A 461,373-nucleotide genomic window follows, 5' to 3' on the forward strand; every position below is an offset into this window, starting at 1 on the left:
ATATTATCGCCGAAATTTTAACGCGGATCGGCAGAAACTCCTTTTTGGTGTTTGCACTCATCCTGCCGATTATGGCCGGAATGGGGATTAACTTCGGGATGGTGCTCGGTGCAATGGCAGGGCAGATCGGTCTGATTTTTGCGATGGACTGGAGCATCGGCGGTATCTACGGGCTGGTGTTTGCAGCCGGTATCGGTATGCCGCTTTCCATCCTGCTCGGGATTGTTGCCGGTTCGGTGCTGAATCGCGCCCGCGGGCGGGAAATGGTTACGAGCTACATCCTCGGTTTTTTCTTTAACGGAATTTATCAGTTCTTTGTGCTGTACATCCTCGGGTCGGTTATTCCGATGCACAATAAGGCGATTATGCTTTCCCGCGGCTACGGGGTGCGTAATACGCTTGAGCTGGCGCCCGTCCGGCAGATGCTCGATACGGCCATTCCGCTGACGATTGCAGGGTTTAAAATTCCGATTCTTTCGTATCTGATTATCATTGCGCTGTGTTTTTTTATCGTGTGGTTTAGAAAGACAAAGCTCGGACAGGATATGCGGGCAATCGGTCAAAATCAAGCGGTTTCGCTCGCCTCCGGTATTGCGGTTGAGCGGACACGGATTATTTCGATTGTTATTTCGACGGTACTCGCCTGTATCGGGCAGATTATCTTCTTGCAGAATATGGGAAACATGAGCACCTATAACGCGCATGATCAAACCGGTTTCTTTGCCGCCGCGGCAATCCTTGTCGGAGGCGCTTCGGTGAATAAGGCAAGTATTAGAAACGTCTTTATCGGCATTATCTTGCTGCACTTTTTGTACATCGTTACGCCGATGGCAGGACAGCACCTCTTTGATTCTGCGATGATCGGCGAATACTTCAGACAGTTTTCCGGCTATGCGGCGATTGCGTTATCGCTTGTTATGCACGCAGCGCGTAATCAAAAGAATGCGGAAAAACAGCGGGCTGCGCTGCGGGCCGAAAGCGGGAGGGCATAATGATTCGAGTACGTTCAAAAAAAGGTCAGCGGCTGGTAAAAATAGGCTTGGTCGTTTTTTATTTCCTTATTATGGCACTTATGTTTTTATTCGGCCGCTCTCATACCGTGCTGATAGACAACAACAGCGACCCGAACGGCGCATATAAAGCAATTGACGGCTGTACCATTTCGTTTAACGGAGAAAAGCCGATCGAGATGTTTAAGGGCGACCGCGATAAAATTATGCTGCGGGGGCAAACCCATCGCGTGAAAGTCAGCTTCTTTAACGGACAAGAAGATGTTACCGGTACTATCACCGTTCCGCTTTTTGAAGATGCGGTGATGGTGTCTATTCCGGCCTTTGTTACAGGCAAAAATGCCGTCAGTCATTTTGAGTTATACGCTCCGACGGAAGAGTAGGGCGGGGATGGGTAACCTAAAATTATGAATTATGATTAGGTGCGCTTTCCGCACCTCTTATCATTTGCCCCCGTTTTTGCTATAGTTTGCGGTATGCCTCAAGATTTTGTTCATTTACACGTGCACTCCGACTATTCGCTGTTGGACGGCGCTTCTTCCATAAAACAACTGGTAACAACCGCTAAGAACCTCGGACAAACAGCCCTTGCATTGACCGACCACGGCAATATGTTTGCCGCCTTGCGCTTTTTCCGTGAATGTAAGGCGCAGGGGATAAAGCCGGTTATCGGCTGCGAAGTATATGTTGCGAACGGCAGCCGCTTCGCAAAGCCGGAGAATACCAATACCGGTGTCCGCAAATACTTTCACCTTATCCTGCTTGCCGAAACCGAAACCGGCTACCGGAATTTGATGGTGCTGTGTTCCAAAGGCTACACCGAGGGTATGTACTATAAACCGCGCATTGATGAGGAGCTGCTGACACAGTATTCGGAGGGGCTTATTTGCCTTTCAGCCTGTCTTGCGGGAGAATTGCCGTCGCTGCTGTTGCAGGGTAAAAAGGCCGAGGCCGAGGCCCATGTCAGGCGTTACCGCAGCATATTCGGCATCAACAATTACTTTATCGAGCTGCAAAAGCATGGTATCGCCGACGAGGAGAAGGTTGCGCCGATGCTGATTGAGATGGCACGCAAGATAGGCGTGCCGATGGTGGTAACGAACGATGCTCACTATGCGGAGCAAAAGGATGCGGTTGCGCAGGATATCCTCCTCTGTATCGGCACAAAAAAGAATCGCTCCGACACCAACCGCATGAAGTTTGAAACCGATCAATTCTATCTTAAATCGGCGGAGGAGATGGAACAGCTCTTTCCCGGTTATCCCGAAATGTTGTCCAACACCTGCCGCATCGCGGATCGCTGTAATTTTGACATTCCGCAGCCGGGGCCGCTTCTCCCCGTGTATCAGATACCGGAAGATTTTGCAACAAAAGAAGAGTACATCACCCACCTTGTGCACGAGGGCTTAAAAAAACGGTACAATCCCGTTACCGAAGAGATGACCCAGCGCGCCGACTATGAACTCGGTATTATCATGAAGATGGACTTTGTCGGGTACTTTCTTATCGTATGGGATTTTATCAACTGGGCGAAGGAGCATGGCATTCCGGTCGGGCCGGGGCGTGGTTCCGGGGCGGGTTCTATTGTCGCCTATGCGATGCGGATCACCGACATCGACCCGCTCAAATACAAGCTGCTGTTTGAACGCTTCTTAAACCCCGAACGTATTTCCATGCCGGACTTTGACGTTGACTTTTGTTTCGAACGGCGGCAGGAGGTTATCGACTATGTCCGCAGAAAATACGGTGATGAAAGCGTCGGTCAGATTATCACGTTTGGAACATTGAAGCCGAAAGCCGCAATCAAGGATGTCGGGCGGGTGTTGGAAATTCCGCTCGGTGAGGTAAATGCCATCACTAAAATGATGCCCTCCGATCCCAAGCTCACGTTTGAAAAAGCCTTTGCGGATGTCCCCGAACTCGCCGAAATGCGCTCCGACCCGCGGTACACGGAGCTTTTTTCCATTGCAGAAAAACTGGAAGACCTCAACCGGAACACGAGCCTCCATGCGGCGGGTATCGTTATCGGTAAAACGAAGCTGACCGATTATGTACCGCTGTACAAGGATTCCAAGACAGGCAAGACCGCCTCTCAGTTTACGATGGATTTAATAGAAGACTGCGGTTTGGTAAAGATGGACTTCCTCGGGCTCAAGACGCTGACGCTGATTAAGCATACGGAAGATCTCATCAAAAAGCGGGGAGGGGAGTACGCGAACTTCTCCATTGCGCAGATCGACGAGCAGGATGCCGCGACGTTTAAAATGCTCGGCGAAGGAAAGTCCGCCGCGGTCTTTCAGTTTGAAAGTCAGGGAATGCAGAATATTCTGAAACGCGCAAAGCCGGATAAAATAGAAGACCTCATCGCGTTAAATGCCCTCTACCGTCCCGGGCCGATGGCCTACATCGATCAGTTTATCGAATCGAAATTCGATGCATCGAAAATTCAATATCCCGACCCTTGCCTCGAAGATATATTGTCGGAAACCTATGGCGTTATCGTCTATCAGGAACAGGTTATGCAGGTTGCGCAGCGTATCGGCGGCTACAGCCTCGGTCAAGCGGACTTGCTGCGGCGCGCAATGGGAAAAAAGAAAAAAGAGGTTATGGAAAAGGAGAAAACGCGGTTTATCGAAGGCGCCGTAAAGAACAATTTTAAGGAAAAAGACGCCGACCGTATTTTTGAAATCCTGATTCCCTTTGCCGGTTACGGGTTTAACAAGAGCCACGCCGCCGCTTATTCGGTACTGGCGTATCAAACCGCCTATCTCAAGGCGAATTTCCCGGCGGAATTTATGGCGGCGAACCTCACCAACGAGATTACCTCGACGGACAAGCTGCCGGAGTATATCAGCGAAGCGAATAAGATGGGTCTTGCGCTCCACGCGCCCGACATCAATACCTCGGAAGAATATTTTTCGGTCTATGAAGGAGATATCGTATTCGGGCTGCTCGGTATTAAGGGGGTAGGGGAGCAGGCTGCTCGCGATATTGTCGCTGAACGCACTGCGCACGGCCCCTACAAGTCGTTTATCGATTTTCTCGACCGGCTGGATTTACACACCGTGAATAAAAAGAACTTGGAAGTGCTCATCAAGACGGGGTGCTTCGATAAGCTCGGGCAGAACCGTTCCGAGTTGCTGGATAATCTTGAAGCGGCAATGGCGTTCAGCGCGCAGAAAAAGGCTGGGTCGGCAGTCGGTCAAACCAGCCTGTTTGAGGACACCGGCATTAAAGAGTTTTCCGATTTTACCTTTAAGCAGGTCAACGATTTGCCGCAAAAGGAAAAGCTCCGTATCGAAAAAGAGCTGATGGGCTTTTATATTTCCGGCCATCCCCTCGATGAGTACAAAAAGGCGATTGACCGCAGCGCTACCTTGGAGCTGATTAATTTCCGGCGTGCGCAGAAAGAAAAACTGTATACCATCGTCGGGATGATTACCGGCATCCGTCCCTATCAGACTAAAAACGGCAAATGGATGGGCTTCGGCACCTTTGAAGACCGTACCGGTACCATCGATTTAACCTTCTTTTCCAAGGTGTGGGAAGAAAACCGCGCCAATGCGCTGCCTGAAACCGTCTGCGGCCTTATCGGGAAAGTGGACTGCTCGCGCGATACGCCGTCGTTCCTCGTTGAATCGATGGTCAGTATCGACGAGCTAAAAGAGCGTTCGATTAAAGAGGTGCACCTTGAGCTTGATCCGCTCATCGAAACCGATTTACAGTTCCAGCCGCTCAAGGATTTTCTCTTCGGCGCGCAAGGCACTTGCGATATTTTTATCCATATTACCGATAACGATACCGTCTATCAGGTGAAAGGCTCCTCGCAGCTGAAAGTATCCTCTTCCGATGAATTTATCGAACAGCTGGGGAAGCAGGCGGGGGTGCTCCAAGTCTGGAAAGAGTGACCTTTTGAAATATACAGCACATCTACTGCGTTGCTGCACAAAAATAAATGCTCGACGTACAGCAAGTACGCCTGCGCTTTATTTTTGTTCGCGCCTTGTATCTGTACTGTCTATTTCAAAAGGCTTACGGCAAAAAGCTTTTCAGAACGGACAAGGATGTCCGTGGTTATAAGCAGTAGCGAGTTTTTCGCGAGAAAAACTCGTCGTTGACCAGTGTACAAGGAGGTACACTGGTCAACAGGCTATTTGCAAAAGCGCTGGAAAGGCGGGGCTACTTCGCCGCGAGGGCTTTACGGTTTGAATTTTAATCAGTATGTTATACGGAAATGCGATCGGTAAAATTTGCCGATTAATATGAGGAGCCTGCTATGGTGCGTTCGTTATTATTAACTGTTAGGCAGCTTATCAATGTCTATCTCTTTTTATGCTTTATTAAGATTTTGCTGTCGTGGGTTCCCTCTGCGGCATATTCATCATTCGGTCGGATGTTGTCATCCATTTGTGATCCTTATTTGAATTGGTTCAGACGGTTCAGATTTACCCGCATTGGTATGGTTGATTTTTCTCCTGTTTTGTCGCTCGGTATCTTGTCCATTGCGGCGCAGCTTATCACATCCCTTCTGACGACCGGTACCATTTCGCTTTGGGGGCTCTGTGTCAGTATCATAGAACTGGTATGGTCGTTTATCGGCTTTATGTTGAATTTGCTGATCATCTTTTTGATTATCCGGCTGGGGTACGATCTTTTCGGTTCGTCAAGCAGTTCTCCGTTTTGGTATAATTTAGATAGATTTTTAAGTCCCGTTATTGCGAAAGTTACCGGTTTTTTTCCGCAAAAACCGCTACAGTACCGTACTCGGCTCATATTGACGATTCTCATTATTCTATTACTCCGTATTGCGCTTGGCCTTTTGGTCGGTTCTCTGTTATTTCAATTTAAAGTGATAAGAATCATCTAAGAACTCCTATATGGATAACCTCCCTTTTCTATTGTATTTTTACCGGTTTTTGTATATGGTATTATAGAAGAGGGGGATGGGAAATTGTCTTCGGGAAAAAAGCTGATAAAATACAATAGCGAGCTTATCCACGATTTACCGCCGTGGGCACAGGAGCTCGCAACCAAATATTGTACCGAAACGGTCAACCTTTATTTTGTGCACGGCAATATCCGTGACTTTTTACCGCACAACCATCGGGCAAGTGCTCATTTTGTTTTTGTAAAGATATGGGATTATATTTCGGAAGTTATTTTCGGCAATAAAGATATTATCGTATTTTACGATAAATCAAGCGGCGTGTCTTTTTGTATGCAAGAGATGGAGCAAGCCTATATTGCGACGATGCACAGCCGGTATCCCGAAGTCCCCGTCGAAGATTTTTATTCCCGTGATCCCGTCAAAGCCTTTGCGTATCTTGAACGCTATTTTACGCTCAATATGGGCAGCGGCCGCAGAATGGTGCTTATTATCGATTATGCGGAAACGGTTATCCCTGCGGAGGAAATCGGAAACCTCGATGCGGTTGACCGTTACTGCTTGGTTACCCTGAACCGATGGTCGCATGATCCTCAATTTACTAATGAAGATATTTCGGTTGTCATGCTGACCGAGAACCTTGCCGACGTTAACTCCCGGCTTGTTGCCTCTCCGTCAACAGTAAAAGTTGCTATCCCGCTCCCGTCCGAAGCAATCCGTATCCATTTTTTAACGTATTTGCAGAATAAGGAAGAATTGTTGTTGGAGCGGCTTCTCAACGCTGAACGGGTAGGAAAACTGACGTCGGGATTAAATTTATTGAACCTTAATCAGCTGGCAAAAGAGTCGTATAACGAAGACGTACCGATCACGTTTGAATATCTTCGCAAAAAAAAGCAAGAGATTATCGAAAACGAAGCGGGAGGTTTGCTGGAATTTTTGGAAACGGAGCATGACCTCTCGTTTATTGCGGGACATGAATTTGTAAAGAAGCGCTTTAAGTCGATGGCGAAGGCGCTCAAACAAGGAAGAACCGATGTACTTCCGATGGGATATTTAATTTCCGGGCCGATCGGTACGGGGAAATCCTTCCTTGTTTCAGCATTTGCCGGAGAGATCGGTATCCCGATGGTGCGGCTTAAAAATTTTCATACGCAATGGCAGGGAACAACAGAATCGAACTTGGAAAAAGTGTTGAACATCTTGCGGGCGATGGCGCCTGTTGCCGTGATGATCGATGAAGCGGACGCCGTTTTAGGAAACCGTAAAATGCAGGATGGGGCAGGTTCTTCCCGCGTATTTGCGCAAATTGCAAATTTTATGGGCAACACCGATTACCGCGGAAAAATTATCTGGTTTTTGATTACCAGCCGTCCCGATTTGTTGCCGATAGACTTAAAACGGCAGGGGAGAGCAGAGGAGCACTTGGCACTTTTTTACCCCGAAACGCTGGCAGAAAAAGTTGAGATTTTTGAAACGCTGCAACGGAAGCTGAAAATTAAAACAAAAGATATTTCTTTTTCTAATATTATCAACAAAAAACTGAAATTTCCCGTATCCGGTGCGGACATTGAAGCCATTTTGGTTCGGTCGAAAATGAATGCAAGTGCTGACAATCGCATGATGCTGATAACGGAAGATATCGAACAGACAATCGATGATTTTATTCCGCCTTCGTATCCCTATGATATTGAACTACAGAATTTAGTTGCCGTACTCGAATGTACCAGTAAAGAGATGTTACCCAAGCAATATCAAAATATTCCACGTTCAAAACTGGTTGCAGAGATACAGGAATTAAAACAACTCCTTGGAGAAAAATAAAAACCGCTCCGGTCTATTCAAATGGCGAATAGCGTGCTCAGAGCGGTTTAAGATGCGTTTCAATAACGCAGCCGTTTGGATTTACATCCAATTATTTACCGGCATTTTGCTCTTCAAGATTCGGCCATGTTAATACTTTTGAACTTAACAATGCGAATTCTTTTGCAGCATTTTTTGCATCGCGAACCGGGATTCCGGCTTCCTTGTTCAATGTCTGTTCAAAGAACAGTTCGATGGATTTAAATACATCCGGGAGTGGGTAAAACAGGAAAGCAAAGTTTATACCCGTAGGTTTTACGATAGTAAATGCAGACAGTGCTTCTTGCGGATCCTTGCTGAAAATAATCTTTGATTGATTCTTTGCAGTGATGATATTTGAATCTTTAAATCGCAGCGGTACCTGAAAGTCACGTTCACGGCAATAGGGTTCCATAGATTTATGCGGATAGTTTTCGGGCTCAACAAACAGGAAAAGCTTTTTCCCGTTTGTTTGGAAAGTTAATCCGTTGCTGGTTAGGTAAATATCCTTTAGGGTCGCATAGGAAACGATCTCGTAAATACTGTACGCAGAATCTTCTTTAAAGAACGATGAAACAATATATCCTTGATCCATCGGCAGTTTCTGTTTTGCATACGCTTCAAAAAGATCCATCGCTTTAACTGTTGCCATACCTGTTCCTCCAAATTATATGCCCTTGTAGATGCAGCATACAATAAAAGTATATGCGATTTTTTTATAAACTGCAACCTTTTGAAAATATGCGATTACGTATCAGACGAGTAAATATAAATCGCAAAATCAGGAGATTGGGCAAGCATTTGAACCATCTTCAACTGTTGTACATCCGTATACAACAGTTGAAGGCGAGTTTTTGCTGTGCAAAAACATCGCTGCTACGTGGAACCACCGCCATCCGTGGCGGTGCTGATACGTTTGTTTTCCTTTCGCACGAAATTTTAGGAAAATTTCGTGCACTTTTATTTCAAAAAAAGGGAAATCGTACCAGACAAATAAAGCAAGAACGCAGAATAATGAGGCTGTGAGACCATTTGAACCGCAGTTAGAACTGCCAAGGATGGCAGGGGTGGTAGCAGAAACCGGTTTTTGGAAAAAACCGGCGGTCAAGGAATTGACACGGATGTCAATTCCTTGACGTTACTCTGGTTGAACAGCCTCATTATTCTGCGGGAATATCAATATAAGCGTCTGGTACGATTTCCCTGTGTTTTACTTCTTCTTCAAATATTTCACGCTGTCGAGGGCGACGGCGGCGATGATGATAAAGCCTTTAAACACGAACTGTAAGTTGGTGTCAATGCCGAGGAAGGTTAAGCAGTACGTCAAACCGGTAAAGATAATAACGCCGAGCACCGCGCCTTCCAGCTTGCCGATACCGCCGTTAAACGAAATACCGCCGACTACGCAGGCTGCGATTGCGTCCAGCTCATACCCCTGTCCGGTACCCGCACTCGCATTCGCCTTAAACGCTTCGAAGAAGGCGCCGAAGCCGTAGAAAATCCCTGCCATAATAAACACGCTCATCGTTACCTTGAATACGCTTATACCGCTCACGCTTGCGGCTTCGGCATTGCCGCCTACCGCGTACATATTCTTGCCGAGTACGGTCTTATTCCAGATAAACCACGCAATCGCGATGGCGATAACCGCAGGGATAATCAGCTTGGGGAAGGTTACCAATTCGCCGCCCACAACACCAAGCTCCCACCGGCCGCCGAAAAAGTCCTTAATACCGGCATCGATGGAACCGACCGGCGTACCGCTCGTCCCGAAGAACAAAAGACCGTAGATAATCAGCTGGGTCGCGAGCGTCGAAATAAAGGGGTGAATTTTCAGCCACGCCGAAAAGAAGCCCGCAAAAGCGCTGAATATCACACAGAGGATGATGGAAATTCCGAGCGAAAGTACTACCCGTATCGGCATCGCCAGTGCGGTAAAATCCCACGGTCCCATACCGAAGAATGTTACGATGTTCGTTCCCGGATGTAAGATTAAACCGGTAACGACGGCACCCATCGCGACCATACGCCCGACGCTCAAGTCTGTACCGGCAAGCAAGATAAGTCCCGCAACGCCCAGCGCGTAGAACATACGCACCGAAGATTGCTCCAAAATCGTTAGAATATTGGAAATTGTCAAGAGATTTCCGCTTCCCGACAGCGGAGCCACGATAATACACACCACAAAGAAGATCGCAATCGCAATATACAATCCGTTTGCCAAAAAGAACTGCGCGGGGGTAAACTTATAGGCGTAATCCTTTAAGCCGAGTTTAAAATCCTCGGCAAAATTGGTTTTACTGTTGCGCAAATGGATATTTTTCTGTACCCGATCGACATACACCTGATGTTTTGCCGTTTTACATTTTCCGAGCGCTGCCTCATACTGATTTTTCGCATCAAAAAGCGCGGACTTAAACGCATTGTGTGCAGCGGTCAGTTCCTGCTGCGCTTCCCGCCGTTCTTCCTCGGAGGTTTTGCCCGCAAAAGCGGCGGTAATCTCCTTCTTCTTTTTCTCCGCCGCCTCCGTAATGCTTTGCACCTTCTCCGCGTATTCCTGCTTATACCGCGCCGCCTTTGCATTTTCATTCTTTTTTACTTCCTGCTCAAAGGCATCGGAAAGCGCATTCACCCGCTGTATCGCTTTATGCGTCAGCTCTTTTTCTTCATCTTTATGCCGCGCCGCAACGGTCTTAGCATCTTCAATCTCTTTACGATAGGCTGCAATCCGGGTGCTTTTTTCTTCGGCGCTTATCAATTTATTTTTTCGTACGGCGGCAATTTCCTGCGTCAATGCGGAAACCTTGTTCACTCCGTTTTTGCGCAATGCGTCGAGCCGATCCGTATACTCGGCAAGAACGGCATCTTCCTCCAAGAGCTTTGCCGTATCCGCCTGCGCAATTTGCTCCTGCGTGAACGTGTACTGTGTGCTATTTTCGGGCGTATCTTTCATCCTATCCTCCGGTAAATTTCCGTGTTCAATTATATTTAATGATGTTCAGCTGTCCAATTATAAGTACCGAGCGGAAAGCCGCAGCAGCGCTTCCTGATCGGTGGTAGCGGTATCGACAATACCGGCAAGGCGGTAGTTCGACATAACGGCAATGCGGTTCGTAATGCCTAAGATTTCCGGCATCTCACTCGAAACAACGATAATTGTCTTTCCCGCTTTCGCCATATTGATAATAAGCTGATAAATTTCGTACTTAGCTCCGACGTCGATACCGCGGGTCGGTTCATCAAGCAACAGAATATCGGGCTGGCGTTCAAGCCATTTACCGATAATCACCTTCTGCTGATTCCCCCCGCTCAACGCGCTAATCAGCTCATCCGCAGAAACACACTTTGTGTGCATCGTCTTTATTTCACGGTCGGCGGCCTCCTGTATTTTGCGGTTTGACAGCACACCGAATGTTTTATAGGTTTCAATGTTCGCAATAACGGTATTAAATTTAATGGACGCTTTGGCAAACATCCCGTTGAACTTCCGCTCCTCGGTTACCAGCGCAAAGTTATAGTCCATTGCATCCTTGGAATTGGAAAAATGGAGCTTTTTCCCGGCCAAAAGCATCTCGCCTGATGCAACGGTTCTTAGGCCAAAGATACTTTCCAAAAGCTCGCTCCGTCCCGCACCAACGAGCCCATACAACCCGAAAATTTCTCCCTTTTTTACCGTAAAAGAAATATCCTTTAGCTGAGGTTCATAGCGGGTTGTGATATTCCGCACTTCAAAATAATCCTCCCCAACCTCATTATCCACATCGGGAAAGCGCTTTTCCAACGAACGCCCGACCATCGCCGAAATCAATTCATTCATATTCGTGTCATTGATATTCTTTGCCAGCGTCAGCCGTCCGTCGCGCAGCACCGCCACCTCGCTGCATATCTGAAAAATCTCATCCATTTTATGAGAGATATATACAAACGATACGCCCTTCTTGCTTAACGACCGTACAATAGAAAACAGTTTAATAACTTCCGGTTCCGTCAAAGAAGACGTCGGCTCATCCAGCACGATAACCTTCGCATTATACGAAACAGCCTTCGCAATCTCTACCATCTGCCGCTGCGAAACGGACATTGTGCGCATAATCGTACGTGCATTCACATTCATTTTAAGAGACGCAAACAGCGCATCCGCATCCTTTTGCATCTTCACTTCATTCACCGCGCCGAACCGGACAGGATACCTTCCTAAAAAGAGATTATCCATCACAGTACGGTCAAGGCATTGGTTCAGCTCTTGATGTACCATCGCCACACCGTTTTCCAGCGCATCCTTGGGAGACTTAAAATCGATCAAGTTATTCTCAAGGAAAAAGCGTCCTTCGTCCTTCGCATAAATCCCGAACAGACACTTCATCATCGTCGATTTTCCGGCGCCGTTTTCTCCCATCAGTCCGACAACCGCCCCTCGTTTCACCGTCAAACTGATATTTTCCAATACCTTGTTTTTAGCAAAAGACTTTGAAAGATTTTTAATTTCAAGTACCGTGTCTTCCATAGCTATTCCTTACATGGTTTTTTTCGGTTTCGGAGCGCAAAGCCCCCAGTGCAGTACATTCAACAACTTTTTTCTTCTTTATGCTTACTAATCTTATTATTTGATAATTTCTGTCAGTAACGGCATCCAGATACCATCATTCAGACATGAACGTCCGTGTTCATTATGGAACCACTGACATCCTGTCAGAGTGGCGATGTTTTGGCTACGGCCAAGCTTACCTGCCCTCCGCGGTTTATTTTATTCACTGCAAGGGCATAAAAACAGCGGAGATACTTTATAATGCTTCTACCTCTGCTTTGGAAAGACCAGTCGCTTGGACAATATTTTCAATGGATAAGCCGAATTGCAGAAGATTCTTTGCTGTCTCGACTTTTGCTTGTCGGGAACCGCGTATTTCGCCTTCAGCAAGTCCGAGGGATTTACCTTCAGCAAGTCCGAGGGATTTACCTTCAGCAAGTCCGAGGGATTTACCTTCAGCAAGTCCAAGGGATTTACCTTCAGCAAGTCCATGCGCAACACCCGCTTTCCATCCGTCATTCCGAGCATCTCGTTCAATGGTATTTACTAACATATACTCCCTCCTCAACTCTTCATTTGCTTTTACTTCTTTTATTCGGTGCTCTAACTTTTGGATAAACTCGTCATCGCTGCTCACCTTACCGTTCATGTACTCTAAAAATACTTTCAACTTCTCATTCTTCTCATACGCCGCCGCTTGACTGTTTATAATGATCTTCGTTATTCCATCATCCAATTTTATCAGACTATCTTCACTACACACCGTTTTAAAGGTATACACCGGTAGCGCTTTTTTGAGATAGTCAAAGGTGCAGAAAAAGAGAATAAACGTATCAGGAAGACTTTCATACGGTTTACTTTTTCCTAATAAGCTCACATCAATCGCTGCTTGGTAGTATCGGATGCGTTTTGCAAGATCTTTTTTATCGAGCGCTTGCATTTCTATGTCATAAATACGTCCGCTGCAATCTTTGGCCCATACGTCAAACCGGACTCCTTTAGCTCGTCCTGCATCGTCAATCGTCTTTTGCAGCTCTATATCGGTGATTGTTTCTACCTTTCCCTGTAACACTCTATTTAACAGCGTCTTACAGATATCCGTGTCTTCCATTACGCGATAGAACATATAGTCATCCGCTATAGTGAGCTCGTCAAAATCTTTTTCCATTGTTTTATTCCCTGTTTTTATTATAGCAAAAAAAGAGGTATGAACAACCTGTCGTATCCCATTATAAAACAAGTAAGCTGATCAAAAAACGCTTCTACGCCTTGATTTACCGGTGATTAAAAACATATCATCTCGTCGTTGAGCAATGTACACGGAGGTACATTGCTCAACACCGCCACGGATGGCGGTGGTTCCAAACAGTAGCGATGTTTTGGCTACGGCCAAAACTCGCGTCCAAAAGTGTACAAGGATGTACACTTTTGGACAGCGTTAGGGATAGAAGCGGTATCCTTTTTGCCGTTCATTGATAAGGCAAAAAGATACAAGCGGATAGCCCGACGGTACTCATTTTCCGCCCTATAAAAGCGGGAAATGAGTACCGGAACGCCCAAATCCCATTACTGAAATATATCGGAAATGATTAGTACTTCAGCTTGCCGGTGTAGTCTGCGCCGGAGTTGGTCTTTACCATATTGACGGCGAATGCGTCAAAGTTGTTCAGGTTGGTAAAGCGATCCAAGCAGCTGGACTCGTTTTGTCCGTCGCCCTGTACGATGGTCAGGTCGATGTTCAAAAGCGGAGCATAGTATTTGAGCGCCGGAACATACGAAGAAGAAAGGAAGTTATCGGCAGAGTTGTAGATTGTCAACAACACCTTTTTCTTATCGGCCTGTGTCTGCTTGATGCCCATGTCGCGGCTGCCGCCGGAGTAGTTCTGCCAGTTTTCGGCATTTACGCCTGAGTTTTCCGCCATAACGGCTTTTACGTCTGCCCAGTACTGTACGGGTGCGGTGATCTTATTGCCGTATTTGTCGGCAACGGAGATACCCTTGGTGTATACGTCCTCTCCGGTTAAACCGTCGAGCAAGTTGCGTAATACCTGCAATGTTGCGGTCGCCTGTGCGTCTACGTTCTGAGAAACGGTTCCCGAGAGTTTGCCGTTTCCGATTGCTTCGATCGCGTCTGCGTTTGCATCATAACCGAAAATCGGAACGCCTGCCGGATAGTTTGAAGCCTGTAAACAGCCCATTGCCATACCGTCATTGTTGGAAACAACCATGTCGATCTGATCTGCAAATTTGGTTGCCCAGCCGCCCATTGCTTCAGTTGCGGCGTTTGCGTTCCATGTAGAGCCATCGGTTCCGGTCATTGCCTTTCCTTCAAGCTCAACGACTTTTAAAGTCATTCCTGCAATGGTGATGGAACCTTCCTGAACTACTCCCGGATCGGTGGAACCTGCCCACGTACCGAGCGCCCGTCTAATACCTTCCGTTCTCGCCTTGGAATCGTTATGTCCGACGTCGCCGATGCACAGTACGTAGCCTAACACGCCGTCGCCGTTGCGGTCGATCGAAGCGTCAGCCTTTGCAAGAAACTCCACAATCAATGCCCCCTGAACGGCTCCGCCGCCTGCAGCGTCAAAACCGACATAGTAGGTCTTGTCGTTCCAGTTCATCGTCGTCATATCGATTTCACCGGTTGTCGGATCAGACGGCTGCCGGTTAAAGAATACGAGCGGTTTATCCTTGTTGGCAGTAGCAGCGGTTTTTCCGCCGCAGCCTGCAAGAACCAAGAGGCTGCACGCCAGCACAGCCAATACAACTTTGTGAGATACTTTTGAAACATAGTTCATAGATATCTGCCTCCTCAAAATAAGTCGGTATTTAACTTTAACTGTGCTCTTTAAGCAGCAGAAGTTAAATCTCCGTACAATTGCGTATTATACTATATAAGTATAAAATTTTCAAAACCTTTTTTACTTTTTGCAAATAGACAGGTATCTACTTCGTTGCTGCGCACAAATTAATCCTCAACGTATCATAGATACGCCTGCGGTTAATTTGTGCTCGCGCCTCGTATCTATCCTGTCTATTTGCAAAAAAGCTAACGGTGAAAGGCTTTTCAGAACGGACAGGGATGTCCGTGAAATTGAGCAGTAGCGAGTTTGCTTGCAAACTCGTAGCCCACGAATGTACACGGATGTACATTCGTGGGCGAGGCATCTACGACGTTGCTGCGCAAAAATAAATGCTCGACGTACAAAAAGTACGCCTGCGGGTGTTTTTTGTACGCTTCTAGCATCTGCTCCACCTATTTTCAAAAAAGCTAATGGTGAAAGGCTTTTCAGAACCGACAAGGACGTCGGTGGTTCCATACAGAAGCGAGTTTGCTTGCAAACTCGTAGCCCAAGAATGTACAGGACGTACATTCTTGGGCGGGGATGTCCGTGGTTCTATACAGTATCGAGTTTTTCGTTTATGAAAAACTCGAAGTTCAGAAATGTACAAGGACGGACATTTCTGAACGATGGCATCCCTGTAGCCCCCTGCTTATGATATTGTCTTTTCTTGTAACTTCTGTCATAGTGCGTATTAAGGAGAAACGCTATGCGTAAGTTTATTACTTTTATAACGGTGATCAGTTTCAGCCTTATCTTTGCCTGTTGTCAGCCGTATGCTGCTGATATTGAGGAGTTTTTAAGTTATTGGTCATCGGAAGCCGCCGTTACCGGTTTTAAGATTGATTCGGAACACTATATAAACGATGTAGGCGTTGCGTGTCTCCCTTCGGATCGTGATGCAACGGTCATACTGACGGTGCGGAATCCCAAAAAATTTAAATTTGTCACGCCGACTACTGTCTTGGATGCGGCAGCCGTTATCCGTTTTCCCGGTCTGCCGTCTCAACCGGTGCCGCGTACGGATTATACACTCAGGCAAAGTGCTCCCGATACCTTGGAGTTGAGGTATAAAAGCAGCTTTTTAAAAAAGTATGAATGGGGTACCGCCGATATCGGGCCGGTCATTACGCTGAAAAGCGATGACGGAAGACCGTTCACGCAAACTTTCAAAACAAATATAATGGTCAACACCCTGCCGCCTGGGATTACGAAGATAACAATAGCGAAAAGTACGGATCCGACCCCATGTTATGTCGTGTGCTGTGAAATTGACGGTACCAACATACTTGATCCCGTAAACAGCGGCGACAAGCTGCATGGGGATATCGTTGCGCTTCGCGTTACAAAAGACGGCGAAACGGAAAAGACCATTCCGATAAGAGTAAATGGTACGGGTTTTGACATAACGCATTCAGGTGGAGAACTGTTATCGCGTACAAACGTCACTGAGTTGTTTTCAGACTCTTCTTACACGGTGCCCTCCGGTCAGTGGGTCGTGTACCTTAAAACGAATATACAGCCGTATGATCCTGCTGCCGCGTTACCGCATACCTACCGCATACGGCTCGCCGATACAAAAAACTTAATGTCGGATGCAAAAGAGACGCATACGCTCGAATATAGTGTGGACACGAGCGGTTCCTCCGAAGCATGGAAAAAGGTACGGAAGGCAGTGACGGATGTTGCTGCCGGCGGCGTGATAACCTTAAGCGGCACTATTAATGCGACAAACGCCCCTGGCAACCGTGGACAAATCGAAATATCAAAAAATCTAACCATTCAGGGGGCGCCCGGCAATTCGCCCGCCGTCCTTGATGCGCATCATCTTGGGCTACTATCGAGTACGAGCATTGCAAATTCGCACCGGATATTCACGGTAAAGGGCGCTGTTGACGTTACACTGCAAAACCTTACGTTAAAGCGCGGCAAGGATGCTGTAGCTGCCAATATAGTGGGATCAGGCGGCGGCGGGATTTGGGCGTCGGCAAACGCAAATCTGACGCTCATCAATGTGACGGTGGAAGACTGTATCAGTAAAGCGCCCGGCGGAGGAATACGATACGACCATGGCACAGGGAACAAGCGCCTTACGATGATAAACTGTAGAATCAAAAATAATACCGTTCAAGATGATGGTGGCATTGCAGATTCGTCAGGCGGCGGTATCAGTCTGCCGTGGTGCCTCTATACGGCGGTAATCGACGGCTGTACAATCGCCGGTAATAAAATCGATATGAGTGCCAAAACCGGTTCGGCGCCGCGCTTAGAAGCCGAAGGTTGCGGTTTAGCTTGCAGCGCTACAAGCAGTTCTATTACCATTATTAAAGGGCATACGGTAATAGAAAACAATCAATGCATACCGCACGCGTTGAAACCCTGTGAATGTAAAGGCATGGGTATTTTTTGTGGGAGCGGTCCCTTGACTATCGGAGAAACCGGCAAAGACAACAACGAAAGCCCCGAAATACTGAATCATGGGAACCCAATACCTACAAATGTAACTGTTGCCGGAACCGCGTTGTATATAAAAAAGAAAGGTACTGTTCGCTGGCTGAGAGGCAAGATACACGATAACGGTACCGATCCCAACAATAGTATAAAGAATGCCGGAGGTACTCTTTCCAATCGATCGGAAACTAGCCCAAGCTGAACGGGCAGGGATGTCCGTGGGTATAAGCAGTAGCGAGATTTTGCTTTGCAAGAACTCGCCGTTAGCAAATGTACACGGCGGCGTTCATCAAGGTATACTACCAATTGTCGAATATCGTTTACCCCTATAAAGAATCGACACCGATAAAAACACTATGATGCATTTGCTCCCTTATATAACGAAACATCTCGCCGTAAGGCTTTTTCTTGTGGTATACTGCCCCCATGCTGATTGGAGAAATTCAAGCGCCCGTGTCAAATCTGTATGGGGCGGGGAAAATAACTGTTGAACAACTGAACCGGCTGGGAGTCTCGACGGTCGGTGATCTACTACGGCTCTGGCCGCGCGCATGGGAAGATCGCAGCAGGTATAATACGCTCAGCGAATGGAATACATTTCATAAATTGAATGTTCCGGTAACGGTTATGGATCAGCAATGGTTCGGCTACGGGCGTATGAAAACGCTCAAGTTGATTGTCTGCGATTCGGAAGGAACCCGCGGCGAGCTTGCGTGTTTTAACCGGCCTTTTTTAGAGAAATCGTTTCCGGAAGGTACAAAGGCGCTGGTCTACGGAAGTTTTTCCGTTAAATACGGATCTATCCAATCGAGTTCGTTCGATATAGAACAATACGATACGGCGGAGCGCCGTGTTTTGCCGGTATATCCGCTGACGCAGGGATTAACACAGACAAAACTGCGCAAGCTCATCGAGCAGGCGCTCAATTCGTATGCGCGGGGAATCGATTCCGAGCTTCCTACCGATGTATTAAACAAATACGGCTACCCCGATAAAAGAACCGTGCTGTTTGCAATGCACCGCCCCGCTTCCATGCAGGAGGCGGAAAACGCCCGCACTGCGCTCATCTTCGAAGAGTTCTTCATCTATGAAGCGGCTGTCGGTATGCGTGCACTTGAGCGGCGCGGTGTGTTGCCGCGTACGCCGGGGGCAAAAGGGCAGGGGAGTGTATTGCCTGCACAGACGGCGGACGGAGACAGTCAAGCAGCAGAAGATGGGCAAGCAACAGCGGTGCAGGCTGGCGCTTCGGAAGGTGCGGTTCAATCGGCGACGGCTCAACCGTCTGCGGAGCCGTTACAGTACACTTACAGCCCGCTGCAAAAGGAGCTGCTCTCGCGTCTGCCGTTTACGCTTACCGCAGACCAGCAAGCCGTTACTGCAGAGATTAACGCCGACCTCGACGGAACGGCGCCCGCCGCCCGCCTTATTCAGGGTGATGTCGGTTCGGGGAAAACCCTCGTTGCATTTTTAGCCTGTTTAAAAGTGATAGAGGGCGGCGGACAGGCGGCGCTGATGGCGCCGACTGAGCTGCTGGCACGGCAGCATGCCGATAACGCGGCAAAGCTTTTGGAACCGCTCGGCGTACGGCTTGCTTTTTTAACCGGTAACCTCAAAGCGGCGGGACGCTCTCAGCTGTTACAGCAGCTTGCCTCCGGTAATATCGACCTCATCATCGGTACGCACGCCCTTTTTTCCGCACAGACGCTGTATAAAAACCTGCGTATGGTCGTTATTGACGAGCAACACCGCTTCGGTGTACTCCAGCGCTCTGCAATTATCCAAAAGGGCATCGACAGCGGAAAAAAGGCTCCGCATTTTTTAATGATGAGCGCGACGCCCATTCCGCGGACGCTTGCGCTGTCGATGTTCGGCGACCTCGATATTTCCGTCATCAAAACGATGCCTCCCGGGCGCAAGCCGGTGATTACATACGTTGCTCCCGAGAGCAAGGCCGAAAAAGTGTATTATTTTATCGGGCAGGATATCCTTGCCGGAAAGCAAGCCTATTTTGTGTACCCGATTATTGAAGATTCGGATACGCTCAGCCTAAAATCGGCGGAAGATATGTTCGCAGAGCTGACTCGGGATTTTCCCCATCACCGGCTTGCGCTCCTGCATTCCAAGGTGCCGGAGGACGAAGCGCGGGCTATTATGCAGGAGTTCCGAGCAGGAGCTATTCACATCCTTGTGGCTACCAGCGTTATTGAAGTCGGTGTTGATGTGCCGAACGCGACCTGTATGGTCATCGAACACGCCGACCGCTTCGGCCTTTCGGCGCTGCATCAGCTGCGGGGCAGAATCGGACGGGGCAGCGATCAATCCTATTGTTTTTTGCTCTATGGGAAGAATATTACCGAAACCGGTATGGCGCGGCTCAAGGTGATGGCAAGCACCACGGATGGGTTTGTTATTGCGGAAGAAGATTTGAAGCTGCGGGGGCCGGGAGACATCGGTGGCATTGAACAGTCCGGCTATTGCGGTTTTGAACTTGCCGATCCCATCCGCGACTTTGCGCTATTGGAAAAAGCTCGCATTGCCGCCTTCGAAATGCTTGCCGCGCAGCGCGGATTAACGCAACGGGAAAGCACAAAGACTGCCGAATAAAAAAAGAGCGGCCTTATGGGGACATATAAGACCGCTCAAAAACTTATTTTGGGAGAAATAAATTCCTACTCTTCATCAGGTTATTTTGTCGCTTCTTTTAAAAGCTTACGGCATGTATCGAGTACGCGCTTTGCAACAAGCTCTTCAGAGCTGTCTGCCGGAATACAGGTCGGCTTTTTACCGTCCGTCTTTTCGATTCCGCTCGGCTTCATACCGTACCATACATGCATGTGCGCGGGACTGCCGTGCGGCGTTGTCATAGACAAAAAGGCGAATTTTCCCGCTTTTTGCCGGTCGGAAGCAACAAATGCATTTGCCGTAGCGCGCAGTTTATTAGCGCCGTCGCGACTGTAAGCAACTCTCGAAACTTCGGTCATACCCTTCCATACAACCATTTCGTTCTTATCGTTTCCGGTAACGAATTCAAGGTGCGTAAAGTCGGAAGCGGTACCGTAGTTTTTCTTTGCCATCATAATGATTTCTTCTTTGGTAAAGTCGCTGCCGTCTTTTTTGCCGGAAAATTCTTTAATGAGCTTTGCATACGCTTCCTGAACGGCAGGACGAGGATCGTCGTAGATCAGCGCAGTGTTGACCCATTTACCCGTATACGGCATAAGAGGCGCTTTCGGTAACATCTCCGCAACTTCCTTAATCGTATCGGTCATTTCTTTTAACAGGTTTTCATGCGAGACTGCCGTATCGGCGTAGGTTGGCCACCAGAGCGGATCGCTTTCTACCAGTGACTTAATGTCTCTGCTGCCGAACCGTGCATGCCAGTGCAATAAGCTGTCTTCGGAATCTCGATGCGGAGGTACGATAATAAAATATTGCGCTTCCGCTAAACCTTGCACCGGTTTGATCGCTTCAAATGCATACCATGAATGGCCTTCAAACCCTTGCATGGGTTTCATTCCGGTATAACGGTATTCGCACGGGATTTGTTTTTCGTTGCCGTCTTTGTCCATTACGGTAAACAGTACGGTGTTGGAACCGTCAAACTTGACTTTTACGATCGGTGTAGCAAACATACTGGAAACCGCTGCTTTTAATCCGTCTTCGGTATAGTACGGCATCTTTTCTGCTTGCATTCTATATGCGTCATTTAGCTGAGTTGCTCCGGAAATCGCGCTAAAGGATTGCCATTCGCCCTTCCACGCAGAAAGTTCATTTCCCGCTTCGAGCTTTGCAGCTGCAGATGTCGATTTACATCCGGTAAAAAATACGGCAAGCAGCAATACCGCCGCTCCGTATACGATATGTTTTTTAGATAACATCTAAACCTCCTGATGTTTGCCTATACTAACAAGAATTATGAAAAATGTCAATCACTTCTAACAATATCTCACGAATAAAATGGACTATTCTGCCGTTTCTGTCATGTTGGAAGCGAGTGTTTCTCCTGTTTCGGATTTTGTAGGTAAAACTATTTCTCTGTAGTTTTCGTACGCACAATAAAGCCGCTGCGCAGCGGGGCGTTCGTTTCGATAATGCAGGGATGTCCGTGGCATACCCAGTCGCGGGCGGCGCCGGTTTCGGGGTCGAGCAGGGTGTAATTGCGGTCTTCGATTGCGCAGATGTCGGGGCCGATGTACTCAAGCGGCATATCTGCGGTAATCTTATTCATCGATATGAATTCGTAGCGATTGTTGCCGAGCTCTTTCCGGATGGTACCGGCCATACTATACGGCGACTTTGATTCCCCGCGGGTTGTTTTATTTGCATCATCCTTTGAAAAATAAAAGCCGGTACCGAACGCACGGTGCGCCGTATTGTACAGCTCTTTTACGAAGGGCTCCGCTTCCGCAGGAGAGATTTTGCCGAATAAAGCATCAATCCGCTTCCGGTAGGCGCGGGTAACGAGCGCAGTATAATAGAGGCTTTTCATTCTTCCTTCTATTTTAAGCGCATCGGCCCCCGCCTTTTTCAGATCGGCAAGGTAGTCTATCATGCAAAGGTCTTTAGATGAAAAAAGCGCCGTATAGCCGTCGCCCTCTTCTACGGGAAAGTATTCCCCAGGGCGTTCTTTCTCTTCAACGGCAAGCGAATAGTCCCAGCGGCAGGAGTGGGTGCAGGCGCCGGCATTTGCGCTGCGGCCGGTAAGGTATGCGCTGATAAGGCACCGCCCCGAATACGCAATGCACATCGCGCCGTGCACAAAGCATTCAAGCTCCATCTCCGGTACATGCGCTTTTATTTCGGCAATATCGGCAAGCGAGGCCTCTCTACCGAGCACCACGCGTTTAAATCCCAAGTCGCGGTATACCCGCACCGCTTCATAGTTGATACAGTTTGCCTGTGTGCTGAGGTGGAGCGGCGTATCGGGGAAATGTTTGCGCAGTACGGAAACCATTCCGATATCCTGAATAATAAAGGCGTCAATGGGATAAAGCTTAAAATAATCGGCTTCCGCCAAAAAGGCCTTAATGTCTTCATTATGGAAAGAAATGTTCAGTGCGCAGAGCAGTTTCTTTGATTTTCCCTGTTTTGCATAATGCTCTTTCAGTGCGCTGATAGTTTTGTATTCGTCGGTAAAAAAATTATCTGCTTTTACTCGTAACGAAAAGTTTTTGAGACCGATATAGGCGGAATCCGCTCCGTATTCCCATGCGTAGTGTAGTTTTTCCAGATTTCCGGCAGGGGCTACCAATTCCATCATTATTCTTCCTCAATAAAAAGAGACTGCACCCATTGCCCCAGTTTTTCTACCGCTAAGTGAGCTTCTTTTGCCTGTGCGTCCATTGCCTGAAAGAAATGCCACATCTCAGGCCATATATCTAACTGCACCTGTCCACCGGCCGCTTCAATCTTCTGTACGAGCGCTTTCGCATCCGCTAAAAAGAGCTCTTTACCGCCGCACTGAATAAAAACCGGCGGAAAATCGGCGAAGGAACCGTACAGCGGGGATACCAGCGGGTTCTGCAAATTATCAGGTGTCGTATAGCGTCCGGCTGCCGCTTGAAACGATTCCTTTAGCAAGAATTTATCGGTTTTCTGTAACGTATGTATTTCTTCGTTTGAGCATGAAACATCCAGCCACGGCGAAATGAGTACGAGTGCGGCAGGCTGCGGCAGCTTTTTCTGTTTTAAATAGTGAACAAGTGCGGCTGCCAAATTTGCTCCCGCCTCGTCCCCTGCAATAACGACCGATTCCGGAGAAAAAGCATATTTTTTCAGCATGCCTCTATATGTAATAAAGATATCTTCCAAGCCGGCAGGAAAAGGATATTCCGGCGCACGGCGGTACTCCGGCAAAAACAATGTGCACGCGCATTCATGAGCAAACGAAGCGCAAAAGTTCCTCGAAGCCTTACACGAACCGTTAACAAAAGCACCTCCGTGCGCATAAAGAATGACACGGTTTGCCGCCGCTACCTCCGGCTTTAATATCTCTACCGGCACCGAACCGATTGTCTCGCGTGTTATATCCGTATTATTCGGCAGATACGGCGTATAAAAAAAGGAGTCGTATTCTTCCCGAATACTGCTCAACGGTACTTTAGGGGAATAGAGAGCCTTTTTGAATGACTTTTGAATCTGACGTAATGAATTTGTCCCATCCATCGGGGTAGTATACAGAATCTTCTTTGATAATGCTAGTCTATATGGCAATTCCTTGGCGTTATTCTGGTTGAATAGCCTCATTATTCTGCGGGATACTCAAAAAAGTGTCTGATGCGTTTGTCTTGGCAGAAAATGTAAAAATATACGGTTTTCCCGGATTTATTGTATAAATATACTTGATATAACGACAAGATTATGTATAATTAAATAATATCACTCACTATAACTTAAAAGGAGAAGTAGAGTATGAAGCGTAAAATGGTATGCTTATTAACTGCTTTGGTAAGCGTCGCGCTGATTTTAGCAAGCTGCGGCGGGCAGAGCGGTGAAAAAACTTCAGCAGCCGGTTCGTCCGGTGCCGAATTTATTATCGGTAACGGTGCCGAACCGCAGAGTTTGGATCCCGCAAAGATTCAAGGGACGACCGAACACCGCATTAATCTGGCATTGTTTGAAGGTTTGGTAACGTACGATCCCAAAACCGCAAACGCGATACCGGGCGTCGCCGAATCGTGGGATATCAGCGAAGACGGTATGACCTATACCTTCCACCTGCGCAAAGCGGAATGGAGTGATGGTACACCGATTACTGCACAGACTTTTGTTGATTCATGGCTACGGACTCTTGCTCCCGAAACAGGGTCTCAGTATGCTAATATGATTACCTTAATCGTAAAGGGAGCGGGAGACTTCAATACCGGTAAGGCTGATGCATCGGCTGTCGGTATCAGAGCTGTGGACGATATGACATTTGAAGTACAGCTGACCGGTCCTGCACCCTATGCGATCGATGTTATTGCGCACTATGCCTTTAATGCCGTACCGCTTCATGTAATTGAAAAATTCGGTACCGATTGGATTAAGCCCGGTAACTTTGTCGGAAACGGCCCCTTCGTGCTTGAATCGTGGGTACCGCAGGAGAAAGTTACTGTCATGCCGAACGAAAAGTATTGGAATAAAGAGAACGTCCATCTTTCTCGCATAACATTCTTACCGATCGAAGACAGTAATACGGCGTTTGAAAAATACAAGGCCGGAGAAATAGATTGGTCTTACGGCGTGCCTGTTCCCCGCATGGATGAGGTAAAGCAGCATCCTGATTATCAAGTTGCGCCTCAACTCGGTACTTATTATTACATTCTTAACGTAAAAAAAGGCCCACTGCAGGATGCCCGCGTGCGTAAAGCTCTGTCGATGGCATTTGACCGTGAAGAGATCGTGAATAAAGTTACCAAAGGAGGGCAGATTGCAACCCTTTCGATGGTGCCTCCGATGGCAGGTTATACGCCCGCAGCAAGTGCGGGATTCGACCCCGAACAAGCTAAGCGGTTGCTTGCAGAAGCAGGTTATCCTGACGGAAAAGGCTTTCCTGTTCTAACGGTTATTTATAACACGCTTGAAAGTCACAAACTTATTGCCGAATATATCCAAGAATCATGGAAGCGGAACCTCGGTATCGACATTAAGATTCAGAACTACGAATGGAAGACATTCCTTGATATGCGCCATCAGCATGACTTTGAGATTTCCCGCGCAGGATGGATTGGTGACTATCAGGATCCGAACAACTTCTTGGAGATATTCCAAACCGGTCATGGCATTAACGATGGGGAATACAGTAATCCCAAATTCGATGAATTGGTGCGCAAAGCCGCTACAATGAAAGGTGGACCGGAACGTTTCCAAGTTCTGCATGATGCGGAAGCAGTGCTTTTGACTGAAGATCAGGGGATGTTGCCGATCTATTCGTATGTCAGCCAGAGTCTTATCGATACGACAAAGTGGGATGGCTGGTACAATAATCCGCAGGATGCTCATCCGTATTTCGGTATTAAGAAAGTAAAATAATGAGACCGCTCTTGGAATCTGAAGTTTCAAGATGTCTCAAGCGCGCCGGTTGATTTTAACGGATCATGCCGGCGCTGCAGGAGCTTGGGGGTGTCGAAAAAGCAACCGACTTTTGAGACATCCCCGCGCTTCTTTAAATTAAAAAATGTGAGTATGGAGTATTGATATCATTCGCAAGGATACCGGTTTAGCATAATGCATGATGCAATCGGTGTACTCATTTTTTTATCCTATCAATGCTTCCGTAAACATATACAAATTTTGGGGGAAGCATGATTCGATTTATCATACGCCGGTTAATCAGTTTGATTCCGACGCTTTTTTTAATTGTAACATTCAGCTTTTTTATCATGAAAGTTGCGCCCGGCGGCCCTTTTTCCGCTGAACGAAATCCTCCGCCTGAGGTGCTCGCAAACATCAATAAAGTCTATCATTTGGATGAACCGCTGCCCAAGCAGTATGTGCGGTATTTGGGGAATATGCTGCGAGGAGACCTCGGCCCGTCGTTCAGATATAAAGATTACACTGTCAATGACTTAATCGGCAATACGATGCCGAATTCTCTTATTCTCGGTATTACCGCTCTTTGCAGCGCTCTTGTGTTCGGCTTGCTGGTTGGGCTTGTTTCTGCGGTAAAGCGGAATTCCATTGCCGACTATGCGTCGATGTCCATAGCGGTTATCGGTATTTCGGTACCGCTTTTTGTTGTCGGCCCGTTGTTAATGCTCCTTTTTGCGGTAAAATTAAAATGGCTGCCGACCTCCGGCTGGATTACTGGCCGTCAGGGGCTTAAAACGCTTATTATGCCGGCGCTTGCGCTGTCATTACCGTATTTTGCATACATTGCCCGCCTTTCCCGCGCTAGTGTGTTGGAGGTGCTACGCTCGGATTATATCCGTACGGCGTATGCAAAGGGACTCTCGTATCCTGTCGTACTCTTTAAGCACGCATTAAAAGGCGCTCTGTTGCCGGTTATCAGTTATCTTGGGCCGGCATTTGCGGGTATTATCACCGGTTCTGTTGTTATCGAAAAAATATTCTTGGTTCCCGGACTCGGTACCTTCTTTGTACAGTCTGCGCTTAACCGCGACTATACGCTGATTATGGGAACGGTGGTTATGTATTCCATCATTTTGATTTTGATGAATTTTGTTGTTGATATTCTCTATGCGGTTATCGATCCCCGCATTTCATATAAGTGAGGTTAAGATGGACGTTAAACAGACGGACGGAACAAACCAAACGCAGGAAGCTACACCGGTTAAAACGAAGGACGGCCTTCCGGTTAATGAATTTAACCAATCGATGAAGCCGATTTCCCTCTGGGATGACGCATGGCGACGCCTGAAAAAAAATAAAATGGCGCTTACCGGATTGTTTATTGTCGGTTTTTATGCAGCGCTTTCGCTTTTAGCGCCGCTTCTGCCGATTTATTCTTATTCCGAACAGACGATTATCCACCAAAACTTGCCGCCTTCTCTTAGTAAGGCCGGGGATATGATGGTGCGCGTTCTTCGTGCGGATATGATGCGTACGGCAAAAAAAGAAGGCCGTGCTGACCTTTCCGAAAAACAAAAGGAAGAACTCGCGGCTTTACAGCAGGAAGTAGCGAACAATCCGGTGCACAACCGCCGCTATCTTTTAGGTACGGATGCGCTCGGACGGGATATGTTTGCCCGTGTCGTATACGGCGGCCGCATTTCCATTATGATCGGATTGATCGGTACGATTACCTCGCTTTTTATCGGGGTACTGGTCGGCGCGGTGAGCGGTTATTTCGGCGGCTGGCTCGATAACGTATTGATGCGCTTTGTTGATATTATGTACGGTTTGCCGTATATGCTTGTCGTTATCATTATGATGGCGATCTTGGGGCAAAATATCGTTATCCTGTTTGTCGCAATTGCGCTCGTTTCGTGGTTGACCATTGCACGCGTTGTACGCGGACAGGTTATCAGCTTAAAGAATGCCGAATTTGTCGAAGCCGCCCGTTCGATGGGTGCTTCTACGCCGCGTATTATCTTCCGGCACATACTGCCGAATACGCTCGGTATCATCATCATTTACTCAACGCTTTCCATTCCGGGCTTTATTATGAATGAGAGTTTTCTGTCGTTCTTAGGGCTCGGTGTTTCGGCACCCCGTGCTTCATGGGGCTCGCTTGTGTCCGATGGTGTAAACGTAATGACGCTCTATCCGTGGCAGCTGTTGGTTCCGGCAATCGCAATGACGGTTTTCTTATTTGCAATGAACTTTCTCGGCGACGGCCTCCGCGATGCCTTCGATCCTCAGAGTAAAAATAGGGTGTAACGATGAATAATCAAAAATCAGACGAGAAAATCTTACAGGTTAAAAATTTACAAACGTGGTTCTGGACTGATGCCGGTATTGTAAAGGCTGTCGACGGTGTTTCTTTCGATTTGCATAAACGCGAAATGCTGGCGATTGTCGGCGAGTCCGGTTCGGGAAAGAGCGTAACTAACTTAGCGATTATGAACCTTATTCCCAATCCTCCGGGAAAAATCATCGGCGGTGAGGTGTGGTTCGGCGGCAAAGACGTGCTCAAGATGGATAAGCAAGAGATTAGGCAGCTGCGGGGAAATAAAATCTCGATGATTTTCCAAGACCCGATGACGAGTCTTAATCCTTTCTTAAAAATTTCGACGCAGATGATAGAAACAATCCGGCTGCATCAGGGCTTATCGAAGAAAGATGCGCGTGACCGGGCAATTGAAATGCTCAAGCTGGTCGGTATCCCCGCAGCGGAAAAGCGGGTTGATTGCTATCCGCACCAGTTTTCCGGTGGTATGCGGCAGCGCGTTATGATTGCGATGGGATTAAGTTGCGACCCCGAAGTGCTGATTGCTGACGAGCCGACCAGCGCGTTGGACGTTACCATTCAGGCACAGATTTTGGACTTAATCGGAGACTTGAGCGCCCGGCTCGGTACTGCTGTTATCCTGATTACACACTCGCTCGGATTGGTGGCCGGTATGTGCGACCGCGTATGTGTTATGTACGCGGGGCGTATTGTAGAGCAGGGTGGGGTGGATGAACTGTTTGCAAATCCTGCGCACCCCTATACGCGCGGACTGATTAAATCGGTGCCGCGGATGGACAAGAAAAATACCGGGCGCCTGTTCTCTATCAGCGGACAACCGCCGAATGTTATCGACTTGCCGCCGTGCTGTCCGTTCTATCCGCGCTGCAGTGAAGCGATGCCGCAGTGTAAGATGGAGTATCCCGCTTCATACAGTCTTTCGCCCAGTCACCGCACGAGCTGCTGGCTCTATCAGTCGGGAAACGCTGCCAAGGAATCGGCCGCCGTATCGAATAGTGATGCAGCTGAATCTGCGGGAAATAACGAATAGGAGGCGCTTATTATGGAAGAAAAATATAACGAATCGGAAGCATTATTGACCGTCAAGGATTTAAAGATGCATTTTCCGTTTGCGGAAGGCGGCCTCTTTTCTCGTAAGAAAGGCGCTATCCGTGCGGTGGACGGCATCAGTTTTTCGGTCAAAAAGGGTGAAACGCTCGGCCTTGTCGGGGAGTCCGGTTGCGGAAAATCAACCGCAGCCCGCGCCATTGCGCAGTTGTATACACCGACGTCGGGTTCTGTTCTGTTTAAGGGGATGGAGCTTGCCGGTTGTTCGCACCATACGCTGATGCAGGCGCGTAAGGATATGCAGATGGTATTCCAAGACCCGTATGCATCGCTGAACCCGCGCATGACGGCAGGAAATATTATCGCGGAGCCGATGCGGATTTTAACGAAGCGCGGCATCCTTTCGTATACTAAAAAAGAAATTGACGACCGTGTCGAGGTGTTAATGGAAAAGGTCGGTCTTTCCCGCTTTTTCCGCAACCGGTATCCGCATGAGTTTTCAGGTGGGCAGCGGCAGCGTATCGGTATTGCCCGTGCGCTTGCGCTTCAGCCGGAGTTAATTCTTGCGGATGAGCCGGTTAGCGCGCTCGACGTATCCATCCAAGCGCAGATTCTTAACCTCTTTAAGGATTTGCAGGATGAGTTCGGGCTTACCTATGTGTTTATCGCGCACGACCTTGCCGTTATTCAGTATATTTCCACGCGGGTTGCGGTTATGTACCTCGGCGTTATCGTAGAAATTGCGAATGCCGAAGAGCTTTACTCAAAGCCGCTGCATCCGTACACGGAAGCGCTCCTTTCCGCAGCGCCTATCCCCGATCCCGAAATCGAGCGCAAGCGCAAGCGGATTATCCTGTCGGGTGACGTACCATCTCCTGCGGAAAAGCGCACGGGCTGTTATTTTTACGACCGCTGCCCCAAGCGTATGGAGCACTGCAAAAACACTATCCCGCAGCTAAAAGACAAAGGAAACGGCCACCAAGTTGCCTGCTTCCTCTGCGAATAAGCTGCCGCCGTTTTCGGCGTAGCAGAGCAAACGCATCAGATGGAATAAATGAGAATCGCAAAATCAACAACCCCGACGCAAGCGTCGGGGTATTAAACCCTCCGCACGAATAAATAGGCTGTGAGACCATTTGAACCGCGAAGAAGTTCAATTCCGGTTGAACAGTCTCATCCTTCTGCGGGGTTTTGCAAATCCGCCATGGATGGCGGGGGAATTAAACAGCAGCGAATTTGCTTTATAGCAAATTCGCCATCACTCAATGTACACGGATGTACATTGAGTGATGAAATGTCTGATGCGTTTGCTTGATTTCACTCTTCCGTTGGTGCTTTGATTGGGGTATATACATAAAAGCCTTTTTTTGAGTGCAGTCCGAAAAGCTCGTGCAATACTTGCAGATCGGCGGTTTTATAAAATCGGGCATTTTCTGCGAGCAGCGTTTTTAAGATTTCATCGGCTACGGGCGGCTCTTTATATAAAACCTTTAACGAATACGTTTCTTTTATGCCTGCCTTTGTTGCGGCATAATTGACGGCATCGGTAAAACCACCTAATTCATCAGCGAGCTGCAACTCCTTCGCCTGCGCTCCGGAATAAATTTTCCCTTGAGCTAATTCTTCAACGGTTGCACGCGGGAGATTTCTGCCCTGCGCTACCGTATCTAAAAAGATTGAGTATGTATGCATAACTTCCAATTCCGATTGCGTTTTTTCTGCATCGGTCGGATTGCGGAAAATTGAGTAGGGCATACGGCCGGAAACACTGACTCCGTCTGCGCGGATTCCGAAGTATTCTTGTACCGCTTTTTGGATAGATGGTGAAACGGCAAAGACACCGATTGAACCGGTAATGGTATACGGTGAGCAAAAAATATAGTCGGCGGAAGAAGCAATCCAATATGCTCCCGAGGCTGCTATATCACCCATCGACACAACAACAGGCTTTCCGATTTTTTTCGACAATCTATCTAAACTTCTCCGTATATCCTCAGAAGCATTCACCTCTCCGCCGCCCGAATTAATCCGTAATACTACTGCTTTAATTGAATCGTCATCAGCAGCTTCGTCAAATAAATCTACGAGGGTAGGACTGTCCGCATTATCGGCAGTATTGCCGGTAGTTCCCGTAATCGAACCGGTTAAATAAATAACTCCGATCCGATTATCCGTTTCTTTCTTTTTAAAAGACTTATTATAGTTATTGTAGTTGATAAAATCCCGTGAAGAAAGGTTGTATGTTTCCTCATCCAATACACCGAGTTCAACGCCGCATTCTTCGTACGTGCCGATATCGGTGATCAGATTTGCATCAAGTGCCGCTTGGGCGCTGTTTCCGTTTACCTTCCGCAGTGTATCGTTATAGTTCACCGTATAGGCTTCAAAGCTATTCGCGTCGGCGGCTCTGTTTGTGGCTATATCCTGTAAGTATGTGTGCCATAAGTCTTTCAGTACGGATAGATTATTGTTACGCACTCCTTCAGACATTTCGGTACGGGTATAAGTTTCCGCCATCGACTTGAAAGCTCCCGCATGGGCAACATTCCATCGAACGCCGAGTTTATGTTCCATTTCTCCGTAGAAAAGCGATTCGGTGTAAAATCCCGATAAGTCTACCTCACCCATAGGATCAAGGTAGATATGGTCGGCAAAAGAGGCAATGTAATAGCGTCCTAATCCGTAGCTTGTTGAAAAAGCATAGAGTGGTTTATTGGACTCTTTATATTCAAGCAATGCCGTCTTTAATTCGGTAAAATGTCCTGTGGAAATACCGTAGAGACCGGTAAGATCGAGTAAAACTCCCGTTATCCGCCGGTCATGTGCGGCGTGGCGTAATGCATCGGTAATATCCGATAATAACACGGCATCGGAAGTTGTGTCGGACAGCAGGTAATTCCGCCAGACAAATTCATCCGGTTTTTCGGTAAGGCGTCCTGCCGGATTAATCAATAAAAGGGAGTCGGCATAAACCGTAATGCGGGTATTTTTTTGTTTCCCCGTGCCGTCATTGTATTTGTAAATACCTGCAATAAATAGAAAAAGCAAAATGAAAAATATAAGATTAAGAATAATGAGGCGAAGAAGATTAAGACCGCGAAAGATCGAACGAAAAAATCCGCGTTTTTTATCTTTCATAGGAAACTCCTTTGATATAGCGCTTTCTAAAAGATTATTTCGGTAAAACTGTATTATCGGTAAAAAAAGCTTATGCGGTGCGGGTTTGAATGAAAAGGGTCATCGGTTATCCGGAGATATCTATTGTATACATTCCGTATCTGACAGAAGGACTGCCCTGGGGGGGACTTGAACCCCCATGCCCGTGAAAGCACTAGTACCTGAAACTAGCGTGTCTACCAATTCCACCACCGGGGCAAAAGCGCATTGCAATGAACACATTATAGATAAAAAGAGGCTTTTGTCAATCGCTTTTTTTTGGTATACTTCTACAAATATGAGTGTATATCCGTCGGACAAACTATTTAAGCTGTTGCGAGGCATTATCATTGTTCTGATTGCGGCTATCATAATCGGAACAGTTATCGCTGTTGTCAAAAAGACAAAAGAACGGGCTTCCGGCCGGCAGGATGAGGAATCGGATGCGGGCGCCGTTTATATTCCTCCTAAGGAATATGCGTTGTATGGAGACCTTGGTCAGCTTCGCGCCGTTACAGCCGATAATCCGCCGATCACTGTTATCCTCAAGCCTTTCCTTGAATATAAGGCTTCGGATACTGCGTTTCAGGAAGAACTGGTTGCACAAAAAGAAGCACTTAAAAAAAGCATACTCGATTGGTTCTCTCTCGAAAGTGCGTATCGGCTCAGCAGTGAATTGCCACAGGATATAAAACGGGCGCTTATGGAACGGATAAATAAGCAGCTCGTATTAGGCTCGATACATAATATCTACTTTGAAGAGTTCGTTATTCTCTATTAGTTAATAAGGAAGGAAGCAGTAAAAATGGTCGCAGTACAGATTATTATCGCCGTTATTCCGATTGTTGGAATTGTGATGGGAAGTGTTTTGGTCTTTTTTTATTTTTTATGGCGGCATAAGCAGATTATGCTTCAAATTAAGACGAACACCTATATCCAACCCGCTGTTAATATCCGCCTTTTTTGCTTGCTGTTAGGTATTATGCTGACCGTTATCGGCAGCGTGTTATTCGGACTATTCTATCTTATTGCCGGTGTCGGTTATATTCTACTTGGCGGGCTTATCCCGCTGGCGCTTGGTATCAGCCTTATTCTTTTTTATACTATTACGCACCGCAGCTGGAATAAAGAAGGGCAAAAATTCGCTGCTTTGCCGGAAGGAAAAACGGAGGGATAGGCGATGAATATGACAACCGATTATGCTGCCGTTTATAAAAAAGAAGGGCTTAATCAAACGCTGCGGGATTACGAGGTGTGCAAAGCGGTATTAAACGGCAATACACAGGCTTTCGCCGTTTTGGCGGCGCAATATCAAAAACGAGTTTATATGCTCGGGTTGAGCTTTTTTGACAACACCGACGATTGTGAAGACTTTGTGCAGGATGTGATGCTAAAGGCATACTCTGCATTGGGAACGTTTCGTGCGGAAGCTTCTTTTGCAACATGGCTGATGCGTATCGCCTATAATACGGCAATTAATTCGGTTAAAAAACGGCGGAGCTATACCTCGCTTGCAGACGGTACTGAAATTGAGTATCGGGGGGATAATCCCGAAGAAAAACATTTGAATGAATGTATTATTTTGTCGGTGCGTGAGGCAGTAAGTAATTTACCCGATAGTTACCGTATTTGTATCGACCTCTATTTCTTTTACGATATGAGTTATACCGATATTGCGGCTGTCACCGAACTACCGTTGAACACGATAAAATCCCATATTTTCCGTGCAAAAAAGATTTTACGGGAATATCTTAAAGAAGACCGTGCGGTCTTTGAATACACACATCGGGGATCGAATTTTGCGTATCCGGCCGTTGTACCTCATTAGTAATTATGGATGGAGATTCTATGCATTGTGATATTTTTCAAGATCAGTATCTTTTACTCGATAAACATGAACCTCTTTCAGCCGGACTCAGGCTGCACCTTTTATGCTGTTCATCGTGTCGGCAAGCCGTTAACCGGATAGCGGCTGCAGAGAATGTTCAACGGCATATACTGCACACACCTATTGCAGCCGATGAGCGGATGCTCAATACTACGATGAGGGCAATACACTTGCTGAATAAACAGAGTGCACCGATTGCTGTCCGACAGGAGCAAAACAAAACAATTCTTCCGTGGATCGCGGTCGGCACATTTCTGATACTCGGATTTATTCTCCTTCCATTCAGCGATATGGGTAAAATCGATTTAAGCCAATTCGGCGATTCTTTTTGGATTCCCTTTGCGCTTTTATGTGCAGGCAGTATTGTTACCTATTCTGCCGTATTCCTTGCAAAGAACTTGGTGTTTTTTACCGAAAAATTTACGCCGCAAATCTAAATCAACACCCCCGATGCGAGCGTTGCCGAGGATGACGGGTATTAAACCCTTGCACGAATCAAGTTTCTTTCTGTTCTTCTTTGTATTACCTACAGAGTAGATGTGGTAAGTTGTTGATAATGGGAGAGGTGTTACCCTATCACACTTTTGATGAAAGGCAGTACTGCGATAAACGAAAAAATAAAGATGGCGCTGTAAGCTGCCAACGAGAGCACTAATGCGGCGGTTTCGGCATATTTTTGCGTTTTGCCGATTCGCTTAAACAAACGCTGCCGTCCCGTCCATGCGAGGTATGCTGCGACAGTAATCGGAATTGCCATGCCTATCGACATACCGATAACCGCGATGATGCCGATACCTGCCGCATCCAACGTAGAAACCAGTACCAGTACAAGTAAGGCAGCGGGGCAGGGATACATACCGCTAAGTAAAAAAGCGCCCCATTGTATATTCTCTGTGCTGCGGTGCTGTGAACGGTAGTTTTTATACCGTGCGGAACCGTAGTTGCCTGTGTTATATGCCGGGTTGCTGCTTTGATCGGACGTGAGTGAGCGGCGGCTGAAACGAAGCCGGGGAAACCGATTGGGGAATACACCGGACAACAGATGCAAGATGGAAGCTACGGAAAGCAGCAGCAGAAGAATAAAGGAAAAACCTTCAAGGTAAATTGCTGCAGAGTCGGTATGTGCGGATAACGCGCCGCTCACATTGCGGAAGATTAACAGTAACAAGAGGCTGGTTATGCCGTGCAGCCCCGCTAAGGTGAGGCTTGTTACGGCGGGCTCCCACACGGGGGCTTTTCTCGTCAGATAAAATGAGAACACCAGGGTTTTCCGGTGTCCCGGCCCCAACGCATGCATAATCCCATAAAAGAAGGCGAGTCCGATAATTGTCCAAAATGCTTGTGCCGAATGCGTCTGTGTCCACTCATAGATGGAATCGCCGAGCTTTGTATGCAGCTGCGCTTGCCGGTTTACAATAAAATCAGCCGGCTTCTCCGTGCGGACGGGAGCAGGCGTATTTTTTTTGCCGGTAAAGGGGTTTGCCCAAAGAGCACCGGTTATAATACAGAATACAAACAAGATAACTCCGTATCGCATTCGGTGTTCCTTAGTAGGTAATATGAATTTCTTTTGGGTAGTAGGTTTGCAAACCCGGTTTCCACGAATCATACATGGTTGTCATATCGGCGGTATCGAAAGGGTCGTAGTACACAGGATATTTTTTGTTTTCGGCAATCGTATATCTTGGAGCCGTTTTACCGAAAGACCCGCGAAAGAGTACCGGAGATTTTTCATCATACCGGAAATCACAGAAAAAGCTGTAATCGTATACGGCAAAATAAAAATCACCGCTGTATTTTGACAAATCGACATAAAATCGATACGAAGCGATGCCGTCTTTTTGCCATACGGAAAAATCGCTTACCTTTTCGGGGCTATGGCGCTTATCTCCCTGCCGGATAAAGGTAAAATACGAGTAGTTTTTAGTGTTGATAAAAGCATTGTTATAGACATCCTTTGTTTCAGCTTTATCAAAAAGGCCGTCTCGGTTCAGATCGTAGCCCTGAATAATATCCGCACTGAAGAAACGGTCAAACGTCCATGTTTCATACGCCCCTAAGACTTTTCCTTCATTTAATACAAACTCCGTTTGAGCGGAAATAAAGAGGTGCGGATGGGCTATCAGTTGAAGCGGCGCCGTAAACAGCAAGGTACTTAGCAAAATCGAAATGCATACTATTTTTTTATGTGTATACCGTATCATTCTTTATACCTCAGGTTATATTTTTATACTGGAAAGTCTCACAAAATTTCCATATTTGCGTGCTTCTTTTTACACTATAGGGCGGATATAAAAAAAGAGTCCTTACTGAGGACTCTTTTTAGTAAGAATAAAAACGGATATTTAGACTTTCTTAACAACATAGTTGCTCTTTAAGCAGCGGGAACACAGTTTCAATGTTAACGTTCTACCGTCAATTTCCGTTTTTACGTCGATAAGGTTGGGGCGCCATACGCGGCGTTGGTGATTCATCGATTTACTAACCGTATTACCGCTCATCGGCCCTTTCCCACAAATATCGCATCTGCGTGCCATAGTTCACCTTCCTTAGATTTATCTATTCAAAATAAAACGCAGGATAGTATACTGTAAAACGAATGTTATGTCAATCTTGAAACTGAGGGGCAAATGCCGCAACGAACTTAGGTATCAACTGTTCGGCAATCCCTTCTATATAGAGCCCTGCGGCCTGCTTATGTCCGCCGCCGCCGAAAGAGGATGCGATAATACTGACATCGATAGTATCGAGGGAGCGAAAACCGACACTACAATGCGTTTCGGTATCCTGTCGGACAATACAAATTGCCTTTACCCCCGCGATGCTCTGAATAAGCTGATATGCCATATCGGAATCCCTGTTCTCGATGCCGATTTCTTGTTTGTCTTGGTACGTTTCATACGAAACGATGAGTCTCCCGTCATAATACGGCTTCATGCGGGCTAATACACGCGAGATAAGTATCCGTGAACCGAAAGATTTACCGCCGTTAATCGCTGCAAATGTATATTTTGGGTTTGCTCCTGCCTGTACCAGCCGTGCAGTATGAGCAAAAACCTCGCCGCTCCGTTCATCCAAGTGACGGAAAAAGCCGGTATCGGTACAAAGACCGAAGAACAACATCTCCGCTTCCTCCCGTGTTACGGAGCCGGTCATCTTTTCGATAATCGTTTGGATAATAAATGTTGTTGAAGGAGCTTCCGCATATACAAGCGAGCCTGCTTCATTTGTCGTATTGGTGGCATGATGATCGATACAGATCGAAGGAAAATATGTAAGTTCTTCAGCAATATTGCCCGTTCGGTCTATCCCGGAACAGTCAACAATGATGACACCGGTTTTTTCAGGGTTTTTGATGAGTGATTCCGGCACATGAGCGGAAAAAAGCGGTTCATACATCCGAATTTCCGACCGCTGGAACGGTCCGGCAGAGAGCATCTGTGTCTTTTTTCCCAGTCGTTGTAAAAAAAGTGACATTGCGATACTGCTTCCGATACAATCTCCGTCAGGCTCTTTATGGCCGACTATGAGGAACATCGGATAGAAATGTAAAAAATCGATTAACTTTTGCGGAACGGCAGGTGTAATAATATTATTCATGAATAACCTAAGTTTAAATGGAAAACGGGCACATAGTGTTAAGATGACGGGGAGCTCTGAAAATCAATCGAATTTTTAGAGCTCTTTATGCCCACTTTCGGTATAGATTAGAATTCAAGTGCGAGTGTCTCTACCCCGTCAAATTTATCATTGTACTGTTGGGGATTGGGTAATATACCCCATGTTGAAGTATTTAAATCTTGCCGCGGGGCAGAAATTCTAATGTATTCACATTTTCCGTCACGGATAAAGAAAGACAAATACGGATTAATGCGGGTATTAATGAATGAAATATCCGCTTTGCCTTCTTTCGGGCTAAACCATTCAAACGGGATAAAGGCCTCTCCGGTATTTAAACCTGCTCGCCGATAGATAACATAGTATCCTTTTGGATGGGGAAATATTTTTAAAAGCTGGGTATTAACGTAATACACATCAGCTTCTTTTGATTCGGCAGCAAGCGGAAATACGCTTATAGCTCCAAACAGCAAAACGCAGAGAACAAAATAACGGGATATCTTTTTCATAAGGCTCCTCCACAGAGTATGATGACAAAATTATAGCAACGAACATTAAAAATTGCAAGGCAGCGCATTGTCTTCGACAATTCATACTGTACATATGATACCTTTTGTGATTGTATATTTGTATGAATAAAACCGTTCTCCATAAACCAATAGCACACAACGCCCGCTTCCCTTTTTCATATTCCGGCGGAAACGGCGGGCAAAGGGAAAAAGAGAATCCTAGTATGACAGCCGGAACAAGATGTAAAAAGAAACACAAGCGAGATTTCGAGCGGGAAAAAGTTACAATTCTGTATGAAGATGAGTATCTTGCGGTGATTTACAAGCCGGACGGAATGCTTTCCGTGCCGTATCCGGGGAGCCGTGCGCAGACTGCTCTTGAAATTCTTGAGCGAATAATGCGCAAAAAGGGGACGTATTCTCAAGCTCATAGACCGTTTGCGGTTCACCGCCTTGATCGAGAAACATCAGGGGTAATGATGTTTGCAATGACGGAAAAATCCCAAAAAAAGATTATGGATCATTGGCAGACTCTTGTCACGGGGCGTATTTACCGTGCCGTTGCGGAAAACCCTGCGAAGGAAAATTATGCGCGGAGCACGCTCGGCGTAATTAAGAACAGCGGTACGATTAACGATGAAATTGCATACAATGCGCACAATCGAGGGTTTGTTCCGCATGATAAAGCCCGCTTTAAGACGGTAAGCGCTATAACTCATTACAAAATAATTGAGCGCGGTGTGCATCATACGCTTTTTGAATTAAGCCTTGAAACGGGACGAAAGAATCAAATTCGGGCACATTTGGCATCAAAAGGGTATGTTCTTGCCGGAGATGAAAATTACCGAGCAAAGACCAATCCTTTTGGACGGCTTGCCCTTCATGCGCGGACGCTCGAATTTAATCATCCGTTTACGGGAGAACATTTAACATTTGAAATCCCCGAACCCGAAAAATGGCTTTTATGTGTCAAAAGCGGAGATAGACGTAGTACGGCCAAACGCCCAAGATAAACCGCATCGGAAATATTACCTATAGGGCATTTTTAAGAGCCGTTTTCCGGGCGGCGGCAATGACTTCTTCCGCTTGAGCTTGCGTGATCCGCGCCGCGGCGGCAGCCGCTTCCACGGAAGCGGCTGCAAGCTTTTCAATACTTGAAAAGCTGCGCAGCAAACGCGCAGCCCGTTTTTCCCCGATGTGGGGCAGCTGTTCAAACCGTAAGTGTAATTCCTCTTTTGAGCGTAACCGGTTGTTGCGGGTGTTGGCAAACCGGTGCGTTTCGTCGCGTACCCGCTGGAGAACCCGTAAGGCTGCGCTCCGCCGCGGCAGTACAATCGGCTTGTTGATATGCGGCCGGTAGAGCTCTTCATTTTTTTCTGCAAGCCCCACTAACGGAATGTCAAGCTCCAAGGCATCGAGTACCGCCTTGGCCGCATTGACCTGTCCGATGCCGCCGTCTATCATAATCAGGTCGGGTAGCTCCGCCGCCTCGTTCAGCAAACGGGTATACCGCCGCGCCACCGCTTCCCGCATGGAGGCATAGTCGTCGATAATGCCGTCCGTAGTGCGCAGCCTGAAAATCCGGTAGTTCTTTTTGTCGGGATTGCCGTCCTTAAACGAGATGAGGCTTGCAACGGTGTACTTGCCGTGCAAATGAGCGATATCGAAACCTTCGATACGGTGGGGCGGCCGGTCAAGCGATAATATTTTTTGGAGCTCTTCCAGGGCAGGGAAGTCACCCAGCTCCTTTACACGGCGGGCAGCATCCTCTTTGGCGTTAAACTGCGCCATTGCAAGTGCCGCTTTATGCCGCCGAAGTATTGCGGCGCCATATACCGGCGTTTTTTCGGCGGCTGCCGCTTCGGTGTTATCAATACGATATGAATGTTCGTTCACAGCGGTGAGGCTTTCCGTATCCGTTGCAGAGGCTTGTTTCCGATCTTCCAACGGAATCGCCGTGATGGTAACTTTAACGCCGAGCTGGTCGGCAAACCATTGCTCTGCGAGTTCATATTCCTGTCCCGCACACACGAAGATATGCGGCGGAGTCTGCTTCGGGTCGGTATAGTATGCGATTAAAAATTCGGGTAATACCTCGGCTTCATCTTTGAGACTTTCCGTTCGGTATAAGTCCCGTCCGACAACCTTGCCACCCCGCATTTTAAAGACCGTAAAGGTAATCAGCGCTCCCTCCGCCGCCCATCCGATATAGTCGCGGGCTTCAGGATCCATATCTTCAACGGAGTTTTGGCCTCGAAGCGCCCGTACCGCTTGCATCCCGTCTCTGATACGGGCGGCCTTTTCAAATTCGCGGGCTGCTGCTGCGGCTTTCATCTTTTCCGTTAATTCGGCGAGCGGTTTTTTCAAGTCTCCTTCAAGCAGCAGCGCAATTTCATCAATATCCTTCCGATAGTCGGTTTCGGAAATTTTATCCGCACAGGGCGCACTGCAGCGGCCGATATGGAAATACAGACAGGGTTCACGCTTCTTTAAGCGCTTGCATTGCCTCAGTGTATATGTCCGTTTAATGAGCGACAAAAAATCATCAACAGCGGGCACATTAGGAAAGGGGCCGAAATACCGGGCGCCGTCGTTTTGTATCCGCCGCGTTCGGTACAGCCGCGGATAGCGTTCATTGGTAATTTTGAGTACGGGATAGGTTTTCCCGTCTTTGAGATTGATATTGTAGCGCGGCTTATATTTTTTAATCAGATTATTTTCAAGCAGCAACGCCTCATACTCATTATCGGTTTGAATATACTCGATGCGGCGCGCACGCGAAACGAGGATACGGGTTTTAATATCCCGCTTTGACGCAAAATACGAACTCAATCTATTCTTGAGCGATTTCGCCTTTCCGACATAAATAACGATATCTTTTTCATCCCGCCACAGATACACGCCGCTGGTTTTAGGCGCCGACAGCGCATATTGATGAAGCGCTTCCCGCACATCCGCTTGTTCACTCATATCGTAAGGATAATACTAAGACCGATACGTAATGGCAATATTGATAGAGCATAACCGGATATTTTTATCATTCATGAGCTATGCTAAATACTCAGTTAGATTTAGTTAAGAAATGATGAATTTTTCCTGCCATTTTGCTCCAAAAGTCGCATAAGGACTGTAGGAGGTATGAAAATGAGCAAATCCCACAGCAGCTCGATGCGGTTCACCGCTCGAAACGACTACGCATTCAAAAAGCTCTTTGGTACCGAGGAAAACAAAGATATCATGATTGAGTTCCTCTCTTTGGTTACCCTTTTGAGCAAAGATGATTTTGACGATGTTCGCATCGAAAACAGCGAACAGATTCCCCGATTCTACAACGATAAAACCGGGCGGCTCGACATTAAAATCCGCTTACACGACGGCCGTAAAATCGATGTAGAGATGTCGTTTTCCGATAGACATCCGTGTCTATCGGAAAACACGAGTTTTGCCATTCGGCAAAACATCGCTGCTGCGTGGAATCACCGCCATCCTTGGCGGAACAGATGTGGGAAAAAGTCTCTACCGATAAAGGTCAAAAAGTGATAAACTAGCTGTGATTTATCATAACCAGCGCTTTTGAAAAGAGGCAGAGCAGATACGAGGCATGAACAAAAATTACCCGCAGGCGTGCTTTTGCACGTCGAGGACTAATTTTTGTGAAATAACGAAGTAGATGCCTGCATGTTTTCAAAAGATAGGAGGAGAGAGCCATGTTAGCACAAGGGAATCCGGTAATGGCGAAGGCAAACAAAGTGATGGATATTTTTTATCTGGATGAGCAAGAGCGGAAGCGGTATGAGGCAGCGTGGGAATATGAAAGCGACCGGCTCTCGATGATAAACGAGTCTGAACGGAAAGGCCTTGAACGCGGTAGAGCTGAAGGTGAAGCAAGAGGTAAAGCCGAAGGCTCCCGCCAAGCCAAACTTGAAACGGCAAAGAACTTATTGCAATTCGGCTTATCCGTACAAAAAATAGCACAGGCAACCGGGCTTACCAAAGAAGATGTTGAAGCATTGTAATCTACCTTTACCTAGTATTGTACATGGCAGCGCGATATTGTAGAGCGGTAATTAAATGTGCTACAATCCGCGGCAACAATTTTTTATAGGAGATGTTATGAAAAAATTGCTCTGTGTTGTATGTGTATCGGCTGCAATGCTGATACCGGTTTTTGCCTCTGCGGGTGCGAAAGAGTATGAATATACCGAACAAGATATATTTATCACCGCAGGAGATCATGAAATTCCTGCTACGCTGACCCTTCCTAAAGGAAAAGCCGACGAAAAGTTTCCCGCAGTGGTGATGCTGCATGGAAACGGTTCAAACCGCCATGAGGCAGGTATGGCCTACGATTACACTGCGCCTGAAATGGCACGTGCCGGTATTGCAACCATTCGGTTCGATTACATTGGAAACGGCGACAGCAAGGGTGATTATATCGACTTTACCTATGATAAAGGCATCGCAGATGCTCTGAGCTGCTATCGATATCTTTGTGCATTGAAGAATATCGATGCAAAAAGAATCGGGATTATGGGATGGAGTCAAGGCGGAAGGCTCGCTCTTTTAGCAGCTGCACGGAATGATGTCTTCAAAAGTGTGCTTACATGGGCAGGTGCCTACGATCAGAAAAGCGGGGAACAAGAACAATACGAAATAGCAAAGAAAAACGGTTATTATGAAGTAACCTATTCATGGCGGCCGCCGCTTAAACAAAGCCCCGCTTATTATGAAAATGCAATGGCAATCAATTATCCGGCGGAACTTGCTGCGATTAAAGCCCCGATTTTAGCCATCGCAGGCTCCAAAGATGATGTAGTGCTGCCTTCCGTAGCACAGACGATAGCAGCCGGCGCCAAGAACAAAAAAAGCCGCGCCCTTATTCTGGAAGGCGCTGATCATACGTTCCTTGTTTTTTCCGGCGACTTAACTATGCTGCATACCCTTACCGGCGAAACGATTGCATGGTTTAAAAAGACTTTATAAACGAGCCGTTTAAAAGTATCAGGAATATAAAATAAAATAATAAAGAAAAAGTTCAGCAGGGAAGGGCAACCGCATTGGAAAGACTGCAAGCGGCTGCCCTTTTTGTTAAATGACGGTGTTGTCAGGGATAATTGCGTTTTTGGTGATAACGTAAATGCGGTCAACAACGTGATAATAGCCGTAGTCGCCGTCGGGCGGAATTTCCCCCATACCGATGGATACGTTATGCCCGATTCGTGCATTTTTGTCGATAATCGCTTTTTTAATATGGCAATTTTTCCCGATACCGACACAAGGAATATCGGCTTTTTCATCTCCTGCCTTACTGCTTTCGGATTCGTAGTAGTCCGCTCCCATGCAGACAACTCCTTCCAATACGCTGCCGGATTCGATAATGGTTCTAATACCGATTACGGATCGGGTAATTGTCGCATAGGTAATAACACAACCTTCACTACAGGTAACACGATCCAACTGCGCTCCATTAATTTTTGAAGCCGGCAGATTTCGGTAGTGGGTATAAATCGGCGCTTCCGCATCATAAAAGTTAAACTGCGGCGTAATTTCCGTTAAATCGAGGTTTGCTTCGTAGAAGCTGCGAATGGTACCGATGTCTTCCCAATAGCCGTTATGCACAAATGCCGAAACCTTATGATCTTTAATCGAAGCGGGGATAATTTCTTTTCCGAAGTCCGTCATGCTGTTGTTTAAGCAGTCTTCCATCGCCTTTGCATTAAAGATGTAAATACCCATCGAAGCGAGATATTCTTTATCGGGGCTTGCGACCGAAATACCCGACTGTGCAGGAATCTTCCATTCGTCAATATTTTTGTCAGGGCCGGGTTTTTCCATAAAAGCGGTGATATTCGATTGTTTATCGATCTGCATAATACCGAATCCGGAAGCGTCGCGACGGTTGACCGCCGTACACGCGATAGTGATGTCTGCTCCGGAAGCTTCGTGCTGCGCTAAGAAATCTTGTAAATTCATACGATATAATTGATCGCCTGAAAGGATGATATAGTATTTCGGATCTTGCGTTTTAAAGTGCGTAAAATTTTTTCTTACTGCGTCCGCGGTACCTTCGTACCAGCCTGAATGTTCAAACGTTTGCTCTGCAGCAAGAATTTCGACAAAACCGTTTGAAAAACTGTCAAAGCGGTATGCCCGCGCAATGTGCAGATGCAGCGATGCGGAGTTAAATTGAGTCAATACATAAATTTGTCTAAGACCGGAATTGATACAGTTGGAGATAGGTATGTCGACGATACGGTGTTTCCCTCCGAACGGTACGGCCGGCTTTGAACGGGATTGAGTAAGTGGGTATAAACGGGTTCCTTTTCCGCCTCCCAAGATAATCGATAATACTTTCGGCATATATCCTCCTTTTATGATATTTGCAGAGGCGTATTCCGCAAAAACCGAGAGAAGTATCTATGAACACACTGAGATATAAGCGTTGTTCTATTACTATAAGTATAAACGAGGTTTTTATTTTTTGCCATAAAAATAAATAAGAATTATTCTTGGGCAAATGCGATGATGATGTTTTGTATATCACTCCCGGCGATAAAAAATATTTTTTGATTACTTATTATAGGTTATAGGGCATCTCCAAAAAACTGAGGTTTTTAGAGATGCCCATTAATAGAATCAGCGGGTTCCCAATTCCATATATGTGCGGATTTCTTCAGCGAACATGGCTGTTTTTACCTGTGATACAAATGCTGCTGTTCCCAATTCCGGTACCGGACCGTCAGTGCAGGAGGCTGCCCAAAATCGGACGTCATCAGCCTGTACATCATGCGCTTCCGCTCGAGCGGAAGCAGGGGCAAGCTTTGAATGCTGCGAGAGAAGCATCTGTAGATCCGTATGGGCAAAATGTTCGAGCACGGCAAGTTGCGACGCATCGTTCCGAAATGCCATACCAACCAGCTCCGGGGCTATGAGTGCATGGTTTGTAACATCACCTTTTGGGAATTGTACGGCGTCATAATACTTAATAAGGATAAACGGTTTAACACGATGTTCGGAAAGCGGCATAAAAATTGCGCCAAGCCGATGTTCTTCCATATAGCTCCCAATATCTTTTTCCGTAACATTGTACCATTGCGAATGGATAAGCCCATCATGTTGCCATTGTTTTATTATGCCTAAAATAGAAGCAAGCGATATATTCTTTCCAAGAGGCACATCAAGCACATCGGATAAACGGTCTGCATGTGCTGTTGCTTTGACAAGGGTTGCATAGCCCTCACTTCCGGCAAGCGATTCTGCAAAAGCGCTTATAAATGCCATCAGTGTTGCATCTGCTTTTCCGGCACAGATGAGAGGATAATCGGCATAGCCTTTAATGGTATGCAAATAGGATTCAAGCTCGTTGAACGTTTCCGGCAATGCAAGTCCGGCATTATTTCGATACGTACGATAACAGGCAAGTTCATAATGGTCGAGCAGTAGTGGAAGCATTTTTGGTACATTATTAACTTTTCCCGTATGTCTGACTGATGCCGGAAAAAGATTGTATACACTTTCCGGAAGCACCACGGCTTTTTCAGCTACATTCGCCGCATTTGCGCCGTTCCACATAAAGAGTAAATCGTACTTTTTTGCGATACGCTTTGTATTTCCAATATCTTTTTCCGTCAGCTGTACGATCCGAACCTGTGAATATTTTTTTTGCACTGTTGCGTTATCGGGGCTTTCAAGCACGGCGTTGATCGTGGTTGCAATACTTTCGGGAACGCCGTAATATGCAACATCCAGCCGTCGGGTATCGCTATAGCGTATTATACCGAAAATGCCGACTGTTGTAATAAGCAGCACAAGTATGGCTGCGATAAGCGTGCGTTGCTTGCCGGATAATCGCTTCGACTTTGCTCTTTGCTGCTGCGTTTTGATATTGTCAGATTTCTTTTCGCTCATAAAAATACTATAGCACGTTGTTTTTTTTATTCCAACGCCCTCTTGCTTTTATTTTAGAAATAGTATATTTATGTGGCATAAAATAATAATAGTCATTTCACAAAGATAATCCGATATCAGAATCGGATTACAGCCTAAGTATATCAAGTTAATGTAAAATTCTGCCGATAATATAACGGCGGGAGTGTCTTTAAAAGACTGAAACAGTTCCGAGGAGGAATGAATATGAGTTTTACACACAAAAACGCAATAAGTCTGAAAAAATATGGACTCTTTACAGCTATCTCTTTCATTGTAGCGGTATGTCTATTCCCGCTTCTTTCGTGCAAAGTTGGACTCGGCGGATCTATAGATATAAAGCCGCCGACGAATGAGATAACTTATCCACCGAAAAATGCAGTTGTACGCAGTACCTTTATTATTGCGGGAAAGTGTGAAGACGACACACAGGTAAAATCCGTTACGGTAAGCATCACGAATACTGACACAAAAACGTCATACGGCCCGTTTCAGGCGGAGCTATCGGAAAATAAAAAATCGTGGTCAATCACGCTCAATAAAGAAAAACGTGACGTATCGAATCATCCGTACGCAGGATGGGATTATCCCGACGGAAAGTACAGCGTTACCGCGTATGCGACTGATGGTGACGGCAAAAAATCTGATCTAACGACGAATGCGTTCACAATAGACAATACGCCTCCCGTTCTTATTTTGACGTCTCCTTCGTCTTCAGGGGGGCTTGAACCGGATAAATTCGGACGGACAATTTCATTTACGGGTACGTATGCGGAAGACACCGACAATAAAATCGCCGAAATGAAAGTGCTCCTTTTTAAAAAATCGGATGCATCGAAAATAGGCGAGATAACGTTTAATAACATCGATCACATGGCGGAGAACAACAAATACGTTATCGCGCAGTATTTTTCAAAAACCGAAAGCGATTTAACGGATGAAGAAAAAAGACTCTTCAACAACTATAAAGCGATATTCGGCGCAACAGCGGTCAACAACTATACAACCCACGGTACGGCAGCCGATTTGCCCGTGTACATGACACTGTTGCTTTCCGACGGAGCGCGCGTGTACGACGACCCGTCGAATCCTGCAGGAAGCGGCCCCGGCAACCAAACGACGCATTATTATCGTAATACGGATGGCATCATCAATAATTTTACAAAGGAAGGCGCCACCTACCCAATGAGTATTTTCGAGATCAAAGATTTTCTCAACGGTACGTCGACAAAATACACCGGGGATACGGCTATTACGGCCATCACAAACGCTTTGGATGGTGCAAAATCTACCGAATACAATGCTGAAGTGTCGGAACTTGACGTTGCCGATAGACCGAATGCGACGACGTTGTCGATAAATCCGAAAGCGAACCCGACGTTTATTGTCTCCGGTTATGCGAAGGATACATCGGGAATAACTTCGTCGAGTTACGATTCGCACGGATTTTATTACTATACGAATGGTGCGCCCTTTACCATTGTCATTTCATCGGGCACCGACAATGTGCCGGTAAACTATAGTGACAACAACGTTACAATTTACGCCGTCCCGGCAGACTCGGATGGCAATTATAGTCCTCCGCTGCTTCCCGACTGGACAACAGGTTCGGAACCGCCGGCTACGCCTCCTTCCAACTGGATTAAAGTAAAAACAATCACAGGGCAGGGAAATAAAACATCGTATACGATAAACGAAGCGCTTTCCAGTTTGGTTCCAAATCTACGCTATCGGTTTTTCGTATGGGGTAAAGATGTAAACGGAATACGGATTGAAGAGGGCAAAAAGGGTCCTTACGTATTCGTTGTACAGTCGAGCGGCAATAAGCCGACAATTTCGATCGGAACGCAGGATATAAGCGGCGGAAAAAATACGAACCTTGAAGAAGGAACCATTGCATCGGGAACTATCCTTGCGTCTCCATACACTCCTGCAAATAAATTGATCTTCAAGGGTACGGCAACTCCTGCCGGTTCGTCGATTGCATCGGTAACGGCGACTGTCGAGTCGATTGAAAATGTAGACACGTCGGTAACGGTGCCGCCAAGTTCGCTTTCAGTATCGGTTCCTTCTGTTGCTACGCTGCCCAACTGGGAAACCGTTGTCACGGAAGCTACATCTCTTCCCGAAGGAAATTACAAAGTCAAATTCAAGTTTACGGTAGAGGACAATGCGTACGCAGAAAGCTCCGTTACGCGGACTATATATATCGACAAAAAAGCGCCCGGCCTCACCGTTGAAAATATCGCTAACGGCGCTCTTATAACGGAAGAAAACAGCTATATTCAAACGATAAAAGATTCACACGGAACCATAACCGGCCGCCGTTACAGCTTTCGCGGAAAGTGGAGTGATGTAAAAGGAAAAGGTACAAAAACACTCGAATACACTACCGACGGCGGCACAAATTGGCATACCGTTACCGATTCGCCAAACGGAAGCGCCGTTCCCCAAGTAACGTCGGCAGCATCTTGGACGGCGAATATCGATGTAACCGAAACAGAAAATTATAGTATTAAATTCCGCGCAACCGATGCTGCGGGATTGCAGACGGAATCTTCCAATTATACGGGCATCAAATTCGATTTCAGTGTGCCGACAATCACTCCGCTTGAAGCGAAAGTCAATACTACTCCTACCGATACGGATGTTGCGGGTAAATACGTCAATAAGTCGATGCAGGGAAAAACGCTTACGGTAAAAGCAAGTGTTTCCGATAATCTTTCGCTCGGCATCAGCAATGTGGCTGTTGAGGCAAATATAACCGCGACTGTTAAGCATAACGGAACCCCTTATACCGTCTCTGACTTGACGATTACGAAAGAACCGTCCGGGGATAAAAAATCTGCCGACGTAATATTTAGTTTTACGATTCCTAATGACGGAACAAAAGATGGCTCATGGGCATTTACGGTAAGTGCGAAAGACACAGTCGGAAGAGATGTTGTTGCGGAACAGTCGGTCGGTGTAACGGTAGATACGACAGAGCCGGCATGGAAAACCGATAATACGGCAAATAAAGTGCCGTATATTTCTCCCGAAAATACCGGCGGCTGGTATAATAGAACATCGTTGCTGATAAAAGCGCTTGCCGAAGATAGCGGAAGCGGTGTAGATAAACTGCAATATAAATTAAACACGGAGTCCAATTGGAATGATGTGGGCAACGGTAACTTTACATTTACGGTAAGCGATACGTTTAACGGAAATGTTACCGTACGGGCATTAGATAAAGCTGGAAATCATCTCGATAAAACACATACGATACAAATCGATACGGCAGCTCCCGATACCTGTACGCTCGGTACGGTTGACGGACAAAACAACATTACGACAAAGCTCGTAAACAACGATACGGCTCAGGTTGAATTTACATTTACTGCAAGCGATGCGGGCACAAGCGGTTTGAATCCGGCCGAAATCAAAGTTATCAAAATCGGAAATGCTATGTTGTCTCCGGCTATTACGCCAACGGAAAGCGGCGGTACATATACAGCAATCATTCCGCAGACAAAACTTGCGGACGGAGCGGTAACGGTACGCCTTACTGATAATGCGGGAAATACGGCCGACTTTGCGCTCTTTACGCTGCAGAAGGACACTATGCCGCCGACGGTGAAAATCAATACACTGGCAGAAGGCGCAACGGTAAATAAAACGATTACCGTTTCGGGAACCGCGTTCGACAGCAGAGAAATTGCAGACAAGGTCAAAGTGCTTATAAGGACGGGAAGCGGCACGAACGATTGGGAAGTCTACAAGACGACACCGGTCGATACATTGATTACGGACGGTGTTTGGACATTTACACTCGACACGAATAACACCGCAGCACCAACGGCGGGTGGTATCGGTAACTACGATTCGGACAGTGCAATATCCGGCAGACAGCTGACGTTTAAAGTTACGGCAAAAGACGCCGCCGGAAACGAAGGCTCTGAAGAAAGAACCGTAACCGTCGATCAAAACGCCGATCGGCCGGTTATCAGATTTACGAATATATCGCTTGCCGGCATGACATCCGCAACCCCCGTCTGGTTTAAAGGCTCCGATACGATTTACGGCAGCATCACTGACGACGACGGAGAAGTGATATCTTTCCAATACAGTACCGACAACAGTTCAACTTGGACTCCTATTACGATTTCGGGAGGATCATGGAATTTAACGCTTTCCGATGGTCCGAAGACGATATTGTTTAAAGTTACGGATGCGAAGGGTACCGAATTTATTTCGGCAACAGCAGCGTCGACAAGTGCGCCGAAACTCACCGACGGTACGAATACGTTCGGGGAAGGAGCGTCTCCCGATTCAAAGCTGTATCTTAAAGTGGACACGCACGCGCCTGAAATGCGGAACGTGCAGATAAGCAGCGACGGTACAAATTGGTCGGATGATTTTAAAATGGTGGGTGCAAATCCGCTTATGCTCGGAGGTACGACCGATAAATTCTTTATCAGGTTTGAGGCAAAGGATGCAAACGGTATAGATGAAAGCAATTTATTTGTTAAAGTATCAAATCTTTGGCTCGATAGCGGAACAGAGATAGCAGCCCACAAATATACGACGGCCTCCGCCGGTGCGAATGAAACCCATGTCAGCGTTACTTCCGTTTTGACATCAGGCGGATGGAAGCAATACACATTTAGCAATATTTCTTGCAAACCGGGAAGCGGTACGATGAAATTGGAAATCGTCGCGACCGATACGGCAGGCAATACGTCTCCAATCATGCGCGAAGTAAAGGTTGACAACACTGCGCCGAAGGTCGACTTTTCAAGTCCTACAACCGAGACAGGTTCGGGAATATCTCCGACAAAGGGCGACACGCGAGTTTCCGGTGAAATCGATGACAGTACAGCGCAAGTGTGGTTTGCCGTATCTCCGAGCGGAACGGTTTCCCCCGAAAGCGACACCGCTTCGGATAATTCGTATACGTATGTCGATGCGGGCGGTAATGAGCATACGGCTAGTATTTCTTCCTTTGATCCGAGCAAAACCGTTTACAAGCCTGTTGAGGATGTTTCGGCGCGCTGGTACATTATGTTTGATGCCGACACGGATGCTGCCGCAACAGGAACGCACAGCCTGACGCTGAACAAATGGCTCGTCAAGCTCAAGATTACGACGGATGCCGATATTACCAGTACTGCATACGACAAAATTACCAAACTTTACGTTTGGATAAAAGCAACCGATGCGCACGGCAACACGAAAGAATATAAGTTCCCGATATGGCACGATCCGCAGGGCGATCGGCCGTCAGTAACGATAGACTATCCTGCGAATGATGCACGGCTGGGCGGTACCGTCCGCCTTGCAGGAAATGCGACGGACAATAACGAACCTAAAGCGGTATTCGTGCAGATACTTAGGGATGAAAATAATATACCCACAGGAGCTCCGACGGTAACCGATGTCGCCTATTGGCACAGCAAAGGCTATCCCGTATATCTCATGAGCGGAAGCGGAAGCAGCGGTACAGCGTGGACAGGTACGCTCGCGCCCGGTAAAACAGCGGCAGACTACGGTATTCTTGCGACGCTTACCGGCGGCAGCTGGAGTTTACCGATAAACGGAAATGGTGAGCTTAATCCATCCGGGAATACGCCGAATAACGTCAAAATTACCGCCTACGCGTATGACGCTTCGCATAACAAGAGTTTGCCGAGAAGCGTCAACGTTACGTTCGATAAAAACAATCCTGTATTCGGAAGCATACAGCTCGTTAAATCGACTAATGAAAATCTCTCGACGGCTAACAGTGCGCAGCAAACTACCGCTTCCGGCGGCACGTACAGCGTTAAAGATACGTGGTACATTTACGGCAGCGTAACCGACGCCGACACGATAAAAAAACTGACGATAAAAGACGGCGGTACGACACATACGCTCATAACTGGAAGCAATGCCGCTTCGAGCTCAGGCTTGTGGGATGTAACGAACACGGGCAACACGGCAACGTTTAAATACAAACTCAATACCGCGAGCGGCGTCGGCGAATGCCGGATCGAAATCGAAGCGTACGATGCAACAACGCAGGAATACAATTCAAAGTATGCTCTCACGATAAAATACGACAACGTTAAGCCGGAACTGATCCCGTCTTCGGAAATGGGCTATAATATCGATGTGAATGTCTCTCAGTCCGACAGCTTCTATACGTTCGGTTCGAAAGTAAAGGAAAATCCGGTAGGAGGCATCGCACAAAGCGGCTTTAAGCGTCTCGCATTTTACTTTATACGACACATTGGTGGTGATTTTGTTTACGATCCGATGCTCGTAAAAAGTAATTCTCTCAATAAACTTGCTGCCAATGCATCCGACATTTCGCAGGATTCCGGTCTCTACTGGAAAACATATAGCGGCGTATCGTGGAGCAACAGTAATCCTGCAGTCTTAGCGTTTACTAAAGATGATAACGTGCATGCGGGCGGTCTTGTGCAGGTAAACGGCGCCATATACCGCATAGAATCGGTAACCGGTTCTGGCATAACGCTCGATAGCGCACTTGCCGCAAACCCGGGTACAACGGTAAAAGTTGCTCTTGCGCTCGTCGTCGATCACCTCAGTGCGGAAGGTGGTGTAACATCCGCTTCGCTTGAATCGGACGGCTATTATTCCGCCGGTAACCTCTTCAATGACGACGGTGACCGCATGATAGAATCGGTTTCGAAAACCGGCAGCGTATGGACATGGGAAGCGAGTATCTGCTCTCGGAATATTCCCGACGGCCCGATAGAACTGCACTATGTCGCATTCGACGAAGCGGGCAACTACGAAACGGGTGTCGTAAACAATGCAAAGGTCAGCAACAACCGGCCGCGCATTGCGGGTGTTACCTTCGGCACCGACTACAACGGCAACGGAGTGATCGATGCCGGTGAAAAAATTACGGCGTACAGAGCACCGAAAACGAAAGGTGAGTACGATGCGGATAACGGCGATAACGTACCGGGTATAAAATCGCTTACGGGATTTACCGGGGCAGGAACCGACCCGAACGACAAAGCGGTATACGACTTGAGCAGAATGCAGTATAAATATCCTTCCCGCAAAGCGGTAGAGCTTGCAACCGATTTAACGCTCGATTTAACGGCCGATATGACTGTCAGAGGCTACACGGAAATCACGCCCGAAATCGTCGGCGGTAACGGTGCGATTTACTATCAGTATAACCTGCCCGTAATCGGAAACGGAGTAAATAAGACGGCGTTTATCGCTTCGGGTACGGACAACTATACGATAGCTGAAGGTACGATAGCACTGCAATTCGGCGATATCCTCAAATTAAGCGATCCGGCAGAAAGTACAAAGGATCTTGCATTCACGTTCTGGGATTCGACGGAAGGAGCGAAGCCGCTCACAGCGGCCGACTGGCAAACGGGCAGACAAAAGGCGGCCTTAAACGTAAAAATGAAGTTTGCAGGTAAAACGCCGGCTACGCCGACAACTAAGATACAGCCGTTCTACTGGAACAGCGAAAACGATAACAGTCTGTACGAAAACAAGAGAGAAAACGGACATCTTGAAGTCGAAAGCGGTTTGCCCGGAACTTTTACCGGCAGCACCGGTGTTATGGATGGAGATCCGAAAGTGTCGGGACAAATCGTTATGCGCGGTACGGCACATGACAACAGCTTTATCGAAGGGCTGTATATCAGCGTACCGGGCATGGAAAGCGAATTTAATGCCGCAGTGCCTGCAACGAACAGAATAACAGTAAATTCTATCGTTTATTACAAAGTAGCCGACGGTTCAAGCGGACACTTGACGAATATGGACGAGTGGAGTACTCACGGCTTTAAATTTGAAGTTTCAGACGAAACGATAGGTAAAGGCGGACACGATGTAAACTGGACATTCTCGTGGGATACGTCAAAGGTAACCGGTGTTGCAAAAGCCGACGTCGAAGTGCGTGTGCTTGCATACAACAAGGGTACTCCGACCTGTGCCTCTGCATCTGCGGGTGATCTAAGTGTTGACGGCACAACGCATTATGCGGCGGCAACATACAACAATCCCATAGGCAGCGCTCCCTCTACAACGCAGACAAAGGACGGTGCGCTCACAAACCGCTACCGCATGGACGTGGTACCGTTTATTACGGAAGTAAAAACCGGATTAACAAGTGCCGATGGCGGATTTAGAGGTGCTTTCTCGCGTGCATCTACGGGTGAATATCCGGTGCAAGAAGGTGAAAGGATACAAATATTCGGCTTTAATATCGGTACAAATGCGGCAAAAGTCAGCATTCCCGGTATGGCTCCCGATACGCAGCTCGCAGCTTCCGGCTCTCTTGCTAACACGATACTTCTAACAGGTGCGACGTCCGGCGATATTGTACTGAAAGTAAACAATATTGCAGCGATTAACAATATGATCGATGAAAGGAAGGCGTATAACATTGAAGCGAATAATATGAATAACAACAAGCTGACCGTGAAGCGTAAGCTCTTTGTGTGGAAAAACGTAGAATTGATCGATAATGCCGCATTGGAAAGTCCGCAGTTTGTGATGGATAAAGATTCAAAATACTATTTGACGTATGGTAATTTAAAAAGTTTTGGTAGTAATGGCGATGCTATGAGATTGTCAACTAAGATTAATGGAATAGAAAATAATGACTGGGAAAAGTGTTACAGTAAATACCATAACACTGTCATTGCTTATGACGAAAGCGGAAAACCCTATCTCGGTGCAACAAATACGGATAGAGCTGGTAACAGCACGGCTTTTACGCTCTTTTTCCAAGAAGCGCAAGTAGGAGCATACGCTTATTCTACTAATGGGCAAAAACGTCGTCTTGAAAATTCTAATAATGCAATTAGAGGAGTATATGATGTAAACCGTGTACAAATTCCAAAAATGGCGGTTAGAGGCCGTGGTACATCCTCTAATCCTGCAAGGTTGGCGCTCGTGTATTTTGATAAAAATGTTGCAAATGATGCTCCCGTGAAATTCCGTTACGGTACGGTAAAATCGTCAACCAATGTTACAGGAGGATTGAGCTATAATATTGAACCGGATGGCAGTGGTGCACAGCCGAATAATTCGGGTTCGGCAAAAGGTTATGAAGTCGTTGCAAACAAAAGCTCAACCTATAAGGGAGGCGGATATGCAGCTGTAGGACTTACTTCCAACAATAGGGCTATTGTTGTATGGTACGATGCGTCGCATTCACAATTGATATATAGCTATCGCGATATGGGTACTGGCAGTTATACAGAGCCGACGGATTCTGATAGGTTTACAAGTCAATGGCAGAATCATGCAGTTGTTATCGACAGCGGAGCTCCGCTTTATGTAGACCTCGTTGTCGATGATCAAGATGGTGTTCACATCGGGTACTATTCAGGCAGCAATAACGGCGTTCGTTATGCATACCTTGCACCCGCAAAGGTGAAAGGGTCAAGTAAGCCGAACACCGGCGATTTTAAAATTGCAACGGTTGATACGTATATGAACCCGGGCTCTTACCTTAAAATAGGCGTGCGCAAAGAAAACAACAAGCAAGTGCCATATGTAAGTTACTATCATAACGGCTTTTTTGGATCAGCAAATGCAGCTCGTATTGCCTGGCTTAAAGACGGTATTGCTTCTGCCGCCGATGTTAAAAACGGCGTTGAGAATGGTAAGTTTACCGGTAATTGGGTGGTTATGACCGTGCCGGCAAGTAACGGTATTCAGCAGTATACAATTTGTCAGGGTGTACCTACTGGCGGTATTTATCAGGATAAGGTTATCGCCGCATACTTTACAAATGCGAATTATGAGATGGCGGTGCTGACTAAGAATTGACATTCTTGTCAATTCTTAGACACGAGATTTGTGCACAAGCACAAATCTCGCTACTGCATGGAACCTCCGCCGTCCGTGGCAAGTTCAAAAATTGACCTCCTTGTCAATTTTTGAACGCGAATTTTGGCAAAGCCAAAATATCGCTACTGCTGAGAACCACCGCCATCCGCGGCGGGGATGATTGAAAGCCCGGTAGGCAGCACTTGCCGGCTGTTTTATATGAAAGGTGCAGTGTTCCGAGTCGTTCGGATAAAAGGGTTGGCAAAAGTGAAAAAGTAAGGGATAATACAGGGGGGTATGATAACGGACGGTGTGTTGTACTGCGAGGAGGAAAAGATGATAGTAAGCGGTAATAATGAGTTACGGGAAGTTTTAGGAATCTCTGCTGATGAAGAAAGAGATATTATAAACTTTCTGCAAGGTGCAGTGTATTGTTGGTGTAAAAATAGAAAAAATGAATGGTTCTCTCTACGTGATTTAATGGGAGGTGATAATTATTACTGGAACGATACACCTATGATTAAATTATGGGAAAAGCATAGTAATTTAAAAAAAGCTGATCCTGTTGATGAAGCCGGAAAAGATGGTGGATGGTTATTAAAAAAAGTAGTGCAGAAAGATAAAAGAAAATTTGAAACAAAAGAAGAAGATAGGATTAGAAAGTATCGGTGGATACAATAAAAAAGCCTCAATACCGATTCAACCTGATGTTAACTTATGGCTTGCTTAGAGAAGATAAGTCTAATCTACCGATTATCTATTTATCCGATTGGTTGTTTTTGATAGAAGCAAAGAGTGTGGCAGGTTGGATGAGAAAATTGGTATGAAATATTGGATGTAACTGCCACAGGGTGGAAAATTAAAACGAAGAAAAGAAATATTGACTTTGTATTTACTATACGCCGATGATTCAGGAGTAACTTCAGACCCAGATGTAAAATACAGTGTTTTGGCAGGTTTTGCAACTTTTGAAAATCAAACATATTGGATTCAGAAAGCTGTAGATGATATTATGCTAAAATATATAGGCAGGGCAGATTTAGAATTACATGCAAGTCCTATAAGAAGCGCAAGAGGGTTTTCCAAAAGAAAATAGAGAATTTGATGCGCCTCATACAAATATTTTAGACTATGAATTAATCTATCATAGGGTAGTAACAGTGATATAATAGTAGCTGAGTTTTTACAGGGATTTAAAAACGACAGAGAATACCTAATAGCAAAGCAAAGTGGCACGGCAACGTATACATCAATACGTGACGTTTGCTCTCATGCAGTATGAACGGCAGCTCCCATCGCTAACCCTACAGTCTTGTTTCCGTATCCCACAGGATAATTGCTTTTACCACAGACTCTTCCGCAGCAATCATACTGTCTTTTGCTTTTCCAGTTAAAAGCTGCATAACGGCTGTTTTTTCTTCCGGGCTATAATCAATTCCTTGTATATAATCTTCAATAGTATGAGTTGTACTGCGGACTTGCTTATCAAACATAACTTCGGGGCAGTAGCCCATAAGCCAGAGTATATTCCACACACCGTAGACATAGTTTTTATCGTTATGCGGTAACCTAAATAATTTTCGCCCAAGGAGCTGCTCTATCTCTTCTTGAACAGAATCTTTTTCATACACAGTCCGCTCCAGCATGCAGTATTTTTTTGAAATCATATTCATCCGCTGTATATGTTTGATGGAGGCGATAGCAGGAGTCATACAGGCGAATACAAAATCGAATTCATTTTCTGTGTTAAAGGTTTCCATCCAGTTTCCATGAATCAGCTTTGCTTGCGGGATATGCTGCAATTTTTCTTGCGCGTACGCGAGCATCTTTGAAGAAATATCGATACCGGTAAGGTGCGGAGTATATGCCGCAAATTCAAGTAAATGCCTTCCTGTTCCGCAGCCGATATCCAAAATGCGAGTATTCGCTTTGAGCAGTTGCCGGTCTTTTATAAGCCGGAATACAAAACCATTGGCAAACTGTTTTTGTTTTTTTTCGGTGCGTTCATAAAAGTCTTGACTTTTATTATCCCACATCTGCTCGGCACGGGCTTCATTTTGATCTTTGTGAATATACTGTTCAAAATCATACATCGTTAGTTCCATAATTATAAATTACACCTTCCTTTCATTAAATTTTTGTAAAAACACCTCAAAATTATGTTTGCGGATTTCTATGTCTTCTTTCCATTCATGTAAATCATCTTTTCCGTTTTGCGTAATCGCATATTTTTTCCGAGCAGCGCCTTCCGGCGGCAATTCCCATTCCATCGTTACCAAGCCTTCTTTTTCCAAACTGCTCAGACAGCGGTACACGGTTGACATATCGATTGTAAAACCGGGAAAATCTTGCAGTAGGATTGAGTGTATATCCCTCGGATTGAGCGGCTGTTTTGCAAGGATAACTAAGATAAATGCCGTCAAATGTTTAAACTTCGATTTTTCATTGATATTCATTGCATACCCCCTATCAACCTTTACCAAACACTTTCATTATGCTGCCTTCTTCCACAATGCGTCCGGCATCCATACGGTACACATAGTCGGCAACTTTTTTTACAAGATCGATATCGTGTGTAACCAGCAGCATCGAAAAGCCGAGTTCGTATTGCAGCTGTTTTAAAAGCCGCATGATATTCACCTTGGATGAATCGTCGAGCATGGCGTTTATTTCATCTGCAAGCAACAAGACCGGCTGCATCGAAAGCGCTCGTGCAATCGCCGTTTTTTGCCGCTGTCCGCCGGATAGTTCCCGTGCTTTTTTATTCAGCATAGCAGCATCGGCAGGAAGACCGCATAGCTTTGCATACTTCACCGCTGTTTCCGTAAAGGCAGCGGCTCCTTTATGATAGCGGATGACGGAGGGTTCGGCAATAATTTCCTGTACGGTGAGTGCGGTGTTCATTGAAGAAAAGGCATCCTGTTCTACAATTTGCAGGGCATGATCCCGCGCAAGCAAATCGTTTTTTTCTATTGCTGTGCCGTTAAACACGATGGAACCTGCATCTTTTTTCAAAAGCCCTGCAATGATATGCAGTACGGTCGTTTTCCCCGAACCCGACTTTCCGAGGAGCGCAACAATTTCTCCATGCCTTACCCGCAGAGAGCAGTCTTTGACGGCGGCTGTTTTTTCTTTCCCCGTATCAAACGTCTTTGAAATATTCCGGACGCTTAAAATGGTTTGTATGCCGTTTTTTGCACACGCGCATCCTTCGCTGCATTCCGGCGGCAGATACGGCGTATACGATAAACACTCACTGCTTTTTTGTGTACACCGCTCATAAAACGGACAGCTTTGGCGTTCATCCGCTTCTTTAATGCCCCACAAATCCTTCCATGGATTTAGATAGGTACTTGATTGCAGCAGCGCAGCGGTGTACGGGTGCTTTGCCTCTTCCAAGATGTTTTTCGTTTTACCTTTTTCGATAATATATCCGTGCAGCAGCACCATCAGATTATCAGTAAGGGTTTCAATCACTTCAAGATCATGGGAAACAATCAGCATCGCCGTACCGTATTCACGGTGAATCTTTTGTAAAAGTTGCAATATCTGTTGCTTTGATGCGGGATCCAACGCGGTTGTCGGCTCGTCGATTAACAGGAGCGGCGGATGCAGGCAAATTGCCATTGCGATAAACACCCGCTGCCGCAGACCTCCCGAAAGTTCATGCGGATACCGGCCTTTTACACTCGGTTCCAGTCCGACGGAATGGAGCACTACAGCAAGTTCTTGTTCCAGCAGCGTAGTATCGGTTATTTCTTTGCGCAGAACTTCGGCAATTTGCTCTCCCACGGTCAGCGCAGGATTGAGCCGCTCATCCTGATTTTGAAAGACTAAACCGATTTCCTTAAAGCGGAGATTCTTCCATTCGGCTTTTCCGGCACTTTGTATTTCTCTGCCATTGTAGATGATCTTGCCAGTTATCTCAGCCGCACTACCGGCATTGACAGCTCCGCCGCCACTGCGCTTTTCTTGCAGTAAACCCATAATTGCCGAAAGCAATGTGCTTTTCCCGCCGCCGGACTCCCCGATAATGCCGCAAAGTTCTCCCCGCTTTAACGAAAAGCTCACGTTCCGTATGCCGGTTTCGGCTCTATCAGTATCACCGGCGGCAGCCGTTTGTGTCCCCGCCTTGCCTGTATTGCCGGCTGCGTTCGGTTGGTGTGTTTTCTGTTTTGAATCTGCACTGCGGTATCTTACCGTGAGGTTTTCAACCCTGAGTATTTCGTCCGGTATCATGAGCGGGTACGCCCTCCAATACGCAGCTCCATCCATCTGCCGATTGCAGCAACGGAAAGCACGGTACAAACCATAACGGTAGTGGGGAATACGAGCCACCACTTCCAAAAATCCGTGAGGTAAATAGTAGGAAAATCCATTGCGCGGGTAATAGTCATGCCCCAGCTTTTTGACAGAGGATCACCAAGCCCCAGATACGCTAAAGATGCTTCCGCCAGAATTGCTTTGTTCATAATCTTAATCACGCTCACCAATATAATAGAAAAAAGCGGCTTCCAAAGATGCCACGCAAAGATATGCCAAAAATGTGCGCCGTAGGCGTTTGAAAGCCGGATATAGTTTTCCGTTTTTATTTTCAGCACTTCGCTTCTGACAATTTTCGCAGGCATTATCCACGATACAAGAGAAATAGCAAAGATAATATTCGCCAATCCCGGACCTAAAAAAACGCCGAGCACCACCATGAGCAGCAGATCGGGAATACCGATAAAAAAATCGATGATACTCACGATCAATGTGTCGATAATACCGCCCGCATAGCCTACAAGCATTCCGATAATACTACCGCCGATTGCTGCAACCACGGCGCTTCCAACCGATAAGAGAAGACTGCTTTTTGCTCCATAACAAACCGATGCAAAAAGATCGATACCGAGATCATCCGTACCGAACCAATGCTCCCGCGACGGCGGACTGAGCGCTTGTCCGCTGGGTACGGCGCCTGATTTCAAAAATGAAAAATGCGGTAAGCAGGCAGCACACACAACGGCGCATAAAAAAAGACAGGGCACATACGGCAGTGTATTTCGAGGCTTTCTCACGCTGCGCTCCTGTCAGTCCGCCGGTACACTGCTTCTCCCAATGCACTGATGCACAAGATAAACACGGTAACAACAAAGAAAATGCCTTGCAGCAACAGATAGTCACGGTAAAAGACGGCATCCCTAATCAGCTTGCCGATACCGGGATATTTAAAGATATTTTCTACAATGAGCGCTCCGTTAAACAGCGTTTGCAAGCTGAGTAAAAAACGGGTGATAATCGGATTTGATGCATTCGGCAGGCAGTGCTTTACTGCAATGGAGAAACCGCTTAATGATTTCGCCTGCGCGGTTTCTACATATTTTTTTTGCAGCTGCCGCAGCATCGCGCTCCGTGTTACAAAATAAAAATCCGGTGTTTTGAGCAAGGATAAGGTCAGCGCAGGCAGCACGGCGTGTTTGATAATATCAATGATCACAGGCAGGGTAAACTCAAGCGGTAAAAACGGCGTTATACCGCCCGATGTCGGCAATACCCGCCAGCGGATAATAAACAGCATCAGAATAGCGTTTGCCGTTAAGAATGAAGGTATCTCCGACACTGCCGTCATTGTATGATATAAAAAACCGTCAAGCCGCCTTCCGGCAAACCATGCGCTCAGACTTCCCAAACACAGCCCTAACAATAAACTGAACAGCAGGGAAGTACATACAATCCCTGCTGTCCAGATCAGCCGCTTAAAGATAAGGTTGACCACCGAATCCTTAAAATAAATGCTATAGCCTAGATTCCCGGAAGCAATACCGACTAAATACTGCACATACTGCTGCCGCAGCGGCTTGTCTAATCCGTAATACGCTTTATACTTATTGATTTCTTCCTCGCTATAGCTTGCAACCTCCGTTCCGTCTGAGGAGATGAACACAAACGGATCTGCACGCATCAAACGAGGAAGAAAAAAATGAGCCGTAATTAACGCAAAGAATAAAACAAAATATTTTATCCTCATGGACGAATGATATACGAAAGTTTAGGATGATCCAGTTTTGCGTGATCGTACCGTACCGTCCAGCGGTCGTACTTTGCCGGGCGATATACAGTGTTATCCATTTTGCCGTACAACAGCAGCATCGGAATTTCATCCGCTAAGATTTCCTGCACGGAGTATAACAGCTGCTTCCGGGTTTCCGCATTCCGTTCTACCGACTGCCGGTACAATAGGTCATCCAGTTGCGCATTTGCATATCCGGCAAGGTGAGGCTTTTTCATTTTGGAGGAATAAATTTCCCGCAGCATATCCGCATCGCCTCCCATACCGCCCGATTCCACAATCGCAGTCTGATAGGTCTTATCCCGAATCATGCCGTCCCGTGCTTTAGAGTCGACACTGACAACATCCAGCGTAATTCCGATATCCGCCAATCTGATTTTAATCAGCTCCGCCATCTTGACCTCTTTGGGTGAACTGCCCACGGTCAGCTGAGCTGAAATCTTTTTACCCTTCATCAATTCCTTTGCCTTTTCAGGGTTGAACTCGTACTTAGGAAGATTGGGGTTGTACATCGGGTGCGCAGGGTGCAGATAGCCTTGACTGCCTTCCAGTCCCGAACCGCGTTCAAGTTTTTCAATAAGCTCATGCCGGTCTATAGCATACGCGATTGCCTGACGGACTTCTTTTTCGCGGAAGGCAGGAACCTTATCAAAATTGAAATAGAAACGGAAATCATGTAAACCGAAATTTTTCACGACTTTAAATTCGCTGTTGTTTTCGTAATTTTTTACAAGATCGGCAGGTACGTTGGTAATATCGATTTCGCCATTGTTAAATGCCAAAATAGCATCACTGACAGGAATCCATTCTATTGCGGCAACCGCAGGCTTTAAGCCCCAAAATTTGTCAAACCGTACCATTTTGTAGGCACCCTGTTCGCTCTGATAGGAAGCTAATTTATACGGCCCCGATCCGACAACATCGCCTTCGCCGGAAAATTTTGCAGGGTCTTCGACTTTTCCCCAGACGTGCTTGGGAATGATGCGCATACTGCCGATTTTTTCCAACGCAGTCGGCGTATATTCCGGTATATGAATGATAACCGTATTGCCGTTGAGGGTAACGGAATCCATCAGATATTTGCCGTGCAGCATCAGCCCTCCGCGCATCGGCGGGTGTGCTTCAAAATACTTGACCGTAAACGCAACGTCTTCCGCCGTCAGCGGCTTTCCGTCATGCCACGTTGCATTATCGACAAGTGTAAACGTATAGGTTTGTCCGTCTTCGCTCACCGTCCATTCCTTTGCGAGCCAGGGGATAAGCCCTTTTTCATCCTTTTCCAAAAGTGAATCGTAAATCAATTCCATCTTGAAAAAACCAGGCCCGCGGTTTTGGTGCCGGAACGGGTTCGGATAGCCAAAGTCTCCGCCTGCTTCCCGCAGCACAATCTCTGCATCTTGTTTTGCAGCCGGCTTCTGTATAGCCTGCATATCCGCATTTTTTTCCTTGCTGCACGAAACCGCCAGCATCGCACACAAAGCACACATACCGAGCGTATTGAGTGCACTGAACTTTTTATTCATCGTAACGCCTCCAAATATTCAGTAAGTTAATAATAGCTAACTTCGTTGCGCATATTAGTGCATTATGCACTAGTGTGTCAAGCGATTTTAAATATGTCTTTCAATGTTCTGCTTCATTTTTAGTATCTATTTTAATGCCGTTTTATCTGGGGGGGCCTCACTCCGTTCCGGTCGCTACGTCCGCTGTTCCGCTTTCACTCCATTCCTCCACTTCGTTTCCGTACGGACAAGAATGTCCGTGATGTGAATCAGAAGCTCCCATCGCCAACCCTGTGGGTAGCACAGAGCTTATATCTCCTTGCACATATATACTATTCCGATGTTCCTGCCGAATTTCCGCCAACAGTTCTTCAATCTTCCGTATTCAATAAACCCATGCTTCTTATGAAATGCAATGCTTTGCTCATTCTCATCGGATATATCAACAACAATCTTTTTCATTCCGTGCAGTTTTGCGTCATTTTCCAGCAATGATACGATTTCCCGTCCCACGCCTTTTCCGGTCATTTCCGGTTTAATGAAATACATGCAATCGCCGAGTTCGTTAAATGTTCGGATGTTTTTATATTTTTCCAGCATACAAAATCCAATAACCTCATTTGCATTATTCATTATTGCGTATGCGCTGACTATGTCGTCATCAACGAGGGTGTTAAAGAAGTCATACCCAACTTTTTCGGAACGGTATGCTGCTGTTGTGTGTTCAATATAATAATTGAAAATATCGATTGTTTCTTTTTTATATTTTGCAGTCAGCCTATTAAAATGAATATCCATCAGTACCTCTCCTACTTTTTATACAAAACCAGCACAAAAATTTACCCTGTTCTATTATATGTATTGTAGCAGTATTATCTACAGCAATAATCGTAAAAGCTCACTGCAAAAGCTCACCGTAAATGCTTTTCCCAATCGCGCCAGCTCACATAGGAAGTACCGTTGATGTCCATACTCATATCGGATAAATAAAACACTGCATTTTTTGTCGTTTCATCATTCAGCAGCTGCAAATATTTTTTTGTACTGCGTGACAACTTTGCATCAGGGGCGTTTGAACTTTTTATCTCAATCGCAAAAGTACGGTTCCAATCCGTAATCGTATCTACCTCCAAGCCCTTGTTGTCTCTAAAAAAGGTCAGATTCGCTTTTTTGCCCTGATTCATGCGATATTTCAGTAATTCTGAAACGGCAAAGGTCTCAACCGCTGCTCCCTTGTATCTGCTCAAGAGTAAATCCTCTTTTGTCTCCAGCCGTAAAAGATGACACAGCAGTCCGGAATCAACAAAATAGAGCTTCGGCGTTTTTACAATACTTCTTCCAAGATTATTGGTGTTCGGTTCAAGGAAGTTGATAATAAACGAAGCCTCTAAAATAGAAAGCCAGCTCTTTACCGTCGGTGCGGAAATGCCGGTATCCCGCGCAATGCTATCCATAGAAAGCAGCTGCCCGCTCTGCACCGCGCAGATTTGAACAAACTTCTTAAACAGCGAAATATTACCGGAATTAATCTGATTTCGTATGTCCAAGTCCAAGTAGGTATCGATATAATTTTCATACCAATCCTCCGGAATAAAATGCCGGGCAGTATCATAGAGGGGCGGATATTGACCCGAAAAAATCAGCGTATACGGATTGTCCGGCAGCACACCACCCGTCTGTAACTCGTGAATAGAAAACGGCAGCAGCTTCAAAAACGCCGCCCGTCCAGCCAAACTGTCCGTCATATTTGCTTTTAACCGGAGCTGACTGGAACCCGTTACGATAAACGTTCCCGGAGCGCTCTGTTCCCGATCCACATGCAATTTTATCGCATCAAAGATTTCCGGCACTTTCTGCGCCTCATCAATCACCGCACCATCGGGAAACGCCATAATAAAGTCATTCGGATTCGACGCTGCAAGATCCCGCATTGTCCGGTCATCAAATGTCACATATTTTTTATCAGGGAAAACCGCTTTCGCCAGTGTTGACTTCCCGCTCTGGCGCGGTCCGGTTATTCCAATCACAGGAAACTGAGAAGCCAACCGCCGCAACGTCTCTTCCGCTGTCCTTTTAACCATATCGCGGCTCCCTTTTTTAATCCGATTACGAGTAAACCTGTTTGCCTTTTCTGTTACTGAAGAGGTACAGTATTGATGGTAATAATCCAAAGTATACTATGGTAAAATCATAAAGTCAATATAGGTAATAATCCAAAGTTTTATATGGTGATAATCTAAAGTTTAGATAGGTTGTAATCTAAAGTTTTATACAGTGATAATCTAAGGTCTTGTTTTTATCCGGGGGTTCCCTTCACTCCGTTCGGGTCGCTACGTCCGCTGTTTCGCTTTCGCTCCATTCCTCCGCTTCGTTTCCGTATGGACAAGGATGTCCGTGATGTGAATCAGAAGCTCCCATCGCTAACCCTGTGGGTAGCACAGAGCTTATATCTCCTTGCACATATATACTATTCCGATGTTCCTGCCGAATTTCCTCCAACAGTTCTTCAATCTTCCGTATTCAACAAATCCGTTATTTTTATGAAATGCAATGCTTTGCTCATTCTCATCGGATATATCAACAACAAGTTTTTTCATGCTGTGTTGTTTTGCATCATTTTCCAGTAATGACAGTATTTTTCTCCCCATACCTTTTCCGGTCATACCTGATTTGATGAAATACATACAATCGCCAATTCCGTCAAATGTTCGGATGTTTTTATATTTTTCCAGCATACAAAATCCGATAACCTCGTTTGCATTACTCATTATCGTGTATGCGCTGACAACGTCGTCATCAACGAGGGTGTTAAAGAAATCATACCCAACTTTTTCGGAACGGTATGCTGCTGTTGTGTGTTCAATATAATAGTTGAAAATATCGATCGTCTCTTTTTTGTATTCCTCGGTGAGTTTGTTAAAGTGGATGTCCATAGCGACCTCTCAGTTCCTTTGCTTCTTTGACTACTACTATACCATAAAATCAATACATATTATAATCGCTCGTTAGGTTATCTCAACAAAATGATATGATGCAAAAGATATTGCCCTTTTAGGTTTGTCCTCCGGCGGCTCTTTGTGCCTCGACATTTGCGTTAAGCAAACTCGACGTTCAGAACCGCCACGGATGGCGGTGGTTATAACAGAAGCGATATTTTGGCTTTGCCAAAATTCGCAATCAACTGATGAACAAGGAAGTTCATCAGTTGATTGCGCTATTTCAGTGGCTGAAAATAAACGTTCCTTAAAATGTAACAGTTGAGAGAATATCAATTCTCGAAGACTGTTGCATTGATGCGCGGAACGCGCATACGTCAATCGTCGAGTTTGCGGGTGAGCAAACTCGCAGTGTTTTTCAGCCGCGCTATTTCAGCGGCTGAAAATAAGCCTTCCGTTTTCTGCAACGATACAGATGCCGCCGACAACCGTACAGCTTGAACACTATACCGCCCGCCTATGATATTATTTGCTGTACTTTTTTTCTATATCGCCGATCATATTGACGCGTTTTGTGTAGCTGCCGCCTTCAAACTGTGCATCAAAAAAAGCATCGACAATTGCTTTTGCTATTTCAGGACCTACAATACATACCCCCATAGAAACAATATTGATATCACTGTGCTCAACAGCCAATTTTGCGGTGCACGGTTCACTACACGCGGCAGCGCGGATTCCCGGAACCTTATTTGCAGCGAGGGAAATACCAATACCTGATCCGCAGATCAATATGCCTTTTTCAACCTCCTTCGATTTAATTGCCTCAGCAACCTTTAAACCGAATTCGGGATAATCGACCGGAACCTTCGGATCTGTTGTTCCGTAATCGACACATTCATACCCTTTGTTTCGTACATGTTCCATTAAGATATGTTTTAATCCAACCGATGCATGATCGCATCCAAAACCGACCTTCATAGTATGCTCCCTTTGTATCGTAAGATTTTTGATCATTTTCTACAAACCGGAATCTTATAGAAAAGATCGCAATTATTGCAGCTTCTATTGCAGTGCTACAACATAATAACATATTTATAGCGAAAATACTATGGATAGGATATCTCTAAAAGACTCACGCAGATTTGTTTCGCATCCTTCGGAATAGATACACTCATCCTCTTGACACCTACCCCAATCGGTTGTATGTTTATATGTGTTAGCTAACGCTGTATGCAAAAGAAGGAATCCATGCCGAGAGACAAAACCGCCAATCATATAAAAATTATAGCCGCGGCAAAAGCCGAATTTATGGAGATGGGCTTTGATAAGTCTTCCATGCGGCGCATTGCTGAACGCTGCGGTATGACGGCTGCGGGAATATATCGGCATTGTGTGGATAAAGCAGATCTCTTTGATCAAATTGTTGCTCCTGCGGTGGATCGCATAAACGCTTGGTTGGATGCGCACGTTGCGCGGTATGTGAATGCAGTTCATCACGAAGAACGTATACAGTGGCGGGATTCTGAAATCGACATGATGCGTGAGATTATCTACCCGAACATGGAAGAATATCATCTATTGCTGGCAAAATCGCAGGGGAGTAAGTACGAGCATTTCCTCCACGATCTTACAGAGGGACAGCAGCAAGCGCAGCTTTTACAATATCTGCCGATGCTGAAAGCGCAAGGCTACGCGGTGAGGGATATTACTCCAAAGGAGCTGCATCTTTTGCTTTCAGCATATACGACCGCGCTCTTTGAACCGGTTATCCATAATTACAGCGTGGAAGAAGCACTCCGCTGCTTAACAACGGTAGAGGCATTCTTTGTTCCGGGCTGGAAGCAGTTATTCGGGTTTTAATAGCTTGCATAATTGAATAGTGTTAAAAGACACACCGCCTGTCTTTGTTTATAAGAATAGGCGATGAGTTTAAGTGAATGTTAGCTAACACTAACTATTATTTGTTAGCTAACAAAAGGAAGTTTGCTTATGAAGGAAAAAGAAAAAAGTCCTTCGCCTATCGCGTGGGCGTTGGGACAAACAGGGGAACACAAAGGACAATATGTTCTGAGTGTTATCCTCGCAGTCATCGGCGTGGTCTTTTCCATCGCACCGTATTTTGTTGTTGCCGGCATCGTACATGGTTTGATGGGCGGAAACAAAGACCTTTCATATTATATGATACGTTGTCTGATTATCGCAGCGTTCTGGTTTTGCCGTGTACTGTTTCATGCGCTTAGCACATCGACAAGTCATAGAGCGACGTTTGCGGTGCTTGCTGAACTCCGAAAACGCTGCACGGAAAAACTGACAAGAATGCCGCTGGGTGCAGTGCTGGAGCAAAGTTCCGGGGCGCTCAAGAATACACTCATCGAACGTATCGACAGTATTGAAACAACACTTGCGCATATCGTTCCGGAGTTCACCGCAAATTTACTGATCCCCGTCATCATTTTGATCTACATTTTTACCATTGACTGGCGTATGGGGCTGGCATCTCTTGCAACGATACCGGTGGGATTTTTCTGTTACGGTCTTATGATGAAGGGCAGTCCTCAATTCTATCAACGCACGGTTACAGCCACAAAAGCGCTCAATGATACGGCGGTTGAATATATCGGCGGTATTCAAGTCATTAAGGTTTTCGGAAATACAAAAAGTTCCTACGACCGCTTCGTGCATGATGCCTATGAAGCCGCTCACAGCTATATCGATTGGATGCGCTCCTGCATTCTCACCTTTACATTCGCCACGGTAATCATGCCCGCTACAATGATTTCCGTGCTCCCCATCGGCGGTCTGTTGGTAAAAGGCGGATATCTTTCTCCGCAGAATCTGGTAACAATCATTATTTTGTCTGTCGGCATCATCACACCGCTTATAACCTTGATGAGTTATTCGGACGATTTTCGAACCATGGGAACCATCTTCGGTGAAGTTCAAAGTATTCTGTATGCGCCGGAAATGGAGCGCCCTGTAGACGGAACTGTTCCAAAGAAAAACACGTTGAAGCTGCAGGATGTTCATTTTTCGTATAAGGAAAAGGAAGTGCTTCACGGCATTTCGATGGAAATTCCGGAGGGCAGTTTTATTGCGCTGGTCGGTCCTTCCGGCAGCGGGAAGAGTACCATTGCTCGCCTCATCGCTTCGCTTTGGGATGTGAGCAGCGGCTCAATTTTGCTGGGAGATACGGACATTCGTGAAATTCCGCAAGAGGCCTATTCGGATAAGATCGCCTTTGTCTCGCAGGATAATTATCTATTCAATATGACGGTCAGGGAAAATATCCGCATCGGTCGGGCGGATGCAACTGATGCGGAAGTGGAGGAAGCGGCAAGACAAAGCGGTTGCCATGAATTCATTTTGGAGCTGGAGCACGGTTACGATACCGTGGTAGGCACTTCCGGCGGGCATCTTTCCGGCGGCGAGCGGCAGCGTATTTCCATTGCAAGAGCAATGCTGAAAGCGGCGCCCATTATCATTTTGGATGAGGCAACCGCCTACACCGATCCTGAAAACGAGGCGGTTATTCAGCGCTCTATCTCTAAGCTGACGGAGGGTAAGACGCTCATCGTGATTGCGCACCGGCTTTCGACGGTCTCCTCTGCGGATTGTATTTATGTCATTAAAGACGGCGCCGTTGCAGACAGCGGAACCCATGATGAGCTTCTTTCTCGTCACGGATTATATGAAACGATGTGGAATGCACATATTGAGGTAAAAGATCATGCTTAAAGTTATTAGAAAGTTTTTTGCGTTCTGCGGTGAAGAAAACCGCCGGAAATTTATCACTTCCATTAGGCTCAATGTTATTCAAGCTCTGTTTGAGGCGCTAAAGATTCCGGCGATTGCGGTGATGATTCGGGCGCTGATGAATGGAACGGTAGACACAAAGGATATCCTGCTCTCGTTAGGGATTATGCTGATCAGCATTGCCGGATCGGGATTGCTAAAATCAAAGGCCGTTATGTTACAGACCGAAGGAGGCTATGACACTTGTGCGAAAAAACGGGTGGAGATTGCGGAGCATCTGCGGTATCTTCCGATGGGATACTTTAATGCCGACAGCCTCGGGCAGATTACGTCTATCACAACCAATATAATGGAAAGTCTTGAAAATATCGCGACCCGTGTGGTAATGCTTGTCTGCGACGGACTACTTACAACCTCGCTTATTGTCATCATGCTGTTTTTCTTCGACTGGAGAATCGCCTGTGTGCTGCTCTGCGGTTTTTCGCTGTTTCTTTTTGCAAACAGCCGTCTCCGGATTGCTTCCGAAAAGGTGTCGGGAAAAAAGATACGCGCAGATGAAAGGCTCGTAGAAAAGGTTTTGGAATATCTGCAAGGGATGACCGAGGTTAAGGCTTACCGGTTGACGGGAGTTAAGAGCAAGGAATTAAATGAGGCAATCTCGGAAAACAGTAAGATCAATACCGACATGGAAATGACACTGGTGCCCCGCATAGCATTGCAGAGTTTTATCGCCAAGCTTACCGGTGTGGCAATGGTAGCTTTTTCATGCGCATTTTATTGTGCCGGAAGCATGGACGCGCTGAATGCTGTTGTCATGGTAATCTCCGCATTTATCATCTATACCGGTCTGGAAACGGCAGGACAATACTCGTCACTGCTGCGCGTGGTTGATATGAGTGTTGACCGGGCGCAGGAAATTCTGAACACGCCGCAGATGGATATATCCGGAGAAACGATTGAACCGGCAGTGCGTGATATTACTGCGCAGGATATCGCATTTTCTTATGAGAAGCGAAAAATCATCGACGGGATTTCATTGCATATTCCTGAAAAGACCACGACGGCGATTGTCGGTCCTTCCGGCGGAGGCAAAACCACCTTGGTAAATCTACTTGCACGGTTCTGGGATGTAGACGGGGGAACTGTTATGCTGGGCGGCCGGAATGTGAAGGATTACGATATGGATTCCTTGATGGCGAATTTCAGTTTTGTGTTCCAATCGGTCTATTTATTCCACGACACCATCGCCAACAATATCCGCTTTGGTCAGTCCGGCGCTCCGATGGAAGATGTGATCGCTGCGGCGAAAAAGGCCTGCTGCCATGACTTTATCTCAAGCCTTCCCCACGGATACGATACGGTTGTTGGCGAAGGCGGCGCAAGTCTTTCCGGCGGCGAAAAGCAGCGCATCTCTATTGCCCGCGCCATGATGAAAAACGCACCGGTCATCTTTTTGGATGAGGCAACCGCCAACGTCGATCCCGAAAATGAAAACGAACTGATGCACGCCATCCAAGCACTCACCGCCGAAAAGACCGTTATCATGATTGCCCATCGGCTGAAAACCGTAGAGAGAGCCGATCAGATCATCGTCGTAGACCACGGCAAGATTGTGCAACACGGCACTCATACCCAACTGATGGAGCAGGACGGCATATACCGAAACTTTATCGGCGAGCGTCGCGAAGCTGCAAGTTGGAAGGTACATAAATAATTTATATGGAGGTTCCCCTCACTGCGTTCGGGTCGCTACGTCCGCTGTTCCGCTATCGCTCCATTCCTCCACTGCGTTCCGGAACTGCCATGGATGGCAGTGGTTCCATGCAAGAACAAGTTTGCTTGCAAACTTGCAGCTCAAACATGAACAAGGATGTTCATGTTTGAGCGTGCCTGCGGCGCAGCTACCATCGCTAACCTGGGAGGGGGGCTGAGTTTCTCATAAAAAAATGTGCGAAATTTTATTCGCGCGGAGGGTATAATACCCCGACGCTCTGCGTCGGGGTTGTTGATTCAAAATTTCGCACACAAAGAAAGAACTATTTCAAGTAATGAGGCTGTAACAGTCATTTCTTACAGCAGATATTCAGAGCATTCTGGGAATGTAAAGGCTTTGCGTGAAAAAGTGAAAAGCAGGTGTTTTTGACCGGTATGGGATAGACCATGCGGTAAACGGTAGCATCCGTGTGCGGTTTATTCAATGTGTCGCTGCGCATTAAAATAGCGAAGTAATTCAGCATAAAGTCCGCCGTTTTTCTCAAGCTCTGTATGAGTGCCGTATTCGCAAATGCCGCCATCTTTTAAAACTGCACATTCTTTTGTAAGCGCTCTTATCACATTGAATTTATGAGAAATAACCAATACTGTTTTACCACACATTTCCTTGCATAACAACTGTAAACACTCGTCTTCCGTTCTTGAATCAAGTGAGGTAAAAGGTTCATCGATGATATAAAAGAACGCATGTTCTTTTGTTAAAAACCGAACCATAGAAATACGCTCTTTTTCGCCGCCGGAAATATCGCTGCCGTTTTCTCCTAAATTCCTCCCATGAAGATGGCTGAGTCCAAAGGATGTTATAAGCGAATCTACTTTGTTTTTATTTACCGCTATTTTATCGCAATATACATGCGCAAGAAATTCCGCATTAGGATTTTGTGTATAAAATGAATCGACAAACTGTTTTTCTTCAGGGAGTAGTTGCCGCGGTCTACTGCCGTCAATACCGAACAGTTCCGATAATTCGGCGCACCATTTTTTTTCTAAAATAGCACGTTCAAAAATTGTTTTTATTTTATTAAAGAGCGCACTGTAATGTTCCATATCGGTTATTTGCCTTCCCAAACAAATGTTGTCGTAGAGAGTGCCGTTAACAACCGTATTTGTTTGTTCGTATACGCATATCAAATAGTTTAAAATAGGCTGAGGAATTTTGGATATATCACAGCCGTTTATCGTTATTGATCCTGATGAAGGAATCAATTCGCCCAATAATAGTTTTACAACCGTACTTTTGCCTTCACCCGAAATTCCAATAATCCCCAAGCTGTCTCCTTCTTCTAAGGAAAATGATATATCGGAATAATCGTATTTCATATTTTCTCCTTTTGCCGTAGATTCAGTATATGAAACGCAAAGATTTCTTGCAGATAACACAGGAGGTATTAAAAGGTTTATAGATTGATAACTTCTTATTTCCTGTCCGCATTCTTTATTGATACTCTGCAACAGTTCGTAAGAACGTTCGGCATCTATTAAAATCATCTTATATTTTCCGTGGTAGACAATTGGGACAAGAAGTAACCCAAAATAAGAAAGTAAAACGGTAAAGCCTCCATACGTCAATGTTCCGGCTATGATATCATACGCTGCAATACCGATGAAAGCGACAAAGGCAATAGACGAAATAATGTCCGAAAGACCGTTTTTTAATTCTTTATAATATACATACTGCTTTTTTAGTTTGATAGCATTCTTTTCAAGACATTCAAGATTTGCACAATAATACTTATTATGGCCGAACTTTAAAATAGTTTTTGCATTTTTTATATAGTCAATACATTGAGGTTCTGCCGTATAATTAAGCGTTATAATCGCATTGATTAAATATTCCAGTTTTTTAGAAAAGAAGCAATCAAAAAAGCAATAGGCAGCAATAACCGCAGGAAGTAGGTATAAAAATACATAAGACCATGTTACACTGATACAGACTGCAACTGTTGCAATCATAAGCGAGATAATAAAAAACAGACCCGAAGGATCCGAACAGCAGGCAATTTGTTCAGGCTCGCGCGATAAAAATGCAGTATATACGCCGCATCCTTTATGCCGTATATTTTTGTTATTAAACAATACAAGACGTTGAACTAATGAAGAGGAAATATCTTTGATAATACCGTTTTTTGTTTTTGTAAAAATAAAATATAACCAAAAATAGAACACACCGTTCAAACCTATACCAACACCAGTTAATAAAACATATCCGCCTTTATATAATGCGGTATTCCATAGGCTGTCGATAATTCGTTGCTCAAATATCGGTACTAAAATTTCCGACACGGCAATAAGTACAATGCAAATACAATAGAGTAAAAATGATAGGTACGGTATTTTATTAAAGAGCTGTTTAAGCATCAATTTTCGAATCATTATTTTTTCTCATTTCATCGCAGTAAGAAAAAGACAGTTTTTTTACCTGCAATACATTTTTAGTTCTTCTTTCCGGGAAAACAAATGTTGCGTGCATTGAAGACATGCTGCAAGCAGATAACAATTCATTCTTATTTTCTGCACTTTCTTCAATCCATTTTTTTATCTTTAAAAAATACTGATATTTTGAAAGCGGCTGCAATAAAAGAGGAATATAGCTTAACAGCATAATGAGCATTCCTTTACTCAGCGCTCCTGAAGAAATACTCGGTATTGAAATAATAATAAACAGTGCAAAACAAATACTGTTTATATAGAAAAAGAATACCGATTGCAGCTGTAAAAGATTATCTGATTTAATCCGTACTTTTATCATTTGCGATAATTTTTCATTATACCGATTGATAAAAAAATTCGGCCGTCCGAAATTCGCAATGATATATGCGTGAGACAGAAGGGCGTGTACTTCTGCAGAAAGTTCCGGTTCTAATATTCTGAATATTTTAACATATTTTTTATACCGATTGGTACCAATAATAGTAATAATAACAGATATGCTCCAGATAATAATAATTGTATATAACAGTGACGACGATATATGAGTTAAAAAAATCAGCGCAATAAACGCTTGAGCTGTGCTTATCACTATGTTTAAAACAGCAGGATATGCGATAAAAGAAAGATCGTTACTGATGTTTTTTATACCGTAATATAATCCCGCAGCACCGACCGATTTCAAAAAATTTTCTGAGACATACTGAACATATTTTATTAACGAGAGTTTTTCTTTCATTTCATAGTTGAGCATAATAAATGAAGGAATAATAGAAACAGCTGAGATAATTACTACCGAAAGTATTGAAGCGGCTGTTACCGCCATCATATTTATCAGGGAGAAATCATTTTTACCGATAGCATCTATGAATCGGCTTTGCAGAATCGGTATAAAAACACTCGTACAGAGCGCTAAAATGCTGAACAATACTACAGAAAATAAAGTGTATTTATTTTCCGTTTTTAAATAATCAATCCATAATTTCTTGTACATGCTATACTATGCCTTATAAAATTGTAACTGCAGCATATATAAATATTATATATGCTGCATAGGTAAAACTGTCATTTACTAGCTACCTTGATTAGGGGCAAACATTATTACGACCTGAAGGATCCCACATAATGTTTTCACCGGATTTCTCAAGTTCCATATTAACCTCCTTTGTGTATATTTATGAATCTAACAAAAAATCTCGTGCTAAATTCATAGTTGCACTATCGATACAATGTCGCTTGTTTTTAGTTGAAAAATACAATGGGCATCCACCAAAACAAATAGGTAATTTTTTACAAGTTATACATTTTCTATCATTAAAGGGAGATTTTAAATACCACTTAGCTATTTTATTTTCATCCCAATTAAAACCTTTATCGTTGATATAACCAATACAAGCATTATGGCAATTGGCATCATTAAAACACTTCCATATTTTTAAGTCTGGAGTAATCATTATTGAATTTTTACCACCGTCACCACTACAGAAAGCAAAACCATATTTATCAAATGGAGAGATAATTTTAAAACCTCTTTGCTTTGCATCCATTGAAATATCTTTATAATTTACTGCGTTATTATTTGAAATTTCGAAGCAATTAGTATTAAAAATAGGTTTAAAATAAAACAGGAAATGCTTTTTATCATCATCAGAAAAACTATCAAGATATTCTTTTACATCATCCTTAGTATTATTGAGTAAATTAGTTCTAAAAATAATTTTAATTTGGTAATGTTTGATTAACATGTAATGCATAATGTCACGTGCATTAGTAATAATTACATCAAAAGTAGGTAATCCTGATCTAGTAGATCTTAAAGAATCATGATTTTTTTTATTACAATCTAGTGTAATATGGATTTTTCTTATATTTGCATTAATTAATTCATCATAATTAATTGTATTTAGTAAGTAACCATTCGTAGTGATAGAAGCAGAATAATTAAATACTCTATTTCTAGAATGATTATTTATTTCTTTTAAATATGGGTAAATCCTAGACCAAGAGAGTAAAGGCTCACCACCAAAAAGTGCAATATGAAGATTTTTGATAGGCGATAATATACTATTAACTGCTTTAAAAAACAAATCAATATCGATTAATGACATTTCCTTAGTATGTTCATTTTCAAAGCAATAAGGACATGCAAAATTACATCGTAATGTCGGTAAAAGTGTGATAGTCAAATTTGATTGATCGTAGAATTGTGAATCATAAAAATACTGTAATTTTGAAATTTCATCTATATCAGAAGGAACTATAAATCCATTTTTATATAGAACAGGAAAATATTTGTAGCTTTCATCTGACGGATCTAATAAAAAACGAAGTATATTCTCTTTTTCCTCTGGCAGCAGTTTTGCGACGGCTCTTGTATATGTATTAATCAAAAATGAAGAATTATTATATTCATCAACTAAAGTATAATAACTTTTCTTAAATTTTTTAAGCATTCCCATAAGTTAATGGTAACAGACGGATTATACTTTTGTCAAGAAAAAGTTTAAATATTTAAAAGAAATCACATCTGTCCAAGATAAAATAGGAAGTTTAAAAAGTCTGTAATTCGTGGTATAGTTAGGTTAGACAAACAAAACAATACCACAAGAGGAATTACAGACATGAATAAATATAACACAAAACTCGGTCAATTACTATCCTTGATTAACAGATCTCAATTTTATGCTTTGGTCAAATCAACCCAATCAGACAAATACTGTAAAGGATTTTCGACGTGGCAACAGCTGGTCACAATGTGTTACGCCCAAATCGCAAACCATAACGGACTGCGCAGTCTCATCAAATCTCTTAACACAAGCGGTCATTGCCGGTATCATCTGGGTATTCATAAAGAACTTGCACGCTCTACTCTTTTATATGCAAACAATCACCGTTCTCCTGAAATATTTGAAAAACTTTTTTATGCATTACGAGACACACTTGATAGAGGCAGAGGAAAGAAATTAAGAAAAAATTTCTATGCTATAGACGCAACTGAAATCAGCTTACATATCCGTGACTTTCCATGGGCACTGTTTCGCAGCACTATCGGCGGAATTAAGATGCATACGAAGTATGACATAAACAACAGTGTTCCCGATTATCTATTCATAACAAATGCAAAAGAACACGAAAACCACACACTGAGCGAGATGCAGCTTATTGAAGGAGACACTGCAGCATTTGACAAAGGGTACTGCAACTATAAAAATTTCGGAGTATTTTGTGAAAAAGGCATTTTTTTTGTTACAAGATTGAAAGAAAATGCACAATATGCTGTTGTTGAAAGCCGCCCCACCGATTCTCCTTTGATACCGACTGATCAAACGATTGTCTTTACCGGAAAAAAGACACAAAAGACTTGCCCCCACCAACTGAGAAAGGTTGTATCGATCGATGAGAAAACCAATAAGTCGATTACAATCCTGACAAACATCTTTGATATGAATGCTGCTGATATTGCGAAGTTGTACAGAGCGCGGTGGAACATCGAAATATTTTTTAAGACGATTAAACAGAATCTGCGTGTGAAGAAATTCTATGGGCAGTCAAAGAACGCGGTCGAGACACAGATTTGGATTGCCTTAATTGTATATGTATTGTACCTGAAACTGCGTCAGATGAGCACATACGAAGGCAAAAATTTCACCGACTTTATTTCAGAGCTTAAAGTATGTTTGTTTGAAAGAACTGATTTATTCAGCTGGTTTGTAGGACTCCCTCCGGTAATAAATAAACCGCCGTCTTCTTGTTCTTCCCAACAGGAGTTCCTCTTATGAATTTATCTTGGACAGATGTGAAAAGAAATAATAGGGCTCCTCCATGGATTCAGCATGAAAGCAAAATTTCAGTTTTGTGTTCCAAGCGGTCTATTTGTTCCACGACACCATCGCCAACAATATCCGCTTTGGGCAGCCCGACGCTTCTATGGAAGACATCATCTCCGCAGCGAAAAAAGCATGCTGCCACGAGTTTATCTCAAGCCTTCCCCAAGGATACGATACGGTTGTCGGCGAAGGCGGTGCAAGTCTTTCCGGCGGTGAAAAGCAGCGTATCTCCATTGCCCGCGCTCTGATGAAAAACGCACCGGTCATCTTTTTGGATGAGGCAACCGCCAATGTCGATCCCGAAAATGAAAACGAACTGATGCACGCCATTCAAGCGCTGACCGCCGAAAAGACCGTCATCATGATTGCCCATCGGCTGAAAACCGTAGAGAGAGCCGATCAGATCATCGTCGTAGACCACGGCAAGATTGTACAGCACGGCACTCATACCCAACTGATGGAGCAGGACGGCATATACCGAAACTTTATCGGCGAACGTCGCGAAGCTGCAAGCTGGAAGGTGCATAAATAATTATATGGAGATTTCCCTCACTGCCTTCGGGTGGGGGAAAAATCTGACAGTGGATGAAAGCCTTAAAAATAGTATAATATCGGCAAATATATAGAGAGAAAACCGTGAAGAAAAAGGTGGTAAGTTCGTTTGAAAGAGTATATTTCGAGTTTAGAAAAAGAATTTTCTTTGGTAGAGAATGGTTTCAAAGAGGAAGAAAAAAGAGCCTTAACCGATTATAAATCTAATGATAATGAACATAGCAAGAAGTTGGCATTTTTAGCCTATAAATCTGATACTTATCAAGTAAGAATGTACGGTGTATTTCTTTTTGGACACTTGGGCATCTCTAAAAACTCGGTTAGATTTTTAGAGATACCCAACGAGTTTTTTTGATAAGTCTTTACATTGTTATGACTTATCAAAAAAACATCGCAAAAGGAATCTAAGGTAAACCTCTAAAAACTACAGCTTTTAGAGGTTCCTACTTATCCGAACAAGATGATATTTTAGCATTTATGCGAGATGAAGTTTCTAAAGATGATAATTGGAGAGTTCAGGAAGTATTGGCAAAAGCCTTTGATGAATTTTGCAAGAAAAAAGGATATGAAAAAGCACTTCCAATCATTGATGAATGGTTAAGAAATAATAATGCTAATACAAGGAGAGCAGTTACAGAAGGATTAAGAATATGGACGAGCAGACCATATTTCAAAGATAATCCGAATGAAGCTATTAGACGAATTGCTTCATTAAAAGAAGATACGAGTGACTATGTTAGGAAATCGGTAGGAAACGCTTTAAGGGATATTAGCAAAAAATTTCCAGAATTAATTGAAGCTGAACTCAATAATTGGAACTTAGAAAGCAAAGAAATCAACAACCCCGACGCGAGCGTCGGGGTATGTTGTTCTCATAAGGTGGTTGCAGTCGGCTTTAATACCCTTCGTTACGACGCGAGCGTCGGGGTATTAAACCCTCCGCACGAATAAATCAAGTGTATAAGTTGGCGAGTAAATTTATTAGCTGACAAATGAGAAGTTGTAGGGGGTGAGTGAGATTGTAAATAAATTGAGATATGGAAATACAAACACTTTTTTAATTAAAGGAGATACCGGTAATCTACTTTTTGATACTGATTATGCGGGCACAATGCGGGCTTTTTATAAGGAAATAAAGAGGCATAAAATTAGTCTTAGTGATATCACGAATTACAGACTTTTTTAACTTCCTAGTTTATCTTGGACAGATGTGATATCAAATAAATGTTAGGGGTGGGCGTTTGAATAAATACAGCCGAATACTAAATAAAGAAGTGAGAATATACAAAGAATGGGTTTATAAGTATTATTCTGAGATGACTGAAGATACTGATAATGGAGAATTTCTAGGTCCTTCTTTTGATAGAATGAGAGAATCTGCAATCTCATTTGTAAAGAATGTAGAAGTAAAAGATGTTACCGAAACTGATTTAGAATCTATACTTTATTGTGTAGCCAGGGACAATGAATGCGAATATTTGGCTGACTTTATTTCGTCATATAAAGAATGGTTTAAATATTTGATTGAAAGATGTATAGATTCAATTTATACAACTGCGAAGTGGCAGCTAGTAAAAAGATTGCCAGTTTATAAAGATGATAGTTCAGTTACTGATTGGGTATTCAAGTATATAAATGTAGATGATGAATATACACAGAGAATGTCTTTAAGTGCTTTAAGTGAGATAGATTATAAAAAAGCAGAACAGTATGCGATTGAATTTTGGGAAAGAGACAAATATAAGGGTGATACCTATGCTGAAGAGTATCAAAAAATAATGGCACTCAGTGTTCTTTATAAAATAAAATCAGATAAATTAAGCGAATATATTGAAGCGGCGAGACAATTAGACTTTGTTTATTTGAAAGAGAATGCAGATGAGATTGCAAATTCTGGACTGATACAATAAAAGGGCAACCGCCCTTAAAAAAACCAAATCAAACAGCAGCTAAAAAAAGTGTTGCTTAAATACATTTGGGATGTTCAGGTACTGAACTACTATTGACTATTCTATTCAGAAAAAATTACAATAGTAAAAAGGAGATATCATGGGAATTTTATCTATGCCAATGTTTAAAGGCGATAGCGGGTATTCATTGGAGAAAGTTATCGAGGATTTAAAATCATATTGGGGTCTTACGGTTGATCAGATAGAGGGTGATGATACTACCGCTTCATTTGAAATCGGCGAAGAATGTGTAGTCATTGGGTTGATGCCTGCACCCATACCCGCTGAAGAATTTGAATCCATGTACAGCTATTCTTACCTTTGGAAAGATGCGGAGAAAGAGGTAAAAGAACATACACAGCATGCAATAGTTTCAGTTTTAGCTGACAATACATCGGCAGTGGAAAGGTACTCTCTGTTAACTAAAGTGAATGCTTCTATTTTGAGAACGTGTGAAACGGCAATAGGGGTATATCAAGGTGAATCGACACTGTTACTCCCAAAAAATCTTTATCTTGATTTTGCTCATTTTTTATTGGAGGATATGTTACCAATTCAGCTGTGGGTGTATATCGGGATTATCAATGGAGATAAGAAAAGCAGTGCTTATACATATGGGATGAAAGAGTTCGGTAAATCCGAAATAGAAATAATCGATGCACATATGAAAGGTAGTGAAGTATATGATTTTCTATTATCTATCCTTGAGTACGTTTTAGAACAAGATGTAACGCTGCACCACGGAGAAACCATAGGATTTACCGAAGAACAGAAAATTAAAATCACAGAATCGGAAGCAATTTATTTGGATGGCACATCATTAAAGTTGGAATTATGACCCTGTCAGGAAAATTGTGTAAATGGATATGTACGTATTAGCAGATTGGAACCCGTTTGTCAAATAGTATGGCAAATTGATATTTGCTGCAAAAAGTTTTTATTGGAGGTGAAACTATGAAAAAAATGGAACATCAATATTTCGGTCAGTTGAATCTTGCGGTAACAGACGATGTGGACGTAATTTGGGAAAAAGAGATTCAGGGGATAGATACCTGTCTTTGGCTCGAAAAAAATGTAGAACCGTCTACCGGCATACTCGACTTTTGTGCACAGTTTCTTGAGAACATAGACGATAAAATAAAAGAAGCAAGAAAAGCACTTATAGCATATTTAAACGATGACAGCTACTATATTGACTTTCATATTGAAGAATGCGAACTGGAAGATTTGCCGAGTGATATTACCGAGTTTGTAAGTAAAATGACGGTAACGAATGTAGACTTATGGATTGACAGTGAACAGCCGCACATCGCAATGGATTTTATGATTGCACCTGATGAAAGCGATGAAATACTCTGCGTAAAATTCGGTGAAGATGCAAAGATCATAGCCATTGATTGGGAAAGTTAAAAGGAGATGTCATGGGAATTTTAACTAAAACACGAAGCAATGGATTACTATAAGTTGTTTTTCAATTTGTCAGAGCAATATGGCTGTCTCGATTTTTCATTTCCGACGAATTACGAGGATTACGAATTACTTAGGATTGAATATGATCCTATGGTAGAGTTTGACGCTCCGATCGAATTCGATGTGGATTTTGATTCAGGAAAAGATGAATTAGACTTGAATCTAAGCCAAGGGGGGAGTGTTATCGTCTCGCATCGATTTAAAGATGTTTATGGAGAAAAGGATTTTAGATATTTCCCTATTGTACCTTCAGAGTGCAATTTGAAGTTTCATTATTACCTTTTGGGATTTCGTACTTTTCTTGATTGCATTGATGAAGAACACTCAATAGTTTCATTCTGGACCAAGGAGGATGCACATTTTAATCCCCTATTAGAGGGAACCTACAAGACGATTCGTGATATAACAATATCACGAACAAAAACGTTAGGAGTTGATGCCTTTCGATTATTAAAAGCCACGGAAGAGATGTTTGTTAGCGAAAACTTCGTTAGGGAATTTTACCGGAACTCTCTCTCTGGGGCAAAGTTCACCAAGATCAAACTGGTGAGATAAAGTGTATCGTAGACAAAGAGTTGAAACAATGGCTTCAAACATTGGAAGGGCTATCCTCCTTCTTTTTGTTCGAAAAACTGAACTGCACCCCAAAAGTTGGACAAAAAAAGAAGACTTTTTTACAGGAGTTCGAAGTTCGAGTGAAGGACTCCGTAAGAAACAACCCCGACTTATTACGAAAAACAGGATGGATATAAATATGAAATGGTGGCAAATACAATTCCCCGAAGAGGAAACTTCCTCAACACCCCTAGCTATCTCTCCAGATGGGAAAAAAACACTTATAGACTGGATGGAGGCAATCGAATCTAACAGAAGATTTCCATTCCAATACAGACTATCCCCCAAAATGTCATTGGACGACTATATCGCCGATGACTTGGGTGTACCATTATTCTCAGAACAAGTTCGAAATATCATAGATGAATTAATGACAGGCGAGGAAGGAATTGAATGGTACGAAGTGTCCGTAGTTCAGTCAAGAAATCAGTATCGTTATTTTGCTCCAAAATTCACTAGAACTCTTGATATACTTAATGAAGACAGTTCTCTTTATGGGGTGAATAAGAGCATATTGATTAAAGCAGTACTCTCTGCGGAGAAGATAAAAAAATACTCGATTGTCCCAATTGTTGGTTCCTCTGAGGCGTTTTTCTTCCCAACGAGAATAGCGATCTCTGACAGAGTCAAAAAGGCGTTGAAAAAGTCATGAAGGAGCATATTGAGATATCATTTCCAAGTGAAATATCAAACTTAACAAGCCTAGAAATTGATCTGCAGGCTGTAGAAGTTAGGTTTAGTGAGATAGTAGATAAACTTGCGAAAGAACTTGATATAGGAGGAAGATCTTTGATTATTTCCGTTATGACCAGAGCCTCGGATAGGGTTGGGGTAGCTAAACGTTCTTTTCGCTGGGGAGATCGGTATCGCTTATTTATCTCAATCTCCATTCCTAGTCATAAACAAACTCTATGGGGACTTCGAAAAGTAGAATGGTCTTTATGGAATCCGATATCAGACAGTAGGCACTTTTATTTCGTAGAAGAGATAGATTACTCAAGTTATAATACAATAGAGGACTACATTGTCGACGCAGCGACAAAAGCACTAATTCTACTTTTTACCAAAGGTGTAACATGTGGTGGGCATCGGATTAAATTCAGCAAATGCCCTTTATGACCCTGACCGCAAGCTTCGCAAGTACCTCCAAGGGGGTAAGATCGAGCAGTCGGGCGAGTGGCACTTCGAGTATGACAAGGATGGACAGCTTACCGAGAAGTACAAAGGAGCGGGCAAAGTGGTGGGACACTACCCGTCGCAGACTCGATATGAACGGAAAGATACTGGAGGAGGAGTACAATAGGAACGCCCCCTACAGCGAGCAGATACGCATACCATTCCTTTTCCAAGGACAGTACTACGACCACGAGACAGAGCTGGCATACAACCGATTCCGATACTACGACCCCGAACTAGGACGATACATCTCCGAAGACCCGATACGATTTGATAGCGGAACGACTGCGTTGCATAGCTATGTCGAGGATACTACTGGCTGGATAGATATCTTTGGACTAGCAAAATCTCATTATAATGGGAAAAGAGGGGAAGCAAGAGCTAAGCATGATTTGGAGCGAAGTGGATTCAAAAACATTCGAAAACAAGTAGAAATGATGGTAAACGGAAAAAGAACCATTGCGGATTTTGTTGCAGAAGACGGGCATGGTAAAGTGCATGTGTTTGAAGTGAAATTTGGTAGTGGCCGACTAACTGAGAATCAGAAAAGTACCCAAGCATATCGACGAGGGCGAAATGCTCATGCCAATACAAGTAAAAGTGGTGGAGGTGCTATCAAAACATCCGTATATTAAGTATAATAGTAAGCAATGAGAAGTACAGATATCGAGAGTTTGGTAAAGAAACTCTTCAATACATATATAAATGAAAGTGAAACATTGAGAGGTGTTTATCATTTTTCAACTATTTGCAAAGATGTAGGAGGGGTAAAAACTCATATTACTGGACTTTATCCAATAGGATTCTCAGAAGATGAAGTAATCAGGCTTAAGTACCTAAGAGGAAAAATGAAAAGAGTAGGTGCAGTGGCAACGATATTCCTCGAGCTAGAAATAAAAGAAGGGATTCTAGCAGACTGCATTCGACTGTTTAATTTAAATAGTCCCTCTGATCCCTATGTATTTAGACTGTATTCTTCTTCTCTGCTCCGAAAACGCTTGTTTAGGGATGGGGCTATTTCTATTTACTCCTCTAAGGAAGAACTGGAATCTGCTGTTTTAGAGGTTATTTGTGCTATTGAGGAGTATTTTATACGTCCTCAATGTATGATTTATAATATGAATGTGGATTTGCTGGAGTATATTGATAAGAATCACTCATTTTTCACATACCCATTTCTTTCAAAACTTATCATTTATCTGAGACACACTAAGAGTAGAGATGAAAATGAGCTGTACTCTCTAGCAGACAAGCGCTTTTCAGACTATAAGTATAGAACTCAAATAATAAGGCTAGCTCTGACCGAGTCTATTCATAGAGTCATATGTAACTAGTATCAGTTTGGCGTCGCAGGCTGGATATGAATGGTAAGATACTCGAGGAGGTGTACAATAGGAATGCCCCCTACAGCGACCGTATCCGAATACCATTCCTCTTTCAAGGGCAATACTACGACCACGAGACGGAGCTGGCATACAACCGATTCCGGTACTACTCGCCTGAGCTAGGACGATACATCTCCGAAGACCCGATACGATTTGCTAGTGGAACGTTAGCACTGCATAACTATGTAGAAGATAGCAATAGCTGGCTGGACGTGTTGGGGTTAATATATATGAGTAAAAAACAGGTGAGGGTGTAAATTCTAGCGTCACGGTATTCTCAAGGCAGAAGGTTACCCATAATCAAGTAGAAATATTGATAGCCATGGTCCCCATATACACATCAATCGGGGAACAAAAAAAGAACAGTATATAAACATATCAGGGTTGACTGTTGGACAGGCACAAGAAAAACTTCCTAAAAAAAATAGCACAGAATCCTCGTGTCCAAGACGCTCTTAAAAAGGCATTGAAGTATTGATGAAAAAAAGAAGCATAACGGTTCGCTATAACGAAGAGGGGATCCCGTATATTACACCCAAGTCAGGTTGTTATCTTTCCTTTCAGATCTCACCTATAGGAGGTGAGATTGAAATTTTGGGTAATGAAATCGGATTACAGCTTCTAGCAAGGAGCATCTTAGGTATAGCTAAAATGGAGGAGGTGGATATGACATATCATATCCACCTAGATGAATTGTACTCCTTAAATAAAGAAGGTAAGAGTTTTGTTCTTCGTAAAATAGAGAATGACGATCTTAAGTGAAGAAGTATGGAGAGTAGTAAAATTGCGACTTTCTAGAACGACAAGGTGATAATAAAAAAAAAGAGTACTACTACATCCGCTTCTATAATTATACAGACTTAATTGACCATACGTCATCTAATATTGTTTATGACAAGAAAGGCTTTATAAAGAAGCCTATAGAGCTACACTTAAGGACAGATATATCCCAACAGGTATTTATGACAGATAGTAGCTACTTCTTCAACAGGCTATTTTGTACTGATGAGTTTCGAAAAGCTTGCTTGGAAGCTTCTATTTATGGGGTGGAATTTGTGGAAGCGTTAAAAGCTGGAATCTATAAGCCATAATACTCTCAAGATAGTACGACTCGTATTGGGATTGTAGGTAATCCTACTGATTAGAATTATCCGCCGAGTAAGCGAGGCGAAGAAAAGTCATTGGGTTCTTAAATCCTCCCTTAGAGCTATCGCTTGCTCTTGTAGCTTAATGAGGAGCACGGAATACTTCTCGAGCTTGGCGAGCATTCGTTGAGCCGTGGCTACGGAGTGGTAGCTGTTCAGCGTCTTCACGGCTTCGTTGTAGAGGATGCCGATCTGCTGGATAGAGGCGATGATGGAAGACAATTCACGGAGATGCGAGTCTGTCCGAAAAATTGTGTAAATGGATATGTACGTATTAGCAGATTGGAACCCGTTTGTCAAATAGTATGGCAAATTGATATTTGCTGCAAAAAGTTTTCATTGGAGGTGAAACTATGAAAAAAATGGAACATCAATACTTCGGTCAGTTGAATCTTGCGATAACAGACGATGTGGTGGATGTAATTTGGGAAAAAGAGATTCAGGGGATAGATACCTGTCTTTGGCTCGGCAAAAATGTAGAACTGTCTACCGGCATGCTCGACCTTTATGCACAGTTTCTTGAGAACATAGATGATAAAATAAAAGAAGCAAGAAAAGCACTTATAGCATATTTAAAAGATGACAGTTACTATATCGACTTTCATATTGAAGAATGCGGACTAGAAGATTTGCCGAGCGATATTACCGAGTTTGTAAGTAAAATGACGGTAACGAATGTATCCTTATGGATTGACAGTGAACAGCCGCACATCGCAATGGATTTTATGATTGCACCTGATGAAAGCGATGAAATACTCTGCGTAAAATTCGGTGAAGATGCAAAGATCATAGCCATTGATTGGGAAAGTTAATTGGTGTTGTAGCTAAAGAGATTGAAAATGAAGAAGAGAAAAAAATGATAGTTACAAATTTAAGTTTTAAAGAGAAGAATATGAAAAAATTCATATCAAATAAATGTTAGGGATGGGCGTTTGAATAAATACAGCCGAATACTAAATAAAGAAGTGAGAATATACAAAGAATGGGTTTATAAGCATTATTCTGAGATGACTGAAGATACTGATAATGGAGAATTTCTAGGTCCTTCTTTTGATAGAATGAGAGAATCTGCAATCTCATTTGTAAAGAATGTAGAAGTAAAAGATGTTACCGAAACTGATTTAGAATCTATACTCTATTGTGTAGCCAGGGACAATGAATGCGAATATTTGGCTGACTTTATTTCGTCATATAAAGAATGGTTTAAATATTTGATTGAAAGATGTATAGATTCAATTTATACAACTGCGAAGTGGCAGCTAGTAAAAAGATTGCCAGTTTATAAAGATGATAGTTCAGTTACTGATTGGGTATTCAAGTATATAAATGTAGATGATGAATATACACAGAGAATGTCTTTAAGTGCTTTAAGTGAGATAGATTATAAAAAAGCAGAACAGTATGCGATTGAATTTTGGGAAAGAGACAAATATAAGGGTGATACCTATGCTGAAGAGTATCAAAAAATAATGGCACTCAGTGTTCTTTATAAAATAAAATCAGATAAATTAAGCGAATATATTGAAGCGGCGAGACAATTAGACTTTGTTTATTTGAAAGAGAATGCAGATGAGATTGCAAATTCTGATTAATTTTCTAATTTTCTCACTAGGAGGTAGATTGAAAAGTAGCTAACTTAATGCAGCATTCAATCTGTGAACTTGTCGAGGCGTAACAAGCGCTAAAGATATTTCCACGATAAGGGTTCGCCGAACTGAATGTTGATGACTTTTTTTAGTCTAAGTTCTTCTTCGGATATCTTTGCCCGTTTCATCATGTGTAAAATGATATTTTTCATATCGACAATGGGGGAAACAAACAGTGCTTTTTTGATCGGTTTTTCCGATAAGGACAACATAGAAAAGTAAGCCCCTATACTGTTTGCAATTAATAAGATTTCATTATAATTTGGAATAAGGGAATCAAAATAGTTTTGAAATTCTTCACCTGCCTGCCAAGGTAACTCCGATTTATAATCAAAGCCTAAAACATCATAAGCGTCATTAAAAAACTTTTTATAGTAAAGCGCTTCGTCGGCAGAACCGCCTTTTCCGTGTATATATACAACTGCATTTTTCATATAAAATACCTCTACCTATTTACATACAGGACAATATATTCGATTTTTCCTAACAAGCTCAATACGGTAAAATCAGTACTCACCAAAGATACGGAATGATTTTGTATTTTACCTTCTTTTTATATTCGGTGTATCCGTCTAAATCTTTTTCAAGCACTGCTTCTTCGTTTATAATTCTTTTTGCAATAATGACAGGATATGCAAGAAAAACGACAAAAGAGATAAGAGAACCCAGCACCAAAGGCATCGACAGAAATAAAAAAATCGTTATGGTATACATAGGATGGCGAACAATCCCATACAATCCGGTATCAACGACCTTTTGCCCCTTTTGGACTTCAACCGTTCGTGATAAGTAGGCATTCTCCTTTAATACTTCCGCATAAAGCATATATGAAAGCAGAAATATAGCGGTACCTGTCCATGACAACCAATCGGGTGCTATTATCCATCCGAAGCGGAAATTCAATCCGGCTAAAACAAATCCCAAAAGAAACATTGCGGCACTTAAGTTTATCACCAGACGTTGTTCCGCTTGCGATTCTTTTGTGTTCAAGCGTTTTTTGAGCAAGTCCGGATTTTTCAACAGTAATACAATTCCTGCGAAGAGCATCGGAATAAATAATATCCCCATCAACAACCATGCTTTCCAATAATGAAAAGTTCCTGCAGGTAAAAACAATAAAATTCCTATGGCCACCACGCCGAGAGAAAACTTTAACAGTGCTTTAAAGCATAAATCTTTTTCCATACAACCTCTTTTATATTCCCCTTCGCTCAGTTCTTTATGAGCTGTATAATTTTTTCACAATGCCTTTCTGTTATTTTTACGGAAACTTATCTACGGTTCTGTATATATTCTTTTCTGAGCTTATCGGCAATACCGCTCTTTTGAATATGGTGAATAAGATTTGCATGCGGAAACGGTATGGTTTTGATATCTTTATCATATTCTGTAATTTTTCCGGTTTCATTAAAAAGCGGACGCCCTTCTATCTTGCCGAACTTAATAAACTGTATCCAGTCCTTTTGAATTGCAATAACGGCAGCCTTATTTTCATCGGTAATGTGTATATTCATGTTATCTATGGTGCCGAAGAAAAATGCAAGTTCCGCCCCATGATATGAGCCGCGAAGTCCATTATATAGATTAGGAATATAATTCATTCTATATCCGTATACGGGAGATTTTTCTCCGATTTTTTCCATGAGGAACAGTGCACTTGAGTGAAATACAAGCAACTCCATGATTTGAATTTGTAAGTCTACGATTCCGTTCGCTTCCGGTTTTAGTTCGGATTCAAGAGAATCTGCAAATTCTCCGTATTTTTTCAACAGAAATTCTTTTAAATGTTCTTTGTTCTTTGTAATTCCAAGGGCTTTGTAGTACATCGGTAATTCAATCATGGAAAATTCATCTTTATTTGACCCTATCAGTACCGGCATACAAGGGAATGATCCTCGTTCCAACAGATTCATCGGGTGCTCTGTAAAAAACTTACCGTCAATGATATCATTTTGACCTCCTTTTAGTTTCATCAATTTTTTAGCCGACAATTTTTTCAGGTCTTCAAGTCCGTTTAAATGATTTTTTGACAGCATTTTTTCATATTCATTTTTTGCGAAATCATATTCAGACAGTATCGGGACATTTCCCGCACAAAGCATGAGTTTATGAAACAGTTTATTACTCAGCGGATTTAAATAATGATACAGGGCTGCGACTGCGCCTCCGCAATGCCCCATAAGTGTAATGTTTGTATTATCTCCGCCGAATGAGTTGATATTATTATGAATCCAAGTTAAAGCTGCTTGCTGATCAAGGTAGGAAAGCGACCCTCTTACTTCTCCTTTTTCAAAAACAGGCATATAGCCGAAGTTTCCTATTCGATAAGTAATTGTAACCGCTACAATACCTTGCTCGGCAATATGCGCCATTGTGTATATCGGAACCGTTCCCGATCCTTCTCCTCCGCCGTGTAGAAATACAAGCACCGGTTTCTTTTTCGTAAAATTGTCAGGCGCCCATATGTTTACTACAAATGCATTTTCCGTTTGGGTATCTTTTAACGGTTGAAATTCCGGACGCAGCATATGATGTTTCATTAAAATATTTAAAAACAGCGGATATTTTCTCTGCGGAAAGCATACTGTCTCCGTTCGGTTAATTACTGTTTCCGGCGTATAGTCTTTTTTATTAAGAATTTTTGCATATTCAAATCTTTTTCCTTGTGCATAGGGGACGCTCAATATAGAATACACTGTTCTGCCTTCTTCTGTTTTTCCGACTATATCCGCATATACTCTGCCGATTTCTGTCTGTACTGTTTTCATTTTATATCTCCGTTATGCAAATTTTTATCTCTTATTATTTATAAATAGCATATCGTTTTTAAGATACATTTTCTATCAGTCGGCAGATCAACGTCGGATTGCCTATATTCTCAATACTTATATTTTTTTGTATAATTGCAGAGTGTCAATTAAAAGAGATTTTTTCAGGGGATTCCGAATAAGTGATAGGGCATCTCGAAAACCTGACCTTGGGCGAATTTGTTCGAGATTTAAAGAAACGATATGAGAGAATCAAATCAATTAAAAGAATGTCAGAAACTTTGGGCAGCACATAAGTATCTCGTTCTCAGCAAGTCCGGCTCTATTTATAACGAGATTCGCGAGTATTTAAAGCGGGAGAATGCACAAGTGCGGCATGTGTTGACTCTCATTGATCAGGCGCGCACTTTACCGGAGGATCGAGGACAAGTCTGCAACGCGTTTCAGCATATCTGGGGATATTTTAAGAAGCAGGCTACTCAAGATGAAAAGGCGGAGTTTATGTATTGTTTGGAGCAATATCGCAGCGGTCAGGCGGAACAGGAAATTTTGTTGGGCGCTGTGCGCAAGCTCCTTGCAGTCTACCCTAACAAGTATTTGCAGCAATCGCATCTATTATTCGGAGAACAAGATGAGACTGTGGCATCAAGATATGATTAGCAAACTCCCGCGTCAACAGCTGTTGGGACAACATAGGGAGTGTTGTGCCTTGCGCGGAAACGGCTGGGGCAGGCAGCATACAACCGTCAATTATGTTTTTCGTTATTCACCCTATCTGCTTTATTGTTATCACCAACTCATTATGGCAGAGATGAATCGGCGAGGCTACAAGGTTAGTCCCGAGTGGTTGGACAAAGACTATCGCGGCAGGAGATGTCCGGCATATAACAATTTAGCGGTCATTGAAGTACCCAACCCCATATATACCGAACATGATGACTGCTATTATCGTGAGTGTCTCAAGAATTTGGAAACCAAGGGAATTCATTTGGATTAATATTGTGAGGCTTCGCTATAAAAAGAAAGCCATTGTTCATCGTTTTTTTCTTCGGAGGTTCCCCTCACTGCGTTCGGGTCGCTACGTCCGCTGTTCCGCTATCGCTCCAGATTAAGAATATGGACGAGCAGACCATATTTCAAAGATAATCCGAATGAAGCTATTAGACGAATTGCTTCCTTAAAAGAAGATACGAGTGAATATGTTAGGAAATCAGTAGGCAATGTTTTAAGGGATATTAGCAAAAATTTCCGGAATTAATTGAAGCTGAACTCAATAATTGGAACGTAGAAAGCAAAGAAATCAACAACCCCGACGCGAGCGTCGGGGTATGTTGTTCTCATAAGGTGGTTGCAGTCGGCTTTAATACCCTTCGTTACGACGCAAGCGTCGGGGTATTAAACCCTCCGCACGAATAAATCAAGTGTATAAGTTGGCGAGTAAATTTATTAGCTGATAAATGAGAAGTTGTAGGGGGGTAAACTGGCACGGTATATTATTGTAGTTGCATATGACCCGAGATGGGTTGAGCAATATAATTCAGAAGCATTAAAAATAAAAGGGATCTTGCAAGATAACTGCGTTACAATTCATCATATAGGCAGTACCGCTGTTAAAGGACTTTATGCAAAACCAATCATTGATATTATGCCTGTTGTGCATAGCCTTGAAGAAGTAGATGGGGTCAGCACTGAATTTGGGAAAATCGGCTATGAATATATGGGCGAGTTCGGAATCAAAGGACGACGCTATTTGAGCAAAGGCGGCAACGACAGGACGCATCATATTCATATTTTTCGCGAAGACAATACTGCTGATATAAGCCGCCATTTGGCAGTCAGAGACTATCTCAGAACGCACAAAGATGTTTGCGAAAAGTATTCTGCCTTAAAACGTACGCTTGCCCAAAAATATCCCTACGATATAAACAGCTACAGCGAGGGAAAAGCTTCTTTTGTTCGACAGATGGAAAAGAATGCTGTAATATGGAAAGAACAGGCAACATAATTATTGTCCGAGCTTTTTAAACGATAAATTCCAGCTTGCCTAACTCAAACAATTAAATAAGAAGCTACAAAGTAATTCACAAACTAGTAAATCTGCTGCTGCCTGCATCAAACCTGAGATAATACCGTTTACAAAAGTATTGCGTTTGCATTGCTTTTGTAGTATCTTAATACTAAGAGGTAACTATGAAAACAGCAGTTTTACAAACACGGATAGATAAAACGCTCAAACAGGATGCAGATGCTTTTTTCGAATCAATCGGAATGGATACGACAACTGCGATACGTATCTTTTTAAAGCAAACGTTAATCCAGCGTAAAATCCCCTTTGAAATCGTTCAAGATAATTCTTTTTATTCGGATAACAATATAAAGGCTTTGGAACATTCTAAAGCTCAAATGGAAAATGGGCAGCATTCAATCCGTGAGCTTGTCGAGGTGTAACAATTGCATAAAGATTTTTCAGATGATGCGTGGGCTGATTACACCTATTGGATAATGCAAGATAAAAAAATTCTCAAAAAAATAAATCAATTACTTGCTGATATTGAACGAAATGGCAATGATGGCATAGGTCATCCTGAACCCTTAAAAGGAAATCTGAGTGGTTATTGGTCCCGAGCAATAGATGAGAAACATCGTCTCGTTTATAAAATTGAAGATGGACTGATTAAAATTATTCAGTGTAAAAATCATTATAATGATAAATAAAATAGCTTCCTGTATTACACTAGTAAGAACCAAGGGGTACTGTCTGTAAAGCGTTTCTTCAATTTAGTTTTCAAGTATTTCGGTTTTCCAATCCTTAATCGTCCTCGTCTCTTCGCTAAAGCTCGTCCCAATCAGCACAATCTTTTTTCCGTCCGTCTTATACTTTGCAGCGTAGGCGTTCTCTTTGATTTGCTCGAGTGCATCTTCCGCACTGCCGTTACCACTTAGCTTAAACTCGAAGATGTAAACAGTATCGATAGTAATAACTACGCAATCTGCTCTGCCCATCGAACAGTGAACTTCCGTCTGTACAAACTGCCCCATCAGTTTAAAAATCAGATACACTGCTGTCTGGTAGTTTTGTTCCCGCAATTTCAGCTCTTTATTACTAAAGTTGTCATACGAGACGCCGGCGATAAGCGACTGCATCCGTTCCATAAAGCCGTTTACGTTCCCCTTGCGGACATCTTCCACAAACTGCCATACTGATTTTCCCGTCTCACTAAACGGTACCGCAGTGTATGCAGGTAATAGATTCTTTAAAAAGCCGTATCGTACCTCATCGTTCGGAAAGCCGAGACGGTACAGCCGAGCTTCTTTGATATACTCTTTAATCGTTAAATACCCTGATTGAAATAAAATAGGAAACGGCTCCTGTGCAGCAGCTCGATACGTTTGCAAGCCTTCTTCATCAAGTTCAATATTTCCATCCAAGTCGGGGATAAAGTAGTGGGCTTCTTTCAGGTAATTGACTAAAAATGTCGGGGTTCCCGTTTCAAACCAGTAACTTCCAAATCTTTCCTTTGCAAACGCATTTAATAAACTAAACGGATTATACATGCCTTCCCCTGCAGGTGCAAAACAGTATCCGTCATACCATTGCTGCAAGGCGGTCAACGTTTCCTGATAGGTTAAGTCTTGACTATCGGCGAGCACTTGTATTTCAGGTTGAAAATTTGCTTCCAATTCTTTTTGGGACATACCGCAAATGCCCGCATAGTGTTTCTCCAGTGATATATCCCGGAGATTATTTAAATCACTGAAAATACTGATCTTGCTGAATTTGGTAACACCGGTGAGAAAGGCAAAGCGGATGTATTCATCACAGGTTTTGATGACGGAGTAAAAAGCTTTGAGTTCGTTTCGGTATTGCTCATTCAAGGCTTCGTTTACACCCATCGTTTGAAGAAGCGGTTTGTCGTATTCATCAACAAGAATAACTACTTGCTTGCCGGTCTGCTTAAAAAGAGCTGCAGTAAGCAATCTAAACCGATCTTCCGGCGCTGCGGCTGTTTTTGGTATAGAATAATGGGCTTCCCATTCGTCCAGATGGAGGTTTAAAATATCTACAAGCGCCTGCTCATCCGTATAATTTTTTGTATTAAAATCAAGATATAGTACCGGATATTCCTGCCATGCGGCTCTGTTTTCCAACACTGCTTGTTCTTCTTCAGCCTTTTCAAGATAGAGACCTTTGAACAGCTCTTTTTGTCCGAGGAAGTACGCCGCCAATGTTGAAAGAAAGAGACTTTTCCCAAACCGCCGCGGGCGGCTGAGAAAATAAGGACTGGAAGTTTGTACAAGCTTCCAAATAAATGGAGTCTTATCAATATAGAGATATTCATCTCGGCGAAGTTTTTCAAAACTCTGTATACCTATCGGCAATTTTCGTGGAAAACTCATGCAATAAGTATAGCAGGATTTGTCCTATCTGGCAATTTAGCGACTTTTGAAAATATACGGCGTATACACTGCGCAGCATCATTACAAGCGTACGTTATTATCTAACGATTGACAGTTTGCCGCACGTTATGAGAGAATCAAATCAATTAAAAGAATGTCAGAAACTTTGGGCAGCACATAAACGCCTTGCTCTAAGTTATATATTGAGAGAGTTATATGAGACTGTGGCATCAAGATATGATTAACAAACTCCCGCGTCAACAGCTGTTGGGACAACATAGGGAGTGTCTCAAGAATTTAGAAACCAAGGGAATTCATTTGGATTAAGTAGGGTAACATCAAATGTATGGAACTTTGTATGGATAAAAGTGAAAAGCTCATTAAATATACACTGTGGGGCTCCATAGCCTTAGACATTATTCTTTGTACGTGCTTCGTTATCGGTTTTTCACTGGGACTTGGAAGTGTGGAGATCGGCTTTTTCATGGTAGGTCTTGTTTTCCGGTACGGACTAACCATAGCCATCATCAGCATTTTATTGAAGTTTGCTGTTATTGCTTTGAGTTTTCAAAGAGATACAAATATAAAAAGAAAGTCATGGTCCATCGCTTTTCTTTCTCTGGTAAGACTGTTGATTATAGGCGGAGTAATCTGGGGAATTTATTATATCGGTAAAGTGATGACTGCCGTAGGATAACCCATCGCTAACCCTTTTAATATCTTTTTTTGCTCATCTCTTACAGCAACAAAGCTCTTCAAACAAGGATCTACCGAATCAATCTTTTAAACATAGATAGTGCTCAATACTTGTGGTATAATAGGGCAGCTGAAAATCGCCGGGGAGTTGTGATTATGGTAAGAGAAGCGGTTAAAGAAGATTTATATGAATTATTGAATCTATCTCTGTTTTTGCACGAAAAAAATATTCCGGAAAATTCAAGCCGCATGGAAAATACATGGAACACAATTATTGAAGATGAGAATCATCATATCATCGTCAATGAAATAAACGGTAAAATCGAAATCCGAGGAGATGATTTTTAGACGATGGAAACAGTGATTATACACGGACAAAATCATAAGGGATCAACATATCATATTGCGAACAATCTGGCATTGAAAGTCGGAGGAAACATAAAAGAGTTTTTTTTGCCGAAAGATTTCGGTGAGTTTTGTACCGGTTGTACAAAGTGTTTTTTAGAATCGGAAAAACAATGTCCGCATTTCGACAGACTTAACCCTATTACCGAGACGATAGACAAAGCCGATTTGATTATTCTTGCAAGTCCCGTATATGTAATGCACCCAACGGGTTCTATGAAAGCATTTTTAGATCATTACGGATATCGTTGGATGGTACACCGGCCGGAGGAAACAATGTTTTCGAAGCAGGGTGTGTGTATTTCCACTGCCGCGGGTGGGGGGATGAAATCTGCAAATAAAGATATGGCAGACAGTTTGTTTTTTTGGGGAGTTGCTGAAATTTACACATACGGCAAAGCTGTTCAGGCTGTAAAATGGCAAGATGTAAGTGAAAAAAATAAAAAATCCATAGATAAAGCATTAAGCTCTCTTGCAAAAAAAATTACCGATAAGTATGGTAAAGCGAAGCCCGGAATAAAAACAAAACTGATGTTCAATATCATACGCCTCTTACAAAATAAAATCCGGAATCGGGCAGATACGGATTATTGGCAGGAAAAGGGATGGCGGGATAAAAACCGTCCGTGGAAATAATGATAAACTTTGGAAATATTCTATAGGGAACCTTTGAAAACCAACCGGATTTTTAGAGATGCCGCATATTAACTTGAAAGTTTAGTTGAGAAATTCAACGATCCACCCTTTTCCCGAAATTCAGCTTTCCAATATTCTCCCTATATGGCGTTTTTCAAAGAACATATCTTTGTTTGTAAAAACGATAATTACAGCGGCAACTGTAACACAGATTGTTTCGACGCATTTTGTCGTTTGGGTCATCGCAATCTTTTCCTGCATGAAGTTTACAAAAAGGTGAAAAATAATACTTGCAAGCATGCTTCGGTTATTTTTCACATAAACCCATGTTGTTATAAAACCGAAGGGAATAATAGAAATAAAAAAATTGAATATATACAAAACATTCATTTCGCGTATTCCGTAATGGTAAGTGCCCGGAATAAAAAACAGCGGGAAGTGCCATAAAGCCCATACAAAGCCGAATATAATAGATTCTGTGAACCAACTGCAATATTGAGCGATTGAGTCTTCACCGTAACCGCGCCAACCGACTTCTTCCAAAACCGAAGCAAGCAGTTTCTGATTTTTCCGAAAAGTTCATAATCCATCTCCTTCACGGATGTTCTTCGGCATCCGTAATGTTAGACGGATAATAACCTTGCTGCTGCGATTATGAAAGAAATGATACATTACAATCCGAGAAATTTTCGCTACTTATAGTAGCAGGGGATGTCTCAAGACATCAATTTGTTATAAATCGCTTCATCTTTTTCGCTGAATACGTTAAACACGATTTTCATTGTGCTGTTGTTTTTTGCTTTCCAGTCTTCAACCGTTGAGACGGCAATCTTCGCTGCTTTTTGAGCAGGGAACCGGAACACACCGGTTGAAATACAGCAAAAGGCGATAGATTCTACACCGTTTTCGGCTGCGAGGTTCAGGCAGGACGTGTAGCAGTTTGCAAGCAGCGTGCAGTCGCGCTCGGTAAGTTGACCGCTGATAATCGGCCCTACGGTATGCAGCACATACTTGCACGGTAAATTGAACGCAGGCGTAATCTTTGCAGTTCCGGTCGGCTCTTCGTGTCCTTGTTTTTGCATGATGCCGGCACACACGGCGCGCAGCTGCACCCCCGCGAAGGTGTGAATACAGTTGTCGATGCATGCATGGCAGGGCTGCCAACATCCGGTCATACCGCTGTTTGCTGCGTTTACAATCGCATCGACTTTAAGCGTTGTAATATCTCCCCGCCACACATACCAATCTCCGTTGCCCCGTTCGGTAACCGGTTTTAAATCGGCAAGGCCGGTAATACCGCGCTGCCTGATCGCTTCCTGCAAATAGCTGTCCTGTATGCGCAGGAACTCTTCGCTTGTATGCTGCGGCGGCCGGATATTCATCAGAGAGCGGAGCAGATTCTTCTGTTCATCCTCATCATCCGGCATCTGCACATCGCGATAGTTGGTATTTTCTTTTAATAGATATTCGATTAAAAAAATACGTTGTTCCTTTTGTGTCATCTTTCCCTTCCTTAAAATGCAACAGTTGAACAAAGTTTCAACTTTGGAAACTGTTGCATTGGTACGCGATAGCGTACATACAATAAGTAAGTTTTCGGTAGAAAACTTGACGGTTAACGAGGCTGCGCAATGTTAGCAGCCGAAGTTATACCTTCTGATAAACGCATCAATATTTTGGAAATATACGGCTCTCATTCTACCGCTGCTTACTATCGCCCCATCCGTGCAATGCCCGTGTATCGGGATCTACATCGTATTGTATTTCTTCATACAGATTATCGTCAATGCAATCGCGTTCAATCATCTTTTCAACGATGGTGTTACGGCAGAGGGGGCATTTCATGTTACGATACAGTATCCGGAGAATATCGTTAAACACGGGATATTTGGCTAACGCCTTTGACTCTAGAGCCGTATGTTTTATCTCATGTATATCGAAGATAGTGCACAGCTCAAGCAAGTTAAAAAGCTCGGTCTTTTTGTTTTCAGAGTAATATTTCAAGCAAACTTTTATAAAGGCATTTCTGGTATTGTCGTCATACCGGTCTTTTAAAAAATCATAGACGGCAGGATCATTGAAGGGAACAAGCGCTTCGATAATATCTTGCCGAAACGGCTTATTTTCAGTTGCTTCAAAAGAATCGAAGAGTACCTGTGCAGGAATTTTGATTTGCCGTTCGCCGAATAATCGGATAAGTCTTTTTTTTAACGGCAGTTCAGCTTCAAGAAATACATTCGAAAGTTTTTGGATATCGGCTTCGCTTGCACGTCTTCGTACCCATCTCCAAAGGCTGATACGTTCCAGTCGGGTTGGGGAGGGTTTTCTTTTCAACAGTGCAATGGCTGTATCCGCCGTATACTGTTTTTGTTTTTTCCTTCGTGTCTTTCGTTTTATGTGCGCGATTGCGAGATAGCGGTCGATTGCCGCATCATGTTCGTTGCGGAGCTTTTCTGTCAGCTCCGCTTCAGTGTATCCGATATCTTCCGCATATATATCGTAAAAAGTAGAGTCGATAAACTCTTTTTTATTATCTTCTGTAATATGGGTACCGAAATAACGAGCGAGGTATACAACCGCCTCATATTTATCGAGCAGCAGTAAATCGCTCAAGCCGATCATGCCATTATACATATCTTCTTCGGCATACTGTTCGAATTTTTTGTACAGCTCGGTCTTATCGAACCGCCTCGACTCGACGAGCTTCCGTACAAATCCGAATACCTGCAATTCACCCCAATCTCTATCGTCCATTGTGTTAAAATATGCGATAACGCGCTCGTCGATCTTTTCTCTGTGCGGATATAATTCCAAGAGATCGTACAGATATTCGGTGCGGCTACCTTCACATTGCGGATCGTAGGCTTTGTTTTCTATAATGTTAGCGTATAAGATTTCTTCAATTTGCTCCGAAGGTTGGATACAGCCTTTTTTCAGCAAAAGATACGGTACACCGGTACCCTTCTCAAGCTCCTGTTCAAAAACGGCAATCATAGTTACTCCTAGTTTCAATACTCCAAACTTCGGTCATTCAGCAGAAAGTCATAGAGATTCATAATCAAAATACCGGAATCATTGTAATACGGCGCCGGTGCATCTTTTGTGATGATGATCTTTTTAAAAGAATCGCCTGTCCTTATCAGCGGACGCTGTTCTTGTTCTATTTTTGCTTGATCGGGGAGCGCGTACGCCGACTGAATATAATACCGTTTTGAACCCTTGTTGCAGACAAAATCGATCTCCAGCTGTTTGCGCAGTCCGTTCCCTTTCTCATTCGATTCATATTGCGTAATAACCCCGACATCAACATTGAACCCGCGGATTTTCAGCTCATTAAAAATGATATTTTCCATTGTATGCGTTTCTTCCAGCTGCCGAAAATTGAGCCGGGCATTGCGCAGTCCCATATCCGTAAAGTAATATTTTACCGGCGTATCAATATACTTCTTTCCTTTTATATCGTAGCGGATTGCTCCATCGATTAAAAATGAGTCGCAAAGATACTCGATATAATTTTTGACGGTGGTATTGCTGACGGTTTTCTTTTTAACGCTTTGAAAGGTATTTGAGAGTTTGGTGGGATTGGTAAGGGAGCCGATAGACGACGAGAGAATATTGAGCAACTCTTCCAACTCCTGCCGATTGCGTATTCTGTGCCTGCCTACAATATCGGAAATATAGGTTTCTTCAAAGAGCGATTTCAAAAAGGAGATTTTTTGATCAGGCGTCGGAAAATTCACCACCGGAGGCAAACCGCCGTAGAGCATATAGTCATTCCAGCCGTCCTGCTTTGTTCCCTGATACACGGACATAAACTCGGCAAAGTTCAGCGGATAAAGATGTACATTGTCGCCGCGCCCGCGAAATTCGGTAATGACATCTTTAGATAAAAAATGCGCATTACTGCCGGTAACATATATATCGACATTTCCCATTCGGAGCAGGCTGTTCAGAACGGCCTCAAAATCTTTGAGGAGCTGTACCTCATCCAACAAAAGATAATATTGGCCCTTATCGCTTATCCGTTCTTTTAGATATGGATGGAGCACATTCGGGTCTTGAAACTGCTTGTTTTCAAAAACATCGAAGGCACATTCAAAAATACGGTTGGGATCGGCGCCGTTTGCAAGCAAATAATTTTTGAACAGATGAAAAATCAGATAGGATTTGCCGCACCGCCGTAAGCCCGTTACAACTTTAATGAGCCCGTTATGTTTTCTGTTGATTAGCTGATTTAGATACAGGTTTCTTTCGATTTCCATAGCGATGTCTCCTACTGAATATTTTTGCGTAAAAGCGCAAATATTTTCAGTAGAATAGCTTATTTTCTGCCTTTATACAATATCTACTGAATATTTTTGCGTAAAAGCGCAAAAAATTTCAGTAGACTGTTTTGCTTATTCTATAAAATCTTTCCTATTTTGTCTCTTTTCTTTCTCAATAAGGTTGAAAAAAAAGCCGAAAATCATAAAGACGAACGTTTATTTTCAGCCGTTGAAATAGCGCGGCTGAAAAACACTGCGAGTTTGCTTTCGCAAACGTCGTAGATTATATGTGCGCTTTTCGCGCACGAATGCAACAGTTTCCAAAGTTGATACTTTGTTCAACTGTTGCATTTTAAGGAAAGTTTATCTATATAGAGGTAAATTGGAGGTTCAATACATGCAAGCACTTGATGTCCAGAACGATATGCAGCCGGTCAATTACACGGATGCGGTACAGTCAAGTAATCAGGATAAAAAAAATGCAAAAGAACCTGATGTGAAGGGCTCATCCTTTATCGATATAATAAAAAAGCTGATGGCGGAGGAGACCGACAGCCGTACTGCGGGAGAAGAAAAAATATCCGGCAGCACCGCATTGGCTCAAGAGGCGTCGGAACAGACTGAGCGTAAAAAAAATGCTGCGGCGCAAACCGAATTATCCCGGCTAAAGAGCAAAGCGGGAAAGCAAAGCGATACGCGCGCACAACACCTTGCCGAAGCAGATGCACGGGAAGGGGAGTCCGCCGAAGCGCTTGCAGACGCGGATGTTTTGCTTGCCTTTGAAGACGGGATCGATGTAAAGAATGCGCTTGAAAACGGCGCGGATAAGCAGCTTCAAACTTCGATGTTTGCTCAAGCGGAGACGGATGCCGTGCCTGAGGAAGCCGCGGTGCTCTCTGCCGAAGAAGCTCAACTGTTAAAAAAGCAGAAAAACGGCAAAGCGGAATCCGGTGTGGCTGTAGGTGTAGCGGCTTCCGGTACGGCAGAGCTGTCCGGAAAGCTGAAGAAAAATGCTGATGAGCTCGCCGCGGATCGTTCTCTCGAAAAAAGCACAAAGGTACAGCAGGTAAAACAGCACAAGCCGGTGTTTACCATTATAGATGAACGCACGGTGAATGCTGCTCCGGTTACTGCGGACGGTTCCGTACACGAAGCCGGCGCCGCCGTGCGGGTTACCAATGCGCCATCGGTTGATATGGCGGCGGACTTCCGCAGTATGACGGCTGGTTTGGGTACCGCTGCAAATGGTACGCAGACAGCACAGGAGAGCGGCGCACCGAGTTTTGCCTCGTTGGTTGCGCAGCAGGTGCAGGATATGGCGCCTGACTTTGTGCAGGCAGGGCGGATTGTGCTGCAGGATAACAACGCAGGCGTCATCCGCTTGCAGATGCAGCCCGCGCATCTCGGCAACGTCAGAATCAATTTGGAATTGGCCGGCGGGAAGAAAATCGTCGGGAAGATTATCACGGGATCAAAAGAAGCATACGAAGCGTTCAAAGAAAGCATTGAACAGCTTGCAAAAGCCTTTGAACAGGGCGGATTCTCGAGTGCACAATTCGATGTCAGCTGGTCAGGCGAAGGCGGCGGCCGGCAATTTGATGGTGAGAACAGTCAATTTAATGAATTATTTGCACAAAATGACCGGCTTGAGGTAATGCAGGGTAATCGTTATGCCGATACTGAAACTGTCTACGCATTCGGGCAAGATCAAGCGGTGAATGTATTTGCGTAAGCGGAGGTAAGAAACTATGAATATCGGTACGGTAGCGCAGGGAAACGGAATTCCGATGCCTTCTTTTGAAATGAGTCCGGAAGAAAAAGCCCGGCTCAACATGGAAGTAGACACAATCAATAAACAGAATTTTCCGGAGGGGAGAAAGCCGAAGCAGGAGTTGGGAAAAGACGATTTTCTTCAGTTACTGGTAGCACAGCTGACCCATCAGGATCCCACCAGCCCGCTGGAGGATACTCAGTTTGTTGCTCAGATGGCGCAGTTTACGTCGCTTGAGCAGCTGACAAATATGAACCAGAGCTTCGGAACACTGAATAGACTGATCGGAGATTCTTCGGCGGTCAATGTGGTCGGTAAGCAGGTGGATATCGAGCAAAGCAGTGGTACCGTTTCGGGAACCATTACGGCTGCAACCCGCGGCGAAAACCCGCAGGTACAGGTTAACGGCAAATGGTATGCATGGTCGGACGTACAAACCGTCTATGCAAATAACTAAACTATATAAATAGAAGAGAGGAGATACAGATATGATGCGGTCATTATTTTCCGGCGTTTCCGGAATGCAGAATCACCAAACAAGAATGGATGTTATCGGTAACAATATTGCAAACGTGAATACGACAGGCTTTAAGCGCGGACGAGTCAATTTTCAGGATTTGATTTCTCAGCAGTTGAGTGGCGCTTCCCGTCCGAACGAAGAAGTCGGCGGTGTGAACCCGAAAGAAGTCGGGCTTGGCGTTATGGTTGCCAGCATCGACACCGTGCATACGCAGGGTGCTTTGCAGTCAACCGGTATCAATACCGATATCGCGGTACAAGGAAACGGTTTCTTCGTACTCAAGTCGGGTGAAAAGAGCTTTTACACCCGCGCCGGTGCCTTCGGTGTCGATAAAGACGGCACGATGGTGAACCCCGCAAACGGTATGCGCGTGCAGGGCTGGATGGCACAGGAAGTAGACGGTACCCGCCTTATCAATACCTCCGCACAGACGGAAGACCTCATCATCCCGATCGGGCAGAAGATCGACGCTCGTGCAACCACCTCGGTGAACTATGCCTGTAACCTCGACAAGCGACTGCCGGAGCTTCCCGAAAACGCAAACCGCGCTCAAACCTTGGAATCGACATGGACAACCGAGTTTAAAGTATATGATACCTTCGGTGAAACTCATGAACTAAATTTAAGTTTTTCGCGCGTCCCGGGCACTCAGAACCAGTGGCTCGCAACAGTCAATGTTGACCCTGAAAACGCAGAAGCAACGGCAACGCGCACGGGCGTCGGCACTACCGAAGGAACCGGCAACACGTTCACCGTTACCTTCGATAACTACGGACACCTTGCTTCGGTTACCGATACGGCAGGAAACGCCTCCGCCGCAGCAGGACAAGTGCTCGTGCAAGTTTCATATAACGTTCCCGGTGCGACAGCCGGAGAAGACGGTGCTCCCGTCCGCCACACCTTCGATATCAACTTAGGTGAGATCGGTACTTCTCGCAATACGATTACCCAATTCGCCGAACGCAGCACCACCAAGGCCTACGAGCAGGACGGGTATGCAATGGGGTATCTTGAAAATTTTAAGATTGACCAGAGCGGTATTATCACCGGTGTGTACTCCAACGGCGTAAGCAACGAGATCGGTCAGCTTGCGATGGCGGGCTTTGCAAACCAAGGCGGTTTGGAAAAAGCAGGTGAAAATACCTATATTCAGTCGAATAACTCCGGTATCGCCAATATCACTACTTCGGGCGTTATGGGAAAGGGTAAACTGATTGCCGGTACCCTTGAAATGAGCAATGTCGATTTAACCGATCAGTTTACCGATATGATTATTACGCAGCGCGGATTCCAAGCAGGAGCTAAAACCATCCAAACGTCCGATACAATGCTTGAAACCGTATTGAATTTGAAACGGTAATAAGGTAATATGAAGGATACATTATGATAAAGGTTACGCGGCTTAACGGTACACAGTATTGGATAAATCCCCATCAGATTGAAACGATAGACTGTAACCCCGATGTAACGCTGCACATGCTGTCGGGCAAGAGCTTTGTGATAAAAGAAACGCCTGAGGCCTTGCTCGATGCTATTGTCGCGTACCGCAAATGTATCGGTATCTTTAAAAACGAAATGTAAGGGAGCTGTCTTAAGTTATGGATATAGCATCATTTATAGGTATATTCGGCGGTATTGCTGTCGTTATGTTCGGCGCTTTCATGGGAAGCTCGCTCGGCGGACTTATCGACGTGCCTTCGATGTTCATCACAATCGGCGGTTCGTATATGTGTTTATTCTTAACGTACCCGCTTTCTTATGTTATCGGTATCTTTAAAGTTATGGGCAGGGTGTTTAAAGTTGCCGACTATAAAGAAAAAGAAATGGTGCAAAAACTCGTTGCCTTGTCCGAAAAGAGCCGCCGTACCGGTCTTTTAGCGTTGGAAGAAGAAATCCAGGATTTTGAAGATGACTTTCTTCGCACCGGTTTGCGCAATGTTATCGATGGTATCGACGGAGCAGCTATCCGTGTGTCGATGGAAAACGAATTGACGCAGATGGAAGAGCGGCATAATAAATGGATATCATTAATAAACGCATGGGCAACACTTGCCCCCGGCTTCGGAATGTTGGGAACGGTTATCGGTCTTATCGGTATGTTGCTGAATATCGAAGATAAGAGTTCGTTAGGACCGAATATGGCAGTTGCGTTGGTTACGACGTTTTACGGCTCTATGATGGCAAACTGGCTGCTTATTCCGATGGCGTCAAAGCTCGCCTATCAGAATAACTTGGAAGTACGGTCAAAGGAAATGATTATAGAGGGAATACTCGGTATCCAATCAGGCGACCATCCACGTATTCTTGCGCAGCGATTGCTTACGTATCTTGATCCGAAGGATCGGAAAGTTTTGGAATCCGAGCTGATAAAGGATTAGCCCATGGCACGGAAAAAGAAAGGCGCGAACGCTCCCGGGAGCGGATGGCTGACAACGTACGGCGATATGGTTACGCTGATGCTTTGCTTCTTCGTTATGTTGTATGAACCGAGCGAAGTCGATATTACCCGTCTGCAGGCATTGTCGGCGTCTATCAGCGGCGACCCTACCGGCGGTTCAATTTCGTTATCGGCGGGGAAACTTGCCGATCTCGGTAATACTATCAGCTCCATGCCGTCGATGGAAAAAGGGAAACTGCTCGGAACCGCTTTAAAAAAAGCTGTGTCGATTTTCACGCCTGAAATAAAGACCACTAAGATCGCCGTTACCAGCGACGAACGGGGGATTGTTATTTCCCTTGCAGCGGATGCCTTTTTTGCACGGAACAGTGCAGAGCTGAATATTGAAGAAAGTCGCGAAACATTGTTGAAAATTGCGCAATTTTTATCCGATAAAGAATTAGCGGCTCGACGTTTCCGTATTGAAGGACATACCGATTCGAGTGATGCGCTTGCCGGAAAGTGGACAAGCAACTGGGAACTATCAGCTGCCCGCGCAATCAACGTATTACATAATTTGACTGACTTTGGTGTACAGGAAGATAAGTTTTCTATTGCCGGCTATGCAGATACTCGTCCTGTCTATTCCAATGAGACTGCAGAAGGGCGTGCCTACAATAGGCGGGTTGATATTATTATTTTGGATGATGCACATTTTTAGTGTGTCCTGAAAGATTTACTAGGAGAAAGAGGAGTAACCACAATGGCTGACGAGCATACAAATTTGACTGATGAGCATGGAATGGATGAAAACATCGGTGTCGATAATCCGGTAAAGGCTAAAAAGGCGGGGCTTATTCCGACGCTTCTTAAATACATTGCCATTACGCTTGCTGCTTTGATTTTTATCGTAACGGTTGTTGTTATTACGGTTAATCTCATGTCAAAGCGAGGGCAATCTCAGTCCGAATACCCCATTGCGGAAGAATACCGCGATTCGCGTGAAATGCTGCAATATTATTCTGCAATCGGTGCTGTAAAAACATTTACCAAGGATGTTACACCGGGCACCGTTGTCGTCAACGTTGAGCTCGGATATCCGCAAAACGACAAGACAACCTCGCAGGAACTGACGGCACGGCTGGTTGAATTAAAGGATTTTCTTCGCGGTTATTTCCAAAGCAAAACGATTGCGGAACTGAAGCAAGAAGAGAAAATTAAAATTGAGATACGCAATCAAATCAATGACAATATACTATCGAAGTCGAAGATAAAAGCGGTCGCTTTTACTCAATATGATATTATAGAACAATAGGGATTGTATGACTGAAGTATTATCGCAGGACGAAATAGACCAGCTTCTCACTGCAATCAGCTCAGGGGATACCGAGGCGGAGGAGTTTAGACCGGTTAACGATACGCGCAAAATCAAAATTTATGATTTTAAGCGTCCGGATAAATTCTCTAAGGAGCAGATGCGTACCGTTTCAATTATGCATGAAACCTTTGCGCGTTTGACTACTACCGCTCTTTCGGCTCAGCTGCGGAGCATGGCTCACGTACACGTTGCCTCCGTTGATCAGCTGACGTATGAAGAGTTTATCCGTTCAATCCCTACGCCGACTACGCTGGCCGTAATTAACATGGATCCGCTGAAGGGAAATGCCGTTTTGGAAATAGACCCTTCCGTTACCTTCTCCATCATCGACCGACTCTTCGGCGGTACGGGACAGGGCACGATGGTGCAGCGAGAATTAACCGACATCGAAGCCTCTGTTATGGAAGGGGTCATCGTGCGTATTTTGGCGAATATGCGCGAGGCATGGACGCAGGTTATCGACTTACGGCCTCGCTTGGGTCAGATTGAAACGAATCCGCAGTTCGCACAGATTGTACCGCCTTCCGAAATGGTTGTTTTGGTAACGCTCGAAACAAAGGTCGGCGAAGAAGAAGGCATGATGAACTTCTGTATTCCCTACATTACAATTGAGCCGATCATTTCAAAACTTTCCAGCCAGTTCTGGTTCTCGTCGGTACGCAGAAGTTCGACAACGCAGTATATGGGCGTACTGAAAGAAAAGCTTTCTACGGTAGATATGGATGTTGTTGCCGAAGTGGGTTCGCTCAAACTGCCGGTACGGGATGTGCTTAATCTTCGTGCAGGCGATGTGGTACGACTGACTGATACGAGAGTGGGGCATCCGTTTACGCTTAGTGTCGGTAGCAGAAAGAAGTTCTGGTGTCAGCCCGGTGTTGTGGGAAATAAGGTTGCCGTACAAATATTGGAAAAGATTGAGGATATCAATCAGGATGAATTTGAAGAGCTAAGTGCTGATCAGGAGGAATTATATGAGTGATGGGTCCATTTCTCAGAACGAAATAGATGCGTTGTTGTCGGGTATGGGTGGTTCCGGCAGTGCGCCTGCGGACGGAGCGTTTACACCGGCACGTCAAGAAGCCTTACAGAAGTTTTTTGACGGGAATGTTCTCGCACTCTCTGCGAATCTGGATTCAATGACCGGCAAAACCGTCTCCGTGTCCAATCCTGTCATCGAACTGAGTGGTCGTGAAGCCTTTTTGCAGAAAGTGCCGGATATGGCGGTCGCCGTTACCATTGATTTTGATGGAGCATTGACGGGCGATCACCTGTTCGTATTGGCTCCCGAATTCGCCGAAAAGCTGGTAGGTCTCGTAAACAATGAGGAGAGCGTTACAATTGACGATATGGCTCTTTCCGTTATCAGTGAAACAATTGCGCAATACGTCGGAAAAGAAATCAGTGCGTTTGACGGTCAAGATATTAAAGGTGTTACTAATATGCCTGCTGAGGCTCATCATGTACCTAAAGCAATGGTACGGCTTTCGCAGGACTTTGCACTTTTAACATATTCGGTTACAATTGATGGGACAGCCTTCAATTTATGGGAGATTATCGCAAAAAAAACAGCGGAACAAATTGCTGATAAATTAAATAAAACGGCAAGTGATCCGCAGGTAGCGCCTGTGCAACCTATTCCGGTACAGGCTACTCCTGAGCAAGGAGGCGCAATGGGGGCAATGAATATGCCGATGAATGGAATGCCACAAATGGGGCAGCAACCGATGGGTATGGGAATGCAAATGCAAAGTAGTGCACAGGCTCAGGGCGGAATGGTGATGCCCGGTATGAATCCGAATGTGCAGTCCGTACAGTTTTCCCCTCTCCTTAACGGGGTAACCGAAGCGGAACAGGGAAATATCGGACTGATTATGGACGTGTTCATGGAGATGACCGTCGAACTCGGGCGTACCCGCAAGATGATTAAAGAAATTTTAAGTATGGGTGAAGGCCATATTATCGAATTGGATAAGCTTGCCGGTGAGCCGGTGGATATCTTAGTGAATCATAAACCGATTGCAAAAGGGGAAGTTGTCGTTATCGATGAAAATTTCGGTGTTCGTGTTACCGAAATTTTGTCACCGGCTGAACGTATCAGCGATACATAGTCGATTTATTGCGAACCTCTAAAAGCAAAGTTTTTAGAGGCTTCCTACTATCTTTCAGAACGAAAGCGGGCATTGGGTGGGGGAAATGCATAAAGATTCGTATAAAGTAATACTCTTCTCTTTTCTTTTGATCTGCGGCGCCGTGCGTGCGTTTGCGGATGATGCCGTTGCGGCGGCCGATAATGATTCATCTGTCACACATGGAGAAACCTCAATCGTGTTGCAGACGGATGAAACGGCGCTGCCGGTACAAGATGTTCCCACGCCGCGTACTTCAAGAAGTTCAACTTTTTCTCTGTTATTGCAGCTCATTATATCCTTAGCAGCTGTGTGTATGCTCATTTACGGAGTGCTGTATTTTATTCGCCGTTCAAAGCAATTTACCGCCGGCGATGATCCTTTTTTAAAAAACGTCGCAAATTTGCCGCTCGCACCTAATAAAACTCTGTATATTGTAACCCTTATCGATAAAGCCTATTTGATCGGCGCTTCGGATGCTTCATTGTCGCTGATTGCGGAAATCACCGATAAAGAACTGATCGATGCGATGAATCTGCATGCGGCACAAACGGCCGGTCCGAAGCAAAGCTTCAGTTCATTACTCCATACGTTTTTTCCTGCAGCAAAACCAAAGGAAGCCGATACAAATCCCTTCGACTCGTTTTTAGCCAAACAGCGGGGACGTTTGCAAAACTCAAGCGCGGCACAGGAAGGTGAAACTCCGCAAGGAGCGGAATACGACACGGGGAGGGAAGGCCGATGAAAAAACTTGCAATAGGTGTTGCCTGCATCTGCCTGTTTTGTATCCCCGCAACGCTGTCCGCACAGAGTAATACCGGTACTTCACAGACCGGCCGTACCGAAATAGATGCAACGCGTGAGACGACCCGCGTGCCTTTTGTCAATCTGAATATCCGCGAACCTCAGAATAATCGGGAAGTAGCGTTTTCCATTCAGCTGCTCCTTTTAATAACGCTGATTACCCTTGCGCCGAGCATTCTCCTTTTGACGACGTCGTTCTTACGGCTCAGTATTGCGCTTGACTTTATTAAACGCGCGCTGTCGCTGCAGCAGGTGCCGCCTACGCAGGTACTCAACGGCATTGCACTCTTTTTGACGATTTTTATTATGTGGCCGACCTTTACGGACATATACAATAAATCCTTTAAACCGATGGCGGACGGGCAAATCAATATCGAAACCGCCTATACCGAAGCGGAAAAACCGTTGCGTCTTTTTATGTATAAGCAGATGGCGCATGATCCCTCTCATATCAGACTCTGTATGTCGCTTGCCCGTATGGAGAAGCCTAATACGCTCGCCGACGTTCCTACGCATGTGTTAATCCCTGCATTTATCCTGCACGAGCTGACTGTCGCTTTCCAGATTGGTATATTCCTCTATCTGCCGTTTATCATCATCGACATGGTTGTCGCGAGTATCCTGATGTCGATGGGTATGATTATGTTGCCGCCGGTACAGATTTCAATGCCGTTTAAGCTGATTTTATTTGTGCTGGTGGACGGTTGGAATTTATTGGTAGGCCAGCTCTTTCAGTCATTCTTGTAGGAGAGTTGGTGCATCCAAAACTCTAACCGGCGTTTTTAGAGACGTTCATTTATAAAAAGGAGGAAAAACGATGAGTATCGGGATGATTGTCAATCTCTTGCGCGAGGGTATTTTTCAGGTATTTATATTAGCCGCCCCCGTTTTGCTGGCGGCATTGGTTGTCGGCTTAATCGTAGCAATTTTTCAGGCGACAACCTCCATTCAGGAACAGACGCTCACCTTTGTGCCGAAGATTTTGACAATTCTGGGTATGCTCGCGCTTTTGGGTGGCTGGATGTTCAGTGTATTGCGGGATTATACCGTTCGCCTTTTCGACATTATTCCTCAGCTGGTGCAAGGTTAGGTAACTTATAGGCGGCGCGAGTAATGGATCCTAACCCCTTCTCCTTTTTACTGGTTAAAGCTCCTCTCTTTTTTTTGGTATGCGTGCGGGTATTCGCGATGATTTCCACAACGCCGCTCCTTTCGACGAGGGCGGTACCGCGTATTGCAAAAATTTCGCTGGCGGGCTTAATCGGCTTCTTAGTGATGCCGGTCGCCTACGGTTCCCCGCTGGATATACAGGGCTTCAATCTTGACTATGCGCTGCTGGTTGTCGGCGAAGCGCTGCTCGGAGTGCTGACGGGCTTTTTTATCAGCATTATCTTTGCCTCGTTCAGCACGGCAGGGCAGTTTTTTTCGTATCAGATGGGGTTCGGCGTATCGGAAGTGTATGATGCGCTTGCTCAAATTGAAAACCCGCTGATGGGGCAGTTCTTAAACTTTATCGCTGTGCTGATCTTTTTGCAGATTAAGGGATTCCAGACGCTGTTTTTAGGCGGCGTACTCCGCAGCTTTCAGTCGATCAACTGCTTTATGTTCTTGCAAAAACGAGAATTGATTTCCTCGTTCCTTGTGACGAACCTTAGCAGCCTTTTTTTAAATGCGATGATGATTGCAATGCCGGTGATGGGGACACTCTTTTTAGTGCATGTTTCGATGGGGCTCTTGTCAAAGGCCGCGCCGCAGATGAACCTCTTGTCGGAAGGCTTCCCGATAACGATTTTGCTCACCTTTTTCCTTTTAACCGTGTCGCTGCCGTTTATGGCAAATTTCTTTGTGCGGATTATGGAAAACGGATTTGCGGCCTTTGAAAGCCTGCTTATCCGCGCTGGCGGGGGTATCTAGTATGCAGAAACTCGCGATAGAGGCTGCCAGCGGATATAGTGAGCGGAACTTTTTTATCGACTTGCAGTGGTTTGCCGCAGAGGACGAAGGGCGTACCGAAGATCCAACCGACTATAAAATACGCAAGGCTCGTGAAGAAGGGCGTGTTGCAAAAAGTCAGGATATCAACGCTGCATTGGTACTGCTATTCCCCGCCGGTGCACTGATCTTTCTTTCCTCCTTTTTTTTGGAAGAATGTATGGAAATTCTCCGCTTCTTTTTTTTGCGGAGCACACAGGCGGATATCCGAAGCGGTATGTGGTTCGGTATCTTTGTGCAATATTTTTTAAAGCTTGCCCTTCCACTTGCTCTTATCGCTATGATTGCAGGCGTGATTGCCAATGTTCTTCAAAACAACGGTTTTTTATTTTCTACCAAACCTATTCAGCCTCAATTCAACAAGATTGTCCCCGACTTTATCCGTTTTTTTAAACGGGCGCTTTTTTCTACCGAAGGCTTGTTCAATTTTGCGAAGTCGTTGACAAAGGTTGTCGTGCTGGTGTTCGTTGCCTTTTTAATGATACGGGCAAACCTTCCCCATTTTATTGAGCTGTTGACGGTGAGCTTTCCGCAAGCGATCTTTTTTATTGCAGGAGTCGCGGCAAAACTGCTTGCAACCGCTGCATTGTTACTGCTGATTCTTGCAATTCCCGATTATTTTTTCCAGCGCAAGCAGTTTATCGATTCGCTGAAGATGACAAAGCAGGAAATAAAAGAAGAATACAAGGAATTGGAAGGAGACCCGCAGGTTAAGGGAAGAATTAGGCAACAAATGCAAGCTATTCTTTCCCAAAATGCCATCCGCAATGTGCCCAAGGCTGATGTCGTTATTACGAACCCGACGCACTTTGCAATCGCAATGCAGTGGGATTCAAAAACGATGGCGGCGCCGATGGTACTGGCAAAGGGTGCCGATGCGATGGCGCAGAAAATAAAGGCGATTGCCCGCGAGCATAATATTCCTTTAATAGAAAACAAACCGCTTGCCCGTGCGCTCTATGCTAAAGTCCAAATCGGTGATATAATACCGGAGGAATATTATCGGGCGCTCTCATTGGTGTTCGCAGAAGTATATACCCTCAACAACAAAAAACAGGAATTTTATAGAAGATAATCATGGCAGCAAAAAAGTATAATATCGATATCGCAGTTGCATTTACCGTCATTCTCATGGTGCTGATGTTTATCATCCCACTTCCCACCGTGCTGCTTGATTTTTTTATGGCGCTGAACCTCACGTTCAGTTTGGTCGTATTGTTGATTGTATTGTTCACTGCGCGCGCTACCGACTTTTCGGTTTTCCCTTCATTATTGCTGCTTAGTACCATCTTCGGATTAGTATTGAACGTATCCTCCACTCGTCTTATCCTTTCCAAGGGGGAAGCCTTTGACGGTGCGATGATACGGGCGTTCAGCTCTTTCGTTATCGGTGCATCGGGTAGTCAAGGCCTCGTTATCGGGTTTGTCATCTTTATCATCCTTATTGCAGTGCAGGCCTTTGTTATTACGAAAGGCGCCAAGCGGGTCGCAGAGGTTTCCGCCCGTTTTAAACTCGATTCTCATCCGACCAAGAGTATGTCGATCGATGCCGAATATAACGCAGGCATTATTACCGACGAAGAAGCTCGGCAGAAGAAAGCACAGTTGCAGCGGGAAGATGATTTTTACGGTGCGATGGACGGTGCAAATCAGTTTGTGTCCGGTAACGTAAAAGTCGGTATTTTTATTACGGTTATCAATGTTATTGCCGGTTTGATTATCGGAATGGTGTTCCGGCAGGAGCCTTTTTCCAATGCGCTGCGCACCTATACGACTCTGACGATAGGAGATGGATTGCTGGCGCAGCTGCCTTCGCTCTTTTTGTCGGTAGCGACCGGCTTGCTTGTCACCCGCATGATCGACGAGGGGTCATTCGGGCAGGACATCAAAAAGCAGTTTTCTCAAATCGGTTGGATTTACTTTGTTGCGGCAGGTACACTGGCTATTATGGGTGTGCTCCCCGGCTTTCCCCATGTTGTCTTATTTATTATCGCGTTTGTTTTGGCATTTGTCGGATGGCGAATTCTCAAGGCTGAACAACTGTACAAACAAACTGCAAAAGAAAAACAAGCAACGCAAAAGCAAGGAGGCCAGCAGCGCGGCGGCTCCGGAGGAGAACCTGCGCAGGGAGAAATCGCACCCATTGTACCGCTCGATCCGCTGTCCTTGGAACTGGGCTATGCGTTGATTCCGCTTGTCGATAAGGACAAAGGCGCGGAACTGCTCGAACGTATTACGCGCATCCGTCGGGAAGCTGCGCTTGACCTCGGGTTGGTTGCCCCGCGTATTCGCATTATCGATAATATGCGGCTTGAGCCGAGCGAATACTGCTTTAAAATTAAAGGCGTCGAAGTAGCGCGGGGTAAGATACGCATGGGCTGGTACCTCGGAATAAACCCCGGCGGCGTTTCCGAAGAAATACCCGGCGAACGCACCGTCGACCCAACCTTCGGTTTACCTGCAGTGTGGATATCCGAAGAAAACCGCGACCGAGCAGAGCGCGCCGGCTATACGGTGGTAGATCCGCCTGCGATTATTGCGACGCACCTCACCGAGGTAATTAAAAAGCATGCAGCCGAAATTCTCGGGCGGCAGGAAGTGCAGGGTATTATGGATGCGTTGCGCAAGGATTATCCGGCGGTTATCGATGAAGCGGCAAAAGTGTGCAGCCTTGGCGAGGTACAAAAAGTGCTGCAAGGCCTCTTGCGGGAACAGGTTTCCATCCGCAATACGATCGTTATTTTGGAAACGCTTGCGGATTTCCGACCGATTACTTCCGATGTTTCCCTCCTTGTTGAAAAGGTGCGACAGGCGCTCGGTAGACAGATATGCTTACAGTATGCCGATGAAAATAAAACACTCCATGTGCTGACGATTGAACCGTCACTTGCTCAAAAAATTGTTGAAAGTCGGATAGATACGGTGAACGGACCGATAGCGGCACTTGAACCGTCCGAGCAGCGGATGTGGATACGCTCTCTTATTCAAGCTGTTACAACCGTGCAAAAAAATGGCTTTCTGCCGATTGTATTGGCGCCCGAAGCTTCTGCTCGCATTTTGATTAAAAATTCAACCGATAGGGAGATCCCCGATTTAGTTGTGCTCTCCATTCCCGAGATTTCGAAGGATATACAAGTTGAAGTAATCGGTGAGATTAAGTTGGAACAGGATAAAAACTAATGGAACTTTTTGTTGAGCAAGATTCGACGTATGACAAATGTCTTAAAAAAATTACAAAAAAGCATGGTGATGCCGTTACTATCTGGAGAAGAAAAGATGCCAAGAGCAGTCGACTTTTCGGACTTTTCGAAAAAGATGTAGTTGAAGTAACGTTTACGGTAAACGATAAAATACCTCCGCGGCCATCCCTACTATCGGAACAACAGCCGACGATGAGACCGCCAGCCAGATTGGGCGGTGTGAGTAATCTGAACGATGAAGAAGAACGGCTTAAGATCGTAACGCGATACGCAAATAAAAACCCTGCTGCTGCCGATGAGCTGCGCCAATATGTCGATATAACTTCGAAAAAAAACCTCGGGAAGAAGGCTGCGCCCGTTTCTACATCGGATGAGGGGAAATCTGTAGAGAAGCTCGCCGCAACAGTTGAACGCCTCGTTGCGGAAATGAAAAAACAGAATATGTTGCGAGATGATGCCGAGCATGCACATATTGTTAAAGTCCAGAAAATACTTGAAGAAAACGATTTTTCTCCTTCATATATTAAAAAGCTTTCTGCCCGTCTGAAGGATGAGCTGAGCTATACAGAAATCGAAAGCTTTTCGACAGTACAGAAAAAACTCTTTGAACTGCTTGCCGAATCGATCAAAATTAAACCTACCAATAATCAGCCTAAAATGCGGGTGGTTTTATTGGTCGGGCCAACGGGTGTCGGAAAAACGACGACATTAGCTAAAATTGCAGCTCAGTATATCGGTAAAAAATCGGGAAAACCTTTACGAGTTAAGGTTATTACGATCGACAACTGGCGCATAGGAGCTAGCTATCAAATGAATCGCTACTGCGAATTGATGGGGATTCCGCTTACAGTTGCTGCGAGCCCTGACGATGTGCGTAAATGCATGGCGCTGTATCGTGAGGAAGCTGATGTTATTTGTATCGATACCATCGGGCGCAGTCCGAAAGACCGTGAAAAAATTTCGATCATGCAAAACTACTTTACCGAACTGGGCGATGATGCAGAAGTCTATTTGACGGTATGTGCCGGAACTCGAATAAACGACATTCGGGAAATTATGAAAGAGTATGCGGTTTTTAAATACAAATCGCTGATTGTTACAAAGTTTGATGAAACCTCATATATCGGCAATTTACTCAGTATCATTTCGGAAACGGATATACCGATAACGTATATAACGGTAGGGCAGGCCGTTCCTCAAGATCTTATGCCCGCAGACATCGGAGCCTTTTTGAGAAAACTGAAGGGTTTTTCAGTCGATGTGGAATATATCAATCAACTTTCTAGTAAAGATAGAAAGTAACTTCCCAAAGTTTCTGCTTTATAGGGGCTCGAAACCTAATCGATTCGATAAAAGCTAAAAGTGTGGAGAAAAAAAATGGGTGATCAAGCTGACGGATTACGTCTCTTAATGAAAGAAATAAATAAAAACGCCGGTAATACCGGAGGCGGCCATGATTCGGCGCAAAAGACTCGGATTATTGCCGTTACTAGCGGCAAAGGCGGAGTAGGAAAGACTAACGTTGCAACCAATATGGGTATTGCGTATGCGCAGATGGGGAAGAAGGTTATCGTTCTTGATGCCGATCTCGGACTCGCGAATGTCAACGTCATTATGAATGTTATTCCGCAGTATAATTTGTATCATGTTATTAAAAAGCAAAAAAAATTGTCGGAAATTATTATCGACACCGAATACGGCATTAAATTGATCGTCGGCGCTTCCGGCTTTGCAAAGATTGCGAATATGGCAGAAGCGGAACGCAATGAATTTATTAACGAAATGTACACGCTTTCCGATGTCGATATTATTATCATCGATACGAGCGCCGGGGTATCCAAGAACGTACTGAGCTTTGTCGCCGCTGCTGACGAAGTGGTTATCATCACAACCTCCGAGCCTACCGCCATCACCGATGCGTACGGTATTATCAAGGTGATTGCAACGGAAGTCGATAACATGAACCTTAACCTCAAGATGATTATCAATAGGGTTGATTCGGCGGCAGAGGGAAAGCGAATTGCAGACCGTATGATCAACATCGCAGCCCAATTTTTGAATCTTAAAATCGAATATCTCGGCTTTATTTATAATGATCCTTTGGTAACAAAAGCCGTTTTAAAACAAAAACCTTTTATTATTGCAGAACCGAATGGTAAAGCATCCAGCTGTCTAAAACATATTGTGTCCCGCATGGAAAAAACCGAAATTCCAGAAACCGGCGGTTTTGCCCGTTTTGTAAAAAAGTTATTCGGACGTAGCTGGGAAACGGAATAAGAGAGCGGTATTCATACAAGGGAACCTCTAATGCTCTGCATCGGGGTATGATTGATGGAGATAACACTTATATGACGATGGCTGCGCGGTTTAGGGCAGTGTTTTTCGATAAAAAATTTTTAAGAACATTGTTTACGATTGCCCTACCGATTATGCTGCAAAATTTCCTCAGCGCCTTTGTCAATATCCTTGACACGGTAATGATCGGTAAACTCGGTACCATAGAGCTTGCGGCGGTCGGCTTGGGGAATCAGCTCTTTTTTTTACTCAACTTGATTCTTTATGGCACCGGTTCGGGCAGTATGGTGTTTACGGCGCAGTTCTGGGGCAAAAAAGATTTTAAGGGTTTACAGAAAACGCTCGGTATTTCTATGATAGTGGCTGTGTCGTTCGGTATTTTGTTTACGGTCTGCTGTGTGAGTATGCCGAAAGAAATACTGTCGCTGTATACGAAGGATACTGCCGTTATCGAAACCGGCGTGCAATACCTCAGACTGTCGGCATTGTGCTTTATTCCTTTTGCGATAAATTTTATGCTGATGATTACGCTGCGCTCCATCGAAAAAGTGAAAATCGCGGTCGGTGCTACGCTGGTGTCTTTGGTTGTCAATACGACGCTGAATGCTATTTTAATTTTCGGGTTATTCGGCGCTCCTGCACTGGGTGTGCGCGGAGCAGCTATCGCGACCGTTATTGCCCGCTTTGTCGAGCTCTTTATTACCTTTACGGTAACAAAGTATCGGAAATACCCCGTTTTAGGAACGCTTAAAAATCATTTTACCTTTGATGCTAAATTCTTAAAAGTATATCTCGTAATCGTATTGCCGGTACTGTTAAACGAAACGCTCTGGTCTTTCGGCATTACCTTCCATCATAAAATTTTCGCAAGTATTAACACATTCTCGTATGCCGCGTTTAATATTACCAATACTATTTCGCAGCTGACATGGGTTATCTTTATCGGCTTCGGAAATGGAGTGAGCGTTTTAATCGGAAAAAAAATAGGCGAAAAGCATGACAGCGAAGCACGGCAATATGCCGCTAAAGTGCTGCTATTTATTCCGATTGTTGCGATATTTATCGGCGCGGCGCTGATTCCTATTTCGTATCTTGTTCCTTTTATTTTTAATGTGGAGCCGGTTGTATTGTCGACGGTTAAAAAGCTGTTCATTGTACTGGCGTGCTGCTATCCGCTTAAAGCCTGCAATATGTGTATATTGATAGGGCTGGTGCGGGCGGGCGGCGATACCCGTTTCGGCATGATTTGCGACACCTTTATCATGTGGCTGATCGCTATTCCGCTTGCCTATTCCGTATCGATTCATACAGCACTTCCGCCGTGGGTTATCTATATGTGCCTCTTTAGCGAAGAGCCGCTCAAATTGCTGCTAGGGCTGTGGCGGATCAAATCCGGTAAATGGCTTCATTCGGTGACCGACTAGTCATTCCTTTTGAAAATAACAAGGCATCTACTGCGTTGTACGGCAAAAAAGTGTCCTCAACGTATCAAAGATACGCCTGCGGTACTTTTTTGCCTATCTCCTTGTATCTACCTCGTTCTTTTCAAAAGGCTTACGGAAGGGCAAACGCATCAGACGAGTAAATATAGATCGCAAAATCAGGAGGTTGTTAAAAATATACTTTCCGTTAGCCTTTTGAAAATAGCCTGTCCAGAAGTGTACCTCCGTGTACACTTCTGGACGCGAGTTTTTGTTCCACAAAAACATCGCTCCTGTATAAAACCACTGCTATCCTTGGCAGTTCTGAAGATGCTAGGAGCGCGCAAAAAACACCCGCAGGCACGGTACGAAATGTACATCCATGTACATTTTGTACCTACGTGTTTGCAAGGCAAATACGCTGCTGCGTGGAACCACCGCCATCCGTGGCGGTTCTGAAACACCCTTTCCGTAAGCCTTTTGAAATAGACGGCGTAGATACAAGGCGCGAGCGAAAATTAACCGCAGGCGTATCTTTGATACGTTGAGGATTAATTTTCGCGCAGCAACGCAGTAGATGCGCCGTATATTTCAAAAGGAATCTGATGCGTTTATTGTGGATTGTCATATTTGCCCTGCTATGATATTCTTTACCGTATGAAAGATATGCGCCGAACGGTTCTTTTTTTACTTTCCTTTTTTTTTATTGTAATTTCCGGTTTTACGGATCCGCTGTCGGAGGGAATGTATACTCGTGAGCGGCTGATGCAGGTGTACCGCAATGAAATAGCGGAGACATCTTCACATGAAATAGCAGCGAGTGAAGTCGGCGAATGGTATGATATTATCGAAACGTCTCTTTTTATGCTGATACGAAGAACCGAACTCTTTCGCGGCTCGATGCGCTTAATCATAACTGACTGGAAAAATGCCCGCTGTATGATGTATCCCGACGGGACGTTTCTTGTAAGTACCGGTCTTTTGGATTATATCGATTCACTTCTTTTTATGGATACATCCGGTTCTACGCGCAAGATACGAAATTTAAACAACGAGCGCGAGAACTTTTTTGCTCCCATTGCTGCAGTGTGTGTGGCGCAGTTTGCGCTCAACTATTACAATACCGCTAAAAACACAGCGCTTTCTCCTGAACAGCTCTACACCGTCGATATAATGGCAGGTGTATTACTCACTATTGCCGGTTATCCTCAAGGGTTATTGGAAACATGGCTCAATCGGCTGGCTGTGCTTTACGCTGATACGGAAACGGCGAAGATATTTGCATCATTCTCAACCGGTTCTGTAAAACCTGCTGCACGGCTTGAGCAGCTGAACGGCAACAGAGATGATATTACGCATCTGTACGAGGAAATTTCCGGGGTGCTGTTTGCATTGCAGAACCGCAGAGGAACTGCTGATGCACGTACCGTGTTGAGTAATTTATTGCAGCTGTTCCCGCAGAGTCTTTATATCAATCGCTTGAATGCTTTGATTGCTCATCAGGCTTGGCTAAACAGCCTTGATAAACGGGATACGGAGATGGCAGCTATTCTTCCTGCTGCAGTGTATGATAATGCATCGGTTTTTACGTTCTTTCAATCGGCTGATTTTATGTTTGAAAATGATGATGATGAACAGTCCGATTACGTTTCAAAGACAATGCCGACACGGAACAACAGCGCTCTATATGAGCAGGCAAAAAAAGCATATAGCGATTATCTTACTATGATATACGAGGCCGGAAGCGCATCGAGTTATGCGTATCTGCTCGCTTCGTCTCCATTGACTCATGAGCGCGATACCGTACTCAGCATTGCGGAACAGGCAGATCTCTTCCATACGGGAGCCGATGATAAAACCGCTCGGGCAAACTATGCTGCGCTGTTGTCTCTACTAAGAAAAGACTATACAAAGGCGCAGCAGCTGCTTGCCGATTGTCTCGATTCATCGGCTCAAAAAACAACCGGTAAAGTGTTGTTTGTAACGACGGGATTTCCTGCTGATGAACGGCTGATCCGCTGTAATTATTTCCGCATCTTAAAAAAATTGAACAACAAAATAGGCGCTGCAAAAGAAAGACAATGGCTAATCGACGTTTTAAAAGCACCGGCAGCTGTTGTCCCGATTGTTCTTCGCAATGTATCTGTTGGCGATACGGTCGATAAACTATTGAGCGCGTGGAACAAACCGTCTACCATTATCTATAATTATTACAGTGAACGTTGGTTGTATCGTCTGCTGAATACCGAGCTCATTATCCGCTCCAAAGATGGGGACGGTACGGTGCTGCAGATGAGTATCGGCTTTCCGTCATCTCTAACTCTTTTTAACGACATCCGCACCGGAGATTCCCGTGAGGCTTTTGAAAAGGTATGTGGAAAACCGATGTACCGCAGCTGCGACGCACTGATATACCACAAACAGGGAAATCTCTTACAGGTGATGTACGGCAATAATAAAATACGAAACATTACAATCCGGAACATAAATGAAAAAAGGTAATCTCGTTCTCTATAAGAATCAGCCCGCACTCATTACCGATGTGCAGGGTGATAAGTTTGAAATTACGCTGGAATCCGGCACAAAGAAAGTACGCGAAAAAGATATTGTGCTGCTTCATAACGGAGAATGCCGAAGTATTAAAGTAGCACTCGATGCCGAAGTACCCGCTGCGGATTTCGGCGAAGCGGCGGATTTCTTTGAAGGGGAAACGCCGTCTTTTGCCGAACTTGCGGAGTTGCTGTGGGGAACGTACACAGCGGAGCAAAGCTGGAAACTCTGGGAAACTCTTTGTGCCTCGCCTTATTTTATCTGTACTTCGCCGGCAGAACCGATCGGTATCCGTACTCAGGCGGAAATAGAACGACTCAATCAAAAGCAAACGGAAAAAGCGCAGGCTGAAAAACTGCGACAGGATTTTATCGCAGCCCTTCGCGCCTGTATGCAGGGAAAGCCGTTTACAGAAAGTAAAGAATTATATACGCCGTTTTTTCAAGAGCTTGAGGCGCTCGCCTTGGGGAGTTCTTCCGCTTCTAAAATATTAAAAGATGCAAAGTTGGAGCAAACCCCCGAACAGGCACATGATATATTGCTAAAAACAGGTTTTTGGCCTATTGAAAAAAATCCCTATCCGGCACGCTTTGGTCATTCACTCCATTCGTCAAAAGCGGATATTCCCGAGCCGGTGTTGCCCAAAGCGCCGCTCGATTTGACGGCAATCCCTGCCTATGCAATCGACAATTCCAACAGTACCGATCCCGACGATGCGGTTTCTTTTGACGGGACATACTTGTGGATTCACATTGCAAACCCTGCCGACACCATTCAGGCTGATACGCAAAGCGATACCGATGCCTGCGCCCGCGGTGCAACGTTGTACACACCGGAAGGGGCTGCTCGAATGCTCGGCGAAAAAGCGGTTGATTATTTTGCTCTCGGGTTAAAGCCGATATCTTGGGCGCTTTCTTTTAAGCTGCTCCTCGGTGCCGATGGTGCAATCGAAGAAGTAGGTATCCACCGCACGAAGCTTTCGGTTATCAGAATGACGTATGAAGAGGCCGATGCTCAAAAGGACTCGCCCGCATTAGCACCTCTTTTTGCCATAGCGGAGAAAAACCGCATCAGACGGGAGAATGCGGGCGCCGTATCCATCGATTTTCCCGAAGTATCGATTACACTGAAGGAGCAGGACGGCATAAAACGGGTGCAGGTTCAGCCTGTCATCCAGACTGAAGCCGCTGCAATGATTAAAGAAATGATGCTGCTTGCAGGGGAGGCAGCCGCCCGTTTTGCCTTTCAGCACAGTATTCCGTTTCAATACATCAGTCAGGAGGCGCCCGAACTGCCGAATAAGCTGCCGTCCGGCCTTGCCGGGGAATACCGGAAGCGGCGCGCCATGCGTCCGCGCAGCGTGGGCACCATTCCGTCGATGCACGCTGCGCTCGGGCTTGCGATGTACGGACAGGTAACAAGCCCGCTCCGCCGCTACGGGGATTTGGTCAGCCATCGCCAGCTGTTAAACTATATTGACGGTAAATCGCTAACGCCTGCAGCAGATCTCATCCTTAAAATAGCGGCGGGGGATGTGGCGGGGCGCGCCTGCGTTTCTGCGGAACGGGCATCCCGTCAGCATTGGACGCTCGTGTACTTGCTGCAAAACCCCGATTGGCGCGGTACGGCGGTGGTGCTTGAGGTAATGGGCAAAAAAGCTCATGTTTTTATCCCGTCTCTTGGATACGAAGGCGATATCACGCTGGATACCGAACCGGAACTTAATCAGGAACTGACCGTAAAGGTACGCCGTATCCGTCTTGCCTATCTGCAAGCTTCGTTTGAACAGGTATGAGCTTTATAGGCTGTGTGTTAATTACACGCTCAACAATACTTTCTCAGATTTTTCTGAAATGGCTCCTTTAGGACACCTTATAATTCCATTCCGCAACCTTCCCAAAATCCTAAAAGACAGGTATACTAAAGAAGATAATCAGGGTAACCGCACTAAAAATGTTTCAAGCGGTTACCTTCCATTTGTGCAAAATTTTGAATAAAATTTTGCACCATTTTTTTAGAGAAAGGGTAAACGCGTCAGACAGAGCAGATCAGAATCGCAGAATAATTGAGGTTGTGAGACCATTTGAACCGCGAAGAGGTTCAACTCTGGTTGAACAGCCTCCATTATTCTGCGGGGATATTCAAAAAACGTCTGATGCGTTTGCCCTGCAGCCACTCAAGGAGTATAGATATGGCGATGCAGAAACAATATGCCCGTGAACTGATGCGGTTTATCGATAAAAGTCCGTCGGTTTATCATGTTATTAAAAATGCCGGTACAAAACTTGAAGAGGCCGGCTTTACCCGTCTTAATCTTTCGGATGCCTTCAATTTAAAGCCCGCAGGAAAATACTTTGTAACTGCAAACGGGAGCGCTCTTATTGCATGGCAGATGAGCCGCGGGAAAAAAGCACGCGGGTTTAAGCTCATCGGTAGTCATAGCGACTCTCCCTGCTTGCGCATAAAGCCGCATCCCGAAGTAACGGTGCAGGATCACTACCTAAAGCTCAATACCGAAGTATACGGCGGGGCGATCCTCTCGACATGGTTTGACCGGCCGCTTTCTGCAGCGGGACGTGTCGTTGTGCGAACTGACGACCCTCTTGCACCAAAGGATATGCTGGTTTCGTTTAAAGGAGCCCCGCTCATTATACCGAATCTTGCGATCCACATGAACCGTGAGGTGAACGACGGATATAAAATCGAACGTCAAAAAGATTTGCTGCCCTTGCTCGGCATCATCAATAAAAAGTTTGAAAAAGATGGCTATCTGGTCAGGCTGTTGGCAAAGCAGCTGGGCGTATCTGCGGATACGATTCTCGATTTTGATCTTTATCTGCACGATACGCAGCCGGGGTGTTTTTGCGGTTACTCCGATGAGTTTTTTTCAACGGGGAAAATCGACAATCTCGGTATGGCCTATGCTTCCCTCGATGCGCTCATTGCTCAAGATACTCCGTTAGACTATGTGAAAGCTGCCTGTGTCTTTGATAATGAAGAAGTCGGATCGGAAACCATGCAAGGAGCAGGAAGTCCGTTTTTTGCGAATACGCTCAAGCGAATTACGATTGCTCAGTGTGATGCAGGAGAGCAATGGTTCGAACTGTTCCAACAGCAGTTGAGCCGCTCTTTTCTGATTTCCGCCGATCAAGCGCATGCTTACCATCCGAATTATCCCGAAAAAAACGATATTACTAACTTTCCACTTGTAAACGGCGGGCCGGTTATAAAACTTGCAGCATCGATGAGCTACGCGAGCGACGGCGTTTCGGCAGGAATATTCAGAGACCTTTGCAAAAGAGCCGGTGTCCCCTGCCAAAACTTTGTCAATCGCTCCGATATAAAAGGCGGTACGACCATCGGGCCGATTACGACAACGAATTTGATGATTAAAACGGTCGATGTCGGCAATCCTATTTTATCGATGCATTCTATTCGCGAATTGGGCGGCGTTGCGGATCAAGAATACATTACACAAGTGTTTAATCAGTATTATAAAGAGTAATCAGGCTCCTCATATTTATAATGAGCTTCTAAGGAGGTATCCAAAAAAGTAGCTGTAACTGCTTTGAGACATCCCCTATACGGAGCTTCCTTAAGATGTATGTTAAAAATGCCGAAATTACAAGAGAAAGGGGCTTTTGTGCGCGCTTATGCCGAATTTAAATGAAATTACAAAGTTTAGAGAAGACCTGAAAAATATTGCTCACGAAGATGCAGTAACTGCTCGGTGGGGCGAACGGGTCTATGATGAACTTCCATTGCCGGATCCGGCGGAAGTTCCCGACATCGATCTTGACGCTTTACTGCCGACTGAGAAACCGGCCGACGTGGCAGGTACTGTTGCTGAATCTTCAGAAACTGAGCCCGTATCAAAACGTACGGAACCTGTCTCCGATATGTTTGATACGGTGCCGGTGACAGATGCGCCCGATATATCGATGGACACCCCTTTCCCCACCGAGCTCGGTAATAGTGACACCGATTCTTTTATAACTTCCGGAGCGGATAAGGCAGCTGGCACAGGAATTGCCCAAGAAAATGCCGAGAGTATTCATACAGACGATGCAGCCACTGCCGATCAGCCTCAATCCGGTCAGTTGAGCGCTAAGCCCGATGAGCCCGAAGTCGTTTCGGGCGATGCATATCCCGTTGACGAAGAAGGAATGCCTGACACCTCCGACATGGATGCGTTCCTCTCCTCTTTTAATTTTGACAATATATCTGGAGACGATGCCGAGGTTTCCGATACGGCCGATCTTGAAACTTTGGAGCAAACACCGGATGAAGGCGACAGCTCTTTTGACTTTAATACCGATTTTGACGATACCGATTTTAAGACCGGCTCGGATCCTTTCGACGGTTTAGGAGAATTGAGCGAACTCGATGTTGATAAATCCGGATCATCTGATGACGATATTTTGAGAGATGTACCGGAGGCGCCCGAAGCAGGTGAACTCCCTGAGGAGCCACATGGCGATACTGCCTTATCCGGCACTGACGACTCGTCTAATTTTGACAATATGCTTTCTTCCTTTGATTTTGACCCGGAACCGATAAAAGTGAATGAACGCGCAAAAACAGATGATACGATTCCGGAAGATGTGGAAACGCTGGATGAACACGATGAAGTTCCGGGAGATGAAGATACGTTCCAAGAAGAACATACCATTCCCGATATTACTGTTCCCGATATCGATTTGTCGACTCTCGATTCTCTTTCTGATGATACTCCAAGCAATGCTGATGATTCCGCCGATTCGGATAAAACGGAGGATGTCTCCCATTTCGATGCCCCTGATATGGGCGATGATGAAGAGGCTGTCCAATTCCCGATATCCGATGAAACACCCGCGTCCAATACCCCTGCTGTTGCCAATGCAGCGGAGGGCGACGGTGATACAGAGGAATCCGGTAGCTTGAGCAATATGGATGAACTTTCGCTCTTCTCCGAAAATAGAGATGATCCTGCCTCGTCTAATACTGAAACATCGGATCCCTCTCTATTTGAATTTAGCATGGATGCTCCGAGCACCGAACCTATCGGGATTCAACCGATTTCCCATACAGATACGGGGTTTGATGGTATCGGTATGCCGGAGCATATAACCGATACCTTTTTTAGTCAGCCGGAGGGAGATAGTGGGGATCAAAACGGGTTTTCTTTGGAAGAAAATCCGCTCGACAGTAACATAACCGAAGTAGTTGACGATCAATTCAACCTTCCGGATAACTTTAAAGATTTCTCGGCTGATGCCCACTCGCAGATGTTCGATTCTGTTATCGCTAAGAGTACCGGTTCTTCGGATAACAGCGATGCTCTAACAATCTCGGATGATGATTATTTCAGTTTTTTAAGCAAGCTTGAAACCTTCCCATTTAATGTGCAGCTTGCTATTCAAGACTATATTGCGAACGGTGACGACCGTCCCGAAAATAAGATGAACTTTATCCGTCTTGTATTGGAAAAAGATTCTCTTAAAAAAGTTGTCAATAAACTCGAAAAGATAACCAATAGATCGATTCCTATCCCACGCGGATTTCAGCGGCAGAGTGTTGAAGACTACGAAAAAGAAAAGCAGACCTTTAAATACTGGTTCGTGCATCGATTCTTGCCTGTCGCGGTTATGTCCGCCATTGCGCTTATTTTGGTGTTATGTATTTCGGTCTTATCATGGCAGTTTATTTATAAACCGGTACGCTCGGAATCCCTCTATAAGACAGGATATTCCTATCTGGAGAACGGCCAGTACGAAACTGCAATAGAAAAATTCAATCGGGCAGGCGAATATAAGCGGAAGAGGAAATGGTATTTCTCGTATGCCCGTGCCTTTAGAGCAAAAAAACAATTTGCTGCTGCAGAAAAAATGTATCTTCGCCTAATTTACGACTTTAATAACGATAAAAAGGGTGGATTGGAATATGCGGACATGTTGAGTACTGATCTGCGTAATTACGAAAAAGCCGAAGCTGTTTTGCGTCGACGCGTCCTTGATCAGCATGTCAACGATAAGGATGGAATGCTCGCTCTTGGTGATGTGTTTATGAATTGGGCGGATGAAGATCCTGAAAAGTATAGCGATGCAGTAAAGATTTACAGTCGGTTGATTGAGCTCTATGGTGAAAATGATACCTTTCTTGTGCGGATGATGCGTTATTTTATCCGTACCGATAATCTGGCAGAAGTGTTGAATCTCAAAGATCATTTTTCTTCCCGTATAACAAAAATCGGTGCGGAAAATCTTACCGAGTTAAGCGGGTATTTGCTTGAGAAACGGTATAATCCCAAGCCACTCGATTCGGAAAAGCTCCGCTCAAAAATTGATGATGTTCGTATGTTGTTGGAAAAAGCTGTGCAGGCGGATAAAATGATGCCGGAAGCATATTATCATTTAGGTCGTTTTTTTATCTACAATAATAAGCAGGACGGTGCAATAGAAAATTTAACAGAATCGATTAAGTTATTTAAAACCGCTGCTCCAATGACTGCACGGCGTATCGGTAATTATATTGATGCGATGCGTCTATTGGGAGAGCAGTTAGTAGATCAAAAAAAATACCTTGAAGCTCAAACTCTTTATGCCGATGCGTTGAATATATATCGCGAATATACTGCATTTAAACCGTTGCCACCGAACAAAGCTATTGGTAGACTCTATGCGGATTACGGCGATATCGACTATTTTATTTCGTATAATTTCGACTCAGCGCTTGACAGTTATCAAAATGCGATAAAGGAATCGTATAATACGCCATCGGTAAATTACCGAATCGGCTATATACATTACCAACAGGAGAATTATCGGCAGGCAATAGAAGCAATGAGTCATGCATATGCGGAAAAAGCACACGATAAGAATTTACTGTATGGCTTTGGAAACGCGTTTTTTAAACGGGGTGACTATTTTGCTGCGTTGGCTGCATACGAAGAACTCTTAGGCTTGTTAAATGCACAGCATGCACGAAAAGAACAGGCTTTATCCAATACTCGGCCTGACGATGCCGCGTTTATTGAGCGTTACATGCATACGGCTAATAATTTGGGTGCGACGCTGAGTAGATTGTCCGAGCGAACGGGCGACTCTCAGAAGAACGGACGTGCGCTTGCACTGTATGCGGAATCTACCCGTGCGTGGGATGCTTTAACCAGAAATCCTCAGACGATGATCCGTGCAAAATCGGTCGGCTTGGCCTATTTGAATACCCAAAATATGCTGAATACAAAGAGTTCGTATCAATCAGAGATTTACACCGATATACCGATGATACTTGAAAACGAGAGAGCGCTGGAACAAAAAGAGGATAAATAGCCTATGGATACCGAGATTTTAAAGTATGTTACAGCCGATACGGCAAACGGTATTACGGGCGTATTATGCACAATTATCGAAGCGCATGGATCTTCGCCGCGGGAAGCCGGGACGTCGATGTGGGTAACTCCGGATCTTGTCCGCGGTACGGTAGGCGGCGGTGTTTCCGAACATGAAGTGATCAAAAAGGCACGTGAAATACTGAAAACGGACGATGCTACCTGTATCATAAAGAAAAATCTTACCGCAGAGGAAGGTCTCGCGTGCGGAGGTTCTATCCAAGTGTATCTTGAAAAGATAGGGAATGATCCTGAACTGTTTATCTTCGGCGGCGGACACGTTGGGCGTGCGCTTGCAAAACTTGCTGCTTTTATCGGATTTCGAGTTACCGTCTGGGATGACCGTGCCGATTGTATTACGGAAGATTTGTTTCCGACAGCGCGGCGGCTCTGTTGTCCGCTGGAACAACTCTTTCTCAAAGAAACGGGTGCATCTATTCAAAATAATAAGGCAGTGCACGATAATTCGCTGTCTTGCGGTAGCACTGAACCGCAGGAATCCCTACAGGTGTCTCATACCGTCCTACAGTTCCATAAAAATGTGTACTGTGTTGCGGTAACCCGCGGGCATCGCTGCGATGCGGATGTGCTGCGGTATCTGTACGGTAAGAAACTTGCCTATATCGGCATGATCGGCTCATTTGAAAAAAATGCTGCGGTGGTAAAAATGCTTGCAGATGAAGGTCTTAGTAAGGAATACCTCGATTCTATCTATAAGCCGATAGGTCTGCCTATCAGAGCGGAAACTCCGGAAGAAATTGCCGTCTCCATCGCCGCCGAGCTTATCGCAGTGAGACACCACGGAAATCCTGCATTATTGCGCAGCGGCTATGCCGACTCCCGACACGGATAGAATTGTAATTAAATGACACGTTAAATTACCCATTACCCACTGGAATCAACCATTACAAATTATCCATTATCAATTAACCGTACCCTTGAACGATACTCGAAAAATAACTAAAATATCTACTTATTATAGAAAATTATAGAAAAACAGAGCTGGAGGCTGGGGGCATGGAAGACCTATTGCACACGATTGAATTGGAAAAAGCATATAATCCTAAGGATTTTGAAGATAGAATCTATGTGGATTGGGAAAAGCAGGGGCGCTTTAAGCCGGTTAAAAAGACCGCTAATGCCGGTAAATATGTCGTAGCCATTCCTCCGCCTAATGTAACCGGTGTTCTCCACATGGGGCACGGCTTAAACAATGTGCTGCAGGATGTCGTTGTCCGCTACCACCGCATGAAGGGTGATGAAACGCTCTGGATACCCGGTACCGATCATGCCGGTATCGCAACGCAAAATGTGGTTGAACGTCAGCTAAAGGCGGAAGGCAAAACACGGCACGACCTCGGACGGGAAGCCTTCCTCAAACGCACGTGGGAGGTCAAAGAAAAACACCATTCGATTATCACCAATCAGCTGCGTAAAATCGGGGCTTCCGTCGATTGGTCTCGGGAACGGTTTACGATGGACGAAGGGCTTTCCCATGCCGTCCGCACAGTATTCGTTACACTCTATGAACGCGGTCTTATTTACCGCGGCAACTATCTGGTTAACTGGTGTCCTTCCTGCGGTACTGCGCTTGCGGACGATGAAGTTGATCATGAGGAGACCAAAGGGGGAATGTACCATATCCTGTACCCCCTTGCGGATAAAAACGGTGCCCCCTCCGCGTCGGAATATATCGAAATAGCGACAACCCGTCCCGAAACGCTTTTGGGCGATACCGCCGTTGCCGTACACCCCGATGATCCCCGCTATACTCATTTAATAGGAAAGAAGCTCGTACTGCCGCTGACCGGCCGCTGTATCCCGATTGTTGCAGACAGCTATGTCGATAAGGAATTCGGGACGGGCGCTGTAAAAATAACCCCTGCCCACGACCCCAACGACTGGGAAGTCGGCAAGCGGCACAATCTCGAAGTTATCAATATATTAAATCCCGACGGTACGCTGAATGCGGCGGTACCCGAAAAATACTGCGGCATGACGGTGAAAGCCGCCCGTGAAGCGGTTATCGCCGATTTGGAGGCAATGGGCTTATTTAAAGAGAAAGAAAATATTAAACATGCCGTAGGGCACTGCTACCGCTGTCACAGCGTCGTAGAGCCGTACCTTTCGGAGCAATGGTTTGTCAAAATGAAGCCGCTTGCAGATAAAGCGCTTGCCGCGTGGAAAAAAGGCGAACTCGTGTTCTATCCGCAAAAATGGGAAAATACGTACAGTCATTGGATGGAAAATATCCGCGATTGGTGTATTTCGCGGCAGCTGTGGTGGGGGCACCGGATTCCGGTGTGGTATTGTAAAGACTGCGGTAAGATGACCGTTTCGGTAAAAGATGTAACCGAATGCCCCCACTGTAAGAGCGCCGCCCTCAAGCAGGATAGCGATGTGCTCGACACGTGGTTTTCCAGCTGGCTGTGGCCGTTCTCGACGCTCGGCTGGCCTGAAAAAACCGAGGATTTACAGCGCTATTACCCGACATCCGCCGTCATCACCGCGCATGATATTATCTTCTTCTGGGTTGCCCGTATGATTATGGCGGGGCTTGAATTTACCGGTACCGTTCCATTCCGAGATGTTTATCTGCATGACTTAGTGCGCGATAAACAAGGACGCAAGATGTCCAAATCGCTCGGTAACGGTATTGATCCGCTGAATATTATCGACGAGTACGGCGCCGACGCTCTTAAATTTACGCTTACCTTTATGTGCACGCAGGGGCAGGATATTCTTATCGACAACGAATCCTTTAAACTCGGCTCCCGCTTTGCCAATAAAATCTGGAATGCTTCACGTTATATCTTAGGAAATCTCGAAGGGCGGCGCATTGTTCCCGTTTCCGCCTCTGAATTAACCGAGCTTGACCGATGGATTTACCATACCCTCAACGAAACGGTTAAAAACGTGCGGGCAGCCTTTGAAGGGTACCGCTATAACGAGGTAGGGCACGGCATTTATGAATTCTTCTGGAATAATTTTTGCGACTGGTATGTCGAAGGGACAAAGCTTTCCTATAAGAGCGGCGATGATGCGGAAAAGGACCGGATAACCTCGGTACTGCTTGCCGTTTTGGAAGAATCGCTCCGGCTGCTGCATCCTGTGCTTCCCTTCGTTACCGAAGAAATCTACCGAAAACTTCCCGAACACTGCGCCGCCGGAGCTTCACACCGTGCAGAGGCGCTGATAACCGCCGATTATCCCGTCTATTGCGAAGAGCGTATCGATACGGTAGCCTCCGCACGCTTTACTGCGCTACAAAATATCGTACGGCTTATCCGCACGCTCAGAGCGGAATGCGGTATCGATCCTCAGCTCAAGCTGCATATTGCGCTCTATATCGAAGCAGGTTCTCCCGCAGCGGCTGCGTTTGAGAATATCGATTTAATTAAGTTATTGGCGGGACTCGCTGATATTGCCTTTATCGAGACGCCCGCCGGTAAACCTGCAAATTCCATTGGAACGGTAGGGCCGGGCTTTGAAGCCTTTATCATTACCGGAACCGAGGTAGACCGCAGTCAATTGGCTGCACGCTTTACGAAAGAACTCGAAAAAGAAAAACAGGCGGTGTCCCGTTTAGCGGCAAAACTTTCTAATGTGAATTTTACGGCTCATGCCCCGGCCGAGGTTGTCAAAGCAGAAAAAGAAAAGCTGCATGAGGCAGAACGGCGGATTGAAAAATTTACGCTGTATTTGAGTGATCTTGTGTAAAGATTCCTCGGAAGGATAAGAAGATGGAACAACATGAAGTAGCACTGTTAAAAGGGATGTATCTTGCGCCCTATATTCATTTGGCAACCAGTTTACGGGGTAAAGCGCGCCATGCCGGCGGTAATATGTTTCGCCATCAACTCGATACGATGGCTACGCTTATCGACTACGGCTATATCGACAGTATTTTGTTGAAGGCGTCGATCGTCCATGACGTATTGGAGGATGTACCTGATTTTAATGTGAATGAACTATTGTCGATCGATTCGGAATCTTCTGCCGTTTATGAATTGGTTATGGAAGTTACCCGCCGTCCGGGGCAGACAAAGCCTGAATATCTACAGCATATTATCAGGCATGGTTCACAGCGTGCAAAGGTTCTTAAATGTGCCGATCGAATCAGTAATATGATCAGTTTAGGGTTTGTAAACGACCCTGAGTTTATTAAACGGTATTGTAATGAAACAGAGGTGTATGTATTCCCGATTGCGCTTGAAGTGAACTTTGATATGTATAACGAATTGCTATATCTTGTACAGTCCCGCTTGCAATATCTTGCTGATTTTGAATTTCTTCATCAACACCGTAGAGATACCGCGTCTGTTTAAGAGATAAGGTCTATTAGTGTGTACGGAGCTGCCATTTTTCAGCAGCCCCTTTTCCTATTTTCGTAATTTATTCGTCGAAGTCATCCTCAAAACTGTCATCATCGTCATAGGCGTCATCAAAATCGCCATCGTCAAAATCATCATCGAAGTCGTCATCAAAATCATCATCGAAATCATCATCAAAGTCGTCATCGCTAAAATCATCGTCAAAATCATCATTGCCGAAATCATCATCAAAGTCGTCATCGAAATCATCGCCGTCATCGAAAGGAGCAGCCGATAAAAAATGATTTCCGAAAAAGAAAGAAACCTTGTTACTCATAGTGAACCATCCATTGTATTTTTAGAATATCTTATAAAAATGCCTTAGCGGGAAGGCACCGCCGTTCGGTAAACAGCAAAAGCATAATAATAAGAGTATATAGCTCTGTCAACAGGGCGCATTGCAATTTAGCTTAGTCGTGCGAGGCAACGTCGGTATTTATCCGGATTAACTCTAAAAGCCACAATAGGATCGCTGCCTTCTTCGGTGGCCTTGCTGATTGCTGCCGAAGCTTCTTCGATCATGCGGGGAGCAGGAATTAGTCGTCCTGCTCGTGTCGTGAGCCCAATACTGAGTGACTTTTTGGTAGAATCATCCAACACTGTATAGATTTCATCGTAGAGGGTGCTTGCAATTTGCATTGCCTGATCCAGCGGTGCATAAAAGATGATGACGCCGAGAATGTCTTTATTAAAGGCAAACACCTTATGGATACGATCAAGCGTCGAGCGTAGTAGATGAATAATTTGCTGGTTATGAGGTATATCAGTTGCATGAATAAGCAAAAGCGTTAAGTCCTCTTCGGCAACGGCTGTTTCGGTAATCGCAGTTGTTAATTCTTCTATGAGTGTGGCTTGTTCAAGTGAATGGTCTTCACTGCATGCCTCACCTGAAATCGGTGCATTTTCAAAGGTAGTAACGGATGCTTGTTTTGTATGTTCCTGTGATTCGGTTATAGGTTTCAGTGTTTGTGTGTGATTTTCAAAGGATCCGTAATTTTCTGCACCGAAATTCTGTTTGGTATTCGATTCCGAAGTACCGCTCGTTTTTGAATTATCCGTTTCAACTGTGTTTGAAGATATCGATCGTCCTGCATCGATGCCTTCTTGTTCCTCCGTCACACCGCGTTCGAGCTGTGTGTCTTCTGCGTGTTTCGGATATTCGGGGCGTTTTTGTTGGGACCGTTCATCATCATAGATATGGAGACGGTTGAGCGATTCAAGCTGAACATTTAACGGGAGGGAAGATGCCGTTTCAACCGGTTTTCCGTTATTTTTTTCCGGAGACGGCTGGTCACTGTTATTTTGCATTCTCTTGTGTGGATCAAAATTTTCCCTTTGTTGGAGAGTTGAAGTCTCTGTTCCAGTGAATGGTTTTGCAAACGGTCTGATTGTCTTCTCGTCACTCGTTGCAGTAGAGGGAATTTCGTCAACTTGAACAGCATCGGATTCCGTGGTATCCGTTTTAGAGGTGTGCGCAACACTTTCAAGCACGGTTTTCCTTTCGGAAGGTTTTAGATTTATATATGAGAAGATCAGCACCGAGGCAGTCATCAGTACAATCAACAGAAATAAAAAGAATACTATTTGACCGCGATTAAAGACCGTTTCAAGCGGAAGCATTTGGAGTGCTGCATGGGCGGTAATAGTGTTACTCGTTTTTTCAATAGGGATATGTATTTGAGCCGCAGTAAAAAAAAGCGGCAGGTTTTTTACTTCGACCATATATTGTTCATTATATGAAAAAATATCGGTATTTTTCGGCCAGATAAACACGATACCGGTACTATCTCTAAGTAAAACCGCTTTTACATACTTGCTGTAGTTACGGCATAGCTGTTCAAGTTGTACTTGTAGTTGGGTTGGGTTACGCTCCTGAGCGGATTCCGACAAAATTCTGCCGGTATGCTGAGCAAACATCTTAAAGTTCTTCAATGCTTCTGTTTTTCCTGTGGTAGAATCACTGTGAAGGGTGAAAACAAACCATAGTAAACTTCCGATAATAACAAGCAATGCGCACACGGCATAGACCGACATCAGTATTTTTTTCATCATAGATCAGTATACTCCGAAATGAATTCCAATACAAGTTCCATATCGGTCAAATTTCCTTTTCTATGAGCTTTACACCATGCAAGCGCGGGAAGGAGAGTCATTACGGCATTCCGATCGTTTTGTCGCAAGCTTTTTGTAAAGGATGCAAGGAATGCCGTATACGGGAATTGCTGAAAGTCGCTCTGTTTCCAAGAGCTGATATGACGTTTTTCCACTTCAAAAGCTGCTCTGTAAGAATCCAAAAGTGTTGTCCGATAGTTGAGTCCTTGTGCTGTCTGTTCGCTGTAGGTTTCGGTACGGAACATGAGACGGACAAACGAGTGCTCTTGAGGGCAAATACGCATCGCGATGCCGGCATATTGCGCTGAAAGGTAGGTTCCGCGACTATACGCTTTGCCGCCGGTATAAGCAAAGTCCATTCCGCTGCATTCGATATGCCGGTAACCGAGTGCCTGTGCCGCATGGTAGGCTGCGACGGCAACGGTGCCGGAACTCGTAGCAAGCGCCGGGAAAGGGGAAAAAAGTGCGGCTGCTTGGACAAGCGGATGTCCGCCTGCCGTAAAAAAGAAGGCATTACCGTTTTCATAAAAGCGGCGCGCTCCGGTGGTCTGTGCCGAAAGGTCGAAAATACCTGTTGTTTCTTTAGATATGGCGCCGATAGTGTGTTGATATGAGATATGCTGTGGATCAATTGCGATGAAGAATTCCGGTGTAATACCGCTTGCGCATACGGTGGGGAAGGCCGTATCGGTACAAAATACGGTGTACTGCCGCCGCTCTTTTTTCAGCAACGATAAGCCGACTTCCAAGCTTGGACCTGCTCCCAATATGAGTGCCGTTCGAGTGGTATCAGTACGTGGGTAAGCCGGCTTGATAGAACCCGCAAGGCGTAAATTTAGAAAGGTATTGCGCAGCCAGATTTTCCCAAAATGTGCTTGAACTGAAAAGTCAGCTTTGATTTTTTCAAGTGCATGCTCGATCTTCTCCGGTAAATCTTTTACCTGAGCTTTATAGTATTCATTCCATGTCCTTAGAATATGATAGCCGAAGGTACCGTGTACAGCCGGTAAATAGGCTGCTGTAAGTGCAATTTCAAAGGTATCATCGGTACATGGTGGCAAAAGAAATACTCTGCTATCGGCGAACAGCTCCGTATAGTCGATGAGCGAAAGTAGTTGTTTGAAGGACTCATAATCGGATTCCGTAATTGCACAAAACGATTGAGGATATTTATTTAAAAAGATTTTGATGTGGATGCCGTTCCCCAAGCCGCAAAAAAGCATAAAACCGGCTCCAGAGGTAATGGTGCGTTCTGCCTCTCGTACAGGATTGTAAAGAGATTGCAGCGCTTGTCCCGATATAAAGAGCGGCACCGATTCACCTGTCTTTGCCGGTACGACACCTTTATAGGCAGTGCCTGTATGAGAGCGTTGGAGATTTTCTGCGAGTTCCGGCTGTTTAAGGCGTATTGTCGCGAGGTTCATCTCTAAGACTGTCATGTTTCTATCCTTTTAATGAGTGAGCCGAGTATGCGGCTTACCTGTTCCGCCAAGTTTGTTTGTGCCTTTTTATCTACAGGATTTTTTACCACGTTACAATAAGCGGTATAGTTGCACAAGGCGCATATCTGTTTTTCAAGCGTTGCCGCCTCTTCTGCGAGTCGCGTCGGTTCCGTTGCGATTAATGCAGGCACCTCAGTACGCAGTATGTTTAGTAGGGCAAGGGCTATCTGTGTGCGTTCCTGATGGGAAAGCGTGGGGTAAGGGGTTACCGAAAGTCGTGCTTCTGTTTGCACGTTATCGGAGATACCGGTTGGCAGGTCTATGGGTCTGATATTCGCCAGCGGTGCCCCCCCCGTACCGGTGCGAAAAAGTCTCCGGGCGGATTCAGGCGGTAGCTGCAAAAACCATTGTCGGTAGGTTTCAAGTGATTGCGCCGCGAAGTTTTGTACGGCGAGTGCATCAGCAAGCGGATGTACTCTGTTCGTTTCGGCAAACAAGCGTGTGATACTTGCATGCGGCTGTGCGTGGATAAAGCCTTTTGCAGCTGTCAAATCGACGCCTGCGAGGATGATATTTCGATTTGTATGCCGCAGCAACAGTTCGCAGGCCGTTCCCGTTACTGTGCCATTTTCACGGGCAACAAGTGGTTGTATATTTGTCGCTGTAAAGAGAGCTGTTTCCAGCGGAGAATTGTAAGAAAGCGGTACACAGAGATGGTTCTCCAGTATTGATGTTGGAACAGCTGCTTCGAGTGGAAAAGTAACGGGAACGCCTTGAGGCAATCGCGTAAAGTGAGACAATGCCCAATAACCGGCATCAGTACCGATGCACAGGTCTATCGGTATATTCCGCGCTGTTAGGGCAGCACATGCCGAGGATACGGCAAGGATAGAGTAGGATGTTGCCTGCACTGCGGTGAGCTGTTCTAAGCTCGGCCCCGCTCCGGCTAAGATAAAATCCTGCGCTCCGAATTGCAACGATGCAGGTTGCTCAAGATTAATAAAGTTACAGATCGTGTTTTTAAGCCACTTATTTCCAAAGAATGAACGGGTATGCATGATGCTCGTCAGCATATCGATTGTATTCCGGATAGTTTTCCAGATTGTATTCGCTGCATCGGGAAAAGCTTTGTCGGCAGCTTTCCAGCTTATAAAACGAGTCCCTGCCAGTTTTTCATCAGGTATATGTGATAGTAAGAAAAAAGGTAAGCTTCCGTTCCCCGGCCGCCAGACAGCATCCCAGAGGTTATCGGAGTCGGAAAAAGCTATTTCGTTGTATCGCACTGCGATACGCTTTGCATATGGAAATTTTGCTTTCAGTACCGATGCAAGGTAGGACTCTCCCGGTTCGGTTATGACGATAATCGACGGATCACCTTCAATAGTGGAAGCAAACTGCTCAGCTTCTTTATTAGGGTTATATTTTGAATGGAGGCGGAAAGGAGACATGGGGTCGGTCGGCCGCTATGCAGAACTCGCATAGCGGCACTGGGAAGATTCTGTTATCAGGAAATGCCTAATTCTTCGAAAAGATGTTTATAAGTTTCAAAATATTCAGATTTGGCAAACTCTTCAATCTTTTTTTCGGGTAAGGCTTCCAGTAATTGATCCATATAGGAAAGAACCGATTTAATCTCGTTTTTCAGTTCTAATGGGATAGAAATGGTTTCCCGCTTTTTGCTTGCAGCTTGCAGCAATGTTTCCTGTTTCGGTTCTTCGAGAACGCTTTCTTTTTCCGACTCAAGTTCGGGAATCGCGTCTTCAGCGATTGCGTCTAATTCTTCGATCGTATCTTCAGAGGCTTCAGATTTAGCTTTTTCGGCTTCCGATTTCATAGCAGGAGCTTCTTCGATAAAAGGTTCTTCGATAAAAGGTTCTTCGATAATTTCTTCCTTCATCTCCGCTTCTGCGGTACTTGATGAGTCTGCAAACGGATTCGGGAAATCTTCATCATTTTGAAGCTCGTGGATAGTACGCTCTCCTTCCATTTCTTCGGAAGACTGCGTCTCATTGTTAACCGATTCCATTTCTGTCGAAGGAACTTCAATCTCCTGTTCCGAAGGTATATCAAAGGCCTCTATATTTATATCTTCAAAGTCGCTTTCGTCATCTACCGACTCTGCTTCTTCGATATCTTCAAGCTCGTCCGCTTCTTGATGATGTTCCGCATCTCCGTCAATAAGCTCCATATCTTCATCCGTAACTTCCGATTGATCGTCAAGGTAGCTAAGATCTTCGGGCAGCGATGTAATGGGGGCGGGTTCTACATTAAAGACAGGATCTGAGGCAAGAAGCTTTTCCCCTTCTACCTCAGGTTTATAACTGTTATTCGTCTCTTCCGAAGAAGGCTCCGCTATACTATCCTCAAAGGAGTGATCGACAGAAGGCTCTTCTTGAATCTCCGGATCAATATCTTTTGTAAGTACAGGCGGCACTTCATAGGTTTCGGTTGCTTCCTTGGGAGTTCCTTCATCGGTAGATGATCGCTCTCCATCTTCAGCGTTCCGTTCTTCGGTAAAGTCCGCAGTAATAAGGATGTTATTTAGCTCATCACCAGTGAGGGCAATCGTTTCGTCCGTGTCATCATCGCTGAAAAATCCAGAACTTTCCGTGTCGGCAGCTTTGTTTTCTGTATGCGCGGCAGTATCTTTTACCGGTATTTCGGAAATTACTTTTGATTGAGCTGTCATACCAGCTTTTAAGCTATTCAACTCTGCCTTCAGATCACTGATTTCGTGAGCAATTTGCATCAGCAGTTCCGTCGCTTTATCTTGTTCAGGGGCAGTGTGTCGGGATGGTTCGGCTGTTGTGTCCATGGTTTCCTTTGAATCCTTTTCCAGAGCGGGTTCTATCGGTTCTTTTTCAGGTTTGACGGCTTGCCGTGTTGAAAGCAGATCCTCTTTAACAGCTTCAACATCGTCAAAGAAGGTTGTGTCCTCCGCATCGGATGATTCGTTGTTTGTCTCCGTGCCGAAAATCGAAATATCGGCATTATCTTCTACAATTTGTGGAGACAGTTCCGAAAGCGGCTGTCCCTTAGCTGCTTCATCGTCGGCCGTAACATCAATATCGAAAGCGGCCTCTTCTTTTTGTTCATTGTGTTTGGATTCTTGCTTTTCAGAAGCATCATCTTTGAGAATATCGTTAAAATCATCGACTACCTCAAAGTCATCATCCGATCCGGAGTTTTCAGCCGGAACGGCGTCTTCAAAATCGTCAAGAGAAATTTCGCTGAAGTTTTCGAGTCCTGCCGGTAGTTCATCATTATTCGAATGTTTTTCCGTATCGTCCGTAATTTCGGTAAAAGCAAGGTCTATTGGCTCTTCTTCAACAAATGTGTCGGAATTTTCTTGATGCGTTTCTTCTGCGGGGATGTCATCCGAGAAAAAATCATCAACATCCAGCGACTCAAAACTGTTTTCGTCAAGCGCGACATTGGGAGAATCACTGTCGGTATGCGATGAAGCGGGTGTTTCCAGTGCTATTTCAGTTGAAGTATTTGTGTCGTCCAATTCTTCAAGTTCGGGTATTTCCGTATCGGCAGCCATATCCGAAAAAGAGAAATCATCATCAAAATTCGTGCTGTCTTGCTCTGAGCCTATGTCGGAATTGCTCGTAAATTGAGAATCGTCTGAATCGAGCGGTTCATTAATATCTTTCTTTTTCTTAAGCCATACACCATACATATCCAATTTTTCCGTACTTTTACTGTTTATAGAAAAATTAGGATCATATAAATCATCGGTTTTGTTAAAATTATCCATAAAAATTTCTCCACAAGGGCGGCGTCATTATATCATGTATCGGCATACCCTGTATATAACATGAGTGGAAGTCGTGCCGAGAGTTTCTAAAAACTCAGTATTTGCAGGTACTTCCCTACCGATTTTGTCGGTGTCTTCAACTTTCTATTGTACCTTATTTCAAATAAAATTCAAGAAAATATTTATTTTGCCGTTATTAAAATCGAGTATGAAATTTTATTTGAAAGCTATTACGCCGATCTTCGTATTTGCGTTTTTTTATAGTTTTTTGAGTATTTGTTTGGGGGCACGCGGTTTTTTTGCACGCCAGCAGCTGAAGCGACAACACGAGGCTCTTGTACGGCATGTGCAGCTTCTGTCTGATATCGGAGAAGATCTGAATATCCGTATCGCGAATTTGTCCTCCGATCCTCAGACCATCGTCGTGTACGCGCATGAATTAGGATATGTTCAAAAAAATGAGCGGCTTATCAAATTGATGAACTTTTCCGGGGCGGCGGAGCGTACCGAGGATGCCGGCGTTGTGTATTTGATAGAGGCTCCTCGCTATTTGCCGGATACTGTATGCAAAACGATTGCAGTTTCCATGAGCATTATCGTAATTATATGCGAGATGATTGGAAGTAAAAAAAATGCGCATTCAAAAAAAAGCTCCTGATTCGATGGATGTTGTTGCCGCGGAACTCAGGCGTGGCAATATTGCGGTTATCCCGACGGATACGATTTACGGTTTTTCCGGTTTGATCGGCAAGACTGCCGAAGCAATTGCCCGCATTAAAGGAAGATCGGAAGATAAACCGTTTATCGCCCTCATCGCCGAACCGGCGGATATTTACCGCTATACCGAAATAAAAATTCCCGAACATATTCTGAGCTTGTGGCCTGCGCCGCTGACGCTCATTGTCCCATTAAAAGGGAAAGGGCAGGGGACTCAAGCCTTTCGATGTCCCGCAGATGATTGGTTGCGGAGTGTCGTCGCTGCGGCGGGGGATGCGGTGTATTCGACAAGCGTCAACCGTTCGGGAATGCCGCCCCTTACCGACATAGATGCTATTTGCTGCGAATTTGAAGATTCCGTTTCGTTAATTGTCGATGCCGGTAATCTTGAGGGACTCCCTTCTACTCTTGTGGATTTAAGTTCCGGTACTCCCCGCGTGCTCCGCCAAGGTTCTGTCGTTATTGATTAATAAGGATAATCGCATCAAACTGTTTTGCTGTATTTCCCGCAGAATAAATAGGCTATATCTATCCGTGCGGATGGGCTTTGTGGTACAGCTCTTGGAGCTGGGCTGCCGTGATGTGGGTGTACCGTTGGGTAGTCGTGATATTGCTGTGCCCCAACAGTTCCTGTACGACTCGTATGTCCGCTCCGCGGGTGATGAACATCGAAGCAAAGCTGTGCCGGAAGGCATGCGGCGTCAGTTTTTTATAGTTCGGGAGAAGGGCGGTGTACCGGTTGATGATGTACCGGATGCCCTGCGTTGTAAGCGCGCCGCCGCGGCAGTTTAAAAAAAGCGCGTCTTCCGCAACCGAGGTTTTTAAGCCGTCCTGTTCTTTTAGGTAGGCAATCAGTTCCGCCCGCTCCGTCAAATACTGCTGTACCGCTTCCCGGGCAAAGTCCGCAAAGAACACCTTGCGTTCTTTGCTTCCTTTTCCTTGTACGATTGCCCAGCTGCAATTTCCCTTTAAATCCGTTATTTTGAGCCCTTGCAGCTCCGCCGCGCGGCAGCCGGTAGAGTAGAGCGATGAAAAGATCGCCGCATCGCGGGCGTACCATAAAATACCCGCTTCTTTGGGAAATTCACAGAAGCGTTCCGCTTCGTCGGGAAAGAGGAAGCGGGGCAACTTATCCGGCTGTTTGAGGTTGCGGACAACCGCGGCGGGGTTCGTGGTGCAGAGCCCTTTCTGCAGGGCATAGCGGTACAGCCCTCGTACGCAGGAGAGGGTGCGGTTAATGCTTGCCGGTGCAAAATGCCGGTTGCCGAGGTCTGCAACAAAGATGCGTACCTGTGTTCTCGTAACCTTTGTAAAGGACAACTCATTGTCCGCAAGCCAATCAGAAAAAAGTTTGAGGTCGTTCCGGTAGGCTTCAATGGTTTTTTCCGAAAAATGCCGCACCCCTGCGCTGTAGGTGAGGTAGTCTTCAAAGACCGTATCCATCGGCTAGTCGATATCCCGGTCTTCGATGCCTTCGACAACGCTGTGCAGGTAATCGCAGTCGGGGTTTACACAGGCTTTATAGCTTCCGTTCTTTTTATCGTATTTTTCAACCATGAACCAGCCGCATTTGGGACATAGTGCGTTGATAGGCTTAAAATGAGAGATAAAGTTACACTTCGGAAAGTTGGTGCAACCGAAAAATTCTTTGCCTCGTCCTTTTGCTCGCCGGGATACGATGTCTCCGCCGCAGCCGGGACGCGGGCATTTAGCCAATGGGATGGATTTGGTATTGCGGCATTCGGGGAAACCCTCGCAGGCCAAGAAAAAGCCGAAGCGGCCGAGCTTTTTCATCATTCTTTTGCCGCATTTTTCGCATGTAAAGTTTGTCGGCTCATCGAGGCTGCCTTTCAAACTGCCTAAATGCGCCATCACCGAATCCACCTGCGTGATAAACGGGGTATAAAAGGAGCCGATAATCTTTGACCAGTCGGCATTGTGTTCTTCTATTTCGTCCAGTTTTTGTTCCATACCGGCGGTAAAATTGACGTCGATCACATCTTTGAAGTTTGCGACTAGCAGATCATTGATTATTCTACCGAGCTGGGTAGGAACAAGCTGCTTATTGGAGCGGTTGACGTAGTAGCGGTCGAGCAGTACCGAAATAATCGGTGCATACGTCGAGGGGCGTCCGATGCCTTTTTGTTCCAGCATCTTAACGATACTTGCGTCGGTATAGCGGGCGGGTCCCTGCGTAAAGTGCTGTTCGGGAGTCAGACTGTCTACCGTCAGGGTATCGCCGGTTTTTAAGGCCGGCAACGCCTTGCCTTTTTCTTCTTTTGAAAGGAGCAGATTGAGCACGGCGTAGAATCCTTTGTCCGTTACCTTGGTAGAAGCCGTTCTAAAGACCGCATCTCCTGCGGAAATCTCATAGCTGAGCGTTTCGGTCTTTGCGCCGGTCATCTGGCTTGCAACAAAGCGCTCCCAGATAAGTGTATAGAGGCGCAACTGGTCGCGGTTGAGGTAGTCTTTCAGATAGTCGGGCGTATAAGTACAATACGTGGGGCGGATACCTTCGTGGGCGTCCTGTGCTTTTGCTCCGACGCTGTAGAAATTGGGTTTTTCCGGTAAAAAAGCGGGATATTGCTCGCCGATCCAGTTGCGCACTTCCGCAAGGGCAACATCGGAGATACGCACCGAGTCGGTACGCATATAGGTGATTAAACCGACGCGGCTTGAGCCGACGGCGATACCTTCGTATAGCTGTTGGGCAATCTGCATCGTTTTACGGGAGGTAAAGCCGAGCCGATTCGCTGCCGTTTGCTGCATTGTAGAGGTCGTAAATGGAGGTTTGGGATGGATGGTCTTTTGGGTACTTTTGATATCGGTAACCGTTGCTTCTTTTCCATTCAATACATCGATGATCGCCTGTACTTCCCGCTCGTTTTTAAGCGTCGGTTTTTCTCCTTTATATAACGCGAGCTGGGCATCGAAGGCTGTTTTTCCTTTTTTAAAGGCTCCTTCCAGCGTCCAAAATTCTTCGGGGATAAAATTCTCTACCTCCGCTTCCCGTTCGCAGATGAGGCGCAGCGCAACCGATTGTACCCGCCCTGCGGAAAGCCCGTTCTTTACTTTTTGCCAGAGTAGGGGAGAAAGGTTATAGCCGACAAGTCGATCGAGTACACGGCGGGCTTTTTGCGCATTGACTTTCGCTTCGTCGATATCCATAGGATTTTGCACCGCAGTTTTAATTGCCTGTGGCGTGATCTCGTTAAAGACGATACGATTTATCGGTACATCTTCGCATTTTTCCCGTATCGCATTGCAGAGATGATAGGCAATAGCTTCCCCTTCGCGGTCATTATCACTTGCGAGAAAGACGTGCTTGGCGTTCTTTGCATCTTGCTGCAGTTCCTTCAAAAGTTTTGCGCGGCCGCGTACGGTGATATATTCGGGTTGAAAGCCGTGTTCTATATCGATTGCGATACGGGACTTCGGTAAATCGATTAAGTGCCCCATTGAAGCCTTAACCGTATAGCCGCTGCCTAAGTATTTTTCGATTGTTTTTGCTTTTGCCGGCGATTCTACGATAATCAAGTTTGTTTTTTTCGTTTTTGTCGCGGTTTTTTTCGCCATTTATCGTGCTCCTTTCTCAAACAAAGGTAGTTGTATCTGCCCGTCTCTCTGCAAATACTGCAAGGTTGGGTTTGCCCATTCGCGTAAAAGGTCGCCGACATGTTCAACCGGAATTGCTCCGTCCTCAGCGAGCTTTTTGCAGCCGGTATTCTGCACGGAATCCTGTAATCCGGCATATACGCATACGTCGCGTCCTTGCTCGAGGGCAAAGTCCGCAGTAATGAGCGCTCCCGATTTTGCCGGCGCTTCGACGACAACGGTTGCGCGGGCTAACCCTGAAATAATCCGGTTACGCTGCGGAAAGCGATAGGCGAACGGCGGTTCCCCGGGCGCATATTCGCTGAGGATGCACCCGCCCGTTTCGAGTATCCGGCCTGCGAGCCGTGCATTGCTCTGCGGATATAACCGGTCAAGTCCGCATGCCAGTACTGCGGTCGTTAGGCCGCCGCCCTCCAAGGCGCCTCTGTGCGCAAAGGTGTCGATGCCTCGTGCCAGCCCTGAAATAACGGGGATACCGGCGTGTCCGCATTCGGTACCCAGCTGCAGTGCCGCTTTAATACCGTTCCCCGTCGGGCGGCGCGTGCCGACAATTGCCACCGCAGGCGTATCGGCTTGCGGTAAGACGCCGCGGTAGTACAGCAAAAAAGGCGCATCGGGAATTTCCCGTAGCAGGGGAGGGAAGTCGGAATCATCGTAGAACGTCATGTTGATTCGGCAATACTTCATCAGCGCCTCGGCTTTTTCCACTGCCTGCGGCAGCTGTTCCGGTTTATAACTGCGTGTACGGAGTGTCCGTCGTATCATCCGGCTGAGCGTATCTATTGAACTTACTGTAAGTGCTTGTAAAGTGTCAAGCGTGCGGGCAAGTAAAAGGCGCTCGCTCCCCTTTAGAAAAGAGCAGTACGAGAGTGCAATGTAGAGTTTTCGCCGTTCCGAATCGGTTTTTGTGTTCATTATGATAGGTATAGAATCCTATTACCTGCTCAATACATTGCAGTTGCCTAAGCGTTAGCGCCGGGCATTTTCTACAAAGGCCTTGTTTCGTTCGGCATCGGCGCGCTGTTCGGCGCTTCCGCTCGTTTTGATAATACGGTCGTAGGCGGCAATCGCTTTCTCATATTGACCGGTCATGTAATAAGCGCGCCCAAGGATAAATAGGGAATCCAGCGGTTTTTTTTCGCGGGCTGCTACCGGTTCCATAATCGTAATGGCATCTTCCGGCCGATTCAATTCAAAGACATAGAGAACGGACAGTGCATACACCGCCCGCGTATAGGTGGGGTCAAGCTCCACGGCGCGTTTATAGGCGGAAACCGACAAGTCAAAATATGCCCGCCGTTCGTCAAGGCTCATATTCGGGTAATCGAGGGTACTTTTTGCGATGACGGCAGCACATACGCCGATTTGATAAAATACATGCTGATTTTCGGGGAAATATTCCAATGCGCTGCGGAAGGCTTCCAGCGCTTTTTTGTACATCTTTTTATCCATGTACCGGCGGCCGAGAATTTTGTACCAAATGCCGATTCGCTGTTCCATCGTCAGGATATCATTCACCTTCCCCTGATATTTTTGAATTGCCGATTGTAATTCTTCTATAGAAGAGGGATTCTTGACACCCATCTCCATATCCTGCATCCGCCGTATAAAGGCGTTATCTTTACAGGCAACGCAAAGGAAAAGAACGGAACATAATAACCCGATATACGGAACTTTCTTCGATTTCATGTAAACCTTCCATCTTTGTGCGATATTTTAGCTTTGTCAAAATTTGCCGTCAGCTGATGAATAATGCGATTCATCTCTGGTAAACTATTCTTATATATCTTTGTTTGATTGTCAATATTACCGTTGCGGCAAGGTATCTGGCGCCGCTTGGAGATATCTTCTAAAAATCTAACCGAGTTTTTTTCAGATGCCCTTAACTTCTGTGTAAAATATTGCGATTCCTTTTCTTTTTTACTATAATGGACACTCAAAGTAGGGAAACACCGGTTAATCCGAATGCGAATCGACAACCCCGACGTAGGGCATCGGGATATTAAGCTTTCCGCACGAATCAACACGTTATTAGCGCACCCTCTCAAGTACAAAGGAGTTTTTTATGTCTGCTAAGGAAATACCGATTGAAGAAATCGCACTGCAAATTGTCCTTTCCGTCGGAATTATCATTATCGCTGCGAAGTATCTCGGTCTTCTTGCTAAAAAAATCAATATTCCGCAGGTTGCCGGAGAAATCGTTGCAGGGCTTTTCTTACGTTACCTGCCTTTTTTTCATAATTTCGGCGGTTCCGAACCGAATATTATCTACGCCGAAACCAACCAGTTTATCGAGTATATGTCCGAGATCGGTGTCATCTTGATTATGTTCTCTGCCGGTTTGGGGACTAATTTAAAATCGCTTGTTAAATCCGGCATAAAATCCACCGTGATCGCTGCCTGTGGTGTTATCGTACCGTTGATTTTAGGCACGGCTATGGCATTGGGCTTTTGGGGCTTTGACGGGTTCGGGACACCTGTATTTTATCAAGCTCTGTTTATCGGAACTATCTTAACGGCAACGTCGGTCAGTATTACCGTTGTGGCCTTAAAAGAACTGGGAAAGATAAATTCGGAAGTCGGGCAAACAATTATCAGCGCTGCAATCATCGATGATGTCTTCGGCATTATTGCATTAACGGTTGTACTCGGTGCCAGTTCCGGCAAAGGCGACTACCTTGGGCTTATTATAAAAACGGCAGCTTTCTTTGCCGCTTCGTTAGTTGTAGGTTACCTAATTTATCGAATTTTTAAATGGTATGATAATAGGCATCCGCATACCCACCGTATTCCGATTTACGGACTGGGAGTTGCTTTGATTTTTGCCTATTGTACCGAACGGTTCTTCGGCATCGCGGATATTACCGGTGCGTATGTTGCAGGAGTTGTGTTTTGCAACTTGCATGATGCCTCTTATATGGAACAAAAAATAGACATCAATTCATATATGTTTTTTAGTCCTCTCTTTTTTACTGCCATTGGGCTTAAAACGGACTTAAGCGGTCTGAATATGAGCTTGATATGGTTTTCGATAGCCTTTGTGCTTATCGGCTGCTTGGCAAAGATCATCGGCTGCGGCGGTTCGGCATTGGCTTTGGGCTTTAAGCGACGGGAATCGCTCCAGATAGGGCTGGGAATGATGGTACGCGGCGAGGTAGCCCTCATCGTAGCGCAAAAAGGGCTTGCTGTCGGTATGGTTAAGGCCGAATATTTTGCGCCGGTTATTTTACTGATCATTGTTTCTTCTATGATTGTGCCTATTTTACTCGGAAAAGCATTTTCGGAAAAAAATCTGCCCCCTGCAGGGACACCCGCCGTATAGCACATCAGGACGTATCCCATTTTCCTAATCATCGGGAAATGGGACACATAAGGCTATAGGGCGCAGTTGCTTATCGGCTTTCGTTCACAAAGATACGCGGAACACGCTTGTGAATGCCGCAGGTAATTTCGTAGGGAATAGTTCCGGCGATATCCGCCAGCGTTTGTGCGCTGTTATCCTGCGGATTCGGGCCGAAAATGCATACTTCGTCCCATCGCTGCACCCATGGGTGCGCGCCGAGGTCAACCATACATTGATCCATACATATTCTACCGACAATGGGGAAAAATTCGTTGCCGATGCGTACCTTCAACCCGGGCGAAAGCGCGCGGCGTAAACCGTCCGCATATCCGATCGGAAGCGTTGCAATATAGGTATCCTGTGGGGCTGTCCAGTTGCGCCCGTAGGAAACGCAGGTGCCGGCGCGTATTTGTTTTATCAGTACCACCTGCGTTACCAGTTCCATAACGGGTTTTACGTCGATAGCTGTTGCTGCGTTCTGTACGGGCAAGTAGCCGTAGGCAAGGAGTCCGGGGCGCACCATATCAAACCGAGCTTCCGGCAACAGCTGTACCGCACCTGAATTGGCAGCATGAACGAGTGGAATGTGTATACCCGTCTGTCTGATTGCTTCAACGGCATCGCTAAAACGTTCGAGCTGACCTTTTGTAAAAGCACGATCGGATTCGGAATCGGAATCCGCAACGGCAAAGTGCGTTGCGACGCCTTGTAGCCGCAAGTGTTTTGCCCGCACAATTTGAGTCGCTAATTTTACAGCTTCCGACGGCCTGCAGCCTATCCTGCTCATGCCGGTGTCCACTTTAAGATGTACCGCGACGGTTTTCTTTTGCACATCGGCTACGCGGTTAAGCTCATTGATAAATTCTTCGTCGATCACGAGCGGTTCCAGTTTATAGTCAATAATGGAGTCTATTTCTTCCAAAATCGGTAGACTGAGCGAAATGATGGGAGCGACAATGCCTGCCTCTCGAAGTTCTATACCTTCCTGCACGGAAGCGACGGCAAGATACGAAACCCCTGCTCGAATAGCTGCAATCGCCGTTCGTACGGCACCGTGTCCGTAGGCATCCGCTTTGACCGGTAAACATATCTTTGTTTCCGGAGCAAGGGTTTGTTTGATTTGGGTAATGTTATGTTTCAGATTATCCAGATGGATAATCGCTTTTGTTGCACGCATGGGCGGCATTGTACTGCAAACGGCAAATAATTGCAATTTATAAAAAAACGCCTTAATACGTTTACCCCGAGGCGCGCCCTTGACATTATTTTTATGAGTGATATACTAGCGGCGTATTTGTAAGTTTTAGCTAATTAGTTGAGGGCTTTATGTATATTACACAGAATAAAAAACATACCTTTGCCGCAATTTTGTTCGCTTTATCGTTCATATTTATTCCGGTTAGCGGACTGTATGCCGCAAATGACGAAGAGGTGCTGGATTCGTGGACAGGAATTGTAAAAAAGATGGAAGTGCATCTCAATAATGCTTACGATCTTTATACTCAAGGAAAATCCAAAGAAGCGTATGACGAAGTGAACGTTGCCTACTTTAGGTTTTATGAATCTAAAGGGATGGAAAAGATAACGATGGGGTACCTTTCTGGTGCCCGCAAAACAACGGTTGAAAATGCGTTTTATGAATATCGTCGAAATGTATACAGCGATAAAGACAACGAGATGGTAAAAGCGCATAAAGATAAGCTTATTGCAATGCTTTACCATGATGCAGCCGAGCTTGACGGCACGTTGGACGAAAGCGGCAGCGAGACTGCAAATACCGCTCAATCGGCAGTTGTTGCAACGTTTATTTCCTGTTTTGTATTGGTACTCCGTGAAGGTTTGGAAGCAATCCTCGTTATCGCTGCTATTATCGCCTATCTTGTAAAAACGGGAAAAAAGAAATATATCATGTCGGTATATGTCGGTGCGTTGGGCGGTATCTTGGTAAGTATTCTGCTGGCCTTTTTGTTCGGCGCTGTTGCCGGTGCTCAGAGCGGCATCGCTCAGGAAGTTTTTGAAGGCATCGGTATGTTTGTCGCAGTTATCGTGTTGTTCTATGTCAGTAACTGGATGCTTTCAAAGTCCGAAACCGAAGCATGGGAACGGTACATTCATAAGAAGGTTGAAGCATCGGTTTCTACCGGAAATAAATGGGTCTTAATTTTCGCGGCCTTTATTGCAGTTGCGCGTGAAGGTGCCGAGCTTATTCTCTTTTTCCAGGGCGTTCCCATTCATGGAACGAGCGGCCGGAATGCAATGATCTTGGCGATTGTGCTGTCAGCGATTGTACTGATTGCCGTATTCCTAGTATTTAGGTTCTTAACCGTGCGGTTGCCGTTAAAGCCTTTCTTCTTGGTTACCAGTATATTGATGTATGCGATGTGCTTTTCGTTTACCGGAAAAGGTGTGTCGGAACTGCAAGCTGCCGGTGTTGTCAATAAGACCGTTATTCCGTGGATGGGCTTTGAAATGGACTTCCTCGGCATTTATGCAACGTATGAAAGTCTCATTCCGCAGATTATCGTACTCGCGGTGATTATCACAATGTCTGTTGTGTATGCAAAAAAGAATAAACAACAGCGTGCTCAAATTGAAGCTGAAAAGGCGAAGATTGGGCAAAAGTAAAAAGATATAGGGCGATCTCAAAAGCAAAGTTTTTGCGATCGTCGATGACAACTGCTTTTGGGCTGCCGGATTGCGGAAAATAACCGGTGTCCTGCAAGGCTGTAATGAATGTGAAACAAAAAGAAAATAAAGATATTTATAGGAGGATAGTTTCAAAATGAAGAAAACCGTATCTTTTCTTTTTGCACTGATTGCAATCGCTTTTGTGCTTGCATCATGTGAAAAACCTGCGCAAAAGCAGGAAATGGCAAAACCCGCTGCAGAACAAAAAGCTGCGGCTCCTGCACCGACTGAAGAAGAAGCTGCAGGTTTTGATGAGTTCCCAATCGGAGACGAACAGGATGTAGGCCCGCTCCATATCGGTGGCGTTTACTTCCAGCCGGTTGACATGGAACCTGCCGGAAACAGCCTTTCCAAGAACGAAGCTGACTGCCACATCGAAGCGGATATCCACGCAAATGATGAGGGTAAAGCGCTCGGTTACGGCGTAGGCGACTTTGTTCCGTATCTTCATGTTAAGGCTTATGTTCAAAAGCAAGGCTCGAGCAAAGTGCAGGAAGTTGCATTTATGCCGATGAATGCCGATGACGGCCCCCACTATGGTGCAAACATGAAGTTCGAAGAAGGTCTCGGCAAATACAATGTCAAATTCGAAATCAAAGCTCCGGGTAACGATTACCTGTTGCACGTTGACAAAGAAACCGGTGTTACCGGCCGTTTCTGGACGGAACCGCTCGTTGTCGAATGGAAAGATTTTGAATGGAAAGGACCTCAGTGGTAAACAGTATGCAGTTTTAAGGCGGTGCCGGTTCATTTAAATAGTTAATCGGTATGTCTTACAATCAACCCGTTTGGAAACTTCCGTTTCGGGATAGGTTGTCTTGGAAACTGCTTTGCCACACTAAGCGGTAATCGTTATTCTTTCTTTGCAAGATACTCCTATTGAAAGGTATGTTTTGGGAAAGAGTGGCGGTTACCGCCGGTTTTTTCTTGGAGGTGTATCATCTTAAAATTTTATATAAGAGTTTTTGAAGCAGGTATCGCCTTTGCATTGGTGTTAGCCGTTGTATTTGCTTCATTTAAAACTCAAGAGTCCGAGAGAACGGAAGAATCCGAAAAAAAAAACGGCTTGTCGTTTTAGCAAGTATGCTGCTGGGCTTTGCCGGCAGTATTGTTTCAGCAATTCTTAGATCAATTCCCAACTATATAAATAGAACACGTTTCGCTTTTTGGTGCATGGTTCCTGTTACCATCGCACTTCTCTTTTTACTCATCCTGCTTTTTATTTCACCCAATCTTAAACGAAAGATAGCGCATATATATGAAAATCTTTTTAGTGCGGCAATTTTCTTGTATGCAGCCTCGATGCTGTTTTACTATCTTCCCGTTATCATCATGCTGGCAACCACATTGGTTAATTACGGCGAAAGCGCGGTAAGTACGATTGTCTTATTCAGACTGATAGGCTATGTACTCGGTATTGTGTGTATGCTGTGCGCCGGTTTAGCGATCTATAAAACGTTGATTAAATTATCGGCCATAGAACTCAAGGTATCGGTTGCCGGAGCGCTTTGCATTTTTGGTGTTACGCAGGTGGTTGTTATTTTACAGCGCCTCTATTCGTTGGGGATTATTCCTCGCAACGACTTTATCTTTGCATTCATTGCCGCGGTCGTAAACCACGGCAATTTCTTTACCTTTGCAATTATCCTATTCATTATGATTCCGCCGATTATCCTCTGGCGGAAGAACCGGACAATTACGGAAACGTATCACAACAATGCAGAACTGCGGAAACTGAAAGCGCAAAAGCGCAACGCACGCCGGTGGGCGAAATTTTCGCTGGTCTTGCTGATCGGTTCGGTTTTATCTCTGTCCGTTTTGCGGCACTATGTCGACCGAGAAGTTCCGCTTTCGCCTCCGGAAAATTATACGATTGCCGACGGTATGGCGATGATTCCTATTTCGGAATTGGAAGATGATAAGCTGCATCGGTATGCGTATACTTCGGAGCAGGGAATTGAAGTCCGGTTTATTGCCATTAAAAAGAGCGAAGGCTCTTATGGCGTAGGACTTGATGCGTGCGATATCTGCGGTCCTACCGGATATTTTGAACGGAACGGGGAGGTTATCTGTAAACTCTGCGATGTCGTGATGAACAAGGGAACTATCGGCTTCCCGGGCGGATGTAACCCTGTGCCGGTTGCGTATATCATCCACGATGAAAAGATCAAGATAAAGATAGCCGATCTCGAAGCGGAAGCGCACCGCTTTAAATAGGAATATCCAGATGGAGGTTCGATAGCAATTATGTTTTGGAGAATGATAGCCGGTTCCCTCTTCCGTCAGAAAGGGAAGATGGCGATGATTGCGTTTACCATTGCGCTGGGTGCGAGTCTTTCAAGCGCAATGCTCAATACGATGCTCGGAGTAGGGGATAAGGTAAATCAGGAGCTGAAAACCTACGGAGCGAATATCAATGTCGTGCATAAAGAGGCCTCGCTTCTCGATGATATTTACGGAGTAGAGTCGGGGAGTACCAAAAAGTATTTACGCGAGGATGAGCTGTATAAAATTAAGACTATATTTTGGGCGTACAATGTTGTTGACTATGCTCCGTTTTTAAACGTGTCCGTTGAATATAAGGGACAAAATAAGCCCGTCCGCCTGACCGGTACATGGTTCGATTATAAAATAGACTTGCACACCGGACAGGAAGTTATTACCGGTATCCGGCGGATGCGGACGTGGTGGGAAGTAACCGGTGCTTGGGCTTCCGATACCGATGATTCCGCCTGTATGATCGGCAGCCTCTTTGCGGGGAGGAACGCTATTCATGTCGGCGATGTGATCGAAGTAACAGGCCCTGCCGGAAGCGCATCGTTGACTGTTTCCGGTATATTCAATTCGGGCAGCAACGAGGATGAGTACATCTTTACACCCCTTCATACGGCGCAGCGCCTGTTAGGAAAAACCGATGTGTGCGAAAGCATTGAGGTAAGTGCGCTTACAACACCCGATAACGACCTCGCACGAAAGGCTGCGCGGAACCCTTTGAGTTTAACCATCAAAGAGATGGAGGTATGGTACTGCACCGCGTATGTCAGCAGTATCTGCTATCAGATTCAGGAAGTGATTACCGATGCCGTTGCAAAACCGGTGCGGCAGGTCGCCGAATCCGAAGGGGCGATTTTAAATAAGACCACGCTGCTGATGCTCTTAATCACAATTTTGAGCTTGCTCGCTTCCGCATTGGGAATTTCCAACCTTGTAACGGCGAGCGTGATGGATAGACGCGCAGAAATCGGTTTAAAAAAGGCAATCGGCGCGAGCAACACGGCGGTTACCGTATCGGTACTGACGGAGATTATGATTATCGGCTTAATCGGCGGAACAATCGGCTACTTTGCCGGATTGGGCTTAACGCAGATTATCGGACGGAGCGTATTCGGTTCGGCTATTCCTCCTGCGCCGATGGTGATTCCGATTGTCGTGCTTATCATCTTTCTTATCACCCTGCTCGGCAGTCTGCCTTCGGTACGGTATTTACTCAAGCTCAATCCTACGGAGGTGCTGCATGGAAAATAAAATGCACGTCGAAAGCGGAAAGAGCGGATACGGGAGTGAAACGCTATGACAAGAAATAGAATGTATTTAAAGATGATTACAAGCTCGCTGATACGCCGCCGTTCACGGATGCTTGTCGCGTTGTTGGCAATCGCAATCGGCTCTACGGTGCTGTCGGGTTTGTTAACTATTTACTATGATATTCCGCGCCAGATGGGGACGGTGTTCCGGTCGTACGGCGCAAATTTGATATTCCTTCCGGCGGAAAGCGAATCCAAGATTACGCAGGAGCAAATCGGCGCTATTAAGCAGGTGATTGACCCTGAGAAGCTGGTCGGTTTTGCGCCGTACATCTACCAGTCGGCAAAGGTAAACGAACAGCCGTACATGATCGCCGCGACGGATTTGGCAAGCGCAAAAAGCAATAGCCCCTATTGGCTTATTCGCGGGGATTGGCCGCACAATAAAAAGGAAGTGCTGATCGGGCACGAAATAAGCCGCAATATCGAGTTGTCGGTCGGCGATACCTTTATCGTCAATACGCCGAAGCCGAACGGCGATGTTACCGTCAACGAATGTACGGTGTCCGGCATCGTTACCACCGGCGGCGTAGAAGAAGAATTTATTTTTATGAGCCTTGAGGATATCAAAGGGATTATCGGGTATGATGATCAGTTTGATGTTATTGAATGCAGCATCGACGGCAATCAGGAATACCTTAAATCGATAGCCGACACGGTGTCGAAGCAGGTGAACGGTATTACGCCGCGGCTTGTAAAGCGTGTAACGGAATCTCAGGATGTAGTCTTAAACAAGCTGCAGGCGCTCGTGTGGATTGTTACTATCATCGTGTTGTTCTTAACGATGATCTGCGTAACAACGACGATGATGGCGGTTGTCGCAGAACGTAGAAAAGAAATCGGCCTTAAAAAAGCGCTCGGCGCTTCGAATAGCAGCGTCGTGAAAGACTTTATGGGTGAAGCGGTGATGCTCGGTTTAATCGGCGGTATCTTGGGTGTGGTATTAGGCTATGTGTTTGCGGACAACGTGAGTATCAGCGTATTCGCCCGCGAGGTTTCGTTTCCGGTGCAGCTCGCGCCGTTTACGGTCATCGCCTCGATTATCATCACGATTGTTTCCTGTTTATTCCCAGTACGCGCCACGGTAGACATTGACCCCGCTTTGGTTTTACGCGGGGAGTAGCAAAGGAGAATTATATGGATATTTTAACATTGAGCGGAATTTCAAAGATTTACGGCGACTTAAAAGCCTTGGATAATATAAATTTGACGGTAGAAGAAGGCGAGTGGCTGTCGATTATGGGACCGTCCGGTTCCGGTAAGACGACGCTGATGAACATCATCGGCTGTATGGATAAACCGTCGCTCGGCAAGATTGATTTGGCGGGGCAGGATATTTCAAAATTATCTTCGAAGGAATTAACCGTTGTCAGACGGGATACCATCGGTTTGGTCTTTCAGCAATTCCACCTCGTCAATTATCTTACCGCGCTTGAGAATGTGATGATGGCGCAGTATTATCACAGTATGCCCGACGAAGAAGAAGCGATGGAAGCGCTTGCGAGCGTCGGCTTAAAGGAGCGGGCAAAGCACTTGCCCAATCAGCTGTCGGGCGGAGAGCAGCAGCGCGTGTGTATTGCCCGCGCGCTCATCAATCACCCCAAGCTCCTGCTTGCGGACGAACCGATCGGCAACCTCGATGAAAAAAACGAACTTTTGGTTATGGAGATTTTTGAAAAGCTGCACAATACCGGCAGTACCATTATCGTCGTTACCCACGACCCCGAGGTCGCCGATCAAGCGGAACGGATGGTCGTACTTGAGCACGGAAAAATCGCGCGCATCGAAAAGATGAGCAGAACGCGACCTGTGCTGCAAAAATAAGATGCACAGGGAAAAACACATTAGGGGCTTTTTAGATATACTACTGATTAGTATTACTGCCATCTGCGGCGAATATAAAAAAGCGGCCTGTGGCGTGGATTATGGAGTGGTGTAAGCGATTGCACAAAGACTCCAATTATAGTAAACTGGCGCGCATAATCGGAAATCGCTAAAAACTGCTTTTAGCGATTTCCTAAAATGTGGAGAAAGTTATGAAATCCTCTTTATTTTGTGCTACAACCGCTTCACCAGCAGAAAAGATGTTGCGGTATGTTAAACCGTTTCTTTTTATGACGTGCCTTTCAATTTTACTTGTTTGCTCATGTAGTAAAGCAGAACAAAAGCCGCTCACAATGGTTTTTTATCCAAATGAGTCAAGCGAATCCATGAAAGATGCCCGCGCTGCATTCAAAGAAATTTTAAAAGAAGCCGTCGGACGCGATGTTGAAATTTTGACAACGACTGACTATAACATCGCATTGGAAGCGCTCGTTTCCGGTAAGGCTGATATGGCTTATGTCGGTGCCGAAGGGTACCTTACCGCACATAAACGGAACAGCGCCGTTGTTCCCATTGCAACAAATTCGGGACCCAGCGGAACGCTTGAAGATGCAAAGTATTACAGCTTCATTGGTGTACAGCGGAAGGATGCCGATAGCTATAAAAAGGCTGACGGCAGTTTTGACTTAAGCCTATTAAAAGGTAAAAGAATGTCGTTTGTGGCAGCAAGCTCTACCTCTGGGTTTGTTATTCCCGCACGTGTTTTGGCCGCCGCTTTTGCTCTTGATAATACCGACGATCTTATATTGAGCGACAAAGTATTTTCCAAGGTGCTATTTGCCGGTTCCCACCAGGGCTCACAGGTCAACCTTTTCCGCGGCGATGCAGATGCGGCAGCCTTTGCCATCCCACAGACAATCGGCGTGTACGAACTGCTCGAAGGGGAAGCTTATAAAACCGGTGCCGTCTACCGCGTAACCGTAGGAGCTGATGAACCTTTTACCTCCTTTGCAGGAAGTGAAATGACTGTAATCCGTTCCATTCCCGTCTTAAATGCACCGATCACCGTCAACGCAAATACCCTTTCAGCCTCGGACATAAAAAAGATACAGGATGCGCTGACGTCGGATAAGACAGCTAATAATCCCGGAATTTTTAATGTAAAGGATTCCGGTAAAAAAGGTATATATCCTAAGTATTCCGAAAAGACACGGCTGGTTGCTACCGATGATTCCTGGTATGATGAGATCAGGAATTCTACTAGGTAATTATAATATTAACTTATTTCGGCAGAAGCACCGGGGGTAAAATCCTCTGCATGAATAGGGTTTGAATTGTTGATTACCTTTAAAGATGTTTCAAAACAATATACAGGCGGTAGACGCGCATTAGATTCCATCGATCTTACGATTGAACAGGGAACAATAGTTTCTGTTATCGGATCTTCGGGAGCGGGTAAGACAACCTTTATCCGCTGTATTAATCGGCTTATCGATTGCACTGCCGGTACGGTTGAGATCGACGGTGAAGTACTGCAAAAAATGAACAATCGCCGATTGAAACAGCTTCGTAGAAAAATCGGAATGATTTTTCAAAACTATAATTTAGTAGAACGGCTCACCGTTCTTGAAAACACGCTCCACGGCTGTCTCGGTGCTTTGCCGCTGTATCGTAGCCTATTCGGGCTGTATCCGCAGGGCGAGAGGGCGCGGGCTCTAGCAATACTCGAAGAACTCGGCCTTTCGGATTACCTTTATCAGCGGTGTGCAGATTTAAGTGGTGGTCAAAAACAACGTACCGGCATTGCGCGGGCATTGATGCAACGTCCGGAAATACTCTTATGCGATGAACCTGTCTCTTCACTCGATCCGCAAAGCGCACAGGATATCCTTGATTATATTGAAAAGATAGTTAGAGCGCGGAATCTTACCTGCATTATGAATTTGCATCATGTTGAATACGCAAAGCGGTATTCTGACAGGATTATCGGTTTAGGCAACGGAAAAGTGGTCTTTGACGGAAAACCGGAAGAACTCTCGGAAAAAGCGCTGCACACTATTTTTTCTTCCGGAACCCATACCGAAAAGAAAGACGGCCATGAAATTTGATATTCCGATAGGTAGGCAATATCCTGCCTTTGAATCACATCAGCACCGGCAATCGCCTTCTTCAGAGGCTTTCTTCAAGAAAAAAAAACTAAGAACATTGACTATCTTTTTCACGGCTGCCGCGTTATATACAGCTTCGGCAATTATGACGGGGTTTACGGCATGGAATGCACTAACAGGGATTCCACGCGGACTATATTGGCTGGTAAGGAATTTTTTTCCATCGGCACAATCGATTTCTGTGCTGCCACTTATTTTTAAAACTTCGCTGCACACAGCCGTTATCGCGATAACCGCATCAACTACAGCTTTTTGTGTTGCCTGTATAGCGGCTGTTGCCGGTTCGCAAACAACCGGCCGCTTCCGCGTATTGCGTATTGTCTGTTCCGGTGCCGCATCTTTTTTTAGAAATATACCTCTTCCCGCATGGTCTATTCTATTGCTGTTATCTTTTAAGCAAAATGCCGTAACCGGTTTTTTGGCTCTTTTTTTTATTACCGCAGGACATTTAACCCGAGCTTTTACCGAAATTATCGACTCTCACGCCGAAGAATCGTATACGGCTTTGGAAGCAGCAGGCGTATCGTATATACCGATTATCATTCACGGCGTATTACCAAATGTCCTTCCGCTCTTTATTTCATGGCTACTCTATGCTATAGAAACCAATGTCAGAGATTCGGCATTGATCGGCATTTTGACGGGAACGGGTATCGGCTTCCTTTTTAATCTGTATTTTAAAAGCTTTCGTTATCCCGAAGCAGGTCTTATCATTTGTGTGCTGACGATACTCGTACTTTGCATCGACAGCATTTCCAACAGGGTGCGAAGGATATTACTATGAAAAACCATACCAGTATTGGCCGTTGCCGATTGCCGAGAAAAAAACAATATATGCCCTCTCTTGTATTTGCTGTTCTTTTCGGTATCAGTATTTGGGGATGTTTTTTGCTTGCGCAGGAAACAATCGATTGGAAGAGTTCATGGCATAATCTGCTTCACTATGGACGCATCCTTTTTTTGCAGCCGAAGCGGTCGGATCATTTACCCATCGGTGAACTTGCGTACTCACTCGGTATCAGTTTTGCACTATCGATTTTAACGACGATCGGTGGTGCCGCTATCGCTTTTTTCTTGGCTCTCGGAGCAGCTCGAAATATCGCTCCTTCGGGTGTCGTAAAAATAATCCGTATTATTACCGCAATTATCCGATCAATTCCCACAATTATTTGGGTGCTGGTTTTCTCGGTTACGATTAATATCGGTACCGATGCCGCCGTTATCGGTATGTGCTTCCATAGCATTGCTTATTTGGTAAAAGTGTTTTCGGAAAGCTTTGAACAGATTAACCGCGATACAATTGATGCTTTGCGAGCCTGCGGAGCGGGATTTTCCGGCATTATTACGCAAGCGGTTATCCCGGTTGCTGCAACATCCATTATTTCATGGACATTTTTCCGCTTCGAAATCAATTTTATCAATGCCGTCGCAATCGGCGCCGCCGCAGGATCGGGCGGCATCGGGTATTATTTATTCATGGCAGGCAATCTCTATTATGATATACGGGAAGTCGGCGTTATCACATACACTATTTTCGGTACCGTCATTTTACTGGAGCTGCTCTCTCTGCGTCTGCGGAAAGGAATCAAGCAGCATTAAAAAAATACCGACACTGTATAAGGAACCTCTAAAAACTGCAAACCTATCGGCTTGTTCTGTAAGGAAATGATTTGTCATATCCGCTAAAGCGGATTGCGAATCAGTTTTTAGAGGTTTTCCTTAAATTTAGTTGCGACGTTTAAAATTAAGTTATTATTGGATAAGACTTAATTTTAAACTTGTCGGGCATTTCTAAAAGCTAACCGAGCTTTTAGAAATGCCCATAGGGAGTTTTAAATGAAAAAAAATATAGCGCGTATCTTTGTATGTTTTTCGATGATATACACTGCTGTAGCCTTAGAGGTTAACGTACCTGAATTTAACTTCGGGATATTAGCAGGCAAGCAACCAAGCAGTTCGTCGCAATTCAGTATAGTCCAACAATCATCCATTAATTTCCGTTTACTTCACGGAGAACGTTTTTACAGCGACCTAAACCTTGCGCTCTATGTTCCTGATGTTCTGCGCTTTTTCCATCCGGAACAACTGTCGCGGATACCGGGACAATTTACTTGTGTTGATTTTTCTTTGAACTTTCCGAATTTTATAGGTCAGCCCCTGATTTTATCGGTCTTTACAGGACAACATCAGAGCCTTACGGGTGAACACTATAGCTTTGATTTTCTTAAGCAGCGTATGCGACCGGTAAAAATGTATGAAAACGATATTGCCGCACTTTTTACGCCGCCTCGTCCTCGTGAAGGCTTAGGTGTCAGTGCTGCAGGACTCATTTTAAACACTGGGTATGTAGGAGGCTCTTTCAGCTGGAACGGCGGAATAAAGGATAAACAAGAATACAGCCTATACGCACAGGGCGGTGTTTTCACAAATATTGCACTTATCAATGCAAACTTCTCCTTTCATATTAGTGATAAAGCGGCGAAAGTATCTCTTGCAACATCAGCTTCGGTACTTTTTACCGTTCATGATAATGTCGGTATTTTTACGCAGGTTGGGTTACATAAAACGAATTTCAGAAGCGCAACGCTACGAAAAGATCTTATCGGCAATATCTTTGCATTTTTTGAACCGCGTATTGCACTTGAACGCATGGACTTTGATTTTACATTCTTTATTTCCAAGATCCGAGACACTCAATCCGGCGGGCTTTTTCCTGTTGCACCGCTTATAAAGCCTTTTACTATCATTCATAATGAGCTATACGGCGGATTAAATATGTTCTTCGGTTTCGGAAGGATAGAATTAAATAAAATGCAAGGGGGTTTTCACAGTCTGATTGCACTGCCGATAACACGCCCCACGACTATGCCGCTATTAGTACTCGCCTTTACGCCGTTCTATACCCTGAATATCGGACCTTGCGATCTTGATTTCCGTTTTTCGTTTTACCCGCTCTTTTACGCTGCTCCTGCTTCTATGTTTGAAGCCAAGATAGCCCTGAAACGTAATTTATAAATGCATAAAATGCTACCCTTTATTGTAGAAAAATCATGAGCGGATATAAATGCCATTTTTGTGCCGAATGCGACGGATACGGCTGCCTTGGTGAACTGCCCGGAATGGGCGGCGTATTTCAAAGCGCCAATTTTATCAGCAACTGTTCTGCATGGCAGAAGTATTATAGCGATACCCTGTGCGATGATGTGCTACCTCCCATTAGATTGGCTCCTATTACCGGCGGTGTCGAAAATGTCGGCTATGGAGATGAAGCCGCGTTTTATTTCGATTTAATTGAAGCTTGTGCCGAAGCAGGATTCCTGCTCAGCATTGGAGACGGATACCCCGACGCAAAGATACAGGGAGGTCTTGCAGCCCTGCAGCGATACGGAAAAACCGGAGCGGTGTTCATTAAGCCGTATCCTAATCCCCGTATCTTTGAACGGATAGATTGGGTACGCAGCTCTGCCGATCTGGTAGGGATCGATATCGATTCCTATAATATTGTAACAATGCGTAACCTTGTTCAGCTTGAACAGAAAGATGCACAGAGCCTGAAAGAAATACAGCGGTATGCACAAAAACCTTTTGCAATTAAAGGAATATTTTTACCCGAAAATGTCGAGCTGGTAAAAGAGTTGCGTCCTGATGTTGCCGTTATTTCCAATCACGGTGGCAGGATAGAAACAAGGCGCGGCAGTACGGCGGATTTTTTAGCCGAGTACGGCAGTACGCTCCGTAAGTTTGCAGGCGAGGTATGGGTAGACGGAGGATTGCGGAGTCGCATGGATATAGTTACCGCAAAACGACTCGGTGCGGCACAGGTGATGATCGGTCGCCCCTGCATTACTGCACTGTTGAAAGATAAAGCTCAAGGTGTACGGGAGCTGTACCGTCGCCTAACTGTAGGTTAAACATATTTGCGGAAAATGCTTGTCAGGATAGATAAAATACTCGCTGCGAACGGATTAGGTTCACGGAAAGATGTACGGCGGCTTTTGCGTAAAGAAGATTTCCGAATCAACGGCACACGGGTAACCGATGCGGGGACGCTGCTTGACCCTGAAAACGATACACTTTCACATAACGGAGAAAAACTGTACCTCCGCACCTGTTGTTACCTTATGCTGAACAAACCGGCTGGGGTTGTTACTTCTACCTCCGATCCGCTGCACCGCACCGTTATGGAGCTGCTGCCGCCGCCTTTTTCTGCAATGAGTCTTTTCCCCATCGGACGGCTCGACCTCGATACCGAAGGGCTGCTCATCATTACCGATGACGGAGAGCTTACTCATCGGCTTACTGCCCCGAAATCAGCCTGTATAAAAAGCTATTATCTTGAAACAGCGGTTCCTTTCACCGAAGCCGAGTTTTACGTTGCCAAAACGGCCTGTGCTCAAGGATTATCACTCGGGAAAACTTTCACCTGTCTTCCTGCGATCTTTGAACGTACGGAAGCACAAAACATAAAAACGAAATGGGCATTTTTGATGCATATCTGCGAAGGGAAATATCATCAAGTAAAAAAAATGATAAAAGTGCTTGGAAATGAAGTGATCTACCTCAAACGAATTTCGATGGGGGGCGTTATGCTCGATCCGCAATTATCTGCCGGTTCTTGCCGCGAGCTTACCTCCGATGAAGTTACAGCGCTTAAGAAGATATAAGAATTGTTATTATTGCTGAAAGTATTACAATCTCTAATTGGTATAAAATAAAAACGCCATAGCAACCGTTGAAAACAACGATAGCATGGCGTTTAATTATGGAACAAGATATTGAAAAATTACAAAATGTACCGTTACTCCTCAGGTTCAAAATCGTCGGGAATATCAAGATTTGTGTATACGTTCTGGACATCGTCATCTTCTTCAAGACGCTCGACCATTTTTAATACTTTGCGGATTGTCTCTGCCTCCAAACTCATATACGTTGCAGGGACCATAGAGATTTCTGCAGAAACGGATTCAAATCCTTTTTCCTGTAAAGCTTCAAGCACGGAAGCAAAGTCGTTGGGATCGGTTGTTACCGTGATAATACCGCCTTCAGTCTGAATATCTTCCGCCCCTGCTTCCAAGGCTTCTTCCATCAGTTTTTCTTCGCTTACTACTTCGGCATCGTATTCTATAACACCCTTGCGGTTAAACATATAAGCTACCGAACCCGTCGCACCGAGGTTACCTCCATTTTTGGAAAAGAGGTTACGCACATTGGCTGCAGCCCGATTTTTATTGTCGGTCAGTACCTCTACCAATACCGCAACACCGCCCGGCGCATAGCCTTCGTACAACAGCTCTTCATAACTTGCACCGCCCAATTCGCCGGTACCTTTCTTGATAGCCCGTTCAATATTATCTTTCGGCATGTTAGCCGCACGTGCTTTTAATATCGCAGTTCTTAACCGCGGGTTACCGTTCGGATCCCCGCCGCCCATACGTGCAGCTATAGAAATTTCTTTAATAAACTTTGTAAACATCTGACCGCGTTTTGCGTCAGCGGCTCCTTTTGCGTGTTTAATCGTCGCCCATTTACTGTGTCCGGACATTATATACTCCCTCCGCCTTAAAAGGTTTAAAAACAAAATATGCGCAAAATTTATATCATATAAACACAGCTCTGTCAATTATACGTCTTTTGAAAATATGCGGGGCATCTACTGCGTCGCATCATTAAAAGTGTACATCCGTGTACACTTTTAATGGCGAATTTCGGCAAAGCCGAAATATCGCTTCTGTTTAAACCAGCGGCATCCGTGCCGCTTCTGCAATAAATCCTCAACGTGCAAAAAGCACGTCTCCGCTTTATTCGTGCGGAGGGTTTAATACCCGCCGTCCTCGGCAACGCTCTGCGTCGTAACAAAGGGTATTAAAGCCGACTGCAACCACCTTATGAGAACATACCGTGCGAAACGTTGAGCACGGTACCCGACGCTTGCGTCGGGGTTGTTGATTTTTGCTCGCGCCTTGAAATTACAGAACGGACAAGGATGTCCGTGCTTCCATACAGAAGCGAGTTTGCGCAGCGAAAACTTGTCATCAGAACGCCCAAGGATGGGCGGGGAGCTAATCAGAAGCAAGTTTTGTGTACAAAACTTGTCTTTTACCGACATACACGGATGTATGTCGGTAAAAAGTGTACACGGATGTATAACTGCTCAACAGGTTATTTGCAAAAGCGCTGGAAGGGCGGAAGGGAAACAGATGTCCATTTGCTGACGAGGTATCTACGAGGCCGGCATTAAAACAGTTTTAAAAATGCCTCTTCGGTGATAATCGTAGTGCCGAGTTCCTGCGCCTTTTTGTTTTTTGACGAACCGGAATCAGGCGTATTGGTTACCAAATAGGTAAGCCCCTTGGTTACCGAAGATTTTACTGTTCCGCCCTTGGCCTGCACCATTGCCTCCGCTTCTTTCCTTTTAAGCGTGTTCAACTCTCCGGTAAAGCAAAAGCTTTTTCCTGCAAGCGGAAGATTTCCTTGAGCGGAGACAGGCGCTTGAATAACGATAATCCCCGAACCGGTAAGGTGCAGCATTTCTTCCTTTGCATCGCGGAGGCCGAGCGTAAGCGTATGGGCAAGGACGCTGCCGAATTGGTACACGGAGGCAAAGTCTTCCTCCGAAGCTGCGAGTAGTTTTTCGAGAGTATCAAAGCCTGCATCAACCAGTTTTTCTACCATAATACGGCCGATGCCTTCAATATCAAAACCGGCAATAAAGGTCGGTAGGGAGATTTCGCGTTTGGCATGAAGCGCTCTGTACACTTTTTCCGCCGACTTTTTTCCCATGCGTTCCAAAGTGGCAAGTTCTTCAACCGTAATGGTGTATAAATCGGAAATAGAGCGGAGACGCTGTGCATCAAAGAGCTGTTTAAGGAGCGCCGTCCCAAAGTCTTGAATATCGAGGGTGTTGATCCATTTTTCTATCCGGTGATGAATAAGCTTAGGGCAAGCCGGATTGGGGCAGTACAGGCGGGTGCCTTCATCGCGGAGTTCAGTACCGCAGCTCCCGCATCGGCACGGCTGTTCAATGGGCACACATGACGCAGGGTTTTCGATGAGCGCTTCTATCTTAGGGATAATCTCCCCCCGTTTGGTTACCAGCACTCTACTGCCGATCTTGAGGTTCAGCTCCGCAATCATGTTCGGGTTGCAGAGGTTTGCCCGCTTAACGGTTGTGCCCGCCAACTGTACCGGATCGATGACTGCGATGGGGGTGTAGGTAGCGCCCGACTCGCTCCACTCGACGCTGCGCAATACAGTAACCGCTTCTTCAAGGCTGAACTTAAAGGCGATCTGTTTTTCCGGCCGCGCCCTACTGAGGTCTGCAGTATCGATGCGGTCGTTTTTAACGACAAGGCCGTCGATGTCGTAGGGAATAGTGCTACGTATATCCATAACATGGGCGCGGTAGTCGATAACTTCCCGGACGCCGGCGCACCGCGTAACCGGCACCTGTAAGAAACCCTGCGCTTCAAGCCAGTTGAGTTTCTCGGTTTCTGTGGTGAAAGGCGCCGTTTCGGTAAAGGGCTTTCCGACTGTTCCCGCGGCGGCATCGTAACAGATAATTTCGAGGTGCTCGCTGCCGCTGCCGTCCTTCCGCTTCATCAACCCGTTTGCCGCATTCCGGCAATTTTTTTTATCGGGATAAAAACGGCGTAGCACCTCTTTGGTCATCAGCACTTCGCCGCGGATACCGCCGGAAAAGGGAGCCGCTCCGGTAGGGGCGGAATCGCCTTTCAGCTCAAGCACAACACCCTGCATCTTTTTAACATTCGCGGTAATATCGTCTCCGATTTTGCCGTCGCCCCGTGTTACTGCCCGAACGAGTCGCCCCTTTTCGTATTGCAGCTCCATACTGGCGCCGTCCAGTTTATATTGTACCAAAAAATCGGAGAACGACATCTTTTCCGCCCATTTTTGGAAACTTTCGGGATCCGCTGCTTTTTCTTGACTCCCCATCGGGATAATGTGTTCCGCCTTCGGGAAGCCGTCAGCGCTGTCCTTAGGTACTGTTGCAAAAAGCGCATTCCGAGGGTCGAGACTGCGCAGCTCGTCCCACAATAAATCAAAATCCGCATCCGAAATTTCCGGTTCCGCGTTATAGTATAAGTCCTGATGCTTTTTTATCAGCGCTTCAAGCTCTTGTATCCGTGTATTCTTTTCCATATTGAAAACATACTATGTACGTAACAAAAATACAACCAACCATCTCTTTTCAAAAGGCTAACGGAAAACTCCTACTGATTAGTATCATTGCCGTTCGTAGCGGATATGAAAAAGCAGCCTAATGCGGTTGCTCTATGTAAGTGCTCCTTTCCAGAAGAATGCATTAGCCGGTCGAATTTTCTGTTCATGGATAAGCTGAGAAATAAGACTGCTAATGTCGCCGGCGCGCCAAAACGGAAGGTTTTCATGCAATATCCGAATAAGTTGCGGAACGGTGAATTTCCGTTTATTGGCTGTCACAAATTTGATTAGTTCCCGCTCGTCTTGCGGATACAGCAACGCGGTTCCGTTACAGATATCGCATCCGGAACAGGCGATACTTTCATCCCCTACATGAAGCGGAACGGCCCGCACTTCTCCAAGTGCTTCGAGCAGAACCTCGCGCCGGCAACGGCCGCTTTCGGCAAAATTGACGAGTATTTCAGCCCGCTTCCGCTGTTTTTCGGGCAACAACACAATCCTCGCTTTGTCTTCGGGGCTCCACAGCAACACGGCTTGCGCGGGGCTTCCATCCCGTCCACCCCTTCCTGCTTCCTGTACATAAGCTTCGGCCGTGGGCGGCGCATTTAGGTGGATCACAGTACGTACGTTCTTTTTATCGACGCCCATGCCCCATGCACAGGTCGTTACCAGTATCGCGCTATCGTGCTGATGAAACCATTGCTCCACCTCATCCTTTTCATTCCGTTGTAAGCCTGCATGATAAAACCGAATTGCCCGATCCCGCAGCGTATACCGTAAAAACGCAGCGGTTTGTTCCGTACCGTTCCGGGTCGCACAGAAAATAACCATCGGCCGCTGTCGCTGCATAACCTCTTGCAGGAGGGCAGGCGCCTTTACACGGCATTGTCGTACGTAATAGGCAATATTGGTACGATCCGATTCTCCACGTACCAGATGCGCCCGGCCGTCAAAGAGAACTTCGCCGATACGCTTTAATACATCGTTGCCTGCTGTTGCGGTAAAAGCGGTAACGGCAGGAGGTTTTAGCGTTTCGATAACCTGCTTGAGCGTTTGATAGGCCGGCCGAAAGCTGTCTCCCCACTCACTGACGCAGTGCGCCTCGTCTATGGCAAGGTGGGCAATGCCGCGCTTTGCAATACGGTTTAACACTTCTTTTTGCATCAGAATTTCGGGATTGGCAATGATGAGTTTTGCAGGAGGTTTTCCGTCCGTACCTTCGAGGCGGGCATACTGCGCGGCTCGTTCCTGTCCGCTTTGGCCGCCGCGGAACAACACCGGTTCAAGATTGCCTTCACACATCCGGCGCATCTGGTCGCTCATCAAGGCTAAAAGCGGATAGATAATGAGTGTCGGTTTATCCAACAGCAGCGCCGGTACCTGAAAACACAGCGATTTTCCCGCGCCGGTCGGCAACAAGACAATCTGCCTGCCCCGCAACACGCCGTCCTCGTCATAAAGCTCGCTTAAAGGTTCCCCCGTACCGGACAAAAAGCAATCCTCTGCTTGCGGTAGCCCGGTTCCGACCGGCGCTGTAGAAATTCCAGCCGGCTCTGTGGCATATTGTCCATATTGCGGTTCGGTGTGCGACGCCGTAATACCGGCCGACGATGTGGCAGCTTCGGCCGCTTCGGCAGCGTGTACGGCATCGAGGATATTGGCAATTACGAGTCGCTGCCATGGGTATAACGTCGGAATCCCGAATACGGTCTGTGCGCAGATAGAAACGGCATCGGCTGTTTTTTCCAAGCTGTATTCGGGATTATCCGATTCAAAAATCACGGGACAGCTTTCCGTATCGGGCAGCGCCGTCTCCGGTTCAAAAAGATAGGGGATTTCGCCATCAGGCGTTTTGTTGTTGATGATATTCATACCATATATATGCGTCACCAACAGCAAAATGGCTTACAATTTTGCAAAAAAAGTAGGGAAGGGGTTATCGAAAAAGTAACCGACTTTTGAGACATCCCCGTTCTCTTTCGATTTATATTTATTCGGCGATAATTGCCTCAAGTGCAGTTTGCATCATTGCAGTGAACGATGTCTGACGCTCTTCCGCCGTAGTTTCCTCATTGGTAACCATATTATCGGATATGGTAAGCAGTGCGAGCGCCTGCCGTTTGTACTGTGCGGCAAGGGTATAAAGCTCGGCGGCTTCCATTTCAATCGCCAAAAGACCGTACCGCGACCAGAGTTTCCACGTTTCAAGCTCGTCATAGAACACATCAGACGAAGCGATAGGGCCAACCAAGGGGTTATACCCTAAGCGGACAGCCGCATCATAGGCATGCTTTAAGAGTTTCCAGTCCGCTGTCGGGGCGAACTGAGTTCCGCGGAAACGGAGCGTATTTGAACCTGAATTGGTCGCAGCGCTCATCCCGATAATCAACGAACGAAGCGGAATCTCTTTTTGCAAGGCTCCCGCAGTACCGATACGGATAGCTTTTTGCACGCCGTATTCACGGAAAAGCTCGTTCACATAGATGGAAATAGAAGGCTGTCCCATGCCGGTTCCCTGCACGGAAACCTTTACACCTTTATACGTGCCGGTAAACCCGTACATACCGCGGACTTCATTGTAACAGCGCGCATTTTCTAAAAAATTTTCGGCAACAAATTTTGCTCGCAGCGGGTCGCCCGGCAGTAAAATCCGTTCGGCGATTTCCCCTTGTTTTGCTCCGATATGAATACTCATCATAGACTCCTTATTCGTGCGGAGGGTTTAATACCCCGACGCTTTGCGTCGTAACAAAGGGTATTAAAGCCGACTGCAACCACCTTATAGAACATACAGTGCGAAACGTTGAGCACTGTACCCCGACGCTTGCGTCGGGGTATGTTGATTATCAAAACTATCAAAAAAGCAAAGAGATGGGAACTACCCGAAAACTAAAGTTTTTGGATAGCTTCCGCAAAAATTTCAGTTTTTGCAGATGCCCTATAGATACTGTCAAATATCATGAATGCAGCCATCAGTCTTTCCACGGAAAAATAAGATTGCGAATAGATCGGCTACCGACCGTTTCCCGATCTTCCGCCAGTAACTCATCCCACGGTATGTGTTTCCGCGCAGTTTGAATCGGTATTTCGGGATGCTGCTCCATCCAATCGTATTTATACATTCTCAGTCTGAAGGCATTATTCCATGCAAGCAAGAGTCCCGAAAAACCCGGTGCCAAAAAAGCTAAGAATGGGGTTATTATGATGAGGACAGCGCTGTACAGCAGCATAAAAAGTGTAAATCCTGTATTATCAAAAAAAACGATAAAGCACTTTTTAAGGCATTTACAAAAATTCGATTCCAACCGGCTCCGTATCGGAAAAAACCATAAAAGCGACAGCTGTATAACCGCAAAAATCCATACAACAGTAACACCGAGAAAAAGGCCGAGAAAATTTTGAAACGAAAAATAATAGGGGACAGCGACTTCGGCAACGATCCAACAAAAACTTTCGATTAGTGCAAACAGAGCACCATGCCGCCATGTGCGTCTGATTTCCCCACCGATTTCTTTAAATGAAAATGATTTATAATCGGCAATATGGGACATCAAATTAGAGACGGTTAAAAGCAGTATGCCTATCAATATGATACAAACAAACAAGCACAATACAGACAACACGAATATTGATGACAGCAGGTATGCCAAGCCGAAAAATAAAAAAACAATCAGTATAACCGCAATATTGAAAAGAGCGAGCAGAAGAAAATTGTCCCACCCGTCAAAAAAATTTTTTTTGAGAAAGAATCCGATCATGCAGCGATAGTAGCACAAAAACCGGAATAATACTATCCATACCGCAGGGGTGTCTCCTCAATTGGTGAGATACCGGCACTGTCCTAAACATGCTCCTTGTGTTATAATCGCTCAGCATAATTTTATAAGGAGCAAGGAGTCTCTAATGAATACACCGGAAATGAAACAATTCACCGACCTTCCCTACACGCGACCCAACATGGAGGCATTAAAAACGGCATTTAAAAAAGCGGAACGGCAATTTGAGGCGGCACATTCGGCAGCAGAGCAGATTGCTCTTATCGACGAAGTGCAAAAACTCAAATCCCATTATCAAACCATGCAGACCCTTGCGGAAATACGGCACAGTATCGACACCCGAGACGGTTTTTACGATACCGAAAATACGTTTTTTGATGAATCAAACCCGTTTTATATCGAAATGACCAATAGCTTTAATAAAAAACTGCTTGCCTCATCGTTCCGTAAAGAGCTGGAAAAAGAACTCGGCTCTCATATCTTTGCAATGACCGAACTTGATATGAAGGTGTTTTCACCCTCTATTATGGAAGATTTAGCGGAAGAAAACAAACTTACCAGCAGCTACGACAAACTGATCGCTTCGGCAGAAATCGAATTTGCAGGAGAAAAACGCACGCTCGCGCAGCTGACTCCTTTTATGCAAGATCAAGACCGTGCAACACGGGAAAAAGCAGCACAGGCCTATTACGGTTTTTTTGCAGAAAATGAGGCAGAATTCGATTCCATCTACGATAATTTAGTCAAAGTGCGTACCCGTATCGCAAAAAAACTCGGGTATAAAAACTTCGTGCAGCTCGGATATGACCGGATGGGCAGGACCGACTACAATGCCGAGATGGTTGCTGCCTATCGGAACCAAATCTACCGTGAAATTGTACCGATAGCCGTTGATTTACGTAAACGGCAGGCAAAGCGCTTGGGATTGAAACAGCTGTACTACTATGATGAACCGCTTGAATATACCACCGGCAATGCGATTCCCCACGGTAATCCGGATTGGATTTTGGCGAATGCTAAAAAGATGTATGCGGAACTTTCCCCCGAAACCGATGAATTTTTTACCTTTATGACTTCGCATAACCTACTCGATGTGCTTGCAAAAAAAGGAAAAGCAGCAGGCGGTTATTGTACCACAATTCCCGATTACAAGGCGCCGTTTATTTTTGCCAACTTTAATAATACGCAGCATGATGTGGAGGTGATGACCCATGAAGCAGGGCACGCATTCCAAGCCTATCAGAGCCGTAACGCCCGCCTTTTGGAATATGTATGGCCGACCTACGAAGCGTGCGAAATTCACTCGATGAGTATGGAATTCTTTACATGGCCGTGGATGAATTTGTTTTTTGAAGAGCAAACCGATAAATTCCGCTTTACTCATCTGTCCGGAGCGCTCCTGTTTTTACCCTACGGCGTTACGGTAGACGAGTTCCAGCACTGGGTATATGAACATCCCGAAGCAAGTCCCGCAGAACGAAAGGCCGCATGGCGCAGCATCGAAAAAAAGTACCTACCTGAACGGGATTACAGTGATAACGATTTCTTAAACCGCGGCGGTTATTGGATGCGCCAAGGCCATATCTTCAGTACGCCGTTTTATTATATCGATTACACACTTGCGCAAGTATGCGCATTGCAATTCTGGGCAAAAAGCCTTTCCGACCGCAAAACGGCATGGGAAGATTACCTTCGCCTCTGTAAAGCAGGCGGCCGCGACTCATTCCTCCGTCTTGTGGAACTGGCAAATTTAAAGAACCCCTTTAAAGACGGCTGCATTGCTTCCGTTGTACCGGCGTGTACGAAATGGCTAAATAATATCAATGATACCATATTGTAATGGTTGACTCGACAAAAAAACAAATATACGGTATGCTTTTGCATACAAGCTTTATTATTAGGAGAGCATCGTTATGAAAACTTTACATTGCGACATTTGCAAAAAAGAATTGGTTAATCCTATAGCCGGAAGAACCTATTGGCATATCCGCGAATATGATATTTGCGAAGCCTGCAAGGACGCCATCGAAGCAAAGATTCGACCGATTGTCCGCCAGCATGCACCCTATTCCCAAGATTGGTATGAAGATCAACTGATATCACTGATCGAAAAAGGAGTGGCTGCACGCCATCCGTAAGAGGATTTGCGGTGCAACATTGTATTACTGAGAAAATGAACGGGAGGCCATTCAAATCGAATATGATAGAAAGGTTTGAATGCTCTTCTGTTCTACAGTACTATCTCGATAGATTGTAATGTGCAAAATAAGCGTTGTCTATCGTACCATTTTATGGTATCCTAGCTAAATATGGCTGTCTTACTGTTATTTTGTATTCCGCTTGTTTTTTTCTCTTACTCCTTTCAATTAGAGGAAAAAAATAAGCATATCTTTATGTTCTTTGTCGGTATTGCAGCGACAACACTGTTCTCACTGGTTGTGTCTTTTTTTTCTGCAAAAACGGATCACTATATCGGTTCGTTAGGAAGTTATTTCTTTTATTTCTTTTTTGTGGATACCTTTATTCCTTTCTGCATTGTATTATTGATCGCCCTGATCTTTTCCGGTTTTAATGCTTCGGTGACCCCTGCAGCGTTGTTTGGCCTATTTACCGTAAAAATATATCAGCAATTGTTCCTTGCAAGCACACATCTTCGCATCACGCCCATTGTACTTAGCATTATTCTGTATGTAAGTGCCCTTTTTATTCTGGATGCACTCTTACGTTTTTGTGCCGATGTTACTTTCTATTATGCTATCGCCTGCGCCCTCGTCTTTCTTCTATTTATAGGAATCCTTATACTAGGTACTTTTGCACTGGGGTTTTATTATTTTAAAGGAACTCAAATAATCTACGGTTCTATTTTAACGGGTATCGCTTTAATCGGCACGGTACTGCACTTTATAATATACCGACAGGGAAATGCCGGCTAAACAGTCAGATAAAAAATATAAAAAAAGCGTCTAACCCTTGTATATTTTACTTAGTCCGCCGATACTGTAGACAGAGTTCTTCATCCGCTGCGGAATTGATGCTCTGTTAGGTTTGGGGATTACTGAATTATTTGACAAAGTTTTCTTTTCAGACTATAATGGGTATGATTTCTTAGAATATCGGCGGAAATAAAAGGAGTTGTGAATGAAACAAGGCGTTGTTATTACGGTCTTTGTTCTGATGTTTGCAGTCGTTTGTACTCCATTGGCAGCGCAGGATAGCGGTGTTAATTATCAAACGTACATGGTGGAGACTTTTGACTCCCCTGAATCATCAGAGATAACATGGAATGCTATTGGAAGCAAGTTTATCACCGAAGGTTATCCTATTTTAAAGTATTTTGACGGAATGCCGAACGCTCTGCGGGTTATGCAATCCGATTCCGATAAAGAATACAAATTTTTAGGAATGCAGTTTAAATTTAACCGCCAAGGCGATAACTGGGTCGATCTCTATCCGACAAAAAGCTCAGGCGATAATGCCGCTCCTTATGAAATCCCCTTAAAAGGGGTTGTCCAAAGATTTGATCTTTGGGTCTGGGGCGCAGGCTATGCGTATGATCTTGAAATTCTGGTACGCGATTGCAATGGACGGATACATACATTACCGGTCGGAACATTAAATTACCATGGATGGAGAAATTTAGCGGTTACCGTTCCCACAAATATTCAGCAGCGGTCGCGCTATTTATCACAGCTTAAATATATGAGCTTTGTCGCATTTAGAATCCGCACTCAGCCTACGGAGAACGTTGATGACTTTTATGTTTTCTTTGATGAATTCAAGGCATTAACAAATACTCGTACTGCTTCTTATGACGGCTTTGAGTTAGAGAACGCCAAGTTTGATGATGCCGATTCTAATAAGGAGGGCGGAAAATAATGACAAAAAAATATTTTACCGTAGCAGCATTATTATCAGCATTATCGTTGTTTGCATTTGCCCAGGAGAATACCCGCGATGCATCATCCTTGGATCAAGTAGATCCTTCCCGTATCGGCGTTGAATCTGCAGAGCAGCGCTTAAAGGAAGTGTCAGTCGATAAATTTGAAAATGAAGGTTCTTGGGTTTGCTCCATGTCTTCGGACGAAGGCGTTATTCAAGGCCGTTTGTTTGACGGTGCTCCCAAACAAAAGAAAGCAATTCCGGACGAGGAAAACCTGAATCTCCCTGACAGCAAAGTTTACGGTACAAAGGTGTCCTTCTACCGCCGTGGTTATAACAGCTTTGAAGTCCGTGCCGTCAAACCGATTCCGGTCGAAGGTATTACTAAAACCGTCAGCGTTTGGGTTGTCGGAAGAAGTTATCCGCATGTTTTAAAGCTCATCCTTGAAGACTATATGGGACAGCGCTTTGAACTCTATGTAGGAAAACTGAATCATGCAGGATGGAAATTGATGACCGTTGCGGTTCCCCCACAGAATGCAGCAGGAACGGGAATTGTACAAAAGGATTATCACTACGGCACCAGTATGGGTCTAAAGATTGTAGGCTTCCGTATTGAGTGTAACCCGTGGGAAGCGTATGGAAATTACTACATCTACTTTGATGATCTTCGTGCCGTTACCGACCTTTATGAAGTTGATCTGCGCGACGATGACGATATGAAAGATAGCTGGTAAACCACTGCTTTAACTTGTATTAATCGATTGGAAACCGGTACCTATTCGGTACCGGTTTTTTTATACACATGATAGCGCCCTGCCTTTGTATAAAAGGCTATTTTTTGACATTTTTTTAAAAATGATAAGATATATGATGCATAGACTCCGGTGCCTAATTTCCTTATATCGGTACTGATAAATACATCGGGCAGCTTTGTCATAAACCGAGCAGTCAAGCTATCGATACCGTGAAACTCCTCCTCCCGATGTATCTTTAACAACTTTTTATCGATAATACGTGGCCTTTTATATCTGCTTCGCCCCTTCTTATCATCTATTTTGATAACTTCGCAATCGATATACAAAATCCGTATCGTAAGATTCGGATTATCGAGACAGTGAACGATCCCTAACAGTTCCCTAAAAATCTGATAGAAAGTGCCGTGTTTTGGGCTTTTACGGCAGCTGCGTTTAGAGCCGTCTTCGTTAAGTGTCAGAATATAGGCATTTTGGATGATTGGATACACAATTTGGATAGGATACAGCGGTAAAAGTTTTTCCAATTTAATCCGCAACGCGGAAAGCTTGGAGGTTTGTATTTCTATTATCTCTCCATCGTCGTAAATATCACAGATGAAGCCTTTCAACGAGGTTTCTTGTACGGCACTATCACTGCTATACAAGTCTTTTAGGGTACGGTGCAGGTGCGTTTCATTATAGGTGTTGATCATTCGTTAGACGTATGCACGTAATTCAGCAGCATCCAACTGTTCCAGTGCGTAATAGGTTGCCACAATACCTCTTTCTTCGCGGGTACGTTTTCCGCATACCTGATACACAATCATCTTATTTGTCGGGAGTGGCGGCATTAACCGGTTCCCGTTCATATCGTACAGTGAACCGACCGTTAAAGTACCAAAAATTTCCTGTATATCGCCATCGGGGAATACCATATAATATTCATAAAGTGTCATACCGATACTATAGCAGTTTTTTTTAACACCATACAAGAGCAGAAGTGCGGTCAACTACATTAAAAATTTTATATGCACTTGACGAATATTCGATTAATTTGTATATATAGCGCAATCAAAATATAAAGTTCCCTGATGCGTTGCATCAGTGAATCCCGCATTTTTTTATTATGGAGTCTACTTGTGAAGAAATTTTCAATCATTTTTCTTTCTACCCTGACTGTTCTGTTCTTTTCAGCATGTAATAACAATTATCCCACGACCATCCCTGTTACGGGCATTGCTCTTCGCTCCGGTAAAACTGCTATTTCTGTAGAGAATAGAGGTACCCGTCAAATCGGCGCGTATGTTGTGCCCGAAAACGCAACGAATAAAAATCTTACCTATAGTTCAGATGATGAAATGATTGCGTCTGTAAATGACGAAGGGTTGATTACTACACATAATGAAGGAACTGTAAATATTACCATAACAGCAGTGGATAATCCGGCTGTATCAAAACAAGTGACGCTAACCGTTACAAAAGCTATAGTCCGTGTTACTTCTATTGAGTTCAATCCGCCGCTTCCCGCAGAACCGATTGAGATGTTTCTCAACGAAATGTATAAGTTCGATGCAAAAGCAATGCCTGAGGAAGCTGAGAATAGAAAGCTTAAATTCGATACATCTAATTTCAGAGTAGCATGGGTGGAGGATATACATAAAGGTTGGATAAGAGCTGACGGCGAAGGGGAAGCAACGGTAACTATAATCGCCGATGATAATCCTTTTGTTAAAAGAGAAGTTCGTTTTAAGATGATACGAAAACCTGCCGGTTCTTCAATTAGCATAGAAACACCGCCTAACATAGAAACACTGTCCGTCTTGTGTGAAAGTGATGAAGGAGATGTCTCCTTTACGGTAAAAACGACCAACGGTAAGCTTGCGTATACCCCTGAAGTTGTTGGCGGCGGAAAAGAATGGGTGACCTCTGTTCGTAAAGACAATACAGATGCAAGCACAGATACGGTACACTTGCACCTTAAGAAAAATAAAGCCGTGTGGTACAGGGATGCATATATCAAATTTAAAGATACGAGTACACATAAATATGTTAAAGCTGCGGGTAAGGATCTGCAAGTAAAAATCATCCAAAAAAGGAATGAGCACCCGGTTGTAACGATAAAATGGGTACATGGAATAACGCCGCCTCAAGATGCAGAAAAAAGACAGATTGAAATTGGTGGTACGGGAACCTATCACCAGATGCCGTACGTCTTTACTTGGGACGAAACAGCGGGTACCACATTTTTTAACACACGAAAAATTACCCATACGTTTGTTCCCTCCGGGGGGTATCACGGTCCTCGTCCCGATGGTAATCAATGTTGGGCTAAAACTGATGCCAATATGCTGCATTGGTGGTTTGTGCAAAATAAAGACAATATAGAAAAGTACATAGAAAAGAACGGTATAACAGGCGATGCTGTAAATATGTATAAACCCTATTACAAACGCGGGCTTGCAGATGATGAAGAAGATCAAAAAAGCTCCATAGCGAATCTCTTTCGAGAGAAGTGTAAGAATTCAGGAGGGAGTCCTGCTAGAGGGCTGCAGTGGTATCTCTTCGGATTAGATGACTTTGAACTGCTAAGAAACAAAGGCTACTCTCCGGCATTATTTAAAGACGTATTTAATCAAAGCAACACACCTATCGAATGGGTGACTATTCGTACAAAAAAGGAGTTTGAGAATACGCTTAAAACCGCACTTAATTCTAAAAAAGCTGTTGGGCTGAATAGATATGGGGCTCAGGACAATACCCAACACGCTATAACGCTGTGGGGCGCTGCCTTTGATGAAGATGATAATATTATTGCTATATACGTTGTTGATAATAACGATGTACCCAATAGAGTGTTCACGTACGGTATACGGTATCAAAACGGGGTAGATATCTATGCAGAGCCGGAACCTGATCCAAATAATCCGCTTCGCGATAATCCATATTTCTTTAATTATAGCAGTAATAGCCTGAGCAAAAATCACTGTATCGGCGAAATAATCACCCTGGATAAAGGTGAAGCACAGTGGGCAGAATGGAAGCGTAACAACCCCTAAGCAGCCTTTACAAGTAACAATTCCGCAGTGGTAATAACCAGACCTAAGGGAAACCTCTAAAAAACTGATTTATAGAACAAGCGGTAGGTTTGATGTTTTTAGAGGTTCCCAATTGCTTATATTCTATAATTGCAACTTCCTGCACCGATGTAAAACAATGCGCTTTTCAATTACATGAGAGAAAACCTTAGCAACTTTAGCATTGGGAAAAAGTATCGCAGAAATAATGATATTGGTATCTACGAAAACTCTCAACGTGTTTTCCTTAATTCTTTGATGTATGCAACAACATCATCTTCCGTTTGAAAGCCTTCTTTTTCTGCCTCTCCTCGCATTTGAGTTTGAATATTTGACAAAGTTATTTGAGAAGCATTTGCAATATACACTTTTCCTTTGCTTTCTTCAAAAAGGACTTTATCGCCGCTTTTTAACCCAAGCATATCTCGTATTGCAAGAGGAATAGTGATCTGCCCTTTCGATGTTACTTTCGTTATATACTAACGGAGGAAATGCCATCAATCGACTGTTCAGCGGCACGGGCGGAGGCGGATATCCCCTCTCAGGTGCTATACATCCGTGTCGTATTCGATATGCTCCATCAGTCACTTGATGACACAGGTTATATATTGTATCATCAAGATATGATAGGCAAGGAAATTATGAAACACTTAAAACAACATGGGTGGGTTCTTGATAGAATAAAAGGGAGAAATATGACGTACTATTGCACATTAAAACAGGAAGATAATGTCTATCATTTTCCTGACTTACCGGAAGTGTTTATTTGGGAATACTGAAAAAGGAGCCTTGGAGATGGCTGCAGAAGCATTAAATGGAGTCTCGGAAAGTGAGACCTCACGGGGAATATCGATGCCGCTGCCTGTATTTCGTTCGGAATATGCTGTAGAAGTTGAACCGAACATTGCATTTGCTCTTATGCTGCGTAAAAGACGAGGAGAAAAAACTCAAAGCGAAATAGCCGATAAGCTGAATATTTCATATCAGCAATATCAACAATTGGAGAATCCGAGAAAAGCGAACCCGACGTTGCGGACAATAGCAAAGTTACAAAAGATATTCGATTATCAATTTGTAAGTTTTTAAAAATCTTTTTTGGCATGGTGTAGTGGTATATTAATCAATGAGAATTTATCATAAAAGAGAACTAGGTCTATGATTATCGATTGAATGAGAGAGGGCAATAAGTGAATAAACCGTTTAGAATTTGTATCGTATGTATGAGCTGTATAATGCTGTCCGGTTTGATTGGATTGTGTACGAATCTGATTAATGCAGTTATAAGTCCTGAGTATTTTATTAACATAATGCATTGGGAAGAGGTCGAAAATCTCATCAGGTCTGCGGGTGCACAAGGACTATATCAAGGGCTTGGACAGGGGCTGTTTTTTGCATTAGTATTTTCATGTGTGTATATTATCTCCAATAATGCGGAGCTGAATATATCGGCGGTATTAAAGTGGATTGTATGTATGGGGCTCGCTTCTATCGGATTGTGGGTTATCGGGGGGATTATTGCCATAGCGCTATCCGCTTTGAGTCCGGAATTTTATAAACAAACATTCATAGGAGTTCCTGATGGATATGCTGCAATGTTCCGTTATGCTTGGGTAGGCGGTTCAATTTGGGGTATCACCTTCGGTGGCATTATCGTTATGATTATCGGTACGGTACTCTTTAGAAATATGAGCAAGCGCTGTAAAGGAAACCTGAAATGATAAACAGAGCGTCTGCATGACAGTGCTCACATATTGCATACACCGCCATCTGTGATGGTATTAAGTTTATTATATAAAACTATGCAGAAACTAATTGCTTATATTCCTTAATTCTTTGATGTATGCAACAACATCATCTTCTGTGCGACACATAAACTCACGTTCAGCGGATGCCATTTACACAAATCTTTTTACAGGATTGATTAATAATCACCTGTAGTAATAGCTTTCCTTAAAATACTATTTATTTTTGTTTGATAGCCTTTACCTCCTGATTGAAGTGCTGCAAGAATATCCGCATCGATCTTTATAGAAATTGTTTTTTTAACGGGCGTTACATTCCAATATGCTTCATGCGCCGGTCTGAGTCTGGCTATTTGTGCCTTTGTCAGTTTGGGGCTATCCTCATCATACGATATAGGGTGATTTTTTATTTCTTCCAATCTTTCAGCCGTTAATAAGGTATAACTTCGGCGGCTACAATAGTTAAAGCAGTGCAAAAAGCCGCCCACTTATAAAAGAGAGAAAGACAACACTCAATTTGTTTTCCGGCAAAAAGTCCCCCGTATCTCTTCAAGCTCTGGTATAAATAGTAAGAAAATAGTATACTACTCATATAGGTAACTATATGAGTATAGATAAGCTATGAGCGGTTCTTGATATTGGAGTGAGAGGTTTATCTGATGAATGTAATAGAAATAAGCAATGTAACAAAAAAGTATAGCGAAACAACCGTTGTGCATTCGGTTTCTTTTTCCGTCAAAAAGGGCGAGATATACGGACTGTTGGGAAGAAACGGCGCCGGTAAAACGACGATAATGAAGATGCTGTTAGGGCTTGTAAAACCGACGGAGGGGCAAGTCCATATCTTAGGCAATGATACCAATACCGGCGAGGGAAAAGCCATATTACGGAAAGTCGGCTGCATCATAGAAAATCCGGGGTTTTACGCCAATTTAACGGGAACTGAAAATTTGCACATTTTTGCACGGTTAAAAGCGCTTGACGATGAGGCCGTACAAAAAGCGCTGGCGTTGGTCAATTTACCGTATAACGACAAAAAACTCTTTTCAAAATATTCACTGGGAATGAAGCAGCGATTGGCGATTGCCAATGCCGTTATGCATAATCCTGAAGTGTTGATACTGGATGAACCTATTAACGGACTTGATCCTATCGGTATTGCAGAGGTAAGAAAACTGCTTATCGATTTAAAACAATCCGGGGTGAGCATTTTAATATCCAGTCATATATTATCCGAAATTGAAAGTTTGGCAGACCGCATTGGAATTATCAATGACGGAAAATTGATTGACGAGATACATATCGCCGAATGGCAAAATAAAACCGAAGGCATAAAAATTTTTGTACAGGATACGGAGCAGGTAAAAAAAGTTCTTCTTAAAGAAGGTGTAAAGGAATCGGATATCATCTGTTTAGCGGACGGTATTACGGTAAAAAGCGATATCAGTGTTGCACAGCTTAATACAATTTTTGTCGGTAATGGCATAGAGGTGTCCGGTATTATGAAAGAACGGATGACGCTTGAAGACTATTTTAAAAAGGTTACGGGAGGTCAAGGAATTGGTTAATGTGCTGGTATCCGAAATACGGAAAAATAAAAGATCAAAAGCGCTCGCTATTTCCGCACTATTAATTGTCGTCTATGAAGCGATTACCGTTTTTTATACGGTACGTGCGGTAGGCTTATTTGACAATTTTATGTACTTGTATAAATTTTCGTTGAGCTATATGGACTTTCTCATTCTACCGATGATATTGCTGTCGTTTATAACGGCAATTTTTTCTACTGACTATAAAAGCGATACGATAAAATACTTATGGACAATTCCGGTATCAAAAAAACGGTTTTTCTTTGCGAAAGCCGTATATGTGTTATTGTTGGCATGTATGTTTATGACAGCGGTGTTTGTCATCACCTGCGTTGCGGGATACTGCAGCCGGTTTCGATCCGGTATGACGGCGGCACTCGTTTTACGGTTCTTTTTGCTGTGTGTTTTAAGTTCAGTCTTTGTAACGCTGGCTATGCTGCCTGTTTCGCTTATCACCGTTTTTACAAAGGGGAATACCGTTATCACGAATTTAGCGGGAAGTATATATGTAATTGCATCTTTTTTATCGATGAGATATTTACAAGGGATCAGCCCATTGGCAAGTGTGCCGCATATTATCTGGTATAAGAATTTTGAGGGTGTACAAAATAATCCCCATATCGGTTTATTGCTGATCAATGTGATTGCCGTATTTATACTCTACCTGATTGCATCGCTGATCATTCTTGAAAAACAGGAAGTATAGGCTTATGAGAATGATAGGAATGCTGTGTTTTGAATTTAAAAAGCTGAAACGGAAAAAGTTTTTTTGGATACTACTGCTTGTCATTATTATTTCTGCCGTTATACAGGAGCTTATGGGAAAGAGAGTATATAATAATGTTGCGTATGGCGAAACATTAGGATTTTTCTTGCATAACGGTCTTATCGTAAACAGTTATTATTTATTCATACCGATTTTTTCGTTGATAGGGATGGAATTGTTTTTATTGGAAAGACAAAATAATACGCTTATCAATATATTAACGGTGCCGATAACAAAAAATATTCTTATTACGATCAAAACCGTTGCGCTCTGTATCATTGCTCTGTTATATACCGTACTTACGTTTCTTTCGATATGTCTGTTGGAAACAGAATTTAACCTGCATACTATACGGACCAATTTTGTATTGACTCATTTGGCTGTTTATATCATTCACGGCATCGTGTGTACTGTCATAGCGATGATGATAATCGGTATTATGCTGCATTTTAAGCAGAGTGCACAGGCAGCTGTAGCAGTAAGTTTTATTGCCTCTTTTGTCGGAGTTTTTATATCTCAAACACCGCTTCCATATCTTTATTGTGTTAATGCAATGTTTTATCTATCCGGTGCCGCTCAATCAACAGGTTTTGAAAAAATGATTGCCGCTATTGTTGTATTGATTGTGTGCGGAGTGACAGGGCTGTTATTTAATACGCTGTCGAAAGAGGAATGCTGAGATAAGCAGAAGGGCTGATGTCATTAAGAATATACATTCATGTACATCTGAAGATATAGATGAAAATATCAAACGCAGATGCCCCTCCGGCGCTCTGCATCGGGGTATGCTGGTTTACCTGCGGCATTGCATGCCTCACCCAGTTGTTAATAAATTTAAATTCATTATTTGTCAAGGAGAGTATGAAAAAGCTAAAAAGCAATGATCTAGCCTGCTTAATCCTTTAGGCATGTAATCGGAACAACAAACACTCCGTCCTCTCGTTTATAGGCAAATGGAGCAACTCCGCATAAAACCATCAAAAAGGCAGGTTTCTTCATTTTTTCCGTATCAATTTTTGACGTTAATTTCAACAGACTTTCTGCGCCTTCATTGATCGACTGATCCCCTCCCAGTTTTACCTCAACCAAACCATAGCTGCCGTTTCTTAAATGAATGACAGCATCACATTCAAGACCTGTCTTGTCTCTATAATGATATACACTGCCATCCAATGCATCGGCATATATTCTTAAATCTCTGACACACAAGTTTTCAAATATCAAACCCATAAGCTCCAGATTATTGACCAGATCCGTTGGACCAAGTCCAAGTGCTGCCACAGCTATAGACGGATCCACAAAATACCTAGTATCAGAAGTTCGAATAGCCGTTTTTGATCGCAAATTCGGATTCCATGCAGGAGAATCTTCAATGACAAATATTCTTTTCAAAGCATTCAGGTACCCATAAAGAGCTTCCTTATCAAAGGTTTCTACATCATTACTGATTACATCTGATCTGATTGTTTCCAGAGAAGCTTGTGTTGCAACATTTCTAGCATAGGATTTTAGTATACGTTTTGTTCTTTCAGAATCTCTTTTTACTCTATCGACTCTGGATATATCATCATTTACAACGGCATCATAATAATCAAATGCTTGTTTTAATGCGACTTTCTTACCATGATTCAGAGCTGCCGGCCATCCTCCCCGGCAAATCAAAAAAGCAATTTCATCAATACTATGATTGTCCACAGTGGATATGTCTTTCTTATTAAACAGATCCATTAATGACACTTGGCCGGTGGAATCTTTGGATTCAAACAGAGACATCGGACGCATTTGCATACGCACGATCCGGCCTGTTCCTGTATGCATGCTCTCATCTAACGCAGCAGGAACCGAAGAACCTGTAAGAATGAACTGTCCAAATTCTCCTCTCCGGTCAACTTCATACCGTACGGCATTCCAGATATTCGTTGCTATCTGCCATTCATCAATCAAATGAGGAACCTCACCTTCAAGAAGATTTGAGGGGTTTATCCTTGCCATTTGCTGATACTGCTCCGTCATATCCGGACGATCCATCTCTATAACACTTTTGGCTATATGCTTTGCAGAGGTTGTCTTTCCACACCATTTAGCACCCTCTATAAGCACGGCTCCTTTAGATTCTAAATGGTCAAGTAAAATCTTATCCGAAACTCTTTGATAGTATTCTTTCATTGTAAAACCTCCGCCCAGCCTATATTCAGCCGAGTGTTTGGCTTATATAAAACCGAGTATTCGGACGTATTTTAACCGAGTGTTTGGCTTCTTGTCAATCCGGCGGACATGAAAATAGCATACACAGTGACGGTATTACGAAAGATTTTGGCGTATGGGATTCTCCAGATGAATTAGTGAAAAATCATCATACGGTTCTGAGCATTTGTTATCTGTCTTGATTGATAAGAATGCTAATTCAGAACCGCCAAGGATGTCATCGTTCACAAATGTACTTCCTTGTACATTTGTTGCCTAATAATAAAATCACGATCGTTTAATTTGTTTTTCATAAATGAGCTATGAAAAAATTCACGATTCCAAAGGAATGGAGAGCGATTGAATTAACTATCTTTTAGAAGAAACAAGCTTGAGCGTTCAAATGATACAAACCAAAACAATTTCAGCGACGGATGCTATACGGCGTATTTCGATTACAATAAAAATGTCGTAGACTGTTGACCGTATCAACGGTAATTTGGATTTTTCTCTTCTTTTTTCCGTAATATAGCCTTAGTGCAATAATAGGCAATAAAACAGCCGCATATATTTAATATTACCGAATCAATATCAAACGGACTATAAAACACAAAAGAGATAATTTCCTGTACAATCGATGTCATAATGATAATCGTATGTGCATTTTTTTGTTTTACCTTCCAGATTCCTAACAGTATTCCCATAGGAACAAGAAAAAGAATATTTCCGAAAAAAAAGCGGTATAGGATTGAAGGGGCATAATGTGTATAATTTTTTATATAATCTTGAATTGTAGTAAAAGGAACAAGGCTGATTAATTTATTTCTTCCCCAGCTTTTCATCAGCATTTTATTTGAATGCATACGCATTGAATAGGGATTAATCTTGATAGCAATCGATAGACTAAGAAAGCAAACATAGGCAATAACTTTTATATATTTTTTCTGAGAAAATACTTGCATATTCCAACCTCTAATAAAATATGGAGAATACGGAGGATCTGAAATCAAACCCTCCGTATTATTGAAATAAACATTAATAGCCAAAAGAATCGGATGATACAGAACCTAAAATATAAAGACCTGTATAAGCATCACCCCCCTCTTTTATAAAAATTATAACTCTCATATTTTCCAAGGTCAACAAGAAAATATAAAAATTTTTCAAACATCTCCGTACAAATCATAGCTACGCCTCTATTTGCGCGTTCCATAATTTTGTGTAATAGCCGGTTTTTTCAAGAAGTTCTGCATGCTTTCCTTTTTCAAGCAAACGATCTTCTTTTAAGTTGTCAAGTTTGTGAAAGAAACTTGACACGAATCCGATACACGGATGTGCACTTTCAGAACGGACACGGATGCCATCGCAACCAAATATACATCCATGTACATTTGGTTGCTTCGAGTTTTTCCTTGAGAAAAACTCGATTCTTCTGTGAACCACTGACATCCTGTCAGAGCAGTGAGTTTGCGGCACGCAAACTCACGTCCAAGCATTGACAAGGATGGCAATGCTTGGACATAGCGGAAGGGCAGAGGCGGATATCCTTTTTTCCGTTTGTTTTCCGGTATGCGGCAGTTTTGGAGCAGGAGCGGAAAAACCTGCCTCCGATGATGCAGGAACGGGAAAAAGATTGGAGCCGGAGACCGGTTTTTGCGCTGTTTGAACTTCTTCTGCTACAATGGTTAAAACAGTGCAAAAAGCCGCCCAAATATTGACATAATGACATAAAAAATTGAAACTACACAGATAAATAGATGGGTATCTCTAAACACTCAAGGTATAGTTTTTAGAGGTTCTCATATTTGCGTTTTAGTGAAAGAGGGGCATTTCTAAAGATTGAGTTTTTAGGGGTTCCAGATAACGCCTTTTATAGACAAGGAGTATGAGGTATGTATACACCGGTTGATCCTAAGGTGGATTTTCCGAAACAGGAAGAAGCGGTTTTGCGCTTTTGGGAAGACCACGATGTTTTTAAGAAGTCTGTTGCGCAGCGTGAGGGGGCTGATGAGTACGTGTTTTTTGACGGCCCGCCCTTTGCAACGGGGCTGCCGCATTTTGGGCATTTTGTGCCGAGCACGATTAAAGATATTATTCCGCGTTATCAGACGATGAAGGGGAAGAAGGTTGAGCGGCGGTTTGGATGGGACTGTCATGGGCTGCCGGTAGAAAACTTGATCGAAAAAGAGCTGGGGCTGAACTCGAAGACCGACATTGAAAAGTACGGTATTGCCAAGTTTAATGAGGCGTGCAGGGCGAGTGTGCTGCGCTATGTGAAGGAGTGGCGGCATACGATTAATCGGCTGGGACGCTGGGTTGATTTTGATAACGATTATAAGACGATGGAACCGGCGTATATGGAGTCGATTTGGTGGGTGATGAAGCAGCTGTGGGAGAAGGGGCTGTTGTATGAGGGGCATTATATTTTGCCGTATTGCCCGCGCTGTTCCACGGTACTTTCCAATCATGAGCTGAATCTCGGCGGTTATAAGGATGTACACGATCCTGCGATTACCATCCGCTTTAAGGCGCGGTATACGGTTGCGGGTACCCCTGCGGCGAAAACTTTTGCTGCGGAGCCGCTTCCGCCGAATACCTATCTTTTGGCGTGGACAACTACCCCGTGGACGCTGCCGAGTAACTTGGGACTTGCGCTCGGCGCAGATATAGACTACGTGCTGGTTGCCGATGAGGGGGAGCACTATATTCTTGCCGAATCCCGCTTAGCGGCGTACTACCGCGAACCGGAAAAATGCACCGTTATATGGAAGAAAAAGGGCGCAGAGCTGCAAGGTATCTGCTATGAGCCGCTCTTCCCGTATTTTGCGAATTTGACCGTAAAAGAGGACGGCTCTTCCGATGATGCAGGACGAGGTGCGTTCCAAACTTTGATCGGTGACTTCGTTTCGACGGAAGACGGTACGGGTATTGTTCATACGGCGCCGGGCTTTGGTGAAGAGGATAGTACGCTGTTTAAGGGAAGCGGAATACCGATGATCTGCCCGGTCGATGCTGAATGTAAGTTTACGACGGAGGTTCCGGACTATCAGGGGCGCTTTGTAAAAGATACTGATAAAGATATTATGGAGCGGTTGAAGGCTGAGCGGAAACTGGTGAAACGGGATCAAATTCTGCACGCCTATCCGCACTGCTGGCGCTGTTCCAGCCCGCTCATTTACCGTGCCGTCAGCAGCTGGTTTGTTTCGGTGGAAAAGGTAAAGGACGCGATGCTGCGGGCGAATAGCAAAATCAACTGGCAGCCTGCTCATATCAAAGAGGGACGCTTTGGGAAATGGCTTGAAGGCGCCCGCGACTGGGCAATCAGCCGGAACCGGTACTGGGGAAATCCGCTGCCGATTTGGAAGTGTTCCAATCCCGACTGCGGACACTCCCTCTGTGTGGGAAGCCGCGATGAGCTGAAAGAATTGAGTGGTGTTTATCCCGAAGACTTGCATAAGCACTTTGTTGACAAGATTACCATACCGTGTAAGCAGTGCGGCAAAACGATGTACCGTGTTCCGGAAGTGCTGGACTGCTGGTTTGAGTCCGGTTCGATGCCGTATGCACAAGTGCACTATCCCTTTGAGAATAAAAAATACTTTGAAGAGCACTTCCCCGCTCATTTTATTTCCGAAGGGCTGGATCAAACCCGCGGCTGGTTCTATACGCTGACTGTCCTGGCGGCTGCGCTGTTCGACCGCCCCGCCTTTGAGAACTGTATTGTCAATGGGCTGGTGTTGGCAACCGACGGGAAAAAGATGTCCAAGTCGCTGCGGAACTATACCGATCCCAATGAGGTTGTCCAGCAGTTTGGGGCGGATGCGCTGCGCTTGTTCCTGATGCACTCAAACGTGGTCAAGGCGGAGGATTTGAAATACTCCGATGACGGTGTGCGCGATATTCTGAAAGGTATTTTGATTCCGCTGTGGAATAGCTACAGCTTCTACGTGACGTATGCGAACATCGATGGTGTTACGCCGCCTGCCCATGCGAAACTCGACGGCACGGATGCCCACATCGCCGCCTTTGTGAAAGAGCTGAACAATCCGCTTGACCGCTGGATTCTCTCCGTAACTGAAAAGCTTGTGTTTGATGTAACGGCGGCGTTGGACGATTACGACCTTACGAAGGCGATTGACCCGATTGTTGCATATATCGATCAGCTGAACAACTGGTATATCCGCCGCTCCCGCCGCCGCTTCTGGAAGAGCGAAAACGACGGCGATAAGGCGCAAGCCTACGAGACCTTGTACCGCGCGCTCAAGAAGTTTGCACTGGTCGCGGCTCCGGTGGTGCCGTTTATTACCGAATCGATTTGGCAAAATTTGAGAACAGCTGATGATCCTCTTTCCGTACACTTGGCGGATTACCCCGTCTATGCGGAAGCGGCGCGGGATACCGAGCTTGAGTTTAAGATGGAGACGGTGCAAAAAGCCGTGTCAATGGGACGGGCGCTCCGGTATCAGTTCAATTTGAAAATCCGCCAGCCGCTCAAAGCGGTGGAAATTGTTACGAAGAACCAGCAGGAGAAGTCGGTCTTACGCGAAATGGAAAGCAGCATTATGGAAGAGCTGAACGTGAAAGAGGTAATTTTCCACGACAAAGAGGATGAGCTGGTTGAGTATTCCGCCAAGGCGAATTTTAAGGTGCTGGGAAAAGAGCTCGGCGCAAAGATGAAAATCGCAGCGGCTCAAATTGAAAAACTCTCTTCTGCGGAGATTGAAAGCCTCTTTGACGGCGCAACCTTGAGCATTGATGTTGAGGGGCAAGCCGTTGAGCTGACTTCCGACAAGGTGATCCTGAACCGCATTGAAAAGGCGAACCTCAAGGTGCTGAACGAAGGGACGCTGACGGTTGCGCTTAACACGCAGGTAACCGAGGAGCTGCTGCTGGAAGGCTATATCCGTGACCTTGTCCGCGCGGTGCAGAACTTACGGAAGGAGTCCGGGCTTGAAGTAACCGACCGGATTACGCTTTCCGTTTCCGGCACCGATACGGACGGGAAGAACCTCTTGCAAAAAGCGTTCGAGGCAAACAAGGACTACCTGATGAATGAGACCTTGGCGGTCGAGGCGGCCTTTGGGGAGACGCTGCCTGCAGGAAAGCCTGCCACCGAGCTTGACATGGGCGACGGGCTTTGCTGGCACATCGCGCTGGAGAAGGCGGCTGGAGTGTAGGGCTGGTAGAGCTTCTAAGATTGCAGAGTATGAAAAGAAGGGTACGAAAAACGCTATTGATAATAGCGCTGATATTAAACATAGGTCTCATTCCGCTGCAAGCGACGACGGTCTTTAACTTGTTTGATAGTACCCCCGCAATTTCAATAGTAGGCGGTGCGGACGGACCGACTTCTATATATGTTGGGCTAGACGCGTTTTTCCTGTTGATTTTCCGAACGCTTGCGGTGTGCATACATATTTATACGATCGGTATCCTCATCATGGCTCTTAAAGAATGAACATCACATGGCACGGGAAAGGGCTTGTCCTTTTCCCCCACCTGAATGGGACGGCGGAAAAAAGCCGGTTGTAACAACCTGCCCGCCGAGCTTGGCATGGGCGGCGGGCTTTGCTGGCTCATCGCGCTGGAGAAGGTGGAGGTGTAGGGGGGCGTGGTGCTGTAGTGTCTGTACTGCTGTGTAGGATAGAGGGCAGCCGCACCGGGAATATCTGGTGCGGCTGCCCTTGTGATCATTTGGTGGGCAGCAAATGATTTGTATTTTTATAAATTGTTATAAGAATTTTAAACTCGTTAAGGAAATCAACAAAATATAAATCCTTCGGATGGTCAGAATGAGCTATCTTGCTATACTGCAAAAGTCTTTAAAATATGATATAATTATCCTTATGAAAGTTTATCTTGATAACTGCTGTTACAATCGACCGTATGACGACCAAAATTATCTACCGATTTCACTTGAAACACAGGCAAAGTTGCTTATCCAATTTTTTATAACAGAGAAGCGCTTAGAACTTGCTTCTTCATTCATTTTAGACTATGAGAATTCTTGTAATCCGTATATGGATAGAAAAATTGCTGTAAAGAACTTTCTAGACGAGTATGTTTCTGATTATGTAGGTAGTGACAAATCAGAAGAAGTCATTACAAAGGCAAAAAAAGTGATGGCAACAGGGGTAAAGATGAAAGATTCTTGTCATATAGTTTGTGCTGAAATGATGAAATGTGACTACCTTTTGACTACAGATAAAGGCATGTTGAAATACAAAAGCAATACTGTGAAATTACTTAATCCGATAGAATTTATAGATTTGTTAAACGGAGGTAATGAGAATGATGACTGAAATGATTGCACCGCCGTCGACGATAGAGCTTCTTTCTCGCGGTATGGAATGTCTTGTAGAAGCTATGGGAGTTGTTGAGGCAGAATACTTTATTGCCGCTGTACGAAGAGAACGATTCGATTATACAAAATGGCAGCGAGATTATTTTGACAAGATAGATTTAAAAACTTTTGTTAATAATGCGAAAACCTATGCTCAAACTATGGGAAAGTAAAATCGTCTAACACCCGCTTCAAATCAGACATTTGTTTTGTCCCGAATGTTGCTTGTGAGGTCGTTTATAATGCTGTTTATATGCTTAATTTTTGGGTTATCTTTTGAAGTAAACTCGATATGAAGAAACTGACGATCTCGGATACGGTCTTAAGGATTTCTTCAAGCAAACCCACTGGCAGAATCAAAAAATAGGCGAACAGGGACGATACCGCATTGATCCTTCGATTATTCAACACATCCTCCATGAATCCGTTTTAAAGTCAGGTATTCAGAAATCAATCGGCTGCCACACTTTCCACCACTCATTTGCAACGTATCTACCGGAATCCGGTTACGATATTCGCACCATCCAAGAGCTTCTCGGTCACAGCGATGTTTCAATCGCTCTGGTCTATCCTCACGTCTTAAACCGCGGCGATCTAGGCGTTCAAAGCCCCATAGACAGGATGTGATTTATTCCTTTGTCCTGTTTAGTGAAGAGAGGTCTAATCTGTCTATTGCTGGTTTATTCTAGTAAACACTATGGTAGAAAGATGTGTTTTTTATTTGACAGAATGTATCAATTATGGTGCGTTTTAGATATGGAAGTCGAAAAGAAAATACAAGCAGATTTTTTCAAAACAGAGCAAAATAATGAACCTGTACGAGATTTCCTGAAGGCTTTATCTCCAGAAGACAAAAAATCTGTCGGTGCGGATATTATGGCAGTAGAAATGTCATGGCCGATTGGTTATCCAATAGTTAGAAAACTCGACGCTGATTTATGGGAAGTAAGAACTGGTATTTCCGACAAAAGAATTTGCAGAATCATGTTCACTGTAAGCGGAAATACAATGATATTACTAGACCTATTCGATAACTGCGTTGTCGAATAGGTCGCCGAGTTCTAAATCGCACAAATAGCACCCTAAAATGCAACAGTTGAACAAAGTGTGAACTTTGGAAACTGCTGCATTGATGTGCGGAACGCGCATACGTTAATACGCGATGTTTGCGAAGCAAACTCGACGTGTTTTTCAGCCGCGCTATTTCAGCGGCTGAAAATAAACCTACGATTTAGAACATCGCATTTCAAGGTGACCTGTTCAGAAACGGAAGTTTCCGAACAGGTTTACTCTATGCATTTGTAAAAAAGACACAGAAAACTCCAAAAGAAGATATGGAGTTGGGAAAGAAAAGAAGAAACTTGGTTTTAGGAGGTCAAAAATGAATAACGCTTATGTAGGAAGTTCCTTTAATGATTTTCTCGAAGAAGAGGGTCTTGCCACAGATATACAGAACGAGGCAATTAAGCGGTTGATTTCATATAATTTACTAGAAGAAATGCAGAAACAAAATATCAATAAAACTGAAATGGCTAAGAAAATGTCTACGTCTCGCGCTGCATTGGATAGGCTTCTAAATCCATACAATGATTCCGTGACACTTGCAACGCTTACAAAAGCTGCGAATGTTCTGGGGAAAAAATTAGTATTACAACTACAATAAAAACAGAACCCAACACGGTTTTCAAAGCCGACAAATGTGGCTATGCCTGTTTGCAGGTTAAAACAATGTTAGAAAGACTAAAAAAATATATAGTTTTTTAGAAGATAAATGAATAAGCATTAATCTATAATTTACAGAATCTCTTTTCATCTTGACTTTATTAATGTGTGCACTTATACTGTGTTGATAAGGAGCATTTATGAAAAATATAACGCTATCAATTGATGAAACTGTTTTACAGGCAGGGCGAGAATATGCAAAGAGACATAATATCTCCTTTAATTTTCTTGTAAGGAAACTTATTGAGCAAACGGTTGTTACCAATAAAGATTACTGGCTTCATGAGACTTTTTCACTTATGGATACATTAAATGCGGTGTCAAGCGATGAGAAATGGACAAGGGAAGAATTATATCGTGTCTAAAATATTTATTGATACAAACATACTTGTTTATACCCTTGACTCAAAAGATTTATATAAGCAAGCAAAAGCTCGAAAAATAATAGAGAAAGTTGTGAATTTACATCAACCGGTAATATCAACACAAGTACTTAAAGAATTCTATGTAGTTGCAACAACAAAATTAAAGGCAGATCGAATAATTGTTAAAAATATTATACACAATTTTTGCAATATGGAAATTGTTCAAAATGACTTAGAGTTGATAGAACAAGCAATAGATATTAGTGTAATTTTACAATTATCATTTTGGGATTCATTGATAGTAGCTGCTGCTGAGAAAGCAAAATGTGAATGCATTATTTCTGAAGATTTAAACCCGGGGCAGACATATCGTGGAGTAATGGTAATCAATCCATTTAAGGAAGAGTCTTTCTAACACCCGCTGCAACGCTGACAACGAGGATAGGCAAGGTTGCCGGTAAAGCGATGGTTAGTTATGGTGGCAGGTCACTGGCCTGCTTAATTTTACGTTGATAAATAATGTCGCAGGCGTTTTGTTTTATGGATGAAAATTTGTTTATAAGTTTACCGCCTTATGAAGGATTAAAGTCATATCGAATTATAAAATATGGCAATTTTAAAGAAAAATATCTTTGCCATAATAAGCGTTCGTAGTCGACAAGGCAAGTCTTTGCTTACGTTTCGGTTTATAACCTTATTGGTTTGACAAGATTTAATACAATAAGGAAAAATAAATGTCTAAAATTAAAATAGCTTTACTACAATTAATGCCGGGGAAGTCTCTTGTTGAAAATATGCATATCGGTATATCAGCTTGTCGCAAGGCAAAAAACATTGGGGCAGATATAGCATTGTTTCCTGAAATGTGGAGTATTGGTTACGAAATACCTAAATCTGTCAATGAATTAAAGAGTAAAGCAATTAGTAAAAATGATACGTTTATACGTTCATTCTCGGATTTAGCGAAAGAATTACAAATGGCTATCGGTATAACATTTCTTGAAAAATATGAGCCACTACCAAGAAACAGTATATGTCTGTTTGATAGATTTGGTAAAGAACTATATACCTATGCAAAAGTACATACATGTTCTTTTGGAAATGAAAAAGCTTTAATGCCCGGTAATGATTTTTATGTATCTGTATTAGATACAGAGCATGGTTGTGTGAAAATAGGTTCAATGATTTGTTATGATAGAGAATTTCCTGAGAGCGCACGAATACTCATGCTTAAAGGTGCAGAAATAATACTTGTACCGAATGCATGTCCAATGGAAATTAATAGAATTTCACAATTAAGAGCAAGAGCATTTGAAAATATGGTTGGCATTGCGACTGTTAATTATCCAAAAGGAAAACCTGATTGTAATGGTCATTCTACAGCATTTGACGGCATTGCCTATAACATTGATGAACCATATTCGCGAGATACATTAATAATAGAAGCCGGGGAAGAAGAAGGAATATATATCGCAACTTTTGATATAGAGGAATTAAGAAAGTATAGAAGTAGAGAAGTTCATGGTAACGCATACCGGCAGCCGACAAAATATACGATTTTATTATCGGAAGAGAAACAAGAACCGTTTATCCGTAAAGATTATAGAAAATCAGTAAACTAGCATCCGCTTTAACTTGACATTTCTGTGTAATGCAGGTTTAACAGACGATGGAATATCCGAAACTATCACTCAATTCATATTTTTTTGAAATAACGGAGGTAAAGAAATGTCAAAATCATTTTATTCGTGGTTGTCGCAGTTTAAAAACGACAGTACTTCTGTAGGAGATCTTGCACGAGATGTAAGGTTTGATAAAGAGTTTCCTCGTCATTCCGATTCCCGTAAATACTTAAGAGATTACCTTGAAAGTATGGGGGCATGTGACAGTACAATGAGCATTTTTGAAGAAGCTTTTAGTCACTATGAACAAGACGCAAAAAAGTAATTTTCCTCATGACATAGCGTACGATTATTCGTACGCTATGTACTCCGATGGAGGTACGTAAATGACAGCAATGACCGCTACGGCAGCGAGGACTAATCTTTATAATCTCATTGACCAAACAAGAGATTGCCATGAACCGATTATCATTTCCGGCAAAAGAAATAATGCGGTTTTAATTTCAGAAGATGACTGAAATGCTATTCAAGAAACCTTGTATTTGTATTCTATCCCAGGAATGAGAGAATCTATTATTGAAGCAAGTAAAGAGCCATTGGAAGAGAGCATTAAAGAGCTTGACTGGTGATGTGGACAGTAGTTTATTTAAAACAGGCGGCAAAAGATAGTAAAAAAATTGAACTGTCAAATCTAAAACCAACAGTAAAGCATTTAATTGAAGTTATAAAGAATAATTCTTTTGAAAATCCTTCGCCTTACGAAAAGTTAGTTGGAGATTTAACGGGAAAATACTCAAGAAGAATTAATATACAGCATCGTTTGGTATATGAAGTTTTTGAAAAAGAACATATAGTTCGTATTCTAAGAATGTGAACTCATTATGAATAAGCCTTGCTCCAGGAAGACGGCTACGATATTCGCACCATCCAAGAGCTTCTCGAACATAGCGATGTCTCAACCACTATGGTTTACACCCTCGTCCTCAACCGTGGCGGTTTTGCTGTTCAAAGTCCTATGACAGGATGTGATTTTTATCTCAATTTGGTGAAGATAGGCCTAATTTACTTGCTGTTTATTTTTCCGGTAGATACTTATAGTAGAAAGATGTGGCAGCTAGAATCTCAGTTTAGATTGCAAATTAGTGGTTTTATGATATTATAAGGAATAGTCGAAAGGGTGTTAGCAGGACACGCCGCTGGAGTGGAAATTTATAGGAAAAGAAATATGAAGTTGAAAAACTTAAAAATTATTTTTTGGGGACTATGTATCGCATTTTGTGCTTGCGAAAGCAATAAACTTGAAAACACAAAAGCAACAGATACAAGGTTAGCAGAAACAAAAAAAGTGTTAAAAATTGAAAACTACACTTATGAAGAAAATTCAGAAACAATTGAAATCATCAGTGGAATTGATAATAAGAAAACAATTTATATAAAAACCTATGATGATAATCATAATCTTTTGAAAAACTACTGCAAAACAGATGGATATTTTATTGAATATGAGTATAACCGGAATAACCAAGTCGTATATTCAAAAGATAATGGTGGAGACGGACATGAATACTTTTACGAATATGACTCAAATGGCGATATGACATATTTTCATAGCACGATTGGTGGTGAATCATATTTAAATTACCATGCAGAATATGAAAATCATAAATTAGTTCATAGATATAGTCAGTCAGTACTTGGTGAACATCATGAATGGTGGGCATATACAGATGACTTTAGAAAATGTACTTATAAAAATTCTCTAAAAGATGGAATTACATATTATGAATATGATTCCCATGGAAATAAAATTTATGAAAAAAGTTATTTAGGTGAAAATTTTTATGCATATGATGATAACGGTAATTTAATTTCGAAGAAAACAACCTATGAAGATGGAAAGACCAATACGACAATTTATGAATATGACACTATGGGTAATAAAATCTCTGAAAAAGACGGTCTGTTTGATACGTATTATGATTATGAATTCTATGACAATGGTAAAATAAAAACTATACTATCATATAGAAAATCATAACACCGTTTTCAAAGCTGATAAAAACTTTGACACCTCGTTATAAAGAGTAAAAAATCATATATTTTTTTTAGAAAATAAATGGATAACCGGTAGTCTATAATTTTAAAATACTCTTTTCATCTTGATCTTTTAATGTGCGCACTTACTAAATGCAGCGTCAAGCGATGAGAAATGGACAAGGGAAGAATTATGCTGTGTCTAAAATATTTATTGATAGTAGCTGCTGCTGAGAAAGGCATAAAACAAAACTCATAACAGATATGTTTCAACAGGAGTAGTCCGGTATATTTTTAATCTTCGCCAATATTAGAAAATTAATAATATTCTGATGATTTCAAATTGACAGTGTGTCCTCGTACGTATTATAGTGGGCTGGGATGGCGAAAAAACAACTAACTTTTGCGTCTTCTTCAAGGTTGAAGCATTCAAGATAAGGGGAATTACGTGCAAAAGCTTTACTTTTCTAAAATATTCGGAGTCGGCTGTATTATTGCGGCAATTATACTGGCGAGCAGCTGCGTATCACGTCCTGTTGAATATGATATACGAGCATTCGGTGCTGTTGGATCGGACGCCGATGTGTATATAGTTGCTCCGGTTATCGGGAATGAGTCACTTTTAAAAACTCTGTTTACCGCTTTTGTGCCGGAGAGAACCGCTTTGCAGTATTTGAACCGGACATCGGTACTGTATATCGGTGCAGACTACAGGATGCCGCCATCGGTAACCGTTGTTTCGAGCGGTTCTTATCCTGTCAGTTTGGGAGATTTGCTGTTTTCTAAAAAAGACGGTTGGGAAAAACGCCGCGCGGCAGCACTGAACAATCGCACCTATTATTCTTCTGCAACTGTGGATATAGTGGTTCAAGAAAAAATAGCCTTTATGTGCTTAGGCGACAATCAACGGGATTCGACAGCGTTTTTGCAGCGGATAGCCGAGCCTCAGTCCCTGATATTTCCGCCCCGATTTCAAGCCCTGAGTGAATCCGGTGGGGTAGGGGAAATCGGCTTATATGCCCGTTCGGGAGGCTCCGTAGTATCCGCTTTGTTAGGCTTAGAGGATATTGAACTGCCGATACGGTCGATAGAGCTTTATCTGAAAAAGGATATCAACTCAATGTATCGGTGTTCTGCGATATTTGAGGCAACAGACGTTCGCGCAGCTCTTGTTGTCCGGCTGCTTCTGAGTCATGGTCTGAATGGAGATTTTTCCGTTCAAGACTCTTCTATTTTTGTAGAAAATGCCGATATTACAGAAACAGAGCTCATTACAATGCTACGAGGTATAACTTCGGCTGCTAACATTGCGCAGCCTCGTTAACCGTCAAGTTTTCTACCGAAAACTTACTTATTGTACGCCATTTCTCATTTCATTTTGAAATGGCATAATGCATCGGTTCTCGAGAATTGATATTCTCTCAACCGTTGCATTTTGAAGAAGGTATAACTTCGGCTGCTAACATTGCGCAGCCTCGTTAACCGTCAAGTTTTCTACCAAAAACTTGCTTATTGTATGTACGCTATCGCGTACCAATGCAACAGTTTCCAAAGTTGAAACTTTGTTCAACCGTTGCATTTTGAAGAAGGTATAACTTCGGCTGCTAATAGAGCATTTTAATTACTTGATTGATCTGTGGAGGGCTTATGCCTACGTATGACTATATGTGCGATTCTTGCGGAGCTTCTTTCGAGGTACAGCATAAAATGACCGATACGCCTGCTATAGTTTGTCCGCAATGCGGAGCATCTGCTCATCAAGTATTCTCGGCTGGTTTTGGATTAAATTTTACCGGTAAAGGTTTTTATCAAACCGATACGCAAAAAACAGTAGCATCTACAGATGTGAAGAAGGCTGATGTGCAAGGTTCCTCTTCGCAAGGGAAAGACAAAACGGCTCATTCGTGCAGTAGAGGCTGCGGATGCTCAGGCGGCTGTTCGTGTTCAAGCTAAGTATATGAATAAACAACCTAAGTTTTTTTGTGAAAATTGTAATGCAGAAGTTCGTCGTGATGCAGTAATCTGTCCCCACTGTGGCCGTTTTTTTGCCTCCGTGCGGTGTCCCAGTTGCGGATTTACCGGAACACATAAAGAGTTTAAAGACGGATGCCCCTCATGCGGCTATGCGTTCACTCCTGATGAGCAAGAGAACAAAAAGAATAATACAAAAAAACTAAAAAAAAAGAAATTCCGTATTGTGCAATACGTCGGACATGAAGCCGATGCCCGCACCGACACCGACCCCTTACCTTTATGGGTATACGGGGTAGTCCTTTTACTGTGTGCCGCTCTCGCTATAATTTTCTTTCTCCTTTAACGAAATTTTATCTAAAATTTTGTACATTTCTTCAAACAGGCTGGCAAACGCATCAGGCAGAGTAGATAAAAAGCGCAGAATCATTGAGGCTGTGAAACCATTTGAACTGCGAGTGGTTCAACTCTAGTTGAATAGTTTCAATGATTCTGCGGGAAACACGAACATTGTACTTCCTTGTACAATATTCGTGTCAAGTTTTTCTAGCGAAAACCTTGCTGCTGATTAGTATCACCGCCGTCCGTGGCGGATATGAAAAAACGGCCTGATGCGGTTACCCTGGAAGATGTGAAACTTTTGCTTGACTGTTAGCAATTTCGGTTCTATACTTATAGATAATATAAGTGAGGTAAAATGCGTATAGCTAAAGTTTTTAGTTCCATTTTTACCATAATATGATTGTTTGTTGAAACTTATTGAGGAGGAGTTTTATGAGCAAAGAAACCTTAAACCCGTTGGCGAATGCACAGGCACAAGTAAAAAAAGCGTGCGATGCTTTGGGAGCAGATCCCGCGGTATATGAATTATTGAAGGAACCGCAGCGGATAATCGAAATTTCCATTCCGGTAAAGATGGATAACGGTTCTATCAAAGTATTTAAGGGATATAGAGCTGCGCATAACGATGCGGTCGGCCCCTACAAGGGTGGTATTCGCTTCCATCAAAATGTCAATGCCGATGAAGTAAAAGCTCTTTCTATTTGGATGAGTATTAAATGTCAAGTAACCGGTATACCCTACGGTGGCGGAAAAGGCGGTATCACTGTTGATCCTTCCGAATTATCTCAGCGTGAGTTGGAGCAGTTGTCACGCGGCTGGGTACGCGGTTTGTATAAGTACCTCGGTGAAAAAGTAGATGTGCCTGCTCCGGACGTCAATACCAACGGCCAGATCATGGCGTGGATGCAGGATGAATACAATAAGCTGACCGGCGAGCAGACCATCGGCGTATTTACCGGTAAGCCGCTTACCTACGGTGGTTCCAAGGGAAGAAACGAGGCGACCGGCTTCGGTGTTGCCGTTATTATGCGTGAAGCCTGCAAAGCAATCGGTATGGATTTAAAGAAAGCAACCGTTGCCGTTCAGGGTTTCGGAAACGTCGGAAAGTTCACCGTTAAGAACATCATCAAGCTGGGTGGAAAAGTTGTCGCAGTTGCGGAATTCGACAAGAAAGAAGGTACCTACGCAACCTACAAAGAAAGTGGCTTTACTTTTGAAGAATTGAATGAGGCAAAGACAAAAGACGGCAGTTTACTCCATGTTCCCGGTGCAAAGAAAATTTCCCTCGATGACTTCTGGGCATTGAATGTCGATGTTATCAGTCCCTGCGCAATGGAAAATGCAATCAAAGAGCACGAAGCCAATCTGATCAAGGCAAAGCTGATCTGCGAAGGCGCAAACGGCCCCATTACGTTGGAAGCTGATGAGATCCTGTACAAGAAGGGAATCCTTGTTACTCCCGATATTCTGACCAATGCCGGCGGTGTTACCGTTTCTTACTTTGAATGGGTACAGAACCTCTACGGCTACTATTGGACGGAAAAAGAAGTTGAAGAGAAAGAAGAGCGCGCAATGATCGACGCATTCAACCCGATTTGGGCATTAAAGAAGGAAAAGAACGTTTCGTTCCGCCAAGCAACTTACATGAAATCCATCAAGAGAATTGATGAAGCAATGAAGGTAAGAGGCTGGTATTAATCCCGAACTTCATATCTGCCTGAAAATATATGAGAACCTCTAAAAACTTCCATTTTTAGAGGTTCCTATACGGTTTAGATAAAAGGGTTTAATCTACAAGGCGTATCGGTTCCTTAAAAAGAAGCCGATACGCCTTTTTTTATGCTAGGCATCCCCGCCATTACTGCAATACATCAACCAATCTATTGACAATACGTGTGATACGTGTAATAACGGTAGGCATGAAAGACAGAGACCTTTTAAAATTATTATTAAAAGACGGCTGGGAATTGGTATCAGTGAAAGGCAGCCATCACAAAATTAAGAAAGGTGAAAAAACTGAGATCCTTCCGGTACACGGTACGGACATCAAAAAAGGGCTTTTGTCTGCAATCTTGAAAAGAACCGGATTGGAGGTTAAAAGATGAAAATTATGTATCCTGCTATTTTTCATGCCGAAGCAGACGGCGGTTTTTGGGTGGAGTTTCCCGATCTGCCCGGCTGCTCCACTCAGGGTGATACTGAAACCGAAGTTTATGCGAATGCAGTTGAGGCGATGGAACTTTATTTGCAAGATGATTATACAATCGATACGTTACCCAAGGCATCCGCTGCAAGCAAAATTACAACGGATAAAAATAGTTTTGTATCGTTTATATGCGGTGAATTTAAAGTAAACGAAAAAGCGGTAAAGAAGACGTTGACACTTCCTGCCTGGCTGAATATTCAGGCAGAAAAAGCAGGCGTTAATTTCAGTCAAACGTTACAAGAGGCATTGTATAAGAAATTAGACCTCGTAATGTAGCAGTACCTGCAACTAACGGCGCGGTGCCCGTACCGGTTTAATTATCAATTAGCGCATTACCCATTACCCATTTTTTACTCCGCATCCCCGCCGTCGAGGTCGAGTTCGCCGTTGAAGGTTGTTTCCGAAGCGGGCGGCGCGATATCTTCTTCGTCCTCGCGTGCAACCACATCTAAGCCGATGAGCTGGTCGGGGCTTTCGATATCGAGGATTTTAACACCCTGCGCGGCGCGTCCCATCACGTTAATAGAGGAAACCTGTACTCGGATGGTTTTTCCCTGTCCGGTGATGCACACGATTTCGTCATCGCCAGCGACGGCAAGCAATCCGACCACCTCGCCGGTCTTTTCGGTAATGGTATACACCTTTTGCCCGCCGGTACCGCGCCCATGCGGAGAAAACTCGGAAAAGTCAACCCGCTTGCCGTAGCCGTTCTCGCTCATCACGAGGAGCTTGCCGCCGTTAATCCGAAGCGCACCGGTCAGCTCATCCCCGCCGGACAGCCGAATACCGATTACCCCATGCGAAGCGCGTCCTTGGTCGCGTATTTCGGTTTCGGAAACGCGGAGCGCCTGTCCGTGCCGGGTTACCAGCATCAGCTCATCTTTACCGGTGGTAAGGATTGCACTCACGAGCTTGTCCCCTTCATCCAGCTTAATGGCGATAATGCCGCGCGTTTTGGCATTCTGGAAGCTGTCGGTCTGTACCTTCTTCACGATGCCGCCCGCCGTCGCCATCAGCAGGTATGTGTCGCTACTAAACTCTTTTAAGGACACAATCGTGGTAATTTCCTCGTCGGAAGATACGGCGAGCAGCGACTTGATATGAGAACCGCGGCTTGTACGGCTTGCTTCGGGGATTTCGTGTACCTTAACCCAGTATGCCTTCCCCTCATTGGTGATAAACATAATATAGTCGTGCGTCGAAGCAGTGAAAATCTGGTCGATAAAGTCATCTTCAACCAAGGCAGCCGAGTTGGAACCCTTGCCGCCGCGGTTCTGCCGCTTGTAAGCAGTTACGGGAACCCGCTTGATGTAGCCGAGGTTGGAAACCAGCACTACCATCTGCTCTTTTTTGATGAGGTCTTCAATGTTTATTTCTTCCACCTCATCGCTGACAATATCGGTACGGCGGTCGTCGCCGAATTTCTCTGCAAGCTCATCGGTTTCCTGCTTAATAAGCGCAAGAATTTTTTCAGGATGCGCCAAGAGGTCTTTCAAATGCTCAATCAGCAGTTCAAGCTCCTGCAATTCCTTGCGGAGATCTTCAATTTCGAGGCTGGTGAGGCGTTTGAGCTGCATATCAACGATTGCCTGCGCCTGTATGTCGTCAAACGAAAACCGCTCCATCAGCGCGTTCTTGGCGCTTGCCGTATCGCGGGAGCCGCGGATAATCTTAATCACCTCATCGATGTTGTCGATGGCGACGATAAGAGCGCGTAAAATATGGGCGCGCTCTTCAGCTTTTTTCAAGTCGAAGCGGACGCGGCGGGTAACAACCTCCTGCCGGTGCGCAACAAAGTAGCCGACCAGCTGTTTGAGCGTCAGCGTTTGCGGCCGCCCATCCACCAACGCAAGGTTGATAACGCCGAAGGAGGACTGCAGGGCTGTCTTGGAAAAGAGCTGATTCAGCACCACCTTTGCGATTGCTCCCCGCTTCAACTCGATAACCAGTCGTAAACCGGCGCGGTCTGAGGTTTCGTCATTGACTGCCGCAATCCCTTCTATCACTTTTTCACGGGCAAGTTCACCGATCTTCGCAACAAGCGCCGTGGTGTTTACCTGATAGGGCACTTCGGTAAAGATAATCGTTTCCTTGCCTTTTTTATCAACTTCGATATTGAACCTGCCGCGGACTAAAATCTTCCCGCGTCCGGTTTTAAACGCCTGCCGGATGCCCTTTTTACCAAAGATAATGCCGCCGGTCGGAAAGTCCGGCCCTTTGATGTACTTGGCAAGCTCATCAATGGTAATGTCGGGATCGTCGATATAGGCGGACACTGCTTGGGCAATTTCGCGCAGGTTGTGCGGCGGCATATTGGTTGCCATACCGACGGCGATACCGCTTGAACCATTCGCCAATAAGAACGGAAATTTACCCGGCAGAACGGTCGGCTCCTGCGTAGAATCGTCAAAGTTCGGAATAAAATCAACGGTATCTTTTTTGATATCCTCTACCATCGACTCTGCAAGCCGTGCCATCTTTGCTTCCGTATAACGGTAGGCTGCAGGCGGATCGCCGCCGATGGTACCGAAGTTTCCTTGCGGATGGATTACCGGATACCGGAGGGAAAAATCCTGCCCCAAACGGACAAGTGCATCATATACGGAGGCATCGCCGTGCGGGTGATAGCTTCCCAGTACATCACCGACAATCTTAGCGCATTTGCGCGTCGGCCCCGAATAGCGCAAGTTTTTCTCTTCCATTGAATAGAGGATTCTGCGGTGTACCGGCTTCAAGCCATCTCGCACATCAGGCAGCGCACGGCTCACAATAACCGACATTGAATAGTCTATATATGCACGTTTTACTTCAGTTTCAATCGGAATGGGGATTAGCACCCCGCCTTCCGGCGTTTTTATCTCTTCCACGTTTTATGCTCCATTACACATCGAGATTCGCGTACACCGCATTTTCTTCGATAAATTTGCGGCGCGGCTCTACTTCTTCGCCCATCAGTGTGCTGAAAATCCGGTCAGCTTCTACCGCATCGGGCAGGGTTACCCGCATCATCTTGCGGCGGGCGGGATCCATCGTTGTCTCCCAGAGCTGCGTGCCGTCCATTTCACCCAAACCCTTGTATCGCTGTACCGCGGGGTTCACATTCCGCCCAATTTCATTCAAAATGCTGTCCCGCTCACTGTCGTCATACACGTACCATTCCTTTTTATTGTAGGAAATTTTATAGAGCGGTGGCATCGCGAGATACACATAGCCGTGCTCAATCAGTTCCGGCATATAGCGGAAAAAGAAGGTGAGTAAAAGCGTGCGGATATGGGAACCGTCCACGTCGGCATCCGCCATAATGATAATCTTATGATAGCGGATTTTATCAAGATTAAAGTCTTCACCGATGCCGGTACCGAGCGTTGCGATAATCGGCTGGAGTTTCTCGTTATTGAGTACCTTGTCGAGCCGAGTTTTTTCGACGTTCAGCATTTTTCCCCACAGCGGCAAAATTGCCTGCGTTTTGCTGTCGCGCCCCTTCTTTGCGGAACCGCCTGCAGAATCACCTTCTACAATGTAGACTTCGCATTTTTCCGGGTCTTTGGAAGAACAGTCGGCAAGTTTCCCCGGCAGCCCGAAGCTGTCAAGGCCGCTTTTCCGGCGGGTTGCTTCCTTCGCCTTGCGAGCTGCGATACGGGCGGTTGCTTCACCGACTGCTTTTTCGAGGATTTTATCGATTTCGGTCGGATTTTGCTCAAAAAAGAGGGTGAGTTTTTCGTTGATAAAGGTGTCAACGATGCTCCGCACATCGCTGTTGCCGAGCTTGGTCTTCGTCTGTCCTTCAAACTGAGGTTCGGGAACTTTGACCGATAGTACCGCCGTTAAACCGGCACGTACGTCTTCGCCCATCAACTTTTCTTCTTTTTCCATCTTTTTAGAAAGCTTGGCATTTTTCTTCAAGAATTCGTTCATCACACGGGTGAGCGCCGTTTTAAAACCTTCGAGGTGGGTACCGCCCTCGCGTGTGTTAATATCGTTGACAAAGGAAAGGATGTTTTCTTTATAGCCGTCGTTGTACTGCATTGCCAGCTCGACAACGACATCGCTTTTTTCACCGTCGAAATAAATCGGTTCTTTGGGAAGCACCTGTTTACTTTCGTTCAGGTAGCGCACAAAGTGAGAAATACCGCCGTCAAAGGCAAAGGTTACTTCTTTCGGTGTGGAAAGCCGCTCGTCGCGTAGTGTGATGCTGATGGTATTATTCAAAAAGGCGAGTTCGCGGAGACGAACCGCCAGTACATCAAAGTTATAGGTGGTCGTTTCGGTAAAAATAGTCGGGTCGGCAGTCCAACGGATGGTAGTGCCGCGCTTTTGCGTCTCTCCCCGTTTGGTAACCGGGCCGAGCGGTTCGCCGAGTGCAAATTTTTGCACATATTCAAAGCCATCCCTGCAAACAATCGCTTCCATATTGGTGGAAAGCGCGTTTACAACAGAAACACCGACACCGTGCAAACCGCCGGAAACCTTATACGAACCCTTGTCGAATTTACCGCCTGCATGGAGCCGCGTCAAAACCAACTCCAGCGCACTTACGCCCTCTTCGGGGTGAATATCGACGGGAATACCGCGCCCGTTATCTTCTACCCTGACGGTATCGTTTTTTTCCAATACGACCAAAATGGTATCGCAATAGCCCGCCATCGCTTCGTCGATACAGTTGTCGACGACTTCGTATACCAAATGATGCAGCCCGTCAGGACCGGTAGAGCCGATATACATTCCGGGGCGTTTGCGGACGGCGTCCAGCCCCTTTAAAACCGTAATATTTTCCGCTGAATATGAAGGCGTTGTCATGCACTATCCTTAGAGAATAAAATGAAGGGGACCGATAAAAGGGTGATTTTTAGCGGTATCCTGTGAATTATGGGGAGCTATAATGGTGATAATAACGGAAGCTCCTGTTCTTTATGAAAATCGGGCTATTATACTATTATCAGTGGAAAAAGTAAAGGCGGCAGAAAATTGAGCGTTTATCCTTCCATGCATGAATAAGTCGTACTATTTTAACGTACCGGCAAAAAGTTTGAGGTACCGATCCACCTGATATCCCGATCTATGAATTGCCGCAGAAAATTCCGCATCAAACCGGCAATACTTTTCTACCGAATCAACAGTTTTCTTCATACATTCAACTTGTTTAACCGGCCGTGCCGCAGAAAGAAAGAGCATCGCTGCCATATCATCGGCAAGCAATTCAGCTGCTTCACGATTAAACCACTTAATTCCGTCCCATTCGTGAATACCGAGGCGAATAATAACATTGGGATCCTGCACCATCCGGCTGACAATACCGGTTCTGCGGATAGGTTTCTTTCCACGGGCATTGTGCACATAATAGAGGTACTTCACCGTATCAGCTTTATTTTCAATAGGATCGATATCAAATCCTCTTGAACGAACCAATGCTGTAAGTTTTTCTTCGAGGTGTAGAAAGGCGTAGAGCCTTCCGATATTTTCTTCCATCTTGTAATAAATGGCAATATCTTCAACCGACATAAGGAACACCGAACCGAACGATACAAAAAGCTGCGAAGCCGTTCCACACATTTTGTGAATAAATACGGTTACGGCAGGGGTCATCGCAGTCAACGGCATTTCTCGTATCAGCAAACTGGAAGCCGATAGGAGGAGGCGGTACATACGTGCCTTGAACAGAGTTGACAACTGCTTTATGGATGTTTTAACTGTCGGCACTTTCTCTTCGAGGAATTGTGCAGTTTGCTCGCTGCGATACGTTTCTTCTAAAGCAGTCAAAAAAGTGACGGCTAACGGTTCAAGCTTGTTGATAAACGAATGTATTTTTGACTCTGTTTCATGCGGACTTTCAGTATGCTTACAATCCTTTACCAGTTGAATACAGTCTTGCAACATCTCTTTTGACATACACGCAGCGAGTGCATCATAGAGCTTCTTAAACTTGATCTCATTGATTCCCATCCCAACATCGGCAATACCGTTGCCGTTAAGCTTTTCGTACAGTTGCCGATATTGCTCATCTTGAGTGTCGGTTACCTCATAGATGTTCAAAAATACTTGCGTTTCAAAACCATTTAGAACGGCGAATAAACCGCGCTCCGCAATCTCGCTGTTTTTTCTGATAAACCATAATTTTGAATGTTGCTCCTGAAAAATGACAAACCGGCTCGAGGTAATTGTCAGCAGTAACCCTTGTGCAAGCGTCCGCTGTACCAACTGTTTTTCATCACCGGAACCTTTAACGGCATAAGCGACGGACATATTAATCCAGCCTGCAGTCTGTTCATATTTGTTGTTGTAGAGGATGAGGGAGCGGGAATCGCCGTACACATTAGACCACGCAAAGACATTCTCGTTCACCTGCCCATCTGTCCGGAAATCATAGAGTAGGAAATTTTCTACGCCGGAGAACAAACGACGCTGCCTCATCAGTGGGAAAATTTCCCGTTGGTGCCGCTCTACGAGGCCGGTGTTCACCTGCTCATTATAATACGCACGACGGTATTCCATACCGTATTTTTCTTCAAAGCCTTCAATTTGCCCGTGTCCGAACATCGGCAGTCCCGGCATTGCAACCAACATGGTACAGACGCCGAAATACTTATCATCTCGACCGAACTGTGCAACGGCGGTTTCCTCATCAGGATTGTTCATAAAATTGACATAGCGCTTTAATATTTGCGGGTCAAACTCGAGGGTATTCTTGATAGTCAGCCGATACTGGGCGTTATCCTCCCGCTTGAGCATATTCATAAATGCGGAATTATAGACGCGGTGCATTCCGAGTGTGCGGACAAAATACCCTTCCATCATCCAAAAGGCTTCGGCTAATAAAAGGGTATCGGGAGCTTCAACCGCACAGCGGTCTACTACCTCGCGCCAAAATTCTTCGGGGAGCCGCTTTTGAAACTCCTCCGTAGAAAGCGCAAAGCGGGAACGGCTCGCAATATCTCCTCCTCTTCCCGGCTCAGGATACCACAGCCGTCGGATGTGCTTCTTTGCCAGCACCATCGCCGCATCAAATCGAATAATCGGGAAATTCCGAGCAACGTGCAAAATTTTCCGAATAACCTCCTCGCGGGCTTCAGGATTGAGGAAGTCAATTTGAGCGGTATCGTTCCACGGCAGACCCGTACCATCGTTCCCGTGATAAATGTATCGGGTATCGCCGGTATGGTGATCAACCCGTTTAAACACTACTGCGCAATCTGTTTTGGAATAGTAATGATTTTCCAGGTAAATCCCGATACGGGAATCACGGGAAAGGTTTTCCCCGTCAAAATTATAGCTCGGAAACGGACTTTCGCGAGTTTGCATAAAAAGATCCGGCCGCTCCATCACCCACTTTGAATCTATGCCGGTATGATTCGGCACCATATCGGCAGCAAGCCGAATGCCCAGCGCGCCGGTGCGACTACGCAGATTTTCGAGCGCTTCCCATCCGCCGATATCTCCGGCTATCTCATAATCCGTCAAACTGTAGGCGCTCGCTGCCGCCTCTTGGTTCCCGCATATCTGCTTAATCCGCGCACTTGCAGGGGAACGTTCCCATACTCCGATAAGCCACAACGCATTAAAGCCCGCTTCTGCAAGGAAATTAAGCTCCTCATCGGGAATTTGATCAAGGCGAGTGATAGCCCGCTGATACTTTTTACTAAGTTGGTCCAGCCACACCAGCGTGCTTTTTGCAATCATTACGACATTCGGCATCCAGTCACGGTCGGCAGTGAACCGTTCATATTCCTGTGTCAGTTCTTCAAAATGATAGGCATCATGCGTGCCGCCTCCACCGCCGCCCTGCCATGCAGATTTCTCCTCTTCTGAAAGGATATCCTGACTTGTTAAGAGTCTGCCGATAAATTCGCCAAGCAAATCAAGCCAATGCTTTTTGATATATTCAAGCTGTCCTTTCAAACTGAACGGCGCATAAGAAACGGGAGCTTTAAGCAGCGAAATCAGATCAACTTTTTCAGGACCGAATACCTCGTTCCGGAACGACCAGTCGCGAAGGCTATCCCAGAAACAGTTGTATGAAGGGTGCGCCGACAGCTGTTCATCGGTAAAAAGAGGATAAAAAGGTTGGAATGCAGGATTTTCATTTGCAAGCTTACAAAGAATTAATTCTTCAAACGCACGGTATTTATTTTCAATGCCCGATACCGGATCGATATTGCGGAACCAATCTTCGGCGGTCATAGTCCCGCCGTACACCTCCGCAGGAGGAAATTCGGTACAAAATTCGAGTAATAAATCGTCGAGGTCGGGCAAGTGTTCCTTTGCAAGCTCCGCTTGCACAAAGTCATACCCGCTGCTAAAAAAATCAGCACGCACATCCCGCCGGTACAGTCGACACATATAATGGAATATTTCATCAATCAACCCCATCGCATTCAGCTGACCTGCTTTTAAATACTGCTCGGCACGTACCGGCATCCCGAATGCACCTGATTCCACGACCTCGTTATACTGGAAAGTAAACACATAAATATCATTAATATTTCGTATTATGACGTTTCCGGTCGATGAAAAGAGTGCTTTTGAAAAATGGCATTTTGTACGTACATCGCGATGGATATGGAATTCCATAGTTTGGAGAAAGCTATCGGCATACACTTTTTGCATAAAATATCCTCGTATGTGCTAATTATATGCCGAAAATCCGATATTGTGAAGCTAGGCTAGCGTTTTTCGCTATCATAGGATATACTGACATCGCATTATCTTGCAGGAGGTTTTACTATGGACAAGCAAAAAATAGAACGGATGCACACCGGAAAGGGATTCATCGCGGCTTTGGATCAGAGTGGTGGCAGTACGCCTAAGGCTCTGGCCGGATACGGTATCGGAAAAGACGCCTATTCAAATGAAAAAGAGATGTTTGATATGGTGCATGCCATGCGCACGCGGATTATCACCAGTAAAGAATTTGACAAAAAGCATATACTCGGTGCTATCCTTTTTGAGCAAACAATGGATCGTGATATAGAGGGTATTCCTACGGCAGACTATCTGTGGAATAAGCGCGGCGTTTTACCGTTTCTAAAGGTTGATAAAGGACTTGCAGACTTAGCCGAAGGTGTTCAGCTGATGAAGCCGATGCCCGATTTGGAAGCATTGCTGCAACGTGCCGTACAGAAGCATATCTTCGGGACAAAGATGCGCTCGGTTATAAAGGAAGCAAATCCTGCCGGTATCAAAAAAGTTATCGATCAGCAGTTTGAAATCGGTCTGCAAATTGCAAAGCACGGATTAGTACCGATTATCGAACCGGAAGTAGATATTCACAGCCCCGATAAATCAAAGTGTGAAGATATCCTAAAAAAAGAAATTCGCGAACACATTGCAAAATTGCCGAAGGATGTGTTGATTATGCTCAAGCTGAGCATCCCGACACAGGCAGACCTGTACAAAGAATTTATCGACAATCCGCAAGTTGTACGCGTTGTCGCGCTTTCGGGCGGGTACAGTAGAGAGGAAGCCAATGCGTTGCTGGCAAAAAACCACGGTATGATCGCCAGCTTCTCCCGTGCCCTCGCAGAAGATTTACGTGCACAGCAGTCGCAAGAAGAATTCGACAAAACCCTTGCCACTGCAATTAAGAGCATTTACGACGCTTCGATTACATAGTCGACCTGCCCCACAACTAATTCATAGGCATCTCTAAGAACTTGTTTTTTAGAAAAGAAGCAAAAATCTTTTCTATACAAAAGGAGCATATATGAAGGTCGGTTTCGGATGCGATCATGCATCGGTTGTGTTAAAACATATTTTGATGGAACATGTGCAGAACAAAGGGTGGGACGCAATCTTTCATGCTGTGTTAAACTCAATTATGTGAACTTGTAAAAGCTGTTTCTTTCTATTATTACATTGCGCAATTACTCAGGAGGATGAGATGTTTAATTTTGTTTTTGATGTACCGGTAAAGATACTGTTCGGAAAAGGCAGTGCTGAAGGACTTGCCGATGAGATATTAAAATACGGTAATAGAGTACTGCTCTGCTACGGAGGCGGGAGCATCAAGAAAATTGGGCTTTACGATACGATAACGGAGCAATTAAAATCAAAGGGCATCTTTTATGCGGAACTGTCAGGTATTTCTCCCAACCCGCGGATAGAAGAGGTTGAAAAAGGCATCGCGCTGGTACGAGAACACAAGCTTAATTTTATCCTTCCGATCGGTGGCGGAAGCTCTATCGATTGCGCTAAGGCGATCGCTGCCGGTGCGCACTATAACGGTGACCCATGGGACATTATTACGCGGAAGGTCTCTGTTACGGAAGCGATCCCGCTCGGTACGGTTTTGACTCTTGCAGCGACGGGGTCCGAAATGAACTGCGGCGCCGTTATTACCAACTTTAAAACGAAAGAAAAGCTCGGCTTTGAAATTCCGCTTTTGATGCCGAAATTTTCCGTGATGGATCCATGCTACACGTTCTCGGTACCCAAAAAGCATACGGCCGCCGGCACTGCGGATATTATGAGCCATACGTTTGAAAGTTATTTTTCATTGGACGACGGGGCTTACTTGCAAGACCGGTTCGCCGAAGCGGTACTGAAAACCTGTATCCACTATGGCCCCATTGCGTTGAAGGAACCCGATAATTATGACGCCCGCGCCAATTTGATGTGGGCGGGAACATGGGCGATAAATGGTTTGTTAGGGTGCGGAAAGATGACGATGTGGTCGGCTCACCCGATGGAGCATGAGCTGAGCGCTTTTTACGACATTACGCACGGGGTAGGGCTTGCAATCCTAACCCCTCATTGGATGCGGCATGTACTGAACGACAATACCGTGCATAAGCTTGCCGAGTACGGCGTCAATGTGTGGGGCTTGCCCGCAGACGCGGATGTCTATAAAACGGCAAACGCCGCTATTGATAAGACATCGGAATTTTTTGCATCGCTCGGTATCCCGATGACGCTGCGTGAAGTCGGTATCGGCGAAGAGCATCTTAAGGAGATGGCGGAAGCGGCTGTGATGCACCGGAGCCGCAGCGGAAAAATCCGCGGCTTCCAAACCTTAACGGCAGCCGATGTCCTTGCAATTTATAAAGCTGCGCTGTAAACAAGCTTGAGAATGATTAGAAAAGCCTCTAAAAACTGATTCGCAGTCCGCAGAGCGGACAACTTAATGAATTTCTTTACAGAACAAGCCGGTAGGTTTGCAGTTTTTAGAGGTTCCCATGTGAAATCAAAATGAAAAAGCATAGTTTTTTTTTCTTGTTGGCGCTGCTGCTTGTCTCTTGTAGGCCTGACATCAGAAAGGAAGGCCGTACTGTGTTTGCGCTCGGAACCGTATGCAGTATCCAACTGTTTACCGAAAAGCCTCAGACGGAAGTTGAATTGGTACTGCAGACCTGCATTCGTCGGCTTGAAGAATTGGAGCGACATTTAAGTGCAAATGCCGAATCCTCCACGCTTATCGATATCAATAAGGCGTCTGGCGTGTCTGCGGTTAATGTACCGGCGGATATATACCCGTTGTTTGCGCGCGCCGTATTTTTTGCCGAAAAGACGGACGGCGCATTTAATCCCGCTATCGGCGGCGTGGTCAAGCTCTGGAATATCGGTTTTGAAAATGCACGGAAGCCGGAAGATCGGGATATTCAGGTGGCGCTTTCCCGCACCGATTATAAGGATGTACAGCTGACCGGTACGGCGGTCTTTCTTAAGAAAGAAGGAATGAAGCTTGACTTAGGGGCGATTGCAAAAGGATTCGCTGCCGACGAGCTTACCCGTATTGTAAAGCAGGCTGGGATTATGCACGCTGTGATCGATATCGGTGGTACGATTTCTGCTGTGGGTGTTCGACCGGATGGAAAGCGCTGGAATATCGGTATCCGCGATCCGCGTATCCGGCAGGGACAGCCGATTATCTCCGCCCCGATTGAAAACCGCAGTATTTCCACCTCCGGTAGCTATGAGCGGTATTTTGAGCAGGACGGCATCCGTTATCATCATATTATCGATCCCGCAACGGGGTATCCGGTGCAGAGTAATATGATAGCAGTATCTGTTTTTGCCGATTCTGCAACCGATGCGGATGCTTTGTCGACGGCATGCTTTGTACTGGGGTATAAGAAAGCTGTCAAACTGCTTGACGAACTCCCCAATACGGAGGCGCTTTTTATCTTTGACGATAACAGCGTCCGTACGACAGGGAATCTTAAAAAAAATATCATGATTTTAAATTCTGCATTCCAGTTTACAGATACGGAGTCACTATGAAAACTATAAGACAAAATACCCGCTTGCAAGCTATTCTACAGGCGACAACTCTTTTCGGTTTCGCTTTGTATTTTACCGGTGCAGTTATTTCCGGGGCGGCATACCGCTATGTGCACGAACGGCATATACCCATGCTGTTGTTTTCAGCAGTGGTATTTTTTCTTATCGGTATGCTCAAGCTTAAGAAAGTGATGCAGGAATCGCATTGGCGTACTTCATTGTTTAATAATGTATATACCGGTGTTTTTGGTTATTCCGGAAAGGATGCTCGAAGCGCGCGTGCAGGCGTTTTCAGTATTGTCGTTTTTGCAGTTGCTTTGGTCGGCATGTCGGCCTCTTCGGGAATAGCGGTACGCTTTTCTCAATTTGCATATAGTAATTCGCTGGGCGGGCAGCCTTCGCCTGTTTCCGATCCGCCTTTTGCAGCCGATGCATTTTCTGCCGGAGAATATTCCGCCGCTCCACCGAGCGATGCTGTATCTGATCCTGCATCGACTGTTGGGGTTTCCGGTACGTCGACTACGGCCGGGGCGGAACCGAATATGAAGACTGCGGACAGTGGCATCGTCATGGATAGCGATACTTTTACGCAATGGCTCACAGAGTTGTATACAAAGCCTGATGCATGGGTTGGGAAGAAAATAACAGCGACAGGTTCAGTGTGGAAGGATGGAGAATTGTTTGAAAAGAATGAGTTCGCCTTAGCCCGTATGATGATGATATGCTGCGCTGCCGATATGCAGCCGGTTGGTATCCTTGCACAATGGAGCGATGTTCAGACACTTATCGACGGCGAATGGATTGAAGTTTCCGGTACGCTGTCGAAAAAGCCATATAAGAATAGTTTTGATCCGCTTATTATTGTAGAAACAATAAAAAAGGTAAATCAGCCGCAGCGAGAGTATATTTATCCGTAGATGTATATTTTTTAAAGCTGTACACGGGCGAGACCTTCCGCCGCCTCTTTATAGTCTTTCCGTATATTAAGTGCCCGTTGGAATGCGTCCCGCGCGCTTTGTTTATAGCCTGTCTGTTCGCGGGCGAGACCGAGCCGATACCACCACAGCGAATTGGACGGTTCCAAATGCACTGCTGCAGAGTAGGCAATGTCAGCTTTTTGATAACGTTTTGTCAAGCGGTAAATGTCGCCGACATAAAAGTAGGCAACGCTTGCGCGCTCTCCTGTCGGAGCCATATCGATATACCGTTCCATTTGGCGGAGAGATTCTTTATAATCGTTTAGATAAAAGTAGGCCTCGCCTAATGTTTCGATAATGCGCACATCCGATGCGATTTTAAGTGCCTCGTTGCAAACGGTTACCGTCTCACGGTATCTATGAAGGCGGAATAGTGACCATGTATAGACGGTGTAGGACTCCATATTGCGCGGGTTTTGGCGGAGTTCGGCAAGGCATACATCGACTGCCGCCATATATGATGTTTTTGCTTCCTCCGTTCTTCCCGCACTATCCAAGCTGCGGCCGGTACGGTATAATTTCAGTGCGTCTGCCTTTTCTTGTGCATAGGTCGCTCCCGATACGCATATTAATATCGCAAAGATCACCATCGTGCGTTTTATAAAATTATACATTTTCTGTTGTGCGCTCATTTTATCAACCTCTCTTTCGTAGGGGATGCCTAACATCTCAGGCAAGTTTTAGAAATTTCCATGCCATGCATCGTTGAACTGCAGTTAAATAATATAATAGAAAGCCTCTAAAAAGTAGTCCTTTCAGAGGCTTGTAATTACATTCCTAGAATGCCGCGACGACTTCTCCGTTAGGATATTTTTCCGTAATATACTTACGTACTTTATCGCTTTGCAGCGCTTTTATCAATGCTTTGATGCGCGGATCGTTCTCATTTCCCTGTTTAACCGAAATAACGTTGGCATAGGGGGAGTCTTTTCCTTCAACAAGCAGACCATCTTTTGCTGCGGAAAGACCTGCCGGAATAGCATAGTTTCCGTTGATAACGGCTCCTTCAACATCTGCAAGCACGCGCGGGAGTGTGGCTGCTTCAATTTCCTTAAACTGTAAGTTGTAGGGGTTTTCAGTAATGTCTTGCGGGGTAGCTGCTAAGCCTGCGCCCTCGCGCAAAGTGATAATATGTGCGGACTCAAGCAATAACAATGCACGCGCTTCGTTTGTCGGGTCATTTGGAATGGCAATGGTATCGCCGCTTTTAAATTCGGAGAGGTTCCCGTATTTTTTTGAATACAGCGCAAGCGGTTCAATATGAACGGTTCCTACACTGACTAGGTGGTACCCATGCTCCTTATTAAAAGTATCCATATAGGGAACGTGTTGGAAGAAGTTTGCGAATTGTTCGCCCGTTTCGACCGCATCGTTGGGGGTTACATAGTCGGTAAACTCGGTAACCTTGAGCGTAATATTTTCTTTTGCAAGGTCATCCGTTACAAGCTCCAAGAGTGCTTTATGGGGTTCCGGACTTGCAGCGACAGTTAAAACATTTTGACTGTCTTCTTTTTTCACGCAGGAAACCGATAAGCTTGCGCAAAGAATTGCACTAAGCAGAAATGTGAGTAGTTTTTTCATAAACTAGTCTCCTTTCCATTGGAATGAACGGTAGATTACTATATATCTTTAAGCTCTGTCTAGGGCTGTCCAAAAGGGAATATATTAGGGAACTCCGAAAAATTTTAGTAGGGTGCCTTTAGGTTAAGCGGTAAAAGCCGCCGTTGTTAAAAAGGAATGCACAAAGAGAGAAAAATCTTGCAGAAACCCGATATTTCGATTATTATCTATAATATAATTGATACAGATACCTGTTAACTTTGGAGGAAAAATAATGACGATAGATACGCTTAAACATACAGAGGCTCGTAAATGGGTTGATGAGGTAACCGCGCTGTGTACACCGGATAGCGTATATGTGTGTGACGGTTCAGCAGCAGAATATGATCGACTGATGAAAAAATTGGTCGATGTAAAGTTGGCAACTCCTTTAAAGAAACGAAAAAACAGCTTTTTATTTCGCTCGGATCCTTCCGATGTTGCTCGTGTGGAAAGCCGAACGTTTATTGCTTCAAAAAAAGAAGAAGATGCCGGCCCTACAAACCACTGGACTGACCCTGTTGAGCTCAAAAAAACGATGAGCGCGCTGTACAATGGTTGCATGAAGGGACGTACTCTGTATGTTATCCCCTTTTCGATGGGTCCCGTAGGTTCCGACATTGCAAAAATCGGTATCGAAATTACCGACTCCGAGTACGTTGTCTGCAATATGCACATTATGACACGGGTAGGCACAAAAGTGCTCGAGGCGCTCGGCTCTGACGGCGCATTTGTTCCCTGTCTGCACTCGGTCGGGAAGCCGCTTGAAGCGGGTAAAACCGATGACGGCGTATGGCCGTGTGCTCCGCTGGAACATAAATATATTTCTCACTTTCCGGAAGAACGGTTGGTCTGGTCGTACGGCTCCGGTTACGGCGGAAACGCCTTGTTGGGGAAAAAATGCTTTGCACTTCGTATTGCTTCCGTGCTTGCGCGGGACGAAGGTTGGCTTGCCGAGCACATGCTCATCTTAAAGATTACCAATCCTGAAGGAAAATCAAAATATATTACCGGTGCTTTCCCCTCTGCCTGTGGTAAAACGAACCTCGCGATGCTTATTCCTACCATTCCCGGATGGAAGGTTGAAACCGTTGGGGACGATATCGCGTGGATGAAGTTCGGTGAGGACGGCCGCCTGTATGCCATTAACCCCGAAGCGGGCTTCTTCGGCGTAGCGCCGGGAACTTCCGACCAATCCAACAAGAACGCAATGGAATCAATAAAAGAAAACACCATCTTTACCAACTGCGCATTGACGGAAGACGGAGATATATGGTGGGAACAGATCGGACATCCTGCAAAGGGAAAACTGGTGGACTGGAAAGGTAATACCCGCGATGCGCTGCCGACGGATAAAAGCCCGAAAGGCGAAGAATTTGCGCACCCGAATGCTCGCTTTACCGCGCCTGCTAAGCAGTGTCCGGCAATTGCGGATGAATGGGAAGATCCCAAAGGCGTGCCCATTTCTGCATTCCTATTCGGCGGCCGCCGTCCGAGTACTATCCCGCTGGTACACCAATCCCGCGATTGGAACCACGGCGTATTTCTCGGCTCGATTGTCGGCTCGGAAATTACCGCCGCAGCGCTCGATTTAAAAGTCGGCAGTATCCGCCGCGACCCGTTCGCCATGCTCCCGTTCTGCGGGTACAACATGGGCGACTACTTTCAACATTGGATCAACATCGGTAAAAAATCGACGGCGGACAAATTACCCAAGATTTTCTACGTCAACTGGTTCCGCAAGGACTTAAACGGTAACTTTATTTGGCCCGGCTATGGGGAAAACAGCCGCGTACTCGCGTGGATATTCGACCGCTGCGACGGTAAAGATAATGCCGTAGAGACCGCTATCGGCTGGATGCCCAAAGAGGGAGCAATCAATACCGGAGGTCTCAATGTGTCGAAGGAACAAATGAAAGAAATCCTTTCGGTGGACGCCGAAGGTTGGAAGAAGGAAATTGCGGATATTCGAGAGAATCACTATCCGAAATTCGGCAATAGGCTGCCCAAAGAACTTACCGAGGCCTTAAATACGCTGGAAAAACGGCTCGGCTAATTATACCGGAATATTGTCGAGCGTTTCTATTTCGAAAGCTGCCACGTGAATTTAATCGAGTTTTTTAACGCCCTGTATTTATTTTGTGAAACTGCCGCTTAAAGGAGGAACCGCAATGCAAATTTTTGATACCCATGCCCACATCGGATTGCTATACAACGATCCTCTTGCGCAGCTGCGCGCTATCCAAGAAGCCAAACGTGCATCCGTGACCAGGATACTCAGTATTTGTAACAGCCTGCATGACTTTTATTCGGTATATGAAACGCTCAAAACCGAACAGTCGGTGTATTATGCTATCGGCGTGTCTCCGTCAGAAGTGGTGGCACCGGGGAGAGACTGGGCTATTCAAGTTGAAAAAGGTCTTCAATTGCCCGGCGTTATTGCCGTCGGAGAAACAGGACTTGATTACTACAAAAAGTACGGGGATCAGCGTTCTCAGATTGAGCTGTTTATTACGCAGCTGGAGATTGCTTCAAAGGCAAAAAAACCGGTTGTTATCCATAATCGGAATGCAGGTAAGGATGTGTTGAATATCCTTTCCGAGCGGATGCCCGAAGCAGGCGGTATCCTGCATTGCTATTCCGAAGACGCCGAGTTTGCGCGGCTAGCACTAAAGCTGCCGCTCTATTTCTCGTTTGCGGGTAATCTTACATACCGGAATGCTCGTAATCTGCACGAAACGGTACAAACGCTGCCGCTTGACCGTATATTGGTTGAGTCCGAAAGCCCGTTTATACCGCCTGCGCCGTATCGGAAAGAACGCAATATGCCGGCGAACACTGTTGCTACGGTTGAATTTATGGCCAAACTGTTAAAAATGGATATAGAAACATTGGCGGCTCAGTTGTGGAAGAATAGTTGTAAAGCATTTAATTTGCCGGAATGAGTGAATTGGATGTGCGAGAATTAAATACAATGGAGACTGATAGCCAACTTTACCGGCCGGTAACGATAGGGAATTTAACGCTTCCCGGAAATATTTTTTTGGCGCCGATTGCGGGTTATTCCGACAGGAGTTTCCGTTCTATTTGTGTTGATTGGGGTGCGGATTTTACCTATACTGAGATGGTTTCATCGGAAGCGTACATCCGTAGTTCGGCGAAAACGGAAAAGCTTATTACTCGTGCGCATAACGAGCGGCGGTATGCGGTACAGATATTCGGGGCAAATCCCGATTTTATGGCAGGGACGGCAGTGCGGATCATCGAACGCTACCACCCCGAATGTATCGACATTAATGCCGGATGCCCTATGCCGAAGATCACTAAAACAGGGGCGGGTTCCGCACTGATGCGGAATCCGGAAAAGCTCTACGCGGTGGTTAAGGCTGTTAAGGACGCAGTAGAGCAAACCGGAGTTGCCGTTCCGGTAACGGTAAAGATACGTTCCGGCTGGTCGCAAACCGAGCTTACTTGGAAGGAGGCCGCAATAGCCGCAGTTGAAGCAGGTGCTGCAGCTCTAACCATTCATCCCCGTACCTGTGCGCAGTGCTACAGCGGAACGGCAGATTGGGATATTTTGGCGCAGCTTGTGCAGATAATGCGGGGGCGTGTTCCCGTATTCGGATCCGGCGATTTATTCAGCCCTCAGTCCGCGCACGATATGCTTGTGTCGACCGGATGCATAGGTGTTATGTTTGCACGCGGAGCTATGGGCAATCCCTTTATCTTCCGGCAAACACGGGAATTGTTGCAAATCGGCGCCTATTCCGAAATAACGCCCGCGGATAAAATCGGGACGGCAAAAAAAGAACTCATGCTGCTGTGTGAAGAAGCTGGAGAGCAGACTGCCTGCCGCGAAATGCGCAAACGGTTTGCAGCCTATACCAAGGGGATTGCAGGCGGGGCAAAGCTCCGTGAACAGTTAGTGCAGGCGAGTTCCATACAAGACTATGAAAGGATTTTAAAGAACTTCTCATTGCAGGCGGTGTATCCGCATACCGATAACAATAGGTGAGGATTATTATGTTTGATTTTATCAATACTCTTATTACGTTAATAAAGGATTTTTTTGAAGGTCTCTTTTTTTCCTCATCACCGGAGTATCAAAAGAAGCGGCAACTTAAAGGGTATGCTGCAGAACTCAAAAAGCTGAATCCGCCGTTATACCATACCGGAAAAATACTACTCCCGGCGTTCGGGTCACTATTGTATCAGCTTTATCATTTTTTACAACCGATAAAAGTTATTCTGGACAAGACTGTTAATTCCCCTGATATACGCGCAGCCGAGAAATATCAGGATCTATTTTTTGAAGCGATATTGTCCGAAGAGCAGGTAAAACAACACCGGAGTTTTACCTTCCAGGCACGGAGCCTGCTCTTATCAAAGTGTAAAAATTATCAGGAAACGGAACATACACTACAAGAACAAATACACAGCTTTAAAAACTTTATACGTCTTTTCCATACGCCTGCGTTTAAAACTCGTGAGCAGGAATTGATAAAACTTTTTTTCCTTTCCGATCTATGCGATTTCGATTACGCGTCTTTTCTCAGTCAATTTAATAACAATTTGCAACTAAATACGGCTGGACCGGCATCGATTTCTCAGGATAATTTTGAAGAAGTATTTGCCGGCGATGTGATAAAGAATTTGTTGGACTTCCAATTTATCGTACGGCATGTTTCTATTACGCAGACGACAATCAACGATGTCATTTTTCTGGCGCGGAGTTTAGGGAATTTTACCGACGAGACAGGAGTAAAACTGGAAAAAACGCTGAATATGGTCGAAAATCTTCTCGCAAATCAGCTGAAGCGGACAACGATACCGATAATGTTGAAATTGATTAAAGAAGATCCCAATTTTAAAGAAAAGGTAACCGTTTCCGAATCAAAACCTCTGCAGGAGTATATTGATCGAAGTAGTGAGATTTTCCAAGCAGATTCAAAACGCCTATTAAAAATCACCAAAGAAAATAATATAACAGGCTTAATAGAAAAATGCTTCGGTAGTGGTCAGTTGAAACCGTTGGAAGGATATAATGATACAGTTAATGACGCTATTCAAAATCTTTCACCGATTTCCTTTGATTGGGTTAAACCGATACAATTATTAAAAGCGTTTACCGAAATGTATTTTGAAGCGCACTACAAAACTTTTTTAAAATCTCTGTTGATTGAAGGCTTTTTTGTGAACAAACAGGTCGAAGGGCAATATGCGGCAATTTATCGTTCCTGCGAAATGCTATCGGGTAAAATAGCTAATTTTGAACAGCTTTTTAAGCCGAAGGGGCAATGTAATCTCCTTGAAATTCAAGGTTATATTGCAGAGATTGAGAAAGGTAAAGATATGAAAAAACAGTTGCAGAAAATCGTTGATATTGCAAATATGCAGGCAAAGACTATCGTACAAAACGGAAGTAAATCCTATGCCGATCTGTATATTTTTACCGAACACTTGCTGGAGGATATAAAAGCGCCTACCTCCGAATTGATTACGAACATAAAAGCTCTTGTCGTCAGTTCTAAAAATAAGGAATCCTTTATTCGTTTGGAACAGGATCGGCACATCTTTGCTATGTTCCTTGAAATAATGAAAAACTATGCGGTATTCGGTTCTATAGAAAAAGGGAAACCGGGAGCGCCTATTCCTACTGCCGCACCGAATGCAGGGGCTGCGGTAAAACCGATGCAGAAATAATGTTTAAACATTTAGTACCGAAAAATTATTAAGTAAAATTATGATATTCAAAACCATGATATTCCGTAAGATATACTCCTTTTTATTTTTGCTCTGTAGTATTCCTTTCTTATATGCTGACAGTTATTCTGGTTCAGGAACAAACGATGCTCTTATTATCCGTGCACCGGTGTGGGTTTTTCTTGAATCTCAGCCGGGGGTGATGGATAACGACACCCAAGGGATGCAGTTGCCCCCCCGGCAAGCGCTCATCGCATTGTCGACAACGGTAATGGAAGGAATGGTCTACGGCTGGAAGTTTTCTTATACTCCCTTTGACAAGCGGAGGGCGGTTGCGGAAGAGTTTGAACTGGAATCGCTTCGATCTATTCCTTCGGGTGACAGTCGTTTATCCGTTACGGAGCTTCGTCCGCAGTATCCATACCTGTATTGCTGGGCGGAATACCGTGTTACCGATGCGATAGCCTTGCATAGAACGGAATGGATACGTATCAATTATATTACCGCCAAAGGTTCCGGCAGCGCAGAACGCAAGTTAGAGATAGACGGGGTGCGGCAGGCTTATCGGTACGCGGCGCTCGCCGCTGTTCGAGGATATTTACGGAAAAACATTAAAAATAAACCTAAGGCTGTTAACGGAAAGATGCTGATTAAGGATAACCCGCGGTTGTATGTGTCAGGTGGAAAATTTACCGCTGAATTGACTGTTTATTTGGAGATTAAAGAGGTTATCCCCTACGAAGTCTTTTGAAAATATACAGCGCATCTACTGCGCCATACGACAAAAAAATATCTCTTGCATAAAAAGGTTTTTATATGTTAAATAGTATCCCTGTATGCTTAGTTATAAAATATCAAAAAAACATATACGTTTGATACGGTCTGCTATTACCAGTGTATACATTTGCCTTACGGTAGCTGTTTATGCCCAAGAAGTTGAGAATGCGCAATCCGCTCTTATTGATGTGCCGGTAGAGGCACCTTTAGCTGATACGACTACCGAAGCACCTCTTGTTCAAAGCTATCGAATAACGGTTGTCAACTATAACATCAAGGGACTGACACAAAAATATCCGCTTTCACAGGCGGTTCCGATCGACACCAGCCGTATTTTTGATTCGGAAGAAGCGATGTTGCGCTATCTCGATAACCTTAAACAACGATTTAAAAATATTCGGGTTATTCACTCAGTTCAAATAGATACGGAATATGGCACGCCTGATAACGAAGCAGTAATACCCGTTACGCTTACTATCGCAATCACCGATACATGGAATTTCATCGTGGTTCCGTACCCTTCTTTTGACTCGAATAGCGGTTTCCAGTTGAAGCTGAAAATGCAGGATTTTAATTTTATAGGGACATTGCAACCCTTAAGAGCTGATGTAGTATACCGTTCAACCGAAACAAACCAGCAGATTTTTTCATCTTCAATCAACTTTGCATTACCGTTTAAAGCGGGTGCATTTAATCTGTTATGGGATAACAGCTTCCAGATTGTTTACGCATACAAAGAAGTTCCTAAAATAAATATCGGTACCGGATTGACGGCATCGGTCAAATTTAATAAGCGGTTGTCCCTTACATTCGGCCTTTTACCTGAATTGGCAATTAACGATCGTACATCAAGTCAGATGTCCATTACGAGCTCATTGAAGATCCCTGGTGTAGAACATACGGAACAAAAGCGACCGGGTGGGTTAGGCTATTTATATCCTTATGACCGATATTACTTTAAAACGACAGCATTTGTACGCGCACCTGTTATGATTACTGAAGTGAAAGGATTCGGTTCGCTCGTATGGACCCCATCTATGAGCCTTGCAGGGAATTGGGCATTTGACGGTATACAGGCAGACAGTCTGCGAACATGGACGTTTAATTGGGGGCATACTCTTTCTCTTTCAAAGGTGAATTGGGAGTTAAATTTTAGGAAAGGTCTTTCATTTTCACTCGGTAATACGTATGCCTATCAATTTTACGACAAACGGAAGATGAGTATCAGCTTTTCCGCCTCTTTAGCCGGATATTACCCATTTATAAACAGAGTTGGTATATATGGTCGGGCGCAGTTTTTTTATCATTTATTCGGAAGTACAAGTACGGAGGCAGGTTCTACGCTTCGTGGCATTTTGAATAAACGAATCGATACGGATACTGCTTTTACCTTTAATCTTGATATCCCTATTCGGATTGCTTCACTGAATTTCCAAACTATTACCGGCGTTGCATGGACGCGGTTTTTTAATTGCGATATTCAGCTTGTCCCTTTCTTGGATATTGCGTTAGTGCACGATAAGCGTACGGGACGATACTATCATCCGGCGGACGGATGGTATGCGGGGGGGCTTGAAGTGATCGTCTATCCTGAAAAAATGCGGAGTATTTACGTCAGGGCAAGCGTCGGTTTTGATTTAACGGAACTGAAAAATCTTTCCGGTTTAAGCGGTCGAGCAAACCGTGATGGGGAATCAATTAGCGAAATATTTATTGGAATCGGTCTACACTATTAAAAGGTTTCGATAAATATTAGCGGGGTTTTTTATACCAATCAGATATCCGTCTGTTGAGTGACAGCGGTTTTTCACTGCCGGAAAACATTCGTGTTTGATCCCGTAAGTATGGAAAGATTATTTCCTTTTTAAGTAGCAGCCAGTTATGGGGTAAGATATGTGGCGCAGAAAAATCATCGGTTTGCGGCGAATGCTTGAGCAAAAGGGGATAATAGACAGGGAAAATATTTTCGGTTACGTTCTTTACAGCAGAAAATCCCCCAGCTAATCCGAAAGAAGGAGCGATCATATTATCGGTTTGAGATCGGGCGAGCATATCTTTTTGACTTTCTTCATTGAAGAACCAAAGCAGAAAAGCCCGTGCCGCTGCTGCATTTTTTGCCTTCTTACAAATTCCTGCATATATAATTTCGTCCTGTACCGGTGTTTTGCCGTTGTAACTCATCCACCGATAATCAAGCGATTTTAATCTTTCGTTATTTAATGCCAACAGTTTATTGCTCGGTAGGTACCAAAATAGGCATCGTTCATTTGTAATCAATGTATATGGCGGATCGTAGAGATATTTAAATTTGAATTCATCTTCAGCTGCAGCGTTTGTATTGACCTCTTCCGACCACCGGCGCGTGTATGTAATCAATTCCTGCAGCATTTTATCGTTCCACGAAAAGAGGTTTTTTGTTTCTTCAAAAGATACATCAAGGCCTTGTGCGGTAACATAGAGAAAATCTGTATCCCAGCGAGGAGAAAACCCCATTTTAGTATATTCCGATCCGTTTTTTGTGTTATACGCTGCAGCAAGTTCCCTCATCTCCTCAAGGGAAAGTGTAAAATTTGTTTTTACTAAATTTTTTTGCGATGCGGAAAAGATAATAGTTGGTAAATTAAAGCTGACCGGTAGGAGGTACTGTGACCCATCAATATTTCCCAATTCAAATAATAACGGATAAAAAATATCCGGATCGATTTTCTTTTTAGAAAGCAGCCCTCCCAATTTAGTGAATTTTGCCCGTGTTTCGTCGCCTCTTAGCCATGGCCCAATAACGATATCAGGCTGTTCTGATGCTGCCATTAAAGCATCAGAAGGAGTTTCTTTATAACTGACGGTTATTTTGTAACGGCTTTGGGCGTTGTTAAAAGCCTCACAATAAGAGATGAATTCAGTACGGTTAGTCCAAATAACTGCAATTGAGTCTTCGGCATTTTTGCAAGCAGATAGCATACAGCAAGCAAATACCGCGATAAAAAGAAAATTTTTCATACTTATCCATTATGACTACAATAACCTCATTGTCAATGCGGTTGCATTTCTTCTGTGCGAAATTTCATAGGTGTAAGGTGAGCGTCTACAATGACGCCGCTCACCTTAACCGTCAAGTTTTCTTTCGAAAACTTGCGTATTGATATGTGCGCTTTTCGCGCACGAATGCAACAGTTTCCAAAATTCATATTTTGTTCAACTGTTGCATTTTAAGGAAATAAAATTTCGCACATTTTTCGAGTAGACGAGTAAATGTATCAGGCAGGCTAGGCAAAAATCGCAGAATCATTGGGACTGTGAGACCATTTGAACCATCTTCAACTGTTGTACATCCGTGTACAACAGTTGAAGGCGAGTTTTGTGCGTGCACAAAACATCGCTGCTGTATGGAACCACTGCCATCCTTGGCAGTTCTGGTTGAACGACCTCAATTATTCTGCGGGGCTACTAAAAAACGGACTGATACGGTTACTCTGCGGCAATATCCTTGCGCGGATGCGGTCTTTAAAGTATAATCTTTTCATTCAGGATAATGTGGAAATATATATGAAAAAATTACATCATTTTTACAATACTGCGTCTGCCGTATTCATTTTAGCGCTCTCTTGTTTCGTTATTTTTACGATAACCGGCTGTTCAAAAAAAATCGGTTACGGTGTCGTCAACTGGTCTATCCCCGAATATAATCTAACGGCATCGGATGTAGTGCCGATCCTCGTCCGTTCAAATATCTCGAAGGTGTATATTGCTGAGCTGAATAATCAAAAGATAGAGATTCCGCTCTGGCAGCTCACTTTTTGTTCTTCAAAACGCGAAGCGGAAGCATATATCAAAAAGACTTCCGAGTATCGCTCTGTGTATGCCGCGGTGAAATTGGATGGCTTGCCGCTTCGATCTACTCCCGATAATACGGGCAAGCAGGTATATCGTTTGCGTGAAAGTCAGATTGTAAAGGTTCTTTGGAAAGGAGAAGGCGCTCCGGTCGTTGCACGGGATAAGCCTTTGGAAGGTGATTGGCTCTATGTGATGACCAACGATGGCACTCGCGGTTGGTGTTTTTCCTATAATCTTTTTACGTATGATGAAGGAGAACCTTCTGTCGCACGGCAGACCACGGAAACTGCAGCGGATGAAATTCTTACAAGCATCTTAAAAAGCCGGTGGTATCCCGAATATTACCGCGATATGATTCGAAAAAAACAAATTGATCCCGAGCGGATGACGGAGAACTTCGGCTTTTTTCCCGGTGAAGGAACCGGCATCGCACGTATTATGCTGAAAGATGAGCAACTTGCTTTCTCTTATACCGGTATCATAAAAAACCGGATGGGTGCCTATCAGTTTGAAGGTTCCCCGCTCCTGTTGCAAATCAGAGACTCGGATACGATTGCCGTCAATTATACTGATGGTAAGGGGCGGGTACAGATACTGTATTTTATTACGTTGAAGGAAGATCCTCGGGAACTTGTCCAAGCGGAGGTGGAGCGACGGAATGTTGCGTTGCAGACGCTCGTTACAACCGGTCCCGTATTCAATTCTGTGAATTACGGCGTATTGCAATTTTTAGGCGGAGAGCGATTCCGCTGGAGCGGATATCAAGTGTTATCCCCGACGATTATTCCTAAGGGGGCAGGGGATTCCGGTTCCGTCGCAATCCGCTATTTCATCAGTGCTAAACTCAAGACCGAATATATGGGGATTCTGTCATTCAAATTCGACGGCAGTGCGGATTGGATTGACTTCTTTTACACGGTATCTAAGCAGGGTGTTAAACTTGAATACGTACAGCCTGAAAATATTACCGACGGTGTTGCTGCCGTGCGTAACCTCAATCCCGTTATCCTCTTTTTCGGGACGGAAGGAACGGAAGACTAATGCCGTTTGTCCAGCTTTCAAATATCTCCCTTGCGTTCGGTGATCGCGATATTCTGCAGAATATTACGCTGGTACTGACACAGGGAACAAAGGCGGCGCTTACCGGAGCCAATGGCAGCGGTAAATCCACCTTGATGAAGATTATCGCAGGGGTAATGCAGGCCGATTCCGGTTCCATTTCGATGGAAAAGAACACCCGTGTTGCCTACCTGCCGCAGTCCGGCATTATACACAGGGGTAAAACGCTGGCAGAAGAAGCCGATACCGCCTTTTCCCGCGGAGCGCAGCTGGTAGAACAGCTCGAGGCCGTTGGCAAGCTTATGAGCGAAGAGGCCGATGCGGCAAAGGCGGAGCGACTTGCGCACGATTATCACGCCCTGCAAACCGAGCTTGAGCAATCGGGCTGGTATTTTAGGCAGCGGCTTGCGGATGAAACGCTGCGCGGGCTTGGTTTTACGTCGGAAGATTTTACCCGCCTGACCGATGAGTTTTCGGGCGGATGGCAGATGCGCATTGCACTTGCAAAGATTCTTTTGAGCGGGGCTGACATCATCATTTTGGATGAGCCGACCAACTACCTCGATATCGAAGCGCGCAGCTGGCTTGAACTCTGGCTGAAAAAGTTTACCGGCGGTTTTTTGCTGGTCAGTCACGACCGCTCGTTTTTGGACGCAACGGTTAACGAAACATATGAATTATTCAATGGAACGCTTAAGCGCTATGCAGGAACCTATACCAACTACGAAAAGACGCGGGAGGTAGAGCTTGCCTCTTTGATAAAAGCATACACACAGCAGCAGCTGGAAATTGCAAAAACAGAAGACTTTATCAGGAAGTTCCGCTACAAGGCGACAAAAGCCGCAGCGGTGCAGGATCGGGTAAAGCGGCTCGAAAAACTTGAGCGTATCGAATTGCCCGAACACTTAAAGAAAATTCATTTCAGCTTTCCACCCGCCCCTCATTCGGGAAATATTGCACTGCAAGCCGAAGGAATTACTAAGGCGTATGGGGAGCGGCTCGTGCTGAAAGACGCGGAACTCACCGTTACCAAGCAGGAACGGCTGGCATTGGCGGGACGGAACGGCGCCGGTAAAACCACTTTTTTGCGGATACTGGCGGGTGAAGATTCCGAGTATACCGGCTCCGTAAAGTACGGGGCGGGCATTATCACCGGTTATTTTTCGCAGGATGAGGCCGAGCGGATTACCGGCAGCGAAACTATCATGCAGCTGATGGAGCGGGAAGCGCCGACCCATCTTATTCCGAAACTCTACGATATGCTCGCAGCCTTTTTATTCCGTGGTGACGACATCCATAAACAGCTTTCCGTGCTGTCCGGCGGGGAAAAAAGCAGGCTGGCGCTGCTCCGGCTGTTATTGAAGCCGCTCAACCTCCTTATCTTAGACGAGCCGACCAATCACCTTGACCTTCATTCAAAAGATGTGCTACTTGATGCACTGCAGCGGTTTGAAGGGACGGTTATCTTTGTTTCGCACGATAAGTTCTTTATCCAAGGACTTGCAACCCGCATCCTTGAACTGACAGCTTCGGCAACGCCCGGCACCGGTACCCGTATCAGAAACTTCCCGGGCACCTACGACTATTACCTATACCGGATTGCCGCCGAAGCAGCCGACAGTCCAGCCGAAAAGTCGGGACAAACGGCAGGATATGTACAGGCTAATAGAAACCAAGGTACCGGCAGCTCCGTCGTCGGCAGCCTAAGCAGGAAAGCAGCGGATTCTTCGGGCGGCGGGAAAACAAGCAGTGCTTTCTCAGGGAATGCATCAGGGATACCTTCCGGTTCACAAGCGGGGATACCGTTAGGCGGCACCGGCGGCGGAGCTCTTTCTTATGAAGAACAAAAAAGGCTGCGGGCGGAAAAGCGAAAGCGCGAAAAAGAGGAAGAACGTATTTTTGCACAACTTGCCGAAACCGAAAACAAAATAAGAGAACTGGAAGCACAGCTCGCAAACCCCGAAGTATATACCGACGGTGAAAAAGCTCGCAGCATTCTGCAGCAGATTCATGCTTTACAAGCAACCTCCGCTGAACTTACAGAACAGTGGGAAGCACTCGCCCAAGATTCAGGCAGTTGAACCACCGCCGTCCTCGCTCAAGAATGAACCTCCTTGTACATCCTTGGGCTACGAGTTTGCAAGCGAACTCGCTTCTGCGTGGAACTACTGCCATCCATGGCAGTTCTGAAACACCCCTTCCGTAAGCCTTTTGAAAATAGCCTGTCCGGAAGTGTACATCCGTGTACACTTCCGGACGCGAGTTTTTGCTGCACAAAAACATCGCTACTGACTAGAACCACGGACATCCCTGTCCGTTCTGAAACTACGAGGCGCGAGCACAAATTAACCGCAGGCGTATCTTTGATACGTTGAGGATTAATTTGTGCGCAGCAACGGCATATCGTAAAACATACTCTCCGTAAGCCTTTTGAAATAGACGATGCAGATGCTAGGAGCGTACAAAAAACACCCGCAGGCGTACTTGATGTACGTCGAGGACTGTTTTTTGTTAAGCGACAACGCAGATGCGTCGTATATTTTCAAAAGGTGAGGGAGAACTCACAGCCGCAGTAGTCTTGTCGGTACAACCCCAATTCCTTACTAAGCCTAATAGACTCCAGATATCCGTCTTTTTTCTTAAAGTCGCTCGGCAGCCATTGGCACTTATCAGTGGCGAGTTCCATGCCGATTTCGTTGATTTTTGCGGCACTTTTAAGCGGACTGAGCGAAAGTGTCGTACAGAAAAAATCGAAGCCTTGAGCCGCTGCCTCGCGTACCGTTGCTGCTAGCCGGAGCCGGTAGCAACGAAAGCATCGCTCTCCGCCTTCAGGGCAATCCGTATAGCCCTCTGCTATTTCAAGGAATTGTTCATGGTTATAGTCCTGTATCGCGTAATCGATTCGGTACGGGAATTCTTTTGATGTATTATACTGTTCGATTAAACGGATTTGTTCGTCCGCCCGTGTACGGTATTCAAGTTGGGTATCAATGTTAGGGTTATAATAGAAGACAGTTAGCTTAAAATGCCCTGCCAGCCGCTTTATTACCGAAGAACTGCATGGGGCGCAGCATGAATGGAGCATAAGACGCGGCGGAGCTTCGGCAGTAAAGGAATCGCCAATATCCGCGATGGTTTGTTCCATCAATAATTGAAAATTTTGCTTCATATCAATAGGTTTTGCTTAATAAATGATTCTATATCTGCGAGTAATGAGTGGAGCAACTTACCGGATTCTCGGGGCAGCCGGAAGGCAATCGCGCCGGGGTGTCCGCCTCCATCAGTAATTTTAAAATAACTCAGAATCGGGTGTAAATCGATGCCTCGCATCGCTTCGCTCGCCCTAATACGGCATTGTATTTTATTGGATTTGCCGGGAGAATCGTAGTAAGCGGAAATTCCTATGCCTTCGACTTTCTCTGCGATGGCATTGGTTGCCTCCTTAATCATACCGGTAAACTGCGTATATTCGATACTTTTCAGGAAAGCATTCGACTCATCTTCCGATAAAATGACCTTCCCGATGCATCCGGTATAACTGGCGCGGTCGATAATGGCATGATAGATTTTCTCAGTCTCAGCATCGGTTGTTTTCATCACATCCAGCAGCCGTTCCATCGACTCGATTTTTTTTGTACGTCCCTCCGAATGGGTACTTATCCGCAACATCAAATTTAAATGCTTGGAAAAATAGTCAAAAACTTCTTTATCATGCGGATTAGAAATATAATTTCCCATTTTTGCATCGCCGAGCATACCGGTCAGCAGCGTCAGTACCAAATTTCTCGAATAGAGTTCTTCAATGCTGTAGCGTTGCCGTAGTTCGGGATGATTGGCCAATTTATAACATATTCTGCATAAAATTTCGCAGGTACTGGAAGCATGGAGGACTAAAGAATAGGCGGGATCTCCGGAATATGCAGCATCGGAATCAAAGTGATGATCTATTTCAATTTTTGGAATAGACGGGGTATTCAGAAAATCATAGATACAGCCGTTTGCTGCTACCATATCGGGCTTTGGCGTATCAAAAATACAGAGAACTTCGACGGAACGGATCGGCGGCATTGTTCCGTAATATATATTGATCTTGTTATATTTGCAGATGGAAGTGAGGAATTTAAGGTTTTCAGACGGTACGGATTCTAAAAAAATGCTGACATGTTTATTAAATTTGCGCAACAATAGTGCGCCCGCTACCGTCGAAGCATAACAATCTTCATCAGGGTTTTCGTGACCGAGAATCAAAAAGGACCGGTGCGTTTTCATAAGATAATAGATATTTTTTATTACCCGGTTTCGTGCCCCGATAGTCATGTTTTGCCTTTTAAAGTGCAAATCGGGCTTAAACCTGTTACCTCTTAAATCCATATCATACTATTATAACACACTTTGTAATAAAGTGTTATCCAAAAACACATTTTTTAGAAAAATGTCTAATGCGGTCAGTACAGAAGTTGTCAGAAACCTGATGCAGCTGCCTTATGAGCTCTAGGCTTTTTAACGTTTTTTTGATAGAATCGACCGAATTACGGAGAGAATCATGGAGAATGCACTTTGTTTTCATAACGCAACGGTAGTGACCGGTTATTCCTTAATGGAAAACGGCTGCGTCTATGTTAAAGATGGCAAGATTGAAGATGTCTTTAGTGAGCGCCGCTTTTTAAATAAACGCTTTTCTCCGGAAGTACGTATTGTCGATGTCGGTAAAGCGTATATCGCTCCGGGGTTGATTGATACCCACATTCACGGATTTGCAGGATTCGGGACGGAAGACTGCTCTCCCGATTCCATACTTGGTATGTCGAAGGCTCTTGCTGAATATGGCGTAACGGCTTTTAATCCTACACTGTATCCGACCGAACCGGAAAATATGACTGAATGTATCCGCGCCGTTGTCGATGCAATGGGACATGAAGAAGGTGCGACCATCATGGGGTTGCACCTTGAAGGTCCGTTTATTTCGCCGGAAAAACCCGGAGCGTTAAGTCCTTCTGCAATCAGTCCTGTTAATCTGGATTTGATGGATAAGCTTTGGGCTGCGTCGAACGGGAATATTGTCAATATGACTGTAGCTCCGGAGCTTAAAAATATGCGTGAGCTGGCGCTCTATTGCATCAAAAAAAATATTGTGCTGCAAGCGGGGCATACCAATGCGCTTTACGAGAATATGCTTGAGGGAATGCAAGCAGGAATTTTACATTCTACGCATCTTTTTAATGCGATGAGCCAGATGCACCATCGCAACCCGGGCGCCGTCGGTGCGATATTAATCCATCCGGAAATGTCCTGCGAAATTATTGCGGACGGTATCCATGTTCATCCCGACCTTATCCGCTTATTGGCACGGGATAAACCGATCGATAAGATTGTCTTAATAACCGATAGCCTCAAACCGACGGAACAGCGCGAAGGTATGCTGATCGCAAATGGAGAAGAAGTTGTGCTCCAAGGCGGTTGTTTCCATCGTAAGGCTGATGGCGTTATTGCCGGTTCAAGCCTTTCGATGATTCGCGGGGTTAAGAACCTTGTATCCTTCGGCTTTCCGGTAGAAACAGCCGTTCGTTTCGGTTCTGCAAATCCGGCGGAAATTATGCGGTATTCCAAACGAGGTTCCATTATGCCGGGATATGAAGGCGATCTGATCGTATTCGATAAGCAGTTCAATGTGCTTGCAACCGTCATAAAAGGAAATTTGAAAAAAAATTTGTTTTAAGAATAGGGGAAGCTATGCGATTAATTATAAAGTCAGATTATGAGGCTTGTTCCGTATGGGCGGCGGATTATATTTGCAAAAAGATTATGGACTTTGCTCCGGCAGCGTCAAAGCCGTTCGTTCTCGGTCTGCCGACGGGGTCTACACCGCTCGGTGTCTACAAAGAATTGATTAAACGGCATCGAGAAGGAAAGATTTCGTTTAAACACGTCGTTACCTTTAATATGGATGAATATGTCGGCTTATCTCCCGATCATCCGCAAAGTTATCACTACTTTATGTATGAAAACTTTTTTAAGCATATCGACATTCCTTCCGCGAACATCCACATTTTAGACGGTATGGCGAAAGATACTGAGACTGAATGCAAAAAATACGAAGCGGCGATTGCTCAATACGGAAAAATTCATTTATTTCTGGGCGGAGTCGGAGCAGACGGGCATATCGCTTTTAATGAACCGGGTTCTTCCCTTTCATCCCGCACACGTCAAAAAACACTGACGCAGGACACCATTGCGATGAATGCCCGCTTTTTTAACGGCGATACGGCGGCGGTTCCCAAGACGGCGCTTACCGTTGGAATCGGCACCATTACCGATGCCGAGGAAGTGATGATCCTTGCAACCGGTTATAACAAAGCGCGGGCAGTACGGCATGCGGTAGAGGGAAGCGTCAATCATATCTGGACAATTTCTGCGCTCCAGTTGCATCCGCACGCAATTATCGTATGTGACGAACCGGCCACCGATGAACTCCGCGTTGGAACCGTCCGGTATTTTAAAGATATCGAATCTTCAATTTCAGCAGGCGGAACAAAATAAGCATGCAGAAATCACTCAAGTTTCAAACCGTTTCTTTTTTTATCATTCTGGCGATTACCGTTGTGCTGGTAGCGCGGGTGTTTTTACCCTACGCGAGTGTACTGCTTTGGTCGGCTATCCTCTATATTATGTTCGGGCCGCTGTATCATAAACTGCTTAAAAAGCTGAATTCTGAGTCCCGATGGTTTAGAATGCAACAGAGAATTATCGCCGCCTCATTTTCAGTCGGTATTATTATACTGGTTGCCGGGGTTCTGTTCTTTTTTGCTATTAAACTGATCGGGCAGGGGCAGATGTTCGTAAAGAAAATGATGAACTTTTTCGTTACGCATCCTCAGCTATTTAGAATGGAAAAAGACGCGCCGCTGAACGAATTGGTCATGCAAATTTCGATGGGAACAATCGATCTTTCGGTATTCGACTTTAAAAGAGAGCTGATGAATTTTTTTATTCAATATGCCGATACGATTGTTCGCTATGCAACGAGTATTGCAAAAAATATCGGTAATTTTGTGCTTTCACTCCTGTTCATGTGTTTTGCGCTTTATTTCCTGTTTATCGACGGGCAATACCTCGCTTCGGTGTTTGTAACGGCTATTCCGATTCAGGTGTCGGAAGGTCAAAAATTGGCGGCAAAGATAAAAGATACTATCACCAATCTTTTTATGGGGTACTTCCTCGTTTCAATATGTCAATTTGCAGCGGCGTTTATTGTGTACACTATTTTTCAGGTAGAAGGTGCACTGCTTTTATCCTTTTTAACTTTTTTCAGCTCATTTTTACCCTTCTTTGGATGCGCGTTGGTGTGGGCGCCGCTTGGGATAGAAATATTGTTAACGGCAGGTTTATTTAAAGGCATTCTCTTCCTCTGTGTCGCAGGTTTTTTTATCAGTTCAATCGATAATTTTTTACGGCCGATGTTTTTGCAGAACCGTGTTCAGATACATCCGTTGCTGATTTTCTTTTCGATACTTGGCGGTATCCGTTTTTTTAAGCTGAACGGAATTGTGCTTGGTCCGCTGTTTGTTATCCTCTTGTTTACGCTGATCGATATTGCGCGGACTTCGGACAGTACGGATGCTGAAGTCTAGCCTTGACTATGAATAGCCGCCCGCTGTTATACCATCGGCGTATTGAGCGAATACACCCGTTGATTTCGCCGCAGCAGATGCTTGAAAAAATTCCCGTATCGGAAAAAGCGTGTCAAACAGTGTTGACCGGAAGGAAAGAAGTTGAAGCGATTTTGTCCGGTACTGACAATCGGTTTTTACTGATTGTCGGTCCGTGTTCTATCCACGACCCGGTTTCTGCGGTGGATTATGCCGGCCGATTAATGCGTTTACGGGCAAAATATCGTGATTGCTTTTGTATTATCATGCGGGTGTATTTTGAAAAACCTCGTACCGGTTTGGGCTGGCGCGGTTTAATCGTGGAACCTGCGCTTGATGGGGTTATTAATATTACCGGCGGGCTGGAAACGGCACGTAAAACACTGAGCGCTATAACCGAACTAGGGTTGCCGGTTGCTTCGGAGCTGCTCGACCCTATTGTGCCACAATATACTGCGGATTTTATCAGCTGGGCATCCATCGGTGCGCGCTCCGCCGAAAGTCAGATTCATCGAGAACTCGCTTCGGGGCTGTCGATGCCGGTCGGGTTTAAGAACCCTACCGATGGTGATATCAGTACGGCGATAAACGCAATCGTTTCCGCACGGGAACCGCATGCTTTCCTCGGCATTATGCAGAACGGCAGCCCCGCAGTGATGCATACAAGCGGTAATGAATACGCGCACCTCGTATTGAGGGGCAGCGTACACGGAGCAAACTGTGACAGGGCTTCAATAGAAGAAAGCCGCCGCCTTTTGGCGGAACAGGGCATACGGCCGGTGATCTTGATTGACTGTTCGCACGGTAATTCACAACGTCAGCCCGAAAAGCAGCGGGACATCCTACTCGGAAGCCTCCGGCTGAGACTGGAAACGCCGCAGATTGAAGCAGTCCGCGGTTGTATGCTCGAAAGCTTTATTCAGGCGGGGGCTGTTTCGCCGGAGCATTGCACTGAAAAGAGCGAGTACGGCAAATCAATTACTGACCCCTGCATGAGCTGGGAAATGACCGAATCGCTTCTCACCGAAGCCGCGGATATATGGAGATATTATTATGAAAAAAATTAAATTGTACACCGATGGAGCATGTTCTCAAAATCCCGGCCCGGGCGGCTGGGCATTTGTGATGATTCTCAAAGACGTTCAAGGTGATCAGTCAGAGCAGGAATTGCTGCGAGGATCCGGCGGGGAGAAATTGACTACGAACAATAGAATGGAATTACTCGCCGTTATTCAAGCACTGACTGCCTATCAAGAAAATATATTGCCGTGCTATGCCGACTGTCCGCTAACCCTGCATACGGATTCCCAGTATGTGCAGCAGGGGATCTCTTCGTGGATAAAAAAGTGGAAGCTGAACGGCTGGAAAACAGCTGCCAGAGAGCCGGTAAAGAATCAAGACCTTTGGCAGCAGCTTGATGCACTTGCCTCTCAGCTCAGTCTTGAATGGATGTGGGTAAAAGGGCATGCAGGAAATCGCTATAACGAACTCTGCGATACCCTCGCCGTAGAAGCAGCTAAAAGAGCAAAGTAATCTAAGATATTTCGATTGTTTTCCGTGACGATTACACAAAAGGGAGGTTTGTATGAAAAACGAAAAAGTATATCGAGAATTAGCGGATCGTATAGCAGCGGCGCAGCACTGTGTTGCCTTTACGGGCGCGGGAGTCAGTACCTTATCCGGCATTCGGGATTTTAGGGGGAAGGACGGACTGTATACGCTGCCTGAAACCGATAAGATGTTCGATATCGAAGTCTTTAGGGAAACGCCGTCGGTATACTATCGGCTTGCAAAGGAATTTATCTACGGGTTACAAGAAAAAGAACCGTCGATTGTGCATCAGGTACTTGCAGGTTTGGAAGCCCGCGGAATGTTAAAGGCACTCATTACGCAAAACATCGACTTATTGCACCAAAAAGCCGGAAGCAAGCACGTTATCGAAGTGCACGGTTCTCCTTCGCGGCATAGCTGTACGCATTGTTCTTATAGTACAACCTTTGAAGATGTCGTCGATGTTGCTCGCAAGGGAGAGGTTCCGCTCTGTCCGAAATGCGGTCATGCATTAAAGCCTGATATTACGTTTTTCGGTGAAGCGCTCCCGTTTGCTGCAATAACGGAGGCTCAACAAGAATGCGGCAGGGCGGATCTATTGCTGGTATTGGGCAGCAGTCTCACCGTGTATCCTGCCGCAGCGCTGCCGCAGCTGACCCTGAAAGCGGGCGGTACGGTGGCTATTGTCAACGAACAGCCGACATATTTTGACGATTACGCAATCCTCCGTTGTACCGACTTGCAGGAGTGTTTTGAATATCTTAAGCATACATTGCTTGAATAACACGGGGACTCCAATAGTAAAATTAAAGTGGGCGTCCCTAAAAATTTAACCATGCTTTTAGGCATGTCAATATTTTGAAAAATTTTACTGGTAAAAAGCGCGAATCAATGATATACTATTTCCAATCTACTATATTTAAAGTTGACAATTGAAAATTCATATCTGAATTGACAGTCGTCTACCTGAGGAGGATCAATGAAAAAAAACATTGCGCTATCGTTCTTATGCTTGTGTACTGTACTTTTTGTACTTACAGGCTGTAAGCCGAAAGAGGATAACGCCGATTCGGATGCGCCGGTAACCCTATCGGTGTATATGCAGATGGATCTCGCTAATCCGCAATCGGCGTATTGGCCCGAGACCGTAGCAGCTTTTGAAAAGCAATACCCGAATATCAAGCTTGAGTTCGAGTATGTGAACGGCGAAGCATTCCATGATAAGTTCCAAATCATGGCTGCTTCGGGGGATATTCCCGATGTATTTACTACGTATGCGGGAGCCCGTTCAGGTTATGTGCTTGATCGCGGTATGGTAAAAGACCTCCGCCCCTACCTGACGGATGATTTGAAAAATCAGTACAATCCTGCTGTTTGGGTGCCCCAGGGACCGAATGGAGAGATCTATATTATTTCGCAGAACCTTGCGGTATGTACGGTCGTTTATGTTAATCCAAAACTACAAAAACAACTTGGCCTGACTACCCCAACAACACTCAAAGAAATGATCGATCAAGTTCCTGCTATCAGAGCAGCCGGTTTAACCCCGCTCGCTTTCGCAAACAAGGGACAGTGGCAGGCTCAGTCGCTCTTATTGTCCATGTTGACCGACCGTATGGCTGGTACCGAGTGGTTTGATAAAGCGATGGTCGGAACGGCAAAGTTCTCTGACAAGCAGTTCGTTGACGCAATCAATGTGATTAAAACGATGACCGATTCAAAGTTATTCCCTCCGGGCGTAAACCAGATGGAGGGTACTGCTTCTTGGGGTGAATTTATTGCAGATAAGGCTGTGTATCTCTTGGATGCAGGCTGGCGTATTTCGGCATTAAAAAAAGCTGCAAAACCCGAAGACTATGCACAGTATCAGCTGATGGCATTTCCTGCTGTTGCAGGGGAAGTTACACATGGCTCCAGTGCTGCGACGATCGGTGAAGCATTCGGTATGAATGCAAAGTTGACAGGTGCAAAAGCCGACGCTGCTTGGAAATTCATTTCCTTTATGTCCGGTAAAGAAGCTTGTGAGATTTTGACAAAGTTCGGAACTATGACTACCTATAAGCTCGACCTTTCAAAATTCGATATTGATCAGCTTACAAAGCAGTATGTTGATCTGATTAATAACCAAAGCATGGGTTATGTTATCGATGCGAAGATGGACAGCGAAGGTGTAAATAGCGTACTCAACCCCGGTATTCAGGCGGTTATGATTGGGCAGAAAACTCCTGCTGAACTTGCGGACGAATACGAAGCATGGGTCGCTGCTAACGATTCCCATCGCAAGAAGTAAAATAAAACTAGAATCCACTGAAGAACGCAGGGAATAATGGGTAATTGGTGATGTTTAATGTACAATTAGAATTGCCACCAATTACCCGTTACTATAATTACACATTATCTATTAAAAACATCGCCGCAGCGATCGGCCTCAGCCATACAGAGATAGAAGCGCTTAACTAATTGAGAACGGATTGTAATTACCCATTACTCATTACCAATTATGAATTATGAATTAAATAGCAAGGCGGTTTACGGTATATGACCTACTTACGGCAAAAGCGGACAAGCTATATTTCTTTTATTTTGCCCGCTTTTATTATTTACATCGGCATTATTATTTTTCCCGTGCTGTTCAGTTTTTATTTAAGTCTGACAAAGTGGAAAGGGTATGGAAAGATGGAGTTTATCGGGCTTGGTAACTATATCAGAATGTTTACCGACCCCGTGTTCTACATCGGCTTGCGGAACAATATCCTCATCGTACTGATTTCAGTATTAGGACAGATCCCGCTCGGACTTCTGCTTGCGTACATGCTCTACCGAAAAATGGTAAAACACGCGAACTTTTTTGAAGTATTGATTTTTTTACCGATAACTATTTCATCTGTTATCGTTGCACAGCTGTGGAACCGGATATTTTCTCCTGTGGGAGTTGTCCCTGCGATTATACGCGATCTAACCGGCAATCCCGACTATATTATGACGATATTTGAAGATAAATATCTTGCAATTGTTCCGATCCTCTTTGTACTGTTGTGGCAGCATACCAGTCTTTATATGGTTATCTTTTTAGCTAACCTGCAGCGGATACCGTATAGCGTTATAGAGGCGGCTCAGCTGGAAGGCGCACGGGAAGGAACAATTTTTGCCCGCCTTATTGCGCCGATGCTGGCAAATGTTATCTTTATCAATACTATTCTGGCAGTTTCGGGCAGTTTTAAGAGTTTTGACCTCATCTATTCGATGACCGGCGGAGGCCCTGCGCACTTTACGGAAGTTATCGCCGTTTATATGTACAATACGACCTTTGTATTCCAGAATTACGGATACGGTAGTGCGCTGGCTGTTATCATTATCATCTTTACCGTTATAGCCCTGATGATAAGCCGAGCCGTAACAAAACGCTTTGATTATTAGGAGGTTGATATGACTATGAAACGAAATATGCTGCAGGAAGCCTCCCACGGTTGGCAAACGAGCGCCTACGTTTTAATGCTGACTTTTGCGGTACTTACGCTGTTCCCGCTTATTTGGCTTTTTTATTCGTCCTTTAAGCTGAATGCGGAAATTATGATTCACCCGTTGGCGCTGCCGAAAGCTCCAACCTTTTTTAACTATACCGAATCGTGGGCAAAGGGTGGATTAGGTATTGCACTGGTAAACAGCTTTATCTATACGATTACGGCGACCGTCTCTACCATGCTGCTTGCAATGGCTGCTGCTTTCGGTTTAACAAAATTCCCTTTCAAATCGTCAAAGGTCTTTACTTCGATTTTTGCCTTTGGTTTAATGATCAGCGTTCATGCAGTTATCATCCCGTTGTTCCAACTGGAAGCAAAACTCGGTATGGTGAATACACGCTTAGGGGTTATCATTCCGTATGTTGCTTTCAACCTTCCGATCTCCATTATGATTGCGATTTCGTATGTTAAGGGGATTCCCAATGCGCTCATTGAATCGGCGGAGATAGACGGCGCAAAGTACCGCTACATATTTTGGATGATGATTATGCCGCTGTCCGTTCCCGTCATCGCAACGATGGTTATTCTGTCTTTCTTACAGCACTGGAATGAATTTTTATTCGTGTTTGTCTTTACAACGAAGGCGACGTTGAAGAGCTTGCCGGTTGCGATTACCCAATTTGCAGGGCGGCTCAACATCGACTACGGTTTACAGTATGCCTCCCTCATTATCGGGGTACTTCCGATGATTGTATTCTATATTGTCTTCCACGCGCAGCTGATTAAGGGTTTTGGGGAAGGGGCTCTAAAAGAATAAAGGTGTTCATATTATTTATTATTGAAGGAGTTTTTTAAATGAATAGAAAAAAGCGAGTGCTTGTGGGCGGAATGCACCATGAGTCCGATACTTTTAATCCGATTACCACCGGACCCGATGATATTTGGGTGTTACGGGGAAAGGATCTTTTAGAGGGAAAGGGGCAAAGTTCCGTTTTCGGTTCGATTGCAACGCTGAAAGAAGCGGGGTACGAGGTTATCCCGACGCTTATTGCACGGGCGGTTCCGAATGGCGAATGGGATAAAGACTACTACCTTTCGTTAAAAAAGGAATTCTTGCAGGCGATTAAGGATGCGCTGCCGCTGGATGCGCTGTGTCTTTCCCTGCATGGTTCGATGCGGGTACGTGAAATCGGTGAGGCTGAAGGCGATTTACTGGAAGATATTCGTAAAATCTGCCCCGATATTCCTATTTTGTCATCGCTCGATATGCATGCAACGATTTCGCAGCGAATGCTCGACTATGTAGACGGCTATGTAGGATATAAGTGCGCCCCGCATACAGACACATATGAAATCGGCATTCATGCGGCACGTATGACTATCGAGACATTGGAAAAAGGCATCAGGCCGGTTATGTCGGCGGTTAAGATTCCGTTTCTTATTGCAGGTGAACAATCGGAAACCAGCGTTGAGCCGATGAAAAAGTTGACGGCAACGTTACGCGAATACGAGAAACAGCCGCACATTATGGCAGCTTCGTACCTGCTCGGCTTTCCGTGGGCCGATACTGCCGACAACGGTGTTACGGCGATGGTGGTAACCGACGGAGATAAGCAGCTTGCAACCGAAAAGGCACGGGAGCTTGCTCAGTTGTTCTGGGATACCCGAAAAGAATTCTGCTTTTACAACGAGACCCGCGAACCTGCCGATGCCCTTGTCCATGCACGCTCCAGTGTTGAAGCAGGTGTGTATCCGGTGGTGCTCTCCGACTCAGGCGACAATCCTACCGCCGGTTCTTCGCAGGATGTAACCAACTTCTTAAAGACGATCCTTGCCGATCCCTTCTTAACCTCGTTAAACCCGCCGCTGTGTTATCAGGCTTTTTACGACCCCGCCTTAGTTGCAGCCGCCTTTAAAGCCGGAGAAGGAAATATCGTGGAGGGAACGCTCGGCGCCGCCTTCGACAAGGAAAAGAGTTCACCCATTCAGGTAAAAGCGACGGTAAAAAAACTATGCAAGGCATGGGCAGAGGCTCAGAACAGCGATATGGCGCTCTTGGATGTCTGCGGCGTCGATGTCGTTATAACGTCAAAGCATGTCGGCTGCTATGACCCCGAAATGATGCGGGCGCTCGGCGTTGAACCTACGGAGCGTAAGGTCATCGTCGTCAAGCTTGGTTACCTTGAACCGGAAATCCGCGCCATTGCAAAACGCTCGATGCTCGTGCTCACCGACGGTAGCACCAACGAAGTGTTCTCCCGTCTGCACTATAAATATTTGCCGAGTCCGATGTATCCGATGGATCGGGATATGTCCTGGCATGCCTAGTCCTTTTGAAATATACGGTGCATCTGCGTTGTCGCTTAACAAAAAACAGTCCTCGACGTACATCAAGTACGCCTGCGGGTGTTTTTTGTACGCTCCTAGCATCTACATCGTCTATTTCAAAAGGCTTACGGATAGGGTGCAGCTACTTCGTGCTGCACATAAATTAATCCTCAACGTGGCAGAAGCGGCACGGATGCCGCTGGTTCTAAACAGTAACCAGTTTGCTTGCAAACTGGCAGCCCAAAAATGAACAAGGAGGTTCACTTTTGGGCGAGGGTGGCGGTAGTTCCACGCATTAACGTGTTTGCCCTTGCAGCCAAGAATGTAGACGGACGTACATTCTGTGGCGAGGAATGTCGAGGGAAAGATAAAAATTAATGGATTAGAGGTGTATTTCAAGCCATTTTTGCCTTCGTGATGAAGAAAAATCTATTTGTCTTGAACTGCTCGTTAGTTTTGTTACATAATCGGTACAATTAATTGTAAATCCAATTCTTCAATTTGCTTAAAACCTTTATCAGCAGTGATAAGGGGTAAGCCATTTACGATAGCAGAAGCTGCAATAATTGCATCAGGGAGTTTTGTTCTATATTTCTTACGAATTTCTATTGTCTTTTCTTTTATATCATTTGACAGGGTGATTTCAGTGCAGTCATTTATAAAAGCTCTTGTACTTTGACTTTCCGTTTCAGTCATTCCGGAAAAAGATAAAAGTTCCATTGCAGAAATTATTGATAATGCAAGATTTTTCTCCAGATAAGGAAACATACAAGAATTGGATGCCCTTACACTAGGCATCAATTCCCCGGCTAATTTTCGTGCTCTAACTTTGACAAATAGGATAAAGACGTTATAATAATTAGTAACACGATTTCAACAGGAGTTTGTCAGCATGTTTGACAGGGCTAAAAACTTATCCTATGAAGACCTTGCAGCGATGTTGGCGGCCGGTCCCGATCTTAACAGTATGAATTTTGCCGGTCTTACACTTACCGGCATTGATTTTTCCGGAAAAAGGCTTTCCGGCTGTTCGTTTGCGCATACCTGTTTTACGGACTGCTCCTTTACGGGAACGCGGGTTAGGCTGTCGTTTTTTGATTTTGCCCGCTTTGTACATTGTATCTTTGATAAAGCCGATATTCAGCTTTCCTGCTTTGCAGGGGCGTCCTTTGATGATACCGTTTTTACCGATTCGGAACTGCTTATCAATAATTTTACCGGGATTACGACGCATGAATGCACTTTTAAGGATTCGGACTTGTATGCTTCCCGTTTTATTCACTGCTCGTTGCACAAGACGCCATTTGAAAATTGCAATATAAAGAAAGTTCATTTTACAGACAATGTGTATGATGATGTGTCGTTTAAATCTTCCAATACGCGCGTCGCTTATTTTGATACCGAGGAATTCATAAAATGAAAATATACCCTCACTACTCACCTCAAGGCTCTGTGAACAGTTATCTTGTCGGAAATGAGGTAAGCAAAGAAGCGTTAATTATCGATCCGGGAAAGATAACCGGTGAAGTAATCAACCATATCGAAAAGAACGGATATACGCTTGTCGGCGTATTCATTACGCATAATCATATCCGCCATTACGGGTACGGCCTTCCGACTTTGTTAAAAATTTACAATCCGCGTGTATATGCGGCGGATCAAGCGCTTGTCGGTAAACATGGAAAGATGTTGTGGGGAGATTGCACGATCCCGATTGCCGGTTTTTCCGTTGAATGTTTTTCGGTGCCCGGTCATTCGCCCGATTCTTATTTATTTAAGATAGATAACTGTATTTTTACCGGTGACAGTCTTACCGCGGGGATAACCGGCAGCACGCTGCACAGTTTTGCGGCAAAAACGCTTGCGGAACAGCTGGAAAAAAAGCTGTTTATTCATGATGATGCACTTCTCCTTTTTCCGGGACACGGTCCGCCGACTACGATCGGAGCGGAACGGAAATTCACGCATCTATCGATTTTTAAGGTTGACAAAAGTATGGTAAACTTTATACCATATAAAAAATAGACTATAGGAAATCCTAAAATCAAACCAAGTTTTTAGAGATGCCCTATGCATATTATGTAAGGAAGATGCTCATGAAGAACAAGATTATTTGTTTGCTTTTTTCTCTCAGTGTTACGGTAGCGTTTGCAGATATTAGAAATGCCGTCTGCATTGTAAGACCGAACTACAGCGAAAAAACCATTGCTTTTATGGAAGATACGTCCGATCAACTGAAAACTGCTGGGTATTCGGATTTGGCTGATCTTTTTAAAGATGCAAAAGAAGGTGTTTTCGGGTCAGGCTTTTTTATTAAAGGTCAAAATAAAAAAGACTATGTGCTGACTAACTACCATGTTGCCGCTTATGCGACATCTCTTACGTTGGAAATTGAAAACACTAACGGTGAAACGACAAAAATCGAAAACTGTAAAGTTATTGCCGTTGATGAAGAATTGGATCTTGCCATTGCTGAAGTTCCAAGCGGTAAAGTTGATTCGTATTTGACGTTTGCATCAAAAACTCCCGTCGACGGAATTGATGTGTGGTCTGCCGGTTATCCGGGGTTGGCGGGAAAACCGATGTGGCAGCTCGGGAAAGGAACCGTGACAAATGCTCGCGCGCGGCTGCCCGATGATATCGATCCGAAAATATCTACCTTTATTCAGCATTCTGCCCCTATCGACTCCGGAAATTCCGGCGGTCCTCTTCTTGTAAAAGCGGCAAATGCTCCTTCGGGATATGAAATTATCGGTATTAACTCTGCAAAGGCTATTTTCAGACAGGCAACTAATTTTGCAATCCCTGCTTCCACAATAACTAACTTTATGGATGAAAGAGCTTTCGCCGGGAATAAAAAAATCGAACGCAATTTAACTGCCTCTTTGAATGTGTTTGCCGAAAGCTGTAAACATTTTAAAATCGATAAAGAGAGTGATAAAAATAAAGAGATTGTAAAGCGAATCCGGAAATTAGCCATTTATATTTCCGAAGATTATGCAATCCGAAACGGGCTTGATGTATACATGAAAGCACTGCGAAAAGCGCCTAAACTTTTTAGGAATGAAATATTAGCCGCATCGATTTTTGGAAATCCGATAAACGGAATCAGAACAGCTCTTGCTTATGATATCTATACTACCATTGATCCGGAAGAAAATACCTATTTACCCGATACGGGGACGGATATCAACAGCTTGAAAAAGACGGACAACGGTTATGAATTTGTGTTGTATGATGAAGTTCAGAAGTCGAAATTCTTTACCGTTTGGAAAAAATCCTATAATTCATGGCAGATGGACGGTGCCAGTCTGAATGAATCTCCTCAAAGCGGCACGGCTTCGAAAGACCAAAATAAAAAGAGTGCAAAGAAAGATAAGAAAGCTGCAGGAAAATCTTCGATTTTTATCGAAGAAATCCCTACAACAATGAGAATACCTTTATCGTATATCGGTTTTAATAGAGATACCGGTTGGAAATCTGCTTTTTCTTTCGGTTTCTTTTACAGCTTTAAATATGTGGAAGTCGGCATATCGGCTATTATCGATAAACCTCGCGATGCTAATGCTCGTGGTGATAAGTCTTCATTCGGTTTCTCGGGAAAAGGTTCCTTCAACTTTGCATTTGGGCTCAGCCCTGAGCTGAAGGGACAGATACCGATCAACATCAATAATGTCCTATACATTGCACCGCAAGCATTTGTCGGAGTAGGTCTGTTTATCCCTCCGGTCGATACTTTTGTACACTATGGTGCCGGAGTGGAATTTGTACCGGTTAATTTTACAACGTTATCTTTCGGTGCTGATTTTATTGCACGAACGTATTTAAAGGGAACGAAAACGACAAATCTCGGAGTTCGTATAAACGCATCAATACGATTTTAATTATATTGGAAGGAGATAACAGAACATGAAAACAGAAATCATTAAGAAGGGCGCGGTGCTTATCTGTTTGTTAAGCGTAATGTCAGCGTTTACTTCGTGTATCTTATTCAGCAACCTGAAAATGGCGGCCGAGGAGGGTAAAGCGAGTGTAAACGGTAAACAGGTTACAGCAGAATCGCTGGGAGATCCGAAAACAGACTGTCTGGCTTATGGGTACGTGAACGTAAAGGGTGTGCACATGTATGTGCAAATGGATTCTTCTCAGGAGGCGCTTTATGTAACGCCTTTATTGATGGGAAGCGGTTCTTTTTGCTTTCCCCCTCTTGCAAAGAATCTCAGTTTTCAACTTGTGCGGCTTCGCTATGATAACTGGTTTACAAACTCCATTACGTACTACACTCCCGGTTTAGGAAAACAAGGTGCTATTGCATTTACTACGCAAAAAGCGGGTTTGCAGTTTATAGGTGCTTATGATTTTATCGTTAAAGGGACGGCATTTAAAGGCTATTCGGCAACATTGTCTCCTTATCCCCGCAGCGAACAATCTGAATATGAACTGAAAACGTTAAGTAAGATGAAAGCACAATTTAAAAACACGGAATGGGAAACACTGATCGATAAAAGAATAGAGGAGATTCAAAATGAGAAAAAATAAATACGCTATTATCTCGTTTGTTATTGCCATTACCCTTTTTATTACCGGTATAGAACTCTTTGCCGCCGATAAAAAAACTCCGAAGGCTCCTACAAGGAATGAAGTCGTTATCGTATTTTCTTTAAAGATTCAACCGTTGCCTGATGTGGAATTTTTTGCAAACTATTCACATATGCGTTTTTCAAAACTGGACATAGGTCATTATTACAGCACAACGGATAAAATAGCCATCAGTGCTTCTAATGTCAGAATACCTTTGGCGGGAATGCCGGAAGAAGATGCACGGGATATCGATTTCGCTATGATAACCCTTCCTTTTGCTTATGGGAAACGATATATTAATCTTCATAGTCTGCGGTATCATTTTGCCGGTTCAGAAGTAATATTTGTGAATCTTCCGTTACAGGCAAAAATCGAAGTACCGTCCGATGTACAGTACGTATATATCGGTGATTTTATCTGCAAGTGCAGTAAGCCGTTTTATGATATAACCGATGTAAAACGAACTGATAATTTTGATGCCGCTGCAAGGGCTGTCAAGGAAGTATACGGTAAAGATGCCGAACTTGAACGGGTGCCGTTGATTTCTTTGAATCAGGAAGATTAACAAGGTTTTGTATGGAATTTGAAAAGATTATTCCCGCCTCAGATCTTGCAGTGGCGCAGTGCGGAAATGAATTACCGGTTAACGGCAGCGTACTCGCTGTCTTTGCAGAGCAAGCGTTTAAACGATTGTCCTTTACTTTTCCTCAAGAGCATTTGGAAAGTTTGCTGAATGTTGCGTGTGATCCCGCATCTTCGGAGAATGACCGGCTCGTTGCAGTAAAATTGCTGGAAAATGCCGTCATTGCGGCGAAAGGTACGCTGCCGCTCTGTCAGGACACAGGCGTTGCACAAGTTTTTGCATGGAAGGATTCCTCTGTGTATTCGATCTTAAATGCTGTGAATCGAACAATGCCTTTCACTTCCGATACGGAAGCGCTTACTGCCGGTGTCGGGAAGGCGTATAAAGAGAATAATCTGCGGTTTTCTATCAACATTCCTTCTTCGCTTTTTGATGAAAAAAACTCGGCTACCAATTTACCGGCTCAAGTCGATGTATTCAGTACAAACGAAAGCGGCGAGCCTTCGTACCGTTTCTTGTTTTGCGCGAAAGGCGGCGGTTCATCCAATAAAACGGATTTTACCTGCGCGACTAAAGCGCTGTTAAACCCGCAATCCTTTGAGCGTTTTTTGCAGATGAAAATCGCCGCTCTTGGAACGGCTGCCTGTCCGCCGTACACGATTGCCGTTGTCATCGGCGGGTTGAGTCCCGAACAGAACTTACAAACCCTCAAGCTGGCGACAACTGGCTATTGGGATGCGGCAGAGGCGTTAAACGAAGCCGGCGGTGCTATTCGCTGGACGGATACGGTCGGCGGAGTGCGCCCCCTGCGGTGTAAGGATTGGGAAGAGCGGGTATTACAGATCGCAGCGGAAACAGGATTGGGCGCCCAGTTCGGCGGTTCCCACCTTGCGGCGCATGCCCGTGTGTTCCGATTGCCGCGGCACGGGGCAAGCTGCTTTGCCTCTATAGGCGTATCTTGTAATGCACACCGGAACCTCGTCGGTTATATCAGCCGCGAAGGCGCCTTTTTGCAAAAAAACGTTTCCGATCCGCGGCCGTTCTTTGAAAAAGCCGCAGCATATACATCCGGTGCCGATGCGCATCATGGAGAGCCCGTCAAGGTTGACCTCAGCTCCATCGACGCAGCCCGTGCTAAGCTATCCGGTTATCCGGTAGGGCAGGCATTCCTCTTTTCGGGCGAGATTTTGGTTGCGCGCGATGCGGCTCATGCCCGCTGGAAGGCGTTGCTGGAAAGCGGTAAGCCGTTGCCCGATTACACGCTGCACTATCCGATCCTCTATGCAGGACCGGCGGAAACACCGAAAGGCGCCGTTATCGGCAGTTTTGGGCCTACAACGGCAAACCGCATGGATCCCTATGCAGACGATTTGATGAGCAGGGGTGCTGCGTTGATTACCATTGCCAAGGGGAACCGGTCTGAACTGTGGCGTACCGCGTGTAAAAAATACGGCGCCTTTTATCTCGGCACCATCGGAGGCGCTGCTGCGTTGATTGCGGAAAAGCATATTACCGCGCGTAAAGTCCTCGACTATCCCGATTTGGGAATGGAAGCCGTACAGCTGATTTCGGTTAAGGATTTGCCGGTATTCTTGATTACGGATGATAAAGGAAACGACTTCTACGCTTCCCTACAAAAGAGCCTTCGGTAGGAAATGCGCATCCGGCGAGAAAAGAGAGCGTTTTTCTAAATGGTCTAACACTCATGTGCCGTTTAGTAACCATGGTTCTTTTTACGAAAATTTATTGACCGCGAAAATAAAAACTTCTATCATGGCAAACACTATACCGTAACGCGGTACAGTGTGGGAGGTATCACCGATGACTACTGTAGTTTCAAAGCCGCCAAAGTCTATTTTTATCCTGAACCTTTTAATATACAGCGGTGTTTTTATTTTTATTTTTTTATATGCATTGTATACAAAGATAGTCCCCAAAGAGGCACTCTTTAAAATTTTTATGGCGCCTTCTACATTGTTGGCCGCCTGTATTACAATTCTTTTTCCTATTGTTCTCTATAAAAGAACTATGAATATCGTTCTCAACTGGGAAACGGAAGAAGACGGCGTAAATAAGGCGAATAGAGCGCTGAATATATATTCAAAGCTCAGTATCGTGGTTCCGATTGTATTATCGACTGTAACTCCGGTTGTATTACTATTATGGGTAGGTATGAATTCTACCGCACAGTTTACTGCAGCAATTTTTGCATCGGCTGGATGCTTGTTTTTTATCGCACTCTTTTTTTATGTGATTTGGATTCAGGCGCTTGAACAATATGTAAAATTTTTACCGCTTGAAAGAGAACATATTGCTATGTCTTATACAACGCGCGGTATGCTTGTCGGTTTTTTCCTTTTTATGGGTATCATTTTTCTCTGTGTATCTCCGTTTTTAGCAAGCCTCTATAACGGTATGACGATCGTCGGTACGATAACGCATTCAATTATTCCGATATCGTTGGTGGTGTTGGTGGGTGCCCTTTTTGTCACTTATACGCTTTACAAAGGTATTAATAACGAGATCGAAACTATTGTGTCGTTTACCGATAAGTTAGCGGTTGGAGATTTTACTCCGAGTCACTTAGAATTACGGCGCCGTGATATTTTCGGGCTTTTGGGGACAAGATTGAACGTATTCCATAAAAACACAGTCGCCTTACTTGCCGGCGTAAAAAACAATACCCAAGCAATGAAAGATGCTATCGGAGTGCTTTCCGTGAACACGGCGCGAACAGCGGATTCGGCTCATCAAATAAATACCAATGCCGAAGGAGTGAAACAACAGACTATCGCACAGGCTACAAGTGTTATGGAAACATCCGCTGCAGTCGAAGAGATAATCAACACGATCAAACAACTGAATGCGAGTATTGAAGTACAAGTGGAAAGTGTCGCTCAGTCTTCATCATCGATAGAACAAATGGCGGCGAATATTGCTTCTATTACGCAAACACTGGAAAAAACCGATGAGGCAATCAAACGGCTTGCCGATGCGACTGCCGACGGGAAAACAACAATAGTGAATTCCAATGCCGTAACAAAAAAGATAGCTGAGGAATCAGGCGGATTGATAGAGGCAAGCAATGTTATCCAAAATATTGCAAGTCAAACAAATCTCCTTGCAATGAACGCTGCAATCGAAGCTGCTCACGCAGGAGAAGCCGGCAAGGGATTCGCAGTTGTTGCAGACGAAATACGGAAGTTGGCGGAAGAATCTTCCGTACAAGGCAAAACTATCACGATGACATTGAAAATGCTCGGCTCCGAAATCGCGAGTTTATCTACGTCATCAAAAACCGTCGAAGAAAAATTTGCCAGTATTTTCGAACTTTCCGAACATGTAAAAGCAATGAGCACCAATCTTATGAAAGCAATGGGTGAACAAGAAAACGGTAACCGAGAAATCTTGGGAGCAATCTCAAATATAAAAACAGTAACATCAGATGTCAAAAACGGATCGGAACAAATGCTCAAAGACGGAACTCACGTTAGCGGCGAGATACGGAAGCTTGACGGCCTGACAAAAATCATCACCGATAATATGAACGCAATGGCGCACGAAGCTGTTCAGATAAATAATGCCGTACAGGAGGTAAATGCTATTACGCAGCAGAATAAAGACGCAATCGAAAACTTGTCTGCAGAAGTCGGTAAGTTTAAAGTATAGTTCGGTGTTCGCACCGGAATTATTCGTGTAGAGAGTTTAGTTCCTTCTCACTAGATTTACCTTGAAGGAATCGGTTCCCTCTACACGAATTAACCGATTTTTTTGATCTATTTTATTTTTTAGCTTGTATCTTATCTTTTTCCTTTCGTACTTTTTGATCTAAAACATCCATCAATTTATTGACCCCTGCTTTAAAGTCATAATCTTCGGTGGAAACGTGTGCGGTTCCGCCCTTAAAATTGACAGTACATTCGTAAGTAAACTTTTTGTCGAATTTTATCGTGCAGAGGACATCGACAATTAAATCTTCCGCATACTTAATCCGTTCAAATTTCTTGTGTACGAAGGTTTTTTGATCTTCGTCCAGCGTAAATTTTACCGCCTGTAAATTGATGTTCATACGAGACCTCCTATACGGTATCAGGTGTGTGAAGGCGCCGCAAAATTAAATACCTTTTGAAGCGCTCCTTCTTTCAGGTCATTCTAAAAAGGTTGATCACGTTTTTAGAAACCTTCTTTATTAAGTATACGTAATAAAATGCAAAAAGTCGAGGAGAATCCGCACACTTTCGCGGAAACCAATGAATAAGGGAAGGAAAATTCATAATTATGAATTAAACCGGCCGCTTTCACGTTGTTGTTTACCCTGTCTTAACCCTACAAGACGATTCGGTCATTCTCCTGCCGTTTTACCTTGCCGTTTTTTTCCAGAACATTGAGCAGGGGGATAACATATTTGCGCGAAAGATTTGTCGCGGTACGGGCGTCTGCAATGGTGATGATGTCGCCTGTTTTTTTCCCTTTTAAGATAGCGGTAACCGCTTTGTCGTATACCTCACGGTGGTAGTGCAAAAAGTTTTCCAATACGACGAGCTTGCCGAGCTTTACTAAATCGCGGGCGTCTTTCCGCACCTGCGGCAGCTGGATTTTATCTATTTCGATACCGTCAAACCCTGCTTTAAGCGCCAACTGTAACAGCTGCTGTGCCGTTTTCGACAAGGTATCCCCGCTGCCTGCCAGCTTGTACACACTGCCTTCATTGGCAAGTTTGTTTTCCGCGCACAGTTTTTTCAAGATTTCCTGCCGCACCTTTACCGGCACAGCCGTATCGATTTCCTCAAGCGTAAAACCTGCCTGACTTTTCTTTGCGGTCTCTAAAATCTTTGCTTCCCATTCGGCAAGCTTCTTGGTAAAGATGAGCTGTTTGCCGCAGGCCGTAACGTCTTTTGCGTCAGCCGAAAGCTCCTTAGGTTCTGCGCGGTCTTTTTCTATAAAGCCGTTGATAAAAAAGCCGCAGCTTTTCCACGACGGTAATTCCCGTCCGGCATACACCGAAAAAAACTGTTTAAAGACGGCCGCGCGGTAGGAGTCAAAGGCCGCAAGTATTCTGCATGAGGCGAGAATGGAACTTCCCCCATGCCTGATAAGGACGGCCGGTTGGTTCCAGCGTCCGGCGATAGGTTCCTGCAAGGACACCCGCGCCAGCGTGGGATCGGTTTTGTTAAAGTGAATCGCGCCGATGGCATTGGTACTGCCGGTGGCAAGTTCCAGTTCGATATGATTTTTGATACCGGCGCCGGTTTCCTGTTTGTTAAAATATTCATCAACACGGACGAGCAGTTCGGAGCCTTGCAGTACGGGACTTCCGCCAATGCCTGCAAGCAGCATACCGCGCTCTACCTTTTCTTTCTCGGATATTTTCAGGTTGAGTGCCGTCCGCATTCCCGATTCGGAAGAAGATACGTCGGCGTGATGATTTTGAATGTTTTTAATCTTGCATTCGGTTCCGCCGGGATAGAGTGCAAGCTGATCGCCGACGGCAACGCTTTTACCGCGGAGCGTACCGGTTACCGTGATGCCGATTCCTTTCAGCGTAAAGGCGCGGTCGATATACAGGAACGGCTTATCCAATGGAGCGGTACGGACGGTACTTAATAATTCCGTAATTTTTTTCTTGAGTTCGTCGATACCGGCGCCGGTATGTGCGGAAACAGCCGTCGAAGGTAACTCCCGTCCGAGGATTTCGCGGCAATGACGATTTGCATCTTCCCGTATCAGCTCGATCATATCGGGATCGGCCAAGTCGGATTTGGTTATGACCAACAGGATGGAGTTGATATGCATCGCTTTAAGTACCCGCAGGTGATCGGACGACATTTGCATCCATCCGTCGTCTGCTGCGACAATCAGCATTGCTGCGTCAAGTCCCCACGTGCCTGCTACCATGTTACGGATAAACCGTTCGTGTCCGGGAACATCGACGATGCCGACCGTTCCGTGTACGGGATCTTCCAAGGCGGCAAAACCCAGCTCAATGGTCATACCCCGCTTCTTTTCTTCGGGGATGTGGCTGGTTTCCACTCCGGTTAAGCATTTTACCAATGCGGTTTTGCCGTGATCGACGTGTCCGGCGGTTCCTAAAATATATGCCATAGTCAACGTACCTCTATAATTTTTTAGCGAACCTCTAAAAGCCGGGCGAGTTTTTAGAGATGTCCTGTAATTCTTTGATAATATAGGTATCATCGGCAGGATTTACGGCGGCAAGGTGTAGCAGCAGCCTATCCTCCGAAATAATAGCGATAATCGGAATGCTGCAAAACCGCAGCGCCGTCTTGACCGCTTCCGGTTTATGCGTGTGCAGCATAATTGCCCATGACGGGAAAGTCTCATCGGGGGTGCTGCCGCCGCCGAGCGAGAAAGGGTAGGGGACAACACATGCGGTTCCGGACGGTAGTTTTCTCACAATCTTTTCGCTCCGTTTTTTTATCACGGCAGGGTCAAGCAGCAACGCTTCGGCCGCGGCGCTTTTTCCGTTATTTAGGTAGTGCACGAGGGTCTCTTCCATTAGAGCGGCGACGGCGCGGCCTACCCGATAGGTGCGCATCAGCGGATGGCGGGCAATGAGCGCGATTAAATCTTTTTTGCCGGTAATCCATCCGCACTGCGGGCCGCCGAATACTTTATCCCCCGAAAAACAAACGAGGTCGGCGCCTTCTTTTAATAAGGCCGGTACGGTCGGTTCATCTTGTATGGCAAGTGAAATAGCGCCTGAACCTTGATCCACCGCAAGGATTACCTCAGGCGGCAAGGCCTTGCGGATGGCGCTCAGGGAGGGCTGCTCCGTAAAGCCGCGGATTTTATAGTTTGAGGTATGCACCCATAGCACCATTGCCGTCTGTTCGGTAACGGCGGCGGTAATGTCTTCAAGGGTGGTGATGTTGGTAGTACCGACTTCTACGAGCGTGCAGCCTGCCTCCCGCAGAATATCGGGAATGCGGAAGCCGCCGCCTATTTGCACCTGCTGGCCGCGCGCAACGATAACATCTTTCCCGCCCGCAAGCGCTTTAAGTAACAGAAACACGGCGGCGGCATTGTTGTTCAGCATCAGCGCCGCTTCCGCACGGACAAGCGTACTCATCGCTTCGACGGCAAAGGGGAACCGCTGTCCCCGTTTGCCGTCCTCCAAATCCATCTCGATAGCCGAGTATGATTGGGCGGCTTCCTTTGCCGCATCCCAAATACCGTGCGGAAGCGGGCTTCGTCCGAGGTTGGTGTGCAGGATAATGCCCGTCGCATTGATAATCTTCGAAATCCGTTTCCGTATATGCTTCGTGCACCGCTGCCGGATGTCCGCTATACACGTATCAAAAGACGGAACGGCGGCTCCTTTTAAAGCCGCAGCCCGTATCTGCTTGATATACTCCGATACGATGGAGGCTACAATCGGTCTGCCGAGTTTTTCGATGCAGTCGGAAAGATCATGATGCGACAGAAGTTTTTCGACTTGCGGTATCTGTGCCAGTGAACCGTGCATGGCGGTTACTCCTTTTTTTCGTTTGTGATGGTGAGCGCCGACACCCATTTTGTCCGTAGAATCAGGATGATTGCAATCAGTGCAGTCGCCATATTTGAAAAGAGGTTTCCCCAAAAGATTGCGTAGTATTGTAGGATGTGTTCCGTCGCCAGTACAAAGATGTAACGTAGCAGCCATATACGGAGCACACCGAGCACAAGCGGCATCTTCGTTTTGCCGAGTCCGATAAATGCGCCCTGAATGGTCATACAAATACCGAAGCCGATAATCGAATAGGTATAGATGTTGAGCGCGTTGTTTGCAATACCGATAATTTCCGGCTCCCGCCTGAACAAGATAGTCAGATAAGGCGAAAGCGGAATCATAATCGAAATCATTATAATAGCGATGATGATACTGGTGATGCAGCCGAGAAGACAATCCCGCTTTGCCTTTTGCGGGTATCCTGCACCGATGTGCATACTGACCATCGTCGTAATTGCCGCGCTAAAAGCCGCAGGCAGGTTGAAGCACAGCGCATTGATATTGCTTGCGATTCCCTGTGCCGCGACCACAATAGCTCCGTATTTTTCAATCTCTTTATTGATAAGGAAAAAGCCTAAGTATAAAAAAGAATAGTTGAACATTGCCGGAAACCCGACTTTCAGAACCTCTTTGATGATTTTTGAATCGAACTTGAAGTTTTTAACATCGAGTTTGTCCGGGCTGTTGTGGATGAATAATTCGTATACCATCCAGATTGTAATGCATACGTTTGCCAAAAGCGAGGCCAGTACGCAGCCGATAATTTCGAGCCGCAACATATAGAGAAAGAGAAAATTCCCGACAACCTTTAAGATAAAGAGAATAGTCATTCGGGTAAAAGCCGCTTCGGGTTTCCCGTTTGCGTTTTTGATACCGTTATACACGGCCTCTAAAAAGCTGAACGGTAAGACGATGCTGTACCACGAAATATATTGGCGGACATACGGAGCAATATCGCTCTGTAATCCCCGCGAAACCGTGATACTGATGATAAGGAGCAGCGGCGCACTGATGATTCCGAGCATGACCGCAAACAAAAATATTTGCGCAGCAACCCTTTTTCCTTCTGCGATTGCGCCTTTTCCATTCAGCTGACCGATAATTGCCATTGCGGCTACGCTTAACCCCTGCGACAGTCCTAACACCATCGAGATAATCGGCTGAGAAAAAGTTACCGCCCCCGTTACGGCATAACCGGTCAGGTTATTGATAAAAAGCCCGTCGGTAAACGGCATCATCGCCTGCACGGTATTCATCAGTAACGAGGGGAGAGAGAGGATAAGCAATGTCTTGACGGGGTTTGCGGTAAGGATGAGTTCGCGCCGCGCTTCCGTCGATTGCTTCAGGAATGTCTTCATACGGCAGAAAGCCTATATGCCGCTATTCCACGGAAATAACCGAAGCAGTCCGGCCATCGGCCATGTAAACGTGCTTGTGGTTTGTCGTATCGGGAATTTGCTTGCCATCTGTAAAGTAAGCGTAATACCAAACGCCATTCGGTAGCGGAAGGTATAATTCATATCGACCGGGCATCACTTCTTCTAAGTTGTACATAAAGGGATCCCAGTTATTGAACGTGCCCGCAAGGTATATCCGTTTGCCCGATTCTCCTTGATAGACAAAACGAGTTCTGCCGTTGTTTTCAACAGCGGTTTTGTATTCTTTTTGATACGGAATCTTTAAAACCGAAAGAGACATCCCGGCGGAATAGTCGAATATTTCATCGGGATTGAGCGGGTCTGTAGACCAGAGACCGTTAATAACCAGCCGATAGCGCAGCTCTCTCATTTCTTCAGGTATCTGCATGATATAGAAGAGGATTGATTTTTTAGTTTCGGTACTATCATCGCTTCGATACAAGCGCTGGAAAGAATGAATCGATTGAAAGTTTTCATGTTCAAAGGCGATACCGACATGGCGTGCGGATCCTGCTGCCGTAAAAATGATATATTTTCCGGTGATAAGCGGCGCATCCGTCCGTGCAATTGTTTCAACAAGTTCGCCGTAGGTGTATGTGTCGATGGCAGTTTGTTCCGCCGCCTGCGCCGCGATCAGTATACACAAGAAAAAAAAGACCGCCACGGTTTTTTGCCGTATTGCATTGCGCATGATGTCCTCCCCGAATATTTTAACCGTATATATGGAAATGCCGATTACAATGACTGGAGTTAACCGGCTGTTATCTTTGGGCATCTCTAAAAACTCGGTTAGATTTTAGAGATGCCCGACGAGTTTTGTTTAAGTCTTTATTTCATAATGACTTAAACAAAACATCGCAAATAAGCTTAAGGAAAACCTCTCAAAACTGAAGTTTTTAGAGGTTCCCTTTTCTAATAATAACATACTTCTATTTAATAAGCATCGGAAAATAAACCGAAAACTTTAAATTTGAATCATTTTATCCTCAGGAGCCTGTTCAAAGTAGGTATGCAGCGCGTGCTCCATTTCTTCTCGGCTCTGTGCCCGCAGCAGTTGTGTTCTGCAATAGTGCGCAAACGAAAAGTTATCGCAATAAAACTGAAAGAACCGCTGCGCTCGTGTAAGGAAGAATTCCGGCGGCTGTTCGGTTTCGAGGTAGTGCAAAAACGATAACGCCGTTTGTTCAAGGTCGATACGGTACGGTGCGGAACTCGAATTGCCGGCACGTTTGCGACGTATTGCTTCAAAAATCCATGGCATTTGTACCGCTGCGCGTCCGATCATCCACCCCGCGCAAGGATAGTGCTGGGCGGCGGTTTGCAGTTTCTCTGCCGAATTGATGTCTCCGTTGCCGTATACCGGAATAGCTAAATCCTTTGCAAGAGCTGCCGTGTATTCGTGGAGAGCCGGCCGCGCATAGCTTTGCCGCTGAAGGCGCGGGTGGATTGTGATAAGCTGCACACCTTCATCAATCAGCATCGTGCAAAAACGTAAAAGATACGCATAATCGATAGTAGCGCCGAGTCTCAGCTTTACGCTCAGTCTAAACGACTTGCCTTGTTCCGTAGAATATGCCTCAAGTGCTTGTTTAACCGAGCGCACCGCTTCGGCTGTCGTGTTAAGCGGCTTGAGCATCCAAGCAACGCCTGCCCCCGTCCGTACAATCGGCGGCGCAGAACAGCCCATGTTCAAGTCAACCCCGATGCCGCCGTACTGCAATACAGCCGGTATCGCCTGTGCGAATGATTCCGCCTTAGGCGAGGTCAGCTGCCATACCAGTTTTTCCGGCACGGGATTTGCCCGCAGGTACCACTGTTCGAACCGCCCGCCCGCAAGCAGCGACGGCGCATGAATCATCTCGGTAAAATATTCGTCGGGATCGCCGAAAGTGTGGATAAGCTTTCTCAATCCCGAATGGCTGATATTTGCCAGCGGCGCCAGTATGAGCTTCATCGCCGCTCACTGTAACAAAAACTCCGTGATTTTGCAATGATGCGCATTGCGACAACAGGGTAAACGCATCAGGCAAAGAATGTTTGATAGGTGAAACTCGTATCCCAATTATCAATTAAACTACACAGTACCAAAAGCCTTTTGAAAATAGCCTGTTCTGAAGTGTACACGGATGTACGCTTTTAATGATAGATGCCCCTACCTCCAGCGTTTTTGAAAATAGGCGATGCAGATGCTAGGAGCGTACAAAAAACACCCGCAGGCACGGTATAAAATGTACATCCCTGTACATTTTATACCTACGTGTTTGCAGGACAAACACGCTGCTGCGTGGAACCACGGACATCCTCGCCCAAAAATGAACATCCTTGTTCATTTTTGGGCTGCTAGTTTGCAACCAAACTGGTTACTGTTTAGAACCAGCGGCATCCGTGCCGCTTCTGCCACGTTGAGGATTAATTTATGTGCAGCACGAAGTAGCTGCACCCTTTCCGTTAGCCTTTTGAAATAGACGGCGTAGATACAAGGCGCGAGCGAAAATTAACCGCAGGCGTATCTTTGATACGTTGAGGATTAATTTTCGCGCAGCAACGCAGTAGATGCGTCGTATATTTCAAAAGGTCTTGACTTTATTTATAATCTTAGATATAGTACATCACTGTTACAAATGCGGCGGTGGTGGAATTGGTAGACACGTCAGCTTGAGGTGCTGATGCCGCGAGGTGTGCTGGTTCAAGTCCAGTTCGCCGCATGAAGGCTTCTTTTGAATTTCAAAAGAAGCCTTTTTTTATGCACGAGGAATATCAGTTTCCGGAATTTTGTTTTGAAGCTGTCGTTTTTGTGTCTTTTTTTGTAAAGCTGATCGAAGTCTTTGCCGCTCCTCCCGAAAAGATGATGCGGCGTTTTGCTTTCGCGCTGCCGTATTCTCCCGGGCTTTTGGTAAGCTCATTACCGGCAATGGTGAGCGCCCCTCCGTTTTGGACGTAATCGATATGATATTCAGCCTCTTCCGAAGGGAAGGTTATGGTGGCGGTTGCATTGGTTACGGTGAATGCGCAGGAACGTACTATTTCCGTTTTATCACAGGATAGCGATCCCCGCGCAAGATTGATTACGGCATTTTTAAAGACACATTCGGTCGTTGTTACCGAGCCCATATTCAGCATTGCAAGAATATGTACCGCCTGAATTCCTTCGAGTCGGATATCCGCCCTGCTTATCCGTATGCTGCAATTTTCAAGCAACATCTTTTTCGGTATAAAGACATACAGCGTGCCCTGTGAAGGAGTCATTTGACGTATCCGCAGTGTTTTTTGCGTTTCTATGCAGGAAAGTTTTTTGCCTTCCGCAAGTTCAAATCGGTACGCGATGCGTTCTTCATCAAACGCTTCGGCAATCAAATGTACCTGAGAAAGCTCAATATCGAGGCCGTTGGTTTTCGGCCGCGCGTAGGTAAGCTCCTCGCCGAAAGCGGCTAATGCGGATAACAAGAATACAACTGCAAGCAAAATCTTTTTTTTCATCATCTCTCTATCATCATTATGAAGGGTTTTGTTCATTCCAGTAGTAAGTATCGGGGTACTGACGTTCGCCGAATACCGCCGTACCGATGCGCAGCATTGTCGAACCTTCTTCAATGGCGATTTCCAGGTCGCCCGACATCCCCATCGAAAGAATATCCGTAGAAATATTGGGAAGTGCCAGTGCCGCAACGCGCTTTTGTACCTGTTTAAGGCAGCGGAAGCATGCCCGAACCTTGTCTTCTTCTCCGGAGAATAATCCGATGGTCATAAACCCGCGAATAGTGACATGGGGCAGGGTAGCGATGGCTTTTACCAAAGTCTCCGCTTCTCCCGGCGCACAGCCGAATTTGCTCTCCTCCGCCGAAGTGTTTACCTGTACTAAAATGTCGAGGTTACGGCCTTCCTGTGCAAGCCGCTGTTCCAATTTTTTCGCCGTATCGAGGTTATCGATTGATTGGATACATTGCGCATACTGGATCACCTCTTTAATCTTATTCGATTGCAAATGCCCGATAAAATGCGCCGTATGCGGCACTGCGGATAGCGCCTCGTATTTATCGCGCAGCTCCTGTACCTTGTTTTCGCCGATTAAAGTGCAGCCGCAGGCAAAAGCCTGTAGAATCCGCTCCGGCTCGACGGTTTTAGTTGCAAGCAGCAGCTGAACTTCTTTGGGATTGCGCCCGGCTCTTTTACAGGCAGCCTTAATCCGTTCCTTAATATGCAGGATGTTTTTTTGAATAATGTGTTCCATAAAAATGTGTTGTGATGCTCCTGATGCCCTAAAGGCAACCTGTCCGACACGCCAGTTATCGAACAGATCCAGTATATAATCCCTTTGGTATTTATGCAAGGATTGCAGGAAATCTGTCTGTTTGATGTTAACATTTGATGCTAACAAAACCCTTGACTATTTTCAGGTTCACGTATAATATTGTATATCTTTTTGTAATGTAATTTATGAATATGGAGGTTACCTTATGGCAGTGCCAAGAGCTAAAACATCAAAAGCACGCACACGCCGCCGCCGAGGAATCAATATGCGGTTAAATGCGCCTCATCTTGTGGAGTGTGCAAATTGTGGAAATTTAATTTTATCTCACCACGTATGTTCCAAATGCGGTTTCTATCGCGGACATCAAGTTGTTGATCCCGATACATTAAATTAAGAGAGGTTTTTCTTTATGGACGAATTGTTTGCTCAAATTCAAAAGCTGATTGCAGAAAAATTGGAAATCGATGCAGATAAAATTACACTCGATTCTTCTTTCCGACAAGATCTCGGCGCAGATAGCCTTGATACCTATGAACTGGTATATGCAATCGAAGAGGAGATGGGAATCAAGATACCCGACGGGAAAGTAAGTGAATTCGAAACCGTGAGGGATGCGTACGATTTTATTAAATCTCAGTCGAAATAATCCGGCAAAGGATGTGGTTCTTGTTTCCTTTTAAACATGGTTTAGAAAAACAGCGGAAGCAAGAACTGCTTGCTTTTCAAAAAAAAGCAGGATGCAAATTTAAAAATATTAGTTTACTGGATATAGCCTTCCATCATCGTTCCTTCTCTAATGAACATAGCGATTCTCCTATTAATAATGAGCGGCTTGAATTTTTGGGCGATTCCGTACTTGGTATGATTGTTGCAACGGAGCTGTATCTTGCTCATCCCGATAAACCTGAAGGGGATCTTGCGAAAATTAAAGCTGCGGTCGTTTCCGAAGACTCTCTTTTTCCTATTGCACTGAATCTCAATATCGATACATATCTAATGCTGGGGCATGGTGAAGAAGTGTCGGGCGGAAGAAAAAAGAAAGCCCTGCTCGCCGATGCGGTGGAAGCTCTTATCGGTGCACTCTATTTAGATTCGGGCTTCAAGGTCGCTCAACAGTTTGTATTGAAAATTATTGAACCGCAACTGCAGTTGGTGGAACAAAATAAACATCGATATAGAGATTATAAATCTTTGCTTCAAGAGTATGTGCAAAAAAAGTACCGAATTATCCCTAAATATGTGCTGGTAGAGACATCGGGGCCGGATCACGATAGGGTTTTTCAAGTAAAGGTTGTCATCAAAGAGAGGGAATATAATCCTGCTTTAGGAAAAAGTAAAAAAGAAGCGGAACAGGCGGCTGCAGAGGTTGCCTGGAAAGCCTTGTGCCTGTAAATAAGGGGGGAAAATATGTTTTCGTTTGTAAAAAAAGATTCTGAAGCCGGAAAGGATACAGTAGTACCTATAACAAGTGGTATCGTACTCCAGATAAAAGAAGTAGAAGCTTTGATGTCCGCTGCAGAAGATATCGCGTTAAATATCAGAAGCAGGATAACCGGTGCGTCACAAGTGCTTTTTAAAAACCTCAAACAAGAACATCAATTTGAAGCGTTCACCGATAGTATCCATTCAATCCTGGATTCCATTATGTCGATTCAGGAGCAGTTGCAAGAAGTGCATAGTTGTACTACTGCGCTGGAAGATACGGCTGGAAAAGCAAGTTCTTCGGTAGAGCAAATAACCGATTCGGTAAATCGCGTTGCAAACATCGTTACCGATAGAATTTCGGTTACTTCTCAGTTAACGGATGCCGTTGCGAAAGGCTCATTAAAGGTAAAAGACTTATTTGCGGTTATCGACAGCCTTAATCAAAACATTGATGCGGTTAAAGATATTATCGGATCGATAAATGATGTCAGCGCTCAGACGAACCTACTTGCGATGAACGCTGCCATAGAGTCGGCACATGCAGGGAAGGCTGGCCTCGGCTTTGCAGTTGTTGCCGGTGAAATTAGAAAGCTTTCTGAAGCGACGGCGCTCAATGCTGCCGATGCTTCTAAGACCCTCAAAAATATGGTCGAAGCACTTGAGGTCGCGCGGGATACCGCCGACGAAACGCGTACTGCGATGACGCTTATCGGTAATTCGGTAAATGAGACGACTGCGTCTTTTGTAGAAATTTCTTCCGAAATGAATATGCTTGCGGGAACGAGCACATCGGTACGCGACGCTGTTATGCTGGTGCCGGAGTCTGCGGCAGACTTGAATAATCGTGCGGATACCGCTATTGAATATATCAATAAAATAGCTGATCAAGCGGATAAAGGGAAAAATATGTTGTTTACTTTGCAGACAACTGCGAATGAAGTAAGCGATTTAATGAGTAGTGCCCTGTTTAATATGAACAATATTATTGATAGTACCGTTGTGGTCGATGCTGCAGTAGAAAAAGGTATTGATCTGGTAAACGGAAAGACAGTAGCGGATGAGTATGCTATGCCATTTGCGCGCATTGTATTGAAACATCTCGGTTGGGTTACTAAGGTGCGTGCCTTGATCGATGGGCGGCTTGATGTAAACACAATAGAATTGGGTGATCATAAAAAATGTGATTTAGGGCGATGGATTGAAAAAGAAGCTCCGCTGTATGAAGGTTTAATGCAGCATCCCGAGTTTAAAAAGCTTATGGTACAGCATGAGCAGCTCCATAACGAGACGAAAGCCATTGTCGGCCAGCTTAAAACGTCATCGAGAACTGAATTGGAAGCTTCTTATTCAAAATTGTTGGATTATTCCGCATCGGTTATCGAAAGTTTGAGTATATTGCGTCAATTTATCGAAAGCAAAAACCATACGAAAAAATAATCAAAACTTAGACCAAGGGTGCTGTCCAAAAATTGCGGTTTTTGAACAGGCCCGCCGCTAATATCTTCGCAAGATGTGCCGGTTTTATAGTTTGGCAAGCGGAATAGTGTACACACTGGAGCAATTCCGGCAGACAATCTCAAGCGGGTCGTCTGCGGTCTCTTTTAAGTTTTCCAGTTCCGCTTGCGGCAATTTCCGCATCGCTTCCAGATAATACTCCTTTGAGCATGGACAATCAAAGGTAATGTTCCGTGCTGCAACCGCTTGAGGGTTAAACTCCCGCAGTAGACCGAAGATGATATCTTCACAGTTGCCGCCTTCAGCAAACCAATCACCGAGCGGGGGACAGGCGGTAAAAGCCCGTTCCATATTGGTGACGGCATCTTCAATTTCTTCTTCCGTTTTCGATTGCCTGCCTCGGCGTGTTCCCCCTGCTGCGGGCATCCGCTGGATAAAAAAGCCGCCGGCACCGACGACTCTACCGATACTGTCAAACCTGATACTTGTATTAAAAGCGGTATAGAGCTGTTCCGATTGCTGAAAATACCATGCAAGGTCTTTTGCAATATTCCGATACTTGATTTCGACGATGCTTCGCTGCGGCTCCCGCCCCGCTGCATGATCCGCTTCCGGAAAACGGGTAACGGAGAGTGTACCGTTACCGAAGAACGGAGCAAGATCCCAACTTTCAAGCGGGGCATCAATCGGGATGAGGTTTTGCAAAAGGTAGCCGCGCACAAAGCCCCGTGAATCTGCCTCTACGGAAAAACCGGTTGCGGGGCCGTCCGTTTCATAGCGCAGTTGGAGCGTTTCGCGTCCTTTCATCGTTTGAATCATCAGTGCGGCACAGAGGCCTGCCTGCCCGAGGACAAGGGTTTCGAGGATTCCAAGCCGGTGCTGTGCGCGTATTCGGTTTACGAACCGCGTACCGTGGAAAAGTCCTCCGCGGAAAAGGCCGTCGTCGGCAGTAAAGATATGGAGTTCATCTTTTTCAAGTTTATCAAGGTGCTGTTGCAGCGCCGTATCTTCAATAGGTGCGTATATCATATTCGTATGTTAATAAAATGAACTATTAAAAACAAGGGGCGGCAGGGTAAACGCATCAGGCCGTTTTTTACCGACCCCGCAGAAAAATTGATACTATTCGACCAGAGTTGAACCTCTGCGCGGTTCAAATGGTCTCACAGTCTCAATTTTTCCGCGGTTTTTATCTACTCTACCTGATGCGTTTACCCGCCTGTTGAAAAAACATGCGAAATTTTAAGCAAAAATTTCGCATGGAAGGAAGGCAACCGCTAAAATATTTTTAATGCGGTTGCCCTGCATTATGCGCGCTTTTGATTCATGCTATCGGGGTGTTCGCCGTATGGTGCATTTGCCAACAGGAGCTTGAGGCGGTTGAGCTGGTTTACCTCGCTTGCTCCGGGGTCAAAGTCGATGGCGGATATTTGCGCATCAGGGTATCGGCGGCGCAGTTCCTTAATCATCCCTTTGCCGGTAACGTGATTGGGGAGACAGGCAAACGGCTGTAGACAGGCGATACTGACAACCCCTGACTTAATAAGTTCAACCATTTCGGCGGTAAGGAACCAACCCTCGCCGGCAACGTTACCTAAGTCCAAAACCCCGTGAACGCCTTTTGCAAGATTGTAAATCGATTCGGGCGCGGTAAAGCGGCGACTTTTATTCAGAGCTTTTTTCATTCCGCTGCGGTACCGCTCGATATACCAGATCATTGCGTGGTACTTAAACCGGTTAAAGGCGTTCGATTCCAGTGATGTTTCATAGTAGAGGCCGTCGAACAAGGAATAGAAAAAGAAGTCCATCAGGTCGGGCATAACGCATTCGGCGCCTTCCCGCTCAATGGTACCGACAATATCGTTGTTGGCTGTCGGATGAAATTTTACCAAAATTTCACCGACTACGCCGATGCGGGGTTTTTCCATTTGAATAAGTGGCAGCGTATCAAAATCATGGACAATATCGCGTACTACGTTACGATAACTCCGTCCTGTCATGTGTTTTAATTCGGCCTTTATTCGGTCGGCATAATGGCGATAGAGTGCATTTGCCGCACCTTTTTCCTGTTCGTAGGGGCGGGTACGGTACAGTACACGCATCAGCAAATCGCCGAGGCAGAGCGCCTTTAGTGCGCGGTCTGCTAAACCGAACGTCGGCTTAAAGCCTGAGTTTTTTTCAATCTGCTGCGCGCTTAACCCGATTACAGGGATATACCCCAAGCCGGCATCCTCTAACGCCCGCCTGATAAAACCGATGTAGTTTGTTGCACGGCACCCGCCGCCTGTCTGCGTGATGATGAGCGCCGTCGCATTGAGGTCGTATTTACCCGACTGCAGCGCTGCAATCATCTGCCCCGCAACGATAATCGCCGGATAGCAGGCATCGTTGTTTACATACCGTAATCCGCAGTCGATTGCCTGAGGGTCGGTATCGGGCAATATGACGAGATTAAAGCCGGAGTGCCGGAAGGCTGCTTCCAATAAGTCAAAATGGATGGGAGCCATCTGCGGCGCGAGAACGGTATACCGCTTACTCATCTCTTCGGTAAATTCAACTCGTTTAAAGCCGCGATATCCCTGCGCCTTGACGGGTGCTCCCTTGCTGCGCTCGCGGATAGCGGCGAGTAAGCTGCGGATACGGATACGTACGGCGCCGAGGTTTGAACCTTCATCGATTTTAAGCAAGGTATACATTTTTCCCTGCGCTTCGGTAATTTCCTGCACTTGGTCGGCGGTTACCGCATCCAGACCGCAGCCGAAGCTGGTCAGCTGAATAAGTGCGAGGTTATCTTGCCGTGCGGCAAATTCGGCGGCGCGGTATAGCCGGTTGTGATACACCCATTGGTCTACAACCCGAAGCGGCCGAGGAAGTTTGCCTAAATGCGCAACGGAATCCTCCGTCAATACGGCGAGTCCTAAGCCTGTCAGCAATTCGGGAATTCCATGGTTGATTTCCGGGTCAAGATGATACGGACGCCCTGCAAGCACAACGCCGATGAGTCCCTGTTCTTTCATACGCCGAAGCGCCGCCTCTCCTTGGAACTGGGTCTCTTTTTTTACCGCCTCTGCTTCTGCTCTTGCCTTCCGTACTGCTGCACGGATTTCAGCAAGCGGTATATTCCAGTATTTATTGAGTTCTTCGTGGAGCCGCTCTCCGAGGCGTTTGTCATTATAGAGCGGTAAAAACGGATTGAGAAAACGGATATGCTCGTCCTGCCTCAGCGCGTCGATGTTGTTTTTGAGCACTTCGGGATAACTCGTTACGACGGGGCAGTTAAAATGATTGTTTGCCTGAGGGTCTTCCTTGGTCTCGTACGGAATACAGGGATAGAAAATCGTTGTAACGCCCGCTTTTAAGAGCGCTTCGATATGCCCGTGAGAAATTTTGCCGGGATAACACACCGATTCCGACGGGATAGATTCCAATCCCAATTCATAGAGTTTGCGGGAAGAGCGGGGCGACAATTTTACCGAAAATTTCAGTTCAGTTAAAAGCGTGAACCAGAACGGATAATTTTCGTAGAGGTTGAGCACACGCGGAATACCGATGACGCCCCGTTCGGCTTCGGTTTCCGGCAGCGACTTATACGAAAACATACGTTTATACTTCCAATCGAAGATATTGGGAATACCGTTATCCTGTTTCTTCTTGCCGGTCTTTGCAGGCGATGCTTTTTGTTGTGCGTTTGCCGCTTCCGCTATCTCGGCGCCGCGTTCGCAGCGGTTTCCCGTAATAAAGATGCGGGTACCTGCCGCGGGTGTATTAAACCGATTGACGGTTAAAAGGCAGTTGTTGGCGCATTTACCGCAGCGGGAAAGTTCCAGCTTAACGGTGAGTGCATCAAGCCCCTCTGCCGGTAAAATATTCGACCGGATATGTGCATCCGCTCCTTGGTTTTTCCATTGGTCGCGGGCGAGGAGTGCGGCGCCGAAGGCTCCCATCAAGCCGCTGATGTCGGGGCGCACCGCTTCTCTGCCGGTAATCAGCTCGAAGGCGCGCAGCACCGCATCGTTGTGAAAAGTACCGCCCTGCACAATCACTTTTTCGCCGATAGCGGCAGTATTTCTCAGTTTGATAACTTTAAAGAGGGCGTTTTTAATCACCGAATATGAAAGCCCCGCCGAAATGTCGCCGACGGAGGCTCCTTCTTTTTGTGCCTGTTTAACGCGGCTATTCATAAAGACCGTACAACGGCTGCCGAGATCGATCGGTTTGGGGGCGAGGAGAGCTCGTGCGGAAAAATCTTTAACCGCCATACCGAGCGAGCGGGCAAAGTTATCCAAAAAACTGCCGCAGCCTGAAGAACATGCCTCGTTCAGTTGAATGGAGCTGATACAGTTATTCTTCATGCGGATACATTTCATATCCTGCCCGCCGATGTCGAGCAAAAATTCGACGCCGGGAAGGAAGAATTCGGCTGCGCGGTGGTGCGCGATGGTTTCCACTTCTCCTGCGTCCACGCCGAAAGCCGCTTGAAAGAGCCCTTCACCGTAGCCGGTGGATAAAGAGCGGGCAATATGTGCAGCACTCGGGATCTGTTTATAGAGGGATTGCAGCATGGTTACCGCAAGATTGACCGGATTGCCTGCATTCGATTCGTAAAACTGCCAGAGGATTCTTCCCTCTTGGTCGATGAGTACGGCCTTTGTTGTGGTGGAACCGGCGTCCATACCGAGGAACACCGGGCCGGAAGCGGTTTCAAGCGGAGCGGTTTCCGCCCGTTCCCGTCCATGCCGTTCGCGGAAAGCCGCAAGCGCCGCTTCGTTTTCAAAGAGGGGCGGAAGCCGCTGCACTTCCTGCATTTCCGCATCGGCAAGGGAGCCGAGCTTATCCCGCAGTATTTCCACGGTCAAGGCGGCGGGGCTGGTAAATACCGTTGTATCGGTGATTTCCGGCATTGCGCTCGGCTGAGTGCGAAAGCCCGTTCGCAGCAGCCGTGTCTGCGTCGGCGCCGTACAGGCAATATCCGCTGTTTCCGCGCCGTTGTTGACAGTCCGGTGGGGTGATGCTCTCAGCGATTGATTGGAACCGGCGCTGAGCGCTGCGCCGAGTGCAACAAAGAGTTCCGATTTTTCCGGCACGATGATTTCGTCATCCGTAAGGTGCAGGGTTTCGATAAACCGCTGCCGTAGTTGGTCAAGAAAGTGCAAGGGGCCGCCTAAAAAGGCGCAGCGCCCGCGGATGGGTTTTCCGCATGCAAGGCCGGATATCGTCTGGCTGACAACCGCCTGAAAGATACTCGCGGCAATATCTTCCCGCCGCGCTCCTTCGTTGATGAGGGGCTGTACGTCGGTCTTTGCAAAGACCCCGCAGCGGGCGGCGATGGGATAAATCGTTGTCGCATTTTTGGCAAGCTCATTTAACCCCGTCGCATCGGTTTCGAGGAGCGCCGCCATTTGGTCGATAAAGGCGCCCGTACCGCCCGCACAGGTGCCGTTCATACGCTGCTCAACCGAACGGCCGAAGTAGGTTATCTTAGCATCTTCGCCGCCCAACTCGATAGCAACATCGGTTTGTGGAATCTTTGCCTGCACGGCGACGGCCGCGGCGACAACCTCCTGCACGAAAGGCACGGAGAGCCACTTTGAAACAGCCAAACCGCCGGATCCGGTTACCCGCACTTGTAACTGAGCGCGGCTGCCGTACATTTTTGCCACCTCATCCAAGGCTTCCGTTACCACCAGAATAATTGTCTTGCGGATATCGGCGCGGTGCCGTTCATATCTGCTATATACGATGGAATTATCAGCGGAAAGAATCACCGTTTTTACGGTCGTCGATCCGACATCAATTCCCATGCGAAGTGTATCGGTCAAAATCATGTGAATTATAGTGCCACATTGCACAAAAAATGACAAGGAGATTGCCTGCTTGAGGTAAAACTCATTGTTGTTAAAAAAATGCCGATACTGAAAACGTAGAAAGGGAGGAGTTCTATGCTTAAAAATACCGCGTTTCATGACAATCTCTATCAGCTTGCAAAAATAGTCAGTATTACCACCGAAGGACTTTCGCTTGAACTGTCGGAGACTATGTTTTTGGATAAAACAGTCGCTGACATATCTTTCATATCCGATGCATTGGAGTCGTTATTTACCGAAATACAGAATCTTTCGCACTTACCTGAATATCTCCCGATTATGCAGAGCCTCTATTCGTGTGAGACAGATTATATATTGCTTTTAAAAGCATTTGCCGCTAAAACAATCGAAAAACAGATTACTTTGCCTGTTTCTTGCCCCGATCTGAGTGCGTATTATAAGCTGCATAGCGATATGAAAAACCGAATAGAGAAACGGATCCAAGAAAGCGATAAAAATCTCGATGCGTATCAGATTGTCTCTCAAAACGAGCTGAGCCAACTCCTTTGTATTTAATCGAACCGGTATGCGCATAACAGGCGGAACGCTGAAAAATCGACAAGTTCAATGCCCTAAAGGTATTATCAGACCGGCAATGGATAGGATGCGGGAATCCCTTTTTGCGATTTTAGGTGATTTGGAAGGAAAGTCTTTTTTAGATCTTTTTACCGGATCCGGTATGTGCGGACTTGAAGCCTATTCGCGGGGAGCGTACCCAGTCGTTTTGGTGGAAAAAGACAAGGATAAATTCCCTATTTTGTTAAAAAATGCGGCACTGGCGGATAAAAAGCTTGAGTGTAAATGTATGCCGGTGGAACTTTATCTCCAGCGCTCTAAAAATATCTTTGATATTATCTATCTTGATCCTCCGTTTCCGTATCAGTTCCATTATGATCTATTACATACAATCGCAGAAAAGCCGATTCTCGCCGCGGGAGGGCTTGCGCTGATACACCGTCCTAAAGAAAAAGAGCTGCCGGATCAAATTTTATCGTTAACTCGCATCGATCAGCGTGCTTATGGTCGATCGATAGTGGATTTTTATCGAAAGTCAACTACCTTTTGAAATATACGGCGCATCTACTGCGTCGCCTTGCCAAAAGTGTACATCCTTGTACACTTTTGGCAGCGAGTTTCAGCTTTGCTGAAACATCGCTTCTGATATAACCAGCGGCATCCCTGCCGCTACTGAAAATCCTCAACGTATCAGTACCGCCACGGACGGCGGTGGTTCTAATCAGTAGCGTGTTTGCCTTGCAAACACGTAGGTATAAAATGTACAGGGAGGTACATTTTATACCGTGCCTGTGGTACTTTTTTACCGTATTCCTTGTATCTACACCGTCTATTTCAAAAGGCTAACGGAAAGGTTTTATAGTATATGCCGCTTCTGAAAATACTCAACGTATCAGAACGGACAGGGATGTCCGTGGTTCCAACCAGCAGTAAGTTTTTCGTTAGAAAAACTTATCGTTGACCAGTGTACACGGACGTACACTGGTCAACAGCGCCACGGATGGCGGTGTTTACATGCAGTAACAAGTTTGCTTGCAAACTTGTCGCCCACAAATGTGCAAGGATGTACATTTGTGGGCGAGGATGGAGGTATTTCGTTGATTTGCCTAATGCGGTTGTCTTTCTTCTAAAACAAAAGGCACGAAATTTTCAGAAAATTTCGTGCGAAATGATGGCAATCGTATCGGATATTTTCGATACGATTGCCTAAACGCCGTATGTCGGCTTTGTGTATTTATCTTCTTTCCCGTGCGAAATGGATGCCGGAGACGTCAAGCTGGGGCACTCCTTCCGGTAAGGAAATATCAGTTGCATTCATAGAATCGGCGATGGCTTGAGCCATGGAGTCAAGCTCATAGCCCTTATCGGGGCTCATCGTCGAAGCGATGGTGATACGTTCATTGATAATTTCCATATCATCCATATTCTTTTCAATGAATTCCTGAATGAGGTCGCCCGACCGTACCGCCCATGAACCGTTTTCCACAATAGCAATCTTTCTATTCTGCAAGTTCAAAAGCCGCATGTGATCCAAGAACTCATGGATCGGCGGGAAAATGTTCAGATTGTATGTCGGCGAGCAGATCACGATGTGGCTGAACTTGAATGCCTCGGAGATAAGATACGACACATGGGTACTCGACGCATCGTACACCGACACATTCGTAATGCCTTTTTCAACAATCTTTGAAGCAAGTGCAAAGGCCGCCGATTCGGTATTGCCGTAAATGGAGCCGTACACCAGTAACACGCCTTTTTCTTCCGGTGTATACGTCGCCCAGTGCAGGTATTTATCGAGGATGTAGGGGAAGTTGTCCGCCTCCCATACCAAACCGTGCAGTGCACAGATGTATTTAATCTTAGGGAGCAGGTCGAGCTTGAGTACCTTTCCGACAAGATGCATAACTTCGGGGCCGTATTTGCCGACGATATTCGTCAGATAGCGCCGTGCTTCATCAATCCAGTCGCGCGGGTAGTTTACTTCTTTTGCAAAGAGCTTTCCGTCAAGCGCAATAAACGAACCGAATGCATCTGCAGAGAACAATACCCCATTGGTTACATCAAGCGTAACCATAACCTCAGGCCAGTGCACCATCGGCGCTTCAACAAAGGCGATAGTGTGATCTTCAAAGGTGCGGGTGTCTCCTTCTTTGACGGTGTCCGTTTTGTAATTGTCAGGATTATAGGCAAACTGACGCATCAGCATAAAGCCTTTTTCCGTAGAGATAATCGTCGGCGCCCATTTGTCCAGCACAGTGGTAACGGAGGAAGAGTGATCGCACTCCATGTGGTTTACAACCAAGTAGTCAACCTTATCGCGTCCGTACTTTTCCAGCAAATAGGTGATATTTTCCATCAGCTGCGGGCAGGATGTCCATTCCGCCGTATCAAAAAGAATGGTACTCTTCTTATCAAACAGAAGATAGGCGTTATAGCTCACTCCGAGGGGTATCGGATGCATATTTTCAAATAGTGTTAAGCGGTGATCGTGTCCGCCGACCCACCATACATCTTTTGTAATTTCACGTACATTGTACATAGTAAACTCCTATAAAAACTTTTGTAGGATGTTTGAACATCCGAAAAAGTTTTTAGCCGTGCGCGTTACGCGCACACATAAATAATCAAGTTTGCAACGCAAACTTGAGATAAAAAGCGGCGGCGACATTTCAGACGGCGCTTTTTATCAAACTCCTTTTTTAGTTGTTGCGGAACGTCAGCTTGATAAAGCGGTCTTTCGCTTCACCGCAATCGGGACAGGTAAATTCGGGATCGAGATGCTCGAACAAGGTTTCAGGCGGAATGTCAGCATCCTTATTTCCTTCTTCCGGTACATACTTATAGCCGCAGCCCAAACAGACATACTGCGGTCCGATCCGGGACGGACGGGGAACAGGAGCTTTTTTAATTTTCGGATAGGGGAAGGTCAGTTCTTCTTTTGACAGCGCATTGAGTTCTTCAATTAAGAGCGGAACAACTTCTTCCAAATCTCCGACAATACCGTAGTCGCAGTGTGAAAAAATCGGCGCTTTCTTGTTCTTGTTGATGGCGATAATGCGGGAAGCATCCTTAATGCCTTTTAGGTGCTGAATAGCTCCGGAAATACCGATGGCAAAATATAAGTTCCCTTTAAACTTTTGGCCGGACATACCGACATAGCGCTGTACCGGAACGTACTTCAAGGTTTCCGCTGCGGGGCGGGAAGAACCGATTGATGCCCCTGCTGCCTTTGCCAAATCTTCAATGAGATGCCACGTTTCTTTGTCCTTTACACCGCGGCCGCCTGAAACACCGATCGGCGCCATCGCCATCAGTGAATTGATATCCACATCTTTGTAGAACTTAAAGCGTTCAACTTCAACCAACTGTTGAATTACCTTGTGGACTTTTTCTTTCATCGTATCGCCGTCGGGGAAGATACGTTTGCGCATGCCGGTAATACCGATTCTCGGATCACCTTTTAATCGAGCTACTGCCATTTCATACTCCTATAAAAACTTTATCATTTCGTGCGTGGAACGCGCACATATCATCTGCAAGTTTGCGCAAAGCAAACTTGACGTGTTTTTCAGCCGCGTCATTTTAGCGGCTGAAAATAAACCTTCTTTAAAATGCAACAGTCGAACAAAATATCAATTTTGGAGACTGTTGCATTCGTGCGCGGAACGCGCACATATCATCTGCAAGTTTGCGCAAAGCAAACTTGACGTGTTTTTCAGCCGCGCCATTTTAGCGGCTGAAAATAAACCTTCTTCAAAATTGTGTGTTGTTGATTCGTGCGGAGGCTTTCATACCCGCCGTCCTCGGCAGCGCTCTGCGCCGTAATAAAGGGTATGAAAGCCGACTGCAACCACCTCGTCAAAAATATACATCCTTGTATATTTTTGACTGCGAGTTTTTTACAAAGTAAAAAACTCGTTTCTGTTTGGAACCACTGGCATCCGTGCCAGATCGCACACACAGTGCGAAACGTTGAGCACTGTGCCCCGATGCCCTGCGTCGGGGTATGTTGATTTACCGGTTTGCCTTACCGAGTTTTCCCAATATTTTCGATGCAATAACGAGCCGCTGAATTTCGTTGGTGCCTTCGTAGATGGTGGTAATCTTGGCATCGCGATACATCTTTTCTACCGGAATCCCTTTGATAAAGCCTGAACCGCCGTGGATTTGGAGTGCATTATTTACCACTTCAAGCGCGATATCCGATGCATACATCTTTGCCATTGCGGAATCGAGGCCGTAATCCTCATGGTGTTCTTTTTTTTCCGCGGCTTTGTAGATGAGCAGACGGGCAGCTTCGATCTTTGTCAGCATATCGGCCAACTTAAAGGCTAAATTCTGCTGGGCTCCGATCGGTTTACCGAACTGTTCGCGGGTGCGTGCATATTTTACCGCTTCTTCATACGCGCCTTGTGCGATACCGAGCGCCTGCGCCGCAATACCGATACGCCCGCCGTCGAGGGTCTTCATAGCGATTTTGAATCCTTCACCTTCCTTGCCGAGCAAGCGGTCATGGGGGATCGTTACTTCGTTGAAGATGAGCTCCGCAGTTGCGGAAGTACGGATACCGAGCTTGTCATAGTGTTCGCCGAACTCAAAGCCTTCATCTCCTTTTTCTACGATAAAAGCGCTAATACCTTTGGTACCGGGAACGTCGGGATTCGCTGCAAATACAACATAGGTGTCAGCCTTAGGCGCATTTGTAATGAATATCTTTGAACCGTTCAGAATATAATTGGTTCCGTCATCGATATATTCGGTTTCGGTGCCGCCGGCGTCGCTGCCTGCATTGGGTTCTGTCAAACCGAATGCACCGATTTTTTCGCCCTTCGCAAGGGGAATCAAATATTTCTGCTTTTGCGCTTCCGTACCGAACTCCGCGATCGGATATGCGCCTAACGACGTATGAGCCGAACAGATTACGCCGATACCGCCGTCCACGCGGGAAAGTTCTTCAACAACAATCGCATAACTGATAACATCGAGTCCTGCTCCGCCGTAGTCCTTTGAATAGGGAACTCCAAGCCATCCGTGAGCAGCCATTTGCTTTACCTGATCTTCCATCCACGCCTCTTCAACCGGGCCGCGGTCTTTTTCGAGCACGATCGGTTTTACTTCTTTTTCCGCCCATTCACGAACTTGCTTTCGCAAGGCTTCGTGTGCTTCTGTCGTTTTGAATAACATAATACCTCCTGATTAGGGGCAAACGCATCAGATACCTTCTGAATAACCAAGCAGAATAATAGGTCGGTCAACCAGAGTTGAACCTCTCCGCGGTTTAAATGGTCTCCCAACCTATTATTCTGCGATTTGCTGCTACACTATCTGGTGCGTTTGCCCCTTTTTTACAATAAAGTGCATGAAATTTGTGAAAACTTTATGCAATGCATTATGAAGTTGCACTTCATTCTTATTTTAAAGCAGGTATAAAAGATTTGTCAAGTAAAAATTAAGAATTGTTCTTATTTTTTAAATCCTCGGTGTTATTCGTGCGCTTTAATTCTTCGATGATCTGCGCTGTGGTTGTTGATTTAAAAATATCGGATATATCGGTTTTTTTGATGTATTTTGATATGGACTAAGAGTATAAGTTTTGGCTTTTTCTATATTCGCGGGCATTGACGATGTCGTCGAGGATTGCATCTTGCTGTTTCAGCCCCTCAGCTTTCCATTCGACTTCTTTCCGTTCCCGCAGCTTCGTTACGATGAGCCGCTCCTGATGTGCTTTGATATAGATTTTCCGCATTTTTTCGATGACGAGTTCCGCCTCTACCAGCGCTTTTTCCTGTTTTTCCCGGTCGATACGGAGCCGTTCCAAGTAGTTTTCGTGCAAGGTGAGCTCAGCAGGGGTTTTAAGGCTTACCCCGAGCGATCGACGAGTTTTTATTTCTTCCTGCGCGATTTCGGTAAGGCGCAACACAATCGCTTCGCGGGCGGCAACGGCACGTCCGAGGTTGGTTTCCGCTTCTTTTTCGCGGAAGGTTCGGATATCCAAGAGCTTTTGAAGCGAAAACTGAAATTTCTTCATACGGGATTATTCCTCCGTATGCTCCGCAGACGGCTTTTCAATTTCAGCTTTGTACAAGTCGGCAGCTTCCGACGGCATCAGGTATTTTTTTGCCGCACCTGCCCCCGCTTGGAAGCTTTCTTCATTTGGTATGTCGATGTGGGTAATGGCGCTGAGTTGTTCCAGCGTTTTTTCGATGGGCGCGGGATCGTTTACCTCTTGCTGTAAAAAGGTTTCGATTTTATCATGGTGTGCAATCGCCTCGTCGATGGCAGGATTACTGCCTTTTTGGTATGCGCCGACCTGAATCATATCTTCGGCATCGGCATAGACTGCCATCAATTTACGCATATACTGTGCTGCTTTTTTACTGCATTCTCCTGCGACGCGGTTTGCCAAACGGGAAATACTGCCGAGTACGTCGATGGCAGGGTAGTGCCCGCGCTGTGCAAGTTTTCGGTTAAGTACAATGTGCCCGTCCAAAATACCGCGTACCGCATCGGAAATCGGCTCGTCCATGTCATCGCCGTCAACGAGTACGGTATAAAACCCGGTAATCGAACCTTTTGAGGAAGTTCCGCTCCGCTCGAGCAGTTTAGGCAGCACCTCAAAAACGCTCGGAGTGTAGCCGCGGGTTGCCGGCGGTTCCCCAATTGCGAGGCTGATTTCGCGCTGCGCCTTGGCAAAGCGGGTAACCGAATCGAAAAGGAGCATCACATCCTTTCCTTGGTCACGGAAATACTCGGCGATTGCCGTTGCCGTATATGCGCCGCGGATACGGGCGAGCGGGCTGGTATCCGATGTAGCGGTTACTACAACCGAATGCTTTAAACCTTCCGGCCCGAGGTCGTGTTCCAAGAAATCGTTTACCTCGCGGCCGCGTTCGCCGATAAGCGCAATGACGTTGACGTCGGCGCTCGTGTTTCGCGCAATCATGCCCATCAAGGTTGATTTACCGATACCAGAACCGGCAAAGATACCGATGCGCTGTCCTCTGCCGACGGCAAGGAGCGCGTCGATGGCGCGGATACCGGTTACGATTCGTTCTTTAATGGGACGCCGTTCCAGTGGGTCAGGTGGCGAAGCAAGGATAGGGTAGTGAAGGGGAGAGTAGGGTTCCTGTTTGCCGTCCGCCGCCCTTCCGAGTGAATCAACGACACGGCCGAGCAGCACCGATCCGACCGGTACGGAAAGCATCGTCCCGCTTGCGATAACATCACAGCCGATTTCTACACCCTGTATATCTTCGTAGGCCATCAGCTGTACGGTTGATCCGTTTAAACCGATAACCTCGGCGATGATACTTTCTGTGTTATCTTTCAGATTGATTCTGCATAATTCCCCGACAGAGGCTTGCGGGCCGCGGCTTTCGATAAGAAGCCCTTGTACACGGCTGACAACACCGGTACGTTTAATGGGTTCCGTTTCGGAAACCGCGTCAAGGTATTTATCAAAAATCGACGTCATAGGCTACTTTCGATTTGAAGACCCGTCGGAGGAAGCCGCCCGTGTCCTTATCGGAGATATTTCGAGGATGCGCTGCTCAAGCTCATGCAGCTGAGAGGCGATACGTGCATCTACCGAACCGAAGTCGGTTTCGATGATACAGCCGCCCGCATCTACCGATAAGTCCTCCACAACGGTGATATTTTTGATATTTTCTGCCGCTGCCAAGAAGTCTTTGGTATGCTCGCTCGTTAAACCGACATCGGCAAGGTTTACCCGTATAATGACATCGGCGCGTCCCTTTACCTTGCGCAGCGCATGGATAATATTTGATGTTACGACATTCCGCTGATTTTCTGAGATTACTTTTACAATCTTGCGGGTCATCAGCAGTACAAGGTCAACAATCTGCTGTTCCGTTTGCGCTAAAATCTCCTCGCGTTTATCCATTGTGCGTTCGATCATCGTATGGAGCCGTTCTATCAAACGGGTTACTTCGACTTTTCCTTCTTTGAATCCCGCTTCCCGTCCGGCATCGAAACCTTCGGTAAAAGCTTTTTTCTGCGTAGCCGCTTCGGTTTGTTCGGCCTTGTCGACAATGTCTGCGGCTTTTTTTTCCGCTTCGCTGACGAGTTCTTGTGCTTGATCGCGAGCTTTTTGCGCATCAATCTGAGACACGTCCATCTGTCGCTTTGCTTCTTCAAAAGCGGTTTTCTTTGCGTTTTCGATAATTTCATCGGCTTCGCGGTGAGCGTCGGCTATGAGCTGCTCTTTTTCAATTTCCCACTGACGTTTAAATTCTTCCGCTTCGTTTTTGAGATCTTCAAGTGTCGGCCCCTCGGGAACCGGAACGGCTTCTACCACCTCGGTAGTAGTTTCCGGTTCAAAGGTTTTCTCTAAGGTGAGTACCATGTCTCCGCTGAGTTTTTTAACTTCAAAATCGTGAAAAATATTTTTAGCCACTTTCAGAATCTCCTTTTGCCGATTTGATTATGCTGTTTTGGTTAGACAATCATCTCGTCTTCGTCGGAACGTGCAATAACAATATCGCCGTTGTCCTCCAAGTGCCGGATAATCGAAACAATCTTCTGCTGCGCTTCTTCGACGTCCTTCAAACGAGTCGGCCCCATGTATTCCATTTCTTCTTTTAACATGCTTGCCGCACGTTTGGACATATTTCTGAATATCTTATCCTGTACTTCGGTATCGACAATCTTAAGCGCTTTTGCAAGCTCTTCACTGTTAACCTCACGCAGCACCTTCTGAATGGAACGGTCGTCGAGCATAACAATATCTTCGAACACGAACATTCGCTTCTTGATCTCTTCCGCCAGGTCGGGGTCTTGATCTTCAAGCGATTCGATAATCGACTTTTCGGAAGACCGGTCGACAAGGTTGAGGATTTCAACGATGCTTTCGACACCGCCTGCTGCCGTATAATCTTCGCTGGAGAGGGTAGAAAGCTTCTTTTCGAGTACCCGTTCAACCTCGCGCAAAACATCGGGCGAGGTTCTATCCATCGTTGCGATACGGCGGGCTACGTCGCTCTGAATTTCATCGGGCAGGTTTTGCAAAATGACTGATGCTTTCTGCGGTTCCAGATACGCAAGGATCAGCGCAATGGTTTGCGGATGTTCCTGCTGGATAAAGTTTAAAAGATGCGCCGGATCGGTACGCCGGATAAAGTCGAAGGGACGTACTTGTAGCGAGCTGGTGAGCCTATTGATGACCTCAATTGCCTTTTGGCTCCCTAAAGATTTCTCCAATAATCCGCGCGCATAGTCGATACCGCCGGTCGTAATGAAGTTTTGAGCTGCCATGAGCTCTTGGAACTCTTGTAATACCGCTTCTTTCAGCTCGGATTCAACCGTTTCGGTACGGGCGATTTCGAACACGAGTTTTTCGATTTCGTCCTCGCGCATCTGTTCCATGATTTTGGCGGAGATTTCCTCTCCGACTGCAACCAAGAAAATTGCCGCTTTTTGACGTCCGTTCAGTGATTTTATATCTTTCTGCTTTTTACTGTTTGCTGCATTCGTTTTTTCTTTTGCGGGTGATACTGCCATACTATTCCTCCATCAACCATGTGCGTAGCAGCAATGCAACATCTTCAGGATGCTCACGCGCATTGTTTATCACATTTTCCAACAGTTCGCGCCGTTTCATCTCTTCTACGGACATTGAAACTTCCATACCGGCCTGTTCAGCCTCCCACAGTGCTTTTTCGCGTTCAAGCTGATGCTGCCGCAAAAGCTCTTCTTCACGGAGCCGCTTTCTACGTTCAATTTCGCGGCTGACAATACGGTAGATAATAAAGACGAGTAACAGGAATGCCAAGCCTGCTAGGCTGATCAGCAATATCCATCGCCGTTGAACGGCTCTAAAATAAGCTTCATCTTCTTTTTCAAATTCTGCCATGCGGTCGAATTGAATATTGAGGACGCTTACCGAATCGTTCCGGAGTGCATTGTATCCGATTGCGTTTTGTACCGCTTGTGTCGCTTTCTGCAATTCTTCATCTGAAATTGGGATATACTCACGCTCAATCTGTCCGTCTTTAATGATGAGATTGCCGTTTGCATCTTTCTTTTTACGCCATTGCCCGTCGATATTGACCGATACGGTACGGCGTCCCATTTCAGGACTGACAATCTCGGATGTTCTCCGACTACCGATTTCTTCATTTGTCTTTACAATCGACTGCGTAGACAAACCTGTTAAATTGCTGGTATCCCGATATGAAGGAGCTGTTTGTCCTTCCACACCGGCGGGGCCTTCGGGATTAAAGCCTGTCCCCTGATAGGTTGTTGTTGCCGTTTCCGAAGAGCGGGTTACCGAAGCGCGAACCTCGGATTCATCGTATGGGGTTTCAGGATTGTCCGGTTTCAGCTGGAAGGGCAGGAATTCTACCGTTTCTGCGGTCTTTTCCGACATATCCATATCGATTTTAATGCTGAGGTCCCTGACACGATCGATTCCATACGTCTGCTTTAAGAGATTGAGTATTTTTGCCTCATACTTCATTTCCAGTTGTGAGATAATCTTCTGCTGCTTCTCTATAATGGATAAGCGATCAAAGTCTTTCATGCCGCCAAAATCGTTGAGGATATTCCCGTTGTTATCGGCTATGGAAATATTCTCATCCTTTAAGTCCGAAACGGCATATTTAAGCAGCTTTTGAATGCCTTCAATTTTTTTGCGGTTTGTGCTGATGTCGCTGCCCGGCTTAGGATACAGTATAACGCTGGCAGTCGCCGGCACTTCTTCACCTTTCAGAACGGTTTCTGTTTGAGCAGGGTTGATAACAACATTTACATCATCGATGTCATCCAATGCTTTAATGTGTTTGCGGATTTCTTCGGTGATGGCGCGCCGCTTATCGATATTGCGTTCAAAGTCCGTCCGTGTCCAGCGCTCTACATCGAACAGTGCCCACGGGTCGGTATTTTGCGGAATAAGGTCTTCACGCAAGAGAATGGCACGCATCCGGCGGGCGGTTTGCTCGTCGTTTACTGAAATAACACCCGATTGCGAAACGGTTGCTTTTACATTCTCTTCGTTGAGCCTGAGAATAATGCGTTCCCTCACCGTTGCATCCGTTACCGGAGTATCGATGAGCGGTACGAGCGATGGTTTAGCCGACCATGAAGTAAGCAAGACGATAATGACAATCGCTGCAACGACGACAGCTGCCAATATCCCTTTTTGAATAGGCGTCCACTTACTCCACAGTGTTTTGATTTGCGTTACTGTCTTTTTAAACCATTCGTTCATGTGTCCTCCCCCTTACTGAACGAACCTGCTACAATAGACCTGTTCGATAACTCTGTTGTCGAACAGGTCGACGAGTTTTAAATCGCGCAAATAGCACGATTTAAAACATCGCATTCCAAGGAACCTGCTCTGAAACTGAAGTTTCCGAACACGTTTAGTAATTATAACAGCTCCATTATCTGGTTATGGTAATATCATTCCAACTTTTTACGACGCGGTCGATCAGCGTCTGTGCAATTTTCAGCGACATGCCGGCTTCCGCCATTGCGATGGTAATATCGTGTACATCTACGGATTCCGGATCGACAATCATTTGTTGTCCGAGTTCCGCAGTCCGCTGCTGTTTTGCATTTACTTCGTCAAAGGCCTTGAGCAGGGTTTGCTCAAAACTCATGGCTTTTTTATTTACTGCCGTGTCAACTAAATCCGTATCCGAAACCATGCGGCTGCGGAAGTTATCGACGGCGATCGGCGTTATTGCCGGATTTTTCATAATAGCCGGAATCTTATACAAGGTTGCCGTATTGGTAATAGTCATAGGTGCCCCTTATCTCGCTAGCGTCCGATCTCGAGCGCACGCTGAAACATTTCTTTTGAACCCTGAACAACTGCCGCATTCGCTTCATACGAGCGGGAGGCGGAGATCAGGTCAACCATTTCCGTTACGATATTCACATTCGGATATTCCACGTAACCCGCTTTCGGCCCAGAAAGTATTGCATGGGGATGGTCGGGTTCATAGGAAAGCCGCGGTTCGGAGTTATCTTTTTCGATACCGGTTACACGAACCCCCGTTCCGACACCTCTATCCATATCGGAAGAAACAAAGGGAAGCCGCCAATCGATGCCGTCGTTTTTCTGCGCAAGAACGACGCGGCTGCGGCGGAAATAGCCGCCTTCCTGTGAACTGGTAGTGGAAGCATTGGCGATATTATCGGAAATAACATCCGTCCGTAACCGTTCGGCGCTCATGCCGGTCGCCGCTATGTTTATACTGCTGAAGATACCCATTTACTGCTCCTTATTTCAATACCGACTGTACTTGGCTGTACTGAAAACCGGTCATCTGACTCAACAGCTGATACTGCATCTGAATCTTGAGGATATTCATCGCTTCTTCTTCAGCATCTACGTTGTTGCCGTTCGCCTTTGCCGTTGTTGTGTAATCCAACACACGCCGCGGGGAAACCGAACGATAGTCGATAACACCGTCCGACTTAATATGACGGGGATCGGTTACCGCTAACTGAAACTGACCTGCAGCCCGTTTTTCGGAATCGAGCGCATGTTTTAACTCCGTTTCAAAATTGACCGATGTCCGCTTGAAATCCGGTATTTCCGAGTTTGCAAGGTTATTTGCCGACACGGTATAGCGAAGGGCGTTTACATCAAGCGCACGGTGTAAAAGATCAACTGTCTTTTGAAAACTGTTTATGTGCATCTCAACTCCTCTTTATTTCTATTAAGCTATTCGTATACTCATATATCGGCATTATAAAAATTCCCTTGAGAAACGTTACAGGATATAACGGGATAAATCTTGATCCTGTACGATGTCCTTCAACCGTTCGTCGACGTATGCGCGGTCTATTTCGATGGTTTTTTCGTTCATATCGCTTGCGTTAAACGAAATATCCTCCAGCAACATTTCCATAATCGTGTGGAGGCGGCGGGCACCGATGTTTTCCATTGTCGAGTTGACTTCCGCTGCGAGATTGCTCATGCGGTCGATTGCTTCATCCTTAAAGATGATGGTCAGCCCTTCGGTTTCGAGCAGCGCTTTGTACTGTTTGGTTAATGCGTTCTTAGGTTCAAGCAGAATCCGCTTAAAGTCTTCCGCATGGAGTGATTCCAGTTCCACCCGCAGCGGGAAGCGTCCCTGAAATTCGGGAATAAGGTCGCTCGGTTTTGAAATGCTGAAAGCCCCCGCCGCGATGAACAGGATGTGACGGGTATCGACGACGCCGAACTTTGTGTTGACTTTGGAGCCTTCTACGATTGGAAGGATGTCGCGCTGTACCCCTTCGCGGGATACGTCGATGCCGCTGCTCCGCTCGCTTTTGGAAGCAACTTTATCGATTTCGTCGATGAAAATGATGCCCATCTGTTCAACTCGCTCTTTTGCTTCTTCTACAATCTTGTCGTGGTCGACGAGCTTATCGAGCTGATCGTTCATAATGATCATACGGGCTTCTTTTACGCTGGTCGTTTTACGCTTGCTTTTACCGGCGCCCATCAGCATACTGCTGATATTCGACATCGCGCTTTCGAGGTCTTCCATGCTGGAACCGCCGGCAAAGATTTCAAAACTCGGCATACCGGACTGCTGTACGGAAACTTCTACCATTTTATCTTCAAATTTGCCGTCTCGCAGCATCTTGCGGAACTTTTCCCTCGTTTCGTGCATATCGTCTTCAGCTTGATTGTCGTCTTCTGTCGAATTGACTTCCACTCGAATTTCCCTGCTGTTTTCATCCTCTGCATCATGTTCCGATCCGGCGATTAAAAGCGGCTTAGGGCTTTCTTTCCGGTTTCGCTTCTTTTTGTTGGAGCCCGGCAGTAAAAGGTCGAGGAGAATTTCCTCCGTGTTTTTTTCCGCTTGTGCTTTCAGCGTTTCTTGCATCTCGCTTTTTACCATAGAATAGCCGACAGCCATCAGGTCGCGGATCATCGATTCAACGTCGCGGCCGACATAGCCGACTTCGGTGTACTTTGTCGCCTCTACTTTAAGGAACGGCGCTCCCGAAAGTTTTGCAAGGCGTCGGGCAATTTCGGTTTTACCCACACCGGTCGGCCCGATCATCAGAATATTCTTAGGCGCTATTTCTTCGCGGATTTCTTCGCTCAATTTGAGCCGCCGTGTCCTATTCCGCAGGGCGACGGCGACGGCCTTCTTTGCCTTTGTCTGCCCGATAATATATTTGTCAAGCTCCGCCACAATGTGCGGAGGGGTGAGTTCATCCAAGTTGATTGTCATAATCGTATTTTCCTCTCGTTATCAAATTTCTTCTATATGTACGTTTTCGTTGGTGTATACGCAAATCTGTCCGGCGATATTTAAGCTCTTTTCAGCAATTTCGCGGGCTGATAAGTCCGTGTTGCGGAGTAAGGCGAGTGCTGCGGCATATGCATAATTGCCGCCCGATCCGATAGCGAGTACATCTTCCTGCGGTTCAATGACATCTCCGTTTCCGGAAATCAATAAAATAGTCTTTGCATCCGCAACCAACAGCAGTGCTTCAAGATTTTTCAGCATTTTGTTGGTGCGCCACTCTTTGGCAAGTTCAACCGCAGCGCGGGTAATGTCGCCTCCGTATTCCTTGAGCCGCCCTTCAAACTTTTCGAGCAGTGTAAAGGCATCTGCCGTTGCACCGGCAAAACCGGTCATCACTTTGCCGTCGTAAATCTTGCGGACCTTGCGGGCATTGCCTTTCATCACCGTTTGCCCCATCGTAACTTGTCCGTCACCTGCCATCGCAACCTTTCCGTTTCGTCTGACGGCAATAACGGTCGTACTCCGCACCTTCGTGTTTCCCATGTATAACCTCATTAGCAATATTAAAATACATTGATATCGCTTTCCATTATACCATACTATACTTCTTTTGAAAATATACGGCATATCTGCATTCAGGGGAAACGCATCAGGCCGTTTTTTTAACACCCCCGCGGAAAAATTGAGACTATTCGACCAGAACTGCCAAGGATGGCAGTGGTTTCATATAGTAGCGATGTTTTGGTACAACCAAAACTCGCCTTCAACTGATGTACATGGATGTACAACAGTTGAAGATGGTTCAAATGGTCTCACAGTCTCAATTTTTCCGCGATTTTTATCTATTTTGCCTGATGCGTTTCCCCCTTTGCTGGAAAAATGTGCGAAATTTTAAGCAAAATTTCGCACAGAAGGAAGGCAACCGCTGCAAATATTTTATAATGCGGTTGCCCTGTATCTGCATTTGCTCTTTTCAAAAGTGCTGGGCTGGATACGGCGCAGTCGATGTGCTGCATTGCTAAAAGGTTGATTTTATAGCCTATGCGATGTATTATGATTACCGTCAGTTTACATACATACGGTACACCAAATCGAGAGGAGTTATATATGAATATTTCACCCGAACTTTTAAAAAAGTTTAAAAGCGACTATCGTGCAGACCCGTCGAATGCGATTATTGCAGGGGCTGTTGCCAAGAGCGGCATCGAGGACGCATCGTTTAACTATGATGTCCGCCGCCGCCACAATTTTTGCTTTTCTCACGAGACAAAACGCGGAGAAATTACCAATCAAAAGAAGAGTGGACGCTGCTGGATGTTTGCTTCGCTGAATGCCGCCCGTGTCGAAACGATGAAAAAGCTCAACTTGGAAACCTTCGAACTTTCCCAGAACTACACGCTATTTTGGGATAAACTCGAAAAATCCAATTACTTTTTTGAAAGCATTTTGGAAACCCTTGACGAACCGCTCGAAGGACGGTTGCTCGCGCATTTGCTGGCCAATCCTATTCAGGATGGCGGACAGTGGGATATGTTCTCCGGTATTCTGCAAAAATACGGCGTTGTGCCTAAGGATGTAATGCCGGAAACCTTCCATTCCTCCGATACGCGCTTCTTTGTGGCGGAATTAACCCATCGCCTTCGCAAATATGCGCAGCTGTTGCGGGACGGGCACAAGGCAGGAAAGTCTATCAAAGAGCTCCGCGCAGACAAAGAAACCTATCTTTCGCATGTATATAGCTTTTTGGTTAAGGCGCTCGGCGAACCGCCGCGCGTATTTGACTTTGAATGCCGCGATAAGGATAAGAAGTTTCATAAGGCAGAGCAGATTACGCCGCAGCAGTTCTTTAAGGAATATGTCGGCTGGGATTTAAACAATAAAATCAGCTTAATCAATGCGCCGACGGCGGATAAGCCTTACGGCAGAGCCTACACGGTAAAGTTTCTCGGTACCGTGAAAGAAGCGGAACCGATTCACTACATCAACGTACCGATTGATGTGCTTAAAACGGCGGCTATTGAATCGATTAAAGCCGGTAAACCCGTCTGGTTCGGCTGCGATATGGGGCCGTATATCTGCCGCCCCGAAGGCATTATGGATACTGAAGTATACCTCTACGATAAAACACTCGGCGAACTGCCTGAGTTCACCAAAGCGGAACGGCTCGATTACGGCGACAGCCTTCTTACCCACGCAATGGTACTGACCGGCGTCGATCTGGATAAATCAGGAAAGCCGATTAAATGGCAGGTAGAAAATTCGTGGGGTGATGAATCAGGCAAAAAAGGGATGTTCTCGATGTCCGATGCGTGGTTCGATGAGTATACCTATCAGATTATGGTAGAAAAGACCTTTGTCGATCAAAAATGGCTTGACGCCTTAAAGCAGCCGCTCGTACAGCTTGAGCCGTGGGATCCGATGGGCGCGCTGGCACGGATATAGGACGCTGCTCTCATATACACAAAGGCAACCGCATCAAAAATATTTTAGGCGGTTGCCTTCCCTCTATGTGAAATTTTATCTAAAATTTCGCCTATTTTTTTAATAGGCTGTCTAATGCATCAGGCAAATATGGGGTGTATCTGTTAAGACAAGCTTTTCCGTTAGCCTTTTAAAAATAGAGATGCCGGATACAAGGCGCCAGCAAAAATAAAGCGGAGACGTACTTGTTGTACGTTGAGTATTTATTTTTGTGCAGCAACGCCGTAGACGGTATGCATATTTTTAAAAGGAAAAGGTTGGCCAGCCTATATTATTTTGCGGGACTGCTAAAAACGTCCTGATGCGTTAGACAGGCGGAGAGATGCTGTAACAGCTTTTCTCTACCTGTTTTTTTTGTAGCAGAGGTTACGATTATTTCATCCTTGCTGCATTCAAAAAAGGACGCAAGGGCAAGGAGCTGTTTTGTCTGTTCGTTTTTAGTGAGCTTGTCGGCTTTGGTTGCCGTCAAGACAGTGGGTATGTTGTGTTCCCGGAAAAACTGTAAGGTTTGCAATTCTATTTCAGCAGGATCCCGCCGGATATCCATCAATAAAAATACTGTTTTAAGTGTGGAGCGGCTTGTGCAGTAATCATACAGCATAGCGTCAATCCGCTTCCGTTCCGCTTGGGATACTTGTGCAAAGCCATAGCCGGGTAAGTCGGCAATACAAAACGATTCTACGCTTGGCGGCTTGCCCGCAGGGGCATTTACCGCAAAAAAATTGATTTCACGGGTCATGCCCGGCTTTGAGCCTGTTTTTACGAGGTTCTTTCTATTAAGAAGCATATTGATCAGCGAAGACTTTCCCGCATTGGAGCGTCCGAAAAAGGCAAATTCGGGAACGCCTATCTGCGGGAAGTGCTTACTGTTAATTGTCCCTTTGATGAACTCGGCGGATACGATCTTGAGCATACCGGTTGTGATAATTCCCTCAGCCTATAGTCCGAAGAGGCGGGCGTAGGCGGCGAGTTCAGGCGGCATATCGTGCGATAAGACTTTTTTAGCAAGCACCTTACCGAGCTGGACACCTTCTTGATCAAAGCTGTTGACATTCCAGATAAAGCCTTGGAACATTACCTTGTTTTCGTAGTGTGCAAGCAGCGCGCCGAGCGCTTCCGGCGTAAGCGCCTTTCCGTAGATAAGGCTTGAAGGCCGTCCTCCGGCAAAGCTCTTATTCGCATTATCATCCTGTTTACCGAGCGCAAAGGCCGTTATCTGCGCGACGACATTGGCAAGCAGCTTTTGCTGACTGGTAGAGCCTTCCACGGTAATGTCTTTGCCGTATTGACTTTCTTCAAAGCCGATAAACTGGAGCGGCACAATATCGGTGCCTTGGTGCAGCAGCTGATAGAACGAGTGCTGCCCGTTGGTTCCCGGTTCCCCAAAGATAACCGGCCCTGTTTTATAGTGAATCGGTTCGCCGAAGCGGTTCACCGACTTTCCGTTTGATTCCATATCCAGCTGCTGCAGATGAGCCGGAAAGCGGGAAAGCGCTTGGCTGTAGGGCAGAATAGCGGTGCTGCCGTAGCCGAGGACATTCCGTTCATAGACACCGATCAGCGCATCCATGAGGGCGGCATTTTCGGTATGGCTCGGATCGAGGGCTTGCTTGTCCGCTGCGGTGGCTCCGGCGAGGAGGACGTCAAAGGTATCTGCTCCGAATGCCAACGAAAGCACCGCACCTCCGCATACAGAGGTGGAAGAGTACCGCCCGCCGATAAAGTCATCCATATAGAAGGATGCGAGGTATGAAGGATTGTTGGCAAGCGGACTGCTTTCGCTCGTTACGGCAACCATTTGCTTTGCAGGGTTTAGTCCCGCCTCCTGCAAAAATTGCCCGACGAAGCGCTCATTGGTGAGCGTTTCGAGCGTGGTACCGCTCTTTGAAACCAAGATAAACAGCGTTGTCGATAAATCCAGCGCGGAAAGTACTGCCGCCGCATCGTCAGGGTCTACATTCGATATAAAGTGAGCGCGGAGTTTGAGCTTGTTATGCCGCTCCCCCCATGCTTTTAGCGCAAGGTACAACGCGCGCGGGCCGAGATCCGAACCGCCGATACCGATCTGTACAACATCGGTGAAAGGCTTACCGGACGGAGCGGTAATGGAACCGTTTCTGATAGCTTCGGAAAACTCACGGACTTTCTTCTGTTGTTCCAAATAAAAGGTACGCATATTTTTGCCGTTGTAGATAACATCGTCGCCAAGCTGTCCGCGTGTCAGATGATGCAGAACTTTCCGGTGTTCTCCCGTATTGACTTCTTCGCCTTCAAGCAGCTGTTGATATTTTAGTATCAGCTGCTGTTCGTCTGCGAGTTTTTGAAGTAAAGACAATAGTGTATCGTCAACCTGTTTAGCCGCGTAATTGTAGTGCATACCGGCAGCCATCGGTATGGAGTATCGCTCGATTCGGTTTGCTCCGCTCTCTCCTTTCAGGCACTGTCTTAGATCAGGTATTTGTGCTTCCTGTAAATCTCGAAACAGGGAACATTCGTCTAAATTTTTCCACATAATCGTCTCCTTTGCAGCCGTGGCCTACAGATGGAAGCTCTTAAAAACTATCGCTTTTCAGGTGTTTTTCCTTTTCACAATGAATAAGCGTAAAAAATAATATTCCCACCAGTAAAAGCCCGATAAGCGTTACCAGCGCCATAAGCCCTTGCAAAATGATGGCAAGCGTTACGAATATATCTATAATAATCTGTAAAATCATCACAGTAACCAATGCGCCTCGCGGCGAATAGCCGATGAGCATCAGCTTATGATGGAGATGCATTCTGTCGCCTTCCCGTATCGGTTTTTTATCCCGTAGCCGCCGCCAAATTGCGGCGATCATATCGAAAATAGGCAGCATCATAAAAATAATTGCGAAAGGGATCGCTACGGTTTCGGATCCGGCATTGTTTGGTACGAGTGGAAGTACTGCAAGCACAAAGCCGAGAAACTGAGAGCCGGCATCGCCCATAAATACCTTTGCATGAGGGCGAGAAAGATTAAAAAATAAAAAGCCTATAAGCGTAGCAGCCAATATAATGCAGGTGTAAGTCATAGAAAAATGAGGCGGCAAATCTTTAAAAAATAAAACGATATAGCTGATTAGCAATGAAACACTCAAACAGCCTACTTGGCCATCGATACCGTCCATTAAGTTTACGGCATTGGTAACCCCTGCAATCCAGAGCACCGTTATCGGATATGCAAAAATGCCAAAGGAAATGAAAAGACCAACGGGGGCAAAGCTGATACGGGTAAAGCGGAAACCCGCATAGGCAACGATACATCCTGCAATTAATTGAACAATAAGTTTATAGATAGCCCGCCAATTTTTTAGATCGTCCCATAGTCCCATAAAAAAGATTAAGAGACCTCCGATGATAATGGCCGTGAATTGGCGGGTTATAACGATACTGCCCGGAAATTTGAAGTAGATGATAAAAATGCTCAATACAAAGGCGGAAAAGAAACCGATACCGCCTAGACGGGGAATTTTCCCCGAATGAATTTTTCTACCGCCGACATCATCGTATAAGTTGTGCCGTTTTGCAAAAAGGATTACGAGGTACACAAAGAAGGCTGATATGGCGCAGGGAATTAGCATTGCAAATATAATAAGCTGCATATTAGTCAGTTGCATTAAAACCTCAACGGAAACATTAACTTTTTTACCTGTATCCAGAGATACTGCAAATCATGAGATACGCAAAACTCTGTGCGGGATATGATAGCCGATTAAGCCGCAAGATACAAGTATCATGGCTTAACCGACTTTTACATTTTGTTATAGCGATGGATAGGCGCCTTCCCAGACGATTTTTTTGTACATGTCGGGATCGGTATCACCTTCCGTAGAAAAGCACAATATTTTTGAGTTCTTGTCGAGCTTTAACGCTGCGCGTAAATCCTTCATATCGTCGTGCTGCATAATTGTAGATAACAGGCCGAAGGGGACGGCGCCCGATTCTCCTGAGGTAACCGGCGAATCTCCTTTAATGGGAGCAGCGAGCATACGCATACCGCGGGCAGAAACCCAATCGGGCGCGGAGACGAAGCAGCTAGTATTATTCTTGAGAATATCCCAAGAAATGGTGTTCGGTTCGCCGCATGCGAGCCCTGCCATAATGGTTTTCAAGTCTCCTGTGACAAAATGCGGTTTACCGTCTGCCGCCGTTGCCGACCGATACAAGCAGTCTGCAGCGCGAGCTTCCACTACGACGGTAATGGGGCAATTGTCGGGGAAAAGGTTTTTAAAATAGCCCTGTATAGCTCCTGCAAGCGAACCGACCCCCGCCTGTACAAAGATATGGGTTGGCCGGTCTACGCCTGCCGCTTTGAGTTGTTCTGCGGCTTCAAGTGCCATGGTGCCATAGCCCTGCATAATCCATGCGGGGATTTCTTCGTATCCTTCCCATGCAGTGTCCTGTACCATAACACCGTGTTCCGTTTTTGCGGCAAGCGCGGCAGCCATACGTACACATTCATCGTAGTTGACGTTTTCTATAGTAACCTTTGCGCCTTCTTTTGCGATATTATCGAAGCGGGTTTTAGTAGAGCCTTTGGGCATCAGCACGACCGATTTTTGACCGAGTTTATTTGCAGCCCAGGCCACGCCTCGTCCGTGATTTCCGTCGGTTGCGGTAAAAAACGTAGCCTGCCCGAATTCCTCCCGCAGTTTTTCGCCGGTTAATACATCGTAGGGGAGTTCCGAAACATCTTTTTTAAGCTGCTTTGCAATATACTTCGCCATCGCAAAGGAACCGCCGAGTACTTTAAAAGCATTTAAACCGAATCGCCATGATTCGTCTTTGATAAATACCGACCCGACGCCGAGCATATCCGCCATATTTTTTAATGGAACGAGCGGTGTTGGTGCATACTGCGGGAAGCTTTTATGGAACGCATGTGCCTTATTGATTTCGTCTAAAGCCATTACCGCGAGCTGTTTGTTGTCTGTTTTCGGAAGCTTATTTTCCGCCCAAAGAATCTTGTCCATACGTAACTCCTTTCAATCGAGAATGGGGATGGCGAACGAGTAATCGCCTTTTAAGACCTCTCCAATTCTTATACAAAAAAAATTTGTTAGAATCAAAATATTTATGAGCTAATCATAGCATAGATACAAGATATGTCAAGTTCAGGCAGGGCAAGCGCATCAGGCTGTTTTTTAGCAGCCCCGCATAATCATTGAGGCTGTTCAACCAGAGTTGAACCTCTTCGCGGTTCAAATGGTCTCACAACCTCAATGATTATGCGCCTTTTATCTACTCTACCTGATGCGTTTGTCCTGATGGCTGTGGTCTAAAGCTCTTTGAGTCGGTGCCGAAACTATAAATAGATGCCGTCTGCTGCAAGCGAATAATTTTATGGAGATCGGCACACTGCATCGTTTTTCGTTATAGTGGAGGGTAATGTATGAAATTGTATTCGATTAAAAGTAATCCGGGTGATGTATCCTATTTTTCAATTCTGAACGAAACGGACAAAGGATATTTTATCCGCATCTGCCATGATAAAGAAGGATATGAGAAAATCAGCGAAGAATTTCTTGATAATGATATGTTTGCACTCTGCCTGCGTACCGGATATATCAGCGAGGTTCCCGCCGAAGCTCACGGAGTCGCTTAATCGATTAAAAACTTACGGATAGGACTGCCCGAAAGGTAATTGGCTTTTCGGACAGCTCCGCTTTATATGTACGGCGGAAACATCGAAACCCTTATCTTTTTTAAAAATTGACATTTTCAAAAAATCCCTGTATCATTTTTTTATGAGCATCAACGTGTATTCTCTGGGGGCCGCAGAGGAAGTAACCGGTTCAAAGCACATTCTCGATGTCGATGGGTATTTGTATCTTTTTGACTGTGGGGCTTTCCAAGGGAAACGAGCGGAAGCCGATAAAAAAAACCGCGACTTTAATGTCCCGGCCGATAAATTAACTGCCGTTGTTCTTACCCACGGGCACTATGATCACTGTGGGCTTTTGCCGCTGTTGGGTATACACGGGTTTACCGGCAATATCTATGCGACGCCCGCCTCACGGGATATCGCTAACCTCGTACTGATGGATTCCGCTCGCATACAGGCGCGGGATGCCGAATATTTACAAAAACAGGCAATCAAAAAACACGAAAAATTCGACTGGAAACCACTTTTTACCGAAGACGACGTTGTGCAAACTATCAATCAATTTGTAACGGTTTCGTATCATCGTCCGGTATGGATTGGGCCGAATGTTCAGCTTGAATTTTATGATGCGGGACACATTCTCGGCTCTGCCATAGCGTTTATTACGGCAAAAGATTCTGCCGGTAAGACGGTAAGAATTGCCTTTACCGGAGATCTCGGCAGAAAGAATAAATCGATTATCCGCGACCCCGATATTATCCCTGCTGCCGATTATATTATGATAGAAAGTACGTACGGAAATCGCCGGCATGAGGATATTCACAATGCGATGGATATGCTGGAGCGTGCGGTTAATGATGCAGTGAAAATGCGCGGTAAGATTATCATCCCCGCCTTTGCCGTTGAGCGGACGCAGGAACTCATCTATTATTTCCACCTGCTGACCGATCAAAAAAAGATTCCGCAGATTCCCATCTATGTCGATTCGCCGATGGCGGTAAACGCCACTACAATTTTTCAAGTGCATCCCGAATGCTTTGATCATGAAACACAGGAAGCCTTTGTCAAACACCATAAAAATCCGTTCGGCTTTAATGCACTCAAGTTTATTACGAGCGTCGATGAATCCAAGGCGCTGAACGCAATGGAAGAGCCGATGGTGATTATCAGTGCGGACGGCATGTGTGAATTCGGCCGCGTTACCCATCACCTTGCAAATAATATTTCAAAGCCATCGACAAAAATTATGTTGGTCGGCTATATGGCGGAAAATACGCTTGGCAGACGTCTGATGAATCGCGAACCGGAGGTAAAGATATTCGGAGAGTGGCATCAGGTTCGTGCCGAAATCCTCCAGATTAATGCGTTTAGCGCTCATGCCGATTATGTCGAAATCGGCGAATGGCTCGACAGTCTCGATACCGGAAGTTTGAAAAAGCTGCTAATGGTTCACGGTGAACCGGATGCGCAGAGCTTTTTGCAGGCATACTTACAGGAACATCGCTATGAATCGCATATTATGCGGTACGGCGATGTAATCGAGTTATAGCGATGCAGATTATTACCGGTTTTCATGCGATTGAAGAATTACTGCGCTCGGTTGAAGCTCAGTTGGAGAAAAAAAATTCCGCAACAAAGGATACCGATGCGGAGAAAACGATTGGCGGCGGAAAGGCTGTTGCCAACGGAAAAGCTGTTGCCAGTGGTAAGGCTGTTGGCGACGGAAAGGCTGCTACCGGTGGAAAGGCAGCCGGACTGCGGCTTAAGATCCTTTACGCCAAGCAGGGGCCGCGCGTAAAAAAGATACTCGCGCAGGCGGAAAAACTTTTTGTCGCGATAGAGCGGCGGACTGACGCCGAGCTTGACAAATTGACGGCATCCCTGCCGGAATACCTGCAAAATCACCGCGGGATTATCCTGATCGATGAACGTCCGCAGGAACAGGCGCCGAAGCTTTCCGCCGATGCGCTGCTCGCTGCGCTTGCTTCCCGCGAAAAAGCCTTTGTCGTCGTTCTCGATTCAATTACCGACCCTCACAATACCGGCGCCATTATCCGCAGCGCCGATCAATTCGCCGTTGACGCCGTTGTGCTCCCCGAACGGAGATCCGCCGGAGACTTCCAGACTGTCAGTAAAATCAGCGCGGGGGCGGCGGCGTGGGTTCCGCTTTTATACACGGCGAATTTGGTTCGGACGGTGGAAGAGCTCAAACGCAACGGCTTTTGGGTATTCGGCGCTGACGCCCAAGGAGAGCCGCTCCCGCACACCAAGTTCCCCGATAAAACCGTGCTTATTATGGGCAGTGAAGGGTCGGGCATCAGCCGCTTGTTAAAAGCCTCCTGCGATTCCTTTACAGCGATTCCCACCTCCGGTAAGCTCGACAGCCTGAATGTCTCGGTCGCCGCCGGTATCCTCATGTATGAAGTACGCCGGCAGCAAAACGGGTAGGAGGGAGGCAGGGTAAACACATCAGGTCGTTTTTTACCACCCCCGCGGGAAAATTGAGACTATTCGACCAGAGTTGAACCTCTTCGCGGTTATTCCCGCCGGAGTTCGGTAAGTGCGGAGCAGAAGAGGGTACCGGCTTGTGCTACGTTAAGGCTTTCGATTGCTCCGCTGCCGCTGATTTTAACCAGCACATCGCAGAGTTTTTTTGCTTCGGCAGAAATGCCGTGCTCCTCGTTCCCAAGTACCACTACAACCGCCTCGTCCGGTTGCACCACTGACGGAATATCCTTTAGACTGCGGTATGCCCGATGATCCGCCCCTATCCGTACCAAGTATCCGCTGCACATCTTTAAAAAATGTTCGGCGGAAGGAGTGGTATACAAGGTGATAAATTCCATACCCCCTTGTGCAATCCGGTAGGCGCTCGGTGTCAGCTGCGCTTGTGCATCCTCTCCGCTTATCACGATATGCTCTATGCCGAAAAAGGCTGCGCTGCGGATCACTGCTCCGAGGTTATTTGCATTTCCGACACGGTCGCACAGCAACACTGCGGCTTTTTCGGTTTCCCACCGTTTCATCTGTTCCGGTGTTACGGCAGCAACGTGGGGTTCTGCAATCATCGCGACCACCCCTTGGTGGTGAACGGAGCCGCAGAGTTTTTCCAATTCCGCATCCGACTGCACCAACCGATAGAGCCGTTTCCGCTGCGCGAGGTATTTACAAAGGCTGCCGAATGTTTTTGTCCTGCTTCCGGCAAAAAAAAGTCTTGAAATTTTTTCAGGATGTTCTGCAGCGAGCGCCTTTACCGCCTCAAAACCGCATACTGCCAATTCTTTTTGATGTGATTCGTTCATACTGTAAATTAAAAAAATGAGGGCAACCGCTTAAAATATTTCTGGCGCGATTGCCCTATAGTATTCGGGTTCCGGATGCCCTTCCGGCTTTTACCTTGAAGCCTTCTTACGCAGGAGCTTGCGCCCTTCGTTTTCTGCCTTTTCCAATTCCGCCTGCGCAATTGACAGGAGTGCGATCGGCACCGAATAAGACGAACAGGAGACATAATTCAACCCGGCCTTCATACAGAAAGGAATATTTTCGGGGCGGGCGCCCTGTTCACCGCAGAGACCGAGTTTAATATCGGGACGGGTAAGCTTGCCGCGTTCAATCGCAATGCTGATAAGCTCTCGCACACACGGATCCAAAATCGCAAAGGGATTCCCGTTGATTAAGTCGTATAACGTATAATCCGGCATAAAGCTGTTAAAGTCGTCGCGGGAAAGACCGAGTGTTGTTTGAGTAAGGTCATTGGTACCAAATGAGAAGAACTCTGCATAACGGGCAATTTCTCCCGCCGATAACGCTGCGACCGGTAATTCGATCATCGTGCCGATTTTGAAATCTATCGGTTGTGCTTTAAACTGGGTGCGTATTTCCTGTTCAATTGTACGGATACCAAGATAAGTATGCCCTTCGATCTTCTTTCCATAAGCGATTTGTTTGAGCTCACGGAAGTTCATCACAATCGGAACCATGATTTCGACATGGGTCTCGACACCTTCCTTTTGCAGCTTATAGGCCGCTTCGAAAATGGCACGGACTTGCATTGCGTAAATTTCAGGATATGAGATTGCAATACGGCAGCCGCGGTGCCCTAACATGGGATTTACTTCTGCGCGGAGTGCAATCGCTTCGGATAAAGCCTTTTTACTGACGGTTTTCTTCTTGTCTGCTTTGAGATACTCGATAAATCCATCCAGTTCTGTGTCATTATGCGGTAAAAATTCGTGTAGCGGAGCATCCAGGAGACGGATAGTAACTTCGCGTCCGTTCATCACCTTGAAAATACCATAAAAGTCTTCCATTTGAACTTTTTGAAGCTTGTTTAAAACTTTAATGCGCTCTTCCGTCGTTTCAGCAAGGATCATCTCTCTAAACGTATTGATACGTTTTGCCTCAAAGAACATATGTTCTGTCCGACATAGTCCGATGCCTTCCGCTCCGAAGCTAATTGCAAGTGTAGCATCGCGGGGACTGTCGGCATTAGCGCGGACATGGAAATTTTGGATAAATGAGCGGGTAAGATCAATAAAATCAAGTAAGCCGGACGTTTTAGGATCAGGTTCGATTAGTTCTGCAGCACCGAAGTATACGGTCGATTCGCCGTAATAGGGTACTTGAAGCGTAATATAATCCCCTTCTTTAATAGTAATACCATTAATAATAGCTTTATTCGCCATAATTTTCATATCCGGACGGACTAATGAAATTTTTCCGTATTGACGTGAAACAACGGAAGCATGTGCCGAATATCCGCCTTCATTCGATAAAACGCCGGTAGAAACTTCAATAGCCTTTACGTCACCCGCATAGCTGGCAGGTACACAGAGAATACATCGAGTATCGGCACTCTGCAAACGCGCAATACGCTGTGCTTCAATTAGCGAATCGGCACTGAAATATACGCGTCCGACCGCAGCTCCCGGGGCGCCTGCAATACCGCCCTTTGAAGATTGGAGATTTTTGACGCTCGACATGTTGATAACCGGATGTAGTATTTCGTTTAGCTGACCGGGTTTGACATTCTTTACGACATATTCTGCATCAACAATTCCGCGATTGTGTAAATCGAGCAGAAAGTGTACTAATGCAATCGTGCTTTTTGCTTCAACGGCTCTTTGTTCGATAAGCCACAGTTTTCCTGCTTCGATCGTAAAACGGATTTCGCGAACATCTTTACTATGGTCTTCGAGCCGCCATGCAATCGCTTCCAATTGCTCAAGATATGCCGGCTTTATATCGTTGATGTCCTTTCCGACGGCGTCGACTTCATCGAATTTTTCTTGGAAGAACATTCCCTGTAATTTCTTTTCGCCGGTAACGATATTGCGGCTAAAGAATCTGCCTGAGAAAGATTCTTTGTCATAATTACCATACACCAATGGCTGAATCAATAACGCAACATCATTTTCATTGTCGGATTCGAGACTAAGTAGTGTGCTGATAAGCTGGATGGTTTGATTCAGCTGTACTTCTGCTGTGCTAAAAAATTCCTGCGGCAGGTATGGCTGGTACTTATCCATAACGGTAGCCCCGGATTCAACACGTTTTTCTTTTTTTAGTTCATTTCCTATTTTCTCCAGCTGCTCTTTATAGAGTGCTAGTTTTGCCCCATCCTCTTGTAATTCTGCAATTTTATGTAGGATTGAAAAGATTCCGCGCAGCAAGAACAGTACTTCGTGACTCGCAAAATCTTTTCCGACTTTTTCTTCAAAACCGCCGATTGTTGTCTTTGCTAATCCGAAGTTATGGAGCGTCGGATAGTTGGCAATAACGAGATTTGAAGAAATAACGAGTTTTAATAAAAGGGGATTTTCCGGATCGCCGAATTCTTTCCTTACCGCTTCACCCATTTTTTTTAAGAACGGTCGTAGTGTCGATAATACGTTCGCCTGTTGTAACGTTTGTGTAATGGTTGCATCCATAACAAGACCCGGTACGATAGGCAATCCAAGTTCCGAAAATTCATTCAGTTGGCGCCCGCGAATACCGAGGAGCGTTTTGTCAATATTACTTTTAAGTGTTTCTTTATTACTGAAAAAATGGATCGATTTAGACATATTCATAATAGACTCCTAGAAAAGGTTAAGAACGGTACTGGGTGAACCGCGCAAAAATGCTTCAAAACGCGGACTTGCGCCTTCTGCAAAATATTTTGACAATTTTGACAAGTCTTTAATCTCTTCGCCTGAAACGGCAAATTGGATACTACTGCCGTGTTTTACTTTTCCCCACTTAAACAGCGTATTGATATCGACAATCTGTTCGCCATCATAGAATACGATAACTCTATTATGCGGATAGCGTGCATTGTAGCTACGGATAATTCGCTTCCATGCTTCAACGTTCCCGTTATGAAACAGCTCGTTGGTAACAACAACCGAAATTTGTTGAGAAATTCTGGTTTTTCCTGATGGTACTTGTATTTGAGCGGAGGCTGCCGCTTGTTTTGCCTGTGCAATGTTTTTTGTCGTAGACTTTACTTTTGCAGTCGCCGAATCTTTTACCGTTTTTCGTTTTTGCCCTTTTGCCTGCTGTTTTTTTGCTTTAGGTGCAGTGAATACGAACGGACCGTTCAGAAGTTTTGTAGGGACTGACGGCTTTATACCGCTTAAAAGATCAAAAAATGCATTAAATACCATTTCTGCAACAGAATCTTCTATTCTACCTTTATCTTGCTTCCCGACGTAAATATTTAAGAGCTCATTTTTTTTCAACATTTCAAAGAGGGAAACATTTGCCGGATTCTTAGGGTTTATCACCAAAAAGCCTAAGTCAGGGTGATGGTAACCGATTACAACATCAACGCCTTTCCATTTTGCCATTTCTGTGATGATAGTTGTAGGTGTTGTAGTGATTTCTCGAATGTTTTTAGATATCGACTTATATCCCCACATATCGAGTAGTATAACAGATAAAAACGCCGGAATTTCTTCATTTATTAATTCTTTGTTTTCAAGTAATATACCAATTTCATCGGCAATATTTTTTTTAACATTGCTGGCATCCAGAAGCGATAAGGCATTCTGAATATGTGTTACAGAGGCATTAAAACCCTGCTTTGTAGCAAGCGGTACATAAAATCCTAATGAATCGAGCATTCACTTCTCCTTTGCGTAGCAAGGATGATTTAGAAGTATTATCAAAAACTTTCCTTGCATTTACTTTTAGACTTGCGGGAAACAATTCCTTGAGAGGTATTTAAACGACGCGGAATCCAAGTTCCCCCCTATGCATAAAAGCCCTCCGAAACGGGTGTTTCAGGGGGCTTTTATACTATAATCTTAACTTATTGCCATACGGTAAGCTTTACAGAGTTCTTACACCGGATTTGCGTCCCCGGCGTCCTTTACTTGCCGTACTATCAACAGCACCCGCTTTCTTTGTTTTGGATGCCCCTCTGCGGCTGCGAGTTGCGGCCGGTGTTCTGCTAACGGTTTCTGCGGCAGGCGCTTCCAAACTCGGAGTATTGTTCAGTGCATCCATAAATTGGGCGCGTCCATTCGGGGTTATCGCAGCAGGTTCATCATCTCCGCCTGAGCTGAATGTCTGTGCAATATCCGCACGAACCGTTGAGCGGCGGCGGCTGAATGAAGCAAATGCCTGATCCATAAAGCCTTTGGAAACGCCATGGAGGAATTCGTTTAAGACGTTTGCCATACCGTCAAGGGTTGCCTTCTTGCGTTTGATGGAAGTGATGTCTACATCCAGCAAGAGACCCGGCTGCATATGGAACGGGTTGATGAGGTAGTCGAACTTGTTGAATTCAGCCTCGAGGAAGGCGAGCCGTTCTTCCATAACACGGCGTTCAACAGGGTACTGATAGTCGTACATTTTCTTGAGCCGTTCACGCATGATTACAAGCTTCTTGCGCATCTTGTCTTTTTCGTAGACAAACGTGCGGTTCATTTTTTCAACTTCCGTTTCGGCTGCATTGACAAACGAAATTTCGTCCCAGACTTTTGCGATATCCTTGTAGGCGGGTTCACCCTTCGGAATTTTGTATTTTTTCTGGATGTGCTTTTCGTAGATTTTTGCCAAATCGCCGAAATCGGTGATACGTACCATGAACTTCGATTTGTCATATTGGGTCTGTAATACGTCCCATAGGTGCTCGACTTCAGTTTCGAATGAACGGATCATGACCTCATACGCTTTGCGCTCTTCAAGCAGCTGGGCATTGTCGTAGTAGCGTAAACGAATCTGGTAGCGTTCATCAGGAAGGTTTGCAACGTTCGTATCGTCATATTCGCGCAACAGCAGCTCGCGAGCATTTTTTAAGTTTTCAATGTACTGGTACCCCATTTTAGAGGTATCGAGAATTGAAGTTAACGAGTTGATTGCCGTATTGAAGCCGCGGTTACGGATGTTTTCGATATCGATGATGTGCTTGATATTCTCACGGATATTGAGTTGATCGAAGGTCTCCGGATCGATTTCCGCTCTTAAGTTTGCAATGCGTTCCATCAATTCCTTTGAAACTACCGAATAGCGTTTGCTTTCGGGGTTTTCAACGTCATCATCGGTAACATCGAGAACTTTTCCCATCTTCTTGAAGATGATTTCGCTGTCGGTCATTTCTTCTTTGCCTTCATCGATAAGCTCATCTTTTAATACTTCGATTTCTTTATCGATAAGGTTCATCAGATGGTTGGAGAGCAAATCTTTGATTAAGTATTCAACCGTTGCCTGATATTGGAAAATAGGGCTGATAAGTTCGGTGTCGAGGATATTGACTGAAAGTTTTACATCCGTTACCGTTTTGGGCTTAACGATGTTGTCTTTGAACGCACACTTTACAATCGAGTAAGCGTTCTCACCGCGAACAAAAGCACCGACGTCGGTTTTCTGGCGCAGAAGTGAATTGGTCAACGTTTCGAGATCATTGATTCCGCGCTGTACGTGTCCTTGCAGGTGTCCGTACATATTAACGATCGATTTTTCGATTTCACCGGTATTGAACTTATCGGCACCGCCGACTTCATCCAGCAGAGTTGCAATCTCTTTCGGAGTGTAGCGGTTCAGAACTTTCATTTCTTCCCTATCGATAAATCCACGGACTTTTTTGAGCATTTCGTCTTCTGCGGTTACCATATAGCGATTGAACATATTCTGATAGTTCTGGTTAAAGTAGTTGTACAACTTTTCTTTTAAACCACCCATTACATCCAATCTTTCCAGAACATCTTTGGGTAATTTCGTTGATAAGTGGTGCAATACTTTATTGGTCTCTTCTTCGATCAGCTGATTCACTTCTTTTTGCTGATCGCGATAATCCTGCGCCAACGAATTCCTTGAACCGACAGCACTGGGCTTTTCGGGATGGAATACATTTGGACTTTGAGGTAAATCTAAACTTGCCATCTTACTGTCTCCTTATTGCAGTAGATTTATATCCGTAACGGATATATCAATACGGTTTTTATTATAAGGCTATTTTGCAAAATGTAAAGCCACTTGCCCCCTTTTTACTTTCTTTTTTTTATAATATTATGAATTATATCTAAAAACACGGTCTGTTTTTGGAAGTTTGTTATACAATATCTGTAATTAAGGGAGTTATTATGTTGAAAATCAAATCCATTCTCTTTATCATTTCTTTTTTTATTATTTCTTTTACAGCATTTGCCGGCGAAAGAACTATTCCCGTTGATGTTTTTTTGATGATTGATAAATCACAATCAATGAATGAACCCGGGAAATTCGACAGTTTGCATAAATGGGTACGCGATACGCTCGTTACCGAAATGTTAATACCTGATGATTGGGTTACTATCTGGGAATTTTATGAAAAACCGTATGAGCTACAAACATTAGTTATTAAGAATGAAAACGATCGTAATTCATTGATAAAAACAATCGACAATATTACCCCCAACGGTGCCTTTACCGATATCGGGCGTGCTCTTGATGCAATTCAAGATTCTTTGAATAAACGAGGAAAAAATAATCGGTATAAAATTTTATTATTAGTAACGGATCTTGAACAAGATGCTCCGTGGACATCAAAATACCGTGGAAAACAGGAATCGTTTAAAAGTCCGTATCTTGCAGAAGCGCGCATTATCAAACACGATAATTGGTACGAAATAACACTCGATATGGATATTCAGGATAAGGTCGTTAAAACGACAAAAGATCTCTATACAAATATTATTGATAATAGGGGAGTTCCTCGTAGTAACGATGATCAAAATAAAGTGCTTATTACCGAAGAAAAAAAATAAACCGAGGAATTTTAAAGTAAGGCGTTTTAAATATGAAGAAATTGTTTTATATGCTTTGTATTGTGGTGATCATCGTTATTATCGGAATATTGGCTTATCAGCGTATCGTTCACCAACGGACTCAGGTGATACCACAGAATGCTCAAACAATTATTCCTACTGCGCCGCAATTGCAGCAGCAAGAGGTTTCAAGTTCGGAAGTAATACCTGAAAATATACAATCGGGTATTACGCTGCTCAGTGATGAGGTTCTTGTCGAAGATATACAAGCGGATTTGAATGGTGATAATAAGGAAGATAAAATTATTGCAGCCAAAAAATTATCCGATCAATTCATCTATCTTTTCATATTTTTACAGGATAGTGAAGCGCAAACTTTTACAAGAGCCGTAGAAATAAAAACGGAAGCAACACATGCAAAAACGCTCTCTGTTTATACATTAATGGTACAAGAATATACGTATCCCGTTATAGTATATAATGGAATGAATGCCGATAGTATGCAGGTTTTCGGTATGTATAGGTTGGGGATAGATGAGGATAAAATAATCAGTATCTATTCTTTAGCCGACATACAAGCGGACGGTCAAATTATACTGAAAAACGAACAGGATAATTCGATCTCCGATTATACGATATCTGCATATTATTCCGATAAAGATGCTCCAAATACACTTAACCAAATAGAAAAGCAATATACATGGAATGCAAAAAAAGAATTTTTTGTGCAAACAAAAGAAACAAAAATTCCCGGAAAAAAAATTGAAAGTCAATTTCTTCAAAAATTTCAAACGGGGGATAGTAATTCTTTTCAAGAATTTCTTGACGGATTATGGTATCAACCAAGTGCAAAAAGAGATCAAAACCGGAGTATCTTTTTTAACCGGTCCGAAAACGAAATTATTTTTTCTGTCAATAATATTCAGGAACTCTTTACTATCGATTCTATAACACCGCGCAGATTCGGTATTTATTTTTCTACAAAAAATGCTTCTATTTCGAGTATTCATCGGCGCATCAGTATTGAATTACTTGGAATTGACGAAGTGCATATAAGAGTCATTGATGATATTGCGCGTTTAAAAATCGGCGTCGCATCAAACTGGGACGGATCATACCGAAAAATAAGTAATACTGTTCGCGAAGTACAAAGCAGTATCACGTTTGACAATATAAAAAAAATATTGACTGCAGATGAAAAAATATGGACAAGTGCAGAAGGATATTCTTTATATTTTTCGGATAATTCATATCGGTTCTTGCAAGATACGGCGGAGAATTCGGGATGGTATACGATTTTACAGATAAAAGGCAATACTGTTTTACAGCTTAAAGATACCGAAAATAATGAACGTTTTTTTAATCTTATACTTGATAATGCCGGTAAACGATTAAGCTTAATAGAAGTTTCCGTTACATTGAGCGGTATTATACCGATTGGAAGTTCGCCGCTTATATTTAAATAAACCTTTGTTGAAATATACCATAACATAAACATATCCGCGAAGCAAAGTGTATAAAAAAACTTCGCCTCGCGGAATACCGCGACTTAACTTTGACTGTTATGGCTGCGGATGTTTTTGATTTTATCGTTTTACAATAACGGCCGTTCCTTGCCCTCCTCCGATGCATAAAGAAGCAAGTCCGATCTTTTTATCCGTTTTGATCATTTCGTGGAGAAGAGTTACTAAAATGCGGTTACCCGAAGCACCAACCGGATGGCCGAGCGCAATAGCGCCGCCGTTGACGTTCGTTCGCTTTAACAGTGCATCGCGATCGACTCCATGCTCGCGTACCAGTTCATGGATAACGCCTAAAGACTGAGCGGCAAATGCTTCGTTCAATTCAATCAGTTCCATATCGGAGAGTTTCAGCGATGCATAGTTTAATGCATTACGGATTGCCGGAACGGGACCTAATCCCATTACGAGCGGGTCGACACCGCCTTGCCCGATGCCGATAATTTCCGCAATAGGTTTGAGGTTATATTTCTTTACGGCTGCTTCACTTGCAACCAGCACAAAGGAAGCCCCATCATTTATGCCCGATGCATTGCCTGCTGTAACAGTACCGTCGCTTTTAAAAGCAGGTTTCAGCTTGGCAAGTTTTTCGAGGTCGGTGGTACGATTGGGATATTCGTCGGTATCGAAAACAGTATCGCCTTTTTTTGAATGGATAGTAATCGGAACGATTTCGTTTTTAAATTTACCTGCATCGATAGCGGCAATCGCTTTTTGCTGGGAGGCGAATGCAAATTCATCCTGCTGCGCTCTGGTAATATTAAATTTTGCGGCGATATTTTCAGCCGTAATTCCCATGTGGATATTTGCACGGGCATCCGTTAAGGCGTCATAAATCATGTGATCGACCGCCTGCCAGTTTCCCATCTTATTTCCGCTGCGGGTATTTGCGGGTACGAGATACGGTGCGAGTGACATCGATTCTACGCCGCCTGCAAGAACAATGTCGTTAAAACCTGCTTGGATGGACATCACTGCTTCCATAACGGATCGCAAACCGGATCCGCATACCATGTTGACTGAGTGAGCACACACCGTTTCGGGAATGCCGGCTTCCAATGCGATGGTTCGGGCGATATTTTGACCGAGTCCGGCGCCGAGTACGTTACCGCAAATAAGCTCCGAAACTTGGTCGGGCTTTACCTTTGCCTCTTCCAGCACCGCTTTTACTACCGTTGAACCCATGTCCTTAGGCGGAACGGTAGACAGGCCTCCGAGAAACTTACCGATAGCAGTGCGCTTTGCACTGATGATGTACGATTTTGATACAGCCATTTTTGACCTCCTAGAAATACGGGAATATGTTCACGTTAAAGAAAATTTCTAAAAACTTCGATCTATGAAGTAATTTAGAGATATCCTTTAATCAAGATTCCCCTACAGTTTCTATCATATCACGCTTAAAACAATCTGACTATATTAGGCGATCGGGGTAAATGCATCAAGCGGTTTTTTATCAGGCTGCAGAATAATTGGAAATGAGATTTTCTTGCATTACGATTTTTCCTTTGGTATAATTCGGAATAATTCAGAACGAACTTCTAAAATACACACTGTAAGGAATTCTCTCAATGGAAACACTCAGTCTGCGTCCGCACCATCTGTTATGTACTCGTGCATTTAAAGGCAACGGCTATTCTCCTGTATTTGTCGAAAATATGCAGCGTGTTATCGATTTGTTAAAAAACGGCTGCTATATTACCTTAGTGACAGGCGTTGATGCCATTTGCGACCCATGTCCCGAAAGAGTCGGAAATCACTGCCGCTCGGAAGTAAAAGTAACGGGCTTTGATGAGGCTGTCCTATCGCAGCTTGGATTGGAAAGAAAAACCTATGCTTATACCGAAATAGAAGAGATACTTACAGCCCGATTAACCGAATCCGTATACGAGTGCATTTGCCGCGGCTGTGAATGGAAGCAAACCGGCATCTGCTGCTATGTCGATGTAAAACGCTCTTTATTCACAAAATAAAATAAGAGGTCGTGCCAGTTGAGCATTTATTTCAGTAGCGGCACGGATGCCGCTGGTTATATCAGAAGCGATGTTTCGGCAACGTCGAAACTCGCAGCCAAAAGTGTACAAGGATGTACACTTTTGGCGTAGATGCGCCGTATATTTTCAAAAGATTGACTGATTTTGTCCCGAACACTATAATAGCCGGATATGAAACGAAAATTGATAACTTCAGCTCTCCCTTATGTGAATAATATCCCGCACCTCGGGAATTTAATCCAAGTTTTGTCCGCCGATGTCTTTGCACGTTTTTGCAGACTCCGCGGATATACAAGCTTATATGTATGCGGTACCGACGAATACGGTACGGCGACCGAAACAAAAGCCCTCGAAGAAGGGAAAACGCCGCGTGAATTGTGCGATTACTACCATGCGATCCACCGCGATATTTATCATTGGTTCAATATTGCATTTGATTACTTCGGACGCACCTCCACACCTCAGCAGACCGAAATCGTGCAGGGGCTTTTTAAAGATATTGATAAAAACGGTTTTATAAAAGAACATGCCATAGAACAGCTCTACTGTGCACACTGTAACCGCTTTTTGGCAGACCGCTATGTACGTGGTACCTGTCCCCACTGCGGCTACGAAGATGCGCGTGGCGATCAGTGTGAAGCCTGCGGCAAGCTGCTGGAACCGACCGAGCTGAAAGCTCCCCGCTGTTCAACCTGCGGTGCTACTCCGGAGCCGCGCAGTACCAAGCACCTCTACATCGACTTGCCGGGCATCGTGCCGCAGTATGAACCATGGATGCAAAAGGCAAGCGTAGAAGGGCAGTGGAGCAACAATGCCGTGCAGATGACCAAAGGCTGGCTGCGCGACGGTTTACAGGAACGCGCTATCACCCGCGACCTTAAATGGGGCATCCCCGTCCCGAAAGCGGGCTTTGAAGATAAGGTGTTCTACGTTTGGTTCGATGCCCCGATCGGGTATATCTCAATTACAAAATGCTTTACCGATTTAACCGGAGCCGATTGGAAAAACTGGTGGCTTGAGCAAAACGACATCGAGCTGTTTCAGTTCATCGGAAAAGACAATATCCCCTTCCATACGGTGATTTTTCCCAGCTCGCTCATTGCGTCGGGAAAGGATTGGGTAAAGCTCCATCATATTTCAAGCAGCGAGTACCTCAACTATGAGTCCGGCAAGTTTTCCAAATCGAAGGGAATCGGTGTGTTTGGCTCCGATGCCAAGGATTCGGGGATTCCGGCGGATATGTGGCGTTTCTACATCTTCTATAACCGCCCTGAAAAGAACGATGCCCTGTTTACGTGGAAGGATTTTCAGGAGCGTGTAAACAGCGAGCTGGTCGGGAACCTGTGTAATCTGATAAACCGGACGCTCACCTTTGTGTCGCGCTATTATGACGGCGTTATCCCGCAGCGGGATGGGATGGCTTCCGCCCGTGAGGATGTCCGCGCGGTTACGGAAGGCTTGCGCGCTGCAGCAAAGTACAGTATTGAAAAAATCACCGCACTGCTTGAAGAAGCGGAGCTGCGCGATGCCTTCCACGAGCTGTTTGCACTTTCCTCCGTTGCCAACAAAGCGTTCCAAGACGGAGAGCCGTGGAAAAACCGCGAGGCTGATCCCGAAAAAGCGGAGGCGCTTCTCTTTGAACTGTGCTATTTAATCAAGGATTTGCTGATATTGATGCACCCGTATATGCCGGAATACGCCGATGCGGTTGCTTCGTTCTTAGGTATTAAGATATGGTCGGGCAATGTCTTTGACTGGGAACATCCCGTGCAGCCCCGTCCCGAAAATGTCCTTGCGTGGGACAATCTCTTAGAGCGGCGTGGTTTGGAGCGGGTACAAAAGCCTGCAATCATCTTTAAAACGCTGGAAAACGATGCGATTGCAGCGTATCGTGAACGCTATGCAGGAAGTCAGAAAGAACGTGCCGCGCAAGCCGGAAAACGGGCTGCGGGAAAGCAAGCAGGCGGAGAACAGGGCGGAAAAAAACAGCAGAATGCAGGAGGCAAAAATACCTCCGGAAATGCCGCTCAAAAATCGCCGGAAAAGCAGAAAGCCAAGCCGGATTGGGCGGATATTCCTCCCGAAAAGCTGTTTACCGATTATATTTCGTTAAAAACCGCGAAAATCATTTCTGTGGAAAAACATCCCGATGCGGATAAGCTCTTTGTGGAAACCATTGACGACGGCTCGGAAAGCGGGCGGATTATCCTTTCCGGCTTAGCGCCGTATTTTGCGCCGGAAGAGCTGGTTGGCGCCGATATTATCCTCGCAGAAAACTTAAAGCCGCGGAAAATGCGCGGAATTGAATCGAAGGGAATGCTCTTAGCGTCCCATTATACCGATGCGGACGGAACCGAGCGGGTTGAACTGGTTGGTATGCCCGGTGCGGCTGCCGGTACACCGGTAACACTGGAAGGTGCCGAAGCAGCTACGCCGCCGGTACAAAAACCGCAAGCCATCGATGCGGAACTGTTCTTTGCGGTGCCCTTTACGGTAGAAGATTTCCGCGTATGCGCCGCCGGAAAACAGCTGTTGGTAAACGGCAAACCGCTCGTAATGAAGCACGTTAAATCCGGGACGGTACAGTAAGCAGTAAGGGCGGGAAAGACAAAGACACTTTTTTCGGATGAAAGTGGTCTTTCCTGTCCTTCGCCCCTTTCTACCTTCAGAATATTCGGTGGTGTCTCAAAATCCGATTACTTTTTTGACATCCCCGCAAGTTTAAGATTAGAGCCGTTATCTTGTAACGCCTTAAATTGGAACATCTCAAATACGTCTACGGAAAACCTCTAAAAACCGATTCGTAATCCACGTTAGCGGATACGATAATTATTCCTTTTAGAACAAACCGATAGGCTTGCAGTTTTTAGAGGTCCCTTGTTCAATAAACCGGATAAATATGCCTGTGCAGTTCTTTATTGCTTTTGAACATCTTCACAGATATTTGCTTCCGTTTCGTTATCGAAGAAACGTGCTTTTTCCATATTAGGAACAAAGTGAAGCGATTCTCCGATGCCTGCTTCGACGGTATTGAATGTACGGGCGATGACCTGCTGGTTTTTTGAGGCCAGATAGAGGTGTGTTTCTGCTCCGAGCGGTTCTTTAACGGTTATCTTGAGTGTCATGCTATTTTTAGCGTTATCGCTTTCGGCAACAAGCTGTAAATCTTCCGGTCGAATACCGAAGAATACGTTTTTACCGATATACTTCTTTAAGTGTTTTTGCTGATCTTCGGTAGGTTGTAAGACGAAGGTACCTTCATCGATAGCAATGCTGCCATTTTTTTCTATTACTTTAACATTTAAGAAATTCATAGGCGGCGAACCGATAAATCCTGCTACGAATTTATTTACGGGATGATTGTAGAGGTAGAGCGGAGAGCCAATTTGCTGTACCTTTCCATCTTTCATAACAACGATTTTATCTCCCATTGTCATCGCTTCAACCTGATCATGCGTAACGTAGATCATTGTGGCTTTTAAACGGTTATGCAAGTCGGAAATTTCGGCGCGCATTTGGACGCGGAGCTTTGCATCGAGGTTGGAAAGCGGTTCGTCAAATAAGAATACTTTTGGGTTACGGACAATAGCACGTCCTACCGCAACACGCTGACGCTGCCCGCCCGAAAGAGCCTTAGGTTTACGGTCAAGAAGCTTTTCAATGTCGAGAATACGGGCAGCTTCATGCACGCGGCGTTCAATTTCTTGTTTATCAACTTTACGTATCTTCAATCCGAATGCCATATTGTCATAGACAGTCATGTGCGGATACAGCGCATAGTTTTGGAAAACCATTGCGATGTTGCGGTCTTTGGGTGGAATATCGTTCATACGTTCACCGTCTATGTACAGGTCACCTTCACTGATTTCTTCAAGCCCTGCTATCATGCGGAGTGTTGTCGATTTACCGCAGCCGGACGGTCCGACGAATACAACAAATTCTTGATCTTCAATAACGATATTGGCATTTTCTACTGCACGGACATTTCCATCGTAAATTTTGCCGATACCTTTCAATTCAACTTTTGCCATTACGGCCTCCTAAAAATTATCCTATACAGACAGTATATCGTCAAATTCCGCATCTGTCAAACAAAAATATATCTGGTGTCAGGGCAGCAAAAGGATATCCGCCGATAGAAAATATCATTTTTAACTTTCATATCTCTTACGAAAACCCACAGCAATAGTGATTTCCGTAGAATGAACTATGGAGGGGCTGTTTTTACAGGCGAGATACTTAATATGTAATATTGCAATATGGGGAGTAATGCTTAAAGAATTTCTTTCAAATCCGATAGCCGAATAAAATGTAATAAGATACAATAGAGCCTATGCTTGAAAGTGTAAGTCCGATAATACTACATCAGATAAACGGAGCGGCGTATTGCTGTCTTGCTTCGGGGATGGAGCCGCGTGCTTTTGCGCATTCGGCTGTTACCGATTATCTTCACGACGCCTGTTTGCGTATTGCGCCTGACGGGACGGTGCAGGAGTTTTATCTTAACGAGACCGTTACATTTTTTAATACGGAAAAAGGACGGGAAGAGGTTGGGATTGTGCTGCCGCTGCGGGAAGCGCAACCGCTTATCGGTTTGGCTTGTCTCGATACGGATGCTGCTGCCGGTGCATTCTGCGATCCGCAGGCGCTTTTTCGTGCAGAGGCTGTATTACGAAAGTTATACCGGCTTTTTTCTTACCTTATCGCAGCGTATAAGCAAGGCGCAGTAAGCGAAGCTTTTTTCCGAGCTGCGGTGTCCGTTCCCTTGTGTTTGCTGGCGGAGGGAGGAATAGACGGTGGCGCTCAAGACCTTATCGTACTTCCGCCTCGATTAGTACTTCGCTGCGTTACTGCCGAAACCGCGGCGGCGCTCCGCTTCCATTATCCGTGGGTACATCCTGATGCGGAACGAGTGCCGCTTGACGATGCTGCGGCTCTTTTTTTCTTGGCAACGCTCAGCTATGCCTGCATCACCGGAGCGCCGCCTTTTAACAGCGCTGCCGTCCCGTTTGCAGCGGTAGACACTGCTGAGGCTTGCGATATCGGCGCGGCGGAACGGTTGGTGCAGAATATACGGGACGGCGTGTATGTGCCGGTTGAACTCCGCTGTCCGGCGATGTGTTCACAGTTTGCGCGGCTTATTGATGACGGGTTATCGGCAGCTGCGGGGCAGGGGAGTGCTAAAACTACAGGACAGCTTGGTAGTGTCAAATCCGCCGGACATAAGAGCATCGGTCTTGAAAAAACTGCGGACGGCGATATAATGCCTAACCGCCGCGCCGCGCTGCTGCTTGTGGAACAGCTCTGCAGTCATTGTGATGAATCGTTGCCGCTTTTCACCGGTATACAGGCGGACGAAGTACCGGCGCAGCATCTGGATGCGCAGAAGGTATGTGCGCAGGAGCAAGCGGCGCTAACCGAAGAGGCTGAGGTACAGGCAGCTGAGGATTCAGCGCAACGGGCGGCGCTTGAGGCTTTTATTCAAACAGCGAGGAAACGCATTAGCCGCAAGCGCTTTGTTAGACGGAATTCCGGCAAAATTGCGGCAGCGGCGGTACTGTGTGCCGCGCTTATTGCCGTAACGGCAGCGGTGGTAGTGCATCTCCGTAAACCGCCTGAAACGGCAGGTATGTCAGCGGAAGCGGTGATACGCGGTTTTTATACCGCCGTCGGAACACTCGATCAAACGATAACCGGCGCCTATACCAAAAATAAAGCAGCAGCCTTATACGATGGACTGATGGTGCATTTGTATGTAACCGGTAAAACACGCGAGGCCTACGAGCGCAAAAAGATTTATTACACGCCTCAGGAGTTTTTCACTCTCTGTGAATCTGCGCGGAGTGTCCATGCCGTACCCGCTGTCGATGATGAGCTCATTCGCTATAAAAAAGCGGTGATCAAATTGCTGGGCGGAGGTTCCGTCTACGGTATTTCCGGCTTAGAGATTGTTCCCGCTGTCCAGACCGGCTGGTTTGACGTGATGTTTTATCACTGGCTGCCGATTTTTTCATCGGAAGAAGCTGATGCAGCGGCAAAGGCTATGGAAAAAGCTCTTGAAGCTCCTGTAAGCGCGTCCAATACGGAGTTTTCGGAGCGGAGCGCTTTTCCCGTACAGGTACTCTATAAGCATGACAGGGTACAGGTCATATCGGTTAAGGGCAGCTTTTTTATTGGGGCAATCGAATCGGCGGAAAGTACGGTTGCCGCCGGTTCCAGTGATGCACTGCTCGAAGATTGTGCGTTACCGCCTGCGGACAGGCCGGCCTATTTAAAAGGATTGTAATATGAGAGAACGGAAAAATATCTATACGCTTTTACATCAGGATGCGGGTTCAGCTGCTCGCACGGGAGTGATACGCCTGCCTCACGGTACGGTGCAAACCCCCGCCTTTATGCCGGTGGGAACGGCCGCGACGGTAAAAGGCATCACCAAGGATGATTTACACGAAATAGGCTTCGAAATCATTCTAGCGAATACCTATCACCTCTTTTTGCGGCCGGGTATGGACGTTATCAAGCAGGCGGGCGGGCTGCACGGATTTTCCGGTTGGAATAAAAACTTTTTGACGGATTCGGGCGGATTTCAGGTATTCTCGCTGTCTCAGTTGCGGAAAATCAAGGAAGAAGGGGTAACGTTTCAGAGTCATATCGACGGGAGCAGGCAGTTTTTAAGCCCCGAAATCGCGGTGCAGGTGCAGGCCGCCTTTAACAGCGACATTCAAATGCAGCTCGATATCTGTTCCCCCTACGGCATTCCCAAAAAGGAAACCGAAAAAGCGCTGACGCTCACAACTGCGTGGATGCATCGGGCGGTGCGGGAATGGGATCAAACGGAAGGGTACGAGGGAAGTCTTTTCCCGATTATACAAGGCGGTTTTTTTGAAGATCTCCGTATCAGAAGTATCGAATCGATTATGGAATGTGATCCGCACGGTATCGCAATCGGCGGCCTTTCCGTCGGCGAGCCTGAGGAGGTATACAAGGAATTTTTAGCCTTTACCGCCGCGCATGTTCCCAAACATAAACCACTCTATGTGATGGGCATCGGCACCCCCGATTATATTTTAGAGGCGGTAAAGAACGGCGTCGATATTTTTGACTGCGTGCTTCCGTCGCGGAATGCACGGAACGGAAACTTGTTTACCCGTACCGGTCCCATCTCAATTAAAAAGAAAGAATATGAATACGATTTCGGCCCGATCGATCCGAGCTGCTCCTGCAAGGTATGCCGGAATTACAGCCGCGCGTATCTGCGGCACCTGTTCCGCTGTAAGGAGATTCTGTATTCAATGCTTGCAACCTATCACAACTTAGCATTCCTCCATCGAATGGTTGCCGAAATCAGGGAGTCAATCACCGAAGATCGTTTTTCGGAATACTACCGCCGCTTCCTGAAAGATTATTATGGAAAGAAAACAACTTAATCACTTTAACTCCTCCGGTAAAGCCGTGATGGTGGATGTCGCCGGTAAGGATGAGACAAAAAGAATAGCGGTTACGCACGGCTTTATCAGTATGAATGCGGAGGCCTTTCTTGCGGTGCGCGAAGGCAGCGTCAAAAAAGGCGATGTGCTGGGAATTGCGCGGGTTGCCGGAATTATGGCGGTAAAAAAGACGCCGGAGCTTATCCCCCTCTGCCATACGCTGTAGGTTACGAGCGCCGGTATTGACTTTCCATGAAATGAATCATTTTCCAATTGTTATATTTTACCGCTTATGTTAAAATACTTAGATTGATCAGAGAGTTTGTTAAAGTTTTCTGTGTAAGAACATCCCTTGCTGGGGTAATTTTAAAATACAATACCAAGGTGTTATAATGATTAAAATTTTTCACGGTTTATTGCAAAGAAGTTTGTTCGTGCCATTTGTGTTATCTGTTGTTTTGTGTATGGGCTGTATGAATGCTAAAAAAGCCGATGTCGCTGCGGATATTGAATTTTGGTCGTTTCCCAATTTTACCTCCGATACCGGTGTCGAAGGTGATTTTGAAAAGAGTTTAATCGCGGCGTTTGAAAAAGAGAATCCTTCTATTAAAGTACATTTTACATTGATAAGTTTTACCGATGGAGCGGAAAAGATTGAAAAAGCCATAGCGGAAGGCAATGCTCCCGACATTATCTATGACGCCCCCGGTCGCATCATCGGTTGGGCAGGGAATGGCTTGCTTGAACCGCTGGATGATGTGCTCGCGACTGAAAAACCGTATATCACGACGGAGCTTTTAACGGTGTCTGCCGGTAAGGATAGGCGCACCTATATGTACCCCATGCATGAAGGTGCTTTTTCGATGGCGTTTAATAAAGAAATGCTTGAAGACCTTGGCCTTATCAATTTATTGCCGTATAAGCGGAGAGACCGCCAGTGGACGGTTGAAGAGTATGAAAGGCTTTTAACAGCCCTTAAAGAGAAGCTTCCTGCAGGAACCGTCCCGGGCGTTTTCTATTATAAAAATATGGGTGGCGACCAAGGTACCAGAGCTTTTTTGGTCAACCTTTACGGAAATGCAAATCTGTTAAATGGAGATTATTCAAGTTACATTTATAATTCCACCCAAGCGGTACGGAATGTAGACTGGACGGTACGTGCAATGAAACGGGGGCTCTTGCTCGACGGAAAGGATCTTACTTCAAATGATGCGATTGCAATGTTCGTTTCCGCTAAAGCCGCTCACACTATCTTGTATTCTCCTCAACTTAATAAAATGAATAACGGTAAACGGCGGTATAAAGGAAAAGATTTTACGCCGATCTATATGCCGTTTCCGAATAATGCCGACGCTCCGCTCCTTGAGTTTTTGGCGGGCGGTGCTTGTGTCTTTAACAACGGCAATGCAAATAAAATAAAGGCCGCAAAGAAATTCCTACATTTTGCCGCAACCGACGAAGTGTGGGCGCCTAAGCTTATAAACGCAACCGGCGGTTTTCCTGCAAGCTCTAAAATTCAGATAGAAACTGAGGATGCCGAAATACTGTATAATTCGGTGCTTCAACGGTTCTTTGGTCAGTATTACAATAATATTACCGGTTTCGGTCAGATGCGCGGATACTGGAATACGCTTTTAAAAGAAGTCGCCTCGGGGAATGATATTCAAGCTGCACTGAATCGCTTTGTGCAGAATTCCAACGCTGCGTTGAAAGAATAGAACATCTTTAAAAACTTTACAGGGGAATATGATGATACATACAGTTTCACATAAGCAAAAAGAAACGAGTTTTTTTTCCATTAGAAATAAGATGATTACATCCTTTGCCGTATTTGCCGTCTCCATTTTAACAATTGTTTATATTGTTGCGATATACTTTGCTTCCGTTTCGCTTTTGAATAATACCGAATACTTCTTAAAAGAACTCGTAAAAAGTTCGTCAAAAGTTTTAGACGAACGTTCTCAGGCCTTGTTCGGAAAGTTGGAAGCGTTTTCAAACCTGCCGTTTATTCAAGACGACACCGTATCGTATCAAGAAAAAATAGAATTATTTAAAAATGAGATACAAATGCAAAAACAGCGCGGCTGGCTCAGTTTCGGTATAAGCGGACTTGACGGTATGTTGTACCGAACGGATAATACGGTTGAAAAAGTCGCAAGCGCCGATTGGTTTCAATCGGCACGTAAAGGAAAGTATATTATTACAGAGCCTTCGCAGTCCGCTACCGATCGGAGATATATTTTTATCGTGGCGATTCCTATGAGGGACTTACAAGGGAAAATTATTGGCGTTATCAATGCGACGATTTTAGGTGATGCACTTTCAAATTTAATAAGCGATATTATTGTCGGCGAAACGGGTACTGCGTATTTGGTGAGTTCTTCCGGAACCGTTTTAGGCAACCGCCGCCCCGAAATTCTGTATAAGAGTATCTACAATGAAATAATCGGAAGCGATACGAGTGCATTTGCAAAATTCCTTAAACAGGCACTTGCTTCACATAAGTCTTCGGTTAATGTATCCGAAATAAAAGGAGTCGAGTATATATCCGCCGTCGCTTCGATGCGGTATGCGGATTGGACACTCCTATTAACAGCTCCCATCTCGGAGTTTATGGCGGAGAATGTGACAAACCTTATTAAGACATTTATCATCATTGCGTTATGCCAATTGATTATCGCCATCGCGTTAGGTGTTCTTATTGCGCGTAATATTACCCGTCCGATCAATCACGTGATAGCAGCACTGAAAAATATTGCGCAGGGAGAAGGAGACCTTACGATTGAGCTTCCTGCAAGTGGTAAGGACGAAACGAGCGTATTGTCATCGTATTTTAATCAGACGATTTTAAAACTAAAAAATTCAATTCAAAAAGTCGGGGCGGATTCCCGCGAAATGGAATCGGTCGGTTCTGATCTCGAAAGCAATATGATGTCGGTCAGCGAAGTGGTCTCAAATATTACTGCCGGTATTGAAGATCTGAAAAAGCGGTTTGTCGAACAGGAAGAAAGCGTATCCGGCACGGCTGCCGCTATCGAACATATCATCAAAACGCTAAGGGGGTTGGATGAAAGTATCGGACAGCAAGCAGCTATGATTACCGAATCCTCTACCTCTTTTGATAAGATGTCGCACAGTATCAACACCGTAGGGGAAAATGTCGTGGAAACCCGTGAGGCTATCCGGAATCTTTCTGCGGCTACCAATGACGGCAGGGAAACACTTGCTAAAGCGAATGAGGTGTCGCAACGGATATCGGACGCATCGGGTGATTTGATTGAAGCGGGTGCCGTAATAGAAAATATTGCAAGTCAAACGAACCTGCTTGCAATGAACGCTGCTATCGAAGCAGCCCATGCGGGAGAGGCGGGGAAAGGCTTTGCCGTCGTCGCTTCGGAAATAAGAAAACTTGCCGAAGAATCGAGCGCTCAGGGTAAAAAGATTTCCATAACGCTTAAAAATCTCTCCGCCGAGATCAAAGCGCTTGCGGATTCCGCATCGGGTGCCGTTGAAAAGTTTAATATCATTTCGGGATACTCAAAAGGTTTGAGCGGCTCCATCGAAGGAGTGGTTCAAGCGATGGACGAGCAGGAAGAAAACGGAAAAATCATCTGGGGTATTATCAACGATGTTACCGGCGTGACAAACGAGGTAAAAAGCGGTTCCGGCGATATGCTTGCCGACGGTGAGAAGGTCGTTTCAGCAACAAAGCGGCTGGACGATTTAACGCGTATCTTGCGGGAAAATATCGAGAACATCGCTTCTCAGACGGAGCTGATCAATGAAGCGGCACAAGAGTCTCTTGAAATTGCCGTAAAAAATAAGCAAAGTATAGACGGTCTTGTGTTGGAAGTAGGTAAGTTTAAAACCGAAAAATAAACACGATGAAAAAGTTTGCGTTGCAAACTCGATTATTTACGGATGCGCGTAACGCGCATGACTAAAAACTTTTTCGGATGTTGAAACATCCTGCAAAAGTTTTTATAGGAGATATGATAAAAGTACCGTCTGAAATGGCGCCGGTACTTTTTATCTCAAGTTTGCGTTGCAAACTCGATTATTTACGGATGCGCGTAACGCGCATGGCTAAAAACTTTTTCGGATGTTGAAACATCCTGCAAAAGTTTTTATAGGAGAAGGTATGAAAACAGTAAGAGTAACTTTCGGCCTGTTGTGTATGGTAGCATTGATTGTGCTGACAACGATAGGCTGTGAAAAGAAAGAAAGCGGAGAGAAATCCGAGCATCACCTTGATAGGACAAAAGAGTTCGTCACGGTTGCAACAGGCCCGACAAGCGGTATTTATTTTCCGATCGGCGGAGCTTTTGCCGAAGCCTTAAAATCGGCTGGGTATAATACCAGTTCACAAGCGACCGGCGCGTCAGCCGAAAATATTTCGATGATCTCCAAAGGAGAGGCTGAGCTTGCAATCGCAATGCAGGACTCCGTCATGCAAGCATATAAGGGCTTCGGCGCCTATGAAGGTAAAGCAAATCCTAAGCTGAGAGCATGTATGCGTTTGTGGCCGAATTACGTACAGCTCGTAACGCTGCGTAAATCCGGTATTAAAACCGTCGCAGACCTGAAGGGAAAACGTGTCGGTGTCGGTGCTGCAAACTCCGGTGTTGAGTTAAATGCCCGTATGATTTATGAAGCCTATGGGTTGACATACTCCGATAGCAAGGTTGACTATTTGTCTTACGGTGAAGCAATCGATCAAATGAAAAACGGTCAGTGCGATGCAGCTTTTGTTACCTCCGGTTTGCCGAATGGAACGATTATGGAGCTTGCTACCAGCTATGATATGGAAATTGTTCCTATTGATGGGGCAGGTAGAGATGCGCTGATTCAAAAGTATCCGTTTTTCTCGCAAACGATTATTCCGGCAAACACTTATAACAACACAACAGATGTAGATACTGTCTTTGTATATAACATCATGCTGGTAAACAGCGACCTTTCCGAGGATGTCGTGTACGATATGCTGACTGTTATCTTCGATAATATTTCGACGATTAAAGCATCGCACAATGCGGCAAATAAGCATATCGATTTGTCCTTCGGCGTAGAGGATGTAAAAATTCCACTGCATCCGGGCGCTGCAAAGTTCTGGCAGGAAAAAGGCTTTAAGACTCCACAGAATTAACGGATACGTTGGATGGAACGGCTTTTTGTTGTATTGCGGCTCATGCCTATGCGAACATCCTTGCATAAAGCGTGTCCGTTTATTTTTTTCGTATTGCTGCTGACAAGCTGTTCCTCCAGTGAGTCTGTCGAAATTTCAAATCAGGTAACGAAAGAACGATATTGTATACAGACAGTGCAGATAGGCGATGTTCTTTCGTTTGAGTGGGAACATTCGTTTGAACATATCTTGTGGAAAGAGTTTTATCGGGTAACCGATGAACATACGTTTAAACTTTTTACCATTGCCGTTCAAGGTTTCGGTGCCGGTATTCCGGCGGAGATGGACTGTACTTACCGATATGAGGACGGGTTTATCTATATGGAACATATAGAAGGCAGCGTGTTCAAAGAGTTTAATTGGATCCATTCGCAAAAGCATCTCAAAAATATCACGATAAATGATACCGTGCTCATACGGGGAGAAGAACTTCCCCAGCGGGCAAAAATACGGCTAAGCTTACAGAGACTTAGAAAGCCTTCCTATAACCAAAATAACAAAACGATTCTGTAATTTTGCAGGCTTTTTTGTTTTTAGATAGCTAAAATGAGGAGCGATGCCGTTGGAAATAACAAACAGCTTTGACTTATAGTCATGTGCCGTAAGTTGGTTTGCAATATTGCGCATAAAGGACGGTATCTTAAGCGGCGGAACCACGAATTTGTCAATAGCCTCTTTCCCCGTACTTATAATTTTTACTTCGTATCCGATATTTCGGAGTTTTTATTGTGTGAAATTCCGATGGAGAATACCTCATTGCATATTTTACGATTTTATGGCATATACCGATTATGACTTCAATTATTTCGTGGAACGTAAACGGCATCCGCGCCGCCCAAAAAAAAGGTTTTTTGGAATGGCTTTATATCGAAAGCCCCGACATACTCTGTTTACAGGAAACAAAGGCTCGGAAAGAGCAGCTGACTTCAGAATTGATCAACCCTGTTTGGAAAGAAGGCGTCTATAAAACATATTGGCAGGCGGCAAAAAAGCCCGGCTATTCGGGAACCGCCGTCTTCTGCAAAAAGGAACCGCTCAATATCCGCACGATGAACATTCCCGCCTTTGACGATGAGGGACGAGTGCTGGTAGCCGATTTTAAGACAGTATCGGTTATTTCCGCCTATTTTCCCAATTCCCAAGAAGGAGGAGCTCGGCTCGGCTATAAGCTCGATTTTTGTGCTGCGATGCTTGAGTTTTGTAATGCACTGCAAAAAGAAGGTCGGCATATCGTACTCTGCGGGGACTACAATATTGCGCATAACCCCATAGATCTTGCCAATCCAAAAGCAAACGAGCAAAATCCCGGCTATCTACCCGAAGAGCGGGCATGGATGGATACCTTTACGCAGGCGGGATACACCGACACCTTCCGGCATTTTTGTGCGGAACCTCATCAATATACCTGGTGGAGCTACCGTTTCCATGCCCGCGAGAAAAATATCGGGTGGAGAATAGACTATCACTGTGTAGACAACGCCTTTTTACCGAATATTTGCGAATCATCAATTAAAGCCGATGTATTGGGTTCCGACCATTGCCCCATCAAGTTGGTCTATAAGGAATAATGCGGCAGGCTATGTTTGCGGTATCGTGTACAATGCTTGTAACCGTACCTTGACATTTTTTATGTCATTATTATGATACAACACATGAAAATTTTATTAACTTTTTTTTATTTGAGTGCCGCTGCTCTTGTATTCAGCGCTGAAAGTACTGTGTTATATCGTCAAATAGTCAATGTTAAGGCTCTTTCCAATGGAGCAGAAAAAACGATTTACAGTACTATAGACAAAGAATCAGTTGAAAATAAAGTAATGCTGATCGTAACGGCACTCCCATCGGGAGATATTGAAATACGGTCGGATAAATTCAAACTGGGAAGGATGCCCTTCTCTTCATCTTTTCAATTTATTATTCCTCAAGAGGAAATAATACAAAATACAGTCGGCGGATATATTATTGACGGTCTTACCGGAATCTATAAGGTCGCGATGTCAAAGCCGCAGGCTGTATTGACGGGTACGCTCAGCCCTTTTACCTGTGACCTTACCTTAGCAGTAGACGGTATGGGGAAGAAACTTACCATGCAGCTTTATTCCGTAAAAGTTCAAGCGTCTAATTCTAATAATGAAGAAACCGAACTTCCAGTGAATGAGAGGGAAGACTCGTCCGGTTCTACCGATCAGAATCAATAACAATCGCTTCCTGCACCTTTTCTTTTGTCGGGTCGGGGGCGGTTTTTATCTTAAAGATAAATACATAATATTTTATGCATATCAGCAATATGATGATAATACGGGCATAGATATTCTTTGAAAAATAAAACCCGGCAATCAACATTGAAGAAGCGAACCCTAAAATAACTATTTTACTTTTGAGCGTCATTGTACGGGTTTCATTAAACTTTTTAACATGCTTTTGATACAGCTTCGTAGAAAGGAGCCATCTATGCATACGATCTGAACCTTTTGCAAAACAAAACAATGCGGCAAGCACGAAAGGGGTGGTTGGCAAAATAGGCAAAGCCACACCAAGTACGCCAAGCCCTAAAAAAAGGCATCCTGCTACAAGCCAAATATATTTCATAATATTTCCCTACATTCTAAATTCTTCACCGAGATAAACCTTCCGCGCAATCTCGGAGTCCAATATCTTCTGACGCGGCCCTTGTTCCACGATTTCACCTTTATTGATGATATAGGCACGATCGGTAATTTCCAAGGTATCGCGGACATTGTGATCGGTAATAAGCACTCCGATATTTTGGCGGGCAAGTAATCGAATAATCAGCTTAATATCGTGTACAGCGATCGGATCAATACCGGCAAAGGGTTCGTCGAGTAATAAAAACTTAGGTTCGATAGCCAGTGCCCGTGCAATTTCAGTACGCCTGCGCTCTCCACCCGACAAAGTATAGGCAGGTTGTTTTCGATTGGCGGTTATACCGAATTCTTCCAGTAGCGCATCCAGTTTTGCCTTTCGTTCTGCACGGCTTAAGTCTTTTCGTGTTTCCAAAATAGCATCGATATTTTGCTCGACGGAGAGTTTACGGAATACGGAAGCCTCCTGCGGCAAATAGGATATACCGATGCGAGCGCGCTTATACATCGGAAGATCGGTTATACGGTGATCGTCAAGGTAGATACTACCGGAGTTTGGCGTATAGAAGCCGACAATCATGTAAAAGCTCGTCGTTTTCCCCGCACCGTTTGGTCCGAGCAGTCCGACGACTTCTCCCTGTGCCATAGAAAAACTGACATCACGGACAGCTTGTTTTTTATGGAACGATTTATTCAAGCCTTCCACACGTAATATGCTTTTAGACATATAAGCATCTATAGAATACCGAGAGGCATACAAGAAATCGCTTCGTGCCGGCTTATCATTACTCTCGGCATCTTGAAGCGGTTCGGCGTTAAGCAATGCCATTTCCGTATTTTGTTCGGAATGCTCAATATCATGCTGCAGTACATCTTCTTGGAGCAAATCGTTAAGGTCGTCACTCATGGTGTTTTTGTTTCTTCCTTTGACGAAATCGCTCCCTTTGGGGGAGTTTCCGTTTTTGTTGTTTCTTCTTCTTTTTCTTCGGTAACCGAGCCGCTCACCTTTCCTTCAAGTTTAATATCCTCGGTATCAAGATTGACTGAAATTCGAGCAGCCTTAAATTCATCTTTTCCTTTCTTAACCGTAGGCTTCCCCGTTAATTCAAGCATAGAAGTATTCCGGTTATACACGGCAAAAAGCGAATCACAAGCAATACCCTTGCTCTTTAATTTTACAGCCATTTGCAAAAGAATAATTTCATTCTTTTGATTATACTCAATACGTTCGGCGGATGTTTCCACCTTATTTTTGGTATCCTCAACCTTCGCTTGCCCCATGAACTCAGCAACTTCCGTTTCGCGGTCATAAGATAACGAGGCAGCGGAAAACGTAAATCCTTTTTCGGCATCCTCACCCGTTACATTCCCGCTCGCTTTAATATATCGGTAATCTTTACCATACAATTCGATACGTTCCCCATAAATATTGAGGGAATCAACGCTTACCTTTGCGTTACCGGTTAGTGAGGTCGAAGTTTGTCCCTTTCCACCAGAGCCTTGCAGCTTATCGGCAGAAAAAGTAATTTTTACCGGTGCCGCCGGTACAAGCGGAGCAAGCACGAGAAAAGAGACAAGAATGCAAAGCGAATGCCGAAATCTACACATAATGAATAGATGAGAGAGGATATACGCCGTAGGTAATCTCATCCGATTTCTTTAGTGTGAGCCGGTTACCGAATAGCCTGCATCGGTTACGGCAGCTTTGAGCGCATCGATTGTTACGGAATCGGGATAGGTAACGGAGGCGGTTTTTGCACCCAAATCGACTTTTGCCGATACCCCTTCGATAGCGTTCAACGCTTTTTCAACCCGAGCGGAACAATGCCCGCAGGACATTCCTTCAACAGTCAACGTGATATTTTTCATATCAATATTCTCCTTATGCGTTATATTTTCCGGTTTTGTATCATCATGCTTTTTACCGGTAGGAACAGCACCGCAGTATTGCATATTATGAGCCTCCTGCGCAATGCGTTTCGGACGGAATCTGTTCAACCGTAATGCGTTGCTAACAACCGACACCGAGCTGAAGCTCATTGCAGCGGCGGCAAACATGGGACTGAGCCTGAGTCCGAATACGGTATAAAAGAGACCTGCCGCAAGCGGGATACATAACGAATTATAAAAAAGCGCCCAGAACAGATTTTGTTTAATGGTACGCATAACAGCCTTACTAAGCTGAATTGCAGTGACTGCCGTTTCAAGACTATTGTTCATCAGAACTATATCGGCGCTTTCTATAGCGATATCCGTGCCGCCGCCGATCGCAATACCGACATCTGCGGCAGTCAGTGCAGGAGCATCGTTAATGCCGTCACCGATAAAAGCCGGCGAAAACCCTTTCGAGCGATAGTATTCGACTTTTGCTTTTTTATCCTGCGGCAACAATTCCGCTACGACATCTCCGATACCGACAATTTTTTGGATAGCCTCTGCCGTCCGTTGATTATCTCCGGTAAGCATAACCGTATGGATGCCCATTTCATGGAAATCGCGAATGGCTCGAATGCTGCCTTCCTTTACCGGATCGGCGACGGCAATAAGCCCGACACATTCATCCCCTATTATAACCAACAACGGAGAAGCGCCTTTTTCGGCAGCTTCCGCAAGCCGCGTATGGATCGCTTCCGATATGGGAATAGCCAATTCCTTGCAGAGTTTCGTATTTCCGGCGCCGATTCTTACATTTTCGATTAACGAGATTCCGTTAAGCTCATCGACTGTAGCCGTTCCGCAGATTCCCTTTCCATGTATCGCCATAAAATCACTCACTTTAAACGGCGATAGTTTTTTTTCTTCTGCTGCCCGGATGATTGCATGGGCAAGCGGGTGTTCGGATAAATGTTCAAGGCTGTAGGCAACCCACAGGATATCATTGTCGGTGTAGCGTTCGGAAAATACTTCAATGCGCTGCAACGTCGGTTTTCCTTCCGTAATAGTCCCTGTCTTATCGAGCAAAACAGCGGTAATGCGGTGAGCGAGTTCGAGTCCTTCCGCGGAACGGATGAGGATACCAAGCTGAGCACCCTTGCCGGTACCGGCCATAATCGCAGTCGGCGTCGCAAGGCCAAGCGCACAGGGACAGGAAATAACCAACACGGAAATAGCGGTCGAAAGTGCAAACTCAAAAGTCGCCCCTGCGATAAGCCAAGAGATAAAGGCAACAAGCGAGATCAGCATGACAATCGGCACAAAATAGCCGCTGATAACATCAGCCAGTTTTGCAACCGGAGCCTTTGATGAGGATGCTTCTTCGACGAGCGCAATAATCCGCGCCAATGTCGTGTCATTCCCTACTTTGTCCGCCCGGAAAGTAAAGCTGCCCGATAAATTATGCGAGGCGCTAATCACCGAATCTCCAACAGTCTTTTCGACCGGGATGCTTTCTCCGGTAATGGCCGATTCGTCAAGTGATGTGCTTCCTTCTATTATGGTACCGTCAACGGGTAAGGTTTGCCCCGGGCGGATAACGATGGCATCGCCAATCACAATATTTTCGACGGGAATTTCAATTTCCGTACCATTCCGTAATACATGAGCTGTCTGCGGTCGGAGCTGTATCAATTTTTGTAATGCCTCTGAAGTCTTCTTTTTTGCCCGTGCCTCCAAAAATTTTCCCAAGGAAATCAGCGTTAAAATCATTGCTGAAGATTCAAAATAGAGATCCTTCATATAGAGCTGCACGACATCTAATTGACCGTGCCCTAGGCCGTATCCGATCCGGTACAGCGCAAAAACTCCGTAGATCACTGCGGCGCCGGAACCGACAGCGATAAGACTGTTCATATTCGGTGCGCGGTGATATAAGCTCGTAAGTCCGTTAGTAAAAAAACGGCGGTTCAGTATGAGAACCGGCAGCGTGAGCAGAAATTGCGTAAAGACAAAGATGAGAGCATTCTCGGCTCCTGCAAAAAAGGGGGGAAGCGGCAACTTGAGCATCCGTCCCATTGACACATACATCAACGGAATCAGAAAGAAAAGGGAGAAGATGAATTGTTTTTTTTCAGCATCGGCGATTTCAGAATCAGTCTTTTGAACAGACGGTCGCACCGGATTTTCTTCAGACAGCGGAAATGCTCCGTAACCGATTTTTTCTATCGTTTGTATGATGGTATCGGTATTAAGGGTATCGGGATTATAGGTGACGGTCATCCGATTTGTTAAGAGATTGACCTGCACCGTCTCTACACCGGCAAGATGACTTACCGCTTTTTCTACATTTGCGGAGCAGGCGGCACAGCTCATACCGGTAACGGTAAAATAGCGCGTTTGCATATCGTTAGTATAGTAGAATACGGAACTAAAGGCAAGCAAAACGCATTGTTAAGGAATGTGAGAAAAGATACAGTCACTGTTTTGCCGAAGACGAGGCAACCGCATCTTTCGATACGGTTGCCTTTTAATTTTTCTCACCTCGTTAGCAGCTGTGCTGATGAGGCATTTCTAAAAATTAACCACGTTTTTGAAAATACTCTACAGTAAATACGCGTACTGCGTCTTTACCGCATTGATAATCTGCAAGAGCTCTTTGGGAAGAGCGGTTTCCGTTGCAAGCGTGATGTCGCGGACTTCTCCGGAGAGCCGCACCCTGCATCGGCTGCGTGCATCATCAAGATAGAGGAAGCCTTCATTTGTGCTGTCGAGGAAGTCTTTTTCCGAGTGGAACAGCGTGAATTTATCCTTGTACGGAGCGCTCTCGTAGGGGCAGAATGTCGCGCAGTTGCCGCACTCGTTACACATACCGTCCACGTGAACAATCTGCTTCATACGCATACCGGGTACGGTGAGCGCAAGGTTCGCGCGGTTCGGACACACATCGACGCAGGATTCGCAGACAGTCGAGCATTCCAAACAGCGGATGCTTTCTTTTGCAACGCCGTCGGAGGCGGCAAGGTTCATCGGCATTAAAATTGCCCGCTTTGAGTACGCCGATGCGGTAACAGGGTTGTAGTTCAGCGTTGTAAACTGCGCCGTCCACGCCTGCGCCTTTACCGACTCGATAATTGCCCTCGCCGCTTTGGTTGCATTGGCAATAGCTTGTACAACCGTGGCAGGCCCCGCAGCACAATCCCCGATGACATATACATTTTTCACATTCGTTTCAAACGTAGCGGGATTGTATTGCGCTCTTCCTTTTCCGTCCAGCGCAATGCCGGATTCTGCAAAGAGATCGGTGTCGATTTTTTCACCGATAGATGCGATTACGGTGTCGGCGGGGATGTCTATGAACTCACCCGACGGTACCGGTTTTTGCCGGCCGTCTGCGCCCCGTTCACCGAGCTTCATCTTTTCGCAACGCAAAATTCCGTTTTCATACGAAACCGGCGCAAGCAGTTCTTTAAATTCAACCCCGTCTTCCAAGGCAAGTTCCAATTCTTCCGCATCGGCGGGCATAAACTGCTTGGTTCTGCGGTATACGATAAAGGAATGTTCAACCCCCTTCGTACGCTTTGCAACGCGGGCTGCATCCATCGCGGTGTTTCCCGCACCGAGGATCACGACGTTTTTCCCCAGCTTAAGCGTTTCGGGCGCTTGCTTCGCCTGTTCAAGGAATTCGATAACGTTTGCTGCCGCGCCTTTTTCCAAAGCCAGCGCACTCTGCTTCCACGCGCCGATAGCAAACACAACATGGGTAAAGCCCTGTTTTTTGAGCGCTTCAACGGAACGCTGTTCGCTGTTATACACGAAGGAGGCGCCGAAGGAAGATGCAAGCTCAACATCCTGCCCAATCGAGGCGGCAGGGATTCTGAACTCAGGGATGACGTACTGCACGATACCGCCGGCGCGCGCTTTCTTTTCAAACACGGTAACATCCGCTCCGTCGCGAGTTAAGAAATAGGCGGCTGCAAGACCGGCAGGGCCGGCTCCGATAACGGCAACCTTCGCTCCGTTTTTCTGCGCCGGTTTTTGCGCCTTTATGTTTTGTTTCAAAGTTTCGATGGCATGGCGCGCCGCTTCGAGTTTAACGGCACGGATATGCACATGATCTTCATAGAAATTGCGCGTACAGCCGGTCATACAGCGGTGATTACAGATCGTACCGGTGATAAACGGCAGCGGGTTTTTATCGGTGATAACACGGAGCGCTTCTTCGTATTTTTGCTCGCCGGTCAGTCTGATATAGGCGGGGATATCCTGATTGATGGGACAGCCGGAAATACAGGGAGCTGCAAAGCAGTCGGCAAGCGGCACCTTTGCAGGAATCTTGAGGAACGCTTCAGGCTTAACCGATTTGCGATGACGCGGGTTTTCAACAACGGCATTTGAAAGGCGGCGCAGTTTTTCCACGTTGATGGAAAAATCCTTGTGAAACGGCTTTGCTGTCAACTCGCCAACCAGCTGCTGGCAACGGGCATATCCGCCCGGCTTCAAAATCGTTGTTGCAATCGTAATGGGGCAAATTCCCGTTTCGTAAATATCGGTAATGTTAAAGTAATCCGCGCCGCCCGAATAAGAAATACGGAGCTTTCCGTTAAAGACTTCCGAGAGCTTCAGCGCAACGGCGATAGACAGCGGAAACAGCGACCGCCCCGACATATACATTTCCTGTCCGGGCAATTCCCCGCGGGCAATGTCTACGGGGAAGGTGTTGGTAATCTTAACCCCGAACATCAGTCCGCGCTTATCAGACTCCTGCAGCAAACGCTCAAGCATGGGTACCGCATCGCTGAACTGTAAATCGTCTTTAAAATGATGATCGTCAAACTGAACGTACTCATAGCCCATCTTGTTCATACGGTCGCGGGCAAACTCGTAGCCGAGCAGCGTGGGGTTACACTTGATATAGGTATGGAGGTGTTTTTCCGTGATGAGGTACATCGCGATGCGTTCGATTTCGGCAGGCGGACAGCCGTGCAAGGTAGAAAGCGTAATCGATGTACACACCTGCGTCGGCAACCCGCGGAGGAAGGCTTCCGACACGGACGGGAACAAATCGGTATGGCTTAAAAGGTAGTCGGTACATTCCTTCCACACCGGCGTATTCGATGCATTCCGCATTCCTTCGATAAAGGCGTCAACTTTCGGGGTCTTAATCCCTTCAAGATCGTAGCCGACGCTCATGTTAAAGATAAAACCGTCGGGACTGCCGAGACCGTATTCCTGCGAAATCACTTTAAGCGCAAACCACGCCTTTACATACTCGTCAAAAGCCTGCGGTACGCGCAGCTCAGTAGACCATTCGACATTGTAACATTCGTCCGCCGCATTGATACACGGCTTTGCAACCGGCAGGTCTTCTCCGTCTAACTTTTGCACAGTCTTTAGCTCGAAGAACCGGCAGCCCGCAGCATACGCAGCCACGATATTTTGCGCCAACTGTGTGTGCGGCCCCGCAGCCGGCCCGAGCGGATTTTCAAACCGCTGCCCGAACAGCTCCAAATAGCGTTTGGAATCGGCGCGGTACAGTTTTTTAACGCCGAAAATCGTCCCCTCAGTTTGATATTCCGTTCTAATCCATTCCATCAAATTCTTGAATGGTATCGGGTTCATTCTATCACTCATACTCTATTTTCTCCCTTATTTTCAAAATATCGATTTGCATACTCTTTCGATATCTTTGAACATCTGCTCTAATAAAAGTATCAATTAATTAAACATGATTCTCCTTATGGACGCCAATAAGTAAATCCCCATGTTGTTATAATAATACTAAGGATTAATATTACATTTCCAGCCGTAACCATAGCAGGAGTATTACCGAGACAAGCCAAAAAAGAAGCAACACCCATCAGAATAATTCCGATCCATGCTAAAATCTTATAGACTGTAATATTTTTATCGTTCATGAATATCCCCCCTATCCATATCATTTAAAACCGTATAAGTATGCACCTTAAATATTTTCATCAAACAAAAATAGATAGCACCTCCGCAGATAATGCCGTTGATTGGCATATAGCCGAAAGGTATGAAGCGAGCAGCAACAGCTGCACATATCCATGAAATCCATGCAATGATATTCCAATCTTTTAACGTTTCCATAGAAATATCATTATATTTTCGTTTATTAAGGATATAGTAATCAACACACATAATCCCGGGTAAAGGCGGGATAACCGTACCTAAGAAATTTAAAAATACGAAAAAAGCGCCGATCTCATGCGGTTTTATCAAAGTTAATACCATGGAAAAGATAAGAACAAAGGCTGTGGCCTTCTTACTGCTTGTATGAAAAGTATGGGCAAGATTTATTCCGGTCGAAAATAAATTACCACCGTTCGTTGTCCATATATTCGTTGTCATTAGAATAATGCTCGGCACCACAAGCCCCATCGTTAATAGTACGTTCGGCAAATCACTATCATTATAGGCATACGCACCTAATGCTCCGCAGATTATTAATAAACTGTTACCGACTACAAGCCCCAAAACCGAGCTTAAGACGGCCTCCCGTATATTACGGGCATAACGCATAAAATCTGCAATACAAGTTGAAGCTGAAAATATCCATGTTCCGACCGTTATCGTTACGGCTGCACTAAAACTGATAGGCTTCTTCGGTACAATCGCCATTACGGCCTGTAACCCACCTGCATACATAACCGCCTTCGTCGCAGTCCCGATAGACAAAAATATAATTGCAGGGATAGCAACAAAGCCTAAAATTGTCAGTGCTTCAAAGCCTAATAATGCGAATATACCCATTACAAGAGCCGACAACATCATCAATATATGTTCCCAAATAGTTTCCTGTACACCGAAAATAAGGGCGATTAGATGACCATATATTGCGGATTGAATAGTATACCATCCCAGATTTATTACAGGAACAAAAAGAGCGGCTAACCGCGAACCTTTTTTTCCGAAACTGAATTGGCTCATTAATGCAAAACTCAGTCCCGTATGTGCGGCTATAATACTGATAAGTATCGCAACGATACTTAATATAATGTTACCAAAGAAAGTTACCCAAAGAATATCTTTAAACGGTAAGCCGGCAGCCATGCCTCCTCCGGCCATCATGCTTATCACAACAAATATAAAACCTGTCCATACCATTGTGATAGACCAAAAACTTTTTCGCCCTGATTGGGGAATAGCGGAAAGGCCATCTACATATTTTTCACTCATATATTACCTCCTTTAACAAGTTTTATTCTTTACCTACAACCTCTTCCACAGGGCGGCGCTGACTTCCCGCGCTTTGGCAAAGACGGCTTCTTCGTCGGCGACGGTAACAACGCGATCCTTCATCAGCACCTTGCCTGCCGCGATGGTCGTTACCACGTTACGGCCATTCATACCGAACAGAATGTGGCCGTTCGCGTTACCGGCATGGAGAGGTGTCAGCGGATTATAGTCGGTAACGATTACGTCAGCATTTGCGCCCGCTTTCAGAACGCCGAGTTCACCGTCAAAATACCGCGCGGCAATCTTTGCGTTATTGGTAAACAGCATTTCGGGGATTTCCGTCCATGCGGCGGTGGCATCGCAGGTGTTGTGCTTGTGCAGGATATTTGCAACCTTGTACGATTCAAGCATATCGCTCGTATATCCGTCCGTACCGAGCCCGATCAAAATGCCGCGCTTAAAGATTTCCAACACCGGCGGACAGCCGACCGCATTACCCATATTCGATTCGGGGTTATGCACGACCATCGTATCGGTTTCTTTCAATAAATCCATTTCCAAAGGATTGATGTGGATACAGTGCACGGCAAAGGTGTGTTTACCGAGAATGTCAAAATCGTAGAGGCGCTGTACAACCCGCTTCCCGTGTTTCTGCACCGAATCGAACACATCGGACATACCCTCCGCAACATGGATATGGTATCCTGCGCCCGCCGGAAGCTGAGAAGCGCAGTATTCGAGTGTTTTATCCGACAGTGTGAATGCGGCATGGAGCCCCATCATCGCCGCCTGCTTGGGATTTTTCTTCTTTTGACAAGCGCGGATAAATTCGGCATTTTCTGCAACCGCTTTTTTCATCTCAGCCTCGCCGTTCCGGTCCGAAACTTCATAGCAAAGGTTCACCCGCAACCCGAGTTCTTCGGCAACATCCGCAAGGGTAAAAAGGCTTCCCGTTGTTTCGCCGTAGCTTGCATGATGGTCAAAAACCGTCGTTACGCCGTTTTTAATACAGTCGATCAGCGTCGTATAAGCGCTGTATTTCGTATCCTCTAAAAGGAGGTTATTATCAAGATGCCACCACAGCCCTTCCAAAATGTCCAAGAAATTCTGCGGATTGTAATTTTTTAACGCAATGCCGCGGGCAAAAGCGCTATAGATATGATGATGCGTGTTAATAAAGGCAGGCATGATGCACCGCTTTTTTGCATCGATATATTCCGCTGCGGGGTACTTTGCCCGCAATTCGGCATCGGTACCGACCTCTTTGATTGAACTTCCCTCAATGCAAACACAGCCGTTTTCGATAAAAGGCTTGTTCGGATCGCGGGTGATAAGCATACCATTTCCAACTAATAACATACAGGTAACCCTCCGTTTTATGTGATTGACACACAGTACTTGGACGCTTGTACTCAAGCACCGATAGAATATACTCTCTTTTCAGTATCCCATAGAATTGGATAAAACGCAAGAAAAAACTAAAAAAAATTTGGAAGGCCTAAAATTTTTTATGATTAACTGATTCTTTGCACGAATCATTATTGTTCTATAGCTGCCAGCATTCGGTAAGCCACTGCTGTACTGCCCTGAAGCGTTCAAACATTTTATCGTGATGCCCGAACGGATCGAACACAACGGTTGTATGTGCTATCTGCATTCTAAGCGCCTGATGTACTTCTGCTGCGTATTTCGGCGTATTCTCTAACCGGTTGCCGTGTTTTCCGCCCTCTCTCTTTCCGTTCAGCAAATAGACAGTGGCATTGCTATGCAAAACTTTGTGTTCACGGCAGTATTCCGGAAATCCGGGATACCAAAACGAACCGCAAAGGGAAAATATATACGGTATATCGGTATATTCGAATAAACTCCACACGGCAGCTAAGCCGCCGAGGGAATAGCCGCCATATGCAAGCCTCGAATCGTCAAGGGGATATTTAGTTTTCAGTTCGGGCAGTAGTGTCTTGAACAATAGATGATGATATTCCGCGCCCTTGCCGCCAAAAGGAGGACAATCGGTGCGGAATGACTCGGCAGCCCATGGTGTATAGTCGTCAAATCGGCTGCGTGCGTGCAGCCCGAACAAAAAAATACTCGGGGCCAGTGATTCCAGATATTCAATCTGTCCGTCGTTGACAAAAACCGCAGGATAACGGTGCTGCAGGTTATATTCTGCAGGTTCCGACACGGTAATGTCTATACCGGACAGACTGATATGGTTCGTTATATCGCGTTTCGTGCTGAAGCTACTTCCGCAGGAAGGCATCAACAGCTTCCAAGGCATTCAGCACAGCCGGACCATAGTCCATCAGCTCATCATAGGAAATCGTCATAATTTTACGCTGAGCAATAGCGGGTACGTCAACTAGTACTACATTTGCCTGCAAAGACGAAACCGCATTTGCATCTAATTTTTTATTCCGGTCGCTCGTTACATAGATGATCAGTTCAGGATTCATAGTTATCAGATTTTCTGTCGTAAGCCCTGACGTACCCGTTGCAATATTGGTATAACCGAGTACATTCAGAAGGCTTTCTTGCAATGCAGATTTATACGCCCCGAACGTTGTGCCATTATATGCACACATAATAAGCGCCTTCTTTAAAGAAGTCCCCTTTGTTGAAATATGTTGCAGCACAGCATTCAAACGCTGTTCGAGTTGCTTTGCATACGCTTCTGCCTTGTCCTGTACATTAAAAATAATGCCGAGATTTCTCACATCTTCGATAATATTTTGAAGGTCTTGCTTGATATTTAAAACCGAAGCTTTTTGTGCATATATCGGGATACCATTTTCATTCCAAAAGCTCACCGTACCCAAAGATTTTTCGGAAAACATCATGTTTCTACCGAGGACTGCATCCGGTTCATACGAAAATACCACTTCCCGGGAAACGGTTTTCTTATTCCCGATATGAGGGATAGAATCGATCGCTTTCTTATACTTACCGGTCACTGCATTATCCGGATCCAGCATACCGATAATACGATCCTGCAAGCCGAGTTCAATCAGCATTTCCGTCATTGAAAGATTATTGGTAATAACCTTTTTAGGCGCTTGCTTAAAGACCTGTGTTATTACTTTGCCATCTTTGTCATAGGTGGTAACGCTGACCGGATATGCCGTTTCCGCACTCACTGCGGCAGCAAGAAAAAGAGCCAATGCAATACTAATACATTGCTTCATTTGAATAACCTCCTGAGAGTTGTGTGACTCTCTAAAAACTGAGATATAGATTTTTAGAGATGCCGATGTCTTTTCTATCTATCAAAGATAGCATAGCCAAAGATATTATAGCGGCCCCCTATAGTGAATCATCGCCTGCGAATCCTCTGTCCAGCTGATATTGCAGCGAACACCGTAGATCGTCAGCATGGATTCTTCGGTAATAGTTGTGCGAGGACTTCCTTCATATAAAATATCCCCGTCTTTCATCAGATACAAATAATCCGAATACCGGCATGCCAACTGTATATCGTGCAGCACAGCCAGTACGTTAATCCGTAAATCTTTTACAATCTGCAATATCTCAAGCTGATATTTTATATCCAAATGGTTGGTCGGTTCATCCAGCAATAAGAGAGAAGGTTGCTGAGCGATTGCACGGGCAAGCACAACCCGCTGTTTTTCTCCCCCTGATAGCGATTGATACGGCTGATCTTTTCGAGTCAACATCCCGACCTTTGCCAGTGCATCCTGTATAATGGTAAAATCCTCTTCCCGTTCGGTTTGCATAAAGCGGATATGAGGTGTCCGCCCCAGCATCACAATATCCTGTACCGAACAGTTGAAATTCAGCGTATTAAATTGTGCGACAACCGCCATTTCCTTTGCCGAATCCTTGAGGCGGACAGCACGGATGTCTTTTCCGTCAAGATACACGGCACCCGAGTCCGGTTTGATAATCCGGTAGATATTTTTTAAGAGCGTCGTCTTACCGCACCCGTTTGGGCCAAGTATCGTATAAAATTTATGCCCGTCCGCATGGAGCGATATGCCTCGTAAAATTTCTTTATGAGCGATACTGCAGTGGACATCCTTGCACATCAAATCCATATTACTGCCCTGCTCCCCGTTGATGCTTTGCAACAATAAAGATAAAAAAGGGAGCTCCAACCAATGCGGTGAATATCCCGATCGGCAATTCCGCATTTTGAATCAATATTCGTGCACATACATCCGCCCAGATAATAAAAAGCGCACCCAAGAGTGCCGCGACGGGAAAGAGTCTACGATGGTTTGCTCCCACAAGTGCACGGGCAATATGCGGGGTAATCAGCCCAACAAAGCCGATGATTCCACAGACAGACACCAATACACCGGTTATTACCGCGATGACTGCCATAAAAAGATACCGATAGAAGTAGAGCGAAATCCCCAACGTTATCGCGACTTCATCGCCCATCATCATTGCATTAAAAACGCGGTACTGTAAGAAGAAAAAAAAATACGAAAGGCTGACTACGAACAGCGGTAACGGGAGTGATGACCATGAAGTACCGGCAAGAGAACCCATTGTCCAAAACTTAACCGTCATAATACTGTCAGAATTTGCCCCAATTGAAATGATAAAATTGGCAAACGCCGTAAACAGGGCATTTACCACGGTACCTGATAAGATGAGACTTGTCGTGGTCATCTTTCGCTGTGATGAAGCGATGATCAGCACCAATATGGTCGCGGCAATCGCGCCGAGAAAGGCTCCAAGCCCTACGGCAGAAATAAAGCCGAGAATGATACTGACAACAGCCCCAAATGTTGCACCGGCAGAAATACCCAAAATGTACGGCTCAGAAATCGGGTTGTTGACCGTTGTCTGCATAACGCATCCACAAACGGCAAGCCCTGTACCGGTAAAAAAACCGAGTAAAACCCGCGGTACACGCATATTCCATACAATCGCAATAGCAGCGTTTGAAATACCAGTCAGTAAATTGGGGACAACTGCTTTTCCCAGCATAATCCGGTATGTATTTGCCAATCCGATTTTAACAGGGCCGAGCGAAACAGCAATAAATATGGAAAAAATCGTTATCGCTATCAGGAATAAAAATAAAACAAGATGTTTTACTGTTTCAACAGAGAATTTTTTTTGCAGCATCAATGTATTCTTCTTGTTTACCTCGGTTTACAAGCTAGTGCTGTTATAGCATATTTTAATACATTCTGCAAGAAGTTTACCTCCCGGCATTCCATGAGACATCATTCGTCGCAAACGCGCCTCTCATCCCATGCTTTTATTATTGCTTATTTTTTGAGTAGCCTTTTTAAAAACTTGAGTTCCATGTTCTACTTACCGCCCCCTCTTTACCGATTCTTTCTTTCTATACTAATATAGATCTTATAAAATATTAGTATAGAGATCTTACAAACAGAGAGGAGTAATGCAATGGGATTGATAACAGCAGCGCTCAGCGCAGTAGGCGGCGGTTTAGCGGATCAGTGGCTTGAGGTTGTCGAAGCGGATGATATGGGTGAGGGCATCGTACTCGCAAAGGGTGTACCGGTGCGCACGGATAAGCGTAATAGGAATACCAAAGGCTCAAGCGATGTGATTTCTAATGGGTCGATTATCCATGTTAATCAAAATCAGTTTATGATGCTGGTAGACGGCGGAAAAATTATCGACTACACGGCGGAACCGGGATATTTCAAGGTTGATAACAGTTCGGCTCCCTCTCTTTTCAGCGGCGGCTTCGGCGATGCCTTAAAAGAAACATTCAGTCGTTTTAAATTCGGCGGAACAACACCGATGAAGCAGGAAGTTTTCTACATCAATTTGCAGGAAATCAAGGGGATTAAGTTCGGCACACCTAATCCGCTTCAGTATTTTGATAATTTCTATAATGCGGAGCTTTTTTTGCGGGCATTCGGAAACTACTCCATCAAGATAACCGATCCCATCAAATTCTTTAAAGAAGCCTGCCCCCGAAATGCAACACACGTACATATCGACGAGATAAATGAGCAGTATTTAACCGAATTTTTAGAGGCATTGCAGGCGGCCATCAGTCAAATGTCGATGGAAGGCGAGCGGATTTCGTTTATTCCGTCGAAAGGAACACTCCTCAGTAAGCACATGTCGCAGATTCTCGATGATTCGTGGAAAGATCTGCGCGGTATGGAGGTGCTGGCAGTCGGTATCGCAAGCATCACGTATGACGACAGCTCCAAAGAACTCATCAATATGAGAAACAAAGGTGCAATGCTCGGCGATCCTTCTATCCGTGAAGGGTTTGTGCAGGGTTCTATTGCGCGGGGTATGGAAGCAGCAGGTTCCAATCAGGCAGGCGCCGGTATGGCATTTATGGGCATGGGGATGGGCATGAACGCAGGCGGAAACTTTATGGGACAGGCAAGCCAAACCAATATGCAGCAGATGCACATGCAGCAAGCAGCTCAACAACAGTCTGGGCAGCAAACCGCTGCGGCGGGACAAACCGCTCAAGGAAAAGCGGCAGGCGAATGGTTCTGCACCGAATGCGGACACAAGAATACCGGTAAATTCTGTGCGGAATGCGGCACGCCGAAACCCGCAGGAAATAATTGCCCTTCATGCGGCGCAGAAGTCAAACCGGGAACAAAATTCTGTTCGGAATGTGGCGCTAAACTCTAACAGAACTGCAAAGCTGTAGCTAAGAGAAATCGATGCAACCGCCACAAAATCTCCAAAGCGGTTGCCTTCTTGTCCCGCGAAATTTTGTACAAAATTTCGCTTTATCTATGTTTCAAAAGAAGGGCAAACACATCAGATGGATAGACCAAATGCCACAGAATAGTTAGGCTGTGAATACCCCTCTTGCAGCCACAAAGTGGCGAAAGGCGGGTTGAACAGCCTAGCTATTCTGTGGGGGTACTAAACAACTTCTGATGTGTTTGCCCTCTAAAGGGAAACAACTATGAGTGTGATGAACTACAAATGCCCCTCATGCGGGGCGCCGATTGAGTTTAATCCGCGATTGGGCAAATTTAAATGCGGATACTGTTTTACCGAGCATACGGAAGAAGAACTGACTGCCTATCTCGAAAAACTGCAAGCTAAAACTGCTGCAGCAGACGAAAGCGCCGGTGATGCTTCTGCCGGCCATAATGTCGCACCGGAATCCGGTACGGGAAATGACAGCGGAGGAACTCCTGATAAAGATACCGCTTCCGGCAACAGCAGCGGAAAAAGCGGACAGACCGTTAAGGTGTACCAATGCGCCAACTGCGGCGCGGAAGTTGTTGCGGGCGACACCTCAACGGCGGCTTTTTGCTACTACTGCCACAGCCCGGTGGTTATAACCGACCGGCTCAAGGGCGATTTTAAACCCGACCGCATTATCCCGTTTAAGATTGATAAAAAGACCGCTGTGCAGAAATTTCTGGAATGGGCGGGCAAAAAGAAATTTACACCCAAAGGCTTTACGAGCGAAATGCAGCAGGAAAAAATCACCGGCATTTACCTTCCGTATTGGCAGGCGGATATCGATGCAAAGGTTGACTACCATGCGGTCGGTGTGAACGTTACTCGCTGGTCAAGCGGAGACCGGGACTATGTAAAAACCGATAAATACAAAATCGACCGCACCGGTGATATTGCCGTAAACAACCTACAAAAGCTTGCATTTTCAAAAATCGACGAATCGTTACTCAACAGTATTACTCCCTACGATGAAGCGGAGATGAAAAATTTTTCCGCAGGGTATTTGGCAGGCTTCTTTGCCGAACAATACACCGAAGATAAAGAAGCAATAAAACCCGCTTTAATGACACAAGCAAAACAAACCACAGCGGCGCTGATAAAGGAATCTACTTCTTGTACTCATTTTGAATCGGAAAAAGATTCAACCGCCTATTCCGTCCGTGAGCAACGGTATGTGTTACTCCCTTCGTGGATTCTTACATACGTCTATCACGGTAAGCCGTACGTTTTTGCCGTAAACGGACAAACCGGTACAACCTGCGGGGAGCTGCCGCTGGATAAGGCAAAAGCAGCACTGACAGCGGGGCTTCTCGGCGTCGTATTCGGTGCGCTTATGTTCTTAGGAGGGATGTTTATATGGTAACGATGGCGACGTCGGCATGTTCAAAAAAATATGCCTACAGAAAACGGCTCATTACGACTCTTTTTTGCTGTTTTCTCCCCCTTATACTTCTTTATGCAGAGACGAGCACTTCGGACGAGGCTGATTGGAGCGAAACCGAATGGGATGCAGACGAACTTTTTATTCCGATAGAACAATTTGCCGGACGACCGGTCGTCGATATGGCGGGCATTCTAACTCTCAGCGAACAACAGGAAATAGCGGCACGCTTTACGGAATTTTCCGAAAGCCTCAAAACGGATGCGTCAGTGGTACTGGTTGCCGACACCGGTGATTTGACAGCGGAAGCTTATGCAGATGATTTCTTTGATTACGGCGGCTACGGCTACGGAGAAGACCGCGATGGAATCTTGCTGTTAATCGTAACAGGATACGGCGACGGCAGCGGAAGAAAAGCGCATATTTCAACCTCAGGTAAGCGTACGATCAATACCGTTACCGATTCCCGTATTGATGATCTGCTCGATGCGCTCATCGACGGTGGAGCAGCGGATGGAAATTATGCCGCCGGGATCAATGCATATATCGATAAGCTGCACACCATAATCCAATCACCGGAACAAGCGGCCGCCGCAAAGCTGAAAAGCAGACTCTTATTTGCCCTCGGTACCGGTGTTTTCGTGTTTTTAATCAGCTTTTTGATTCTATTAAAACGCTATAAAATAGCCGGTGCAAAACCGTACTACGATCGGGCGAAACAAACACAGGTACGCTTTGCTTCTACGAACGACCCGCTTATCAGTACCAATACGATAAGTACCGTACGGCCTAAAAGCAATTCAAGCGGCAGTTCCGGAAGCTCCACTCATACATCTTCAAGCGGGCGCTCTCACGGCGGAGGCGGCAGGTCGTTTTAAGTTTTAAGCGGGTGCCTTTCGGGCATCCTGATTGCATTCACCAAGGCTGGAAGTACGTCATGGAAACCTTCTTCCCCGAACAAGGCTACTGCCATGCCGGTACCCCCGACTTTGAAGCATATTCGGAACAGATTTATTTGCCAAGCCGCTTTGCGATGGCTCTATTGATAAAAAAGTCAATACTGTTTATATGGTGTTAGCATAGAGTCCAAAATCCGAAAACGCAAGAAAAAAAAATTGAGTACCTGCATGCGAAATCCGTAATTGACCGCTGGATAGATTTGATTTATTATCTATTTCAGGGAGTGTACTATGAACCATACCGGTCTTTTTTCCTACATACTGACAAGAAACGTCAAAAACAAAAAAATGAGATGTATACCCATTGCTGCAGCGCTGTGTCTCGCTGCAATGTTTATATTCGCAGTTATGAGCCTTACCGGATGCGCCGATAAGCGGCAGACGGCTGCGGACAGCGGAACGGAGGAATTTGTTACGGCGATTTCTCCGACCAATATCGGAAGGCTTGCTCCTATTGCCGTCAGCTTTGCCTGTGATGTTATCTGCGAACCTGAACAGGCTTTGCAGTTTTCTCCCCGGCAGACGGGAACATGGGAACTTCAAGACAGCAAAACGGTTGTGTTTACGCCGTCCGTTCCTTATTCTTTCGGTCGTAAAATCATCTTATCTGCAGACTGCGCAAAGTTGTTCGGAAAAGATACGGCACAAGGAACATATCGCCATGTCTTTTTAGCCGATACCCCTTCCTACGAGGTCGCGCTGGATACATTAACTCTTGATCAGTATGAAGAGGCATATTCGCTCAGCGGCAGCATCACTACGGATATTCCCGTTACGGCGGACACCATCCGGCACTGCGTTTCGGCAAAAGCGGGAGGCTTTTTTAAAAGATCCTGCGCAATACAATGGGAACAAGGCTCGTCGGGAAAGGTATGGAAATTTTTTATCCAAAATATCAGTATTAAAAAACGGGCACGGAGCTTATCGGTTTCGTGGCAGGGGCGGAAGCTCGGTTTGTCGAAAAAACAGGATGCGGCATTTGCGGGCGAAAAATTATTTACTATTCCGCCGGAAAATGAATTTTCGATTATCGATATCAATACTTCAAAAAAGAACACCATACTGGTAAGTTTTTCGCGAATGCTCGACACATCTCAAGATATACAGGATTTTATTTCGACTCACAATGAAGACGGTTCTCGGAGCGACGATGTTAACGTATCAGCCAGAGGTAACGTACTGACGATTTATGACGATTCAAATTGGCGGAATATCAGAACTATCCGTATTTCAAACGGGATCAAAAGCTCGAACGGCATCTACCTTGCCGCAGCGCGGACTATCACTCTTTCGGATAATTGGGAACTGCCGTCCGTGCGTTTTATGACCGACGGAACTATCTTACCGTCATCACAGGGGACGGTGCTACCGGTCGAGACACGGAACGTGAGCGGTCTTTTAATACAAGCTTTTGCTATTTACGATCATAACATCGTTCAATTCTTGCAGGTCAATGAATTGGACGGAACCGATGAACTGTACCGCGTGGGCGAGCCGGTGTGGACGCAAAATGTTTCATTCGATTGGGACGATTCGATGCAGAATAAATATATTCCGCGTGGAATCGATGTGTCGGCGCTCACTAAAAAATATCCTCATGGGATGTTTCAAATACGCATTTCATTCAGAAAAAAGAATATCAAATACCGTATTCCCACAGATGCCGATGAAGCGTTTGCTTCGCTGCCGCAACCTCCCGATATGATCGAAGCGGATTTGCCGCCCGACGAAAAGAGTTTCTGGAATTATTGGGAAGATTTGGATTATGATGAGCGGGATACTTATTGGTCAAATAAAAATAATCCCTATCATCCGGCTTTTTACATTCCGCGTTTCAATAGTAAGAATTTGATAAAGCGGAATATTCTTATCTCAGATGTCGGCATTATGGCGAAAAAGACAACGAGCGGGAAGCTGTACGTCAGTGTTGCCGACATCAAAACGGCGCAGCCTATCAGCGGAGCGGAAATTACCTGCTATTCGTATGTCGGCTCAAAAAATGCCGAACTCCGGTCGGATAAAAACGGTTCCGCAGTACTCGAAGACGCTTCTAAGGCAGTATTCATCGCGGCAAGCTACAAAGGACAGACTTCATATTTGAAAATTGGAGCCGGAACGGGATTGAGCGTCAGTCATTTTGAAACCGGCGGCGAAAAAACCGTAGGCGGCGTAAAGGGATTCATTTACGGAGAGCGCGGCGTATGGCGGCCGGGTGATCCGCTCTACCTGACCTTTGTGCTGCAGGATTTACAGAAAACCCTGCCGGCGGATATTCCGGTCTCTTTTGAACTTTCCGACCCGCTCGGACGGGTAACGGAGTCGCGCCTCCTAACCCACTCGGTAAACGGCTTTTATCCGGTGGAAACAAAAACCGCCGCAGGCGCGGTAACCGGTCTCTGGCAAGCAAAGGTAAAAATCGGCGGACAGGAATGGACGCGGCCGCTCCGCATTGAAACGGTCGTCCCGAACCGCCTGTCGGTTAAACTGGAACCTGAGAAAAAAATGCTTACTAGCGGTACGAACAACTTTACGCTTTCGGGGGCATGGCTGCACGGTGCGCCGGCACCCAATTACAACGCAGACGTTGCCGTGTTCTTTACCTCTGCGCCGGATAATTTCGGTTATTCCGATTTCAGCTTTACCAATCCGTCGGTAGAAATGGAACTAGGCCGCTCAACCATTTGGGAAGGAACACTGAATAGCGCCTCAAAGGCAACATTCAGCGAGCATTTCACCATCGGCGCAGATGACCCCGTACCGGGAAAACTACAGGCGCATTTTGTCAGCCGCATCTTTGAGCCGTCGGGAGCCTTTTCTACCGAACAAAGCGCTTTCCCGTATTCGCCGTACAGCCGCTATGTCGGTCTGCGGCTGCCGAAAGGAGATGCCGCCCGCGGAATGCTTTTAACCGATGTTCAACATACCGCCGATGTACTGCTGATAGACCAAGACGGTAAGCCGGTTCCTTCCGGCGAACTGTCATATACGATTCATAAATTGGATTGGAAATGGTGGTGGGAAAAAGACGCCCTCACCGACGCAACGTATGTCTCCAGCAACTCGTCTTATGAAATTGTACGCGGCTCGGTACCCGTTACAAACGGCAAAGGGAGCTTTCAGTTTGAAATAAAATATCCTTCATGGGGACGTTATCTTGTTACGGTCTCCGATGGGCGGCGCGGACACAGTGCGGCAAAAATCGTGTATATCGACTGGCCGGGATGGGCCGGACGCGCTCAAGAAAGCGGTTCGGGCAGCGCGGCGATGGTTACGCTCATCACCGACAAACGGCAGTATAGCACGGGCGAAACCGCTTCTGTTTCGTTTGCCTCAAGCGCCGGAAACAGAGCCCTCGTTACGGTAGAAAAGAACGGCGAAATTCTCAAACAGGATTGGCTTGAAACCGCTAAAGATACCACGGTGTATAAACTGAAATTAACGGAAGCGATGGCGCCGAATGTGTACGTGCATATCACGGTATTGCAGCAACACTTGCAAACGGCGAACAGTTTGCCGATTCGCCTTTACGGTATCGTACCGGTGATGGTCGACAATCCCGCCACGAAACTCAATCCGGTGATTACCGCTCCGGCCGTCTATGCGCCCAACGAAAAAGCGGTTATCTCCGTATCCGAACAAAACGGAAAACCGATGACATTCACGCTGGCTGTTGTCGATGAAGGGCTTTTAGGATTAACGAACTATCACGGGCCGGAACTGAGACGCGAATTCTATAGGAAAGAAGCGTCACAGCTTTCGAGCTGGGATTTATATCAGTATGTTATGAACGCCTATAGCGGAAAGCTTGAAACGCTGCTTGCAATCGGCGGTTCCGAAGACCTTGTCGATAACCGTGAACGGGGCAGCAATCGGTTCAAACCGGTGGTGCAATACCTCGGCCCCTTTACGATCGCCGCCGGTGAAAAGAAGCAGCTTTCGTTCGATATGCCTGAGTATGTCGGAGCCGTGCGGGCGATTGCGGTTGCAGGCTTTAACGGCGCTTACGGTATTGCGGAAAAGACCGTTCCCGTAAAGGCCGACCTTATGATACAGGCCGCGCTCCCCCGCACACTCGGTGTCAATGAGCGTATCGATGTACCCGTAACGGTATTCAACGGGACGGACTCTGCACAAAATGCAAAAATCACCTTGAATACAAAAGGCGCCATTCCGTCCTTTAACGCTGAAAAAACCGTAAAGGTTCCCGCTTCTTCGGATACGACCGTTACGTTCACGGTAAAAACGGAAGCGGCCGGTACTGCCGACTTCACCGCCGCTGTAAAAACAGGCAAAGGTTTTGCGCAGTCGGTAACGCCGGTAGAGGTACAGGCACGGGGTATTCCCGTTACTTACCGTACACCGTTTACGCTGAAACCTTCGGAAAAAACGATTGTGAGCGTACAAAGTCCGGGAGAAGTCAGTTCGACAACACTTTCAATGGAGCTTTCTTCCATACCGGCGCTCAATTTAGCAAGCAGACTCGACTACCTGATTCGGTATCCGCACGGGTGTATCGAACAAATTACCTCCGGCGGTTTCCCGCAGCTGTATCTCGCAGACTTTGTACAGCTGTCGCCGCAGGAAAAGACGCGCATTCAAAAGCATATTCAATCGGTTATCGAACGCTATCCTCAGTATCAAACCGCATCGGGAGCCTTCGCGTACTGGCCGGGCAACAGCGCGCCGTCCGCATGGGGTTCGAGCTATGCGCTCCACTTTTTAACGGAGGCAGAAAAGCAGGGCTATGCGGTACCCGATTCGATTAAAAAACCGCTGACCTCTTGGCTTGCTTCTTCCGCGGCGGAATGGGAATCCTATAGTGAAGATTCGGCTGAAATACAGGCATACCGACTCTTCTCGCTTGCGCTTGCAGGCAGCCCGAATATCGGCGCAATGAACCGGTTGAAAAATGAACGCCTTGATGCTTCCGCCGCGCTGCTGCTGGCTGCTGCATACTCGCTTACGGGCAGAGATGACACGGCGAAGGATGTATTTGCAGATGCATTGGGCGCATTGACTAAACAGGAGACATCCTACCGGTATACCGGCGGCTCTTTTGGTTCGTCCACCCGCATACAGGCACTCTATTTGATGGTATGTACGCTGCTGAAGGATGATGTAAAGGCGGCGAAAGCAGCCCGCGAGGTTGCATCCGTACTTTCCTCCGATGATTGGTGCAGCACGCAAGAGACCGCATGGCTCCTATTCTCGCTTTTACCCTATTACAAAAACCGCGATGCAGCCTCGTGCAGCTATACCGTTACGGCGAACGGCGCGGCGCGACAGGGACAGCTTAAAAACGCCTCTATTATCGAAACCTTGCCTGCGGGAACGGCGGACAAACAGACCATCGAAGTAACGAACACCGGAAAAGCGATCCTCTACGGCATTTTAACCGCAGAAGGCATGTCCGTACCGGGAACGGAACAGCGGCAGAATGAAAATATCGACCTTGATGTTTCGTACTTCAATTCCGACGGATACATGATTTCTCCTACCAATTTGAAGGTAGGGGATTCATTCGTCATAAAAATTCTTGTCGCGAACCAAACATCGAAGAAGATCGAAAATATCGCGCTGACGTTCCCGATTCCAACCTGCTGGGAAATCAGTAACGACCGGATAGCCTTGGACAGCAGCGACGGTTCGGATTCTTTCGCCTATCAGGACATCAGAGACGACGTCGTGTATACCTACTTTGATTTAGCGCGTAGGGATTCGGTAACCTACAAGTTCTATGCAACGGTTGCCTATAAAGGAGAATACTTTATACCGGCTATCCATGCGCAAGCAATGTACGATAATAAGATTAGGGCGGTGGTGCCGGGTCTCAAAGTGTCCTTTTGAAATATATGGCACATCTACTTCGTTGCATCATTAAAAGTGTACATCCCTGTACACTTTTAATGGCGAATTTCGGCAAAGCCGAAATATCGCTTCTGTTTAAACCAGCGGCATCCGTGCCGCTTCTGAAAATCCTCAACGTATCAATTCCGCCAAGGACGGCGGTGGCTCTAGTCAGTAGTGTGTTTGCCCTGCAAACACGCAGGTAAAAAATATACAAGGATGTATATTTTTTACCGTGCCTGCGGTACTTTTTTGCCTAACTCCTTGTATCTGCACCGTCTATTTCAAAAGGCTTACGTGTTCGCGCCTTGTAATTGCAGAACGGACAAGGATGTCCGTGGATTGAGCAGAAGCAAGTTTTTCAGTAGAAAAACTTGTCGTTGAGCAGTTGTACACGGATGTATAACTGCTCAACAGGCTATTTTCAAAAGCGCTGGAGATACGGCGCATCTACTGCGTTGCATCATTAAAAGTGTACATCCCTGTACACTTTTAATGGCGAATTTCGGCTTTGCCGAAATATCGCTACTGTTTAAACCAGTGGCATCCGTGCCAATGTTTAAGCGGCAATGCCGCTTAAACTTGCAAGTTTTACTCTTGGCAAAACGTTGCTGCCGAAAATCCTCAACGTATCAGAACGCCCAAGGACGGGCGTGGTTCCCAGCAATAGCGATATTTTGGCTTTGCCAAAATTCCCGTTCAAAAATTGACAAGGAGGTCAATTTTTGAACTTGCCACGGATGGCGGTGGTTCCCCTTAGCGGACGACTTAGGTAGATTGCGAGCCGGTGCAGCAATCTATCCTAATGACCAGCCTTTGTTCCAAAGCTTCGTTCTTATAGTGCTTCCACTTCTGCTGGAGAGAGTCCGGTTGCTTGCGCGATATTTTCCCGTGATAACCCAAAATGCAGGAGATTTTTCGCGGTTTCCAGCGCCTTTTGGCGGGAACCGCGAGCTTCACCTTCAGCTAATCCGCGCTCAAGGCCTTTCCGCTCAGACTCGCTTATCATTGATAATCGATCGCTTTCATATTCCCATGCTGCCTCATATCGCTTCCGCTCTTGCTCATCCAGATAAAAGATATCCATCACTTTGTTTGCCTTTGCCATTACAGGATTTCCTTGTGCTAGCATAGTCCTTTCCTCTTTACTGTCTGTTTTGATAAACATAAGCCATTTTTCTAGGCTTGTCAAATTCTCTTTCGGCAGCTTGGTTAAGTCTAAAAAGTGAATCTCCAACAGTTCATCCAAAAGTGTCCGATCTTCTTCCCGTATCCGATAAACCGAATGTACTTTGCGGCTTAATTTAAACGGACTATTCAGTACATTGATTGCAATACATTATATGTACTGTAAACCACGGGAAAAATGCTCATGAATCATTTTTGAACAGTAGAAAATACTCCGCTTGGGATAATAATCAAAGTAGGTATTCTGTATTTCCACATCGATTTTTCGCCCATCATTTAAGCGGATTTTTATATCGAGCCGTCCAGCTTTCTCGTTGTAAAATAGAGGGATATACTCTTCTTTTGCAAATAAGCGGGCATCTGCGTTGTCGCTATGCCGAAATAAATACTCAACGTATACCCGATACGCCTCCGTTTTATTTCGGCACGGCTCCTAGCATCTACTCCACCTATTTGCAAAAGTCATTTCAGGATTGCTATGTCCGTATGAGGTTCTTTCGTACCAAAGAGACAGAAGCGGCATGGATGCCGCTGGTTATATCAGAAACGATGTTTCGGCAGCGCCGAAACTCGTTCTTTCCATTGTACACGGATGTACAATGGAAAGAAATGCGTAATCGTTTCGAGCTGTAAAACTCATAGGGATATTATGAAATTTTCTTACCATCTTTCGCCTCCGCGCATATACCTCTCTTATAAGGCACGGCTGCAAAAATGGCTAAGAATTTTAAGAGAAAATCACAAGTTTTTATTAAATGCTTATTTTGTCACGCCCTATACATTTTGCCGGTTCGGTTTCGCCGCGTACTGCCATGGAGTTTTTTTAGACGTATTTGCGACTTACATAACCTGTTAGCCGCTACTCCGCTAAAAATTCCTCTATCGTATCTACCAGATCGTTGAAATTATTACGAAGGCGGTTCATTAACGCTTTCGTACGCTTACCGTTATAGGATGGCATCGCACCTACCGGTAAGAACAGTTCATACGGTTCCACGTCAAGCGCAGCGGCGATAGATGCAATTGTCTCAAATTTCCCGATTTTCTTTTGATTTTCAATTTCACTGATATATGCGCTTGTAATACCGGCACGTTCGGCAAGCCGTTCCTGCGTCAGTTTTTTAGATAACCGTAGCCGCTTTATGTTTTCCGAATACAATTTTATCAATTCAATTTCAGTCATAATGTTATTATAAAATTACGATTTGCCGGAAAGAATATACAAATCGCTATAATACAACAACAATACGCCGATAATTTTAACGAATAGTTATTTTTTAATAAAATTGTTCACTTTTGGTTAAAATTCCTTACAAATAGTAAATGGAGCCGTTATGCCGTATACTGAAACACCTGAAACGAATGCGCTTAAGCAGCACATTGAAACCATACTTGCTGCAGTACCGGATTTTGTAGAACCGGCTGCCGATAAAAACCAAAAACCGAGATTAAAAATTAATGTGATAAAGGATTGTGCCGAACGCGGTGATATAAAATTGCTTGCACCGCTGCTTAACAATCCTTCCGTAAAAAAAGCCTTTTTTACTCCGGTTTTAGATAGTTTTGTTTTTAATACGGTGAGGTTTAAAGAATTTTTGGAATATTCTTCCGCCTGTAATTCATACTCAAAATACCTCGGACAAAAAATCGGTTTATATATGGGAGACATTCCATTGATCGAACGGAGCGAAGTTGTTTTGAATTTCCCGTTCAAAGATTGCGTATTGGAAGGCGGTCAGCGTAAAGAAGACGGGTTGGATACTTATTTTGAATACGATAACAAAGAACATGGATACACGGAAAAAAAGAGCAAACGTCGAGAGGTGTTTTACAATGAGGTACTCGCCCGCGATGAAATAGACAGTTTGTTTTCCCCGAAAGCATTTTGCAACGCAAAGCGTTATGAATCGGGAAAATCTTCTCTTTGTAAAAAATTAAACCGAGATGCGGAACTGAATAAAAAACGCGGGCTTCCGGAAGATACCATCACCGATAATCTGATAATTAAAGGAAATAATTTACTTGCGCTTCATTCGCTTAAAGAAGAATTTACAGGCAAGGTAAAGCTCATTTACATAGACCCGCCGTACAATACAGGGAACGATAGTTTTGCATACAACGATAATTTTAATCATTCCAGTTGGCTCACCTTTATGAAAAATCGGCTTGAAATTGCACGGGAACTATTAAAAGAAGACGGGGCAATTTTTGTACAGATAGATAATTCTCCAAGTGATTTACGAAATTCTCCAGAGTATGGTTATTTACTTGTGTTAATAATGGATATGGTGTTTGGACGACAAAATTATATTACTTCTATGGTATGGAAAAAAAAGGGAAATCCAAGCAATACACAAAACGGAATAGGAACAATTACAGAAAGCATTTTATTCTATGCAAAAAATATTGATGAGCTCCCTATAAATCTGCTTGAGTACAAACGATCTTATAATTATGAAGATGAAAGAGGCCCTTATAATCTTGAAGTTCCAATAAAAACAAATTCTGGTGAATATGAAAGAAAAACAATGCTATTTGTAGTAGAAACACCAGATGGGAATTTTTCTCCACCACCGGGGAAACGATGGACATTAAGCTTGGAAAACATGAATAAACTTGTTGCCCAAAAAAAATATGTAATTGACAATGGAAATTTCAAAATAAAAAAATATATTTCTGATTACAAAAAAGGTGACAAAAAATTATATAACAATTTGTTTGTAGATCAAGGTTCCTTAAAATCTGCAAAATCAGAATTGGAAACACTTGGATTCCCTCGAGATATCTTCGATACTCCAAAACCGGAAAGCCTGATTAAAAGAATGTTGGAAATTGCTTCTTCCGAATCCGATATTGTTCTCGACTACCATCTCGGATCAGGTACAACCGCTGCCGTTGCGCATAAAATGAATCGACAGTATATCGGTGTTGAACAAATGGATTATATCGATACGGTTACGGTAGAACGGCTTAAAAAAGTCATCGAGGGTGAACAGGGCGGAATCTCAAAACTTGAGAACTGGCACGGTGGCGGGTCGTTTGTTTACATGGAACTTGCTGAAAAGAACGAACAAGCGGTGCGGCTTATTAGTGCGTGTGAAAATCTTAAAGAGCTTATTTTCCTATTCGACGAACTGTGCCGTAAATATTTTTTGCACTACAGCGTCCGTATAAAGGAATTTCATGAAGAAGTCAAAACAGATCGCTTTCAATCGCTCCCTTTGAAAGAACAAAAAGAAATGTTTTGCCGTATACTCGATTTAAATCAGCTGTACATTAATGCGGATGACAGGGAGGACAATAACTCAGGGCTCAGCACGAACGACATTGCAATTACGGAAGATTTTTACCGGCTACGTGGCAATGATAAGGAAAATAGGTAATGCTTATCGATAAAATTCAAAATCAAAAAGAGATCCTTGACGAACGCGATTATGCAATTCCTTCATACATTACGGATAACTTAAAATATCCGCCTTATGACTGGCAGCGTGAAGCTTTGGAAAACTTTCTTATCAATGAAAAACTTCGTTCAAAGCTGTTAAAAAAAGGACAAACTCTTCCACCGAATCATCTTATGTTCAATATGGCTACGGGAAGCGGTAAAACGCTCGTTATGGCTGCATTGATTTTGTATTACTACAAGCAGGGATATCGGAATTTTATCTTTTTTGTTAATCAAAATGCTATTCTTGGAAAGACACAGGCAAATTTTATCGACACAAAGCATACTAAATACCTATTTAAAGAAAATGTCATCATTGACGGGAAACGAGTTGCATTTCGAGAAGTCGATATGTTTTCCGATTTCTGCGATGACGTACAGATAAAATTTACGACAATTCAGAAACTGCATAATGATATTTATAAAGAAAGTGAAAACTCCGTATTACTTTCAGACTTGCAAAAACGTGATGTTATTTTATTCGGGGATGAAGCACATCACTTAAATGCAAGTACGGCAAAGAAAAAACAAGCCTCTCTTTCGGATGAAATTTCGTTTATCGGAGAATTAAAAGATTCTGCAAAAGAAGACGATATTGAACGTTCGTGGGAACATACAGTGTGTCATTGTATTTTAAACAAAGACGATGAAAACCAAAAGAAAAACCGCAATGCGCTTTTGGAATTTACCGCTACGATTCCCAATACATCGGAAGTGTTACAAAAGTATGAAGATAAAATAATTATCAAATTTGAACTGAAAGACTTCGTCGAAGCGGGCTGTACAAAACATATCCGCCTTGTTCGATCAAATCTTGCATTAAAAAAAAGAATTTTACAGGCATTACTTTTAAATTGGTACCGTTATCGCATTGCGCTTAAACTAGGAATTTCGAATTTTAAACCGGTTATTCTTTTTAGAAGCAAAACAATTGAAAATTCAAAAGCAGATTGCCGGGTGTTTATTGAATTATGTAAATCCGTCACAGCATCGGATTTTAACTTTGTACATAATCTTTCAAAAATCAACATGCCTGCCGATGATACAATTCCGTTATTATATACCGTTGATGACAATATCTTTGAGCGGATTTTGTTATATCTCAAAGAGAGTAAATGTTCTTTTGAGAATGTCGCCGATTATATCCGTGAAAATTTTCAAGAGCGTACTATCATCATCACAAACAGCAAGACAAATAAAACCAAAAAAGAAAAAACGGATTCCGAAATAGACCGGCTTCTAAACAGTCTTGAAGATTACGGCAATCATATTAGGGCGATTTTCACCGTGCAACGCCTTACCGAAGGCTGGGATGTACTGAACCTGTACGACATTGTCCGATTGTATACGGGACGCGATACAGATACCAAAACACACAAGGCCGGTACAAGCACGACGAGCGAAGTGCAACTGATAGGTCGCGGGGTGCGTTATTTTCCGTTTGTCTATAATGATATGCCGGTTAATCGCCGTAAATTCGATGATGATATCGGTAATGAGCTGCGTATTTTGGAAGAATTCTACTTTCATTCTGACGAAGATCATCGTTATATCAGTGAATTATCGAATGAACTCAAAAACAGAGGGTTGATGACGGAAAAGCGAACGCAAAAAATCTTTCCTGTAAAACCGAAGCAGCAAGAGATACTGAATGGAATGTATTTATTTGTGAATGACAGAATTGAAAACCCTGCACGTAGACTAAAAAAACTCCCGGATAATTTTCAAAATCTTTCTCCGTTTGAGTACAGAATTGCTACAAGTCAATACTCTGAAATACGGAAAGTTGATTTTCAAAAAGAAGATACGTATATTGCGGCTGAAAGCGGTACATTCAATACTGAAGTATTAAAGGTTTCCGATATTCCGATGCATATAAAATATAAAGCTATTCATCGCGTTAATGCAAATGCCGCTTCTTACTATAGCTTTGAAAATATACGCTGCCGTTTTAACGTTCAAAGTATGGAAGCCTTTTTGGATTTCATAAAAGATATAAAAATTAGGCTCACGCATGATACAGACAAATATGAAAATCTTCCGAATAAAAAAATGCTGGAAATGTGTGAAAATTTTTTTACTTACCTACAAAAGGAATTGGAACAATTCGATAAGCCGTATAAAGGAACGGATTTTCGGTTGGTAAAATTTTCGGATATATTTTCGTTCGATCAACAAAAAGGCAAAATATGTTTTACTAAAGAAAGGCTTATTTCCATCGATGAACAGGCACCGGAAACACAGGAAAACAAGACATTGGAAAAAGAACTGCGAATTGCAGATTGGTATGCGCTCGATGCGTTTTGGGGTACAAGCGAAGAACGAAATTTAATTCAATTTATAAAAGACAGAAAATCAAATTTACTTATAAATTACGATTCTTTTCAATTACTCCGAAATGAAGAAGTCTATAAGATTTTTGACTTTGATACAGGACGCGGATTTCAACCTGATTTTTTATTATTTTTGCACGGAAAAGTCGGCAATCCTAATGCATATTATCAGGTCTTTATCGAACCGAAAGGCACGCATCTTGCGGGAGACGACAACGACGGTTGGAAACAAGATTTTCTGGAAGAAATTAGCAGACGCTACGGTACGGAACATATCGTTATGGAACGTAACAGTTCGTATGTGTTAATAGGATTACCGTTTTTTAACACCGAAGATAAGGGGTTGAAATCAAAATTTACGGAAAATTTTGAAAAGACGATTCTCCCTCGCCATTAGTCAATAAAACTTACCTCGGATAAGTATAGCTCTTTCCGTCGATACCCCGTGCCGAAAAGCGTCCGTCTTTTAACGGGGAGACAATATCCTCATAAAGCAGTAGGGCGGAAAGCGGGAATTTTCCGCCGCCGTTCGGTAAATCGACTGCAAATTGCGGTAACGATAAACCGGAAAGACGTTTACGTAATGCTTTCCATATAAGCGCGGCTTTTTCAAGCGGTACGCGAAAATGCGCCGTTCCCCGCGCCAAATCCGTTTGAAACAGATACCCGGGTTTTATCCCCATACATACCAGCGCGTGGAAAAGCTCCGCAAGAACGGCGGGCTCATCATTAACGCCGCGCAGCAATACGGTTTGGGTTTGCACGGGAATCCCCGAATCGATACAGCGGGTTAAGGCTTGCCGCTGCGCCGTGCCGAGTTCCGCCGGATGGTTTATATGTGCAATCACCCAGAGCGGACGAACGGAACGGAGGAGCGCCATAAGCTCTTCGGTAAAAAGCTCCGGTGCAAAGACCGGCGCACGGGTACAGAGGCGAAGCAGCAAATCGGGACGGACGGAACGGAGACATTCAAGCAGATGCTTTATTTGCTCAAAGCTACCGCTCATCGGGTCTCCCCCCGAAACCAGAATTTCCTGTACTTCGGGATGTGTTTTAAGATATGCTGTTACCGCTCCGATTTGCTCATCGGAAATAAAGCCGCTTGAGCGGGCGGTAAATTCACGCCGGAAACAGTACCGGCAATACGAGATGCAGTGGCCGGTACTCAATAGCAGCACGCGGTTCGGATATTGGTGTACCAGATACGGGGTAACGCAATAGCGCGCTTCGCCGAGCGGGTCGCCCCGCTCTTCCTCCGACACGACCAGTTCGTCGTCGGAGGAAAGCACCTGCCGGCGCAGCGCAGCGGCGTCGGCAGGTGCTGCGGAGGTAATCAAGGCCTTAAACGCCGGCGAAACATATTCCGGCAAGCGGATAACCGTATCGGAAGCACGCTCATTTCGCCAATCATCATTCCAACGATTATCATCCCGGCAATCATCATCCGGTGCGGCGTTCATACCTCCGTCACACTTACAGCGCATCGACTCCGTACATCAATGCCGCCAGTACCTGCGTATCGTCGATTAAGTTTTTCATAATGCAGTATTCATTCGGCTGATGCGCCATATCGTCGAGCGTGCTCCATACGACGGCGTTAAAGCCTGCCTGACGGAGCGGAGCGGCAACGGTTCCTCCGCCGATACCGATGGTTTGCGTTTTTTTGCCGTGTACTTTTTCGATAGCCTTTGACAGCATCGTAACAACATCTGCATCAACAGGCGTTGCAGGCGATTCCGCCGAATCATCAATAATAAGCTCAACCTGTACGCCGTACTTTGCTTCTATTGCACTCGCCTCGACTTTTATCTTCTCCATCACTTCCGCAACAGTGTAACAAGGAAGGATACGGCAATCCATATAAAACACATCGTCGCCCGGAATGGTATTGATGTTCGGAATATTCGCTTCTTTTTTTGTCGGCTGCAAGGTCGAATACGGCGGTTCGAACAAATTGTCTTGCTTTGAAAATACTTTTTCCAGTGCATTCAACCGAAGCGCCAAATCCGCCGCCGCAATGTGCGCATTCTTTCCTAAATCGGGACGTGAGGCGTGCGTTTGCACTCCATGCACTACAACCTTTAACCACAACAGGTTCTTTTCCGCAACTTCAATTGTCTCACCCGAAGGATCTCCCCCGTCAGGAACAACGATAATATCCTGCGGCTTAAACAGCTGATGATTATTCAAAAGATAGATGACGCCGTATCTCGAACCCACTTCTTCATCAGCGACAAACAACAATTTTACGGTGTGAGCAGGCTGAATCTTTAATGCAAGAAATGCATAAGCGGCGAATACCGCTCCGGTCAGTCCCTGCTGGTTATCCTCGACGCCGCGCCCGATAATTTTATCACCGTCCTGCTTCAATACCCACGGATCGCTTTCCCATTTTGCCAGCTCTCCGGGCGGCACCACATCGGTATGCGCCATAATCCAAACCCGTTTTGAATCATCTTTGCCCGGAATAGTAACGACAAGGTTAGGTCTGATACCGGAGGAGACCCGCGTATCGGGTGCATCGAACCGTTCAAATTGAGTAAAGCCGAGCTTTTTTAAATACGCTTCCAGCGCTTCGCATTTTTTCAATTCCCCGTCGCCGTCCGACTCCGGAGCCATGGCTGGAATGGAGCACAAAAGCCGTTCAAGCTCAATCATCTTATCTTTTTGTTGAGCGATAAAATCTTTAACCGATAAAAAATTTGACATACAACCTCCACATACGTAATGAAATTAAACTCTCTTCAAAAGAGCAAAACACTCTCAAAAGAGGCTTCTACTATACCATATTGATAGCTATTCTGCAAACAAGAAGATTGATCATTCTACGCGTCGACTTCCGCAAGAAGATTTTTCATAATAAAGGCTTTGCGTTCGGGGGTATTCTTTCCCATATAAAACTCAAGCACGCCCGGGATCTTTTTCACGGTCTGAATGCTGACCGGTAAAAGGCGGATATCCTTTCCGATAAACTGACCGAATTCGCTCGGGCTTATTTCTCCCAATCCCTTAAAACGGGTAACCTCCGCCGCTGTACCGAGCCGCTTCATTTCGACATCCCGCTCTTTTTCCGAATAGCAATAGCAGGTCTCTTTTTTGGTGCGCACCCTGAACAGCGGCGTTTCCAAAATAAAAATCCGCCCACTCAGCACCAGCTCTTCAAAGTAGGTGAGAAAAAAGGTGAGCAAAAGATTTCTGATATGAAAGCCGTCGTTATCGGCATCGGTTGCGATGATGATCTTATTATAGCGGAGGCTTTCAAGGCTGTTTTCGATACCGAGCGCCATCATCATATTGTAGAGCTCCGCATTTTTGTAGATGGCGGCCCGTTTTTTGCCGTGCATATTTTCGGGCTTACCGCGCAGCGAAAAAAGCGCTTGCGTAAGGACGTCGCGGCTCGAAACCATTGAACCCGAAGCCGAGTCTCCCTCGGTAATAAAAATCATCGACTCATTGCCGTACTGCTTATCTCCAAGGTGAAACTTGCAGTCTTTCAGTTTCGGGATTTTCATTGCAATTTTTTTTGCGGCAGCCTTCGCTTCTTTTTTAACGCTGTTCAGCTCTGTCCGCAGCCGCTCGTTTGCAAGGATTTTTTCTTCCAGCTTCCGCGCAGCTTCGGCATTTTTTTGCAGCCATTCCACCACAGCGGCCTTGGTACCGTTGACAATCCACGGCCGCACCTCGGTATTACCGAGCTTATTTTTCGTTTGACTTTCGAACACGGGCGCTTGCACCTTAACCGCCACCGCCGCGCAAGTGCCTTCGCGGACATCCTCGCTCTTGTAGTTTTTACGGTAGTATTCGTTAATACCTTTCAGCAAGCCTTCTTTAAAAGCGGAAAGATGCGTGCCTCCGTCCGAGGTATACTGTCCGTTGACAAACGAAAAATAGGTTTCGCCGTAGTTGTTGGTGTGAGTAAAGGCAAATTCGAGCTTTGCTTCCTTAAAGTGAGCAATCGTGTAGAGCGTTTCTTCGCCGATTTCCGCATTGAGTAGATCGAGTAAACCGTTTTCCGATATGTATGAAGCGCCGTTAAAGGTGAGCGTAAGACCGGCGTTCAGATAGGCGTAGTTCCACATCCGTTTTTCGATAAAGTCGAGGTTGAACGTATAGTCGCCGAATATTTCCCTGTCGGGGATAAACTCCACGAGCGTGCCGTTCTTAATCCCTTTTTTGGTATCTCCTTGTTTTTCGTGCTTTAGCACACCCCGCTCAAACACCGCTTCGGCGTATTTCCCGTCGCGGACGGAAACCACTCGGAAATATTCGGAGAGCGCGTTCACCGCCTTGGTACCGACGCCGTTCAAGCCCACCGAAAACTGAAAGACTTCATCATTATACTTCGCACCGGTGTTAATGACCGACACGCATTCTACGACCTTCCCAAGCGGAATACCACGTCCGTAATCCCGCACGGTAACTTTGTTGTCCTTCAGCAGCGCGTCGATGCGGTCGCCGTTCCCCATGATGAACTCATCGATGGAGTTATCGAGCACTTCTTTTAACAGGATGTAAATACCGTCATCGGGGTTCGAGCCGTTTCCAAGCCGGCCGATATACATACCGGTGCGAAGCCTGATATGCTCCAATGAGCTAAGCGTCTTTATTTTCGATTCATCATACGTATTCTTTGCAGCCATGTTGTTTTAAATTCCTTCCATAAAAAGTCAAGAAGAAAGTTTCAACTTTCGATTGACTTTTTACGCATGTTCGCAACGAAGTGAGAACATGCAGATGATATACAAGTTTGCGATTAAGCAAACTTGAGTAAATAAAAGTCGTGCCATTTGTACGGCTTTTATTTAACACTCCATAAAAAGTTTTTTTAAATTGAAGTCAGAACGGTGAGCGGCGGAAGTCCTAAGTTGTCTGCCGTTTGCCGGAGCGCAGCGTCGGAGCAGATTACCGCAGCGGTGCCGCCGGATATACCTTCCGCCGTCGTTGCCGAAAGCGCGGCGCTTCCCGATACGCTTGCGGCGAGCCGCTCGGCAAGCCGGTTCATGCGTTCCCGTGTACAAGAGATAATACCTTCGATTGTTTGCATCCGCGCCTGATGGGTTATCCCGCTTAAGAGGCGCGAGAACGCCGCCGCGCTTCTCTGCGCCGGGGTTCTCGGTTGGAGCGCTGTACTGTACGTGCCGGTAATCAAAGCCTCCAGTTCGGAGTCGGTAAGCGGAGCCGCGATGCTTTTTTCGATACAATCCCGTATACTGCGCAAGGATTTGAGTGGCGCAGGGTCGCGGTAGGTAGTCATCGTAAACAGCGCCGTTGCGGAATCGGGATATGCCGAAACGCCGTACGCGCCGCCTTTTACGCGGATTGCCTCCCACAATGCCCCCGTTTCAAGCCACTGGGCATAGACGATAGCAGCGCCGTATTCCGTTTCATCGAACGTAACCGGCAGAAGCTGTGCCGCAAAGCCTACCTGCACGGCGCTGGGAAAGGCCGAAAGCACCGCCGGTTTTTCAAAGGCTTCGGTTCTAAAGCCGTCGGTATTGCGGTGCGGAAAATCAAATCGCAGTAAATGGAAAGTGAGCGCCTTTTTGATAACGCTTATATCGGCGCTCGTACCGCACACCTTCACAATAAGGCCGGAGCGCATCAGTTTCCGGTGTATTTCTTCAAGTTTACGGGCAAGTTCACCGATTGCCGCCGGTTTTTGCTCCAGCGCCGCATACCGCCCGCGCAGAAAACGCAACTGGGGAATCCCCATCCAGAGATTCTCCGCCCGTTTTGAACCGGAATAGGCAGAAGCTGCGTACAGCGCAGTCAACGTATGCCCCGAATATGACGGCAGCGGATCAAGATCGTTTTTCAGCTGGATAAAAACATCCTTCAACCGCTTTTCGTCGGCAAAAGAAATATCGCTAAGATACGAAAAAATTCGGTTTACCGCGGGTTCGATATATTCGGGCAGCATTTTTGAGCGGATAAAAATCCAGTCCCGATCCGCCACATCTTCCGTGCGGAGCTCATTATCGAAAAACACCGCGGCTTCGGATGTCCGGTGCCTGCCTGCGGAAAAGGTAACCGCAGAAAAGCCTCCCGTCAGGTAAGCGAATTCCGCCGCAACGGCATCCCAGCTCTGCGTTTTTGTTCCCATCGAGGAAAGCGCAGACGTATAGAGCGTCAAGTATGTATAGTCCTCCGCTGAAAGCGAATCGACGGGAACTGCGATGTCCATATAGGTGATACCGTTTGTCGGCTGTTCATGGATGATAACGGGAACTTTGCCGAAATATTCGAGGCGTTCGGGTATCGGCGGTTCAACCGGCGGCAGCTCCTCTTTTGAAATATGCGGAATAAGGTTTTGCGCTTGAGAATCCGCCTCAGGATTAATGCCCGTATCCGCATCCGCTTTTTGCCCGCTAACGGTTGCGGCCGTCTGTTCGGCGGAACCCGAATGGTGTTCTACGCTGCCGAGGCTTTGCGCCGCTTGGTGCGCTTCTTGAGCAAGCCTCGCATCGATGTTCTCGCAAAAGTGAATGTCCGGCCGTACAGAAACGGTTGTCCGATGGGGATTATCAAGCAGCAGCGTACGGATGAGGTCTTGAGCGTAGTGCGGGTTTTGGGAAAGCCGTTGTTTCAGCCGCTGAAAAGCAGGTATGGAACGGAGCGAAGCCTCCGGCGCAAAACCGTGTATCCAGCCGCGGAGCGCCCGCCGCATCAAAACCAGCGAAAAGGGGCCGCCAGAACGGGTGATTTCTCTGTTATAAAAATCGAGGGAATTGAGCGCGGTTTCAATCAGCTGAGGTTCAAAACCGTTCCGGACAATGTCTTCAAGGCCGGAAAGGATGAAGGCTTCAAACTGCCCTTCCGCACTTTTATCGATATCTGCAAGACCGAGCGTAAAGCAGATATTTTTCAGGTCTGCCTGCCCGCCGTTGTACGGATACACATCCTCGGCAAAGGGGCAGTCGAGCAGTTTTTTTTGCAAGGGCGCTCCGTCATGTCCCAACAACAACTCCTCCAAAAACATACAGTCCATCAGCCGGTCGATGTCGGCGCTTTCGGGCAGCAACCAATTCATCGTTACCGTGAGCTTGTCGGGATTTTTTCCTTCTCCTGCGGGCGCCGTTGCCGAAAACACGCGAGGTGTGGGATAGGGCGTAATAGCCGGAATGAGCGGCGGCTTTTCCGCCGGTTCAAAAAACCGCAAGAAGCGTTCCTGCAAAAAGGCAAGCTGTTTTTCGGTTTCGATGTTACCGTACAAAAAGACCTTGCAGTTTACCGGATGATAGTATTTTTTATGGAAGGCGCAAAAGTCCTCATAGCTGAGCTTGACGATATCGGGCGGAAAGCCGCCTGAATCGTGCGCATACACCGTCCCCTGCAAGAGAGAATGCCGCAGCTCACGGTCAACAGCAGAATCGAAATCCGCATACGCGCCGCGCATCTCATTTAACACCACGCCGGAAAAGTACGGGTTTCCTTTTTCATCTCGTTCGAGCCGATGACCTTCTTGTTCAAAGGTTTCCCGTTTGAGCAGCGGAAAAAACACCGCATCGCCGTACACCGACATCAAATTAAAATAATCTTTTTCGAGGGTGCTCGACGCAGGGTACACAGTCTTATCGGGGAATGTCATCGCATTCAAAAACGTTTTAACGCTCTGCTTGGAAAGGATTAAAAAAGGATCTTTCAACGGATAATTTTTTGAACCGCAGAGTACCGAATGTTCCAGAATATGCGCAACGCCCGAACTGTTTTCAGGCGGGGTCATAAAAGCAAACGCAAATAAATTTTCGCTGTCATCGTTATGAATATGATAAACTTCAAGTCCGGTTTCGCAATGCTGCGCAAGAATACCCTCTGCCTGCATTTCGTCAAGCGCTGTTTTTGAAATAATTTTAAACCCGTGGATTAGGTTATCCATACGTCATCTCCGTCCTTTCCGAATAAGAGTAGCTCGCCGTCTTCCCAGCTTTTCCGCAATTCCTGTAAAAAACGATTGGTAACTTCGCGGCATTCCCGCACGGAAACGGGGTTCGACGCCTGATCGTCAAGGATAAACTGCTGTCTGTTTTTAGAAATGTTATCGAGGATTTTTTTGACAAAGACTTCCGGTTTATAAGAAATCAATGCGGCAATTACTGAGGTTTCCATACCGGATAATTTTTTCTGTAAAAAGCGGTCGTCCGCAATGAGCACATCTTCAAAAGTAAAAAGCCGTTCGCGGATATTTTGTTCAAGTTCGGGATTGGCTTCTGCGATGTTCTGTAAAATAAACTGTTCCGTTTCGGAATCGCTGCGCCGTAAAATAGCGGCAAGTACCGCGCGTCCGTCAATCGCTTCGGTAGTCGAGCCTGTCCGTATACGGGTAAACTTTTCGCGCATCGAAGTGCTTACCGTCTGCAAAATTTCAGGACTGATGGTTTTAAGCCGCGCGAGGCGGAGCACGATGTCTTTCTTTTCCGCATCGTTTAAGCCGGTTATATACGCAGCCGCAATCTTAGGTTCCAACTGCGAAAGCACGAGCGCCTGTGTTGCAGGCATTTCGTCCGCTAAGAGCCGCTTGAGCTTTTCTCCGTCGATACCGTCCAAAAAATCGAACGGCCGTTCGGCAGCAGGCGGTATTGCCCGCTCGATAATCTCCCGCGCTTTTTCCCCGCCGAAAGCCGCCGTCAGAATCCCTTGAGCGGTTTCCACGCCGCCGACGGAATTCTTCGCTTCGTTATAAAGCGCCGTAAATTCGCTTAAAATATAGGCGGCTTCGTCCTTATCGACATAGCGGATGGTCAGCATTTCCGCTACTACTTTTTCGATTTGCTCGCGGGTGAGCTTTTGCAGTACCTTTGCCGCCTGCGCCTCTCCGATTAAATATAAAAACTTTGCAACGCGGCGGTATGGACTCTCTTTTTGATCACCCTCACGCGATACCTTTATTAATCCGCGCCGCTGTATCTCACTTTCCAGATCACTCATACTGTCTCCCAATATAATGGAAAAACAGCCGAGTATCAACATACTGCATTTTTGACATACGATGCAACTGCACCGCATGTTTTTTGAATACCTTCACAGAATAAATAAATGTGTATCGCCCTTCCCGAAAAGTATCCATACATCCTAATAGCAAAGGAAAAAAGATACCTACACTTTAAACTTACCGACTTCTATCGCAAGATTTTGAATACTCGCTTTATTTTTCTGGGTGATCTCGTTGACCTCCTGTACGGCATTGTTAATCTGCACCGCACCTGCAGCCATTTCGTTCATGCTCTCGGTGATGATGCGTGTTAAATCATCGAGCTTGCGCATTTCTTCGGCAACTCCTTCACCTCCTTTCAGCATTTCTTCCGAGCCAGCCAGTACTTCAGTCGTTACCGTGTTGATGTTCTTGATGGCAATAAGAACATCATTACTGCCGTTTTCCTGCTCGTGCATTGCTTCGGTCAGGTGAGCACTCATCGACTTGACTTGCTCGGCCAAATTAAAGATGGTGTTGAACTTTTCTTCAACGGTTTTTGACGAGGAAGAAAGCATTTCGATTTCTCCTGATAAGGTCTTTAGTGTCGCCGTAATGGTTTTTCCCTGCGTTGCAGAATCTTCTGCAAGTTTGCGGATTTCATCGGCAACAACGGCAAACCCCTTACCGGCTTCCCCCGCATGAGCTGCCTCGATCGCGGCATTCATCGCCAAGAGGTTTGTTTGACTGGCAATGTGCTGGATAACGCTTGATGCTTCCATCAGCGAGCCCGACTCCTCGGCGATTTTCTGTGTGACGCTATTCGAGGTAATGAGTGTTGCCTTACCGTCGCCCGTTGCGGTGGTCAGCTCTTTGATGGCTGCATCGGTTTTGCTGAGTGTCTGTCCGATTGAGGCGATATTCGAAGCCATCTGTTCGATGGAGGCGGAAGACTTGGCGACGCTTGCGGTTTGTATTTCGATGCTGTTGTTCAACTGCTTAATCGTGCGGACAATTTCCTCGATGGTAGCGGCCGTTTCGGTAACGCTGGCCGCTTGTGTAAGCGCCTGCTGTTTGACACCATCAATGTTTACGCTGATTTGGTTTACGGCACTGGCCGTTTCGGTCATATTTGAAGCGAGCTCATTCCCGATATCTTCCATCGTATGTGAGTTCGTACCAACGTTTTGTATCGATGAGCCGATCTTCGAAATAGTTTGATTAAAGTATTTTGACATATCAGCGATCTCGTCGTTGCCACGTACGGGTAGACGCACTGTCAAATCACCCTCACCTTGCGCAATATTTTTAAGGGCGACAACGGCCGAATTCAGTGCTTTTGTAATATGAAATACAAACACCAAAGAGATAATTAAAAAGATTATTAATAGTGTGAAACCGATGACCAATATAGATTGTAATATCTGATAAAATTCAGAAAAAACCTCATTTTCCTGCATCAGCGCTATTAGCTTCCAATTTAAACCATCAATAGTGTACACTTCAGCCAGCCATTTTTTATTATCTATGTTTACAGTCATGCTTCCCGAATCAGCTGCTGCAAATTGTGCAAAAGCGGGAACGTTTGTATCTTCTATTTTTTTGAAATTAAAAGAATCGTCTTTCGGATCGGCCAATATTGTTCCATCTCCTTGTACCAGCATGATATAACCTGTTTTTCCTATTGCCAGTGCTTTTAACATTTCGGTCAGTGTTTGTAATGTCACTTCTATACTGACATTGCCGATATGTTCATTTTGAAAAGAAAAAACTCCCTGTGAAAGACAAATAACCGTATCGCCTGCTGTGGAACGATAAGCCTCCGTAATGATCGGGTTTTCGGGAGTTTTTGAGGCAGCTTCATACCAAGGCCGTTTTCTCGGATCATAACCGCCTGAAAGCGCTTTGTCACACGTTGATGTATAGCCGCCCCACTTAGTTCCCATAAACACACACATATAATACGGATAGCTTTTATGAATATTTTTGAATAAATTAAATACAGCTGTTTCCGTTGCGCTTTTTTCTATGGTATTGATATCGGATACTTCAGTCTTTGATATATATTCGTTAAAAGAAGTATCAGCATTCCGCACAGCTGAGTGACTGGATAGCATACGTAACATGTATTTTGTATTATCGAAAAATAAATTGATATCATATTCTATTAATTTGATATTTTGTTGCATGTTTTTATGAAATCGCTCCCGATCTGTTTTCCGAATTTGAAAACCGATAATGGTAATAATAAAAAAAATAAGCGTTATAATAAAAACAGCAAAAATCGAAATGAGTTTATAACGGATTGAAAATCGTTTTTTCATTTGTGTTACTCCTATAAGTTGCTTTTTATTCGTGCGAAAGCTTTAATACTTGCCGTTTCTCAGTGCACTCTGCATCGAAGGTATTTCGTTGAGGGTGTTTATCATGATGAGGATTTCCGGTAGCGGTATGGATGCTATCGTTTGGGGAAGTACAGCCTTATACATCCCTGCACTACGGTTTTGCTTTTGCATAGAACCACTGACCTCCTGTCAGAGAGGTAAAATCACTTCTGCGTATAATGACGGACGGGGATGTATGGTAGAAAAAAGAATTTAAGGAGGTATGCTTTTAACACTGTGACGAAGTAAACATCTGTGTATGTCTAAGAGTTGCGGGGGGGGGGGGGGTATCAATAAATCAGTATATGAACATAAACCGATATATAATAATCCTATTATTGGATATTTTTCCATACTCAGCCCTCTTTTACTCCATATTTAAAGTATTCTGCTATAGTAATGTAATAATTATAAACCGATAGAGAAAAGATTGTCAAGAAATTGGTATCAACAGGGCTTCAGCATGAAAAAAGGATCTGAGCTCTAAAATTATCGTCGTAGATGCAAGCGCGCTTGCCCATACTGAGCGTATCCATTTTAGAGAGCATCTTAATTCTGTTGTAAACAATTCTTCTGATAATAGCTAGGTTTTCTGCTGCATTCCGGTCAACAACAGTACAGGCATCATCAGAAAACAACACATCTAAACACCAATGTAAGTTATTTTCTATCGCCCAATGACTGCGTACTCCCTTTGCAAATTGTTTTACATCTGTAACACTCGTAATGAAATAGCGAATTTCACGGCATTCTTTCCCCTTCCTCGTTACAATGCTTTCAACCATGCCGAATGCAGCAAGGTGCTTCCACACATTACTACCATCAGTATTTCACTTATCGAATGCTTTACTTTCCAGTCTTGCCGACTGTCTTCTACTTGTTCAAATAATATCCCTTCCACCATAACATTACTTTACTATACTTTTCTTTCATGCTGAAGCCCTGTTGTATTGCTGCTATCATATTGCATTCAACGATAAAACATTCTATAATCAGCTTTATGTCTGAGACTGTCGACTGGGAAGAGAAAAGGTATCGGGATATTTTTGATGACGAAACACGCCTTCTTGTTAGGCGGAGAGCTGCCGATGCAAGCTGCAGTATCGAGGATATACAAGGGATTCTTGATTCGCTCTATGTCTTGGATGGTAATAATGCTACAGGACGGAGTTCCGTGCAGCAAATCGCGCTTTCCGCAACCATCGCCGCTTATGAAGCCTTTATTCATCAATGGCAAAAAGAATTAACCGTTTAATACGATAATATAGAGGTTCCTTTTATGACCGTAACTCTAAAAAAAATATATATTTGTGTAGCGGGATTATTCCTGCTCGTGAGTGGTTGCTCCATTAAACGTATGGCCTTTAACGGTATCGCGAATACGCTTGCCCCCTTTCCTGCGCCGAAAAGCGGTGCCTCAGGCGGAATTGACGCAGCGGCTGCGCTTACCGGTGAAGATGATGTAAAGCTGGTTTCGGAGGTATTTCCGACGGTATTAAAAACGTATGAGATACTGCATCTCAGTAATCCGCAACATCGCGGTTTGGCTGTTATGTCCGGTTCTCTCTATATTATGTATGCAAACGCTTTTGTTCAAACACCTGCCGACTATATTCCCGAAACTCAATTTCAAAAAAAGAATCTTGAGTATTTGCGGGCAAAAAAATTTTACCTTCGCGGAGCCGATTATGTGATGCAATCACTCGATGGCGCTTATAAGGGTTTTGCTGAAGCGATGGCGCATTATACAGACGATAAAGGTACCCATTTTCTTACCCGCTGCAGAGCCGCTGATGTTGAATCACTGTATTGGGCCGGCTGCGGTATACTTGGGGCATTCTCGCTTGATCCGATGGATACCAATGCGCTTGCTGCAGTTCCGGGTGCCGTAGCGATGCTCGAGCGGGCAGCGGAACTATATCCGACGTTTAACGACGGCGCTATTTGGGAAACGCTTACGGCTTTTTATGCTGCCGCACCTGAATCCTTGGGTGGCGGCGCGGATAAGGCGCAAGAGGCGTATCGTAAAACATTGGAGTTGAGCAGCGGGCAGCGACCGTCGGTGTATGTCCTGTATGCGCAGTCGTTTTGTGTTCCTGCACAGGACAGCGCCGGTTTTGATGAGGCTTTACGCAAAGCATTGGAAATTGATCCGAAAACGCAGCCGAGTAATAAACTCACCATTACCCTCAGCCAAACAAAAGCACGCTGGTTACAAAAAATGAAAGGTGATTATTTCCTAGGCGATTAGTTTATCTTTGCATCAGTTATATTCAGTTATATAAGGAGAAGATACTGTGAGAAAATTTTTGACGCTGTTTGTTGCCCTGTTTATTGCTTCAATGACTCTTGTCAACGCTGAAGAAATCGTACTAAAGATAGCAACCGTTGCTCCTTCCCGTTCTCCGTGGGATATTGAACTTAAAAAAGTTGCCGAAGAATGGAACCGCATTACCGACGGGCAGGTAACGGTAAAAATTTATAACATGACAACTCTCGGTGGAGAAAAGGCGGGCATCCAAAAGCTCAAAGCAGCGCGTCCCGGGCAGCAAGCTCCTTTGGATGGGGCAATCTTTACGATGATCGGTTTACATGAATTGGTGCCCGATGCGTATATCTATACGCTTGCACTTCCTTTTTTGCTTCAAAATCAGCAAGAGCTTGACAAAGCGCTCAGCGTATACGGCAATAAAATAGAATCGAGAATTAATGCTGCCGGTTATGAGTTGATTGCATGGTCGAATGTCGGGTGGCTTTCTTTTTATACAAAGGAGCCGTATAAAACTCTCGGGGAATTAAAAAAGATAAAATTGGCAGTCGCCGGTTTGGATAGCCCTATTTTAAGTGATAGTTTTAAACTGAGCGGTTTTAATGTCGTTGATGTTGCAAGTCAAAAATTCTCTCAAATGCTAAAGAGTAAAAACGGTATCAGCGGTTTCTTTGCAGTGCATCTTTTAACTTATGCAGGAGGGTATTACAAGGATATCAGCTACGCACTTGATACGAAATTATGTCCTATCATGGCGGGTTTTGTTATTTCCAAGGCTTCGTGGGATAAGATTCCTAAGAAGTACCATGCCGCTATGAAGGAGGCAATGGAAAAAGCTCGTAAACGGCTCAACGACGCGCTTGACGATTCTGATGCCGACTGTGTCCGTAAAATGGAAGCAAGCGGTGTTACGATGATTCATCTTTCTAAAGATGAGCTGAAAAAATGGGAAGCAGAATTCAGTATGAATATTAGCGATATCCATCGGGCTTTTCCGAATGCATTTGATATGGATATGTATCAAAATATCCAAAAACTCATTGCTCCGATGCGTAAATAGCTGTGCGATAACAATATGAGAAAGATTGTCAACGTATTTGTACTTTTTCTGGTCGGTATATTAATCACATTACCGATCGTATTTTTTCTCATTAACGATATCGGCGGTATTCCGGTGTTGGACGGGGAGCGGGTGATCATCCATGCCGTTTTTATTTTTGCGTGTTTTGCAGGTATGATTACCAGTGCAGATCACAAACAGTTGAATATCGAGGTCTTTAACCTTAAACTGTCCGCTCGACTGAAAAGCATTGTTAGCCAAATCAATAACGGTATAACGACAGCCGTCCTTACGGCAATCTTTTTTGCCTGTTTTCCGAATATCTTAGTCGTAATAGACCCTGCCGATCTTGTGTGGGGAATACCGGTACGGTTTATCTTCGCTGCGCTGCCGCTCATGTTTTTTGCGCAGCTCTTTTTGTGTTTCAAAAAGAGCGGAGCGCTTATATCCTCTTTGGTAGGGCTTATTTTCGGTTTATTCATCAGCTGCGGTTCGATTGCCGTTATTCTTTATGCGCTTTTAGGCAGGGATAGCCCGTTTCTTACCGTGAGCGCCTCCCTCTGGCAATCTTTCAGCGCTCCGTTAATGATACCCCTTATGCTTGTGTTGATTGCTGCGGGGCTTTTCGGGTTACCGCTTTTTATCGTATTGCTCGGGATTACCTATACGGCATTCAGCCAAGGCGGCGGATATGTCGATGTGATTCCGCTGGAAATGTATCATATTTTAACGGATACCAGCATTGCAGCAATCCCTCTTTTTACCATTGCAGGGTGCCTGCTGGCGGAAGGGAGCGCCGGTAAGCGGCTAATGGAACTTGTTCGCGGTACTGTCGGTTGGATTAGAGGCGGAGTAATTATCGCTTCCGTACTCGTTCTTACCTTTTTTACTACTTTTACCGGTGCATCGGGCGTAACTATTTTAGCGCTCGGCCCGCTTATCAGTGTTATTTTAACCGGGAATGGTTATTCGAAAGATGAATCCGAATCGCTTATTACCGCTTCCGGTTCTCTCGGTATCCTCTTTCCTCCCAGTATGGCAATTATTATCTTCGGCGTAACCAACATCATGACCATTGATATCTTCGATGTATTTAAAGGGGCGATCTTCCCTGGGATATTGCTTACGCTGTCGATGATCGTTATCGGTGTAATACGAGACCATTCAAAAACACGGATACCGTTTTCTTTGACTGTATTAAAAAACGCTTTCTTCGGTAGTTTTTTCGAATTGTTATTGCCGGTGTTTATTATCATTCTTTATTTTTCCGGCCTTTTTTCGCTCCTGCAAACGGCTGCGTTTACCGTGCTTTATACCTGTGTATTGGAAGTTATTATCCGTAGGGATTTTTCATGGAAGACGGCTGCCGCTTATATATTGAAAAGTATTCCCATCGCAGGAGGTGTACTGATTATCATTGGCGCAGCAAAAGGGCTAGCTTATTATTTAATCGATGCAAACATACCATCGGTTTTGACGGATATTGTGCAGACGTATATCCACTCAAAATATGTGTTTTTGCTATTGCTGAATGTGTTGTTGATTTTTGTCGGCTGCATTATGGATTTATATTCCGCTATTTTGGTTGTGTCTCCGCTCATTATGCCGATCGCCGAATCCTTCGGAATCCACCCCATACATACCGGCGTCATTTTTTTGATGAATTTAGCGCTTGGGTTTTTAACGCCTCCGATCGGAATGGACTTGTTTATTGCAAGTTATACGTTTAATAAGCCTGTTATCAAAATAGTAAAGAATATTCTTCCCTTTCTCGGCGTTCAAAGTATTATTTTACTGCTGGTTACCTATATTCCGTGGCTGACTACCGCTTTGCTTCAATAAACTGTTTGTTTGGCAAGGCTGTTATCGAACAGGTTTAGTAGCCGGAACAGCGGGTTTGGAGCCGCGCTTTCCCACTGCTCGTGTTCCTTGTTTTGCAACGGTATTTTGCCGTGCAGATCCGCGCGGCCGACGTTTGGACGGCTCTTTTGCTTTGGCGGTACCGGTAAGTCGTATATCCAAGCCGCCTTTTCGAAGGCAGTATTTTACCGCATATTCAAGCTCTGTCCGCTGCGGGTTCATCGGCAAGACAAAATGGCGACACTCGGCATATACCGCCTTATAAACAGCCCGCGGTTCTCCTTCCCAGTCGGTAATCAGCTGTAAAAAATTACGGATGAGGTAAACAAGCGCCTGTCCTTGCCTCTGAATCTTGTGCTCTGCAATTAATCCGTCCAGCTCTTGCATGCTTGCAAAATAATGTTCGGAAAAATGAGGCGAATCCTCGATAAATGAGAAAGCCAAAGGCTGTAAATAGAGGAAAAGGCGATAATGCAGAAGTGTTTTAAAAATGTCCGCCGCATGCCCGCTCATTAGTATTTTGCCTATCTCTTCGGTTAAGCGGGAAGGGGATACATATTCGAGGAGCGGCGCATCACGGTGAATTCGACAGCGAAGAAGCAGCGGGATTGCGGCACCGGTGATAGTCGCGTATTTGACGGCACGAATCATCCGTACCGGATCTTCTGCGAAAATGTGAGAAAGCTCGATAATCGGGCGCAGCCGCTTTTTTCGGATATCTTCCACGCCGCCGACATAATCGACGATGATATTTTTTATCGGATCGTAGTAGAGCGCATTTAATGTAAAGTCGCGGCGCCGCACATCTTCGTCGATAGTGCCGAAGCTGTTTCCGACCGATCCCTCCTCCAGTGATCGAAAGGTGGAAACTTCATATATTTTAGGACCGTAAAAAACATGCACCAATCGGAATCGCTTTCCGATGAGCCGGGAGTTTTTAAAAATTTTACGGATACGAGCGGGTTCTGCCGATGTTGCGATATCGAAGTCCTTCGGTGTTTTTCCGATCAGCAAATCGCGAACAGCGCCGCCGACAATGTAGGCCTCATAACCTGCATTATGTAATCCATTGATAATACGGATCGCTTCGCCGTCTACCTTACGGGGATCGATGGAATGTTCCGTTGCCGTATATATAAGCGCCTTTGACAGTTTTTTATTCGTATTATTTCGAGTATATCTTACTAACATTACAGCGAGATATTGTGCCGTGAATTTCCGATTCTGTCAATCTTGCATTGACGGGTCTGCATCAATGGGGATGACCTTAAAGTGCGAATTTCCATTTGACATTATAGCTATATCGTTTTATCCTAATAATGATTACTAATATATAAATTGGGGATACCTAAAAGCTAACCGAGTTTTTAGAGATACCCAATCGTCTAAGAATAACCGATTCTTGGAAACGATTCAGTATGAGTAATCGGCATAATAAGGATGAAAAAAGTATGATAACAGGAACAAAAGAGACGGAAGAGTTGAATACCGCTTGGGTACAATGGGATAAAAGACTGGAGCTTGGTATTCCGCGAATTGATTGTCAGCATCGTAAGTTGGTGGCAATGTGCAATGAGCTGCGCGAAGCGCTGATGAACCGCCAAAAACGGAGTAAGGACGAATGGTTGGTAACCGTAGGCAATGTACTGCGGCAAGCGGTTAGCTATACCAAAACACACTTTACCGATGAAGAGAAATTGATGAAAGCATGCGGTTTTTCCGGCTACGAAGCTCATAAGCAGCGACACAAGGAGTTTGTCCAAACAATTACACAGGTATTGATGGGTTTTGACGAAATGACTTTGACGCTCGGTTTTGATTTTGCCGACTACCTTAGGGATTGGATACTTTCGCATATCGCCTGCGAAGATAAGCAGTACTGTCCGGTTATGCGCTCCTTTTATCGTGCATTGCAGGAATACAGCCAACGGAATCATACGATCGGTACAAATAGTGGAAACCAGCCTTAGATTAGACCCTTCGCACAAAAATATTTGGGAGTTTCTGAAAATCTAACCGAGTTTTTTGCAGATACCCATTTATATATTGGCGATTCAAGGGGGAATATGCTAATATAAAGTATCGATATATGGAAGGTTTATGAGATCACCCGTCAAAGCTCTTGAACAGACAATTCCGCCTCGCGATACCCAGCTCGGCGCCGTGTATGATGCCGCCGCTCAAAGCTGCCGTTTTTCTTTATGGGCGCCGACTTCCCGCGATGTGTCGGTAAACCTCTATCAAAACGCCGGTGATTCAACGCCTGCTTTTACGGTTCCGCTTCAGTATGACGATGCAACCGGCCTGTGGTGCGGCATCTTTGCGGAGCGGGATCCGGAACAGTTCTTTTATGATTACACGCTGACAAATGAAGCGGGAACGCATACTGTGCTTGATCCGTACAGCCTCTCGATGGCTGCTTGTACCGGCAGCGACGGTATCGGACGGGGCGCTATTATCAACCTGCAAAAAGAAACACTCAAACCGGAGCGGGAATATCCGTATATCGCCTTGCAAAAACGGGAGGATGCGATTATTTACGAAGTGTCCGTCCGCGATTTTACCGCAAGCCCCGACTCCGGCGTTAGAAATATCCCCGGCACGTATAAAGCCTTTATCGAAAAAATTCCCTACTTACGCGAACTGGGCATTACGCATATTCAGCTGATGCCGGTGCTGAACTTTTACTACACGGACGAGACAAACCAGCAGTATGAAGATGCCGGTACGGTACATAACAACAACTACAACTGGGGCTACGACCCGCATAACTATTTTACGCCCGAAGGCTGGTATGCAAGCGAGCCTGAAAATCCCGAAAGCCGTGTACGCGAATTGCGGGAGCTGATCAACGAGTGCCATCGGGCGGGACTCGGTGTAGTGCTCGACGTGGTGTATAATCATGTTGCGCACACCGATCTTTTCGACGCGATTGTTCCGGGCTATTACTTTCGGACAAATCCCGACGGCAGCTATACCAACGGCTCGTGCTGCGGGAACGATATTGCCTCGGAGCGGCCGATGGCACGAAAGCTTATTGTCGATTCGGCTGTACACTGGGTGAAAAACTATAAGGTTGACGGTCTCCGGTTTGATCTGATGGGACTGCTCGATACCGAGACGGTGCTGGAGGCGTACAACTGCTGCAGGAAGCTTAATCCGTCGGTACTGTTCATCGGGGAAGGCTGGAAGCTGTATAACGGAGCAGAAGGTACCGTCGGTATGGATCAGCGGTACATGACCGAAACCGACAGCGTTGCCGTCTTTAACGACGAATTCCGCGATTTGGTAAAAGCAGGCGGTATGAATGAGGAAGGCAAAGGCTTTTTGACCGGCGGCAACGTCGATCTTAAACAGCTCTTTTGCAACTGTATCGGTTTACCTCAGTGCAATTACACCGCCGACAGCCCGGGTGATAACGTGCAGTACCTTGTTTGCCACGACGGACTTACGCTGCACGACTGCATCGCCCATAATGCAGGGCTTGATGAACGTATCCCCTCGCAACGGCAGGAGCTGATTGCCCGTATCAAACTCGGCAACGCGCTGGCGCTTACCTGTCAAGGGATCGCATTCTTACACGCCGGACAGGAGCGGGGTCGTACCAAGCCGAATGTGCACGGAGCGGCGGAAGAATGTATCGGTGCTTTTGTCCGCAACAGCTATGACGCTTCGGACAGCGTTAACCGTATTGTATGGACGCTCGATGAGGATTACGCCGAGCTGCTCGCATACACGCGCGGGCTTATCGCGTTGCGGAAACGGTTTGACGTGTTTAGAATAGGAAATGCAGGACGTATCGCGCAAGCCGCCGCGTTTTTGCCCGCAGAAGATGCCGTGTGTGCCGCATCGGGTGATTGCAGCGGTAACCGATGTGCCGTAAAAAGTGATGACGGAGCATTGTCCGAAACGGAGCAGCAGTACGGGCAGGCATTCGGGTACACACTTGACTGGACGGATGGTACGTGGTTTTTGTTGTTTAATGCGGCGGGAACGGAACAATGCTTTGCGCTCGGCGGCACATTACAAAAGCCTGTGGTTTTTGTCGATGGAGCGGCGGCATCGCCGGACGGTATCACACATCCGTCCGGTATACGATTTGAGCAAAAACGGATCATACTAGATCCGTACACTGCGGCTATTGTTCGCAGTGAATAGACCTGTTCGATAACTTCGTTGTCGAACAGGTCGGCGAGTTCTAAATTGTACAAATAGCACGATTTAGAACATCGCGTTTCAAGGTAACCTGTTCAGAAACGGAAGTTTCCGAATAGGTTTAGTAGATTTTTTTCATAACAGACTGGAGGTGTTATATGAAAAAAGCAATTATAGGGCTTTCTGCCTGTGTATCTTTGGTGCTTCTTCTTGCTCTTACGGGGTGCGGCGGAGGTTCCGAGAAGAAGGACGATAAAGCCGGCGCTATGAAAGGCGAAACGGTTACCATCAAAATATGGGAATCCGAAGGCCCCGAAAAAGATTTTATGCTGTTCGCTGCGGAAGAATACAAGAAAACGCATCCGAACGTATCCTTTGTGTATGAACCGGTTCAGTCGACCGATGCGCGCACAAAGATTGAAATGGACGGCCCCGCTGGTGTAGGCGCAGATATCTTTGTTGCACCGCACGACCATATCGGCGCCCTTGTCGCAGGCGGTCATATTCTCCCCTTCGACGATGCGTCCGTCCTCGACAACTTTATCCCCGCTGCATTGACATCCGCCGCGTATGAGGGAAAAAACTACGGGTATCCGCTCGCAATCGAAACCTACGCATTGTTCTATAATAAAGACCTTTTACCGGAAGCCCCCAAGACATGGGACGCGGTGGAAACGTTTGCAAAGACATGGAACGATAAAGCTCAAAATAAATATGCATTGGTCTGGGGTGTCGGAAACGCATACTTTAACTACATCTTTATGAGCGGCTTCGGCGCACCGCTTTTCGGCCCGAACGGCGATGACCCCAAACAGCATAACGTCAATAGCCCCAATGCTATTACCGGCTTAACCTATTTCCAGAGCCTGCGCAAGAAAATGCTCGATGTTCCGTCAGGCGATATTACCGATGATTTCTGCAATTCCTCGTTTACGGAAGGTAAAGCCGCGATGATTATTACCGGCCCGTGGAAGATCTCCGATTTTTCAAAAACAGGCCTTAACTACGGTATTGCACCCATTCCGGTATTCCCCGGCATGACCAATCCTCCGGCATCATTCTCCGGTCTCCGCTTGGCCTTTGTCAGCGCCTACAGTGATCATCCGGCGGAAGCGCAGGATTTTGCAAAATTCCTTACCTCAAAGCCGATATTGGAAAAACGGTATGAAATGACCAAACAAATTCCGCCCCGCTCCGATATCACCATCAGCGATCCGTTAAGTCAAGGTATTTTAGCACAGGCGCAATACGCAACACCGATGCCCACCATTCCCGAAATGGGCAAATACTGGTCTGCAATGAATGCAACTTTTGCGAATATCTGGGACGGCGGCAATGTTACGGAAAAACTGAATGCTGCTGCGGCTACAATGGAGTCGATACAATAGGGTATTTCTAAAAACTCACGTTTTTAGAGGTTCCCAAACGGTATCTTTTAAAACCCGATTCACAGTCTGCAAAGCGGATTGCGAATCGGGTTTTTGGACAGTTTTCTTGGATATAGGTGCTTGGTATGCAGTTTTCTGCAATAGAACATCGCAGTATGGATAATTTTTGTTATCCGCTCAATGAAAATGAACTTATGATCGGCATTAAAACCGGCAGCGACATACGGCGTGTATTTATTGTATACGGAGATCCGTTCGACGGTTCGGTAACACCGGACGGATGGGTATGGGAAGGCAAACGGCAGGAAATCACCCGCAAAAAAGATCTTCCGTATCATACATGGTGGCAAGCAACGGTTATGCTTCCTTATGGACGGTGTAAATACTGCTTTGAACTGCACGGTCAAGATGAAGGCGATGTCCGCTACTGTCTGGAAAACGGGTTTTACACGGCAGATGAGCTTGTTACGCTGCGCCGGATAACCGGTAATTTTCCCGGTTTTGAGTTTCCGTGGCTGGACGGCGCCGAATGCGTCCGCGTACCGGATTGGGTACCCCGCACAGTGTGGTATCAAATTTTTCCCGATCGGTTTTGCAGGGATACCTCCTCGCAGAAACCGAATGATCTGCCGTGGCCTGCTGCCAAGGATGTCGTTACCAACAATGAACACTATGGCGGTACGCTTCGGGGTATAACCGAAAAGCTCGGTTATCTTGCCGATTTGAATATTACCGGCTTATATCTTAATCCGGTTAATGCTTCACCGAGTGTGCATAAGTATGATACATCCGATTATCTGAATATCGATCCTGCATTCGGCAGCGCAGATGATCTGCATACGCTGGTGAAAGAAGCTCATGCGCGCGGTATAAAAGTGATGCTGGACGGCGTCTTTAACCACTGCGGCTGGGACTTTGCACTGTGGCAGGATGTTGTCCGCAACGGAAAAGCCTCGCCGTATTTCGATTGGTTTATCGTACAAGAATGGCCGTTTGAAACCGTTGTAGAACCGGAATGTGAAGCCGTCGCGAGCCGAAGCCGACCGTCCGGTACAAACGGAAAGAGCGGAAAGTACAGTACGTTTGCGTATGTCGATACGATGCCGAAGCTGAATACCAATAATCCTGCCGTCGTCGATTACCTGCTGAACGTATGCGAAACATGGGTGCGCAGTTATGATATTGACGGGCTCCGGCTCGATGTTGCGAATGAGCTTTCGCACACATTTTGCAGGCAGCTTTATCGGCGGATGCGCAGTCTTAAAAAAGACTTTTACCTGCTTGGAGAAATATGGCGCAGTGCCTTGCCGTGGCTGCGCGGCGGCGAGTTGGATTCGGTAATGAATTATCCGCTCGCGCTGTGTTTCTGGAAATTCTTTTACGATAAAACGCTGCCCGCCCTGACTTTGGAGCGGGAAATAAATGCCGTTTTTACCGCCTATCCCGAACCTGTTACCGTAGGCCTGTTTAATCTGCTGGATTCCCATGATACGCCGCGCCTTTTTACCCGCAATGGCGGTGATGCATTCGCCGTATGGCAGCAATACGCCCTGTTGTTGAGCCTGCCCGGTTCGCCGTGTATCTATTACGGCAGCGAGGTTTTGCTTGCAGGCGGAAATGATCCCGATTGCCGCCGTTGTATGCCGTGGCAGGCTATCGAAGCAGGTGAATACGCCGAACCGATGAGCATGATGCGGCAGTTGATTGCTTTGCGCCATACGCATCCGGCAATGACCGCTTCCGGTTACTCATATCTGCATGACGTACCGCTTGCCGAAAGCGAACCGAATAGAATTATTCATTTGCAAAAGTATGCCGAAATGGTAGAACCTGCGGAAACTACGGAGACCGTTGAAACCGTGGGAGTTTCGATTACGCGGAGCATAGACCTCATTCTCAATTGCGGTACGGCTCCGGTATCAATCGCACAGATAATAGATGAAAAAACGCAAGTTTTCGTATCCCTGCGCTGCAGGGATAAAACGGTACAGCCCGGCGGCTTTATCTTTTTTGAACATGGGTAATATATAAGGAGGAGTTTTAATGGCTACAACGACCTTACAAGGCGCCGCCGTTATCGACAAATCAATTATCAAAAAGACGTCAACCGCATCGACGTGCTTTATGGGGCTCGGTCAGATCCTCTATTTAAAGCAATATGTGCGCGGCGCCTTTTTCGCTTTGATGGAATTGGCGGTCTTATTTTTGATCTTTTTTGATCAGACGGTTATGCAGTTCAATGGAAAAGGCCCCATCGTGCGGAGTCTGATCGGCCTTATCACACTCGGAGATGAAAAACCGAATGTCCCTATCAAGATGAAGGATCATTCCATCTTTATGATGATCGGCGGTCTTATTACTGTGCTGTTACTCGTCGTGTTTATCGGCGTATATGTTGCGAACGTGATCACTGCCAAAAAAACGGCGGCCTATATCGTGGAAAAGCAGCGCTATCCGTCTACTGAGGAAGCCCGTAAGAAGTTTGTCGAATCGGCGTTTCCGTATCTCGGACTAAGCCCTGCGATCCTGTTGATGCTGTTTTTCACTGTTTTGCCGCTCATCTTTTCGGCGCTGGTTGCCTTTACGAATTACTCATCGCCCAAGCACATCCCGCCGAACAACCTTGTCGACTGGGTCGGTTTTGAAAACTTTATCACGATGTTCAATTCCAAGCTGGCGAATAGTTGGTTCTCCGCTTTCGGGCGCGTTGCACTGTGGACGGTTATCTGGGCGTTCTTTGCAACTACGACCTGTTATTTTACCGGTATGATCTTTGCGGTTATCCTTGTCGACAAGCGCATCAAGCTGCCGAAATTCTTCCGAACCGTGTTTATCCTGCCGTATGCCATTCCGGTTATGCTGAGCTTGTTCATTTGGGCGAACCTTTTGAACGGAACATTCGGCCCCATCAACCGGTCGCTGATGCAGTTCGGTCTTTTGAGTGAACCGATTAAGTGGCTTTCCGACCCGTTTATGGCAAAGATTACGATGCTGTTGGTCAATATTTGGATCGGCTTTCCGTATAGTATGATATTGATTACCAGCAATATGACGGCCATCCCTGCGGATATTTATGAGGCGGCAACCATTGACGGCGCGAATAAATTGCAGCAATTCTTCCGCATCACCCTTCCGTTGGTACTGTTCCAAACGATGCCTATTCTCATTATGCAGTTTGCCGCCAATATCAACAACTTCGGTGCGGTATTCTTCCTTACTGCCGGCGGTCCGAATCTTGACGACAGTATTCAGACAAAGGCGGGTGCAACCGACCTGTTGATTTCGTGGATTTATAAACTCACGTATGATACGCCGACTTTGTACAACCTTGCCTCGGTACTTTCCATCCTCGTGTTTGTCGTGCTGGTGCCGTTCGCAGTCTATAATTTTACGCATACCAAGGCGTTTAAAGAAGGAGAACTGTAATGAAAAAGCATTCTCTGAGTACCATACTGGTGCTGATTATCCTGTATACCGTCCTTATTTCGACGGTGCTCTTTGTCCTCTATCCCGTTGCCTTTACCGTCGGCGCAGCGTTTACCAAAACCAATTCGTTGGCGGCAACAAGCATTTCTCCTATCCCCAAGGAACCGTCGGTGTATCAGTTTAAACGGCTTTTAACACCCGCGGACAAAATCGTCGAAGGTACAACCGATGTGCGCGGCACCAACTACGTTAAATGGTACGGAAATACCCTCAAGATTGCGGTGTTCAATGTTCTTTTGACCTTGGCTGTCTGCGTAACCGCCGCCTATATCTTTTCCCGTTTTAGGTTTCCGCTGCGGAAGCCGCTGCTCGCTTCTATGATTGTGCTGCAGATGTTCCCAAGTTTTATCGGAATGGTTGCAACGTATGTGCTGCTATGGAAGATAAACGGCTTAAATACCCATTGGGGACTCCTTTTGGTATATGCGGCGGGCAGTGTGCCTTTTAACGTATGGCTGATGAAAGGCTATTTTGATACGGTACCGAAAAGCGTTGAAGAGGCGGCTCATGTCGACGGCGCCGGTTCGTTTACCACATACGTGAAAATTGTACTGCCGATGGTAAAGCCGATGATTATGTTCCTTGCGCTTACCAGCTTTACCGCACCGTGGATGGACTTTATCTTCCCGCGCCTTATTTTGCGCAGCGACGATAAAAAGACCTTAGCGCTCGGCCTTTTCGAGCTGATTAACGGCCGCGCAAACGATAACTTTACGATGTTTGCCGCCGGAGCGCTGCTCGTTGCGGTGCCGTTTACGCTGCTGTTTATGGCAGGGCAGAAATTCCTGCTCAAGTCCCTTGCCGCCGGAGCGGTAAAAGAATAGAAAAGGGCAGGGCAAAGAATTGGCAATGGGTAATTGGTGATGAGTAATTATATTTCCAATTACCCAGTTTAAAACCAGGTAGGGGATATCCGGGGCGCTACTTGTAGAGAGGCGCTATATACTCCTTGATGCGAAATAACGTATACAGCGGAAGGCTCCACACACGGGTAGAGCCAATCACATTACTACCCACATTTTTAAGGGACGTTTTAATCGCTGTCTTAGGTTCGTATCGGGAACAAAACAGCTGGAGACTTTTTGCTTTGGTATTATCCGCAGACTTTACTTCAATAGGGACGACGGCGCCTGCATAATCGGTTAAGAAATCAAGTTCCGCATCAGCCTTTGTCCGCCAAAAATAACTTTCTATGCCCAGACACTTTAGCTGAGTAAGGCAGTAGTTTTCGGTCAGTGCACCTTTGAAATGTATATAAGCGGAATCTCCTTCAAGAATGGTTTTAAAATGGATGTTCGATTTTTTACGGAGCAACCCGACATCGGCCATATATACCTTAAAATAGGTGTTATCCGCCATTCCCGATAAGGGGAGTTCCGGCGTTGGCGTCATATTCAGTTTATAGGCAATACCTGCGTTTACCAACCATTCAAGCGCATCTTCAAGGTCTTTTGAGCGCGCGCTTTTTTTTACGCGGGAAAAAACGAACTTGTTGTTATCCCGCGCTATTTGCGAAGGGATCGCCTCCCAAATCAGCCGTATTTTTGTTGCCGTTTCTGCGGTCGTATGCTTGCCGAAATCTTCCGCATAGCCTTTTAAAATTTGTTCTTGTATTTCTTCTACTTGACGGTAATCATGCGTGTCAATCCACGTTTGCACGGCTTTCGGCATTCCGCCGACGATGTAGTAGTTCTTCAGATATTTTTCCATCGGAACCGTATAAAGTGCAGGCATCTCACAGTCAAGCTCATATTTTCCGATACCGTCTATATATTTCGACCCGCCGTCTGCAATGACAAATTCTTCAAAACTCATCGGATACATTTCAAGCCGGTCAACCTTACCTACCGGAAACGATATTCCTTCTTTACGCAGCGCGACTCCCAGCAGCGAACCCGCTGCTATAATGTGCAGCTCCGGCTTTTCCTCGTAAAAGTATTTAAGCGCCTGTATTGCCCGCGGACAATCTTGAATCTCATCAAAGATAATCAGCGTTCTTTCAGGGAGAATTTTATGTCCATATACGGCGGTTTCAAGTTCATCGATGATTCTTTCAACATTAAAATCGAAATCAAAGATCGACTGCAGCCCCATATTTCCATCAAAATTAAAGTATGCCGTTTCTTCAAATGCCCTTTTACCGAATTCACGGATAAGGTACGTTTTGCCGCATTGCCGGACACCTGTCATCAGCAGGGGTTTGCGATTCTTCTTATTCTTCCAGTTGATTAGTTGATGTAATATCGTACGTTCCATAAATACGGTACCTCTCCGTCAAAGATAGCGTTTTTCGACCGAATATTCAATAAGTTACTGCGTTTTTCGACCGAATAAATGTATTTTTATTGCATTATTAAACCGAATAAGTGCGGTATATACGAAGACGTTGCAGATGACCTCGCTGAAGGTAAATCCCTTGCATTATCTCATTGTTAGCCCTATAATCATAACCATGCCGAGCCGACACACCGCATATCCGCAGTCAAAACCGCCTCCCATAAGCCTTTTGCAAATATGCAGCATATCTGCGTTGTCGCTTCACAAAAAACAGTCCTCGACGTATCAGAACCGCCACGGACGGCGGTGGTTCTGTGCAGTAACACGTTTGCAATGCAAACGTGTAGGTAAACAATGTACAAGGACGTACATTGTTTACCGTGCCTGCGGGTGTTTTTTGTACGCTCCTAGCATCTATACCGCCTATTTGCAAAAGGGGCAAAAGGGGCTTGACACGCCTGCAATCGGCGGCATAATTCTCACAGCTCACAGCTCACAGCTCACAGCTCACAGCTCACAGCTCACAGCTCACAGCTCACAGCTCACAGCTCACAGCTCACAGCTCACAGCTCACAGCTCACAGCTCACAGCTCACAGCGTGAATTATGTCTAAATAATTCTTTATTTTATTTTCATAAACAGCTTCAGTTTTCTTTATCGGTAAGCCCCTAACGATAAAGCAAACGGGTAATTTGAAACTATTAAAATACCGCAGAGGGAACATTACGATAGAGGCGGATACGGCAATCTAAGGAGGTATACTCGCGAGTCAATCGCATCATCATCAGCAGCAGAAAAATAGAACAATCCATTTCAAAATCTTATAATCTATGCTATAATGCAGGCGGTGAGAGGGATTGCTATGGCTACGGTAAATAGAAAATATAAAGACTCGGTATTTGTCGATCTATTCAGTGACGATGAAAAAGCAAAAGAAAGATTCTTATCTCTTTACAATGCTTTGCATCATACCAATTTACCGCTTTCATGTCCGGTAGAAAATATAAGGCTTGATAACATCATATATATGAACATTATCAACGATGTTTCTTGTCTTGTAGACGATAAAATTATTGTTCTTGCTGAACATCAATCTACCGTAAATGAAAATATGCCATTACGTTTTCTACAATACATAGCAAGACTGTATGAAAAGTTACAAATACCGGCAGACAGGTACTTAAGAAAGTTATCAAAAATACCGACACCGGAGTTTTACGTCTTTTACAATGGGCGGGAAGATTATCCTGAAACGACAGTTCTAAAACTGTCGGATGCTTTTATTACCAAACCTGAGCAGGTTCCGCTGGAGCTGAAGGTACAGGTACTGAATATAAATAGTGGTAAAGGCGGCAAAATACTAAAGACATGTAAAACCTTAGATGAATACAGTCTTTTTGTAGAAGAGGTACGCATTCAAACACAACTCGACCCTGAAAATGGTTTTACCAATGCGGTAAAGGTATGTATAGAAAAAGGAATCTTAAGAGAATACTTACAAAGAAAGTCACGGGAGGTAGTTAATATGTTAATAGCCGAATATGACTATGATACCGACATTGCAGTACAGAGAGAAGAAGCAGGCAAAATAGCTCTTGCCAAAGGAATATCTCAAGGTTCTCTGCAAAAAGCACTCGAAACAGCAAGGAACCTTCTTCAATTCGGTTTATCCGTTGAAAATATCGCACAAGCAACCGGCCTTTCTCAAGCGGATGTGGAAGCCCTTAATCATAATTATAAATTATGAATTCATAATTGGTTTCCGCACAGCGGGAAAGCAACCGCTCAAAATAGTTTTGATCCAGTTGCTCCAGGAGTGTTCCCCCCTTAGCTTGGATTAGGATGGGCAGATTCTTAATTATGAATTCCATAATTACCCATTATTTTTTCCCTTGCATTTCCCCGCGTTTGCTTCTATAATAATCCTTATGCCGAGCCGACATACCGCATATCCGCAGTACCAACCGCCTCTCGCTAAAATGCACCCTTTAGTGCCGAGGCACCTGCTTCCTATTAACCTTTTGAAAATATGCGAAGCAGATGCTAGGAGCCTAGCCGAAATAAAGCGGAGACACGCCCAAAAACGGACATCCGTGTCCATTTTTGGGCTGCAAGTTTGCAAGCAAACTTGTTACAGCGTGGAACAACCGCCATCCTTGGCGGTTCTTATACGTCGAGCATTTTCAGCAGCGGCACGGATGCCGCTGGTTTATATCAGAAGTGATGTTTCGGCTGCTGCCGAAACTCACAGTCAAAACTATACAAGGATGTATAGTTTTGGCGATGCGACAACGCAGATGCCCGCATATTTGCAAAAGGGGCTTGACACGCGCATAATCGGCGGCATAATTTTCACAGCTCACAGCTCACAGCTCACAGCTCACAGCTCACAGCTCACAGCTCACAGCTCACAGCTCACAGCTTGAACTTTATTTAGATAACTTTTTATCTACTTTTCATAGACACTACTATCTTTTCTCACTTTACACGCAAAAACAAACCGCAAAGTACGTTATCTATTCCAAAGATTCCGCAATACATCTTGTCCCCACTCAATTATTAATTATGAATTATGAATTCATAATTAGTTATAAATTCCACTCCGTCTTGTCCCGCAATTCACGGCAGGCGGTTTGGTTCGATACCGGATGAAATCAAATCAGAATTATGAATGCATAATTCTGATTTTCTTTCTTCCTAATTATGAATTTTAGAAACTTAAAGGAGAAACGTATGAAAACCATACATAAAAAGAATACTACATTTTTGAATTTGGCAGCGGCAGCGCTGATGGTTGCTGCTTTGGTACTGGGCTGTAAGCCGAATGTAAGCAACGGAGGCGAAGTACAACCGCCGGTTACAGACGGCTGCACGATAACGATGAGTGCAGGTGCAAACGGTTCTATAACGGCAAGTCCCGTTATTCCTGCCGGGGGCAAGGTAGCAAAAGGCGCCGAAATTACCTTTACCGCGACTGCAAATCCCGGATATCGAGTTGATACGTGGATGGTAACTCCTACAAAGGCGCTTACCGCAGACGGACAGCAGGGAGATGCAATCGCAAAGGTGAAGGTTACAGCAAACACAACAGTAAACGTAACGTTTAAGCCTATAGTATATACGCCGGTCGCATACGCTGACTTGCATAACCATCTCACCACCGCACAGCCTGAAACCAATGGTATCTATTACATCGAGATAACCGGTCTTACGGCGCCAGACGTAACAGGAAACTCCATTAGAGATAGTGCAAGCCCGCTCGGGCAAATACTGAACAGCAACAGACAGAAAAAGGTAGCGCTCAAATTCGGGGCAATAGCAGGCGTTACGGATATGAGCAGTTGCTTTAACGGTTGTACAAGTCTTGTTCAAGTATCCGATATTCCAAATAGTGTTACGGATATGTACAGCTGCTTTAAAGGCTGTACAAAGCTTGAGCACGTACCGAATATCCCTAATAGCGTTACGGATATGCACAGCTGCTTTTACGGCTGTACAAAGCTTGAGCACGTACCGAACATCCCTGATGGTGTTACGGATATGTACAGCTGCTTTGAAGATTGTACAAGCCTGACGTCCGTTACGCTCAAATGCGAGTACCTTGATGGTAAATTTCATTATGCGTTTTACGACTGCAGCCGCTTAAGCACAGGCAGTATTAAAGTTCCAGCGGATTCGTTGGATGACTATAAAGATAATGCAGACAAGATGAAAGCAGAGGCGGAATGGTTTGCAAAGGATGAATAATCCGCTGCACATATAACTAAAAACATCGCAGGGGAACCGTAATAAATAGGGATACGCGGTTGCCCTGCGATTGTCTATAACCGCAACAACGGTACTGCTAATATGCCGTTGTAAGCGAGAACAATATTAAAGGGGTATTTTTATGAGTGATGAAATGATTTGTTTGGAAGAGGAAGCAAATGTTGCAGTAAAGCATGTGTTCCGCGCAGAGCTTTTAAATGCAATCGCAAAGAACGACAAAGGGGCGTTTAAGAAGTGCGTAGAACAGATTGGAAAAGATTGGCACGTCAGCCGCACCGTCGAAACGGAGGAGAAAGAGGAGTTTCGTGAAGATCTTTGGAAAAACAAAGAGGCAATACTGTCAAATAAATATGAATGGAATAAGTCTCAGTACAGCGCTTATAGTTACGAAAGCAAAATTTGCTTTTTGCTCAATCCTGTGTACTATAAACTGATTTATGACGGACTGAATAAAGCGGCGCTGACCGAATTTTATAAATCAATACATGACACACGAAAAGTGGATAAAGAAACATGGCAAGAAACGGTAGAGCATTACTATAGCACATTATCGTTTTCCCCAAAAGATGAAACGGACATAGACCGTATCTTCAGAGAAGATTTTAAGCTGTGGGCAAAAGATACCGTAAAGACATGGATTGTCAAAGAAAATGGGCATATCACGTATAAAAGAGGCCTCACACCTGAAAGCGCGCAAGAGCTATCGGTGTAAAACAATTACCTGCTGCGTTTCCTGCGATTATCCTGATTGCACCTAGCCAAAAGATATTTTTTGTGATAAATTGCTGCAATCATGGGGGAACCAATGAGCGAAAAATATGATTTGATAATTGTCGGCGGCGGTCCCGCGGGAATGGCTGCTGGAATTTATGCAGCGCGTTCAAAGCTGAAAACCGTTGTTTTGGAACAAAAACGGAATACGGGCGGACAGTGTTATATTACCGAAGAAATCGAAAACTATCCCGGCTTTCCCGATGCGACCGGTCCATCTTTGAGCGAAGCTTTCCGTAAACATGCTGAAAAATTCGGGGTTGTATTTGTGAATACGGGAGCTGAAAAGCTTGAGAAAAGCAGCGACTCTCTCCATTATATCGTGCATGGAACCAACGGTACCGACTATGAAGGTCTTGCCGTTTTGATTGCAACCGGCGCCGGCGCTCGTACTCTTGGGTGTAAAGGTGAAAAGGAATTCAGTGGAAAGGGTGTTTCCTACTGCGCTACGTGCGACGGTGCATTCTTTGAAGAATGTGAAATTGCCGTTGTCGGCGGCGGAGATGCGGCTGTTGAAGAAGCAATGTATTTGACAAAGTTTGCCGATAAGGTAACCATTATCCATCGCCGTGATGAATTGCGGGCAGCTAAGTCTATTCAGGAAAAAGCATTTGCCAATCCTAAGATGGCTTTTAAGTGGAATGCTGTTGTAGATGAAGTATGCGGCGACGGACTTGTGTCTCACTTAAAACTTCGGGATACGAAAACCGGAGAAATTTCCGATTTTAAAACCGAAGGTTTATTCATATTTATCGGGCATGATCCCGAGACTGAACTGGTAAAGGATATGGTGAAACTTGATGAGGCGGGATATATTATTACCAACGGGCGAATGGAAACCAATGTGCCGGGTATTTATGCCGCCGGTGATGTTATCCGTAAAGAGTCCCGTCAGGTGGTTACTGCAGCAGCGGACGGCGCTCTCGCCGGAATTTGGGCAGGCAACTATATCGACGATATAAAAGCGCGTCAAAAGCTTTCAAAATAATGTAAGAACCCCGCTTGTCAACGTTAAACTGAGCGGCGGCGTATAGGAGGACTAAAATGGTTGAATTGACGAAAGATTCATTTGAACAAGAAGTACATGGATCAAAGGGTGTTACGCTGGTAGATTTCTGGTCTCAGTCTTGTGTGCCATGCAAGCAGTTGATGCCTGATGTTCATGCAATGGCAGAGCGCTATACGGGGAAGGTAAAGTTCTGTTCGTTTGATATCGGTCTCGGACGCAGAGTTGCAATGAAAGAGCAGGTGCTCGGTCTACCTTCAATTCTTATTTACGTTGACGGCGAAAAGAAAGAACATCTGACCGGCGAAGGGCTAAATGCCAAACAGATTGAAGATACGCTTCAAAAATATCTGTAAGAGTTTAGACTTATTAATAATGAAATATCGGGGAAATATCTCCTGATATAGGGTGTTTCTAAAAATCCAAGCGGATTTTTAGAAATTTCTACAATTTCCTTGGAGGATATGCTATGGAATTAAAAGGCAAAAAGGTCATCATTATCGGTGACCGCGATGGCATTCCCGGGGAAGCCATAAAGCTTTGTGCTGAGTCGGCGGGCGCTGAAGTTGTTTATGCGGCAACCGAATGCTTCGTCTGAACAAGCGCAGGCGCAATGGACTTGGAAAACCAAAAGCGGGTTAAAGATTTAGCTGAAAAGTACGGTTGCGAGAACACGGTAGTGCTTCTTGGCGGTGCCGAAGCAGAATCGTCAGGCCTTGCCTGTGAAACCGTTACAAACGGTGATCCTACTTTTGCAGGTCCGTTGGCAGGAGTCTCGTTGGGACTTTTGTGTTATCATGTGGTTGAACCGGAAATTAAAAATCAAATAGATCCTAAGATCTATGAAGAACAAATCAGTATGATGGAAATGGTTCTTGATGTTCCCGCAATTATTGCAGAAGTCAAAGAATATCGTGAGAAATACTGTAAGTTTCTAAAGTAAAAAATAGTACAATAAAAGCATATCGATTACGATCCGGTGATCGATATGCTTTTGTAAACTTTCCTCAGTCTTAAATTAGAATAAAATTCGTATATGAGACCTTGACTAATCTTGAAAAGCAATTAGAATTATTGTTATGAGTGATTATCTGGATATCAATAATGAAGAGTTGTTGAAAGACTTTTTTAGTGAAGCAGAACAGCAAGTAGAGCAGTTGGAAAGTAACATCCTTGTTATTGAGCAGGATCCTACCAATAAAGAAGCTATTGATGAGATTTTCCGTGCGGCTCATACTTTGAAAGGCGGTTCTGCAACTGTTGAGATGAGTGAATTATCCGGTTTCACTCATGCCGTAGAAGACTTACTTGATGCTATTCGGTCAAATAAGGTTACTGTCACAGAGGATACTATTGACCTTTTACTGCATGCTTTGGATATAATCAAAGATATGCTTGCGGCAAGATCTAATGGTGAAGTATACAACCAGGATGTATCAGCCACGGTAGCAAAATTGCGGTCAAATATACCTGAGGGCAAAGAAAATAAAAAAAATGCTGCAAAAGCTTCGCAGTCGAAGGCTGCTTCCAACCCGGTTGTGCAACCTCAAGCAAAGACTACCCCAACAAATAATGGAAATACGGCAGATCCTGCCTCGTTGCTTTCTGAGTATGAAATACTGGAGTTACGCGAGGCTGTTCCAGCCGATAACAAGGTATATGCCATTCGCGTACAATTTGATGAATCAAGTTTAATGAATACTGTCGGTGGTATTCAGGTGTTTGCTGCATTGAAGCAATCTGCATTGGTGCTTAAAACTATTCCTGATTTTGATGCCCTTTATGAAGATGAATTTCATCCCGAGGTTCTTTATTATGTTGCATCAGATGCAAGTGAAAGTGATTTGTTGTCGATCGCAAATATCCCCGATGTAACGCTTAACGCAGAAATCGATGAGTTAACCTTCAGTGCTGAGGGTAGCGCTTCTAAAACGAAAAGTGTAAACGCTGATGTTGCCTCCGATCCGTCGGCTGCGGAAACTCGGTCTGTTGCCGCTGATGCGAAACCGAAGGATGAAACGCCTGAGCCTGCAGCTGCTACTGTTGCAACGGGAGAAGCGGAGCATCCGAAAAAATCTCCGGCTACAGCTGCAAATGCTGCACATTCATCGGGATCGGTATTGCGCGTTGATGCGAAACGAATCGACTATTTACTTAATTTGGTCAGCGAGACGGTTATTACGAAAGCCTCACTTAATCAAAGTGCGATGGAGTTTAATGAACTTTATGCGCTCTTCCAAAATGCAAACGGTGAATATAAAGACCGGATTCGTAAGCTCTTGGACAAGTTTCCGTCTTACCTCGAAAAAATACAGCAGGGGGTAGATTTAAATACAATTAAAAAAGAACTGGCTGCAGATTATGCCGGTATGTTTGAGCTTTTTAGCCAGTTCGAAACCTCTATGAAGTATTCAGTTACGAAATTTCGTTCTTCCGCACAGAATTTAGGCCGTATTTCCGGTGAACTGCAGGAAGGCGTTATGAAAATCCGTATGGTTCCTATTAGTCAGATTTTCAGCCGTTTCCCTCGTGTAGTTCGGGATCTTTCAAAAACATTAAATAAGAGTATTCAATTGGTAATTGAAGGTGAAGACACTGAATTGGATAAGTCGGTTGTCGAAGACCTTCTCGATCCGATTATGCACTGCGTGCGTAATTCTATGGATCATGGTATTGAAACTCCTGAAGAACGGAAAGCATTGGGTAAATCCGAGCAGGGGACGCTTTTACTTAGAGCGAGCAATGAAGGTAACATGATCGTTATTGAAGTTGTCGATGACGGTAAGGGTATCGATGTTGACGCTGTAAAAGCAAAGGCTGTTGAACGAGGTCTTTTGCATCCCGGTAAGAACCTCACCGATGTTGAAGCATATCAGTTGATCTTTGCACCGGGCTTTTCGACCTCAAAGACAATTTCAAGCGTTTCAGGGCGTGGCGTCGGACTGGATGTTGTTAAAACGCATATCGAAAAACTCAACGGAACTGTTACCGTCGTTTCGGAAAGAAATAGAGGAACTCGCTTTACAATAAAGCTCCCGTTGACACTCGCTATTATCCAAGGTTTGTTGATACGGGTCGGCGAAGAAGTTTATTCCATCCCGATTACTTCCGTTATTGAGAGCCATCGAGTGCGCAGTGAAGAAATTAACCGTATCGACAGCTATGAAGTATTTAATGTGCGTAATGAAGTTATTAGTTTGTTGCGTCTGAATAGACTATTCGGTGTTCCTTCAGCAGAAAAGGGTGATGACGGTCATCACTATATCGTTATTGTCGGAACCGCCGAAAAGAAAGTCGGATTGATGGTCGATAGTCTCATTGGTGAAGAAGATGTCGTTATTAAGCCTTTGAAAGATCAGTTTACCAATTCTCCGGGAATTGCCGGTGCATCAATCTTGGGGGATGGGTCAGTTTCGTTGATTATCGATGTCGGGCAATTGCTTGATTTAGGATTAAAACAAGAAATGCATGCTCGTGAACGTCGCGAGGCTTCTATCTGGTAAAAGGGGATTAAATGACTATGGAAAAAACCGAGTTGAATACAAGTGTAAATGAGGAACTGCAAGACGAGTATGTAAGTGAACCTCTTTCAATTATCGATTTTAAGATGATAACTTTTTCCCTTGCAGAGAAAGATTATGCGATCGATATTATGAAAGTAAAAGAGATTGCAAAGGCAAATAATTTCACATATGTACCGAATACTGCGCCTTTTGTACTTGGAGTATATAACCTTCGCGGTGATATTATTCCAATTATTGACTTACGTATTTTTTTCAATATTCCGATTAAGCAGCGCGCAAAAGATACTATTGAGAGTATGGTTATCATTAACGTTGATGATCAAACTTTTGGTATCGTCGTTGATCGAATCGATAAAGTAGTCGGCGTTTCAAAAAATACTATTCAACCGCCGCATCCTATTTTTGGTGATATAAATATTAAATATATTTATGGTGTTGTAGAAAATTCCGGACAATTGTATATTTTATTGGATGTCGATCGTATTTTCGCTTCCCGTACCGTAACGGAAACAAAAGCAGCAGTTGTCGAAAGTGAGGCTCTGCCAGCCGATGATTCTTCAAAGATCGGTGTAGCAGATGTTGCTCAGTCAAATGATGCGCTTGATATCCGCTTTATTGGTGATACGCTTGCTGCTCTCGGTCAATTTTATCCTTCTCCCGTCAATAGTGCATGGCTGGAAAAGCGATATTACGAATGGCGGGATATGCGCGTTGCCTCGAGCATCCAAATACAATCTGAAGATCAAGCTCGGGAGTTTTTGAGTAACTTCCTTTCGCCTAATACGCGGCGCTTTTGGTCTGATGCGTATATGAATTCGGTATTGGCTGCCTTGCCCGATAATGATGCTAAAATTATTACCGTTTGGAACGTCGGTTGCGATTCGGGATACGAGACATACAGTCTTGCCGTCCTGTTAAAGCAGAAATATCCGCGTGCTACCATTAGAATTTATGCAAATGATGCCGATCTTTTGGCTATTTCCAATGCGCCGATGTTGACTGTTCCTGAAGAGCAGGTGATTAATAGATTTAAGCCGTATTTGGTTAAAGGAGTGAATGATTCATATAGCTTCAACCAAGAAATAAAAGATATGATTTTGTTTGAATACCATGATTGTTTGCATCAAAATACGGTGCCGGATGTCGACCTTATCCTCGCTCGAGACGTGTTATCGTTTATTAAAGCGGAAAAGCAAAGCATCTTATTGGAAGAATTCAGGGATAAGCTGAAAACAACCGGCGTTGTTATCTTAGGTGCAAATGAAATGATGCCAAAACAGAGCGGATGGATGCGGCAAGTGATGGGGGATATAACTACTTTCTCGCGAGAGTAGGTTGTAGCGGATAATCGAAAATCAATATAGATTTTCGATTATTGATAAACAGAGGGCTGGCAATCGTTGAATAAACGGTCGCCATGCGCAGTTTGTATCAAACTGAAAACGGACCTCGTACCGTAACGGATGTTATTGTTCGTTTAATTTTTTTCGAAAGGAGATTTTGATGCGTGTAGAGTATATCAATCCGTTTAGTGAAGCTGCCTATAACATCTTAGTGCAAGTACTTGGCGGTGAAATTAAACGCGGTGACTTGTATTTGAAATCTACTTGTATGCCTGTGATGGGCGTTGCGGCAATTGTAGGTTTGGCCGGTGATGTTGAAGGGCGGGTTATTTTTGATATGACCCCGGAAACAGCATTAAAGATCGCATCGGCGATGAATCAAGAAGAGTTCACCGAATTTGATGAACTGGGGCGTGCGACGATCACGGAACTTGCGAATCTCATTACCGCACAAGCAGTGACAAAACTGCATGATCTCGGGTTTAAATTCGATTTAACCCCGCCTGCTCTTTTCACCGGTGATAATATGTCAATATCGAGCAGTGATATTGAAGCACTGATTGTACCGATGGAAACGGCGCAAGGTAAAGTTGAAATAAACGTTGCTATTCGCGACAGAGCTTAAGAGGAGTAGGCTATGATTTCTAAACAAGATTTTCCGTCTATTAACGAACGTGCCCCGGGCGGTGTAAGAGCTGATGGTTCAGCTTATAAAGTTCTGGTGGTGGATGATTCTATTTTCGTTTCCAAACAGATCGGCCAGATTTTAACCAGTGAAGGTTACGAAGTTATTGCAACTGCTGTCGATGGTTTTGAAGGTGTCGAAAAATATAAAGAGTTGTGTCCGAATGTTGACCTTGTCACAATGGATATTACGATGCCCAAAATGGACGGTATTACAGCTCTTGAACAGATAATGGCTTTTGATAAGAATGCAAAGGTTGTTATGATTAGCGCACTCGGAAAAGAAGAGTTGGTAAAGAAATCTCTGCTACTTGGAGCAAAAAACTACATTGTTAAACCGCTCGATCGCAAAAAGGTTCTTGAGCGCATCGCTGCCGTTTTATCGAAATAGTGAAAGTTTTTGATCTTACCGTGGATTGAACTCTTTCTACGGTAAGATATTGTTTTTGCAGTTTTTTGTGGTATAAAGTGGTTGCTTACAATGGTTATCATTTATGGATACAAAGCAGTTGGTATGTGTGATCTTTATAGGAGATAATATATTTATTTCCTAGTAAACGATGAAGCTTATTTCTAAGCCTATAGATATGCGTTTGTGCATAGTTCTGACTATTCTTAACTGTTTTTGCATTTAATAATTCAATAATCTCTTCTACGTTTATTCCATCTTTCTTTTCTAATAACCTTGTAATTAGTTGCCTTTGTTTTTTTGTAAAATGTTCCATGACTTGATTGACGCTGCTCGCATTGGCAGAATAAGCATTGATAGCTTGATGTTCTGTTTGCGATGCAGATTTCTCTTTTTGCTTTTTATACTTTCGAAGCCTCTTTTTTACTTTTTTAATCAATTCCTTATCTTTTTCGGTTGTAAATGGAAAATAATAATATGATGATAGGTAATGGACGGAAAAATCGAACGTTGTTTCCGTTTCGGTATAATCGATAACGGTAAAAGTTAAGCCTAATTGTTCAAGTAGGGCTTCGATATCAATATTATAATGCTGTATTCTGCTGTGTTCGATAAGTAAAATTTTAAGCGATGGCTTTTCAAATTTTGAAAGAAAATCCTTTAAGCAATAGGCTGCCGTAACTTGTATATTGGCATCTTCGAGATACCGGTGGAGACTTTTATTTCTTTGTATATCTTGATCATATAAAAGCACTCTCATATTTTTATTTTCGGCTAAGTATTGATATGGCTCAATCATTTATCGGAGAATTGTCGAAGCTTTTTTGCTGTGCAAAATTATGCCTAAAATTTCGCGTATTTTTCTAGTAGACGGGTAAACGCATCAGGCGAAGCAAATAAATATCACAGAATAAGAGAGGTCTTGCATACTGCCTGTAAAGTATCGTATGATATATCTCATGGCAAAACGTAAAAAAAGAAAAATATCGCTCGGTTGTCTTTTTTGGATTGTATTTATTTTATTGATTGCCGTGCTTTTTTTCTTGAATAAAGACACGATTTCTTTTGTTTTAGAAAAAACAAATGCGAAAAGTATATTCTTAAAAGATAAAACCGAAAAAACGCAAGACGCTTCACAGGCGATCCCTGGGCTTCAATCTAAAGAAGAGGGTGGCGATAACGCTCCTGTAAAAGGAGACGGTAGTAAGGAACCCGAGCAAGAAGCAAAAAACGAAGCTCCCTCACAACAGCAAAGCGACGATAAACAGTCGGAGTCGGCTGCACCGCAAAGGAATGAAAGCTCACATGTCCGTAACAATGAGCAAATAAAAAAGCCTCAGCCTGAAAATAATAGCAGGGGCAATTCGCAACAAAACAGCGGACAAACAGCTGCGCCGGGTTCGGTAACGCAAAAACCGGCTGATGAACATTCTTCGTCGCAGCGCAGCACTGCTACGACAGCACAACAATCAACACCCGCTTCTTCGCCGGTTCAAAAACCTACTGTAACCCCATCAAGCCCATCGGCAAAGCCGGAAACCGCTCAAAACCGGTCGGCGGCAGTAAGAAAGGCTGTCATATACTGGGTTCGGGTAGATGCGGACGGAAAGCTTGTTCCGAAAAGTGCAACTCGATTACTTCCTAAATCCGATGCGCCGATGAGCGATGCACTCGAAGCTCTTTTTGCCGCTCCTACTGTAGCTGAGTTAAAACAAGGAGTACGGACGCTTATTCCGCCCGATACCAAGCTCCGTTCCGCATGGGTAAAGGACGGCATCGCCTTTATCAATGTGAGCGAAGAATTCCAGTTTAATCAGTATGGTATCGACGGGGCTCTGGCGCAGCTTTTGCAGGTGGTATTCACCGCTACTGAATTTTCAACCGTAAAATCGGTACAGTTTCTGATTGAAGGACAAAAAAAAGAGTATCTTGGCGCAGAGGGCGTTTGGATCGGCTCGCCGCTTTCGCGTACTTCTTTCTAACTTGAATCCCCCGTGCGTCTTTTAAAAACCGGAGCTTTGGAGATGCCTTGCGGTTTACCGAAGGGGACTTTATGCCGATATTGGAGAGTATGAAATCTTTTGTTGTGCTGGCGGCAAACGGTATTTCCGATTATGCGATGAGGCCGCTTACTCAAGGCGGTTGTGCAGCTTTCGCGTCCGCGCTGGATCGTGCGAGCCGTTTCCCCGATTATGCGGGTACCATTATAACCGCAGCAGCGGAGCAATGCGCTGCAATTCAAAAATACTGTGATGAACTCAATATACCGCCGGTGCGGGTCGTTCCGGTTGCGGAATCTACCGCCGCCGCTTTTTTTAAGGCGCTTACCCCTTTTGCAGCGAAAGCCGACCATATTTTTATTGCGTGGGCGGACGCTCCGTTTTTAGACAGTGCAGGGGCGGCGCAGCTCTATACTCAGCATTGTACTTATAAGGCGGAATACAGCTTTGCAGATGGATATCCCGAAGGACTTCTTCCGCAAATTGTCGCGGCAGGTCTTGTGCCCATATTGGCAGCGTTGCCTTTTGCGGCAGAGGTGCCGCTTGGGCGTTCTTTCCTGTTTGATACCGTCAAAAAAGATATAAACTCTTACGACTTGGAGACGATGATTGCGCCTGATGATGTGCGGCACCTGCGTCTTGCTTTTTACGCCGATACCAAGGCTTCATGGCTCTTATGTCGACATTTCACCGGTATCACAGCGGAAAATTATGCTGCGTACATTGCCGAACGGCAAGAATTCCTGCGGCCGCTGCCTGCCTATTACGGTATGGAAATAGTCGCCTATCATCCTTTACATTCTATTTATCGTCCGAACTTGTTTCCTAACAACTTTGATGATTCTTGCTGTATGGACTTTGAAGCCGCCGCTCGGCTCATCGATGCGATTGCCGCTTTTTCCGAAAGTGCAGTGATTTCTCTGTCGCTCTATGGGGAACCGCTCCTGCATCCTCGCTTTGCAACACTTGTAGCGCTGATACTGAACCACCCAAACCTTTCGGTATTGATAGAAACGAGCGGCATTGCGGATAAGACGGCATATAATCTTGAGTATTTTACTCAACTCGCTCAAGTTTGCAGGGATGTGCCGCCGAGGAGCGGCGGACACTTGCCGATTTATTGGATTGTCGATATCGATGCGGCAGGATCGAAAACGTACGGCGCAGTTCATCAGCTTCCCGATGAGGAGGCTGAACGCTCTTTAAAGCAGGCAGTAACATTTGCGGATCAGTTGGCAAACGTTTTTCCTAAAGCAGTGTGGATACAGATGACGCGTATGAATGAAAATGAAGCGGAATTGGAGCCTTTTTATCGGTTGTGGGAAAAACGGGAAGCAAAGCCGCTTATTCAAAAATACGATCACCTCTGCGGAGCGCTCCCTGATCGGCGCCCTGCAGATATTTCTCCGTTACAACGACATCCTTGTTGGCACCTCAAACGGGATATGTCTATTTGTACGGATGGAACCGTTCCGCTCTGTAAAGAAGATGTTAACCGTTCGGTGGTACTCGGGAACGCTTTTACGATGCCGCTCGAAACGATTTGGGAAAACGGCCGGCGTTACTATTGCGAGCAGATACAATCATGCTATAAGGGGGTATGTGAACACTGTGACGAATACTATACCTACAACTTTTAATGAACGGAAAGTTTCACATACTATTATCGGCGGTATGCAGTATCGAGGACAAAATAAGCCGGAAGATTTCTGTGTTATCGTCTTGAACCGGGGTAGAAAGTATTATCGCCCTTTCTTTTTTGAACAGCTGTTAGCGGAAGGCTTTACATCCGTTATTTCGATAGAGTCAAGCCCTGATGCGGGCGATATGGAAAGTCTGACGACTAAATTTCCGCAAGTACGCTTTTTATTGCCTCAAGAAAAGCTCACCGTCGGGGAGATGATCAATCTTGGTTTTGCCGAAACGGTTGCGCCGTATATTATGGTGCTCTGGAACGATACGCGTATTCCGCCGGGGAGCTTTACCGATCGAGTATTGGAGAAGATCAAGGAAGCGCATTTACTGTGTGCAGCGCCCGTGCTGGCGAATGTACGGGGAGAGGCGGTGCCTAATCAAATGGTTCCCAGCCTAAGCGGAAATCGGTTTTCGACCGAACAGTTCTCGTGTATCAAAAATAAGACGGCAACGATCTATCCCTATGATTTTATGGGAATATATAGTAGAAATAAGTGTATGCAGCTCGGCGGTTTCGATTATACTATTCAGAATCCTTATTGGCAAAACCTTGATTTCGGTTTTCGCGCCCACCTCTGGGGTGAAGCAATCCGTATCTTTACTTCTTTCAGGATTCATTATGAGGGAGAAACGCCGCCTGAAAATATCTCTACCGATGCTTCATATCGGCAGTTTTATCTCAAAAATCTTGCGCCGGAGCTGACGGGCGGATCTGCTGTGATTCCCTTCAAATTATTTTGGAGATATTTGCGTAACTCCGGTTTAAATCCGCTGCATGCATGGCAGCATTTTTCTGAAGCGCGGCGATGGGTTGAACTGAATAAGGATCGGTTTACCACCACCGCTCGTGCGCTAATAGAGCATTGGGAGCCTTTTATATGAGCGTTTATTCAGGCGTTGCCGTTGTTGTGCAGGCTCGCCTCAATTCTTCACGACTGCCGCGTAAGGCACTTTTGAACCTTTGCGGTAAGCCGCTTCTTGCCTATACACTTGCAGCAATGCGGGAGATTCCTGCGGAACGGTACATCCTCGCCTGCGATCATGCGTCGAAAGCCGAGTTTGCACCGATTGCTGAGCAATACCATTATACCCTGATCAGCGGTTCGGAGACCGATGTGCTTGGCCGTTTTTGTTCGGTTGTTAAGCAGTTTGAATCCTCGCTTCGCCCCATTACGACGATTATCCGTGCGACAGCCGACAATCCCTTTTTATTCACCGAAGCGGCAGAGGCCTCCGTTAAGCGGTTTGTCGAGTTGGGAGAACCGGATTACTTTACCTACACCGGTCTCCCGCACGGCAGCGGTGTCGAAATTTTAAAGGCAAAGAGTCTTCTTACTGCGGCGCAACTTACGAATGACTCGTATGACCATGAACATGTCGGTCCCGCGCTGTATCGATATACCGACACTTTTATCTGTGTAAAGGAAACCGCTCCGCTGCAGTGGTATGCGCCGCACTTGCGGACAACGGTCGATACACAGGAGGATTTTAACCGTGCGGAATTGATGATGCAGTATCTGCAACGGGAAAAGACCGCAATGCCCCCGTCTTCGTCCGCGGTAATGAAGGCCTGCCGGTATGCCGGTAGAATTGCCGTTTTTGTTCCGTCGGTACGGGAAGGGCAGGGGACGGGACATCTCCGCCGCGCCTGTAGCTTGATACAAGAGCTGTCCCCTCAGCTGCGCTGTGTGCTGTATCTTCGATCTTCATCTACGTCTTCATTTGTACAGGATATCATTAAGAAGGCGGGGAGTATTGAAACCGTCAATGAAATTCCGGAGCAAGCATGTGTGTTTATCCTCGATAACTTTAGGACACAGGCCGAAGAGGTGCGGCAGCTTAAAAAAATTGCGCCGGTCGTCGCCTTGGATGAAGGCGGGGAGGGGAGGGCATACGCCGACTATCTGATCGATATTCTCCCTACATTGCCGTATCCCATTGAGTTATCTGACGTATCGGCATCGAAACTTTCGAGGGATTCATCAAAGGCTTCAAGTTCCGCGCACTCCGCGTCGAACCGTACCGTCGATCGCTCCAAACATACTATAGATCATTCTTCACGTACTTCGGATCACTCCGAATCGGGCGAAGCGCTTCGCTCGAATATTACCGAAGTGCGTTTTATTGCGCTGCCTCAAAAGCGGAAGCGGGACGGCGCTTTAAAAAAATATGAAAAGAACGGAAAATACTTTTTTCCGATTGAGAATGCAAAACTTTTGGTTGCCTGCGGCGGAGAAGATGCTGCTCAAATGGGACTTCCGGTTGCCCGTACGTTTGCCGAGCTCGGCGCTGAGGTTTCCGTCGTTGAGCCTAATGAAAAAAACTATTCCCAGCAGAAGGTGAATCTCTATGTGTATCCTTATTTGGAAAATCTGCGGGATAGGCTCTGCGAATGGGATATCATTGTAACGCACTACGGCTTTACCGCCTTTGAAGCGCTCGCTGCGGGATGTGCCGTTATCCTTGTCTCTCCGACCGAATATCATTATCAACTTGGCATTAATGCGGGCTTTTCAACGATGCCTGCCGGTATTCCATCCGCTCAGGGTTTTAAAGCGTTATTCAAGGCCGGTATCGATATTCCGTCCGTCGTTACGCCGCAATCAAAAGAAAAAAGCCTTGCCGATTTTATCTTAAAGCTTTCTACGGCAACCGCTCACCGCTGTCCGCTCTGCGACGAGCAGGCTTTGCTTCCTCCCGAAGGGAGAGCCGAAAATAAAACCGTTTCGCGCTGTCCTGTCTGCGGAATGTACTATCCGTCATTTATCGCTGCAGAAAAAAAAGACTACAGCGAACAGTATTTTTTTGAAGAATATCAGGCTCAGTACGGTAAGACCTATCTTGAAGATTTTGAATCGATTAAACGGCAAGGTTTACGGCGGATGTCGATCATCAATGCGATCTATGCGAAGGTCTTTAATGGCGGCAAGGAAGAGTCGCTTTTTGAAGGGCTTCATCATGGGACAAAGCGGATTCTCGATGTGGGTTGTGCCTACGGCCCCTTCCTTGCGGCTGCAAAGGAGTCCGGTTGGAATCCCGTCGGTACCGATATTTCGGCGGAGGCTGTGCACTATGTTTGTAAGACGCTCCAGCTTCCTGCTTGTCAGGCTCCGTTTCCCGTACTTCCGGCACGGTTTCCCTTTACGGTTGAAAAAACATTTACCGAACAGCATAACCAGTCTCTCAGTATTCCGCTGGAATCAGGCGGTTTTTCTGCGGTAACGATGTGGTTCGTTATTGAGCATTTTCAAGATTTGAATTCGGTGCTGCAGAAGGTCTCCGATCTTTTGATTGGAGGTGGAATTTTTGCTTTTTCCACGCCTGCGCTGTCGGGCGTTACCGGCCGGTGGAATCGTCGACTCTTTTTTGCGCAAAGCCCAACCGATCACTATACCATCTGGGATAGATGGCAGGTAAAAAAACAGCTGGAACAATATGGATTTACCGTAAAAAAGATCGTATCTATCGGGCATCATCCGGAGCGGTTCCCCCATGCTGCCAAGATAAGGAAAGGTGGCTTCCGCTGGAATATATTGATGTTGGTCAGTAAGCTCTTTAAGTTGGGGGACAGTATGGAGATTTATGCGGTAAAGCAGGGAGCGTTTGATGACTAAAAAACGGGTGTTTATGCTCGGCGCAGGCTTTATGCAGGGTGTTGCGATACGCGCTGCCCGCGCGCTCGGCTGCACCGTGGTTGCAGCCGATGGAAATCCGTCCGCGGTGTGCGCTGCGGAAGCCGACGAGTTCGTATGCATCGATTTAAAAGATACCGCGCGCCTTATCGACTATGCGCGGTATTTGCAGCAAAACGGCGGACTTGATGCGGTGTTTACCGCCGCGACGGATTTCTCCGCCGCAGTTGCCGCTATTGCGGCTGCCTGCGGTTTGCGCGGGCACACGCTTGAAGCGGCGCTCAATGCGACGGATAAGGTACGGATGCGGGAATGCTTCCGTAAGGCCGGTGTACCGTCTCCCGCTTTTATTGAGCTGACCGCCGCCGACCTTGCAGCTCCGGCTGACCGTTTAGAAGCAAGGGGTAATGTCCGGTATAGTGATCTAGGGGCAGCTACAGCCGATACACTTGAACGGCGGCTTGGCGAACTTGCAGGGCGTTTTCCGCTGGTGGTAAAGCCCGTCGACAACATGGGCGCCCGCGGATGCTCGCTGGTTAAAAATCTTTCGGAATTACGGAAAGCGGCTGCTACGGCATTGCAGTATTCGCGGAGCGGGCGCGCCATTGTCGAAGAATACATAGAAGGAAGTGAGTTTTCGATTGAAGGGCTGATCTTCGGCGGGCGGCTGTATATCACCGCGCTTGCCGATCGGCATATCTTTTTTCCCCCGTATTTTATCGAGATGGGGCATACCATCCCGTCGGAATGCACGCAAGACATTGCCGATGAGGTTATATCAGTGTTTGAACGCGGCGTTCATGCGCTCGGCTTAACCGACGGGGCGGTGAAGGGCGATATTTTGGTGCGGAACGGCAAGGCCTTTGTCGGAGAGATCGCCGCCCGCCTTTCCGGCGGTTACATGTCCGGTTGGACGGTACCGTACAGCTGCGGTTTGGATATTACAGCTGCGGCGTTGACCCTTGCGCTCGGCGGTTCGCCTCGGCTGCACACCTGCGGGAAGGATTCTTTCGTTATCCCGCTCAAGCAAAACTGTCCGCTTGTGTCTGCGGAGCGGGCATGGATTTCCATTCCCGGGCAGGTGGCATCCGTCAGCGGCTTGGAAGCCGCACGCGCAGCGCCCTTCGTCAAAGATGTGTTTCCCCGTGCCGGTGCAGGCGATACAGTGGTGTTTCCACAAAACAATGTCGAAAAATGCGGCAATGTATTAAGCGCTGCGCCGAGCCGCCGGGAAGCAGTGCAGGCAAGTGAAGCCGCCTGCCGTAAAATCGTACTGCGGCTTAAACCCCATGTTGCGGAAACCGATGCTTTCTTGGCGGAGCTGCATTTCCCGGCGGAACAGCAGATCTTTCCACCGAATTTTTTGCAATTTACGGAACCGCTCGCCGGCGCCGAGACCGCTGCAAAGGTCGCTGTCGAGGTTCTTGCCACGGCTCCTGCGGCAGCTAGTAAGGGGCAACGCAGCGGAGGTTCCTCAGCCGCTTCAAGCGCTTTTTTTGACCGGTTACTCGCGGATGCCGTTTACGAAGAAAAAGAAGGCTTTGTACTGCCTTGCTTTTTAGCGGCAGCGCTTGGTACCGCCTGCGATCTGCAGGGCAGGTCGCTGAGGGAATTGCTGCATCAAGCGCTTGAGGAGGAGCCGGGATTGGCTTCCATACTGGGCATTTCCGGTTCGCCGGAAAGGAGTGCAGTGAGTGCTTTATCTTCGAGGAAAAGCCGTGGCTCATCTTCACTAGACATACAACGGAAGAATGGCTATTGGAAAGCTCTTATCCGGGGCGGACTACAAGGTTTACTCTATCGGTATGACTGCGAAAAGGTATAATGCCAAGTTTTTTACCACTGTTATTTTCCTTTTGCTCGTGAGCGTTGCTCCTGCGTTCTCTGCGGAAAAAAACGTCTCTGCGCTTGAGACGGCGGATAGGCTTGGCGCCGACCTCACATGGGATCCACTTTCGCAGGAGATAACGTTTACAGTCGGGAACCATACGGCACAGTGCCGGATCGGTACGCCGCTTGTGTTTTTTGACTATCGTGAAACGATAATCGCTCAAGCTCCTCTGATGGGAACAAATGCTCAGCCGCAGCTTCCTGCAGCTCTCTTTACGCAGCTGGAGACTTTTTTTAAACAGTTCGACATCGGCTCATTTTTCCGTGTCGGTGCGATCCTCATTGATCCCGGACACGGAGGAAAAGATCCCGGCACGACCGGCTCTTATGTCGAAAACGGTAAAACTATCCCCGTTTATGAGAAAAACATTGCATTAAGCGTTTCACTTTCCCTCTATGATATGTTACGCAAGACTTATCCCGATAAAAAAATTCTTCTAACTCGTTCGGATGACACGTATCCCAGTTTAGAGGAACGGGTTGAGATGGCAAATAAAGTATTACTCAAGAAAAATGAAGCCATCCTCTATATTTCAATCCACGCAAATGCTTCTCCGTTTAATAAGAAACCTTACGGTTTTGAGATCTGGTATTTACCTACCGACTATCGGCGCAATTTAATCGATAAAAATACAGCATCAAGAGAGATTGCACATATTTTAAATATAATGCTTGAAGAAGAATTCTCTACCGAGAGTATTTTAATCGCAAAAAATATTTCAGACGGATTGGAAGCGCAGATCGGTAAAGAGAGTAAAAACCGCGGTTTAAAAGAAAAGGAATGGTTTGTGGTACGGAATGCAAAGATGCCGAGCGTGCTCATCGAGCTGGGCTTTGTAACAAACCCCGAAGAAGCGAAACGGTTGAATACTCCTTCCTACTTGCAAAAATGCGCACAGGGAATATATAATGGCCTCACTGCATTTATCTCTCGCTTCGAGGGTCAATAGGTAAGGTATGAGATGAGTTTTTTTACAAAGCAGAGGCTGATATGCTGGTCGTTGCTCAGTGTAATCGCCGGAATATTGTTTTTATCGTATATGGCGAGCCCTAAACTTGAGCGTGCTCTTCTGTATTTTCCCCAAAGTGATGGTGGTATCGGTATTGAAGAAAGGTATTTACCGCAGCATCCCGAATCGGAGTTTGCCGTGTTGTTGGTGAATGAACTGCTGCTTGGTCCTGCCGATCACCGCTTTTTACGCTTTTCCGATCCCGAATTACTCCCCCGTAGTTGTTTTGTGCGTGATAATGCATTATATATCGATTTCCCTGCCCAAGTTCTAACGCCGAGCGTTAAAACTCCCGACTTTTATACCGTTTATAGTTTGTTACGAAAAAATATCGCGGTAAACTGTAAAAGTATCAATACCGTTTATTTTTATATTGATGGTATGCCTGCCTATGTAAAAAATTATCGTATTTCAACCGATAATAAAAGAGTTGACAAGAATAAGTATCTTTCGTATACTTATTCTCAACAGGGCATTCTTAACAATGGAAAAGGAGCTTTTGAATGAAAAGAACAAGCATACTTGTAGCAATTGCACTTCTCTTTATCGGTGCATTTGCGGTTGCTGAAGAAGCAATTTTGGTTGACTTTGCGTTATTGAACGCAGATATCCTTGCGGATAAGAATGGTGCTATGACTCAGAACCGCAAAACGGTTATGGACTATGCTACCGTCGCAGGTTCTACCTACACCGATGAGCAGAAGGCTCTGATGAGAACATCTTTGGCTATCGGTCAGTGGGAAGTGGTTTTGAACTCATCTTCTCGCAATCCGACTGCGGTTGCAGTTTCTCATGCTACCGAAGCAAAAGTCAGTGATGAAGCAAAAAACTTTGCAGGTCAAACCTTAATGGGTGTCCGCATTGAGTTTCCTCTGTGGGCACATAATGCAAGTGCGACGATTGAACCGACTTTTGATATACCCGTCTATGAACCGCTTTCACAGGTTGATGAACAAGGAAATATTCAAGAGCCGACTGACGAAGAAAAAGCTTCTGGGAAGGGACGCTTTGAAGACGGATACGGCGTTGTTCGTAATACCGGTGTCATTAAGTCTATTGCGGTTAATACCTATGGTATGAACTTTCCTCACGGGCTGTATGTACTCATTCGCAATGAAAAGAATGAAGTAAAACGCTATTTCATGGGATATCTGCTGTTTGACGGCTGGAAAGAGCTTGTGTGGAATAACCCTGCTTATTTGACCGATGTACGCAGTCGCGAAACCCGCATCTATCCTGCTTATCCTACCTCACTTCCGTATAGCAGCTTTGCAGGCTTCTTGGTTACTCGTGACGCCGCGCATGAAGGTGGGACGTTTGTAGGTTACTTCAAAGATGTTAAGCTTATCTATGATAAAGCTGTATTGAATACTGTACGCGATTTTGCTGATGAAAATATCTGGGGCATCCAGACAAAGATGAACAACGAACGCATGCAGCTTGAGATGTCTCGTTTTGGCCAAACACAGGTTCTTCGCTTCTTGGAGCAGGAGAAGATGGCAACCGAAGCAGGGTTCACACCTTCTGAAGGTTCTGCTGCTGCGACGGCTGGAAATACGAATCAATAGCTGATTTAAGTTAATGATAAAATAGGCGGTGTTTATCTATAAGTAAGTACCGCCTATTTTTTTTGTTCTGAATTTGGTTATGGCATTTAATACTGTGTGGATACCCGATAAAAACCAATTAAAAAGCCAATATAACGAATTCCATGCACATTTTACCGTATTATTAAAACGTCTTGAAGATCATTTGCGAGCAACCGTTAAAGTATCTGCACTGCTCACTTATAAAACACGTGTAAAGAGTTTTGACAGTTATTACAAAAAATTATTAAAATTCCCCCCTACCGATCCAGCAATTCGATTTCCTCTTGTAACTGATTTAATTGGTATCCGAATTGTATGTCCTTTTTTACAGAATCTTAGTGAAGTTGAAAATATCCTTATAAAAAATTTTACTGTCAGAGAGGTGGAACGAAAAGGAGCGGATCGTACTTTTTGTGAATTCGGCTATGAGTCTACTCATATTTTAGCGGACATCCCTGAAAGCTTTAAGGTGGGATTACTGCTGCCGGAAAATTTAATCTTTGAAGTCCAAATTAGAACAATTTTACAAGATGCATGGGCTGAAGTTGAGCATGAGCTGATTTATAAATTTGAATTTTCTCCTTTTGATTTTCCTCTTAAGCGAAAGTTTGCCTCAATTAATGCAAGTCTTAGTCTCGCAGATATACTCTTTCAAGAAATTAGAGATGCACAGACCAGTTTGAATATGGAACTTGATAGGCGGCGTGAACAGTTTTATTTGCGTGCCGACGAATTTACAGATGGTTTACTCGGTGATCATTCGGGAGCTGAAGAAAAATCCGGTATGAATTCATCGAATACTTCCTCTTTGGAAACAATTGATACTATGATTTTTTATGCTATCAAGGCTCATAACAATGGAGATTTTCAAACGGCAGAAACACTGTATACTAAAATATTAAATCAAAAACCGAATGCGCTGGTAGCTTCGATTGTCTATAAGCATCGCGGTATGGCTTTTTTTGCACAAGGTGCCTACGAAGATGCATATAAAGATTTTTCTGCCAGTCTGAATGAAAATCCTAAAAATTTCCGCTCTTACTACTATGCCGGAATCGTATTGATGATGATGAATAAAAATTCCGAGGCCATCACAATGTTTAACAAGTCTCTTGAAATAAACGGATATCAGGCGCATGTATATTTTAGGCGTGCTTTGGCTTATTTTCAAGAGGATCAGCTTATCTTGGCTTTACATGACCTTGACAATGCCGCTGCACTCGGGCTCTCTGCGGAAGAAGAAAAGAAATTACGGGCAGCTATTGCAAAAAAGATCGATATGGTTTAATATTACAACCCTGTATTGATTGCTAACAATTTTATTGGAGGTTTATAAATGGCAAATAATGCATCCGCTATAAAACGTCATAAACAGAGTGAAGTACGCCGTATCCATAATAAATCGGTGAAGTCGGCGGCACGAACATGCGCTAAAAAATATACACTTGCTGTTATTGAAAAAAATGCTGAATCCGCTGTGACGTTATTAAAGGAGCTTGCGCATCAGCTTGATAGCGCCGCTCGGAAAGGAATTATTACAAAAAATGCTGCTGCGCGAAAAAAGTCTCGTATGCAAAAGTTGTATAATGTAACTTTTTCACAAAAATAGCGTATTTACCTTTACATTTTAATTATCCCTTATCTTTTCTCCGATTTTATGAATCAAATAGTGGAGAGCCGTAGCTTTTGTGTTTTTATATCGGCTAGAGAATCGCTAATGTATGATTTTTTAATTTTAAGGGATAATATGATAAAAATGGAATCTCCTTACGCTTTTGCCTTTTTAGCGCAACAGCCGACTGACTTTCTTGTGATATTATTGAATGTTCGTGTCGCTGCATTAAGGGCACTTATAGATAGTTTCGTATTCCGTCTGGAAGGTTAAAGATGAGTAAACATAAGCAAATAATTAAACAAACAAAAACAAGTATTGTTGATGCAATTTATAAAAAAACAGATCACATGCTGAAGGACATTCACTCCGTAAGCGATTTGTTTTTTTCGGAAATGTTTCAAGCGCTGCGACGCGGTGAAACAATAGAAATTCGTGGCTTCGGTACGTTTTCAGTGCAATTTCGTAAGGGGCGAAAAGGTATGCGAAATCCTAAAACAGGTGAATTGGTGAATACGGAGGATCATTCAGTTGTCGTATTTCGTCCGGGAAAAATATTGAGTGCAGCTGTACGACCTATTGTGGAGAAGGACTCTCCGGATGCAGAGAAGTAGGAAGCTTGCTTATTGGGGTGTTAACGTCGCTCTGCTCATAAGCTCTTCTGCTCTTTTTGCTTTTTCGCAGCCCGGGTTTTTAGTTTCGACCGGGTTGCCGTTTCTCGCATATTTTATTTTTGTTCCTCTTTTTATTTTAGTTCGTAGAATTTCATTCCTTTCTTCTTTTTTATGGGGTGGAATTTACGGGGTGTTTAATTATTGTATTTTTAGTTATTGGCTGTGGGGGTTCCACCCGCTTGCAATGTATATTGTTGCACTGGAATACTTTTTTTACTATATGCTAACGATTCCACTGCTTAAATTAGCCGATATCTATTTTCCTCGATATGGTTTTATCGTGCAATGGTTAATCTGGATCGGATACGAGTATATTAAAACGCTTGGCTTCCTTGGTTTCTCTTATGGTTTGATAGGGTATTCGCAGTGGCGATTTATCCCACTTATTCAGATTGCCTCAATTTTTGGCGTATGGGGAGTTTCTGCACTGGTATGCTTCCCTTCTGCATGGATAGCTGCCGGAATAAAAACTCATTGTAAGAAGCCTGTTCGGAATTGGCTGCATGGGCTTCGCGCATTTGCTTATAAAGAACGCATCCCCGCTTTGATGTGGTGTCTTTGTTTTGTTGCAGCATTGATTTTCGGTTTGTCCATTCAACGTGATTATAAAGACTTGCCGACTGCTCGTATTGCGCTTATTCAGTCGAACTCCGATCCATGGGTAGGAGGAGTTGAGTCATATAAAAGAGATTTTAAAACGCTTAAGAAACTTTCTGATCAGGCTATTGCCGGCGATCCAAACCTTGCACTGGTCGTATGGCCGGAAACCGCTTTTATACCCCGTATCGATTGGCACTATCGGTACCGTGAAGATCGAAATACTTTTGAGTTGGTGCATGAGCTTTTAACCTATTTAGACGAACAGTCGGTGCCGTTTTTAATCGGAAATGATGATGCGGTAAAAGCGGTAACCGATACGGGCGTAGAAGAGCGGCTCGACTATAATGCTGCTTTGCTATTTTGTCCTAAGGAGAATGTATTGCCCCCAAACCCCGAACGATATCGGAAGATGCATTTAGTGCCTTTTACCGAGCATTTTCCATATAAAAAAGCTTTTCCGGCTATCTATGACGCATTAGTTGCGAATGATACTCATTTTTGGGAGAAAGGACTCGAAGCGACGGTTTTTTCGGTGAATGGATTGGAGTTTTCCGTTCCGATTTGCTTTGAAGATACGTTCGGGTACATCACACGGCGTTTTGCACGTCATGGGGCGAAGTTATTTGTCAATATGTCGAATGATGCATGGGCAAAAAGCGTTGCCTGCCAATATCAGCATTTAAGTATGAGCGTGTTTCGAGCTGTAGAAACGCGCTTGCCGATGGTGCGGGCAACTGCATCGGGGCAAACGGCGGCAATTAGTCCGCATGGGCATATTACTGCGATGCTAAAGCCGTTCATCGAAGGGTATCTGTGCGTTGATATTCCGGTGTTTACAGCAAGGTCGAATACATGGTATATGCTGTGGGGTGATATTTTTGGGCTTATAGCAGCAATAACGGCTGGGTGCCTCTTGATTATCGGTTCAGTACGGACTATACTTAATTCTAGGAAAACTGCATGAAAAAAATCGATAAAGAAAAAAAACTAACCGTTTTAGGAAAAGAGACGGTTTTTGACGGTTTTTTGAAATTTAGTGAAGACTTGCATATCCAAGGTACTTTTTCGGGCGCTATAGATGCGCAAGGGTTCTTATTGATAGAAAAAGGTGCGGTTTGTAAAACTCAGTATATCAGAGCTGCTTCGATCGTTATTGAAGGTACCGTGTACGGCTCTTTAACGGCTGCCGATAAGATAGAGATGAAGGTCGGCAGTGTTGTGCATGGAGATGTTCATGCTGCCCGCATTAAGATTGCAGACGGCGTTTCGTTTGAAGGTGCCGTACATATGATTCGGGACAATGCCGGAGTTGACGGAAATCTTTTTTCCATGCATCCTGAACAGCTCAAGCAAAAGCTGCGTAGCTAATGTTTCCGCAAATTCATTATATATTTGACGAACTAAAACGTAGAAATCTTTTCCTTGTAACGGCGGAATCGCTGACCGGCGGTTTGATTGCAAAATATATTACGGATGTACCGGGAGCTTCCGCTGTTTTCTGGGGTGGTTGGGTTACATACTCGGCAGAGGCAAAGCGCCGGCTATTGAATGTCTCTACTGAAATCTTGGAACGGTTTGGCGTGGTAAGTGTAGAAACAGCGACTGCAATGGCGAAAGGCGCATTAGCGATTGCATCCGATTCCTTGAACAAGTGCGGTTATGCAATTGCAGTAACCGGATTAGCGGGACCTTCCGGAGGTACTCCGCAACTGCCGGTCGGCACGGTATGTATCGCCTGTGCGGCTAATGGACATACCGCTTGTGTGTATTCTGAAAAGTATCTGTTTAGCGGTACGCGCGATGCTATCCGTGAACAGACCTATACTGCTGCAATGCAAATGTTATTACAGCGACTGAAAGAAGATTGCCAAAACCGATAAAGTTATGGCGATACTCTTGACAAGATAAAAAGCAACAAGATACAATAAGAAAGTTGCCGAGCAATCTAACGATGATGCTCGGCAGTGACTTTGGCATTTCAAATTTCACAGTAGGCCTGTATGATCTAAAAAAGCCTTATTGCGAAATAAACGGAAACACTTGGGTGCCTACGGGCAGCAGCTATTCCAAACAGAAAAAAATCCCTGTAATACAATCGTATCGTAAGCGCTGTATGCAACGATAGGTTGTTGATAAAGGCTTTTTGTTTGGATATTGTGGTTTCTAAAACAACTTATCAAAGCTAATCTTTCTTAGGAAATACTCCGTATCTTTTTGATATTTTAAAAAGCAAAACTTACTATGGAGAAATTTTATGACAATCTTAAAAGTACGCCGTTCGCCTTTTACTGCTGACGGAGCCGCTCCGGATTTCCAAGAACAACCTGAGTTGAATCTGGAACAACAAGAGGCCGCGGGTACTGCGTCCCTTGAATCTGATGGGTTTGCACACCGAACAGGCAGTAATGCAGAGTATTCTTCTGCGCCCGATGAACCGCCTGAAAAAAAATTAGTAGTACGGCCACGTATGCACAGAAAATCATCCTTCGACGGAACTGCGCCTGAGGTAGAGAAGAAACCGCGCCGCCAATCTTCTATGCGAAGAACCTATAATCGAACGCAGGATTCCACCGCTGTCGGTGCGGATGGAAATATCGGTTCCGAAGACAATGAGAATAAACTAAAATTGGTTATTAACGATTTGACACGTATGGGGATGCATGCCCTGCGTGATTTGGCAGCGCAATATGGTATACCGCACGAAGATATGGTTGCGATGAAAAAGCAAGAAATTATCTTTTTTATTCTGAAAAATCATACCGAAAACGGCGGAATTATTTTTGCCTCAGGCGCTTTGGAAATTCTACCCGATGGTTACGGTTTTTTGCGTTCGCCGCAGAATAGCTATCTGTCCGGTTCCGATGATATTTATATTTCGCCGAGTCAGATACGGTTGTTCAATCTTAAAACGGGCGATACCGTATACGGGCAAATCCGTTCACCTAAAGAGGGAGAGCGTTTTTTTGCTCTGCTGCGGGTTGAGTCGGTAAACTTTGAGGATGTTTCTATTGCTCAAAGCCGTATTCCCTTCGATAACCTTACCCCGCTGTATCCCCGCCAAAAACTCAATCTGGAAACAACCAGCGAACTTTATTCAACTCGTATTATGGATTTGTTTTGTCCGATCGGAAAAGGGCAACGTTCTTTGATTGTTGCGCCTCCACGTACCGGTAAGACAATATTGATGCAGCAAATCGCGAATGCTATAACGCAGAATCATCCTGAGGTATATCTTATCGTTTTGTTGATTGATGAACGGCCGGAAGAAGTTACCGATATGGAGCGAACGGTGCACGGCGAGGTTATCTCCTCTACTTTCGATGAACAGGCAACGAGGCATGTACAGGTTGCGGAAATGGTATTGGAAAAGGCAAAGCGGTTAGTCGAACACAAAAAAGATGTGGTGATCCTACTTGATTCCATCACACGTCTTGCCCGTGCGTATAACCAAACGGTACCGACTTCCGGTAAGGTGTTATCCGGCGGTGTCGACTCGAATGCATTGCATAAGCCCAAGCGCTTTTTCGGTGCTGCCCGTAATATCGAAGAAGGCGGAAGTTTGACCATTATCGCGACGGCTTTGATAGAAACCGGCAGCCGTATGGATGAGGTTATCTTTGAAGAATTCAAGGGAACGGGTAATATGGAAATCAACTTAGATCGTCGATTATCAGATCGCCGTATATTCCCTGCGATTAATATTAAGAAGTCGGGCACCCGTAAAGAAGAACTTTTGATTAACGAGGCTGATTTGCAACGGATTTGGCTGTTGCGGAAGGTTATCAATCCGATGGATGACATCGAAATTATGGACTTACTTCTTGACAAAATGAAGAAAAGTAAGAATAATGAAGTGTTCTTGAAATTGATGAATTCCGGAACCATGCAATAATACGGCCGCGGCTGATTGATGCTGAAATGGTATAGTAAACCTCTAAAAACTAACTAAAGTTTTTAGAAATACCTATAGTAATGCTCTTTTCGGGGCAGTGTATAAGAGGTGTTATAATGAAAAAAGATATTCATCCTAATTATGTGGAAACAACGATTACGTGTGCATGTGGAAATGTTATTCGGACACGTTCTACAGAAAAAGATATTAAAGTTGAAATTTGTTCTGCTTGTCATCCTTTCTTTACCGGTAAACAGAAACTGGTAGATACAGCCGGACGTATTGATCGCTTTAAGAAACGCTACAATATTAAAGACTAAGAGTCCGTTATTCCGCAGAATCAAAACACTAAAACGGATTGGTTTTAGTGTTTTGTTTTTTATGGGGGCGATGATGGCGCACGTGATTACAAAACGATATACAACCGGCGAAGAAATTGTCAATGCAATAACACATGGCATTGGAACGTTGCTTTCGATTGCCGGTTTGGTGCTTCTTATTATCCGGGCGGTTCATTATGCGCCTGATGAATACCGGGCGCGATGTATTGTCGGATTTACAATATTCGGATCTTCGTTAATTATTTTATATTTGTTTTCAACACTCTATCATGCCTTACCACTCGGTACAAAAAAAGTATTCGGTATATTCGATCATTGTTCAATTTATATTCTGATCGCCGGAACCTATACCGCTTATTGCCTTACTGCGCTGAGAGGAGCGGTCGGTTGGTCTATCTTCGGTGTTATCTGGGGGGTAGCTGTAATCGGTATTGTGCTCTATGCGATATTTGGAAGCAGGGTACGTGTGTTATCGGTTGTTACCTATATCCCGATGGGATGGCTTATTATATTTGCTGCAAAGCCGCTGAAAGAACAACTCCCTCTACTTAGCTTTCGCTTCTTAATTTTTGGTGGTGTACTCTATACCGCCGGCTGCGTTTTTTATGCTATGAAAAAAATAAAATGGATGCATGGCGTGTGGCACCTCTTTGTGCTCGCCGGAAGCATCATGCATTTCTTTTCTATTTATTACAGCATATAAGGGGACTGGCACTTTCCGTTAGCTTTCTATGTTTTACTAATACAATACTTCCATCCTTCTCAAGATGCTCATAGATTTTTTTCACTACCATATCCTGTATCTGCTGTAATCATTTTAGAAGTACGCTATCCGGACGACATTCAATGACATTTTGTTATGCTTACTTCTGCACAAACTCGATTTTATTTCGCACCCTGTTCAGCTTACTGAAATAAACACCGAGCGTAAAGTACAGCAATAGGAACAAAAGCTGCATACCGATATTATTCCAATCGGGACGCAGCATTCGTTCAGTAAAAGTATTTGCACGCACATAATAGTATGTCGGAAAGACTTGAGCGAGCGTAGTAATGCTTTTCGGCAGCAGTTCCTGTTCCAAAAAAATCCCCGAAATAAAAGCAAGCGACAGGGGAAGCACCGTACCGACAATACCCATTACCGTCCCTTTTTTTAGCGCGGCGTTCAGCATAAAAACCGCACTTAAAACCACCGCTGCGTAGACGGCAGCGTTCAGCGTATAGCTTGCAAGCGGCAAGGTACGGATAGTCTGCCGGTACATTAGCGCGGCAAAGGCAATTAAAACCGCAAGAAAGAGGGCGACGACGGTCAGCTGCGCAGCAAAATTTTCAAAAGCAAACCGTATATTCGACACCGGTGAAACGGCCGTGCGGATTCTCAGCCGCTCGTTATTTAATTCAAACAGCGCCCAGCCGATGGAATTGATAATCAGCGAGAATATTGCCCATCCCAGAAAATTGAAAAAATATTTAAGCCCTGCGGCAGTCGATGTGTCTTCCTCTCGGTTCACCTTGATAACCTCGGTTCGTACCGCAAGCGCGTTTCGTACTTTTTCAAAGTCGAAAGCCCCCGTTGCTTCCTTTGTTGAAAGTGCAAAGCGTAAAAAGGTTTGTATTTGCGAATCGATATAGAACGCTGCCGCCCGTCTGCCGTCTTTAATGCTGATGATTCCTTTTTGTCCTAATTCTGTTTTCTGTTCAAACCCTTCGGAGATAATTAATCCCGCATCGATCAAACCGACGGAAATATCCTTCCTAACTTTTTTCAAAAGCGCTTCATCACTTAAACCGGAACCGTCCAAAAGCGTAACCGTGTGTTTTGTTTGCAAATAGGCGGTCAGCTGCTTCGAAAGCGGTGAATGATCTTGATCTGCAATGCAAACGGTAAGCGGCGTTTCGGAAAAACCGTGCGCATTCCTGCTTTCCGGCTGCAGCCTTACAAAACACAGAGATAAAAAGATAGCGAGAAAGATGACGGTGCCGATTTTCCGCTGCCATATCATCTGCAAAAAATGCTTATAGACTGTCATACTGTACCTCCCGCGCATTAAAGAATGCAATGCTTAAAAACAGCGCGATAAATCCTGAGTACACAATAAAAAATAACGGCGCTAAATCGTATTCGTGCAGGATATTGATGTTGTATAACGTATCCGTAAAAAGCGCGATGGGGTTTATTTTACTCAGAAGCGGGAACGAAGTATCCAACGCGGTTTTGATACTGACGCTCATCATACCGGATAAAAAGGAGAGAAACAGCGAACTGAATACGCACAGCATTACTTTTGTGTTTTCCGCCATTTTCGGAATTGAGCCGATACAGAGGCCGAAGGCGGTTCCGAACAGATTTGCATAGATCAACAGCGGAATCGTTACCGCAAAATCCGTGATGAGGTTAATCTTTAACACAAGCATAACATAGCCGATGTATAAAAGATTTGATGCAAGGTTAAAACAGACAAAGAAAAGAACGCCGGCAAGATATATCCTAAACCGCTTGATAGGCGCTGCGGACATTCTTACCGCTAATTTTGAAATATTCGCCTGTATGCGTTCGGGGATGGAAATTGAGCCGAACATACTGTAAATGGAAACCATCGCCAAAAGCGAGTAGAATAAAATCATCATCGAATTGTTTTGTTCATCCTTACTGTCGATGTACTGCTTTCTGTAAGCAGAAGGCAGTATCGGGATACCGAGCGCATCGGTTTGCTTTATCTGCTCTACTATGTTTTTAATGATTGTCTGCGCGATACCGTTTTTGTATATTCTGATCGATAAATCGTCTTCGATAAATACTTGAATACTGCCTTCGCGCAAGGCGGCATCGGCAGCTTCTTGTTCCATCGGAATAACATACACTATCGGAATAAAATTAAAGATGACTCGATGGGGATTTGTTTCGGTAATGCCGGTGTTTACGGCAGCGCTTATACCCCGTGTGTTGATTGCGGAGAAGATTACAAAAAACAGCGACGACAAAATGATCGGATAGGCTACCGTCCAAAACATTCCTTCTACCGTAAAGATCATCGAAATTGCCGTGTACTTTAATTCGCGTAAAAAATTCATCAGTCCCGCAGCTCCTTTCCCGTAAGCTCTAAGAAAATGTCGCTGAGACTGGGACGTTCGGAATACAATTTGCGATATGCGAGCTGCCGTTTATTGATAAAGAGAATCAGCTCGTTTAAGTTGTTGATGGAGTTTTCAAAGGTGATCAGCCATTCCGAGCCGTTTTGTACAACGCCGGTTACGTGCGGAATGGTTTTCAATGCTTCTATTATACTGTCAGCGGTATCGTGCAGACCGACAAACTCAACGACAACTTTTTCGCTGGTGCGGATAAGGTCTTTCAACTCGTCAAAGGTACCGTTTGCAATATCCCGTCCGTTATCCATAATCACCATGCGGTCGCAGAGCTGTTCCGCTTCTTCAAGGTAGTGCGTGGTGTACACAATGGTGATGCCGTTTTGCGCCAGCTTTCGGATACCGGAAAGAATAAAGTTTCTGCTCTGCGCATCGACGGCAACGGTCGGTTCGTCCAAAAAAATGAGTTCCGGCTTATGCGCAATGCCGCAGGCAATATTGAGCCTCCGTAATAATCCACCGGATAGCTTTTTCGCTTTATACGATTCGTAGTTGTTAAGGCCGACAAAGTCGATTGCTTCCTCTACCAGTTTTTTTCGTTCGGCTCCGTTATCGATGTACAGTCCACAAAAGTAGTCGATGTTTTGTTTAACGGTAAAATCGTAATAGACGGATACTTCCTGCGGCACAAGGCCGATTTTCCGTTTTATTGCAAAAGCGTCGGGACGCATCGGCTCATCAAAAATCCTGATCTCGCCTTTATCGTACTTTAACAGCGAAAGGATGCAGTTGATTGCCGTTGTCTTACCGCAGCCGTTCGGCCCCAACAGCCCCAGCACTTCTCCTTTTGCAACGTCCAAATTAAAATGATCCAATGCGATTTTTTCTTTATACCGCTTAACCAGATTTTTTACCGATAATACCGGTGTGCTCATACATTCTCCTCGCCGATTCGGCTGTTCCATCAACCGTTTTCCTTTCCGTCAATTCAGGTATGCGTATTGTACACGTTTATCAGCTCTAAAAAAAGCATGCAATATCATATCGGTTTATGACATTTGTCATCGGTAATGATTGCCGGTTAATTAAGCTGCTGCTTAGGACAACCAACCTCCTTGTTTGAAAGGATACAGAAACACAGCCGCCCTTCTTACCAATCTTCAGAACTTGTGATAAAGTAAAAAATAAGGAGCACACTATGCCTACAATGACTATGACCAATACCTTGTATCAAGAACTTGAGCAAGCTGCAAAGATGACCGGCTGGACGACAAACGCTGTCTTAGAAGCAGCCTTGCGCCGCTATTTGGCTGAATTACGGGAAGATGCTGAAGATGCCGCCCGCGCCGAAAAAGCATGGAATGATTTTGTAGCCAGCGGAGAAAAGACAATTCCTGCGGAAGAGTTGTATCAAGAGCTAGGGTTATAATTTTAATGAAAATCAATTATACCCCGCTGGCAAGTAAACAATTTTCACGACTCGATAAGCCAATACAAATAAGAATCAAAAAATATATGACTGAAGTTACTGCTTTGGATGACCCGCGCTCCCGCGGAAAAGGTCTGACAGCAAACCTTTCAGGTCTATGGCGATATCGTGTCGGTGATTACCGTATCTTATGCTGCATCAAGGATGATGAACTGATTATTACCGTTCTTGAGATTGGGCACCGCTCATCGGTGTATGAATAGCCTACAAGATTCGCTATTTCATATAATAATACATATCTTTAAATGATTTCCCTTCCGCTAAGACTGCTGCTTTCAAATTTTTCAACATTTTATTTTGCAAATGCCGTTTCTGAACCTCGTTATACCGGTTATTCGTGCGGATGGTTGACAGCCATTTGTCACGATTCAGAGCGTCGGGTATAAAATCATTATGGGATGATAAAGCTGCAGGCAAGGAGATACTCTCCTAAATGCAAAATTACAACGCTATTTGCAACCGTTGCTTTAATGCGCTTTGTAGTTCTTGCGAAAAATTGAGGTTAGCATTTTCCGCAGCTTCCGCAAGCCAAGCAGGCAGCGTTACATTTTTACGGATAGCTTTATTTTTAACCATTGCACGATATCGAGTCGTATCAGCTCTTATTATTGAGAGTATATCATTCTTTTTGTGTACGATTTGCTGTTGCGGTGTTGCTTTTTTAATTTCAAATTGCTCATCTTCTGCAACGCATAACCATGCTGCCATAGCGTCTTCTATTTGCTCTATAGCATCTTGTAAATCTTTTCCGGTTGTTATGCAGCCATTAAGGTCGGGAACACGCACATACACAGTACCGTCTTTTTCTGTAAAAACTGCAGTATAAGCATATTTCATTTTTTCGCTCCTTGTTCGATCTCTTTTTGAATGTACCGCAAGTCATTTTTATTCGTGCGGAGGGTTTAATACCCCGACGCTTGCGTCGTAACGAAGGGTATTAAAGCCGACTGCAACCACCTTATGAGAACAACATACCCCGACGCTTGCGTCGGGGTTGTTGATTCAAAACACCTCCAAATATAATCAGTATTAATTCTTTTTCCATAACAAATGGGCATCCTAAAACAAAGTACATACCCACGCTAGTGCGGCACAAATCGGAATATATATAATGTAATGCATAACATGTGTTTTCCAATTATATCCAAATAAATGCGGTCCTACTATGTCCTTAACTTCCGGATAAAAATGAGGAAAGAAATTTGAATGACAGAGAAGAACCCAATCGAAAAACACAATGTCGAAAGTTTCCATTCCGTAAAGCATAATTAAAAATCTTATGAAAAATTCAATAAAATTAAAATTATTATGAATTCCGTCCCATGCTCCAAGTATAAATGCAGCCAAAAGGATAAGAAAAGCAATTGCAATTATAATCCAACCGATTATATGGGCGCCGTGAAATCTTTCTTTTCGGTCAGGAATAGAGTCATAAACCTCTTTGGGGGCTGAAGAAAAAAACTTCTTGTTTTGAACAAAAGCCACACCTCCATACAACAAAAGAAAATAAAACACCATCAGCATAAGAGTTGTTATCATTGTTATTGCCATTTGTTATACACCTTATTTATTCGTGCGGAGGGTTTAATACCCCGACGCTTGCGTCGTAACGAAGGGTATTAAAGCCGACTGCAACCACCTTATGAGAACACATACCCCGATGCTCTGCGTCGGGGTTGTTGATTAAAATCGTGTCGTTTTAAAGGAAAACCTCTCAAAACTGAAGTTTTTAGAGGTTCCCTATAATTATACGTATATTATACACATACCGTCAAGCAGTCGCTGTTTCTATTCTTTTTGTATTTTATTCTACCCATTTTATTCTTCTGAAAACAACGCAGTGCTTGATAAGAGAATCGCGGATATAAGAGCAAGAAAAAATATCTCTGAACACGAACTTATCGAGGTGTAACAGTGCGGAAAATATGGCACGACGATGCTTGGGAAGAATATATCGAATGGCAGACTAAGGATAAGAAAACACCCCTTAAAAAGCAACTAAAAAAGATGACAAATGTCACGGTACCCAATGACGTTTCTCACTGACTTTTTTTGGATAAACTTCTATAATACCGGCTAGAGGTATATAAAGAGGTTTTTCGCAATCCGTTTTTCCAACGGAAACTGCTGAAATTTCTACAATGAGGATGATACTATGAAGATACGGACAGTTACGGCGGTGTTTACAGCGTTGCTATGTATGTGTGTAATGCCGTTGTGTGCTCAAGAAGCGTATAATAATTTTTTAAAGTTTAAAATCGATCTCTATAATGCGGAAAGCAAAAAAGCCATTCAAAGTCACATTGAGGCATACCGAAAGAACATCGAAGCGTCAAATCTTAACGAAGAAGAAAAACTGACGCTTTTTACATTGCTGGCAGTCGAGCAAACCGATATGGCGGACAAAGCAAACGCAAAGCAAAATTACCGACTTTTAACCGAACAAGATGATCGGTGCAAAGCGTTTATGGAAGGTAAAAAAGACAGCGAGGTAAATGTATGGCTGCTTGTCGGCTGGGCGGATATTAAATCTCGATTGGCAGGGTTTTCATCAGGGCAGACGATGTACGATGAAGCGCTCCGTTCCCGTCATCTCTATGAAGAGGCGCTCAAACAAAATAAGAAATTTTCGCAGGGGTATCTTTCATACGGGCTTTGGCTGTTTTTTGCCCCTCCTATTGCAGGCGGAGGAGCTGATGCTGCGCTGAAAGCATTTTCAAAAGCGGTTTCGTACTCAAACACGCCGGAGGAAAAATACCTCGCATTGCTGTACCGATCACAAGCATATATCGCACTTGAAAACCCAAAAAAAGCTGCTGCCGATTTACGCGCTGCACATGACCTTTTCCCTAAAGAAACCTTTACGCAACTGGTAAGCGAAGGAAATAAAAATGGCAAACTGTTTTTTGAATAAATGCGCGCTGCTGTTCGTATGGTGCGTAGCGCTGTCTGTATCTGCATACGCGGAAATTCCCGCTGCTCAAAATGCGCCGCTACCTCAGGAGCAAACACAAACGGAAATGACCGCTGCCGTCAGCCAAGCGCAGGCACCTGTTCAGGGTATATTGTCTATTGCCGACTGCAAAGCTCTTGAAGAACAGTATTACCTGATGCAGTCATTCGATCCGCAGCTGTTGCTGGACAGTTTTGACCGGATCCGGGAAGCGCTTAACACTTCTTTTGAAGATGCGGGGCTGCTTGATCTGTATTTTGAACACGCAAAGCTAATTTCCATGTTGTATGTCTACGAGGGAAACCGGCAGTGCGGAAAATACGATACGCTCATACAGGGTGAAGCGCAGGACTTTTTACGGCAAGCAGAAAAATTGACCCGAAAACATGCGGGATTCACAAGGGAACAGATGTCCGCCCTCTTTATGCGGTATGCAAATTATCTGTATACAAAAATAGGCGTGCCGAAAAATACTTTTGCAATCGCCTCGGCAGTACCGGTGCTATACCGCAAGGCACTCATGCTCAATCCCGGTAACATTGAAGCAGCGGTAAAACTGGCATGCTGGCATATTTTCCCCGCTGACGTAACAACGGGGAATTACAATAGCTACATCGAATCGCAGGAGGAGTATATAGAGGAGTTATCTGCAGCAGACCGGTTTAATGCGTATCTTTTATATTCAATTTACTCTATGAAAAAATATGAAAGTGCCAAAGGACGCGCCTATTTACAAAAAGCTGCAGTATTGTTTCCCAATCATGTGTTGCTCTTGCGCGTCTATGAAAATTACCGGAACGGAATATTCAGTTTATAAAAAGGAAACGGTATATGACGGATAGAGAGAACAAAGAAATACACGGTTTAGCCGTCAAAAATCTGTATAAAAGTTATACGATAGAAAAAAACAACTATGAGGTCAATAAAGATATCAACCTATCCGTTCCGCCTGCATCGTTCGTATGGATTTACGGAAATTCGGGCGCGGGCAAATCCACATTTTTAAATGTGATTACCGGCATCGACACACCCGATGCGGGAAGTGTCAGTTGGGATGACTCCGAAATCAATACCATGAATGTGAACAAGCGCGCTCAATTTCGGCTGGAACACTTCGGGCTGATTTTTCAGTTTTTTGAATTGATTAAGGCTCAGACTATTTACGAAAATGCCGCTCTTCCATTGAAGATAACACGGAAATCAAAAAAAGAAATTGATGCGGTACTGTTTCCGCTGTTCGAATATTTTGATGTGCGGTCTCTCATTCGTAAAAAACCGGATCAACTTTCAGGCGGAGAAAAACAGCGGGTGTCTATTGTCCGTGCACTTTCTACCAATCCGCGCTATATTATCGCAGATGAAATTACCTCCTCGCTTGATATAAAACGTTCCCATCAGGTGTACGGGTATCTACGCAGTTATATAAAGGAGAAGAACGGTATCGGTATCTTTGTTTCGCACGACCCGATCATCAGCGAATATGCAGATACTGTGTACACTATGCAGGCGGGCTGCTTAATGGAACAGAGGCAGGGAGACCGTTGATGTTTTTATTGAAGAGCGTATGGGACAATATTCTGTTTCATGCAAAACGCAGTTTTCTTTCGGTGTTGCTGATTACGATAGCGTCAAGCGCAATGTTGCTCTACCGCGGTTTTGTGGAATATTCCGAACAGGGATTAGCACTCAGCTTTATTTCAAATTCGGGGCATATTCAGGTAAGCATGAAAAGCGCAGCTGAGCCGCAATCTACCGGCACCGAAAACACTGCTAATACCGACAATACCGGCACGGCGCTGTTAAGTGCACGGGATATGGAAACGCTGCGGAGCATCTATGCGGATATGCCTGCGGTGAAATCTTCCGATGCGGTGCTGAACTTTCAGGGGATTATCGGTACCGATACAGATACGGCAGTATTTTGGGGCGCGGGGTACGATGCACCGCAGCGCTTGGGTGCGACGGATGGAACACCGGTATTTGCAGGAGACCAAAGTCTTGTGCTGGGCAAAAGTCTTTTTGAAACGCTCAAACTGAGTACGGCACCAGAACCCTTTGTCAACCTTATGTCTTCGATCGGGGACAGCGGTTTGTTGACAGGCTCCTTTGCAGTGAGCGGATGGCTCGATACAGGTACTCCGCAAAACGATGCCGGTTTGGTTATTGCTTCCCGCAGTGCGCTGCTCGATTTTTTTGAGCTGAAAGATTCCGCTTCGTATATGCGCATCTACCTCCACAAAGATACCGATATGCCCGCTGCACAGGCTGCCCTCGATTCGTATTTTGCCGAACATCAGCTGCCGTATCAGACGCAGAATTGGAAGGAGCTCAATCCTTCGTGGGAACAGATCAGCGGCTTATTCCGCAATCAATCTTCTTTTATCAGCATCATTTTGTATATCTTAATTTTCACGGCATTGACGCAAAGTCTTTCCGCAAGTTTTATGGAACGGATCGGGGAGTTCGGCACGATGGAAGCAATCGGACTGAAACGCTCCTCCGTTATGCAGATGCTGGTGCTTGAGGTATGCCTCATCAGCCTTGCCGGTATTATCGGCGGCATCGTGCTCGCGCAGCTGGGAAACAGTCTGACGGAAACATGTAATATTACCATGACCCCGCCCGGATATACACGGGCATACCGCCTCAGTTTTTACATCACCCTCCCGGCGATTTTGACAACCCAGTTTTTTATTTTTTTAACCGGCATTATTTCCGTGCTGCATCCGATGTACACTATTTGCAAACATAGCACGGTACAGCTTATTCATTATAATGGAAGTTAGGTATGAACACACACATAAAGATAGTATTGCTCTGCATGGCGGTATTTTCCGGCATAGCGGGATTATGCAGCGCGGTGTTATATGCCGATGAAGTGCAGAACCGGACGGACTATGAACGCTTTCTTTCAGTGAATAAAGCGTATGGTTCAGACCGGACGGTGTTGGTACAACAGCGTATTATAAAGCAGAAAAAGAACGCTCAGAGAAAGAACGCTCAATCTAATAGCGTTGCGAGTAAATCGGAGACGGCGTATTGTTTGTTCCATAAAAATGGGCAGTGCGTACGGATGAAAACGAAAAGCGGTATACAGTATTTTTTCAGCTCCGATCAGGGGTATTGGCTTTTAACGAAAAAGCTGAAAAGCCCGCTAAAAATTTCGGGTTCGTATAAGGTTGAGGAGTTTGAAATTCAGGATATTCTGAAAATCGATTTTAGAAACGAATATCGGATCGCGGATTCAACGGACGGCGTTTTAACGCTTGAGCGGACATCGTCAAAGGCCGCGTATAAATTCGTACTGTTTGAAAAAACGGATGATGAGGTATTCGAGCTGACCTTTACCGATACGAAAAAAAATCCGGTGAGGACATTACGATACAGCCGCGGTATAGTCGATGGGTACGAATGTTTTAAGCAAATCGATATATATAATCTGCTTTTTGATAAAGACACGGTCAACACATGGATAACGGAAGGGATAACTCCGACTGATGTTCCCGCAAGTTTTTTTCAGTATTCAAATATGAAAATGCTCAGTCAAAAAATCGAAGGTATAACTTCGGCAACCAAATGAGGTTGCTTTGTTAACCGATGAGTTTGCCTTGCAGCAAACGTCACGTATTGTATGCCGATTCTCACTAACGTTACGAAACGGCGTAATGCACCAGCCTCCAAAGTTGACACTTTGTTCGACTGGGGCATTTTAAGGAAGGGCTTATTCAATAGGCCATCTTTTAAAAATTTAAGGTTAGATGGTTAGAGGTTCACAAGAGTAATGCGAAAAGCGATAGCCGATTTATTTTTTTTATGCATTGCATTTTCCGTGTGCGCACTTTCCGGCATTGATTCGGTACAGGTAGGTGCAGGATTTGAAGTGCAGCATGAATCAATATTTTTACAGAAGAATACAAACGAATATGCGCCCGATACTATTCCGAATATGGCAGGTACTGTGTTTTGCAATATTGAACTTTCTGCAGGTAATCAAAATTTTCTTGTACAGCCGGGGATTCTTGTAAAAGAGCAAAAGTTCAGACCGTTTTTTAGAAAGCTGCGTTATTCACTTTTTACCGACCGATTTTCGCTTTCCATCGGAAAGGATTCATTTTCTTTTGGAGAGGGCATAATGAAAAATTATTTTTTTGTGCATCTTCCTCAACCGGACAGATTTGGAAAAAAGATCTATCCATTGGTGTGGCATACCGTGTTTGAAGTACCGGTCAAGCAATTCCTGTTGACCTCCGGTATTTTTGCCGATGCCGATTCAACGGCGTTCCGGAAAGTGCCCAAGTGGTATAGCCTATGGGCAAAAGCTGTGTACACCAATCCGGTCGTATCGGTGGGGCTTGAAGCAGATGCACTGTTGCAACCGGAATTACCGGAGACAGCTGCTTCCGCCGAACAGAAAAAAGCCTATACCTGTACCGCAGCAGCGGAGATTTCAGCGCTGCTGCCATATCAGTTTAAGCTCTATGCCAATGCGCAGTTGCCGGTAGATTTGCTGCATAAAAATATCACCGATTGGGGAACGCTTGCCGGTATTTCAAAAGATTTTCTATTGAACTCGATTACGTTAAGTTCCATTGCAGAGGTATCATATTCGACGGAAGGATTTGCGTATTCGGTCTTTCAAAGTATGGGGCTAGCCGACTATGCACAAATTTCCGCCGGAGTGCAGGGACTGGAAGCAAAAAAGCTCGTTGGAATTATGCAGGCGGAGTTTTTCATATCTGATTTTTCGATTAAAATCGGATATATTTCAAAAGATATGCTGGAAAAGCAAACGACGGGTACGAGCTATCTTGGTATACTTTCGATTGCCGTCAGTTTTAATGGAGATGTATAAAAGTTATGGATGAATTTTTACTTTTTAAAAAGATCACTACGAAAAAGATGATACGGAACATAAGCCGTGAGATGCGGCGGTATTGTGTGCTTTGCCTACTGTTGTGCGCTGGGGTAACCGGATACGCACAGTCTGCGCAGAATACCGCTGCGACATCGGCTTCTGTTGTATCAAAAACCGATAATGCGGTAGCGGATCATACCGTAGCAGCATCCGGCATCGCAACGGGAGAGACACCGGACGGTAATATCGGAGCCGATGGGCACGCCACGGATACTGCCGGAGAAAAGTCTCCTGACAATCCACAAAGCAAAAACTCCGGCGGTACAGCTTCCCACGATTCGGCGAACGCTCCGCTGGATTTTCACGTTAAGGTGTCGGCATTTAAAATAATTTCGCAGTATTACGGCTTACCGCTATCGGTACGATTCGGATGGTTTTATCGGAAGGAAGACTTCAGTGTCTTTCCCAATGCAGGGTTTTCGTTCTCGGTTGCCGATACACCGGTACTGGATACCTCGGTCGGATTAGCGCTCCGGAAAAAGTCTTTCTTCTGGAGCGGCTACGCCGTATATGACATTGTTCCCTTCGCCATGCATAAAAAAGCTGCTGATCAAGCGGTCTACGGGATAACTTCTTTCGGTTTTAGTTTTCCCGGAATAAAGGTAAGCATGCCGCTTGTTGCCGGACGGCTGCGGAAAAATGAGATCATCGGAGATGAGTGGAGTACTGGAACCGCACCGACGGTGGTGACTCAGGTTTCTGCAGGATTGCAGCTGGATTTTTTCCTTGCTGATCTCGGTTTTTTTAAGAGTACCGGTACCGCTGCGTTTTATTATCATTGGATACCGAAGGCTGCATTTCATTATTATACTGTTTCGGCGGCAATTCCCGCTTCTTTTCACCTCTATTATGTTGATATTGCGTTCATGTATTCGCTCTTTCATACCTCAACTGTGCAGTACGGCAAGGCTGCGCCGTTCCGCCGCTATGCGATCGGACAAACCCAAAGCGGCATGACAGGTCGCAGTACCTTTAAAACTCAGGTATTGTTTAAAGATATGCATCTGTTCAGCGCCGAGTTCCGCTGGTATCCTGCGCGGATTACTGCCCAAACGAACGGCTTTTTCCTTTCGCTCTTTGCCGATGTCGGCTTCGGTATTACCGAACGGCGTAAAGGTTCTCTCTTCTATGAAGCAGGCGGCGGACTCGGCTACAACCTTTACGATAGCGTTCCTTTAACTTTTCAGGTAGGTTTCAATCAAAAGCTGCAGCCCGTGTTTTACCTCAGCGTAGTTTCCCGGCTTTCACACAGGCTGTAATGGCGCGTAGTATTTATTATCTCGATATAGATGCCTGCAAAAGTAAGCCGCTTGACACATTTCTCCCCTTGAAATATACTCCTCCTATCGAGGGTTTCCTCGGTAAAGAGAAGTTCATTACTATGCAAAGAACACGATTACTTCCCGAAGAAAGAAAAAAGGAAATTAGAAAAGCAGCCGCACGGAAATTCCTCGAAAAAGGATTCTCAGCAACCACAATGGAGGATGTGATAGCTGAAAGCGGTTTATCCGTCGGCGGGGTGTACCACTATTATAAAAATACCGGCGACATTCTCTACGACATAATGGAAGAGGCTAATAAGAGCCGTATCGAAAAGACCTTGCACCGGCATCAACAGGGAAATTACGGCACTCCTGAAGATATGGCGGCGCAGTTTATTACCGAAAAAATCATCGATGAAAATCCGTATAAGCCGCTTTACGCCATGTTTTTATTGGAAAAGAGCCGCGATCCGAAATTACAGCACCTGTTTGAAAAACTAAGTACCGACGGTTTCCAGGAAATGCTTGACGCTTTCGGACAAGCGCAGAATGCTTGCGGCATCGAACAACTCGATTCATTTTTATTTACTTTTATGAATGCACTTACGATCGGTTTTGAATATCTTGGCGAAAAAGAACTTTTTAAAATGAAAAAACAGGCGATCACCGAAATGGTCAAAGCCTATCTTGTGTATAAAAATAATGAAGAATGATTAATGGCTATCCTCTAAACACCAACCTTGAGTTTTTAGGGATGCTCAATGAGGAATTATACATTGGAGTAATCACACATTACGCATTACAAATTATAAATTACAGTATTGGAGGTCTAAATATGAATACTCAAAAAGGGTTATCGGTAAAAGACTTGGTAACAACCGGTATTTTTACCGCATTGATGATTGTGTTTACAATGCTCGGCGGCATGTTTTTTGCACCTAATCCGGTATTGACGTTTTATATGCCGATGGGCTGCGCATTATTGTGCGGTCCGGTATATTTGTTTTTAGTCGCAAAGGTTCACAAACGCTGGAGCATTACCATCCTCGGCATCATTTTAGGCTTTTTCTTTTTTGTTACCGGAATGCATTGGTCGATGGCACTCGGCAATATCGGAATGGGCATTATCGCCGACATCGTTGCAGGGATCGGCACCTATACCAATAAAAAACTCAATGCACTTTCGTATATGCTGTTTATGCTTTCAAACACCTTCACCTATCTCATCTTTTTTATCGACCGGGATAGATGGATACACGCTATGCTGAAAAAAGGCACCGACGCTTCCTACATTGAAACCATGAACACCTCGGCAGCATCATGGATGCCTGTCGTGATTGTCGGCGGAACATTGCTCGTTGCAGCATTCAGTGCATGGGTAGGCAGCAAGATGCTGAAAAAACAATTTGAAAAAGCAGGGGTTGTGTAATAATTAGTAATTTGTAATGGATAATGGATTAATGTACCGGTTGATTACACATTACCAATTAACAAAGTGATGAGTAAGTAACTTCTAAAGATATAGACATGCGCACTTAAAATACGTATCATATAATTATGACTGCAAAAGAAGTCTTAAAATTATTAAAACAAAATGGTTGGTATGTTTATGAAACAAAAGGGTCTCATTGTCAACTAAAACATTCGGAAATGTCAGGTAAAATAACAATCCCGATGCACAGCGGTGATTTAAAACCCGGCACTTTGAATAGCATCTTAAAACAGGCAGGATTAAAATAGGAGGCTGTGTATGCATAAAATGACTTATTTAGCAGTGTTTGAACCGGCAGATAACGGCGCTTATAGTGTTTATTTTCCGAATGTTGCAGGCTGTATAAGCTATGGAAAAAACTTTCAGGAAGCACAGGCAATGGCACAGGAAGCTCTTGAATTGCATATATACGGTATGGAAAAAGACGGAGATAAATTACCGATTGAAAATTTTTCCAATATACAAACCAATATAGGTGACATAGTATATGCAATTACTATTTATCCTGATTTTGTAAAAAAAGAAATGGATAACAGAAGAGTGAGAACAAATTGTACTATCCCATATAATTTAAAACGAAAAGCAGAAGCGCAAGGGATAAACTTTTCTCAAGTATTAGAAGCGGCTTTAGAAGAATTATGCAGTTGATAACTGCGTATTTGTTATTCCTTGTAATGCAGACTGTGAAATAATTTAGTAATGCATAATTTGTAATGAGAGGTATTCATCTAATTATGATTATGCATTGGATTACCCATTATCAATTGCTAAAGAGCTATTTTATGGAACAACGAGTAAAACTCATTCTTGACCCGCGGACAAAGCTTTTTATACTGCTTTTGTGCGTTATTGCTGCCTCTCTTGCACCGTCTCTTTTATACGGAGCAGGGCTTGTCGTCCTTATTGGAATGATGGGAATCTTGTGCGGGTATTGGCGTAGTGCACTAACGGGGATCGTCGGTTATGCGCTCTTGTATGCGCTGACACTGTGGGCAGCCGGTCTGACGGGCACATTGAAGACAACACTGCTGGCTGCGTTTGGGCTGTTTCACAAGGTATATCCCTGCGGTATGATGGGCGGCTTGTTTATCACTTCAACAAAGGTGAACGAATTTTTATCTGCGATGCACCGGCTCCGTGTTCCGAAAAAGATTGTTATTCCGCTTGCAGTGATGATCCGTTATTTCCCCACAATCGGTGAAGATTGGCGGTACATTAAAGATGCAATGCGGATGCGTGATGTGTCGCCGACGCTTGCAGGATTTGTGAAACAGCCGACCATGACCGTTGAGTGTATTTACGTGCCGTTGCTGTCAGCAGCATCAAAAACAGCTGACGAGCTTTCTATCGCTGCCCTTACCCGTGGTATCGAAAATCCCCATCCGCGAACGTGTCTTGTGCAGACTCAATTTAGATTTGCAGATGCCATAACTGCTGCGGTCTTTTTACTGTATACAGCGTTGGCATTATTTTTTTAACAAGGTCTTATACTGTCATGATAACGATACGAGATGTTTCTTTTACCTATTCCGGTAATGAAACGGATGGCATACATCATATCAACTTAGAAATACAAAAAGGTGAATGCGTTCTGCTCTGCGGACGTTCCGGTTGCGGCAAAACAACGGTTACGCGGTTGATCAACGGATTAATTCCTTCCTTTTATATGGGCACACTCACCGGTTCCATACTCATCGACAATCAGCCTGTCGGCGAATTACCGCTGTATAAAATTGCTAAGCAGGTCGGTTCGGTGTTTCAAAATCCGCGGACACAATTTTTTAATGTTGATACCGACAGCGAGATTGCATTCGGTATTGAAAATGAAGGATATCCGCAGGAGCAACTGATACAGCGGGTACGGCAAACAGCCGAAGAGTTGCATATCGAAACTTTGAGCGGAAGAAATATCTTTGAGCTTTCCGGCGGCGAAAAACAAAAAATCGCCTTTGCCTCGGTGTATGCAATGAATCCCGATATATATGTACTTGATGAACCCTCGTCAAATTTGGATTCGGAATCGATTACTGCGCTGCAAAGCTACATACGGAATATAAAAGCACAAGGGAAGACAGTCATCGTTGCGGAGCACCGGCTGTATTATTTAGCTGATCTTGCAGATAAAATCGTATATATGGAAAACGGCACCATCACCCGCATATTCACACCGCTGGAGTTTAAGTCGCTTTCTGCTGAAACACGTCATGAGATGGGACTGCGGGCAATTCATTTGCAGGAAGAAATCCCTTTCTCTCTACATAATAAGGCGATGGATATTCGCTCAGAAACTCCCTGCCGTATGAACGGAGCAGCGTCGGTTCAGACCACACAAGATACGGCTCAGTCTCCCCAACCGCCGGTTCAGCCAGCGCTGGCAGAGCCGCTTACGTTAGAGCTGCAGAATGTTTCACTGTACCGTAAGAAAAAACTCATCCTCCATGATCTTTCTTTCTCTGCCCATGCAGGAGAGATTATTGCAATTACCGGCGCAAACGGTATGGGAAAGACAACCTTTGTCCGTGCATTGTGCGGTCTGCACAAGGAAACATCCGGCAGTTTTCTATGGAACGACAAGCCGCTTAAACCGAAAGAACGGCTACAGCGTGCATATATGGTGATGCAGGATGTGAACTACCAGCTTTTTGCCGAAAGCGTGGAGGCAGAATGTTCATTCGGTTTGAAAACAGCATCGGAGACTGCGGTAGAAGCAGCGCTTAACGCTTTGCAGTTAACGGAAATTCGTACACGGCACCCCGGCTCTCTTTCAGGCGGACAAAAACAGCGGGTTGCTATTGCGGCAGGACAGGTAAGCGCTAAGCCGCTGCTTGTGTTTGATGAACCCACAAGCGGACTTGACTACGATAGCATGGCGCGGGTTTCCGCTGTTATCCGCAGCCTTGCAGCGGGGCGCATCATCTTTGTCGTTACTCACGACTATGAGTTTATACATAAAGCCTGCACACGGATTTTGCATTTAGGAAACAATACGCTCCTGTCCGATCCGCAGCTCTAGAAATGTAGATTTATCCAATAGACTATGAGGGGCGGAGATGGTAATACTTGCAGTTTCGCGGCAGTGCTCTGCGCCGGCGGTGTGGATTGCAAGATATAGAAAAAGAATGTAATGGAGGCAGAAATGAAAATTGAACATATTGCTATGTATGTCAATGATTTGGAAAAAGCAAAAGACTTTTTTGTTGACTATTTTGGCGGACATCCCAATGCCGGATACCATAATAAAACGACCGACTTCCGCTCATATTTTATCACCTTTGATGAAGGTGCACGGCTGGAAATTATGAAAAAGCCGCATGTAGCGGATTGTGAGAAAACACTTGCGCGTATAGGGTACATCCATATTGCGTTTTCCGTCGGAAGCAAAGATGCGGTTGATGCCTTAACTGAAAAAATTAAAAACGCCGGATACGAAGTTGTAAGCGGGCCGCGGACAACCGGAGACGGATACTATGAAAGTTGTATTGTCGCCATTGAAGATAATCAAATTGAAATTACGGTGTAAAGAGAAAGCGTAAGGTGGTAACATGATGTGGGCGGTTTTTGCATTTCTATCCGCTGTTTTTGCAGCACTCACTTCTATTCTGGCGAAAGTTGGGATTGAAGGAGTAAACTCAAATCTGGCAACAGCGGTAAGAACGGTTGTGGTATTAGCTATGGCGTGGGGCATGGTTTTTATTACCGATACGCAGGATGGAATTATGGACATCAGCAAGAAGAGCTGGATATTTCTGATTCTTTCAGGCTTGGCTACAGGTGCTTCATGGCTATGTTATTACAAGGCATTGCAAATCGGCGAAGCATCCAAGGTCGTGCCTATCGATAAGTTAAGCGTAGTCATTACATTGATTTTAGCAGTGATTTTTCTGCATGAAAATATGAATGCAAAATCGATACTTGGCTCGCTGCTGATTACGGCAGGCACCCTTTGTATGGTGTTATAAAGATGGTGCACTGTTTGAATATCAAGATTACGGTAGCATAATCCATGAGTAGTTTATCATCAATCCTCAATCATCACTGTGTAAGACGACTAAAAACAGCCTGATGTGTGTACCCGAAGCAACCGTCTGGCATCTTGACTTAAAATGCCTTTGTCATAAAATATCGGTATGAAACATATCTATACGAAAATGCTGCCATTTATGGCGGCGCTGGTTGTTATTTCCTGCGGAAGCTGCTCAAGTAAAGACGAAATCAAGCCGCTTACCGAAGGAGGTTCTATGAAGTTGACAAGCACGGCTTTTGCCGACGGCGAAAAAATGCCCCAAGAATTTGCAAAACTCGGAGCGAATCACATTCCTCCGCTCGAAATCGACGGTGTACCGGAGGGTACAAAGAGTCTTGCGATTATCGTGCACGATCCGGATGCGCCGCTTCCCGGTGGATTTTATCATTGGACGCTGTGGAACATTCCGCCGCAAACAACGTCGATCGGAGAAGGTAATGTACCGCCGAATGCCGTCGAAGGCGAAACGAGCTGGGGTACGAGCGGCTACAACGGACCTCAACCGCCGTTCGGGACGCACCGCTATATTTTTTATCTCTATGCGCTCGATATGAATCTGAGTCTTCCGGCGGGCAGCAGCGTAAAAGAGCTGAAGGCCGCGATTAAGGGGCACGCAATCGAAGCTGCTTCACTTACGGGTATGTTCGGTGCTAAGGATAACCCCTGACCAAAGCAGTGAAAAATTATCCGTATACTATACAGCTCTAAATATAGCTCTAAACCCATTATTCACCGAGGAGATGTAGGGAAATGAATTTATTTTTGTGCTCACACTTTTCAAAAGTAGGCGCTCTTCTTAAAGATCTCATTGCGGGAAAAAGAGTTGCTTTCATTCCCACTGCATCGATACATGAAGGGTATACAGGCTATGTAGGGTCTGCCCGTACATTATTCAAAAAATTAGGAGCCGAGCTGACTGAAATTGAGATTTCAACTGCAAACGCTTCCGATATTACACAGGTGTTTGACGCAGCGGATATTATTTATTTTACCGGCGGTAATTCATTTTTCCTTATTGATCAATTGAGGAAAACCGGTACGGATACGTTGCTAAAGCAACAGCTGGAAAAAGGGAAATTATTTATTGGAGAATCAGCAGGCGCTATTGTATGTGCTCCGGAGCTTTCTTATATTGAAAAAATGGATCCTATTCCGGAAGATTATTCTCAGAGTGATTATGCCGGATTAGGACTCATCAATTTTTATGTGCTGCCGCACTATCTTACCGCACCATTCAAAAAAGTTACTGCAGACATTATGCAATCATTCTCAAATATCGAACTATGCGCTATCAATAATGCACAAGCTCTTAGTGTTAAAGACGGAGTACGGAAGTTTGTGAGTGTAGAGAAAGAGTAAAATACAAGTATGGAATTTGATGAGATGAACGCTGCCCCCATTATCAAACACATTGCGGTGCGCAGCGTAATATCAAAATCAAATTTACCCGTAGCGGATTATTCCGTTAATCCATACACCGGATGTACACATGTGTGTAAATATTGTTATGCGTCTTTTATGCGAAGGGAGAATATTGATTTATGCTTTCAATATTAGGTGCAGTATTATTTGGAATTATAGCAATTATGACAGTTCTTGTTGCTTGCGGTTTTCCTTTGGGCGAATTTACAATGGGAGGACAACATAAAATCTTACCTAAGAAATTGAGAGTTGCGGCAGTCATTTCGGTGGCTATCCAAATTTTTGCAATGATAATTATTTTGCAAGCCGGAGGTTTTATTTCCTTGTGGTTTTCTTTTAAGGTTACTAAATATATTTGTTTCTTCTTTGCCGCTTACCTATCTTTGAATACTATTATGAACATGATTTCAAAAAGTAGGAAAGAAAAATATGTTATGACTCCGCTTTCACTTATTGTCGGAATATGTTTTTGGATAACGGCATTTCAGATGTAGTATGTAAAATGAGGATAATCTACAGTGCGTCAAATTGGAAAAATATGAGAAAAGTGATATAGTAGGATGGACGAGAAATTGACAAATTTGAATTTGAAGAGGAGAAACTTTCCCATGAAGAAAGAAATCAAAACAATAGAGAAAGATGGATATAACGGCGTATACTGGCCGAATCCGAACGGCAGTAAATATTGCATGATTGCCATGCTTGGTGATGATACAAAAGACATGATGGCAAAGGGTGGCGTCAAATGGCTTCAAAAGAAAGGTCTGAATGTCCTCACAATGTCACCGGCCCCAAAAGATTACGGTCACCATAACTATCCACTCGAACGTTTTGAGAAGGCACTTGCATTTCTGAAGACGATGGGTAATGAAAAAATCGGTATTATGGGTGCCTCGACAACTGGTATGCTTGCGCTTGTCGCAGCGTCATGCTTTTCGGAAATAACGCTTACGATAGCCATTTCTCCTTCTGATTTTGTGATGGAAGGTTTTTATCAGGATGGGAAAGACGGGGCTCACGAACGTCCGGGAGACGGAGAGTCATCTGTTTCGTATCACGGTAAGCCGCTTCCTTATCTGCCCTATGCGTATCGCCATCCGGAATACTGGCAGAAAATATCTGAGGAATCCAAACGGCGCGGCGCGATGGTTGCCAGTCGCGATTTGTTCGATGAATCGGAGAAAAGGCATCCCGTGCAGGAAGCCGAGAAAATAAAGGTGGAGAATATAAAGGGCCGCATTCTGCTGATTGGTGCGGAGGATGATGTACTTTGGGATACCTGTAAATACATTCGTAGAATGGAAAACAGGCTGAAAGAAAGGGACGCGGATAACAGTGTAGTTCTCATGACCTATGAACATGGAACGCATTTTATATTTCCGCAGACCATGTTAACAGGCATTCTTCCCGTGGGTTCCGGGCTGTTTATCAGCATGGCTTTTAAGGAGGCAAAGCAGTATCCGAAAGAGTGTAAGCAGACGAGGATTGATGTTGATGAGCGCTTATCGGAGGAACTAAAGCAGTGGATAAATTCAGCTTCATAAATCCCGGTTTGTCGAAGTAAAAAATCAAATAGGATATTACCAAGAGGAAGCAAAAGCAAATTGCCGATACTTCCTTTTTTGTTGTCAAAAATTCAAAAAATGGAAAGGAGGCATGATAAAAACTAAACGAACAAGCGGTAATGTGATACGCTGAAGTGATTCAGCGGAACCCGGGCATTAGTTCGCCATTTTTAGTAAGGGCATGACCCTTGTAAAGGAGTTGTTACGATTAGAAAATACGAGTGAAAAGTGATACCCTAGTTTGACGGGACTGGGGAGCCGGTGGAAGGCAGTGTTTTTCTTCGAACAAAAAGTTCGGTAAGGAGTTTGTGTCAAAGCCGGCCACCGTATAACAAAATGCGGCTTGCCTTTGGGCGAATTTACAATGGGCGGACAACATAAAATCTTACCTAAGAAATTGAGAGTTGCGGCAGTCATTTCGGTGGCTATCCAAATTTTTGCAATGATAATTATTTTGCAAGCCGGAGGTTTTATCTCCTTGTGGTTTTCTTTTAAGGTTACTAAATATATTTGTTTCTTCTTTGCCGCTTACCTATCTTTGAATACTATTATGAACATGATTTCAAAAAGTAGGAAAGAAAAATATGTTATGACTCCGCTTTCACTTATTGCCGGAATATGTTTTTGGATAACGGTATTTCAGATATAGTGTGTAAGATAAGGATAATCTACTGCCCTGCGTGATTGCGCCTTTATTTTTCTATTGCCTTAAACAGCGCTTGATACTCCCTTGCGTTTTCCGCTAAACAGACACACCAAAATTGCACATTCACTTCCGGATCGGATAAAGGAATAGCGACTTTACCGTGCGGAATGGCATTAGCGCTATTCGTAATATTCGTTATGAATGAAGGTAATTCGCTGGCATGTACAATTTCACGCAAAGTCGAAAGCTCGCTTTGTTCTAAAAACACTGCGTCAGGAATTTTTTGTTTGCATACCGAATACCAAAAACCGATGGTATTGTGGATCAACAGTTTTTCTCCGGCAAGGTCTTGCAGTTGCAGCGTTTTTTGTTTTGCAAGCCGATGTGAGACCGGCAAAAGTACGGAAAGCTCTTCTCGAATAAAGGCTTTACAAATATACCGTGACGTTCCATCAGACTTTTTTTCTTCAAGCGGATGGAGCAGTATAATCAGATTGTATGTTCCGTCATCAAGTCCGCGGATAAGTGCAGCCTCTGTTTCCTGTAAATCACTCTGTATTGTTTTACCGGTAAAAACTTTTGATGCGATCGGTGTCAATTCCCACATCGGAGCCGGAGCAATCGAGCCGAAAGAAAAATTGCGCAGTCTACGGTCTGCTTCTCGAACAGCACCAATCATATCATCATGTGCAGAAACAACAACGTGTGCATGCTGTGCTGCAAGGACACCTACCTCGGTAAGCGCAATATGATTTTTAGTACGACTAAAAAGCGGTACCCCAAGCTCGGCTTCCAAATTCTGCATAGAGCGGCTTAAAGCAGGCTGAGACGTGTGCACCATCTCTGCCGCTTTAGAAAGCGTTCCGTATTCTGCAAATGCCACAAGCTGCCGCAACTGATAAAGTTCCATAGGTATAGTATATCTCACTATGCACTTCTGATATAGTGCCTTGCAAAACTTTTATTGTACATAGTTTACTCTCTTTGCTATATTGAAAACAGCCAAATACACTAAGGAGGAAAACGATGGATTTTGTGACGTTATCAAACGGTGTAAAGATGCCGGTTCTCGGTTTCGGTGTGTTCCAAATCGATGCAAAAGAAACGGAACAGCGTGTGCTTGATGCAATACGGGCTGGATACCGTTTAATTGATACAGCCCAGTCGTATTTTAATGAAGAAGGCGTTGGGGCTGCGGTGAAAAAATCTGGTGTTGCACGGGAGGAACTGTTTATTACAAGCAAGGTATGGATTGAACACTACGGGTATGATGCGTGCCGAGCGTCCGTCCTTAAATCACTGGCAAAGATGCAGCTTGACTATATCGATCTTATGCTGCTGCATCAACCTTTTAACGACTACTACGGTGCGTGGCGGGCGTTGGAAGATTTATATGACGAAGGTAAAATAAGAGCAATCGGTGTGTCGAATTTTTATCCTGACCGTTTGGTGGATATAGCTTCGTTTTCCCGGATTCGTCCTATGGTGAATCAAGTAGAAACACATCCTCTTCATCAGCAAATTGAAGCGCATAAATGGATGGAGAAGTACAATATTGTTCATGAAGCATGGGCTCCGTTCGGTGAGGGGCGCGGAGGACTTTTTGAAAATCCGGTACTGAAAGAAATCGGTGCAGTATATGGTAAGACTACTGCGCAGGTAATGTTGCGGTGGCTTTTGCAGCGGAATATTGTCGTACTTGCAAAATCGGCACGGGTGGAACGTATGGCAGAAAATATTGCAGTATTCGATTTCCGTTTAAGCGATCAAGATATGCAGCGTATAGCTGCACTGGACAAGGCTGAAAGCTCGTTTTTCTCCCATTCAGATCCGAATATGGTGGAATGGTTTGTAAAGATGATCGAAGAGCGGAAAAAGAAATAATGTATCGGAGGTGATGATAATGAATAGAACAAAGAAAACAGGTCATGCGCTTATTCTAAAATGTACCCTGTGCGGAGTGCTGTTATCGGCCGGGTTGTTACTGTCATTAACAGGATGTGCAACAACAAATCACAACAATCTTGTGATTGCAAAGCAGGGGATGTTTTCCTCAGGCGGAATCGTGGTGCGTTCAGCAGGAGTGTTCAACCCTGAAAATCAATGGGATGCAAGCGGATCCGGACAAACAACACATGCGGATCACGCAAATGTATTGTATCAAATTCCGGCGGTGGAAACAGAACTTCCGATGGTGTTCTTACACGGTTATGGACAGTCCCGTATGGGTTGGATGACAACACCGGACGGGCGTGAAGGCTGGAGCAATCTTTTTTTGAAAAAAGGACACAGTATTTTTTTAATTGATGAACCGCGCCGGGGTGAAGCGGGACAGAGTTCGGTTGGCGGAACCATCAGTACAAAGACATTGGATCAGAGGTGGTATACACAGTTTAGAATCGGTCGATGGGAAAATGGACGCTCTGTAGTCAATATAGGGTCTCAATTTCCGAACGATGATGCATCGGTGGATCAGTTTTTCCGGCAGATGACACCCGATACCGGTATGAAATCGGATATGGGGGCTGACTTTGATAACGAAATGGTTGCAAAAGCTGTAGCCGCAACGATTGACAGGGTCTTTGCAATGACAGGTAAAAAATCAATTTTAGTAACACATTCCCAAGGTGGCGGACCGGGATGGACGGCAGCAAAATACACCGATCATATTGCTGCAATTGTCGCAGTTGAACCGGGTGGAGCACCAGGAACAGACAGCGAAGATTTTAAAGCAGTGCTTTCTAAAAAAATACCGGTAACATTCTATTTCGGCGACTATATTGATAACGGTGATTCTAAGATTCAAGCGACCGGAATGTGGCAGATGATGCGTAGGATGTGCTATTCATTTGCGGAAAGCTATCGGGCACAAGGCGGAGACGCAACGGTTATCGACCTTCCGAAAGTAGGTATCACCGGTAATAGTCACTTTCTGTTCCAAGAATTGAATAACAAAGAAATTGCAGATCATGTTGAAACATGGTTGAAAACAAGGGGGTTATGATGATGAAATCGATGAAAAAATGTGCGGCGGTTTTTGCCGCTGCGGCAGTGTTTTTTACGGCGGCTGTTTCCGCCTTTGCCGCGGACGACAATACGCGAAACGCTAAAAAAGTACTGGTCGTTTATTATTCGGCGACCGGCACAACCGGGCGCTTGGCGAACATAATCGCAAAAGAAACCGGAGCGGATTTGTTTGCGTTAAAGCCGAAAAAGCCTTATACGTCGGCGGATTTGAATTGGACCGATAAAAACAGCCGTGTCGTTAAGGAACACGAAAAGGGTGCAGCCAATGTTTCGGTAGAACTTGAAACCGCAAAGATACCGAATTTCGAATCCTACGATACCGTTTTTATCGGCTATCCGATTTGGTGGAGCGAAGCTTCGTGGGTTGTGGACGGCTTTGTTAAAAATAACAATTTTACGGGCAAAAACGTGATTGCGTTCTGTACGTCGATATCGACCGGAACGGGCGAAAGCCGGAAACGGCTTGAAAGACTTGCGAAAACCGGTAATTGGGTGACAGGTGAACGGTTCCCCAGCAGCTTTAGCGAGGTAAGTGTAAAGGCATGGCTGAAAGGTTTAGGTTTTTAAGGTAGACCGATGTGTGGGATGAAGAAGCTGTTTCCTCTGTTATGCAGTCTGTTCCTTTCGTTATCTTGTACGGCACAAACGGCAGAGCAAGGCGGCAGTGTAAAAACTACCGACATCGCATCGGGAGGACGGATGAAAGTTGAAGATATTACCGCGCAAACCGTGATTGACCGCGTTATCGCCGATACTGGTTTTTCTCCGTGGGGTAGGCTCCTCTTTCCAGCGGATTCAGGTTATTGGAGCGGAACGACACTCGGCACTTTGCAGTTGAGATGGTACAGCCATATCGATGCAGCAAAGACGGTAGAGATTATCCGTTATTTTAAAGCTCAAACCCTCCGGGGCGAGCCGGTTTTTTTCGATATCTACACGGAAGCGGAAAAACAGCGCGATCCGCGAAAACGGAATACCGGGCTCTTTTTCTTTCGTGGTAAGAAAGGTGCAAAAAGTGCAATCTGCAGTGCAGGCGGCGGCTTTGTATATGTCGGGGCAATGCATGACAGTTTCCCTCACGCACTGGAACTTTCCAAGCGCGGGTACAATGCCTTTGCCCTCATCTATCGCCCCGGCTCGCAAACAGCCTGCGAAGATTTAGCTCGAGCGGTTGCCTTTATTCATGAACACGCTGGGGAATTGCAGCTCGATTCCACAGATTATTCTCTGTGGGGCGGTTCAGCGGGTGCGCGGATGGCAGCATGGCTCGGCAGTTTGGGGACGGAACGATTCGGCGAAAAAAAATACCCGCGTCCAGCTGCCGTCATCATGCAGTACACAGGACTTTCGGAAGTGCACGGTAACGAACCGCCGACATACGCCTGTGTCGGAACCGCAGATGGTATCTCAAGTTTTCGGGTGATGGAAGATCGCATCCGGCGGATCAAATCGAACGGAACCGACGCGGAAATAGAAATCTTTGAAGGCTTGCCGCATGGGTTTGGCTTGGGAACCGGCACAGTTGCCGAAGGGTGGATCGATAACGCGGTACAAGTTTGGGAGCGGAACATTCAAAAGCGGTAATCTTTTGAATGTTCCGAATGATGGGTATATTATCACCGTTTCAAAATTTCAATCAACACCCCCGATGCAGGGGATAATCTTTGTACGAATGAAGGAAGCTATATGAAAAAATTGACCATTCTTATGATGCCGATTTTTACGTGCGTGCTATCTTGCACATCAGCGGAGACAAAAATGACTACATTGTTACAAAATTATACAGTAACAACAGCTATTCCCAAGGCGTATTTTTCTACTGCCGCAAAACAGGGAACAGTGCATCTGATTGAGTATGCCACCCATGATTACACGCAAGCCGCCCGTCCGGCAATTACAAAGAAAGCATACGTTTATCTTCCTTACGGGTATAACGCGGATGATACAAAAGTACGCTATAATACTCTTTTTTATATGCACGGGTGGACAGGGATAGCCGGTGAACTGTTTACAATAGGGAACGGTTTTATCAAAAATATGTTCGATGTTATGATTGAAAAGGGGGATATTCAGCCGCTCATCATTGTTGCTGCAACATTTGATAATGATAATGCCCCACAGGATTTTTCACGCAGTGTTGATGAACTGGGGATATTTCATCATGATTTCCGGAATGCCTTGCTGCCGTTTATCGATTCTCATTTTAATACCAATGCAGTACGGAATAGCCGGGCATTCAGCGGTTTTTCGCTCGGGGCTGTGACCACGTGGTATGAATTTTGCTACAACAGCGATCTTATCAAGTATTTTCTTCCATTGAGCGGCGACTGCTGGATTATGGGGACGTATGGCGGGCGGTATCAACCTCAAGCAACAACTGACCGGCTTGAACAGCTCGTGCAAGAAAAAGGATGCACTGCTGCAGATTATGAAATATATGCCGCAGTCGGTACCCGCGATCCTATCTGGGATCAGGTAAACAATCAGCTGACTGAAATGCTGGCTCGCCGCACCTTCAGCGGGGGAAATGTACGCTACGCTGTCAAACAAGGCGGTCGCCATGACTACGATGCAATCGCTGAATATCTGTACAACGCACTGCCGCTGTATTTTGGACGTTAGTACTTGTATATCTCAAAGCATCAACGAACGGCAGAAACAAAAACAGGAGCATTTGCACAGTCGGCGTTTTGTACCCATGCCGGAAGCGGGCTTTCAAATACGGTAAAAACGATTGCATCGAAGTGTCCGCGGGCAACGGTTCTGAACGGCTTTGCAATGAGCGGTCAGACGGCTCAAAACTCGCAAGCGGCAGCCAAGCGTGATACACTCAAGTGGATTGACGGCATTAAATTGAAATAAGCTCTTTGGAGGAAACGATGGCAAAGACATTGATCGCATATTTTTCCCATACGGGAGAAAATTACTTTGGCGGACAAATATGTGCTATCAGTAAAGGTAACACAGCGGTTGCTGCAGAGTTTGCACAAAAAGCAAGCGGCGGAGATTTGTTTGAAATTCGCACGGTAAAAGACTATCCCGTAAACTACAAGCAGTGTACGGATATTGCAGCGGAGGAGAGCAGAACGAATGCCCGTCCCGAACTGCGAGGTACACTTCCCGATATCAGTGGCTATGATACCATTGTGTTAGGATATCCGTGCTGGTGGGGAACCATGCCGCAAGCGGTATTTACATTTTTGGAAAGCGCAGATTTTAGCGGAAAAAAGATACTGCCCTTTTGTACACACGAAGGAAGCGGGATGGAACGCAGCGAAAGTGACATCAAAAAACTCTGTCCTGCGGCAACGGTAGTGCGGGGTCTTGCAATAACCGGTTCTTCCTGCGCATCCTCGGAAGCGGCGATAAAAAAATGGCTTAGTGCAAACGGCATGTAAAATTTAGGAGCCGGAGCTGTGGTTACAAAAGACGTACCTGATTACGCGGTTGGTGCTGCAAATCCCGGACGGATTTTTAAAACACGCGATGCGGATAAATGTAAGGAATAGACGAATGCAGATGAAGCACACGGGAGCACTGATGATGAAAAAAAGTACGCTCCGAATAATGATAGATAGTGCGATGACGCTTATTTCACTGATGCTGATAGGCGGCAATTACTTTTTTCCATGGACAGGTGTGCATGAAATTTTAGGCGTTTCGCTGTTTGTGTTCTGGGGAACTCATGTCGCATTGAACCGGCGTTGGTATGCCTCGCTTGTAAAAGGCCCGTACCGGCCGTTCCGCATTATGCAGACAATCGTAAACTGCGGTATTCTTGTATGCGCAGTATTTTTGATGATAAGCGGCATTATGCTTTCGCAGCATGTTTTTGCATTCCTGGGTATCAGCTCCGGTGCGAACTTTGCACGGATAGCACACATGCTCGCAAGTCATTGGTACTTTTTATTTATGTCGCTGCATATCGGGCTGCACGCAGGGATGATTTCTCGCCACATTGCGGCAAAGCATCAACGAACGTCAGAAACAAAGACGGAACCGTCTATACAGTCGATACGATTGAAAACGATTATATTGTATACGCTGCTTGCCGGTATTTGCACCTATGGTTTGTATGCATTTATTTCGCGCAGCGTATGGCGCTATCTCATTTTGCAGCAGCAGTTCTTTTTTCTCGATATGGAAAAAGGTTATGTCATATTCTTTACCGATTATACTGCAATCATCGTCCTGTTTGCAGCTTGTGCACATTACGGTGCAAAATTAACGAGGAGAAAGAATGAATAGCCGTGATGTAAAGTATCGGGGAGGGGGAATCAACAGTTACAAAAAAGTGCGTACTTGTACCGTGTTCGGGATTGCTTTATAGTAAAGAGAATTCGGTGTGCAAGCCGAAGTAAGCACTGGCGCATTGATTAGTGCGGTGGGGTACTACTCATATCCCGAGCCGAGAGTATTGACGTTCACATGAGGAGAGAAATATGGACGCACAAACCTGTTTGGAAAAGCTGCAATATGTTGGCGTTCTTGCCTTTGAAACCGTTGATGAGGATGGAAATCCGCAAGTACGCAATATCAGCGCCATTCATTACGAACCGGACGCACTGTATTTTTTTACGGCAAGGGGAAAGGATTTTTGCAAAGAGCTGCTTGCTGATGGGCGTGTTCAAGTTCTTGGCTATACACGGTATAAAGAAATGATCCGCCTTTCGGCAAAGGCTGCACCAGCCGCGCAGGACAAACAAAAATATTGGATTGACACCATTTTCTCCGAACAGCCTTATCTTTCCAACGTTTATCCCGGAGACACACGTAATATCGGGATTATATTTGAAATCTGTAATGCGACTATTGAATATTTCAATCTTGGCGTAAATCCTATTTTCCGAGAGAGCTATGTAATCGGCAGCGGTAAAATTACCGCAAAGGGATATACCATAACAGATGCCTGTATCGGATGCGGAACCTGTACACAAAACTGCCCGCAAAGCTGTATTTCGGAAATTAGCTTTTGCAGAACAAATCGGTCATTTAACAGACTGTAACAGTCTCTTTTGCATAGGAGAAAGAATGTGATAAAGCTTAACTGCTTTTTCCTTTTTGCATTTTATGTAATTCGGCGATATAACTCAACCCGAAAATCTCAATCTCGTCTAATACTTTTTGAAATTTAGTTCCCCATTTACTTAAAGAGTATTCAATATGAGGCGGGACTTCGGCAAAGACTTTTCGGTCGATCAGTTTATCTTTTTCAAGCTGACGCAGCTGTCTCGTTAAAACAGTTCGAGTTGTTGCAGGCATTAATCTTTGAAGTTCATTAAACCTTTTTGTGCCCTTACTCAGATGATATAAAATTATAATCGCTCATAAGATTTGAAAAACCGAATTTTTTTGATCTATAATTTCTAATCTTCAATTTTTATAAAATCTTTCCCGTCCCACCGGTAAGATATGCGCTTGATTCTGGGAGCCGATTCCTTGCCGTTTTCCCATCTTATATAAGTATTGATATGTTCTATCCTGTCTCCGTTAAATTCAAATTTTTCGACTGTTTCATGGTGTGTTTCAGACCAACTGTTGGAAAGCGTCGCAAAATATTTTAATGCTCCGTTTGCAAAATAAAAATACCGTGCTTTAGACCAGCCGTCGCCTCCAACGCTTGAATCGCCGAAGCCGCTTATTGCAACAAGAAACGATACATTCGGCACCAAATCTTCGCATTTGACTATCGAATAAGACGTATCTTCCGCAATGGGTTTTTTATAAAATTTTTCTAAATCAATATGCTCAATATGTGATTTTTTTATCAGCACATGATTTTTATTTACATTATAAAAACTTGGATGGACATCGGAAACCGCCCCTCCTTTACGTTCGGTAATGCAAAGACATGCAAAAATCTCATCTTCCCCGTCGTTATCGAGATCCCCTACAGCCTCTTTGCAGGAAATATATCGACCGCAGATATAACCCGTCCCTTGGGCGCAGGAGATTTTGTACCACGGTGCATAATAGCTTTCCTCTAAAAGCCATTCCCAATCTTTACTCCATTTGATAATACGAACTGCATCGCCTGCATTCAGCTGAAACAGTTTTTCGCCGGAAAGGCTCGGCGTCGAGCGGACATTCACTTTGTTATCTATGACATAATGATCCCAGCTCTTGGCGTAATCTACGGCGATGTACTTTTGTGCATACAAGCCGAGTGAACTCATAATAAACAGCAAACAACAAATCGGTTTATTCATTTTTATAGTCTCCCAAATATATTCTGCGTTATCCCTTTTTAAGGTCAAGAGAGTATCGGGAATGCGGCAGATACACCTATAATAACAAAAATTTCGTTAAACTGTTATAACGGCAACGGAAATGTCTTCAATGAATTCCGCCATGATGTACGATGACTTGCCTGCGCCGAAGGTGAAAGTGAAAAAAAAGCAATCAATAAGTCCATATCGGCAAGGTATTCACCTTTCTTTTCCTGTTTGCTTTGATATTTTCAAGTACTTCAATGATCACCTGATTAAGTTCAATAACCGGGAATCTGTATATGATTAACCGCGATCATACTTTACTGCTGCCGGTTAATGCAAAAAGCCCTGCATGCCGAAATCCATGAGCGTCGCCGAAATTTCGATTATCCTTTCGAGCGGAATTTTTCGTCCGTCCCGAACCCATTGCCGATACAGATAGAGCGGCGTATTGAAAAAAGCGCGGACGATATTTTCTTCATATTCGTTTTTGCAGGGCAAGACGGAAGATTGTTTGTAGGTTTTTGCTAAAACTCTATTTTGCATGCGTTCGCGAATATAATCGAAGCGGCTGTCACAGGTAACCTTTTTGAAAAACTCGTCCTGCGCTTCCATATATTCGAAAAAGCTTCGCACTAATACAGCCCCGTCGTTTTTATAATCGTAGCCGGCGATAAGAGCGCTGTAGCGGTCGGAATGTTCGGTTTGAATTTCGTGCAGTACATCGTCGGGAGAATCGTAGTGCAGATAAAACGTATTGCGGTTTATGCCGGCACGTTCAGCGATCTCTTTTACCGTGATTTTTTCATACGGGAGCTCGCATACCATATCTTTAAATACCGCGCGAATCGCATCTTTTGTACGTTCGACGCGGCGATCGCTCTTTTGTTCGCTCATGACTCCTCTGAGTTTTTAGGCATTTTTGCGGATATGCCGCTTATCGAACAGTATACCGGAAAATGCACATCGGAAAAAGTCGTCCGCATGCTATATTTATATTGTAATGCGAAAGGCAAAACTTTCTGCAAATATTTTATTCAGGAGGAAATGATGAAAATGAAAACGTTTTTTGCGGCGGCGTTTGCCGCACTTATGGCTGTCGGCGCGGCAAGCACACAGACAAAATCGAAATCGCTCGTCTTATATTTTTCTCTTGTGGGCGAACAGTACGCGGTCGGGAACATCAAAGAAGGAAATACCGCCATCATCGCGAAGATGATTGCCGAGCAAACGGGTGCGGATATTTTCGAACTTGAAACCGCTGCGGCGTATCCGATTAACGACCATAAAGCCCTGCTTGATACGGCAAAGGCCGAATTGAACCGCAAAGCACGTCCCGCGCTCAAAGCCGACGTACCGAACTTCGACAGTTACGACACTATTTATATCGGTTATCCCATTTGGTGGGGTGATCTTCCGATGTGTATTTATACGTTTATGGAATCCCATCAATGGAACGGTAAAACCGTCATTCCGTTTTGTACCCAGGAAGGCAGCTCCCTTGCCGGAACCGAAAGCAGCATCCGTTCTACGTGTAAGGGAGCAACGCTGCTGAAAGGGCTTGCCGTTCGAGGAAGTACAGCGCAAAACAATCGCACCGCCGCAAGAAAATCCGTACAGGATTGGCTTAAACAAATCGGAAAATAATAAGTTTTGGTGAGCTTGTTTTGAATAGTAAACATTTTTTTTGGAGGAAACGATGGCAAAGACATTAATCGCATATTTTTCCCATACGGGAGAAAATTACTTTGGCGGACAATCAGTAAAGGAAATACGGCAGTTGCTGCAGAGTTTGCTCAAAAAGCAGTCGGCGGCGATTTGTTTGAAATCCGTACCGTAAAAGACTATCCGGTAAACTACAAGCAGTGTACGGATATCGCCGCGGAGGAGGGAAGAACGAATGCCCACCCCGAACTGCGCGGTACGCTTCCCGATATGAGTGGCTACAATACGATCATTACGAAATATGCAGTTCTGTATAAGGATATACATTTTCAGAAGCGGCATGGATGCCATCGCAACCAAATATACATCCATGTACATTTGGTTGCTTCGAGTTTTTCCTTGAGAAAAACTCGATACTGCATGGAACCACTGACATCCTGTCAGTACAGCGCTATTTTTTGTTCCACAAAAAACTCGCAAGGCAAAAATGTACAAGGATGTACATTTTTGACGTTGTGGGATGGGACGCAGCGAAAGTGACATCAAAAAACTCTGTCCTGCGGCAACGGTAGCACGGGGGCTTGCAATAACCGGTTCTTCCTGCGCATCCTCGGAAGCGGCGATAAAGAAATGGCTTAGCGCAAACGGCATGTAAAATTTAGGAGCCGGAGCTGTGGTTACAAAAGACGTACCTGATTACGCGGTTGGTGCTGCAAATCCCGGACGGATTTTTAAAACACGCGATGCGGATAAGTGTAAGGAATAGACGAATGCAGATGAAGCACACGGGAGCACTGATGATGAAACAAAGTACGCTCCGAATGATGATAGATAGTGCGATGACGCTTATTTCACTGATGCTGATAGGCGGCAATTACTTTTTTCCATGGACAGGTGTGCATGAAATTTTAGGCGTTTCGCTGTTTGTGTTCTGGGGAACTCATGTCGCATTGAACCGGCGTTGGTATGCCTCGCTTGTAAAAGGCCCGTACCGGCCGTTCCGCATTATGCAGACAATCGTAAACTGCGGTATTCTTGTATGCGCAGTATTTTTGATGATAAGCGGCATTATGCTTTCGCAGCATGTTTTTGTCTTCTTTCTCGATATGGAAAAAGGTTATGTTATATTCTTTACCGATTATAGTGCAATTATCGTACTGTTTGCAGCTTGTGCACATTACGGTGCAAAATTAACGAGGAGAAAAAATGAATAGCCGTGATGTGCAGTATGGGGAGGGAGAATCAACAGTTACCTGTAGTTTTCGTGATAATGTAAAAAGGCTTGCTAATCCCACTGTTTTATAATATACTTGCAAATATACTTGATTTTTATAATAAACTGTTTTACACTTGGATAAAAAGAGGTACGAATATGCCGCAGTTATCATTATATGTTACGCAAGAGCAGCTTCTCAAAATTGAAAACGAAGCTCATGCGGAAAATATGTCACTTTCAAAGTGGGTCGTAAGCAAAATCATGGAAAGAATAGAGCCTCATTATCCGGAGGGCTGGGCTGATCTGTTCGGCTCTGTTTCTGACCCGTCATTTACGAGACCTGATCAGCCAAAACTTGAAACGCGAGAGGCTTTTTAATGTATTTTATAGACTCAAATACGTGCATTTACTTTATGAATGGAAAGTTTCCATCTGTCCGCGAAAAATTCTTATCAGTTTCGCCAAAAGAGATAAAAATTTCTTCAGTGGTAAAAGGAGAACTTTTGCTTGGCGCTTTTAAAAGCCAGACAAGAGAAAAGACTACGGAGAAAGTGGAAAAATTTTTAAAGCCGTTTGAAATTGTGAATTTTACAGGTAAAATGGCTTACTCCTATGCAGAAATCCGAAAAGATTTGGAGCTTGCAGGTACACCGATAGGCGCAAATGATTTACTGATTGCTGCTACCGTTCTTCATGAAAAAGGGACTCTTATTACTCATAATGCGAACGAATTTTCAAGAGTAAACGGCTTGAAAATTGAAGATTGGGTAGTAGATTGAACATATTAGATCTTTACCCCATCCTTGAACGATTCTCCGACACGCTCCAAAACAGAAGTTTCCGGCTTTCACAGCAATTTTCCTACGCAAGCCGACATCGATTCAATTTTCAGCTTTTTAACCGAGCATACCTTACAGCCGCTTATCGGTGCACACTTTGCGTTCCGCGATATTGCCCAAGCCTGCGCAGTATGCGACGGCGGTAAGGTAAACGGGAAAATCGTCGTTGAGCTGTAAGGCGCGGAGTAGATGCGCCGTATATTTTCAAAAGGGCTAGTTTTTTGTTCCGCTCAGCATATCCTCGATAAATTCTGCAGGGCATAATTCTTTGTTCAGAATTTTGTAGAGTCCGGTGCAAAGCGGAAGCTTTAAGTCGTATTTTACGGCAATCTTACTGAGGTACGCGCACGCGACGATGCCTTCCGGTAAATAGCCGATAGTACCGATTTGCGCAATAAGGTCATCGATGCCGCTAAAACCGTCTAAGACGGCTGCGGTGATAATTTCGCGGCCGAATTTACGGTTTCTACCGTATTTGCTGCGGCACGTCACATCAAGGTCTCCGATACCCGAAATCGATGTAAATGTTTCAGGATGCGTTGCTCCCATTGCTCTCCCGATAATTTGAATTTCGTTCAAACCGGCTGCTAATAAAAGCGATTCGGTATTGTCGCCGAAAAAGTCTGAATGTTCAGTTAGCGCATCAAGCATGCCGAATGCAATGGCGATCACGTTCTTTGTCGCTGCGCATACCTGTACACCTACGATATCAAGACTTGAGTATACCAGTAGACTACGCGATTTAAGAATTTCGCGGCAACGGATGGAGCTTAAGGGATTTTTTGAAGCTGCAATAAGACCGGTGAGCTTTCCGGCGGCAACTTCTTCTCCGTGACTTGGACCTGCGACATAGACGAGGTGATCTCGATAAAAATCGGGTAATTTTTTTTCAAGAGATTCGATGATTAAATGCGGTTCTCTGTGCTCATCGGGGATAAATCCTTTGGTAAGTACAGCGATGAGTGGATATGTCTCTGTACCGGTATCGGTATTAAAAGGAGGAATCGTTAAGAGTCGGTTTACGATATCCATTAAATAGAGGGAGGGGCTTGCTAAAAAGAGTACAGCTGCATCCTTGCATACTTCTTGCATATCGGTAGAAGCGGAGATCGTTGGCGGTAAGATATAGTTCGGTAAATATTTTTTATTGATATGCTCGGTATTGATGCTTGAGCATGCATCCTCACTCCGATTCCAGAGCATGACACGATGCCCGTTTCGACCGAGTGTACAAGCTATTGCCGTTCCCCATGAACCTGCGCCGAGAATAGCGATTTTTTCATTCATAACAATCTTCTCTCTTATGGGAACCTCTAAAAATCTCAGCTTTTTAGAGGTTTTTTAGTATATAAATTCTACCGGTTCCGTTCTTTCTTTCGGTGCCGGTTTTTCTGCTGGGTATCCCAATGCAACAAAGCCGCATATTATATGATTGTGCGGAATATGAAAGGAGTCGAGTATCTTCCTGATTTCCGGTTCATTACATTTATCACGCAATTGGTTAATCCAGACGGCGCCCAACCCAAGGGATTCCGCAGCTAAATAAGTATTTTCGATTGCGCAAGACGAATCGCATTGGCCGTATATGTCGTCCTCTGCAAAACTAATCAAGAGAATAGCATCGCAGTCGTATATACGGTAATCGCTGCGGTTATGCACTTTTGCGATCGCCTGTGCAAGTTGTTGAATTTTTTCCCGATTGTGTACAACCGTAAATTTTCGTGCTTGTCTGTTTTTTCCTGTTGGAGCAGCTTTTGCGCAGTCGGCAATGAGTTTTAGTTTTTCATCTTCAATTCTTTGATCGGTAAATTTACGCACGCTTATCCGTGTTAAAATTGCGTTGATCACTTCGTTCATATTGGGAGCCTCCGTATTTCTTCATTTTACATCGTTTATAGTATAAAGGCAAAGGGTTCTTTAAAAGGCAACGGTATCTATTATTCTGCTGGGGTATTCAAGAGAGCGCCTGATGTGTTGTCTTTTATAACAATACCGACATTGCTTGCAACACGGATATGGATATTCCAGCTGCGAATGGGAGCGACAATATGCTGTGTCCTGTTTTCCTGTAGAACCAACGAGCTTGAACTGCCGCCGTCAAGTTGGAGCGCATCATCGGCACCGAGTTCCCGCATCAGCCTTGCAGTTTCTTCAAAAGAAAGACCTTGGCTTTTCCGTTTGTTTTCTCCTTCTACCACTACGACGAAGAGCGTCCGTCCGTTATCGGCAAGTCCGACGGTAGTTCGTGAATCGCGGCGGTGAAGTTTTTGCGGCAATACGGTACCGTTTCGAAGAATTGTCCAAAATCCGCCCACCGCATGGCGGACATCCGCCGATAGAAGACTCTCTGTTTGAGCGTCGATAATGCGGGCAGTTTTATCCGTATAAAAAAGCAGTGCACCGTAGCGTTCATGCGGCATACTCATTCGCCGGAAATCCGTAATATGAATACCGACAATAGTGCGGTACACACTGAAAAGCAGCGAGCGTGTTTTGAATGGAGCGGCATTAAAAGCGACAATTGTATTGTGTCTCAGCGCAAAATCCAGTGTCGTTTCGCCGCGGATATGCCCTCGGCTGTTTGTAAAGAGAGCCGGTTCCGAAGTTATAACGGAGACGGCCGGATTGAGTAAATCTATTTTTACGATATGGACGATAAGCGGAAGCTGCAGATCATGTATATCGGCAGCTTCAATGCCCGGTGATAGAGAACGCCAGCGTATCTCTTCCCGGGTGACAGGCTGATACGGCGTATCCGTATAGGTGGTAGGAACGGTTGTACATCCCGAAAAGCACCAAAGACAACACACTAATATCAGCAATGGGAATAGCGGAAGCATGCCTCCGGTACGGTTTTGTTTATACTGCATTCGTGCTTGTACGGATTGGAGGGGCGCCGGATACTTTTGTAACATAGAGCAAGTGTATCACAAGAGAGGATAAATTACAAACCTTAGGTTCCGTTTCATGATGCATACGGGTTCAGGGCTTGACAGTCCATCATAAATTTTCTATATTCAAGGACGAAATTTTTCATGAGGAGGCTTGAGGTATGGCTGGTGCTAGTAAAAACTCCCGTACTGCTGTCGCTACGCAGAAGTTTAGCTGCCCGTGTGGTGGTGAAGTTGTGCTAAAAACAATGGTTGAGAACGGAAAAATAAAAAATATCGCTGAATGTGCAAAATGTCATCGTATTGAACGCCGACCTAAAGATTTTAAATAATCTTACAAGATACACCGAAGTAAAAGGCTGCCATCGGGGTTACCGAAAGGTGGCTTTTTTTATATAGTTTACTGCTCAATGATTTGGTGAATAATTTATCGTACGTATTTAAATCATGATAGTTTAAACTTCTATTGAATAAGCGATTTGAAATCGTTATACTAGGAAAATGAAAGCCGTATTTCCTATCAAAGACATATTTTCCTCAACATAAACAACCGTATCCGCGCGGCTGAGGTCAACGTATTTATGTGAGAAATAACGGTAACAATTGCAAGATAAGGAAGAGATTATGAGCAAAGAATTTTTACCATACGACACGGTTCGTAACAACGGGTTCCGTTTGGCGCGTCAAATTTGGGAGGATGGTTTTATTCCTGATGTGATATATGTTTCGCTGCGAGGCGGTTCATCCTTGGGGAATGCTATTCATGAATGGTTTAAGATAGTAAATAAAGATGTGAAGCCTATTTTGTATGCCGCTGTTGTTGCTCATTCTTATTCCGATGCCAATCAACAGTCAAAGATGATGATTGACGGATGGACGTATTCACCCGAACATCTGCGGAGCGGCGATAAGATATTGTTGGTTGATGATATTTTCGATAGCGGCGCTACGATCAATTATCTTGTATCGGCTTTCTTGGAAAAAGGTATTCCGCGACGTGATATAAAGATAGCCGTTCATGATTATAAGGTTTTCCATAATAGAAAGAGTAGCGAACCTATTCAGCCGGATTACTGGTGCAGAAAGCATGATATCTATGCTGATAAAGACAGTCGTTGGATTCACTATATGAGCCATGAGTTGACCGGTTTAACTCCTGAAGAACTTGAAAAGCACTACTATGCACAATATCCCGAATTGCGCGAAATTTTTAAGGGTGTTTTATAAGAAACCGATGCATAGAAATCGTAAGCCGTTATTGTTTTTTTTTGTTTATTTTCTCTTTTCTCTTTCCCTTTTTGCTGCAGAGAATGGTTTAGCCTTGTATGTAGATGTTGCTGCAAGAACATCCGTCGAAAAAGGTACGGTCGATAGTCCGTTTGTTTCTCTTGAGCAGGCTGTTGCAGCAGTCCATAACCGAATAAACCGGCGAGGAGCTCCGGTAAAAAACGGTAAAGCTAAGCCTGTTTCTGTTTTTCTTCGTTCGGATGTGTATGTCGAGGAAGCTGTATTTCTTACTGTTCCGATTAAGATAATCGGTGAGAATAATCCGGTCATTACATTTGGAGAAAATGCCGGTTTTGTCGTTGAACGTACTTCATTGGAGATAACGGGATGCTCGGTAAAACGATCGGAACGGTTTACGGAACCACGTACCGTGCCTGTTTTATACGGCTCGAAGGCTTCCATTGTGCTGAATAAAGTTTCAATTACCGTAAATGAAGGGGGCGATGCAGTGATTCTGCGAAATAGCCGCATGACCTGTACCGACACATCTCTTACTTCCGAGCAACATGCGCAGGCAGTGCTGATACGTGCTGAAAAAAGTTCGCTTTCTGCCATTCGAAGTACTTTCTCGGCATCGGGGTTAGTGGCTTTGTGCTTTGATTTTGTGAAAACACAGGGTACGTTGACCGACATAGGTTGTAATCTTGCCGTGCAGTATACCGGAAGATTGGCTGAGCTTACCGATTCATCCGTGCAAATGCGGAAAGTACGCTGTTCGTATACGTCTCCTTTATTCGACATGATGGATGCGGCCGTCATTGCCGACAATGCTTCTAAAGCTGAATTGCCGGAATCTGTTGAATTAACCGGATTTGCGGAAGCGCTTGTCCGCAGATAACGTGTTGTACCGATAAATAGAGCATCACGGAAAGTACGGTGGGAATAAACAGAATAGGAATGATACTCGATGTTGTTTTGCGGTATTGATGAAGCGGGTAGGGGGGCGTTGGCAGGCCCCGTATACGCTGCAGCTGTTATTTTGCCCGATTCCTTTGACGTTTCTGTACTGGATGATTCAAAAAAACTATCTCCTAAACGCCGTGAAATCGCGCGGGCAGCTATTCTGAGCGGTGCGTTGTATTGGCAGATTGCATCGGTTCCTTCCGAACAAATAGATAAAATCAACATTTTACAAGCGACACTTACCGCAATGAAGGAAGCGTTTGAGGCTCTATTTGCACAGTATGGGCGAAATACTTCAAATACACTTGCCGATAGCGAAAAGGATTTAACGGTTATTGTTGACGGTAATCAACTGCCTGATATCGGCGGCAATTTCACGCTTATTGCGGAACCCAAGGCTGATGGGCGGTATCCGTGTGTGATGGCTGCTTCTATTTTGGCTAAAACCGAGCGGGATCACCGTATGATGGAATATCATAAACAATATCCGCTCTACCGATATGATTTGCATAAAGGCTATGGGACAAAATTGCACCGGTCTCTTATCGGGCTCTATGGCGCTTCGCCCATCCAGCGGCAGAGCTTTAAGTTCAAAAACGTTCAGACTAATCCTACAGATAAGTATTCATGAGGCGATAACTTCGCATTTTAAAGTATGATTAAGCTTTCTGCAACTTACATCTAAGTGAACCCTCTAAAAACTGCTTCGTCATCTATGTTAGCGGATACGATAATTCTTATGGAACAAACCGATAGGCGTGCTGTTTTTGGAGGTTTCCTTATTTCTTTTGCTCGGCGGTTGCGCCATCCTTTTTAGCTTCTGTCGGGGGCCTTTGCAAATTTTTTTGGAGCCTGCTTTGCAAGGAAGGAAGTTTCGGCTTTTGATATCGCACAATATAGAATACAAGGTTCAAGTATAATATAAGCAGTATGGTCACGATAATCACTTCGGGAGAAATAACCACATTCTTTATCAGGATAAAAAGTTGTGAGAAGCTCATATTAAAGGCATCGGCAATAGCGCAGATAACTTAAGATATTGATATTTCTATTTCTGCCTCTCAAATTCTGATATTCTACATATCATATTCTGACAGACGGTGCACTCATGATTGTATCCATATTCCGATGAGACCGTGTAAGGACGGTAGGAGAACAACGAAACAAGGGTTTCCTTTCATATATATCATTTAATATGAAGGTTTATAAGTTGTTATCATATAATGACTTGTTTAAAGAAATTTATTATTGAATTTTGCTGATTATTATCTCTCGGAAGCTATTCGGTTGTAGAAAAATCCTGTATATCTTTTTTTGGCATGTATCTTGCTATGACAAAACTACACATGGGAACCTCTAAAAACTCGGTTTTTAGAGGCCAAAATACCTTGATGCAGAGCGTCAGGGTATATGCTATAGGGAGATTTTGATACCTTTATTACGCTCAAGATGTGTAGGGATATTAAACTCTCCGTACGAAGAAACTTACGCTCACGGAGGAACGTATGCAAGCGGATATTGTTGAAACGATATTGACGGACTTTCTACGGACAGAAAAACAAAAAAAAGCCATAGATACGCTGTTTCAATATTTATATTTTAATCTCGGTGAATTTGGGGTTTACTGTGGAAGCGAGGACATGCGCAGTGACTTTTTACTTTGGCTCTATCCAAAACTAGACACCATCATAGGCGATTATAATCCTGATAGATCAATATTTTCTACATACTTGCGGATGTCCCTTACATATAGCTGGAAACTTTTTTTGAGGCGGAATCGAGAACAGGCAACGTATGCTGACGTTGCTCAAGATGATCAGCAGCAGATTGTTAAAATGAAACAAGACGAGCAGGACGGGTTACAAAGCTATGAATTGTATGCAGCAAGTCCACCACCTTCATATACAGTATTACCTGAAAAAGCACAATCCATTCAGAAAACAATTAGATGGGAAATAAAAAGAAAAAACATCTATACGCGTTATTTCCTCGAACTGTTGTGTAAGTCTTGTTTTTATATCAATGAACATTTACTGCAAACGGTTGCCGGGCATTTAGGAATATCGGTACGGAAGGTAAGACTGCTGATTGAGGAAGCAAAGGAGCTGACTGATAAACGGAATGGTGTTTACAACGAGTGGGTGGCTAAGCGGGACTTTTACTATGTACGGTATAAGAGCGCAACGCTTCAGCTTCGTAAAGTGGATGAGGCACATGCTTCCGTCATCAAGCGCTTGAAAAATCGTCAGGCCTACAGTTATGCGCGTTGGCAGGGATATTTGAAGCGGATACAAGAATATACGCGGGGGCCGAGCAATCGAGTATTGGCACAGCAACTGGGCGTTTCTCGTGCAACGGTTAATAGCGATCTTGTCGAGCTTAAAAAAGCGTGTTATGGTAAACCATGCACATATACTTAGCAAGCGGTAATCGACATAAACAAGAAGAATTTGCCGCTATTTTAAAAGATTATCACATCAGCCTTCCCGCCGATGCCGGTATCGTCTTTGACCCTGAAGAAACGGGGACAACTTTTTTGGAAAATGCATTATTAAAAGCCCGTGTCTTGTACGAAAGCGTTAAATGTCCGGTGATTGCCGATGATTCGGGGCTATGCATCGATGCGCTTGGCGGTAAGCCCGGCATCTATTCAGCCCGCTACGGCATGAAAGACGGTGTGCAGCTAAAAGCGGAGGAGCGGAATCAACTTGTGCTGCAGCAAATGGAAGGTGTAGAAAACCGCAGTTGCCGGTTTGTCTGCTGCATTGCGGTAATGCTGGATGCTCACCGTTTTTTTACGGTACAAGAAACATGCGAGGGAGTGATTGCCAAATCGGAAAGCGGCCATCATGGCTTCGGCTATGATCCTATTGTGTATCTTCCAAAGATTGGAAAAACAGTTGCAGAATTGACGGCACAAGAAAAAAACGAACTGTCCCATCGCGGAAAAGCCGGTCGGCTTGTCGCTCAACTATTGGCTATGTTTCCGTCCACTGCGTCGGGATGTTGATTTTTGGCAATAGCCATTCCGTTAGCCTTTTGAAAATAGGTAGAGCAGATGCTAGGAGCGTACAAAAAACACCCGCAGGCACGGTAAACAATATACGTCCTTGTACATTGTTTACCTACACGTTTGCAATGCAAACGTGCTACTGCATAGAACCACCGCCGTCCGTGGCGGTTCTGATACGTTGAGGACTGTTTGCAGTAGCGGCATGGACGCCGCTTGTATTAACCAGTAGTGAGTTTCGTCTGTATGCGAAACTCACAGTCAAAACTATACAAGGATGTATAGTTTTGGCGATGCGACAACGCAGATGCTTGCATATTTTTAAAAGGTCGTTCGGTAACGGATGTTACCGCATATTCCAACTCGGTATGATATAATTGCAACACTATGAATCTTTTGATCGTTTCCGGCCCGCCGTCTTCGGGCAAAACAAGTGTTATTCTAAAGACAATTGAGGCACTACGCACGCAAGGACTTCGTGCCGGAGTGGTGAAATTTGACTGCCTCTACACCGACGACGATGTGTTGTACGAAAAGGCCGGTATTCCCGTTCAAAAAGGTATTTCCGGCTCGCTCTGCCCCGATCACTTCTTTGTTTCCAATATCGAAGAGGTGGTACAATGGGGTGTCAAAGAACAATCCGACCTTCTGATAACGGAATCCGCAGGCTTGTGCAACCGCTGTTCTCCGTACATTAAGAATATTCTCGGTATCTGCGTTATCGATAATTTGTCGGGTATCAATACACCGAAAAAAATCGGCCCGCTCTTAAAAGCGGCGGATATTGTCGTCATCACAAAAGGCGATATCGTGTCGCAAGCCGAACGCGAAGTGTTTTGCGCCCGTGTCAACACCGTTAATCCGCGGGCGGTTATTATGCAGGTAAACGGCCTGACGGGTCAGGGGGCCTTTGAACTGAGCACGCTGCTGTTCAGTCCCGATAAAGCTATTTCTACGGTACAGGGAATGGAACTCCGTTTCCCGATGCCCGCAGCGTTGTGTTCCTATTGCTTGGGTGAAACGCGGGTCGGCGAAAATTTCCAGATGGGCAACATCCGCAAGATGAAAATTGCCGAGTCTCAAACAAATCGTTAAAGGGAACCTCTAAAAACCTAACCGAGTTTTTAGAGATGCCCAAAACATCTTGCAAAAATTTTATGGGGGACACTATGACCGCAGATACCAGTTTTGAAATACACGGCACCGCCGAAAAGCGAATGGAACTTTCAAAAAAAACAATAGAAACGCTCCTTGCGGAATATCCTTTTATTGAAGATTTTTTTGCAGAAAACAGATTAACGGAGCTGCACATTCTGGACAATGCGCAGCGCACTTTTGACTCTTTTCTACAAAGCCTTTCCGAAGAGCAGTGTGAAGATTATGCACTCGATAAAGAAGCTTTATCCCACGCGTTCTTTGAATACATCATTCAAATGGAACAGTTTTTAAATGGGGATGATGTTCGGAGTGTGCAGAGTCTTACGATACTGCCCGGCACGAATAAATCCGGCGAGCCGGAAAACTTTGAAGACCTTGTATTGTATCCGTCCCAGATTACTTCGATTGTCGGGCCGACCGGTTCCGGTAAGTCGCGGCTACTTGCCGATATCGAATGGACGGCGCAAAAAGACACGCCTACCGGTCGCGCAATACTTATCAACGGCGAAGTACCCGATAAAGCAATCCGGTTTTCGATTAACAACAAATTGGTTGCGCAGCTTTCTCAGAACATGAATTTTGTAATGGATCTTTCCGTGCGGGAGTTTATCGAACTCCATGCGGAAAGCCGTTTGGTTAAAAATACGGAAGGCGCTGTCCAGCGGATTATCGAAGCGGCAAATAAACTGGCAGGGGAGCAATTCCGGCTGGATACACCGATTACCGCGCTGAGCGGCGGGCAGTCCCGGGCGTTAATGATTGCCGATACCGCCATTTTAAGTTCATCTCCAATCGTTCTGATAGACGAAATTGAAAACGCGGGCATCGACCGGAAAAAGGCTTTGCAGCTTTTGGTATCGAACGATAAAATCGTATTGATGGCTACTCACGATCCGGCTCTTGCGCTCTATGCCGATAAACGTATTGTCATTAAAAACGGCGGTATCCATGCGGTCATCGAAACTTCCGATCACGAGAAAGAACTATTACATGAGCTTGAAGCGATGGATGCAAAGATCCAAACGATGCGGGCTAAGCTGCGTGCGGGTGAGCGGTTGTAGGTAAATTCTAAAAAAATTAGCTTTGTAGATATCCTATGCGGCGGCTTCTCAAGAGCTGCATTTACAAAGGGATGGACTAATCCGACTAGAATCTATATAATTTACACTGCCTATGTAAAATCAGTTATAGAAATAAGTTCCTCTGTAAGGTAAAGAAAACAATAACCTTGCTTTGCTATTTCAGAATTGTCGAATTATGCCGTTCCGGTTTCAGTCGTTGAAACCGATAGAAACCGGCAGCACGGCTCTGTTAGGAGTCGTTATGGGCATCTCTTAAAAGTGAAGTTTTTGAGATGCTTGACAGATATCGGCTCCTGAAGTAGCCGAGCTCAATGTAATAGGAGATGGACGTATGGGGAATAAGCTAAAGAAAAAGCGTTTTTCGTTAAGAAAAAGATTGATGCTGATTTTTGGGCTGTTAATTTTAGGAGGTTCCAGTGTTGAGGTCTTCCTTGCAATTCTCATTGCGCGTAAGGCTGTAACGGAAAAAATTGAAACCCATTTAATAGATAAGGCCGCTGATGTCGCAGAAATTATCGACGGCAGAATACAAGCGACTCTTCAATTTGTTGAGGGAGTTGCCCGTATGCCATCTCTTAGAGATACTTCTTTTTCATATTACCAAAAAGCACAGAGTCTTGTGTATGAAGCGGAGCATAACACAAGGGTTGACTATTTTAGCGTGACTGATTTACAGGGAAATCTTTATAGAGCAAATGATAGGCGACCAATTTATGTCGGCGACGAAGATTGGTTTCTAGCTGCTTCATCGGGAAAAAGTTTTGTCGCGGAACCGCGCATATCACGCGTCTCAGATATAATGCAGATTGTCTATGCCGTTCCTATTATCGGCGATAACAATGAAGTTGTTGGTGTATTAAGTGCGGCAGTAGGAGCTAATCTTTTATCAGAAATCATTAAAGATATTGTTTTGGGAAAAAGCGGTTATTGCTATATACTCGGTTTAACGGGAAATACCATTGCGGATAAAGACATACGTTTTGTCGAAGATCAATATAATGCCTATGAGGAAGCAAAAACAGATCCGACCCAAGCGCCGCTTGCATCATTTGAACAACAAGCGCTACAGGCGCAAGACCCGGGTATCGGGTATTATGACAGCGATGGTACTTCTGTAATTTCTTCCTATGCTAAGAGTAAGCTGTCCGGCTGGACAGTCATTATGACTGCTCCGTATAGTCAACTTATGAGTTCGGTAAATGACATGAGTTTAGTGATGGATCTTATCTGGTTAGTTATTTTTATTTCCGCACTGGGGGTCGTTTACTTTGTTGCACGTAGTATCGTAAAACCAATCCAAAAACTTGTTGCGGCGCTGAAGGATATTGCGCAGGGTGAAGGCGATTTGACGGTTCGTATGGTTGTAAGCGGTAATGACGAAGTAACGGATTTATCTGAATATTTTAATGAAACAATAGAGAAAATCAGCGTTACAATAAAATCTATCGGCACTAATAGTAATATTATGGAAGAGATCGGTACTGAACTTGCTTCGAATATGTCGGAGACCGCAAGTTCGATTAACGAGATCAGTGCAAACATAGACGGTATTCAACAACAGGTTCTGACTCAAGCTGCGAGTGTTACCGAAACTGCCGCTACGGTAGAAGAGATTATCCGTACCATTAAGCAGTTGAGCAGCAGCATCGAAACGCAGTCTGCAAGCGTTGCGCAGTCTTCATCGTCAGTTGAGCAAATGGTTGCGAATATTACCTCGATCAGTCAGACGCTCAATAAGTCAGATACAATCGTGAAAGATCTTGTATCTGCAACGGGAGATGGAAAGGCAACGTTGGTTACATCCAATACAGTAACACAGAAGATAGCGGAAGAATCCGGATCACTTATGGAAGCGTCAAGTGTTATTCAGCACATCGCATCACAAACGAATTTACTTGCAATGAATGCTGCTATTGAAGCCGCCCATGCGGGGGAAGCAGGAAAAGGTTTTGCCGTTGTCGCCGATGAAATCCGCAAATTAGCGGAGGATTCTGCCGTACAGGGGAAAAACATTACGACAACACTTAAAATACTCAGCAGCGAAATAGAAACACTTTCAGTATCTTCTAAAACAGTAGAAGGAAAATTCAATGCTATTTTTACCCTTGCCGCCCAAGTAAAAGAGATGAGCGACCGGCTTACTGAAGCGATGCGCGAGCAGGCAAATGGCAGCAATGAAGTACTGGATGCTATTAAAAACATCAATACGGTAACGACCGAAGTCCAGTTCGGGGCAGAAGAGATGTTGAAAGGCGGAGAAGGTGTTGCGGAAGAAATGCGTAAATTGGATAATCTGACACGTGTTATAACTGACGGTATGAATGAAATGGCCTCAGGCGCAGCACAAATTAATAATGCCGTGCAGGAAGTAAACGAGATTACACAGAAGAATACGCAAAGCATTAAGGTATTGGCGAGTGAGGTCGGAAAGTTCAAAGTCTAGCTTTTCATTTAGTTTACGAATTATGACTTTATGGTATAAGAAGTTTAGTATCTTATTCAAGCACAATTTTCGGAATAGCGACACTGAAATGTCCTTCCGGTTTTGCATTCGTTTTGAGCATCTCGGTGATACAGGATAGCGCTGCGTTGCTGTATTCATAGGCGGCAAGGCCGCAGACGTTATCGGGCAGGCAACCGAGGTCGTAGGGATTGCGTAGGGCAACGGCAACCATCGGTTTGTGCAGGCGGGCAAGGGCTTGGATCAATTTGAGCTGTCCCTGTTTGACGTGTCCGTTGTAGCTTGCTGCGGCGATACCGGTAGCCGATTTCGCCTGTGCGACTATGCGTGTTATTTCCGTATCGTCGGGGTCGATCGACGTATCGATGCTCGTACCGCCGAATGCGGTTTGCATGGAGCGCGCAAAGCTGATTGAATTATCGACATCGTTTGACACATTGGTAACAATGAACGGCTGCGGGCCGGCAAAAAACGGTTTACTGCCGAGGTTGGGAAATCCGCTTTCGGGAAGATGATAGCCCGTCAGCGTTTTGCGTCGGAGACTTGCAATGGTTTTTCGATATTCTTCCATCGTTTTTTCCGGCAGCGGCTGTGCGGGTTTGAATTGCTTTTTTAAACCGATAATCTTTTCGGCTGTCTGTTCGATGGTTGCTGCAGAAATCTGTTTGTCCGCACAGGCGCGCGTTACCGTTTCGATAGCGGCGCAGGCGGTCGGTATGGTGTGGGAGATAAAAATCAGTTCGATACCCGCATTGATTGCCGCCGCAGCGCTTTCCGCGGTGCCGAAGTACGTTTGCATCGCCTTCATCTCCATACAGTCACTGATAACCAACCCGTTAAATCCGAGCTTTTCTTTTAATAAATCTGTTACAATTTTTTTCGAGATGGTTGCAGGGAATTGCTCATCGATGGCGGGAAAGAGAATATGCGAGATGGTAACCGCGGGAAGCAGCCCTGATTTGATGACGTGTGCAAAGGGTGCGATTTCCATCTGTTCCAGTTCCGCTTTCGATTTATGGACAGTCGGTAACGTGAGGTGTGAATCGACTGATGTATCGCCATGCCCGGGAAAATGCTTTGCAGCGCTGAGTACTCCTCCTGCGGTAAGACCCCGTACCATCTGCAGCCCATAGCGGCCGACAAGGGTAGGATCATCTCCGTAGCTGCGTACTCCGATAACCGGATTACGCGGATTGGAATTAACATCCAGCACCGGCGCCAAGTCGAAGTTTACGCCGTGGGCATGGAGAATTTCTCCCGTGATTTTACCGGCGGTGTAGGCGTTCAGTTCATCGCCGGTCGCCGCCAGCGCCATTGCGCCCGGTACGTTATAGTAGTCTTCGGCAAGCCGTGAAACAGCGCCTCCTTCTTGGTCAATCGTGATGAAGGCAGGGTGTCCGGTTTCAGTGGTAATCAAAGTTTGTATATCTGTGCAGAGCGTCTTGAGCTGTGCGAGGCTTGTAATATTATGCTTAAAGAGGATGACATTACCAACCTTGTATTTTTTTACCAATGCGATAAAGTCTTCCGGCATCTCCGTTCCCGGAAAACCGCAGGCAAACATCTGTCCGATATATTCGGTTAACATTGTGCTGTTCATCGCTGTTCCCTCCTACGAGTAGATAAAAAACGGCCTGATATGCCGGTAAAAAACTTCCGCTTCTTTTTCAAATATGCTGTACACTTCGGCTGCGGAAGAGGCTGTCCGCAATAGGCTGTCTCCTCCGAGCCGGTCTATCGACACTGAAACGTTCCCCTCCACAGGGGGCAAAAACCTGAAATCATCGGGGTAGGTGGTCTTAACGGCAAACAGGAGTGTTATGCCCGTTTTAACCGGCTCGAAGGCTTTGCGGTCGGTAATAAGGAGCTGTACGCCGTAGCATGGCAAACCTGCATACTTTGATGCGAAAGGGGTAAAACGGGCAGGTAAAAAATGCACACCGCGCAGCCCTGCGGTATTCATCGTATCGGCAAGTTTTTCCGCTTCTATGTACGGAGCGCCGATAAGGGCAAACGGATTCGCCGTACCTCTGCCTTCGGATACATTGGTTCCTTCAAATAGCGCGGTACCCGGATAGGCAAGCGTATTGTCAAAGTGCGGCAGATTGGGGGAGGGGGGAATCCACACGCGGCCGGTTTCGGTAAAAAGCATATCGCGGTGCCAGTGTTCCATCGGTACAATGTGCAGCGGGCAGCACAGCTGTTCTTCCGTATGTACCATTCGTGCAAGTTCGGCGGCGGTTAAACCGTAGCGGATGCAAAGCGGGTACATGCCGATAAAACTTTCAAAACTTTTTTTAACGATGTTACCTTCTACTTTAACGCCGCCGAGTGGGTTAGGTCGATCGAGAACGATAACGGCTTTGCCGTGCATCGAAGCAGCTCGCATAGCAAGT

At 45.1% G+C, this 461,373-nt stretch carries 404 protein-coding genes, 2 tRNA genes and 10 pseudogenes (2 of these 416 only partly in view); 271 read left to right on the forward strand and 145 right to left on the reverse strand.

The genetic code is table 11. The features are described from left to right. The 5 genes from E4N69_RS03610 to E4N69_RS03630 all read left to right on the forward strand — a co-directional run. On the forward strand, positions 1-992 hold the 3' portion of the coding sequence (locus tag E4N69_RS03610) for an ABC transporter permease subunit (RefSeq protein WP_253715204.1). It extends 136 nt beyond the left edge of the window; only the last 992 of its 1,128 coding nucleotides appear in the window; its start codon lies beyond the left edge, outside the window; it ends in the stop codon at positions 990-992. Continuing rightward, positions 992-1,393 (forward strand): DUF6672 family protein, encoded by a 402-nt coding sequence (locus tag E4N69_RS03615; RefSeq protein WP_253824543.1) that lies wholly within the window; start codon positions 992-994, stop codon positions 1,391-1,393. The genes E4N69_RS03610 and E4N69_RS03615 overlap by 1 nt, the downstream gene beginning before the upstream one ends. Positions 1,394-1,486: 93 nt before the next feature. Next, positions 1,487-4,918 carry a DNA polymerase III subunit alpha gene (dnaE, locus tag E4N69_RS03620; RefSeq protein ID WP_253824544.1) on the forward strand — a complete coding sequence of 1,144 codons (3,432 nt, stop codon included), beginning with the start codon at positions 1,487-1,489 and terminating at the stop codon, positions 4,916-4,918. A 368-nt stretch (positions 4,919-5,286) separates the two neighbouring features. Next, a complete protein-coding gene (locus tag E4N69_RS03625) occupies positions 5,287-5,877 on the forward strand; it encodes a YggT family protein (RefSeq protein ID WP_162662732.1) in 591 nt (196 codons plus the stop codon). 84 nt (positions 5,878-5,961) lie between these two features. Next, positions 5,962-7,719 carry an ATP-binding protein gene (locus E4N69_RS03630; protein WP_253824545.1) on the forward strand — a complete coding sequence of 586 codons (1,758 nt, stop codon included), beginning with the start codon at positions 5,962-5,964 and terminating at the stop codon, positions 7,717-7,719. Between the two features lie 91 nt (positions 7,720-7,810). Here E4N69_RS03630 and E4N69_RS03635 read toward each other — a convergent pair whose 3' ends face one another. The 5 genes from E4N69_RS03635 to E4N69_RS03655 all read right to left on the reverse strand — a co-directional run bounded on the left by E4N69_RS03635 (position 7,811) and on the right by E4N69_RS03655 (position 15,063). Further along, entirely contained in the window at positions 7,811-8,389 is a 579-nt protein-coding gene (locus E4N69_RS03635; protein WP_162662736.1) for a hypothetical protein, read from the reverse strand. A 558-nt stretch (positions 8,390-8,947) separates the two neighbouring features. Continuing rightward, positions 8,948-10,690: an ABC transporter permease subunit gene (locus tag E4N69_RS03640; RefSeq protein ID WP_162662737.1), complete on the reverse strand. Its 1,743-nt coding sequence runs from the start codon at positions 10,688-10,690 to the stop codon at positions 8,948-8,950. Between the two features lie 57 nt (positions 10,691-10,747). Next, on the reverse strand, positions 10,748-12,241 hold the full coding sequence (locus tag E4N69_RS03645; protein ID WP_253824546.1) for a sugar ABC transporter ATP-binding protein: 1,494 nt from the start codon (positions 12,239-12,241) through the stop codon (positions 10,748-10,750). A gap of 277 nt (positions 12,242-12,518) precedes the next feature. Next, positions 12,519-13,430: an Rpn family recombination-promoting nuclease/putative transposase gene (locus E4N69_RS03650; RefSeq protein WP_253824547.1), complete on the reverse strand. Its 912-nt coding sequence runs from the start codon at positions 13,428-13,430 to the stop codon at positions 12,519-12,521. A gap of 421 nt (positions 13,431-13,851) precedes the next feature. Beyond that, complete coding sequence (locus E4N69_RS03655) at positions 13,852-15,063, reverse strand: substrate-binding domain-containing protein (protein WP_253824548.1); 1,212 nt, start codon at positions 15,061-15,063, stop codon at positions 13,852-13,854. 754 nt (positions 15,064-15,817) lie between these two features. Between E4N69_RS03655 and E4N69_RS03660 the strand changes: the two genes are divergently transcribed. Together E4N69_RS03660 and recG are read left to right on the forward strand one after the other, a co-directional pair. After that, positions 15,818-17,761 carry a right-handed parallel beta-helix repeat-containing protein gene (locus tag E4N69_RS03660; protein WP_253824549.1) on the forward strand — a complete coding sequence of 648 codons (1,944 nt, stop codon included), beginning with the start codon at positions 15,818-15,820 and terminating at the stop codon, positions 17,759-17,761. Positions 17,762-17,985: 224 nt separating this feature from the next. Next, a complete protein-coding gene (recG, locus tag E4N69_RS03665; protein WP_253824550.1) occupies positions 17,986-20,163 on the forward strand; it encodes an ATP-dependent DNA helicase RecG in 2,178 nt (725 codons plus the stop codon). 80 nt (positions 20,164-20,243) lie between these two features. Here the strand turns inward: recG and E4N69_RS03670 are convergent, their stop codons facing one another. The 3 genes from E4N69_RS03670 to E4N69_RS03680 form a co-directional block, all read right to left on the reverse strand. Further along, positions 20,244-21,437 (reverse strand): ZinT/AdcA family metal-binding protein, encoded by a 1,194-nt coding sequence (locus E4N69_RS03670; RefSeq protein ID WP_253824551.1) that lies wholly within the window; start codon positions 21,435-21,437, stop codon positions 20,244-20,246. 149 nt (positions 21,438-21,586) lie between these two features. Beyond that, complete coding sequence (locus E4N69_RS03675) at positions 21,587-22,816, reverse strand: peptidase U32 family protein (RefSeq protein WP_253824879.1); 1,230 nt, start codon at positions 22,814-22,816, stop codon at positions 21,587-21,589. Between the two features lie 2 nt (positions 22,817-22,818). Then, on the reverse strand, positions 22,819-23,724 hold the full coding sequence (locus E4N69_RS03680) for an alpha/beta hydrolase (protein WP_253824552.1): 906 nt from the start codon (positions 23,722-23,724) through the stop codon (positions 22,819-22,821). Between the two features lie 246 nt (positions 23,725-23,970). Between E4N69_RS03680 and E4N69_RS03685 the strand changes: the two genes are divergently transcribed. The 5 genes from E4N69_RS03685 (at position 23,971) to E4N69_RS03705 (ending at position 29,966) form a co-directional block, all read left to right on the forward strand. Then, positions 23,971-25,572, forward strand: a complete 1,602-nt coding sequence (locus tag E4N69_RS03685) for a peptide ABC transporter substrate-binding protein (RefSeq protein WP_253824553.1) — start codon at positions 23,971-23,973, stop codon at positions 25,570-25,572. A gap of 272 nt (positions 25,573-25,844) precedes the next feature. After that, on the forward strand, positions 25,845-26,774 hold the full coding sequence (gene oppB, locus E4N69_RS03690; RefSeq protein ID WP_253715220.1) for an oligopeptide ABC transporter permease OppB: 930 nt from the start codon (positions 25,845-25,847) through the stop codon (positions 26,772-26,774). Positions 26,775-26,781: 7 nt separating this feature from the next. Beyond that, entirely contained in the window at positions 26,782-27,882 is a 1,101-nt protein-coding gene (locus E4N69_RS03695) for an ABC transporter permease (protein ID WP_162662750.1), read from the forward strand. Between the two features lie 2 nt (positions 27,883-27,884). Continuing rightward, a complete protein-coding gene (locus E4N69_RS03700; RefSeq protein WP_253824554.1) occupies positions 27,885-28,943 on the forward strand; it encodes an ABC transporter ATP-binding protein in 1,059 nt (352 codons plus the stop codon). 12 nt (positions 28,944-28,955) lie between these two features. Then, a complete protein-coding gene (locus E4N69_RS03705) occupies positions 28,956-29,966 on the forward strand; it encodes an ABC transporter ATP-binding protein (RefSeq protein WP_305880072.1) in 1,011 nt (336 codons plus the stop codon). Positions 29,967-30,277: 311 nt separating this feature from the next. Here E4N69_RS03705 and sppA read toward each other — a convergent pair whose 3' ends face one another. Beyond that, positions 30,278-32,098, reverse strand: coding sequence for a signal peptide peptidase SppA (gene sppA / locus E4N69_RS03710; RefSeq protein ID WP_253824555.1), 1,821 nt, complete (start codon positions 32,096-32,098; stop codon positions 30,278-30,280). A 153-nt stretch (positions 32,099-32,251) separates the two neighbouring features. After that, positions 32,252-32,335 (reverse strand) — tRNA-Leu (locus tag E4N69_RS03715). Positions 32,336-32,414: 79 nt separating this feature from the next. Here E4N69_RS03715 and E4N69_RS03720 point away from each other — a divergent pair. From E4N69_RS03720 to E4N69_RS03735, 4 genes are read left to right on the forward strand one after another with little or no spacing between them, the layout of a single operon-like run. Further along, the gene (locus tag E4N69_RS03720; RefSeq protein WP_253715225.1) at positions 32,415-32,897 is read left to right on the forward strand and encodes a flagellar basal body-associated FliL family protein; all 483 of its coding nucleotides are present in this window, start codon (positions 32,415-32,417) and stop codon (positions 32,895-32,897) included. 24 nt (positions 32,898-32,921) lie between these two features. Further along, on the forward strand, positions 32,922-33,293 hold the full coding sequence (locus E4N69_RS03725) for a hypothetical protein (RefSeq protein WP_162662760.1): 372 nt from the start codon (positions 32,922-32,924) through the stop codon (positions 33,291-33,293). Between the two features lie 3 nt (positions 33,294-33,296). Further along, positions 33,297-33,944, forward strand: a complete 648-nt coding sequence (locus E4N69_RS03730; protein WP_162662762.1) for an RNA polymerase sigma factor — start codon at positions 33,297-33,299, stop codon at positions 33,942-33,944. Positions 33,945-33,964: 20 nt separating this feature from the next. Beyond that, positions 33,965-34,441, forward strand: coding sequence for a hypothetical protein (locus E4N69_RS03735; protein ID WP_253824556.1), 477 nt, complete (start codon positions 33,965-33,967; stop codon positions 34,439-34,441). Positions 34,442-34,572: 131 nt separating this feature from the next. On the opposite strand, the gene E4N69_RS03740 is transcribed toward E4N69_RS03735, so the two are convergent. The 5 genes from E4N69_RS03740 to E4N69_RS03760 all read right to left on the reverse strand — a co-directional run bounded on the left by E4N69_RS03740 (position 34,573) and on the right by E4N69_RS03760 (position 38,131). Then, entirely contained in the window at positions 34,573-35,541 is a 969-nt protein-coding gene (locus tag E4N69_RS03740; RefSeq protein ID WP_253824557.1) for a HoxN/HupN/NixA family nickel/cobalt transporter, read from the reverse strand. A 10-nt stretch (positions 35,542-35,551) separates the two neighbouring features. After that, complete coding sequence (locus tag E4N69_RS03745) at positions 35,552-36,208, reverse strand: DUF1007 family protein (protein ID WP_253715229.1); 657 nt, start codon at positions 36,206-36,208, stop codon at positions 35,552-35,554. Positions 36,209-36,349: 141 nt separating this feature from the next. Beyond that, positions 36,350-36,541, reverse strand: a complete 192-nt coding sequence (rpmB, locus tag E4N69_RS03750; protein ID WP_006189625.1) for a 50S ribosomal protein L28 — start codon at positions 36,539-36,541, stop codon at positions 36,350-36,352. Between the two features lie 70 nt (positions 36,542-36,611). Then, a complete protein-coding gene (locus E4N69_RS03755) occupies positions 36,612-37,604 on the reverse strand; it encodes a DHH family phosphoesterase (protein ID WP_253824558.1) in 993 nt (330 codons plus the stop codon). Positions 37,605-37,711: 107 nt separating this feature from the next. Next, entirely contained in the window at positions 37,712-38,131 is a 420-nt protein-coding gene (locus E4N69_RS03760; protein WP_253715232.1) for a hypothetical protein, read from the reverse strand. 122 nt (positions 38,132-38,253) lie between these two features. Here E4N69_RS03760 and E4N69_RS03765 point away from each other — a divergent pair, with 122 nt between their 5' ends. Beyond that, complete coding sequence (locus E4N69_RS03765; RefSeq protein WP_253824559.1) at positions 38,254-39,144, forward strand: RluA family pseudouridine synthase; 891 nt, start codon at positions 38,254-38,256, stop codon at positions 39,142-39,144. A gap of 19 nt (positions 39,145-39,163) precedes the next feature. On the opposite strand, the gene uvrC is transcribed toward E4N69_RS03765, so the two are convergent. Then, positions 39,164-41,101, reverse strand: a complete 1,938-nt coding sequence (uvrC, locus tag E4N69_RS03770; protein WP_253824560.1) for an excinuclease ABC subunit UvrC — start codon at positions 41,099-41,101, stop codon at positions 39,164-39,166. A gap of 174 nt (positions 41,102-41,275) precedes the next feature. On the opposite strand from uvrC, the gene E4N69_RS03775 reads away from it, so the two are divergent. From E4N69_RS03775 to E4N69_RS03785, 3 genes are all read left to right on the forward strand, one after another. Then, positions 41,276-41,671 (forward strand): Rpn family recombination-promoting nuclease/putative transposase, encoded by a 396-nt coding sequence (locus E4N69_RS03775; RefSeq protein WP_230978009.1) that lies wholly within the window; start codon positions 41,276-41,278, stop codon positions 41,669-41,671. A 167-nt stretch (positions 41,672-41,838) separates the two neighbouring features. After that, positions 41,839-42,147, forward strand: a complete 309-nt coding sequence (locus tag E4N69_RS03780) for a hypothetical protein (RefSeq protein WP_203232441.1) — start codon at positions 41,839-41,841, stop codon at positions 42,145-42,147. 97 nt (positions 42,148-42,244) lie between these two features. Further along, positions 42,245-43,114, forward strand: a complete 870-nt coding sequence (locus E4N69_RS03785; RefSeq protein ID WP_162662778.1) for an alpha/beta hydrolase family protein — start codon at positions 42,245-42,247, stop codon at positions 43,112-43,114. A 105-nt stretch (positions 43,115-43,219) separates the two neighbouring features. On the opposite strand, the gene E4N69_RS03790 is transcribed toward E4N69_RS03785, so the two are convergent. Both E4N69_RS03790 and E4N69_RS03795 read right to left on the reverse strand, forming a co-directional pair. Beyond that, positions 43,220-44,491, reverse strand: coding sequence for a glucose-1-phosphate adenylyltransferase (locus tag E4N69_RS03790; protein ID WP_253824561.1), 1,272 nt, complete (start codon positions 44,489-44,491; stop codon positions 43,220-43,222). 276 nt (positions 44,492-44,767) lie between these two features. After that, a complete protein-coding gene (locus tag E4N69_RS03795) occupies positions 44,768-46,039 on the reverse strand; it encodes a hypothetical protein (protein ID WP_253824562.1) in 1,272 nt (423 codons plus the stop codon). Between the two features lie 225 nt (positions 46,040-46,264). On the opposite strand from E4N69_RS03795, the gene E4N69_RS03800 reads away from it, so the two are divergent. Further along, on the forward strand, positions 46,265-55,858 hold the full coding sequence (locus tag E4N69_RS03800; protein WP_253824563.1) for a hypothetical protein: 9,594 nt from the start codon (positions 46,265-46,267) through the stop codon (positions 55,856-55,858). 336 nt (positions 55,859-56,194) lie between these two features. Next, the gene (locus E4N69_RS03805; protein WP_162662784.1) at positions 56,195-56,539 is read left to right on the forward strand and encodes a hypothetical protein; all 345 of its coding nucleotides are present in this window, start codon (positions 56,195-56,197) and stop codon (positions 56,537-56,539) included. 623 nt (positions 56,540-57,162) lie between these two features. On the opposite strand, the gene E4N69_RS03810 is transcribed toward E4N69_RS03805, so the two are convergent. From E4N69_RS03810 to rpiB, 10 genes are all read right to left on the reverse strand, one after another. Beyond that, positions 57,163-57,963 (reverse strand): class I SAM-dependent methyltransferase, encoded by an 801-nt coding sequence (locus E4N69_RS03810; protein ID WP_253824564.1) that lies wholly within the window; start codon positions 57,961-57,963, stop codon positions 57,163-57,165. A 9-nt stretch (positions 57,964-57,972) separates the two neighbouring features. Continuing rightward, positions 57,973-58,314: a PadR family transcriptional regulator gene (locus E4N69_RS03815; protein WP_253824565.1), complete on the reverse strand. Its 342-nt coding sequence runs from the start codon at positions 58,312-58,314 to the stop codon at positions 57,973-57,975. A gap of 13 nt (positions 58,315-58,327) precedes the next feature. After that, positions 58,328-60,097 (reverse strand): ABC transporter ATP-binding protein, encoded by a 1,770-nt coding sequence (locus tag E4N69_RS03820; RefSeq protein WP_253824566.1) that lies wholly within the window; start codon positions 60,095-60,097, stop codon positions 58,328-58,330. Beyond that, on the reverse strand, positions 60,094-60,918 hold the full coding sequence (locus E4N69_RS03825) for an ABC transporter permease (RefSeq protein WP_253824567.1): 825 nt from the start codon (positions 60,916-60,918) through the stop codon (positions 60,094-60,096). The genes E4N69_RS03820 and E4N69_RS03825 overlap by 4 nt, the downstream gene beginning before the upstream one ends. Continuing rightward, entirely contained in the window at positions 60,915-61,868 is a 954-nt protein-coding gene (locus E4N69_RS03830; protein WP_253824568.1) for an ABC transporter permease, read from the reverse strand. Before E4N69_RS03830 ends, E4N69_RS03825 begins: the two co-directional genes overlap by 4 nt. Further along, positions 61,865-63,433, reverse strand: coding sequence for an ABC transporter substrate-binding protein (locus tag E4N69_RS03835; protein ID WP_253824569.1), 1,569 nt, complete (start codon positions 63,431-63,433; stop codon positions 61,865-61,867). Before E4N69_RS03835 ends, E4N69_RS03830 begins: the two co-directional genes overlap by 4 nt. Positions 63,434-63,721: 288 nt before the next feature. Next, positions 63,722-64,210, reverse strand: coding sequence for a GNAT family N-acetyltransferase (locus E4N69_RS03840; protein WP_253824570.1), 489 nt, complete (start codon positions 64,208-64,210; stop codon positions 63,722-63,724). Between the two features lie 113 nt (positions 64,211-64,323). After that, positions 64,324-65,493, reverse strand: coding sequence for an ATP-binding protein (locus E4N69_RS03845; protein ID WP_253824571.1), 1,170 nt, complete (start codon positions 65,491-65,493; stop codon positions 64,324-64,326). Between the two features lie 363 nt (positions 65,494-65,856). After that, positions 65,857-66,345, reverse strand: coding sequence for a GNAT family N-acetyltransferase (locus tag E4N69_RS03850; protein ID WP_253824572.1), 489 nt, complete (start codon positions 66,343-66,345; stop codon positions 65,857-65,859). A 528-nt stretch (positions 66,346-66,873) separates the two neighbouring features. After that, positions 66,874-67,326: a ribose 5-phosphate isomerase B gene (rpiB, locus tag E4N69_RS03855; RefSeq protein ID WP_044015656.1), complete on the reverse strand. Its 453-nt coding sequence runs from the start codon at positions 67,324-67,326 to the stop codon at positions 66,874-66,876. Between the two features lie 270 nt (positions 67,327-67,596). Between rpiB and E4N69_RS03860 the strand changes: the two genes are divergently transcribed. The 3 genes from E4N69_RS03860 (at position 67,597) to E4N69_RS03870 (ending at position 71,815) form a co-directional block, all read left to right on the forward strand. After that, positions 67,597-68,208: a TetR/AcrR family transcriptional regulator gene (locus tag E4N69_RS03860; protein ID WP_253824573.1), complete on the forward strand. Its 612-nt coding sequence runs from the start codon at positions 67,597-67,599 to the stop codon at positions 68,206-68,208. Positions 68,209-68,337: 129 nt separating this feature from the next. Beyond that, positions 68,338-70,083, forward strand: a complete 1,746-nt coding sequence (locus E4N69_RS03865; protein WP_253824574.1) for an ABC transporter ATP-binding protein — start codon at positions 68,338-68,340, stop codon at positions 70,081-70,083. Continuing rightward, the gene (locus E4N69_RS03870) at positions 70,076-71,815 is read left to right on the forward strand and encodes an ABC transporter ATP-binding protein (RefSeq protein ID WP_253824575.1); all 1,740 of its coding nucleotides are present in this window, start codon (positions 70,076-70,078) and stop codon (positions 71,813-71,815) included. Before E4N69_RS03865 ends, E4N69_RS03870 begins: the two co-directional genes overlap by 8 nt. A 476-nt stretch (positions 71,816-72,291) precedes the next feature. On the opposite strand, the gene E4N69_RS03875 is transcribed toward E4N69_RS03870, so the two are convergent. The 3 genes from E4N69_RS03875 to E4N69_RS03885 all read right to left on the reverse strand — a co-directional run bounded on the left by E4N69_RS03875 (position 72,292) and on the right by E4N69_RS03885 (position 76,760). Next, entirely contained in the window at positions 72,292-74,247 is a 1,956-nt protein-coding gene (locus tag E4N69_RS03875; RefSeq protein ID WP_253824576.1) for an ATP-binding cassette domain-containing protein, read from the reverse strand. Beyond that, positions 74,225-75,295, reverse strand: a complete 1,071-nt coding sequence (locus E4N69_RS03880; RefSeq protein WP_253824577.1) for an ABC transporter transmembrane domain-containing protein — start codon at positions 75,293-75,295, stop codon at positions 74,225-74,227. The genes E4N69_RS03875 and E4N69_RS03880 overlap by 23 nt, the downstream gene beginning before the upstream one ends. Positions 75,296-75,476: 181 nt before the next feature. Then, positions 75,477-76,760, reverse strand: a complete 1,284-nt coding sequence (locus E4N69_RS03885; RefSeq protein WP_253824578.1) for a radical SAM/SPASM domain-containing protein — start codon at positions 76,758-76,760, stop codon at positions 75,477-75,479. Between the two features lie 162 nt (positions 76,761-76,922). Here E4N69_RS03885 and E4N69_RS03890 point away from each other — a divergent pair, with 162 nt between their 5' ends. The 15 genes and pseudogenes from E4N69_RS03890 to E4N69_RS12775 form a co-directional block, all read left to right on the forward strand. After that, a complete protein-coding gene (locus E4N69_RS03890; RefSeq protein WP_253824579.1) occupies positions 76,923-78,080 on the forward strand; it encodes an IS4 family transposase in 1,158 nt (385 codons plus the stop codon). A 64-nt stretch (positions 78,081-78,144) separates the two neighbouring features. Continuing rightward, a pseudogene (locus E4N69_RS03895) lies at positions 78,145-78,660 on the forward strand (ABC transporter ATP-binding protein); the annotation flags it as partial. A gap of 129 nt (positions 78,661-78,789) precedes the next feature. After that, positions 78,790-79,035: a hypothetical protein gene (locus E4N69_RS03900; protein WP_253824580.1), complete on the forward strand. Its 246-nt coding sequence runs from the start codon at positions 78,790-78,792 to the stop codon at positions 79,033-79,035. Positions 79,036-79,157: 122 nt separating this feature from the next. Continuing rightward, positions 79,158-79,631 carry a DNA alkylation repair protein gene (locus E4N69_RS03905; protein ID WP_253824581.1) on the forward strand — a complete coding sequence of 158 codons (474 nt, stop codon included), beginning with the start codon at positions 79,158-79,160 and terminating at the stop codon, positions 79,629-79,631. A 290-nt stretch (positions 79,632-79,921) separates the two neighbouring features. Further along, the gene (locus E4N69_RS03910; protein WP_253824582.1) at positions 79,922-80,590 is read left to right on the forward strand and encodes a hypothetical protein; all 669 of its coding nucleotides are present in this window, start codon (positions 79,922-79,924) and stop codon (positions 80,588-80,590) included. Positions 80,591-80,729: 139 nt separating this feature from the next. Further along, the gene (locus E4N69_RS03915) at positions 80,730-81,467 is read left to right on the forward strand and encodes a DUF4261 domain-containing protein (RefSeq protein ID WP_253824583.1); all 738 of its coding nucleotides are present in this window, start codon (positions 80,730-80,732) and stop codon (positions 81,465-81,467) included. Between the two features lie 116 nt (positions 81,468-81,583). Next, positions 81,584-82,039 carry a DUF2004 domain-containing protein gene (locus E4N69_RS03920; protein WP_253824584.1) on the forward strand — a complete coding sequence of 152 codons (456 nt, stop codon included), beginning with the start codon at positions 81,584-81,586 and terminating at the stop codon, positions 82,037-82,039. Positions 82,040-82,189: 150 nt separating this feature from the next. Beyond that, positions 82,190-82,654, forward strand: coding sequence for an imm11 family protein (locus E4N69_RS03925; RefSeq protein ID WP_253824585.1), 465 nt, complete (start codon positions 82,190-82,192; stop codon positions 82,652-82,654). 28 nt (positions 82,655-82,682) lie between these two features. Further along, on the forward strand, positions 82,683-83,366 hold the full coding sequence (locus E4N69_RS03930) for a hypothetical protein (RefSeq protein WP_253824586.1): 684 nt from the start codon (positions 82,683-82,685) through the stop codon (positions 83,364-83,366). Further along, positions 83,363-83,833, forward strand: a complete 471-nt coding sequence (gene imm9 / locus E4N69_RS03935; protein WP_253824587.1) for an Imm9 family immunity protein — start codon at positions 83,363-83,365, stop codon at positions 83,831-83,833. The genes E4N69_RS03930 and imm9 overlap by 4 nt, the downstream gene beginning before the upstream one ends. Before the next feature lie 149 nt (positions 83,834-83,982). After that, a complete protein-coding gene (locus E4N69_RS03940; RefSeq protein WP_305880164.1) occupies positions 83,983-84,525 on the forward strand; it encodes an RHS repeat-associated core domain-containing protein in 543 nt (180 codons plus the stop codon). Positions 84,526-84,540: 15 nt separating this feature from the next. After that, positions 84,541-85,224 (forward strand): hypothetical protein, encoded by a 684-nt coding sequence (locus tag E4N69_RS03945; protein ID WP_253824588.1) that lies wholly within the window; start codon positions 84,541-84,543, stop codon positions 85,222-85,224. 26 nt (positions 85,225-85,250) lie between these two features. Then, on the forward strand, positions 85,251-85,532 hold the full coding sequence (locus E4N69_RS12770) for an RHS repeat-associated core domain-containing protein (RefSeq protein WP_371922364.1): 282 nt from the start codon (positions 85,251-85,253) through the stop codon (positions 85,530-85,532). Positions 85,533-85,752: 220 nt separating this feature from the next. After that, on the forward strand, positions 85,753-86,037 hold the full coding sequence (locus tag E4N69_RS03955) for an Imm32 family immunity protein (protein WP_253824589.1): 285 nt from the start codon (positions 85,753-85,755) through the stop codon (positions 86,035-86,037). A gap of 35 nt (positions 86,038-86,072) precedes the next feature. Next, a pseudogene (locus tag E4N69_RS12775) lies at positions 86,073-86,366 on the forward strand (Imm43 family immunity protein); the annotation flags it as partial. Positions 86,367-86,453: 87 nt separating this feature from the next. On the opposite strand, the gene E4N69_RS12705 reads toward E4N69_RS12775, so the two are convergent. Further along, positions 86,454-86,732 carry a plasmid mobilization protein gene (locus tag E4N69_RS12705; protein WP_367618037.1) on the reverse strand — a complete coding sequence of 93 codons (279 nt, stop codon included), beginning with the start codon at positions 86,730-86,732 and terminating at the stop codon, positions 86,454-86,456. Between the two features lie 41 nt (positions 86,733-86,773). Between E4N69_RS12705 and E4N69_RS03960 the strand changes: the two genes are divergently transcribed. Both E4N69_RS03960 and E4N69_RS03965 read left to right on the forward strand, forming a co-directional pair. Next, positions 86,774-87,232, forward strand: coding sequence for a DUF2004 domain-containing protein (locus E4N69_RS03960; RefSeq protein WP_253824590.1), 459 nt, complete (start codon positions 86,774-86,776; stop codon positions 87,230-87,232). A gap of 120 nt (positions 87,233-87,352) precedes the next feature. Further along, on the forward strand, positions 87,353-88,012 hold the full coding sequence (locus E4N69_RS03965; protein WP_253677615.1) for a hypothetical protein: 660 nt from the start codon (positions 87,353-87,355) through the stop codon (positions 88,010-88,012). Between the two features lie 92 nt (positions 88,013-88,104). Here E4N69_RS03965 and E4N69_RS03970 read toward each other — a convergent pair. The 3 genes and pseudogenes from E4N69_RS03970 to E4N69_RS03980 form a co-directional block, all read right to left on the reverse strand. Next, positions 88,105-88,500: pseudogene (locus tag E4N69_RS03970) on the reverse strand (alpha/beta hydrolase); the annotation flags it as partial. Positions 88,501-88,579: 79 nt separating this feature from the next. Further along, the gene (locus E4N69_RS03975; RefSeq protein WP_016519404.1) at positions 88,580-89,251 is read right to left on the reverse strand and encodes a methyltransferase family protein; all 672 of its coding nucleotides are present in this window, start codon (positions 89,249-89,251) and stop codon (positions 88,580-88,582) included. Between the two features lie 86 nt (positions 89,252-89,337). Beyond that, positions 89,338-90,834: a carboxylesterase family protein gene (locus E4N69_RS03980; protein ID WP_253824592.1), complete on the reverse strand. Its 1,497-nt coding sequence runs from the start codon at positions 90,832-90,834 to the stop codon at positions 89,338-89,340. 243 nt (positions 90,835-91,077) lie between these two features. On the opposite strand from E4N69_RS03980, the gene E4N69_RS03985 reads away from it, so the two are divergent. From E4N69_RS03985 to E4N69_RS04005, 5 genes are all read left to right on the forward strand, one after another. Beyond that, positions 91,078-91,494, forward strand: a complete 417-nt coding sequence (locus tag E4N69_RS03985) for a YbgA family protein (RefSeq protein ID WP_253824593.1) — start codon at positions 91,078-91,080, stop codon at positions 91,492-91,494. Beyond that, positions 91,466-91,831: a TIGR02328 family protein gene (locus tag E4N69_RS03990; protein ID WP_253824594.1), complete on the forward strand. Its 366-nt coding sequence runs from the start codon at positions 91,466-91,468 to the stop codon at positions 91,829-91,831. The genes E4N69_RS03985 and E4N69_RS03990 overlap by 29 nt, the downstream gene beginning before the upstream one ends. A gap of 498 nt (positions 91,832-92,329) precedes the next feature. Then, positions 92,330-92,839, forward strand: a complete 510-nt coding sequence (locus E4N69_RS03995; protein ID WP_253824880.1) for a GrpB family protein — start codon at positions 92,330-92,332, stop codon at positions 92,837-92,839. A 185-nt stretch (positions 92,840-93,024) separates the two neighbouring features. Next, on the forward strand, positions 93,025-93,282 hold the full coding sequence (locus E4N69_RS04000) for a type II toxin-antitoxin system RelB/DinJ family antitoxin (RefSeq protein WP_016519408.1): 258 nt from the start codon (positions 93,025-93,027) through the stop codon (positions 93,280-93,282). Between the two features lie 3 nt (positions 93,283-93,285). Next, on the forward strand, positions 93,286-93,549 hold the full coding sequence (locus E4N69_RS04005) for a Txe/YoeB family addiction module toxin (RefSeq protein ID WP_253824595.1): 264 nt from the start codon (positions 93,286-93,288) through the stop codon (positions 93,547-93,549). Positions 93,550-93,612: 63 nt separating this feature from the next. Here the strand turns inward: E4N69_RS04005 and E4N69_RS04010 are convergent, their stop codons facing one another. Beyond that, positions 93,613-95,232, reverse strand: coding sequence for an ATP-binding protein (locus E4N69_RS04010; protein ID WP_253824596.1), 1,620 nt, complete (start codon positions 95,230-95,232; stop codon positions 93,613-93,615). 216 nt (positions 95,233-95,448) lie between these two features. Between E4N69_RS04010 and E4N69_RS12780 the strand changes: the two are divergent. From E4N69_RS12780 to E4N69_RS04030, 4 genes and pseudogenes are all read left to right on the forward strand, one after another. Then, positions 95,449-95,520: pseudogene (locus tag E4N69_RS12780) on the forward strand (pyrimidine dimer DNA glycosylase/endonuclease V); the annotation flags it as partial. 70 nt (positions 95,521-95,590) lie between these two features. Beyond that, the gene (locus E4N69_RS04020) at positions 95,591-95,929 is read left to right on the forward strand and encodes a hypothetical protein (protein WP_253824597.1); all 339 of its coding nucleotides are present in this window, start codon (positions 95,591-95,593) and stop codon (positions 95,927-95,929) included. Positions 95,930-96,084: 155 nt separating this feature from the next. Then, entirely contained in the window at positions 96,085-96,276 is a 192-nt protein-coding gene (locus tag E4N69_RS04025) for a hypothetical protein (RefSeq protein WP_016523493.1), read from the forward strand. A gap of 3 nt (positions 96,277-96,279) precedes the next feature. Then, positions 96,280-96,969, forward strand: a complete 690-nt coding sequence (locus tag E4N69_RS04030) for a flavodoxin family protein (RefSeq protein WP_253824598.1) — start codon at positions 96,280-96,282, stop codon at positions 96,967-96,969. A 120-nt stretch (positions 96,970-97,089) separates the two neighbouring features. Here E4N69_RS04030 and E4N69_RS04035 read toward each other — a convergent pair whose 3' ends face one another. The 4 genes from E4N69_RS04035 to E4N69_RS04050 form a co-directional block, all read right to left on the reverse strand. Further along, positions 97,090-97,527, reverse strand: a complete 438-nt coding sequence (locus tag E4N69_RS04035) for a CPBP family glutamic-type intramembrane protease (RefSeq protein ID WP_371922377.1) — start codon at positions 97,525-97,527, stop codon at positions 97,090-97,092. A gap of 158 nt (positions 97,528-97,685) precedes the next feature. After that, positions 97,686-98,471 carry a protein-ADP-ribose hydrolase gene (locus E4N69_RS04040; RefSeq protein ID WP_253824600.1) on the reverse strand — a complete coding sequence of 262 codons (786 nt, stop codon included), beginning with the start codon at positions 98,469-98,471 and terminating at the stop codon, positions 97,686-97,688. A 196-nt stretch (positions 98,472-98,667) separates the two neighbouring features. Next, entirely contained in the window at positions 98,668-99,963 is a 1,296-nt protein-coding gene (locus E4N69_RS04045) for a hypothetical protein (RefSeq protein ID WP_253824601.1), read from the reverse strand. Between the two features lie 14 nt (positions 99,964-99,977). Continuing rightward, positions 99,978-101,231, reverse strand: a complete 1,254-nt coding sequence (locus E4N69_RS04050; RefSeq protein ID WP_253824602.1) for an ATP-binding protein — start codon at positions 101,229-101,231, stop codon at positions 99,978-99,980. Positions 101,232-101,631: 400 nt separating this feature from the next. Here E4N69_RS04050 and E4N69_RS04055 point away from each other — a divergent pair, with 400 nt between their 5' ends. From E4N69_RS04055 to E4N69_RS04175, 25 genes are all read left to right on the forward strand, one after another. Then, complete coding sequence (locus E4N69_RS04055) at positions 101,632-102,966, forward strand: flagellar hook-length control protein FliK (RefSeq protein WP_253824603.1); 1,335 nt, start codon at positions 101,632-101,634, stop codon at positions 102,964-102,966. 16 nt (positions 102,967-102,982) lie between these two features. Continuing rightward, on the forward strand, positions 102,983-103,462 hold the full coding sequence (gene flgD, locus E4N69_RS04060) for a flagellar hook assembly protein FlgD (RefSeq protein WP_162662827.1): 480 nt from the start codon (positions 102,983-102,985) through the stop codon (positions 103,460-103,462). A gap of 31 nt (positions 103,463-103,493) precedes the next feature. Beyond that, complete coding sequence (gene flgE / locus E4N69_RS04065; protein WP_162662829.1) at positions 103,494-104,885, forward strand: flagellar hook protein FlgE; 1,392 nt, start codon at positions 103,494-103,496, stop codon at positions 104,883-104,885. A gap of 23 nt (positions 104,886-104,908) precedes the next feature. Beyond that, positions 104,909-105,106, forward strand: coding sequence for a flagellar FlbD family protein (locus E4N69_RS04070; RefSeq protein ID WP_162662830.1), 198 nt, complete (start codon positions 104,909-104,911; stop codon positions 105,104-105,106). Positions 105,107-105,123: 17 nt separating this feature from the next. Further along, positions 105,124-105,903, forward strand: coding sequence for a motility protein A (locus tag E4N69_RS04075; RefSeq protein ID WP_253715268.1), 780 nt, complete (start codon positions 105,124-105,126; stop codon positions 105,901-105,903). Positions 105,904-105,906: 3 nt separating this feature from the next. Further along, on the forward strand, positions 105,907-106,623 hold the full coding sequence (motB, locus tag E4N69_RS04080) for a flagellar motor protein MotB (RefSeq protein WP_162662832.1): 717 nt from the start codon (positions 105,907-105,909) through the stop codon (positions 106,621-106,623). 42 nt (positions 106,624-106,665) lie between these two features. Next, positions 106,666-107,217, forward strand: coding sequence for a flagellar basal body-associated FliL family protein (locus E4N69_RS04085; RefSeq protein WP_162662834.1), 552 nt, complete (start codon positions 106,666-106,668; stop codon positions 107,215-107,217). Positions 107,218-107,224: 7 nt separating this feature from the next. After that, positions 107,225-108,259 carry a flagellar motor switch protein FliM gene (fliM, locus tag E4N69_RS04090; RefSeq protein ID WP_016523505.1) on the forward strand — a complete coding sequence of 345 codons (1,035 nt, stop codon included), beginning with the start codon at positions 107,225-107,227 and terminating at the stop codon, positions 108,257-108,259. Beyond that, the gene (gene fliN / locus E4N69_RS04095) at positions 108,252-109,388 is read left to right on the forward strand and encodes a flagellar motor switch protein FliN (RefSeq protein ID WP_253715269.1); all 1,137 of its coding nucleotides are present in this window, start codon (positions 108,252-108,254) and stop codon (positions 109,386-109,388) included. Before fliM ends, fliN begins: the two co-directional genes overlap by 8 nt. Positions 109,389-109,473: 85 nt before the next feature. Further along, the gene (locus E4N69_RS04100; protein WP_253824604.1) at positions 109,474-110,151 is read left to right on the forward strand and encodes a flagellar biosynthetic protein FliO; all 678 of its coding nucleotides are present in this window, start codon (positions 109,474-109,476) and stop codon (positions 110,149-110,151) included. Next, positions 110,148-110,957, forward strand: a complete 810-nt coding sequence (gene fliP / locus E4N69_RS04105; protein WP_253715271.1) for a flagellar type III secretion system pore protein FliP — start codon at positions 110,148-110,150, stop codon at positions 110,955-110,957. Before E4N69_RS04100 ends, fliP begins: the two co-directional genes overlap by 4 nt. A gap of 70 nt (positions 110,958-111,027) precedes the next feature. After that, complete coding sequence (gene fliQ / locus E4N69_RS04110) at positions 111,028-111,300, forward strand: flagellar biosynthesis protein FliQ (RefSeq protein WP_162662842.1); 273 nt, start codon at positions 111,028-111,030, stop codon at positions 111,298-111,300. A gap of 23 nt (positions 111,301-111,323) precedes the next feature. Beyond that, a complete protein-coding gene (gene fliR, locus E4N69_RS04115) occupies positions 111,324-112,124 on the forward strand; it encodes a flagellar biosynthetic protein FliR (protein WP_162662843.1) in 801 nt (266 codons plus the stop codon). 1 nt (position 112,125) lies between these two features. Continuing rightward, positions 112,126-113,277, forward strand: coding sequence for a flagellar biosynthesis protein FlhB (gene flhB, locus E4N69_RS04120; RefSeq protein WP_162662845.1), 1,152 nt, complete (start codon positions 112,126-112,128; stop codon positions 113,275-113,277). A 2-nt stretch (positions 113,278-113,279) separates the two neighbouring features. Then, entirely contained in the window at positions 113,280-115,382 is a 2,103-nt protein-coding gene (gene flhA, locus E4N69_RS04125) for a flagellar biosynthesis protein FlhA (RefSeq protein WP_253824605.1), read from the forward strand. Next, positions 115,382-116,704: a flagellar biosynthesis GTPase FlhF gene (gene flhF / locus E4N69_RS04130; protein WP_253824606.1), complete on the forward strand. Its 1,323-nt coding sequence runs from the start codon at positions 115,382-115,384 to the stop codon at positions 116,702-116,704. The genes flhA and flhF overlap by 1 nt, the downstream gene beginning before the upstream one ends. Positions 116,705-116,779: 75 nt before the next feature. Then, positions 116,780-117,679, forward strand: coding sequence for a MinD/ParA family protein (locus E4N69_RS04135; protein ID WP_162662850.1), 900 nt, complete (start codon positions 116,780-116,782; stop codon positions 117,677-117,679). Between the two features lie 71 nt (positions 117,680-117,750). Continuing rightward, positions 117,751-119,121: an MATE family efflux transporter gene (locus tag E4N69_RS04140; RefSeq protein WP_371922378.1), complete on the forward strand. Its 1,371-nt coding sequence runs from the start codon at positions 117,751-117,753 to the stop codon at positions 119,119-119,121. Between the two features lie 654 nt (positions 119,122-119,775). Next, positions 119,776-121,620 (forward strand): hypothetical protein, encoded by a 1,845-nt coding sequence (locus E4N69_RS04145; protein WP_253824608.1) that lies wholly within the window; start codon positions 119,776-119,778, stop codon positions 121,618-121,620. Continuing rightward, on the forward strand, positions 121,607-123,463 hold the full coding sequence (locus E4N69_RS04150) for an RNB domain-containing ribonuclease (protein ID WP_253824609.1): 1,857 nt from the start codon (positions 121,607-121,609) through the stop codon (positions 123,461-123,463). The genes E4N69_RS04145 and E4N69_RS04150 overlap by 14 nt, the downstream gene beginning before the upstream one ends. Positions 123,464-123,859: 396 nt before the next feature. Then, a complete protein-coding gene (locus E4N69_RS04155) occupies positions 123,860-125,173 on the forward strand; it encodes a M18 family aminopeptidase (protein ID WP_253824610.1) in 1,314 nt (437 codons plus the stop codon). A 148-nt stretch (positions 125,174-125,321) separates the two neighbouring features. Then, on the forward strand, positions 125,322-128,978 hold the full coding sequence (gene flcA, locus E4N69_RS04160; RefSeq protein ID WP_253824611.1) for a periplasmic flagellar collar protein FlcA: 3,657 nt from the start codon (positions 125,322-125,324) through the stop codon (positions 128,976-128,978). A gap of 3 nt (positions 128,979-128,981) precedes the next feature. Continuing rightward, positions 128,982-129,890 carry an XdhC family protein gene (locus tag E4N69_RS04165; protein ID WP_253715284.1) on the forward strand — a complete coding sequence of 303 codons (909 nt, stop codon included), beginning with the start codon at positions 128,982-128,984 and terminating at the stop codon, positions 129,888-129,890. A gap of 164 nt (positions 129,891-130,054) precedes the next feature. Then, positions 130,055-132,757 (forward strand): valine--tRNA ligase, encoded by a 2,703-nt coding sequence (locus tag E4N69_RS04170; protein WP_253824612.1) that lies wholly within the window; start codon positions 130,055-130,057, stop codon positions 132,755-132,757. Between the two features lie 23 nt (positions 132,758-132,780). Then, a complete protein-coding gene (locus E4N69_RS04175) occupies positions 132,781-133,365 on the forward strand; it encodes a hypothetical protein (RefSeq protein ID WP_162662864.1) in 585 nt (194 codons plus the stop codon). 67 nt (positions 133,366-133,432) lie between these two features. Here the strand turns inward: E4N69_RS04175 and E4N69_RS04180 are convergent, their stop codons facing one another. The 5 genes from E4N69_RS04180 to E4N69_RS04200 all read right to left on the reverse strand — a co-directional run bounded on the left by E4N69_RS04180 (position 133,433) and on the right by E4N69_RS04200 (position 140,727). After that, positions 133,433-133,687 (reverse strand): hypothetical protein, encoded by a 255-nt coding sequence (locus E4N69_RS04180; protein WP_162662866.1) that lies wholly within the window; start codon positions 133,685-133,687, stop codon positions 133,433-133,435. A 128-nt stretch (positions 133,688-133,815) separates the two neighbouring features. Then, positions 133,816-135,462, reverse strand: coding sequence for a diguanylate cyclase (locus E4N69_RS04185; protein WP_253824613.1), 1,647 nt, complete (start codon positions 135,460-135,462; stop codon positions 133,816-133,818). Beyond that, positions 135,459-136,961, reverse strand: a complete 1,503-nt coding sequence (locus E4N69_RS04190) for a motility associated factor glycosyltransferase family protein (RefSeq protein ID WP_253824614.1) — start codon at positions 136,959-136,961, stop codon at positions 135,459-135,461. Before E4N69_RS04190 ends, E4N69_RS04185 begins: the two co-directional genes overlap by 4 nt. After that, the gene (locus tag E4N69_RS04195) at positions 136,958-138,412 is read right to left on the reverse strand and encodes a 6-hydroxymethylpterin diphosphokinase MptE-like protein (protein WP_253824615.1); all 1,455 of its coding nucleotides are present in this window, start codon (positions 138,410-138,412) and stop codon (positions 136,958-136,960) included. Before E4N69_RS04195 ends, E4N69_RS04190 begins: the two co-directional genes overlap by 4 nt. 56 nt (positions 138,413-138,468) lie before the next feature. Then, the gene (locus tag E4N69_RS04200; protein WP_253824616.1) at positions 138,469-140,727 is read right to left on the reverse strand and encodes a hypothetical protein; all 2,259 of its coding nucleotides are present in this window, start codon (positions 140,725-140,727) and stop codon (positions 138,469-138,471) included. 208 nt (positions 140,728-140,935) lie between these two features. Here E4N69_RS04200 and E4N69_RS04205 point away from each other — a divergent pair, with 208 nt between their 5' ends. After that, positions 140,936-141,385 carry a septum formation initiator family protein gene (locus tag E4N69_RS04205; protein WP_162662876.1) on the forward strand — a complete coding sequence of 150 codons (450 nt, stop codon included), beginning with the start codon at positions 140,936-140,938 and terminating at the stop codon, positions 141,383-141,385. Continuing rightward, a complete protein-coding gene (locus tag E4N69_RS04210; RefSeq protein ID WP_162662879.1) occupies positions 141,360-141,914 on the forward strand; it encodes an L-threonylcarbamoyladenylate synthase in 555 nt (184 codons plus the stop codon). The genes E4N69_RS04205 and E4N69_RS04210 overlap by 26 nt, the downstream gene beginning before the upstream one ends. A gap of 58 nt (positions 141,915-141,972) precedes the next feature. On the opposite strand, the gene E4N69_RS04215 is transcribed toward E4N69_RS04210, so the two are convergent. Genes E4N69_RS04215 through E4N69_RS04230 form a run of 4 tightly spaced genes read right to left on the reverse strand, consistent with a single transcriptional unit; the run spans position 141,973 to position 146,748 of the window. Then, entirely contained in the window at positions 141,973-142,887 is a 915-nt protein-coding gene (locus E4N69_RS04215) for a tyrosine-type recombinase/integrase (protein ID WP_253824617.1), read from the reverse strand. 3 nt (positions 142,888-142,890) lie between these two features. Then, positions 142,891-145,020: a type I DNA topoisomerase gene (gene topA / locus E4N69_RS04220; protein WP_253824618.1), complete on the reverse strand. Its 2,130-nt coding sequence runs from the start codon at positions 145,018-145,020 to the stop codon at positions 142,891-142,893. After that, on the reverse strand, positions 145,021-145,974 hold the full coding sequence (gene dprA, locus E4N69_RS04225; protein WP_253824619.1) for a DNA-processing protein DprA: 954 nt from the start codon (positions 145,972-145,974) through the stop codon (positions 145,021-145,023). Positions 145,975-146,028: 54 nt separating this feature from the next. Then, on the reverse strand, positions 146,029-146,748 hold the full coding sequence (locus tag E4N69_RS04230) for a tetratricopeptide repeat protein (protein ID WP_162662886.1): 720 nt from the start codon (positions 146,746-146,748) through the stop codon (positions 146,029-146,031). A gap of 376 nt (positions 146,749-147,124) precedes the next feature. Between E4N69_RS04230 and E4N69_RS04235 the strand changes: the two genes are divergently transcribed. Then, complete coding sequence (locus E4N69_RS04235; RefSeq protein ID WP_253715295.1) at positions 147,125-148,381, forward strand: cation:proton antiporter; 1,257 nt, start codon at positions 147,125-147,127, stop codon at positions 148,379-148,381. A gap of 70 nt (positions 148,382-148,451) precedes the next feature. On the opposite strand, the gene alr is transcribed toward E4N69_RS04235, so the two are convergent. Beyond that, positions 148,452-149,579, reverse strand: coding sequence for an alanine racemase (gene alr / locus E4N69_RS04240; RefSeq protein WP_253824620.1), 1,128 nt, complete (start codon positions 149,577-149,579; stop codon positions 148,452-148,454). A gap of 149 nt (positions 149,580-149,728) precedes the next feature. Between alr and E4N69_RS04245 the strand changes: the two genes are divergently transcribed. From E4N69_RS04245 to E4N69_RS04305, 13 genes are all read left to right on the forward strand, one after another. Then, entirely contained in the window at positions 149,729-151,027 is a 1,299-nt protein-coding gene (locus tag E4N69_RS04245; RefSeq protein ID WP_253808260.1) for an FTR1 family iron permease, read from the forward strand. A 157-nt stretch (positions 151,028-151,184) separates the two neighbouring features. Then, entirely contained in the window at positions 151,185-151,808 is a 624-nt protein-coding gene (locus E4N69_RS04250; RefSeq protein ID WP_006190014.1) for an iron transporter, read from the forward strand. 455 nt (positions 151,809-152,263) lie between these two features. Next, the gene (locus E4N69_RS04255) at positions 152,264-153,307 is read left to right on the forward strand and encodes a Fe-S-containing protein (RefSeq protein WP_232502157.1); all 1,044 of its coding nucleotides are present in this window, start codon (positions 152,264-152,266) and stop codon (positions 153,305-153,307) included. Positions 153,308-153,337: 30 nt separating this feature from the next. Next, on the forward strand, positions 153,338-154,615 hold the full coding sequence (locus E4N69_RS04260; RefSeq protein WP_162662893.1) for an ABC transporter permease: 1,278 nt from the start codon (positions 153,338-153,340) through the stop codon (positions 154,613-154,615). 45 nt (positions 154,616-154,660) lie between these two features. Continuing rightward, positions 154,661-155,797 carry an ABC transporter permease gene (locus E4N69_RS04265; protein ID WP_162662895.1) on the forward strand — a complete coding sequence of 379 codons (1,137 nt, stop codon included), beginning with the start codon at positions 154,661-154,663 and terminating at the stop codon, positions 155,795-155,797. 14 nt (positions 155,798-155,811) lie between these two features. After that, positions 155,812-156,498, forward strand: a complete 687-nt coding sequence (locus tag E4N69_RS04270) for an ABC transporter ATP-binding protein (RefSeq protein WP_253824621.1) — start codon at positions 155,812-155,814, stop codon at positions 156,496-156,498. Between the two features lie 290 nt (positions 156,499-156,788). After that, positions 156,789-157,766, forward strand: coding sequence for a phosphate/phosphite/phosphonate ABC transporter substrate-binding protein (locus E4N69_RS04275; protein WP_162664733.1), 978 nt, complete (start codon positions 156,789-156,791; stop codon positions 157,764-157,766). A 66-nt stretch (positions 157,767-157,832) separates the two neighbouring features. Then, a complete protein-coding gene (phnC, locus tag E4N69_RS04280; RefSeq protein ID WP_203232443.1) occupies positions 157,833-158,606 on the forward strand; it encodes a phosphonate ABC transporter ATP-binding protein in 774 nt (257 codons plus the stop codon). After that, positions 158,596-159,450: an ABC transporter permease subunit gene (locus E4N69_RS04285; protein ID WP_253824622.1), complete on the forward strand. Its 855-nt coding sequence runs from the start codon at positions 158,596-158,598 to the stop codon at positions 159,448-159,450. Before phnC ends, E4N69_RS04285 begins: the two co-directional genes overlap by 11 nt. Then, positions 159,447-160,265: a PhnE/PtxC family ABC transporter permease gene (locus E4N69_RS04290; protein ID WP_162662903.1), complete on the forward strand. Its 819-nt coding sequence runs from the start codon at positions 159,447-159,449 to the stop codon at positions 160,263-160,265. Before E4N69_RS04285 ends, E4N69_RS04290 begins: the two co-directional genes overlap by 4 nt. Before the next feature lie 237 nt (positions 160,266-160,502). Further along, complete coding sequence (locus E4N69_RS04295; RefSeq protein ID WP_253824623.1) at positions 160,503-161,681, forward strand: hypothetical protein; 1,179 nt, start codon at positions 160,503-160,505, stop codon at positions 161,679-161,681. 35 nt (positions 161,682-161,716) lie between these two features. Continuing rightward, entirely contained in the window at positions 161,717-162,577 is an 861-nt protein-coding gene (locus E4N69_RS04300; RefSeq protein ID WP_162662907.1) for an alpha-hydroxy-acid oxidizing protein, read from the forward strand. 15 nt (positions 162,578-162,592) lie between these two features. Beyond that, entirely contained in the window at positions 162,593-163,330 is a 738-nt protein-coding gene (locus tag E4N69_RS04305) for a 16S rRNA pseudouridine(516) synthase (protein ID WP_162662910.1), read from the forward strand. Positions 163,331-163,464: 134 nt separating this feature from the next. Here the strand turns inward: E4N69_RS04305 and E4N69_RS04310 are convergent, their stop codons facing one another. From E4N69_RS04310 to E4N69_RS04335, 6 genes are all read right to left on the reverse strand, one after another. Then, positions 163,465-164,208: a YebC/PmpR family DNA-binding transcriptional regulator gene (locus E4N69_RS04310; RefSeq protein WP_253715302.1), complete on the reverse strand. Its 744-nt coding sequence runs from the start codon at positions 164,206-164,208 to the stop codon at positions 163,465-163,467. A 273-nt stretch (positions 164,209-164,481) separates the two neighbouring features. After that, positions 164,482-164,772 (reverse strand): hypothetical protein, encoded by a 291-nt coding sequence (locus tag E4N69_RS04315; protein WP_253824624.1) that lies wholly within the window; start codon positions 164,770-164,772, stop codon positions 164,482-164,484. Positions 164,773-164,900: 128 nt separating this feature from the next. Then, on the reverse strand, positions 164,901-166,826 hold the full coding sequence (gene ligA / locus E4N69_RS04320; RefSeq protein WP_253824625.1) for an NAD-dependent DNA ligase LigA: 1,926 nt from the start codon (positions 166,824-166,826) through the stop codon (positions 164,901-164,903). A gap of 132 nt (positions 166,827-166,958) precedes the next feature. After that, positions 166,959-168,719 carry a RecQ family ATP-dependent DNA helicase gene (locus E4N69_RS04325; protein ID WP_253824626.1) on the reverse strand — a complete coding sequence of 587 codons (1,761 nt, stop codon included), beginning with the start codon at positions 168,717-168,719 and terminating at the stop codon, positions 166,959-166,961. Positions 168,720-168,837: 118 nt separating this feature from the next. Continuing rightward, a complete protein-coding gene (gene deoD / locus E4N69_RS04330) occupies positions 168,838-169,542 on the reverse strand; it encodes a purine-nucleoside phosphorylase (RefSeq protein ID WP_253715731.1) in 705 nt (234 codons plus the stop codon). A 277-nt stretch (positions 169,543-169,819) separates the two neighbouring features. Next, on the reverse strand, positions 169,820-170,605 hold the full coding sequence (locus E4N69_RS04335) for a hypothetical protein (protein WP_162662918.1): 786 nt from the start codon (positions 170,603-170,605) through the stop codon (positions 169,820-169,822). 145 nt (positions 170,606-170,750) lie between these two features. Here E4N69_RS04335 and E4N69_RS04340 point away from each other — a divergent pair, with 145 nt between their 5' ends. From E4N69_RS04340 to E4N69_RS04360, 5 genes are all read left to right on the forward strand, one after another. Beyond that, a complete protein-coding gene (locus tag E4N69_RS04340) occupies positions 170,751-172,463 on the forward strand; it encodes a M3 family oligoendopeptidase (protein ID WP_253824627.1) in 1,713 nt (570 codons plus the stop codon). A 73-nt stretch (positions 172,464-172,536) separates the two neighbouring features. Beyond that, positions 172,537-172,761 (forward strand): hypothetical protein, encoded by a 225-nt coding sequence (locus tag E4N69_RS04345; RefSeq protein ID WP_162662921.1) that lies wholly within the window; start codon positions 172,537-172,539, stop codon positions 172,759-172,761. 171 nt (positions 172,762-172,932) lie between these two features. After that, on the forward strand, positions 172,933-173,556 hold the full coding sequence (locus E4N69_RS04350) for a hypothetical protein (protein ID WP_253715308.1): 624 nt from the start codon (positions 172,933-172,935) through the stop codon (positions 173,554-173,556). 205 nt (positions 173,557-173,761) lie between these two features. Continuing rightward, positions 173,762-174,499, forward strand: coding sequence for a flagellar filament outer layer protein FlaA (locus tag E4N69_RS04355; protein WP_162662925.1), 738 nt, complete (start codon positions 173,762-173,764; stop codon positions 174,497-174,499). Next, positions 174,499-175,239: a flagellar filament outer layer protein FlaA gene (locus E4N69_RS04360; protein WP_162662927.1), complete on the forward strand. Its 741-nt coding sequence runs from the start codon at positions 174,499-174,501 to the stop codon at positions 175,237-175,239. Before E4N69_RS04355 ends, E4N69_RS04360 begins: the two co-directional genes overlap by 1 nt. Before the next feature lie 41 nt (positions 175,240-175,280). Here the strand turns inward: E4N69_RS04360 and E4N69_RS04365 are convergent, their stop codons facing one another. Beyond that, a complete protein-coding gene (locus tag E4N69_RS04365) occupies positions 175,281-175,952 on the reverse strand; it encodes a DUF8091 domain-containing protein (RefSeq protein WP_162662929.1) in 672 nt (223 codons plus the stop codon). 3 nt (positions 175,953-175,955) lie between these two features. Next, entirely contained in the window at positions 175,956-176,195 is a 240-nt protein-coding gene (locus E4N69_RS04370) for a hypothetical protein (protein ID WP_162662931.1), read from the reverse strand. A gap of 183 nt (positions 176,196-176,378) precedes the next feature. Here E4N69_RS04370 and E4N69_RS04375 point away from each other — a divergent pair, with 183 nt between their 5' ends. Further along, positions 176,379-178,295, forward strand: coding sequence for an IdeS/Mac family cysteine endopeptidase (locus E4N69_RS04375; protein ID WP_253824628.1), 1,917 nt, complete (start codon positions 176,379-176,381; stop codon positions 178,293-178,295). Positions 178,296-178,546: 251 nt separating this feature from the next. Here the strand turns inward: E4N69_RS04375 and E4N69_RS04380 are convergent, their stop codons facing one another. Beyond that, on the reverse strand, positions 178,547-178,789 hold the full coding sequence (locus E4N69_RS04380) for an AbrB/MazE/SpoVT family DNA-binding domain-containing protein (RefSeq protein WP_315443146.1): 243 nt from the start codon (positions 178,787-178,789) through the stop codon (positions 178,547-178,549). Positions 178,790-178,804: 15 nt separating this feature from the next. Between E4N69_RS04380 and E4N69_RS04385 the strand changes: the two genes are divergently transcribed. The 3 genes from E4N69_RS04385 to E4N69_RS04395 all read left to right on the forward strand — a co-directional run bounded on the left by E4N69_RS04385 (position 178,805) and on the right by E4N69_RS04395 (position 180,031). Then, positions 178,805-179,092 (forward strand): hypothetical protein, encoded by a 288-nt coding sequence (locus E4N69_RS04385; protein WP_253824630.1) that lies wholly within the window; start codon positions 178,805-178,807, stop codon positions 179,090-179,092. A gap of 16 nt (positions 179,093-179,108) precedes the next feature. Continuing rightward, positions 179,109-179,399, forward strand: coding sequence for a helix-turn-helix transcriptional regulator (locus E4N69_RS04390; RefSeq protein ID WP_253824631.1), 291 nt, complete (start codon positions 179,109-179,111; stop codon positions 179,397-179,399). A gap of 101 nt (positions 179,400-179,500) precedes the next feature. Further along, entirely contained in the window at positions 179,501-180,031 is a 531-nt protein-coding gene (locus E4N69_RS04395) for a hypothetical protein (RefSeq protein WP_253824632.1), read from the forward strand. A gap of 203 nt (positions 180,032-180,234) precedes the next feature. Here E4N69_RS04395 and E4N69_RS04400 read toward each other — a convergent pair whose 3' ends face one another. Further along, positions 180,235-180,474, reverse strand: coding sequence for a BrnA antitoxin family protein (locus E4N69_RS04400; RefSeq protein ID WP_253824633.1), 240 nt, complete (start codon positions 180,472-180,474; stop codon positions 180,235-180,237). Between the two features lie 240 nt (positions 180,475-180,714). On the opposite strand from E4N69_RS04400, the gene E4N69_RS04405 reads away from it, so the two are divergent. The 3 genes from E4N69_RS04405 to E4N69_RS04415 are packed head-to-tail and all read left to right on the forward strand — an operon-like array spanning position 180,715 to position 183,089. Next, positions 180,715-181,623 carry an ABC transporter ATP-binding protein gene (locus E4N69_RS04405; RefSeq protein ID WP_253824634.1) on the forward strand — a complete coding sequence of 303 codons (909 nt, stop codon included), beginning with the start codon at positions 180,715-180,717 and terminating at the stop codon, positions 181,621-181,623. A gap of 1 nt (position 181,624) precedes the next feature. Further along, positions 181,625-182,350, forward strand: a complete 726-nt coding sequence (locus E4N69_RS04410) for an ABC transporter permease (protein ID WP_253824881.1) — start codon at positions 181,625-181,627, stop codon at positions 182,348-182,350. Positions 182,351-182,354: 4 nt separating this feature from the next. Continuing rightward, complete coding sequence (locus E4N69_RS04415) at positions 182,355-183,089, forward strand: ABC transporter permease (RefSeq protein ID WP_253824635.1); 735 nt, start codon at positions 182,355-182,357, stop codon at positions 183,087-183,089. Between the two features lie 215 nt (positions 183,090-183,304). Here E4N69_RS04415 and E4N69_RS04420 read toward each other — a convergent pair whose 3' ends face one another. Together E4N69_RS04420 and E4N69_RS04425 are read right to left on the reverse strand one after the other, a co-directional pair. After that, positions 183,305-184,576, reverse strand: a complete 1,272-nt coding sequence (locus E4N69_RS04420) for an ATP-binding protein (protein ID WP_253824636.1) — start codon at positions 184,574-184,576, stop codon at positions 183,305-183,307. A 506-nt stretch (positions 184,577-185,082) separates the two neighbouring features. After that, positions 185,083-185,604 carry a VanZ family protein gene (locus E4N69_RS04425; protein ID WP_253824637.1) on the reverse strand — a complete coding sequence of 174 codons (522 nt, stop codon included), beginning with the start codon at positions 185,602-185,604 and terminating at the stop codon, positions 185,083-185,085. 494 nt (positions 185,605-186,098) lie between these two features. Between E4N69_RS04425 and E4N69_RS04430 the strand changes: the two genes are divergently transcribed. The 23 genes and pseudogenes from E4N69_RS04430 (at position 186,099) to E4N69_RS04530 (ending at position 201,475) form a co-directional block, all read left to right on the forward strand. Beyond that, positions 186,099-186,260, forward strand: a complete 162-nt coding sequence (locus tag E4N69_RS04430; RefSeq protein WP_253824638.1) for a hypothetical protein — start codon at positions 186,099-186,101, stop codon at positions 186,258-186,260. 226 nt (positions 186,261-186,486) lie between these two features. Further along, positions 186,487-189,771: an isoleucine--tRNA ligase gene (gene ileS, locus E4N69_RS04435; RefSeq protein WP_253824639.1), complete on the forward strand. Its 3,285-nt coding sequence runs from the start codon at positions 186,487-186,489 to the stop codon at positions 189,769-189,771. A gap of 29 nt (positions 189,772-189,800) precedes the next feature. Next, entirely contained in the window at positions 189,801-190,052 is a 252-nt protein-coding gene (locus tag E4N69_RS04440) for a sodium ion-translocating decarboxylase subunit beta (RefSeq protein ID WP_253824640.1), read from the forward strand. A gap of 334 nt (positions 190,053-190,386) precedes the next feature. Beyond that, positions 190,387-190,896 (forward strand): hypothetical protein, encoded by a 510-nt coding sequence (locus E4N69_RS04445; protein ID WP_253824641.1) that lies wholly within the window; start codon positions 190,387-190,389, stop codon positions 190,894-190,896. After that, positions 190,886-191,110 (forward strand): hypothetical protein, encoded by a 225-nt coding sequence (locus E4N69_RS04450; RefSeq protein ID WP_371922366.1) that lies wholly within the window; start codon positions 190,886-190,888, stop codon positions 191,108-191,110. Before E4N69_RS04445 ends, E4N69_RS04450 begins: the two co-directional genes overlap by 11 nt. Before the next feature lie 181 nt (positions 191,111-191,291). Further along, positions 191,292-191,564 (forward strand): annotated as a pseudogene (locus E4N69_RS04455) (tyrosine-type recombinase/integrase); the annotation flags it as partial. Positions 191,565-191,693: 129 nt separating this feature from the next. Further along, complete coding sequence (locus E4N69_RS04460; RefSeq protein ID WP_253824643.1) at positions 191,694-191,987, forward strand: type II toxin-antitoxin system RelE/ParE family toxin; 294 nt, start codon at positions 191,694-191,696, stop codon at positions 191,985-191,987. A gap of 206 nt (positions 191,988-192,193) precedes the next feature. Further along, positions 192,194-192,322 carry a type II toxin-antitoxin system RelE/ParE family toxin gene (locus E4N69_RS12785; RefSeq protein WP_330997106.1) on the forward strand — a complete coding sequence of 43 codons (129 nt, stop codon included), beginning with the start codon at positions 192,194-192,196 and terminating at the stop codon, positions 192,320-192,322. After that, positions 192,319-192,600 (forward strand): helix-turn-helix domain-containing protein, encoded by a 282-nt coding sequence (locus E4N69_RS04465; protein WP_162662961.1) that lies wholly within the window; start codon positions 192,319-192,321, stop codon positions 192,598-192,600. The genes E4N69_RS12785 and E4N69_RS04465 overlap by 4 nt, the downstream gene beginning before the upstream one ends. Positions 192,601-192,799: 199 nt before the next feature. Next, complete coding sequence (locus tag E4N69_RS04470; RefSeq protein WP_162662963.1) at positions 192,800-193,024, forward strand: hypothetical protein; 225 nt, start codon at positions 192,800-192,802, stop codon at positions 193,022-193,024. Then, entirely contained in the window at positions 193,017-193,439 is a 423-nt protein-coding gene (locus E4N69_RS04475; protein ID WP_230978025.1) for a PIN domain-containing protein, read from the forward strand. Before E4N69_RS04470 ends, E4N69_RS04475 begins: the two co-directional genes overlap by 8 nt. Positions 193,440-193,758: 319 nt before the next feature. Next, positions 193,759-194,646, forward strand: coding sequence for a carbon-nitrogen hydrolase family protein (locus tag E4N69_RS04480; RefSeq protein ID WP_253824644.1), 888 nt, complete (start codon positions 193,759-193,761; stop codon positions 194,644-194,646). Positions 194,647-194,752: 106 nt separating this feature from the next. After that, positions 194,753-194,971 (forward strand): sterile alpha motif-like domain-containing protein, encoded by a 219-nt coding sequence (locus E4N69_RS04485; RefSeq protein WP_162662968.1) that lies wholly within the window; start codon positions 194,753-194,755, stop codon positions 194,969-194,971. Between the two features lie 61 nt (positions 194,972-195,032). Then, positions 195,033-195,275: pseudogene (locus E4N69_RS12790) on the forward strand (type II toxin-antitoxin system Phd/YefM family antitoxin). After that, the gene (locus E4N69_RS04495) at positions 195,275-195,520 is read left to right on the forward strand and encodes a Txe/YoeB family addiction module toxin (protein ID WP_253824882.1); all 246 of its coding nucleotides are present in this window, start codon (positions 195,275-195,277) and stop codon (positions 195,518-195,520) included. Before E4N69_RS12790 ends, E4N69_RS04495 begins: the two are co-directional and overlap by 1 nt. Before the next feature lie 21 nt (positions 195,521-195,541). After that, positions 195,542-195,664 (forward strand): annotated as a pseudogene (locus E4N69_RS04500) (tyrosine-type recombinase/integrase); the annotation flags it as partial. Between the two features lie 207 nt (positions 195,665-195,871). Next, a complete protein-coding gene (locus tag E4N69_RS04505) occupies positions 195,872-196,684 on the forward strand; it encodes a hypothetical protein (RefSeq protein WP_253824645.1) in 813 nt (270 codons plus the stop codon). A 444-nt stretch (positions 196,685-197,128) separates the two neighbouring features. Then, positions 197,129-198,004, forward strand: a complete 876-nt coding sequence (locus E4N69_RS04510) for a hypothetical protein (RefSeq protein WP_253824646.1) — start codon at positions 197,129-197,131, stop codon at positions 198,002-198,004. Between the two features lie 323 nt (positions 198,005-198,327). After that, a complete protein-coding gene (locus E4N69_RS04515; RefSeq protein WP_253824647.1) occupies positions 198,328-198,633 on the forward strand; it encodes an FmdB family zinc ribbon protein in 306 nt (101 codons plus the stop codon). Between the two features lie 4 nt (positions 198,634-198,637). Then, positions 198,638-198,997 carry a double zinc ribbon domain-containing protein gene (locus E4N69_RS04520; RefSeq protein ID WP_253715337.1) on the forward strand — a complete coding sequence of 120 codons (360 nt, stop codon included), beginning with the start codon at positions 198,638-198,640 and terminating at the stop codon, positions 198,995-198,997. Between the two features lie 428 nt (positions 198,998-199,425). Beyond that, entirely contained in the window at positions 199,426-200,691 is a 1,266-nt protein-coding gene (locus E4N69_RS04525) for a Glu/Leu/Phe/Val family dehydrogenase (RefSeq protein WP_162662979.1), read from the forward strand. 221 nt (positions 200,692-200,912) lie between these two features. Further along, on the forward strand, positions 200,913-201,098 hold the full coding sequence (locus E4N69_RS12795) for a type II toxin-antitoxin system HicA family toxin (protein WP_371922144.1): 186 nt from the start codon (positions 200,913-200,915) through the stop codon (positions 201,096-201,098). After that, the gene (locus tag E4N69_RS04530) at positions 201,095-201,475 is read left to right on the forward strand and encodes a type II toxin-antitoxin system HicB family antitoxin (protein ID WP_253715338.1); all 381 of its coding nucleotides are present in this window, start codon (positions 201,095-201,097) and stop codon (positions 201,473-201,475) included. Before E4N69_RS12795 ends, E4N69_RS04530 begins: the two co-directional genes overlap by 4 nt. A 74-nt stretch (positions 201,476-201,549) precedes the next feature. Here E4N69_RS04530 and gyrA read toward each other — a convergent pair whose 3' ends face one another. From gyrA to E4N69_RS04545, 3 genes are all read right to left on the reverse strand, one after another. After that, on the reverse strand, positions 201,550-204,066 hold the full coding sequence (gyrA, locus tag E4N69_RS04535) for a DNA topoisomerase (ATP-hydrolyzing) subunit A (RefSeq protein ID WP_253824648.1): 2,517 nt from the start codon (positions 204,064-204,066) through the stop codon (positions 201,550-201,552). 13 nt (positions 204,067-204,079) lie between these two features. Continuing rightward, entirely contained in the window at positions 204,080-205,996 is a 1,917-nt protein-coding gene (gene gyrB, locus E4N69_RS04540) for a DNA topoisomerase (ATP-hydrolyzing) subunit B (protein ID WP_253824649.1), read from the reverse strand. 204 nt (positions 205,997-206,200) lie between these two features. Next, positions 206,201-209,800, reverse strand: coding sequence for an alpha-amylase family glycosyl hydrolase (locus E4N69_RS04545; protein ID WP_253824650.1), 3,600 nt, complete (start codon positions 209,798-209,800; stop codon positions 206,201-206,203). Positions 209,801-209,917: 117 nt separating this feature from the next. Here E4N69_RS04545 and E4N69_RS04550 point away from each other — a divergent pair, with 117 nt between their 5' ends. The 4 genes from E4N69_RS04550 to E4N69_RS04565 all read left to right on the forward strand — a co-directional run bounded on the left by E4N69_RS04550 (position 209,918) and on the right by E4N69_RS04565 (position 214,329). After that, positions 209,918-210,805, forward strand: coding sequence for a fructose bisphosphate aldolase (locus tag E4N69_RS04550; protein ID WP_253824651.1), 888 nt, complete (start codon positions 209,918-209,920; stop codon positions 210,803-210,805). 268 nt (positions 210,806-211,073) lie between these two features. Next, the gene (locus E4N69_RS04555; protein WP_253715342.1) at positions 211,074-212,249 is read left to right on the forward strand and encodes an iron-containing alcohol dehydrogenase; all 1,176 of its coding nucleotides are present in this window, start codon (positions 211,074-211,076) and stop codon (positions 212,247-212,249) included. Between the two features lie 131 nt (positions 212,250-212,380). After that, complete coding sequence (locus E4N69_RS04560; protein ID WP_253824652.1) at positions 212,381-213,412, forward strand: FAD:protein FMN transferase; 1,032 nt, start codon at positions 212,381-212,383, stop codon at positions 213,410-213,412. Further along, the gene (locus tag E4N69_RS04565; protein ID WP_253824653.1) at positions 213,409-214,329 is read left to right on the forward strand and encodes a TIGR03943 family putative permease subunit; all 921 of its coding nucleotides are present in this window, start codon (positions 213,409-213,411) and stop codon (positions 214,327-214,329) included. Before E4N69_RS04560 ends, E4N69_RS04565 begins: the two co-directional genes overlap by 4 nt. 11 nt (positions 214,330-214,340) lie before the next feature. On the opposite strand, the gene E4N69_RS04570 is transcribed toward E4N69_RS04565, so the two are convergent. Continuing rightward, the gene (locus tag E4N69_RS04570; protein WP_162662989.1) at positions 214,341-215,021 is read right to left on the reverse strand and encodes a tetratricopeptide repeat protein; all 681 of its coding nucleotides are present in this window, start codon (positions 215,019-215,021) and stop codon (positions 214,341-214,343) included. A 145-nt stretch (positions 215,022-215,166) separates the two neighbouring features. After that, a complete protein-coding gene (locus E4N69_RS04575; RefSeq protein WP_253824654.1) occupies positions 215,167-215,970 on the reverse strand; it encodes a MetQ/NlpA family ABC transporter substrate-binding protein in 804 nt (267 codons plus the stop codon). 253 nt (positions 215,971-216,223) lie between these two features. Here E4N69_RS04575 and E4N69_RS04580 point away from each other — a divergent pair, with 253 nt between their 5' ends. From E4N69_RS04580 to E4N69_RS04605, 6 genes are all read left to right on the forward strand, one after another. After that, a complete protein-coding gene (locus E4N69_RS04580; RefSeq protein WP_253824655.1) occupies positions 216,224-218,044 on the forward strand; it encodes a phosphoenolpyruvate carboxykinase (GTP) in 1,821 nt (606 codons plus the stop codon). Positions 218,045-218,159: 115 nt separating this feature from the next. Further along, complete coding sequence (locus E4N69_RS04585) at positions 218,160-218,933, forward strand: TatD family hydrolase (RefSeq protein ID WP_253715347.1); 774 nt, start codon at positions 218,160-218,162, stop codon at positions 218,931-218,933. Further along, entirely contained in the window at positions 218,930-220,003 is a 1,074-nt protein-coding gene (gene dusB, locus E4N69_RS04590; protein WP_253824656.1) for a tRNA dihydrouridine synthase DusB, read from the forward strand. Before E4N69_RS04585 ends, dusB begins: the two co-directional genes overlap by 4 nt. Positions 220,004-220,011: 8 nt before the next feature. Continuing rightward, positions 220,012-221,691 carry a DUF5312 family protein gene (locus tag E4N69_RS04595; RefSeq protein WP_253824657.1) on the forward strand — a complete coding sequence of 560 codons (1,680 nt, stop codon included), beginning with the start codon at positions 220,012-220,014 and terminating at the stop codon, positions 221,689-221,691. 202 nt (positions 221,692-221,893) lie between these two features. Then, positions 221,894-222,442 (forward strand): hypothetical protein, encoded by a 549-nt coding sequence (locus tag E4N69_RS04600; protein ID WP_230978029.1) that lies wholly within the window; start codon positions 221,894-221,896, stop codon positions 222,440-222,442. A 121-nt stretch (positions 222,443-222,563) separates the two neighbouring features. After that, positions 222,564-224,204: a BamA/TamA family outer membrane protein gene (locus E4N69_RS04605; protein ID WP_253715350.1), complete on the forward strand. Its 1,641-nt coding sequence runs from the start codon at positions 222,564-222,566 to the stop codon at positions 224,202-224,204. Positions 224,205-224,220: 16 nt separating this feature from the next. On the opposite strand, the gene E4N69_RS04610 is transcribed toward E4N69_RS04605, so the two are convergent. Continuing rightward, on the reverse strand, positions 224,221-225,465 hold the full coding sequence (locus E4N69_RS04610) for an extracellular solute-binding protein (RefSeq protein ID WP_371922367.1): 1,245 nt from the start codon (positions 225,463-225,465) through the stop codon (positions 224,221-224,223). 360 nt (positions 225,466-225,825) lie between these two features. On the opposite strand from E4N69_RS04610, the gene E4N69_RS04615 reads away from it, so the two are divergent. Continuing rightward, positions 225,826-227,340: an SH3 domain-containing protein gene (locus E4N69_RS04615; RefSeq protein WP_253715352.1), complete on the forward strand. Its 1,515-nt coding sequence runs from the start codon at positions 225,826-225,828 to the stop codon at positions 227,338-227,340. Beyond that, on the forward strand, positions 227,340-229,439 hold the full coding sequence (locus tag E4N69_RS04620; protein WP_253824659.1) for an ABC-F family ATP-binding cassette domain-containing protein: 2,100 nt from the start codon (positions 227,340-227,342) through the stop codon (positions 229,437-229,439). Before E4N69_RS04615 ends, E4N69_RS04620 begins: the two co-directional genes overlap by 1 nt. Positions 229,440-229,900: 461 nt before the next feature. On the opposite strand, the gene E4N69_RS04625 is transcribed toward E4N69_RS04620, so the two are convergent. Both E4N69_RS04625 and E4N69_RS04630 read right to left on the reverse strand, forming a co-directional pair. Then, a complete protein-coding gene (locus E4N69_RS04625; RefSeq protein ID WP_253824660.1) occupies positions 229,901-230,527 on the reverse strand; it encodes an epoxyqueuosine reductase QueH in 627 nt (208 codons plus the stop codon). Continuing rightward, a complete protein-coding gene (locus tag E4N69_RS04630; RefSeq protein WP_230978032.1) occupies positions 230,524-231,627 on the reverse strand; it encodes a DHH family phosphoesterase in 1,104 nt (367 codons plus the stop codon). The genes E4N69_RS04625 and E4N69_RS04630 overlap by 4 nt, the downstream gene beginning before the upstream one ends. Before the next feature lie 274 nt (positions 231,628-231,901). Here E4N69_RS04630 and nagA point away from each other — a divergent pair, with 274 nt between their 5' ends. The 10 genes from nagA (at position 231,902) to E4N69_RS04680 (ending at position 242,344) form a co-directional block, all read left to right on the forward strand. Beyond that, positions 231,902-233,074, forward strand: coding sequence for an N-acetylglucosamine-6-phosphate deacetylase (gene nagA, locus E4N69_RS04635; RefSeq protein ID WP_162663008.1), 1,173 nt, complete (start codon positions 231,902-231,904; stop codon positions 233,072-233,074). A 14-nt stretch (positions 233,075-233,088) separates the two neighbouring features. Then, the gene (gene nagB, locus E4N69_RS04640) at positions 233,089-233,895 is read left to right on the forward strand and encodes a glucosamine-6-phosphate deaminase (protein WP_253824661.1); all 807 of its coding nucleotides are present in this window, start codon (positions 233,089-233,091) and stop codon (positions 233,893-233,895) included. 2 nt (positions 233,896-233,897) lie between these two features. Next, positions 233,898-234,986, forward strand: a complete 1,089-nt coding sequence (locus E4N69_RS04645) for an AI-2E family transporter (RefSeq protein WP_162663012.1) — start codon at positions 233,898-233,900, stop codon at positions 234,984-234,986. Between the two features lie 8 nt (positions 234,987-234,994). After that, positions 234,995-236,071: a 3-deoxy-7-phosphoheptulonate synthase gene (locus E4N69_RS04650; protein ID WP_253824883.1), complete on the forward strand. Its 1,077-nt coding sequence runs from the start codon at positions 234,995-234,997 to the stop codon at positions 236,069-236,071. Further along, positions 236,058-236,537, forward strand: a complete 480-nt coding sequence (rnhA, locus tag E4N69_RS04655; RefSeq protein ID WP_203232446.1) for a ribonuclease HI — start codon at positions 236,058-236,060, stop codon at positions 236,535-236,537. The genes E4N69_RS04650 and rnhA overlap by 14 nt, the downstream gene beginning before the upstream one ends. A 52-nt stretch (positions 236,538-236,589) precedes the next feature. Continuing rightward, entirely contained in the window at positions 236,590-237,339 is a 750-nt protein-coding gene (locus E4N69_RS04660) for a Sir2 family NAD-dependent protein deacetylase (protein ID WP_162663013.1), read from the forward strand. A gap of 195 nt (positions 237,340-237,534) precedes the next feature. Beyond that, positions 237,535-238,845: an ABC transporter substrate-binding protein gene (locus tag E4N69_RS04665; RefSeq protein WP_253715356.1), complete on the forward strand. Its 1,311-nt coding sequence runs from the start codon at positions 237,535-237,537 to the stop codon at positions 238,843-238,845. Between the two features lie 248 nt (positions 238,846-239,093). Beyond that, positions 239,094-239,972, forward strand: a complete 879-nt coding sequence (locus E4N69_RS04670) for a carbohydrate ABC transporter permease (protein WP_253715357.1) — start codon at positions 239,094-239,096, stop codon at positions 239,970-239,972. A gap of 9 nt (positions 239,973-239,981) precedes the next feature. Continuing rightward, complete coding sequence (locus tag E4N69_RS04675; protein WP_253715358.1) at positions 239,982-240,833, forward strand: carbohydrate ABC transporter permease; 852 nt, start codon at positions 239,982-239,984, stop codon at positions 240,831-240,833. A gap of 38 nt (positions 240,834-240,871) precedes the next feature. Continuing rightward, complete coding sequence (locus E4N69_RS04680) at positions 240,872-242,344, forward strand: M81 family metallopeptidase (RefSeq protein ID WP_253824662.1); 1,473 nt, start codon at positions 240,872-240,874, stop codon at positions 242,342-242,344. 459 nt (positions 242,345-242,803) lie between these two features. Here the strand turns inward: E4N69_RS04680 and E4N69_RS04685 are convergent, their stop codons facing one another. Then, a complete protein-coding gene (locus E4N69_RS04685; RefSeq protein ID WP_253824663.1) occupies positions 242,804-243,112 on the reverse strand; it encodes a type II toxin-antitoxin system VapC family toxin in 309 nt (102 codons plus the stop codon). Positions 243,113-243,236: 124 nt separating this feature from the next. On the opposite strand from E4N69_RS04685, the gene E4N69_RS04690 reads away from it, so the two are divergent. From E4N69_RS04690 to E4N69_RS04720, 7 genes are all read left to right on the forward strand, one after another. Continuing rightward, positions 243,237-243,764 carry a pentapeptide repeat-containing protein gene (locus E4N69_RS04690; protein WP_253715421.1) on the forward strand — a complete coding sequence of 176 codons (528 nt, stop codon included), beginning with the start codon at positions 243,237-243,239 and terminating at the stop codon, positions 243,762-243,764. Then, the gene (locus tag E4N69_RS04695) at positions 243,761-244,369 is read left to right on the forward strand and encodes an MBL fold metallo-hydrolase (RefSeq protein WP_162663021.1); all 609 of its coding nucleotides are present in this window, start codon (positions 243,761-243,763) and stop codon (positions 244,367-244,369) included. Before E4N69_RS04690 ends, E4N69_RS04695 begins: the two co-directional genes overlap by 4 nt. Positions 244,370-244,440: 71 nt before the next feature. Next, on the forward strand, positions 244,441-246,228 hold the full coding sequence (locus E4N69_RS04700) for a S1C family serine protease (protein ID WP_253715423.1): 1,788 nt from the start codon (positions 244,441-244,443) through the stop codon (positions 246,226-246,228). A 25-nt stretch (positions 246,229-246,253) separates the two neighbouring features. Next, positions 246,254-246,883 carry a hypothetical protein gene (locus E4N69_RS04705; protein WP_162663025.1) on the forward strand — a complete coding sequence of 210 codons (630 nt, stop codon included), beginning with the start codon at positions 246,254-246,256 and terminating at the stop codon, positions 246,881-246,883. Then, positions 246,870-247,490 carry a hypothetical protein gene (locus E4N69_RS04710; RefSeq protein WP_253824664.1) on the forward strand — a complete coding sequence of 207 codons (621 nt, stop codon included), beginning with the start codon at positions 246,870-246,872 and terminating at the stop codon, positions 247,488-247,490. Before E4N69_RS04705 ends, E4N69_RS04710 begins: the two co-directional genes overlap by 14 nt. An 11-nt stretch (positions 247,491-247,501) precedes the next feature. Then, positions 247,502-249,160 carry a fumarate hydratase C-terminal domain-containing protein gene (locus E4N69_RS04715; protein ID WP_253824665.1) on the forward strand — a complete coding sequence of 553 codons (1,659 nt, stop codon included), beginning with the start codon at positions 247,502-247,504 and terminating at the stop codon, positions 249,158-249,160. A 169-nt stretch (positions 249,161-249,329) separates the two neighbouring features. Next, positions 249,330-251,177, forward strand: a complete 1,848-nt coding sequence (locus E4N69_RS04720; RefSeq protein WP_253824666.1) for a methyl-accepting chemotaxis protein — start codon at positions 249,330-249,332, stop codon at positions 251,175-251,177. A gap of 112 nt (positions 251,178-251,289) precedes the next feature. Here E4N69_RS04720 and E4N69_RS04725 read toward each other — a convergent pair whose 3' ends face one another. The 6 genes from E4N69_RS04725 to E4N69_RS04750 form a co-directional block, all read right to left on the reverse strand. Then, positions 251,290-251,577, reverse strand: coding sequence for an HPF/RaiA family ribosome-associated protein (locus E4N69_RS04725; RefSeq protein ID WP_162663033.1), 288 nt, complete (start codon positions 251,575-251,577; stop codon positions 251,290-251,292). 257 nt (positions 251,578-251,834) lie between these two features. Continuing rightward, positions 251,835-253,610 carry a selenocysteine-specific translation elongation factor gene (gene selB / locus E4N69_RS04730; RefSeq protein WP_253824667.1) on the reverse strand — a complete coding sequence of 592 codons (1,776 nt, stop codon included), beginning with the start codon at positions 253,608-253,610 and terminating at the stop codon, positions 251,835-251,837. Positions 253,611-253,644: 34 nt separating this feature from the next. Then, positions 253,645-254,994, reverse strand: coding sequence for an L-seryl-tRNA(Sec) selenium transferase (gene selA / locus E4N69_RS04735; RefSeq protein ID WP_253824668.1), 1,350 nt, complete (start codon positions 254,992-254,994; stop codon positions 253,645-253,647). A 5-nt stretch (positions 254,995-254,999) separates the two neighbouring features. Continuing rightward, positions 255,000-256,376 (reverse strand): MATE family efflux transporter, encoded by a 1,377-nt coding sequence (locus E4N69_RS04740; RefSeq protein WP_253824669.1) that lies wholly within the window; start codon positions 256,374-256,376, stop codon positions 255,000-255,002. Positions 256,377-256,398: 22 nt separating this feature from the next. After that, positions 256,399-257,127: a glycogen-binding domain-containing protein gene (locus E4N69_RS04745; protein ID WP_253824670.1), complete on the reverse strand. Its 729-nt coding sequence runs from the start codon at positions 257,125-257,127 to the stop codon at positions 256,399-256,401. Positions 257,128-257,400: 273 nt separating this feature from the next. After that, positions 257,401-258,390 carry a tRNA dihydrouridine synthase gene (locus E4N69_RS04750; RefSeq protein ID WP_253824671.1) on the reverse strand — a complete coding sequence of 330 codons (990 nt, stop codon included), beginning with the start codon at positions 258,388-258,390 and terminating at the stop codon, positions 257,401-257,403. Between the two features lie 669 nt (positions 258,391-259,059). Here E4N69_RS04750 and E4N69_RS04755 point away from each other — a divergent pair. Continuing rightward, positions 259,060-259,141, forward strand: a tRNA-Leu gene (locus tag E4N69_RS04755). Between the two features lie 52 nt (positions 259,142-259,193). Here E4N69_RS04755 and E4N69_RS04760 read toward each other — a convergent pair. Together E4N69_RS04760 and E4N69_RS04765 are read right to left on the reverse strand one after the other, a co-directional pair. Next, positions 259,194-259,916 carry a hypothetical protein gene (locus E4N69_RS04760; RefSeq protein ID WP_253824672.1) on the reverse strand — a complete coding sequence of 241 codons (723 nt, stop codon included), beginning with the start codon at positions 259,914-259,916 and terminating at the stop codon, positions 259,194-259,196. Between the two features lie 13 nt (positions 259,917-259,929). Continuing rightward, positions 259,930-260,664 carry a YggS family pyridoxal phosphate-dependent enzyme gene (locus tag E4N69_RS04765; RefSeq protein ID WP_253824673.1) on the reverse strand — a complete coding sequence of 245 codons (735 nt, stop codon included), beginning with the start codon at positions 260,662-260,664 and terminating at the stop codon, positions 259,930-259,932. A 226-nt stretch (positions 260,665-260,890) separates the two neighbouring features. On the opposite strand from E4N69_RS04765, the gene rpmF reads away from it, so the two are divergent. The 4 genes from rpmF to E4N69_RS04785 are packed head-to-tail and all read left to right on the forward strand — an operon-like array spanning position 260,891 to position 263,547. Continuing rightward, complete coding sequence (gene rpmF, locus E4N69_RS04770; protein ID WP_016522149.1) at positions 260,891-261,079, forward strand: 50S ribosomal protein L32; 189 nt, start codon at positions 260,891-260,893, stop codon at positions 261,077-261,079. 15 nt (positions 261,080-261,094) lie between these two features. Next, positions 261,095-261,331: an acyl carrier protein gene (gene acpP, locus E4N69_RS04775; protein ID WP_006189366.1), complete on the forward strand. Its 237-nt coding sequence runs from the start codon at positions 261,095-261,097 to the stop codon at positions 261,329-261,331. Between the two features lie 20 nt (positions 261,332-261,351). Then, complete coding sequence (gene rnc, locus E4N69_RS04780) at positions 261,352-262,077, forward strand: ribonuclease III (RefSeq protein ID WP_162663219.1); 726 nt, start codon at positions 261,352-261,354, stop codon at positions 262,075-262,077. A gap of 15 nt (positions 262,078-262,092) precedes the next feature. After that, positions 262,093-263,547, forward strand: a complete 1,455-nt coding sequence (locus E4N69_RS04785) for a methyl-accepting chemotaxis protein (RefSeq protein ID WP_253715435.1) — start codon at positions 262,093-262,095, stop codon at positions 263,545-263,547. Positions 263,548-263,631: 84 nt separating this feature from the next. Here E4N69_RS04785 and E4N69_RS04790 read toward each other — a convergent pair whose 3' ends face one another. Together E4N69_RS04790 and E4N69_RS04795 are read right to left on the reverse strand one after the other, a co-directional pair. Further along, positions 263,632-264,594, reverse strand: a complete 963-nt coding sequence (locus tag E4N69_RS04790) for an Hsp33 family molecular chaperone HslO (protein ID WP_253824674.1) — start codon at positions 264,592-264,594, stop codon at positions 263,632-263,634. 278 nt (positions 264,595-264,872) lie between these two features. Continuing rightward, positions 264,873-269,390, reverse strand: a complete 4,518-nt coding sequence (locus E4N69_RS04795; protein ID WP_253824675.1) for a 2-hydroxyacyl-CoA dehydratase — start codon at positions 269,388-269,390, stop codon at positions 264,873-264,875. Positions 269,391-269,504: 114 nt separating this feature from the next. On the opposite strand from E4N69_RS04795, the gene E4N69_RS04800 reads away from it, so the two are divergent. Then, positions 269,505-269,945, forward strand: a complete 441-nt coding sequence (locus E4N69_RS04800; RefSeq protein WP_162663222.1) for a hypothetical protein — start codon at positions 269,505-269,507, stop codon at positions 269,943-269,945. 10 nt (positions 269,946-269,955) lie between these two features. After that, positions 269,956-270,495: a 16S rRNA (guanine(966)-N(2))-methyltransferase RsmD gene (rsmD, locus tag E4N69_RS04805; RefSeq protein WP_253824676.1), complete on the forward strand. Its 540-nt coding sequence runs from the start codon at positions 269,956-269,958 to the stop codon at positions 270,493-270,495. Between the two features lie 684 nt (positions 270,496-271,179). Here the strand turns inward: rsmD and E4N69_RS04810 are convergent. The 13 genes from E4N69_RS04810 to hslV form a co-directional block, all read right to left on the reverse strand. Beyond that, positions 271,180-272,484, reverse strand: a complete 1,305-nt coding sequence (locus tag E4N69_RS04810; RefSeq protein WP_253824677.1) for an FprA family A-type flavoprotein — start codon at positions 272,482-272,484, stop codon at positions 271,180-271,182. A 160-nt stretch (positions 272,485-272,644) separates the two neighbouring features. Further along, positions 272,645-273,424, reverse strand: coding sequence for an FAD-binding protein (locus tag E4N69_RS04815; protein ID WP_253715438.1), 780 nt, complete (start codon positions 273,422-273,424; stop codon positions 272,645-272,647). 535 nt (positions 273,425-273,959) lie between these two features. Continuing rightward, positions 273,960-275,129: an acyl-CoA dehydrogenase family protein gene (locus E4N69_RS04820; protein ID WP_253824678.1), complete on the reverse strand. Its 1,170-nt coding sequence runs from the start codon at positions 275,127-275,129 to the stop codon at positions 273,960-273,962. Positions 275,130-275,523: 394 nt separating this feature from the next. Next, positions 275,524-275,973, reverse strand: a complete 450-nt coding sequence (fliJ, locus tag E4N69_RS04825) for a flagellar export protein FliJ (protein WP_253715445.1) — start codon at positions 275,971-275,973, stop codon at positions 275,524-275,526. 6 nt (positions 275,974-275,979) lie between these two features. Next, positions 275,980-277,419, reverse strand: a complete 1,440-nt coding sequence (gene fliI, locus E4N69_RS04830; RefSeq protein ID WP_253824679.1) for a flagellar protein export ATPase FliI — start codon at positions 277,417-277,419, stop codon at positions 275,980-275,982. Positions 277,420-277,422: 3 nt separating this feature from the next. Then, complete coding sequence (fliH, locus tag E4N69_RS04835) at positions 277,423-278,361, reverse strand: flagellar assembly protein FliH (RefSeq protein ID WP_162663247.1); 939 nt, start codon at positions 278,359-278,361, stop codon at positions 277,423-277,425. Between the two features lie 41 nt (positions 278,362-278,402). Beyond that, positions 278,403-279,464, reverse strand: coding sequence for a flagellar motor switch protein FliG (gene fliG / locus E4N69_RS04840; RefSeq protein ID WP_253715447.1), 1,062 nt, complete (start codon positions 279,462-279,464; stop codon positions 278,403-278,405). Position 279,465: 1 nt separating this feature from the next. Further along, positions 279,466-281,172 carry a flagellar basal-body MS-ring/collar protein FliF gene (fliF, locus tag E4N69_RS04845; RefSeq protein WP_162663251.1) on the reverse strand — a complete coding sequence of 569 codons (1,707 nt, stop codon included), beginning with the start codon at positions 281,170-281,172 and terminating at the stop codon, positions 279,466-279,468. 175 nt (positions 281,173-281,347) lie between these two features. Next, entirely contained in the window at positions 281,348-281,710 is a 363-nt protein-coding gene (gene fliE / locus E4N69_RS04850; protein ID WP_162663253.1) for a flagellar hook-basal body complex protein FliE, read from the reverse strand. 17 nt (positions 281,711-281,727) lie between these two features. Continuing rightward, positions 281,728-282,183: a flagellar basal body rod protein FlgC gene (gene flgC / locus E4N69_RS04855; RefSeq protein WP_016524168.1), complete on the reverse strand. Its 456-nt coding sequence runs from the start codon at positions 282,181-282,183 to the stop codon at positions 281,728-281,730. 10 nt (positions 282,184-282,193) lie between these two features. Continuing rightward, the gene (gene flgB / locus E4N69_RS04860; RefSeq protein WP_016524167.1) at positions 282,194-282,613 is read right to left on the reverse strand and encodes a flagellar basal body rod protein FlgB; all 420 of its coding nucleotides are present in this window, start codon (positions 282,611-282,613) and stop codon (positions 282,194-282,196) included. Between the two features lie 75 nt (positions 282,614-282,688). Then, positions 282,689-284,149, reverse strand: coding sequence for an ATP-dependent protease ATPase subunit HslU (hslU, locus tag E4N69_RS04865; protein WP_253824680.1), 1,461 nt, complete (start codon positions 284,147-284,149; stop codon positions 282,689-282,691). A gap of 21 nt (positions 284,150-284,170) precedes the next feature. Then, the gene (gene hslV, locus E4N69_RS04870) at positions 284,171-284,710 is read right to left on the reverse strand and encodes an ATP-dependent protease subunit HslV (RefSeq protein ID WP_253715450.1); all 540 of its coding nucleotides are present in this window, start codon (positions 284,708-284,710) and stop codon (positions 284,171-284,173) included. A gap of 564 nt (positions 284,711-285,274) precedes the next feature. Between hslV and E4N69_RS04875 the strand changes: the two genes are divergently transcribed. Then, entirely contained in the window at positions 285,275-286,609 is a 1,335-nt protein-coding gene (locus E4N69_RS04875) for a C1 family peptidase (RefSeq protein ID WP_253824681.1), read from the forward strand. A 310-nt stretch (positions 286,610-286,919) separates the two neighbouring features. Here E4N69_RS04875 and yihA read toward each other — a convergent pair whose 3' ends face one another. The 4 genes from yihA to dpaL all read right to left on the reverse strand — a co-directional run bounded on the left by yihA (position 286,920) and on the right by dpaL (position 291,639). Beyond that, entirely contained in the window at positions 286,920-287,561 is a 642-nt protein-coding gene (gene yihA / locus E4N69_RS04880; protein WP_253824682.1) for a ribosome biogenesis GTP-binding protein YihA/YsxC, read from the reverse strand. 24 nt (positions 287,562-287,585) lie between these two features. Continuing rightward, positions 287,586-289,160, reverse strand: coding sequence for a glucose-6-phosphate isomerase (locus tag E4N69_RS04885; RefSeq protein WP_371922368.1), 1,575 nt, complete (start codon positions 289,158-289,160; stop codon positions 287,586-287,588). A 40-nt stretch (positions 289,161-289,200) separates the two neighbouring features. Continuing rightward, positions 289,201-290,283 (reverse strand): MraY family glycosyltransferase, encoded by a 1,083-nt coding sequence (locus E4N69_RS04890; protein ID WP_253824683.1) that lies wholly within the window; start codon positions 290,281-290,283, stop codon positions 289,201-289,203. Positions 290,284-290,427: 144 nt separating this feature from the next. After that, complete coding sequence (dpaL, locus tag E4N69_RS04895) at positions 290,428-291,639, reverse strand: diaminopropionate ammonia-lyase (RefSeq protein ID WP_253824684.1); 1,212 nt, start codon at positions 291,637-291,639, stop codon at positions 290,428-290,430. A 419-nt stretch (positions 291,640-292,058) separates the two neighbouring features. On the opposite strand from dpaL, the gene E4N69_RS04900 reads away from it, so the two are divergent. From E4N69_RS04900 to rlmB, 3 genes are all read left to right on the forward strand, one after another. Further along, on the forward strand, positions 292,059-292,271 hold the full coding sequence (locus tag E4N69_RS04900; RefSeq protein WP_044015951.1) for a hypothetical protein: 213 nt from the start codon (positions 292,059-292,061) through the stop codon (positions 292,269-292,271). Between the two features lie 142 nt (positions 292,272-292,413). Then, on the forward strand, positions 292,414-293,820 hold the full coding sequence (locus tag E4N69_RS04905; protein WP_253824685.1) for an MBL fold metallo-hydrolase RNA specificity domain-containing protein: 1,407 nt from the start codon (positions 292,414-292,416) through the stop codon (positions 293,818-293,820). Between the two features lie 2 nt (positions 293,821-293,822). Further along, the gene (rlmB, locus tag E4N69_RS04910; RefSeq protein WP_253824686.1) at positions 293,823-294,719 is read left to right on the forward strand and encodes a 23S rRNA (guanosine(2251)-2'-O)-methyltransferase RlmB; all 897 of its coding nucleotides are present in this window, start codon (positions 293,823-293,825) and stop codon (positions 294,717-294,719) included. A gap of 89 nt (positions 294,720-294,808) precedes the next feature. Here rlmB and E4N69_RS04915 read toward each other — a convergent pair whose 3' ends face one another. The 4 genes from E4N69_RS04915 to cfpA all read right to left on the reverse strand — a co-directional run bounded on the left by E4N69_RS04915 (position 294,809) and on the right by cfpA (position 301,640). Beyond that, a complete protein-coding gene (locus tag E4N69_RS04915) occupies positions 294,809-295,573 on the reverse strand; it encodes a TrmH family RNA methyltransferase (protein ID WP_253824687.1) in 765 nt (254 codons plus the stop codon). 90 nt (positions 295,574-295,663) lie between these two features. Next, complete coding sequence (locus E4N69_RS04920; RefSeq protein WP_253824688.1) at positions 295,664-298,342, reverse strand: putative PEP-binding protein; 2,679 nt, start codon at positions 298,340-298,342, stop codon at positions 295,664-295,666. Positions 298,343-298,351: 9 nt separating this feature from the next. Then, positions 298,352-299,377, reverse strand: coding sequence for a hypothetical protein (locus E4N69_RS04925; protein ID WP_162663279.1), 1,026 nt, complete (start codon positions 299,375-299,377; stop codon positions 298,352-298,354). Between the two features lie 208 nt (positions 299,378-299,585). Continuing rightward, positions 299,586-301,640, reverse strand: coding sequence for a cytoplasmic filament protein CfpA (gene cfpA, locus E4N69_RS04930; protein ID WP_162663281.1), 2,055 nt, complete (start codon positions 301,638-301,640; stop codon positions 299,586-299,588). 200 nt (positions 301,641-301,840) lie between these two features. On the opposite strand from cfpA, the gene E4N69_RS04935 reads away from it, so the two are divergent. Next, entirely contained in the window at positions 301,841-302,503 is a 663-nt protein-coding gene (locus E4N69_RS04935) for a vWA domain-containing protein (protein ID WP_162663283.1), read from the forward strand. 32 nt (positions 302,504-302,535) lie between these two features. Beyond that, positions 302,536-303,969 carry a pallilysin-related adhesin gene (locus tag E4N69_RS04940; protein ID WP_253715463.1) on the forward strand — a complete coding sequence of 478 codons (1,434 nt, stop codon included), beginning with the start codon at positions 302,536-302,538 and terminating at the stop codon, positions 303,967-303,969. 120 nt (positions 303,970-304,089) lie between these two features. On the opposite strand, the gene E4N69_RS04945 is transcribed toward E4N69_RS04940, so the two are convergent. After that, entirely contained in the window at positions 304,090-305,298 is a 1,209-nt protein-coding gene (locus tag E4N69_RS04945) for an acetyl-CoA C-acetyltransferase (protein WP_162663287.1), read from the reverse strand. Between the two features lie 296 nt (positions 305,299-305,594). On the opposite strand from E4N69_RS04945, the gene E4N69_RS04950 reads away from it, so the two are divergent. After that, a complete protein-coding gene (locus E4N69_RS04950) occupies positions 305,595-305,996 on the forward strand; it encodes a DUF1284 domain-containing protein (RefSeq protein WP_162663289.1) in 402 nt (133 codons plus the stop codon). A gap of 192 nt (positions 305,997-306,188) precedes the next feature. After that, positions 306,189-308,606, forward strand: coding sequence for a methionine--tRNA ligase (gene metG, locus E4N69_RS04955; protein WP_253824689.1), 2,418 nt, complete (start codon positions 306,189-306,191; stop codon positions 308,604-308,606). Positions 308,607-308,932: 326 nt separating this feature from the next. Here metG and E4N69_RS04960 read toward each other — a convergent pair whose 3' ends face one another. Then, positions 308,933-310,048: an ABC transporter ATP-binding protein gene (locus E4N69_RS04960; RefSeq protein WP_162663293.1), complete on the reverse strand. Its 1,116-nt coding sequence runs from the start codon at positions 310,046-310,048 to the stop codon at positions 308,933-308,935. 302 nt (positions 310,049-310,350) lie between these two features. Between E4N69_RS04960 and E4N69_RS04965 the strand changes: the two genes are divergently transcribed. From E4N69_RS04965 to E4N69_RS05005, 9 genes are all read left to right on the forward strand, one after another. Next, a complete protein-coding gene (locus E4N69_RS04965) occupies positions 310,351-312,303 on the forward strand; it encodes a hypothetical protein (protein WP_253824690.1) in 1,953 nt (650 codons plus the stop codon). Between the two features lies 1 nt (position 312,304). After that, positions 312,305-313,444 (forward strand): tRNA guanosine(34) transglycosylase Tgt, encoded by a 1,140-nt coding sequence (tgt, locus tag E4N69_RS04970; protein WP_253824691.1) that lies wholly within the window; start codon positions 312,305-312,307, stop codon positions 313,442-313,444. Further along, a complete protein-coding gene (locus tag E4N69_RS04975; protein ID WP_253824692.1) occupies positions 313,425-313,670 on the forward strand; it encodes a cyclic pyranopterin monophosphate synthase MoaC in 246 nt (81 codons plus the stop codon). The genes tgt and E4N69_RS04975 overlap by 20 nt, the downstream gene beginning before the upstream one ends. 247 nt (positions 313,671-313,917) lie before the next feature. Next, positions 313,918-315,162, forward strand: a complete 1,245-nt coding sequence (locus tag E4N69_RS04980) for an ABC transporter substrate-binding protein (RefSeq protein ID WP_253824693.1) — start codon at positions 313,918-313,920, stop codon at positions 315,160-315,162. Between the two features lie 28 nt (positions 315,163-315,190). Continuing rightward, positions 315,191-317,323 carry a methyl-accepting chemotaxis protein gene (locus E4N69_RS04985; RefSeq protein WP_253824694.1) on the forward strand — a complete coding sequence of 711 codons (2,133 nt, stop codon included), beginning with the start codon at positions 315,191-315,193 and terminating at the stop codon, positions 317,321-317,323. Between the two features lie 262 nt (positions 317,324-317,585). Continuing rightward, positions 317,586-318,590 (forward strand): TAXI family TRAP transporter solute-binding subunit, encoded by a 1,005-nt coding sequence (locus tag E4N69_RS04990; protein ID WP_162663303.1) that lies wholly within the window; start codon positions 317,586-317,588, stop codon positions 318,588-318,590. 12 nt (positions 318,591-318,602) lie between these two features. Further along, positions 318,603-319,142 carry a DUF1850 domain-containing protein gene (locus E4N69_RS04995; RefSeq protein ID WP_230978082.1) on the forward strand — a complete coding sequence of 180 codons (540 nt, stop codon included), beginning with the start codon at positions 318,603-318,605 and terminating at the stop codon, positions 319,140-319,142. Between the two features lie 278 nt (positions 319,143-319,420). Beyond that, positions 319,421-320,197 (forward strand): exodeoxyribonuclease III, encoded by a 777-nt coding sequence (locus E4N69_RS05000; protein ID WP_253824695.1) that lies wholly within the window; start codon positions 319,421-319,423, stop codon positions 320,195-320,197. An 84-nt stretch (positions 320,198-320,281) separates the two neighbouring features. After that, entirely contained in the window at positions 320,282-320,827 is a 546-nt protein-coding gene (locus E4N69_RS05005) for a hypothetical protein (RefSeq protein ID WP_253824696.1), read from the forward strand. Here the strand turns inward: E4N69_RS05005 and E4N69_RS05010 are convergent. The 12 genes from E4N69_RS05010 to E4N69_RS05065 form a co-directional block, all read right to left on the reverse strand. Further along, positions 320,808-321,218 carry a YbaN family protein gene (locus tag E4N69_RS05010; protein ID WP_162663309.1) on the reverse strand — a complete coding sequence of 137 codons (411 nt, stop codon included), beginning with the start codon at positions 321,216-321,218 and terminating at the stop codon, positions 320,808-320,810. The two genes, E4N69_RS05005 and E4N69_RS05010, sit on opposite strands and share 20 nt — an antisense overlap. Positions 321,219-321,227: 9 nt before the next feature. Further along, complete coding sequence (gene lptB, locus E4N69_RS05015; RefSeq protein ID WP_203232462.1) at positions 321,228-321,959, reverse strand: LPS export ABC transporter ATP-binding protein; 732 nt, start codon at positions 321,957-321,959, stop codon at positions 321,228-321,230. A gap of 176 nt (positions 321,960-322,135) precedes the next feature. After that, positions 322,136-322,882, reverse strand: a complete 747-nt coding sequence (locus tag E4N69_RS05020) for an LptA/OstA family protein (protein WP_253715473.1) — start codon at positions 322,880-322,882, stop codon at positions 322,136-322,138. Positions 322,883-322,891: 9 nt separating this feature from the next. Continuing rightward, the gene (locus tag E4N69_RS05025; protein ID WP_253824697.1) at positions 322,892-325,510 is read right to left on the reverse strand and encodes a heavy metal translocating P-type ATPase; all 2,619 of its coding nucleotides are present in this window, start codon (positions 325,508-325,510) and stop codon (positions 322,892-322,894) included. Positions 325,511-325,708: 198 nt separating this feature from the next. Further along, the gene (ygfK, locus tag E4N69_RS05030; RefSeq protein ID WP_253824698.1) at positions 325,709-328,738 is read right to left on the reverse strand and encodes a putative selenate reductase subunit YgfK; all 3,030 of its coding nucleotides are present in this window, start codon (positions 328,736-328,738) and stop codon (positions 325,709-325,711) included. 104 nt (positions 328,739-328,842) lie between these two features. Then, positions 328,843-329,022: a hypothetical protein gene (locus E4N69_RS05035; protein WP_253824699.1), complete on the reverse strand. Its 180-nt coding sequence runs from the start codon at positions 329,020-329,022 to the stop codon at positions 328,843-328,845. Then, complete coding sequence (locus E4N69_RS05040) at positions 329,012-330,307, reverse strand: cytosine permease (protein ID WP_253824700.1); 1,296 nt, start codon at positions 330,305-330,307, stop codon at positions 329,012-329,014. Before E4N69_RS05040 ends, E4N69_RS05035 begins: the two co-directional genes overlap by 11 nt. 33 nt (positions 330,308-330,340) lie before the next feature. Then, entirely contained in the window at positions 330,341-331,666 is a 1,326-nt protein-coding gene (gene ssnA / locus E4N69_RS05045) for a putative aminohydrolase SsnA (protein WP_253824701.1), read from the reverse strand. Between the two features lie 187 nt (positions 331,667-331,853). Beyond that, positions 331,854-332,588, reverse strand: coding sequence for an alpha/beta hydrolase-fold protein (locus E4N69_RS05050; RefSeq protein WP_253824702.1), 735 nt, complete (start codon positions 332,586-332,588; stop codon positions 331,854-331,856). Continuing rightward, on the reverse strand, positions 332,551-333,492 hold the full coding sequence (locus tag E4N69_RS05055; RefSeq protein WP_253715478.1) for an ABC transporter substrate-binding protein: 942 nt from the start codon (positions 333,490-333,492) through the stop codon (positions 332,551-332,553). The genes E4N69_RS05050 and E4N69_RS05055 overlap by 38 nt, the downstream gene beginning before the upstream one ends. Before the next feature lie 105 nt (positions 333,493-333,597). Next, positions 333,598-334,362, reverse strand: coding sequence for an ABC transporter ATP-binding protein (locus E4N69_RS05060; protein WP_006189453.1), 765 nt, complete (start codon positions 334,360-334,362; stop codon positions 333,598-333,600). Between the two features lies 1 nt (position 334,363). Then, positions 334,364-335,407 (reverse strand): FecCD family ABC transporter permease, encoded by a 1,044-nt coding sequence (locus E4N69_RS05065; protein ID WP_253824703.1) that lies wholly within the window; start codon positions 335,405-335,407, stop codon positions 334,364-334,366. Between the two features lie 288 nt (positions 335,408-335,695). On the opposite strand from E4N69_RS05065, the gene E4N69_RS05070 reads away from it, so the two are divergent. The 5 genes from E4N69_RS05070 (at position 335,696) to E4N69_RS05090 (ending at position 345,178) form a co-directional block, all read left to right on the forward strand. After that, positions 335,696-336,922 (forward strand): SPFH domain-containing protein, encoded by a 1,227-nt coding sequence (locus E4N69_RS05070; RefSeq protein ID WP_253824704.1) that lies wholly within the window; start codon positions 335,696-335,698, stop codon positions 336,920-336,922. Between the two features lie 283 nt (positions 336,923-337,205). Further along, entirely contained in the window at positions 337,206-338,354 is a 1,149-nt protein-coding gene (locus tag E4N69_RS05075) for a TFIIB-type zinc ribbon-containing protein (RefSeq protein ID WP_253824705.1), read from the forward strand. Then, on the forward strand, positions 338,348-339,250 hold the full coding sequence (locus tag E4N69_RS05080; RefSeq protein WP_253824706.1) for a TPM domain-containing protein: 903 nt from the start codon (positions 338,348-338,350) through the stop codon (positions 339,248-339,250). The genes E4N69_RS05075 and E4N69_RS05080 overlap by 7 nt, the downstream gene beginning before the upstream one ends. Before the next feature lie 11 nt (positions 339,251-339,261). Then, positions 339,262-339,450 (forward strand): GyrI-like domain-containing protein, encoded by a 189-nt coding sequence (locus tag E4N69_RS05085; protein ID WP_371922369.1) that lies wholly within the window; start codon positions 339,262-339,264, stop codon positions 339,448-339,450. 112 nt (positions 339,451-339,562) lie between these two features. Beyond that, on the forward strand, positions 339,563-345,178 hold the full coding sequence (locus E4N69_RS05090) for an alpha-2-macroglobulin family protein (RefSeq protein WP_253824708.1): 5,616 nt from the start codon (positions 339,563-339,565) through the stop codon (positions 345,176-345,178). 835 nt (positions 345,179-346,013) lie between these two features. Here the strand turns inward: E4N69_RS05090 and E4N69_RS05095 are convergent. The 3 genes and pseudogenes from E4N69_RS05095 to E4N69_RS05100 all read right to left on the reverse strand — a co-directional run. Next, a pseudogene (locus tag E4N69_RS05095) lies at positions 346,014-346,703 on the reverse strand (Rpn family recombination-promoting nuclease/putative transposase); the annotation flags it as partial. Between the two features lie 198 nt (positions 346,704-346,901). After that, entirely contained in the window at positions 346,902-347,033 is a 132-nt protein-coding gene (locus E4N69_RS12670) for a hypothetical protein (protein ID WP_256478599.1), read from the reverse strand. 192 nt (positions 347,034-347,225) lie between these two features. Then, entirely contained in the window at positions 347,226-347,549 is a 324-nt protein-coding gene (locus E4N69_RS05100) for a helix-turn-helix domain-containing protein (protein WP_253824709.1), read from the reverse strand. Between the two features lie 151 nt (positions 347,550-347,700). Here E4N69_RS05100 and E4N69_RS05105 point away from each other — a divergent pair, with 151 nt between their 5' ends. Beyond that, complete coding sequence (locus tag E4N69_RS05105) at positions 347,701-349,749, forward strand: site-specific DNA-methyltransferase (RefSeq protein ID WP_253824710.1); 2,049 nt, start codon at positions 347,701-347,703, stop codon at positions 349,747-349,749. Next, positions 349,749-352,541 (forward strand): DEAD/DEAH box helicase family protein, encoded by a 2,793-nt coding sequence (locus E4N69_RS05110; RefSeq protein WP_253824711.1) that lies wholly within the window; start codon positions 349,749-349,751, stop codon positions 352,539-352,541. Before E4N69_RS05105 ends, E4N69_RS05110 begins: the two co-directional genes overlap by 1 nt. A gap of 10 nt (positions 352,542-352,551) precedes the next feature. Here the strand turns inward: E4N69_RS05110 and E4N69_RS05115 are convergent, their stop codons facing one another. The 8 genes from E4N69_RS05115 to E4N69_RS05150 form a co-directional block, all read right to left on the reverse strand. Further along, positions 352,552-353,604 carry a KamA family radical SAM protein gene (locus tag E4N69_RS05115; protein WP_253824712.1) on the reverse strand — a complete coding sequence of 351 codons (1,053 nt, stop codon included), beginning with the start codon at positions 353,602-353,604 and terminating at the stop codon, positions 352,552-352,554. A 13-nt stretch (positions 353,605-353,617) separates the two neighbouring features. Further along, the gene (locus E4N69_RS05120; RefSeq protein WP_162663333.1) at positions 353,618-354,853 is read right to left on the reverse strand and encodes a M20 family metallo-hydrolase; all 1,236 of its coding nucleotides are present in this window, start codon (positions 354,851-354,853) and stop codon (positions 353,618-353,620) included. 116 nt (positions 354,854-354,969) lie between these two features. Next, positions 354,970-356,784 (reverse strand): DNA topoisomerase IV subunit B, encoded by a 1,815-nt coding sequence (locus E4N69_RS05125; protein ID WP_253824713.1) that lies wholly within the window; start codon positions 356,782-356,784, stop codon positions 354,970-354,972. A gap of 185 nt (positions 356,785-356,969) precedes the next feature. Next, the gene (locus E4N69_RS05130; protein ID WP_253824714.1) at positions 356,970-360,020 is read right to left on the reverse strand and encodes an insulinase family protein; all 3,051 of its coding nucleotides are present in this window, start codon (positions 360,018-360,020) and stop codon (positions 356,970-356,972) included. Then, positions 360,008-361,069, reverse strand: coding sequence for a flagellar motor switch protein FliG (locus tag E4N69_RS05135; protein WP_253824715.1), 1,062 nt, complete (start codon positions 361,067-361,069; stop codon positions 360,008-360,010). Before E4N69_RS05135 ends, E4N69_RS05130 begins: the two co-directional genes overlap by 13 nt. Before the next feature lie 168 nt (positions 361,070-361,237). After that, on the reverse strand, positions 361,238-363,376 hold the full coding sequence (locus E4N69_RS05140; RefSeq protein WP_162663337.1) for a methyl-accepting chemotaxis protein: 2,139 nt from the start codon (positions 363,374-363,376) through the stop codon (positions 361,238-361,240). Positions 363,377-363,418: 42 nt separating this feature from the next. Continuing rightward, positions 363,419-363,568, reverse strand: coding sequence for a hypothetical protein (locus tag E4N69_RS05145; RefSeq protein ID WP_162663338.1), 150 nt, complete (start codon positions 363,566-363,568; stop codon positions 363,419-363,421). A 326-nt stretch (positions 363,569-363,894) separates the two neighbouring features. Continuing rightward, the gene (locus tag E4N69_RS05150) at positions 363,895-364,248 is read right to left on the reverse strand and encodes an ISAs1 family transposase (RefSeq protein WP_162663339.1); all 354 of its coding nucleotides are present in this window, start codon (positions 364,246-364,248) and stop codon (positions 363,895-363,897) included. Positions 364,249-364,436: 188 nt separating this feature from the next. Here E4N69_RS05150 and E4N69_RS05155 point away from each other — a divergent pair, with 188 nt between their 5' ends. The 4 genes from E4N69_RS05155 to E4N69_RS05170 are packed head-to-tail and all read left to right on the forward strand — an operon-like array spanning position 364,437 to position 368,607. After that, positions 364,437-364,691 carry a hypothetical protein gene (locus E4N69_RS05155; protein WP_162663340.1) on the forward strand — a complete coding sequence of 85 codons (255 nt, stop codon included), beginning with the start codon at positions 364,437-364,439 and terminating at the stop codon, positions 364,689-364,691. Between the two features lie 24 nt (positions 364,692-364,715). Next, a complete protein-coding gene (locus tag E4N69_RS05160) occupies positions 364,716-365,687 on the forward strand; it encodes a TRAP transporter TatT component family protein (protein WP_253824716.1) in 972 nt (323 codons plus the stop codon). Positions 365,688-365,733: 46 nt separating this feature from the next. Further along, a complete protein-coding gene (dctP, locus tag E4N69_RS05165; RefSeq protein WP_253715497.1) occupies positions 365,734-366,765 on the forward strand; it encodes a TRAP transporter substrate-binding protein DctP in 1,032 nt (343 codons plus the stop codon). A gap of 15 nt (positions 366,766-366,780) precedes the next feature. Further along, complete coding sequence (locus E4N69_RS05170; protein WP_253824717.1) at positions 366,781-368,607, forward strand: TRAP transporter large permease subunit; 1,827 nt, start codon at positions 366,781-366,783, stop codon at positions 368,605-368,607. A gap of 21 nt (positions 368,608-368,628) precedes the next feature. Here the strand turns inward: E4N69_RS05170 and pcnB are convergent, their stop codons facing one another. Further along, entirely contained in the window at positions 368,629-369,816 is a 1,188-nt protein-coding gene (pcnB, locus tag E4N69_RS05175) for a polynucleotide adenylyltransferase PcnB (protein ID WP_162663344.1), read from the reverse strand. Between the two features lie 260 nt (positions 369,817-370,076). On the opposite strand from pcnB, the gene E4N69_RS05180 reads away from it, so the two are divergent. The 6 genes from E4N69_RS05180 (at position 370,077) to E4N69_RS05205 (ending at position 378,478) form a co-directional block, all read left to right on the forward strand. Beyond that, entirely contained in the window at positions 370,077-370,595 is a 519-nt protein-coding gene (locus E4N69_RS05180; protein WP_162663345.1) for a bacteriohemerythrin, read from the forward strand. A gap of 130 nt (positions 370,596-370,725) precedes the next feature. Next, positions 370,726-372,783 (forward strand): alpha-amylase family glycosyl hydrolase, encoded by a 2,058-nt coding sequence (locus E4N69_RS05185; protein WP_253824718.1) that lies wholly within the window; start codon positions 370,726-370,728, stop codon positions 372,781-372,783. 155 nt (positions 372,784-372,938) lie between these two features. Further along, positions 372,939-374,168 carry a sugar ABC transporter substrate-binding protein gene (locus tag E4N69_RS05190; RefSeq protein ID WP_253824719.1) on the forward strand — a complete coding sequence of 410 codons (1,230 nt, stop codon included), beginning with the start codon at positions 372,939-372,941 and terminating at the stop codon, positions 374,166-374,168. 125 nt (positions 374,169-374,293) lie between these two features. After that, entirely contained in the window at positions 374,294-376,192 is a 1,899-nt protein-coding gene (locus tag E4N69_RS05195; RefSeq protein WP_253824720.1) for a glycoside hydrolase family 13 protein, read from the forward strand. A gap of 19 nt (positions 376,193-376,211) precedes the next feature. Then, positions 376,212-377,594 carry a carbohydrate ABC transporter permease gene (locus tag E4N69_RS05200; RefSeq protein WP_162663350.1) on the forward strand — a complete coding sequence of 461 codons (1,383 nt, stop codon included), beginning with the start codon at positions 376,212-376,214 and terminating at the stop codon, positions 377,592-377,594. Further along, positions 377,594-378,478: a sugar ABC transporter permease gene (locus tag E4N69_RS05205; protein ID WP_016524050.1), complete on the forward strand. Its 885-nt coding sequence runs from the start codon at positions 377,594-377,596 to the stop codon at positions 378,476-378,478. Before E4N69_RS05200 ends, E4N69_RS05205 begins: the two co-directional genes overlap by 1 nt. Before the next feature lie 97 nt (positions 378,479-378,575). Here E4N69_RS05205 and E4N69_RS05210 read toward each other — a convergent pair whose 3' ends face one another. After that, positions 378,576-379,910, reverse strand: coding sequence for an ATP-binding protein (locus E4N69_RS05210; protein ID WP_253824721.1), 1,335 nt, complete (start codon positions 379,908-379,910; stop codon positions 378,576-378,578). Positions 379,911-380,793: 883 nt separating this feature from the next. Here E4N69_RS05210 and E4N69_RS05215 point away from each other — a divergent pair. The 10 genes from E4N69_RS05215 to E4N69_RS05260 all read left to right on the forward strand — a co-directional run bounded on the left by E4N69_RS05215 (position 380,794) and on the right by E4N69_RS05260 (position 391,418). Further along, positions 380,794-381,678: an RpnC/YadD family protein gene (locus E4N69_RS05215; protein WP_253824722.1), complete on the forward strand. Its 885-nt coding sequence runs from the start codon at positions 380,794-380,796 to the stop codon at positions 381,676-381,678. Positions 381,679-382,664: 986 nt separating this feature from the next. Beyond that, on the forward strand, positions 382,665-383,678 hold the full coding sequence (locus E4N69_RS05220; protein ID WP_253824723.1) for a leucine-rich repeat protein: 1,014 nt from the start codon (positions 382,665-382,667) through the stop codon (positions 383,676-383,678). A 142-nt stretch (positions 383,679-383,820) separates the two neighbouring features. After that, positions 383,821-384,411 carry a hypothetical protein gene (locus E4N69_RS05225; protein WP_253824724.1) on the forward strand — a complete coding sequence of 197 codons (591 nt, stop codon included), beginning with the start codon at positions 383,821-383,823 and terminating at the stop codon, positions 384,409-384,411. Positions 384,412-384,504: 93 nt separating this feature from the next. Next, positions 384,505-385,458, forward strand: coding sequence for a thioredoxin-disulfide reductase (gene trxB, locus E4N69_RS05230; RefSeq protein ID WP_253824725.1), 954 nt, complete (start codon positions 384,505-384,507; stop codon positions 385,456-385,458). A gap of 56 nt (positions 385,459-385,514) precedes the next feature. Then, positions 385,515-385,832 carry a thioredoxin TrxA gene (locus E4N69_RS05235; protein ID WP_016524044.1) on the forward strand — a complete coding sequence of 106 codons (318 nt, stop codon included), beginning with the start codon at positions 385,515-385,517 and terminating at the stop codon, positions 385,830-385,832. A 113-nt stretch (positions 385,833-385,945) separates the two neighbouring features. After that, complete coding sequence (gene grdA, locus E4N69_RS05240) at positions 385,946-386,419, forward strand: glycine/sarcosine/betaine reductase complex selenoprotein A (RefSeq protein WP_162663353.1); 474 nt, start codon at positions 385,946-385,948, stop codon at positions 386,417-386,419. 136 nt (positions 386,420-386,555) lie between these two features. After that, positions 386,556-388,979 (forward strand): chemotaxis protein CheA, encoded by a 2,424-nt coding sequence (locus E4N69_RS05245; protein WP_253824726.1) that lies wholly within the window; start codon positions 386,556-386,558, stop codon positions 388,977-388,979. Positions 388,980-388,996: 17 nt separating this feature from the next. Beyond that, entirely contained in the window at positions 388,997-390,334 is a 1,338-nt protein-coding gene (locus E4N69_RS05250; protein ID WP_253824885.1) for a CheR family methyltransferase, read from the forward strand. Between the two features lie 169 nt (positions 390,335-390,503). Continuing rightward, positions 390,504-390,968 (forward strand): chemotaxis protein CheX, encoded by a 465-nt coding sequence (locus E4N69_RS05255; RefSeq protein ID WP_162663355.1) that lies wholly within the window; start codon positions 390,504-390,506, stop codon positions 390,966-390,968. Between the two features lie 12 nt (positions 390,969-390,980). Then, positions 390,981-391,418, forward strand: coding sequence for a response regulator (locus tag E4N69_RS05260; protein ID WP_162663356.1), 438 nt, complete (start codon positions 390,981-390,983; stop codon positions 391,416-391,418). Between the two features lie 97 nt (positions 391,419-391,515). Here E4N69_RS05260 and E4N69_RS05265 read toward each other — a convergent pair whose 3' ends face one another. Next, positions 391,516-392,235 carry a helix-turn-helix domain-containing protein gene (locus E4N69_RS05265; RefSeq protein WP_253824727.1) on the reverse strand — a complete coding sequence of 240 codons (720 nt, stop codon included), beginning with the start codon at positions 392,233-392,235 and terminating at the stop codon, positions 391,516-391,518. 160 nt (positions 392,236-392,395) lie between these two features. Between E4N69_RS05265 and E4N69_RS05270 the strand changes: the two genes are divergently transcribed. The 18 genes and pseudogenes from E4N69_RS05270 to E4N69_RS05355 all read left to right on the forward strand — a co-directional run bounded on the left by E4N69_RS05270 (position 392,396) and on the right by E4N69_RS05355 (position 411,074). Next, positions 392,396-393,418 carry a GerMN domain-containing protein gene (locus E4N69_RS05270; protein WP_253824728.1) on the forward strand — a complete coding sequence of 341 codons (1,023 nt, stop codon included), beginning with the start codon at positions 392,396-392,398 and terminating at the stop codon, positions 393,416-393,418. A gap of 89 nt (positions 393,419-393,507) precedes the next feature. Next, complete coding sequence (locus E4N69_RS05275) at positions 393,508-395,076, forward strand: spiro-SPASM protein (protein ID WP_253824729.1); 1,569 nt, start codon at positions 393,508-393,510, stop codon at positions 395,074-395,076. Next, positions 395,048-396,013, forward strand: coding sequence for a glycosyltransferase family protein (locus tag E4N69_RS05280; protein WP_162663358.1), 966 nt, complete (start codon positions 395,048-395,050; stop codon positions 396,011-396,013). The genes E4N69_RS05275 and E4N69_RS05280 overlap by 29 nt, the downstream gene beginning before the upstream one ends. Then, positions 396,010-398,745, forward strand: a complete 2,736-nt coding sequence (locus E4N69_RS05285) for a cytidylyltransferase domain-containing protein (protein WP_253824730.1) — start codon at positions 396,010-396,012, stop codon at positions 398,743-398,745. Before E4N69_RS05280 ends, E4N69_RS05285 begins: the two co-directional genes overlap by 4 nt. Beyond that, entirely contained in the window at positions 398,738-400,588 is a 1,851-nt protein-coding gene (locus E4N69_RS05290) for an ATP-grasp domain-containing protein (RefSeq protein ID WP_253824731.1), read from the forward strand. Before E4N69_RS05285 ends, E4N69_RS05290 begins: the two co-directional genes overlap by 8 nt. After that, on the forward strand, positions 400,569-401,603 hold the full coding sequence (locus tag E4N69_RS05295; RefSeq protein ID WP_162664756.1) for an N-acetylmuramoyl-L-alanine amidase: 1,035 nt from the start codon (positions 400,569-400,571) through the stop codon (positions 401,601-401,603). Before E4N69_RS05290 ends, E4N69_RS05295 begins: the two co-directional genes overlap by 20 nt. Before the next feature lie 12 nt (positions 401,604-401,615). After that, a complete protein-coding gene (locus tag E4N69_RS05300; protein WP_162663361.1) occupies positions 401,616-402,170 on the forward strand; it encodes a GerMN domain-containing protein in 555 nt (184 codons plus the stop codon). Then, a complete protein-coding gene (locus tag E4N69_RS05305; RefSeq protein WP_162663362.1) occupies positions 402,167-403,231 on the forward strand; it encodes a flagellar filament outer layer protein FlaA in 1,065 nt (354 codons plus the stop codon). The genes E4N69_RS05300 and E4N69_RS05305 overlap by 4 nt, the downstream gene beginning before the upstream one ends. A 79-nt stretch (positions 403,232-403,310) precedes the next feature. Further along, a complete protein-coding gene (locus E4N69_RS05310; RefSeq protein ID WP_162663363.1) occupies positions 403,311-404,540 on the forward strand; it encodes a RelA/SpoT domain-containing protein in 1,230 nt (409 codons plus the stop codon). Between the two features lie 48 nt (positions 404,541-404,588). Beyond that, a complete protein-coding gene (gene rpsT, locus E4N69_RS05315) occupies positions 404,589-404,861 on the forward strand; it encodes a 30S ribosomal protein S20 (RefSeq protein WP_162663364.1) in 273 nt (90 codons plus the stop codon). Between the two features lie 108 nt (positions 404,862-404,969). After that, positions 404,970-405,137 carry a hypothetical protein gene (locus E4N69_RS05320; RefSeq protein ID WP_162663365.1) on the forward strand — a complete coding sequence of 56 codons (168 nt, stop codon included), beginning with the start codon at positions 404,970-404,972 and terminating at the stop codon, positions 405,135-405,137. 2 nt (positions 405,138-405,139) lie between these two features. After that, the gene (locus E4N69_RS05325) at positions 405,140-405,478 is read left to right on the forward strand and encodes an HU family DNA-binding protein (RefSeq protein ID WP_162663366.1); all 339 of its coding nucleotides are present in this window, start codon (positions 405,140-405,142) and stop codon (positions 405,476-405,478) included. After that, complete coding sequence (lnt, locus tag E4N69_RS05330) at positions 405,465-407,102, forward strand: apolipoprotein N-acyltransferase (protein WP_253824732.1); 1,638 nt, start codon at positions 405,465-405,467, stop codon at positions 407,100-407,102. Before E4N69_RS05325 ends, lnt begins: the two co-directional genes overlap by 14 nt. Further along, positions 407,099-407,506, forward strand: coding sequence for a bactofilin family protein (locus E4N69_RS05335; RefSeq protein ID WP_162663368.1), 408 nt, complete (start codon positions 407,099-407,101; stop codon positions 407,504-407,506). The genes lnt and E4N69_RS05335 overlap by 4 nt, the downstream gene beginning before the upstream one ends. After that, positions 407,506-408,018 carry a CinA family protein gene (locus tag E4N69_RS05340; RefSeq protein WP_162663369.1) on the forward strand — a complete coding sequence of 171 codons (513 nt, stop codon included), beginning with the start codon at positions 407,506-407,508 and terminating at the stop codon, positions 408,016-408,018. The genes E4N69_RS05335 and E4N69_RS05340 overlap by 1 nt, the downstream gene beginning before the upstream one ends. Positions 408,019-408,764: 746 nt before the next feature. Next, a pseudogene (gene rho, locus E4N69_RS05345) lies at positions 408,765-410,030 on the forward strand (transcription termination factor Rho); the annotation flags it as partial. A 116-nt stretch (positions 410,031-410,146) separates the two neighbouring features. After that, a complete protein-coding gene (gene rpmE / locus E4N69_RS05350) occupies positions 410,147-410,350 on the forward strand; it encodes a 50S ribosomal protein L31 (protein WP_162663371.1) in 204 nt (67 codons plus the stop codon). Between the two features lie 73 nt (positions 410,351-410,423). Continuing rightward, a complete protein-coding gene (locus E4N69_RS05355; protein WP_253824734.1) occupies positions 410,424-411,074 on the forward strand; it encodes a PAQR family membrane homeostasis protein TrhA in 651 nt (216 codons plus the stop codon). A gap of 160 nt (positions 411,075-411,234) precedes the next feature. Here E4N69_RS05355 and E4N69_RS05360 read toward each other — a convergent pair whose 3' ends face one another. From E4N69_RS05360 to E4N69_RS05370, 3 genes are read right to left on the reverse strand one after another with little or no spacing between them, the layout of a single operon-like run. Continuing rightward, positions 411,235-412,401: an ABC transporter permease gene (locus tag E4N69_RS05360; protein ID WP_253824735.1), complete on the reverse strand. Its 1,167-nt coding sequence runs from the start codon at positions 412,399-412,401 to the stop codon at positions 411,235-411,237. After that, positions 412,388-413,443, reverse strand: coding sequence for an ABC transporter permease (locus E4N69_RS05365; RefSeq protein ID WP_253824736.1), 1,056 nt, complete (start codon positions 413,441-413,443; stop codon positions 412,388-412,390). Before E4N69_RS05365 ends, E4N69_RS05360 begins: the two co-directional genes overlap by 14 nt. Then, positions 413,443-414,393: an ABC transporter ATP-binding protein gene (locus E4N69_RS05370; RefSeq protein WP_253824737.1), complete on the reverse strand. Its 951-nt coding sequence runs from the start codon at positions 414,391-414,393 to the stop codon at positions 413,443-413,445. The genes E4N69_RS05365 and E4N69_RS05370 overlap by 1 nt, the downstream gene beginning before the upstream one ends. A 263-nt stretch (positions 414,394-414,656) precedes the next feature. On the opposite strand from E4N69_RS05370, the gene E4N69_RS05375 reads away from it, so the two are divergent. Both E4N69_RS05375 and E4N69_RS05380 read left to right on the forward strand, forming a co-directional pair. Further along, entirely contained in the window at positions 414,657-414,887 is a 231-nt protein-coding gene (locus E4N69_RS05375; protein ID WP_253824738.1) for a hypothetical protein, read from the forward strand. A gap of 5 nt (positions 414,888-414,892) precedes the next feature. Beyond that, positions 414,893-415,150: a type II toxin-antitoxin system RelE family toxin gene (locus tag E4N69_RS05380; RefSeq protein ID WP_253824739.1), complete on the forward strand. Its 258-nt coding sequence runs from the start codon at positions 414,893-414,895 to the stop codon at positions 415,148-415,150. Positions 415,151-415,388: 238 nt separating this feature from the next. Here the strand turns inward: E4N69_RS05380 and E4N69_RS05385 are convergent, their stop codons facing one another. Together E4N69_RS05385 and E4N69_RS05390 are read right to left on the reverse strand one after the other, a co-directional pair. Further along, positions 415,389-415,784, reverse strand: coding sequence for a type II toxin-antitoxin system HicB family antitoxin (locus E4N69_RS05385; protein ID WP_253824740.1), 396 nt, complete (start codon positions 415,782-415,784; stop codon positions 415,389-415,391). A gap of 222 nt (positions 415,785-416,006) precedes the next feature. Continuing rightward, complete coding sequence (locus tag E4N69_RS05390; protein ID WP_002691758.1) at positions 416,007-416,498, reverse strand: hypothetical protein; 492 nt, start codon at positions 416,496-416,498, stop codon at positions 416,007-416,009. Between the two features lie 604 nt (positions 416,499-417,102). Between E4N69_RS05390 and E4N69_RS05395 the strand changes: the two genes are divergently transcribed. The 21 genes and pseudogenes from E4N69_RS05395 (at position 417,103) to E4N69_RS05490 (ending at position 433,229) form a co-directional block, all read left to right on the forward strand. Beyond that, positions 417,103-417,861, forward strand: a complete 759-nt coding sequence (locus tag E4N69_RS05395; RefSeq protein WP_253824741.1) for a tetratricopeptide repeat protein — start codon at positions 417,103-417,105, stop codon at positions 417,859-417,861. Then, entirely contained in the window at positions 417,839-418,717 is an 879-nt protein-coding gene (locus E4N69_RS05400) for a hypothetical protein (protein WP_253824742.1), read from the forward strand. The genes E4N69_RS05395 and E4N69_RS05400 overlap by 23 nt, the downstream gene beginning before the upstream one ends. A gap of 14 nt (positions 418,718-418,731) precedes the next feature. Then, a complete protein-coding gene (locus E4N69_RS05405) occupies positions 418,732-419,445 on the forward strand; it encodes an ABC transporter ATP-binding protein (RefSeq protein ID WP_253824743.1) in 714 nt (237 codons plus the stop codon). Next, entirely contained in the window at positions 419,445-420,686 is a 1,242-nt protein-coding gene (locus tag E4N69_RS05410; RefSeq protein ID WP_253824744.1) for an ABC transporter permease, read from the forward strand. Before E4N69_RS05405 ends, E4N69_RS05410 begins: the two co-directional genes overlap by 1 nt. A 2-nt stretch (positions 420,687-420,688) precedes the next feature. Then, the gene (locus tag E4N69_RS05415) at positions 420,689-421,480 is read left to right on the forward strand and encodes a hypothetical protein (protein ID WP_253824745.1); all 792 of its coding nucleotides are present in this window, start codon (positions 420,689-420,691) and stop codon (positions 421,478-421,480) included. Positions 421,481-421,681: 201 nt separating this feature from the next. Then, a complete protein-coding gene (locus tag E4N69_RS05420) occupies positions 421,682-422,752 on the forward strand; it encodes a hypothetical protein (protein ID WP_253824746.1) in 1,071 nt (356 codons plus the stop codon). A gap of 5 nt (positions 422,753-422,757) precedes the next feature. Then, the gene (locus E4N69_RS05425) at positions 422,758-424,074 is read left to right on the forward strand and encodes a hypothetical protein (RefSeq protein WP_253824747.1); all 1,317 of its coding nucleotides are present in this window, start codon (positions 422,758-422,760) and stop codon (positions 424,072-424,074) included. Between the two features lie 122 nt (positions 424,075-424,196). After that, positions 424,197-424,790 carry a TetR/AcrR family transcriptional regulator gene (locus tag E4N69_RS05430; protein ID WP_253824748.1) on the forward strand — a complete coding sequence of 198 codons (594 nt, stop codon included), beginning with the start codon at positions 424,197-424,199 and terminating at the stop codon, positions 424,788-424,790. A 122-nt stretch (positions 424,791-424,912) separates the two neighbouring features. Next, complete coding sequence (locus tag E4N69_RS05435; RefSeq protein WP_253715536.1) at positions 424,913-425,506, forward strand: MptD family putative ECF transporter S component; 594 nt, start codon at positions 424,913-424,915, stop codon at positions 425,504-425,506. Between the two features lie 128 nt (positions 425,507-425,634). Next, on the forward strand, positions 425,635-425,817 hold the full coding sequence (locus tag E4N69_RS05440; RefSeq protein ID WP_253824749.1) for a type II toxin-antitoxin system HicA family toxin: 183 nt from the start codon (positions 425,635-425,637) through the stop codon (positions 425,815-425,817). Between the two features lie 10 nt (positions 425,818-425,827). Continuing rightward, positions 425,828-426,217 (forward strand): type II toxin-antitoxin system HicB family antitoxin, encoded by a 390-nt coding sequence (locus E4N69_RS05445; protein ID WP_253715537.1) that lies wholly within the window; start codon positions 425,828-425,830, stop codon positions 426,215-426,217. A 134-nt stretch (positions 426,218-426,351) separates the two neighbouring features. Next, positions 426,352-427,047, forward strand: a complete 696-nt coding sequence (locus E4N69_RS05450; protein ID WP_253824750.1) for an energy-coupling factor transporter transmembrane component T — start codon at positions 426,352-426,354, stop codon at positions 427,045-427,047. 17 nt (positions 427,048-427,064) lie between these two features. Further along, positions 427,065-428,582 carry an ABC transporter ATP-binding protein gene (locus tag E4N69_RS05455; protein WP_253824751.1) on the forward strand — a complete coding sequence of 506 codons (1,518 nt, stop codon included), beginning with the start codon at positions 427,065-427,067 and terminating at the stop codon, positions 428,580-428,582. Between the two features lie 123 nt (positions 428,583-428,705). Then, a complete protein-coding gene (locus E4N69_RS05460; RefSeq protein WP_253824752.1) occupies positions 428,706-429,089 on the forward strand; it encodes a VOC family protein in 384 nt (127 codons plus the stop codon). 22 nt (positions 429,090-429,111) lie between these two features. After that, a complete protein-coding gene (locus tag E4N69_RS05465) occupies positions 429,112-429,528 on the forward strand; it encodes an EamA family transporter (protein WP_162663392.1) in 417 nt (138 codons plus the stop codon). A gap of 168 nt (positions 429,529-429,696) precedes the next feature. Further along, entirely contained in the window at positions 429,697-430,260 is a 564-nt protein-coding gene (locus E4N69_RS05470) for a YbhB/YbcL family Raf kinase inhibitor-like protein (protein ID WP_253824753.1), read from the forward strand. Between the two features lie 83 nt (positions 430,261-430,343). Further along, positions 430,344-430,952, forward strand: coding sequence for a Type 1 glutamine amidotransferase-like domain-containing protein (locus E4N69_RS05475; protein WP_253824754.1), 609 nt, complete (start codon positions 430,344-430,346; stop codon positions 430,950-430,952). 24 nt (positions 430,953-430,976) lie between these two features. Further along, positions 430,977-431,120 (forward strand): annotated as a pseudogene (locus tag E4N69_RS12800) (radical SAM protein); the annotation flags it as partial. A 14-nt stretch (positions 431,121-431,134) separates the two neighbouring features. Beyond that, the gene (locus tag E4N69_RS05480) at positions 431,135-431,509 is read left to right on the forward strand and encodes a hypothetical protein (protein WP_206182503.1); all 375 of its coding nucleotides are present in this window, start codon (positions 431,135-431,137) and stop codon (positions 431,507-431,509) included. 114 nt (positions 431,510-431,623) lie between these two features. Beyond that, positions 431,624-432,559, forward strand: a complete 936-nt coding sequence (locus tag E4N69_RS05485) for an acyl-CoA thioester hydrolase/BAAT C-terminal domain-containing protein (RefSeq protein WP_006188636.1) — start codon at positions 431,624-431,626, stop codon at positions 432,557-432,559. A gap of 349 nt (positions 432,560-432,908) precedes the next feature. Further along, the gene (locus E4N69_RS05490; RefSeq protein ID WP_371922147.1) at positions 432,909-433,229 is read left to right on the forward strand and encodes a hypothetical protein; all 321 of its coding nucleotides are present in this window, start codon (positions 432,909-432,911) and stop codon (positions 433,227-433,229) included. Between the two features lie 43 nt (positions 433,230-433,272). On the opposite strand, the gene E4N69_RS05495 is transcribed toward E4N69_RS05490, so the two are convergent. Then, positions 433,273-434,136, reverse strand: coding sequence for a LysR family transcriptional regulator (locus tag E4N69_RS05495; RefSeq protein ID WP_253824755.1), 864 nt, complete (start codon positions 434,134-434,136; stop codon positions 433,273-433,275). A gap of 116 nt (positions 434,137-434,252) precedes the next feature. On the opposite strand from E4N69_RS05495, the gene E4N69_RS05500 reads away from it, so the two are divergent. The 9 genes from E4N69_RS05500 to E4N69_RS05540 all read left to right on the forward strand — a co-directional run bounded on the left by E4N69_RS05500 (position 434,253) and on the right by E4N69_RS05540 (position 441,259). Beyond that, positions 434,253-435,110, forward strand: a complete 858-nt coding sequence (locus E4N69_RS05500; RefSeq protein ID WP_253824756.1) for an aldo/keto reductase — start codon at positions 434,253-434,255, stop codon at positions 435,108-435,110. 19 nt (positions 435,111-435,129) lie between these two features. After that, a complete protein-coding gene (locus tag E4N69_RS05505; RefSeq protein WP_253824757.1) occupies positions 435,130-436,230 on the forward strand; it encodes an alpha/beta hydrolase in 1,101 nt (366 codons plus the stop codon). Further along, positions 436,230-436,820, forward strand: a complete 591-nt coding sequence (locus E4N69_RS05510; RefSeq protein WP_253824758.1) for a flavodoxin — start codon at positions 436,230-436,232, stop codon at positions 436,818-436,820. Before E4N69_RS05505 ends, E4N69_RS05510 begins: the two co-directional genes overlap by 1 nt. A gap of 18 nt (positions 436,821-436,838) precedes the next feature. After that, positions 436,839-437,837: an alpha/beta hydrolase gene (locus tag E4N69_RS05515; RefSeq protein ID WP_253824759.1), complete on the forward strand. Its 999-nt coding sequence runs from the start codon at positions 436,839-436,841 to the stop codon at positions 437,835-437,837. A gap of 174 nt (positions 437,838-438,011) precedes the next feature. Continuing rightward, positions 438,012-438,875, forward strand: a complete 864-nt coding sequence (locus E4N69_RS05520) for an alpha/beta hydrolase (protein ID WP_253824760.1) — start codon at positions 438,012-438,014, stop codon at positions 438,873-438,875. A 3-nt stretch (positions 438,876-438,878) separates the two neighbouring features. After that, positions 438,879-439,115, forward strand: coding sequence for an NADPH-dependent FMN reductase family protein (locus E4N69_RS05525; protein ID WP_253824761.1), 237 nt, complete (start codon positions 438,879-438,881; stop codon positions 439,113-439,115). Positions 439,116-439,132: 17 nt separating this feature from the next. After that, positions 439,133-439,651 carry a flavodoxin gene (locus tag E4N69_RS05530; RefSeq protein WP_253824762.1) on the forward strand — a complete coding sequence of 173 codons (519 nt, stop codon included), beginning with the start codon at positions 439,133-439,135 and terminating at the stop codon, positions 439,649-439,651. 115 nt (positions 439,652-439,766) lie between these two features. After that, positions 439,767-440,501: a DUF4405 domain-containing protein gene (locus tag E4N69_RS05535; protein ID WP_253824763.1), complete on the forward strand. Its 735-nt coding sequence runs from the start codon at positions 439,767-439,769 to the stop codon at positions 440,499-440,501. A gap of 194 nt (positions 440,502-440,695) precedes the next feature. Beyond that, positions 440,696-441,259, forward strand: coding sequence for a pyridoxamine 5'-phosphate oxidase family protein (locus E4N69_RS05540; RefSeq protein WP_253824764.1), 564 nt, complete (start codon positions 440,696-440,698; stop codon positions 441,257-441,259). 37 nt (positions 441,260-441,296) lie between these two features. On the opposite strand, the gene E4N69_RS05545 is transcribed toward E4N69_RS05540, so the two are convergent. The 3 genes from E4N69_RS05545 to E4N69_RS05555 form a co-directional block, all read right to left on the reverse strand. Then, on the reverse strand, positions 441,297-441,575 hold the full coding sequence (locus tag E4N69_RS05545) for a winged helix-turn-helix transcriptional regulator (protein ID WP_371922148.1): 279 nt from the start codon (positions 441,573-441,575) through the stop codon (positions 441,297-441,299). A 44-nt stretch (positions 441,576-441,619) separates the two neighbouring features. Next, positions 441,620-442,462 carry an SH3 domain-containing protein gene (locus E4N69_RS05550; RefSeq protein WP_253824765.1) on the reverse strand — a complete coding sequence of 281 codons (843 nt, stop codon included), beginning with the start codon at positions 442,460-442,462 and terminating at the stop codon, positions 441,620-441,622. A gap of 336 nt (positions 442,463-442,798) precedes the next feature. Further along, entirely contained in the window at positions 442,799-443,362 is a 564-nt protein-coding gene (locus tag E4N69_RS05555) for a TetR/AcrR family transcriptional regulator (protein ID WP_253824766.1), read from the reverse strand. A 159-nt stretch (positions 443,363-443,521) separates the two neighbouring features. Between E4N69_RS05555 and E4N69_RS05560 the strand changes: the two genes are divergently transcribed. Beyond that, positions 443,522-444,112, forward strand: coding sequence for a flavodoxin (locus tag E4N69_RS05560; RefSeq protein WP_253824767.1), 591 nt, complete (start codon positions 443,522-443,524; stop codon positions 444,110-444,112). Between the two features lie 96 nt (positions 444,113-444,208). Here E4N69_RS05560 and E4N69_RS05565 read toward each other — a convergent pair whose 3' ends face one another. Beyond that, the gene (locus E4N69_RS05565; RefSeq protein ID WP_253824768.1) at positions 444,209-444,781 is read right to left on the reverse strand and encodes a hypothetical protein; all 573 of its coding nucleotides are present in this window, start codon (positions 444,779-444,781) and stop codon (positions 444,209-444,211) included. A gap of 119 nt (positions 444,782-444,900) precedes the next feature. Between E4N69_RS05565 and E4N69_RS05570 the strand changes: the two genes are divergently transcribed. From E4N69_RS05570 to E4N69_RS05585, 4 genes are all read left to right on the forward strand, one after another. Continuing rightward, positions 444,901-445,344, forward strand: a complete 444-nt coding sequence (locus E4N69_RS05570) for a hypothetical protein (protein ID WP_253824769.1) — start codon at positions 444,901-444,903, stop codon at positions 445,342-445,344. Positions 445,345-445,502: 158 nt separating this feature from the next. After that, entirely contained in the window at positions 445,503-445,724 is a 222-nt protein-coding gene (locus E4N69_RS05575; protein WP_253824770.1) for a hypothetical protein, read from the forward strand. Continuing rightward, positions 445,724-446,125 (forward strand): type II toxin-antitoxin system tRNA(fMet)-specific endonuclease VapC, encoded by a 402-nt coding sequence (locus tag E4N69_RS05580; RefSeq protein WP_162663402.1) that lies wholly within the window; start codon positions 445,724-445,726, stop codon positions 446,123-446,125. Before E4N69_RS05575 ends, E4N69_RS05580 begins: the two co-directional genes overlap by 1 nt. Positions 446,126-446,149: 24 nt before the next feature. Then, positions 446,150-446,362 (forward strand): zinc-binding dehydrogenase, encoded by a 213-nt coding sequence (locus tag E4N69_RS05585; RefSeq protein WP_253824771.1) that lies wholly within the window; start codon positions 446,150-446,152, stop codon positions 446,360-446,362. A 36-nt stretch (positions 446,363-446,398) separates the two neighbouring features. On the opposite strand, the gene E4N69_RS05590 is transcribed toward E4N69_RS05585, so the two are convergent. The 3 genes from E4N69_RS05590 to E4N69_RS05600 form a co-directional block, all read right to left on the reverse strand. Beyond that, positions 446,399-447,472 (reverse strand): NAD(P)H-dependent glycerol-3-phosphate dehydrogenase, encoded by a 1,074-nt coding sequence (locus E4N69_RS05590; protein ID WP_253715555.1) that lies wholly within the window; start codon positions 447,470-447,472, stop codon positions 446,399-446,401. Between the two features lie 54 nt (positions 447,473-447,526). Beyond that, entirely contained in the window at positions 447,527-448,042 is a 516-nt protein-coding gene (locus E4N69_RS05595; RefSeq protein WP_253824772.1) for a nitroreductase family protein, read from the reverse strand. Between the two features lie 80 nt (positions 448,043-448,122). Beyond that, positions 448,123-449,100 (reverse strand): phosphodiester glycosidase family protein, encoded by a 978-nt coding sequence (locus E4N69_RS05600; protein WP_253824773.1) that lies wholly within the window; start codon positions 449,098-449,100, stop codon positions 448,123-448,125. A 137-nt stretch (positions 449,101-449,237) separates the two neighbouring features. Between E4N69_RS05600 and E4N69_RS05605 the strand changes: the two genes are divergently transcribed. From E4N69_RS05605 to E4N69_RS05645, 9 genes are all read left to right on the forward strand, one after another. Continuing rightward, complete coding sequence (locus E4N69_RS05605; protein ID WP_006188141.1) at positions 449,238-449,408, forward strand: hypothetical protein; 171 nt, start codon at positions 449,238-449,240, stop codon at positions 449,406-449,408. Between the two features lie 292 nt (positions 449,409-449,700). Further along, a complete protein-coding gene (locus tag E4N69_RS05610; protein WP_162663406.1) occupies positions 449,701-450,303 on the forward strand; it encodes a phosphoribosyltransferase in 603 nt (200 codons plus the stop codon). A 7-nt stretch (positions 450,304-450,310) separates the two neighbouring features. After that, positions 450,311-451,201: a hypothetical protein gene (locus E4N69_RS05615; protein WP_253824774.1), complete on the forward strand. Its 891-nt coding sequence runs from the start codon at positions 450,311-450,313 to the stop codon at positions 451,199-451,201. 69 nt (positions 451,202-451,270) lie between these two features. Continuing rightward, a complete protein-coding gene (locus tag E4N69_RS05620; RefSeq protein WP_253715558.1) occupies positions 451,271-451,897 on the forward strand; it encodes a ribonuclease HII in 627 nt (208 codons plus the stop codon). An 874-nt stretch (positions 451,898-452,771) separates the two neighbouring features. Next, a complete protein-coding gene (locus tag E4N69_RS05625; RefSeq protein WP_253824775.1) occupies positions 452,772-453,686 on the forward strand; it encodes a hypothetical protein in 915 nt (304 codons plus the stop codon). Beyond that, positions 453,671-454,276, forward strand: coding sequence for an RdgB/HAM1 family non-canonical purine NTP pyrophosphatase (gene rdgB / locus E4N69_RS05630; protein WP_162663410.1), 606 nt, complete (start codon positions 453,671-453,673; stop codon positions 454,274-454,276). The genes E4N69_RS05625 and rdgB overlap by 16 nt, the downstream gene beginning before the upstream one ends. A gap of 387 nt (positions 454,277-454,663) precedes the next feature. After that, the gene (locus E4N69_RS05635; protein WP_253824776.1) at positions 454,664-455,371 is read left to right on the forward strand and encodes a GTP-binding protein; all 708 of its coding nucleotides are present in this window, start codon (positions 454,664-454,666) and stop codon (positions 455,369-455,371) included. A 74-nt stretch (positions 455,372-455,445) separates the two neighbouring features. Next, positions 455,446-456,495, forward strand: a complete 1,050-nt coding sequence (locus E4N69_RS05640; RefSeq protein ID WP_253824777.1) for an ATP-binding cassette domain-containing protein — start codon at positions 455,446-455,448, stop codon at positions 456,493-456,495. Between the two features lie 352 nt (positions 456,496-456,847). After that, the gene (locus tag E4N69_RS05645; RefSeq protein ID WP_253715561.1) at positions 456,848-458,959 is read left to right on the forward strand and encodes a methyl-accepting chemotaxis protein; all 2,112 of its coding nucleotides are present in this window, start codon (positions 456,848-456,850) and stop codon (positions 458,957-458,959) included. A 52-nt stretch (positions 458,960-459,011) separates the two neighbouring features. Here E4N69_RS05645 and nagZ read toward each other — a convergent pair whose 3' ends face one another. After that, positions 459,012-460,577 (reverse strand): beta-N-acetylhexosaminidase, encoded by a 1,566-nt coding sequence (nagZ, locus tag E4N69_RS05650; protein ID WP_253824778.1) that lies wholly within the window; start codon positions 460,575-460,577, stop codon positions 459,012-459,014. Between the two features lie 12 nt (positions 460,578-460,589). Continuing rightward, positions 460,590-461,373 carry the 3' portion of an exo-beta-N-acetylmuramidase NamZ family protein gene (locus E4N69_RS05655; protein ID WP_253824779.1) on the reverse strand. 359 nt of this gene lie beyond the right edge of the window, so 784 of the gene's 1,143 nt are visible here — the last part of the coding sequence; its start codon lies beyond the right edge, outside the window; its stop codon occupies positions 460,590-460,592.

The sequence above is a fragment of the Treponema sp. OMZ 906 genome (genome assembly GCF_024181185.1).
GTDB lineage: Bacteria > Spirochaetota > Spirochaetia > Treponematales > Treponemataceae > Treponema.

Excerpts from the sequence above, each read along its gene's own strand:
- cfpA (WP_162663281.1), bottom strand. The coding sequence starts at position 301,640 with ATGGCAAGTTTAGATTTACCTCAAAGTCCAAATGTATTCCATCCCGAA.
- E4N69_RS04335 (WP_162662918.1), bottom strand. The coding sequence starts at position 170,605 with ATGATCGGATTCTTTCTCAAAAAAAATTTTTTTGACGGGTGGGACAAT.
- E4N69_RS04695 (WP_162663021.1), top strand. The coding sequence starts at position 243,761 with ATGAAAATATACCCTCACTACTCACCTCAAGGCTCTGTGAACAGTTAT.
- E4N69_RS03870 (WP_253824575.1), top strand. The coding sequence starts at position 70,076 with ATGCTTAAAGTTATTAGAAAGTTTTTTGCGTTCTGCGGTGAAGAAAAC.
- nagZ (WP_253824778.1), bottom strand. The coding sequence starts at position 460,577 with ATGAACAGCACAATGTTAACCGAATATATCGGACAGATGTTTGCCTGC.
- E4N69_RS04295 (WP_253824623.1), top strand. The coding sequence starts at position 160,503 with ATGAAAAAAAATATAGCGCGTATCTTTGTATGTTTTTCGATGATATAC.
- E4N69_RS04370 (WP_162662931.1), bottom strand. The coding sequence starts at position 176,195 with ATGACACTTTATGAATATTATATGGTATTCCCCGATGGCGATATACAG.
- E4N69_RS05455 (WP_253824751.1), top strand. The coding sequence starts at position 427,065 with ATGATAACGATACGAGATGTTTCTTTTACCTATTCCGGTAATGAAACG.
- E4N69_RS03850 (WP_253824572.1), bottom strand. The coding sequence starts at position 66,345 with ATGGACATCCACTTTAACAAACTCACCGAGGAATACAAAAAAGAGACG.
- recG (WP_253824550.1), top strand. The coding sequence starts at position 17,986 with ATGCTGATTGGAGAAATTCAAGCGCCCGTGTCAAATCTGTATGGGGCG.
- E4N69_RS05115 (WP_253824712.1), bottom strand. The coding sequence starts at position 353,604 with ATGAACGCCGCACCGGATGATGATTGCCGGGATGATAATCGTTGGAAT.
- E4N69_RS05530 (WP_253824762.1), top strand. The coding sequence starts at position 439,133 with ATGGCAAAGACATTGATCGCATATTTTTCCCATACGGGAGAAAATTAC.
- E4N69_RS05170 (WP_253824717.1), top strand. The coding sequence starts at position 366,781 with ATGAGAAAGATTGTCAACGTATTTGTACTTTTTCTGGTCGGTATATTA.
- E4N69_RS04270 (WP_253824621.1), top strand. The coding sequence starts at position 155,812 with ATGGATATTTTAACATTGAGCGGAATTTCAAAGATTTACGGCGACTTA.
- E4N69_RS03960 (WP_253824590.1), top strand. The coding sequence starts at position 86,774 with ATGAAAAAAATGGAACATCAATACTTCGGTCAGTTGAATCTTGCGATA.
- E4N69_RS05145 (WP_162663338.1), bottom strand. The coding sequence starts at position 363,568 with ATGCAAAAGCAAAACCGTAGTGCAGGGATGTATAAGGCTGTACTTCCC.
- E4N69_RS04415 (WP_253824635.1), top strand. The coding sequence starts at position 182,355 with ATGAGAATGATAGGAATGCTGTGTTTTGAATTTAAAAAGCTGAAACGG.
- E4N69_RS05515 (WP_253824759.1), top strand. The coding sequence starts at position 436,839 with ATGAAGAAGCTGTTTCCTCTGTTATGCAGTCTGTTCCTTTCGTTATCT.
- E4N69_RS04675 (WP_253715358.1), top strand. The coding sequence starts at position 239,982 with ATGACTATGAAACGAAATATGCTGCAGGAAGCCTCCCACGGTTGGCAA.
- E4N69_RS04890 (WP_253824683.1), bottom strand. The coding sequence starts at position 290,283 with ATGCAACTGACTAATATGCAGCTTATTATATTTGCAATGCTAATTCCC.
- E4N69_RS04725 (WP_162663033.1), bottom strand. The coding sequence starts at position 251,577 with ATGAACATCAATTTACAGGCGGTAAAATTTACGCTGGACGAAGATCAA.
- E4N69_RS04530 (WP_253715338.1), top strand. The coding sequence starts at position 201,095 with ATGAAAATTATGTATCCTGCTATTTTTCATGCCGAAGCAGACGGCGGT.
- rsmD (WP_253824676.1), top strand. The coding sequence starts at position 269,956 with ATGCGCATAACAGGCGGAACGCTGAAAAATCGACAAGTTCAATGCCCT.
- E4N69_RS05565 (WP_253824768.1), bottom strand. The coding sequence starts at position 444,781 with ATGCCGTTTGCGCTAAGCCATTTCTTTATCGCCGCTTCCGAGGATGCG.
- E4N69_RS05295 (WP_162664756.1), top strand. The coding sequence starts at position 400,569 with ATGACTGCGAAAAGGTATAATGCCAAGTTTTTTACCACTGTTATTTTC.
- E4N69_RS04390 (WP_253824631.1), top strand. The coding sequence starts at position 179,109 with ATGGCTGCAGAAGCATTAAATGGAGTCTCGGAAAGTGAGACCTCACGG.
- E4N69_RS05605 (WP_006188141.1), top strand. The coding sequence starts at position 449,238 with ATGGCTGGTGCTAGTAAAAACTCCCGTACTGCTGTCGCTACGCAGAAG.
- E4N69_RS05290 (WP_253824731.1), top strand. The coding sequence starts at position 398,738 with ATGACTAAAAAACGGGTGTTTATGCTCGGCGCAGGCTTTATGCAGGGT.
- E4N69_RS04440 (WP_253824640.1), top strand. The coding sequence starts at position 189,801 with ATGAAAAGAAGGGTACGAAAAACGCTATTGATAATAGCGCTGATATTA.
- E4N69_RS05285 (WP_253824730.1), top strand. The coding sequence starts at position 396,010 with ATGAGCGTTTATTCAGGCGTTGCCGTTGTTGTGCAGGCTCGCCTCAAT.
- E4N69_RS04155 (WP_253824610.1), top strand. The coding sequence starts at position 123,860 with ATGGCGATGCAGAAACAATATGCCCGTGAACTGATGCGGTTTATCGAT.
- selA (WP_253824668.1), bottom strand. The coding sequence starts at position 254,994 with ATGCACGGTTCACTGGCACAGATACCGCAAGTCGAAAAACTTCTGTCG.
- dnaE (WP_253824544.1), top strand. The coding sequence starts at position 1,487 with ATGCCTCAAGATTTTGTTCATTTACACGTGCACTCCGACTATTCGCTG.
- E4N69_RS03730 (WP_162662762.1), top strand. The coding sequence starts at position 33,297 with ATGAATATGACAACCGATTATGCTGCCGTTTATAAAAAAGAAGGGCTT.
- E4N69_RS05235 (WP_016524044.1), top strand. The coding sequence starts at position 385,515 with ATGGTTGAATTGACGAAAGATTCATTTGAACAAGAAGTACATGGATCA.
- E4N69_RS03795 (WP_253824562.1), bottom strand. The coding sequence starts at position 46,039 with ATGAGCGAAAAGAAATCTGACAATATCAAAACGCAGCAGCAAAGAGCA.
- E4N69_RS04075 (WP_253715268.1), top strand. The coding sequence starts at position 105,124 with ATGGATATAGCATCATTTATAGGTATATTCGGCGGTATTGCTGTCGTT.
- E4N69_RS03990 (WP_253824594.1), top strand. The coding sequence starts at position 91,466 with ATGAGACTGTGGCATCAAGATATGATTAGCAAACTCCCGCGTCAACAG.
- E4N69_RS04215 (WP_253824617.1), bottom strand. The coding sequence starts at position 142,887 with ATGGATACGGTCTTTGAAGACTACCTCACCTACAGCGCAGGGGTGCGG.
- E4N69_RS03905 (WP_253824581.1), top strand. The coding sequence starts at position 79,158 with ATGCGAGATGAAGTTTCTAAAGATGATAATTGGAGAGTTCAGGAAGTA.
- E4N69_RS04985 (WP_253824694.1), top strand. The coding sequence starts at position 315,191 with ATGATGATACATACAGTTTCACATAAGCAAAAAGAAACGAGTTTTTTT.
- E4N69_RS04740 (WP_253824669.1), bottom strand. The coding sequence starts at position 256,376 with ATGAAGACATTCCTGAAGCAATCGACGGAAGCGCGGCGCGAACTCATC.
- E4N69_RS12670 (WP_256478599.1), bottom strand. The coding sequence starts at position 347,033 with ATGGTAAGAAAATTTCATAATATCCCTATGAGTTTTACAGCTCGAAAC.
- E4N69_RS04345 (WP_162662921.1), top strand. The coding sequence starts at position 172,537 with ATGAAAACTTTACATTGCGACATTTGCAAAAAAGAATTGGTTAATCCT.
- E4N69_RS04365 (WP_162662929.1), bottom strand. The coding sequence starts at position 175,952 with ATGATCAACACCTATAATGAAACGCACCTGCACCGTACCCTAAAAGAC.
- E4N69_RS04685 (WP_253824663.1), bottom strand. The coding sequence starts at position 243,112 with ATGTTTCCTTATCTGGAGAAAAATCTTGCATTATCAATAATTTCTGCA.
- E4N69_RS05010 (WP_162663309.1), bottom strand. The coding sequence starts at position 321,218 with ATGAAATATATTTGGCTTGTAGCAGGATGCCTTTTTTTAGGGCTTGGC.
- E4N69_RS05190 (WP_253824719.1), top strand. The coding sequence starts at position 372,939 with ATGAAAAAAGCAATTATAGGGCTTTCTGCCTGTGTATCTTTGGTGCTT.
- E4N69_RS04040 (WP_253824600.1), bottom strand. The coding sequence starts at position 98,471 with ATGACACAAAAGGAACAACGTATTTTTTTAATCGAATATCTATTAAAA.
- rnhA (WP_203232446.1), top strand. The coding sequence starts at position 236,058 with ATGAAAAAAATTAAATTGTACACCGATGGAGCATGTTCTCAAAATCCC.
- E4N69_RS04670 (WP_253715357.1), top strand. The coding sequence starts at position 239,094 with ATGACCTACTTACGGCAAAAGCGGACAAGCTATATTTCTTTTATTTTG.
- fliQ (WP_162662842.1), top strand. The coding sequence starts at position 111,028 with ATGAGTATCGGGATGATTGTCAATCTCTTGCGCGAGGGTATTTTTCAG.
- E4N69_RS03785 (WP_162662778.1), top strand. The coding sequence starts at position 42,245 with ATGAAAAAATTGCTCTGTGTTGTATGTGTATCGGCTGCAATGCTGATA.
- E4N69_RS03865 (WP_253824574.1), top strand. The coding sequence starts at position 68,338 with ATGAAGGAAAAAGAAAAAAGTCCTTCGCCTATCGCGTGGGCGTTGGGA.
- E4N69_RS03820 (WP_253824566.1), bottom strand. The coding sequence starts at position 60,097 with ATGATACCGGACGAAATACTCAGGGTTGAAAACCTCACGGTAAGATAC.
- E4N69_RS04990 (WP_162663303.1), top strand. The coding sequence starts at position 317,586 with ATGAAAACAGTAAGAGTAACTTTCGGCCTGTTGTGTATGGTAGCATTG.
- E4N69_RS04055 (WP_253824603.1), top strand. The coding sequence starts at position 101,632 with ATGCAAGCACTTGATGTCCAGAACGATATGCAGCCGGTCAATTACACG.
- E4N69_RS05265 (WP_253824727.1), bottom strand. The coding sequence starts at position 392,235 with ATGATTGAGCCATATCAATACTTAGCCGAAAATAAAAATATGAGAGTG.
- E4N69_RS05250 (WP_253824885.1), top strand. The coding sequence starts at position 388,997 with ATGGAAAAAACCGAGTTGAATACAAGTGTAAATGAGGAACTGCAAGAC.
- E4N69_RS04885 (WP_371922368.1), bottom strand. The coding sequence starts at position 289,160 with ATGTGGAAAAATTTAGACGAATGTTCCCTGTTTCGAGATTTACAGGAA.
- E4N69_RS04170 (WP_253824612.1), top strand. The coding sequence starts at position 130,055 with ATGGAAGACCTATTGCACACGATTGAATTGGAAAAAGCATATAATCCT.
- E4N69_RS05065 (WP_253824703.1), bottom strand. The coding sequence starts at position 335,407 with ATGCTGCAAAAAAAATTCTCTGTTGAAACAGTAAAACATCTTGTTTTA.
- metG (WP_253824689.1), top strand. The coding sequence starts at position 306,189 with ATGAAACGAAAATTGATAACTTCAGCTCTCCCTTATGTGAATAATATC.
- E4N69_RS03660 (WP_253824549.1), top strand. The coding sequence starts at position 15,818 with ATGCGTAAGTTTATTACTTTTATAACGGTGATCAGTTTCAGCCTTATC.
- E4N69_RS05580 (WP_162663402.1), top strand. The coding sequence starts at position 445,724 with ATGTATTTTATAGACTCAAATACGTGCATTTACTTTATGAATGGAAAG.
- E4N69_RS12770 (WP_371922364.1), top strand. The coding sequence starts at position 85,251 with ATGAATGGTAAGATACTCGAGGAGGTGTACAATAGGAATGCCCCCTAC.
- E4N69_RS05050 (WP_253824702.1), bottom strand. The coding sequence starts at position 332,588 with ATGCCTTGGAAGCTGTTGATGCCTTCCTGCGGAAGTAGCTTCAGCACG.
- E4N69_RS05305 (WP_162663362.1), top strand. The coding sequence starts at position 402,167 with ATGAAAAGAACAAGCATACTTGTAGCAATTGCACTTCTCTTTATCGGT.
- E4N69_RS04575 (WP_253824654.1), bottom strand. The coding sequence starts at position 215,970 with ATGAAAAAACTACTCACATTTCTGCTTAGTGCAATTCTTTGCGCAAGC.
- E4N69_RS03830 (WP_253824568.1), bottom strand. The coding sequence starts at position 61,868 with ATGAGGATAAAATATTTTGTTTTATTCTTTGCGTTAATTACGGCTCAT.
- flhF (WP_253824606.1), top strand. The coding sequence starts at position 115,382 with ATGGAACTTTTTGTTGAGCAAGATTCGACGTATGACAAATGTCTTAAA.
- rlmB (WP_253824686.1), top strand. The coding sequence starts at position 293,823 with ATGCAGATTATTACCGGTTTTCATGCGATTGAAGAATTACTGCGCTCG.
- E4N69_RS03740 (WP_253824557.1), bottom strand. The coding sequence starts at position 35,541 with ATGCGATACGGAGTTATCTTGTTTGTATTCTGTATTATAACCGGTGCT.
- E4N69_RS05500 (WP_253824756.1), top strand. The coding sequence starts at position 434,253 with ATGGATTTTGTGACGTTATCAAACGGTGTAAAGATGCCGGTTCTCGGT.
- E4N69_RS04355 (WP_162662925.1), top strand. The coding sequence starts at position 173,762 with ATGAAACAAGGCGTTGTTATTACGGTCTTTGTTCTGATGTTTGCAGTC.
- E4N69_RS04750 (WP_253824671.1), bottom strand. The coding sequence starts at position 258,390 with ATGAAGCTCATACTGGCGCCGCTGGCAAATATCAGCCATTCGGGATTG.
- E4N69_RS04905 (WP_253824685.1), top strand. The coding sequence starts at position 292,414 with ATGAGCATCAACGTGTATTCTCTGGGGGCCGCAGAGGAAGTAACCGGT.
- E4N69_RS03635 (WP_162662736.1), bottom strand. The coding sequence starts at position 8,389 with ATGGCAACAGTTAAAGCGATGGATCTTTTTGAAGCGTATGCAAAACAG.
- E4N69_RS04545 (WP_253824650.1), bottom strand. The coding sequence starts at position 209,800 with ATGCAAAAAGTGTATGCCGATAGCTTTCTCCAAACTATGGAATTCCAT.
- E4N69_RS12795 (WP_371922144.1), top strand. The coding sequence starts at position 200,913 with ATGAAAGACAGAGACCTTTTAAAATTATTATTAAAAGACGGCTGGGAA.
- E4N69_RS04195 (WP_253824615.1), bottom strand. The coding sequence starts at position 138,412 with ATGTCTCCTTTCCGCCTCCATTCAAAATATAACCCTAATAAAGAAGCT.
- E4N69_RS03920 (WP_253824584.1), top strand. The coding sequence starts at position 81,584 with ATGAAAAAAATGGAACATCAATATTTCGGTCAGTTGAATCTTGCGGTA.
- E4N69_RS05450 (WP_253824750.1), top strand. The coding sequence starts at position 426,352 with ATGGAACAACGAGTAAAACTCATTCTTGACCCGCGGACAAAGCTTTTT.
- E4N69_RS03735 (WP_253824556.1), top strand. The coding sequence starts at position 33,965 with ATGCATTGTGATATTTTTCAAGATCAGTATCTTTTACTCGATAAACAT.
- E4N69_RS03700 (WP_253824554.1), top strand. The coding sequence starts at position 27,885 with ATGAATAATCAAAAATCAGACGAGAAAATCTTACAGGTTAAAAATTTA.
- fliJ (WP_253715445.1), bottom strand. The coding sequence starts at position 275,973 with ATGAAGAAATTTCAGTTTTCGCTTCAAAAGCTCTTGGATATCCGAACC.
- E4N69_RS04610 (WP_371922367.1), bottom strand. The coding sequence starts at position 225,465 with ATGAAAAATTTTCTTTTTATCGCGGTATTTGCTTGCTGTATGCTATCT.
- selB (WP_253824667.1), bottom strand. The coding sequence starts at position 253,610 with ATGGCATATATTTTAGGAACCGCCGGACACGTCGATCACGGCAAAACC.
- E4N69_RS05260 (WP_162663356.1), top strand. The coding sequence starts at position 390,981 with ATGATTTCTAAACAAGATTTTCCGTCTATTAACGAACGTGCCCCGGGC.
- E4N69_RS03720 (WP_253715225.1), top strand. The coding sequence starts at position 32,415 with ATGAGTGTATATCCGTCGGACAAACTATTTAAGCTGTTGCGAGGCATT.
- E4N69_RS04915 (WP_253824687.1), bottom strand. The coding sequence starts at position 295,573 with ATGAACGAATCACATCAAAAAGAATTGGCAGTATGCGGTTTTGAGGCG.
- E4N69_RS05155 (WP_162663340.1), top strand. The coding sequence starts at position 364,437 with ATGTCTGAGACTGTCGACTGGGAAGAGAAAAGGTATCGGGATATTTTT.
- yihA (WP_253824682.1), bottom strand. The coding sequence starts at position 287,561 with ATGCTCAAGATCGTATCCGCCGAGTTCATCAAAGGGACAATTAACAGT.
- dprA (WP_253824619.1), bottom strand. The coding sequence starts at position 145,974 with ATGAACACAAAAACCGATTCGGAACGGCGAAAACTCTACATTGCACTC.
- E4N69_RS04140 (WP_371922378.1), top strand. The coding sequence starts at position 117,751 with ATGACGATGGCTGCGCGGTTTAGGGCAGTGTTTTTCGATAAAAAATTT.
- E4N69_RS04210 (WP_162662879.1), top strand. The coding sequence starts at position 141,360 with ATGCGCATTCAAAAAAAAGCTCCTGATTCGATGGATGTTGTTGCCGCG.
- E4N69_RS05355 (WP_253824734.1), top strand. The coding sequence starts at position 410,424 with ATGGCGCACGTGATTACAAAACGATATACAACCGGCGAAGAAATTGTC.
- E4N69_RS05570 (WP_253824769.1), top strand. The coding sequence starts at position 444,901 with ATGCAGATGAAGCACACGGGAGCACTGATGATGAAACAAAGTACGCTC.
- E4N69_RS04800 (WP_162663222.1), top strand. The coding sequence starts at position 269,505 with ATGCTTAAAAATACCGCGTTTCATGACAATCTCTATCAGCTTGCAAAA.
- E4N69_RS05380 (WP_253824739.1), top strand. The coding sequence starts at position 414,893 with ATGAAAATCAATTATACCCCGCTGGCAAGTAAACAATTTTCACGACTC.
- E4N69_RS05245 (WP_253824726.1), top strand. The coding sequence starts at position 386,556 with ATGAGTGATTATCTGGATATCAATAATGAAGAGTTGTTGAAAGACTTT.
- E4N69_RS04720 (WP_253824666.1), top strand. The coding sequence starts at position 249,330 with ATGACTACTGTAGTTTCAAAGCCGCCAAAGTCTATTTTTATCCTGAAC.
- E4N69_RS04795 (WP_253824675.1), bottom strand. The coding sequence starts at position 269,390 with ATGATTTTGACCGATACACTTCGCATGGGAATTGATGTCGGATCGACG.
- rdgB (WP_162663410.1), top strand. The coding sequence starts at position 453,671 with ATGCACATATACTTAGCAAGCGGTAATCGACATAAACAAGAAGAATTT.
- E4N69_RS05125 (WP_253824713.1), bottom strand. The coding sequence starts at position 356,784 with ATGGCTGCAAAGAATACGTATGATGAATCGAAAATAAAGACGCTTAGC.
- E4N69_RS04265 (WP_162662895.1), top strand. The coding sequence starts at position 154,661 with ATGACAAGAAATAGAATGTATTTAAAGATGATTACAAGCTCGCTGATA.
- flcA (WP_253824611.1), top strand. The coding sequence starts at position 125,322 with ATGCCGAATTTAAATGAAATTACAAAGTTTAGAGAAGACCTGAAAAAT.
- E4N69_RS04285 (WP_253824622.1), top strand. The coding sequence starts at position 158,596 with ATGAAATTTGATATTCCGATAGGTAGGCAATATCCTGCCTTTGAATCA.
- oppB (WP_253715220.1), top strand. The coding sequence starts at position 25,845 with ATGATTCGATTTATCATACGCCGGTTAATCAGTTTGATTCCGACGCTT.
- E4N69_RS05360 (WP_253824735.1), bottom strand. The coding sequence starts at position 412,401 with ATGACAGTCTATAAGCATTTTTTGCAGATGATATGGCAGCGGAAAATC.
- E4N69_RS04940 (WP_253715463.1), top strand. The coding sequence starts at position 302,536 with ATGAAGAAATTGTTTTATATGCTTTGTATTGTGGTGATCATCGTTATT.
- E4N69_RS04790 (WP_253824674.1), bottom strand. The coding sequence starts at position 264,594 with ATGATATACGCACCTATTGAAGATACGGCGCTGCAACAGCACCTTGAT.
- E4N69_RS05375 (WP_253824738.1), top strand. The coding sequence starts at position 414,657 with ATGCCTACAATGACTATGACCAATACCTTGTATCAAGAACTTGAGCAA.
- E4N69_RS04920 (WP_253824688.1), bottom strand. The coding sequence starts at position 298,342 with ATGAATATGTCTAAATCGATCCATTTTTTCAGTAATAAAGAAACACTT.
- E4N69_RS05325 (WP_162663366.1), top strand. The coding sequence starts at position 405,140 with ATGAGTAAACATAAGCAAATAATTAAACAAACAAAAACAAGTATTGTT.
- E4N69_RS05555 (WP_253824766.1), bottom strand. The coding sequence starts at position 443,362 with ATGAGCGAACAAAAGAGCGATCGCCGCGTCGAACGTACAAAAGATGCG.
- E4N69_RS03755 (WP_253824558.1), bottom strand. The coding sequence starts at position 37,604 with ATGAATAATATTATTACACCTGCCGTTCCGCAAAAGTTAATCGATTTT.
- E4N69_RS04300 (WP_162662907.1), top strand. The coding sequence starts at position 161,717 with ATGAGCGGATATAAATGCCATTTTTGTGCCGAATGCGACGGATACGGC.
- E4N69_RS05575 (WP_253824770.1), top strand. The coding sequence starts at position 445,503 with ATGCCGCAGTTATCATTATATGTTACGCAAGAGCAGCTTCTCAAAATT.
- E4N69_RS04630 (WP_230978032.1), bottom strand. The coding sequence starts at position 231,627 with ATGAAAACGCACCGGTCCTTTTTGATTCTCGGTCACGAAAACCCTGAT.
- E4N69_RS05105 (WP_253824710.1), top strand. The coding sequence starts at position 347,701 with ATGCCGTATACTGAAACACCTGAAACGAATGCGCTTAAGCAGCACATT.
- E4N69_RS04045 (WP_253824601.1), bottom strand. The coding sequence starts at position 99,963 with ATGATTGCCGTTTTTGAACAGGAGCTTGAGAAGGGTACCGGTGTACCG.
- E4N69_RS05635 (WP_253824776.1), top strand. The coding sequence starts at position 454,664 with ATGAATCTTTTGATCGTTTCCGGCCCGCCGTCTTCGGGCAAAACAAGT.
- E4N69_RS03655 (WP_253824548.1), bottom strand. The coding sequence starts at position 15,063 with ATGAACTATGTTTCAAAAGTATCTCACAAAGTTGTATTGGCTGTGCTG.
- E4N69_RS04660 (WP_162663013.1), top strand. The coding sequence starts at position 236,590 with ATGAAAAACGAAAAAGTATATCGAGAATTAGCGGATCGTATAGCAGCG.
- E4N69_RS05370 (WP_253824737.1), bottom strand. The coding sequence starts at position 414,393 with ATGAGCACACCGGTATTATCGGTAAAAAATCTGGTTAAGCGGTATAAA.
- E4N69_RS04290 (WP_162662903.1), top strand. The coding sequence starts at position 159,447 with ATGAAAAACCATACCAGTATTGGCCGTTGCCGATTGCCGAGAAAAAAA.
- E4N69_RS05335 (WP_162663368.1), top strand. The coding sequence starts at position 407,099 with ATGAAAAAAATCGATAAAGAAAAAAAACTAACCGTTTTAGGAAAAGAG.
- E4N69_RS05435 (WP_253715536.1), top strand. The coding sequence starts at position 424,913 with ATGAATACTCAAAAAGGGTTATCGGTAAAAGACTTGGTAACAACCGGT.
- E4N69_RS05640 (WP_253824777.1), top strand. The coding sequence starts at position 455,446 with ATGACCGCAGATACCAGTTTTGAAATACACGGCACCGCCGAAAAGCGA.
- E4N69_RS04020 (WP_253824597.1), top strand. The coding sequence starts at position 95,591 with ATGGATAAAAGTGAAAAGCTCATTAAATATACACTGTGGGGCTCCATA.
- E4N69_RS03765 (WP_253824559.1), top strand. The coding sequence starts at position 38,254 with ATGAATAAAACCGTTCTCCATAAACCAATAGCACACAACGCCCGCTTC.
- E4N69_RS05480 (WP_206182503.1), top strand. The coding sequence starts at position 431,135 with ATGCTTTCAATATTAGGTGCAGTATTATTTGGAATTATAGCAATTATG.
- pcnB (WP_162663344.1), bottom strand. The coding sequence starts at position 369,816 with ATGTTAGTAAGATATACTCGAAATAATACGAATAAAAAACTGTCAAAG.
- E4N69_RS05035 (WP_253824699.1), bottom strand. The coding sequence starts at position 329,022 with ATGAACGATAAAAATATTACAGTCTATAAGATTTTAGCATGGATCGGA.
- E4N69_RS04650 (WP_253824883.1), top strand. The coding sequence starts at position 234,995 with ATGAATAGCCGCCCGCTGTTATACCATCGGCGTATTGAGCGAATACAC.
- E4N69_RS03745 (WP_253715229.1), bottom strand. The coding sequence starts at position 36,208 with ATGATACGGTATACACATAAAAAAATAGTATGCATTTCGATTTTGCTA.
- E4N69_RS05090 (WP_253824708.1), top strand. The coding sequence starts at position 339,563 with ATGAACCATACCGGTCTTTTTTCCTACATACTGACAAGAAACGTCAAA.
- E4N69_RS05430 (WP_253824748.1), top strand. The coding sequence starts at position 424,197 with ATGCAAAGAACACGATTACTTCCCGAAGAAAGAAAAAAGGAAATTAGA.
- acpP (WP_006189366.1), top strand. The coding sequence starts at position 261,095 with ATGGACGAATTGTTTGCTCAAATTCAAAAGCTGATTGCAGAAAAATTG.
- flhB (WP_162662845.1), top strand. The coding sequence starts at position 112,126 with ATGCAGAAACTCGCGATAGAGGCTGCCAGCGGATATAGTGAGCGGAAC.
- E4N69_RS04135 (WP_162662850.1), top strand. The coding sequence starts at position 116,780 with ATGGGTGATCAAGCTGACGGATTACGTCTCTTAATGAAAGAAATAAAT.
- E4N69_RS04205 (WP_162662876.1), top strand. The coding sequence starts at position 140,936 with ATGAAATTTTATTTGAAAGCTATTACGCCGATCTTCGTATTTGCGTTT.
- E4N69_RS05225 (WP_253824724.1), top strand. The coding sequence starts at position 383,821 with ATGAGTGATGAAATGATTTGTTTGGAAGAGGAAGCAAATGTTGCAGTA.
- dpaL (WP_253824684.1), bottom strand. The coding sequence starts at position 291,639 with ATGGACAAGATTCTTTGGGCGGAAAATAAGCTTCCGAAAACAGACAAC.
- E4N69_RS05560 (WP_253824767.1), top strand. The coding sequence starts at position 443,522 with ATGAAAACGTTTTTTGCGGCGGCGTTTGCCGCACTTATGGCTGTCGGC.
- E4N69_RS05590 (WP_253715555.1), bottom strand. The coding sequence starts at position 447,472 with ATGAATGAAAAAATCGCTATTCTCGGCGCAGGTTCATGGGGAACGGCA.
- E4N69_RS04765 (WP_253824673.1), bottom strand. The coding sequence starts at position 260,664 with ATGGAACACATTATTCAAAAAAACATCCTGCATATTAAGGAACGGATT.
- E4N69_RS04965 (WP_253824690.1), top strand. The coding sequence starts at position 310,351 with ATGCTTGAAAGTGTAAGTCCGATAATACTACATCAGATAAACGGAGCG.
- E4N69_RS05185 (WP_253824718.1), top strand. The coding sequence starts at position 370,726 with ATGAGATCACCCGTCAAAGCTCTTGAACAGACAATTCCGCCTCGCGAT.
- E4N69_RS05195 (WP_253824720.1), top strand. The coding sequence starts at position 374,294 with ATGCAGTTTTCTGCAATAGAACATCGCAGTATGGATAATTTTTGTTAT.
- E4N69_RS05205 (WP_016524050.1), top strand. The coding sequence starts at position 377,594 with ATGAAAAAGCATTCTCTGAGTACCATACTGGTGCTGATTATCCTGTAT.
- E4N69_RS04145 (WP_253824608.1), top strand. The coding sequence starts at position 119,776 with ATGAAAGATATGCGCCGAACGGTTCTTTTTTTACTTTCCTTTTTTTTT.
- nagA (WP_162663008.1), top strand. The coding sequence starts at position 231,902 with ATGGAGAATGCACTTTGTTTTCATAACGCAACGGTAGTGACCGGTTAT.
- E4N69_RS05160 (WP_253824716.1), top strand. The coding sequence starts at position 364,716 with ATGACCGTAACTCTAAAAAAAATATATATTTGTGTAGCGGGATTATTC.
- E4N69_RS05300 (WP_162663361.1), top strand. The coding sequence starts at position 401,616 with ATGAGTTTTTTTACAAAGCAGAGGCTGATATGCTGGTCGTTGCTCAGT.
- lptB (WP_203232462.1), bottom strand. The coding sequence starts at position 321,959 with ATGTCTAAAAGCATATTACGTGTGGAAGGCTTGAATAAATCGTTCCAT.
- E4N69_RS05395 (WP_253824741.1), top strand. The coding sequence starts at position 417,103 with ATGAAGATACGGACAGTTACGGCGGTGTTTACAGCGTTGCTATGTATG.
- E4N69_RS05510 (WP_253824758.1), top strand. The coding sequence starts at position 436,230 with ATGATGAAATCGATGAAAAAATGTGCGGCGGTTTTTGCCGCTGCGGCA.
- E4N69_RS04625 (WP_253824660.1), bottom strand. The coding sequence starts at position 230,527 with ATGAAGCAAAATTTTCAATTATTGATGGAACAAACCATCGCGGATATT.
- E4N69_RS04875 (WP_253824681.1), top strand. The coding sequence starts at position 285,275 with ATGAATATTTCACCCGAACTTTTAAAAAAGTTTAAAAGCGACTATCGT.
- E4N69_RS04030 (WP_253824598.1), top strand. The coding sequence starts at position 96,280 with ATGGAAACAGTGATTATACACGGACAAAATCATAAGGGATCAACATAT.
- lnt (WP_253824732.1), top strand. The coding sequence starts at position 405,465 with ATGCAGAGAAGTAGGAAGCTTGCTTATTGGGGTGTTAACGTCGCTCTG.
- E4N69_RS03800 (WP_253824563.1), top strand. The coding sequence starts at position 46,265 with ATGAGTTTTACACACAAAAACGCAATAAGTCTGAAAAAATATGGACTC.
- E4N69_RS04810 (WP_253824677.1), bottom strand. The coding sequence starts at position 272,484 with ATGTACAATGTACGTGAAATTACAAAAGATGTATGGTGGGTCGGCGGA.
- E4N69_RS05210 (WP_253824721.1), bottom strand. The coding sequence starts at position 379,910 with ATGGAACGTACGATATTACATCAACTAATCAACTGGAAGAATAAGAAG.
- E4N69_RS05215 (WP_253824722.1), top strand. The coding sequence starts at position 380,794 with ATGGCTACGGTAAATAGAAAATATAAAGACTCGGTATTTGTCGATCTA.
- E4N69_RS05460 (WP_253824752.1), top strand. The coding sequence starts at position 428,706 with ATGAAAATTGAACATATTGCTATGTATGTCAATGATTTGGAAAAAGCA.
- deoD (WP_253715731.1), bottom strand. The coding sequence starts at position 169,542 with ATGAGTATTCATATCGGAGCAAAACAAGGGGAAATCGCCGAACGGATT.
- E4N69_RS04620 (WP_253824659.1), top strand. The coding sequence starts at position 227,340 with ATGCCGTTTGTCCAGCTTTCAAATATCTCCCTTGCGTTCGGTGATCGC.
- E4N69_RS04515 (WP_253824647.1), top strand. The coding sequence starts at position 198,328 with ATGCCTACGTATGACTATATGTGCGATTCTTGCGGAGCTTCTTTCGAG.
- E4N69_RS04470 (WP_162662963.1), top strand. The coding sequence starts at position 192,800 with ATGAAAAATATAACGCTATCAATTGATGAAACTGTTTTACAGGCAGGG.
- E4N69_RS05465 (WP_162663392.1), top strand. The coding sequence starts at position 429,112 with ATGATGTGGGCGGTTTTTGCATTTCTATCCGCTGTTTTTGCAGCACTC.
- fliN (WP_253715269.1), top strand. The coding sequence starts at position 108,252 with ATGAGTGATGGGTCCATTTCTCAGAACGAAATAGATGCGTTGTTGTCG.
- E4N69_RS04505 (WP_253824645.1), top strand. The coding sequence starts at position 195,872 with ATGAAGTTGAAAAACTTAAAAATTATTTTTTGGGGACTATGTATCGCA.
- E4N69_RS03915 (WP_253824583.1), top strand. The coding sequence starts at position 80,730 with ATGGGAATTTTATCTATGCCAATGTTTAAAGGCGATAGCGGGTATTCA.
- E4N69_RS04585 (WP_253715347.1), top strand. The coding sequence starts at position 218,160 with ATGCAAATTTTTGATACCCATGCCCACATCGGATTGCTATACAACGAT.
- E4N69_RS04745 (WP_253824670.1), bottom strand. The coding sequence starts at position 257,127 with ATGCGCAATGCAATACGGCAAAAAACCGTGGCGGTCTTTTTTTTCTTG.
- E4N69_RS03980 (WP_253824592.1), bottom strand. The coding sequence starts at position 90,834 with ATGAAAACAGTACAGACAGAAATCGGCAGAGTATATGCGGATATAGTC.
- E4N69_RS03975 (WP_016519404.1), bottom strand. The coding sequence starts at position 89,251 with ATGGAAAAAGATTTATGCTTTAAAGCACTGTTAAAGTTTTCTCTCGGC.
- E4N69_RS04555 (WP_253715342.1), top strand. The coding sequence starts at position 211,074 with ATGTTTAATTTTGTTTTTGATGTACCGGTAAAGATACTGTTCGGAAAA.
- E4N69_RS05440 (WP_253824749.1), top strand. The coding sequence starts at position 425,635 with ATGACTGCAAAAGAAGTCTTAAAATTATTAAAACAAAATGGTTGGTAT.
- E4N69_RS04900 (WP_044015951.1), top strand. The coding sequence starts at position 292,059 with ATGAAATTGTATTCGATTAAAAGTAATCCGGGTGATGTATCCTATTTT.
- topA (WP_253824618.1), bottom strand. The coding sequence starts at position 145,020 with ATGGCGAAAAAAACCGCGACAAAAACGAAAAAAACAAACTTGATTATC.
- E4N69_RS05470 (WP_253824753.1), top strand. The coding sequence starts at position 429,697 with ATGAAACATATCTATACGAAAATGCTGCCATTTATGGCGGCGCTGGTT.
- E4N69_RS04385 (WP_253824630.1), top strand. The coding sequence starts at position 178,805 with ATGCCATCAATCGACTGTTCAGCGGCACGGGCGGAGGCGGATATCCCC.
- E4N69_RS04520 (WP_253715337.1), top strand. The coding sequence starts at position 198,638 with ATGAATAAACAACCTAAGTTTTTTTGTGAAAATTGTAATGCAGAAGTT.
- ileS (WP_253824639.1), top strand. The coding sequence starts at position 186,487 with ATGTATACACCGGTTGATCCTAAGGTGGATTTTCCGAAACAGGAAGAA.
- E4N69_RS04180 (WP_162662866.1), bottom strand. The coding sequence starts at position 133,687 with ATGAGTAACAAGGTTTCTTTCTTTTTCGGAAATCATTTTTTATCGGCT.
- E4N69_RS04495 (WP_253824882.1), top strand. The coding sequence starts at position 195,275 with ATGTGGACAGTAGTTTATTTAAAACAGGCGGCAAAAGATAGTAAAAAA.
- tgt (WP_253824691.1), top strand. The coding sequence starts at position 312,305 with ATGAGAGAACGGAAAAATATCTATACGCTTTTACATCAGGATGCGGGT.
- alr (WP_253824620.1), bottom strand. The coding sequence starts at position 149,579 with ATGCGTGCAACAAAAGCGATTATCCATCTGGATAATCTGAAACATAAC.
- rpiB (WP_044015656.1), bottom strand. The coding sequence starts at position 67,326 with ATGAAGGTCGGTTTTGGATGCGATCATGCATCGGTTGGATTAAAACAT.
- E4N69_RS05270 (WP_253824728.1), top strand. The coding sequence starts at position 392,396 with ATGGCAAAACGTAAAAAAAGAAAAATATCGCTCGGTTGTCTTTTTTGG.
- E4N69_RS04350 (WP_253715308.1), top strand. The coding sequence starts at position 172,933 with ATGGCTGTCTTACTGTTATTTTGTATTCCGCTTGTTTTTTTCTCTTAC.
- E4N69_RS05600 (WP_253824773.1), bottom strand. The coding sequence starts at position 449,100 with ATGTTACAAAAGTATCCGGCGCCCCTCCAATCCGTACAAGCACGAATG.
- flgB (WP_016524167.1), bottom strand. The coding sequence starts at position 282,613 with ATGCACATAAACAGTTTTCAAAAGACAGTTGATCTTTTACACCGTGCG.
- E4N69_RS03840 (WP_253824570.1), bottom strand. The coding sequence starts at position 64,210 with ATGGATATTCATTTTAATAGGCTGACTGCAAAATATAAAAAAGAAACA.
- E4N69_RS04525 (WP_162662979.1), top strand. The coding sequence starts at position 199,426 with ATGAGCAAAGAAACCTTAAACCCGTTGGCGAATGCACAGGCACAAGTA.
- ligA (WP_253824625.1), bottom strand. The coding sequence starts at position 166,826 with ATGGAAAAGAATACACGGATACAAGAGCTTGAAGCGCTGATAAAAAAG.
- E4N69_RS03695 (WP_162662750.1), top strand. The coding sequence starts at position 26,782 with ATGGACGTTAAACAGACGGACGGAACAAACCAAACGCAGGAAGCTACA.
- E4N69_RS05220 (WP_253824723.1), top strand. The coding sequence starts at position 382,665 with ATGAAAACCATACATAAAAAGAATACTACATTTTTGAATTTGGCAGCG.
- E4N69_RS03985 (WP_253824593.1), top strand. The coding sequence starts at position 91,078 with ATGAGAGAATCAAATCAATTAAAAGAATGTCAGAAACTTTGGGCAGCA.
- E4N69_RS04190 (WP_253824614.1), bottom strand. The coding sequence starts at position 136,961 with ATGACAGTCTTAGAGATGAACCTCGCGACAATACGCCTTAAACAGCCG.
- E4N69_RS04480 (WP_253824644.1), top strand. The coding sequence starts at position 193,759 with ATGTCTAAAATTAAAATAGCTTTACTACAATTAATGCCGGGGAAGTCT.
- E4N69_RS03955 (WP_253824589.1), top strand. The coding sequence starts at position 85,753 with ATGAAAAAAAGAAGCATAACGGTTCGCTATAACGAAGAGGGGATCCCG.
- E4N69_RS04200 (WP_253824616.1), bottom strand. The coding sequence starts at position 140,727 with ATGGATAATTTTAACAAAACCGATGATTTATATGATCCTAATTTTTCT.
- E4N69_RS05080 (WP_253824706.1), top strand. The coding sequence starts at position 338,348 with ATGGTAACGATGGCGACGTCGGCATGTTCAAAAAAATATGCCTACAGA.
- E4N69_RS05405 (WP_253824743.1), top strand. The coding sequence starts at position 418,732 with ATGACGGATAGAGAGAACAAAGAAATACACGGTTTAGCCGTCAAAAAT.
- E4N69_RS04820 (WP_253824678.1), bottom strand. The coding sequence starts at position 275,129 with ATGTTATTCAAAACGACAGAAGCACACGAAGCCTTGCGAAAGCAAGTT.
- E4N69_RS04980 (WP_253824693.1), top strand. The coding sequence starts at position 313,918 with ATGAATGCTAAAAAAGCCGATGTCGCTGCGGATATTGAATTTTGGTCG.
- E4N69_RS03685 (WP_253824553.1), top strand. The coding sequence starts at position 23,971 with ATGAAGCGTAAAATGGTATGCTTATTAACTGCTTTGGTAAGCGTCGCG.
- gyrB (WP_253824649.1), bottom strand. The coding sequence starts at position 205,996 with ATGACAACGCCTTCATATTCAGCGGAAAATATTACGGTTTTAAAGGGG.
- E4N69_RS04310 (WP_253715302.1), bottom strand. The coding sequence starts at position 164,208 with ATGTCCGGACACAGTAAATGGGCGACGATTAAACACGCAAAAGGAGCC.
- E4N69_RS04715 (WP_253824665.1), top strand. The coding sequence starts at position 247,502 with ATGGAATTTGAAAAGATTATTCCCGCCTCAGATCTTGCAGTGGCGCAG.
- E4N69_RS04995 (WP_230978082.1), top strand. The coding sequence starts at position 318,603 with ATGGAACGGCTTTTTGTTGTATTGCGGCTCATGCCTATGCGAACATCC.
- E4N69_RS04760 (WP_253824672.1), bottom strand. The coding sequence starts at position 259,916 with ATGATGAAAAAAAAGATTTTGCTTGCAGTTGTATTCTTGTTATCCGCA.
- E4N69_RS04175 (WP_162662864.1), top strand. The coding sequence starts at position 132,781 with ATGGAACAACATGAAGTAGCACTGTTAAAAGGGATGTATCTTGCGCCC.
- E4N69_RS05420 (WP_253824746.1), top strand. The coding sequence starts at position 421,682 with ATGCGAAAAGCGATAGCCGATTTATTTTTTTTATGCATTGCATTTTCC.
- E4N69_RS03880 (WP_253824577.1), bottom strand. The coding sequence starts at position 75,295 with ATGTACAAGAAATTATGGATTGATTATTTAAAAACGGAAAATAAATAC.
- E4N69_RS03885 (WP_253824578.1), bottom strand. The coding sequence starts at position 76,760 with ATGGGAATGCTTAAAAAATTTAAGAAAAGTTATTATACTTTAGTTGAT.
- sppA (WP_253824555.1), bottom strand. The coding sequence starts at position 32,098 with ATGAAAGATAAAAAACGCGGATTTTTTCGTTCGATCTTTCGCGGTCTT.
- E4N69_RS05505 (WP_253824757.1), top strand. The coding sequence starts at position 435,130 with ATGAATAGAACAAAGAAAACAGGTCATGCGCTTATTCTAAAATGTACC.
- E4N69_RS04000 (WP_016519408.1), top strand. The coding sequence starts at position 93,025 with ATGAAAACAGCAGTTTTACAAACACGGATAGATAAAACGCTCAAACAG.
- motB (WP_162662832.1), top strand. The coding sequence starts at position 105,907 with ATGGCACGGAAAAAGAAAGGCGCGAACGCTCCCGGGAGCGGATGGCTG.
- rpmF (WP_016522149.1), top strand. The coding sequence starts at position 260,891 with ATGGCAGTGCCAAGAGCTAAAACATCAAAAGCACGCACACGCCGCCGC.
- E4N69_RS05020 (WP_253715473.1), bottom strand. The coding sequence starts at position 322,882 with ATGAGATTACCTACGGCGTATATCCTCTCTCATCTATTCATTATGTGT.
- E4N69_RS04340 (WP_253824627.1), top strand. The coding sequence starts at position 170,751 with ATGAATACACCGGAAATGAAACAATTCACCGACCTTCCCTACACGCGA.
- E4N69_RS05000 (WP_253824695.1), top strand. The coding sequence starts at position 319,421 with ATGACTTCAATTATTTCGTGGAACGTAAACGGCATCCGCGCCGCCCAA.
- nagB (WP_253824661.1), top strand. The coding sequence starts at position 233,089 with ATGCGATTAATTATAAAGTCAGATTATGAGGCTTGTTCCGTATGGGCG.
- E4N69_RS05400 (WP_253824742.1), top strand. The coding sequence starts at position 417,839 with ATGGCAAACTGTTTTTTGAATAAATGCGCGCTGCTGTTCGTATGGTGC.
- flgE (WP_162662829.1), top strand. The coding sequence starts at position 103,494 with ATGATGCGGTCATTATTTTCCGGCGTTTCCGGAATGCAGAATCACCAA.
- E4N69_RS04360 (WP_162662927.1), top strand. The coding sequence starts at position 174,499 with ATGACAAAAAAATATTTTACCGTAGCAGCATTATTATCAGCATTATCG.
- E4N69_RS03940 (WP_305880164.1), top strand. The coding sequence starts at position 83,983 with ATGAACGGAAAGATACTGGAGGAGGAGTACAATAGGAACGCCCCCTAC.
- E4N69_RS04450 (WP_371922366.1), top strand. The coding sequence starts at position 190,886 with ATGATGACTGAAATGATTGCACCGCCGTCGACGATAGAGCTTCTTTCT.
- rpmB (WP_006189625.1), bottom strand. The coding sequence starts at position 36,541 with ATGGCACGCAGATGCGATATTTGTGGGAAAGGGCCGATGAGCGGTAAT.
- E4N69_RS04245 (WP_253808260.1), top strand. The coding sequence starts at position 149,729 with ATGTATATTACACAGAATAAAAAACATACCTTTGCCGCAATTTTGTTC.
- E4N69_RS05025 (WP_253824697.1), bottom strand. The coding sequence starts at position 325,510 with ATGCAAACGCGCTATTTTACCGTTACCGGTATGAGCTGTGCCGCCTGC.
- E4N69_RS05550 (WP_253824765.1), bottom strand. The coding sequence starts at position 442,462 with ATGAATAAACCGATTTGTTGTTTGCTGTTTATTATGAGTTCACTCGGC.
- ssnA (WP_253824701.1), bottom strand. The coding sequence starts at position 331,666 with ATGTTATTAGTTGGAAATGGTATGCTTATCACCCGCGATCCGAACAAG.
- E4N69_RS04935 (WP_162663283.1), top strand. The coding sequence starts at position 301,841 with ATGTTGAAAATCAAATCCATTCTCTTTATCATTTCTTTTTTTATTATT.
- E4N69_RS03945 (WP_253824588.1), top strand. The coding sequence starts at position 84,541 with ATGAGAAGTACAGATATCGAGAGTTTGGTAAAGAAACTCTTCAATACA.
- E4N69_RS04085 (WP_162662834.1), top strand. The coding sequence starts at position 106,666 with ATGGCTGACGAGCATACAAATTTGACTGATGAGCATGGAATGGATGAA.
- E4N69_RS05320 (WP_162663365.1), top strand. The coding sequence starts at position 404,970 with ATGTATGATTTTTTAATTTTAAGGGATAATATGATAAAAATGGAATCT.
- E4N69_RS04700 (WP_253715423.1), top strand. The coding sequence starts at position 244,441 with ATGAAGAACAAGATTATTTGTTTGCTTTTTTCTCTCAGTGTTACGGTA.
- rpsT (WP_162663364.1), top strand. The coding sequence starts at position 404,589 with ATGGCAAATAATGCATCCGCTATAAAACGTCATAAACAGAGTGAAGTA.
- E4N69_RS04235 (WP_253715295.1), top strand. The coding sequence starts at position 147,125 with ATGTCTGCTAAGGAAATACCGATTGAAGAAATCGCACTGCAAATTGTC.
- fliG (WP_253715447.1), bottom strand. The coding sequence starts at position 279,464 with ATGGCAGTATCACCCGCAAAAGAAAAAACGAATGCAGCAAACAGTAAA.
- E4N69_RS05445 (WP_253715537.1), top strand. The coding sequence starts at position 425,828 with ATGCATAAAATGACTTATTTAGCAGTGTTTGAACCGGCAGATAACGGC.
- trxB (WP_253824725.1), top strand. The coding sequence starts at position 384,505 with ATGAGCGAAAAATATGATTTGATAATTGTCGGCGGCGGTCCCGCGGGA.
- E4N69_RS05110 (WP_253824711.1), top strand. The coding sequence starts at position 349,749 with ATGCTTATCGATAAAATTCAAAATCAAAAAGAGATCCTTGACGAACGC.
- uvrC (WP_253824560.1), bottom strand. The coding sequence starts at position 41,101 with ATGAGTGAACAAGCGGATGTGCGGGAAGCGCTTCATCAATATGCGCTG.
- E4N69_RS04010 (WP_253824596.1), bottom strand. The coding sequence starts at position 95,232 with ATGAGTTTTCCACGAAAATTGCCGATAGGTATACAGAGTTTTGAAAAA.
- E4N69_RS04230 (WP_162662886.1), bottom strand. The coding sequence starts at position 146,748 with ATGAAATCGAAGAAAGTTCCGTATATCGGGTTATTATGTTCCGTTCTT.
- dusB (WP_253824656.1), top strand. The coding sequence starts at position 218,930 with ATGAGTGAATTGGATGTGCGAGAATTAAATACAATGGAGACTGATAGC.
- E4N69_RS04325 (WP_253824626.1), bottom strand. The coding sequence starts at position 168,719 with ATGAATATCATCAACAACAAAACGCCTGATGGCGAAATCCCCTATCTT.
- E4N69_RS05130 (WP_253824714.1), bottom strand. The coding sequence starts at position 360,020 with ATGGATAACCTAATCCACGGGTTTAAAATTATTTCAAAAACAGCGCTT.
- E4N69_RS05135 (WP_253824715.1), bottom strand. The coding sequence starts at position 361,069 with ATGAGTGATCTGGAAAGTGAGATACAGCGGCGCGGATTAATAAAGGTA.
- E4N69_RS05425 (WP_253824747.1), top strand. The coding sequence starts at position 422,758 with ATGGATGAATTTTTACTTTTTAAAAAGATCACTACGAAAAAGATGATA.
- E4N69_RS04710 (WP_253824664.1), top strand. The coding sequence starts at position 246,870 with ATGAGAAAAAATAAATACGCTATTATCTCGTTTGTTATTGCCATTACC.
- E4N69_RS03925 (WP_253824585.1), top strand. The coding sequence starts at position 82,190 with ATGGTAGAGTTTGACGCTCCGATCGAATTCGATGTGGATTTTGATTCA.
- E4N69_RS05620 (WP_253715558.1), top strand. The coding sequence starts at position 451,271 with ATGTTGTTTTGCGGTATTGATGAAGCGGGTAGGGGGGCGTTGGCAGGC.
- E4N69_RS04950 (WP_162663289.1), top strand. The coding sequence starts at position 305,595 with ATGGAAACACTCAGTCTGCGTCCGCACCATCTGTTATGTACTCGTGCA.
- E4N69_RS04570 (WP_162662989.1), bottom strand. The coding sequence starts at position 215,021 with ATGAGCGCACAACAGAAAATGTATAATTTTATAAAACGCACGATGGTG.
- fliE (WP_162663253.1), bottom strand. The coding sequence starts at position 281,710 with ATGACTATTACCAATACGGCAACCTTGTATAAGATTCCGGCTATTATG.
- E4N69_RS04250 (WP_006190014.1), top strand. The coding sequence starts at position 151,185 with ATGAAGAAAACCGTATCTTTTCTTTTTGCACTGATTGCAATCGCTTTT.
- E4N69_RS05385 (WP_253824740.1), bottom strand. The coding sequence starts at position 415,784 with ATGAAATATGCTTATACTGCAGTTTTTACAGAAAAAGACGGTACTGTG.
- E4N69_RS04445 (WP_253824641.1), top strand. The coding sequence starts at position 190,387 with ATGAGCTATCTTGCTATACTGCAAAAGTCTTTAAAATATGATATAATT.
- E4N69_RS04595 (WP_253824657.1), top strand. The coding sequence starts at position 220,012 with ATGTTTGATTTTATCAATACTCTTATTACGTTAATAAAGGATTTTTTT.
- E4N69_RS05100 (WP_253824709.1), bottom strand. The coding sequence starts at position 347,549 with ATGACTGAAATTGAATTGATAAAATTGTATTCGGAAAACATAAAGCGG.
- fliR (WP_162662843.1), top strand. The coding sequence starts at position 111,324 with ATGGATCCTAACCCCTTCTCCTTTTTACTGGTTAAAGCTCCTCTCTTT.
- E4N69_RS03645 (WP_253824546.1), bottom strand. The coding sequence starts at position 12,241 with ATGGAAGACACGGTACTTGAAATTAAAAATCTTTCAAAGTCTTTTGCT.
- E4N69_RS04430 (WP_253824638.1), top strand. The coding sequence starts at position 186,099 with ATGGCAATGCTTGGACATAGCGGAAGGGCAGAGGCGGATATCCTTTTT.
- E4N69_RS04260 (WP_162662893.1), top strand. The coding sequence starts at position 153,338 with ATGTTTTGGAGAATGATAGCCGGTTCCCTCTTCCGTCAGAAAGGGAAG.
- E4N69_RS04460 (WP_253824643.1), top strand. The coding sequence starts at position 191,694 with ATGGAAGTCGAAAAGAAAATACAAGCAGATTTTTTCAAAACAGAGCAA.
- E4N69_RS04815 (WP_253715438.1), bottom strand. The coding sequence starts at position 273,424 with ATGGCAGTAGCTCGATTAAAAGGTGATCCGAGAATCGGTATTACCGGC.
- E4N69_RS05540 (WP_253824764.1), top strand. The coding sequence starts at position 440,696 with ATGGACGCACAAACCTGTTTGGAAAAGCTGCAATATGTTGGCGTTCTT.
- E4N69_RS05070 (WP_253824704.1), top strand. The coding sequence starts at position 335,696 with ATGGGATTGATAACAGCAGCGCTCAGCGCAGTAGGCGGCGGTTTAGCG.
- E4N69_RS03780 (WP_203232441.1), top strand. The coding sequence starts at position 41,839 with ATGTTAGCACAAGGGAATCCGGTAATGGCGAAGGCAAACAAAGTGATG.
- E4N69_RS05140 (WP_162663337.1), bottom strand. The coding sequence starts at position 363,376 with ATGAAAAAACGATTTTCAATCCGTTATAAACTCATTTCGATTTTTGCT.
- E4N69_RS05200 (WP_162663350.1), top strand. The coding sequence starts at position 376,212 with ATGGCTACAACGACCTTACAAGGCGCCGCCGTTATCGACAAATCAATT.
- E4N69_RS03845 (WP_253824571.1), bottom strand. The coding sequence starts at position 65,493 with ATGGTTAAAAGGACAGCGGAAGAGACGTTGCGGCGGTTGGCTTCTCAG.
- E4N69_RS04070 (WP_162662830.1), top strand. The coding sequence starts at position 104,909 with ATGATAAAGGTTACGCGGCTTAACGGTACACAGTATTGGATAAATCCC.
- E4N69_RS03670 (WP_253824551.1), bottom strand. The coding sequence starts at position 21,437 with ATGTTATCTAAAAAACATATCGTATACGGAGCGGCGGTATTGCTGCTT.
- flgC (WP_016524168.1), bottom strand. The coding sequence starts at position 282,183 with ATGGGTATCTTCAGCAGTATAAACATAGCGGCGACCGGCATGAGCGCC.
- E4N69_RS04255 (WP_232502157.1), top strand. The coding sequence starts at position 152,264 with ATGGTTCCTGTTACCATCGCACTTCTCTTTTTACTCATCCTGCTTTTT.
- E4N69_RS04100 (WP_253824604.1), top strand. The coding sequence starts at position 109,474 with ATGCATAAAGATTCGTATAAAGTAATACTCTTCTCTTTTCTTTTGATC.
- E4N69_RS05475 (WP_253824754.1), top strand. The coding sequence starts at position 430,344 with ATGAATTTATTTTTGTGCTCACACTTTTCAAAAGTAGGCGCTCTTCTT.
- E4N69_RS04690 (WP_253715421.1), top strand. The coding sequence starts at position 243,237 with ATGTTTGACAGGGCTAAAAACTTATCCTATGAAGACCTTGCAGCGATG.
- E4N69_RS05520 (WP_253824760.1), top strand. The coding sequence starts at position 438,012 with ATGACTACATTGTTACAAAATTATACAGTAACAACAGCTATTCCCAAG.
- E4N69_RS03890 (WP_253824579.1), top strand. The coding sequence starts at position 76,923 with ATGAATAAATATAACACAAAACTCGGTCAATTACTATCCTTGATTAAC.
- imm9 (WP_253824587.1), top strand. The coding sequence starts at position 83,363 with ATGAAGGAGCATATTGAGATATCATTTCCAAGTGAAATATCAAACTTA.
- E4N69_RS03625 (WP_162662732.1), top strand. The coding sequence starts at position 5,287 with ATGGTGCGTTCGTTATTATTAACTGTTAGGCAGCTTATCAATGTCTAT.
- E4N69_RS04185 (WP_253824613.1), bottom strand. The coding sequence starts at position 135,462 with ATGATGAAAAAAATACTGATGTCGGTCTATGCCGTGTGCGCATTGCTT.
- E4N69_RS04150 (WP_253824609.1), top strand. The coding sequence starts at position 121,607 with ATGAAAAAAGGTAATCTCGTTCTCTATAAGAATCAGCCCGCACTCATT.
- E4N69_RS05075 (WP_253824705.1), top strand. The coding sequence starts at position 337,206 with ATGAGTGTGATGAACTACAAATGCCCCTCATGCGGGGCGCCGATTGAG.
- E4N69_RS04705 (WP_162663025.1), top strand. The coding sequence starts at position 246,254 with ATGAAAACAGAAATCATTAAGAAGGGCGCGGTGCTTATCTGTTTGTTA.
- E4N69_RS03810 (WP_253824564.1), bottom strand. The coding sequence starts at position 57,963 with ATGGAACTAACGATGTATGATTTTGAACAGTATATTCACAAAGATCAA.
- E4N69_RS05485 (WP_006188636.1), top strand. The coding sequence starts at position 431,624 with ATGAAGAAAGAAATCAAAACAATAGAGAAAGATGGATATAACGGCGTA.
- E4N69_RS03775 (WP_230978009.1), top strand. The coding sequence starts at position 41,276 with ATGAGCAAATCCCACAGCAGCTCGATGCGGTTCACCGCTCGAAACGAC.
- E4N69_RS04580 (WP_253824655.1), top strand. The coding sequence starts at position 216,224 with ATGACGATAGATACGCTTAAACATACAGAGGCTCGTAAATGGGTTGAT.
- hslU (WP_253824680.1), bottom strand. The coding sequence starts at position 284,149 with ATGACAATCAACTTGGATGAACTCACCCCTCCGCACATTGTGGCGGAG.
- E4N69_RS04550 (WP_253824651.1), top strand. The coding sequence starts at position 209,918 with ATGGACAAGCAAAAAATAGAACGGATGCACACCGGAAAGGGATTCATC.
- E4N69_RS05390 (WP_002691758.1), bottom strand. The coding sequence starts at position 416,498 with ATGGCAATAACAATGATAACAACTCTTATGCTGATGGTGTTTTATTTT.
- E4N69_RS03805 (WP_162662784.1), top strand. The coding sequence starts at position 56,195 with ATGATAGTAAGCGGTAATAATGAGTTACGGGAAGTTTTAGGAATCTCT.
- E4N69_RS03640 (WP_162662737.1), bottom strand. The coding sequence starts at position 10,690 with ATGAAAGATACGCCCGAAAATAGCACACAGTACACGTTCACGCAGGAG.
- E4N69_RS04405 (WP_253824634.1), top strand. The coding sequence starts at position 180,715 with ATGAATGTAATAGAAATAAGCAATGTAACAAAAAAGTATAGCGAAACA.
- E4N69_RS05005 (WP_253824696.1), top strand. The coding sequence starts at position 320,282 with ATGAAAATTTTATTAACTTTTTTTTATTTGAGTGCCGCTGCTCTTGTA.
- E4N69_RS03760 (WP_253715232.1), bottom strand. The coding sequence starts at position 38,131 with ATGAAAAAGATATCCCGTTATTTTGTTCTCTGCGTTTTGCTGTTTGGA.
- E4N69_RS03705 (WP_305880072.1), top strand. The coding sequence starts at position 28,956 with ATGGAAGAAAAATATAACGAATCGGAAGCATTATTGACCGTCAAGGAT.
- fliI (WP_253824679.1), bottom strand. The coding sequence starts at position 277,419 with ATGACGTCGATTTTTGATAAATACCTTGACGCGGTTTCCGAAACGGAA.
- E4N69_RS03815 (WP_253824565.1), bottom strand. The coding sequence starts at position 58,314 with ATGAATATCAATGAAAAATCGAAGTTTAAACATTTGACGGCATTTATC.
- E4N69_RS05535 (WP_253824763.1), top strand. The coding sequence starts at position 439,767 with ATGCAGATGAAGCACACGGGAGCACTGATGATGAAAAAAAGTACGCTC.
- E4N69_RS03930 (WP_253824586.1), top strand. The coding sequence starts at position 82,683 with ATGGCTTCAAACATTGGAAGGGCTATCCTCCTTCTTTTTGTTCGAAAA.
- E4N69_RS04560 (WP_253824652.1), top strand. The coding sequence starts at position 212,381 with ATGAAAAAGCATAGTTTTTTTTTCTTGTTGGCGCTGCTGCTTGTCTCT.
- E4N69_RS05310 (WP_162663363.1), top strand. The coding sequence starts at position 403,311 with ATGGCATTTAATACTGTGTGGATACCCGATAAAAACCAATTAAAAAGC.
- E4N69_RS04565 (WP_253824653.1), top strand. The coding sequence starts at position 213,409 with ATGAAAACTATAAGACAAAATACCCGCTTGCAAGCTATTCTACAGGCG.
- E4N69_RS04665 (WP_253715356.1), top strand. The coding sequence starts at position 237,535 with ATGAAAAAAAACATTGCGCTATCGTTCTTATGCTTGTGTACTGTACTT.
- E4N69_RS04050 (WP_253824602.1), bottom strand. The coding sequence starts at position 101,231 with ATGGAAATCGAAAGAAACCTGTATCTAAATCAGCTAATCAACAGAAAA.
- E4N69_RS05275 (WP_253824729.1), top strand. The coding sequence starts at position 393,508 with ATGAAATCTTTTGTTGTGCTGGCGGCAAACGGTATTTCCGATTATGCG.
- E4N69_RS05255 (WP_162663355.1), top strand. The coding sequence starts at position 390,504 with ATGCGTGTAGAGTATATCAATCCGTTTAGTGAAGCTGCCTATAACATC.
- E4N69_RS04960 (WP_162663293.1), bottom strand. The coding sequence starts at position 310,048 with ATGGCAAAAGTTGAATTGAAAGGTATCGGCAAAATTTACGATGGAAAT.
- E4N69_RS05365 (WP_253824736.1), bottom strand. The coding sequence starts at position 413,443 with ATGAATTTTTTACGCGAATTAAAGTACACGGCAATTTCGATGATCTTT.
- E4N69_RS04465 (WP_162662961.1), top strand. The coding sequence starts at position 192,319 with ATGAATAACGCTTATGTAGGAAGTTCCTTTAATGATTTTCTCGAAGAA.
- flhA (WP_253824605.1), top strand. The coding sequence starts at position 113,280 with ATGGCAGCAAAAAAGTATAATATCGATATCGCAGTTGCATTTACCGTC.
- E4N69_RS05410 (WP_253824744.1), top strand. The coding sequence starts at position 419,445 with ATGTTTTTATTGAAGAGCGTATGGGACAATATTCTGTTTCATGCAAAA.
- E4N69_RS04645 (WP_162663012.1), top strand. The coding sequence starts at position 233,898 with ATGCAGAAATCACTCAAGTTTCAAACCGTTTCTTTTTTTATCATTCTG.
- E4N69_RS05615 (WP_253824774.1), top strand. The coding sequence starts at position 450,311 with ATGCATAGAAATCGTAAGCCGTTATTGTTTTTTTTTGTTTATTTTCTC.
- E4N69_RS04925 (WP_162663279.1), bottom strand. The coding sequence starts at position 299,377 with ATGCTCGATTCATTAGGATTTTATGTACCGCTTGCTACAAAGCAGGGT.
- E4N69_RS03790 (WP_253824561.1), bottom strand. The coding sequence starts at position 44,491 with ATGCCGAAAGTATTATCGATTATCTTGGGAGGCGGAAAAGGAACCCGT.
- E4N69_RS05120 (WP_162663333.1), bottom strand. The coding sequence starts at position 354,853 with ATGTCAAATTTTTTATCGGTTAAAGATTTTATCGCTCAACAAAAAGAT.
- E4N69_RS04680 (WP_253824662.1), top strand. The coding sequence starts at position 240,872 with ATGAATAGAAAAAAGCGAGTGCTTGTGGGCGGAATGCACCATGAGTCC.
- E4N69_RS03615 (WP_253824543.1), top strand. The coding sequence starts at position 992 with ATGATTCGAGTACGTTCAAAAAAAGGTCAGCGGCTGGTAAAAATAGGC.
- E4N69_RS03875 (WP_253824576.1), bottom strand. The coding sequence starts at position 74,247 with ATGATTCGAAAATTGATGCTTAAACAGCTCTTTAATAAAATACCGTAC.
- E4N69_RS04420 (WP_253824636.1), bottom strand. The coding sequence starts at position 184,576 with ATGAAAGAATACTATCAAAGAGTTTCGGATAAGATTTTACTTGACCAT.
- E4N69_RS03650 (WP_253824547.1), bottom strand. The coding sequence starts at position 13,430 with ATGGAAAAAGATTTTGACGAGCTCACTATAGCGGATGACTATATGTTC.
- fliM (WP_016523505.1), top strand. The coding sequence starts at position 107,225 with ATGACTGAAGTATTATCGCAGGACGAAATAGACCAGCTTCTCACTGCA.
- E4N69_RS04600 (WP_230978029.1), top strand. The coding sequence starts at position 221,894 with ATGGATAACGACACCCAAGGGATGCAGTTGCCCCCCCGGCAAGCGCTC.
- ygfK (WP_253824698.1), bottom strand. The coding sequence starts at position 328,738 with ATGAGTGATAGAATGAACCCGATACCATTCAAGAATTTGATGGAATGG.
- E4N69_RS04315 (WP_253824624.1), bottom strand. The coding sequence starts at position 164,772 with ATGTCGGTAAAAGACAAGTTTTGTACACAAAACTTGCTTCTGATTAGC.
- E4N69_RS05040 (WP_253824700.1), bottom strand. The coding sequence starts at position 330,307 with ATGAGTGAAAAATATGTAGATGGCCTTTCCGCTATTCCCCAATCAGGG.
- E4N69_RS03675 (WP_253824879.1), bottom strand. The coding sequence starts at position 22,816 with ATGGAATTGGTAGCCCCTGCCGGAAATCTGGAAAAACTACACTACGCA.
- E4N69_RS05060 (WP_006189453.1), bottom strand. The coding sequence starts at position 334,362 with ATGGATTTGATGTGCAAGGATGTCCACTGCAGTATCGCTCATAAAGAA.
- E4N69_RS05415 (WP_253824745.1), top strand. The coding sequence starts at position 420,689 with ATGAACACACACATAAAGATAGTATTGCTCTGCATGGCGGTATTTTCC.
- E4N69_RS04165 (WP_253715284.1), top strand. The coding sequence starts at position 128,982 with ATGGATACCGAGATTTTAAAGTATGTTACAGCCGATACGGCAAACGGT.
- E4N69_RS03860 (WP_253824573.1), top strand. The coding sequence starts at position 67,597 with ATGCCGAGAGACAAAACCGCCAATCATATAAAAATTATAGCCGCGGCA.
- E4N69_RS03835 (WP_253824569.1), bottom strand. The coding sequence starts at position 63,433 with ATGAATAAAAAGTTCAGTGCACTCAATACGCTCGGTATGTGTGCTTTG.
- E4N69_RS04975 (WP_253824692.1), top strand. The coding sequence starts at position 313,425 with ATGGAAAGAAAACAACTTAATCACTTTAACTCCTCCGGTAAAGCCGTG.
- E4N69_RS05340 (WP_162663369.1), top strand. The coding sequence starts at position 407,506 with ATGTTTCCGCAAATTCATTATATATTTGACGAACTAAAACGTAGAAAT.
- E4N69_RS04025 (WP_016523493.1), top strand. The coding sequence starts at position 96,085 with ATGGTAAGAGAAGCGGTTAAAGAAGATTTATATGAATTATTGAATCTA.
- E4N69_RS04275 (WP_162664733.1), top strand. The coding sequence starts at position 156,789 with ATGACGTGCCTTTCAATTTTACTTGTTTGCTCATGTAGTAAAGCAGAA.
- E4N69_RS05595 (WP_253824772.1), bottom strand. The coding sequence starts at position 448,042 with ATGAACGAAGTGATCAACGCAATTTTAACACGGATAAGCGTGCGTAAA.
- fliF (WP_162663251.1), bottom strand. The coding sequence starts at position 281,172 with ATGAACGAATGGTTTAAAAAGACAGTAACGCAAATCAAAACACTGTGG.
- hslV (WP_253715450.1), bottom strand. The coding sequence starts at position 284,710 with ATGGGAAACACGAAGGTGCGGAGTACGACCGTTATTGCCGTCAGACGA.
- E4N69_RS04305 (WP_162662910.1), top strand. The coding sequence starts at position 162,593 with ATGCTTGTCAGGATAGATAAAATACTCGCTGCGAACGGATTAGGTTCA.
- E4N69_RS05645 (WP_253715561.1), top strand. The coding sequence starts at position 456,848 with ATGGGGAATAAGCTAAAGAAAAAGCGTTTTTCGTTAAGAAAAAGATTG.
- rpmE (WP_162663371.1), top strand. The coding sequence starts at position 410,147 with ATGAAAAAAGATATTCATCCTAATTATGTGGAAACAACGATTACGTGT.
- E4N69_RS04485 (WP_162662968.1), top strand. The coding sequence starts at position 194,753 with ATGTCAAAATCATTTTATTCGTGGTTGTCGCAGTTTAAAAACGACAGT.
- E4N69_RS04945 (WP_162663287.1), bottom strand. The coding sequence starts at position 305,298 with ATGGCTGTATCAAAATCGTACATCATCAGTGCAAAGCGCACTGCTATC.
- E4N69_RS05180 (WP_162663345.1), top strand. The coding sequence starts at position 370,077 with ATGATAACAGGAACAAAAGAGACGGAAGAGTTGAATACCGCTTGGGTA.
- E4N69_RS05495 (WP_253824755.1), bottom strand. The coding sequence starts at position 434,136 with ATGGAACTTTATCAGTTGCGGCAGCTTGTGGCATTTGCAGAATACGGA.
- E4N69_RS05625 (WP_253824775.1), top strand. The coding sequence starts at position 452,772 with ATGCAAGCGGATATTGTTGAAACGATATTGACGGACTTTCTACGGACA.
- E4N69_RS05610 (WP_162663406.1), top strand. The coding sequence starts at position 449,701 with ATGAGCAAAGAATTTTTACCATACGACACGGTTCGTAACAACGGGTTC.
- E4N69_RS03725 (WP_162662760.1), top strand. The coding sequence starts at position 32,922 with ATGGTCGCAGTACAGATTATTATCGCCGTTATTCCGATTGTTGGAATT.
- fliP (WP_253715271.1), top strand. The coding sequence starts at position 110,148 with ATGAAAAAACTTGCAATAGGTGTTGCCTGCATCTGCCTGTTTTGTATC.
- E4N69_RS03680 (WP_253824552.1), bottom strand. The coding sequence starts at position 23,724 with ATGGATGGGACAAATTCATTACGTCAGATTCAAAAGTCATTCAAAAAG.
- E4N69_RS05055 (WP_253715478.1), bottom strand. The coding sequence starts at position 333,492 with ATGAAGCAATGTATTAGTATTGCATTGGCTCTTTTTCTTGCTGCCGCA.
- E4N69_RS04785 (WP_253715435.1), top strand. The coding sequence starts at position 262,093 with ATGTTTTCGTTTGTAAAAAAAGATTCTGAAGCCGGAAAGGATACAGTA.
- flgD (WP_162662827.1), top strand. The coding sequence starts at position 102,983 with ATGAATATCGGTACGGTAGCGCAGGGAAACGGAATTCCGATGCCTTCT.